The organism is Nocardia sp. IFM 10818 (assembly GCF_054655275.1).
On the sequence record NZ_BAAHJH010000001.1, the window covers coordinates 1,194,572 to 1,651,487 of the forward strand.

At 68.1% G+C, this 456,916-nt stretch carries 410 protein-coding genes, 2 tRNA genes, 3 rRNA genes, 1 pseudogene and 1 riboswitch (2 of these 417 cut by a window edge); of the genes and pseudogenes, 247 read left to right on the top strand and 169 right to left on the bottom strand.

Going from position 1 to position 456,916, the window contains the following annotated elements; all coding sequences use genetic code 11:
* From ACYQ5L_RS05220 to ACYQ5L_RS05280, 13 genes are all read left to right on the top strand, one after another.
* Window positions 1-604, top strand: the final stretch of a protein-coding gene (locus ACYQ5L_RS05220) for a hypothetical protein (protein ID WP_459955895.1). 689 nt of this gene lie to the left of the window's left edge; the window shows 604 of its 1,293 coding nt (coding positions 690-1,293); the start codon falls outside the window, past its left edge; its stop codon occupies window positions 602-604.
* Window positions 605-630: 26 nt separating this feature from the next.
* Window positions 631-954, top strand: coding sequence for a PE domain-containing protein (locus ACYQ5L_RS05225; protein ID WP_459955897.1), 324 nt, complete (start codon window positions 631-633; stop codon window positions 952-954).
* 16 nt (window positions 955-970) lie between these two features.
* Window positions 971-2,005: a PPE domain-containing protein gene (locus ACYQ5L_RS05230; RefSeq protein ID WP_459955899.1), complete on the top strand. Its 1,035-nt coding sequence runs from the start codon at window positions 971-973 to the stop codon at window positions 2,003-2,005.
* A complete protein-coding gene (locus ACYQ5L_RS05235) occupies window positions 2,002-2,790 on the top strand; it encodes an ESX secretion-associated protein EspG (protein WP_459955900.1) in 789 nt (262 codons plus the stop codon). Before ACYQ5L_RS05230 ends, ACYQ5L_RS05235 begins: the two co-directional genes overlap by 4 nt.
* A gap of 95 nt (window positions 2,791-2,885) precedes the next feature.
* Entirely contained in the window at window positions 2,886-3,194 is a 309-nt protein-coding gene (locus ACYQ5L_RS05240; protein ID WP_459955901.1) for a WXG100 family type VII secretion target, read from the top strand.
* A 45-nt stretch (window positions 3,195-3,239) separates the two neighbouring features.
* Window positions 3,240-3,524, top strand: coding sequence for a WXG100 family type VII secretion target (locus ACYQ5L_RS05245; RefSeq protein WP_459955902.1), 285 nt, complete (start codon window positions 3,240-3,242; stop codon window positions 3,522-3,524).
* 110 nt (window positions 3,525-3,634) lie between these two features.
* Entirely contained in the window at window positions 3,635-5,146 is a 1,512-nt protein-coding gene (eccB, locus tag ACYQ5L_RS05250) for a type VII secretion protein EccB (protein WP_459955904.1), read from the top strand.
* Window positions 5,147-5,291: 145 nt separating this feature from the next.
* Window positions 5,292-6,470 (top strand): DUF7373 family lipoprotein, encoded by a 1,179-nt coding sequence (locus ACYQ5L_RS05255; RefSeq protein WP_459955905.1) that lies wholly within the window; start codon window positions 5,292-5,294, stop codon window positions 6,468-6,470.
* 6 nt (window positions 6,471-6,476) lie between these two features.
* A complete protein-coding gene (locus ACYQ5L_RS05260; RefSeq protein ID WP_459955906.1) occupies window positions 6,477-7,784 on the top strand; it encodes a DUF7373 family lipoprotein in 1,308 nt (435 codons plus the stop codon).
* A 12-nt stretch (window positions 7,785-7,796) separates the two neighbouring features.
* Window positions 7,797-9,335 (top strand): serine/threonine-protein kinase, encoded by a 1,539-nt coding sequence (locus ACYQ5L_RS05265; RefSeq protein ID WP_459955907.1) that lies wholly within the window; start codon window positions 7,797-7,799, stop codon window positions 9,333-9,335.
* Between the two features lie 12 nt (window positions 9,336-9,347).
* Complete coding sequence (locus tag ACYQ5L_RS05270; RefSeq protein WP_459955908.1) at window positions 9,348-10,595, top strand: DUF7373 family lipoprotein; 1,248 nt, start codon at window positions 9,348-9,350, stop codon at window positions 10,593-10,595.
* An 11-nt stretch (window positions 10,596-10,606) separates the two neighbouring features.
* Window positions 10,607-11,860, top strand: coding sequence for a DUF7373 family lipoprotein (locus ACYQ5L_RS05275; RefSeq protein ID WP_459955910.1), 1,254 nt, complete (start codon window positions 10,607-10,609; stop codon window positions 11,858-11,860).
* Window positions 11,861-11,877: 17 nt separating this feature from the next.
* Complete coding sequence (locus tag ACYQ5L_RS05280; protein ID WP_459955912.1) at window positions 11,878-13,440, top strand: serine/threonine-protein kinase; 1,563 nt, start codon at window positions 11,878-11,880, stop codon at window positions 13,438-13,440.
* Between the two features lie 77 nt (window positions 13,441-13,517).
* Here ACYQ5L_RS05280 and eccE (ACYQ5L_RS05285) read toward each other — a convergent pair whose 3' ends face one another.
* Entirely contained in the window at window positions 13,518-15,698 is a 2,181-nt protein-coding gene (eccE, locus tag ACYQ5L_RS05285) for a type VII secretion protein EccE (protein WP_459955913.1), read from the bottom strand.
* 11 nt (window positions 15,699-15,709) lie between these two features.
* Complete coding sequence (gene eccA / locus ACYQ5L_RS05290) at window positions 15,710-17,545, bottom strand: type VII secretion AAA-ATPase EccA (protein WP_459955915.1); 1,836 nt, start codon at window positions 17,543-17,545, stop codon at window positions 15,710-15,712.
* A 206-nt stretch (window positions 17,546-17,751) separates the two neighbouring features.
* Between eccA and eccD (ACYQ5L_RS05295) the strand changes: the two genes are divergently transcribed.
* The 3 genes from eccD (ACYQ5L_RS05295) to eccCa (ACYQ5L_RS05305) are packed head-to-tail and all read left to right on the top strand — an operon-like array spanning window position 17,752 to window position 24,623.
* Window positions 17,752-19,173, top strand: a complete 1,422-nt coding sequence (gene eccD / locus ACYQ5L_RS05295) for a type VII secretion integral membrane protein EccD (RefSeq protein ID WP_459955917.1) — start codon at window positions 17,752-17,754, stop codon at window positions 19,171-19,173.
* Window positions 19,170-20,579, top strand: a complete 1,410-nt coding sequence (gene mycP, locus ACYQ5L_RS05300) for a type VII secretion-associated serine protease mycosin (RefSeq protein ID WP_459955918.1) — start codon at window positions 19,170-19,172, stop codon at window positions 20,577-20,579. The genes eccD (ACYQ5L_RS05295) and mycP (ACYQ5L_RS05300) overlap by 4 nt, the downstream gene beginning before the upstream one ends.
* Before the next feature lie 18 nt (window positions 20,580-20,597).
* Window positions 20,598-24,623: a type VII secretion protein EccCa gene (gene eccCa / locus ACYQ5L_RS05305; RefSeq protein WP_459955920.1), complete on the top strand. Its 4,026-nt coding sequence runs from the start codon at window positions 20,598-20,600 to the stop codon at window positions 24,621-24,623.
* A gap of 16 nt (window positions 24,624-24,639) precedes the next feature.
* Here eccCa (ACYQ5L_RS05305) and ACYQ5L_RS05310 read toward each other — a convergent pair whose 3' ends face one another.
* Window positions 24,640-25,227 carry a GNAT family N-acetyltransferase gene (locus ACYQ5L_RS05310; RefSeq protein WP_459955922.1) on the bottom strand — a complete coding sequence of 196 codons (588 nt, stop codon included), beginning with the start codon at window positions 25,225-25,227 and terminating at the stop codon, window positions 24,640-24,642.
* Entirely contained in the window at window positions 25,224-26,063 is an 840-nt protein-coding gene (locus ACYQ5L_RS05315; protein ID WP_379193072.1) for a GntR family transcriptional regulator, read from the bottom strand. The genes ACYQ5L_RS05310 and ACYQ5L_RS05315 overlap by 4 nt, the downstream gene beginning before the upstream one ends.
* Window positions 26,064-26,391: 328 nt before the next feature.
* Between ACYQ5L_RS05315 and ACYQ5L_RS05320 the strand changes: the two genes are divergently transcribed.
* The gene (locus ACYQ5L_RS05320; protein WP_379193073.1) at window positions 26,392-26,745 is read left to right on the top strand and encodes a DUF4254 domain-containing protein; all 354 of its coding nucleotides are present in this window, start codon (window positions 26,392-26,394) and stop codon (window positions 26,743-26,745) included.
* 69 nt (window positions 26,746-26,814) lie between these two features.
* Here ACYQ5L_RS05320 and ACYQ5L_RS05325 read toward each other — a convergent pair whose 3' ends face one another.
* From ACYQ5L_RS05325 to ACYQ5L_RS05345, 5 genes are all read right to left on the bottom strand, one after another.
* Window positions 26,815-28,179, bottom strand: coding sequence for a flavin monoamine oxidase family protein (locus ACYQ5L_RS05325; RefSeq protein WP_459955924.1), 1,365 nt, complete (start codon window positions 28,177-28,179; stop codon window positions 26,815-26,817).
* Window positions 28,180-28,289: 110 nt separating this feature from the next.
* The gene (locus ACYQ5L_RS05330) at window positions 28,290-29,846 is read right to left on the bottom strand and encodes an APC family permease (protein ID WP_459955926.1); all 1,557 of its coding nucleotides are present in this window, start codon (window positions 29,844-29,846) and stop codon (window positions 28,290-28,292) included.
* Between the two features lie 185 nt (window positions 29,847-30,031).
* A complete protein-coding gene (locus tag ACYQ5L_RS05335) occupies window positions 30,032-31,489 on the bottom strand; it encodes an NAD-dependent succinate-semialdehyde dehydrogenase (protein WP_459955928.1) in 1,458 nt (485 codons plus the stop codon).
* Between the two features lie 48 nt (window positions 31,490-31,537).
* Entirely contained in the window at window positions 31,538-32,878 is a 1,341-nt protein-coding gene (gabT, locus tag ACYQ5L_RS05340) for a 4-aminobutyrate--2-oxoglutarate transaminase (protein ID WP_459955930.1), read from the bottom strand.
* Window positions 32,879-32,957: 79 nt separating this feature from the next.
* The gene (locus tag ACYQ5L_RS05345) at window positions 32,958-34,385 is read right to left on the bottom strand and encodes a gamma-aminobutyraldehyde dehydrogenase (RefSeq protein WP_459955931.1); all 1,428 of its coding nucleotides are present in this window, start codon (window positions 34,383-34,385) and stop codon (window positions 32,958-32,960) included.
* 184 nt (window positions 34,386-34,569) lie between these two features.
* On the opposite strand from ACYQ5L_RS05345, the gene ACYQ5L_RS05350 reads away from it, so the two are divergent.
* A complete protein-coding gene (locus tag ACYQ5L_RS05350; protein WP_459955932.1) occupies window positions 34,570-36,096 on the top strand; it encodes a PucR family transcriptional regulator in 1,527 nt (508 codons plus the stop codon).
* 14 nt (window positions 36,097-36,110) lie between these two features.
* Here ACYQ5L_RS05350 and ACYQ5L_RS05355 read toward each other — a convergent pair whose 3' ends face one another.
* Together ACYQ5L_RS05355 and ACYQ5L_RS05360 are read right to left on the bottom strand one after the other, a co-directional pair.
* Window positions 36,111-39,203, bottom strand: a complete 3,093-nt coding sequence (locus tag ACYQ5L_RS05355) for an NAD-glutamate dehydrogenase domain-containing protein (RefSeq protein ID WP_459955933.1) — start codon at window positions 39,201-39,203, stop codon at window positions 36,111-36,113.
* A 134-nt stretch (window positions 39,204-39,337) separates the two neighbouring features.
* Window positions 39,338-41,086 carry a MinD/ParA family ATP-binding protein gene (locus ACYQ5L_RS05360; protein ID WP_459963326.1) on the bottom strand — a complete coding sequence of 583 codons (1,749 nt, stop codon included), beginning with the start codon at window positions 41,084-41,086 and terminating at the stop codon, window positions 39,338-39,340.
* Between the two features lie 2,247 nt (window positions 41,087-43,333).
* On the opposite strand from ACYQ5L_RS05360, the gene infA reads away from it, so the two are divergent.
* From infA to ACYQ5L_RS05405, 9 genes are all read left to right on the top strand, one after another.
* Complete coding sequence (infA, locus tag ACYQ5L_RS05365; RefSeq protein ID WP_040804562.1) at window positions 43,334-43,555, top strand: translation initiation factor IF-1; 222 nt, start codon at window positions 43,334-43,336, stop codon at window positions 43,553-43,555.
* A 99-nt stretch (window positions 43,556-43,654) separates the two neighbouring features.
* Window positions 43,655-43,768, top strand: coding sequence for a 50S ribosomal protein L36 (rpmJ, locus tag ACYQ5L_RS05370; protein ID WP_033085975.1), 114 nt, complete (start codon window positions 43,655-43,657; stop codon window positions 43,766-43,768).
* A gap of 210 nt (window positions 43,769-43,978) precedes the next feature.
* Entirely contained in the window at window positions 43,979-44,350 is a 372-nt protein-coding gene (gene rpsM, locus ACYQ5L_RS05375) for a 30S ribosomal protein S13 (RefSeq protein WP_379193081.1), read from the top strand.
* 9 nt (window positions 44,351-44,359) lie between these two features.
* On the top strand, window positions 44,360-44,773 hold the full coding sequence (gene rpsK / locus ACYQ5L_RS05380) for a 30S ribosomal protein S11 (RefSeq protein ID WP_067543866.1): 414 nt from the start codon (window positions 44,360-44,362) through the stop codon (window positions 44,771-44,773).
* Between the two features lie 22 nt (window positions 44,774-44,795).
* Window positions 44,796-45,401, top strand: a complete 606-nt coding sequence (rpsD, locus tag ACYQ5L_RS05385) for a 30S ribosomal protein S4 (protein WP_459955937.1) — start codon at window positions 44,796-44,798, stop codon at window positions 45,399-45,401.
* Between the two features lie 100 nt (window positions 45,402-45,501).
* The gene (locus ACYQ5L_RS05390) at window positions 45,502-46,560 is read left to right on the top strand and encodes a DNA-directed RNA polymerase subunit alpha (protein ID WP_029923719.1); all 1,059 of its coding nucleotides are present in this window, start codon (window positions 45,502-45,504) and stop codon (window positions 46,558-46,560) included.
* A gap of 51 nt (window positions 46,561-46,611) precedes the next feature.
* Window positions 46,612-47,118, top strand: a complete 507-nt coding sequence (gene rplQ, locus ACYQ5L_RS05395; protein ID WP_459955938.1) for a 50S ribosomal protein L17 — start codon at window positions 46,612-46,614, stop codon at window positions 47,116-47,118.
* Window positions 47,119-47,182: 64 nt separating this feature from the next.
* Window positions 47,183-48,097, top strand: coding sequence for a tRNA pseudouridine(38-40) synthase TruA (gene truA / locus ACYQ5L_RS05400; RefSeq protein WP_459955940.1), 915 nt, complete (start codon window positions 47,183-47,185; stop codon window positions 48,095-48,097).
* A gap of 26 nt (window positions 48,098-48,123) precedes the next feature.
* The gene (locus tag ACYQ5L_RS05405; protein WP_459955942.1) at window positions 48,124-48,426 is read left to right on the top strand and encodes a hypothetical protein; all 303 of its coding nucleotides are present in this window, start codon (window positions 48,124-48,126) and stop codon (window positions 48,424-48,426) included.
* 265 nt (window positions 48,427-48,691) lie between these two features.
* On the opposite strand, the gene ACYQ5L_RS05410 is transcribed toward ACYQ5L_RS05405, so the two are convergent.
* Window positions 48,692-49,147 (bottom strand): Hsp20/alpha crystallin family protein, encoded by a 456-nt coding sequence (locus ACYQ5L_RS05410; protein ID WP_459955943.1) that lies wholly within the window; start codon window positions 49,145-49,147, stop codon window positions 48,692-48,694.
* Window positions 49,148-49,608: 461 nt separating this feature from the next.
* Here ACYQ5L_RS05410 and ACYQ5L_RS05415 point away from each other — a divergent pair, with 461 nt between their 5' ends.
* From ACYQ5L_RS05415 to ACYQ5L_RS05435, 5 genes are all read left to right on the top strand, one after another.
* Complete coding sequence (locus ACYQ5L_RS05415) at window positions 49,609-50,607, top strand: helix-turn-helix domain-containing protein (protein WP_459955944.1); 999 nt, start codon at window positions 49,609-49,611, stop codon at window positions 50,605-50,607.
* Between the two features lie 359 nt (window positions 50,608-50,966).
* The gene (locus ACYQ5L_RS05420; RefSeq protein WP_459955946.1) at window positions 50,967-51,947 is read left to right on the top strand and encodes an AraC family transcriptional regulator; all 981 of its coding nucleotides are present in this window, start codon (window positions 50,967-50,969) and stop codon (window positions 51,945-51,947) included.
* Between the two features lie 128 nt (window positions 51,948-52,075).
* A complete protein-coding gene (locus tag ACYQ5L_RS05425) occupies window positions 52,076-52,930 on the top strand; it encodes a nitrilase-related carbon-nitrogen hydrolase (protein ID WP_459955947.1) in 855 nt (284 codons plus the stop codon).
* Between the two features lie 95 nt (window positions 52,931-53,025).
* Window positions 53,026-53,988 (top strand): AraC-like ligand-binding domain-containing protein, encoded by a 963-nt coding sequence (locus tag ACYQ5L_RS05430; RefSeq protein WP_459955949.1) that lies wholly within the window; start codon window positions 53,026-53,028, stop codon window positions 53,986-53,988.
* A 79-nt stretch (window positions 53,989-54,067) separates the two neighbouring features.
* Window positions 54,068-55,051 carry a nitrilase-related carbon-nitrogen hydrolase gene (locus tag ACYQ5L_RS05435; protein ID WP_459955951.1) on the top strand — a complete coding sequence of 328 codons (984 nt, stop codon included), beginning with the start codon at window positions 54,068-54,070 and terminating at the stop codon, window positions 55,049-55,051.
* 82 nt (window positions 55,052-55,133) lie between these two features.
* On the opposite strand, the gene ACYQ5L_RS05440 is transcribed toward ACYQ5L_RS05435, so the two are convergent.
* Window positions 55,134-55,466 carry a metal-sensitive transcriptional regulator gene (locus ACYQ5L_RS05440; protein WP_379201117.1) on the bottom strand — a complete coding sequence of 111 codons (333 nt, stop codon included), beginning with the start codon at window positions 55,464-55,466 and terminating at the stop codon, window positions 55,134-55,136.
* A 95-nt stretch (window positions 55,467-55,561) separates the two neighbouring features.
* On the opposite strand from ACYQ5L_RS05440, the gene ACYQ5L_RS05445 reads away from it, so the two are divergent.
* The 3 genes from ACYQ5L_RS05445 to ACYQ5L_RS05455 all read left to right on the top strand — a co-directional run bounded on the left by ACYQ5L_RS05445 (window position 55,562) and on the right by ACYQ5L_RS05455 (window position 58,295).
* Window positions 55,562-56,377 (top strand): S-methyl-5'-thioadenosine phosphorylase, encoded by an 816-nt coding sequence (locus ACYQ5L_RS05445; RefSeq protein WP_459955953.1) that lies wholly within the window; start codon window positions 55,562-55,564, stop codon window positions 56,375-56,377.
* Between the two features lie 64 nt (window positions 56,378-56,441).
* Entirely contained in the window at window positions 56,442-57,692 is a 1,251-nt protein-coding gene (locus ACYQ5L_RS05450) for an NAD-dependent epimerase/dehydratase family protein (protein WP_459963327.1), read from the top strand.
* Window positions 57,693-57,734: 42 nt separating this feature from the next.
* A complete protein-coding gene (locus tag ACYQ5L_RS05455) occupies window positions 57,735-58,295 on the top strand; it encodes an NADPH-dependent FMN reductase (protein WP_459955955.1) in 561 nt (186 codons plus the stop codon).
* Window positions 58,296-58,300: 5 nt separating this feature from the next.
* On the opposite strand, the gene eccE (ACYQ5L_RS05460) is transcribed toward ACYQ5L_RS05455, so the two are convergent.
* Window positions 58,301-59,944 (bottom strand): type VII secretion protein EccE, encoded by a 1,644-nt coding sequence (gene eccE / locus ACYQ5L_RS05460; protein WP_459955957.1) that lies wholly within the window; start codon window positions 59,942-59,944, stop codon window positions 58,301-58,303.
* Between the two features lie 111 nt (window positions 59,945-60,055).
* On the opposite strand from eccE (ACYQ5L_RS05460), the gene eccB (ACYQ5L_RS05465) reads away from it, so the two are divergent.
* Entirely contained in the window at window positions 60,056-61,537 is a 1,482-nt protein-coding gene (gene eccB / locus ACYQ5L_RS05465; RefSeq protein WP_459955959.1) for a type VII secretion protein EccB, read from the top strand.
* A gap of 362 nt (window positions 61,538-61,899) precedes the next feature.
* Here the strand turns inward: eccB (ACYQ5L_RS05465) and mycP (ACYQ5L_RS05470) are convergent, their stop codons facing one another.
* A complete protein-coding gene (gene mycP, locus ACYQ5L_RS05470; RefSeq protein WP_459955961.1) occupies window positions 61,900-63,312 on the bottom strand; it encodes a type VII secretion-associated serine protease mycosin in 1,413 nt (470 codons plus the stop codon).
* A gap of 11 nt (window positions 63,313-63,323) precedes the next feature.
* Window positions 63,324-64,787 carry a type VII secretion integral membrane protein EccD gene (gene eccD, locus ACYQ5L_RS05475; RefSeq protein ID WP_459955963.1) on the bottom strand — a complete coding sequence of 488 codons (1,464 nt, stop codon included), beginning with the start codon at window positions 64,785-64,787 and terminating at the stop codon, window positions 63,324-63,326.
* A 160-nt stretch (window positions 64,788-64,947) separates the two neighbouring features.
* Between eccD (ACYQ5L_RS05475) and eccCa (ACYQ5L_RS05480) the strand changes: the two genes are divergently transcribed.
* A complete protein-coding gene (gene eccCa, locus ACYQ5L_RS05480; RefSeq protein WP_459955965.1) occupies window positions 64,948-68,973 on the top strand; it encodes a type VII secretion protein EccCa in 4,026 nt (1,341 codons plus the stop codon).
* A gap of 103 nt (window positions 68,974-69,076) precedes the next feature.
* On the opposite strand, the gene ACYQ5L_RS05485 is transcribed toward eccCa (ACYQ5L_RS05480), so the two are convergent.
* The 9 genes from ACYQ5L_RS05485 to ACYQ5L_RS05525 form a co-directional block, all read right to left on the bottom strand.
* Complete coding sequence (locus ACYQ5L_RS05485) at window positions 69,077-69,628, bottom strand: DUF8020 domain-containing protein (protein ID WP_459955967.1); 552 nt, start codon at window positions 69,626-69,628, stop codon at window positions 69,077-69,079.
* A gap of 144 nt (window positions 69,629-69,772) precedes the next feature.
* Window positions 69,773-70,171, bottom strand: coding sequence for a PPOX class F420-dependent oxidoreductase (locus tag ACYQ5L_RS05490; protein ID WP_459955968.1), 399 nt, complete (start codon window positions 70,169-70,171; stop codon window positions 69,773-69,775).
* A 27-nt stretch (window positions 70,172-70,198) separates the two neighbouring features.
* The gene (locus ACYQ5L_RS05495) at window positions 70,199-70,675 is read right to left on the bottom strand and encodes a DUF1772 domain-containing protein (protein ID WP_459955970.1); all 477 of its coding nucleotides are present in this window, start codon (window positions 70,673-70,675) and stop codon (window positions 70,199-70,201) included.
* A 168-nt stretch (window positions 70,676-70,843) separates the two neighbouring features.
* Window positions 70,844-71,149, bottom strand: a complete 306-nt coding sequence (locus ACYQ5L_RS05500) for a WXG100 family type VII secretion target (RefSeq protein ID WP_379201141.1) — start codon at window positions 71,147-71,149, stop codon at window positions 70,844-70,846.
* A 45-nt stretch (window positions 71,150-71,194) separates the two neighbouring features.
* On the bottom strand, window positions 71,195-71,524 hold the full coding sequence (locus ACYQ5L_RS05505) for a WXG100 family type VII secretion target (protein ID WP_379201142.1): 330 nt from the start codon (window positions 71,522-71,524) through the stop codon (window positions 71,195-71,197).
* A 205-nt stretch (window positions 71,525-71,729) separates the two neighbouring features.
* On the bottom strand, window positions 71,730-72,944 hold the full coding sequence (locus tag ACYQ5L_RS05510; RefSeq protein WP_459955972.1) for a DUF7373 family lipoprotein: 1,215 nt from the start codon (window positions 72,942-72,944) through the stop codon (window positions 71,730-71,732).
* Window positions 72,945-72,957: 13 nt separating this feature from the next.
* The gene (locus ACYQ5L_RS05515; RefSeq protein WP_459955974.1) at window positions 72,958-74,184 is read right to left on the bottom strand and encodes a DUF7373 family lipoprotein; all 1,227 of its coding nucleotides are present in this window, start codon (window positions 74,182-74,184) and stop codon (window positions 72,958-72,960) included.
* Window positions 74,185-74,220: 36 nt separating this feature from the next.
* Entirely contained in the window at window positions 74,221-75,798 is a 1,578-nt protein-coding gene (locus ACYQ5L_RS05520) for a serine/threonine-protein kinase (RefSeq protein WP_459955975.1), read from the bottom strand.
* A gap of 88 nt (window positions 75,799-75,886) precedes the next feature.
* Entirely contained in the window at window positions 75,887-77,083 is a 1,197-nt protein-coding gene (locus ACYQ5L_RS05525; protein ID WP_459955977.1) for a DUF7373 family lipoprotein, read from the bottom strand.
* Window positions 77,084-77,278: 195 nt separating this feature from the next.
* Here ACYQ5L_RS05525 and ACYQ5L_RS05530 point away from each other — a divergent pair, with 195 nt between their 5' ends.
* Window positions 77,279-78,646 (top strand): FHA domain-containing protein, encoded by a 1,368-nt coding sequence (locus tag ACYQ5L_RS05530; RefSeq protein WP_459955978.1) that lies wholly within the window; start codon window positions 77,279-77,281, stop codon window positions 78,644-78,646.
* A 14-nt stretch (window positions 78,647-78,660) separates the two neighbouring features.
* Here the strand turns inward: ACYQ5L_RS05530 and ACYQ5L_RS05535 are convergent, their stop codons facing one another.
* On the bottom strand, window positions 78,661-80,118 hold the full coding sequence (locus ACYQ5L_RS05535) for a neutral zinc metallopeptidase (protein ID WP_459955981.1): 1,458 nt from the start codon (window positions 80,116-80,118) through the stop codon (window positions 78,661-78,663).
* 100 nt (window positions 80,119-80,218) lie between these two features.
* On the opposite strand from ACYQ5L_RS05535, the gene ACYQ5L_RS05540 reads away from it, so the two are divergent.
* Window positions 80,219-82,954 (top strand): ATP-binding cassette domain-containing protein, encoded by a 2,736-nt coding sequence (locus ACYQ5L_RS05540; RefSeq protein WP_459955982.1) that lies wholly within the window; start codon window positions 80,219-80,221, stop codon window positions 82,952-82,954.
* 49 nt (window positions 82,955-83,003) lie between these two features.
* Window positions 83,004-85,100, top strand: coding sequence for a hypothetical protein (locus tag ACYQ5L_RS05545; protein ID WP_459955983.1), 2,097 nt, complete (start codon window positions 83,004-83,006; stop codon window positions 85,098-85,100).
* Here the strand turns inward: ACYQ5L_RS05545 and ACYQ5L_RS05550 are convergent.
* Window positions 85,097-85,282 carry a hypothetical protein gene (locus tag ACYQ5L_RS05550; protein WP_459955984.1) on the bottom strand — a complete coding sequence of 62 codons (186 nt, stop codon included), beginning with the start codon at window positions 85,280-85,282 and terminating at the stop codon, window positions 85,097-85,099. The genes ACYQ5L_RS05545 and ACYQ5L_RS05550 overlap by 4 nt on opposite strands.
* A 385-nt stretch (window positions 85,283-85,667) precedes the next feature.
* Here ACYQ5L_RS05550 and rplM point away from each other — a divergent pair, with 385 nt between their 5' ends.
* The 3 genes from rplM (at window position 85,668) to glmM (ending at window position 88,182) form a co-directional block, all read left to right on the top strand.
* Window positions 85,668-86,111, top strand: a complete 444-nt coding sequence (gene rplM / locus ACYQ5L_RS05555) for a 50S ribosomal protein L13 (RefSeq protein ID WP_379201163.1) — start codon at window positions 85,668-85,670, stop codon at window positions 86,109-86,111.
* Entirely contained in the window at window positions 86,108-86,623 is a 516-nt protein-coding gene (rpsI, locus tag ACYQ5L_RS05560; RefSeq protein WP_379201165.1) for a 30S ribosomal protein S9, read from the top strand. The genes rplM and rpsI overlap by 4 nt, the downstream gene beginning before the upstream one ends.
* Window positions 86,624-86,814: 191 nt before the next feature.
* Window positions 86,815-88,182 carry a phosphoglucosamine mutase gene (glmM, locus tag ACYQ5L_RS05565; protein ID WP_459955985.1) on the top strand — a complete coding sequence of 456 codons (1,368 nt, stop codon included), beginning with the start codon at window positions 86,815-86,817 and terminating at the stop codon, window positions 88,180-88,182.
* 444 nt (window positions 88,183-88,626) lie between these two features.
* Here the strand turns inward: glmM and ACYQ5L_RS05570 are convergent, their stop codons facing one another.
* On the bottom strand, window positions 88,627-90,273 hold the full coding sequence (locus ACYQ5L_RS05570) for an ABC-F family ATP-binding cassette domain-containing protein (protein ID WP_459955987.1): 1,647 nt from the start codon (window positions 90,271-90,273) through the stop codon (window positions 88,627-88,629).
* A 116-nt stretch (window positions 90,274-90,389) separates the two neighbouring features.
* Here ACYQ5L_RS05570 and ACYQ5L_RS05575 point away from each other — a divergent pair, with 116 nt between their 5' ends.
* The 4 genes from ACYQ5L_RS05575 to ACYQ5L_RS05590 all read left to right on the top strand — a co-directional run bounded on the left by ACYQ5L_RS05575 (window position 90,390) and on the right by ACYQ5L_RS05590 (window position 93,324).
* A complete protein-coding gene (locus tag ACYQ5L_RS05575) occupies window positions 90,390-90,632 on the top strand; it encodes a PspC domain-containing protein (RefSeq protein WP_379201171.1) in 243 nt (80 codons plus the stop codon).
* 63 nt (window positions 90,633-90,695) lie between these two features.
* Complete coding sequence (locus ACYQ5L_RS05580) at window positions 90,696-91,004, top strand: DUF6802 family protein (RefSeq protein ID WP_379201173.1); 309 nt, start codon at window positions 90,696-90,698, stop codon at window positions 91,002-91,004.
* Window positions 91,005-91,036: 32 nt separating this feature from the next.
* Window positions 91,037-91,357 (top strand): hypothetical protein, encoded by a 321-nt coding sequence (locus ACYQ5L_RS05585; protein ID WP_459955988.1) that lies wholly within the window; start codon window positions 91,037-91,039, stop codon window positions 91,355-91,357.
* Entirely contained in the window at window positions 91,354-93,324 is a 1,971-nt protein-coding gene (locus ACYQ5L_RS05590; RefSeq protein ID WP_459955989.1) for a hypothetical protein, read from the top strand. The genes ACYQ5L_RS05585 and ACYQ5L_RS05590 overlap by 4 nt, the downstream gene beginning before the upstream one ends.
* Window positions 93,325-93,860: 536 nt before the next feature.
* On the opposite strand, the gene ACYQ5L_RS05595 is transcribed toward ACYQ5L_RS05590, so the two are convergent.
* On the bottom strand, window positions 93,861-94,727 hold the full coding sequence (locus ACYQ5L_RS05595) for a dienelactone hydrolase family protein (protein ID WP_459955990.1): 867 nt from the start codon (window positions 94,725-94,727) through the stop codon (window positions 93,861-93,863).
* 101 nt (window positions 94,728-94,828) lie between these two features.
* On the opposite strand from ACYQ5L_RS05595, the gene glmS reads away from it, so the two are divergent.
* Window positions 94,829-96,697, top strand: coding sequence for a glutamine--fructose-6-phosphate transaminase (isomerizing) (gene glmS / locus ACYQ5L_RS05600; RefSeq protein ID WP_459955992.1), 1,869 nt, complete (start codon window positions 94,829-94,831; stop codon window positions 96,695-96,697).
* An 81-nt stretch (window positions 96,698-96,778) separates the two neighbouring features.
* Here glmS and ACYQ5L_RS05605 read toward each other — a convergent pair whose 3' ends face one another.
* A complete protein-coding gene (locus tag ACYQ5L_RS05605) occupies window positions 96,779-97,195 on the bottom strand; it encodes a cupredoxin domain-containing protein (RefSeq protein WP_459955994.1) in 417 nt (138 codons plus the stop codon).
* Between the two features lie 449 nt (window positions 97,196-97,644).
* Here ACYQ5L_RS05605 and ACYQ5L_RS05610 point away from each other — a divergent pair, with 449 nt between their 5' ends.
* Complete coding sequence (locus ACYQ5L_RS05610; protein WP_459955997.1) at window positions 97,645-99,093, top strand: NAD(P)H-hydrate dehydratase; 1,449 nt, start codon at window positions 97,645-97,647, stop codon at window positions 99,091-99,093.
* A gap of 820 nt (window positions 99,094-99,913) precedes the next feature.
* Here ACYQ5L_RS05610 and ACYQ5L_RS05615 read toward each other — a convergent pair.
* The gene (locus ACYQ5L_RS05615) at window positions 99,914-100,789 is read right to left on the bottom strand and encodes a LysR family transcriptional regulator (RefSeq protein WP_459955998.1); all 876 of its coding nucleotides are present in this window, start codon (window positions 100,787-100,789) and stop codon (window positions 99,914-99,916) included.
* A gap of 70 nt (window positions 100,790-100,859) precedes the next feature.
* Here ACYQ5L_RS05615 and dapA point away from each other — a divergent pair, with 70 nt between their 5' ends.
* The 6 genes from dapA to tsaD all read left to right on the top strand — a co-directional run bounded on the left by dapA (window position 100,860) and on the right by tsaD (window position 105,779).
* Window positions 100,860-101,750 (top strand): 4-hydroxy-tetrahydrodipicolinate synthase, encoded by an 891-nt coding sequence (dapA, locus tag ACYQ5L_RS05620; RefSeq protein ID WP_459955999.1) that lies wholly within the window; start codon window positions 100,860-100,862, stop codon window positions 101,748-101,750.
* Between the two features lie 94 nt (window positions 101,751-101,844).
* A complete protein-coding gene (alr, locus tag ACYQ5L_RS05625; RefSeq protein WP_459956001.1) occupies window positions 101,845-102,981 on the top strand; it encodes an alanine racemase in 1,137 nt (378 codons plus the stop codon).
* Window positions 102,978-103,436 carry a tRNA (adenosine(37)-N6)-threonylcarbamoyltransferase complex ATPase subunit type 1 TsaE gene (tsaE, locus tag ACYQ5L_RS05630; RefSeq protein ID WP_459956003.1) on the top strand — a complete coding sequence of 153 codons (459 nt, stop codon included), beginning with the start codon at window positions 102,978-102,980 and terminating at the stop codon, window positions 103,434-103,436. Before alr ends, tsaE begins: the two co-directional genes overlap by 4 nt.
* 62 nt (window positions 103,437-103,498) lie before the next feature.
* Window positions 103,499-104,230, top strand: a complete 732-nt coding sequence (gene tsaB, locus ACYQ5L_RS05635) for a tRNA (adenosine(37)-N6)-threonylcarbamoyltransferase complex dimerization subunit type 1 TsaB (protein ID WP_459956005.1) — start codon at window positions 103,499-103,501, stop codon at window positions 104,228-104,230.
* Window positions 104,227-104,751 (top strand): ribosomal protein S18-alanine N-acetyltransferase, encoded by a 525-nt coding sequence (gene rimI, locus ACYQ5L_RS05640; protein ID WP_459956006.1) that lies wholly within the window; start codon window positions 104,227-104,229, stop codon window positions 104,749-104,751. The genes tsaB and rimI overlap by 4 nt, the downstream gene beginning before the upstream one ends.
* Window positions 104,748-105,779 (top strand): tRNA (adenosine(37)-N6)-threonylcarbamoyltransferase complex transferase subunit TsaD, encoded by a 1,032-nt coding sequence (gene tsaD / locus ACYQ5L_RS05645; RefSeq protein WP_459956007.1) that lies wholly within the window; start codon window positions 104,748-104,750, stop codon window positions 105,777-105,779. Before rimI ends, tsaD begins: the two co-directional genes overlap by 4 nt.
* Window positions 105,780-105,972: 193 nt before the next feature.
* Here the strand turns inward: tsaD and ACYQ5L_RS05650 are convergent, their stop codons facing one another.
* Complete coding sequence (locus tag ACYQ5L_RS05650; protein WP_459956009.1) at window positions 105,973-107,472, bottom strand: DUF7159 family protein; 1,500 nt, start codon at window positions 107,470-107,472, stop codon at window positions 105,973-105,975.
* A gap of 602 nt (window positions 107,473-108,074) precedes the next feature.
* Between ACYQ5L_RS05650 and groES the strand changes: the two genes are divergently transcribed.
* Together groES and groL are read left to right on the top strand one after the other, a co-directional pair.
* Window positions 108,075-108,377: a co-chaperone GroES gene (gene groES, locus ACYQ5L_RS05655; RefSeq protein ID WP_029923772.1), complete on the top strand. Its 303-nt coding sequence runs from the start codon at window positions 108,075-108,077 to the stop codon at window positions 108,375-108,377.
* Between the two features lie 229 nt (window positions 108,378-108,606).
* On the top strand, window positions 108,607-110,217 hold the full coding sequence (groL, locus tag ACYQ5L_RS05660) for a chaperonin GroEL (RefSeq protein WP_459956010.1): 1,611 nt from the start codon (window positions 108,607-108,609) through the stop codon (window positions 110,215-110,217).
* 254 nt (window positions 110,218-110,471) lie between these two features.
* Here groL and ACYQ5L_RS05665 read toward each other — a convergent pair whose 3' ends face one another.
* From ACYQ5L_RS05665 to ACYQ5L_RS05675, 3 genes are all read right to left on the bottom strand, one after another.
* Window positions 110,472-110,783, bottom strand: coding sequence for an RskA family anti-sigma factor (locus ACYQ5L_RS05665; RefSeq protein ID WP_459956012.1), 312 nt, complete (start codon window positions 110,781-110,783; stop codon window positions 110,472-110,474).
* A gap of 1 nt (window position 110,784) precedes the next feature.
* A complete protein-coding gene (locus tag ACYQ5L_RS05670; RefSeq protein ID WP_459956013.1) occupies window positions 110,785-111,369 on the bottom strand; it encodes a sigma-70 family RNA polymerase sigma factor in 585 nt (194 codons plus the stop codon).
* A 427-nt stretch (window positions 111,370-111,796) separates the two neighbouring features.
* The gene (locus ACYQ5L_RS05675) at window positions 111,797-112,090 is read right to left on the bottom strand and encodes a WhiB family transcriptional regulator (protein ID WP_067544211.1); all 294 of its coding nucleotides are present in this window, start codon (window positions 112,088-112,090) and stop codon (window positions 111,797-111,799) included.
* A gap of 610 nt (window positions 112,091-112,700) precedes the next feature.
* Between ACYQ5L_RS05675 and ACYQ5L_RS05680 the strand changes: the two genes are divergently transcribed.
* The 3 genes from ACYQ5L_RS05680 to ACYQ5L_RS05690 all read left to right on the top strand — a co-directional run bounded on the left by ACYQ5L_RS05680 (window position 112,701) and on the right by ACYQ5L_RS05690 (window position 115,473).
* Window positions 112,701-113,630, top strand: coding sequence for a hypothetical protein (locus tag ACYQ5L_RS05680; RefSeq protein ID WP_459956016.1), 930 nt, complete (start codon window positions 112,701-112,703; stop codon window positions 113,628-113,630).
* Between the two features lie 141 nt (window positions 113,631-113,771).
* Window positions 113,772-114,353, top strand: coding sequence for a sigma-70 family RNA polymerase sigma factor (locus ACYQ5L_RS05685; protein WP_067543959.1), 582 nt, complete (start codon window positions 113,772-113,774; stop codon window positions 114,351-114,353).
* On the top strand, window positions 114,346-115,473 hold the full coding sequence (locus ACYQ5L_RS05690; protein WP_459956018.1) for an anti-sigma-D factor RsdA: 1,128 nt from the start codon (window positions 114,346-114,348) through the stop codon (window positions 115,471-115,473). The genes ACYQ5L_RS05685 and ACYQ5L_RS05690 overlap by 8 nt, the downstream gene beginning before the upstream one ends.
* A gap of 222 nt (window positions 115,474-115,695) precedes the next feature.
* Here ACYQ5L_RS05690 and ACYQ5L_RS05695 read toward each other — a convergent pair whose 3' ends face one another.
* Window positions 115,696-116,109, bottom strand: coding sequence for a DUF5319 domain-containing protein (locus ACYQ5L_RS05695; RefSeq protein ID WP_029923780.1), 414 nt, complete (start codon window positions 116,107-116,109; stop codon window positions 115,696-115,698).
* A gap of 332 nt (window positions 116,110-116,441) precedes the next feature.
* Between ACYQ5L_RS05695 and guaB the strand changes: the two genes are divergently transcribed.
* Window positions 116,442-117,986, top strand: coding sequence for an IMP dehydrogenase (guaB, locus tag ACYQ5L_RS05700; RefSeq protein ID WP_379201212.1), 1,545 nt, complete (start codon window positions 116,442-116,444; stop codon window positions 117,984-117,986).
* A gap of 78 nt (window positions 117,987-118,064) precedes the next feature.
* Window positions 118,065-119,198, top strand: coding sequence for a GuaB3 family IMP dehydrogenase-related protein (locus tag ACYQ5L_RS05705; RefSeq protein WP_379201213.1), 1,134 nt, complete (start codon window positions 118,065-118,067; stop codon window positions 119,196-119,198).
* A gap of 150 nt (window positions 119,199-119,348) precedes the next feature.
* Here ACYQ5L_RS05705 and ACYQ5L_RS05710 read toward each other — a convergent pair whose 3' ends face one another.
* Window positions 119,349-120,221: an alpha/beta fold hydrolase gene (locus ACYQ5L_RS05710; RefSeq protein ID WP_459956021.1), complete on the bottom strand. Its 873-nt coding sequence runs from the start codon at window positions 120,219-120,221 to the stop codon at window positions 119,349-119,351.
* A gap of 138 nt (window positions 120,222-120,359) precedes the next feature.
* On the opposite strand from ACYQ5L_RS05710, the gene guaA reads away from it, so the two are divergent.
* Window positions 120,360-121,958 (top strand): glutamine-hydrolyzing GMP synthase, encoded by a 1,599-nt coding sequence (guaA, locus tag ACYQ5L_RS05715; protein WP_459956023.1) that lies wholly within the window; start codon window positions 120,360-120,362, stop codon window positions 121,956-121,958.
* 281 nt (window positions 121,959-122,239) lie between these two features.
* Here guaA and ACYQ5L_RS05720 read toward each other — a convergent pair whose 3' ends face one another.
* The 4 genes from ACYQ5L_RS05720 to ACYQ5L_RS05735 all read right to left on the bottom strand — a co-directional run bounded on the left by ACYQ5L_RS05720 (window position 122,240) and on the right by ACYQ5L_RS05735 (window position 129,291).
* Complete coding sequence (locus ACYQ5L_RS05720; protein ID WP_379201219.1) at window positions 122,240-122,437, bottom strand: hypothetical protein; 198 nt, start codon at window positions 122,435-122,437, stop codon at window positions 122,240-122,242.
* Window positions 122,430-124,253, bottom strand: coding sequence for a PspC domain-containing protein (locus ACYQ5L_RS05725; protein WP_459956025.1), 1,824 nt, complete (start codon window positions 124,251-124,253; stop codon window positions 122,430-122,432). The genes ACYQ5L_RS05720 and ACYQ5L_RS05725 overlap by 8 nt, the downstream gene beginning before the upstream one ends.
* A gap of 80 nt (window positions 124,254-124,333) precedes the next feature.
* Window positions 124,334-128,509 carry a WD40 repeat domain-containing protein gene (locus tag ACYQ5L_RS05730; protein ID WP_459956027.1) on the bottom strand — a complete coding sequence of 1,392 codons (4,176 nt, stop codon included), beginning with the start codon at window positions 128,507-128,509 and terminating at the stop codon, window positions 124,334-124,336.
* Between the two features lie 134 nt (window positions 128,510-128,643).
* Window positions 128,644-129,291 (bottom strand): MspA family porin, encoded by a 648-nt coding sequence (locus ACYQ5L_RS05735; protein ID WP_459956029.1) that lies wholly within the window; start codon window positions 129,289-129,291, stop codon window positions 128,644-128,646.
* 313 nt (window positions 129,292-129,604) lie between these two features.
* On the opposite strand from ACYQ5L_RS05735, the gene ACYQ5L_RS05740 reads away from it, so the two are divergent.
* A complete protein-coding gene (locus tag ACYQ5L_RS05740; RefSeq protein WP_459956031.1) occupies window positions 129,605-130,213 on the top strand; it encodes a TetR/AcrR family transcriptional regulator in 609 nt (202 codons plus the stop codon).
* Window positions 130,214-130,241: 28 nt separating this feature from the next.
* Here the strand turns inward: ACYQ5L_RS05740 and ACYQ5L_RS05745 are convergent, their stop codons facing one another.
* On the bottom strand, window positions 130,242-132,314 hold the full coding sequence (locus ACYQ5L_RS05745; RefSeq protein WP_459956033.1) for a CocE/NonD family hydrolase: 2,073 nt from the start codon (window positions 132,312-132,314) through the stop codon (window positions 130,242-130,244).
* Between the two features lie 180 nt (window positions 132,315-132,494).
* On the opposite strand from ACYQ5L_RS05745, the gene ACYQ5L_RS05750 reads away from it, so the two are divergent.
* A complete protein-coding gene (locus ACYQ5L_RS05750) occupies window positions 132,495-133,802 on the top strand; it encodes an ATP-binding protein (protein WP_459963328.1) in 1,308 nt (435 codons plus the stop codon).
* Window positions 133,803-133,903: 101 nt separating this feature from the next.
* The gene (locus ACYQ5L_RS05755) at window positions 133,904-134,545 is read left to right on the top strand and encodes a response regulator (protein WP_379201230.1); all 642 of its coding nucleotides are present in this window, start codon (window positions 133,904-133,906) and stop codon (window positions 134,543-134,545) included.
* 66 nt (window positions 134,546-134,611) lie between these two features.
* On the opposite strand, the gene ACYQ5L_RS05760 is transcribed toward ACYQ5L_RS05755, so the two are convergent.
* On the bottom strand, window positions 134,612-135,766 hold the full coding sequence (locus ACYQ5L_RS05760) for a serine/threonine-protein kinase (RefSeq protein ID WP_459956035.1): 1,155 nt from the start codon (window positions 135,764-135,766) through the stop codon (window positions 134,612-134,614).
* 158 nt (window positions 135,767-135,924) lie between these two features.
* On the opposite strand from ACYQ5L_RS05760, the gene ACYQ5L_RS05765 reads away from it, so the two are divergent.
* The 5 genes from ACYQ5L_RS05765 (at window position 135,925) to ACYQ5L_RS05785 (ending at window position 141,150) form a co-directional block, all read left to right on the top strand.
* The gene (locus tag ACYQ5L_RS05765; RefSeq protein ID WP_459956037.1) at window positions 135,925-136,662 is read left to right on the top strand and encodes a hypothetical protein; all 738 of its coding nucleotides are present in this window, start codon (window positions 135,925-135,927) and stop codon (window positions 136,660-136,662) included.
* Window positions 136,663-137,101: 439 nt separating this feature from the next.
* A complete protein-coding gene (locus tag ACYQ5L_RS05770) occupies window positions 137,102-138,727 on the top strand; it encodes a DNA polymerase Y family protein (protein ID WP_459956039.1) in 1,626 nt (541 codons plus the stop codon).
* 100 nt (window positions 138,728-138,827) lie between these two features.
* A complete protein-coding gene (locus ACYQ5L_RS05775; RefSeq protein ID WP_459956041.1) occupies window positions 138,828-139,592 on the top strand; it encodes an alpha/beta fold hydrolase in 765 nt (254 codons plus the stop codon).
* A gap of 23 nt (window positions 139,593-139,615) precedes the next feature.
* Entirely contained in the window at window positions 139,616-140,176 is a 561-nt protein-coding gene (locus ACYQ5L_RS05780; protein WP_459956043.1) for a YdeI/OmpD-associated family protein, read from the top strand.
* Window positions 140,173-141,150, top strand: coding sequence for a sucrase ferredoxin (locus tag ACYQ5L_RS05785; protein WP_459956044.1), 978 nt, complete (start codon window positions 140,173-140,175; stop codon window positions 141,148-141,150). The genes ACYQ5L_RS05780 and ACYQ5L_RS05785 overlap by 4 nt, the downstream gene beginning before the upstream one ends.
* Window positions 141,151-141,496: 346 nt before the next feature.
* On the opposite strand, the gene ACYQ5L_RS05790 is transcribed toward ACYQ5L_RS05785, so the two are convergent.
* Window positions 141,497-142,573: an SDR family NAD(P)-dependent oxidoreductase gene (locus tag ACYQ5L_RS05790; RefSeq protein ID WP_459956045.1), complete on the bottom strand. Its 1,077-nt coding sequence runs from the start codon at window positions 142,571-142,573 to the stop codon at window positions 141,497-141,499.
* 207 nt (window positions 142,574-142,780) lie between these two features.
* On the opposite strand from ACYQ5L_RS05790, the gene ACYQ5L_RS05795 reads away from it, so the two are divergent.
* Complete coding sequence (locus tag ACYQ5L_RS05795; RefSeq protein WP_459956046.1) at window positions 142,781-146,176, top strand: error-prone DNA polymerase; 3,396 nt, start codon at window positions 142,781-142,783, stop codon at window positions 146,174-146,176.
* A gap of 50 nt (window positions 146,177-146,226) precedes the next feature.
* On the opposite strand, the gene ACYQ5L_RS05800 is transcribed toward ACYQ5L_RS05795, so the two are convergent.
* The gene (locus ACYQ5L_RS05800; RefSeq protein ID WP_459956048.1) at window positions 146,227-147,330 is read right to left on the bottom strand and encodes an epoxide hydrolase family protein; all 1,104 of its coding nucleotides are present in this window, start codon (window positions 147,328-147,330) and stop codon (window positions 146,227-146,229) included.
* 106 nt (window positions 147,331-147,436) lie between these two features.
* Between ACYQ5L_RS05800 and ACYQ5L_RS05805 the strand changes: the two genes are divergently transcribed.
* Window positions 147,437-147,667, top strand: coding sequence for a DUF167 domain-containing protein (locus ACYQ5L_RS05805; protein WP_459956050.1), 231 nt, complete (start codon window positions 147,437-147,439; stop codon window positions 147,665-147,667).
* Between the two features lie 120 nt (window positions 147,668-147,787).
* Here ACYQ5L_RS05805 and ACYQ5L_RS05810 read toward each other — a convergent pair whose 3' ends face one another.
* Both ACYQ5L_RS05810 and ACYQ5L_RS05815 read right to left on the bottom strand, forming a co-directional pair.
* Window positions 147,788-148,438, bottom strand: coding sequence for a Uma2 family endonuclease (locus tag ACYQ5L_RS05810; protein ID WP_459956052.1), 651 nt, complete (start codon window positions 148,436-148,438; stop codon window positions 147,788-147,790).
* A 73-nt stretch (window positions 148,439-148,511) separates the two neighbouring features.
* On the bottom strand, window positions 148,512-148,988 hold the full coding sequence (locus ACYQ5L_RS05815; RefSeq protein WP_459956054.1) for a tRNA (cytidine(34)-2'-O)-methyltransferase: 477 nt from the start codon (window positions 148,986-148,988) through the stop codon (window positions 148,512-148,514).
* Between the two features lie 79 nt (window positions 148,989-149,067).
* Between ACYQ5L_RS05815 and ACYQ5L_RS05820 the strand changes: the two genes are divergently transcribed.
* The gene (locus ACYQ5L_RS05820) at window positions 149,068-149,385 is read left to right on the top strand and encodes a DUF3017 domain-containing protein (RefSeq protein ID WP_379201251.1); all 318 of its coding nucleotides are present in this window, start codon (window positions 149,068-149,070) and stop codon (window positions 149,383-149,385) included.
* A gap of 9 nt (window positions 149,386-149,394) precedes the next feature.
* On the opposite strand, the gene ACYQ5L_RS05825 is transcribed toward ACYQ5L_RS05820, so the two are convergent.
* The 4 genes from ACYQ5L_RS05825 to ACYQ5L_RS05840 all read right to left on the bottom strand — a co-directional run bounded on the left by ACYQ5L_RS05825 (window position 149,395) and on the right by ACYQ5L_RS05840 (window position 153,073).
* Complete coding sequence (locus tag ACYQ5L_RS05825; RefSeq protein WP_169814883.1) at window positions 149,395-149,556, bottom strand: hypothetical protein; 162 nt, start codon at window positions 149,554-149,556, stop codon at window positions 149,395-149,397.
* 124 nt (window positions 149,557-149,680) lie between these two features.
* On the bottom strand, window positions 149,681-150,838 hold the full coding sequence (gene metX / locus ACYQ5L_RS05830; RefSeq protein WP_459956055.1) for a homoserine O-acetyltransferase MetX: 1,158 nt from the start codon (window positions 150,836-150,838) through the stop codon (window positions 149,681-149,683).
* Entirely contained in the window at window positions 150,835-152,160 is a 1,326-nt protein-coding gene (locus ACYQ5L_RS05835) for a bifunctional o-acetylhomoserine/o-acetylserine sulfhydrylase (protein WP_459956057.1), read from the bottom strand. The genes metX and ACYQ5L_RS05835 overlap by 4 nt, the downstream gene beginning before the upstream one ends.
* Window positions 152,161-152,255: 95 nt before the next feature.
* Window positions 152,256-152,366: riboswitch (SAM riboswitch) on the bottom strand.
* Between the two features lie 11 nt (window positions 152,367-152,377).
* Window positions 152,378-153,073 carry a TetR/AcrR family transcriptional regulator gene (locus ACYQ5L_RS05840; protein WP_459956058.1) on the bottom strand — a complete coding sequence of 232 codons (696 nt, stop codon included), beginning with the start codon at window positions 153,071-153,073 and terminating at the stop codon, window positions 152,378-152,380.
* 133 nt (window positions 153,074-153,206) lie between these two features.
* On the opposite strand from ACYQ5L_RS05840, the gene ACYQ5L_RS05845 reads away from it, so the two are divergent.
* From ACYQ5L_RS05845 to ACYQ5L_RS05855, 3 genes are all read left to right on the top strand, one after another.
* Window positions 153,207-154,700, top strand: a complete 1,494-nt coding sequence (locus tag ACYQ5L_RS05845; RefSeq protein ID WP_459956059.1) for an MFS transporter — start codon at window positions 153,207-153,209, stop codon at window positions 154,698-154,700.
* Window positions 154,701-154,799: 99 nt separating this feature from the next.
* A complete protein-coding gene (locus ACYQ5L_RS05850; RefSeq protein WP_459956061.1) occupies window positions 154,800-155,474 on the top strand; it encodes a hypothetical protein in 675 nt (224 codons plus the stop codon).
* A gap of 125 nt (window positions 155,475-155,599) precedes the next feature.
* The gene (locus ACYQ5L_RS05855) at window positions 155,600-159,112 is read left to right on the top strand and encodes an ATP-binding protein (RefSeq protein WP_459956063.1); all 3,513 of its coding nucleotides are present in this window, start codon (window positions 155,600-155,602) and stop codon (window positions 159,110-159,112) included.
* Between the two features lie 53 nt (window positions 159,113-159,165).
* Here the strand turns inward: ACYQ5L_RS05855 and ACYQ5L_RS05860 are convergent, their stop codons facing one another.
* On the bottom strand, window positions 159,166-159,816 hold the full coding sequence (locus ACYQ5L_RS05860; protein WP_459956064.1) for a hemerythrin domain-containing protein: 651 nt from the start codon (window positions 159,814-159,816) through the stop codon (window positions 159,166-159,168).
* Between the two features lie 269 nt (window positions 159,817-160,085).
* Between ACYQ5L_RS05860 and ACYQ5L_RS05865 the strand changes: the two genes are divergently transcribed.
* From ACYQ5L_RS05865 to ACYQ5L_RS05880, 4 genes are all read left to right on the top strand, one after another.
* Complete coding sequence (locus ACYQ5L_RS05865) at window positions 160,086-161,303, top strand: NADP-dependent isocitrate dehydrogenase (RefSeq protein WP_459956066.1); 1,218 nt, start codon at window positions 160,086-160,088, stop codon at window positions 161,301-161,303.
* 685 nt (window positions 161,304-161,988) lie between these two features.
* Complete coding sequence (locus ACYQ5L_RS05870; RefSeq protein WP_459963329.1) at window positions 161,989-163,134, top strand: MFS transporter; 1,146 nt, start codon at window positions 161,989-161,991, stop codon at window positions 163,132-163,134.
* A 163-nt stretch (window positions 163,135-163,297) separates the two neighbouring features.
* Entirely contained in the window at window positions 163,298-163,684 is a 387-nt protein-coding gene (locus tag ACYQ5L_RS05875; RefSeq protein WP_459956067.1) for an MFS transporter, read from the top strand.
* On the top strand, window positions 163,627-164,040 hold the full coding sequence (locus ACYQ5L_RS05880) for an MFS transporter (protein WP_459956068.1): 414 nt from the start codon (window positions 163,627-163,629) through the stop codon (window positions 164,038-164,040). Before ACYQ5L_RS05875 ends, ACYQ5L_RS05880 begins: the two co-directional genes overlap by 58 nt.
* A gap of 9 nt (window positions 164,041-164,049) precedes the next feature.
* On the opposite strand, the gene ACYQ5L_RS05885 is transcribed toward ACYQ5L_RS05880, so the two are convergent.
* Window positions 164,050-164,286, bottom strand: a complete 237-nt coding sequence (locus tag ACYQ5L_RS05885) for a hypothetical protein (protein WP_459956069.1) — start codon at window positions 164,284-164,286, stop codon at window positions 164,050-164,052.
* Between the two features lie 118 nt (window positions 164,287-164,404).
* On the opposite strand from ACYQ5L_RS05885, the gene ACYQ5L_RS05890 reads away from it, so the two are divergent.
* Window positions 164,405-165,031: an adenylate kinase gene (locus ACYQ5L_RS05890; protein WP_459963330.1), complete on the top strand. Its 627-nt coding sequence runs from the start codon at window positions 164,405-164,407 to the stop codon at window positions 165,029-165,031.
* A gap of 28 nt (window positions 165,032-165,059) precedes the next feature.
* Here the strand turns inward: ACYQ5L_RS05890 and ACYQ5L_RS05895 are convergent, their stop codons facing one another.
* The 7 genes from ACYQ5L_RS05895 to ACYQ5L_RS05925 all read right to left on the bottom strand — a co-directional run bounded on the left by ACYQ5L_RS05895 (window position 165,060) and on the right by ACYQ5L_RS05925 (window position 171,551).
* Window positions 165,060-165,728 carry a 4a-hydroxytetrahydrobiopterin dehydratase gene (locus tag ACYQ5L_RS05895; RefSeq protein ID WP_459956071.1) on the bottom strand — a complete coding sequence of 223 codons (669 nt, stop codon included), beginning with the start codon at window positions 165,726-165,728 and terminating at the stop codon, window positions 165,060-165,062.
* A gap of 52 nt (window positions 165,729-165,780) precedes the next feature.
* On the bottom strand, window positions 165,781-166,662 hold the full coding sequence (locus tag ACYQ5L_RS05900) for an alpha/beta fold hydrolase (protein ID WP_459956073.1): 882 nt from the start codon (window positions 166,660-166,662) through the stop codon (window positions 165,781-165,783).
* Between the two features lie 95 nt (window positions 166,663-166,757).
* Window positions 166,758-168,020, bottom strand: a complete 1,263-nt coding sequence (locus tag ACYQ5L_RS05905; RefSeq protein ID WP_459956075.1) for an acyl-CoA dehydrogenase family protein — start codon at window positions 168,018-168,020, stop codon at window positions 166,758-166,760.
* 19 nt (window positions 168,021-168,039) lie between these two features.
* The gene (locus ACYQ5L_RS05910; protein WP_459956076.1) at window positions 168,040-168,918 is read right to left on the bottom strand and encodes an SDR family oxidoreductase; all 879 of its coding nucleotides are present in this window, start codon (window positions 168,916-168,918) and stop codon (window positions 168,040-168,042) included.
* Window positions 168,919-168,954: 36 nt separating this feature from the next.
* A complete protein-coding gene (locus ACYQ5L_RS05915) occupies window positions 168,955-169,815 on the bottom strand; it encodes a MaoC/PaaZ C-terminal domain-containing protein (RefSeq protein ID WP_459956077.1) in 861 nt (286 codons plus the stop codon).
* A 1-nt stretch (window position 169,816) separates the two neighbouring features.
* Window positions 169,817-170,254 (bottom strand): type II toxin-antitoxin system Rv0910 family toxin, encoded by a 438-nt coding sequence (locus ACYQ5L_RS05920; protein WP_459956079.1) that lies wholly within the window; start codon window positions 170,252-170,254, stop codon window positions 169,817-169,819.
* Window positions 170,255-170,345: 91 nt separating this feature from the next.
* The gene (locus ACYQ5L_RS05925; protein ID WP_459956080.1) at window positions 170,346-171,551 is read right to left on the bottom strand and encodes a lipid-transfer protein; all 1,206 of its coding nucleotides are present in this window, start codon (window positions 171,549-171,551) and stop codon (window positions 170,346-170,348) included.
* Between the two features lie 322 nt (window positions 171,552-171,873).
* Here ACYQ5L_RS05925 and ACYQ5L_RS05930 point away from each other — a divergent pair, with 322 nt between their 5' ends.
* On the top strand, window positions 171,874-173,532 hold the full coding sequence (locus ACYQ5L_RS05930; RefSeq protein ID WP_459963331.1) for a purine-cytosine permease family protein: 1,659 nt from the start codon (window positions 171,874-171,876) through the stop codon (window positions 173,530-173,532).
* A 61-nt stretch (window positions 173,533-173,593) separates the two neighbouring features.
* Here ACYQ5L_RS05930 and ACYQ5L_RS05935 read toward each other — a convergent pair whose 3' ends face one another.
* Both ACYQ5L_RS05935 and ACYQ5L_RS05940 read right to left on the bottom strand, forming a co-directional pair.
* Window positions 173,594-174,238, bottom strand: coding sequence for a TetR/AcrR family transcriptional regulator (locus ACYQ5L_RS05935; protein WP_379201265.1), 645 nt, complete (start codon window positions 174,236-174,238; stop codon window positions 173,594-173,596).
* Window positions 174,239-174,296: 58 nt separating this feature from the next.
* Window positions 174,297-175,115, bottom strand: a complete 819-nt coding sequence (locus ACYQ5L_RS05940; protein ID WP_459956082.1) for an SAM-dependent methyltransferase — start codon at window positions 175,113-175,115, stop codon at window positions 174,297-174,299.
* Window positions 175,116-175,259: 144 nt separating this feature from the next.
* Between ACYQ5L_RS05940 and ACYQ5L_RS05945 the strand changes: the two genes are divergently transcribed.
* Window positions 175,260-176,102, top strand: a complete 843-nt coding sequence (locus ACYQ5L_RS05945) for a PTS sugar transporter subunit IIAB (protein ID WP_459956084.1) — start codon at window positions 175,260-175,262, stop codon at window positions 176,100-176,102.
* A gap of 86 nt (window positions 176,103-176,188) precedes the next feature.
* Entirely contained in the window at window positions 176,189-177,736 is a 1,548-nt protein-coding gene (locus ACYQ5L_RS05950; protein ID WP_459956086.1) for a PTS ascorbate transporter subunit IIC, read from the top strand.
* Window positions 177,737-177,871: 135 nt separating this feature from the next.
* Here the strand turns inward: ACYQ5L_RS05950 and ACYQ5L_RS05955 are convergent, their stop codons facing one another.
* Complete coding sequence (locus ACYQ5L_RS05955; RefSeq protein ID WP_459956088.1) at window positions 177,872-178,726, bottom strand: alpha/beta fold hydrolase; 855 nt, start codon at window positions 178,724-178,726, stop codon at window positions 177,872-177,874.
* Between the two features lie 166 nt (window positions 178,727-178,892).
* Between ACYQ5L_RS05955 and ACYQ5L_RS05960 the strand changes: the two genes are divergently transcribed.
* Genes ACYQ5L_RS05960 through ACYQ5L_RS05970 form a run of 3 tightly spaced genes read left to right on the top strand, consistent with a single transcriptional unit; the run spans window position 178,893 to window position 180,753 of the window.
* Window positions 178,893-179,735, top strand: a complete 843-nt coding sequence (locus tag ACYQ5L_RS05960; protein ID WP_459956089.1) for an exodeoxyribonuclease III — start codon at window positions 178,893-178,895, stop codon at window positions 179,733-179,735.
* Window positions 179,732-180,235 (top strand): guanyl-specific ribonuclease, encoded by a 504-nt coding sequence (locus tag ACYQ5L_RS05965; RefSeq protein ID WP_459956091.1) that lies wholly within the window; start codon window positions 179,732-179,734, stop codon window positions 180,233-180,235. The genes ACYQ5L_RS05960 and ACYQ5L_RS05965 overlap by 4 nt, the downstream gene beginning before the upstream one ends.
* Window positions 180,235-180,753, top strand: a complete 519-nt coding sequence (locus tag ACYQ5L_RS05970; RefSeq protein ID WP_459956093.1) for a barstar family protein — start codon at window positions 180,235-180,237, stop codon at window positions 180,751-180,753. Before ACYQ5L_RS05965 ends, ACYQ5L_RS05970 begins: the two co-directional genes overlap by 1 nt.
* Here the strand turns inward: ACYQ5L_RS05970 and ACYQ5L_RS05975 are convergent.
* Window positions 180,750-181,391 carry a TetR/AcrR family transcriptional regulator gene (locus ACYQ5L_RS05975; RefSeq protein WP_459956094.1) on the bottom strand — a complete coding sequence of 214 codons (642 nt, stop codon included), beginning with the start codon at window positions 181,389-181,391 and terminating at the stop codon, window positions 180,750-180,752. The two genes, ACYQ5L_RS05970 and ACYQ5L_RS05975, sit on opposite strands and share 4 nt — an antisense overlap.
* Window positions 181,392-181,507: 116 nt before the next feature.
* Here ACYQ5L_RS05975 and ACYQ5L_RS05980 point away from each other — a divergent pair, with 116 nt between their 5' ends.
* Genes ACYQ5L_RS05980 through yhjD form a run of 3 tightly spaced genes read left to right on the top strand, consistent with a single transcriptional unit; the run spans window position 181,508 to window position 184,584 of the window.
* Window positions 181,508-182,452: an oxygenase MpaB family protein gene (locus ACYQ5L_RS05980; RefSeq protein ID WP_459956096.1), complete on the top strand. Its 945-nt coding sequence runs from the start codon at window positions 181,508-181,510 to the stop codon at window positions 182,450-182,452.
* A 21-nt stretch (window positions 182,453-182,473) separates the two neighbouring features.
* Window positions 182,474-183,499: a tryptophan--tRNA ligase gene (gene trpS, locus ACYQ5L_RS05985; RefSeq protein WP_459956098.1), complete on the top strand. Its 1,026-nt coding sequence runs from the start codon at window positions 182,474-182,476 to the stop codon at window positions 183,497-183,499.
* A gap of 56 nt (window positions 183,500-183,555) precedes the next feature.
* Complete coding sequence (gene yhjD, locus ACYQ5L_RS05990; protein WP_459956100.1) at window positions 183,556-184,584, top strand: inner membrane protein YhjD; 1,029 nt, start codon at window positions 183,556-183,558, stop codon at window positions 184,582-184,584.
* 27 nt (window positions 184,585-184,611) lie between these two features.
* On the opposite strand, the gene ACYQ5L_RS05995 is transcribed toward yhjD, so the two are convergent.
* The 3 genes from ACYQ5L_RS05995 to ACYQ5L_RS06005 all read right to left on the bottom strand — a co-directional run bounded on the left by ACYQ5L_RS05995 (window position 184,612) and on the right by ACYQ5L_RS06005 (window position 187,801).
* Entirely contained in the window at window positions 184,612-185,625 is a 1,014-nt protein-coding gene (locus ACYQ5L_RS05995) for a glycerophosphodiester phosphodiesterase family protein (RefSeq protein ID WP_459956101.1), read from the bottom strand.
* A gap of 90 nt (window positions 185,626-185,715) precedes the next feature.
* Complete coding sequence (locus tag ACYQ5L_RS06000; protein WP_459956102.1) at window positions 185,716-187,050, bottom strand: D-alanyl-D-alanine carboxypeptidase family protein; 1,335 nt, start codon at window positions 187,048-187,050, stop codon at window positions 185,716-185,718.
* A gap of 79 nt (window positions 187,051-187,129) precedes the next feature.
* Window positions 187,130-187,801, bottom strand: a complete 672-nt coding sequence (locus tag ACYQ5L_RS06005; protein ID WP_459956103.1) for a SnoaL-like polyketide cyclase — start codon at window positions 187,799-187,801, stop codon at window positions 187,130-187,132.
* A gap of 207 nt (window positions 187,802-188,008) precedes the next feature.
* On the opposite strand from ACYQ5L_RS06005, the gene ACYQ5L_RS06010 reads away from it, so the two are divergent.
* Together ACYQ5L_RS06010 and ACYQ5L_RS06015 are read left to right on the top strand one after the other, a co-directional pair.
* Window positions 188,009-189,523 carry an MFS transporter gene (locus tag ACYQ5L_RS06010; protein WP_459956104.1) on the top strand — a complete coding sequence of 505 codons (1,515 nt, stop codon included), beginning with the start codon at window positions 188,009-188,011 and terminating at the stop codon, window positions 189,521-189,523.
* Window positions 189,513-190,151 (top strand): acyl-CoA-like ligand-binding transcription factor, encoded by a 639-nt coding sequence (locus tag ACYQ5L_RS06015; protein ID WP_459956105.1) that lies wholly within the window; start codon window positions 189,513-189,515, stop codon window positions 190,149-190,151. The genes ACYQ5L_RS06010 and ACYQ5L_RS06015 overlap by 11 nt, the downstream gene beginning before the upstream one ends.
* A 10-nt stretch (window positions 190,152-190,161) precedes the next feature.
* Here ACYQ5L_RS06015 and ACYQ5L_RS06020 read toward each other — a convergent pair whose 3' ends face one another.
* The 9 genes from ACYQ5L_RS06020 to sdhC form a co-directional block, all read right to left on the bottom strand.
* Entirely contained in the window at window positions 190,162-191,049 is an 888-nt protein-coding gene (locus tag ACYQ5L_RS06020; protein WP_459956107.1) for a phenylalanine 4-monooxygenase, read from the bottom strand.
* 104 nt (window positions 191,050-191,153) lie between these two features.
* On the bottom strand, window positions 191,154-191,729 hold the full coding sequence (locus tag ACYQ5L_RS06025; RefSeq protein WP_459956109.1) for a DUF4396 domain-containing protein: 576 nt from the start codon (window positions 191,727-191,729) through the stop codon (window positions 191,154-191,156).
* Between the two features lie 32 nt (window positions 191,730-191,761).
* The gene (locus tag ACYQ5L_RS06030) at window positions 191,762-192,337 is read right to left on the bottom strand and encodes a PadR family transcriptional regulator (protein ID WP_459956110.1); all 576 of its coding nucleotides are present in this window, start codon (window positions 192,335-192,337) and stop codon (window positions 191,762-191,764) included.
* 17 nt (window positions 192,338-192,354) lie between these two features.
* On the bottom strand, window positions 192,355-192,741 hold the full coding sequence (locus ACYQ5L_RS06035) for a VOC family protein (RefSeq protein ID WP_459956111.1): 387 nt from the start codon (window positions 192,739-192,741) through the stop codon (window positions 192,355-192,357).
* 130 nt (window positions 192,742-192,871) lie between these two features.
* Window positions 192,872-194,515, bottom strand: coding sequence for an alpha/beta hydrolase (locus tag ACYQ5L_RS06040; protein ID WP_459956113.1), 1,644 nt, complete (start codon window positions 194,513-194,515; stop codon window positions 192,872-192,874).
* Between the two features lie 152 nt (window positions 194,516-194,667).
* Window positions 194,668-195,441 carry a succinate dehydrogenase iron-sulfur subunit gene (locus ACYQ5L_RS06045; RefSeq protein WP_379200035.1) on the bottom strand — a complete coding sequence of 258 codons (774 nt, stop codon included), beginning with the start codon at window positions 195,439-195,441 and terminating at the stop codon, window positions 194,668-194,670.
* Complete coding sequence (sdhA, locus tag ACYQ5L_RS06050; protein WP_459956115.1) at window positions 195,441-197,210, bottom strand: succinate dehydrogenase flavoprotein subunit; 1,770 nt, start codon at window positions 197,208-197,210, stop codon at window positions 195,441-195,443. The genes ACYQ5L_RS06045 and sdhA overlap by 1 nt, the downstream gene beginning before the upstream one ends.
* 14 nt (window positions 197,211-197,224) lie before the next feature.
* On the bottom strand, window positions 197,225-197,656 hold the full coding sequence (locus ACYQ5L_RS06055) for a succinate dehydrogenase hydrophobic membrane anchor subunit (RefSeq protein WP_459956117.1): 432 nt from the start codon (window positions 197,654-197,656) through the stop codon (window positions 197,225-197,227).
* Between the two features lie 4 nt (window positions 197,657-197,660).
* On the bottom strand, window positions 197,661-198,056 hold the full coding sequence (gene sdhC, locus ACYQ5L_RS06060; RefSeq protein ID WP_379200041.1) for a succinate dehydrogenase, cytochrome b556 subunit: 396 nt from the start codon (window positions 198,054-198,056) through the stop codon (window positions 197,661-197,663).
* Window positions 198,057-198,356: 300 nt separating this feature from the next.
* Here sdhC and ACYQ5L_RS06065 point away from each other — a divergent pair, with 300 nt between their 5' ends.
* The 4 genes from ACYQ5L_RS06065 (at window position 198,357) to ACYQ5L_RS06080 (ending at window position 202,362) form a co-directional block, all read left to right on the top strand.
* Window positions 198,357-198,758 carry a cytidine deaminase gene (locus tag ACYQ5L_RS06065; protein WP_459963332.1) on the top strand — a complete coding sequence of 134 codons (402 nt, stop codon included), beginning with the start codon at window positions 198,357-198,359 and terminating at the stop codon, window positions 198,756-198,758.
* Between the two features lie 53 nt (window positions 198,759-198,811).
* Complete coding sequence (locus ACYQ5L_RS06070) at window positions 198,812-200,134, top strand: thymidine phosphorylase (RefSeq protein WP_459963333.1); 1,323 nt, start codon at window positions 198,812-198,814, stop codon at window positions 200,132-200,134.
* 185 nt (window positions 200,135-200,319) lie between these two features.
* Window positions 200,320-201,411, top strand: a complete 1,092-nt coding sequence (locus ACYQ5L_RS06075; protein ID WP_379200043.1) for an adenosine deaminase — start codon at window positions 200,320-200,322, stop codon at window positions 201,409-201,411.
* Window positions 201,412-201,579: 168 nt separating this feature from the next.
* On the top strand, window positions 201,580-202,362 hold the full coding sequence (locus tag ACYQ5L_RS06080; RefSeq protein WP_459956119.1) for a CPBP family glutamic-type intramembrane protease: 783 nt from the start codon (window positions 201,580-201,582) through the stop codon (window positions 202,360-202,362).
* Window positions 202,363-202,420: 58 nt separating this feature from the next.
* Here the strand turns inward: ACYQ5L_RS06080 and ACYQ5L_RS06085 are convergent, their stop codons facing one another.
* From ACYQ5L_RS06085 to ACYQ5L_RS06105, 5 genes are all read right to left on the bottom strand, one after another.
* Window positions 202,421-203,671, bottom strand: a complete 1,251-nt coding sequence (locus ACYQ5L_RS06085; RefSeq protein ID WP_459956120.1) for a primosomal protein — start codon at window positions 203,669-203,671, stop codon at window positions 202,421-202,423.
* A gap of 26 nt (window positions 203,672-203,697) precedes the next feature.
* The gene (locus ACYQ5L_RS06090; RefSeq protein WP_459956122.1) at window positions 203,698-204,027 is read right to left on the bottom strand and encodes a YbaB/EbfC family nucleoid-associated protein; all 330 of its coding nucleotides are present in this window, start codon (window positions 204,025-204,027) and stop codon (window positions 203,698-203,700) included.
* A 28-nt stretch (window positions 204,028-204,055) separates the two neighbouring features.
* Window positions 204,056-204,397 carry a hypothetical protein gene (locus ACYQ5L_RS06095; protein ID WP_459956123.1) on the bottom strand — a complete coding sequence of 114 codons (342 nt, stop codon included), beginning with the start codon at window positions 204,395-204,397 and terminating at the stop codon, window positions 204,056-204,058.
* Window positions 204,394-205,542 carry a bifunctional WXG100 family type VII secretion target/C40 family peptidase gene (locus tag ACYQ5L_RS06100; RefSeq protein WP_459956124.1) on the bottom strand — a complete coding sequence of 383 codons (1,149 nt, stop codon included), beginning with the start codon at window positions 205,540-205,542 and terminating at the stop codon, window positions 204,394-204,396. The genes ACYQ5L_RS06095 and ACYQ5L_RS06100 overlap by 4 nt, the downstream gene beginning before the upstream one ends.
* 594 nt (window positions 205,543-206,136) lie before the next feature.
* Window positions 206,137-206,457, bottom strand: coding sequence for a type VII secretion target (locus ACYQ5L_RS06105; protein ID WP_459956125.1), 321 nt, complete (start codon window positions 206,455-206,457; stop codon window positions 206,137-206,139).
* 138 nt (window positions 206,458-206,595) lie between these two features.
* On the opposite strand from ACYQ5L_RS06105, the gene upp reads away from it, so the two are divergent.
* Complete coding sequence (gene upp, locus ACYQ5L_RS06110; protein WP_379200057.1) at window positions 206,596-207,219, top strand: uracil phosphoribosyltransferase; 624 nt, start codon at window positions 206,596-206,598, stop codon at window positions 207,217-207,219.
* A gap of 134 nt (window positions 207,220-207,353) precedes the next feature.
* Here upp and ACYQ5L_RS06115 read toward each other — a convergent pair whose 3' ends face one another.
* The 3 genes from ACYQ5L_RS06115 to ACYQ5L_RS06125 all read right to left on the bottom strand — a co-directional run bounded on the left by ACYQ5L_RS06115 (window position 207,354) and on the right by ACYQ5L_RS06125 (window position 209,765).
* Complete coding sequence (locus tag ACYQ5L_RS06115; RefSeq protein WP_459956127.1) at window positions 207,354-207,710, bottom strand: hypothetical protein; 357 nt, start codon at window positions 207,708-207,710, stop codon at window positions 207,354-207,356.
* A 104-nt stretch (window positions 207,711-207,814) separates the two neighbouring features.
* Window positions 207,815-208,036, bottom strand: coding sequence for a hypothetical protein (locus ACYQ5L_RS06120; protein WP_379200061.1), 222 nt, complete (start codon window positions 208,034-208,036; stop codon window positions 207,815-207,817).
* A 7-nt stretch (window positions 208,037-208,043) separates the two neighbouring features.
* The gene (locus tag ACYQ5L_RS06125) at window positions 208,044-209,765 is read right to left on the bottom strand and encodes a phospho-sugar mutase (RefSeq protein WP_459956129.1); all 1,722 of its coding nucleotides are present in this window, start codon (window positions 209,763-209,765) and stop codon (window positions 208,044-208,046) included.
* Between the two features lie 199 nt (window positions 209,766-209,964).
* Here ACYQ5L_RS06125 and ACYQ5L_RS06130 point away from each other — a divergent pair, with 199 nt between their 5' ends.
* A complete protein-coding gene (locus ACYQ5L_RS06130; RefSeq protein ID WP_459956131.1) occupies window positions 209,965-210,387 on the top strand; it encodes a hypothetical protein in 423 nt (140 codons plus the stop codon).
* A gap of 3 nt (window positions 210,388-210,390) precedes the next feature.
* On the opposite strand, the gene ACYQ5L_RS06135 is transcribed toward ACYQ5L_RS06130, so the two are convergent.
* On the bottom strand, window positions 210,391-211,170 hold the full coding sequence (locus ACYQ5L_RS06135) for a purine-nucleoside phosphorylase (RefSeq protein WP_459956132.1): 780 nt from the start codon (window positions 211,168-211,170) through the stop codon (window positions 210,391-210,393).
* A gap of 215 nt (window positions 211,171-211,385) precedes the next feature.
* On the bottom strand, window positions 211,386-212,765 hold the full coding sequence (locus tag ACYQ5L_RS06140; RefSeq protein ID WP_459956133.1) for an FAD-dependent monooxygenase: 1,380 nt from the start codon (window positions 212,763-212,765) through the stop codon (window positions 211,386-211,388).
* Between the two features lie 55 nt (window positions 212,766-212,820).
* On the opposite strand from ACYQ5L_RS06140, the gene ACYQ5L_RS06145 reads away from it, so the two are divergent.
* From ACYQ5L_RS06145 to ACYQ5L_RS06160, 4 genes are all read left to right on the top strand, one after another.
* A complete protein-coding gene (locus ACYQ5L_RS06145; RefSeq protein ID WP_459956135.1) occupies window positions 212,821-213,537 on the top strand; it encodes a TetR/AcrR family transcriptional regulator in 717 nt (238 codons plus the stop codon).
* Window positions 213,538-213,568: 31 nt separating this feature from the next.
* A complete protein-coding gene (locus ACYQ5L_RS06150; protein ID WP_459956138.1) occupies window positions 213,569-214,276 on the top strand; it encodes an enoyl-CoA hydratase-related protein in 708 nt (235 codons plus the stop codon).
* A gap of 129 nt (window positions 214,277-214,405) precedes the next feature.
* Window positions 214,406-215,626: a M20 family metallopeptidase gene (locus ACYQ5L_RS06155; RefSeq protein WP_459956140.1), complete on the top strand. Its 1,221-nt coding sequence runs from the start codon at window positions 214,406-214,408 to the stop codon at window positions 215,624-215,626.
* A gap of 143 nt (window positions 215,627-215,769) precedes the next feature.
* Window positions 215,770-216,933 carry a M20 family metallopeptidase gene (locus ACYQ5L_RS06160; protein ID WP_459963334.1) on the top strand — a complete coding sequence of 388 codons (1,164 nt, stop codon included), beginning with the start codon at window positions 215,770-215,772 and terminating at the stop codon, window positions 216,931-216,933.
* A 57-nt stretch (window positions 216,934-216,990) separates the two neighbouring features.
* Here the strand turns inward: ACYQ5L_RS06160 and ACYQ5L_RS06165 are convergent, their stop codons facing one another.
* On the bottom strand, window positions 216,991-217,470 hold the full coding sequence (locus ACYQ5L_RS06165) for a gamma-glutamylcyclotransferase family protein (RefSeq protein WP_379200074.1): 480 nt from the start codon (window positions 217,468-217,470) through the stop codon (window positions 216,991-216,993).
* A 326-nt stretch (window positions 217,471-217,796) separates the two neighbouring features.
* On the opposite strand from ACYQ5L_RS06165, the gene ACYQ5L_RS06170 reads away from it, so the two are divergent.
* The 4 genes from ACYQ5L_RS06170 to ACYQ5L_RS06185 all read left to right on the top strand — a co-directional run bounded on the left by ACYQ5L_RS06170 (window position 217,797) and on the right by ACYQ5L_RS06185 (window position 223,457).
* Window positions 217,797-219,200: an NAD(P)H-quinone dehydrogenase gene (locus ACYQ5L_RS06170; protein ID WP_067544105.1), complete on the top strand. Its 1,404-nt coding sequence runs from the start codon at window positions 217,797-217,799 to the stop codon at window positions 219,198-219,200.
* 195 nt (window positions 219,201-219,395) lie between these two features.
* A complete protein-coding gene (locus tag ACYQ5L_RS06175; RefSeq protein ID WP_459956143.1) occupies window positions 219,396-220,487 on the top strand; it encodes a hypothetical protein in 1,092 nt (363 codons plus the stop codon).
* Window positions 220,488-220,583: 96 nt separating this feature from the next.
* Window positions 220,584-222,116 carry a DUF8176 domain-containing protein gene (locus ACYQ5L_RS06180; protein WP_459956145.1) on the top strand — a complete coding sequence of 511 codons (1,533 nt, stop codon included), beginning with the start codon at window positions 220,584-220,586 and terminating at the stop codon, window positions 222,114-222,116.
* A 147-nt stretch (window positions 222,117-222,263) separates the two neighbouring features.
* Entirely contained in the window at window positions 222,264-223,457 is a 1,194-nt protein-coding gene (locus ACYQ5L_RS06185) for an aminotransferase-like domain-containing protein (RefSeq protein ID WP_459956147.1), read from the top strand.
* Between the two features lie 9 nt (window positions 223,458-223,466).
* Here the strand turns inward: ACYQ5L_RS06185 and glpK (ACYQ5L_RS06190) are convergent, their stop codons facing one another.
* Window positions 223,467-224,963: a glycerol kinase GlpK gene (gene glpK / locus ACYQ5L_RS06190; protein WP_459956149.1), complete on the bottom strand. Its 1,497-nt coding sequence runs from the start codon at window positions 224,961-224,963 to the stop codon at window positions 223,467-223,469.
* 176 nt (window positions 224,964-225,139) lie between these two features.
* On the opposite strand from glpK (ACYQ5L_RS06190), the gene glpD (ACYQ5L_RS06195) reads away from it, so the two are divergent.
* On the top strand, window positions 225,140-226,885 hold the full coding sequence (gene glpD / locus ACYQ5L_RS06195; RefSeq protein WP_459956151.1) for a glycerol-3-phosphate dehydrogenase: 1,746 nt from the start codon (window positions 225,140-225,142) through the stop codon (window positions 226,883-226,885).
* Between the two features lie 12 nt (window positions 226,886-226,897).
* Here glpD (ACYQ5L_RS06195) and ACYQ5L_RS06200 read toward each other — a convergent pair whose 3' ends face one another.
* From ACYQ5L_RS06200 to ACYQ5L_RS06210, 3 genes are all read right to left on the bottom strand, one after another.
* Window positions 226,898-227,401: a Uma2 family endonuclease gene (locus ACYQ5L_RS06200; protein ID WP_459956153.1), complete on the bottom strand. Its 504-nt coding sequence runs from the start codon at window positions 227,399-227,401 to the stop codon at window positions 226,898-226,900.
* A 176-nt stretch (window positions 227,402-227,577) separates the two neighbouring features.
* A complete protein-coding gene (locus tag ACYQ5L_RS06205) occupies window positions 227,578-228,354 on the bottom strand; it encodes a DNA-formamidopyrimidine glycosylase family protein (RefSeq protein WP_459956156.1) in 777 nt (258 codons plus the stop codon).
* Window positions 228,355-228,396: 42 nt separating this feature from the next.
* Window positions 228,397-233,610: an ATP-dependent helicase gene (locus ACYQ5L_RS06210; protein ID WP_459956157.1), complete on the bottom strand. Its 5,214-nt coding sequence runs from the start codon at window positions 233,608-233,610 to the stop codon at window positions 228,397-228,399.
* A 256-nt stretch (window positions 233,611-233,866) separates the two neighbouring features.
* On the opposite strand from ACYQ5L_RS06210, the gene ACYQ5L_RS06215 reads away from it, so the two are divergent.
* Complete coding sequence (locus ACYQ5L_RS06215) at window positions 233,867-234,412, top strand: histidine phosphatase family protein (protein WP_459956159.1); 546 nt, start codon at window positions 233,867-233,869, stop codon at window positions 234,410-234,412.
* 75 nt (window positions 234,413-234,487) lie between these two features.
* On the opposite strand, the gene ACYQ5L_RS06220 is transcribed toward ACYQ5L_RS06215, so the two are convergent.
* Window positions 234,488-235,093, bottom strand: a complete 606-nt coding sequence (locus ACYQ5L_RS06220) for a TetR/AcrR family transcriptional regulator (RefSeq protein WP_459956160.1) — start codon at window positions 235,091-235,093, stop codon at window positions 234,488-234,490.
* 68 nt (window positions 235,094-235,161) lie between these two features.
* On the opposite strand from ACYQ5L_RS06220, the gene ACYQ5L_RS06225 reads away from it, so the two are divergent.
* The 4 genes from ACYQ5L_RS06225 to ACYQ5L_RS06240 all read left to right on the top strand — a co-directional run bounded on the left by ACYQ5L_RS06225 (window position 235,162) and on the right by ACYQ5L_RS06240 (window position 238,411).
* Window positions 235,162-236,121, top strand: a complete 960-nt coding sequence (locus tag ACYQ5L_RS06225) for a patatin-like phospholipase family protein (protein WP_459956162.1) — start codon at window positions 235,162-235,164, stop codon at window positions 236,119-236,121.
* Window positions 236,118-236,969, top strand: a complete 852-nt coding sequence (locus ACYQ5L_RS06230; protein ID WP_459956164.1) for an SDR family oxidoreductase — start codon at window positions 236,118-236,120, stop codon at window positions 236,967-236,969. The genes ACYQ5L_RS06225 and ACYQ5L_RS06230 overlap by 4 nt, the downstream gene beginning before the upstream one ends.
* Before the next feature lie 268 nt (window positions 236,970-237,237).
* Window positions 237,238-237,642 (top strand): DUF5360 family protein, encoded by a 405-nt coding sequence (locus tag ACYQ5L_RS06235; RefSeq protein ID WP_459956166.1) that lies wholly within the window; start codon window positions 237,238-237,240, stop codon window positions 237,640-237,642.
* A gap of 130 nt (window positions 237,643-237,772) precedes the next feature.
* The gene (locus tag ACYQ5L_RS06240; RefSeq protein WP_459956168.1) at window positions 237,773-238,411 is read left to right on the top strand and encodes an NADPH-dependent F420 reductase; all 639 of its coding nucleotides are present in this window, start codon (window positions 237,773-237,775) and stop codon (window positions 238,409-238,411) included.
* A 229-nt stretch (window positions 238,412-238,640) separates the two neighbouring features.
* Here ACYQ5L_RS06240 and ACYQ5L_RS06245 read toward each other — a convergent pair whose 3' ends face one another.
* Both ACYQ5L_RS06245 and ACYQ5L_RS06250 read right to left on the bottom strand, forming a co-directional pair.
* On the bottom strand, window positions 238,641-238,823 hold the full coding sequence (locus ACYQ5L_RS06245; protein WP_459956170.1) for a hypothetical protein: 183 nt from the start codon (window positions 238,821-238,823) through the stop codon (window positions 238,641-238,643).
* Complete coding sequence (locus ACYQ5L_RS06250) at window positions 238,810-239,139, bottom strand: hypothetical protein (protein WP_459956172.1); 330 nt, start codon at window positions 239,137-239,139, stop codon at window positions 238,810-238,812. Before ACYQ5L_RS06250 ends, ACYQ5L_RS06245 begins: the two co-directional genes overlap by 14 nt.
* Window positions 239,140-239,344: 205 nt before the next feature.
* On the opposite strand from ACYQ5L_RS06250, the gene ACYQ5L_RS06255 reads away from it, so the two are divergent.
* Both ACYQ5L_RS06255 and ACYQ5L_RS06260 read left to right on the top strand, forming a co-directional pair.
* Window positions 239,345-240,250, top strand: a complete 906-nt coding sequence (locus ACYQ5L_RS06255) for a helix-turn-helix domain-containing protein (RefSeq protein ID WP_459956174.1) — start codon at window positions 239,345-239,347, stop codon at window positions 240,248-240,250.
* Window positions 240,240-240,449 (top strand): DUF397 domain-containing protein, encoded by a 210-nt coding sequence (locus ACYQ5L_RS06260; protein ID WP_459956176.1) that lies wholly within the window; start codon window positions 240,240-240,242, stop codon window positions 240,447-240,449. The genes ACYQ5L_RS06255 and ACYQ5L_RS06260 overlap by 11 nt, the downstream gene beginning before the upstream one ends.
* Window positions 240,450-240,520: 71 nt before the next feature.
* Here the strand turns inward: ACYQ5L_RS06260 and amaB are convergent, their stop codons facing one another.
* Window positions 240,521-242,050 carry an L-piperidine-6-carboxylate dehydrogenase gene (amaB, locus tag ACYQ5L_RS06265; RefSeq protein WP_459956178.1) on the bottom strand — a complete coding sequence of 510 codons (1,530 nt, stop codon included), beginning with the start codon at window positions 242,048-242,050 and terminating at the stop codon, window positions 240,521-240,523.
* A gap of 59 nt (window positions 242,051-242,109) precedes the next feature.
* On the opposite strand from amaB, the gene ACYQ5L_RS06270 reads away from it, so the two are divergent.
* The 6 genes from ACYQ5L_RS06270 to ACYQ5L_RS06295 all read left to right on the top strand — a co-directional run bounded on the left by ACYQ5L_RS06270 (window position 242,110) and on the right by ACYQ5L_RS06295 (window position 248,360).
* Window positions 242,110-242,562, top strand: a complete 453-nt coding sequence (locus ACYQ5L_RS06270) for an Lrp/AsnC family transcriptional regulator (RefSeq protein ID WP_354990430.1) — start codon at window positions 242,110-242,112, stop codon at window positions 242,560-242,562.
* Window positions 242,563-242,675: 113 nt separating this feature from the next.
* The gene (gene lat, locus ACYQ5L_RS06275) at window positions 242,676-243,968 is read left to right on the top strand and encodes an L-lysine 6-transaminase (RefSeq protein ID WP_459963335.1); all 1,293 of its coding nucleotides are present in this window, start codon (window positions 242,676-242,678) and stop codon (window positions 243,966-243,968) included.
* 156 nt (window positions 243,969-244,124) lie between these two features.
* Complete coding sequence (locus tag ACYQ5L_RS06280) at window positions 244,125-245,312, top strand: YncE family protein (RefSeq protein WP_459956180.1); 1,188 nt, start codon at window positions 244,125-244,127, stop codon at window positions 245,310-245,312.
* A 125-nt stretch (window positions 245,313-245,437) separates the two neighbouring features.
* Window positions 245,438-247,078 carry an acyl-CoA carboxylase subunit beta gene (locus ACYQ5L_RS06285; protein WP_459956181.1) on the top strand — a complete coding sequence of 547 codons (1,641 nt, stop codon included), beginning with the start codon at window positions 245,438-245,440 and terminating at the stop codon, window positions 247,076-247,078.
* 202 nt (window positions 247,079-247,280) lie between these two features.
* Window positions 247,281-247,601 (top strand): acyl-CoA carboxylase subunit epsilon, encoded by a 321-nt coding sequence (locus ACYQ5L_RS06290; RefSeq protein ID WP_459963336.1) that lies wholly within the window; start codon window positions 247,281-247,283, stop codon window positions 247,599-247,601.
* An 81-nt stretch (window positions 247,602-247,682) separates the two neighbouring features.
* Window positions 247,683-248,360, top strand: a complete 678-nt coding sequence (locus ACYQ5L_RS06295; protein WP_459956183.1) for a Maf family protein — start codon at window positions 247,683-247,685, stop codon at window positions 248,358-248,360.
* Here the strand turns inward: ACYQ5L_RS06295 and ACYQ5L_RS06300 are convergent.
* A complete protein-coding gene (locus ACYQ5L_RS06300) occupies window positions 248,265-249,056 on the bottom strand; it encodes a helix-turn-helix transcriptional regulator (RefSeq protein ID WP_459956185.1) in 792 nt (263 codons plus the stop codon). The genes ACYQ5L_RS06295 and ACYQ5L_RS06300 overlap by 96 nt on opposite strands.
* Before the next feature lie 166 nt (window positions 249,057-249,222).
* Between ACYQ5L_RS06300 and ACYQ5L_RS06305 the strand changes: the two genes are divergently transcribed.
* From ACYQ5L_RS06305 to ACYQ5L_RS06325, 5 genes are all read left to right on the top strand, one after another.
* The gene (locus ACYQ5L_RS06305) at window positions 249,223-250,119 is read left to right on the top strand and encodes a sulfurtransferase (protein ID WP_459956187.1); all 897 of its coding nucleotides are present in this window, start codon (window positions 249,223-249,225) and stop codon (window positions 250,117-250,119) included.
* A 179-nt stretch (window positions 250,120-250,298) separates the two neighbouring features.
* Window positions 250,299-252,092: an acetyl/propionyl/methylcrotonyl-CoA carboxylase subunit alpha gene (locus tag ACYQ5L_RS06310; protein WP_459956189.1), complete on the top strand. Its 1,794-nt coding sequence runs from the start codon at window positions 250,299-250,301 to the stop codon at window positions 252,090-252,092.
* Between the two features lie 510 nt (window positions 252,093-252,602).
* A complete protein-coding gene (locus ACYQ5L_RS06315; protein ID WP_459956191.1) occupies window positions 252,603-253,013 on the top strand; it encodes a DUF1707 SHOCT-like domain-containing protein in 411 nt (136 codons plus the stop codon).
* Entirely contained in the window at window positions 253,013-253,360 is a 348-nt protein-coding gene (locus ACYQ5L_RS06320; RefSeq protein ID WP_459956192.1) for a hypothetical protein, read from the top strand. The genes ACYQ5L_RS06315 and ACYQ5L_RS06320 overlap by 1 nt, the downstream gene beginning before the upstream one ends.
* Before the next feature lie 300 nt (window positions 253,361-253,660).
* Complete coding sequence (locus ACYQ5L_RS06325) at window positions 253,661-254,452, top strand: biotin--[acetyl-CoA-carboxylase] ligase (RefSeq protein ID WP_459956194.1); 792 nt, start codon at window positions 253,661-253,663, stop codon at window positions 254,450-254,452.
* A 45-nt stretch (window positions 254,453-254,497) separates the two neighbouring features.
* Here the strand turns inward: ACYQ5L_RS06325 and ACYQ5L_RS06330 are convergent, their stop codons facing one another.
* Window positions 254,498-256,003 (bottom strand): serine/threonine-protein kinase, encoded by a 1,506-nt coding sequence (locus ACYQ5L_RS06330; RefSeq protein WP_459956195.1) that lies wholly within the window; start codon window positions 256,001-256,003, stop codon window positions 254,498-254,500.
* A 60-nt stretch (window positions 256,004-256,063) separates the two neighbouring features.
* Window positions 256,064-257,017, bottom strand: coding sequence for an acyl-ACP desaturase (locus ACYQ5L_RS06335; RefSeq protein ID WP_459956197.1), 954 nt, complete (start codon window positions 257,015-257,017; stop codon window positions 256,064-256,066).
* Window positions 257,018-257,185: 168 nt separating this feature from the next.
* Here ACYQ5L_RS06335 and ACYQ5L_RS06340 point away from each other — a divergent pair, with 168 nt between their 5' ends.
* The 6 genes from ACYQ5L_RS06340 to ACYQ5L_RS06365 all read left to right on the top strand — a co-directional run bounded on the left by ACYQ5L_RS06340 (window position 257,186) and on the right by ACYQ5L_RS06365 (window position 262,695).
* Window positions 257,186-257,731 (top strand): PH domain-containing protein, encoded by a 546-nt coding sequence (locus tag ACYQ5L_RS06340; RefSeq protein ID WP_459956199.1) that lies wholly within the window; start codon window positions 257,186-257,188, stop codon window positions 257,729-257,731.
* 9 nt (window positions 257,732-257,740) lie between these two features.
* Window positions 257,741-258,418: a response regulator transcription factor gene (locus ACYQ5L_RS06345; RefSeq protein ID WP_459956201.1), complete on the top strand. Its 678-nt coding sequence runs from the start codon at window positions 257,741-257,743 to the stop codon at window positions 258,416-258,418.
* Window positions 258,419-258,512: 94 nt separating this feature from the next.
* On the top strand, window positions 258,513-259,826 hold the full coding sequence (locus ACYQ5L_RS06350) for a sensor histidine kinase (protein ID WP_459956203.1): 1,314 nt from the start codon (window positions 258,513-258,515) through the stop codon (window positions 259,824-259,826).
* A gap of 125 nt (window positions 259,827-259,951) precedes the next feature.
* Entirely contained in the window at window positions 259,952-260,356 is a 405-nt protein-coding gene (locus ACYQ5L_RS06355) for a hypothetical protein (RefSeq protein ID WP_459956204.1), read from the top strand.
* A gap of 105 nt (window positions 260,357-260,461) precedes the next feature.
* Entirely contained in the window at window positions 260,462-261,166 is a 705-nt protein-coding gene (locus ACYQ5L_RS06360) for a response regulator transcription factor (protein WP_459963337.1), read from the top strand.
* The gene (locus ACYQ5L_RS06365; RefSeq protein ID WP_459956206.1) at window positions 261,163-262,695 is read left to right on the top strand and encodes a HAMP domain-containing sensor histidine kinase; all 1,533 of its coding nucleotides are present in this window, start codon (window positions 261,163-261,165) and stop codon (window positions 262,693-262,695) included. The genes ACYQ5L_RS06360 and ACYQ5L_RS06365 overlap by 4 nt, the downstream gene beginning before the upstream one ends.
* A gap of 63 nt (window positions 262,696-262,758) precedes the next feature.
* Here ACYQ5L_RS06365 and ACYQ5L_RS06370 read toward each other — a convergent pair whose 3' ends face one another.
* On the bottom strand, window positions 262,759-263,301 hold the full coding sequence (locus ACYQ5L_RS06370; protein WP_459956208.1) for a GtrA family protein: 543 nt from the start codon (window positions 263,299-263,301) through the stop codon (window positions 262,759-262,761).
* Between the two features lie 112 nt (window positions 263,302-263,413).
* Here ACYQ5L_RS06370 and ACYQ5L_RS06375 point away from each other — a divergent pair, with 112 nt between their 5' ends.
* From ACYQ5L_RS06375 to ACYQ5L_RS06395, 5 genes are all read left to right on the top strand, one after another.
* Window positions 263,414-264,589, top strand: coding sequence for a 5-(carboxyamino)imidazole ribonucleotide synthase (locus ACYQ5L_RS06375; protein WP_459963338.1), 1,176 nt, complete (start codon window positions 263,414-263,416; stop codon window positions 264,587-264,589).
* Complete coding sequence (purE, locus tag ACYQ5L_RS06380; RefSeq protein ID WP_459956210.1) at window positions 264,582-265,118, top strand: 5-(carboxyamino)imidazole ribonucleotide mutase; 537 nt, start codon at window positions 264,582-264,584, stop codon at window positions 265,116-265,118. The genes ACYQ5L_RS06375 and purE overlap by 8 nt, the downstream gene beginning before the upstream one ends.
* A gap of 185 nt (window positions 265,119-265,303) precedes the next feature.
* A complete protein-coding gene (locus tag ACYQ5L_RS06385) occupies window positions 265,304-265,993 on the top strand; it encodes a TetR family transcriptional regulator (protein ID WP_459956211.1) in 690 nt (229 codons plus the stop codon).
* Window positions 265,994-266,167: 174 nt separating this feature from the next.
* The gene (locus ACYQ5L_RS06390; protein ID WP_459956212.1) at window positions 266,168-267,325 is read left to right on the top strand and encodes an acyl-CoA dehydrogenase; all 1,158 of its coding nucleotides are present in this window, start codon (window positions 266,168-266,170) and stop codon (window positions 267,323-267,325) included.
* A 153-nt stretch (window positions 267,326-267,478) separates the two neighbouring features.
* Window positions 267,479-267,823: a hypothetical protein gene (locus tag ACYQ5L_RS06395; protein WP_379200149.1), complete on the top strand. Its 345-nt coding sequence runs from the start codon at window positions 267,479-267,481 to the stop codon at window positions 267,821-267,823.
* On the opposite strand, the gene ACYQ5L_RS06400 is transcribed toward ACYQ5L_RS06395, so the two are convergent.
* From ACYQ5L_RS06400 to ACYQ5L_RS06410, 3 genes are all read right to left on the bottom strand, one after another.
* Complete coding sequence (locus ACYQ5L_RS06400) at window positions 267,820-268,110, bottom strand: GNAT family N-acetyltransferase (protein ID WP_459956214.1); 291 nt, start codon at window positions 268,108-268,110, stop codon at window positions 267,820-267,822. The genes ACYQ5L_RS06395 and ACYQ5L_RS06400 overlap by 4 nt on opposite strands.
* Before the next feature lie 46 nt (window positions 268,111-268,156).
* Window positions 268,157-269,476, bottom strand: coding sequence for an FAD-binding oxidoreductase (locus tag ACYQ5L_RS06405; protein WP_459963339.1), 1,320 nt, complete (start codon window positions 269,474-269,476; stop codon window positions 268,157-268,159).
* Between the two features lie 338 nt (window positions 269,477-269,814).
* Window positions 269,815-271,266, bottom strand: a complete 1,452-nt coding sequence (locus ACYQ5L_RS06410; protein WP_459956215.1) for an MFS transporter — start codon at window positions 271,264-271,266, stop codon at window positions 269,815-269,817.
* Window positions 271,267-271,424: 158 nt separating this feature from the next.
* On the opposite strand from ACYQ5L_RS06410, the gene ACYQ5L_RS06415 reads away from it, so the two are divergent.
* Together ACYQ5L_RS06415 and ACYQ5L_RS06420 are read left to right on the top strand one after the other, a co-directional pair.
* A complete protein-coding gene (locus tag ACYQ5L_RS06415) occupies window positions 271,425-272,006 on the top strand; it encodes a TetR/AcrR family transcriptional regulator (RefSeq protein ID WP_459956216.1) in 582 nt (193 codons plus the stop codon).
* A 9-nt stretch (window positions 272,007-272,015) separates the two neighbouring features.
* Window positions 272,016-272,336, top strand: coding sequence for a GroES family chaperonin (locus ACYQ5L_RS06420; RefSeq protein ID WP_379200157.1), 321 nt, complete (start codon window positions 272,016-272,018; stop codon window positions 272,334-272,336).
* Window positions 272,337-272,385: 49 nt separating this feature from the next.
* Here ACYQ5L_RS06420 and ACYQ5L_RS06425 read toward each other — a convergent pair whose 3' ends face one another.
* The 5 genes from ACYQ5L_RS06425 to ACYQ5L_RS06445 form a co-directional block, all read right to left on the bottom strand.
* Window positions 272,386-273,174, bottom strand: a complete 789-nt coding sequence (locus ACYQ5L_RS06425; RefSeq protein ID WP_459956217.1) for an SDR family oxidoreductase — start codon at window positions 273,172-273,174, stop codon at window positions 272,386-272,388.
* A gap of 71 nt (window positions 273,175-273,245) precedes the next feature.
* Window positions 273,246-273,821, bottom strand: coding sequence for a TetR/AcrR family transcriptional regulator (locus tag ACYQ5L_RS06430; protein WP_459956218.1), 576 nt, complete (start codon window positions 273,819-273,821; stop codon window positions 273,246-273,248).
* 60 nt (window positions 273,822-273,881) lie between these two features.
* Window positions 273,882-275,300: an NAD(P)(+) transhydrogenase (Re/Si-specific) subunit beta gene (locus ACYQ5L_RS06435; protein ID WP_459956219.1), complete on the bottom strand. Its 1,419-nt coding sequence runs from the start codon at window positions 275,298-275,300 to the stop codon at window positions 273,882-273,884.
* Between the two features lies 1 nt (window position 275,301).
* On the bottom strand, window positions 275,302-275,643 hold the full coding sequence (locus ACYQ5L_RS06440) for an NAD(P) transhydrogenase subunit alpha part 2 (protein ID WP_459956221.1): 342 nt from the start codon (window positions 275,641-275,643) through the stop codon (window positions 275,302-275,304).
* Window positions 275,643-276,761 carry a Re/Si-specific NAD(P)(+) transhydrogenase subunit alpha gene (locus ACYQ5L_RS06445; protein ID WP_459956223.1) on the bottom strand — a complete coding sequence of 373 codons (1,119 nt, stop codon included), beginning with the start codon at window positions 276,759-276,761 and terminating at the stop codon, window positions 275,643-275,645. Before ACYQ5L_RS06445 ends, ACYQ5L_RS06440 begins: the two co-directional genes overlap by 1 nt.
* 401 nt (window positions 276,762-277,162) lie before the next feature.
* Here ACYQ5L_RS06445 and ACYQ5L_RS06450 point away from each other — a divergent pair, with 401 nt between their 5' ends.
* Genes ACYQ5L_RS06450 through ACYQ5L_RS06460 form a run of 3 tightly spaced genes read left to right on the top strand, consistent with a single transcriptional unit; the run spans window position 277,163 to window position 279,072 of the window.
* Window positions 277,163-277,612 carry an HIT family protein gene (locus tag ACYQ5L_RS06450; RefSeq protein ID WP_459956225.1) on the top strand — a complete coding sequence of 150 codons (450 nt, stop codon included), beginning with the start codon at window positions 277,163-277,165 and terminating at the stop codon, window positions 277,610-277,612.
* Entirely contained in the window at window positions 277,609-278,427 is an 819-nt protein-coding gene (locus ACYQ5L_RS06455; protein WP_459956227.1) for a maleylpyruvate isomerase family mycothiol-dependent enzyme, read from the top strand. The genes ACYQ5L_RS06450 and ACYQ5L_RS06455 overlap by 4 nt, the downstream gene beginning before the upstream one ends.
* 6 nt (window positions 278,428-278,433) lie before the next feature.
* Window positions 278,434-279,072, top strand: coding sequence for a Type 1 glutamine amidotransferase-like domain-containing protein (locus ACYQ5L_RS06460; protein WP_459956229.1), 639 nt, complete (start codon window positions 278,434-278,436; stop codon window positions 279,070-279,072).
* Here the strand turns inward: ACYQ5L_RS06460 and ACYQ5L_RS06465 are convergent.
* The gene (locus ACYQ5L_RS06465; RefSeq protein WP_459956231.1) at window positions 279,069-280,502 is read right to left on the bottom strand and encodes an MFS transporter; all 1,434 of its coding nucleotides are present in this window, start codon (window positions 280,500-280,502) and stop codon (window positions 279,069-279,071) included. The two genes, ACYQ5L_RS06460 and ACYQ5L_RS06465, sit on opposite strands and share 4 nt — an antisense overlap.
* Window positions 280,503-280,633: 131 nt before the next feature.
* Here ACYQ5L_RS06465 and ACYQ5L_RS06470 point away from each other — a divergent pair, with 131 nt between their 5' ends.
* Entirely contained in the window at window positions 280,634-281,098 is a 465-nt protein-coding gene (locus ACYQ5L_RS06470; protein WP_459956233.1) for a MarR family winged helix-turn-helix transcriptional regulator, read from the top strand.
* A gap of 6 nt (window positions 281,099-281,104) precedes the next feature.
* Here the strand turns inward: ACYQ5L_RS06470 and ACYQ5L_RS06475 are convergent, their stop codons facing one another.
* Entirely contained in the window at window positions 281,105-282,409 is a 1,305-nt protein-coding gene (locus ACYQ5L_RS06475) for an MFS transporter (RefSeq protein WP_459956234.1), read from the bottom strand.
* A 141-nt stretch (window positions 282,410-282,550) separates the two neighbouring features.
* Window positions 282,551-283,408 carry a Rossmann-fold NAD(P)-binding domain-containing protein gene (locus ACYQ5L_RS06480; protein ID WP_459956236.1) on the bottom strand — a complete coding sequence of 286 codons (858 nt, stop codon included), beginning with the start codon at window positions 283,406-283,408 and terminating at the stop codon, window positions 282,551-282,553.
* 74 nt (window positions 283,409-283,482) lie between these two features.
* On the opposite strand from ACYQ5L_RS06480, the gene ACYQ5L_RS06485 reads away from it, so the two are divergent.
* A complete protein-coding gene (locus ACYQ5L_RS06485; RefSeq protein ID WP_459956238.1) occupies window positions 283,483-284,439 on the top strand; it encodes an AraC family transcriptional regulator in 957 nt (318 codons plus the stop codon).
* A gap of 26 nt (window positions 284,440-284,465) precedes the next feature.
* Entirely contained in the window at window positions 284,466-284,909 is a 444-nt protein-coding gene (locus ACYQ5L_RS06490) for an acyl-CoA thioesterase (protein ID WP_459956240.1), read from the top strand.
* Here the strand turns inward: ACYQ5L_RS06490 and ACYQ5L_RS06495 are convergent.
* The 3 genes from ACYQ5L_RS06495 to pdhA are packed head-to-tail and all read right to left on the bottom strand — an operon-like array spanning window position 284,906 to window position 288,450.
* Window positions 284,906-286,366 carry a dihydrolipoamide acetyltransferase family protein gene (locus ACYQ5L_RS06495; RefSeq protein ID WP_459956242.1) on the bottom strand — a complete coding sequence of 487 codons (1,461 nt, stop codon included), beginning with the start codon at window positions 286,364-286,366 and terminating at the stop codon, window positions 284,906-284,908. The genes ACYQ5L_RS06490 and ACYQ5L_RS06495 overlap by 4 nt on opposite strands.
* Window positions 286,367-286,390: 24 nt before the next feature.
* Window positions 286,391-287,374 (bottom strand): alpha-ketoacid dehydrogenase subunit beta, encoded by a 984-nt coding sequence (locus ACYQ5L_RS06500; protein ID WP_459956244.1) that lies wholly within the window; start codon window positions 287,372-287,374, stop codon window positions 286,391-286,393.
* The gene (pdhA, locus tag ACYQ5L_RS06505; protein WP_459956246.1) at window positions 287,371-288,450 is read right to left on the bottom strand and encodes a pyruvate dehydrogenase (acetyl-transferring) E1 component subunit alpha; all 1,080 of its coding nucleotides are present in this window, start codon (window positions 288,448-288,450) and stop codon (window positions 287,371-287,373) included. The genes ACYQ5L_RS06500 and pdhA overlap by 4 nt, the downstream gene beginning before the upstream one ends.
* Before the next feature lie 178 nt (window positions 288,451-288,628).
* Between pdhA and ACYQ5L_RS06510 the strand changes: the two genes are divergently transcribed.
* The 3 genes from ACYQ5L_RS06510 to ACYQ5L_RS06520 all read left to right on the top strand — a co-directional run bounded on the left by ACYQ5L_RS06510 (window position 288,629) and on the right by ACYQ5L_RS06520 (window position 291,623).
* Entirely contained in the window at window positions 288,629-289,177 is a 549-nt protein-coding gene (locus ACYQ5L_RS06510; RefSeq protein ID WP_459956247.1) for an Lrp/AsnC family transcriptional regulator, read from the top strand.
* Window positions 289,178-289,257: 80 nt separating this feature from the next.
* The gene (locus tag ACYQ5L_RS06515) at window positions 289,258-290,493 is read left to right on the top strand and encodes a benzoate/H(+) symporter BenE family transporter (RefSeq protein ID WP_459956249.1); all 1,236 of its coding nucleotides are present in this window, start codon (window positions 289,258-289,260) and stop codon (window positions 290,491-290,493) included.
* A 296-nt stretch (window positions 290,494-290,789) separates the two neighbouring features.
* Complete coding sequence (locus tag ACYQ5L_RS06520; RefSeq protein WP_459956251.1) at window positions 290,790-291,623, top strand: sulfurtransferase; 834 nt, start codon at window positions 290,790-290,792, stop codon at window positions 291,621-291,623.
* 18 nt (window positions 291,624-291,641) lie between these two features.
* Here the strand turns inward: ACYQ5L_RS06520 and ACYQ5L_RS06525 are convergent, their stop codons facing one another.
* Window positions 291,642-292,373 carry a class I SAM-dependent methyltransferase gene (locus ACYQ5L_RS06525; RefSeq protein ID WP_459956253.1) on the bottom strand — a complete coding sequence of 244 codons (732 nt, stop codon included), beginning with the start codon at window positions 292,371-292,373 and terminating at the stop codon, window positions 291,642-291,644.
* An 81-nt stretch (window positions 292,374-292,454) separates the two neighbouring features.
* Here ACYQ5L_RS06525 and ACYQ5L_RS06530 point away from each other — a divergent pair, with 81 nt between their 5' ends.
* Complete coding sequence (locus tag ACYQ5L_RS06530) at window positions 292,455-293,072, top strand: TetR/AcrR family transcriptional regulator (RefSeq protein ID WP_459956255.1); 618 nt, start codon at window positions 292,455-292,457, stop codon at window positions 293,070-293,072.
* Here ACYQ5L_RS06530 and ACYQ5L_RS06535 read toward each other — a convergent pair.
* Window positions 293,013-293,717 (bottom strand): HNH endonuclease family protein, encoded by a 705-nt coding sequence (locus ACYQ5L_RS06535; protein WP_459956256.1) that lies wholly within the window; start codon window positions 293,715-293,717, stop codon window positions 293,013-293,015. The genes ACYQ5L_RS06530 and ACYQ5L_RS06535 overlap by 60 nt on opposite strands.
* A 202-nt stretch (window positions 293,718-293,919) precedes the next feature.
* A complete protein-coding gene (locus tag ACYQ5L_RS06540; protein WP_379200199.1) occupies window positions 293,920-294,282 on the bottom strand; it encodes a hypothetical protein in 363 nt (120 codons plus the stop codon).
* A gap of 254 nt (window positions 294,283-294,536) precedes the next feature.
* On the opposite strand from ACYQ5L_RS06540, the gene ACYQ5L_RS06545 reads away from it, so the two are divergent.
* Together ACYQ5L_RS06545 and ACYQ5L_RS06550 are read left to right on the top strand one after the other, a co-directional pair.
* The gene (locus tag ACYQ5L_RS06545) at window positions 294,537-297,434 is read left to right on the top strand and encodes a DEAD/DEAH box helicase (protein WP_459956258.1); all 2,898 of its coding nucleotides are present in this window, start codon (window positions 294,537-294,539) and stop codon (window positions 297,432-297,434) included.
* Window positions 297,431-298,201, top strand: a complete 771-nt coding sequence (locus tag ACYQ5L_RS06550) for an SWIM zinc finger family protein (protein WP_459956260.1) — start codon at window positions 297,431-297,433, stop codon at window positions 298,199-298,201. Before ACYQ5L_RS06545 ends, ACYQ5L_RS06550 begins: the two co-directional genes overlap by 4 nt.
* 400 nt (window positions 298,202-298,601) lie before the next feature.
* Here ACYQ5L_RS06550 and ACYQ5L_RS06555 read toward each other — a convergent pair whose 3' ends face one another.
* The 4 genes from ACYQ5L_RS06555 to ACYQ5L_RS06570 are packed head-to-tail and all read right to left on the bottom strand — an operon-like array spanning window position 298,602 to window position 302,584.
* Window positions 298,602-300,131, bottom strand: a complete 1,530-nt coding sequence (locus tag ACYQ5L_RS06555; protein WP_459963340.1) for a flavin-containing monooxygenase — start codon at window positions 300,129-300,131, stop codon at window positions 298,602-298,604.
* An 8-nt stretch (window positions 300,132-300,139) separates the two neighbouring features.
* The gene (locus ACYQ5L_RS06560; RefSeq protein WP_459956262.1) at window positions 300,140-300,811 is read right to left on the bottom strand and encodes an NAD(P)/FAD-dependent oxidoreductase; all 672 of its coding nucleotides are present in this window, start codon (window positions 300,809-300,811) and stop codon (window positions 300,140-300,142) included.
* A complete protein-coding gene (locus ACYQ5L_RS06565) occupies window positions 300,808-301,731 on the bottom strand; it encodes a ferritin-like domain-containing protein (RefSeq protein ID WP_459956264.1) in 924 nt (307 codons plus the stop codon). Before ACYQ5L_RS06565 ends, ACYQ5L_RS06560 begins: the two co-directional genes overlap by 4 nt.
* Before the next feature lie 16 nt (window positions 301,732-301,747).
* Window positions 301,748-302,584 carry an SDR family NAD(P)-dependent oxidoreductase gene (locus ACYQ5L_RS06570; RefSeq protein WP_459956266.1) on the bottom strand — a complete coding sequence of 279 codons (837 nt, stop codon included), beginning with the start codon at window positions 302,582-302,584 and terminating at the stop codon, window positions 301,748-301,750.
* Between the two features lie 104 nt (window positions 302,585-302,688).
* Between ACYQ5L_RS06570 and ACYQ5L_RS06575 the strand changes: the two genes are divergently transcribed.
* Entirely contained in the window at window positions 302,689-303,366 is a 678-nt protein-coding gene (locus ACYQ5L_RS06575) for a TetR/AcrR family transcriptional regulator (RefSeq protein WP_459956267.1), read from the top strand.
* Here ACYQ5L_RS06575 and ACYQ5L_RS06580 read toward each other — a convergent pair.
* On the bottom strand, window positions 303,351-303,974 hold the full coding sequence (locus ACYQ5L_RS06580) for a TetR/AcrR family transcriptional regulator (protein WP_459956269.1): 624 nt from the start codon (window positions 303,972-303,974) through the stop codon (window positions 303,351-303,353). The two genes, ACYQ5L_RS06575 and ACYQ5L_RS06580, sit on opposite strands and share 16 nt — an antisense overlap.
* 110 nt (window positions 303,975-304,084) lie before the next feature.
* Here ACYQ5L_RS06580 and ACYQ5L_RS06585 point away from each other — a divergent pair, with 110 nt between their 5' ends.
* Both ACYQ5L_RS06585 and ACYQ5L_RS06590 read left to right on the top strand, forming a co-directional pair.
* Window positions 304,085-304,486, top strand: coding sequence for a Dabb family protein (locus ACYQ5L_RS06585; protein WP_459956271.1), 402 nt, complete (start codon window positions 304,085-304,087; stop codon window positions 304,484-304,486).
* A gap of 53 nt (window positions 304,487-304,539) precedes the next feature.
* Complete coding sequence (locus ACYQ5L_RS06590) at window positions 304,540-305,496, top strand: DUF2157 domain-containing protein (RefSeq protein WP_459956272.1); 957 nt, start codon at window positions 304,540-304,542, stop codon at window positions 305,494-305,496.
* Between the two features lie 23 nt (window positions 305,497-305,519).
* Here the strand turns inward: ACYQ5L_RS06590 and ACYQ5L_RS06595 are convergent, their stop codons facing one another.
* On the bottom strand, window positions 305,520-306,581 hold the full coding sequence (locus ACYQ5L_RS06595) for an amidohydrolase family protein (RefSeq protein ID WP_459956274.1): 1,062 nt from the start codon (window positions 306,579-306,581) through the stop codon (window positions 305,520-305,522).
* Between the two features lie 110 nt (window positions 306,582-306,691).
* A complete protein-coding gene (gene icmF / locus ACYQ5L_RS06600; RefSeq protein WP_459956276.1) occupies window positions 306,692-309,919 on the bottom strand; it encodes a fused isobutyryl-CoA mutase/GTPase IcmF in 3,228 nt (1,075 codons plus the stop codon).
* A gap of 181 nt (window positions 309,920-310,100) precedes the next feature.
* Here icmF and ACYQ5L_RS06605 point away from each other — a divergent pair, with 181 nt between their 5' ends.
* The 5 genes from ACYQ5L_RS06605 to ACYQ5L_RS06625 are packed head-to-tail and all read left to right on the top strand — an operon-like array spanning window position 310,101 to window position 315,593.
* A complete protein-coding gene (locus tag ACYQ5L_RS06605; RefSeq protein WP_459963341.1) occupies window positions 310,101-311,633 on the top strand; it encodes a CoA-acylating methylmalonate-semialdehyde dehydrogenase in 1,533 nt (510 codons plus the stop codon).
* A 3-nt stretch (window positions 311,634-311,636) separates the two neighbouring features.
* Window positions 311,637-312,776 (top strand): acyl-CoA dehydrogenase family protein, encoded by a 1,140-nt coding sequence (locus ACYQ5L_RS06610; protein WP_459956278.1) that lies wholly within the window; start codon window positions 311,637-311,639, stop codon window positions 312,774-312,776.
* Complete coding sequence (locus ACYQ5L_RS06615; RefSeq protein ID WP_459956279.1) at window positions 312,773-313,861, top strand: enoyl-CoA hydratase/isomerase family protein; 1,089 nt, start codon at window positions 312,773-312,775, stop codon at window positions 313,859-313,861. Before ACYQ5L_RS06610 ends, ACYQ5L_RS06615 begins: the two co-directional genes overlap by 4 nt.
* Window positions 313,858-314,769 (top strand): 3-hydroxyisobutyrate dehydrogenase, encoded by a 912-nt coding sequence (gene mmsB / locus ACYQ5L_RS06620; RefSeq protein ID WP_459956281.1) that lies wholly within the window; start codon window positions 313,858-313,860, stop codon window positions 314,767-314,769. The genes ACYQ5L_RS06615 and mmsB overlap by 4 nt, the downstream gene beginning before the upstream one ends.
* On the top strand, window positions 314,766-315,593 hold the full coding sequence (locus tag ACYQ5L_RS06625) for an enoyl-CoA hydratase (RefSeq protein ID WP_459956283.1): 828 nt from the start codon (window positions 314,766-314,768) through the stop codon (window positions 315,591-315,593). The genes mmsB and ACYQ5L_RS06625 overlap by 4 nt, the downstream gene beginning before the upstream one ends.
* Here the strand turns inward: ACYQ5L_RS06625 and ACYQ5L_RS06630 are convergent.
* The gene (locus tag ACYQ5L_RS06630) at window positions 315,580-316,059 is read right to left on the bottom strand and encodes an SDR family NAD(P)-dependent oxidoreductase (RefSeq protein ID WP_459956285.1); all 480 of its coding nucleotides are present in this window, start codon (window positions 316,057-316,059) and stop codon (window positions 315,580-315,582) included. The two genes, ACYQ5L_RS06625 and ACYQ5L_RS06630, sit on opposite strands and share 14 nt — an antisense overlap.
* Window positions 316,060-316,241: 182 nt before the next feature.
* On the opposite strand from ACYQ5L_RS06630, the gene ACYQ5L_RS06635 reads away from it, so the two are divergent.
* A complete protein-coding gene (locus ACYQ5L_RS06635; RefSeq protein WP_459956287.1) occupies window positions 316,242-316,625 on the top strand; it encodes a DoxX family protein in 384 nt (127 codons plus the stop codon).
* 242 nt (window positions 316,626-316,867) lie between these two features.
* Here ACYQ5L_RS06635 and ACYQ5L_RS06640 read toward each other — a convergent pair whose 3' ends face one another.
* Window positions 316,868-317,908: a hypothetical protein gene (locus tag ACYQ5L_RS06640; RefSeq protein WP_459956289.1), complete on the bottom strand. Its 1,041-nt coding sequence runs from the start codon at window positions 317,906-317,908 to the stop codon at window positions 316,868-316,870.
* 76 nt (window positions 317,909-317,984) lie between these two features.
* The gene (locus ACYQ5L_RS06645) at window positions 317,985-318,527 is read right to left on the bottom strand and encodes a MarR family winged helix-turn-helix transcriptional regulator (protein WP_459956291.1); all 543 of its coding nucleotides are present in this window, start codon (window positions 318,525-318,527) and stop codon (window positions 317,985-317,987) included.
* 107 nt (window positions 318,528-318,634) lie between these two features.
* Here ACYQ5L_RS06645 and ACYQ5L_RS06650 point away from each other — a divergent pair.
* Window positions 318,635-318,706 (top strand) — tRNA-Cys (locus ACYQ5L_RS06650).
* A gap of 49 nt (window positions 318,707-318,755) precedes the next feature.
* Here the strand turns inward: ACYQ5L_RS06650 and ACYQ5L_RS06655 are convergent.
* Both ACYQ5L_RS06655 and ACYQ5L_RS06660 read right to left on the bottom strand, forming a co-directional pair.
* Entirely contained in the window at window positions 318,756-319,067 is a 312-nt protein-coding gene (locus ACYQ5L_RS06655; RefSeq protein WP_459956293.1) for a hypothetical protein, read from the bottom strand.
* Entirely contained in the window at window positions 319,037-319,459 is a 423-nt protein-coding gene (locus ACYQ5L_RS06660) for an Rv0361 family membrane protein (RefSeq protein WP_459956295.1), read from the bottom strand. Before ACYQ5L_RS06660 ends, ACYQ5L_RS06655 begins: the two co-directional genes overlap by 31 nt.
* A 103-nt stretch (window positions 319,460-319,562) precedes the next feature.
* On the opposite strand from ACYQ5L_RS06660, the gene ACYQ5L_RS06665 reads away from it, so the two are divergent.
* Window positions 319,563-319,916 carry a hypothetical protein gene (locus tag ACYQ5L_RS06665; RefSeq protein WP_459956299.1) on the top strand — a complete coding sequence of 118 codons (354 nt, stop codon included), beginning with the start codon at window positions 319,563-319,565 and terminating at the stop codon, window positions 319,914-319,916.
* Between the two features lie 47 nt (window positions 319,917-319,963).
* Window positions 319,964-320,563, top strand: coding sequence for a TIGR03086 family metal-binding protein (locus ACYQ5L_RS06670; RefSeq protein ID WP_459956301.1), 600 nt, complete (start codon window positions 319,964-319,966; stop codon window positions 320,561-320,563).
* Between the two features lies 1 nt (window position 320,564).
* Here ACYQ5L_RS06670 and ACYQ5L_RS06675 read toward each other — a convergent pair whose 3' ends face one another.
* A complete protein-coding gene (locus ACYQ5L_RS06675) occupies window positions 320,565-321,839 on the bottom strand; it encodes an alpha/beta hydrolase family protein (protein WP_459956303.1) in 1,275 nt (424 codons plus the stop codon).
* A gap of 206 nt (window positions 321,840-322,045) precedes the next feature.
* On the opposite strand from ACYQ5L_RS06675, the gene ACYQ5L_RS06680 reads away from it, so the two are divergent.
* Both ACYQ5L_RS06680 and ACYQ5L_RS06685 read left to right on the top strand, forming a co-directional pair.
* A complete protein-coding gene (locus ACYQ5L_RS06680) occupies window positions 322,046-322,513 on the top strand; it encodes a carboxymuconolactone decarboxylase family protein (RefSeq protein ID WP_459956305.1) in 468 nt (155 codons plus the stop codon).
* 197 nt (window positions 322,514-322,710) lie between these two features.
* Window positions 322,711-324,042, top strand: coding sequence for a hypothetical protein (locus ACYQ5L_RS06685; RefSeq protein WP_459956307.1), 1,332 nt, complete (start codon window positions 322,711-322,713; stop codon window positions 324,040-324,042).
* A 125-nt stretch (window positions 324,043-324,167) separates the two neighbouring features.
* Here ACYQ5L_RS06685 and ACYQ5L_RS06690 read toward each other — a convergent pair.
* The 3 genes from ACYQ5L_RS06690 to ACYQ5L_RS06700 all read right to left on the bottom strand — a co-directional run bounded on the left by ACYQ5L_RS06690 (window position 324,168) and on the right by ACYQ5L_RS06700 (window position 325,985).
* Window positions 324,168-324,240 (bottom strand) — tRNA-Arg (locus ACYQ5L_RS06690).
* 120 nt (window positions 324,241-324,360) lie between these two features.
* Window positions 324,361-325,083 (bottom strand): DUF305 domain-containing protein, encoded by a 723-nt coding sequence (locus tag ACYQ5L_RS06695; RefSeq protein ID WP_459956309.1) that lies wholly within the window; start codon window positions 325,081-325,083, stop codon window positions 324,361-324,363.
* Complete coding sequence (locus ACYQ5L_RS06700; protein ID WP_459956311.1) at window positions 325,083-325,985, bottom strand: DUF3105 domain-containing protein; 903 nt, start codon at window positions 325,983-325,985, stop codon at window positions 325,083-325,085. Before ACYQ5L_RS06700 ends, ACYQ5L_RS06695 begins: the two co-directional genes overlap by 1 nt.
* Before the next feature lie 123 nt (window positions 325,986-326,108).
* Between ACYQ5L_RS06700 and argS the strand changes: the two genes are divergently transcribed.
* The 9 genes from argS (at window position 326,109) to prmC (ending at window position 338,115) form a co-directional block, all read left to right on the top strand.
* On the top strand, window positions 326,109-327,767 hold the full coding sequence (argS, locus tag ACYQ5L_RS06705; RefSeq protein ID WP_459956312.1) for an arginine--tRNA ligase: 1,659 nt from the start codon (window positions 326,109-326,111) through the stop codon (window positions 327,765-327,767).
* Window positions 327,768-329,189, top strand: coding sequence for a diaminopimelate decarboxylase (gene lysA, locus ACYQ5L_RS06710; protein ID WP_459956313.1), 1,422 nt, complete (start codon window positions 327,768-327,770; stop codon window positions 329,187-329,189).
* Entirely contained in the window at window positions 329,186-330,517 is a 1,332-nt protein-coding gene (locus tag ACYQ5L_RS06715; protein ID WP_459956316.1) for a homoserine dehydrogenase, read from the top strand. The genes lysA and ACYQ5L_RS06715 overlap by 4 nt, the downstream gene beginning before the upstream one ends.
* A complete protein-coding gene (gene thrC / locus ACYQ5L_RS06720; RefSeq protein ID WP_459956318.1) occupies window positions 330,514-331,599 on the top strand; it encodes a threonine synthase in 1,086 nt (361 codons plus the stop codon). Before ACYQ5L_RS06715 ends, thrC begins: the two co-directional genes overlap by 4 nt.
* Before the next feature lie 29 nt (window positions 331,600-331,628).
* Window positions 331,629-332,582, top strand: coding sequence for a homoserine kinase (gene thrB / locus ACYQ5L_RS06725; protein ID WP_459956320.1), 954 nt, complete (start codon window positions 331,629-331,631; stop codon window positions 332,580-332,582).
* Between the two features lie 473 nt (window positions 332,583-333,055).
* Window positions 333,056-334,963: a transcription termination factor Rho gene (gene rho / locus ACYQ5L_RS06730; protein ID WP_459963342.1), complete on the top strand. Its 1,908-nt coding sequence runs from the start codon at window positions 333,056-333,058 to the stop codon at window positions 334,961-334,963.
* A gap of 767 nt (window positions 334,964-335,730) precedes the next feature.
* Entirely contained in the window at window positions 335,731-335,952 is a 222-nt protein-coding gene (gene rpmE, locus ACYQ5L_RS06735) for a 50S ribosomal protein L31 (protein ID WP_379200269.1), read from the top strand.
* A gap of 99 nt (window positions 335,953-336,051) precedes the next feature.
* Entirely contained in the window at window positions 336,052-337,134 is a 1,083-nt protein-coding gene (prfA, locus tag ACYQ5L_RS06740) for a peptide chain release factor 1 (RefSeq protein ID WP_459956322.1), read from the top strand.
* A gap of 102 nt (window positions 337,135-337,236) precedes the next feature.
* The gene (gene prmC / locus ACYQ5L_RS06745) at window positions 337,237-338,115 is read left to right on the top strand and encodes a peptide chain release factor N(5)-glutamine methyltransferase (protein ID WP_459956324.1); all 879 of its coding nucleotides are present in this window, start codon (window positions 337,237-337,239) and stop codon (window positions 338,113-338,115) included.
* Here prmC and ACYQ5L_RS06750 read toward each other — a convergent pair.
* Both ACYQ5L_RS06750 and ACYQ5L_RS06755 read right to left on the bottom strand, forming a co-directional pair.
* Window positions 338,112-339,095 (bottom strand): annotated as a pseudogene (locus ACYQ5L_RS06750) (sigma-70 family RNA polymerase sigma factor); the annotation flags it as partial. The gene prmC and the pseudogene ACYQ5L_RS06750 sit on opposite strands and share 4 nt — an antisense overlap.
* A 39-nt stretch (window positions 339,096-339,134) precedes the next feature.
* The gene (locus ACYQ5L_RS06755; protein WP_459956326.1) at window positions 339,135-339,875 is read right to left on the bottom strand and encodes an SDR family oxidoreductase; all 741 of its coding nucleotides are present in this window, start codon (window positions 339,873-339,875) and stop codon (window positions 339,135-339,137) included.
* Between the two features lie 810 nt (window positions 339,876-340,685).
* Here ACYQ5L_RS06755 and ACYQ5L_RS06760 point away from each other — a divergent pair.
* From ACYQ5L_RS06760 to ACYQ5L_RS06770, 3 genes are read left to right on the top strand one after another with little or no spacing between them, the layout of a single operon-like run.
* The gene (locus tag ACYQ5L_RS06760) at window positions 340,686-341,351 is read left to right on the top strand and encodes an L-threonylcarbamoyladenylate synthase (protein ID WP_459956328.1); all 666 of its coding nucleotides are present in this window, start codon (window positions 340,686-340,688) and stop codon (window positions 341,349-341,351) included.
* 11 nt (window positions 341,352-341,362) lie between these two features.
* Window positions 341,363-342,556: a glycosyltransferase family 4 protein gene (locus tag ACYQ5L_RS06765; RefSeq protein ID WP_379200281.1), complete on the top strand. Its 1,194-nt coding sequence runs from the start codon at window positions 341,363-341,365 to the stop codon at window positions 342,554-342,556.
* A 2-nt stretch (window positions 342,557-342,558) separates the two neighbouring features.
* A complete protein-coding gene (locus ACYQ5L_RS06770) occupies window positions 342,559-342,996 on the top strand; it encodes a Cg1360 family ATP-synthase-associated protein (protein WP_379200283.1) in 438 nt (145 codons plus the stop codon).
* A gap of 171 nt (window positions 342,997-343,167) precedes the next feature.
* Here ACYQ5L_RS06770 and ACYQ5L_RS06775 read toward each other — a convergent pair whose 3' ends face one another.
* Complete coding sequence (locus tag ACYQ5L_RS06775) at window positions 343,168-343,353, bottom strand: hypothetical protein (protein ID WP_379200285.1); 186 nt, start codon at window positions 343,351-343,353, stop codon at window positions 343,168-343,170.
* Here ACYQ5L_RS06775 and atpB point away from each other — a divergent pair.
* From atpB to ACYQ5L_RS06870, 19 genes are all read left to right on the top strand, one after another.
* Window positions 343,307-344,131, top strand: coding sequence for a F0F1 ATP synthase subunit A (gene atpB / locus ACYQ5L_RS06780; RefSeq protein ID WP_459963343.1), 825 nt, complete (start codon window positions 343,307-343,309; stop codon window positions 344,129-344,131). The two genes, ACYQ5L_RS06775 and atpB, sit on opposite strands and share 47 nt — an antisense overlap.
* 75 nt (window positions 344,132-344,206) lie before the next feature.
* Window positions 344,207-344,449: an ATP synthase F0 subunit C gene (locus ACYQ5L_RS06785; RefSeq protein WP_459956331.1), complete on the top strand. Its 243-nt coding sequence runs from the start codon at window positions 344,207-344,209 to the stop codon at window positions 344,447-344,449.
* Between the two features lie 17 nt (window positions 344,450-344,466).
* On the top strand, window positions 344,467-345,024 hold the full coding sequence (locus ACYQ5L_RS06790) for a F0F1 ATP synthase subunit B (RefSeq protein ID WP_459956333.1): 558 nt from the start codon (window positions 344,467-344,469) through the stop codon (window positions 345,022-345,024).
* A 19-nt stretch (window positions 345,025-345,043) separates the two neighbouring features.
* Complete coding sequence (locus ACYQ5L_RS06795; RefSeq protein ID WP_459956335.1) at window positions 345,044-345,856, top strand: F0F1 ATP synthase subunit delta; 813 nt, start codon at window positions 345,044-345,046, stop codon at window positions 345,854-345,856.
* A 68-nt stretch (window positions 345,857-345,924) separates the two neighbouring features.
* Window positions 345,925-347,565: a F0F1 ATP synthase subunit alpha gene (atpA, locus tag ACYQ5L_RS06800; protein ID WP_459956337.1), complete on the top strand. Its 1,641-nt coding sequence runs from the start codon at window positions 345,925-345,927 to the stop codon at window positions 347,563-347,565.
* Between the two features lie 58 nt (window positions 347,566-347,623).
* A complete protein-coding gene (locus ACYQ5L_RS06805; protein ID WP_459956339.1) occupies window positions 347,624-348,595 on the top strand; it encodes a F0F1 ATP synthase subunit gamma in 972 nt (323 codons plus the stop codon).
* 18 nt (window positions 348,596-348,613) lie between these two features.
* Complete coding sequence (gene atpD, locus ACYQ5L_RS06810) at window positions 348,614-350,056, top strand: F0F1 ATP synthase subunit beta (RefSeq protein WP_459956341.1); 1,443 nt, start codon at window positions 348,614-348,616, stop codon at window positions 350,054-350,056.
* Window positions 350,057-350,062: 6 nt separating this feature from the next.
* Entirely contained in the window at window positions 350,063-350,440 is a 378-nt protein-coding gene (locus tag ACYQ5L_RS06815; protein WP_459956342.1) for a F0F1 ATP synthase subunit epsilon, read from the top strand.
* A gap of 164 nt (window positions 350,441-350,604) precedes the next feature.
* Window positions 350,605-351,249, top strand: a complete 645-nt coding sequence (locus ACYQ5L_RS06820; protein ID WP_459956344.1) for an MspA family porin — start codon at window positions 350,605-350,607, stop codon at window positions 351,247-351,249.
* A gap of 30 nt (window positions 351,250-351,279) precedes the next feature.
* Window positions 351,280-351,966, top strand: a complete 687-nt coding sequence (locus tag ACYQ5L_RS06825; RefSeq protein WP_459956345.1) for an MspA family porin — start codon at window positions 351,280-351,282, stop codon at window positions 351,964-351,966.
* Window positions 351,967-352,153: 187 nt separating this feature from the next.
* The gene (locus ACYQ5L_RS06830; RefSeq protein ID WP_379200328.1) at window positions 352,154-352,576 is read left to right on the top strand and encodes a DUF2550 domain-containing protein; all 423 of its coding nucleotides are present in this window, start codon (window positions 352,154-352,156) and stop codon (window positions 352,574-352,576) included.
* A gap of 29 nt (window positions 352,577-352,605) precedes the next feature.
* Entirely contained in the window at window positions 352,606-353,199 is a 594-nt protein-coding gene (locus ACYQ5L_RS06835; RefSeq protein ID WP_459956347.1) for a cob(I)yrinic acid a,c-diamide adenosyltransferase, read from the top strand.
* Between the two features lie 10 nt (window positions 353,200-353,209).
* Entirely contained in the window at window positions 353,210-354,472 is a 1,263-nt protein-coding gene (murA, locus tag ACYQ5L_RS06840; protein ID WP_379200306.1) for a UDP-N-acetylglucosamine 1-carboxyvinyltransferase, read from the top strand.
* A gap of 481 nt (window positions 354,473-354,953) precedes the next feature.
* Window positions 354,954-356,470: ribosomal RNA gene (locus tag ACYQ5L_RS06845) — 16S ribosomal RNA — on the top strand.
* Between the two features lie 319 nt (window positions 356,471-356,789).
* Window positions 356,790-359,898, top strand: a 23S ribosomal RNA gene (locus tag ACYQ5L_RS06850).
* 163 nt (window positions 359,899-360,061) lie between these two features.
* Window positions 360,062-360,178, top strand: a 5S ribosomal RNA gene (gene rrf, locus ACYQ5L_RS06855).
* The 16S, 23S and 5S rRNA genes sit together here, the layout of an rRNA operon.
* A gap of 99 nt (window positions 360,179-360,277) precedes the next feature.
* Window positions 360,278-360,973 carry a hypothetical protein gene (locus ACYQ5L_RS06860; protein WP_459956349.1) on the top strand — a complete coding sequence of 232 codons (696 nt, stop codon included), beginning with the start codon at window positions 360,278-360,280 and terminating at the stop codon, window positions 360,971-360,973.
* A 17-nt stretch (window positions 360,974-360,990) separates the two neighbouring features.
* Window positions 360,991-361,668, top strand: a complete 678-nt coding sequence (gene nucS / locus ACYQ5L_RS06865; RefSeq protein ID WP_379202012.1) for an endonuclease NucS — start codon at window positions 360,991-360,993, stop codon at window positions 361,666-361,668.
* Between the two features lie 12 nt (window positions 361,669-361,680).
* Window positions 361,681-361,989: an ATP/GTP-binding protein gene (locus tag ACYQ5L_RS06870; RefSeq protein WP_459956351.1), complete on the top strand. Its 309-nt coding sequence runs from the start codon at window positions 361,681-361,683 to the stop codon at window positions 361,987-361,989.
* A gap of 141 nt (window positions 361,990-362,130) precedes the next feature.
* Here the strand turns inward: ACYQ5L_RS06870 and ACYQ5L_RS06875 are convergent, their stop codons facing one another.
* Together ACYQ5L_RS06875 and mce are read right to left on the bottom strand one after the other, a co-directional pair.
* The gene (locus tag ACYQ5L_RS06875; protein ID WP_379202016.1) at window positions 362,131-363,108 is read right to left on the bottom strand and encodes a coiled-coil domain-containing protein; all 978 of its coding nucleotides are present in this window, start codon (window positions 363,106-363,108) and stop codon (window positions 362,131-362,133) included.
* Window positions 363,109-363,194: 86 nt separating this feature from the next.
* The gene (gene mce, locus ACYQ5L_RS06880) at window positions 363,195-363,665 is read right to left on the bottom strand and encodes a methylmalonyl-CoA epimerase (protein WP_459956353.1); all 471 of its coding nucleotides are present in this window, start codon (window positions 363,663-363,665) and stop codon (window positions 363,195-363,197) included.
* 115 nt (window positions 363,666-363,780) lie between these two features.
* Here mce and ACYQ5L_RS06885 point away from each other — a divergent pair, with 115 nt between their 5' ends.
* The 3 genes from ACYQ5L_RS06885 to ACYQ5L_RS06895 all read left to right on the top strand — a co-directional run bounded on the left by ACYQ5L_RS06885 (window position 363,781) and on the right by ACYQ5L_RS06895 (window position 366,728).
* Entirely contained in the window at window positions 363,781-364,959 is a 1,179-nt protein-coding gene (locus ACYQ5L_RS06885; protein ID WP_459956355.1) for an acetyl-CoA C-acetyltransferase, read from the top strand.
* Between the two features lie 508 nt (window positions 364,960-365,467).
* Window positions 365,468-365,818 carry a DUF3817 domain-containing protein gene (locus ACYQ5L_RS06890; protein WP_379202021.1) on the top strand — a complete coding sequence of 117 codons (351 nt, stop codon included), beginning with the start codon at window positions 365,468-365,470 and terminating at the stop codon, window positions 365,816-365,818.
* Between the two features lie 58 nt (window positions 365,819-365,876).
* Complete coding sequence (locus ACYQ5L_RS06895) at window positions 365,877-366,728, top strand: co-chaperone YbbN (RefSeq protein ID WP_459963344.1); 852 nt, start codon at window positions 365,877-365,879, stop codon at window positions 366,726-366,728.
* 85 nt (window positions 366,729-366,813) lie between these two features.
* On the opposite strand, the gene ACYQ5L_RS06900 is transcribed toward ACYQ5L_RS06895, so the two are convergent.
* The 4 genes from ACYQ5L_RS06900 to ACYQ5L_RS06915 form a co-directional block, all read right to left on the bottom strand.
* Window positions 366,814-367,032 (bottom strand): hypothetical protein, encoded by a 219-nt coding sequence (locus ACYQ5L_RS06900; protein WP_459956357.1) that lies wholly within the window; start codon window positions 367,030-367,032, stop codon window positions 366,814-366,816.
* 187 nt (window positions 367,033-367,219) lie between these two features.
* On the bottom strand, window positions 367,220-369,388 hold the full coding sequence (gene glgB, locus ACYQ5L_RS06905; RefSeq protein ID WP_459956358.1) for a 1,4-alpha-glucan branching protein GlgB: 2,169 nt from the start codon (window positions 369,386-369,388) through the stop codon (window positions 367,220-367,222).
* Window positions 369,385-371,388, bottom strand: a complete 2,004-nt coding sequence (locus ACYQ5L_RS06910; protein ID WP_459956360.1) for an alpha-1,4-glucan--maltose-1-phosphate maltosyltransferase — start codon at window positions 371,386-371,388, stop codon at window positions 369,385-369,387. Before ACYQ5L_RS06910 ends, glgB begins: the two co-directional genes overlap by 4 nt.
* Window positions 371,389-371,439: 51 nt before the next feature.
* A complete protein-coding gene (locus ACYQ5L_RS06915) occupies window positions 371,440-372,090 on the bottom strand; it encodes a PaaI family thioesterase (RefSeq protein ID WP_459956362.1) in 651 nt (216 codons plus the stop codon).
* A gap of 119 nt (window positions 372,091-372,209) precedes the next feature.
* Between ACYQ5L_RS06915 and glgP the strand changes: the two genes are divergently transcribed.
* Together glgP and ACYQ5L_RS06925 are read left to right on the top strand one after the other, a co-directional pair.
* Entirely contained in the window at window positions 372,210-374,804 is a 2,595-nt protein-coding gene (gene glgP, locus ACYQ5L_RS06920; RefSeq protein WP_459956364.1) for an alpha-glucan family phosphorylase, read from the top strand.
* Window positions 374,805-374,930: 126 nt separating this feature from the next.
* A complete protein-coding gene (locus ACYQ5L_RS06925) occupies window positions 374,931-375,089 on the top strand; it encodes a hypothetical protein (protein ID WP_379202033.1) in 159 nt (52 codons plus the stop codon).
* Window positions 375,090-375,139: 50 nt separating this feature from the next.
* On the opposite strand, the gene ACYQ5L_RS06930 is transcribed toward ACYQ5L_RS06925, so the two are convergent.
* Window positions 375,140-377,194, bottom strand: a complete 2,055-nt coding sequence (locus tag ACYQ5L_RS06930) for an AMP-binding protein (protein ID WP_459956366.1) — start codon at window positions 377,192-377,194, stop codon at window positions 375,140-375,142.
* 270 nt (window positions 377,195-377,464) lie between these two features.
* Here ACYQ5L_RS06930 and ACYQ5L_RS06935 point away from each other — a divergent pair, with 270 nt between their 5' ends.
* Together ACYQ5L_RS06935 and ACYQ5L_RS06940 are read left to right on the top strand one after the other, a co-directional pair.
* Entirely contained in the window at window positions 377,465-378,826 is a 1,362-nt protein-coding gene (locus ACYQ5L_RS06935) for an NCS2 family permease (RefSeq protein WP_459956368.1), read from the top strand.
* A gap of 160 nt (window positions 378,827-378,986) precedes the next feature.
* A complete protein-coding gene (locus ACYQ5L_RS06940; RefSeq protein ID WP_459956369.1) occupies window positions 378,987-379,553 on the top strand; it encodes a DoxX family protein in 567 nt (188 codons plus the stop codon).
* A gap of 140 nt (window positions 379,554-379,693) precedes the next feature.
* Here the strand turns inward: ACYQ5L_RS06940 and ACYQ5L_RS06945 are convergent, their stop codons facing one another.
* The 3 genes from ACYQ5L_RS06945 to ACYQ5L_RS06955 form a co-directional block, all read right to left on the bottom strand.
* A complete protein-coding gene (locus ACYQ5L_RS06945) occupies window positions 379,694-381,754 on the bottom strand; it encodes an ATP-dependent DNA helicase (RefSeq protein WP_459956371.1) in 2,061 nt (686 codons plus the stop codon).
* Between the two features lie 161 nt (window positions 381,755-381,915).
* Window positions 381,916-382,482 (bottom strand): nicotinamidase, encoded by a 567-nt coding sequence (locus ACYQ5L_RS06950; RefSeq protein ID WP_459956373.1) that lies wholly within the window; start codon window positions 382,480-382,482, stop codon window positions 381,916-381,918.
* Between the two features lie 290 nt (window positions 382,483-382,772).
* Window positions 382,773-384,086: a nicotinate phosphoribosyltransferase gene (locus ACYQ5L_RS06955; protein WP_459956375.1), complete on the bottom strand. Its 1,314-nt coding sequence runs from the start codon at window positions 384,084-384,086 to the stop codon at window positions 382,773-382,775.
* Between the two features lie 135 nt (window positions 384,087-384,221).
* Between ACYQ5L_RS06955 and clpS the strand changes: the two genes are divergently transcribed.
* The 10 genes from clpS (at window position 384,222) to rdgB (ending at window position 392,152) form a co-directional block, all read left to right on the top strand.
* Window positions 384,222-384,578, top strand: a complete 357-nt coding sequence (clpS, locus tag ACYQ5L_RS06960) for an ATP-dependent Clp protease adapter ClpS (RefSeq protein ID WP_379202046.1) — start codon at window positions 384,222-384,224, stop codon at window positions 384,576-384,578.
* 22 nt (window positions 384,579-384,600) lie between these two features.
* Window positions 384,601-385,170: an oxidative stress transcriptional regulator AosR gene (gene aosR / locus ACYQ5L_RS06965; RefSeq protein WP_459956377.1), complete on the top strand. Its 570-nt coding sequence runs from the start codon at window positions 384,601-384,603 to the stop codon at window positions 385,168-385,170.
* 509 nt (window positions 385,171-385,679) lie between these two features.
* On the top strand, window positions 385,680-386,747 hold the full coding sequence (locus tag ACYQ5L_RS06970) for a P1 family peptidase (protein ID WP_459956379.1): 1,068 nt from the start codon (window positions 385,680-385,682) through the stop codon (window positions 386,745-386,747).
* A gap of 157 nt (window positions 386,748-386,904) precedes the next feature.
* Window positions 386,905-387,354, top strand: coding sequence for a M67 family metallopeptidase (locus ACYQ5L_RS06975; RefSeq protein WP_459956381.1), 450 nt, complete (start codon window positions 386,905-386,907; stop codon window positions 387,352-387,354).
* Window positions 387,355-387,387: 33 nt separating this feature from the next.
* Window positions 387,388-387,666: a MoaD/ThiS family protein gene (locus ACYQ5L_RS06980; RefSeq protein ID WP_459956383.1), complete on the top strand. Its 279-nt coding sequence runs from the start codon at window positions 387,388-387,390 to the stop codon at window positions 387,664-387,666.
* Window positions 387,667-387,669: 3 nt separating this feature from the next.
* Window positions 387,670-388,632, top strand: coding sequence for a PLP-dependent cysteine synthase family protein (locus ACYQ5L_RS06985; protein ID WP_379202055.1), 963 nt, complete (start codon window positions 387,670-387,672; stop codon window positions 388,630-388,632).
* 265 nt (window positions 388,633-388,897) lie between these two features.
* On the top strand, window positions 388,898-389,605 hold the full coding sequence (locus ACYQ5L_RS06990) for a rhomboid family intramembrane serine protease (RefSeq protein WP_459956384.1): 708 nt from the start codon (window positions 388,898-388,900) through the stop codon (window positions 389,603-389,605).
* A gap of 69 nt (window positions 389,606-389,674) precedes the next feature.
* Window positions 389,675-390,439: a cyclic nucleotide-degrading phosphodiesterase gene (locus ACYQ5L_RS06995; RefSeq protein ID WP_459956386.1), complete on the top strand. Its 765-nt coding sequence runs from the start codon at window positions 389,675-389,677 to the stop codon at window positions 390,437-390,439.
* 328 nt (window positions 390,440-390,767) lie between these two features.
* On the top strand, window positions 390,768-391,544 hold the full coding sequence (gene rph / locus ACYQ5L_RS07000) for a ribonuclease PH (protein WP_459956388.1): 777 nt from the start codon (window positions 390,768-390,770) through the stop codon (window positions 391,542-391,544).
* Window positions 391,544-392,152, top strand: coding sequence for an RdgB/HAM1 family non-canonical purine NTP pyrophosphatase (rdgB, locus tag ACYQ5L_RS07005; RefSeq protein ID WP_459956390.1), 609 nt, complete (start codon window positions 391,544-391,546; stop codon window positions 392,150-392,152). The genes rph and rdgB overlap by 1 nt, the downstream gene beginning before the upstream one ends.
* 129 nt (window positions 392,153-392,281) lie before the next feature.
* Here rdgB and ACYQ5L_RS07010 read toward each other — a convergent pair whose 3' ends face one another.
* A complete protein-coding gene (locus tag ACYQ5L_RS07010) occupies window positions 392,282-392,836 on the bottom strand; it encodes a TetR/AcrR family transcriptional regulator (RefSeq protein ID WP_459956392.1) in 555 nt (184 codons plus the stop codon).
* Window positions 392,837-392,958: 122 nt separating this feature from the next.
* Between ACYQ5L_RS07010 and ACYQ5L_RS07015 the strand changes: the two genes are divergently transcribed.
* Window positions 392,959-394,059 carry an FAD-dependent monooxygenase gene (locus ACYQ5L_RS07015; RefSeq protein WP_459956393.1) on the top strand — a complete coding sequence of 367 codons (1,101 nt, stop codon included), beginning with the start codon at window positions 392,959-392,961 and terminating at the stop codon, window positions 394,057-394,059.
* 510 nt (window positions 394,060-394,569) lie between these two features.
* On the opposite strand, the gene ACYQ5L_RS07020 is transcribed toward ACYQ5L_RS07015, so the two are convergent.
* The 4 genes from ACYQ5L_RS07020 to ACYQ5L_RS07035 all read right to left on the bottom strand — a co-directional run bounded on the left by ACYQ5L_RS07020 (window position 394,570) and on the right by ACYQ5L_RS07035 (window position 397,821).
* Entirely contained in the window at window positions 394,570-394,911 is a 342-nt protein-coding gene (locus ACYQ5L_RS07020; RefSeq protein WP_459963345.1) for a DUF3817 domain-containing protein, read from the bottom strand.
* A gap of 56 nt (window positions 394,912-394,967) precedes the next feature.
* Window positions 394,968-395,447 (bottom strand): transcriptional regulator, encoded by a 480-nt coding sequence (locus ACYQ5L_RS07025; protein WP_459956395.1) that lies wholly within the window; start codon window positions 395,445-395,447, stop codon window positions 394,968-394,970.
* 70 nt (window positions 395,448-395,517) lie between these two features.
* Window positions 395,518-396,393 (bottom strand): oxidoreductase, encoded by an 876-nt coding sequence (locus tag ACYQ5L_RS07030; RefSeq protein ID WP_459956397.1) that lies wholly within the window; start codon window positions 396,391-396,393, stop codon window positions 395,518-395,520.
* Between the two features lie 486 nt (window positions 396,394-396,879).
* The gene (locus ACYQ5L_RS07035; protein WP_459956399.1) at window positions 396,880-397,821 is read right to left on the bottom strand and encodes a sigma-70 family RNA polymerase sigma factor; all 942 of its coding nucleotides are present in this window, start codon (window positions 397,819-397,821) and stop codon (window positions 396,880-396,882) included.
* 112 nt (window positions 397,822-397,933) lie between these two features.
* Here ACYQ5L_RS07035 and ACYQ5L_RS07040 point away from each other — a divergent pair, with 112 nt between their 5' ends.
* Together ACYQ5L_RS07040 and ACYQ5L_RS07045 are read left to right on the top strand one after the other, a co-directional pair.
* Window positions 397,934-398,587, top strand: a complete 654-nt coding sequence (locus tag ACYQ5L_RS07040; RefSeq protein WP_459956401.1) for a TetR/AcrR family transcriptional regulator — start codon at window positions 397,934-397,936, stop codon at window positions 398,585-398,587.
* A gap of 72 nt (window positions 398,588-398,659) precedes the next feature.
* On the top strand, window positions 398,660-400,699 hold the full coding sequence (locus ACYQ5L_RS07045; RefSeq protein ID WP_459956403.1) for an MDR family MFS transporter: 2,040 nt from the start codon (window positions 398,660-398,662) through the stop codon (window positions 400,697-400,699).
* Window positions 400,700-400,768: 69 nt separating this feature from the next.
* On the opposite strand, the gene ACYQ5L_RS07050 is transcribed toward ACYQ5L_RS07045, so the two are convergent.
* The 3 genes from ACYQ5L_RS07050 to ACYQ5L_RS07060 all read right to left on the bottom strand — a co-directional run bounded on the left by ACYQ5L_RS07050 (window position 400,769) and on the right by ACYQ5L_RS07060 (window position 403,711).
* Window positions 400,769-401,968 (bottom strand): FAD-dependent monooxygenase, encoded by a 1,200-nt coding sequence (locus tag ACYQ5L_RS07050; RefSeq protein WP_459956405.1) that lies wholly within the window; start codon window positions 401,966-401,968, stop codon window positions 400,769-400,771.
* A 205-nt stretch (window positions 401,969-402,173) separates the two neighbouring features.
* Entirely contained in the window at window positions 402,174-402,836 is a 663-nt protein-coding gene (locus ACYQ5L_RS07055; protein WP_459956407.1) for a PadR family transcriptional regulator, read from the bottom strand.
* Between the two features lie 59 nt (window positions 402,837-402,895).
* Complete coding sequence (locus ACYQ5L_RS07060) at window positions 402,896-403,711, bottom strand: helix-turn-helix domain-containing protein (RefSeq protein ID WP_459956409.1); 816 nt, start codon at window positions 403,709-403,711, stop codon at window positions 402,896-402,898.
* Window positions 403,712-403,833: 122 nt separating this feature from the next.
* On the opposite strand from ACYQ5L_RS07060, the gene ACYQ5L_RS07065 reads away from it, so the two are divergent.
* Both ACYQ5L_RS07065 and ACYQ5L_RS07070 read left to right on the top strand, forming a co-directional pair.
* A complete protein-coding gene (locus ACYQ5L_RS07065; protein WP_459956411.1) occupies window positions 403,834-404,277 on the top strand; it encodes a hypothetical protein in 444 nt (147 codons plus the stop codon).
* Between the two features lie 34 nt (window positions 404,278-404,311).
* Window positions 404,312-405,340, top strand: a complete 1,029-nt coding sequence (locus tag ACYQ5L_RS07070) for a zinc-dependent alcohol dehydrogenase family protein (RefSeq protein ID WP_459956413.1) — start codon at window positions 404,312-404,314, stop codon at window positions 405,338-405,340.
* Here the strand turns inward: ACYQ5L_RS07070 and ACYQ5L_RS07075 are convergent, their stop codons facing one another.
* Window positions 405,341-406,153 (bottom strand): LysR family transcriptional regulator, encoded by an 813-nt coding sequence (locus ACYQ5L_RS07075; RefSeq protein WP_459956415.1) that lies wholly within the window; start codon window positions 406,151-406,153, stop codon window positions 405,341-405,343. It abuts the gene before it with no gap.
* 117 nt (window positions 406,154-406,270) lie between these two features.
* Here ACYQ5L_RS07075 and ACYQ5L_RS07080 point away from each other — a divergent pair, with 117 nt between their 5' ends.
* The 3 genes from ACYQ5L_RS07080 to ACYQ5L_RS07090 all read left to right on the top strand — a co-directional run bounded on the left by ACYQ5L_RS07080 (window position 406,271) and on the right by ACYQ5L_RS07090 (window position 408,177).
* A complete protein-coding gene (locus ACYQ5L_RS07080; RefSeq protein WP_459956417.1) occupies window positions 406,271-406,789 on the top strand; it encodes a nuclear transport factor 2 family protein in 519 nt (172 codons plus the stop codon).
* Window positions 406,790-406,932: 143 nt separating this feature from the next.
* On the top strand, window positions 406,933-407,391 hold the full coding sequence (locus ACYQ5L_RS07085) for a hypothetical protein (protein WP_459956419.1): 459 nt from the start codon (window positions 406,933-406,935) through the stop codon (window positions 407,389-407,391).
* A 27-nt stretch (window positions 407,392-407,418) separates the two neighbouring features.
* On the top strand, window positions 407,419-408,177 hold the full coding sequence (locus tag ACYQ5L_RS07090) for a hypothetical protein (RefSeq protein WP_459956421.1): 759 nt from the start codon (window positions 407,419-407,421) through the stop codon (window positions 408,175-408,177).
* Window positions 408,178-408,186: 9 nt separating this feature from the next.
* Here ACYQ5L_RS07090 and ACYQ5L_RS07095 read toward each other — a convergent pair whose 3' ends face one another.
* Window positions 408,187-408,927 (bottom strand): VIT1/CCC1 transporter family protein, encoded by a 741-nt coding sequence (locus ACYQ5L_RS07095; RefSeq protein WP_459956423.1) that lies wholly within the window; start codon window positions 408,925-408,927, stop codon window positions 408,187-408,189.
* Window positions 408,928-409,026: 99 nt separating this feature from the next.
* On the opposite strand from ACYQ5L_RS07095, the gene ACYQ5L_RS07100 reads away from it, so the two are divergent.
* Entirely contained in the window at window positions 409,027-410,124 is a 1,098-nt protein-coding gene (locus ACYQ5L_RS07100; RefSeq protein ID WP_459956425.1) for a calcium:cation antiporter, read from the top strand.
* A 12-nt stretch (window positions 410,125-410,136) separates the two neighbouring features.
* Here the strand turns inward: ACYQ5L_RS07100 and ACYQ5L_RS07105 are convergent, their stop codons facing one another.
* The gene (locus tag ACYQ5L_RS07105; RefSeq protein WP_459956427.1) at window positions 410,137-410,352 is read right to left on the bottom strand and encodes a nuclear transport factor 2 family protein; all 216 of its coding nucleotides are present in this window, start codon (window positions 410,350-410,352) and stop codon (window positions 410,137-410,139) included.
* A gap of 436 nt (window positions 410,353-410,788) precedes the next feature.
* Here ACYQ5L_RS07105 and ACYQ5L_RS07110 point away from each other — a divergent pair, with 436 nt between their 5' ends.
* The 10 genes from ACYQ5L_RS07110 (at window position 410,789) to ACYQ5L_RS07155 (ending at window position 421,141) form a co-directional block, all read left to right on the top strand.
* Window positions 410,789-411,631 carry an MlaE family ABC transporter permease gene (locus ACYQ5L_RS07110; RefSeq protein ID WP_379202101.1) on the top strand — a complete coding sequence of 281 codons (843 nt, stop codon included), beginning with the start codon at window positions 410,789-410,791 and terminating at the stop codon, window positions 411,629-411,631.
* Window positions 411,631-412,494, top strand: coding sequence for an ABC transporter permease (locus ACYQ5L_RS07115; protein WP_379202103.1), 864 nt, complete (start codon window positions 411,631-411,633; stop codon window positions 412,492-412,494). The genes ACYQ5L_RS07110 and ACYQ5L_RS07115 overlap by 1 nt, the downstream gene beginning before the upstream one ends.
* Window positions 412,495-412,497: 3 nt before the next feature.
* Complete coding sequence (locus tag ACYQ5L_RS07120) at window positions 412,498-413,526, top strand: MlaD family protein (RefSeq protein ID WP_459956429.1); 1,029 nt, start codon at window positions 412,498-412,500, stop codon at window positions 413,524-413,526.
* The gene (locus ACYQ5L_RS07125; protein ID WP_459956431.1) at window positions 413,523-414,575 is read left to right on the top strand and encodes an MlaD family protein; all 1,053 of its coding nucleotides are present in this window, start codon (window positions 413,523-413,525) and stop codon (window positions 414,573-414,575) included. The genes ACYQ5L_RS07120 and ACYQ5L_RS07125 overlap by 4 nt, the downstream gene beginning before the upstream one ends.
* Window positions 414,572-415,582 carry an MlaD family protein gene (locus tag ACYQ5L_RS07130; RefSeq protein ID WP_459956433.1) on the top strand — a complete coding sequence of 337 codons (1,011 nt, stop codon included), beginning with the start codon at window positions 414,572-414,574 and terminating at the stop codon, window positions 415,580-415,582. The genes ACYQ5L_RS07125 and ACYQ5L_RS07130 overlap by 4 nt, the downstream gene beginning before the upstream one ends.
* Window positions 415,582-416,664, top strand: coding sequence for an MlaD family protein (locus ACYQ5L_RS07135; RefSeq protein ID WP_459956435.1), 1,083 nt, complete (start codon window positions 415,582-415,584; stop codon window positions 416,662-416,664). Before ACYQ5L_RS07130 ends, ACYQ5L_RS07135 begins: the two co-directional genes overlap by 1 nt.
* Window positions 416,661-417,797 carry an MlaD family protein gene (locus ACYQ5L_RS07140; protein ID WP_459956437.1) on the top strand — a complete coding sequence of 379 codons (1,137 nt, stop codon included), beginning with the start codon at window positions 416,661-416,663 and terminating at the stop codon, window positions 417,795-417,797. Before ACYQ5L_RS07135 ends, ACYQ5L_RS07140 begins: the two co-directional genes overlap by 4 nt.
* A complete protein-coding gene (locus ACYQ5L_RS07145) occupies window positions 417,794-418,750 on the top strand; it encodes an MlaD family protein (protein ID WP_459956439.1) in 957 nt (318 codons plus the stop codon). Before ACYQ5L_RS07140 ends, ACYQ5L_RS07145 begins: the two co-directional genes overlap by 4 nt.
* A 20-nt stretch (window positions 418,751-418,770) precedes the next feature.
* A complete protein-coding gene (locus ACYQ5L_RS07150) occupies window positions 418,771-419,430 on the top strand; it encodes a hypothetical protein (protein ID WP_459956441.1) in 660 nt (219 codons plus the stop codon).
* Window positions 419,431-419,632: 202 nt separating this feature from the next.
* A complete protein-coding gene (locus tag ACYQ5L_RS07155) occupies window positions 419,633-421,141 on the top strand; it encodes a methionine--tRNA ligase (protein WP_459956443.1) in 1,509 nt (502 codons plus the stop codon).
* A gap of 3 nt (window positions 421,142-421,144) precedes the next feature.
* Here ACYQ5L_RS07155 and ACYQ5L_RS07160 read toward each other — a convergent pair whose 3' ends face one another.
* The gene (locus ACYQ5L_RS07160; protein WP_459956445.1) at window positions 421,145-422,731 is read right to left on the bottom strand and encodes a GMC oxidoreductase; all 1,587 of its coding nucleotides are present in this window, start codon (window positions 422,729-422,731) and stop codon (window positions 421,145-421,147) included.
* Window positions 422,732-422,834: 103 nt separating this feature from the next.
* Window positions 422,835-423,380: a YdcF family protein gene (locus ACYQ5L_RS07165; protein WP_459956447.1), complete on the bottom strand. Its 546-nt coding sequence runs from the start codon at window positions 423,378-423,380 to the stop codon at window positions 422,835-422,837.
* 121 nt (window positions 423,381-423,501) lie between these two features.
* Between ACYQ5L_RS07165 and ACYQ5L_RS07170 the strand changes: the two genes are divergently transcribed.
* Window positions 423,502-424,902: a lipase family protein gene (locus ACYQ5L_RS07170; protein ID WP_459956449.1), complete on the top strand. Its 1,401-nt coding sequence runs from the start codon at window positions 423,502-423,504 to the stop codon at window positions 424,900-424,902.
* A gap of 43 nt (window positions 424,903-424,945) precedes the next feature.
* On the top strand, window positions 424,946-425,752 hold the full coding sequence (locus ACYQ5L_RS07175) for a nuclear transport factor 2 family protein (protein ID WP_459956451.1): 807 nt from the start codon (window positions 424,946-424,948) through the stop codon (window positions 425,750-425,752).
* Window positions 425,753-426,060: 308 nt separating this feature from the next.
* Here the strand turns inward: ACYQ5L_RS07175 and ACYQ5L_RS07180 are convergent, their stop codons facing one another.
* The gene (locus ACYQ5L_RS07180) at window positions 426,061-427,101 is read right to left on the bottom strand and encodes an AraC family transcriptional regulator (RefSeq protein WP_459956452.1); all 1,041 of its coding nucleotides are present in this window, start codon (window positions 427,099-427,101) and stop codon (window positions 426,061-426,063) included.
* Window positions 427,102-427,135: 34 nt separating this feature from the next.
* Between ACYQ5L_RS07180 and ACYQ5L_RS07185 the strand changes: the two genes are divergently transcribed.
* The 3 genes from ACYQ5L_RS07185 (at window position 427,136) to ACYQ5L_RS07195 (ending at window position 429,812) form a co-directional block, all read left to right on the top strand.
* Window positions 427,136-428,632: a flavin-containing monooxygenase gene (locus ACYQ5L_RS07185; RefSeq protein WP_459956454.1), complete on the top strand. Its 1,497-nt coding sequence runs from the start codon at window positions 427,136-427,138 to the stop codon at window positions 428,630-428,632.
* A 174-nt stretch (window positions 428,633-428,806) separates the two neighbouring features.
* Window positions 428,807-429,340, top strand: coding sequence for an Rv3235 family protein (locus ACYQ5L_RS07190; RefSeq protein WP_459956456.1), 534 nt, complete (start codon window positions 428,807-428,809; stop codon window positions 429,338-429,340).
* A gap of 133 nt (window positions 429,341-429,473) precedes the next feature.
* Window positions 429,474-429,812 carry a histone-like nucleoid-structuring protein Lsr2 gene (locus tag ACYQ5L_RS07195; protein WP_379202135.1) on the top strand — a complete coding sequence of 113 codons (339 nt, stop codon included), beginning with the start codon at window positions 429,474-429,476 and terminating at the stop codon, window positions 429,810-429,812.
* Between the two features lie 138 nt (window positions 429,813-429,950).
* Here ACYQ5L_RS07195 and ACYQ5L_RS07200 read toward each other — a convergent pair whose 3' ends face one another.
* Window positions 429,951-433,697 carry an ATP-binding protein gene (locus tag ACYQ5L_RS07200; protein ID WP_459956458.1) on the bottom strand — a complete coding sequence of 1,249 codons (3,747 nt, stop codon included), beginning with the start codon at window positions 433,695-433,697 and terminating at the stop codon, window positions 429,951-429,953.
* A 261-nt stretch (window positions 433,698-433,958) separates the two neighbouring features.
* On the opposite strand from ACYQ5L_RS07200, the gene ACYQ5L_RS07205 reads away from it, so the two are divergent.
* Window positions 433,959-434,177 carry a hypothetical protein gene (locus ACYQ5L_RS07205; RefSeq protein ID WP_459956460.1) on the top strand — a complete coding sequence of 73 codons (219 nt, stop codon included), beginning with the start codon at window positions 433,959-433,961 and terminating at the stop codon, window positions 434,175-434,177.
* Here the strand turns inward: ACYQ5L_RS07205 and ACYQ5L_RS07210 are convergent.
* Window positions 434,171-435,460, bottom strand: coding sequence for a M20 metallopeptidase family protein (locus ACYQ5L_RS07210; RefSeq protein WP_459956462.1), 1,290 nt, complete (start codon window positions 435,458-435,460; stop codon window positions 434,171-434,173). The two genes, ACYQ5L_RS07205 and ACYQ5L_RS07210, sit on opposite strands and share 7 nt — an antisense overlap.
* 170 nt (window positions 435,461-435,630) lie before the next feature.
* Between ACYQ5L_RS07210 and ACYQ5L_RS07215 the strand changes: the two genes are divergently transcribed.
* The gene (locus tag ACYQ5L_RS07215; protein WP_459956464.1) at window positions 435,631-438,186 is read left to right on the top strand and encodes an ATP-dependent Clp protease ATP-binding subunit; all 2,556 of its coding nucleotides are present in this window, start codon (window positions 435,631-435,633) and stop codon (window positions 438,184-438,186) included.
* A 141-nt stretch (window positions 438,187-438,327) separates the two neighbouring features.
* Window positions 438,328-438,831, top strand: a complete 504-nt coding sequence (locus ACYQ5L_RS07220; protein ID WP_459956466.1) for a PaaI family thioesterase — start codon at window positions 438,328-438,330, stop codon at window positions 438,829-438,831.
* A 9-nt stretch (window positions 438,832-438,840) separates the two neighbouring features.
* Here ACYQ5L_RS07220 and ACYQ5L_RS07225 read toward each other — a convergent pair whose 3' ends face one another.
* From ACYQ5L_RS07225 to ACYQ5L_RS07240, 4 genes are all read right to left on the bottom strand, one after another.
* Window positions 438,841-440,265 (bottom strand): WGR domain-containing protein, encoded by a 1,425-nt coding sequence (locus ACYQ5L_RS07225; RefSeq protein ID WP_459956468.1) that lies wholly within the window; start codon window positions 440,263-440,265, stop codon window positions 438,841-438,843.
* A gap of 86 nt (window positions 440,266-440,351) precedes the next feature.
* On the bottom strand, window positions 440,352-441,185 hold the full coding sequence (locus ACYQ5L_RS07230; protein WP_459956469.1) for a DUF72 domain-containing protein: 834 nt from the start codon (window positions 441,183-441,185) through the stop codon (window positions 440,352-440,354).
* A gap of 10 nt (window positions 441,186-441,195) precedes the next feature.
* The gene (gene glpK / locus ACYQ5L_RS07235) at window positions 441,196-442,710 is read right to left on the bottom strand and encodes a glycerol kinase GlpK (protein ID WP_459956471.1); all 1,515 of its coding nucleotides are present in this window, start codon (window positions 442,708-442,710) and stop codon (window positions 441,196-441,198) included.
* 28 nt (window positions 442,711-442,738) lie between these two features.
* Window positions 442,739-443,503: an IclR family transcriptional regulator gene (locus tag ACYQ5L_RS07240; RefSeq protein WP_459956472.1), complete on the bottom strand. Its 765-nt coding sequence runs from the start codon at window positions 443,501-443,503 to the stop codon at window positions 442,739-442,741.
* A gap of 150 nt (window positions 443,504-443,653) precedes the next feature.
* Between ACYQ5L_RS07240 and glpK (ACYQ5L_RS07245) the strand changes: the two genes are divergently transcribed.
* The 4 genes from glpK (ACYQ5L_RS07245) (at window position 443,654) to ACYQ5L_RS07260 (ending at window position 448,721) form a co-directional block, all read left to right on the top strand.
* Window positions 443,654-445,183, top strand: a complete 1,530-nt coding sequence (gene glpK / locus ACYQ5L_RS07245; protein WP_459956474.1) for a glycerol kinase GlpK — start codon at window positions 443,654-443,656, stop codon at window positions 445,181-445,183.
* An 11-nt stretch (window positions 445,184-445,194) separates the two neighbouring features.
* Entirely contained in the window at window positions 445,195-446,907 is a 1,713-nt protein-coding gene (glpD, locus tag ACYQ5L_RS07250; RefSeq protein WP_459956475.1) for a glycerol-3-phosphate dehydrogenase, read from the top strand.
* Between the two features lie 234 nt (window positions 446,908-447,141).
* Complete coding sequence (locus ACYQ5L_RS07255; RefSeq protein WP_459956476.1) at window positions 447,142-447,972, top strand: MIP/aquaporin family protein; 831 nt, start codon at window positions 447,142-447,144, stop codon at window positions 447,970-447,972.
* Window positions 447,973-448,097: 125 nt separating this feature from the next.
* Window positions 448,098-448,721 (top strand): class I SAM-dependent methyltransferase, encoded by a 624-nt coding sequence (locus tag ACYQ5L_RS07260; RefSeq protein WP_459956477.1) that lies wholly within the window; start codon window positions 448,098-448,100, stop codon window positions 448,719-448,721.
* 65 nt (window positions 448,722-448,786) lie between these two features.
* On the opposite strand, the gene ACYQ5L_RS07265 is transcribed toward ACYQ5L_RS07260, so the two are convergent.
* Entirely contained in the window at window positions 448,787-449,662 is an 876-nt protein-coding gene (locus ACYQ5L_RS07265) for an endonuclease domain-containing protein (protein ID WP_459956479.1), read from the bottom strand.
* Window positions 449,663-449,821: 159 nt separating this feature from the next.
* Window positions 449,822-450,820 (bottom strand): acyl-ACP desaturase, encoded by a 999-nt coding sequence (locus tag ACYQ5L_RS07270; protein WP_459956481.1) that lies wholly within the window; start codon window positions 450,818-450,820, stop codon window positions 449,822-449,824.
* A 292-nt stretch (window positions 450,821-451,112) separates the two neighbouring features.
* On the opposite strand from ACYQ5L_RS07270, the gene ACYQ5L_RS07275 reads away from it, so the two are divergent.
* A complete protein-coding gene (locus ACYQ5L_RS07275) occupies window positions 451,113-452,357 on the top strand; it encodes a KasA/KasB family beta-ketoacyl-ACP synthase (RefSeq protein ID WP_459956482.1) in 1,245 nt (414 codons plus the stop codon).
* Window positions 452,358-452,477: 120 nt separating this feature from the next.
* On the top strand, window positions 452,478-454,364 hold the full coding sequence (gene fadD32, locus ACYQ5L_RS07280) for a long-chain-fatty-acid--AMP ligase FadD32 (protein WP_459956484.1): 1,887 nt from the start codon (window positions 452,478-452,480) through the stop codon (window positions 454,362-454,364).
* 37 nt (window positions 454,365-454,401) lie between these two features.
* Here fadD32 and ACYQ5L_RS07285 read toward each other — a convergent pair whose 3' ends face one another.
* Entirely contained in the window at window positions 454,402-455,289 is an 888-nt protein-coding gene (locus tag ACYQ5L_RS07285) for an STAS domain-containing protein (protein WP_379202171.1), read from the bottom strand.
* Between the two features lie 175 nt (window positions 455,290-455,464).
* Between ACYQ5L_RS07285 and ACYQ5L_RS07290 the strand changes: the two genes are divergently transcribed.
* Window positions 455,465-456,367 carry a DUF5995 family protein gene (locus ACYQ5L_RS07290; RefSeq protein ID WP_459956486.1) on the top strand — a complete coding sequence of 301 codons (903 nt, stop codon included), beginning with the start codon at window positions 455,465-455,467 and terminating at the stop codon, window positions 456,365-456,367.
* Between the two features lie 15 nt (window positions 456,368-456,382).
* On the opposite strand, the gene ACYQ5L_RS07295 is transcribed toward ACYQ5L_RS07290, so the two are convergent.
* Window positions 456,383-456,916 carry the 3' end of a diguanylate cyclase domain-containing protein gene (locus ACYQ5L_RS07295; protein WP_459956488.1) on the bottom strand. The gene runs 846 nt beyond the window's last position, so 534 of the gene's 1,380 nt are visible here — the last part of the coding sequence; its start codon lies beyond the right edge, outside the window — the gene reads right to left on this strand; its stop codon occupies window positions 456,383-456,385.

The following is a 456,916-nucleotide window of genomic DNA, read 5'->3' on the forward strand; positions in this document are numbered from 1 at the left end:
GTTGACCAGCATTGCGCCGACGGTCGCGACGAAGGTGATCGAGAAGGGCGCCACGGTCGTCTCGGCCGGCTCCGAAGTGGCCAGCGAGGTCGTCACGCAGGGCCAGTCGGTGCTGAGCAGCGTGACCAGCAACCTCACCGAGAAGACCAAGACCACCGATGAGGAGAAGACCACCGAGCAGACCAACGACGGTACCGATGACGGCACCGGCGGCATCGGGGACGACGGCTCCGGGACCGGTGGCGGCGGCGTGGTCGGGGCCGGTATGCCCACCGGCACCAGCAGCCCGCTGAGTCAGCTGGCGAGCAGCCGCCTGCCGACCGAGTCGACCGGACTCGGAAACGGTTCGCCCACTGGGCGCTCCGTGTCCAATGTCAGCAACCAGGCCACTCGCGCCAGCTCGCCCATGATGTCGCCGATGGGCTCGGCGGCGGGCGCGGCGCGCGCGGGCGACGCCGGCGGCGATGCCGGAGCGGACCGGCCCAACCTGGTGACCGGCGCACACGGCGACGAAGTGGTCGGTCTCATCGAAGGTGTGTCTATTCCGGTTGTGGGCGCGGCCGAACCCGTCGATGATCTACCTGACAAAGCGCTCACGCTCTGATCACTGGGGGAAAGAGAGGGATTGCCATGAGCAACAACGAATTCGACGGTGTGCGGTTCGACGCGTCGACGGCGCTGGCGGCGGCTTCGCAGCTCGATGCGCTGGCCGATCGCATGGCCGGCGGCATGGAGGTCGAGCAGGTGAAGCTGAACATCGCACCGGCCGGCGCCGATGAGGTGTCCGTGAGCGCCGCGCAGACGCTGAATGCCGTTGCGGCACAGTTCACCACGGCCGGCGGCGAGGGCGTGAACGAGGTGCGCCAGCTGGCCGCCGCGCTGCGCGCCCAGGCCGCCAACTTCGGCCAGGTCGAAGAAGAGTCGATGGCCGGCTTCGGCGCGCCGACGGTCTGATCGGACACCCTTGCCGATGGTGCTGGAACCTACGCAACCTGGCTTCACCGGAACGGTCTGGGAAGCCAGGCCACCGGAACAGCTGGCCAAGGACCTGGTGACGGGGGCGGGCGCCGTGCCCGCAGCCGAGGCCGGACTCGCCTGGGCCCGGCTGAGCGCGGGTTTCGGCGCCGCGGCGGTGGAATACGAGCGGATTCTCGGAATGCTGGACAGCGCTTGGGAATCCAAGAACAGCGGGCCGTTCATCGAACGCCTGCGCTCGCTGCGGGACTGGATGGCGAATGCGGCCGCTTCCGCGGCGTCCAATGCCGTGCAGGCCGAAACGCATGCCGCGGCCTATGAGATCGCCCGCCTGGCAATGCCGGACGCCGAAGAGGCCGAGAAACTCCGCCAGTTCCGCGAACTCCTGGAGCAGGTCGGCACCGCACTCGGCGCGCCCATGCTGGCCAAGGTCGCGCTCGCCGAGAACGATGCCGATACGGTGAAAGCCGTTGCGGCACGGGTGATGCGCACCTACGAGGCGGCCACCGAATCGCTGGCGAAACCGTGGGAGCAGCAGCCACCGCCGAAGATCTCCGAGGGCTTGAAGACCACCACCGAGGCAACCGCGCCCACCGAGCAGTCGACGACGCCGGGATCGCCAGGCACGATTCCCGGATACTCGATACCGCCCATCAGCATTGCGCCGGTGAAGACGGAATTGCGGGTCAAGGACACCGAAGTCACCACCACCAAGGCCGAACAGGTTGTGATGCAACCGGTTACGGTGCAGCAGAGCAGCGGCGCCATGCCGATGTCCCCCGCGGCCATGTCGCCGGGCGCCCGGTCCGACGAGGAGCACACCACCCGCGAGGGCCTGTCCCGGGTGCCGGCCGGCGATGCCGAGCTCGGCCTGGGCGCCGGTATGCAGGTCGCCCCGGCCGTTTTGGGTGGAATGGACCCGAATGCCCAGCGGCCATCGGTGGATATCGCGTTCAATGCAGGTAGCACCGGAGCCGAAGCGCCCAAACCGGCCGAACCCGTCGCACGAGGAGAGGAGGCGACAGCATGACCACGCTGACCAACGACAGCGTCATAGCGCTCGCCACCCACCTCGGCGTGCAGACCCTGCCACTGGTGCTATCCGTCGGCCCGCAACAGGATTCGCACTACGAATGGCAGCAGGCCCAGGAACGCGCGCGAGCCGAGCTACACGACGCCCGCATCCTGGACGCCCACGGCGACGCCGATCCCGACACCGCCGCAGCGCTGTTCGCGCTGGCACAGCCGGATCGCGAACTGGCAGCCCGCATCTTCACCGGCGAGGGCACCGTGCGCGTCTGCATCGCCCGGCGCGGTGAGGAAAACGTGGTCGCCACCCGCCGCGGCGACAACCTGGACATCCGGACCATCTGGGCCGACGGCAAAGGCGATTCACTGGCCCGCCCCATTCTCGAAGCCCTGGGCCATTGCCCCCCTGCGGAAGTCGCGAGCTTCAGCGCCCTGTCCTCGGACCTGGCCGAACGCCTCGACTCCGCAACCACATCCGAGGACTACGCGAGCGCCGTCTACAGCCTCGGCGTCGCCGACAATGACGCTCCCACATACGGTCTCGCACTCGCGTCCACCCATGCCTACGCCGAGGTGGTGGCTTACACCTACACCGACGGCGTTACCGACCGATCGCCCGGAGCAGTCGCGGTGTACGACACCGCGCGGGGCCGCATTGTGGCCGCACCGGCGATCGCCCCGGACCAGCAACTCTGGTCCACCATGACACCGGGCACCGATCACCGGATCGCGCAGGCGATTTCGGCACTGATCGAATCGCTGCCTGGGGGGAGGTGGCTGTCCTGATCCGCCTGTGAGCGGGCCGGCTAACCACCCCAAACAAGGCGATGCGGTGCCGTATCGCCTGGTGATCCAACAATACGCAGAGGTAGAGGGAAGAAATGACCCAGAGCGTTCAGTCAGATCATGATGTAGCTACTAAGGCCCAGGGCGAGATGGCCGACGTGGTTTCCACGGTCAAGGCGATCATGAGCAAGATCACCAGCGCCGTGGATGCCGCTCGCCCCGGTTTCCAGGGTGAGGCTGCGACCGCGTTCCAGGGCGCGGCCCAGGCTTGGGATGATGAGGCCGCGCGCCTGAACAACATCCTGAACGAGTTCGAGACTCAGGTCGGCACCGGTATCGCCACCTTCAAGAACCTCGATTCCGAGAACGAGTCGGGCTTCAAGACCCTGACCAACCTCACCTAATCAGACCATCAAGTCTGATTCACGAACCTGACGAAGGACTGATCAATGCTTTACGACGCTAAAACCATGAATGAGCTGGCCTCCTCCTTGAAGGAGAACTTCGGCCAGCTGCAGATCGCGGGCCAGGACCTGGAAAGCGCCGCGAAGACGCTGGAGACGGCGTGGCAGGGCAACACCGCTCTCGACGCGTTCAAGGCCGTGCACGCCAAGTGGAACGGCGAGTTCGCGGACACGCTGCAGACCCTGGACAACGTTGCCGCCGAGGTCGAGAACGCTCTCGGCCGCGCCCTGGGCGCCGACGGCAAGATCGGCGACGGCTTCGTCTTCTGAGCAAAGTCGACCATCACAGCAGCGCACCCCGCTGTCATGGCGGGGTGCGCATCTGTCGTGTGACCACCCAGTAAGTTCTTGCGTGTAGTTCTCGCTCCGACGGAGGATCAGTGCCAGCCCAGTTGACCACGCGGGCCCAGGTCAATGGGTACCGCTTTCTCCTGCGACGTCTCGACCATGCGCTGGTTCGCCGCGATGTGCGCATGCTGCACGATCCGATGCGTGCGCAGTTCCGCTCGCTCATCGCCGGTGCGGTGCTGGCTATTTTGGTGGTGGCCGGCGCGGCCATCATGGCTTTCATTCGCCCACAAGGCTCCATCGGTGATGCGACCGTTGTGATGGGCAAGGAAAGCGGCGCACTGTATGTGGTCCTCACGGATGAGGACGACGAGACCAAGCAAACTCTGCATCCTGTGCTGAACCTGGCGTCTGCGCGGTTGATCGTGGGCAAGAACGAATCCCCGAAGTCGGTCAAGGATTCGAAACTCAATTCGCTCCCGCGGGGCCCGATTCTCGGAATTCCCGGAGCGCCTGCCGCTTTGCCGGGTACCAAACAAGGCGATCGGTCCCAGTGGACCCTCTGTGATACCACTGCGTTGTCGGTGACCGGCGGCGCGGCCTCTTCGGCCGGCGCGACGACAACCGCTATCGCGGGCAAGCCCGAGTTGAACGAGCGCATCAAGACGGCCGACGCCGGTAGCGCCCTCTATGTGCGAAATGGCGAAAAGTCTTACCTGATCTACGACGGCAAACGAGCCGAGGTGGACCCCCAGAACACTGTCATGACCCGGTCGCTCAACCTGACAGGGCAGCGCTCGCGGCACATCACTACCGGCCTGCTCGGCGCCGCGACCGAGGTTCCACCGCTCGTCGCACCGACGATTCCGCAAGCCGGCGAGCCCGGCCCGGGCAAGCTGAACAGCGTTCCGGTCGGCGGCGTCATTCGTGTGGCGCTGGGAAGCACCGACAAATCCGAGCTGTACGTCGTGCTTTCGGATGGTGTGCAACGTGTTTCGGCATTCGCCGCACAGGTCATCCGCAACGCGAATTCGCAGGGCATGAGCGAGATCAAGCCGGTCACGCCGGACCTGCTCGACGGCATTGCCGTGGTGAATACGCTGCCGGTCAACGATTTCCCGAGTGAAGCGCCGAAAGTCATTACCGCAGAGGACAGCCCGGTCGCTTGTATCTCCTGGGCGAAGGAGAACGCTGCCGGCAAGACGGAAGCCGACGCCACCGAGGGCCCGGCGGATCGCGCATCCGTCTCCTTGCTGGTCGGCACCCGCCTGCCGATCGCCGAATCCGCGACCCCGGTCTCACTGGCCAGCGCCGATAAAACGGGCGACCGGATCGACGCCGTGTACGTCCGGCCGACCTCAGGTGAATTCGTGAAGGTCACCGGTATCGAGCCGGGTAGCCTCCGGCGCGACAGCCTGTTCTATGTCGCCGACAACGGATTGCGATACGGCGTACCGGATATCGAGACTGCGCAGAAGCTCGGCCTGGGATCGTCGCCGCTGCTGGCTCCCTGGGCGATTATCGGGCAGTTGGTCCCGGGCCCGACCCTGTCCTCGAATGGGGCTTTGACCATGTGGGATGCACTGCCCACCGGCGAGTACTGAGAGGCGCCATAGGTTTCGGCTCGATGAGCAGCTCTGCGGGACCGGCGATTACACTCTGCTGACCAAGAGCAACGACGATCATCGGAACGTTGTCAGTATTCGGGTGGGGGAGCGGAAAGACGTGTTGTACGACCTAGGCAGGGCCGTGCGCGCAGTATTGGCGGCCGCAACGGCCGTCGCGGTGCTGGCTACCGTCTCCTGCGGATCTGAATCGGGCGCGGCGGACGTGGCGGCCGTAGATCTGACGAAGCTGGACACCGGCAGTTACCCGACCCAGCCCCAGCCGTGGGAACCGAAAGATCGCGATCGAGCAGCGCGGATCCTGGAAGCGCTCCGGCTCGGCAATATCATGCCGGTCGGGAATGAAGTCGACCCGTCGCTGAAGTTTCTCTCTGCTGCCAAGCCTTTCGTCGATCCGGGACTGTCCGATCACAGCGGAGTTTTCGGGTGGCTGAACGCGACAGACTTCACCCGGAACACGCCTGGATACATCTCCGGATTCGTCACGACGTCGAAATCCAGCCTGGATACTTTGATCGCGACCCGGCTCACCAACTCCGTGCTGATCTTCGACAGCGAGACGGCAGCCACTGCCGCCGCCGTGGCGCTGGGAGCCAGTGGTTTCGCCAAGAACGACGATGCGGTGCCGACCCGGTCGACCAGGTTCCCGGCAGCGGTCGTCCTGTGGCAGCCGAAGTATCAGGTGCTTGCTTCCTGGTATGCCACAGGCAAGTTCGTCATCATCGATCTGATCGTCAACCAAGAGAACGGCACTCTGGATCATTCCGATCTGGGCGCGTTGCTGGACCTGTCCGACAAGGCGATCGAGGTCACGAGTGCGCGCTTGAAGGACTTCGGCCCGACTGCCCGGGAAAAGCTCACCGAGCTTCCGCTCGACCCTGCAGGAATGCAGCGGCTCACGCTTCCGGATCCCGACGCGGACTGGATGGGAACTTTGGACAGCCACGGAGCGCTCCACATGGCCGACGGCCTCGACAACCGGTCCCCGGAGTTGTACGAGAAGGCCGGAGTTGACAACGTGAGCTTCGGTGCAGGGGAACTCGTGCGCGCACGAGATGCCGACGCCGCCGCGGACCTGATGCTCGCGAGTTCGAGAAACCGTGAACTGGTCCTGATCGAATCCCCGCCTGGACTTTCGATAGCGCGATGCCTGAAATATCGCGGGCCCAAGGCTTCGACCACTGTTCCCTACTACTGCTACGTCTCTTTCGGGCGCTACGCCGCGCGCGTGTGGTCCGACCAGTTGCAGGATGCGCAGCAGCGGATCGCCGCCCAGTACGCGATCCTGGTGAACGGCGGGTAGGCGGGTATGAGCACCTTTCGAATTCGGCCGATCACGACTCGGAAGACATTGGGCCTGCTCGCCGTGGGGGTGGTCGCGGCTGTCGGAGCAACCATTGCGGCTGTCGGTTTCAACGACGCGCCCGGTAACCCGGTGGCAGGCGAGATCGACATCCGGAAGCTGGATATCGGCAACTATCCGACCGATCCGCTCGATCTCCGGGCAATCTATAAACATGCTCCCACCTCGGGCCAGCAAGTGGCGATCGGGCGTTTGGCGGGGTCGGTCGCGAACGGGATCGATATCGACCCGAGCCTGAAATACGGCATGAGGATCCCGGTGCCGATCGGCGAAGCATCCGATGCGACGAATATCCTCACGCAGGAGGTGCAGCCGATCGTCGAACGCCTCGGTCTGATGATCGGATTCTCCGCCACCAGCAGCACCCATCCACTCTCGGAATCCCTCGTGGTTCATATCCCGCGCACGATCAATGCGTTCGACGGTGAGACGCCTGATCCCGCCTCCACCAATGTCAACGTCACCGTCCTGCAATTCCCCGATCAACAGCGGGCGCAGACCGCGGCCGACGAGATCGAGGCAGCGGACTTCGCGGTCGCACCCGAAAACGTCCGAGTGGCCCTCGACAAGTACCCGTCGGCCCGCGCCCACTGGCGTCCAGGTGTGCCGTCGCTCGGAACCACCGTGTCGCGTGGACAGTATGTGGTCAATGTCTACGTCGAGCAGCCGACACCGGACCTGGGGCAACTGAGTGCGGTCACCGAGAAGGTACTCGCGGTGCAGCTGCCGCTTGTGGATCATCTGACTCCGTTGACGCCGCGAGAGAGCTTGCTCCAGGAACCCGATCCCGATTCCATGCTGCAACGCACGCTGCACCCCGGAAACACGTGGGAGCCGGACTATCTCACTGAATTGAGCTATACGCCACGCGCCTATCTGCACATCGTTTCCGATCAGGGGTACTGGAAGAAGCTCATCGACGACAGTGGCGTCGATCGCATCGCGACCGCCTCGAAAGGCGGACAGCTGCTCCGCGCTCGTGACCCGCAGGCGGCCGTCATGCTGTGGTCCGCGTTGAGAACACCTGCGGACAAAGTCGCCGACAGCCCGGCCGGCCTGACAGATGTCTTCTGCATCGAGAACCCGAAGCCGAATGTCAGCGATTTCGGTCAGCGCTGGGATGCGAACGATCGCTATTACTGCACGATTCGCTACGACCGCTACGTCGCCCGCGTCGCCGGACCGCAGTTGAAAGATGTGCACCAGCGTGCCGCCGCACAATACGCGCTGCTGGCGAACAGCCAGTATCAGTAGGGATTACGAGTCATGGAACCAGGGCCCGGAAGCGTCGTCGGCGGTTATCGGATCGAGCGGGTGCTCGGTACCGGGGGAATGGGCACGGTGTACCTGGCGCAGCATCCGCAGTTGCCCAGGTACGACGCGCTCAAGGTGCTCAATGCGGCGGTGACCAGCGATGCCGAATTTCGGGCGCGGTTTCAGCGGGAGGCGAATCTCGCTGCCGCGCTGGATCATCCGAATATCGTCGCGGTGTACAACCGGGGTGCGGATCAGGGGCGGTTCTGGATCGCCATGCAATACATCGACGGTGTGGATGCCGCGGCGGCCATGGAGCGTGATCCGGCGGCGATGACGCCGTGGCGGGCCTTGCGGATCACCACGGAGGTGGGGCGCGGGCTGGATCATGCGCATCGGCGGGGGCTGCTGCACCGGGACATCAAGCCCGCGAATTTTCTGTTGTCGGGCCGCGATGGAGACGAAGAGCGGGTGCTGCTCACGGATTTCGGCGTGGCCAAGGCGACCGAGGACACCACCGAGCTCACTCAGGCCGGTAGTTTCGTCGCCACCATCGCGTATGCGTCGCCGGAGCAGTTGAGCGGGCAGCCGCTCGATCACCGCACTGACATCTACAGCTTGGCTTGCTCGTTCTATCGGATGCTCACCGGCCAGAATCCTTATCCCGGAGTGCAACCGGCGCTGGTGATGTCCGGGCATCTGCACGAGCCCCCGCCGCGGGCCACCGCCGTCGATCCGACGCTGCCGGCCGCGGTCGACGAGGTGCTCGCGGTCGCGATGGCGAAGAATCCCGCCCAGCGGTTCGACACCTGCCATGAATTCACCACGGCGTTGCATCAGGCCCTGCACTATGGGGTATCGGGCCTGACCCAGCAGACCACGCCCAACGGCCGTACCGCTACGGCACCCGAAAACCAGCCTTCGGGCCCGGTGGAATCCACTGGGGCATCCGCTATGTCGCGCACCCGATGGTTGATCGGGGCCGCCGCTGTCATCGCTATCGCGCTGGCCGCCGGTCTGGGCGTCTGGGCGCTGCGCGATGACACCGCCGCGGAGGCCACCTCGGTCACGGCGACCTCGACGGTATCGGCGCCCGCCTCGGTCGCGGACGCGCGTGAACAGAACCCGGCATTCGGTGGGAAAACTATTGCAGTAGTGGATGTTTCAGGTACTACCGGCCCAATGCTGGACGTGGCGATGCGCCTGGACGGCACCCCCCAATCGCAGTTCCTCACCGATCTCGGCTTCACCTACAACCCGGTCGCGATCCGGCGCGGCAATGAACCCGATCCGCGCCCGATCAATGTCGTCACCTTGGGGGAGACGTCGCTGACCAGGATCGAGGCGGGCTACCTGCTGGTCATGCGCAGCGATACCGGGGCGGGTAACGGGGGCATGGCGAATCTGCCGCTGGCCATTACCAACAACAGGGCGACGGTCATCATCGTCGATGATCCCGCCGCGGTTTCCGCGCTCCGGAACTGGTCCGATCGATCCGAAAAGACACTTCTGGAACGGCTTCTCCCAATCCTGAGCAAGAGCATCAAGTAGTAAGGAAAACGGGTGGGGAAAACTCGAAAGGGATTGTCGGCGGCGCTGATGGTGATCGCGCTGGGGGCGGCTTCGGCGTGCGGTACCGATTCGCCGGAGGCGGAGCCGGAACCGGTGATCGACCTGGCGGCCCTTGATGTCGGCAGTTATCGGGCCGAGCCCAAGGATTTCCAGCCGAAGGAACCGCTGTTCGTGGGGCGGGCCTTCGAGGCCGAGCGGATCGGCAGTTCGATGCCGTTGCCCTCGGAGATGGATTCGCGGTTGAAGGTCAATCTCGGGCATGTCGTGCACGGGTTCCTGGAGCCGGGCACCACGCACGACAGTCCCATGTACACCTATCTGCAGGAGGATGGATTCACCGAGGACGCCAAGGGTTTCGTGGCCGGATTCGCCACTACCGGGCAGTCCGAGGAGGAAGAGGCGATTTCGTTCTCGATGTCGACGTCGGCGCTGTTGTTCGAGACCGAGCAGCAGGCCACGGAGGCGGCGGGGGCGCTGGCGCGGCGCGGGTGGGAGATCACCGACTTCATCGATTACGAATTCGTCGACGTCACCACTGTGCCGGGTAAGGTGCGGCCCGCGCAGTCGGCCAGGCATCCGGGTGCGATCTCGTCCTGGGTTCCGGACGATCAGCGGCTCGCGTCGTGGTATGCCTCCGGCAAGTTCGTGATCGTCGCCGTGGCCGATAGCGCCGAGAACAAGAAGCTGGGGATATCGGATCAGGCATTGCTGCAAGATCTGACCGACAATGCGATCACGGTGGCCGCGGAGCGGCTGAAATCGTTCCAGCCCACACCGGTGGACAAGCTCGGCAGTATCGACTTCGATCCCGAAGGGCTGATGCGTATTTCGCTGCGCCGACTGGAGGGGGATTCGTTCATGAATCTGCCCGGGGTGTACGACGTGCCGGGATATCTCCACCTCACCGAGAATCCGCAGAAGGTGCGTGAACTCTTCGACAAGCACGGGGTCGATCGCGTGAGCAGCGACGCGGGCACGCTGTATCGGACCCGGGACGCCGAGGCGGCCCAGGCCTTCCTGGCCACGGAGTCGGTCGACAAGTACATGCGCAAGGTGGAGTCGCCGCCGGGATTGCCCATCGCACGGTGCAACAAGTACCGCGGGCCGGAACGCGCCGTGGTTCCGTACTACTGCTACGTGTCCTATGACCGATATGTGTCCGCGGTGTGGGGCAATCAGCTGTCGGATGCGCACCAGCGTATTTCGGCCCAGTACGCGATTCTCGCGCGTGGCGTGTAGGGGGCCGCGTCATGAAACTCCGCAGCGCCATTGTCCGGGGCATTGCACCCGCTGCCCTGCTTACCACTCTCGTAGCCGGTTGCGCGGCCGTGCCGGGTGAACCGGTGGCCGGTGAGATCGATATCCGCACACTGGATATCGGCTCGTATCCCACCGATCCGCTCGATTACCGCACCAAGTTCTCACCCGGGGCCGACGAAGGCGTTCAGCTGTCCATCATGCGATTGGCCGGAGCCGTTCCCAATGGCCTCGAAATCGACCCGAGCCTGAAGTACGGACGGCAGGTCAAGCCGCTGACGTACGAGTTCGATATCGGTTATGTGCTCTTCGACGGGGCAGCGGAGATCGTTGAGCGCCACAAGATGATGTTCGGATTCTCCGCCTCGGTGGCCTCGACCGCGGCCGCCGAGAGCAATGACAACTCCTTGCAACGCGATGTCAATCGCTACGACGACGCCAAGACGCCGAACAGCACCAGCGTGAATATCACGGTGCTGCAATTTCCGGATGCCGTGACCGCGAGCACCGTGGCGACCGAACTCGAGGCCGCCGATTTCGCCGCGGCCGCCGACCTGAACCAGGCGGTTGCCCTGGAGGAGTATCCGGAGGCCAAAGCGCATTGGCGACCGGGCATTCCGACGCTGGGCTCCACGCTGGCACGCGGAAACTACGTGATCAATGTATTCGTCAAGCGCCCCGATCCCGACCTCGCCGCACTGAAACAGCTGACCGGCAAGGCGCTGGCGGCGCAGTTGCCGCTGCTGGATCAGCTGTCGCCGCTGTCGCGGCGGGATATGCTGCATTTGAGCTACGACCCGCACGCGATGCTCCGCCGCACGCTGCATCCCGACGACTACATGATGCCCGACTACCTGCGGGAGGCTCATCTCACCCCGCGGGCATTCATCCACGCCATCAGCGATCAGGAATCCTGGAAACGTCTGATAGAGCTGGGCGGAATCGACGTGTTGTCGACGGTGGACGGTGGGGCATTGCTGATGCGCGCCCGCGACACCGCCGCGGCGCGGGTGTTGGTGGACGATTTCAAAGGCCGCGCCAAGACCGTCGTCGACGCGCCGGCGGATGTGCCCGGCGCCTACTGCCAGGAGTACCCGATCTCCGACGACGGCGACGCCGAGAACCGGTTCTTCTGCACCGTGCAGTACGACCGGTATGTCGCACGGACCTCCAGCGCCCAGCTGAAGGACGCCCAGCAGCGGGCTGCGGCACAATACGCGTTGCTGGCCAATAGTTCGTGGATGTAGGGCGGGGAGAGCGAATCGTGAGTATCGGGCCCGGGACCGTTGTCGGCGGATACCGGATCGAGCGCGTGCTGGGTGCGGGCGGTATGGGGACCGTGTACCTGGCCAAGCATCCGAGCCTGCCGCGCTGGGATGCGCTGAAGGTGCTCAGTGCGCAGTTGAGCACCGATCAGGAGTTCCGGGGGCGGTTCGAGCGCGAGGCGAATCTGGCTGCGGCGCTGGATCATCCGAATATCGTCGCGGTGCACAACCGGGGTGAGGATCACGGGCAGCTGTGGATCGCCATGCAGTATGTGGATGGGATCGACGCCTCCGAGGCGATGAAGCGGGATCCGCGGTCCATGACGCCGCATCGGGCCCTGCGGATTGTCACCGAGGTCGGGCGGGGGCTGGATCACGCGCACCGGCGCGGGCTGCTGCACCGAGATGTGAAGCCCGCCAATTTCATGTTGTCGGCGGTCGATGGGGATGACGAGCGGGTGCTGCTGGCCGATTTCGGGCTGGCCAAGGACACCGAGGACAGTACCGAGCTCACGCAGACGGGGACCTTCGTCGCGACGGTCGCTTATGCCGCGCCGGAGCAGCTGTCGGGGGATCCGGTGGATCGGCATACCGACATCTACAGCTTGGGCTGTTCGTTCTACAAGTTGCTGACGGGGCGGAATCCTTATCCCGCAACGCAACCCGCGCTGGTGATGACCGGGCATCTGTTCGAGCCGCCGCCGCGCATCACCGCCATTCGGCCGGATCTGCCGCAGGCCCTCGACGAGGTCATCGCGGTGGCCATGGCGAAGAATCCGGCGGAGCGGTTCGACACCTGCTACGAGTTCACCCGGGCGCTGGATATGGCGCTCAATCAGGGTGTGTCGATGTTGTCGATGCGGACGCAGCGGGCAATGCCCACCGCGGCGCCGATTCCGCAGCGACAGACGACTCCGGAGCAGCGGGCTCTGACGCCGACTCCGAAACCGCCTGCGGGAAAGGGGCGTTGGATTGCCGCAGGAGCCGTGACGGTGGCCGTCGCCCTGGCGGTGGGGATCGGGCTGTGGGCCGTGAACAGCGGGGGCGGCACGGAGGTCGCCGCGCCCACCACGACTACCACCGCCGCACCGGCGGCGACGCCGAAGACCTTGGCCGAGGCGCGCGAGCAGAATCCGCAGTTCGCCGGGAAAAGCATCGCCGCCGTGGATATCACGGGTGAGAGCGGCTATCTCGCCGAGCTGGCGATACATCTGCGTCCCAGCGCGCAGGCGACCTTCTTCGAGGCGCTCGGCTTCGTCTATCACGTCGCGTGCGTGCGCAAGGGCGACGAGCCGACGCCGCGGCCGGTCGACAAGAGCTACACCGCGGATCCGAGCCCGCTCACGCAGGTGGACTCCGGGTACCTGCTCGCGGTGCGCAGTGATGCGCAGGCGGGCAAGGGCGGCATGGTGAATCTGCCGTCGCAGGTGAGCAGCCGGAAGGCTACCGTGCTGGTGCTCGACGATCCCGCGGCCGTCATCGCCCTGCGGGAATGGTCGGACAGCTCCGAGCAGATCCTGCTCGAGAAGCTGCTGCCGATTCTGCGCAAGAGCGTGAAGTAGCCCCCGCGAAAACAGCTCCCGAAACAGCCACGGCCTCCCTCGTCCCGACGAGGGAGGCCGTGGCTGTTTCGGGAGTGTCAGGCTCGGGCCGCAGCGCCGAGGTAGTGCTGTTCGGCCGGTGTCGTGACCAGCATGGCGGTGGTCTTGGTCGCCGGAGTGTGCACGGTGACGGTGTGCGGCGCATTGGGGTGCTGCACGATCGTCACGTCCGCATCCGGTTGATAGTCCGGCGGCAGGGTTTCGTGCACGGTGACCACGGTGGCCGAGCCCGGGGGAGCGGTCGCGGGGACGCCGTCGAAGACGATGACCGTGGCGGCCGGGTGCGGGGCGCGCGCGTTCATGGTGCTGCCGCGAGAGCTGTGGGTGACCGAGGATGCCAGGGAAAGGGCGTGCGTCGCACCGACATTCGCGATCATGCCCTGCCAGGCGCCGGGGCGGGCGGTGTGCACCACCGCGCCCGCGCCGAGGGCGATGGCGCGCAGGATGACCTGCTGGGCCAGGTGCAGGTCGGAGATGATGTCGATGCGGCGGGAGCCATTGCCGATGAGCGGCACCGCGATTCCGCTGCCGGTGGCGTCCGCGCCGATGAGCTGACCGCAGCCGGCGGTGGGGACCGAGATGCCGGAGAGCGCCTCCAGCGGGCCGCGGTAGCCGCCGGGACGGATCTCCTGGGCGCCGAAGGACAGAGTGTCCGCCAGGGCCCAGAGTTGGCGGCGGGGCAGCTCTCTCAGGCCGAGGATGGGGGCCTCGTCCAGTTCGTGATTGGTGTCGTAGCGGACGCGGGCGTCCACCTCGATGTTCTCGGTGTCCGCGCCGGCGTACGGCGACATGCTCTTCGCGGGGCGCAGGCGCACGGTCACCGTGGTGGCGAGGCTGCGCACCGCCCAGATCTTGGCCAGGCCATCGGAATTGAACAGTTCCGGATCGATCTGGAAAGTCGTGAGATGGATGCCGTTGTGCTCGAGGGACTTCGCGGTCTCGGTGAAGTCGTCCACCGGGATGCCGCGGGTCAATTCGCGCATGGCGGCGGTCATCTCGGAGGTGGTGAGCACCGAGGCCGTGATGCCGCGGGCCGCGAGCCGGTTGGCCACGCGCCGGGTGGCGATAATGGCCGCGCGCAGGGCGCCTTCCGGTCCGCCGCCGCGATTGTTGACGGCCTTGGAGTTGGCCAGGGGGTTCAGCCGCAGCACCAGCCACACCGTGCGGTGCGCGATGGCCGGTAGCGGGCCGAGGATTTCGTCGTACAACCGGCCCAGCGGGGCGATGGTCGCCGCGTATCCGGACAGCACGGCCTCGGTGCTGGCGGTGCGGGTGCCGGTGCTGATCACATCGGCCGAATCCAGTTCGACATCGTATTGCCGCAGGCAGGAAGCGATTTCGGCGAGCGGGAGCACCTGATCGGTGTCCAGCGAGCCGCGCCGCAGCAGGGTCAGGGTGTCCGGCGGCGGATCGATGCGCAGCATCATGGTCAGCAGGGAGCCGTCCCAGCGCAGGCCGTAGCTGCCGCCCTCGGGCAGCGGGACGTCGACCATGGTCGGCTCGTCCAGGGTGCCGCGGCGGGCCTGCCGCCAGCGGTAGGCGACCCAGCGGCCGATGCGCAGGCCGATCGGAATACCGCCCACCGGGGCCAGGCCGATGAGCGCCGGGACGACGCCCGCGATGAGCGAACCCCACCAAGGCGCATCGAAGGCCACGGCGACCAGCGAGGCCGCCACGCCGATCAAGACCACCGGCACGACCAGGCGCAGCGGCATCATGCGGAACAGCCACATGTCATCCGAACGTAGTTCGGCGGGAGTCGGATTCGGCGCGGGTGGTGGCTGCGGCGCACCCTGCGGTGACGGCTGGGGAGCGCGCCGGGAACGAGGCTCCGGCGTCTCCTCGGGCGCCGGGTCGCGGTACTGCTCGGGCTCGGGCCCACGGTACTGCTCGGCGTCCGGCGGTTGCGGCGCACGATGCTGCCCACCGGGGGGATTCATCGAATCCGGCTGCGGGGCACGACGTTGCCCGTCCGGCGGGCCCTGCGGCGGTTGCGGTCCGCGATACTGACCGCCCTGCGGATCGGGCTGCGGCGCACGATGCTGTCCGGGCGGCGGCCCCTGCGGAGCGCCGTATTGCCCACCCGGAGGCGCGGATTCGGGCATCCGATGCTGTCCGCCGGGCGGCATGCGGTGCTGCCCGCCCTGCGGCGCGCGGTGCTGTCCGGGCATGGGCCGGGGCGGCACCGGTCGTCCGGGGCCGTTGCTGAAGTCGTTCATCGCGCTGCCTCTCAGCCGAGGGCCGAGGCCAAACCGAGCGAGGTGAGCACCGTGGTCAATGCCGCCTTCATATCCGGCTCCTCGATCCGCATGAGCATGGCCTCGTCGATGGCGCTCAGATCGATGGAATCGTCATTGGCGAGCCGGAATTCACGTTCTTCTTCGGCGGCTTCGATCAGGTTTCGGATGAAGCGGCCGTTACCGGCCAGGTCGACGCCGCGGCGCGGCTGCCCGCTCTGGTCGGTGCTCTCCATCTCGTACAGCTTCGCGCACGTCGCGACCAGGGCGTTGAACGCGCCTTCGGACAGGTCCGAATCGCGCTTGTTGGCGATGACCTGCCCGATCTGGCCGAGCTCCTCGGCGGAGTAGGACGGGAACTGCAACCGCTTCGAGAAGCGCGAGGACAGACCGTCATTGGCGGCCAGGAAGCGGTCGATCTCGCCGTCGTATCCGGCGATGATCACCACCAGCCGGTCGCGATCGTTCTCCATGCGCGCCAGCAGCGTGTCCACGGCCTCGCGGCCGAAGGCATCACCGCCGGAAAGTCCTTGCTGGATAAGGGTGTACGCCTCATCGATGAACAGCACGCCGTCCATGGCGGAGTCGATGAGCGCCTCGGTCTTGATGGCCGTCGAACCCAGGTGCTGGCCGACGAAATCGGAGCGTTTGGACTCCACCACCTTGTCGGTCTTGAGAATGCCCAGACCGCAATAGATTTTGGCGACCACGCGGGCAATGGTGGTCTTACCCGTTCCGGGCGGGCCGGTGAACGCCAGGTGCTGACCGCGCGCGGAGGACGAAAGCCCCTTCTCGGCACGGATCTTCGCCAGCTGCACACTCGACTGCAACCGCGCCACCTGCTGTTTCACCGCGGCCAGGCCGATCTGCTTGTCCAGCTCGGCGCGCGCCTCCTCCAGGATCTTCTTGGCGCGGTCCTCGTGCTCGGCCTGAAGCTTCTCCTCGATCGAGGGGGCCGAGGCCGGATCCCACTTGTCGGTGCGGGCCTCGATGACCTCGCGCGAGGTGACGGTGATCCGGTAGGTGCGATCCCGCATGGCGGCGGCATTGGCTTCGAAATCCGGTGTCTGCGAGTACACCTTCTCGAACAGCGACTGCGCCTCATCGGCCTTGCCCGTCTCGCGCAGGCACAGGCCGCGGCAGAACATGGCGGCGGTGCGGGCGGCCGGGATCGGCCCCGCCTCGGCGGCCTCCATGCGACGGATGGACTCGGTGAAGAGTCCCAATTGCGCACAGGCCGTGCCCACCATCACATGTGCGCCAGCGGCCAGATACGGATCCTCCCACTCCGCCGATCCGGCCAGGATGGTCATCACATCCGGCCAGCGCTGCGTGTTGTAGTGCAGGATGCCGCGCACATAAGCGCTGATGCGGCCGTCGATCTGGTAGTCCGGATCGGATTTTCGTTCGGCGCGATACGCATCGAGTTCGTCCAGTACGCGCTCGGCTTCGTCGAACTGCTTATCGGCAATGAGATGCGCGGCGTACGCGAGATGAATTTCGGTGAAACTGGCCAGCGGGTAATCGATGTACAGACCCGGCAGAAAACGTCCGGCAAGCACCCGCGGTTGCAGCCCCAGGCGGCGCTGTTCCCGGAACAGAGTGGTGCCGGCGGTCTTGTACAGGTTGTACAAGACATCCGTGGTTACCTCACCCGCAACCGCCCGGCCAAGCCAGGCGTCGCACATGGTGGGATCCCACTCGGTCGCGCGCTGAAAGGCCAGCTTCGCGTACTCGAGATCCCGGTTCGACTCCTGTCCGTCGATGCTCAGCCCCAACGACAGCACTCCTGCGTCGAATGCGCGTTGTGCCTGGCGAGTGTCGATCATCTTAGGCGAACCCCGAATTCTTCGAACCTGGTTAGGCTTTCGTTCACAATCCCCACCCACACGGTGCGATCGCACAGTCGTGGACTGTCGGATACATTATGGTTAACCGCCCTGGGTGGGCAACTGTTAAGAGGGCAGGAGCAGTTCAGCAAGTGACCGCACCTTCGAGCAGCGGCCTTGGCGCCGCTGAACCCGAACTGTGCCGCGTGTCCGTCATCGGGGGGAACACTCAGCTCGATGTCGGCCTGCCGGCAAACGTGCCGATCGCCGCATTCATCGGTGATCTGGTGAAACTCATCGAATCTCGCAACCCGGAAGCACAGGGCGGCGAGGACGGGGGCACACCGCTGCAGCCGCAGCACTGGACCCTCGCCAAACTCGGGCGGGACATGATCTCGCCCAGTCAGACGCTCAATGACGCCGAGATCTACGACGGCGAACTGCTGGTGCTGCGCGCGGTCGCCGCGAAGGAGGCCCCGGCCCTCTTCGACGATGTGATCGACGCGGTCTCGCGGCTCACCGCCGAGGAATTCCGCGGCTGGTCGGCGGCCTCGGCGCGCTGGACCGGACTGGTCACCGGCACCCTGGCCACGGTGTTCGCGCTGGTGCTCGGCGCGATCTCGCGCGGCGCGGGCGATGCGTTCGTGGCGCCGGCCATGCTGCTCGGTGGCGCCATCGCGGCGCTGGTGGCGTCCACCATCGCGGTGCGCAAGTACTCCGATGAGCTCACCGCGACGGTGCTCACACTGTGTATGCTGCTGCTCACCTTCGGCGGCGGCGCGCTCGCGGTGCCGGGGGAGCTCGGCGCTCCGCATCTGCTGCTCGGCTCCACGGCGACGCTGCTGGTCGCGGTGATCGGCTACCGCATGATCGGCGCGGGCGCGGCCATTGTCGCCGCGGCGGTCACCCTGTCCGTATTCCTGGCTTCCGCCGCGGCGGTTCGCATGATCTGGGATACCAGCGTGCCGAAGCTCGCGGCCGGCATCATGATCGCCGCGATCATCCTGCTGTCCATGGTGCCGCGGCTGGCCGCCATGCTGGCGCGGCTGCCCGTGCCGCCGGTGCCGACCGCGGGCGCGGCCATCGATCCGGCCGATCACGAACCGCGGCCCAATATCGAAGGCATCGGCGCCATCGGCGCGACCGTCCTGCCGTCCGCGGCCGGGCTCGGGCAGCGCGCCAAGGTGGCCAATCAGTTCCAGACCGGAATGGTGTTCGGCGCCACCCTCGGCGCGGCCTTCGGCGCGGTCGGCGCGGCCGATCCGCTGGGCGCCAGCCGCTGGCAGGGCATCGCTCTCGCCATTGTGATCGCCATCATCCTGTGTCTGCGCGGGCGCGCCTTCGCCGACCTCACCCAGGCGGCCACGCTCATCGCCGGCGGCAGCCTCACCTTCGTGACCCTGCTCGTGCTGCTGGCGCTGGACGATACGAATATGCTGCTGATCTCGGCCGCACTGCTGCTCGCCTTCGCGGTGGGCGCAATCGGTTTCGGGGTCATCGGCCCGCACATCGAGGTGACCCCGGTGACGCGGCGCATGAACGAGATCTTCGAATACGGCCTGATCGTATCGATCGTCCCGCTGGTGCTGTGGCTCATGGACGTCTACTCGATGGCGCGGAACATATGAGTCCGGTACTCCGAAGCTGGGCTCGGATCGGCTGCGCCGCGGTCGTTCTCGGCGCCGCGCTGCTGGGGCCGGGCGCACCGGCCTCGGCGCTGACGCCGCCGGAGATCGATATGGGGGCGCTGGGGGAGGCGCAGGCCCTCAGCGGCAAGGCCGCGCCGCTGGTCACCACCGAGCAGCACGCCATCTGCGCCGAACCGGCCTTGAGCGGCAGCGCGCCGAAGGACGAGCCGCTGCCGCAGCGGGTGCTGAATCTGCCCGCGGCCTGGCAGTTCAGCAAGGGCGCGGGACAGAAGGTCGCGGTCATCGACACCGGGGTGAACCGGCATTGGCGGCTGCCGCTGCTGGAGGCGGGCGGCGATTACGTCTCCGATTCCGACGGCACCGTCGACTGCGACGGGCACGGGACGCTGGTGGCGGGAATCATTGCCGCGCGGCCCAGTCCGGACGATGCGTTCGTCGGCGTCGCGCCCGAGGCGGAGATCCTCACCATCCGGCAGTTCAGCGAGGCGTACAAGGCCAAGGATCAGAGCGGCGGGGCGCCTCCGGGCAGCATCTCCGAATCCGGTTACGGCAGTACGCTGACCATGGCCGCGGCCGTGGTGCGCGCGGTGGACATGGGCGCGACGGTGATCAATATCTCCGAAGCCGGTTGTGTCAGCGCCGGATCCGAGACCGCCGACAAGGCCCTCGGCGCGGCGGTGAAGTACGCCTACGAGCGCAATGTGGTCGTGGTGGCCGCCGCCGGAAACGTCAGCACCGGCAGCGATTGCGCGACCCAGAACGAGGGCTCGGGCTGGGACGATGTGAAGACCGTCGCCACCCCGGCCTATTTCGATCCGTACGTGCTGTCGGTCGGATCCGTCGACGCCGACGGCAGCCCGTCCAGCATCACCCTCTACGGTCCGTGGGTGGGCGCGGCCGCCATCGGGCGCAACATCATCTCCCTCGACAGCAAGCCCGGCGGCGCCGGACTGGTGAATCAGGTGCTGGGCCAGCAGGGTTGGACCACCATCAACGGCACCAGCTTCGCCGCGCCCTATGTGGCCGGACTGGCCGCCCTGGTGCGCGCCAAGTATCCGGAGCTGAACGCGCAGCAGGTCATGGACCGCATCACCCGCACCGCGCACGGGCCCGGCAAGGGCCGCGACGACCGCATCGGCTACGGGCTCATCGATCCGCTGGCCGCGCTCACCGCGCAGCTGCCGGACGAACCCGTCAGCGTCGGCGCCGATACGCCCGTCGCCTTCCCGGAGCCGCCCGACCCGCGCGGGCCGGACCCGCTGCCGCGGCTCATCGCCACCATCGGGGCCATCGTCTGTCTGGCCGCGCTGGGAATCGGTCTCGCCCTGTCGATTCCGTTCCGCAAGCAGCGCCGCGACGACGAGCTGCCCGACCTCGACTCGTAACGACCGGAGAAGATCATCATGGCTACCGAAGGTTTCGTTCGCCGGCCCCGGATCGCGCCGCCGCGCGCGCCGGGCGGTGAGATGGCGCTGACCGCACCGCCGGAGATCCCGCGCGCGGTCGCCGGATCGCTGCTCAGCAAGCTCATGCCGGTGGTCATGATCGTCGCCATGATCGGCATGATCGCCATGATGGCGATGATGGGGCGGTCGATCCTGTCCAACCCCATGATGATGATGTTCCCGATGATGATGATCATGGGCATGGCCGGCATGTTCATGGGCCAGCGCAGCGGCAACAAGAACGCCGCCGAGCTGAACGAGGACCGCAAGGACTACTTCCGCTACCTCGATCAGACCCGCCGGGAAGTGCGGCGGACGGCCACCAAGCAGCTGGAGACGCTGGTGTGGAGCCATCCGGAACCGGCGGATCTGCCCTCCATCGTCGGCACCCGGCGGATGTGGGAGCGGCGGCCCAACGATCCCGACTTCGGGCATGTGCGGGTGGGCATCGGCACGCACCGGCTGGCCGCGAAACTCGCCAGGCCGGAGACGGGTCCGCTCGAGGATCTGGAGCCGGTGTCGACGGTGGCGCTGCGTCGCTTCGTGCGCACCCACTCCGTGGTGCACCACCTGCCGACCGCGGTGTCGCTGCGGGCCTTCCCGGCCATCAATGTCGAAGGGCCGGCCGAGGATTCCCGAATGCTGGTGCAGGCCATGCTGATGGAGCTGTGCGCCTTCCACGGGCCCGACCACGTGGCGGTGGCCATCGTGTGCGCGGATCCCGACGCCGCGGCATGGGGCTGGGCGAAATGGCTTCCGCACCTGCAGCATCCGTCGCAGCGCGACGGCATGGGCGCGGCGCGCATGATGTACGGATCGCTCGGTGAGCTGGAGACCGCGCTCGCCGACGATCTGCTCGAGCGCGGGCGGTTCATGCGCAATCCGCAACCGACACAGGGGCGTCTGCATCTGGTCGTGGTCGTCGACGACGGCTATGTGAGCGGATCCGAGCGGCTCATCAGCGAATCCGGCTTGGACGCCGTGACCGTCATCGACCTCAGCGGCACCGAGAACAGCCTGGCCGCGCGGCGCGGTCTGCAGCTGGTGGCCTCCGGCGGCGACGTGTTCGCCAAGAGTGCCTCGGGCACCGAGAAATTCGCCACCGCCGACCAGGTGACGCTCGCCGACGCCGAGGCCTTCGCGCGCAGCTTGGCGCGCTTCCGGATCGCCACCGCGGCCCAGATCGTGAGCCTCGGCGACAATACCTCCACCGCGGACCCGGGCCTGATGGCGCTGCTCAAGGTGCCCGATGCCGCGCAGATCGACCCCGCCAAGGTGTGGCGGCCGCGCTTCGGGCGCGAGCGGCTGCGGGTGCCGATCGGCATCACCCCCGACGGCACGCCCGTCGAGATCGACATCAAGGAATCCGCCGAGAACGGCATGGGCCCGCACGGCCTGTGCATCGGTGCGACCGGTTCGGGTAAGTCGGAATTCCTTCGCACGCTGATTCTTTCGATGGTCACCGTGCATTCGCCCGACCAGCTGAACCTGGTGCTGGTCGACTTCAAGGGCGGCGCGACCTTCCTCGGCATGGATCCGCTGCCGCACGTCGCGGCGGTCATCACCAACCTCGAAGAGGAACTCGAGCTCGTCGACCGTATGCGTGACGCGCTGGCCGGTGAGATGAACCGGCGGCAGGAATTGCTGCGCACGGCGGGCAATTTCGCCAATGTCACCGACTACGAGAAGGCGCGCGCCGCCGGCGTGCCGCTGGATCCGCTACCGGCGCTGTTCATCGTCATCGACGAGTTCTCCGAACTGCTCTCGCAGAAGCCGGATTTCGCCGATCTGTTCGTCATGATCGGCCGCCTGGGCCGCTCGCTGCACGTGCATCTGCTGCTGGCCTCGCAGCGATTGGAAGAGAACAAGATGCGCGGCCTGGACTCTCACCTGTCCTACCGCATCGGCCTGCGTACGTTCTCCGCCAATGAATCCCGCGCGGTGCTGGGTATCACCGACGCCTACCACCTGCCGGGCGTGCCCGGTTCCGGCTACCTCAAGAGCGACGCCTCGGATCCGTTGCGGTTCAACGCGTCCTACGTCTCCGGTCCCTATGTCGCGCCGCGCGCCACCCGCACGGCCGACGGGACGGCGGTGGCCGAGGCGCCGCCGCGACTGTTCACCGCGTCGCCGGTGGAGATGCTCGAACTGCCCGAGCCCCCGCAGACCGACGATCCGCTGGATCTGCTGCCTCCGCCGCCGCCCTCGGCCGACGAGGGGCTTCCCGACAGCCTGCTGCAGACCGTGGTGAAACGCCTGACCGGCCACGGCCGTCCGGCGCACGAGGTGTGGCTGCCGCCGCTGGAGGAGTCGCCCACCGTCGACATGCTGCTGCCGGATCCGGACTGGACCTCGTCGGTCAACCGGCACGGGCAGCTGTGGATGCCGATCGGCATCATCGACAAGCCCTACGAGCAGCGCCGCGATGTGCTCACCATCAATCTCGCGGGCGCACAGGGCAATGTGGCGGTCGTCGGCGGTCCGCAGGCCGGTAAGTCGACCACGCTGCGCACCATCATCATGGCCGCCGCGGCCACCCACACCCCGGAGCAGTTGCAGTTCTACTGCCTCGATTTCGGTGGCGGTTCCATGGCCGGTCTGTCCGGGCTCCCGCATGTCGGCTCGGTCGCCAACAAGCTGGACGTGGACCGGGTGCGGCGCACCATCGCCGAGCTGTCCACCCTGCTGCATCAGCGGGAGGAGCGCTTCGCGGCGCTCGGCATCGAATCCATGACCCAGTACCGGCAGCGCAAGCACGCCGCGCTGGCGCAGGGCTCGACCGACGACCCGGTGCTGCAGGACAAGTTCGGCGACGTCTTCCTCGTCATCGACGGCTGGGCCGTCATCCGCGAGGACTTCGACTCCCTCGAAGGCGCGGTCAACCAGCTTGCCGCGCAAGGTCTTTCCTACGGCATCCACGTCATGCTGGGCGCCAACCGCTGGGCGGAGATCCGCCCCGCCATCAAGGACCAGATCGGTACCCGCATCGAGCTGCGCCTCGGCGACCCCTCCGACTCGGAAATGGGCCGCCGCATCGCCGTCAACGTCCCGCTCAACCGTCCCGGCCGCGGTCTCACCGTCGACCAGCTGCACATGCTGATCGCCCTGCCGCGCCTGGACTCCGACACCGATCCGCAGACTCTGTCGGAGGGCGTGAACGCCGCCAAGACCCAGATGCAGGCCCTCTACGGCAGCCGCCGCGCCCCCGAGGTCCGCATGCTGCCCATGAACGCCCACCGCGACCAGATCCTGGAAGTGGCGCGCGCCCACGGCGTCCAGCAGGGCCCCACCCGCGTGGTCGTCGGCCTCGGCGAATCCGAACTGCAGCCCGTGGTCCTGGATTTCAGCACCGACCCGCACTTCATGTGCTTCGCGGACGTGGAATCCGGCAAAACCACCTTCCTCCGCAATGTCATCCGCGGCATCGCCGACAACTCCACCGCCGACCAGGCCCGCGTCATCCTCATCGACTACCGCCGCACCCTGCTCGGCGTCCTCGAAGGCGATCAGCTGGCCGGCTACTCCACGTCGTCCCAGACCTGCGGCGGCATGATCCTGGAGGTCGTGAACTACCTGTCGAAGCGCATCCCCGGCTCCGACATCACCCCCCAGCAACTCCGCGACCGCAGCTGGTGGTCCGGCCCCGAGATCTACGTCATCATCGACGATTACGACATGGTGGCGACCGGCGGCCTGCAGAACCCGCTGGCCCCCCTGGTCGAGTACCTGCCCCAAGCCCGGGACATCGGCCTCCACGTCATCGTCACCCGCCGCATGGGCGGCGTCTCCCGAGCCCTCTACGACGGCGTCCTCGGCGCCATGAAGAACCTCTCGGTGGACACCCTCATGATGTCCGGTCCCAAGGACGAAGGAAAGCTGATCGGCGACGAGCGCCCGCAGAAGCTCCCCCCGGGCCGGGGCATGCTCATCTCCCGCAACCACGGCAAGGAGATGATCCAGATCGCCGACCTCCCGGGTCTGTAGCGGATGGCCACGCCGGTCAGCCGGCGTGGAGTTCGGTGCGGTGGGGGAGGGCGGGTTGTGTCTGGTTTGTCCAGGTGGGAAGCCAACCGGCGGTGGGCCTTTCGAAAAGGGCTCTTGACGGGCCGGTGGCTTCGGGGCCCGCGATGCGGACGAGGGTGAAGCCGACGCGGCGGTAGTAGTCGTGCAGGGCGTGGTTGGTGGTCCAGGCGTCGAGGCGGACCCAGCCGCGGCTGTGGTCGCGGGCCTGGATGGTGGCGTGGTTGAGGAGGGCTTCGCCGATGCGGTTTCCGGCGTAGCGGAGGTCGACGATCATGTAGTGGACGATGAGGGAATCGGCTAGTTCGCCTGGGGACCACAGGCCTTCATCGGCGCGGTGATTGATCGTGATGGTGCCGGCGGGGTGGCCGTCGACCTCGGCCATCCAAGTTTCGCCATTGCGGACCGACAGGGCCACGGACCGGACGAAGGTCTCGATGGGGAGACCTCGTCCGGCCCTGGTCCATTGGTCGCTGCCGCGGGCCGCCAGCCAGTGGGTGCGTTGCAGGCGGAGCCTGGTGATGGTTCCGAGGTCTCCGATACGGGCCGGGCGGAGGTGCGGATTCATGGCGAGCCGGGTAGGAGGGAACTTCCGAAGGAGTGCGAATTGCCTGGGGGACAAGGGGCCCCGAGGGATTTGCGGATGATGTCGATGCCCGGATCGTCGCCCAGCTCGTAGGCCAGGCGGTTACGGGCGGCGGTGGAGCGGTGACGGGTCACCCGGGTGATGCGCTCGTGGTTGGCGCCGATGCGGAGATGGTCGAGCAGGATGGTGCCGGGACCCACCCCGAGCACGGCCGCCTCCTCCGCGGTGGCGGGACGGGACACCACCGTGTCGCGATGGGCCGTCTCGGCGAAGCCGCGGTCGGCGAGGCGGCGGGTGGTGCCCTCCGGGATGTCGTGCGGGACGTCGATCCCGGTGGCCTCGGCCAGATCTCGCGGATAGAAGCTGACCTCCCAGGACCAGGGCTCATTGTCCAGGTACTGCATGACGGTGCGGGACACCACCCAGGAATCCTTCTCCACCCCGAGCCAGTGCGCCACCTCCGGACTGGCCGGTTCCATTCGCGCACTGAACTGTTTGGACGGCTCCCGGCCGGCCTCGCGCGCTATCTCGACGAAGATATCGTGCGAGGCTTTCGGCCTGTCCGGCCGAATGTGGTTGGTGACAACCGATTCCAGCACTTCTTGACTGCGTACAATCGTGCCTCTGGAAGTAGCTGTGTAGACCAGGTTTTCGGCGACCAGGAGCTGTATCGCATTGCGAGCCGTGGTGATCGAGACATTCATCTGATCGGCCAGCTCGTTGTGGCTTGGTAGTCGATCGCCCGGTTTCCATTTGCCGGCGCGGATCTCCTCGCGGAGGAGGTCTGCGATCCGTTGATATCTCGGACCGTCACCCATGTCGCTCCTGGGTTGTTGCTTCAAGGCACCGAAGTCTACTCCGGTGCGCGAACCGCCGTGTAAGGCTTGACAGCCAGGTTTAGAAGTTTATTGTAATGAACGTCCTGAATGCGGTGTTGTACGTCGATGAACGCGAGGCAACGTGGCAGGTTCGGAGACATCAAATACGGTCGTTGTGGCATTGCCCGACGTGTCCCCTCAGTATGCGGACATTGAGGCGCAAACCCTCGCAACCGGGCTATTGCCGACCTCCGACCTACTCTTACGCGCATGCCGCGGTCACCGCGTCATCGGCGGGCCACTGCTGTGGTTCGCCCATGATCTGGCGGTGCTCCACGAGAAGCGCCTGGTAGGCCGGGGCGGCACGGGCCCGGAAACGGATCCCACCTCGATCATCGAAAACAAGCGCCGCCGAATCGAATTGGTCATGGCCATCGATGACTGGATCGTGCGCTCGGTGCCCCAGCATCGGCTCGGCGCCACGCTGCACACCGAAACCGTCGGGTCGGTCATCGACCGGCTGGCCGAGGCGTCCGTCCGCGCGCACCACGCGTTGATGACCCTCGACGCCAATGACGAAATGCTGCACGGCGCCTGGCATCATCTGGCCGAATTGTCCGACGCCTACGACGATCTCGTCCGCGACGTGCTCGCCGGACGGCGTCGGCTCCCCGCCTGGTAGATCGGTGCCGGCAGTCCTGCCGGAGCCCCAAGGGCGGGCCCCGGCGGGACGTCGGCCCGGATCAGCACGTCACACCAGAGACCGCTCGGCCACGATGGCGGCCGCGGCGCGACGGCCCATGCGCACCGCGCCGTCCACGTGCTGGAAGCCGTGCCCGGCCAGATCCGAGCAGGCGAAGTGCATGGGCCCGATGGGGTCGCGATGGTCGCGGCCGTAGCGGGTCAGGCCGCCGAGGTCGAAGCTGACGCCGTAGGCGCCGCGCGTCCATTCCTCTGCGCCCCAGTCGGATTCGTAGTAAACGTCCGGATTCCCGGCCTCGGGCCCGAGGTAGCGGACCAGGCAGTCCAGCGCCGCCTGCTTGCGCTGCGCGGCGTCCATGGCGAAGAACGCGTCGGCCTGCTCGTGCGCGATGAAACCGACCAGTGCGCCGTTCTCCGCGCCGTGGTTGGTGTTGTCGTAGACCTCGGACACCATATCGGTGTCGCTGAAACCGGTTCCGGACAAACCCTTTTCCCGCCAGAACGGCGTCGGGTACACCGCGTGCACCTTCACCACGAAGCCGAAGGACATGTGCTGGTACATCTGGTGCCGGCGGCGCGGCAGCGGCGGGTCGAAGCTGAGGCAGGAGTACAGGTTCGGCGGCACCGCCAGGATCACGCGATCGGCCCGGACCTCCAGCCCGCCATCGGCGAACACGACGACCCCGTTCTCCGACCACTCCACCCGCCGCACCGGCGAATTCAGGTGCAGATCCGCGCCGATGACCGCGGCCAGCCGCTGCGACACCTGCTGCATACCGCCCACGACCCGCTTGTCGAGCATGAACGTATCGGTGGCCAGTGCGGTGTAGGAACCCTGCGCGGCCGCCATCTGCAGCGCTTGCAGCGTGGAGAAGGTGTGCGCGGGCTTGGTCAGCATGGCCCCGGACACGAAGAACGCCACGGTCTCCCGCGCGTACTCGTCCTCGGACTGCCGCTCCAGCCACAGGCTGAACGGAATCGAATCCAGCTCCGCGGCAAGCGGATGCGCCCACGGCTGCTCGGCCCCGACCTCGGCGGCCAGTTCGTCGAGCAGCTTGATGAGCCGGTCGATCTCGGCGGCGGTGGCCGGGGGCGCCGGGAATACGTCCCCGGTGAACTGCTGGCGGGTCCCGTCGGCGGCCAGGAACACCGACTCGCCCTCGCGGTAGCGGCTGAAGGTCTCCAGCCCGAGCTCCTCGACCAGTTCGAGGGCAGCGGTGTGATGCGGCGAGAGCCACTGCCCGCCGATCTCGATCATCGCGCCGTCGATATCCCCGGTCCAGGTGCGCCCACCCACCCGATCGCGCGCCTCCAGCACGGTCACGGACAGGCCGGATTTGCGCAATTCCACGGCGGCGGTCAGACCGGAGGGCCCGGCTCCGACGACCACGACGTCACGAGTGATGACAGGCACGAGAGCTCCTTGCTGAACATCGAGGTTCGGATAACCCGAAGATTGCTGATTCCAGTATGTGCGCCGGTGGGGGTCCGCGCCCCCACCGGATCGGCGAAGTGGCCGAGGACTCATTCGACAGAACGGCGCGCCGGTGCGGGCAGCGGCTCCCCGGAGACCGCGCGCGGCAGGGTGCGGCCGCGGAAGTACTCCGGATCCTGCCAGCGGGCGAGGAGCATGAGCACCGCGCCCAGGGCGAGAATGCCGAAGCCCAGGTAGAACACCAGGCCGATGCCGAAGATCGAGGCGCCGCTGCCCACCTCGGGATCCAGGCTCTCCGAGACCGAGATGCCGAAGATGATCAGCAGCATGGCCCCGCCGAGCAGCGGGAACGCCAGCTTGAACACGACATTGCGGGCCGAGGCGAACCACCGCTTGCGGAAGTACCAGACGCAGGCGAAGGCGGTGATGCCGTAGTACCAGCAGATCATGATGCCCATGGCGGCAATGGTGTCCATCAGGACGTTCTCCGACAGCAGTGCCGTGATGGCGTAGAACGCGCCCGCCACCACCGCGGCCACCGCGGTCGCGAAGCGCGGCACCTGATAGGTCGGGTGCACGGCGGCGAACCGCTCGGGCAGCGCCCGGTAGGCGCTCATGGCCAGCATGGCGCGCGCGGCGGGCAGGAAGGTGGCCTGCAGGCTGGCGACGGCGGAGGCCAGCACGGCGGTGTAGAGCAGCAGTTCGCCGGCGCCGCCGAGCACGGGTTCGGCCAGCGCGCCGAACACATTGCCCGAGTTATCCGGATTGCCGAGTCCCAGACCGGTATCGCCGGTCCCGGCGTACCACATGAGCGCCACGGCCAGCAGCAGATAGGTGCCCAGCACGGTCAGGATGGACAGCAGCCCGGCCCGGCCCGGCGTGCGCTTGGGATCCTTGCACTCCTCGCCGAGGGTGAGCGCGGTGTCCCAGCCCCAGAACAGGAAGACCGAACCGACCAGGCCGATGGCGAAGGCGCCCAGGGTGATTCCGGTGAACGGATTGAACCAGTCGATATCGAAGCTCAGCCCGGACGGCGCGTCCCCGGACACGGCGCGGAACAGCGCCACGCCGGCGAACAGCAGCAGCACGGTCAGCTGGAAGCCGACCAGAATCTTCTGCGCGCGTTCGCTGGAAGTGATGCCGCGACTCGCGGCCCAGCCGGCGGCTGCCAGAAATGCCAGAGTTGTCGCGATATTAACGAGCTTATTGCCACCGAGTTCGGCAATGGTTGTCGAATTCGTAAGCCTGCCCATGATCAAATAGAGGAATTCCGCACCCACCGCGGAGATATTGGCGAGCACGATGATCACGGCGATCACCGAACCCCATCCGGCCATCCACCCGATATACGGTCCGAGCGCCCGCGCCGACCAGGTGAACGACGCGCCGCAATCCGGAGTTTCGGCATTGAATTCGCGGTAGGCGTACGCGGCCAGAAACATCGGGATGAATCCGGCGATCAGCAGTGCCGGCATCTTCAGGCCGACCGCCGCCACGATCAAACCCAGACTGGCGGTGGTGGTATAGGCCGGTGCAATGGACGCGATGCTGAGCACGGCGCCCGCGAAAGTACCGACCTTATCGGTCGCCAATCCTTTGCCGCTCTGAGCGGAAAGATCGTCCCCCGTATGTTTTTGCACGAGCATAGAAGCTCCTCGAGCAGGGGTCTGGCGCCGGTGGAAGCGTGCAGGAAGCTTCCACCGGCACCGCGCCGCGGTGGTGAAACCGACCCGGATGGTCGGGTGGGCACGGGTTCCGGCGCAGGGGCCGGCGTGCCGCGAATCGCGATCGGAGCCGCGATGGACGTCCGCGATGGGACGCGACTATGACGTCAGCGCGTGAACGCGACGTATTTGGTGTCGAGATACTCGGCGATCCCCTCGGATCCGCCCTCGCTGCCCAGACCCGACTGCTTGACCCCGCCGAACGGGGCCGCCGGATCGGAGATGACGCCGCGATTCACGCCGACCATGCCGGCTCGCAGGGCATCGCTCACCCGCAGGGCCCGATCCAGGTCCCGGGTGAAGAAGTAAGCGGCCAAACCGTATTCGGTGTCATTGGCCGCGGCCACCACCTCGGCCTCGGTATCGAAGCCGTAGACGGCGGCGACGGGGCCGAAGATCTCCTCGGAGTGGATGCGGGCGGTCCGCGGCACCTCGTCGAGAACGGTGGGCTGGAAGAAGAACCCGGGGCCGTCGATGGGCTTGCCGCCGGTGCGCACGACCGCGCCCGCGGCGACCGCATCATCAACCAGCGCAGCGATATTCGCGCGCTGCTTCGCGTTGATAATGGGACCCAGATCGACGTCCGGCCGGTAGCCGGGGCCCACCCGCAGGGCGGCGAGCTTCTCGGCGAGCCGGGCGGAGAACTCCGCGCGAATCGAATTGTGCACGTAGATGCGGTTGGCCGCGGTGCACGCCTCGCCGCCATTGCGCATCTTCGCCAGCATGACCCCGGCCAGCGCCTGCTCCAGATCGGCGTCCTCGAAGACGATGAAGGGGGCATTGCCGCCGAGTTCCATCGAGGTGCGAAGGACATTGTCGGCGGCCTGCTTCAGCATGATCTTGCCGACGCGGGTGGAGCCGGTGAAGGTCACCTTGCGCAGGCGCGGATCGGCCAGGAGCGGCGCGGTGACCGCGGCGGCATCGCTGGTCGGGACCACCGACAGCACACCGTCGGGCAGTCCGGCCTCCTTGAAGATGGCGGCCAGCGCCAGCATGGTCAGCGGAGTGTCCTCGGCGGGCTTCACGATGACCGTGCACCCGGCCGCGAGCGCCGGACCGATCTTGCGAGTTCCCATGGCCAGCGGGAAGTTCCACGGCGTAATGGCCAGGACCGGTCCGACCGGCTCGTGCTTGACCAGGATGCGCCCGGCGCCGGCGGGGGAGTCGGCGTAGCGGCCGCCGATGCGGACCGCCTCCTCGCTGAACCAGCGCAGGAACTCACCGCCGTAGGCCACCTCGCCGCGCGCCTCGGCCACGGCCTTGCCCATCTCCAGCGACATGAGCAGCGCCAGTTCCTCGGTGCGCTCGGTGAGAATCTCCCAGGCGCGGCGCAGGATGACCCCGCGCCGGCGCGGAGCCGTTGCGGCCCACTCGGATTGGACGCGGCAGGCGGAGTCGAGCGCGCGCAGGGCGTCGGGAGCGCTCGCGTCGGCGACCTCGGCGAGCTCATCGCCGGTCGCCGGATCGATGACGGCGAAGGTCTTTTCGCCGGTCGCGGGAACGGCCGCGTTGTCGATCCACACGCCGGTGGGGACCAGGTCGCGAATACCGTGGAACTCAGTCATGGGCGGCCTCCTCGGCGGGGCGGACAGCGGGCTGGTGACAGCGGCCGATCATGCGGCGAGGTCCGTGATCGCGGTGCACAGCACCGTCAGCGCCTCGTCCAGCAGGTCCTCGCCGATGACCAGGGGCGGCAGCAGGCGGATGACATTGCCGAAGGTGCCGCAGGTGAGGGTGATGACGCCTTGTTCGAGACAGCGGGCGGCGATCTTGGCGGTGAGGGCGGAATCCGGTTCGCTGGTACCGGGCTTCACGAACTCGAGGGCGAGCATGGCGCCCCGGCCGCGCACGTCACCGATGGCCGGAACCTGTTGGGCCAGTTCGGTGAAACGGGCCGTGGCGATCTCGCCGATGCGGCGGGCGCGGGCGGGCAGGTCGTGGTCGCGCATCACCTCGATGGCGGCCAGCGCCGCGGCGCAGGCGACCGGGTTGCCGCCGTAGGTGCCGCCCAGGCCGCCCGCGTGCACGGCGTCCATGAGTTCGGCCCGGCCGGTGATGGCCGACAGCGGCATGCCGCCGGCAATGCCCTTGGCCATGGTGATGATGTCGGGGACCACGCCCTCGTGATCACAGGCGAACCAGTCGCCGGTGCGGGAGAAGCCGGTCTGCACCTCATCGGCGATGAACACCACGCCATTGGCGCGCGCCCACTCCGCCAGCGCGGGCAGGAATCCCGGTGCGGGGACGATGAATCCGCCCTCGCCCTGGATCGGCTCGATAATGATCGCCGCCACCGAATCCGCGCCGATCTGCTTCTCGATGCGCAGGACGGCTTCGGCCGCAGCGGCTTTGCCGTCCAGGCCGCCGTCGCGGAACGGGTAGGACATCGGCATCCGGTAGACCTCGGGCGCGAACGGGCCGAAATGCGCCTTGTAGGGCATGGATTTCGCGGTCAGCGCCATGGTCAGGTTGGTGCGGCCGTGATACGCGTGATCGAAGGCGACCACCGCGGTCCGGCCGGTGGCCAGCCGCGCCACCTTGACCGCGTTCTCCACCGCCTCGGCGCCGGAATTGAAGAGCACACTGCGCTTCTCGTGATCGCCGGGGGTGAGCGCCGCCAGCTCCTCGCACACCCGCACATACGCCTCGTACGGGGTCACCATGAAACAGGTGTGCGTGAAGTGCTGCGCCTGATCGCTCACCGCCGCCGCGACTTTCGGATGCGAGGCGCCGACATTGGTGACCGCGATACCGGCCGCGAGATCGATGAGCGAATTGCCGTCCACATCCACGATGACGCCGCCATCGGCATCGGCGGCGTACACCGGGGCGGTGGAGCCGACACCCGCGGCGACGGCGGCCTTGCGCCGGGCGGTGAGCTCCTGCGAGCGCGGGCCCGGCAGGGCGGTGACGAGCGCCCGCTGCTGCGGGAGCCGGTAGCTGATCTCGGTCATCGAAGTCTTTCTGCGGAAGGGAATCGGTAAGCGTCACACCGTCATCCCGGCGCGCATCGCGCCGGGATCCACGCGACGGTCAGTCGTGGGCGCTCATGACGTGCTTGATGCGGGTGTAGTCCTCGACGCCGTAGGCGGACAGGTCCTTGCCGTAGCCGGAGCGCTTGAACCCGCCGTGCGGCATCTCGGCGACCAGCGGGATATGGGCGTTCACCCACACCGCGCCGAAGTCCAGGGCGGCCGAAACCCGCTGCACCACTCCGTGATCGCGGGTCCAGATGCTGGAGGCCAGGCCGTAGACGACATCATTGGCCAGCGTGATCGCCTCGGCCTCGTCGGCGAAGGTCTGCACGGTGATGACCGGTGCGAAGATCTCCTCCTGCACGATCGGATCGTCCTGGCGCACGCCGGTGATGACGGTCGGGGCGAAGTAGAATCCGGTCTCGCCGACCCGCTCACCGCCGGTGCGGACGGCGGCGTGCGCGGGCAGCGCGGCGATCTTGCCGGTGACGGTCTCGAAGTGCCGGATGTTGTTGAGCGGGCCGTAGGCGGCGTCCTCGTCATCGGGCTTGCCCGGGCGCACCGACTCGGCCTTCTTCACCAGGGCCGCGACCAGCTCGTCGTGCGCCGACTCGTGCACCAGCACGCGGGTGGCGGCGGTGCAGTCCTGACCGGCATTGAAGAACGCGGCATCGCCGATGCGGTCGGCGGCGGTCTCGATATCGGCGTCGCCGAACACGACCACCGGTGCGTTGCCGCCGAGTTCGAGATGAGCGCGTTTGACCTGCTTGGCCGCGGCGCTCGCCACCTCGATGCCCGCCCGCACCGAACCGGTGATCGACACCATGCTCAGGCCGGGATGCTCCACCAGCGTGGCCCCGGTCGAAGCGGTGCCGAGCACCACATTGAAGACGCCGTCGGGGAGGATGCCCTTCGACAGCTCGGCCAGCACCAGGGTGCTGCCCGGAGTGGTGTCGCTGGGCTTGAGCACGACGGTATTGCCGGTCGCCAGCGCCGGGCCGATCTTCCAGATGGCCATCATGAGCGGGTAGTTCCACGGCGTCACCTGGCCGATCACGCCGACCGGCTCGCGGCGGACATAGGAAGTGAAGCCGCTCATGTACTCACCGGCGGACTTGCCCTCGAGCATGCGCGCCGCGCCGGCGAAGAAGCGCAGATGATCCGCGCCGGTGGCGACCTCCTCGGAGGCGATGAGGTGCTTGGGCTGACCGGTGTCGCGAGCCTGGGCCTCGACGAGCGCGTCGGAGTTCGCCTCGATGGCGTCGGCGAGCTTCAGCAGCGCGGCCTGGCGCTGGCCCGGGGTGGCGGCCTTCCACTCGGGGAAGGCGCGGGTGGCGGCGGCGACCGCGGCATCGATATCGGCCTGACCGGAGATCGGGCTGGCGCCGGTCACGCTCTCGTCCACCGGGCTGATCAGCTCGAACGACTCCGCTCCGGTAGCGGCTACGAACTGGCCGTCTATGTAATTGCGAAGCATCTCGGTCATATCTGCCCGTTCTCCTGCGATGTGGTGCGGTTCTCGAACTCCGGTGGCCCACGCATTGCGTCAGTGCCGGCACTGCCTGGTTGCCAGACAGTGTGCTGCGCGACACACCCCCGAGTCACCTGCCGTAATGGAGTGCGGGCAGAATCGGGTTTCGACGATCTGTCCAGATAACCAACGGAGTGCTGTGAACGCGGGAATTCCGGTCCGCTGGGTCCTGTCCCAACCCGAACTGGGACTGGCGCTGAAGGGTGGGAGCGCGGGGCTCGGCCGCGACATCACCCTCGTCCTCACCTCGGAGCTCACCGAGCCGCAGCACTGGCTGTCGGGCGGGGAGCTGGTCCTGACCACCGGCATGGGTTTGCCGCTCAGTCGCGCGGACCGGGAACGCTATCTCGCGGACCTCGACGCGGTGGGCGTCGCGGCGGTCGGCTTCGGCATCGGGCTCTCGCACGAGCGCATTCCCGCCGACCTCGTCGACGCCGCCGACCGGCTCGGCCTGCCGCTGTTCGAGGTGCCGCTGCCGACGCCCTTCGGCGCCATCACCAAGAAGGTCATGGGGCGGTTGGCCGAACAGGAGTACGAGAAGGTGCTGCGGGCCTCCCGGGCGCAGCCTCGGATGACACGCGCTGCCATTCAAGGCGTTCGAGCGGTCATCAAGGAACTCTCCGCCGCGCTGTCCGCGACCGTGATCGTCCTCGGGGCGGACGGGGCCATCGCCGATGCCCACCCGCGCCGGGTTCCGGACGAGATCGCCGCCCGCCTCACCGAATTCGTCGGCACCCGCGGGGACGGCGCGAGCAGCGGCGTGATCCATACGGCATCAGGTGAATCCATTGCCGTGCAGGCGATTACGGCCGGTCAGACCGTGCACGGCCATCTGGCCGTAGTCACTGCCACCGCGCTCTCCGCCGTCGACCAGGTCCTTCTGGGTCACGCCAGCTCGCTGTTGGCCCTCGACTTCGAGAAGCCGGCGCGCCTGCGAATCGCGCAGAACCGCTTGAACACCCAAGCCCTGTCCATGCTCCTGGAGGAGCCCACCGAGCTGGACAGCGTCTGGCAGCACCTGACCCCGGCGGCCGACCGCTCCGGGCGAGTCCGCGCCCTGGTTCTCCGCGGCGCGACTCCCGAAACCCTCACTCGCGCAGTGGCCGCCGTGGACGATCAGCTGAGCGCCCAGGATCGCCAGCTCTTCGTCCACCTCACCGCTGACCGCGCCGCCATCCTGCTGTCCGGCTCGGATACCGACCAATCCGCCGAACGCCTGCTGGCTCACCTCCCGCCCGCGACCCGCGCCACCCTCCGCGCGGGCCTCAGCGCCCCGCATCCCTTGCGCCGCTTCCCCGCGGCCATCGACCATGCCGAACTGGCCGCCTCGGCCGCCCTCCCCGGCGCCACCCCGCTCGAGCCCGCCGCCCTGGCCGGTCACGCCCTGCTGACCTTCCCGGAGGCCAGGCGAGTCCTCTCCGCCGTGTCGGAGGCGATGCTGCAACCGCTCGTCGATTACGACGACCGCCACGGCACCGACCTCGTCGCCTCACTGCGCGCCTATCTCGAGGCCCACGGCCAATGGGAGGCCGCCGCAACGGCTCTCGGCGTGCACCGGCACACGCTGCGCAGCCGGATCACCAAAATCGAGTCGGTGCTGGGCTGCCAGCTCGACACCGCCCGGGTCCGGGCCGAACTGCTGCTGGCGGTCATCGCGCATCGTTGACGCGGCGGGTCGGCCTACTGTCCGGCCGCGCCGGCCAACTCCGCGTTCACCACGCACAAGCGGGCGATATCCGCCCGGTTCGCCCGCTGTAGCCGGCCGACCAGCTCCAGCAACCGGGTCGCGGCGGGCGTCGCGATCCAGGTCGATACCAGGTCGCGGGCCGAATCGCCCGGATCGGCCTCGGTCAGGACCGCCGCCGTCAGGGCGTGCCAGCGGGACCGCAGTTCCTCGCCGAGTACGGCCGCGGCCAGGGTTTCCCAGTGGTCGGAGGTGCGGGTTTCGGCGAAAGTCTTGGCCAGCCAATCCAATCCGATGACTTCGCCCAGCTCGCGGTAGGTCTGGGCGACCAGGGGAACCGGCAGGCCGGTCCTGGTGGCGGTGGCGCTGAGCGGCAGGGCCTGGGACAGCAAGCGCAGGTTCGCCGAATCCCGGCCCGGATGGCCGCCGGGGCGCGGCAGCGCCGCTATGAGGTTAGCGACCAGCGGTGCGTAGCAGTCGATTTCGGCGGACCAGGTTTCGGCGCGGTGGTGGGTCAGCAGCCAGGCGGTGGATTCCTCCACAGCGTGCTGGATATCGCCGAGCAGGCCCATCCGAACCTGAGGGGAGACACCGGGCAGGGCCAGGGCGTCGCGCCACCACCGTCCGATATCGAGCACCTCGTGAACGACCGTGCAGGCCAGCACAATATGGGGCGTGTCCGCGCCGAGACGCTCCTCGAGGCGGTGAATCATGCCGGGGCCCACCCGGTTGATGACCTGATTGGCGGCGGCCACGGCGACGATCTCCCGGGCCACGGGATGCTCGCGGAGCGTAGCAAGGCCCACTCGGTCACGGACCGATTCGGGGAAGTAGTCGGCCAGGGTGCCCGCCACCACCGGGTCGTCGATGGCGTCGGAGGCCAGGAGTTCGTCGCGGACCAGGTTCTTGGACATGGCCAGCAGGACGGCGATCTCGGGGCGCGCCAAACCCGTGCCGGCCCGGCGTCGAGCGGCGAGTTCGGCTGGGGTGGGGAGGAATTCGGCCGCGCGGTCCAGGCCGGTGGCTTGTTCGAGATTCTCGATCAGGCGGCCGTGGCGGTCGATGAGGAAGGGGGCGTGGGCCTCGGCCAAGCTGATGGCGAGGGCCTGCTTGTCGCAATCGGCGAGGACAGCGGCGACGACGGCATCGGCATTGGCCGCCAGCAGGCGATCCCGGTCCGCGGGAGCGAGGGCGCCCGCGGATACCGCGGCGGACAGGGCGATCTTGAGATTGACCTCGCGGTCGGAAATGGCCACGCCGGCGGCATTGTCGATGAAATCGGCGTTGATGCGGCCGCCGGCGACGGCGAACTCGATGCGGGCGCGTTGCGTGAGGCCCAAGTTGCCGCCCTCGCCGATTACCCGGCAGCGCAAGAGATCCGCGGTGATGCGAACGTCGTCGTTGGCCGGATCGGCGACTTCGGCGTCGAGTTCGGCGGCGGCGCGGACATAGGTGCCGATGCCGCCGTTGAAGAGCAGATCGACCTCGGCGCGCAGGATCGCTCGAATCAGTTCGGGGGCGGGCAGTTCCGCGGCCGTAATGCCCAGGCGTTTGCGGACCTGCTCCGAGAGCGGGACCGATTTGGCGGTGCGGGGCCAGACACCGCCGCCTGCGGAGATGAGGTCGCGGTCGTAGTCGGCCCAGCTGCTGCGCTCCAGCGCGGCCAGGCGACGGCGCTCGGCGTGGGAGCGCTGCGGGTCCGGATCCGGATCCAGGAAGATGTGGCGGTGGTCGAAGGCGGCCACCAGCAGGATGCGATCGGTTTCCAGCATGCCGTTGCCGAAGACATCGCCGGACATGTCACCGATACCGGTGACGGTGAACGGCTGGGTATCCGGATCGATGCCGAGCTCGGCGAGATGCTGGCGGATGGAACGCCAGGCGCCGCGGGCGGTAATGCCCAGAGCCTTGTGGTCGTAGCCGGTGGAACCGCCCGAGGCGAACGCGTCGCCGAGCCAGAAGCCTCGCGAGACGGCAATGCCATTGGCCAGATCGGAGAATCGGGCGGTGCCCTTGTCCGCGGCGACGACCAGGTAGGGGTCCGCGTCGTCGTAGACGACGGTGTGCTCGGGATGGGTGAGCGTGCCCTCGACGATATTGTCGGTGACATCGAGCAATCCGCCGATGAAGGCCGCGTACGCACTCTCCACGGCCGGTGCGCCGGTGGTGCGGCGGGCCACGAACGCGCCCTTGGCGCCGGTCGGGACGATCACCGAGTTCTTCACCGTCTGGGTCTTCATCAGGCCCAGCACTTCGGTGCGGAAATCGTCCACGCGCTCCGACCAGCGCAGGCCGCCGCGGGCAATGGCCCCGGCCCGCACATGGCTGCCCTCGACTTCCTTGGAGTGCACGAAGATCTCGCGATACGGCGTGATGGCAGCCGTGACCGACAGCCGGGAGGGCGCGAGCTTGAAGGCGACCACCGGACGGCCCGGCTGATACCAGTTGGTGCGCAGCACCGCCGAGCAGAAGGTGTGCAGGCCGCGCAGCAGCTGATCCTCCGGCAGCGTGGCCGCGGCCTCGAGCCGGCGCAGCACGGCCGCATCGGCCTCCGCGATCAGTCCGGCGCGGCCGGTGGTGTGCCGCGGATCGAATCGGGCGTGGAACAGCGCCACGAACGCGCGCACGAATTCCGGTTGGGCGGAGAGTATCTCGGTGATCGACGCCTCGCTGGACCGCAGCCCCGCCTGCCGCAGATACCGGCACGCGGCCCGCACCAGCACGGCATCGCGCCACTCCAGCCGCGCCGTGCCGATCAACCCGATGAACCCGTCGACCTCGAGTTGTCCGGACGCGGCCGCCAGGAACGCCGCCGAAACCAGCTCGGCCGCCTGTTCATCCCAGTGAAAAGCCGTGGGGCAGAAGGTGAACCGATGCACCTCGGCCGCGCCCTCGGGCGACACCTCGTGCGTGGAGACCCGCAGGCCGAGCGCCGAGAAGATCTCGATCAACTCCGTCAGCTGCGGGGCGGCTCCCCGCCACACCAGCCGCCCGCTCGGCAAGCCCTCGGCGACCCGGTCGAAATCGAGCCGTGGCACGACCTCGATCCGGTCCTCGTCCAGCGTGGCGGCGCCTGCTCCGCGGTGCATCTGCTCATCTCCCTGTGGGTGACCGATGTATCGCAGTCAATCTGCCGCAAAGAGACCCACACCACACCCGCCGAACCGGCGTGCGACCGGGACGCCCACACGCCGCACTGTCCATTGCCGCGGACCGGCCGGGGTCAGCCGCGGTAGCGGCGGTGATCGGTGGCGAAGTCGTCGGCGACGGTGGCGGCCAGCTCGACCAGGGAGCGCTTGGTCTGCTTGTGCAGGCGGGCCAGATCGATTTCGGCGCCCTCGGACAGGTGGGCGTCGTAGGGGATGATGTGCACGGCCCGGCAGCGGGACAGGAAGTAGTCCCGCAACTGGTTGATGCCCACATTCGCGGCGCCCGGCCGCGGCAGGTTGATGACCACCACCGCATTGCGGACCAGGTGGTCGTGCCCGTGCAGCGACAACCAGTCCAGGGTGGCGGCCGCACTGCGCGCGCCGTCGATGGCCGAGGACGAGATCAGCACCAGCGAATGCGCCAGATCCAGCACACCCGCCATGGCCGAATGCATCAGCCCCGTACCGCAGTCGGTGAGGATGATGTTGTAGAACCGCTGCAGAATCCGCGCGACGGCCCGGTACTCCTCCTCGCTGAACGCCTCCGATGCGGCCGGATCCCGTTCACTGGCAAGCACTTCCAGCCGGCTTCCACCCTGCGAGGTATGCCGCCGCACATCCGAATACCGCTGAATATTCGGGTCCAGCAACAGATCCCGCACCGTGGACCGCGTCTGCAACGGCACCCGCTGCGACAAGGTCCCGAAGTCCGGATTCGCATCCACGGCGATAACCCGATCCCCGCGAATGGACGCGAAAATCGACCCCAGCCCCATGGTGGTCGTAGTCTTCCCGACCCCACCCTTCAACGACAGCACCGCGATCCGGTAATCCCCCCGCACCGGCTGCCGAATCCGAGCCACCAGCTCCTGCAGCCGCCGCTCCTCAGCCGACAACCCGGGATTGATCGCCCCACCCGACACGTGGTGCACGGCCTTCCGCCACCCCGACCCGGGCGCCTTCTTCGCCCGCCGCCACTGCACATCATCCAGCGACGGCCCCGGCTGCCCCGGCCCCCCGGTCCCGTACTGCACCGGCGCAGACGTATTCCACCCCTGCTGTCCAGCGCCCTGCGGCCCGACGCCCTGCGGTCCCGAACCCCCTTGCTGCCAAGGCGCTCCCGCCTGCTGCCAAGAAGCCCCACCCTGCCCCTGCGCGGCAGCACCAGCCTGCCCCGGCGCGCCAAGGTTCCGGCCGTGCTCGGCAGCCCCCGGCTGCCCCGGCACGCCGTAGTGCCGGCCGTTCTCGTCGGCACCAGGCTGCCCCGGCCCGGCATGGTGGCGGCCGTGCTCAGCCGACTCCGGCTGTCCCAGCGCACCGTAGTGCAGGCCGTGCTCGCCCGCACCGGGCTGCCCCGGCGCACCATGGTGCCGGCCGTGCTCGATGGGCTCCGGCTGGCCGGGGACTCCGTAGTACTCACTCTGCCCGGCGGAATCCGGTTGTCCCGGAGTGCCGTACGGCTGCTCGCCGGAGTAACCGTCCGGTCGGCCAGGCGCTCCATCCGGTCGCCCATACGTTCCGGGCCGGACGGGGGCGCTCGAATTATCCGGCGCCGCCGCGTTCCCACCCGCGGGCCACGATTCGGTGCGCGAGCCGTGCGCCGAATCCGGTTCGGGCGCGCCAGGATAGTCGGGCGCGCGCCAGTTCTCCTGCCCCGGCGCGCTGTTCATCGAACCCGGACCGCCCGAGGTGGCGTTGCCCGCCTGCCCGGGCACGCCCGACTGTGAATCGGCCGGACCGAGCTGTTCATTCGCCGGTGCGAAAGGAGCACTCGGCGCTTGGCCGCGGACCGGATCGGCCGGCGGCCTGGAGGGCGGCGCCATCCAACGGTGGTCATTGCCGGGAGCCTGCGGCATGGGCGCGGTTCCGGGCAGGTGTGGTTCCTGGCCCGACGCCGCCGGTGCCTGCGGCGGCACCCGACGTGGCCCGTACGGCGGCGGATCCTGTTGCCCCGTACCGGAGGTCGGATAGGGCGTCCGCTGCGGCAGCGGCAGCGGGACATCCAGGGCTTGATGTCGGCCGGGACCGTCGGTCTGCCCGTCCGGTGCGGACATCTCGTCGAAGCCGCCGGCCGCCGAGCCCGGCGAATTCTGCCCGGCCGCCTCGCGGTTCGCGGAGGCGGAATCGGCGGGCCGGCTCGTGCCGGTCTGCGCGCCGGGATTGCTCACGCCGGACGGTGCATCGCCGCCCGACCCGCCACCCGGAGTACGACCCGGGACATTCGGTGGCGGTGGCAGCAGATCGTCGAGGTTCCGGCGGTCGGGATTGGCACCCACCGCTGATCCGCCTGCGGCCGAGCCTGTTCCGGCCATGTCGCCGGGCGCGGGCGGCAGCGGGCCGCGGGCGTTCGCCGCGTTGCCGGCCGGTGCGTTCGGCGGCGGAGGCAGCAGGTCATCCAGACGTCGGCGAGCGGCGGAATCCGAGTCCCCGGTGGATCCGGCTGCGGCCGAACCGGATTCACTCGCATCGCCGAGCGGTGTGGGCGGCAGCGGAATCCGTGTCGTCATCTCCGGCGCGCCGGTGACACCGGAGTTCGCCGTGGCGTCGGCGGACGGCGTGCCGACGGCCGGGCCCTCGGATTGCCCAGTGGCCGAACCGGTGCCGGGCAGCGGCTGCGAGTCCGGTGCCGACGGCAGCGGCGGGCGCGCCGAATCGTGCTCACCGGGAGAGTGCGACAGCGGAGGCCGGCCCACGCCCGGGGAACTTGGAGCGGGCGGAATGGGAGGCCGGGACGGATCCAGCGCATTCGGGTTCGCCGGGTGTGCCGAGTCGGCTGAGCCGTGCGCGGCCGGTGAAGCAGGCAGTGGCGGGCGGGCGGGGTCTTGTCCGTGCGGCGACTCCGGCAGGGGCGGGCGCGCGGGGTTCTGCGCGTGCGGCGGCTCCGGGAGCGGTGGCCGTGCTGGGCTCTGTGTGTGCGGCGACTCCGGCAGCGGTGGGCGCGCCGGGTTTTCCGCATGTGGCGATTCGGGCAGCGGCGGGCGCGCCGGGTTCGGTGCGTGCGGCGATTCGGGCAGCGGGGGGCGGGCCGAAGTCTGTGGCGGCTGACCGGGAGCCTGCGGGGCCGGGGGTTCCGGCAGGGGCGGGCGCGCTGAACTCCGGGGGTCCGGGGACGGCGGCAGCGGCGGTTGCGCTGCGCCCTCGGGGGTCGGCGGCAGGGGTGGCTGCGCGTTGAACTGGCCGCGGTTGGGTTGCGGCTGGTGCGGTTCCGGGATCGGCGGTGTGGTGAAGCGCGGGTCGGCGGACTGCTGGTGGGCGGAATGTGAATCCGCGGTGCGGCCTGCGGCATACGGGGGTGCGAGCGGGTCCGGGAGAGGTGGGCGCTCGGTCCGGGGCTCCGGCGGGGTGGTGAAGCGCGGGCCCGAGGTTGGGGGAGTTGCGAACTCCGGACCCTGGGCAGGCGGCATGGTGCTCGGGCCCTGGGCGGGCGGCGCGGAACTCGGGCCCTGGGCGGGCGGTGCGGAGTTCGGGCCCGGCGTGGGGCGGTTCGGGTGGGGCTGCCGCTGGGGGGCCGGGTCGGGTTGGGGGGTGCGACCGGTGGGGGCGGGAGCCGGGGGTTCGGGGGTGTCCTTGCGGGGTTTGCGGCGGCCGAAGAGGCGGCGGGAGGACTTTTCCTCGGGGATGAGGTCGTCGTGGGGGAGGTTCTCGACGGGTGGGGCGTTGTAGCCGGGGTCGGCGACCTCACCCTCGGACAGCCATGGTGGAAGCATGGGGAGGCCGTCGTTGGTGCGGCTCACAATAACCCCCGAGTGCTGGACCGATCTTGCAAGGACAAGCACGTAGTTTAGCGATCGAGCGCAAACCGGTGGGGGCGAGCGCCGAGAGTGGGCGTGGCCTGGCGCACGTCATCGCGGCCTTATTTGGCCGGATCAGGGGAAACGGGTAAGCTTGGTCGGCGGTGCACCTACTCGCTGGCTGTGGCATGTCCTCACTAGAGGAAAACACGCCGCAGTTCGTGTCAGAGGAGTATGGCACCGGGTCGACGCAAGTGCACGACGAATCGCGGCGGCCGAACCCAGCCGTAACAGAGCTCGAACCAACCAGGTTCGGCCTAAACCGGGATCGCGGAGGATATGGCGAAGAAGGAAGGGGCCATCGAGGTCGAGGGCCGAGTTATCGAGCCGTTGCCCAATGCGATGTTCCGGATCGAGCTGGAGAACGGCCACAAGGTTCTCGCTCACATCAGCGGCAAGATGCGGCAGCACTACATCCGCATCCTGCCTGAGGACCGAGTTGTCGTGGAGCTCTCGCCCTACGACCTGACCCGCGGTCGCATCGTCTACCGCTACAAGTGAGTTTCCGGGACCAGCGAGTCTCGGGTCTTCCCCGGTCGATCCGGCCGGGGAAAAACTGTGTTCACGGCCAGTGAACACCGCAACCAGATTGGATCTGACGTGAAGGTTCAGCCGTCCGTCAAGCCGATCTGCGAGAAGTGCAAGGTGATCCGCCGCCACGGCCGGGTCATGGTGATCTGCGAGAACCTGCGCCACAAGCAGCGTCAGGGCTGATCTCGGCCTTCGGGCCGAGCTCGGATCGCTCACCAGCCAAGCACCGAACGCGGTTCGGATTGGCAACAAGAGAAGAAACTCCCAGCGCCAGTCGCCGTCGCCGAGTCCCGTAGGGGACGGATGGCGGCCTACCCCCGGTACGGAGGCCGGGGCCCCACACGAGGGGACGGACAGGGAGCAGACCTCCGACAAAATTAAGGAATCGCCAACATGGCACGTCTGATGGGCGTCGACCTCCCGCGCGAAAAGCGCATGGAGATCGCGCTGACCTACATCTTCGGCATCGGCCGTACCCGCGCCAAGGAGATCCTCGAGCAGACCGGCGTCAGCCCGGACCTGCGTTCGAAGGACCTCAGCGACGATGACGTGACCAAGCTCCGCGACTACATCGAGTCGCAGGACTTCAAGGTCGAGGGTGACCTGCGCCGCGAGGTGCAGGCCGACATCCGTCGCAAGATCGAGATCGGCTGCTACCAGGGTCTGCGCCACCGTCGTGGCCTGCCCGTGCGTGGCCAGCGGACCAAGACCAACGCCCGCACGCGCAAGGGTCCGAAGAAGACCGTCGCCGGCAAGAAGAAGTAGGGATAGCGCATGCCTCCGAAGAGCCGGGCCTCGGGCCCGAAGAAGACTCAGAAGTCGCGTCGCCGGGACAAGAAGAACGTCCCCCACGGCCACGCGCACATCAAGAGCACGTTCAACAACACCATCGTGTCGATCACCGATCCGGCCGGCAATGTCATCTCCTGGGCGTCGTCGGGCCACGTCGGCTTCAAGGGTTCGCGCAAGTCGACCCCGTTCGCCGCGCAGCTTGCCGCCGAGAACGCCGCCCGCAAGGCGGCCGAGCACGGCGTCAAGAAGGTCGACGTGTTCGTCAAGGGCCCGGGTTCGGGCCGCGAGACCGCGATCCGTTCGCTCCAGGCCGCCGGCCTGGAGGTCGGCACGATCTCCGATGTCACCCCGCAGCCGCACAACGGCTGCCGTCCGCCCAAGCGGCGTCGCGTCTAAGCGGGAAGGAAGGTAGAGAAAAATGGCTCGTTACACCGGCCCCATCACCCGCAAGTCGCGTCGTCTGCGTGTCGACCTCGTTGGAGGCGACCAGGCGTTCGAGCGTCGTCCTTACCCGCCGGGCCAGCACGGCCGCGCGCGGATCAAGGAGTCCGAGTACCTGATGCAGCTGCAGGAGAAGCAGAAGGCTCGCTTCTCCTACGGCGTCATGGAGAAGCAGTTCCGCCGCTACTACGAAGAGGCCAACCGCCTCAAGGGTAAGACCGGCGACAACCTGCTCCGCCTGCTCGAGAGCCGTCTGGACAACGTCGTGTACCGCGCCGGTCTGGCTCGGACCCGTCGTCAGGCGCGTCAGCTCGTCAGCCACGGCCACTTCCTGGTCAACGGCGTGAAGGTCGACGTCCCCAGCTACCAGGTTTCTCAGTACGACATCATCGATGTCAAGGAGAAGTCGCTGCCGACGCTGCCCTTCCAGGTCGCTCGCGAGACCCTCGGTGACCGCCCGGTTCCGGGTTGGCTCCAGGTCGTTCCCGGCCGCCTTCGCATTCTGGTGCACCAGCTCCCCGAGCGTGCGCAGATCGATGTTCCGCTGCAGGAACAGCTGATCGTCGAGTTCTACTCGAAGTAAGGCGCTAACCGCGCCGCTGGTGGGAGGCCACGAAATGTGGTCTCCCACGATCCAAGTCGTGAGCGTCAAATAGTGGGCGCTCTGAAGGAGGAAACAGTCCATGCTGATTTCACAGCGACCGACGCTGACCGAAGAGGTTGTGTCCGAGAACCGGTCGCGGTTCACCATCGAACCGCTGGAGCCGGGCTTCGGTTACACCCTCGGCAACTCGCTGCGCCGCACCCTGCTCTCGAGCATCCCGGGCGCCGCGGTCACCAGCATCCGCATCGACGGCGTGCTGCACGAGTTCACCACGGTTCCGGGCGTGAAGGAAGATGTCACCGACATCATCCTGAACCTCAAGGGCCTCGTGGTGTCGTCCGAAGAGGACGAGCCGGTCACCATGTACGTGCGCAAGCAGGGCCCGGGCACCGTCACCGCCGGTGACATCGTCCCCCCGGCCGGCGTCACTGTTCATAACCCGGATATGCACATCGCCACCCTGAACGACAAGGGCAAGCTGGAGATCGAGCTCGTGGTCGAGCGCGGTCGCGGCTACGTCCCGGCCGTGCAGAACAAGGCGTCGGGTGCGGAAATCGGCCGGATCCCGGTGGATTCGATCTACTCGCCGGTTCTCAAGGTGACCTACAAGGTCGAGGCGACTCGTGTCGAGCAGCGCACCGACTTCGACCGGCTCATCCTGGATGTCGAGACCAAGAACTCGATCTCCGCGCGGGATGCGCTGGCGTCGGCGGGTAAGACCCTGGTCGAACTGTTCGGTCTCGCGCGCGAGCTGAACGTCGAGGCCGAGGGCATCGAGATCGGCCCCAGCCCGGCCGAGGCCGATCACATCGCCTCGTTCGGTCTGCCGATCGAGGACCTGGACCTCACCGTGCGGTCGTACAACTGCCTCAAGCGCGAGGGTGTGCACACCGTCGGCGAGCTGGTCGCCCGCACCGAGTCGGATCTGCTGGACATCCGGAACTTCGGCCAGAAGTCCATCGACGAGGTCAAGGTCAAGCTGCACTCGCTCGGCCTGTCCCTCAAGGATTCCCCGGCTTCCTTCGATCCGTCCTCCGTCGTCGGTTACGACGCGGCGAGCGGCACCTGGAGCGACAGCGGCTCGTTCAGCGACACCGACAGCGGCGAGCAGGACTACGCCGAGACCGAACAGCTTTAGTCGACCGGGGTGTAGCGCCCCGAATCGACTTTGACACAGGAGATTCCAACAATGCCCAAGCCCAAGAAGGGTGCCCGCTTCGGCGGGTCGGCGTCGCACCAGAAGGCGATCTTCGCCAACCTGGCGACGGCGCTCTTCGAGCACGGTCGTATCACGACCACCGAGGCCAAGGCCAAGGCGCTGCGCCCCTACGCCGAGAAGCTCGTCACCAAGGCGAAGGCCGGCTCGCTGGCCGACCGTCGCGAGGTCATGAAGGTGATCCGCAACAAGGACGTCGTGCACGCCCTGTTCGCGGAGATCGGCCCCTCGTTCGAGGGCCGTGAGGGTGGCTACACCCGCATCATCAAGACCATCCCGCGCAAGGGCGACAACGCCCCGATGGCGATCATCGAGCTGGTTCGCGAGAAGACCGTGACCAACGAGGCCGATCGCGCTCGCCGGGTCGCCGCTTCGCAGCAGGCCGCTCAGACCGAGGACAAGGCCGACGAGGCCGTCGCCGAGACCGTGGTCGAGGATGCGCCGGCCGAGGCTGCCGCCGAGGAGAAGAAGGACGCCTGAGTCGTCCTTCGGACCCGATAGGGGTTTCCGGGGCAGCCCCGGAAACCCCGACACGGGTGAGGCTATGAGTGAGCCCGCCGTCCCCTCCGGGTCGGCGGGCTTTCTCCATGTTAACCAGGAGATCGCTGTGAGCGTGGACGATCCGGCGAGCAAACCGGTTTCGATTCGAGTACGGCTGGACATCGGCTACGACGGCACCGATTTCATCGGGTGGGCCCGGCAGCCGGGGCTGCGCACCGTGCAGGGCGTGCTGGAGGAATCGCTGAGCAAGGTGCTGCGCGAACCGATTCAGCTGACCGTGGCGGGCCGCACCGACGCGGGCGTGCACGCCGAGGGACAGGTCGCGCATTTCGACACCACCGCCGAGGTGGACGGCCCGCGGCTGGTGCACCGGCTGGCGCGATTCCTGCCGAAGGACGTGCGGGTCAAGGACGTCCGGCTCGCGCCCGCGGAATTCGATGCGCGGTTCTCCGCCATCCGCCGCCACTACGCCTACCGTCTCACCACCGCCGTCTACGGCGCGGAACCGCTGCAGGCCCGCCATGTGGTGGCCTGCCGCTCCGGCGTGGATCTGGACGCCATGCGCGCCGCCTCCGAAAAGCTTTTGGGCCTGCACGATTTCGCGGCCTTCTGCCGCCGCCGCGAGGGCGCGACCACGGTGCGCGAATTGCAGCGCTTCGAGTGGGAGCGCGAGGGCGATCTGCTCACCGCCCACGTCAGCGCGGACGCCTTCTGCTGGTCCATGGTGCGCAGCCTGGTCGGCGGCGTGCTTGCCGTCGGCGAGGGCCGGCGCACCCCCGAGTGGATCGCGGGCCTGCTGAACGAGCGGGAGCGCTCCAGCGCGGTCACGGTGGCCCCCGCGCACGGCCTCAGCCTCATTGCCGTCGACTATCCGGCCGAGGCCGACCTGGCCGCGCGCAATGCCCAGACCCGCGAGATGCGCACCGTCCCCGCCGCCGAAGGCTGCTGCGGCAGTTGATCTTCCCGAGAACCGAGGACTGATCCGTGCACGCCATCCTCTACGCCCTCCCGGTGATCCTCTATCTGATCGTCGGCGCCGTCGTCATCTATGTGACCTTGCGCCGCACCGTCGATATGGATTCCGCCACCCGCCGCGCCGAAATCTGGCGCGCGTACACCGTTCTGCTGATTCCGGTACTGGTCGGCCCGATCCTCGCGGGCGGCATTACCGGCGGTAATTTCCTGCCCTTCCTCATCGCCGAATTCGTGCTCGCCGCCGCGGTTCTCATTGCCGCCGCGGTCACCGTGCGCAAGGCGACCGCCGAGGGCCGTGCGGTTGATGACTAGGGTGTGAAAAGACTGGTCGGCGCCACCCCGGAGGATTTCAGGCCCGGTGGCGGCGGGTCGCGGGGGCGTGAGGCCGGCTCGCGCCGGTCGCCGCACGGCGTACCGGGAGTGCACCTGGCACCGGCGGGGTGTTGCGGCAATCGCATTGTGCCGCCCGGTGATCGGACCGCGGTACGCCGTGAGCGCCCATCGTGAAATGCTGAATCGTCAGGCTTGGCTATCACCTCCTCGATATCGGCAGATCAGATGAGGTGTGGGGCCGGCGTCAGGTGGACCGGCCGGAGCTGCCCGCTTCGATGGTCTTGGGCCCGGAGCCCGTACCGGAGATCGCGATGCGCCGCGGCTTGGCGCGCTCGGCGATGGGGAGGGTGACCGAGAGGACGCCGTCGTTGTAGGTGGCGGTGATGTTCTCGGTGTCGATGCCCTCGCCGAGGGACAGCTGGCGCTGATAGCTGCCGGCGAAGCGTTCCGAGGCGATCCACTGGACGCCCTCTTCGCTGGGGACGCTGCGCTGCGCGCGCAGGGTCAGGGTGCCGTTATCGACGCTGACCTCGACCGATCCTGGGTCCACGCCGGGCAGATCGGCATTGAGGACGTAGTGGTCGCCGGTCTTGAACAGATCCATGGGCATGAAGCGCGGGGCGCGCGCGGTGCCCACGGCCTCGCCGAGCAGTTGGCGGGCAACGGTATCGATGTCATGGAACGGATCGAACCGCAGCACGGGAATTCACCTCCATATCTATGGTGGCGTCCGCCACGGCGGCGGGCGCCGGTAGCTGCACTGACGAAGTTAGCACTCTCGCTGCGAGAGTGCCAGTATCAATTTCGGGCAAGTTTCTCGCAACCATCGCGCCGCGCGGTCCACCGCGGACGCGGACGGCCGACGCCGGAAGAGTGGCGGCGTGGTCTGTGATGAGGATTCGCCGTGCAAGTTGCAGTTCGCTGATTCATTGCGTGGATTGTGATCCGGATGTCTGCGCGGCAGCGGATTCAGCGCGGCCGGATGCTGAGAATCCTTTGTCCGGAAGCGGTTCGGTGGTGGTGGGAGGCTGTTTCCGGGCCGATCGCGGATGGCTAGCCGAGTTTCGGACAGATGACCTATTTCGGGCACGAGTGCCGAAAGTTGGAAGATATGAAGGTATTTCGGCATTTTCGCGCTGGCGTGGGTGCGACAATCGGCCAATGAGCGGCGGCTCTGGGCCTGCGGTAGTGGAGGTTTGCACCACGCCCGAGGTTTCCGAGAAGGAGGCATTCGAGCAGTGGGAGGCGGCGGTCGCGCAGGCCTATGTGCCGATGGTGGTCACGCCGGTGCGCCGGGGCGAGTTCCGGGCGCGCATCGTGCAGTCCCGGTTCGATGACATCGATGTGTCCACGGTGTCGGCTACCGGCCAGCAAATCAGCCGTATTCCCGGGCTGATTCACGAGCCGGAGGAACCGGTGCTGTTCGCCAGCATCACCACGCACGGGCACGGCTGGCTGGAACAGGACGGCCGGGTGGGTGAGATGGCCGACGGCGGGCTCATGCTCTATGTGAGCTCGCGGCCCTTCACCGCGCACTTCGAGCAGAGCTGGGGCGTGGTGGCGGTGCAGGTTCCGCTGGCCGAGGTGGTCGGCGCCTCGGGCGTGTCCTCCGACCGGCTGCCCACCGCGGTGCGGTTCCCGCCGGACGGCGCGGCCGGTATCGTCGGCCGATTCTTCTGCGGGCTGGCGCAATTGCAGCACACGTCCCCGGACCAGGCGGCGGTGCTGGCCCGGCACGGCACCGGGCTATTGGCCTCGGTGGTGCAGCTGGCGGCCGGGGAGCTGCCGCGCGAGGCGCCCGGTCAGGCGCTCACCAAACAGCGCGCCCTGGCCTTCATCCAGCGCAACTACGCCGATCCGGCGCTCACGGTCGACCATGTGGCGCATGCCTGTTCGGTGTCGCGGCGCACGCTGTATCGCCTGTTCGAGCAGGGCGAGGACGGGATCGCGGCGCTGCTGCGGCGGTTGCGCGTGGAGCGCGCGCTCGCGCTGATCAGGACGGATCCGGCGCGCCCGCTGCTGTCCATCGCGCGCTCCTCGGGATTCGTCTCGGAGCGGCAGTTCTATCGCGCCTTCAAACGGGAAATGGGCATGACCCCCGGGGAATTCCGCGCGGGATCGGTGCCGAATCTGGCGGGCGGACCCGTCATGCCCGCCTGACGTGAATTGGCAGTGATCTGGCACGAGCTGACAGTCACAGCATCGCGGGCGATGGGAATACTTGTGAGGCATCGGTTGATGCCGGTGATTTCCCTGAACCAAGTCGTGGACCCCGTGCGTCGTGTGGCTTTTCGTCGCGATCGTGCCCCGAGGCGAACCGCGCCGCTCGCACGTCAGGCGCAGTCGTCGATGATGCCGGCGGGCCGGGTCGTGCGACGAGGAGGCGCCGCCCGGTCGTCGCTGAGCCGCAGACGGCCGGGCAGCGAACTCGATCCGCTGCCCCTGAACTGGTCCTATTTGCCGGTTTCGAACAGGTTCAAACCTGTTTGCTGGGGCGCGGAGGATGGGATGATGCAAGAGTGGGAAACGCGGCAACCGCCAGCGCCGAAGTGTGCTCGAGCTCCGACACTTCCGCGCGCGAGGCATTCGAACAGTGGGAGGCGATCATCGCCGATACTGTCGTGCCCGCCACCATCGAGCCACTGGTCACGGGGCATTGGCGCGGCGAGGTCACCGTCAGCCAGTTCGACCGCTCCATGATCACCCGGATGCGCGCCAGCGCCCAGCGCGTGGTGCGCAGCAAACGCCAGGTGGAACAGGCCAGCGCCGAATTCCTGCTGGTGAATATTGTTGTCGAGGGCGCGAACTGGACCGAGCAGAACGGCCAGCTGGCCGACAGCCCGGCCGGTTCCATCGTCTTCTTCGACAGCGCCCGCCCGCTGGAGAGCCGCACCACCGACGACGCCATCTCCACCATCGTGCGCGCGCCCATGAATCTGGTGCTCGAGCACGCCGGGCTCATTCGCGACGAACTACCGCTCGCCACCCCGTTGCCCACTACCGGCGCGCTCGGCGTGGTGGCCGGTTTCTTCCGCGGCCTGGCCGAGCTACCGCCGGAGGAAACCACCCGCGCCGCAACGGTGCTGGAGTCCGAGATCGCCGGCATGCTGTCCTCCGCGGTGCTGCTGGCCACCGGCAATACCTCCCCGGCCCCGTCCGACTCGCTGTTCAACCGCCAGCAGGTGCTGGCCTATCTGCGCAAGCGCTATACCGATCCGGAACTGACCGTCGACGAGGTGGCGCACGCCTGCCTGGTTTCGCGCCGCACGCTGTACCGGTTGTGCGAGGGCTTCGGCGGTCCGGCGGCGCTGGTGCGCCGGATGCGGGTCGAGCATGCCCGCCGGCTGTTGCGCGCCGATCCCACCCGCCCGCTGGCGGCCATTGCCGCGGCCTCGGGTTTCGCTACCGATCGGCACTTCTACCGGGCATTCCGCGAGGAAACCGGCTTCACTCCCGGTCAATTCCGCGCTCAACTGGCGCCAGGCACGCCCGGTCACTAGCTCGGCACGGTTTGTCACTGCACTCAGCCACCGTTCGGCGAAAGGTGATGGCCATGCCGGCTCGTCCGACCAGCGTGTTGTTCGCGGGCTAACCGGCGTGGACATCAATCCGTGCCGAAGGAGCCGAGGTGCCGACGAGGGTGCGAGTGGCGGCTGTCCAAGCCGAACCGCGATGGCTGGATCTGCGCGGCGGCGTCGCGCAGACAATCGAACTCATCGAGACCGCGGCGGCCGGCGGCGCCCGGCTCATCGCGTTCCCGGAGACCTTTCTGCCCGGCTATCCGTGGTGGCTGTGGCTGGATTCGGTCAGCTGGGGCCAGGGCTTCTTCGCGCGCTACCGGACCAATTCGATGACCGTGGGCCGCACCGAGTTCCGCCGCATCGCCGATGCCGCCCGCCGGCACCGCATTCACGTGCTGCTGGGCTTCAGCGAGCGCTGCGGCACCTCGCTGTACATGTCGCAGTGCCTCATCGACGAGCGCGGGGTGCTGCTCGGGGTGCGCCGCAAGCCGGAGCTGACGGCACTGGAGCACAAGATCTTCCAAGCCGGTGAGCGTTCCGATCAGTACGTGTTCCGTACCGAGATCGGCCGCATCGGCGTGCACGGCGGCTCCGAGCAGCTGCATCTGCCCGAGCGCCGCGAGCTCGAACGCACCGGGGCGCAGGTGCACATCGTGTCCTGGCCCGGATTCATCATTGCCCGTGACGTGGAATGGGGTGTGCGCGTGAACAATGCGGCTACGCTCTGGTACGCGGTGGTCGGGCAGCTGAATGTGATCGCCGCCTGTTCGATCATGGATGTGGCGGGCAGCGAGATCCGCCGCGGCCCGGACTCCGCCAAGCAACTGGTGCGCGGGCCGGGCGGGCACGCGCGGATCTACGCGCCCGGCGGAGACGAGCTGGCGAAACCGCTGGGCGGGCACGAGGAGGGCATCCTGTATGCCGATCTGGACCTGGACCTGAGCTTCGAATCGGCCGCATAGTGGTATTCCGCTATTGGTCGCGCGCGCCGGAATCTGACACACTGCCCGGTATTCGGTCGGGCGAAGGACCGTCGACGGTCATCGAGGGATGCGGAGTGGAGCAGTCGGAGGCGGTTAATCGGATCGAGATCGGGTCCGAGGTGGAGACACCGGCGGGGGAGGCCTTCGAACGCTGGGAAGCGCTGCTGAGCGAGGCGTATGTGCCGCTGGCGATTTCACCAAAACAGACCGATCGTTTTCATGGATCGCTGGAACATGCCCGCTACGGCAATCTGCACGTGAGCATTCTGGCGGGCACGCCACAGCTGATCGACCGGACCAAGCGGCTCATCGACCGCGATCACGAGGAGTTTCTCTTCGCGAGCATTCCGCTCAGCGGCGGCGGCCGGGTCCGGCAGGACGGCCGTATCGCCCAGGTGGATCCGGGCTCCATCGTTTTCTACGACGCCACTCGCCCGTTCCACTGGGAGGTCGAGCGGGACTGGGAGCATGTGGTCGTTCAGGTGCCCATGAGCAAGCTGCGCGAGCGCTACGGCGTGGTGGACTCCGATGTGCCGACGGCCACGGCCTTTTCGAGTGAGAGCGCGCCCGGAATCGTCGGCGAGTTCTTCCGCAAACTCGCGCGATTGCAGGGTGATGATCCGGGCGCGGCCGCACTGCTGGCCGCGCCCGCCGTCGATCTGCTGGCCGCGGCGGTGGTGGCGGCCTCCGGCGGCGTCCCGCGCGAGCAGTCCGCCGATGCCCTGAACCGGCAGCGGGTACTGGCCTACATGCGTGAGCATTGCGCCGATCCGGACCTGGGTGTGGACCGCATCGCCGAAGGGTGCAGAATGTCCCGGCGGACGCTGTATCGGGTATTCGGCGAGTTCTCCGACGGGCCGGGGACCATGTTGCGGCGCATGCGAATCGAACGTGCCTGTGAGTTGTTGCGCAATGCGCCGCAGCTGCCGCTGTCGGCGGTGGCGACGGCCTCGGGATTCCTCACCGAGCGCAGTTTCTACCGATCCTTCCGAATCGAAATGGGCACCACGCCGGGCGCATTCCGGGCGATGGCATGAATAGTCGGTAGAAAGGCACAATTCGCCATTGTTCGAGCGGAAACCGTTGACCAGCATCACGTTCCATGAGGAATACAGGATGAGTAATACGGTCCGAGTAGCCGCCGTTCAAGCCGAGCCGAAATGGTTGCGGCTGTCGGACGGTGTCGAACAAGTAGTCGAACTGATCGGCGCCGCCGCGGCGGCCGGCGCCCACCTGATCGCATTCCCGGAGACCTTCTTACCAGGTTATCCGTGGTGGCGGTGGGTGGAATCGAATCAATGGAATGTCGAGTATTCGACTCGCTGCCGCGAGAATTCGATGACACGCGACGGCGCCGAAATGCGCGCCGTCTCGGATGCGGCCGGTCGCAATGGCATCCAGGTGGTACTCGGATTCGGTGAGCGACAGGATCGCCGAATCTATATGGCACAGGCCGTCATCGATGAATTCGGTCAGGTGCAGTCGGTCCGGCGCAAAGCCGGGCTCAACAGCGTGGAACGCAAGGTGTTCGCCTCCGGTACGCCGAATCTGCCTACCGTGCATCACGGTTCGCTGGGCCGGCTGGGCGCGCTCGCCGGACAGGAGAATCAGCGACCGCTGCTGACCCGCGCGCTCCGCGCGGACGAGGAGCAGATCCATGTGGCCGCCTGGGCGGGAGCCCCGAGCGACCTCGCGCCGACCGGGCCCGATTCGGGCGCGACCGTCAGTCGCATGTACGCCTTGGAATCGCACGCCTTCGTGCTCGCGCCCTGTGCGGTGGTTGGGGAAGCCGCCGCACCGGACGGCACCGGCGGATTCCTGCGGCCGCCGCGGCGCACCGGGCGCGCCCGTATCTACAACTCGGACGGCACCGAGGTGGTGACGCCGCTCGCCGAGGGCGCGGAGGGAATTCTCTACGCGGACCTCGAAGTGGATGAACTCGGCGGCCACGGCCACGATATGGCCGGCGGGCGACGGCACCGGCAGGGCCGGGCGCCGGGACGGCGGACCGCCGCGCGCACCGGCACCACCCGGCGGCCGGGCGACTCGTGGGCCATGCCCATGGTCGTGGACTATCCGGCGGGTATGGCCGCCTGTTGACCCGGGCAGGGGCTCGGCGCTGAGCACGTGGTGCTCAGCGCCGAGTGCCGGTCCCCAGGGTGTGTCGCGCCGATCGCCGGTATCAGGAGCGCACCAGGCGCGCGATGGCGTCGGTGGCTTCCTTGATCTTGGCCTCGGCCTCCGGGCCGCCGGCCACGGCCGCGTCGACCACGCAGTGGCTGATGTGGTCCTCGAGCAGGCCCATGGCGACGGCCTGCAGGGCCTTGGTCATGGCCGAGACCTGGGTGAGGATGTCGATGCAGTACTTTTCCTCTTCGACCATCCGCTGCAGGCCGCGCGCCTGACCCTCGATGCGGCGCAGCCGCTTGAGGTAGTCGTCCTTCGCGGTGATGTAGCCGTGCGTCGCGTGGTCGTGGCAGGGCTGTTCCGCTGTGGTGGTCTGCTCTGTGGTCACCGACGGTTCCTCACTCCCGGTCATTAATACCCCCCTAGGGTACATGGTTCGGCCTGGTGCGGCCACTGATGCCCACATGCGCAAGAATCAGGCGCATGAGTGCGGATCCACGGGCCTCGCTGGCCATTATCGGTGGCAGCGGGTTCTATGACTTCTTCGGCGACGATGCGACCACCGTGGAGCTGGAGACTCCGTTCGGCGCGCCGTCGGCCCCCATCACCATCGGCCAGGTCGAGGGGCGGTCGGTCGCCTTCCTGCCGCGGCACGGCCGCAAGCACGAGTACTCGCCGCACACCGTGCCGTACCGGGCCAATATGTGGGCGCTGCGGTCGCTGGGCGTGCGCCGCATCTTCGGACCGTGCGCGGTGGGCAGCCTGCGCGCCGACTGGGGGCCGGGCACCGTGGCCGTGCCGGATCAGCTGGTGGATCGCACCTCCGGGCGGGATCAGACCTTCTTCGACGCGGGCGGCGTGCACGTCTCCTTCGCCGATCCGTACTGCGGTGAATTGCGCACCGCCGCAATCGCATCCGCCGGGACCGAGCTGCCGGTGAAGGACTACGGCACCATGGTCGTGGTGCAGGGGCCGCGCTTCTCCACCCGCGCCGAGAGCCGCTGGTTCGCCGGGCAGGGCTGGGAACTGGTCAATATGACCGGGCATCCCGAGGCCGTGCTCGCCCGGGAACTCGAAATGTGCTACTCCGCAATCGCTCTGGTCACCGACCTGGACGCCGGTCTGGAATCCGGTGAAGGCGTCAGCGCCGCCGACGTTTTCGCCGAGTTCGAGCGAAACCTGGTGCCGTTCAAGGCGCTGGTGCGCCGGGCGGTGGCCGCGGTCGACGGCGACGACACCTGCGACAAGTGCCGGGTGCACGCCGGAACCGGTGTGAACCTGCCGTTCGAGCTGCCGTAATTTCGCGGCATTCCGATTCGCCTACGCTGGAGGGATGAGCGGAGGCGAGTCGGGAGCCGAGCGGTTGCGGGTACTGCTGACCGGCGCCGCGGGATATATCGGCTCGCATGTGCATCGCGCCCTGCGCGCGGCCGGGCACGAGGTGCTCGCCGTGGACGCCATGCTCGATACCGTGCACGGCCCGAATGCCACTCCGCCCGAGGGGATTTCCCTGGCCGACATTCGCGATCCGGAGCAGCTGGAGCCGTTGCTGCACGGTGTCGACGTCGTCTGTCATCTCGCGGCGGCAGTCCCGCTGGCGAACTTTCCGGAAGGGTCGGTGCGCGCGGAACCGCCGCCGGGGCGCAGACCCGGCGGGCGTTCCGCGGTGGGTCCGGCCCTGCGCGGCGGGCCCGAGCTCGAGGGTGACGGGCAGCCCGGCAAGGGACCCGGTACGCATGCGGTGGGCCCCTGTGTCCGAGGGCCCGTCACCACCCGCTCGGAGTCCGGTCCGCAGCGGCCCGGCCCGGTCGGGATGCAGCGGGCCGCGGTGTACGCCACGCACAATGACGCCGGGACGGCCGTCCTGCTGGCCGCCATGGAGCGGGCGGGCGTGCGGCGGCTGGTGCTGGCCTCGTCGGTCGCCGTGTACGGGGAGGGGCGGTACCGCGCGGTGCGCGGCGGCCCGTTCTTCCCGGGCCTGCGGCGGCGCGCCGATCTGGATCGGGGGCTGTTCGATCATCGGGCGCCGCGCACCGGTGACGTGCTGACCTGGGAACCGCTCGGCGAGGACGCGCCGCTGCGGCCGCGGAGCGCTTATGCGGCAAGCAAAGTCGCGCAGGAGCACTATGCGCTGGCCTGGGCGGCGAGCACCGGATCGGCGGCCACGGTGCTGCGCTATCACCACGTCTACGGTGATCCGGTCGCGGAGGTTCCGCCGGTGCGGACCGCGGAATCCGGTGTGGTCGCACGCTTCCGGGCGGAACTGCTGGCCGGGCGGGCGCCGCAGATCTTCGAAGACGGCGGGCAGGTCCGGGATTTCGTGCACGTGCGCGATGTCGCCGCCGCGACCGTCGCGGCGGTCGAGCGCGGGCCGGCCGGTTTCGTGCCATTGAATATCGCCTCGGGGCGGCCGCTCACGCTGTGGGAGGTGGCGTCCATGATGGCCAAGGCGCTGAATGGTCCGGCGCCCATCGTGACCGGGCAATACCGGCTCACCGATATCCGCCATGTGGTGGCGAATCCGGAACGCGCCCGGCATGCGCTGGACTTCACCGCGCGCACCGCGCCCGCCCGGGGGCTGCCGGATTACGCGACCGGCGCGGCCCGCCATTAGCCGCTGTGCGATTTCCGCGGCGCCGGGATCTAGGCTCGCGCTATGGAGAATCCGCTGCGGCTGGAAGTCATTGTGGCCAGTACCCGGCCGGGACGGTTCGCGCCCGTGGTGGCGGACTGGTTCCTGAAGGCCGCGCGGGCCGATGAGCGATTCACGGTGGGCGTCATCGATTTGCTCGATACGCCGTTGCCGGTGGATCTGACCGAGGCGCCGGGGGTGCGGGAGTATCGCGAAAGGATCGCCGCCGCCGATGCTTTCGTCGCGGTGACCTCGGAGTACAACCACGGATATCCCGCCTCGCTGAAGACCGCCCTGGATACCGCGAAACGCGAATGGCGGGCCAAGCCCATCGGATTCGTGAGCTACGGCGGATTGTCCGGCGGGCTGCGGGCGGTCGAGCAATTGCGTCAGGTGGTCGCGGAGATTCACATGGTGTCCATTCGCGAGTCCGTCGGCTTCGCCGAGGCCAAGCGGAAATTCGATGACGCGGGGGAGACCCGCGACGGCGCGGCCGTCGACGCGTGTGAGCGGCTGTTGCGCCAACTCGCTTGGTGGGGGCGTGCCTTGCGGGACGCGCGCGCGGCGGACCCGTATCCGGGCTGAGCGGATTACGGCGTCGCGAAAGCCGCGGCGGTCCGGGGGCGGCCGATATAGGTGGTCTCGCGGGGAATGGAGACCAGGTTCAATTCCACCTCGGTGATTCCGGTGCGGACCAGGATGCGGTTGCCCATCGCATCGGGCTGGGTGATGGACAGATCCGGCCGGGCGGCGGGCCAGCCCAAGGGGTGCCCGGCCAGGTGGATGGTGGTGATACCGGCGTGCGGGGCGGGTGCGAGCACGCCGTCCACCACCGTCGCGGTGAATCCGGCATCGGCCTGATGGGTTTCGGCGGCGAGGGTCAGCCGCTCCGGATTGCCGATGGTGGTGATCAGATGCTCCCAGGTCTCGGGCCGGTCGGTCCGGATCAGGATGCGCTCGCCGATGGCCAGCGCGCGGAACACCAGCTGCTGCGCCAGATACAGCTCACCGGCCACGTACACGCTCGAAATACCCTGGCCGACAACGCGGATGGCGACGCCATTGCCCTCGTCGTCGGAGCCCAGCAGCTGACCGCAGCCCGCCGCGGGCAGCTGCACCGCGTCGATGTCCTCGATCTCGCGCTCGCGGGTGGGGACCGTGGCGTCCAGGCCGGGCACCGCCATCGGCAGGTGTGCGAGCAGTCCTTCCCGGTGTCGGCCGTTCATGGAGATCATGTGCCGCTGCACCGGTTCCTCCGGCAGCTCCCGCGCGGTGAGCCGCCAGGCCGCGCCGATGCGCACCGTGCCGGCGGTCGTGCCGGGCCGCAGCCGCACCGCCACCGTCGTGCCGCGCGAGGGCGGGACCCAGAGCCCGGCGAGTCGTTCGGAGTCGATCTCGCGCGGATCCACCGCGGCGCCGATGTTCACGCTGTTGCCGAGTTCGGCGTAGCGCCAGCGCTGGGTCAGCGCGGCCGGGTCCACGCCCGCGGTGACCTGCAGGGCGGCCTGGGTGATCTCCGGTGCGGTGAGGATGCGCGCCGAGCAGCCGCCGTCCTCGAGGGTGCGGACGATGCGCTGGGTGGCGATGGTGACCGCGCGGCACGCGCCCGCGAGTCCGCCGCCGCGCCGGGCCGCCGCGTCCGGGCAGCGCAGCGGGTCGAAGGCGATGGCCAGCCAGACGGTGCGATGCGCGGTGGCGGGCAGCGGGCCGAGCAGCGATTCGTAGATGGCGCCCGCGGGCGTGCCGGAGCGGCTGCGGAATCCGTGCGAGACGATATCGATGCCGTCGAGCAGAATGTCGTGCTGCTGCAGGCGTTCCGCGAGTTCGGTCAGCGGCAGCAGATGCGAGGCGCGCACGGTGGACCGGCCGAGCCGGGTCAGTCCGCCCTTGGGCGCCAGCACCTCCACGACCGCGACCACGCGGCTGCCGTCGCGGTACAGGCCGAGGGAGCGGCCGTCGCCCGCGCGGAAGTCGATGAGGTCGGCGGGCAGGTGGGCGCGGGTGGGCCGGAAGCGGGCGCGGGTGGCGATCCAGGAGGCAACTGAACGTTTGCCAAATGGGATCAAAAGGATCAATCCGGCCACTATCGCCATGCTGAGCGCAGGCCAGAAGGGCAGTCCGCAGACTAGGGCGACCAGTATGACGACCACTCCGGTCAGCTGAGCGACCAGGAGATTCGCCATCGTCACATGCGCCGCCGCAGGGCGGAATCGCGCCCTCCCCGATTCGGTCATCGTCGTCTCCAACATTCCGGATCGGCCTCGGGTCCGCGGCCGATGGCGAAGGAAGATCCCCGGGAACTGTACTGTGTTCCGCGAACGCAATCACTGGTCGGGGGAGTTTTCATGCCTTCAAAACCGACGACGCGTTGGCAGGTGAGCGGTTACCGCTTCCTGGTCCGCCGCATGGAACACGCCCTGGTGCGCAGGGACGTGCGGATGCTGCACGACCCCATGCGGTCGCAATCGCGCGCCTACGCGGTCGGCATCATCCTCGCGGTCGTCGCACTCGCCGGTTGCGGAGTGTTAGCCCTCCTGCGTCCGCAGGACAAGATCGGCTCCAACCAGATTCTCATCGGCAAGGACACCGGGGCCGTCTATGTGGTCATCGACAATGTGGTGCACCCGGCGCTGAACCTGGCCTCGGCGCGGCTGGCGGCCGGCGAGGCCGCCAAGCCCGCCACGGTCAAGGAATCCGAACTGGCCAAGAAGCCGCGCGGCCAGCTCATCGGCATCCCCGGCGCCCCCGCCTCGCTGAACTTCGACTCCGCGAGCACCGGCCACACCTGGACCGTGTGCGACGCCCTGGCCAATGACGGCAGCCAGAGCGTCACCACCTCCGTCCTGGCCGGCGATCCGGCCTTGGGCGACAAGGCATCCGCCATGGGCTCCGGCAGAGCGCTCCTGGTCCAGGGCCGCGACAACACCTACCTCGTCTACGACAACCACCGCGCCCGAATCGATTTGCACGACCGCGCCGTGGTCGACGCCCTCGACCTCCGCGGCCGCACCCCCCGTCCCATCAGCGAGGGCCTGCTCAACGCCATCCCCGAAGTGCTGCCCCTGGTGGCCCCGCCCATCCCCGATGCCGGTGCCGCCCCGAGGTATTCGCTCGGCGACCACCGCATCGGCGACATCGTCCAGGTCCGCACCGACGACGACAAGTACTACGTGGTCCTCGCCGACGGCCTGCAACCGGTCTCCCCCCTGACCGCCGACATCATCCGCAACGCCTACCGCTCAACGGCCGCCGACGACCGCATCACCCAAGCCGACCGCACCGCCGCCCCCGTCTCCTCCGCTCTGCGGATCTCCGAATATCCCGACAGCGCACCGGAAATCGTCGACGGCAAGGACCACCCCGTCGACTGCCTGTCCTGGAAACCGCTCACCGCCGCCGACAATTCCGACGGCAGCCGCCACGCCGGCCTCACCATCCTCACCGGCCACGCCATCCCCATCCCCGACCGCGCCAAACTCGTCCCCCTCGCCCAGGCCGACGCCAACGGCCCCAACCTCGACTCCTTCTACACCAAACCCGGCGCCGGCTACTACCTCCAGACCACCGGCATAGAACCCGACAGCCAACGCCGCGACACCCTCTTCTACATCTCCGACTTCGGCGTCCGCTACGGCATCAAAGACCTGGAATCCGCCAAAGCCCTTGGCATGGACCCGGAATCCGTCCGCCCCGAACCGGCTCCCTGGCCCATCATCGGCCTCCTGGCCCCCGGACCGACCTTGAGCCGCGAAGCCGCCATGGTCGCCCACGACGGCGTAGCCCCCGACCCGAACCCGGCGAAAGAGCCGGTGAAGCCACAGAACTGACCAAGCGCCACCAGCGAGCAAACCCCGGCCGCAGACCTGAAAACGCTCCTCGACCAGCTCGGCCCCGACGCGAAGGAAGTCATCATGACAACCGCGGAACAACGTCGCGCCGAAGGAGAAGCCCGGGACGCGCCGAGGCACTACTCGAGATACTGACGCAGAAGTTCGGGCCTACGCCAACCCGGATCGCCAGCACAGTTCGCAGTGCGGATGTAACGCAATCGAGAGTCTGGACTACCCGGGCGCTGACTGCGGACGGCATCGAAGAGGTCTTCGAGGAGTAGCTCATCGTCACCGCACCTTGATGTGAAACACCGATGTCGTTTCACATTCCTGCGTGTGGAGGTAGCCCATGCGTCGTTTCAGGCGTCGTCGTTGCGGATGCCGAAGTGCCGCCGGAGGGGGAAGGACGCGAGGAAGCCGAGAAGCAGTAGCAGGGCGACTACTCCGGTGCCGATGAGCGCGATATTCCGGGCGGTGTTGTCCGGGGGTGGTGGTGGGGTGGGGATGGCGAGTTGCTTGTCCACCATGGTGCTGGGGTGTTTGGGCGGCAGTTCGTTCGGGACTTGGGCAGTCAGGGCGGCGACGGGGTCGACTGCGCCATAACCGACATAGGGGTTCCAGCCTTCGCCGGGGGCGTGGGCGGTGGCTTCTATGCGTTCGATGACGTCGGCGGCGGGCAGGTCGGGGAAGCGCGAGCGGATGAGGGCGGCTACGCCGGAGACGTAGGGGGCGGCGAAGCTGGTGCCGCTGTAGCGGACTGTTTGGCCCTGGTTGGTGATTTTGGCGGTGGTCAATCCGGTGTTGCGGGGGTCCAGGGAGATGATGTCCTCGCCGGGGGCGGCTACGCCCACCCAAGGTCCGGGGACGGTGAATTTCGAGGGCTGGCCGAAGGAGTCGATGGAGCCGACGGAGAGGACGTAGTCGTCCCACCAGGCGGGGGCCACGTAGGAGCGGATGTTGTTCCAGAGATCTTCGGTGGGGCGCAGGGGGTTCAGGCCGGGATTGCCGGCCTTGCAGGTGTCGGTGTTGCCGGCGGAAGTGATGATGACTACGTCCTTCTCGACGGCGGCGTAGTGGACGGCGGCGCCGAGGGAACCCATTTCGCGGCTGTCGGGTTTGCTTGTGGGACAGGCGACGAGGGAGATGTTGATGATGCGGGCTCCGGCGTCGGCGGCGCGGCGGATGGCGGAGGCGAGGGCGGAGATCTTGCCGTAGCCGTCGGGCATGTCGTCGGGGCCCTTGTCGCGGCCGGCGCCCTCGGCTTGGTACATGGCGCTGGTTTGGCGGATGGTCATGATGCGGGCCTCGGGGGCGACACCGGCGAAGCCTTGGCCTGGTTCCTGGGTCGCGGCGATCAAGCCCGCGACGAGGGTGCCGTGGGCATCGCAGTCCTCGGTGCCGTCACCGCCGTTGGCGACGTAATCGCCGCCGGGGATGAGGCCGGGCAGGCGCGGGTGCGGCGATACGCCGGTGTCGATGACCGCGACCAATTGGCCTGCGCCCTTGGAGAATTGCCAGGCGTACTCGAGGTCCAGGGCCCGCTGGGTCGGCGGGATGGTCGAACCGCCGCCACCGGATTGGGTGCTGATGCACGGCGAGTTGGCCGGATGCTCGGTGGGGCCGGGCGGGGCGGCGGGGCCTCCGGCGGGCAGGAGTCCGGGATCGATCGCGGGGGGCCGGTCGGCATGGGCGACACCGGCGCCCGAGCCGAGAGAGGCGCTCAGCGCTAGCGCCGCGGCCGCGGCGAGTGTTCGGAAACCCTTGGAAGACATCAGCTGTCCGGTCAGAGGCTGCGCACGTACGAGTACAGATCGGTCACCCAGAACACCAGCGGCACCACGGCGGCCACGAAGGCGTATTCGAGGAGTTCGACCGCGCGGCGCATGGGCGGGGTCGCCTGCTGGCGCGGGACGATGATGCCGAGTACCAGCGCCGCCGCCAGCAGGAGCAGGGCCGCGCCGAAGATGACGAGGGGTTGATCGAGCCGGAAGGAACCGGCGCCCAACAGAATCAGCAGCACGGCGGCGCCACCCGCGATGAGGACGACGGCCTGTTCCGCGCCCGCGTAGGTGCGGCTGCGGAACATGAGGACGACCGCGCAGACCAGCGCGAGCGCCAGGCCCGGCCGGTAGACGCCCTCCGCATCCGGATTCCATACGCTCGCAACGGCTCCGGCGACGACCACCACGGTGGTGGCGGCCACCAGCCCGGCCAGGTACCGGCGGGCGCGTTCGGACTTCTTGCGCAGCACCTCGAGAGTCGGCAGCGCGCGATGGTCGTCGGGATCGTCCTCGGTGGGGTCGATCGGCGTACCGGGCGCGGGCACCGGCGGCAGCGGGAGCTTGGCCAGCAGCATGGAAAACCGTGGGGCGAGCGACAATCCGGCCAGGCCGAGCGCCGCCGCACCGGCGCCGATGGCCTTCACCGGAACATGGGTGAGCAGTCCGACCAAGGCGGCGGGCGCGGCGTACACCGCGAGGGTGGTCACGCCGATGAACAATCCCAGCCCGACCCCGCTCACCCGCCACGCCAGCATGGCGATGGCTCCGAGCAGCACCGCGCCGAGCAGGAAGTTCGCCCAGCCGTAGTGGTCGGGCACGAAGAGCAGGCCCGCGGCGAATGCGGCCGGCAGTGCGCATCCGCCCAAGACGAGAGCGCTGGCGGTATCGCCGTACATGCGGCCGAGCACCATGCTCGCCACCACCAGCAGCACGCTCACCAGCAGCGCCACCGTCCCGCTCACCCAGCCGGGCACGGCATCGGGCGCGGCCAGCAGCCCGAGGCAGCCCACCAGCATGGTGAGCACGGCCAGAATCGATCCGGTCAGGCGCGCGGTCCGGGGCGTCCACCCGCGGAAATGGTCGGCGTCGGCAATGGCGACGTTGTACATGATGTCGTCGAACAGCGGCGTCGGCGCGGTGTGCTCGGCGCTCTCCAGCATGAGCAGTTCCCCGTCGCGAACGTCTTGTTCGGCGAGGCTGAGCGAATTGGAGAACGGCGGCTGACCGACCCGGGCCAGCACCCATTCGTGCGGTTCGAACTGTTCGCCGTCATGGTCGAAGTCATTGGCCCGGCTGTGCTGGGCGACCATATCGACCACGCTCGGAATGACCAGCGCGACCGGTACGTCCACCGGTATGGCCATATCGACCTGGGTGTGCTTGGCCAGAATGGTGACCCGCGCGAGATCCGGCGCGCGGACCAGGCCTCGTGCATCGTCGCTATGATCCGTTCGCGCGTGCGTCACGCTGCCCCCAGCTCCGATCGATCCTCGTATTTTCCGTAGAGGCGCGCGTATCGCTGTCGCAACGCCGTGAAGTGCACAAATGCTGACCGCACTCTACGGCATCCGTTCCGCTATCCGTAGACTGAGGCCCGCAGTCCAGCCATCCGATGGGGGATCTAGCGTGAGTACCGTACGGTTCCAGCGTCGCCCGCGCCGGGAGATTCCACGCTCACCGGGCGGTGAGGTGACGCTTCAGCCGCCGCCGGAGATTCCTCGCAACATTCCAGCGAACCTCTTTACCAAGCTCATGCCGGTGGTGATGGTGGTCGGCATGCTGGGCATGGTCGCGCTGCTGTTCACCTCGGGCAGCGCCATCGCGTCCAACCCCATGAGCCTGATGTTCCCGATGATGATGGTCTTCTCCATGGTCGGCATGTACGCCGGTCAGGGCGGCAAGGGCACGAAGGCGGCCGAGGCCAATGAGGACCGCAAGGACTACCTGCGCTATCTGGACCAGGTCCGCCGCGACGTGGAGGACACCGCCGAACAGCAGCGCGCCGCCATCGAATGGAGCCATCCCGAGCCGGGCCTGATCTGGATGCTGGCCGGCACCACCCGCATGTGGGAGCGGCGGCCCGGCGACAAGGACTTCTGCCACGCCCGCATCGGCCTGGGCAGCCAGCGGCTGGCGACCCGGCTGGTGGCGCCGGAGACCGGGCCGGTGGAGGAGCTCGAGCCCATTGCCGCGGTCTCGCTGCGCCGCTTCGTGCGCACGCATTCGACCGTGCCGGATCTGCCCACCGCCATTGCGGTGAAGGGTTTCGCCAGTGTGCAGCTGTCCGGCGATCGGGTGCAGGCGCGGGAGATGACGCGCGCGATGCTGTTGCAGCTGGCCATGTTCCAGGCCCCGGATCAGGTGCTCGTCGCCGTGGTCTGCGGACCGGATACCGCCGCGGAATGGGAATGGGCGAAATGGCTGCCGCACACCCAGCATCCGGAATCCCAGGACGGGGTCGGCACCGAGCGCATGGTGTACGGATCCATGCGCGAGGCTCAGGCGGGGCTGGCGCCCTTGCTGCACAACCGGGTTCGGTACTCGCGCAATCAGCCGCCGAATCCGAATCTGGTGCAGATCGTGCTGGTGGTGGACGGCGGACTGCTCGAAGCCGAGGAAGATCCCTTGCGGGAGACCGGATTCGAGGGCGTCACCGTCGTCGATCTGTGCGGATACGCACCGCGGCTGGCGGCCTCGCGGGGCATTCAGATGCTGGTGGAGAACGGGGAATGCGCGGGCCGCGGGCCCACCGGAGCGATGGAGCGGTTCGCCGCCATCGACCGGATCAGCGCCAAGGAGGCCGAACAGGCGGCGCGGCGGCTCGCACCGTATCGGGCCGCCACCCAGCGGGCCGGCGAGTCCGCCGGTGATGAGGGCGAGATCATTTCGACCTGGGCGCAGCTGCTCGGGCTCGGCGATATCGGCGCGTTCAATCCGGAGAACGCCTGGCGGCCGCGCTATGGGCGGGAGCGATTGCGGGTGCCGTTCGGCATCGGCGCGGACGGGCTGCCGGTCATTCTCGATATCAAGGAGGCCGCCGAGGGCGGTATGGGCCCGCACGGCCTGTGTATCGGCGCGACGGGCTCGGGTAAATCGGAATTCCTGCGGACGCTGGTGCTTTCGCTCATCGCCACGCACTCGCCGGATCAGCTGAACTTCGTGCTGGTCGACTTCAAGGGCGGCGCGACCTTCCTCGGGCTGGAGGGTGTCGCGCATGTCGCGGCCATCATCACCAACCTGGAGGAAGAGGCCGATCTCGTCGAGCGCATGCGCGACGCCCTGGCCGGTGAGATGAATCGGCGGCAGGAAGTCCTGCGGGCCGCGGGCAATTTCGCGAATGTCTCCGAATACGAGAAGGCGCGGGCGGCGGGGGCGGACCTGGATCCGCTGCCCGCGCTGTTCGTGGTGCTCGACGAGTTCTCCGAATTGCTCTCGCAACATCCGGATTTCGCGGAGCTGTTCACCATGATCGGCCGGCTCGGCCGTTCACTGCATGTGCATCTGCTGCTCGCCTCACAGCGGCTCGAAGAAGGGCGGCTCAAGGGCCTGGAAAGCCATCTGTCCTATCGGATCGGCCTGAAAACCTTCTCCGCCAATGAATCCCGCCAGGTGCTCGGCGTGCCCGATGCGTACAACCTGCCGAACAATCCGGGCGGCGGCTATCTCAAATCCGATTCCGGCGAGATCGTGCGCTTCCAGGCCGCCTATGTCTCCGGGCCCTACGAAGGCGGTGGATCCCAGCCGGATGTCACCGATGCCGGTCACTCCGGCGATATCGATGTGACCGCCCGGCCGTTCACCGCGACCCACGTGGACTTCCGTGCCGCCGACCGTATTCCGCTGCCCATCCAGCGGGAGATCGAGCAGGCGCAGCCCGAGGGCGAGCAGATCTCCAACCTGCAGATGCTGGTCTCGCGGGTGCGCGGGCACGGGCGGCCCGCGCACGAGATCTGGCTGCCGCCGCTGGATGAACCGGCCACCCTCGATCAGCTCATTCCGCGGTCGATCCTCACCGGCGAATGGAATCCGGTGGCCACCCTGCGCGCGCCCATCGGCATCGTGGACCGCCCCTACGATCAGCGCCGTGATCCGATGATCGTGGACCTGTCCGGTTCCCGCGGTCATGTGGCCGTGGTCGGCGGCCCGCAATCCGGCAAGTCCACGGCGCTGCGCGACCTGGTCATGGCCATGTCGCTCACGCACACCGCCGAGCAGGTGCAGTTCTACTGCCTCGACTTCGGCGGCGGCACGCTGCTCGGGCTGGAGGGCCTGCCGCATGTCGGCTCGGTCGCCAGTCGCATGGACGAGGACCGGGTGCGGCGCACGGTCGCCGAGATGGTCACCCTGGTGCGGCAGCGCGAGGCCCGCTTCCGGCAGCTGGGCATCGAATCCATGGCGGAGTTCCGGCGGCTGCGCGCCATGGAGCCGAATGCCAGCGCGGCCGCGACCGGCGCGCACCGGGATCCCTTCGGCGACGCCTTCCTGGTGATCGACGGCTACGGCACCTTCCGCCAGGAATTCGAGGCCCTCGAGCAGACCGTCATGAACCTTGCCGTACAAGGTCTTTCGTACGGCGTGCACGTGGTGATCTCCCTCGCCCGCTGGCCCGAGGCCCGGCCCGCCCTCAAGGACCAGATCGGCACCCGCATCGAACTGCGCCTCGGCGATCCGATGGACTCCGACCTGGGCCGCAAGTTCGCCGCCCTGGTCCCGATGGGCCGTCCCGGGCGCGGTATGACGCCCGACCTGCTGCACATGCTCACGGCCCTGCCGCGCATCGACGCCGATCCGGATCCCGCCACCCTGGGTCCGGCTGTGGCACAGTCGGTCTCGGCCATCGCCGAAGCCACTCCCGGCCGGCCCGCCCCCAGCGTCCGGATGCTCCCGGAACGCCTTCCCCGCGAGGAACTGCTGCACCTCGCCGACGACTGGCCCGCCCGGATCGACCGATCGAAGCCGGTCCTGCGCTTCCCGCTCGGCATCAACGAAGCCGAGCTGGCCCCCGTCTACCTGGACTTCAATGCCAGCCCGCACCTCGTCGTCATCGGCGATTCGGAGTCCGGCAAGACCACGATGCTCCGTTCCCTGATCGACTCCATCTGCGAGTCCAATACCCCCGACCAGGCCCGCATCATCATGGGCGATTACCGCCGCACCCTGCTGGGCGCCGTCCCTCAGGGCTATCTCGCCGGTTACGGCTCCACCGCACCGCAATTCACCCAGAACATGGCCGATCTCGCGGCCTATGTCACCCAGCGTATGCCCGGCCCCGATGTCACGCCCCAGCAGCTGCGCGATCGTTCCTGGTGGCGCGGCCCCGAAATCTACGTGCTCGTCGACGATTACGATCTGGTCGCCACCGCCAGCGGCAACCCGTTGCACGCCTTGGTCGATCACCTGGCCCACGCCCGGGACCTCGGCTTCCACCTGATCATCGCCCGCCGCTCCGGCGGCGCCGGCCGCGCCCTCTACGAAGCCACCATGAACCGCCTGAAGGAACTCAACTCGGCGGCCCTCATCATGAGCTGCCACAAAGACGAGGGCATTCTTTTCGGCAACACCAAACCCGCACTCATGCCCCCGGGGCGGGGTACCTACGCCACCCGTTCCGGCGACCAGCTCATTCAACTCGGCTGGCTCCCGCCCGCCTGACATTCGAATTGGGCCGAGGCGAGCGTAAACGCTATAGAGCAGAATTCCCCGCGCAAGCCGCGACCGTGAGCACGGTCGCGGCTTGCCTCGGTTTCCGAAAACCTCAGATGAGAACCAAGCCGATACCGCCGCCGACGATACCGCCTATCACGCCACCGATAAAGATGCCCGGAATACACCCGATCAGCAGGAAAACCAGGCCGACCGCGCACCCCAGAGCCACGCCGATCGGAATGCCCACGATGCCACCGGCGATAGCGCCGATCAGGCCGACATCCTGCAACTGCTGCCCCTCAGGGGTCAGAACCTGATCCGTCGGATACACCGTCAAGGTGCTCCCATCCGGGCTGACCTCCGAGTTCAACCGCATGGCGTACCCCCCGGCCTGGTACACCATCGGCCACCGCTCGACGAGGCTGCCGTCCGCCGCACTGACGGTGACAACCTTCCCGTCGAATTCCTGATCGAACCGCCCATTCTCCAGACGCGTGACGACGGCCTTGCCATCTTCGGACACGACCGTCGAATAGTTGATGCCATGCTCACTTCCACTCCACCCAGGCTGGGCGACAGGCTCAGCATGAACGGTAATTGCCGCGATCCCCGTGGCGGCGATCGTCATCAGGGACGTCGCAACAAATTTCCGGATCCTCATTCGGTCACACCTTTCGATAGGAGATCGAACACGGGACCTTCTGAAGTGCAGCAAAACACCTAAACAATGGCACCACCGTTGCCCGCGTTCACCGGAAATGGGATAACGATTGTGAAACACAGACTTTTCGAGAGGGCTGCCCGACTACTCGGCGCTGCGGCTGGTGAAGTCGAAGGAGTCGCCGTCGATGCCCCAGGAGATGATGCGGTCGGGGTGGATTCGGATGAGGGTGCGTTCCTGGAATGGGAACGGCGGCTCCTCGTCATCGAGGGTTCGGGCTGTGCCGCGGACTTCGATGCCGCGGATTACGTAGGGGTCCAAGGAGACCTGTTGGTCGATGACGAATGAGACTCGGCTGCCCGCTTCGACATTGCGGTACTTGCGGCTGGTGCGCATGCGCATGCCGCCGATGTCGATCGTGCCGTCGGGGTTCACTCGGTAGCTGGTCGGGTTGTTCTGGACTATGCCGTCGGGTGAGACGGTGGCCAGGCGGCCGATGCCGGCCTCGGCGAGGAACCGCTGTTCGTTGCTGGTGAAGTGCATGTCGTTGTACTCCTTGTGAATTCGATGTCAGAACAGGATCAGGGCGGCGCACAGGCCGGCGAGGGTGATGAACTGCAGGGAGATCCGGTATTTCAGGATGCTGTCCCACTTGTCCTGCAGTGCACGGGCATTGGCCGGGATGATGCCGCTCTGGGCGGCGGCGGTCTGCTGGGAATTGATCGGCTTGGCGATGCGGACGTAGAAGGCGAGCCAGGTCAGCAGGGCCGCCACCGTGATGCCCGCGGCGACAGCGGCGCCGATCTGTCCGGTCGCCAGTGCGATCAGCAGTGTGAGCACCGCGCTGACCACTCCGATCATCCCGAAAATCGGCATGCGCCTGTCGCCGTAGTAGTGGCCCCAGCCGGCGCTCGCGGTCACGGTCGCGTCGTCGAGCTTGCGGTACACGGACCGCATGATCACGGCCGCGCAGATATCGGTGCCGTAGATGACGGCATTGGCGAGAACGGCGACGGCGGCAATGATCTGGCCGGTGAGAATGAGCATTTCGGCTCCCTTTTCAATCTAGCAGTGCTAGGAACTGGAGCAACGGTAACATTCGGATGCCGGCTTGTCTAGCGTTGCTAGATTTCGGATCGCTGCCAGGACCGGGTGTAAACGAAGCGCGCCCGGCACAGATGCCGGGCGCGCTGTCGGTGTGCGGTTGTAAGTGGTTCAGAACAGGCCGGCGAGGGCGGTGTCCTTGGCCTGGAGTTCGGCGTTGCCGGTGCGGACGAGGGTGGCGGCGCCGCCGAGGGTGGTGTTGAGCTGGCCGACGTGGGTGTTCCAGGTGCGCTGGAGGTCGGCGAAGGCCTCGTTGGCGTCGCCCTTCCAGTTGTTGGCGACGAAGTCTTCGACGCTCTTGTGGAAGGCCTCGAGGTCGTTGCGGATCTGTTCGGCGCGGTTGATGATGGCGGTCGCGTTGTCGGCGACGCTGGCGAACTGGGCCGAGATGATCTGGCCACCGGTGGATGCTGCCATGGGAAATTCCTTAGGTGAGGTAGCGAAAAGGAGCGAAAGGGAGGATTAGACCGGGGGGAGATCCAGGCTGGAAACCTGGGCCTTCACCTGGGCGGCGTAATCCTGATCGTGCTCTTCGTAGTTCGAACCCACCTTGATGAGGGTTTCGGCGGTCTGCATCAACTTGTCGTTGAGTTTGTCGGCCTGGAAGTAGTAGCGCTCCATGAAGGCGTTGAAGGCGTCGGCGGCGCCGCCCTTCCAATTGGAGCCGGTGGTGATGTTGTCCTCATCGATCTTGAGCTGACGGATCTTGCCCATCAGCATCTCGTGGGTCTGCTTGAACTCGGCGGCCTTGGCCTGGATGAGCTCATTACTGGCTTCGAATGCACCGGCCACGGTGCCTCCTTTCGATTCGCGGGCGGACAACCCCTTGTGCAGTGATTGGACGGGGGTCACGGCCCTGCGGTTCCACCCCTGTACAGCTATTCGCCAGCACACTAACGCAGGATTGGCGCCTCTGACCAGCCCTAACGTCGCGGGGGTGATGTCATCCACGCGAGAGGAAGCTCACAGGCCGCCCGCGAATCTCCGGAAAAAGCGATCACCACGTGCTGTTGGCGAGCAGCGCGTATTGTGCGGCCGCGCGCTGATGCGCATCGCCGATCTGATCGCCTTCGACGGTGGCCACGTAGTTGCGATAGGTGAGCACGCAACGGAACCGTTTGGTTGAATAATCGGTCTTGGCGGTCGTCTCACCGCATTCGGCGCCGGGCACGCCGGCCGGAGCGTCCGCCACCCCCGGATATGATTTGTCCAAAATGACCGAAGCTAGATTTCCGGCCGCGGCGGCATCCCGCGCGCGAAACAGCCTGGAGTAGTTCGCCATCGACTTGCTGAACGAATACCGATCCACACCACTGTCTTTCATGACCCGCGACCAGTAATCCTGCTCACCCGTCATATGCAGGAACCCGCGCAATTCGAAGACCGCGTGGCCTTCGAAATCGGGAATGCCGATCCCGTCCGCATTCAGGGTCTGCCGGAGCATCCCGTCGGGATCGTAGGGCATCCGCAGAATGTCCTCGCGGCTCAATGGTTTCAGCGCGTCGAGCAGCGGAGCCTGCGCATTGTAGATCTTCTCCACCAGGGCGGTCAGCTGCGCGCTGTCGGCCTCCTTCACCCCGGCGAAAATGCTGATCACATAGCTGCCACGCGCCATGGTCGATCCGATGGTGGGCACGCCCGGCCGCCAATGAGCCTGCGCGGCCGGATATTTCGGCACCGACAGCTTCTGGTTCTCCCCGGCCGCGAAGGCGAAGTCGGCCTCCTCGATCCCGGCCGCGGCGCGATTCGCGGCCGCCTCATCCGGGAACTGCATGACGGTCACCGTCGTGAAAGGCGTGCCGTCCGGCGCCTTCCCGGACTTGTCGACCGGCTGTTCGGCATGCCCCACCGACAACCCGAACAGCAGATTGTTGCGCTCCAGCACCGGCGCGGTGTCGTCGGCGAGCATCGCGGTCGCCCCCTCCGCATCGGCGAACGGTTCGAAACCGGTGCCGTACTTGAAATTCGGATCGATATCCGGGCCGTTCACCACCTGATTCGCCAGGCGCATGAGGGCCAGGCTGGTGCCCATCCGCAGATCCGGGTTGTAGGTGTAGTGCATTTCGAGCGGATCGGTGGCGTACTTGCCCACATCGAGTGTGCGCACATCGAGTTCGGCCGGCGCCGAATTGCCGCTGACGCTGGATCCGCAGCCGGTCACCACCAGCGCGGCCACCGCCAGTGCCGCGAAACGAGAACCTCGGGAAAACATCAGTGCTCCTCCGCTATCCGGCATTGACCAGCAGGGCGTACTGCGCGGAAATCCGCTGCTGCGCATCGAGCAGCTGATTCGCGGCCACCGACGCCGCATACCTGCCGTGCGAGACAAAGCAGTAGTAGGCGATGTCGTACTTGGACCCGAAGTACTCCCGGCACAACGCATTCGGCAGATTCGCCGGGGATTCGGCGGGCCGGAACTTGCGCGAGGTCGCACTGTGCGCCGCGACGATCTTGGCGGCCCCCGCCGCATCCTGGGCGCGGTAGACGAAGTTCCCCCGCCAGGACACCCGGTCCACACCGGTCTCCTGGAACAGCGCGGTATCGATATCCGGCGCGAGCGACACCTGCAATCCGCCCTGGCGGTCGTACACGCCGGGCACGCCACGCTGAGACTGATCATCGGCAATGGTCGGCAGGGCGCGCGCCAGCATGCCGTCCGGATCCGGGACCAGATCCATCAGCTTGTCCTGCGGTGTCGGCTGGAAATTCGCCAGCCGCGCGGAGATCGTTTCGAAACTGCGCTCGGCGCGTTCGGTCAACTTGCCCGGATCGCGCTCCTTCAGCGCCGACATGACCGAGTCGTACACATAGGAGAAGATGACGAATTTGCCGGTGGCATAAAAGGATCGGAGCTGTCCCGGCCCGGAGATATTGTCGGTGGCGAAGGAGACCGCGTTCGGATACTTCGCCAGCCGCACTTCCTCGCTGCCGGGCTCGGCCTCGAAGTTCATCCGCCCGAGCGCCGTCGCGGCATTGGCCGCCGAGTGCTCGTCGGCGAAGATCATCACCACATTGTCGAGCTCATAGGACAGACTCGGTTTCGGATCCGAGCGGCCCGTGGTGAGGAATCCGGTGACGAATCCCGGTGCGGCCGCGGTCATGGCCGCCGGATCGGCCGAGGCCCGTGACTTCATGACCGAGGAGCTCAGGTCGATGAACGCCCGAATCGCACCGCCCATGGCCGAGGGCGCGTACTTCACCTCGGGCATGATCTCCGATGGCAGCGGCAGCGCGTTCCCGAGCCGCCAGGCCTCCACCAGCTTGGCCTGCTCGATAGTGGCGGCCTTGTCGTAGACCTTCGGTTGCGTGGGCAGATTGCCGACATCGAGCGAGGCCAGATCGATGACCGGCTCCGCGGGCGCGCCCGGCTCCGAGTCCGATCCGCAGGCGCCGGTCACCGCGACCGATAGCGCCACCCCGGCGGCCAAGGCCGCCCTGCCGAAACTCCGCATGTATTCCCTCCCCAGTGAAAAACGATCAGCCGAACCCTACTTGACGCCCTTCTTCAGCACCGGCAGCAATTTGGCCAGCAGGGTCTGCTCGGAGGCGGCCGACCAGTTGCGCATGGCCGCGACCGCCGCCGCATCATCGAGCGGCAGCACCGTGGCGCGCTGGCCGGTCACCGAACTGGGCAGGCCGAGCAGGCCCCCGTTCCCGGCCTTCTCGTCACTGCGCACGGCGATGATGTAGGAGTTGTCCGGCACCTTCAGCGAGCTGTAGCTTTCGGCGGGCCGCGGTGAGGTCTCATCGCCCTTGGGCGCGTAGTCCAGGTTGTAGACGAAGCCGAGGGCCTCCATGAACTTGGCCTGCGCGGTACCGGACAGGTAGATGCCCACCTCGGGCGAGATGCCGCTGCCCGGCGTGACATCGACCAGGGTGATGGTCTTGCCCTGGAAGACGGGATTGTCGGCGCGCGCCTGTTCCAGCGTCGGCACCGCGGTGCTCGTCGTGGTCGGGGCCGCGGTGGTGCCGCTCGCCGCCGTGCCGCCGCCCTGGTCGCCACCGGAGAAGACCACGGCGCCGATGCCGACCGCGACGATGACGGCGAGGGCGGCCGCGATTTCGATGACCCAGCCCTTGCGGCGGCGCTTGGCGGGCGCGGCCACCGGAGCGGCGACCGAATGCCCGGTGTGACCGGTGTTCTCACCCGGCGGCCGGAGCAGGCCCGGCGGGGCCACCTGAATCGGATAGGTGAGGGAGGTGGTGGTCGCGCCCGGGTTGTAGCCGGGCACAAGCGCACTCGCGGCGGCATCGGTGAATTCGCGGGCGCTGCCGAAGCGTTCGGCCGGATTCTTCGCCAGCGCGCGGGCGAAGACATAGTCGATGGCCTCGGGCAGATGCGGATTGATCGCCGTCGCGCGCGGCGGCGGCTCGTGCAGATGCCCCATCATGACCAGCGCCGGTTGCGTTGCCGGATAAGGGTTCTGGCCGACCAGCAGTTTGTAGAACGAGCAGGCCAGGCTGTAGAGATCGGCGCGGTGATCCAGCGACTGCCCGGACAGCTGCTCGGGCGGCGCGTAGGCGATGGTGGCCACGAAGCTGCCGGTCTGGGTGAGCTCGACGGTGTCCTCGGTGGACTTGGCCACGCCGAAGTCCGCCAGCAGCGCCCGCTCGTCCTCGCCATCGGCGCTGGAGAGCAGGAAGTTGGCCGGTTTCACATCCCGGTGCAGCAGGCCCTTGCGGTGCGCGTAGTCCAGGCCCTTGCCGACCTCGGTAATGATGCGCAGCGCCCGCAGCGGGGTCATGGCCGCGGGATCGCGCTGCATTTCCGCGGAGGCGTCGGTGCCCTCCACCAGCTGCATGGCGATCCACAGCTGCCCGTGCTCCTCACCGCGATTGTGCACCGAGACGATATTCGGATGATCCAGTCCGGCAACGACATTGGCCTCGCGCTCGAAGCGGCGGCGGAACTCGGAATCGCGGGACAGCTCGGCGGAGAGCACCTTGAGCGCGTCCATGCGCGGCAGGCTCGGATGTTTGGCGAGGTAGACGGTGCCCATACCGCCGGAGCCGAGAACGCGGACGATCCGGTAGCCGCCGACGATGGTTCCCGGACTCATCGCCATTCTTCGAACTCCTGGATCTCGGTGGTGCGGGCTGCTGCTCGTCGGAGCTTACCGAAGGGCAGCAGCCCGCGTCGTCGACCGAGATCGGCTACAGGCTGTTGGCCAGCAGCGCGTACTGGGCGGCTATCTTCTGCCGCACATCCGGTTCGTCATCGCTGCTCACCACGCCGACATAGCGGTGGTAGACCACATAACAGCGGTTCTTGTACTCGGACTCGGCGTCGCCCTTGCTGTTCAGCTGCACGCACTTGGCGCCGGGGACATCCTTGGGCGCCTCGATATCGTCGTAGTGATCGCTCTCATCGGCCACCAGCCCGTTCAGCAGCAGCTGGGCCCCGGCCTCGTCGCGGGCGCGCAGCACCGCGGCGGCGCCGACCGTGGTGATGGCGTCCGCACCGCTGTCGGTCACGGCCTTCGCCACATCACGCTGGTTATTGGCATCGTGAACGATCTTGGTGCCGCCGTACACGGCGAACACGCGCGGATCCGGCGTGCCGCTGCCCCGCTCCTCGACCACCGTCCGAGCCAGCAGATTGTCCGGATCCACCTTCAGATTGTTGAACTTGGTCTGCGGGGTGGGGGAGAACTTGTCGAGCGCGGGCACCTGCGCGTCCAGCGTTTTGCGCACCCACTCCAGCAGATCCTTCTCATCGGCGCTCGGCCGCTCGATGAACAGCGAGATCACGAATTCCTTGTAGGCCATGAAGGTTCCGACATTCGCCACCCCGGGCCGCCAGTGCACCAGGGCGTCCGGGTACTGGCTCAGCGTGAGCTTCTTGTTGACATCCGGCGCGACCCCGAAGTCGGCGTCCTCCAGCTCCCGCGCGGCCGTCTTGGCGGTGCGCTCGTCCGCGAAGCGCATGACCATATTCGTCAGGGTGGTGACGCCCGCCCCCTCGCCGCCCGCCTTGTCGGCGCCGCTGGCGATGAACGCGGTCAGCATATTGTTGCGCTCCAGCACCGGCTTGGACACCGCCGCCAGCGCGGTGGTGGTGGCGTCCTCGATATCGACCACGGCGCGCCCGCTGCCGCCGTACATCAGGGAGGAATCGACGCGATAGCTGGGCACCACGGCATCGGCCATCCGGAAGCCTTCCAGCAGTGCGCCTTTACCCGCGGAGTCCTGGCCGTAGCTGAACTTGTCGACCGGATAGGTGCCGACCTCGAGCTTGCGGACGTCGATCTCCCCGGCGGTCGGCGTGCCCGGGACACTGCAGGCGGTGAGTAGCAGGGCGGTCAGGGAAAGGCAGGCGGCGAAGAGCGGTGTGCGTGCTGTGCGAACCATGTCAGGTCCTCGTTCCTCCCGTACGGTGCATTCAAAGTAGCGGACCCGGCGCACGGCCGGGGGCCGTCGCACAACGTCGCGCTCTCACCGGCACATCGTCCGCGGGCGGCCCGGACGCAACGCCGGACGGGCACGTAACCTGGTCACTGTGTTGAGAGTCCCGCGCCGCGCGAACACCGGGGGCCGGTTCCTTTGATGGATCGGCAGGTCGAGGTTGTCGCGGGCAGCCATATTCTCATCCGGACGGCGGGGGCTGTGATCCTGGTCGCACATCGGGAGAAGGGCAAACCTGCCGAGGACTCGCGCGCCGTGGTGGCCGCGCGGGCGCTGGCCGAACTGGTCGCCGAGGCCACCGAGCACGAACCCGACGGGCCCGGCCGGCTGGTGGCGCGGCAGGCGACGCGCTGGCTCATGAAGGACGCCGAGCGCATATCGCCCGGTGAGCCCATCGAATTCGGCATCCTCTCCGCCGCCGACACCGGCGGGATGGCCATCTTCCTGCACGGTTCGGCCACCGCCGTGCTGGCCGGGGCGAGCGTCGAGTACTACCGCGGCAGCGATGCCGCCTTCACCGTGGACCGGGTCGCCGAGCATCCGGAACGGGCGGCGGCGCTGTTCATCGACGAGGGACGGCGGCGCGCGCCGGAGCTGCCCGAGCGCGGCGTGGGCGCACTGGTCGAGGGCGTCGCACTGGCCGCCGGTGCGGTGGTGTGGTTCGAGGGCGATCCGCTGCCGGCGCGCCGCCCGGTGCGATCCGGCGCGGTGAGCGAACCGGGCGAGCAGCGGGTGCGCCGGGAACCGCCCGCGCCGACCGCGGCCTACGATCCGGAACCCGAGCCGATTCCGCTGGACCCCAATCTGGTTCCCACCCGCACCTCCACCAGCCTGCCCGCCGGGCTGGACCTCGAACCCGAATCCCCGGCCGCCACCGCGGGTTACGACCAGGGCGGCGCGCCGAGCTTCGACCCGCATCACGCGCCCACCGAGCAGGGCGGCACCAACCCGGCCATCGGCACCAATCCCGCGCCCAAGCCCGATCCGGACCTGCAGCGCCGCATGGAGGCCACCGCCAAGGCCACGGCGCTCACCGTGAAGGTGCTCGGATTCAAATGCGCGCGTGCGCATCCCAGTGATCCGCGGGCGGCGTTCTGCACCGTGTGCGGTATGCCGGTGGACCAGACCCAGCACGTCGCCGAGGTGATCCGGCCGCCGCTGGGCATGCTGGTGCTCGACGACGGCATGACCTACGTGGTGGCCGCCGATGCCGTGGTCGGCCGCGATCCGGAGCAGTCGGCGGCCGCGCAATCCGGCCTGGTGCCCTTGAAGATCGACGACAACTCCGGCGGCATGTCCCGCGCGCACGCCGAGATCCGCCTGGTGAATTGGGATGTGACCGTGGTGGATCGGGGATCCACCAACGGCACCCGGGTGCGGATGCCCGGTTACCGGGATTGGGTTCGGCTGCAACCGAATCAGCCGATGGTGCTGATCCCGGGCGCGGAGGTCATGCTCGGCAATCGGGTGCTGCGACTGGAACCGGTCGCGCCGCCGCCGTTCGGCTAGTTCCTCGGAACGGCTTACGAATAGCGCGATTCGCAGGTCTTCTGATCACCCAGTACGCCGGCGCGGAAGGCATCCACGCGGGCGAAACCACTGGGCACCGTATTGCCGTCGGTGTCGCTGGCCGCCAGCCCGTCGGTCAGCAGGCCCGAGACGGCCTCGTCCAGATCGCCCGGCGAGAGCCGCACCTGGCTCTCGGATCGATTGGGGTCGGCCAATTTTCCGGTGATCACCCCGGACAGGCAGGCCGCGCGCAATCCGGTCTTGGCGCCCTTGAGCGTCTGCCCCGCATCGTGCTGCACCGCCAGCGCGTACCGGGAGATGAAGACCACATACGCGGTGAAGTCACCGGTCACCTTGACCGGCAGCCCGTCCTGCTCATCGGTATTGGCCACGCCGCGATCCTGCAGTGCCGCCAGATCGGTGCCGATGGTGTTGGTGGCCGGACAGTAGGTCACCGGCACCGTGTCCTTCGCATTGCGGCAGTCCAGCATGGCCGTCGAATAGTCGTACTTCGGCTGCGGATCGACGGGCATGATCTCGCCCATGGATTCGGCGATGGCGCTCAGATTGTCCTGATCCACATTGGATTCGCCGAGGGTGGCATCGTTCTCGAAGCTCTGCGGCAGCTTGCCGCGGCGGGCCTCGATCTCGTCGATATCGATGGCCTTGCAGCCCTTGGCGCCGTCGGTGAAGCCGATCTGCACGGCGGTGACCCGCTCGAAGGCCGAGCCGTGCACGCTCTCGGGGTCCTCGGGATTGTCGTCGCGAATGGCCACGGTGGCGGCCAGCACCTCGTTCAGGCCGTCGGAGGTGTTGATGGTGAAGTGCTTCGACTTGCCTTCGGCCACATGGCGGATGAACGCGCCCGCGAAGCAGTCGGCCTGCTGTTCCTTCACCAGGGTGGGGGTCTTGCGAGTGACGATCTTGGCGATGGACTGGATGGCGTGCCCGTATTCATGGGCCAGCACCATGACCACCGACATCTTCCCGAAGGTCTCCTGCACCGCCGGCAGCAGAACCGACCGGTCCCACCCGATGGAGTGGTCGAGACTGCAGTAGGCGGCATTGACGAGCCGGTAGGTGCTCTCCTCGCAGAACTGCACATCCTGCGACCGCGGCGCCTTCGCGCTCCAGGACAGCAATTTGGTGACGCGCAGGAAGTCGCCGTCGAAGTCCTTGGAGTACTCACCCTGCCAATAGGTCTCGATATCCTCGATGGCATTCATGACCAGGGTGTCGATCTCGCCGCCGTCGGTGTTCTCCGCCCGCAGCGTGGAGTCGGGAACCCCGGAGCGCGGCCCGTTCGGACCGCTGGTGGTGGGCAATCCGGCCACCTTGAAGGGATCGTCGTAGATGGAAACCGCGCGGCCGTGAACATTTCGTGTACATCCGGCCAAGAGCGCGACCACCAGCACCAGGATGCCGAGCACGGCACCCGTTCGGAAAACAGTCGCCCCCTGGCGTCTCGCCACGTCCACTCCCTCCCAGGCCAACCGTACTCCCGGCCCGCGGACGAGCGCTCGGGCGATAAAGCACGAGGCCGTAGTCCGGGCCTTCGCATATTATGCGGCCATGTCTTCACCGGGGGCGCAGCAGATCACCGTGCGTCATGATGGAAACGAGCGGGTCTTCGACGCGAGTCAGCAGATCACCATGGGGCGCGCCCCCGAAGTGACGCTGTTCGTGGACAGCCCGCTCGTATCGCGAGTGCACGCCACCCTCACCTTCGAGGCCGGGTCGTGGATGCTGACCGACAACGGCAGCACCAATGGTGTTTTCGTGGACGCTCGGCGACTGAACGCTCCGATCGTCATCAACCGGCCCACCCAGGTGCGGCTCGGCGACGCCATCAGCGGGCCGCTGCTGCACCTGCTGCCGCAGGGGTCGCGGGTACCCGCCCCGCCGGTGGCGCCCCCGCAGCAGCCGCAGCAACGGCGCATGCCGCCCCCGCAGCAGCCGCCGCGCCAGCAGACCCCGCCGCCGGTGCAGCGGCCGCTCACGCCTCCGCAACCGCAGCCCCGCCAGCAGCCGCTGGTGCAGCCGCCCAGACATCAGGCGCCGCCGCAGGGCCGGCACCAGGCGCCGCCGCAGCCGAGACAGCAAGCGCCGCAACAACCGCCGATGCAGCGCCCGCAGACCCCGGCGCATCCGCAGCCCCAGCAGCAGCGGCCGCCCGCGCCCGCGCACTCGTATCAGCAGCAACAGGTGCCGCCGCAGCAGCCGCCCGTGCAGCAGCCCCCGGCGCAGCCCGCGATGCCCTTGCATCCCGATGCCCCGGATGTCATGAACATGACCGCCAAGGCGAACATCGCCGCGGCGCCGCCGGTCCGGGCCCGCGCCTCCACCGCGCCCATCGCCAAGGCCGACCGCCTGCCGCCCGGCGGCCTGAACATCGGTCGTACCAGCGACAATCAGATCGTCGTCAATGACCCGCTGGCCTCGCGCAAGCATGCCCGCCTGATCGGCGACCGGCAGGGCCTGACCATCGAGGATCTGGGTTCGGCCAACGGCACCTTCGTCAACGGCCGCCGGGAGCAGCGCACCGTGCTGCGCGAACGCGACATCGTCACCATCGGCAATGTCGACTTCGTCGTGCAGGAAGGCACGCTGGTGCACCGGCAGCGGCCGGTCGCCGAACAGGGCCTGCACGTGCACGGCATCGAATTCACCGTCGAGGGCAACAAGAAGCTGCTCATCGATGTGAACATGCAGGCCGGGCGCGGCTCGCTGACCGCGCTCATCGGGCCCTCGGGCGCGGGCAAGTCGACGCTGTCCAAACTCATCGCGGGGTCCACGCGGCCGTCGGCTGGCGTGGTCACCTTCGAGGGCCGCGATCTGCACGCCGAATACGATGCGCTGCGCTCCCGCATCGGCATGGTCCCGCAGGACGATGTGCTGCACAAGCAGCTCACCGTCCAACAGGCGCTCGGGTTCGCCGCCCAGCTGCGCCTGCCTCCCGATACCTCCAAGGCCGATCGGCAGCAGGTCATCGCCGGTGTGCTGGACGAGCTTTCGCTCACCCAGCACGCGGACACCCGGGTGGACCGGCTCTCCGGCGGTCAGCGCAAGCGCGCCTCGGTGGCCATGGAGCTGCTGACCGGTCCGTCGCTGCTGATTCTCGACGAGCCCACCTCGGGTCTGGACCCGGCGCTGGACCGTCAGGTCATGACCATGCTGCGCGAGCTGGCCGACGCCGGGCGCACCGTCATCGTAGTCACGCACTCGGTGGCCTGCCTCGATATGTGCGATCAGGTGCTGCTGCTGGCGCCCGGCGGCAAGACCGCGTTCTTCGGGCATCCCGGTACGGTGCGCGATTTCCTCGGCACGAGCGACTGGGCCGAGATCTTCGGGCGGGTGGCCGCGGACCCGGACGGCGCCTTCGCGAATTACCGCTCCCGCCAGGCCTCCGCGCCGCCGCCGCCCGCGGCCAAACCGGCGGCCAAGGCGCAGCCGCCGAAATCCAGTGCCCTCAAACAGTTCTCGACCCTGTCGCGGCGGCAGGTGCGGCTGATTCTGGCGGATCGCGGCTATCTCGCGTTCCTGCTGGTGCTGCCATTCGTACTGGGCGGCCTGTCACTAGTGGTGCCCGGCAGCAATGGTTTCCAGAAGGGTGCGCTGGTCCAAGCGCCCGACGGCAGCTTCGTGCTCAATGGCGGCAGCGAGGCGCAACAGCTGCTGGTGGTGCTGGTGCTGGGCGCCTGCTTCATGGGTTCCACGCTGAGCGTGCGCGACCTGGTGGGCGAGCGCCCCATCTACTTCCGCGAGCGCGCGGTCGGATTGCGTTCCGGCGCTTACCTGATGTCGAAGGTCGTGGTCTTCAGCATTGCGGCGCTGCTGCAGGCCGCGGTCATGCTGGGCATCGTGCTGGCGGTCAAGAACGGGCCCGGACCGGGCGCGGTCATCTCCGCGGGCAGCGCGGAGCTCTATATCGACGTCGCCATGACCGCGGTGACCTGTGTGGTGCTGGGTCTGCTGCTGTCGAGCATCGCCAGGTCCAATGAGCAGGTGATGCCGCTGCTGGTGGTCGCCATCATGGCGCAGCTGGTGATGGCGGGCGGCATGATCCAGGTGACCGGTCGGCCTGTGCTGGAACAGATTTCGTGGATCTTCCCGTCGCGCTGGGGTTATGCCTCGGGGGCTGCCACCATCAATATCCGCGAGATCTTCCCCGCCGCCCAGCCCGACGCACTGTGGAAGCACCAGGCGTCGATCTGGTACCTGGATATCGGCGTGCTCGCCGGGATCGCGCTCGTGCTGATCCTGCTCACCTGGTCCCGATTGCGCTTGAAGAAGAAGTCCACCGCATGAGTAGCAGGGTGCCGCGCGCGGATTTCGTCGAACGGGCAGACTGGTGGCTGTGACAGCTCGAGTTGGAGCCGTGCATCTCGGCTGGGACGTGGTGTCGGTGGCCGCCGGTGGCGGCGGCGCGCCCATACGCCCGGTTCAGGTCGAAGGCACCTACACACCGCCCGCGTACCTGCTGGCGGATTCGTCCGGCCGGTTGCACACCGCCGGCGTGGATCGGCGACCCGATGTGGGCATCGCCATCTCCGATGTGCGCGACATCCTCGGGCACCCGCAGATCGTGGTGGCCGGGGCGACCTGGCCGGCCGATCTGGTGTTCCGGGCGCGGCTGCACAATCCGCTCGCCGCGGTCGCCAAGCACCTGGGCGGGCATCCGGATGTGCTCGCGCTGCCGTTCCCGGACGAATGGCCCGACCCCCAGGTCGACGAATACGTGCGCCTGGTCGAGCAGCTCGGCGTGGTCGCCGAGCCGCTACCGGAATCCGTGGCGCTGTCCGGGTACATCCGCGCCCTCGGCCTGGTCCGGGGACCCGGGCGCGGGCCCGCCGTCGGCGCCACCGGCGTCTACTCCGATGGCCGCGAATGCCTCGTGGTGGCCGTGCACGGCGATGACGAGCAGCCCACCGAATCGGTGAGCGTGCCCATTACCGAGGCCGCGCTGCACGAGGCCCGCGCCGCCGACAATGTGGTCATCGAGGTGATGGCCGCCGCCCGCGCCATCGACGCCGACACCTCCACCATCTTGTTGTCGGGCAATGTGTGCTTCAACGACGCACTGCGCCTGGCCTTCCAGAACCATCTCGGCCATCGCTTCCAGGTGGCCGACCATCCCATGCATGCGCTCGTGCTGGGGGCGACCCATCTGCTGGTCGCCGACAGCGAAGCCGAGGGGTTCGCGGAACCCGCTGCCCGCCAACCGGATTCACCCGGTACCGGTGGGCAGCAGGCGGCGCGCGCTGCCGAGCAGGGCCCGGCCGGGCAACCCGCGCCAAGCGGTCCCCGCCATGCCGAACACGGCCCGGCCCGGCCCGCGCAGCCTGCCACGGGGGAATTCGCGCCGCCGCGCCACAGCCACAGCACTCCGGTGGGCGCGTCCGCCCTCCCTGCCCCGCAGGGGCAACCCGCGGCGACACCGCCAATGGGTCAGACCGCGCAGACACCGCCGATGGGTCAGGCCGGGCAGCAGCCGGTCGGCCAGGCCGGGCAGCAGCAGCCTGTCGGTCAGCCGGGGCAGCAACCGGTGATCGGCCCGACCGGGCAACAGCCGCCGGTTGGCCAAGCCGGGCAGCAGTCGCCGGGACAGTCCGGCGCGGAAGCGGGCGGAGCGGCGCGGCCGCTCGATCAAGGCCCCCGCAATGTCGCCCAGCCCCCGGCCGATCCGGCCGGGGTCGAGCAGACGCGGCGGATGACGCCGGAAGAAGTCGCGCAGGCTCCCGTGGCCTCCCGCGGTGGATTGCCGCCCGGGCTGGCCGGAGTCGGCGGTCGCTTCACCCGGCCGCCGGGCACTCCCGCCGACGATCAGATGACGGCCGTGATGGGCCGCGGACCGCAGTCCCAGCAGGGCGAGCAGCAGGGATCGCAGCAGTCCGGCGGCGCGTACGGCCAGCCGGGCGCGCAGGGTTCCTACGGCCAGGGGCAGCCCGGTTACCAGGGCGGCCAGCCCGGCGGTTACGGCCAGGGCGGTTACGGCGCACCCGGAACTTATCCCGGTCCTTCCGGAAACGCTCCTGGTCAGGGCGGTTCCATGTACGGTGGGTCGATGCCGTCCAGTGGGTCGCATCCATCGCATCCGGGATCGCCGGAAGATGTCGCTGGGCAGCCGGATTCGGAGTCCGGCGCCGAGGGGGAGCGCAAACCGCGCAAGGGCAAACTCTGGGGCAAGATGAAGGACAAGTTCGGCGCGCCCATCGTCATCGGCGCCACCGCGCTCACCGCCATCGGCCTGCAGACCGCCGACGCCCCGTCGGCCGGTGCGACCGCCGAACCGTGCGCCCTCGCGCCCTCCATCACCAATATCCCGCGGCAGGGCATCTCCGCCATCGACGAGCAACAGGGCGCAGAGTGCCTGCGCCTGGGCATCGGCACCCTGCGCTATACGATTCCCGGCCCGGCGCGCGGCATCGATCCGGGCCCGCCCGTGCAGATCTAGCTGAGCTGGTCGTCGTCCATCCCGCCGATGCCCTGCGGGGTGGCCTCGTCCGGTTCGAATCCGGCTCCGCCGAACCGGTCGTGCGCATGCGTGGTCGAGCTGTGCTCATCGGCGATATCGGTGCCCTCGCGCGGCGGCGGCTCCTTCGGACGATGACGGAAGATGCGATTGAGTAGTCCCATATGCGCAGCCTTCCCCGGAGGATGCCGGGAAAACCGGAGCCCGGGGAGGCCGGGGAAACCGCAGCCCAGGGAGGCCGGGGGAACCGGGGCCCTGGGGGCCGGGGGGAACCGGGGCCCTGGGAGGCCGGGAAAACCGGAGCCCGGGCCAAGGGGGTTCGGGGCTTGGCCCCCGACTCTTTTTGTTCGGGGTGTGGGGGCGAAGCCCCCACGAACCTTCCTCACCCGATTTCGGGTGGGTGCGTCCGCGCTGGTATCGTGGCTCGTTGGCGTGCGGTACCGCCGGGTCTCCCGGTGCGTTCCACGGGTCCCCGGGTCTCCACCGGCCGCCGGGACAAACTCGATCGCACGTTTGGCTGGCATCACATACGACAGACAGGGAAGCACTGTGCCTACGTACAGCCCCAAGGCTGGTGACGTGACCCGCAAGTGGTACGTCATCGACGCCACTGACGTAGTGCTCGGCCGTCTCGCCGTGCAGGCTGCGAACATCCTGCGTGGCAAGAACAAGCCGACCTACGCGCCGAACGTCGATGGTGGCGATTTCGTCATCATCATCAACGCCGACAAGGTTGCCGTCTCCGGCAACAAGCGCGACGACAAGGTCCTCTACACCCACTCCGGTCACCCGGGTGGTCTGAAGGGCCGTACCGTGGGCCAGATCCTGGACACCCGCCCCGACCGCCTGGTCGAGCGTGCCGTCAAGGGCATGATCCCGAAGAACAAGCTGGGCAACCGCATTGCCGGCAAGCTGAAGGTCTACGCGGGCCCGACGCATCCGCACGCCGCTCAGCAGCCCATCCCGTTCGAGATCAAGCAGGTGGCCCAGTGACCGCTCCTGAGGAATTCAACGACGACTACGTCGTCGAGGACACCGCCGTCGAGGTCGTCGAGGAAGGCGACGGTTACGAGGCCGAGGCCGAGTACACCGCTTCCTACGCCGCCCCGGTCGTCATCGACCGCCCGGTGCAGACCGTCGGCCGCCGCAAGGAGGCCGTGGTCCGCGTGCGCCTGGTGCCGGGTTCCGGCAACTTCGTGCTCAACGGCCGCACCATCGAGGATTACTTCCCGAACAAGGTGCACCAGCAGCTGGTCAAGTCGCCGCTGGTGACCGTCGAGCGCACCGAGACCTTCGACATCCACGCTCGCCTGGTCGGCGGCGGCCCGTCCGGTCAGGCCGGCGCGCTGCGTCTCGCCATCGCGCGTGCGCTGATCGAGGTCACCCCGGAGGACCGCCCCGCCCTCAAGCGCGCCGGCTTCCTGACCCGTGACCCGCGTGCCACCGAGCGCAAGAAGTACGGCCTCAAGAAGGCCCGCAAGGCGCCTCAGTACTCGAAGCGCTGATTTTGCGCCGTACGGCTCTACCGTGCCCGGTCCTTCCTGAGGTCGGGCACGGTACGGTCTACACGGCAACCTGTACGAGAGCAGGCTCAAGGCAACGGTTTTCGCAACCGATGCCCCTTCTTTCCTTCCGCGAGGAGGGGAGAGGGCCCAGGGCCTGCTCTCGTGCTGTATCTACCGACCAGGGGTGAGGTATGGGACGTTTGTTCGGCACCGACGGAGTCCGCGGGCTCGCCAATGACTCTCTGAGTCCTGAGCTGGCACTGCAGGTTTCGGCTGCGGCGGCGCAGGTTTTGAGCAGGGGGAAGAAGCGCGCGCTGGCCGTCGTCGGGCGTGATCCGCGCGCCAGCGGCGAGATGCTGGAGGCCGCGGTCACCGCCGGCCTGACATCCGCTGGGGTGGACGTACTTTCGGTGGGCGTGCTGCCCACGCCGGCGGTCGCCTACCTGACCGGCGTCTACGACGCCTGCCTGGGCGTGATGATCTCCGCCTCGCACAATCCCATGCCGGACAATGGCATCAAGATCTTCGCCGCCGGCGGGCACAAGCTCGACGACGAGCTCGAGGATCGCATCGAAGCCTTGATCGCCGAGGGCGCGTTCACGCGGCCCACCGGCGCGGGCGTGGGCCGGGTGCTGGGCGGACCGGGGCACGCGTTCGACACCGACAGCCGGTACAGCCTGGAAGGCACCCACGAACGCTATGTCGAGCACCTGGTGGAGGCCACCGGGCGCGACCTGAGCGGTCTCACCGTGGTGCTCGACTGCGCGCACGGCGCGGCCTCGGAAGTCGGCCCGGCCGCGCTGCGCGAGGCGGGCGCCACCGTCATCGCCATCAATGCCGATCCGGACGGCCTCAATATCAACGACGGCTGCGGATCCACCCACCTGGACCAGATCCAGCGCGCGGTGCGCGAGCACGGCGCCGACCTCGGCCTGGCCGTCGACGGCGACGCCGACCGCTGCCTGGCCGTCGACGCCACCGGCGCGATCGTGGACGGCGACGCCATCATGGCCGTTCTCGCCCTGGCCATGCGGGACTCCGGTGAGCTGGCCCAGCAGACCCTGGTCGCCACCGTCATGAGCAATCTCGGCCTGCACATCGCCATGCGCGCGGCCGGAATCGCGGTGCGCACCACCGCGGTCGGCGACCGCTACGTCCTCGAGGAGCTCCGCCGCGGCGGCTTCACCCTCGGCGGCGAACAGTCCGGCCACGTGGTGTTCCCGCAATTCGGCACCACCGGCGACGGCATCCTCTCCGGCCTGCGCCTCATGGCCCGCATGGCCCAAACCGGCTCCACCCTGGCCGAACTCGCCGCCGTCGTGCAAACCGTTCCCCAGGTCCTGGTGAACGTCCCCGTCTCCGACAAGGCCGCCGTAGCCGCCGCCCCCGAAGTCCTCGAAGCCGTCTCCGAAGCCGAACGCATCCTCGGCGACACCGGCCGGGTCCTCCTGCGCCCCAGCGGAACCGAACAACTCGTCCGCGTCATGGTCGAAGCCACCGACCCCGACCGCGCCCAGCGCCTCGCCGACGACCTCGCCAAACTCGTAGCAGCTGTCTGAACCAAAAGCCCGCAGGCCCGACCTCCGAAAGAGCCTGCACCTGGTCGCCGTTCTTTCACTGTCCAGGTTTCCGGGCCCGGTCGCCGTTCCTGTGTCGGTGTGGGTTCCGGGCTTGGCTGTCGTTTCTGTGTTGGTGTGGGTTCGGGCTTGTGTCGGTGTGGGTTCCGGGCTTGGCTGTCGTTTCTGTGTTGGTGTGGGTTCGGGCTTGTGTCGGTGTGGGTTCCGGGCTTGGCTGTCGTTTCTGTGTTGGTGTGGGTTCGGGCTTGTGTCGGTGTGGGTTCCGGGCCTGGCTGCCGTTCCTGCGCTGGTGAGGGTTCCGGGGCTGGGTCGCCGGTCCTTCGCTCACTATGGGGGCTCGGGGGCTTAGCCCCCGTCTTCTCTACCCACTAAGGGGGTCCGGGGGCTTAGCCCCCGCTCTTCTTTTCCACTCACCGAAGGTGAGGATCAGCGGGTTTCGGTGAGCTGACCGGCGTCCATGTTCCAGCGGCGGGTGGCGCGGACGTTGTCGAGCATGCGGCGGTCGTGGGTGACCAATAGGACTGTGCCGTCGAAGGATTCGACCGCTTGTTCCAGTTGTTCGATGGCGGGCAGGTCCAGGTGGTTGGTGGGCTCGTCGAGGACCAGGAGGTTCACGCCGCGCGCCTGGAGCAAGGCCAGGGCGGCGCGGGTGCGTTCACCGGGGGAGAGGGTGTCGTTGGGGCGCAGCACATGTGAGCCGCGCAGGCCGAACTTGGCGAGCAGGGTGCGGACCTCGGCCTCGGGCCAATCGTGGACTTCGGCGCTGAAAGTGTCGGCGAGCGTAGCGGTTCCGCGGAACAGGCCGCGCGCTTGATCCACCTCGCCGATCGCGACGCCCGAGCCGAGGGCGGCGGATCCGCTGTCCGGCTTGGTCTTTCCGAGCAGGAGTGACAGCAGGGTGGATTTGCCCGCGCCGTTCGCTCCGGTCAGCACGATGCGGTCGCCGTAGTCCACCTGCACGGTGACCGGGCCGAGGGTGAAATCTCCGCGCGCCACGGTGGCATTCGACAGCGTCGCCACCACCGTCCCGCTGCGCGGTGCGGCGGCGATGGACATGCGCAGTTCCCATTCCTTGCGCGGCTCCTCGACCGCGTCCAGGCGTTCGATGCGCTTGAGGGTCTGCTTGATCTTCGACGCCTGCTTCTCGGTGGATTCGGCGCGCGCCTTGCGGCCCATCTTGTCGGAGTCGGCGCCCTTGGCCTTGCGGCGGGTATTGCGGACGCCGTGCTCGAGCCAATTGCGCTGCATGACGGCGCGGGCCTCGAGACCGGCCTTGATGTCGGCGTATTCGTCGTAGGCCTCGCGGGCGTGGCGGCGGGCGATGGCGCGCTCTTCCAGGTACGACTCGTAGCCGCCGTCGTAGCTGCCGACCTGCTGCTGAGCCAGATCGAGTTCGACGATGCGATTCACGGTGCGGGCCAGGAACTCCCGGTCGTGGCTGATGACCATGAGGGGCTCGCGCACGCCGGTGACGAACTGTTCCAGGCGCGCCAGGCCATCGAGGTCCAGGTCATTGGTGGGCTCGTCGAGCAGCAGGATGTCGAAGCGGGACAACAGGACCGAGGCCAGGCCGGCGCGGGCCGCCTGGCCGCCCGAGAGCACCGTCATGAGGGTGTCCAGGCCGTGCGGCAGGCTGTCGCTGAGACCGAGTTCGGCGGCGGTCTCGTCGGCGCGCTGCTCCAGGTCAGCGCCGCCGAGGGCGAGCCAGCGTTCCAGGGCGGGCGAGTACTCGTCCGCGCCGCCGTCGGCCAGGCGTTCGGCGGCGGCATCCATGACGCGCTGCGCCTCGGCCACTCCGGTGCGCCGGCGCAGGAAATCCAGGACGGTCTCGCCGGCAATGCGCTCCGGCTCCTGCGCCAGGTAGCCGACGGTCGCATCGGGCGGGCTGAGGGTGATCTCGCCCTCCGGCGCGCGGCCGTCGGCCAGCATGCGCAGCAGGGTCGACTTGCCGGCGCCGTTCACGCCCACCAGGCCGATCACGTCGCCGGGAGCCAACACCAGATCGAGGTCGGAGAACAGGGTCCGCTCGCCGTGTCCGGCCGCGAGTCCGCGCGCATGCAGAGTGGTGCTCACCTGGGGGATTCTGCCCTGTTCAGGGTTGCACCCTGACTCCGGGCCCATCGAAGATCAGGGTGCGAATGGGTCATGGGACCGATGCCGGCGCGGCCGGGGGCGCGGAGAGTGGAGGTATGACGACACCGACCCCCACCCGCAAGCTCACCCGCTCGACCAGTGACAAGTGGATCGCGGGCGTGTGCGGCGGGCTGGCCGAGTACTTCGGCTGGAACGCCAATATCATTCGCCTGCTGTTCGTGCTGTCCTGCTTGCTGCCGGGCCCGCAGTTCATCATCTACCTGGTGCTGTGGCTGATCATTCCGAAGAAGCAGACCCCGACCTATCCCCAGGACGTGAGTTATCCACAATCGGTATGAAGGTGCTGCGGCGCTGATGCGCGAGTGACAGGATGATAGCCACGTCACTGCGGAGGAGCGCACATGGTCACATCCGGTGATCTGCCAGGCCTTGATCTGCCGAACCTCGACGCGCACACCGAACTCGGTGCGCTCGGCGCCGTGGAGCTACAGCACCCCACCCAGGACATCGATGGTGACGGCACCCTCGACACGGTGACCACCACCAGCGATAACGCCATGCAGGTGTGGACCGACCTGGACCACGATGGCTATGCCGATCACGTGACCGTCGTCGACAGCGGCGGCGACTACGCGGCCTGGGAATTCCACCACCACCCGGACGGGTCCACCGAATGGGTGCGCACCGACGCGGGACGGCTGGGCAGATAGCCGCACCGGGGGGATTCGACCAAGGGGGACACATGGGTGGATCGAACGCGCTCGGCGTCGACATCGACGCCCTGCGCGCGACGGCGGCGAGCCTGCGCACGGGTGCGGGCACGCTGGCGCAGCAATCACGCCGCACTGCCGAGCACACCTTCGGCCTCGGCCATGACCGAGCGGGCCGCAACTATTCGCGCCAGGGCATCGCCGTCCACGATGGCCTGGAGCGAATCGCCGCCGCCCTGCACAACTGGAGCACCGCCGCCGCGGCCACCGCCGACGTATTCGACCGCGCCGCAGCCGAATACACCCGCATCGACCGCGACCGCGCCGCCGCTCTGTCCGGAGCCCGCCCATGACCTTCGACCCGGCGGGCAAGTCGATCGACGAAATCCTCGACCACGGCGCACCCGGTCTTCAGTACTGGGAACACTTCCTGCCCCGGTACGCCAAGGCATTCACCCCACCCGAGCTCGTCACCCTTGCCGCCCTGCAAGCCGCCTACGACGAGCAACGCGGCATGAGCCTGGCCGAACTCGAAACCACCCGAACGGAATTGGCAAAGGCCCTCGACACCGCCGAATCCCACTGGACCACCCAACTGGACCTCGCCCACCGGCTCCCGTCCATCTGGACCGGCGGCACCGGCGCCGACGCCCTCACCATGGTCGACACCCAACTCCGCCGCGCCCGCGAAGACCTGGACGCCGCCCGCTCGGCCCTCACCGCCATGAGCGGCATGATCGACCCGCTCCGCAATGCCGCCTTCACCAAAGCCGAGCGCACTCTGGCCCTCCTCCCGCAAACACCGGACGGCACCACCGAACTCACCCTCGACGGCCGCACCCCCGAAGACGTCGACGCCCTCCTCGCCGACAACTCCGACCCCTGGCTGACCGAAACCTTCCGCCCCGATGTGGAAACCAAGCTCGACGCCTTCACAGCCACCTGCGCCACTACGAACCAGTGCTTCGAAACCCACTACGAAACACTGATCACCGCCCTGAACCAGGTCATCGACGTCCCCTACCCCCAACCGGTGGACCTCCTCATATCCCCGCCGCCCGCCGACCCCGCGCCGCAGCAAGCACCACAATCCGGCGGCCCCGCGCCCCAGCCCGCACCGGAAACCTCCTCCGCCCCAGCCTCGTTCGCGCCACTCACTCAGGCGTCGTCGCCCACCGCGCCACAGAGCATTCAGCCACAACAGGGTCCGAACGCCGCGGCTCCGGTATCGACCCCCGATGGATCGACCTTCCCGGCTGCCGTTCCCTCCCCCTCCGCCGCCGTGGCATCACCCCAGTCCGCCCAGCGCTCGAAATCGCCGCAATCCGAACCGGAATCGCCACCTGGGGACTCGAACCCCACGCAGTCATCCCAACCGATCGAGGATTTGTCCACCACTCTGACCGCAGGACTCTCCGGCCTGGTCGACCTCATCCGCTCCCTGATCACCGGCCTCGGCCTCGATAAACTCCCGAACCTCGCCGACCTCCTCAACCCCCAGGACCCGGCCGCCGGGCCCGATCCGGCCGCCGGGCCCGATCCGGCCGCCGGGCCCGATCCGGCCGCCGAACCTGATCTCCCCGCCGACACCGGCACCGAAGCGTGGCCGCCGGACGACAACGGGTCCGGGCCGGACACTCCGCCTTCCGATCAAGCGCCCGATCCGTCCGGACTCAATAGTCAGCCACCTGCCCAGGGTGCGGAGTCCGCCGAGCCGAGCGTGCCGGAAGGCTGCGAAGCACCCATTCCGGACCAACCCATGCCACCCGCCTCGGCGGAAAGCTGCCAGCCCGCCCCGCCATCCGAGGACTGCCGCCCGGGTGGCAGCCCGGCCGACGCCGCACCGCACCAAGACGCTCCCGCGCCAACGACCTGTCCTCCCTCCTCACGGGGAGACAGCGCCGCGCCGTCGCATGACGCCGCGGCCCGACCGGAATGCGGTACCACTCCACCCGGAAATCCCGTGCCGCCCGGCCAGGTTCCCGCCGCCGCGCCCAACGAGGACCAGTCCGAGGGTGACCCGCCCCCACCAGGCTGCGACCAGTCGTCATCAGGTGAAGGGCAACAACCACCCAGCGACCACCCACCGGGCAATGAAACGGCGCCACCGGCTGATAGCCCTGGCGCACCCGTGCATCCGCTGCCGCCGCTCGAGCCTGGTCCAAGCTCGCCCGGGCAAGGAACCCTTCCGCCGGAAGCGGTGTCGCCGCCGGCCGATAGCCCCGGCGCGCCGGTGAATCCGGTACCGCCTCTCGGCAGCGGCGAATCGAGTGCCGAGATCCCGGACGGCGGAGTGGAAATCCCGGAAGTCGTGGAGTGATGACGGTGCTTCTCGGGCAATCCCACACGAACCGACGACGCCCAGACCGCTCTCCTTGCGCCGAAGTCCCCTAGGACGTAGTCGAATCCCGCGAACCCGCAGAGCGGATACGGCGAGAGACCGCTGATACCGGTGGCGCACCAGTGCATCCGATGCCACCCGCGACGGCGGTTCGAGCGTCGAGACCCTGGGCGACGTCGGCTCCATCTCCATCCCCCGCGGCGAACATGTGAAACATCGCCGACCGGGAACTGGTGGCGGTGACACGCCGAAGAAGTCCGCCACCAGTTCCCGGTCGATGCTGTTTCAGATCGGCATCCGCGTGGCGGCTCGGCAATTCGCGATGGTGAAGCGCTATCTGCCGGATGAGGCCGATGCGGAGCCGCTGAAGAGGCCTTCGATGAAGACTTCGAGGTGCTCCCCCCCAGGTTGAGCTGCACGGTTCGGCGATATCCGAGCAGCCTGCGCTGCCGGCGGCGGAGCCGGATTCTGCGTCGAGAAGGTGGAGCCGGTGGTAGCGGTCTCGCGCGAAGCGGCTACTTGCGGAGGGCTTGGACCAGTTGGAGGAGGGGGAGTTTCTGCGGTTTTTCTTCCGGCTCTTCCTCCACCGCGTTCGGGTCGACGAGCTGGGTGTGGGGGATGAGGGCTTCGGGGTCGGCGAAGGGTTTGTATTTCTTGTCGCCGAGGACGGTGTAGTTGAGGTAGCCGGTGAGGATGGCGCGGGTGAGGCGTTCGGTTTTGGGTTCGTGTTTGCCGGCGCCGAGGGCGGCCAGGGCGCGGCGGCCCTCTACCAGGCCATTGTTGGTGGCTTTGTCGACCGAGCGGAGGAGGGCGTCGCCGCCCCACGCGGCGGCGAGGGGGACGGCGTTGGAGGTCACCGAGGTCAGGTCGGTGGCGCCGGCCAGGATGAGGGCGGGGGTTTCGATGGCGGGGGCGAGGGATTCGCCGGAGGGGGCGGTCGGGGCGGGGTAGAGGGCCGCGACGGCGGCCACCTCGCGCTGGGAGGCGGCGATGACGGCCGCGCCGGCGCCCATGCCGTGGCCGGCGAGGGCCAACTTGTCGGGGTGGACGCTGATGTCGCCGACGCCCAGGCGCACACCGGTGCAGATGTCCAGGGCGGTGAGCAGGTCGGTGGCGAGGTTCAAATGGGACGGGATGGGGCCGCGTTCGGTATCGGGGGCGGCGGCCACATAGCCCCAGGAGGCGAGGTGCTCCAGCAGTCGCCGGTAGTTCGCCGCACCTGCCAGCCAGCCGTGCCCGAAGGCGACGGCGGGTCGGTTGAGCCCCTTCTCGGGGGTGTACACCACGCCGGGCTGCCCGGCGATGCCGAGGTTGCCGCGCAGCACCTGGTGCGGGCCACGCGCGGTCAGGGTGCTCAGGAGCGTTTTCACAGACGGCGACACGACGTTGAACTTATAGGATGCGCGCGAGCTTGGGGTGTTTCGCCCGGTCCCGGTCACATCCGGATTCGCGTGTCGAGCCTGCCCCGTTAGGCTGGTGACCCATGTGCGGAATCGTGGGGTACGTGGGGTATCGGGATGCCCTCGGCGTAGTAGTGGACGCGTTGCGCCGCATGGAGTATCGAGGTTACGACTCCGCCGGAGTGGCCATTCTGGACGGCGCCGGCGGGCTGGCCGTCGAGCGCAAGGCGGGCCGCCTGGCGAATCTGGAAGCCGAACTGGCCGAATCGGGCACGACCCGTTTCGCCGGCGCGACGGGTATGGGCCACACCCGCTGGGCCACCCACGGCGCGCCCACCGACCGCAATGCCCACCCGCACCGCGACGGCACCGGCCGGGTCGCGGTGGTGCACAACGGCATCATCGAGAACTTCGCGCCGCTGCGCCGCGAACTCGAAGAGGCCGGAGTCGAACTCGGCAGTGACACCGACACCGAGGTCGCCGTGCACCTGGTCGCCCGCGCCTACGCCAAGGGCGACACCGCCGGTGATTTCGTCGCTTCGGCCCTGTCCGTGCTGCGCCGCCTGGAAGGCGCGTTCACCCTGGTCTTCGCGCACGCCGACCACCCCGGCACCATCATCGCCGCGCGCCGCAACACCCCGCTGGTGGTCGGCGTCGGCAAGGGCGAGATGTTCATCGCCTCCGATGTCACCGCCTTCATCGAACACACCCGCGAGGCCGTGGAACTCGGCCAGGACCAGGCCGTCGTCATTACCGCCGACGGCTACACCGTCACCGATTTCCACGGCGCGACCGACGGGGTCCGCACCCGCCCGTTCACCATCGACTGGGATCTCGCCGCCGCCGAGAAGGGCGGCCACGACTACTTCATGCTCAAGGAGATCGAGGAGCAGCCGGCCGGTGTCGCCGACACCCTGATCGGCCATTTCGCCGACGGCAAGATCATTCTCGACGAACAGCGCCTGGCCGATCAGGAACTGCGCGAATTCGACAAGGTCTTCGTGGTCGCCTGCGGCAGCTCGTATCACGCGGGCCTGCTCGCCAAATACGCCATCGAGCACTGGACCCGCCTGCCCGTCGAGGTCGAACTGGCCAGCGAATTCCGTTACCGTGACCCGGTTCTGGACCGCTCCACCCTGGTCGTCGCCATTTCCCAGTCCGGCGAGACCGCCGACACCCTCGAGGCCGTCCGGCACGCCAAGGAGCAGAAGGCGCGAGTCCTGGCAATCTGCAACACCAATGGCGCGCAGATCCCCCGCGAATCCGACGCCGTCGTCTACACCCGCACCGGCCCGGAGATCGGCGTCGCCTCCACCAAGGCGTTCCTGGCGCAGATCACCGCCAACTACCTGGTCGGCCTGGCCCTCGCGCAGGCCCGCGGCACCAAATACCCCGATGAGGTCGCCCGCGAATTCGCCGAGCTGGAGGCCATGCCCAAGCTCGTGGCCCGCGTGCTGGAGTCGGCTCCGCAGGTGCGCGAACTCGCCCGGCAGCTCGCGCACGTCCCCACCGTGCTGTTCCTCGGCCGCCACGTCGGCTACCCGGTGGCGCTCGAAGGCGCGCTGAAGCTCAAGGAATTGGCGTACATGCACGCCGAGGGCTTCGCCGCCGGCGAACTCAAGCACGGCCCCATCGCCCTGATCGAGGACGGCCTGCCGGTCATCGTGGTCATGCCCTCCCCGAAAGGCCGCGCCGTGCTGCACTCCAAACTGCTCAGCAATATCCGTGAGATCCAGGCCCGCGGCGCCCGCACCATCGTCATCGCCGAGGAGGGCGACGACACGGTGCGCCCGTTCGCCGACCACCTCATCGAAATCCCCGCGGCCCCAACCCTTTACCAGCCGCTGCTGTCGACCGTCCCGCTCCAGATCTTCGCCGCCGAAGTGGCGCAGGCCCGCGGCTACGACGTCGACAAGCCGCGCAACCTCGCGAAATCCGTGACCGTCGAATAACTTCCGGCTCCGCACGGAACAGGAAGGCCCCGCAGCACTGAGAAGCGCTGCGGGGCTTGTCATATCGGGAGGGACTCCGGTCTATTCGACCGTGATGGTGCCCTTCATATCCGGATGCAGTGGGCACAGATACCGGTAGGTCCCCGGCACGGTGAACGTGTAACTCCACTCGCCCTTGTGAATGATCGGGCTGTTGATCCCCATGGCCACATCCCCGATCCCCTGCACCGCATGTGGCGCCCTGTCCTCGAACTTCCAGGTGACGGTGTCCCCGGCCTTGACCGTGAGCGCGGCGGGCGAGAACGTCATGTCCGCCACATCCACCGTCATCGCGGCGGGCGTGCGCGGCCCCGTAGTGGTGGCCGCCGTCGAGCTCGCCGCGGTCGAGGTATCCGCGGTCTGCGACGAGTCGGACCCGCACCCGCCGAGCGCTAGCGCCCCCGCCACCACGGAAACGAGGAACAGGGCACGCGCGGACGAGTAGTGGCGGATAGGCATGCGGCCAGCGTAACCCTCACGATTAGCCCGCTATTCGCAGGCAGTCGCTCCCGCCGCAGCAACGGCGTGCCGCTCCCGCTCATCGCGATGGGTGTCGTTCGCACGCGCCGTGATGGGTGTTGCTCGCGCGCGCTGTGGTGAGTGTTGTTCGCGCGCGCTGTGGTGAGTGTTGTTCGCGCGCGCTGTGGTGAGTGTTGTTCTCGCGCGCTGTGGTGGGCGTTGTTCTCGCGCGCTGTGGTGGGCGTTGTTTGCGCGCGTCGTGATGGGGTGTTGGTTGCGCGCGTTGTGGTGGGGTGTTGGTTGCGCGCGTTGTGGCGGGGTGCCGCGATGCCGGTTGCCGCCTGCTTCGAGCGGTGACGCCGATCGCCGTCGGCCCCGGGGCGTACGCTGGCGTCGTCGCAGCCAGGCGGGGCTCGTCCCCGCGCAATCCTCGTCGCGGGAGGCGAACGATGATCACACCGGCGGTACGCGGGTACTACACGGCCGACGAGGTCCGCGCGGCCGAGGCCGAACTGTTCACCCGGGTTCCCGCCGGAATGCCCATGCGCCGAGCCGCTTTCGGCCTTGCCGATGTGGTGGCGCGGGAACTGCGCGAGCGCACCGGGGGAGTAGCGGGCCGCACGGTAACCCTGTTGGTCGGCTCCGGCGACAACGGCGGCGACGCCCTCTGGGCGGGATCGTTCCTACGCCGACGAGGCGTCGCGGTCCAGGCGGTTCTACTGTCACCCGAGCGCGCCCATACCGCCGGACTCGCCGCCCTGCGCCGCGCCGGCGGTCGCGTACGTGACGACCTCGGCAACCCGGATCTGGTCATCGACGGCATCGTCGGCATCTCCGGCCGCGGCCCGCTCCGCCCGCATGCGGCGGAACTCGTTGCCTCCGTCGATGTCCCCATCGTTGCCGCAGACTTGCCCAGCGGCGTGGACCCCGACACCGGCGCGGTCACCGGCCCCGCGGTCCGCGCAGATGTCACCGTCGCCTTCGGCGCCTACAAGCCCGTCCACGCCCTCGCCGCCCCGCAGTGCGGCCGAATCGAGCTGGTGCCAATCGGATTGCACCTACCGGAGCCGAATCTCGCTGCCCTGGAATCCGCTTCGATCGGCGCGTCCTGGCCCGTCCCAGGCGCGTCCGACGACAAGTACACCCAGGGCGTCACCGGCGTCTGCGCCGGCAGCTCCACCTATCCCGGCGCCGCCATCCTCTGCACCGGCGGCGCGGTAGCCGCCACCTCCGGCATGGTCCGCTACGCCGGCACCGGCTCCGAGCAGGTCCTGTCCCACTTCCCGGAAGTCATTGCCGCCCCGACCATCTCGGACACCGGCCGTGTCCAGTCCTGGGTCTTCGGCCCCGGCGCCGGCACCGATGCCGCCGCCCGCGACCGCCTGGCCGAAATTCTGTCCACCGATCTCCCCGTGGTCGTGGACGCCGACGGCCTCACCCTCCTGGCCGCCGATCCGGGCCTCCTCACCGCCCGCACCGCCCCCACGGTCCTCACCCCGCACGCCGGTGAGTTCACCCGTCTCACCGGCGACGAACCCGGCCCCGACCGCGTAGCCGCCGTCCGCAAACTCGCCGATTCCTGGCAGGTGACGGTACTCCTGAAGGGCCGCGCCACCCTGGTCGCCGCCCCCGGCCGCCCAGTCTTGGTCAACGAGGCAGCCGGTTCCTGGGCCGCCACAGCAGGTTCCGGCGACGTCCTCTCCGGCATCATCGCCGCCCTGATGGCAGCGGGCCGCGACCCGGCCTGGTCCGCGGCCGCCGCCGCCCGCGTACACGCCCTAGCCGCCAATATCGCGGCCCACGCCACCACAGTCGCGGGTTCACCGATTTCGGCCTCCCCGCTGCTGGCGCACATCCGCGAGGCCATCGGGGTGCTCCGCGAAGTCGCGGCCTCCTGAGGGGCCGCGCCACCGCGATCGCCACCCCCGGCCGCCCAGTCCCGCACAATGAGGCAGCCGGTTCCTGGGCCGCCACAGCAGGTTCCGGCGATGTCCTCTCCAGCGCGTCACCGCCGCCCTTCTGGCCGCCGCCCGCGACCGCCCTAGTCCGCGGCCGCCCGCGTACACGCCCTAGCCGCCAATATCGCGGCCCACGCCACCACAGTCGCGGGTTCACCGATTTCGGCCTCCCCTCTGCTGGCGCACATCCGCGAGGCCATCGGGGTGCTCCGCGAAGTCGCGGCCTCCTGAGGGGCCGCGTCACCCTGCCCGCCTGACTGACCGCCCGCTGGCTGGTCTGCTCGCTCGCTGGTGTTTGCCCGCTGGCTGGTCCACTCGCCAACTGGTGCGGTCATGAACTGGCGTGGTCACGAGCCCGTCGAGTCACCAGCCCGGCCCGCTTGCCAGCCGGTGCGGTTGCCAGCCGGTGCGATCGTCGGCCGGTGCGATCGTCGGCCGATGCGATCGTCGGCCGGTCCGGTTGTCGGCCGGTCCGGGGCACCAGCTGGTCGGGTCCCCAGCCCGTGTGCTTGTGGGTTGGTCCGCCGCAGGCGAACTGTCAATGAACGGCAGGGATGACAGTTGGTGCATCGACTGTGTGGGTTCGGGGCCGTCTCGATTTTGGACTGAGTGGAGCGTGCGTCGGAGCGGGGGAGCGAAGCGGAGGAGCTCCGGCGTGCGCGGAGGGAGGGAAAAATCGAGACCTCCAGGCCCCGAACCCCGCCGGAGCGAAGCGGAGGCAATTAAACACAGCCACGAGCGTCCCTGATCAGACCCGCCCTCAACAGCTCTCAGCCCGCCCGGCCTCCTGCAAAGCGGCCCGCGCCGCCGCGATGACAGGATGGTCACCAGTACCGCGCCGATAGGCGAGATGGGTCCGCCGATAAGTAGGCAGCGCAGTAAGAGCAACCCCCGCCGGTACCGCCTGCGCCCCCAACTCCGGCACCAGCGCCACCCCCTGCCCCGCAGCAACCAGCGCCAGCACAGTCCCGAAATCATCCGCATGGTGCCGGATCCGCGGCGTGAACCCCGCCGCAAGGCACGCCCGAACCGTCATGGTGTGACACAACGTCCCGGGCGTCCCGGCAATCCACGGCGAATCCCGGTGAGCAGTAAGCGAATCCGTCGCCCGCGCCGCAAGATGAACGGTTTCGGTCAGCAGCGGTTCGGTATCCAGCCCAGGCTCAGGATCGATAGGCACGTAGTCGTACTCCTGTACCAAGGCGATATCCAGCGTCCCGGCCCGCAACGCCGCAGGCGCCGCCGCCGGATCGAGCTCGGTGACAAGCAATTCCAAACGCGGATGATCCCGGCTCAATCTGACCAGCGCAGGCGACAGAATGGTCCGAATAGCGGTAGTGAACGCCCCGATCCGCAGCGCCCCGGTGAGTTCGGTTCGAGCCGTGGCGAGTTCGGCATTCGCCTGCTCCATGATCGCCAGCACCGATTCGGCATGCTCGACCAACCGCAGCGCGGCCGGGGTCAGCGTGACGCTGCGCCCCGTGCGCTCCAGCAGCGGCACCCCGGCCTCCCGCTCCAACGCCGTGAGCTGCTGCGACACCGCCGACGGCGTATAGGACACGGCCTCGGCGACCGCCGCGATCGTCCGATGGTGGGCGAGTTCACGCAGCAGGCGCAGGCGCCGCAAGTCGAGCATCAGTTCAGCTTAAGCTCGAAACCAGAAACGTGAAATAGACCTGATGCGATTCGCCATTCACGCTGAATGCATGACGCTCACAGGATTGTTCGTCCCCCTGGTCACCCCCTTCACCGCGACCGGTGAAGTGGCCGCGGGCGCTCTGGAAACCCTGGCCCACGAGGTGCTCGAGGCCGGTGCGCGCGGCATCGTCGCACTCGGCACCACGGCCGAACCGGCCACCCTCACCGGCGCCGAACGCCGCCTGGTCCTGGATATCTGCGGCGCGGTGTGCCGGGAACGGCAGGCGCCCTTGATCGTCGCCGCGGGTTCGAACGTGACCGCCGATTCGGTGCGCTCGCTCGCCGCCTTCGACGATCGCGTCACGGCCGCGCTGACCGTCGTGCCCTACTACAACCGCCCGTCCGAAGACGGTGTCGTCGAACACTTCCGGCGCCTGGCCGCCGTCAGCCCGGTGCCGCTGCTGGTCTATCACGTCCCCTACCGCACCGGCCGCCCGCTCAGCGCCGAAACCCTGTGCCGCCTGGCGGAATTGCCGAACATCGCCGGATTCAAATACGCCGCGGGCGGAATCGACGATTCCACCATCGCCTTCCTGAGCCGGGTCTCCGCCGATATCGCCGTCCTCGCGGGCGACGACCTGCACGCCGCGCCCCTGCTCGCGCTCGGCGCCACCGGAGCCATTCTGGCCTGCGCGAATGTCGCCCCGGCCGGCTACGCCGAACTCGTCGCCAGCTGGCGGACCGGCCCGCTCGACCGCGCCCGAATCATCGGCAACCGCCTCGCCCCGCTCGCCGCGGCTTTGTTCGCCGAGCCCAATCCCACTGTCCTGAAAGGAGTGCTCGCCGCCCAGGGTCGCATCCCCACCGCCGATGTGCGGCTGCCCCTGCTCCCCGCGCACGAGACCACGGTCACGGCCGCGCTGCGCGCCCTCGACGGCGTCTACGCCGAACAGCGCTGACAGCCGGTCCCGGCCGCCTACACTGCCGCTCAGTAATGGCCCCCGGACCGGGTGTGATCCGGGTCGCCGGGCCACGGATGGCAGGATCGATAGTGTGAACAGCCCGGAACCGCAGGTGGAGACCCTCGTCGATCTGGACGCCATTGCCCACAACGTCCGCATCCTGACCCGGCATGCCGGGGAGGCCGCGGTCATGGTGGTGGTGAAGGCGGACGGGTACAACCACGGGGCCGTCGAGGTCGCACAGGCGGCGCTGGCGGCGGGGGCGCGCGAGATCGGGGTGACCACGGTCGCCGAGGCGGTCGTCTTGCGCGAAGCGGGCATCACCGCGCCGATTCTGTGCTGGCTCAACACTTCCGATGTCGACTACACGAAGGCCATCGAGAACGATATCGAGATCGCGGTGTCGTCGGTGGCGCATCTGGAAGCCGTGGCCGCCGCGGCGCGCGCGGCCGGGCGCACCGCGATCGTGACGCTGAAGGTGGACACCGGGCTGAACCGCAATGGCGCCTCGCCGACGGAATACCCGCAGGTCCTGGAACTGCTGAAGCAGCTCGTCGCGGCGGGAACCGTGCGTTTCCGGGCGATCTTCTCCCATCTCGCGCTGGCCGACGAGCCGCAGCATCCGGCCAATGACATGCAGCGCGCCCGGTTCCTCGAATACATCGCCACCGCGAAGGAATACGGCCTGGAGCCGGAGCTGGTGCACCTGGCCAATTCGGCGGCCACGCTGACCCGCCCGGACCTGGCCTTCGACATGGTGCGTCCGGGCATCGCCGTCTACGGCCTGTCTCCGGTGCCGGAGATCTCCGACTTCGGGCTGCGCCCGGCCATGACCTTCCGGGCCCGCGTCGTGCTGGTGAAGCGGGTCGCGGCCGGTGAGGGCGTGTCCTACGGCCATGAATGGATCGCGGACCGCGACACCACGGTCGCCCTGGTTCCGGCCGGCTACGCCGACGGCGTGCTGCGCCCGCTGGGCGGCCGCATCGATGTCGCGCTGCGCGGCAAGCGGTATCCGACCGTGGGCCGGGTGTGCATGGATCAGCTGGTGGTGAATCTCGGCGCGAACGCGGACGACATTCGTGAGGGTGATCACGCGGTCCTGTTCGGCGGCAATGACGGCGACCCGCATCCGCAGGAGTGGGCGGATCTGCTCGGCACCATTCACTACGAGGTGGTGTGCTCCCCGCACGGCCGGACGGTGCGCACCCATATCGGCGGCGCCGCATGATCACCGACAGCCGCGGCCACCGGATGCTCCCCACCGTCGAGGACACCGAGCGGCTCGGACAGGAGCTGGCCGCCCAGTTGCAGGCCGGTGACCTCGTCATCCTCGACGGCCCGCTGGGTGCGGGCAAGACCGCGCTCACCCGGGGCATCGCCGCCGGTCTCGGCGTCCAAGGCCGGGTCAGCTCACCGACTTTCATCATCGCCCGCCAGCATCGCGCCGGCGCCGAACCGGGTTCCATCGGCCTGGTGCACGTGGACGCCTACCGCCTCGGCGGCGATCTCGACGAGCTGGACGCCCTGGACCTGGACACCGATCTCGACGACGCCGTGGTGGTCGTCGAATGGGGCCTCGGCGTCGTCGAGCATCTGGCCGACCGGCATCTGCGCGTCCTGCTGCGCCGCGAACCCGACTCGGATGTGCGCACCGCCGAATGGGAGTGGGTTTCGGCCAACTAGCAGGTCGGGAGTGGGACGCACGGACCGAGTGGCCGCTATCACCCGGTATTGTTGACGCAATCATGCTTGTACTGGCTGTCGACACCTCGACTCCGGCCGTGACGGCGGGACTGGTGGAACTGGAACCGGCGGACGCCGAGACAACCGCACCTCGAATCACCACGATCGCCGCGAAGGTGACCGTGGACGCCCGCGCGCACAACGAGGTGCTGACTCCGCAGATCCTGGCCTGCCTCGCCGAATCCGGCCGGTCCCGTGCCGATATCGCCGCGGTCGTGGCCGGTGTCGGGCCCGGCCCGTTCACCGGTCTGCGCGTCGGCATGGCCACCGCGGCTGCCTTCGGCGATGCGCTGGGCGTGCCGGTTTACGGCGTGTGCAGCCTCGACGCCATTGCCGCCGATACCGAGAGCTACCTGCGCGATCAGACCGAGCCGGTCGAGCTGCTGGTGGTCACCGACGCCCGCCGCCGCGAGGTGTACTGGGCCCGCTACCGCGCTGTATCCGATGCGGCGCTCGCCGGGCACGAGGCTCGCGCCGTGGGCCGCGTGCAGGGCCCCGAGGTCGGCAAGCCCGCCGATCTGGATCCGGGCGCCGCGACCGTCATCGCCGGTTCGGCCTCCCATGTCGACGACTTCGACCTGCCGGTGCTGCCGGTGGAGACCCCGTCCCCGGCCGGTCTGGTGCGTTGCGCCGCCGCCGATGTGCTGGCGGGCGTCACCCCCGAGCCGCTGGTTCCGCTCTATCTGCGCCGCCCGGATGCGGTGGAGCGCAGCTATGCGCAGGTGGGCCGATGACCATCCGCATCGAAGCGATGCGGCCGTCGGATGCCGTCCGTTGCGCCGAGCTGGAGCAGGTGCTGTTCCCGGAAGACGATCCGTGGCACGAGGTCTCGTTCCTGTCGGAGCTGGCCGGATCGCACAATCGCTACATCACCGCCCGCGATGACGACGACCGCATGGTCGGTTACGCCGGTATCGCGCTGCTGGGCAGCCTCGCGCATCCGGAAGCCGAAATCCACACCATCGGCGTGGATCCGGAGCTGCATCGCGCCGGCATCGGCACCCTGCTGCTGGAGGCGCTGCTGGCCGAGGCCGGTCGCCGCGGCGGGCCGGTCTTCCTCGAGGTGCGCACCGACAACACGCCCGCCATCGCCCTGTACGAGAAGCACGGCTTCCACATCATCGGCTTGCGCAAGAACTACTACCAGCCCAGCGGCGCCGACGCGTACACCATGCGCCGCCCCGAGTTGACCGGTTTCCCGCAGGACGCGGGGTTCGTGCAGGAAACCGGAACCGCGAACGAGGTCTTGTCATGATCGTCATGGGTATCGAAAGCTCCTGCGACGAAACCGGAGTCGGCATCGTCCGGCTGCTCCCGGACGGCAGCTGCGAACTGCTCGCCGACGAGGTGGCCTCCAGCGTCGACCAGCACGCCCGCTTCGGCGGCGTGGTCCCCGAGATCGCTTCGCGCGCGCACCTGGAAGCCATCGTCCCCGCCATGCGGCGCGCGCTGGCCGCGGCGGATATCGACAAGCCCGATGCGCTGGCCGTCACCATCGGCCCGGGCCTGGCCGGAGCCCTGCTGGTGGGCGTCGCGGCCGCGAAAGCCTATGCCGCGGCGTGGGATATCCCCTTCTACGCGCTCAACCACCTCGGCGGCCATGTCGCCGTGGACACCCTCGAGCACGGTCCGATGCCGGCCGCGGTGGCCCTGCTGGTCTCCGGCGGCCACACCCATCTGCTGCACGTCACCGATCTGGGCCGGCCCATCGTCGAACTCGGCAGCACCGTGGACGATGCCGCGGGTGAGGCCTTCGACAAGGTCGCCCGGCTGCTCGGCCTCGGCTATCCGGGCGGTCCGGTGCTGGATTCCATTGCCGCCGAAGGCGATCCGCACGCCATCGCCTTCCCGCGCGGCATGACCGGACCCCGGGATCCGCGCTACGACTTCTCCTTCTCGGGTCTGAAGACCGCGGTGGCGCGTTATGTCGAAGCGGCGCAACGCGACAACCGTGAACTCCCCATCCCCGATATCGCCGCCTCCTTCCAGGAAGCCGTGGCGGATGTGCTCACCATGAAGGCCATTCGCGCCGCCGAGGACGTCGGCGTGGACACGCTGGTCCTGGGCGGCGGCGCCACCGCCAACTCCCGCATCCGCTCGCTCGCCGAAGAGCGCTGCACCGCGGCCGGTTTGACGTTGCGCGTCCCCAAGCCCCGCCTGTGCACCGACAATGGCGTCATGATCGCCACCCTCGGCGCGCACGTGATCGCCGGTGGCGCACAGCCTTCCGAGCTCACCGTGGCCACCGATCCGGGCCTGGCCGTCTCGACCAGCCAGCTCTGAGCCGAAATCCGGGTGCGGGTCACAACTCTCGTGACTCTCAGGGGCTTCGCCCCCGAACCTCTCGAGAAGAGCGGGCCTTGGTTTCCCGAGAGTGGGTGCGAGCTCCGAACTCCGCAGAGGCGACCCCGCGCTTTCGTCATTCCGGAGCGGGCTGAAGCATGCCGGGGGCGACTTGTAGGCTTCTCCGTCGCGCTCAGTCGGTCGGGCGGACCAACGTCGTCAGCCCGGCGCCCGAGGAGCCGGAGTTCGTGCGCGGCAGCGTGGGGGCGTTCGGGGTCGAACTCGGCGCCTTGGTGTCCGGGTCGGCCGGATCCGCATTCGGTGCGAGGGTGCTCGGCGGCAGGGTGGTGCCGAGCAAGGGCCCGAGAAGCCTGGGTAGGTCCGCGGGGAACGGGATCTGGGGTAGGCCCGGATCCGGGCGCAGCGGCGGCTGATTGGCCGTCGTGGTGGGCGGGGTGCTGCCGCCGGACGAGTTGGGCTGGCCCGTGGTGGTGGGCGCCGGTGCGGTGGCGCCGCCGTTCTGGTTGGCGGGCGTGCTGGAACCGGGTGTGGGCCCGGTGCCCGGGACCGTGGTGGGGACGACCGGCTGCGAATTGCCCGTCGTGGTGGGGGAGTAGTTGGTGTCGCGCGGTTCGGGCACCAGTTCCTTGACGCCGTAGCCGACGATCAGGCCGACCACCACGATCGCGCCCGCGAGGGTGCCGGCCAGCTTGGTGAAGGTGCCGACGGGCGCGTCCGAGCCCAGGCTGATCACCGGGAAGGCGGCCGTGGAGGTCGCCGAATCCGCGACCAGGGCGGCGCCTTTCGCAATGGCGGCCTCGGGTTCGGGCACGGTGAAGACCGGCACGTCGAGCTGGTGCTCCAGATTCGCGATGACGGCCGGGCTGTTGGCGCCGCCGCCGATGACCGCGACCGCCTCGGGGAACTTGGGCGCCCGGGCGAACACGCCGCGCGCGAACACCGCCAGCTCGCGCAGCAGATCGGCGATCAGCTCCTCGAAATCCACCCGTGTCAGCTTCAGCGGCTGCCCGGCCACATGGTCGATGGTCACCGCCGGTGCGATGGACAGATGCTCCTTGGCCGCCCGGCTGCGATTGAGCAGCATGCCGCGATTGGGGCGGGTGCCGCGCCGGGCCAGGTGGCAGTCCAGCAGGTGCTGCAGGATGAGCTCGTCGACGGCATTGCCGCTGATGGCCGTGGTGCGCTCGGAGCGGAGCACGGTGTCGTCGGCGTGGTCGGCCACCGTGACGGTGGTGCCGGTGGCGCCCAGGTCGATGATGGCGACCGTCTGGTAGCGGTCCAGCAGGCCGGTGTCGCGCAGGAAGGCCAGGGCCGCCGTGGCTTCCGGAATGAGCCGCACATCGCGGCGCTGCCGGCCGATGGCGGAGCGGATGATCTGCGCCTGCTCACGGTCGCGGTAGGCGACCGCGATATCGCCGGGCGGGGCGGGGTCGGAATCGCCGTTGCCGTTCGCCGAGACGGCCGGGTGGGCCCCGACGGGGTGCACGATGTCGCGGGGGATCTGGGTGGTCATCAACTCGATGGAGGACGCCACGAGATCGCCGAGGTCGGAGTGGGCCGTATCCGCGGTGACGACGCGGTAGTCGAAGTTCTGGGCGCCATTGGGCGCGGTGGCGACCGTCGCCGAGCACACCACCTCGCTCCCGGCGGAGATGCCGAGGGATGTTCGCATGTTCACCTCCCTTCGAGCGGATGGCCCTGCTGTAACCGACCATCTCGAACGGACTGCGGGATCGCCGTGTGGTGGACGAACGGTCCCGAGCTACGGATCCGGCCGGGCCCTCGTCCGATGGGGCGTCGGGACCAGCCAACGATCACTTGCGGTATTGCTCTCGTCTCAGCGCTGTGCGGCAAGCCGCGCAGTGGGGTGAAGCACTCTGTAACTTTCGGCGGCTCGCGTGACCGGCTTGATGTCGTCCTGCCATGCGGCCGTCGTCAATGGTGTCACAATCCGTTATCCGAACGTTACAGATTTTCTTTTTTCTTTGGAAGCCCTCAGATTCCCCGGCCGTTCCCTCGGCGAGTCGCGCTGCCTGGACGTATGCCCGAAAACCGGGGTCGGCGTAGCAGACCCTCCCCTTGAGCGCTGGCACTCCCCTGTATAGAGTGCTAGTTGGCACTGATTGTTGTGCTCAGGTGCCAGCTATGACTACTGAGCAGGGGTCCCGGCACCCGCGACGACGGGGCTATGCGCAGGGTCAGCAACATGACCGAAACCGTGAGCCCGGGGAACAGCCCCGGGCGCGAAGATCCCCTGAAAGTGGAGGGCTCAACGTGGCGAGCGTGAACATCAAGCCGCTCGAGGACAAGATCCTCGTCCAGGCCAACGAGGCCGAGACGACGACCGCCTCCGGCCTGGTCATCCCCGACACGGCGAAGGAGAAGCCCCAGGAGGGCACCGTCATCGCCGTCGGCCCCGGCCGCTGGGACGATGAGGGCGAGAAGCGGATTCCGCTGGACGTCAAGGAAGGCGACGTCGTCATCTACAGCAAGTACGGCGGCACCGAGATCAAGTACAACGGCGAGGAGTACCTGATCCTGTCGGCTCGCGACCTGCTGGCCGTCGTCACCAAGTAAGGGAAATCTCAACTCTCCGGGGCCTCTCAGGGGGCTTCGCCCCCCGAACCCCCGATTACCGGGGCGTTGGGAGCGTGGCCCTGCGGGGCCCGGCGTGATGAACCCCGGATGCTTTCCGCCCCGGCGTCGCTACTGGTGACCCGGGGCGGACTGCGTTCTCTTCCAACTCATTCGGGGGTTCGGGGGTGAAACCCCCGAATCACTTCCCACCCACAGGAGTAGGCAACCAATGGCAAAGCAGATCGAGTTCGACGAGAAGGCTCGCCGGGCTATGGAACGCGGCGTCGACAAGCTGGCCGACGCCGTGAAGGTCACCCTGGGCCCGCGCGGCCGGCACGTGGTGCTGGCCAAGGCCTTCGGCGGCCCGACCGTCACCAACGACGGCGTGACCATCGCCCGCGATATCGATCTCGAGGACCCGTTCGAGAACCTGGGCGCACAGCTCGTCAAGAGCGTCGCCACCAAGACCAACGACGTCGCGGGCGACGGCACCACCACCGCCACCGTGCTGGCGCAGGCGCTCATCAAGGGCGGCCTGAAGAACATCGCCGCGGGCGCGAACCCGATGACCCTGGGCAAGGGCATGGACGCCGCCGCCAAGGCCGTCACCGACGCGCTGCTCGCCGCCGCCACCCCGGTCAACGGCGAGAAGGCCATCGCGCAGGTCGCCACCGTGTCCTCGCGCGACGAGGAGATCGGCGATCTGGTCGGCAAGGCGCTCACCACCGTCGGCAAGGACGGCGTGGTCACCATCGAGGAGTCCTCCTCGCTGCAGACCGAGCTGGCCATCACCGAGGGCGTGCAGTTCGACAAGGGCTACCTGTCGCCGTACTTCGTCACCGATCCGGAGACCCAGCAGGCCGTGCTGGAGGACGCCTGGATCCTGCTGAACCGCGAGAAGATCAGCTCGCTGCCGGATCTGCTGCCGCTGCTGGAGAAGATCGCCGAGTCCGGCAAGCCGGTCCTGATCATCGCCGAGGACATCGAGGGCGAGGCGCTGTCCACCCTGGTGGTCAACGCGATTCGCAAGACCCTCAAGGCCGTCGCCGTGAAGGCGCCGTTCTTCGGTGACCGCCGCAAGGCGTTCCTGGACGATCTGGCCATCGTCACCGGCGGCACCGTGGTGAACCCGGATCTGGGCATCACCCTGCGCGAGGCCGGCGTCGAGGTGCTGGGCAAGGCCCGCCGCGTGGTGGTCACCAAGGACGAGACCACCATCGTCGAGGGCGCCGGCACCCAGGACGCCGTGGACGCGCGGGTCGCCCAGCTGCGCAAGGAGATCGAGAACACCGACTCCGACTGGGACCGCGAGAAGCTGGAGGAGCGACTGGCCAAGCTGGCCGGCGGCGTCGCCGTCATCAAGGTCGGCGCGGCCACCGAGACCGAGCTCAAGGAGCGCAAGTACCGCGTCGAGGACGCGGTGAGCTCCGCCAAGGCCGCGGTCGCCGAGGGCATCGTCCCCGGCGGCGGCACCGCCCTGGTGCAGGCCGCCGCCAAGCTGGTCGAGCTGCGCGAGTCGCTCTCCGGCGACGAGGCGGTCGGCGTGGAGGTCGTGCGCCAGGCCCTGCTGGCCCCGCTGTACTGGATCGCCACCAATGCCGGTCACGACGGCGCCGTGGTGGTCGCCAAGGTCACCGAGGGCAAGGAGGGCTTCAATGCCGCCACCCTGACCTACGGCGACCTCGTCACCGAGGGTGTCATCGACCCGGTCAAGGTGACCCGCAGCGCGGTCGAGAACGCCATCTCCGTGGCCCGCATGGTGCTCACCACCGAGAGCGCCATCGTGGACAAGCCGGCCGAGGAGCCGGAGGCCGCGGGGCATCACGGGCACGCGCACTGACGCATTGCGGGTCTCGCGCACTGACGCATTGCGGTCTCACGCACTGACGCGTTCACGCCAATGGCGTTGATGCGCTGAGCGAATGACAAGGCCCCCGGACACATTTGGTGTCCGGGGGCCTTGCCGTTGTCGGGAGTGTTGCGGCGTGTCGTCAGCCGCCGTAGTGAAAGTCGTTGGGTACTCGGACGATTGCCGCAATTGGCGCGAAACCAACTGGGCGGGCGCCCGGAATCGTGGAGCTGCGAAAAGGCCCCTCAGTCGTGGCGGACCGGGTGGCTGGTGCGGCCGTTTCCGGGATGCAGGGCGGGACGGTGGATCGGGGTTGCCGGCGCCGAGTCGGTGGCAATGGCGGCGAGAAGGCGCTCGCGTAAGGCGGGCGGTGGCTCGGTGGCCACCACGCTCGCCGCCGCCGCGAGGGCTTCTCGGGTTTGCTGCACTTCCTGGGTGAAGTCCGCGCGCAGTACCGGATCGTCGGTATCCAGTAGTTCCCGCACTGCGCGCTGATCCTCGTCGCCGATCGATCCGAGCGCGACAGTGTGCGCGAGATCGATCTGGCTTTCGTTCATCTCACGTCACTCCCAAACTTTTCTTGAGTCGTGTCAGTCCATCCCGTATACGGGACTTAACGGTAGGTAACCCTACGCCCAGATATGCCGCTACCTCGGCATATGTCCGTCCGCCGAAATAGGCGAGGGAGATGGCCTCCCGCTGCGTCTCCGTGAGTGTCGCCAGGCCCGCCAGCACCGCCTGCTGTTCCAGCCGCCGTCCGACTTCTTCGGTGACCTCATCGAATTCGTTACCGAGGGTGCTGGTTCCGTAGGCGACTTCGCGCAGGGCGTGCGCCTGCTCGGCTCGCACGCGGTCGACCGCACGTCTATGGGCAAGCGTCATCAACCAGGTCACCGCCGATCCCTTGGCGGGATCGAAATTGGCGGCGGTGCGCCAGATCTGGAGGTAGACCTCCTGTGTGGTCTCCTCCGCGTAGCCGGGATCGTGTAGCACGCGTAGGACCAAGCCGAAGACCCGCGCGCTGGTGCGGTCGTACAGCTCGGCGAAGGCCTGCTGATCCGACTGCCCGCAGCGTTCGAGAAGTGCGGCGAGTTCGAGACTTTCGGCTGCGCGAGCCGTCACCGCAGAGTCAGGTGAACCCACCTGCCCGTCCCTCGAACTCTGGAACGAGTCGCCCTCTGCGGCCGGCGGCCGCGTTGTCACAACGCTCCGTTCTGTGTCATCGGCCACGAGGGTAGCCTGCCGCTATTACCTCCTTTCGGGTGGGGGTATCGGCAAAGCGATTGTCGCGCAGTGGATTTCCGATTTGTACGGACTCGGAGTTTTGCGCCCTTTTGGGGACACGCCGAGACACGCCGGGTCTTGCGAGCGTTGCTGTGCCGCACTCCGCAACCGTGAGAGTGCCGCAATCGACCCCCGCCGGAGCAGTGGCCGGTTGTTTGCTAGGCATTCGGCGCGCCGCGCCGCGCGGATGGGAAAAATCTTGCGCTCGCACCGCTGTGGTCTGCGCTGATGGTCCTCGTGCGCCTCGTCCGCACCGTTGGTGCGCACCCGTCACAGGCGCTCCGGATCAGGCGACCACGCGGCGGCGATTGCGGCGGGCGTGCATCTCGCGCTCGGTCTCCGACATACCGCCCCAAATTCCGTAGGGCTCACTCACCTTCAGGGCGTGCGAACGGCACTGCAGCAGTACCGGGCACTGCCGGCAGATCTCCTTGGCGCGCATCTCGCGCTGGGAGCGGGCGCGGCCGCGCTCGCCGTCCGGGTGGAAGAAGACCGACGAGTCCTGACCGCGGCAGGACCCGCGCATCTGCCAATCCCAGACATCGGCGTTCGGACCAGGGAGGTGGGTCGGCATGGGCATGGTGAACTCCTCATGGTGCGAGCTCGTCGGCATTGTCGAGCGGTGCTGGTGGCAAACAGTGGGCCGCATCGCCGGTGCGTGGCGATCGCACTTCGCCGGCTCCGCAATTTCGAGCGGCGCCGATGACGGCGATGTCGTACGTTAGGTCGGACAACGAAATCGAGTCAATAGCTTCGTTCGTACGGATTCAAATTCCAGCGCATTTGAGAATTTACATCCTCTCTATTTACAAGATGGCCCGCGTCTGGGGATACTGATCGGTTGCCCAGTCGACGGAGGAGGCTCTGATAGCCCATCCGACTTGTCAAAACGGCTGGTAGTCGCCGCTTTTCAGTCGCGAATGCGAGCAATCCAAGCTATGCACGAGTAGCGATACGAGTGATCTCGAGCAATGCGGTAGGGTCGGTGGCCACGGTCGAGATGGCCTACTCGAGGCGCTCAGGTTAATAGCGCGAAACGCCATACGAATTCCTAACGCACGTGCTAAGGGGTAGCGAGGACAGATTTACGGAGTGGAAACACAAATAAGACCGTGAATGCTGAAAGGTAGCTGTACTTCTGTGCTATGGCGGATGCCGCCGGCCCGCGCCGGGCTGGTTACAGTGCGGCGGTGCCTGTGCTCGAAGTGAACTCCGTGCTCGCCGATACCGCCTTCGGCCCCACCCCGGGCCGCGCTGCCATCGGGTTGCCGAGCGCCGCCGGCGCCACCGAATCCTGGCTGCGGGCCGTCGCCCTCGGCGGAGTCGGGCACTATGCCGCCGCGCGGGCCGAGCTCACCCGCACCCAGCGCCGCACCACCGATCCGATCCTGCGCTCGCTCGCGCACAGCACCGCCGGATCGCTGCTGCGGCAGCTGGGCTGGCACGCCCGCGCCGCCGTCGCGGACGGCCGCGCCGCCGCCCTCGTGGTGCCCGCCGCCGCGACCGCCTCCCGCCCGTTGACCGATCCCGTCGCCGAGGCCGCGCGCGTCGAAGCGATTTGCGATGCGTTGACCGGCCTCGCCGCCGATGCGCTCGGCACCGAGCGCCCGGAACTTGCCGCCCGGCTGCTCGGCCGTTGCGGCGCCCTCCTGGATTCCTCGGCAATCGGTGTCGAGGGCGCTTGGCGGCAGCGCATCCGGCTGCACTGGGTGGCTGCCGAGACGGCGCTGGCGGCCCCGGGCGCCGGTTTGATCTCCCCGCCCGGACCGGACGGCTCGATTCCGGGGCGCTCCGCGGCCGCGCACACTCCCGGCGATCCCGCGCTCGCGCATGCCGAGGCGGCGCTGGCGCTGGCCGAGGCGGGGCCTTCGATCCGCCATCGAGTTAAATCTCAGCTACTGGTCGCCGCCGCCTGCGCGGCCGCCGGAGACCTCGATCGCTCCCGCGCCCTGGCCGGAAAAACCGCCACGGAATGCCGGGATTTCGAGCTGCTTCCCCTGCGCTGGGCGTGTGCGATGTTGCGTTCCGGCGTGGACCCGGCCGGGGGACACGCCGCCGAGGCCGCCGCGTGCGCGGATTTGCTGGCGGCCCGGGGCGGGCGATTCCGTTCGGCGGCCTAGCTTCTCGCGTCCTCTCTGAGTCCCCCCGTAACAGCTGGCGTGGATGCGACAGCCGCTATTGTTGGGACCGTTCCGCCCCTCCGCGGAAGCACGCGCCCTCTCGCCGCCGTGCCACTCGTAACGCCAGGAACAGCTCTGACGATGAACAACACGGGTGAGGAGTTGGACCCAGCCGTCGTCGCTGCCGCAGCGCAGGGCGACCGGTCTGCTCTCTCCCAGGTACTGGAGAGCATCCGCCCCCTTGTGGTGCGGTATTGCCGTGCGCGCATCGGATCGGCCGAGCGGGGTCAGCTCTCCGCGGACGACGTCGCGCAGGAGGTATGTCTGGCCGTCATGACAGCCCTCCCCCGATACCAGGACCAGGGCCGACCGTTCATGGCGTTCGTGTACGGCATCGCTTCCCACAAAGTCGCCGACGCTCATCGCAACGCCGCCCGTAACAAAGCGGATGCGATGGCCGAAGTACCGGACGTCATATCCACCGACCAGGGGCCGGAACAGCGGGCTCTCGAAAGCGAAACCAGTCGCCAGATGAACAGTCTGCTGGCGACCTTGCCGGAGAAGCATCGAGAGATCCTCATCCTGCGCTTGGTCATGGGTTTGTCAGCCGAAGAAACCGCAGTCGCCGTGGGCAGTACGGCGGGTGCTATACGAGTCGCCCAGCACCGGGCACTCGCGAAACTCAAGTCTCAAGTGGCGAGGGCAGGTGAAATGTATGGCTAGGGATGGCGAGCGCGGTCGGGGCGACTGGAAGCGGCTTGGATCGCAGAACAGCGGTCCCTACGCCGAGGCGTCCGGTGACACCGGGCCGGTGGACATTGCGGCGGTGCGTCGTGATGACGCGCTGATCGATGCCATAGCCGGCGACGGCCCCGTGCAGACGGGGACCGCCGAGGAATACCAGCTCGCGGCTCTGCTCGCGGACTGGCGTGCGGAGATCTTGGCCGAGCCGATGCCGGCCGGCCCGGACCTGGACACCATCGTCGCAGCGGTCAATCAAGAAGTAGGAATGCGGCAGGCGCGGATCAGCGCCCGGAGCAGCGGGCGACTACGGCTGGTGCGCCCTCTGCTCGGCGCGGCGGCGACGCTGGCTCTCGCCATAGGTGGCTTGACCGCCTTCTCCTACGGCGCCGAACCCGGTGACGCGCTGTGGAACCTCAAGGAGGTCGTGTTCAGCGAGCAGGCCCAGGCCACGGTGGTGCAGCGGGCCGACGCCGATATGGCGCAGGCGCAGCAGCTCATCCAGCAGGGCAAGCCGGAACAGGCCGCGCAGGTGCTGGAAAACGCCTCGGCGAATGCCAGCCAGGTCAATGACGCCGGTAAGAAGGACGATCTGCTGGAGCGCTGGCAGCAACTGGTGACGCAGCTGCAGCAGGTCGCGCCGGAGGTGGCCGCCACGCTGGTGCCGAGCACCACGGACAAGCCGGTGACGACGCAGCCGCAGGTGACCACCAAGCCGGATGTCACCACCGGCCCGACGACGGATCCGAACACCGGCGGCGGCAGCGGCGACACGACCACGGTCGATCCGCGGATCCTGCAGTCGCAGGAGCCGACCGAGGATCCGGCCACCGGTCCGACGACGGGGCCGAGCGTTCCGACGCAGCCGACGACCGAACCGGGTGTGGAGCCGTCCACGGCGCCGACCAATGGCGGTGGGGTCACGACCACCACGGCGGCACTGCCGCAGCCGGGCAACCCCGGCGGCACAGTGCCCCCGGGTGGCGGTCAGATCACCGAGCCCACCTTCGATCCGACGGCGCCGGTGGTGCCGACGCAGAACACGGTGCCCACTGGCGGCGCGGTGGTGCCGACCCTGCCGATCCCCGGAGGTACGCGGTGAGCGCACACCCGGTGGTGAGCGAGCAGCTACACGCGTGAATCGATAGCCGGCCCCTGGTCGGCTTTTTCGATGGGCTGCCGGTTTCCTGGATGGGCTGTCGGCTTCTGAGCGGACAAAGGGCCTGCGTTCCTCAGGGACGCAGGCCCTGTTCGTATGAGCGCCGTCTGTGCCGGACGGCGCGCGGCCGCGAACCCGCGGGCCGGCTTCGGGTACCGCTGCGAATCAGACGTCGAATCCGTCGAATCCGTCGCCGTGCAGCGCCTCGTTCATCGACGCGTCGGCGTAGCCGCGGCAGTAGTCCCAAGTGACGTACGCCTCGGGGGTCGGATCGTAGGCGGGTTCGTGCGGGCGCACCGTGCCGTCCACCAATAGCTGGAGGAGGTTGGCGCGCAACATATCCCAATCGTGGTAGTGATCCTGCCGGCAGTCCTCGCAGCTGACCACGAGACCGCGGATACCGCGGTGGGCCAGCAGTGCCTCGTACACCGCGAGGTCGGCGAGATCCTCCTCGACCGCTAGGCGCTCATGAGGATCCAGCGGTTCCCCCGGCTCGATGGCATCGAGCGCGGCCGACGGGTCGGAGGGGTCTCCGGCGAATGGATCCGGCGGCAAGCCAGGTGGTAGATGGTCACGCACAGTCCCACGGTACGCAGAAAGAGGGGTTCTGCGCCAGCGCTGATAGGTATTTGCCCCTACTTCGCTGTGTCGATTTCGAGTTCGGGGCGGTCCGGCCGGTGACCGGGGACACTCGTGTCACGGAAGCCGTGTCGCGTACCACTCGTGATGGCGCGCACAGTAACTGTTCTCGGCCGTCGGGGGTCCCCGGGCGCGGGTGCCATCCGGAATTGGGGGACCGATACCATGGTTGACCAAAGGCCGGGTAGTAATCGCCGGCATTGCCATTTCATCCACGCGTCCGCCGGTGCAGGTCCGGGGGACGCTGCCTAGCTCCAGGAGGGGTCGATCCGATGAGCAGTCCCGTGACGGGCGAACGAAACCCGGGCCGCCCCCATACGGGTGGAGACGATCCGAACAAGATCGCCATGCTCGGCCTCACCTTCGACGATGTGCTGCTGTTGCCCGCCGCCTCGGATCTGATCCCGAGTTCGGTCGACACCTCCAGCCGTCTGACTCGCGAGATCTCGCTGCGCACGCCGCTGGTGAGCTCCGCCATGGATACCGTCACCGAGGCGCGCATGGCCATCGCCATGGCGCGCGCGGGCGGTATGGGTGTGCTGCACCGCAATCTGTCGGTCGCCGATCAGGCCGCGCAGGCCGAGACCGTCAAGCGTTCCGAGGCGGGCATGGTGACCGATCCGGTGACCTGTCTGCCCTCGGCCACCCTCGCCGAGGTCGACGCCATGTGCGCGCGCTACCGCATCTCCGGTCTGCCGGTGGTCGACGAGACCGGCACGTTGGTGGGCATCATCACCAACCGCGATATGCGCTTCGAGGTGGATCAGAACCGCAAGGTCGCCGAGGTCATGACCAAGGCGCCGCTGATCACCGCCCAGGAGGGCGTCACCGCCGAGGCCGCGCTGGGTCTGCTGCGCCGCCACAAGGTGGAGAAGCTGCCCATCGTGGACGGCAACGGCAAGCTGCGCGGGCTGATCACGGTCAAGGACTTCGTCAAGACCGAGCAGTACCCGAACGCCACCAAGGACCGCGACGGGCGACTGCTCGTGGGCGCGGCCGTCGGTGTCGGCGAGGACGCGTGGGTGCGCGCCATGACCCTCGCGGACGTGGGCGTCGACGTGCTGGTCGTGGACACCGCGCACGGGCATCAGGCCGGCGTGCTGCAGATGGTGTCCAAGGTCAAGGCCGAGGTCGGCGACCGGGTGCAGATCATCGGCGGCAATGTCGCCACCCGCGCCGGCGCGGCCGCGCTGGTCGAGGCCGGCGTGGACGCGGTGAAGGTGGGCGTGGGCCCCGGCTCCATCTGTACCACCCGCGTGGTGGCCGGTGTCGGCGCGCCGCAGATCACCGCCATTCTCGAGGCCAATGCCGCCTGCGCCCCGCACGGCGTGCCGGTCATCGCCGACGGCGGCGTGCAGTACTCCGGCGATATCGCCAAGGCCATCGCGGCCGGCGCCTCCACCGTCATGCTCGGCTCGCTGCTGGCGGGCACCGCCGAATCCCCGGGCGAGCTGATCCTGGTGGGCGGCAAGCAGTTCAAGTCCTACCGCGGTATGGGCTCGCTGGGCGCCATGCAGGGTCGCGGCGAGGCCAAGTCCTACTCCAAGGATCGCTACTTCCAGGACGACGTGCTCTCGGAGAAGAAGCTGGTGCCCGAGGGCATCGAAGGCCGGGTGCCGTTCCGCGGTCCGCTGGATCAGGTGATCCACCAGCTGGTGGGCGGTCTGCGCGCGGCCATGGGTTACACCGGGTCGCAGAACATTCCGCATCTGCAGGCGGCGCAGTTCGTGCAGATCACGGCGGCGGGTCTCAAGGAGTCGCACCCGCACGACATCACCATGACCGTCGAGGCTCCCAACTACACCACCCGTTCGTAGTCGCCTGCCGCCGGATCGCCGCCCGTGGGCGCGATCCGGCCTGCGCGGCAATCGAACCCAGAAAGGAACGGACAACCAATGCGGGACATGGTCGAGATCGGCATGGGCCGGACCGCCCGGCGCACTTACGAATTGGACGATATCGATATCGTCCCGTCGCGGCGGACTCGTTCGTCCAAGCAGGTGTCGCTCGGATGGCAGCTGGACGCCTACCGTTTCGAGATTCCGTTCCTGGCTCACCCCACCGACGCGCTGGTATCGCCGAAGTTCGCCATCGAACTGGGCAAGGCCGGCGGGCTCGGCGTCATCAATGGTGAGGGGCTGTGGGCGCGGCACGCCGATGTCGAGTCCAAGATCCAGCAGCTGACCGAGGTCGCGGAGAAGGAGGGCACCGAGGCCGCCGTCGCGCTGCTGCAGGAGCTGCACGCCGCGCCCATGAAGGCCGACCTGCTCGCCGCCGCGGTCGCCGAGGTGCGGGCCGCCGGTGTCACCACCGCGGTGCGGGTCAGCCCGCAGAACGCCCGCGCGCTCACCCCGAGCCTGGTGCAGGCCGGGATCGACCTGCTGGTCATCCACGGCACCATCATCTCCGCCGAGCACGTGGGCGACGGGGAGCCGTTGAACCTCAAGACCTTCATCGCCGAACTGGATGTGCCGGTGGTGGCGGGCGGCGTGTCCGACCACCGCACCGCGCTGCACCTGATGCGCACCGGCGCGGCCGGCGTCATCGTCGGCTACGGCTCGCTGCAGGGCGCTACCACCACCGGTGAGGTGCTCGGCATCGGCGTGCCCATGGCCACCGCCATCGCCGACGCCGCGGCCGCGCGCCGGGACTACCTGGACGAGACCGGCGGCCGCTACGTGCACGTCATCGCCGACGGCGACATCCTGACCTCGGGCCACATCGCCAAGGCCATCGCCTGCGGTGCGGACGCGGTCATGCTGGGCGTGCCGCTCACCCTCGCCGCCGAGGCGCCGGGTCAGGGCTGGTACTGGCCGTCGGCCGCCGCGCACCCGTCGGTGCCGCGCGGCGCGGTGCTGCCCTACGGCATCGACGAGGAGCGCGTGCCGCTGGAGCAGGTCCTCAACGGCCCGTCCAACGACCCGTTCGGCTCGCTGAACCTGGTTGGCGGCCTGCGCCGCTCGATGGCCAAGACCGGCTACTGCGACCTGAAGGAATTCCAGAAGGTCGGACTCAACATCCGCGCCTGAGCCGCCCTCAGACGGGTCCGGTGCTCCACCTGGGGGTGCCGGACCCGTTGCTTATGCAAAGGCGACAACTGATTTCGTACGGTCCGGGTGACTCCTGAGGTACCCCCAAAGTCGGTGTGGCACCCGACCGCCGGCACGCGTGCCCACCGGTCAACGACTCTCCAGCCGGGCGCTGAATGTCCGGGGAGGCGGGGGAGCGAGGCGGGGGAGCGAGGCGGAGGAGCCTCCCAGGGCGCGGGAAACGGCTGGCTCGCGCAGGAATTCGCGGATGGCGGCGTTCACGGCGACCGGGTGGGTCATATTGGCGGTCTGGCGGGCGCCCTCGATTTCCAGGTAGCGGGAGTCGGGGAGGCGGTCGGCGAGTTCACGGGCCAGGGCGCGCGGGACCGTGCTGTGGGTCGGGTGGATGACCAGTGCGGGGCAAGTGATTTCGGGTAGTCGGTCGAGCAGCGAATCGCGGCCCAGCAGGGCGCCCGCCGCCACCTCGGTGGTACTGGGATCGCGGGCCAGCCAGCGCTTCACCCAGACGCTGCGGTACCAGTCGTCCGCGCCGATCAGCCAGTGCGCCAGATGTTCGGCCAGGGGCCCGCGCTGCGCGTTCTCGTACCACTTGTCCAGGAAGCGGCGCGCATTGCCGAGTTCCCCCGGCGTCGGCTCCCGCGCCTCGGTGCTGATGAGCACCAGTGCCGCAATGCGTTCCGGGGCCAGCAGCGCGGTGCGCAGCGCGATATATCCGCCCTGCGAAATCCCGCCCGCCACGGCACGTTCCACACCGAGCTGATCCAGCACGGCCAGCGCGTCGCGCGCGCAGGTCCAGAAGGTGAAGGGCAGACCCTTGTCCCGAGTCTTGCCGTGCCCGCGCGCATCCCAGGGCACCAGCCGGAACTCCGGGGTCAGCGAAGCCAGCTGCGATGCGAACATTGTTCGGTCCATGAGGAATTCGTGCCCCAGCAAGACCACCGGACCGTTGCCTCCAGAGTCCTCGTAGTGGACTTCGGCATCGATCGCGTGGGCGAATGGCACGAAATAGAGGATAGCCAGCCGGGGTGACAAACCGAGCTGCTTTGCCACCCACCACACAGAGTGTGTCAGTCGACCCGCCGACCCGGGCCCTACGAGGCTTGTCCCACCTCCGTTGTGTTCCAGGTCGCTCACTAGACTGTGCGCGTGGCAGAAACCCAGCGACCAGTCCTTGTTGTCGACTTCGGTGCGCAATACGCGCAGCTGATCGCGCGCCGGGTGCGCGAGGCCAGCGTCTACTCCGAGGTGGTTCCGCACACGATCACCGTCGAGGAGATCGCCGAGAAGAAGCCGCAGGCGGTGATTCTGTCGGGTGGACCGTCCAGCGTGTACGCCGAGGGCGCGCCCCAGCTGGATCCGCGGCTGTTCGATCTCGAGGTGCCGGTCTTCGGTATCTGCTACGGCTTCCAGGCCATGGCCCAGGCGCTCGGCGGCACCGTCGCGCACACCGGGACCCGCGAATACGGCCGCACCGAACTCAGCGTGGACGGCGGCATCCTGCACGGCGGCCTGCCCACCCGGCAGCCGGTGTGGATGAGCCACGGCGACGCCGTCACCGACGCGCCCGCCGGCTTCGAGGTCACCGCGACCTCCGCCGGCGCGCCCGTCGCGGCCTTCGAGGATCGGGCGCGGCGGCTCGCGGGTGTGCAGTACCACCCCGAGGTGCTGCATTCGCCGCACGGCCAGCAGGTGCTGAGCCGCTTCCTGCACGAGATCGCCGGCATTCCCGGCGCGTGGACGGCGTCGAATATCGCCGAGGCGCTCATCGCGCAGGTGCGCGAGCAGGTCGGCGACGGGCACGCCATCTGTGGCCTGTCCGGCGGCGTGGACTCCGCGGTGGCGGCGGCACTGGTGCAGCGCGCCATCGGCGATCGGCTGACCTGTGTGTTCGTCGACCACGGGCTGCTGCGCGCGGGTGAGCGCGAACAGGTGCAGCGCGATTTCGTGGCCGCGACCGGCGCCAAGCTGGTGACCGTCGACGCGGTGGACAAGTTCCTCGGCGAGCTGAAGGGCGTCACCGACCCGGAGGAGAAGCGCAAGATCATCGGCCGCGAGTTCATCCGGTCGTTCGAGGACGCGGTCTCCGAGGTCGTGAAGGCGGAAGGCGAGGCGGCGTCCGATGGGCGCTCCGCGGGCTCCGCGCCGAAGGTCGAGTACCTGGTGCAGGGCACCCTCTACCCCGATGTGGTCGAGTCCGGCGGCGGCACCGGCACCGCGAACATCAAGAGCCACCACAATGTCGGCGGCCTGCCCGACGATCTGGAGTTCTCCCTCGTCGAGCCGCTGCGCCTGCTGTTCAAGGACGAGGTGCGCGCCGTCGGCCGCGAGCTCGGGCTGCCCGAGGAAATCGTTGCGCGCCAGCCGTTCCCGGGCCCGGGCCTGGCCATTCGCATTGTCGGCGAGGTGACCGCCGACCGGCTGGCCACGCTGCGCCAGGCCGATGCCATCGCGCGTGAGGAGCTCACCGCGGCCGGGCTCGACAAGCAGATCTGGCAGTGCCCGGTGGTGCTGCTGGCCGATGTCCGCAGCGTCGGCGTGCAGGGCGACGGCCGCACCTACGGGCATCCGATCGTGCTGCGCCCGGTGTCCTCCGAGGACGCCATGACCGCCGACTGGACCCGCCTGCCCTACGAGGTGCTCGAGCGCATTTCCACCCGCATCACCAATGAGGTGGCTGAGGTCAACCGCGTGGTGCTCGACGTGACGAGCAAGCCGCCGGGGACCATCGAATGGGAGTGAGCTGTTCCGCCTCCCCGCGACTTTAGCGGGCGGCCGGGTGCCGTTGTCCGTCGTGCACCCGTGCCAGCGGTCGGGTGCCGAACCGACTCTGGGGTACCCCCGGAGTTACCCGGACCGGACGAAATCAGTTGTCACTTCACGAAAGCGGGGCCGCGATCCGTATCGGATCGCGGCCCCGCTCGTTGTGCCGGACGACCATTCCCGGTGGTCTGCCGGCATGCCGGCTCGTCCTCTACCCGTATTGGTCACGGACTCTCACATGTGAAATGCCCGGACTGTTGCTATTCCTTGTGCTTGCGCGGGGAGAGGACCAGGACGATGCCGACCACGATGGCGGCGATCACCACGATCCAGCCGAGCGACAGTCCACTCGACACCGGCCAGGACGGTCCGATGAAGGCCCAGACGCTCACACCCAGGCCCAGCAGGCCGGCCAGGAGCAGGGAGAAGGACGGTCGGCGAGTCTTCTTGTCAGCCACGGTTCACCTCGGCGGTTCCCATCTGGACGTCCACGGTCAGGTTCAGCACGGGGCCGGTGGCGGGACCGGACATGCCGTTCACGCAGTTCGAATCACCCATGCCCACATTGCAGATGGTGTTCACCCGCAGATCCGCCGGCAGCAGCACGCGGGCATCGCCCATGCGCACCGAGAGCTCGACCGAGCGATCCGCGTCCAGTTTCAGGTTGCTCAGATCGAGGGTGCCGGTGCCCATGGACACGTGATACGCGGGCTGTAGTTCGCTCGCGGTACTCGCTACCCAGGCCCGGTCACCCATGGAGCCGCGATCGAATTCGATCGGACCGATGAGCGAGGACAGGATCACGAAACCGGCCAGCGGGGCCAGCACCACCATGAGCCCGTAGCCGCGGCGCAGGAAGGCGCCGATGATCAGGCCGAGGCCGATCACCGCCAGGGCGGCGGCGCCGATCCGGCCCGGGGTCATCCACTCCGCGCCCGAGGCCGCCACCGCACCGGCCGCCGCGGCGGCCAGCAGGGAGAAGCCGATGATCACCGGGGTGAAGCGCGAGCGCGGGCGGCGCGGGGGCGCCTGCACCGGATGCGGTGCGGCCGGGGCGGGTTCGGGCAGATCCCAGGCCATCGGGGCCACGCCCAGCGGATCCCAGCCGGGCGGGGTGGGACCGAACTCCGGGGAGATCGGAGCCGGGCCGTAGGCGGCGTACGGGCGTTCGCCGGTGGGCGGGATGCGATGCAGGGCAGGGGGTTCCTCGGCCAGCGGGGTGAGATCGCGGGGCTCGGCCAGGTCCTCGGCTTCGGTAGCACGCGACTCGGCATCCGGTGACGATGCGCCGGTGGACGGCGCGGCCGCGGTGGTCGCGCTCTTGACAAGCGAGGTCGTAGGGGTCGATTCGCTCTTGACGAGCGAGGACGGAGTGGACTTCGACTGTTCCGCCGAGCTGGGCGAGGTATCGCCGCTCGCAACGGGTTCCGCGTCGTCCACCGCTGCATCGGGTTGGTGCAGCACGACTGTCTCCTGGGTGTCAGGGTCGGTGTGCGCCGGCGGAACATCCTGCAAGGTAGGCGGTTCGGCCCGCAACACCGCGGTGTCCTGCCACCCCGCCGCAGCGCCGGCGTTGGTGGCCTCGTCGGTCGACCGCTCGGCGGCAGGCGCGACGCTCTGCTTCGCGAGCACTTCCGTCGGAGCCTCGGCGTTGTGCCGCGGGTCCGGTTCCGGCTCATAGTGATCCGGCAGCTTGGTGTAGGGCCCGTAGGTCTCGAACGGCGCGGTGGTGCCCGGATATCCGGTCCAGTACGGCGAATTGGCGATCGGGTAGCCCGTGACGATCGGGTCACCCGCGTACTCCAGATATCCGGCGGGCGGCTGCGGCTGCCGCTGGTGCAGCAGCCACCACCCGGCCAGCATGAGCACCATGCTGATCGCCCCCGACCCGCCGAGCCCCACCCCGACCGGTCCCATCGTGCTCACGGCGATCCCCAACGCCACCATGAGCACGATGGTCTTCGACGAGTGCTGCGAACTCTGCCCCTTGCCGAACAGGGACTCCGCCGCCGACGTCTGATCCCCCTCCTGACTCAACAGCAGCCACGCCAGCAGATAGAGCACGATCCCGGCCCCGCCGAACAGCGCCGACACCACGAACGCCACCCGCACCAGCACCGGATCCACGTTGTACCGCCGCCCGAACCCGGCGGCCACACCCGCGATCGGCCCCTGCTGCGGCAACCTCACCGGCCGCGTCCGCCACATGTCATGCACCTGATCCGCGAACTTGGCACGCCCGGTGCCCGTGGACCCGTCGCTCGTTCTCGTCATGGATTCCATCGTGGCCGCGGGCGCTCCCCGACCGCATCGGGGATCACCCTGAATCGGCACCTGAAGTTGGGGGTGAGGGATCAGTTGCAGGGCGGATCGAAGGGGAGCTGCGGGAGGTAGCGCCGCCACCGTTCCTCGGTCCACATAGTGCCGGTGATCGCGCAGATGCGGTCGACGGCATGCTGTTCATCCAAGTCCCACAGGCGAATTGCACCTGCCGAGCTACTGCTGCCGGCGGCCGAGCGGCCGCTGGGGTGGAAGGTCACGGTCCAGCTGTTCTCGGGTTCGAGCAACGGAGCGCCGATTCGTTCCGGCGCCGCCCGGTCCGAGAAGTCCCAGAGCTGTACCGTGCCGCCCAGGTCCGATGTCATCAGTGTCCGGGCGTCGGGAGTGAAGGCCAGCGACAGCACTCCCCGCGCGTGGAGCGAGATCGGATCACCGAGGGCGATCGCTCGCGTCGGATCGCTGATGTCCCAGCTCTGCACGGTCTCGTGGTTGATGAGCAGCATGGTGCGCTGGTCGGGGGAGAACACCACCCGTCCGGGCCGCTCGAAACCGGATAGGCGCAGCAGCTCGCCCTGTTTACGCGGGCTGGCGGGGTTGGTGAGGTCCCACTGACTGACCACGAGCGTGCACTCGGTTCCGGAGGCCCAGTCCCATTGCTGTGCGAACAGCGTCCGGCTATCAGAGCCGAAACTCAGATCGGTGTCGGGACTGGTGGGCGAGGAGAATTTCAGCCCGGTTTCGATCGGCGCCGGGCGGGTTCGGTCCGAGATGTCCCACAGCAGCAGCGTGTCGTCCTCCGCGATGGCGGCAAGCAGCTGCCAGTCCGGGCTGATCTGTGCTTCCCCCCACCTGTCGCGGGGTAGGGACCACTCGGCCAGCGGGCGGATGTGCGCTGGATCGGACAGGTTCAGTATCAGGGCGAGGCCGGTTCGATTCGCTGTTATCACCAGCAGTGCGCGTCCATCCGGAGAGAGCGTCGTCCGGTAGCTGCCCGGCGGCAGCCGGTACTCGCCGATTCGATCGGGGGTTTGCAGGTTACGGGTGTCCCACACCGTGATCCGGCCATCCGCCGATTGCGTCGCCATTCGATCGCCGGAGGCGTCGAAGACCGGTACGGCCATGGACCCGGCGTGCCCGGTGAGTGTCGATGGCGCCAGCGACCATGATCGAATCTCGCCACCACCACCGCCGGCCAACAGCGTCCGGCCGTCCGAGGTGAAAACCGCGGCGGTGGAAAAAGCCGCGCAGGGATAGGCAGTCTCACCGTCCCCGCACGCCGACGTGCTGACCGACAATTCGTTCGTCATGAGGGTTGGGGATTCGGGTTCCACGACGCTCCACAGGGAGACTCCCTCGCTGCCGGCCACGGCCAGCACTCGTCCGCTCGGATCGAATGCCAGCGAATTCGTATAAGGAAAGCCGGTGTCGAGTGGTGTTCCCAGCTTCCGCGGGCGTACGGGTGTGGCGATATCCCAGAGCTCGACGAGTCCCTTGCCGGTGTTGAACCTCTGCATATCGCCTGTGATGCCGACAGCCAATGTCTTGCTGTCGGGGCTGAACATCAGGGTGCTGATCGAAGCCCCGTTGCCGACGAGACGCGATATGGCCTTGGGTGAGGTGTTCTCCCCGATTTCGAAGAGCTCCACCCGGTGATTCGACAGGTTCCCGCCGGCGTTGTCGGCGTGAACGGCGGCCAGGAGGCGTCCATCAGGGCTGGCCGCGAAGCGCGGAGAGAGTGCCGATGTTGTTTCTGCCCAGTGGAACTGGTGCGGCGGGCCCGGTACCGGTTGCCCGGGATTGCTCAGGTTCCACAGCGTCAGGCGGGTCGGGGTCATCGTGGCGAGCGTGCGGCCGTCGCCGACGAACGCCACCTGTACCAGGCCCCAAGAGTCCTGTGCCGCCAGGACTCCCAGTTCGCGCGGAGCGGCCGGATCCCGTACATCCCAGATCCGGGTGTCCGTCTTGTACGCCCCGGTGGCCATCAAACTGCCGTCGGGGCTGAGCGCGACATACTTCACTCCGCTGATCGGCACGCCCAGTTGTTGCGGACGGTATGGGTCGGTGACATTCCACAGGCGAAGCTCGTTGGCACTGTCGATCGATGCGAGTACGCCGTCGGCCCGGTACGCCAGGTGCGAGATTTCAGCCGCATGACCAGGATTGGCACGCATCAACGGCATGTCCTGCGTTCGCAACAGCCGAGTGCCCACCTCCTCGTCGTGGGGGCGAAGCCGCTGGGCGACGAGATACAACTGGGCCGCCAGCGATGGATCCGTGTGCCGCAGCCGGTCGGCGGCGGCGAGGACGGCGGCGAAATTCTTGTCCTCGCGTTGCTGCTGGGCCAGCCGCGTCTGGGTGTAGGCGGCGAAGCCGAGAGAGACGACGACAACAGCCAGCAGTGCCAGTATCAGTTTGGTACGGGAGGAGCGGCGGCGAGTGCGGTCGCGGGCAGTTTTCGAGGCGGCGAGGAAGTCGCGGGCCAGGTCGCCGACCGGTGGCGGTTCGGCGTTTTCGAGGGCGTTCTGCAGGCGGGTGCCGCGGTAGAGGAGGGAGGAATCACGGTCCTGGGCAGCCCATTCTGCGGCGTCGGTTTCCAGGCGCTGGCGGACCAGGTAGCCGACGCGGTCCTCGTCGATCCAGGTGCGCAGGCGGGGCCAGGCGGTGAGGACGATTTCGTGGGTGAGGGTTACCGCGTCGGCGTCGAGGGTGACCAGCCGGGTGCGGGCGAGCAATTCCAGTGCGGCGGTGGCGTCTTCCGGATCGGCGGCGCGGCGCAGCAGCTCTGGGCGCTGGGCTGTCCGGCGGGTGTCCTTGGAATCCTGACCGGCCGTGACGAGTCCGAGCAGGATCTCTTTGGCGGCGGTCTGCTGGGTGGGAGACAGTTCGTTCCAGGCGTATTCGGCGGTTTCGGCGACCGAGCCGACGACGCCGCCCGCCTTGCGGTAGCCGGAGGTGGTGAGGCGGCGGCCTTCTCGGTGTTGCCAGGTGGCGGCCATGACGTGGGAGAGCAGGGGGAGGGCGCCCGGGTCGTAGGTGCGGCGGCCGTGATGGTCGCCGGCGCCGCACAATTCGGTGATCACCAGTTCCTCCAGGCCGGGCTCCAGCTCCAGGCCGACGGCGCGGGCGGGGCCGGAGATCGCTTGTGCCAGTTCGTCCATGCGCATCGGGCCGAGCAGGTAGCTGCGGTGTTCGAGGGCGTCTTGAAGGATCAGGTAGTTGAGGCAGTGGGCGTAGAAGTCGGCGCGCAAGGCGATGACCACGGCGATCGGGTCGTCGGTGCGGGTGGCGCAGCGGTCCAGGACGGTGAGGAAGTCCTCGCGGTCGCGTTCGCTGTCGCAGGTGGTGAAGAGTTCTTCGAACTGGTCGATGATCAGGAGCCGGCGCGGGCGATCGGGACGTGGGGACAGAGCGGCCAGTGCCGTGTCTGTAGGCGTTGGGGGCGCTGCGACCGCCCGCTCCGGCACAGCCCCGTCCCGCTGTGTCGGCGGGCCGGAGTTCTTCGAATCCGGCTCGGGGTTGATTGTGGGCCGCTGCGGTCGGTCGGCCGGTTGCGATGTGGAGGTCGGCGCGGGATGCGCCAGTTGTTTTGTGGTCGTGTCGAGTTGCGGGGTGAACGGGTCCGATGTGGACGCGCTCGCGTCGCGTAGAGCTTGCAGCGGGTGCTTGCCCGGGGTGAAGGCGATCACCTCCCACTCGGCGAAGGCGGGGGCGAGGCCCGCGGCCAGCAGCGAGGACTTGCCGGCTCCTGAAGCTCCGACCACGACGAGCACGCCGGTGGCTTCGCGGACCAGGGCGGTGAGTTCGGCGGTGGGGCGGGTGCGGCCGAAGAACAGGTCGCGGTTTTCCCGGCGGTAGGAGTTGAGGCCGAGGTAGGGGCAGGCCGCTTCGTCATCGTCTTCCGGGGTCCAGGTGGTGGCCGCATGCCAGAGGCGTTGCCATTCCCTGGGTTCGGCGAGTTCGCGGGTGAGCGGGTGGCCGGATTTGCGGGCCAGGTCCACCAGGGTGAGGACGACGGGGAGCAGGGATTCGAAGCGGGCCGGGACATTTCGGCCCGCCTTCCAGTCGCTGATGCGCTGGGCGGACGCGCCGCCCGGGCGGGTGCCCTGGGCGGCGCGCATGCGCGTTTCGGCGGCCGCGGCGACCCGGCGCAGGGTCGGGTTGCCCGCTGCTTCATAGAGTTCGGTGAAGCGATTGGTGAAAAGCGCGCGCGGTGAACGGGTTTGCTCCCCCGTGGTCAGGTCCCCCGTCACGCTCTGCCCCGTATGCGATCGATCCCCTCCGGCATGGGGACAACTTATCGGCCGCCCCTGTGGATTGCCGAAGCGGCGGCTGAGGATCGACCTCAGCCGCCGCTGGGCATCGAGACGTCCTCTGCGAGAGCCGATCACAGGACGATCGGGTCGCCGATGACCCAGTCGGCCGCGTCCGCCTCGGGGGAAGTGGCCTCGATGATCGTGTACGCCTGCACCGTCAGCGGGCCGCCGCAGCCCTCGACGGTGAGTCGGTAGTCGCGGCCGACGATGTAGCCGGTGCCGCCCGGAGGCAGTTCCTTCTCCGACAGCTTGATGTCGGTGATCTTGCCGGGGGCGATGGACAGGTCGAAGCCGATGCCCGCGCCGAAACTGGGGCTGATGTCGGCGCCGGCCAGCGGGGTCACGCCGGTCATGTCCACGCCGACACCGACATTCACGCCGGCGTCGATGCCGATATCGGCGTCGATGCTGAAGGTGACGTCCAGGTCGACGGCGCAGGCCACGAAGTAGCCGGTGCGGATCTTCCCGGTGCCGCCGGTGACGGCGCCGTAGGACGTGTTGTCCAGGTACACCTCCCGGCTGGTGGGCATCCCGTTGAGCGGTGCGACCGGGCGGGCCGCATTGGCGGTGTGGCCGACGGTGACGACCATGCCGTTGGGCGCGTCGAGCGTCTTCTCGTGCGGTGCCAGCGCCCAGGCATTGGCGGTCCCCGCCAACGGCGCCCCGGCAATGAGACCCGCCGCGGTGACGGCGGCGGCGAAAGCGGTCTTGATGATCATGGCTTGGTTCCTCCCCGAACCTGGGTGCGGGCCGCTGCGGTAGCGGCCGCGGTTGGGCTGTTGCCCCGGTGGACTCGATCCCCCCTTCGGACCGAGTCCTCCGGGTGAGGCGCGCCGGCCTCGATGAGAAAGGTAGGGACGGCGCCAGGGTCCGGCCGAGTGCGCAAGCGGACGGAGCGTGGTGAATCCGCTGATGGGGAGGGGTTTTGCCGGTTTTCCGGTCCGGTCACGCCGGTACCGGATCGCTGTCCGGACCGGACAAGCGGACTCGCCGCGACACCTTGGGCGGCTGTCCAGTCAGTACAGTTCCGGTGTGCCGACCCAGCGGGAACGACGTGAGGCGACCATTGCCAAACTGCTCGACGCGAGCATCGCGACCATCGACGAAATCGGGTATGCACGCGCCTCGGTGAAGATCATCTCGGCGCGCGCCGGACTGTCCTACGGCGCGCTGTTCCGGCACTTCCCTACCATGAGCGATTTCATGGCCGCCACCGCGCGCGAGGCCGTGCGCCGGCAGACCGAGACCGTCGCCGAGCGGTTCCGCGGAGTGGCGGGCGAGGCCGGGAGCACCGATCTGGATCGCGGTCTGCGGGCGCTGCGCGAGGCGGCCGGGACCCCGGCGCACAACGCCATCCTGGAACTCACCATGGCCGCGCGCACCGATCCGTTCCTGCGCGACGCGATGCAGCAGACCATGCTCGACACCGGCCCGATCATGATCGAGCTGGCGCGCGAAGTGGTCGGCCGGGAACTGGATCTCACCGACGACGACCTCGTCGCCTTCACCTTCCTGATCGCCGACATCTTCGACAGCGAGGTCTTCCAGCGCCCCCTGCGCGAACGGCATCCGGAGATCGGCACGCACCGGGTTCCGGTCTTGCGGCGGATGCTCGAGCAGTTCCGCCGCACCGGACCGTGATCCCCGGCCGCATTGCTCCGGACCGGCGCTAGTCCGGAATGGCAACGCTCAGTGGGATGTTCACCCAGCTGGGCGCGTCCGGATCCAGGCGCAGATGCTGCGGAGCGAGCTGACTGTCGACCAGGACCGGCGTCGGCGGCAGGCCCCGGGGGAAGTTGCTGGCGAAGACATCGACGCGCAGCCGGTGCCCGGGCTGCAGCATCGCGTCGATCGGTGTGAGCGCGAGATCCAGGGTGACCGGCACGCCCGGTTCGGTCGGCTGCCGCCGGTCGAGATCCAGGTAGAGCTCGGGTTTGGTGTAGTCGCCACTGGCCGAACGGGTGCTGCCGGCCTCGTCCACCGCGCGCAGCGAGGCCACCAGCTGGCCGGTGCTGATCTCACGGGACTGCCCGTCGGGCGCGACATCGTTCACCGTGACCACCCAGTACCCGTCGCGAGTGTCGTGAACGGTATTGAGGTGCACGGCGATCGGGCCGGAGATGGTGGTCGCCTCGGTCACCGGATTGCTGGTGAACGTGAGCCCGGCGTTCTCCCAGATACGGCTGTCCTCACCGCAGGCCACCACGATGGCGGGCACACCGGCCCAAATCCGCGCGGTGTCACGGGAACACAGGCTCAGCAGGTTCGGGGCGATGGTCAGATCGCGCACGCCCTCCTGCAACGGCCGTGCCGACAGCGTGCCGTCGTAGACCGAAGCGGCGGCGCCGGAATGCCGGTCGCTGAAGTACATCCGCTGGTGGGTCTGATCCGCGCGCGGGAACGATGGCATCGAAGTCCATTGCCCGCCCTGCTGTTTGACGGTGAGCGGGCTGTACTTGTCGATACCGTTGTCGATGCCCTTGAGCCACTTGTCGAACCAGGCGCGCTGCAGCACATCCAGCCGCGGCGGCATACCCGGGTGGCCGAAGCCCGCCACGCCCGCGCCGACGTGGTAGCCGTCGCCCATGATCAGTTTCTTCTGCTCCATCGGCAGCGGGATGTTGTTGTAGGTCTCGGTGGCCGTGCTGCCGAAGATGTCGAACCACGCCTCGATGATGAAGGTGGGCGCGGTGACGTTCTCGACCGCGGTCTTCAGACCGGTGCGGAACGGCGAATCCGGGTCGATGATCGCGCGGGTGCGCTCGCTGAGCTGATCGACCGTGGTGGCGCCGTAGGCATTGAGCACCACGTCCATCATGGTCATCGGATCGGCGAGCCGGTCCCGCAGCCACCGCAACTGTTGCGCGGTATCCCAGCGGCCCGCCAGCAGCGCCTCCACATCGGGCGTCATCTTGGACAGATTGACCGCCAGCAGCCAGAACGGCAGGAAGCCGAAGCCGACTCCGCCGCCGGGCGCGACGATATCGTCGATCAGATCACCACTGGGCACATTGGCGAAGACCGCCTTCAGCGCCGGATGGCCGCGTTCGGCCGCCTGCAGGGCGGTGATACCCGTGAACGAGGTGCCCATCGCTCCGACGGCGCCATTGCTCCAGGGCTGCGCGGCGATCCAGTCGATGACCTCCTCGGCGTCCTGGCGCTCACGCTCGCCGAAGACCTGCCACAGGCCCTCGGAGGTGCCGGTGCCGCGCAGGTCCAGCTGGACCAGGTGGTAGCCGCCCCGCACCAGATCGAGATTGTGCGCGGAGGCTTGCAGCACACCGGAATCCAGCTGGCGGGTGAGATCGGTCAGGCCGTCGAGGCCGGAGCCCGGGACATTGAACGAGGCGATCCACGGCAGCAGCACGGTGTCGACGCCGGGGATCTCGAGCAGCGCCGCGGCCACATTGAGGGCGATCTTGCTGTAGCCCTGGATCTGCAGGACCGTCGGCAGCTTCTCGTCGGTGCGCTTGCCGCCGTTGCCCGGATGGATGATGTCGGCCTTCAGCACGGTGCCGTCGCTCATGGTGATGGGCACGGCGAGATCCGGGAACATTTCCGAATACGGTTGCGGCCCATCGACGGTGGCCGTCCAGGCGGCGGCCGCGGCGCCGCCGTCGATGCCGGTGAACCCCTCGGGTGGTTCGCCGCCCCCGACCGGTGCGAGCTGTAGCGCGCAGACGGCGGCGGTGACCACCACCGCGCACCGCGCCCACCATCTGGTTCGTGCTGCTGATGTCATGACGATGTGTTCCCCGTTCCCTGCTCCGGCTGGCTACCGGCGGGTAGGACAGTAATGCGCGCCACAGTCGGCAATCAAGATAGTGATGGGTCACCATCTATTTTTGGCGGATTGTGTCAGGGTCCGAATCGGGGATGTACCTGATGTCACCTGTCGGGGATGCGTGCCAGTATCGAAGGCATGTATCCGCCTGCGCCCTTCATGGACCCTGCCCGCGGGGTGGCCGTGCAGCCACCGAAGCTGGTGCGGCGCTCCGGCGGGCGCGTGGTGGGCGGGGTGGCCGGCGGTGTCGCCGATCATTTCGGGATCGACGTGTTCAAGGTGCGGATGGCGTTCGTGCTGCTGTCCGCCTTGGCGGGAGCCGGCATCGTCGCCTACGGCATGCTGTGGATCTTCACGCCCAGCGGTGAGGACAAAGCGCCGGCGTCGGCGGCGGAGCGGCGGCAGGCCCTCGGGCTGGCCCTGCTCGGGTTGTCGCTGGCGGTGGCCACGGCCTGGTTGTTCAATGGCACGGCCGCGCACGTGGTGGGGCCGATCATCGTGGTGGCCATCGGTGCGGCGCTGGTGTGGCGCGAATTCGATGCGGAGGGACCGCGATCGGTCTTCGGGCACGCCTCGGTGGTCACCTGGGCGCGGATCGTCGGCGGGGCGACGCTGATCGTCGTCGGGCTGGGCGTGGTGGTGCTGGCGCGGATCAATCTGAGTTCGCTGGGGTCGGCGCTGCTGGCCGTCGCGGTGACCCTGATCGGCGCCGGGCTGCTCACCGTGCCGCTGTGGTTGCGCATGGTGCGGGCGCTGAACGATGAACGGGCGGCGCGGATCCGGAACGAGGAGCGTGAGGAGATCGCCTCGCATCTGCACGATTCGGTGCTGCAGACGCTGGCGTTGATTCAGCGGCAGGCCGAGGATCCGCAGGAAGTGGTGCGGCTGGCCCGCAGTCAGGAACGCGAGCTACGCAAGTGGCTGTTCGACGACACCGGGCCGGCGCAGTCGAGCCTGGCGGCGGCGCTGCGGACCATCGCGGGCGAGGTGGAGGATCAGCACGGGGTGAAGGTGACGCCGGTGACCGTGGGCGATGTGTCCATGGATATCGACGACAGCGGAACCGGGCTGCCGAAGGAGCATTTCACCGCCCTGCTGGGCGCCACGCGCGAGGCGCTGGTGAATGCGGCCAAACATGCCGAGGTGCCGTCGATCGACCTGTTCGCCGAGGCCGAACCGCATCAGGTGAGCGTCTTCGTGCGCGATCGCGGCAAGGGCTTCGATATCGACGCCGTCGACGGCGATCGGCAGGGCCTGGCCAGATCCATTCGCGGCCGCATCGAACGCCGCGGCGGGCACGTGGAGATCCAGTCCGCCCCGGGCCGCGGCACCGAGGTGCGAATCACCATGCCGCGCAAGGACGGCGCGGAGGACCGGATCGTGGTGCAGCACGAGGAACCGGTGTCGGAGGAGCCGGCGTCCGAGGAATCGGCGCTGCCGAGTTGAGCCGATCGCGAATACGCCGCCGTGAAGGCGAGTCCGGGGCATGACGTGTTGGATGTGGTACCGATGAGGGTGGATTCGGTCCGTCAATCGAGGAGTCGCAGGTGAGTGTCCGGGTGTTTCTGGTCGACGACCACGCCGTGTTCCGGTCCGGGGTGCGGGCCGAGTTGAGCCGGGAATCCGATATGGAGGTGGTCGGCGAGGCGGGCGGGGTGGCCGAGGCCATCGCCGGCATCAAGGCGACCGCGCCGGATGTGGTGCTGCTGGATGTGCACATGCCCGACGGCGGCGGCGTGGCGGTATTGCAGGGCATCGAATCCGGGCCGGTGTGCTTGGCGCTCAGCGTGTCCGACGCCGCCGAGGATGTGATCGCGGTGATTCGCGCCGGGGCGCGCGGCTATGTCACCAAGACCATCTCCGGGCCCGAGCTGGCCGACGGCATTCGCCGGGTGTCCGGCGGCGACGCCGTATTCAGTCCGCGCCTGGCCGGTTTCGTACTGGACTCCTTCACCGGCAAGTCCCCGGTTCCCGAGCCGCCGCTGGATCCGGAGCTGGACTCGCTCACCCCGCGTGAACTCGAGGTGCTGCGGCTGCTGGCTCGCGGCTACACCTACCGCGAGATCGCCGAATCCCTGTTCATCTCCGTGAAGACCGTGGAGACTCACGCCTCCAACGTGCTGCGCAAGACCCAGCAGTCCAATCGCAATGCGCTGACCCGCTGGGCCCACCGCCGCCGGATCGACTGAAACTCGCACTCCCTCTTGCCTCCGTGTGCCCGTTGCGTCAGCAACGGGCACACGGAGGCAAGAGTTCTACAGTGCCACCAGGATCACGATGATGATCAGCAGGCCGATGAGCAGCCCGATCGCCACCGCCAAAGGCCCGGCGTTCGGCCCCAGTCCGGACAGGTCGAAGCCCTTCGACTTCGGTTGCGGGGCAACGGGCGCCGCCGCGGTCTGACGCTGCGGGCGGGGCAGCGGGCTGGAGTTCGGGCTGCGCAGGCCGGCGGCGGAGTTGCGGGCCGCCCAGGCCGGAATGGTGCCGTCCTCGGTGCGCACCGGTGCGCCCAGAATGTAGGGCGCGGTGCCGGGACCGAATGCGGCGGTGAGGATTTCATTGCGCGCCTCGGTCATGGTGGGGCGGCGCTGCGGGGCCGGTTCCATCATGTGCAGCAGGGCGGCGGTGAGCACGCCGGTGCGCTCCGGCGGAATGATCTGCGCCATGGCGGCGCGTTCCACGATCACATTGCTGTCGTCGTCGAAACCGTAGGGCGGGCGGCCCTCGATGGCGGTGTACAGCGTTGCGCCGAGGGAGAATACGTCGCTGGCGGTGGTCGGCTGGGCGCCGCGCGCCACCTCCGGCGGCAGGTAGGCCGGGGTGCCGGTGATGACGTCGCCGATTTCGTCGGAGGGTTCGCCGGCGGCGCTGGAGATGCCGAAGTCGCTGAGCTTCACCATGCCGACCTCGTCGCCGCGATCGGCGACCAGGATATTGCCGGGCTTGATATCGCGGTGCACGATGCCGGCGGCATGCGCGGCGGCCAGGGCGTCCGCGACCTGCGCGCCGATCTGCGCGACCTCGATGGGCGAGAGCAGATCCACCAGCGACAGCGCCTTGGCGACGCTGCGCGAGGGCAGGTACTCCATGACCAGCCAGGGTTCTCCGGCCTCGAGCACCACGTCGTAGACGGCGATGGCGTGCTCGTGCGAGAGTTTGGCCGCGACCCGGCCCTCGTGCATGATCCGCCGCCGGACCTCATCGGCCTCTTGTTCGTCGAGGCCGGCGATGGAAAGCACCTGTTTGATGGCCACATCGCGCTTGAGCATGCGGTCGTGTGCCAGCCATACCGCGCCCATGCCGCCGCCACCGAGCTTCGATTGCAGACGATAGCGGCCGGCGACCAGGTAATCGGGGCCGACGATGGGGCGGGCGCGTTCGGTCACGGGTGCAGGGTAGCGGAAAACCATCCTGACTGGCCTGGTTCGCTGCCCGAGGTTTGCGCCACTGCCTCTTGACGCGCGCCGGGGCTCGAGTTCTACTATCCAGGAATCGAACGTATGTGCGATTATGTTAGGTAGCTGGATCGGTGCTCGGGTCCCCGTCGGTTGAGAGAGGTGGTCGATAGATGGGTTCGGCTGGGGAAGCGAAACAGCAGCGGATCGCAGAGCTGCGGCGGCGCATGGCCGCGATTCCGGCGCGTGGTGCGGAGCCGTCGGCGCAGGTGCCCGCGGCTGCGGAACTCCAGCGCGAGTCGCTGCCCGTACCGGCCGCACTCGAAAACCTGTTGCCCGACGGCGGTTTGGTCAAGGGCTCGGTGATCGCCTACACCGGTGCCAGTTCCCTACTGTCCGGTTTGCTGGCCACCGTCACCGCGTCCGGTGCCCACGCCGCCGTCGTCGGCCTCCCGCGCCTGGGCTTGCTGGCAGCTGCGGAAATGGGTGCGCGCCTCGACCGACTCGCCGTGGTCGCCAGCCCCGGCTCCGAGGCTCTCGAAGTTGCCTCAGTTTTGCTCGACGGCCTGGACCTGGTGGTCCTCGACCTGAACGGCGCGTCCGTCCCCCTCACCCGCACTCGGATCCTCACCGCCAAGGCCCGCAGCAAGAACTCCACCCTGCTGGTCACCGGCGGCTCCTGGTCCGGCCCGGCCCTGCGCATCGACACCCGCATCGCCGGCTACGGCGGCCTCGGCCGCGGCTGCGGCCGCCTCCGCACCGTCAGTCTCGACGTCGAAGTCCACAGCCGCTCCGCCCAACCCCGCACCGGCCACCTGGCCCTGTGCCCGGGCAACGGCCGAGTCGAATGGGTCGAGACGAAACAAGCCGCCGTTGAGCCGCGACCGGTCGCCCGCCATGCGGTCTCCTGATATCCGAGCGCTCGCCGCTGGTGCGACTCCGCCGCTCGCCGAACTGCCGACCGTCCAGCCGCGGGCCACCGAGTCGCGGGCGGGTATTCGTCGGGCGCGCCGCAATGGCATGCGCCCGCAGTGCGATTCGAGGCGGTTGTACCCGGAGCGATCGAGCCGCCCCGCTACCGGAGTAGTGCGGCTGTCCGCCGACTCGGGCGGACGACGTGCCGTGCACTGAGCGCTTGGCCGAAAGTCCTCCTTGTCATCCCTGCGCGCTTTCGGCCGGAATTCGCCGCGCTGTCGGAGATCCCGGCCGAAAGCATGCCGGGATGACGAACGGGACTCGTCAAGTGTGTACCGCGGGAAGGGATTGCGTTCTCGAATCGCGTTCGATCATCCATGCTGCGGTCGGTGGCCGGGGTGCCGGGTGCGGGAATGTCGTTGTGCCGAGGTCCGGGTGAAGCCGCGGCGGGTGCTGGCGGTGTGGTGCCTGGATTGGCCCGCGGCGGCGGCTGCCGCCGAGGCGGGGGCGCCGGTGACGCGGGCGGTGGCGGTGTTCGCCAACGGCAAGGTGGTCGCGTGTTCGGCGGTGGCGCGGGCGGAGGGGGTCCGGCGCGGGCTGCGGAAGCGGGAGGCGCAGGCGTGCTGTCCGGATCTGCTGGTGGCGCAGGAGGATTCGGATCGGGACGGGCGGTTGTTCGAACCGGTGGTGGCGGCCGTCGACGCGACGGTGCCGGGGGTGGAGGTGCTGCGGCCCGGACTGCTGGTGCTGGGGGCGCGCGGGGCGGCGCGGTTCTTCGGATCGGAGGAGGCGGCGGCCGAGCGGCTGGTCGATGCGGTGGCGGCGGTCGGGGTGGAATGCCAGATCGGGATTGCCGACGAGCTGTCCACGGCAGTGCTCGCCGCCCGGCGCGCCACCATTGTGGCAACGGGTAAGGGCGCGGAATTTCTTGCGCCGCTGACGGTTTCCGAGCTCGCGGTGGAGCCGACGCTAGCCGCACCGGAGCGCGCCGAGCTGGTGGATCTGTTGCGCCGCTTGGGATTGCGACGGATCGGGGACTTCGCGGCGCTGACCCCCGCCGAGGTGTCCTCTCGTTTCGGGAAGGACGCCATCACGGCACATCGTTGTGCCCGTGCGGAACCCGAGCGGCCGCCCGCCTCCCGGCCACCGGCCGCGGATCTCACGGTGGAGCAGCGCTGCGATCCGCCGCTCGAGCGCGTCGATACCGCCGCCTTCGCCGGGCGCATGCTCGCCGCCGAACTGCACGTCAAATTGTCCGCGGCGGCGGTGGCCTGCACCCGATTGGCCATTCACGCCGAAACCGAAGCGGGCGAACAGCTCTCCCGGATCTGGCGGTGCGCCGAACCGCTGACCCCGGACAGTACGGCGGACCGGATCCGCTGGCAGCTGGACGGCTGGCTCACCCGGCGTGCGTTGCGGCAGGGCGGGCCGACCGCGCCGATCACGCTGCTGCGGCTCGACCCGGTCGAAGTGGTGTCCTCCGGTGCGCTGCAACTGGGCCTGTGGGGCGGCGTCGGTGAGGACGAGGAGCGGGCCCGCCGCGCCCTGGCCCGGGTGCAGGGTCTGCTCGGCGGGGATGCGGTGCGGATGGGCGTACTCAGCGGCGGCCGCGGTCCCGCCGAGCGGATCACCCTGGTCCCGCTGGGTGACGAACCGGTGCCCGCGGCCGATCCGGCTCAGCCGTGGCCGGGGCGGCTCCCGGAACCGGCCCCCGCCGTGGTCCTGCGGAATCGCCCCGAGGTGCGGCTGGAGTCGGCGGACGGGTCCCCGGTGTGGGTCACCGACCGTGGCCTGTTCACCGCCGACCCGGCGCGGCTGCACTGGGGCCGCCGCTCCTGGCCGCTACTCGGGTGGGCCGGCCCATGGCCGCTGGACGACCATTGGTGGACTCACCGGTCCCGACGCGGCTTCGCCGCCCGCGCGCAAGTGCTGATCGACACCGCCGTCCGCGATCGCGTCCTGGTCGACGCCGATCGCCGGAACTCGACCGACAGAGACCGCCGGGCCCTGCTGCTGCTCGGCTACGACCACAGCTGGCATGTGGAGGGCTTGTACGAGTGACGCCTGGACCGGCTCATCCGCATCACGGCTCTCCCTGGTCACAGCGGTTATGGCGATGGGCACAACTTGCGGCGGCGCCCCGGCTCGATCCGTACCCTGGTTGATCGTGACGGTTGCCCGGGTCTCGTTCGACGACGTGCGGATCGCCTATCGGGATACCGGGGCGGCCGTCGGTCATGTGTCGAGTGATATCCCCGTCATGCTCGTGCACGGCATGGGCGGCGACGGGCACACCTGGGACCGGTTCGCGCATCGGTTGGTGCAGCGCGGGCGACGGGTGATCATTCCGGATCTGCGCGGGCACGGCCGCAGCGCGCATACCGATTCGTATCTTTTCTCCGAATTCGGCGCGGATGTGCTGAGCCTGTGCGACCGGCTCGGGCTGGATTCGGTCGATCTGGTCGGGCATTCGCTCGGCGGCTACGCGGTGTCGTGGGTGGCCATGCAGCGTCCGGAGCTGGTGCGCCGGTTGGTCATCGAGGAACAGCCGCTGCCGCTGCGCTCCGGTGACGAGCAGATGAAGCTGACCCGGCGGCTGCCGACGATTCCGGAGCTCTGGCATGCCACCACGAGTCTGGTCCGGCATCCCGGCGCGGTGCTGGCCTTCGACCGATCCATGACAGGTACGGCGCTGGAGCAGTTCCGCAAGCCCTATCCGGAGTGGTGGGAGGGGCTGTCCGAGATCACCGCGCCCACGCTGTTCCTGCGCGGCGGTCCGGGCGGCATGGTCGATCCCGACAAGCTGGCGCAGCTGTCGGCCGCCGTCCCCGACTGCACGGTCCGCGCCTTCACCTGCGGCCACAGCATCCACCGGGACCGGCATCGCGAATTCGAGGCCGCCGTCCTCCCGTTTCTCGGCCACTGAGCGCCGGAATCTAGAGTGAAGCCGTGTCCGGACTCGAGCGTCCCACGCTGTTCTTCGCCGATGAGCAGTCTTTTCGGGAGTGGTTGGCGGCCAATCACGCCGCGGTGGATGGCATCTGGGTGAAATTCGCCAAGAAGGGGTCGGGGCATGTGTCCCTCGACTACGACGGCGCGCTACGACAGGCCTTGTGTTTCGGCTGGATCGACGGGCAGTCGCGGCGGGTGGACGACGAGTTCTATCTGCAGGGGTTCACGCCGCGCCGGCAGCGCAGCCCGTGGTCGCAGCGCAATGTGGGGATCGCCGAGGAGTTGATCGCGCAGGGCCTCATGCATGCCGCCGGTCGAGCCGAGATCGATCGCGCCAAGGCGGACGGCCGCTGGGACAGCGCTTACGGCCGTGATCTGCCGCAGGATTTCCTCGATGCCCTGGCCGCCAATCCGGAGGCCGCCGCCTTCTTCGAAACCCTGCCCGCCCAATCGCGTGTCGTGGTCGGCTATCACCTGGGCAGCGCCGTGCGCCCGGAGACCAGGGCCCGCCGCCTGGATCAATTGATCCGCAAGCTGATCGACGGTCAGCCATTATGACCGCATCGCGCAGCGATTCCGTGGGGGGCGGCGGCCGGGCGACGGGTGGGCGTGATTTCGAAGGTCTACTGTGTTCGGCTGCCGCCCAGGAGATTCCGCTCGCCGGCAGCGCCACCCACGTCACCAGCTGGCTGTGTATCGAACAACCCGGCGCCTGGGGCCGCGATGTCATCGCCGATGAGGTCCTCGGCCCCGAGATCACCGCCGAACTGGCCGCCCGCACCACGGCGTCCCACGCCCGCCCCACTCTGATCCGCCGTCCTGGCCGACATGAATTCACCGGCGTCCGAACGATTCTCATCGCCAGCACCCGCCCCGGGGCCGCCTGGTGCGAGCGCTTCGAGATCACCGACCTGAAGCAACTCCTGGACCTGGACCCCAACCTCTTCGACGGCCCCGCCCCCGGAATCGGCGCCCCCGTAACGGATCCCCTCGTCCTGGTCTGCGCCCACGGCAAACGCGACCAGTGCTGCGCCCTCCTCGGCCGCCCCATCGCCGCCCACCTCGCCCACTTCCACCCCGGCCGGGTCTGGGAGTGCTCCCACACCGGCGGCCACCGCTTCGCCCCCGCCCTGGTCCTGCTCCCCACCGGTCTCACCTACGGCCGCCTGACCCCCGATTCGGCCTCCACCGTGGTCGAAACCGCCTCCCGCGGCGAGGTCGCTCTCACCGGCTTCCGCGGCCGCAGCTACTACACCCCGGTCGAACAGGTAGCCGAAATCGCCGTCCGCGAACGCATCTCCGGTGAGCCCGACACATCCGTCGACGCCCTCACCGTCGAGCCCGCCCCGGAGACCCCGCCGCCCGCCGACCCGTCCACCTTCGCAGGCGCGGCCCTGGTAACCCACCGCGACGGCCGCCGCTGGCTGGTCACCACCCGAACCCTCACCTACGCCCCCCGCCAAGCGAGCTGCGGCGTATCCCCCAAACCCGCCGCCGCCCTGGTGGCCGACACCATCAGCCCACTCGCCTGAACATCCGTCGCCCGCACGGAAGGGACCGGCCCCGCACCTGTAGGTGCGGGGCCGGATTGCCTGGGGGAGTGGGATGTCGGGTCGCCCCCGTGCCTGAGAGTGCGGGGCCGGATTGCCTGGGGGAGTGGGATGTCGGGTCGCCCCCGTGCCTGAGAGTGCGGGGCCGGATTGCCTGGGAGAGTGGGCCGCCCACCCCCCGCCCGAGGGTGCGGGGCCGGATCGTTGGGAGAGTGCGCCGCCCCCACCCTGCGCCCGAGGGTGCGGGGCCGGATCATTTGGGGGGCGGGGTTGCCGGTCCGGCCCCGCGGCGTACGGCGCAGAGAGCGCTGCGGTGTGCGGAGTCCTCCTACGCGTGCCGTGAGAGCCCTGCTGTGGGGCGGAGCCATACCCTCTCGGGGGTTTCAGGGGTGGAACCCCCGAGAGCTCCCGAGAGTTGGGCTATCTCACCAGTGTGTGCCGGGGACCAATCGGGCGGCGCGGCGGAGGGCGGTGCCGGTGACGGGATGGCGGGTGGGACTGAGCGGCGGCGGCGTTGGGGCACGACGATATCGACGTCGGTGGTGTCTGGTTCGGAGACTGTCTCTCCTTTGGCGGCGGGGGAGTCGGGGATGGCGCGGTAGTAGCGGTGCAGGACGCGCTCTTTGATGCCGGGGGCTACCAGGTTGCCGTATTCGGCGAGGGTGCCGAGTGGGACGTCGATGCGGCGGGGGCGTTCGCTGAGGGCGCGGACGATGAGGGCGGCTGCCCATTCGGGGGATTGGGTGGGGGTGCCCTGGTCGCCGCTGGGGGTGATCATGGGGGTGCGGACCAGGGGCATGTGGATGGTGGTGAAAGTGATGTTGTCGGCGAGCATTTCGGCGGCGGTGACTTCGGCGAACTTGTCGAGGGCGGCCTTGCTGGCGAGGTAGGCGGCGAAGCGGGGGGTGGCCACCTGGACGCCGGCGCTCGAAATGTTCACGATGTGGCCGGATTTGCGGGCGCGCATCTGGGGGAGGAGGGCCAGTGTCATGCGGACCGCGCCGAAGTAGTTGACGGCCATGGTGCGTTCGAAGTCGTGCATGCGGTCGGTGGAGCGGTGCACGGCGCGGCGGATGGAGCGGCCGGCATTGTTGACCAGCATGTCCACGTGGCCGTGCTCGGCGAGGATGAGGGTGACGGCCTGTTCGACGGAGTCGGCGTCGGTGACGTCGCACTGGTAGCCGTGCGCGTTTCCGCCCCGGGCCTTGATCTCGTCGACCACCGCGGCCAGTTCGTCGCCGCGGCGCGCCAGGAGGAAGACCACGGCGCCCTTCTCGGCGACGGCCATGGCGGCCGAGCGGCCGATGCCGGACGAGGCGCCGGTAATGACCACATGCTTGCCGGTCAGATCGCGGCGGGCGCGCCGACGGCTCAGGTAACCGTCGATAGCGGAGTTATCGGTCATCGCTGCTCCCTTGCAGACAATCGATTTGCCTAGAACTTACTTGAAAGTAAGTTCTGCTGCCAGGCCGGGTCGGTCACTGATCCCGGCAACCCTCCTTTGCGCGCGTTCCTCGGTAATCGCGACGCGCCGGGCGACCCTCTGTAGAGACCGGTCGGTATCGAATGTATGTTCGATGCCTGAAGATCGTCGCTGCTGGAGGAGGGTGCCGTGGGCTGGCACAACGGACCGCCGTCCTGGTCGGAGATGGAGCGCGTGCTCTCCGGCCGGGCGGATCCGGCCCGCACGCTGCCCGACGGCGACGGCGGGGACAGTCCGGCCTGGTCGCGGAAGCGGGGGAAGTACGAGGCGGGGGCGCTCGCCCGGCCGGAGGGGCCGGTGGTGCCGTATGCGGAACTGCACACGCACTCCGCGTACAGCTTCCTCGATGGGGCGAGCCAGCCCGAGGAACTGGTCGAGGAGGCGGTGCGGCTCGGATTGGAGGCGCTCGCCCTCACCGATCACGACGGGTTCTACGGGGTGGTGCGGTTCGCGGAGGCGGCCCGGGAGTGGGGGATGCCGACCGTTTTCGGGGCGGAGCTCTCGCTCGGCACCGCCGCCCGGCCCAAGGCGCACCTCGTTCCGCGCGGGCGGCGGCCGCGCGGGAAGGCGGTTCCGGATCGTGCGATGCCGGAGCCGGTGGGCGAATTCGGTTCGGAGGTGGCCGATTCCGCGCCGCGCACCGGTGCGCCCGATCCGGTGGGGCCGCATCTGCTGATCCTCGCGCGCGGGCAGGAAGGGTACCGGCGGTTGTCGCGGGAGATGGCCGCGGCGCATATGGCGGCGGGGGAGAAGGGGATTCTGCGCTACGACCTGGATCGGCTGACCGCGGCGGCGGGCGGGCACTGGCATGTGCTCACCGGATGCCGGAAAGGGCATGTGCGGCAAGCGCTCACGCAGGGCGACGCCGCGGCCGAGGCGGCCCTGCGGGAGCTGGTGGAGCGGTTCGGGCGCGAGCATGTGAGCGTGGAGCTCACCCATCACGGGGTGCCCGAGGACGATGAGCGGAACGCACGGCTGGTCGCCCTGGCCGATCGGGTCGGGCTACCGGTACTCGCCACTACCGGAGCGCATTTCGCCGCGCCGCCGCAGCGGCGGCGAGCCATGGCGCTGGCGGCCATCCGGGCCAGGTCCAGCCTGGACGAGATGGCGGGCTGGCTCGCGCCCACGGGCGGCGCGCATCTGCGGTCGGGGGCGGAGATGGCGCGGCTGTTCGCGCAATGCCCGGGTGCGGTGGCGAATGCCGTTGCGCTGGCGCGGGAATGCGCATTCGATCTGCGCTTGATCGCGCCGCAGCTGCCGCCGTTCGACGTGCCGGCGGGGCATGACGAGAATTCGTGGCTGCGGGAGCTCACCTTCGAGGGCGCGGCGCGGCGCTACGGTCCGCGAGCGGGGAACGCGCAGGCATACCAGCAGCTCGAGCACGAGCTGAAGGTGATCGAGCAGCTCGGGTTCCCGGGTTATTTCCTGGTGGTGCACGACATCGTCAGCTTCTGCCGGGACAACGACATCCTGTGTCAGGGCAGGGGCTCGGCCGCCAACTCCGCCGTCTGCTACGCCATCGGGATCACCAATGTGGATCCGGTGCGGAACAACCTGTTGTTCGAGCGGTTCCTGTCGCCGGAGCGGGACGGGCCGCCCGATATCGATGTGGATATCGAATCGGATCGGCGGGAGGAGGCGATTCAGCACGTCTACGCCAAGTACGGGCGGGAGTACGCGGCGCAGGTGGCCAATGTGATCACCTATCGCGGGCGCTCGGCGGTCCGGGATGCGGCCAAGGCCCTGGGGTTCTCGCCGGGACAGCAGGACGCCTGGAGCAAACAGGTGAGCCGCTGGACCGGGGTGTCGAAGGAGGAGCACACCGATATTCCGCGCGACGTGCTCGGCCTGGCGGGTGAATTGGAGGGCCTGCCACGGCATTTGGGCATTCACTCCGGCGGTATGGTGATCTGCGATCGGCCCATTGCCGACGTGTGCCCCACCGAGTGGGCGCGCATGGCGAACCGCAGCGTGCTGCAATGGGACAAGGATGATTGCGCCGCAGCGGGTTTGGTGAAGTTCGATCTGCTCGGCCTGGGCATGCTGTCGGCGCTGCACTACATGATCGATCTGGTGCGCGAGCACAAGGGCGAGATCGTCGAACTGCACAAGCTGGATCTCGCCGAGGCCGCCGTCTACGACATGCTGTGCCGCGCGGACTCGGTGGGCGTCTTCCAGGTGGAGTCGCGCGCGCAGATGGCGACGCTGCCGCGCCTGAAGCCGCGCAATTTCTACGATCTGGTGGTCGAGGTCGCGCTGATTCGCCCGGGTCCCATCCAGGGCGGATCCGTGCATCCCTATATCCGCCGCCGCAACGGGCAGGAGAAAGCCGTCCCCGATCATCCGGCGCTGGCGAACGCCCTGGCGCGCACCCTGGGCATTCCGCTGTTCCAGGAGCAGCTCATGCAAATGGCCATCGACGTCGCCGGATTCACCCCCGCCGAGGCCGACCAGTTGCGCCGGGCCATGGGCTCCAAACGCTCCACGGAGAAGATGGAACGCCTGCGCGCCCGCTTCTACCAGGGCATGCGGGATCTGCACGGCATAACCGGCGAGATCGCCGACCGCATCTACGAGAAGGTGTACGCCTTCGCGAATTTCGGCTTCCCGGAAAGCCATTCGCAGAGCTTCGCCTCGCTGGTGTTCTACTCCTCGTGGTTCAAACTGCACCATCCGGCGGCGTTCTGCGCGGGCCTGCTGCGCGCCCAGCCGATGGGCTTCTACTCTCCCCAGTCGCTGGTGGCCGATGCGCGGCGGCACGGGGTGGCGGTGCACGGCCCGGATATCAATCACAGCCTGGCCGAGGCGACCCTGGAGCAGCGGGGGATGGAGGTTCGGCTCGGCCTGGCCGCGGTCCGCTCCATCGGCGCCGAGCTGGCCGAGCAGATCGTCACCGCCCGCGCAGCCGGCCCCTACCGGTCGTTCCTGGACCTCACCGGCCGCGTGGAATTGACCGTCCCACAAGCGGAATCGCTGGCCACCGCGGGTGCGCTCGGCAGTCTCGGCATCACCCGCCGCCAGGCCCTGTGGGCGGCCGGTGCGGCGGCGGGTGAACGCCCCGATCGCATTCCGGGCACCGGCGCGGCCACCGACGCCCCCGCCCTGCCCGGCATGAGCGAACTGGAACTGGCCGCCGCCGACGTCTGGGCCACCGGCGTCTCGCCCACCAGCTACCCGACCGAATTCCTCCGCGACCGTCTCGACGCCCTCGGCGTGGTCCCCGCCGCGCATCTACTCGATATTCGCGATGGCACCAGGGTTCTGGTCGGCGGCGCGGTCACCCACCGGCAGCGCCCCGCCACCGCCGGCGGGGTCACCTTCCTCAATCTCGAGGACGAGACCGGCATGGTGAACGTGGTCTGCTCGATCGGCCTGTGGGCGCGCTACCGCCGCCTGGCCCAATCCGCGCCCGCCCTGCTGGTTCGCGGCCGCGTCCAGAACGCCGAGGGCGCGGTCACCATTGTCGCGGATCACCTGCAGCGCATGGATTTACGCATCGAGGGTCGTTCCCGCGACTTCCGTTGACGAACGAACGGCCGATCCACCGGGATCGGCCGTTCGAATTCGATTGCGGCTCAGCGCTCGCCGAAGAAGGCGCGGATATCGCCGACGAGCAGGTCGGGCTGTTCGAGGGCGATGTACGCGCCGGCCTTGTCGAATTCGGTCCAGCGCGCCACCGTGGTATCGCGCTCGGCGAAGCGGCGCACCGTGACATCGCCCGCGGCGACGACGAACGCGGTCGGCACGCTCACCCGCGGCTTGGGCGCCCAGGCCGTCGGGTCGTGCGCCACATCGTTGTAGCTCTGCGCGATGGAACCCGAAGTGCCGGTGAACCATTGGACGCTGACATCGGTGAGCATCCGGTCCTTCGAGATCACCTGCTCGGGCAGCTCGGCGCGCGGATCGCTCCACTCCTTGAACTTCTCCACCACCCAGGCCAGCAGGCCGATCGGCGAATCATTGAGGCCGTGCGCAATGGTCTGCGGCCGGGTGGACATCATGATGTTGAAGCCCATGCCCTCCCGCATGAACGTGTCGATGGTCGCCATCCGCTGCTGCTCGGCCTCGGTCAGGCCCTCCGCATTCTCATCCGGAAACGCGACGTAGGCATTGACGTGCAGGCCGATCATCCGATCCGGCGCCTGGCGGCCCAGTTCGATGGCCAGGTTCGCGCCGCCACCGCCGCCGTGCGCGCCGAACCGCTCATAGCCCAGCCGGGTCATCAGCTCGGCGAAGACCGCCGCGGTGCGCGGGACGGTCCAGCCGGTATCGGCCAGCGGGGTGGAGAAACCGAAACCGGGCATGAACGGGATCACCAGGTGGAAATCCCGGGACAGGGGTTCGATCACATCCAGCAGGCCCATGGCGCCGCCGGGATTGTCGTGCAGCAGCAACAGGGCTTTCGCGTCCTCCCGCTCGCTGCGGATGTGCTTGAAGTGAATGCGCTGCCCGTCGATCTCCGTGAGGAACTGCGGCCACCGGTTGAGCTCCGCTTCGGCCTTGCGCCAGTCGAATCCGTCCTTCCAGTACTCGGCCAGCTCGCGCAGGTAGTCCACCGGAACCCCGCGGCTCCAGCCGGCCCCGGGCAGCGCGGGCGTCCAGCGCGCCTTGGCCAGGCGATCGCGCAGATCGTCCAGATCGGTCTGGGGAATGTCGACTCGGAAGGGCTGGAAGGTCATTGCCATCTCCTTGGAACGGAATGCTTTGTTCCGTTCCAGATTAGCAGAATGATTCATTCCGTTTCAACCCTTGGGCGAGAATCGATGGAAACCGAAAGGAGTCAGGGTGTCGACGGTGGTCCGAGCGACGATCAAGCCGAACAGCAAGAAGGGTCCCCTCGTCGAGACTCTCGACGACGGCACCCTTCAGCTGTACGTTCGCGCGCCCGCCGTCGAAGGCAAGGCCAACAAGGCCGCCATCGAACTACTCGCCGCCCACTACGGCGTAGCCAAAACCGCCGTCCGCCTCACCGCCGGCGCCACCTCCCGCTTCAAACGCTTCGAGATCGACGACTGATCGGCCGACGGGGACGGGCGTCCGGTCGGGGGTGGGCTCATCACCCCGCAATATGGCCGAATGCCGTTCAGCGCATGGCGATTCCGAGGTCACAAGATCCGGTGGCGACGCATGACCGATTCAGAACGCGAGCTCGTCCCAGGGGATGTGGATCGGGAACGGGAAATCGAACTCGATGCCATTGATATCGGCGTGGGTCCATTCTCCCGCGAGGAGATAGTTGGCTGTCCGGAGCGGATGGACGCCTTCCGGCAGCTCGCCAGGTTTGGACTGGAGAGCATAGGCGCGCACGGCGGCAATGGCGCTGGCCTCGGAAGCCAGGGAAACTTCCCAGTACCAACGGATTCCGGCGCTAGCGTAGCGGCCCTTCTTCTCCTCGAGGTTCGCTGGAGTATTGGACGGTGACAGCACTTCGCCGACCAGTAGGACATCCGTGCCGCGTACATCCTGATACGGGGCGAGGCAGCGATGGATGAGGAAGTCGGGTGTCAGGAAGTTGGACTTTCCGCTACTGCCGAGAAAGATATTGCTCTCGAGGCTTACGCGCCAGCAGTCCTCTGGATCGGCCGATACGGCTTTGCGCGCGCAACGCTCGAAGGCGTTGAACAATCGCGCCGTGAAAATCTGATGCTCGCCGGGGCCGCGCCGCAGCCAGACCACACGTCCATCCCACAGTTCGATCTCTTCGGCGATCTCTTCGGGGAGTTGCTCGAGCTCTTCCCAAGTCATGTACTCGGGGAGGTCCGGCTGTTCGGCATGCGGAATGGACATGTCATCAGGGTATTTCGCCATGTCCGCTGCCTCCTTGGGTTCACGCAGAGTGGACGGCTACGTCCGTATTGTCCTACACCGCGCCAGGAAAACCCTGTTGCCGCCAGGCTTCGTACACCGCGACCGCGGCGGCATTGGACAGATTCATGGAGCGTCGCCCGGGGAGCATGGGGATGCGGAGCTGGGTGGTGATGCGGGGGTCGGCGAGGACGTCGTCGGGGAGGCCGGTGGGTTCGGGGCCGAAGAGGAGGACGTCGCCGGGGAGATAGGTGATGTCGGTGTTGCGGGTGGTGGCGCCGGCGGTGAAGGCGTAGACGCGTTCGGGGGCGATGGCTTCCCAGGCGGCGGAGAGGTTGTGGTGCACGGTGACCGAGGCCAGGTCGTGGTAGTCGAGGCCGGCGCGGCGGAGTTTGGGCTCGGATAGGTCGAAGCCGAGGGGTTCGATCAGGTGCAGGTGGCAGCCGGTGCCGGCGGCCAGGCGGATGGCGTTGCCGGTATTGGGCGGGATGCGCGGCTGGAAGAACACGAGATGGAACACGCCGATCAGCATTGCAGAAGATACGGACCGTGCTGTTCGTGACCCGGCCGTGGGTCGGGCCGTCGCGGCGGCGGGCGGTTAAGCTCGCAGCGTGAGTCCAGCCCATGCCGCCCCCGAGGATCGCAGCAGCCGCGCCGGTGCGTTCGTGCGGGAGAATCTGCCGATCATCCTGATCGCGCTGGTGATGATCGTGGCCGTGGTGCTGCTGGCCTGGGATCGCTGGCGGCGCGGGACCTATGTCTTCGGCGGCGCGACGCTGCTGGCGGCGGCCTTCCGGATGCTCCTGCCGACCGAGAAGGTGGGCGTGCTCGCGGTGCGCAGCAAGGGATTCGATGTGGCGTGGCTGACGGCGCTCGGCGCGACGATCATCGTGCTGGCGGCGACCATCAGCCCGCTGGGTATCACATAGGGGCGGGGATCAAACCTTGGTCATGCGTCGGCCGAGCTCACGGCGCAGGATCTCCTGCGACGGGAGCCGGTGTAAGACGCGGAGGATATCGGGGCGAAGCTCGAGCTGCTCCTCCTCGGAGAGCAGATCGACGAGATCACGTAGATCCATGTCATCGAAGGCTGCCGTCATGCTGGATAACATTAGCGCCACGGCGACCGGATTGGATCGCGATCAGATCACGGTTACCGATGTGTCACCCGCATGAAACCGGCAGCGCCTCAGTGTAATTCGCGCGAAACGGGCGCGACTCGAATTAGCGCTCGCGCGCCGCGCGTGCCAGCTCCATGGTCTCCACCATGAGCTTGCCGATCGCCTCGGTCTCGGTGAGGAAGCCGTCGTGCCCGTCGCGCGAGCGCACGATCTCCAGGCCGCGACAGCCGGGCAGCAGATCGGCCAGCTCCTGCTGTGTGCGCAGCGGGTAGAGGCGATCGGAGTCCACGCCGCCGACGACGCACGGCACCGGGGTGGCGGCCAGCGCCGCCGCCACGCCGCCGCGCCCGCGGCCCACATCGTGCCGGTTCATGGCCTCCGACAGCAGCACATAGGTCGCCGGATCGAAGCGCGCGATGAGCTTGTCGGCCTGATACTCCAGATAACTCTGCACCGCGTATCGCCCGCCGTCCCAGGGATTCTCGGTGCCCTGGGCATGATTCTCGAAGCGATGGTCGAGCTCGAACTCGGTGCGGTAGGTCAGGTGCGCGATGCGCCGCGCCAGCCCCATACCGGTCATGGGCGCCCGCCCGCTGCCGTGATAGTTGCCGCCCTGCCAGTCCGGATCGGAGGTGATGGCGGCGATCTGCGTGGTCTGCGTGCCGATCTGATCGGCGGTGGCGCGCGCGCCGACGGCCAGCACCAGCGCCGCACCCACCCGGTCCGGATACCCGACCATCCACTCCAGCACCCGCATGCCGCCCATCGACCCGCCGACGACGGCGGCCAGCCGGTCGATGCCCAGCAGATCGAACAGCGCCACCTCGGCGGTCACCTGATCGCGAATGGAGATCTCGGGAAACCTTGCGCCCCAGGGCTTTCCGTCCGCGGCCAAGGAGCTCGGCCCGGTGCTGCCCTTGCAGCCGCCGAGCACATTGGTGGCGATGACACACCATTCGCCGGTATCGATTGCCGCACCCGGCCCGACGATGCCGTCCCACCAGCCGGGCTGGGCGTGATGCACGTCGGCCGGGCCGACCACATGCGAATCACCGGTCAGCGCATGCTCGACCAGAATCACGTTGTCGGCATTCGCGGAAAGTTCGCCCCACCGTTGCACGGCCAGCGTCACGTCCGGAATGACGGCCCCGTTCTCCAGCCGCACCGCCCCGATGGCAATACTGCCGAGCGTCCCGTCGGACGGCGGGAGCAGAGCTTCCGCCGTCTCCCGCACCGTGCTCGATTCGATGTTCACGATCACCGTGCCGCCGCCGTCAGTCCGGCCCGCAGATCCGCCAGGATGTCCTCGATCCCCTCGATGCCTACCGCGAGACGCACCAGACCAGGCGTGACGCCCGAAGCGAGCTGCTCTTCGGGAGTCAGCTGGGAGTGGGTCGTCGACGCCGGATGGATCACGAGCGAGCGCACATCCCCGATGTTAGCGACATGGCTGTGCAGGACCAGCGCCTCCACGAACTTCTTGCCCGCGTCCACGCCGCCGGCCAGCTCGAAGGACACGATGGCGCCGACGCCCTTGGGTGCCAGTTGTTTGCCGCGCTCATACCAGGGCGAGCTCGGCAGGCCCGCGTAGAACACCGACTCCACGCCCGGCGCGGTGGCCAGGAATTCGGCGACCGCCTGGGCATTGGCCACGTGCCGCTCCACCCGCAGGCTCAGCGTCTCGATGCCCTGGCTGATCAGGAAGGCATTGAACGGCGATACGGCCGCGCCCAGATCGCGCAGCAGCTGCACGCGCGCCTTGAGCGCGAACGCCGGCGCGCCGAGATCGGCGAAGACCACGCCGTTGTAGGACGGATCGGGGCTGGTGAAACCCGGGAACCGGGACTGCCCCTCGGCATCGCGCACGGTCCAGTCGAAGGTCCCGCCGTCCACGATCACACCGGCCACCGCCGAACCGTGCCCGCCCAGGTACTTGGTGGCCGAATGCACCACGATGTCCGCGCCGTGCCGCAGCGGCTGGATCAGATACGGCGTGGCCACCGTGTTGTCCACGATCAGCGGTACGCCCGCCGCGTGCGCAACCCCGGCGATGCCCGGGATATCCAGGATCGAGCTGCTCGGGTTCGCGACGGTCTCGCCGTAGAACGCCTTGGTATTGGGCCGCACGGCCGCCCGCCACTGCTCCAGGTCGTCGGGATCCTCCACGAAGCTGACCTCGATGCCCAGCTTGGGCAGCGAGTAGTGGAAGAGGTTGTAGGTCCCGCCGTACAGGTGCGGGCTGGACACGATGTGGTCGCCCGCCGCGGCGAGATTCAGGATGGCGAAGGTCTCCGCCGCCTGCCCGGAGGCCAGCAGCAACGCCGCCACACCGCCTTCCAGGGCGGAGATGCGCTGCTCCACCACGTCCTGGGTGGGATTCATGATGCGGGTGTAGATATTGCCCGGCTCGGCGAGCCCGAACAGCGCGGCGGCGTGATCGGTATCGCGGAAGGCGTAGGACGTCGTCTGATAGATCGGCAGGGCGCGGGCCCCGGTGGCGGCGTCGGGCGCCTGCCCGGCATGGATCTGCTTGGTGTCGAAAGACCAGTCGGCCGGGTCGATGGGCGCGGTCGAGTCACTCATGTCCTGCTCCAAGAAAAAGGTCGCCGAAAGGCGGAAGTCTGACGTTATCGAGAAACGAATAGGCTTCGACAACAACACATTTCGGGTGGCCTCCTACGTTGCGCTTGCACTCGTCCCTCGAGTGCCAGGTCCTCACCCGGAGCACCCCACCGCAGCTGGAGGGTTGCCGATCAGCGAGCCGGGGCTTGTCGCTGATGCTCTTGACCTGAGCGAGATTCTAACTGCCGGATCCGGAACTTCCCGCAGTGGGGCCGGACACACTCGGAACCGCGCACACCCGGATGTACTCCGCATAGGCGGTGTTCACGTGATTCACGCAGTGCGCGGCGATGGCTTCCAGATCGTTCCCGTCGAGCAGTTGCCGCAGGCTGTCCTCCTTGCCGGCGTGGCAGATGACCTGCCAGATCGACAGCAGCAGCTGCACCGAGAGCGCATCGGGCGCGGCCCCGAGCCGCTCCGCCAGCACCCGCGCGAGGGCGGCCTGTTCGAAGGAGACGGATTCGAAACTGCGGGCCCGCACGGTGGGGTTGTCCAGGATCAGCCGCTGCATCTGCTTGAACTGCTCGAAGGAGATCGGTTCGCCCTCGGTGAGGATGCGGTCGATCACCGCGAGGAAGCTGGCGCGCAGCGCTTCGAGTTCATTGCCGGTGCGCGGCTGGGCGGCCAGCGCCTCGGCCTGCGCGCCCTCGAAGTCCTCGATGAGGCCGACCACGATGGCCTCTTTCGAGTCGAAGTACCGGTTCACGGTGCGCGGCGAGACATCGGCCGCGTCGGCGATCTGCTCGACGGTGGTGGCGTCGAAGCCCTGCTTGTCGCACAGCCTCAGGGCGACCTCGATGATCCGAGACCGCGTCTGCTGCTTCTTGCGCTCCCGGAGTCCGGTCCGGGTGGTCGACGTCGACAAACCGAGCATCGGTCCAGTCTAGCGATACTTCGCGCGATTGTGACCTCATCTGACAACTGTCGCAACGCGACAGATTTCTCTTGACGACATTTGTCGCCCGATGACACGATGACTGCACTGCCCGGCAACCGAGGAGATGACCATGACCAGCGGGATCGCGGCGCTGGACGCCGACCGGAAACCAATCGAGACAACGACTTCCACCCGCTGGTGGGCGCTGGGCGTACTCGCCCTGGCGCAGCTGATGGTGGTGCTGGACGTCACCATCGTCACGATCGCGCTGCCCTTCGCGCAGCAGGATCTGCACATCAGCGACGGCGACCGGCAGTGGGTGATGACGGCCTACACGCTCATCTTCGGCGGCCTGCTGCTGCTCGGCGGGCGGCTGGCCGACTATCTGGGCCGGCGCCGGATCCTGCTCATCGGCCTGATCGGCTTTGCCGCGGCCTCGGCGCTGGCCGGGCTCGCGCAAACGGGCTGGCAGCTGTTCGCCGGGCGCGGTCTGCAGGGCGCGTTCGCGGCGCTGCTGGCGCCGGCCGCGCTGTCGCTGGTGTCGGTGACCTTTCCCGAGGCCAAGGAGCGCGCCCGCGCCTTCGGCGTCTTCGCGGCGGTCTCGGCGGGCGGGGTGGCCATCGGGCTCATTGTGGGCGGCGCGCTCACCGAATACGCGGACTGGCGCTGGACGCTGCTGATCAATACGCCCTTCGCGCTGCTGGCGGTGCTGGGCGGACTGGCCTTCGTGGTCAAGGACGTGCCCGAACCGCGCACCGGCGGCTACGACCTGCCCGGCGCCGTCACGGTCACGCTCGGATTGGTCTCGATCGTCTACGGATTCAGCCGGGCGGCCGACGACGGCTGGCTGGCGGGCACCACCCTCGCGCTGCTCGGCGCCGGGCTCGCCCTGCTGGCCGCCTTCGTGGCCATCGAGCGTCGTTCCGTGAATCCGCTACTGCCGCTGCGTATTCCGGGTGAGATCAATCGTGGCGGGTCGTTCCTGGTGGCCTTGCTGGTCCCCATCGCCATGTTCGCCATGTTCCTCAACCTGAGCTTCTACCTGCAGATCACGCTGGGCTACTCGGCGCTGAAGGCGGGCGTGGCCTTCCTGCCCTTCCCGATCGGCATCGTCATCGCCGCCGGCCTCACCAGCGCCGTCCTGCCCCGTCGCGGGCCGCGGCCGGTGCTGATCGCCGGCGCGCTGCTCGGCGTGCTGGGTCTGCTGTACCTGTCGCGACTGGATTACGGCGACGGCTACGCCACCAGCGTCCTGCCCGCCATGATCCTCATCGCCCTCGGCATGGGCCCGATCTTCGTGGCCATGCAGACCACGGCCCTGCATCAGGTCGACGAGGCCGACTCGGGCGTGGCCAGCGCCCTGCTGAACGCCGCCCAGCAGGTCGGCGGCGCCATCGGCACGGCCCTGCTCACCACGATCGCGGTCCAGGTGGCCGAGAGCTACGCGGAGAACAACGCCACCGTCGACAATCTCGCCGCCCGCGCCGCTATCCACAGTTATGACATCTCGTTCCTGATCGGCGCCGGTTTCTTCATCGCCACCATCCCGATCATCTGGCTGATGATCCGCGACAAGCCCGAGAATCTGCTCGAAGGCCCCGAGTACGTGCACGTGGGCGTCTGATATCCGCCTTCTACGGCAGTGCGCACCCGCCATCGGAGTCGGTGGCGGGCGCAAGTCGACGGCAAGTCGTTGTGAGTGGGAGCGGGTTTCAGTGGATGCATGACGACTCTGATGACAGCCGAACCCACCACCCGCGACCCGGATACCCGATGGCCCGCATACGCCCTGATCGCGGGCGGGGTGCTGTGGTCGATCGGCAATGGCCTGCATCCCCTGGAACATTCGGAAGCGGCCGAGCGGGCGGCCACCTGGGTGGCGGCGCACCTCACCTTTACCGCGGGTTCGGTACTGCTGGCGGTGGGTCTGCCGGTGGTGACGGCGTTGTGGCGCGGCGACCGCCGCTGGGCGACCGCGGGGCAGCCGGTCGTCGCACGTGGTTGGGCGGCACGCGTTTCCGCCCTCTCCGGCGCGTTGATGTTCCTCGGCTTCGCGGTGACCGTGCCGATCGGCTCCTACCACGAGGTCTTCGTCGCCACCGAGCTCGCACACCACGATCAGGCCCGCATCGAAGCGGCCGCGCTACCCGTGACCGGCCCGCTCGCCGCCGCCCTGCTCCTCGGCTGGCTGCTGCTGGCCATCTGCGCCCTCGCTGAGCCGAGGCCCGGCCTCGGTCGTGTTTCCGGAGCGCTGCTGCTGCTCGCGGTGTTCGCCATGGCGGCCGCGGAGGGCTTGCCCGGCCCCGAGGGCCTCTGGATCATCCCGGGCACCATCGTGGTCGGAATCGCGCTGGCGTCAGCCGGATTCCGCAGTCTGCGCCGGCCTGCCACCCGCTGACCGGGGCCGGTCTCGCACCTGAGGACCGCGGCCGGGCTCGCGGGACCGAACCGGGAACGGTCGCCGCACCGTGGTCGTAGGTGGCGATCGTTAGCAATGGGCAGCCGCGAGACGATGATCTCTCCGTGGTGTATGTGGGAGTGCTCGGCGCGTTGCGGGTCGAAGTCGACGGGCGGGCGGCCGCATTGCGCGGGCCGATGCAGGGCGCGGTGCTGGCGCGGCTGGTTTCGGCGGGCGGCGAGGTGGTCTCCGCGGACCGGCTGGTTGAGGACCTGTGGCAGGGCGAGCCGCCGCCGAAGGCCGCGGCGGCCCTGCAAGCGCACATCTCGTATCTGCGCCGCGCCCTGGAACCCGCCCGCCCACCGCGCGCCCCCGCTCGCGTGCTGATCTCGCAGTCCCCCGGCTACGCACTGTGCCTGCCGGCCACCGCCGTGGACGTCTGGCATTTCGAGGAACTTGTCGCCGCGGCCGCCGCCCATCCGGACCCGCGCGCCCGCCGCCGCCTGCTCGGCGATGCCCTCACCCTCTGGCGCGGCCCGGCCTACGCCCCGTACGCCACCGCTGGCTGGGCCGCGCCCGAACTCGCTCGCCTCACCGATATGCGCTGGACCGCAATGGAACAGCGCGCGAGCGCAGCCCTGGAACTCGGACGCCCCGACGAAGCGGCGACCGGCCTGCACCGCCTGGTCGAGGAACACCCCGAACGGGAGGAGGCCGTGCGCCTGCTGGCCCTGGCCCACTACCGCGCGGGCCGCCAACTGGAAGCCCTGGCCACTTTGCGCCGGACCCGAACGATTCTCACCGGCGAATTCGGCGTCGACCCGAGCCCGCCACTGCGCGAACTGGAATCGGCCATCCTCGCCCACGCCCCGAACCTGCTCCCACCGGTACTCACCGTGCACGCGGCCGCGCCCCATGGCCCCGCCACACCGCAGCAGTCCGATCGGCACGAGCCGGGGCAATCTCCGACCGCAGGATCGGCCGCGCCGCACGAGTTCGTGGTCGGGTACCTCGAACAGCGTGCCGTGGTGGCGGCCGCGGCGCGGGAAGCCACGGCCGGCCGGGTGCGGCTGGTGTGGGTCGAGGGTGAGGCCGGAGCCGGAAAATCCACGGTGGCGCGGGCGATCACCGAGGAACTTCGGGTGGCGGGGTGGACGGTGGCGATGGGGCATTGCCCTGAAGTGGACGGGGCTCCGGTGGCATGGGCCTGGGTGCAGTTACTGGGCGAACTGGGCGGCGGCGCGGGCGGGCAGGCGGGACCGTTCGAGATCGCGCGGGCCGTGACCACGCGGTGCGGCGAGGTCGGGTGGCCGGTAGCGATGATTCTCGAGGACACGCATCGTGCAGACGGGGCAACCCTGCAGATCCTGCGCCAGGTGGTGGCCTGGCTGGCGGAGAGCCCGGTGCTGATCCTGGTGACCTTGCGCGGATCCGAAGCGGGAGAGGAGATTCGGGCCACGGCGGCGGCACTGGCAGCGGTCACGGCAGCGCGCCCGGTGCTCAGCGGGTTGGACGGGGAAGCGGTGCGGTCGGTGGCGGCGGCGGCCGGGATGCGCGGAATCGACGACACCACACTGGCATTGCTGCGCGCTCGCACCGGCGGTAACCCGCTGTTCGTGCGCGAACTGGCCAAACTGGCTGCCGCGGAAGGCAATCTGCACGCTCTCCCGATCGCTGTACGTGATGTGCTCGGCCGTCGCATAGACCGCCTCCCCGCGGGCGCGACCCGAATGCTCCGCCTGGTCGCCGTCTGGGGCGACGACATCGACTTCGACCTCCTGCTCGACCTTTCCGGCGAACCTGAGGACACCTTGATCGACTGGATCGACACCGCCGTCGTCGCCGGCCTGCTTCGTCTCGGCCGCACCGGCCGAATCAGCTTCGGCCACGCCCTGATCCGCGACACCGTCTACGGCAGCATCCCCGCCCTCCGCCGCGCCCGCATGCACTGGTCCGCCCTGGAAACCCTGGAACGTACCCGCGCCCCAGACCTCGACGCCCTCGCCCACCATGCCCTCGCGGGCCTGGGAGTCCGCATCGGTGCGACGGCGGAACCAGCCGCCAGCGCCGCCCTCGATATCACCGACACTGCCCTGAGTGGCGGCACGGCAACGGGTTCGGCTACCGATCCAGCAAGGGCTACGGCTGCTGGCGTGCGCGTGGTGACCGCCCCCGCCGAGGGCGTGAGTGCGGACTGGGGTTTCGGTGGGAGCTCGGGGATGACAGTGCGGGGACTGGGTCACGTGGTCGCGGCTGCGCGGCATTGCGAAATACGGGGTGCGCGCGCTGATGCGGCGCCCTTGTGGCGGGCCGCGCTGGAGTTGTACGACCGCGTGGGGGAGGACGGGGTGGATCGGCGGGGGGAATCGCTTCGGGCGCGGTGCGGGCTGGTGACCGCCTTGGCGTACAGCGGGAATCACGAGGCTGCGCGGGTGATGTGGCGGCGGGCGCTGGATTGGGCCGAGACCCTGGAGATTTCGGTGGACACGGCGGTGGGCGTGACGGTGGAGGGGGATACCGGGTCGCGGGTGATCGGCGCGTCGGTACCGGCGGCTGCGGAGGCCGTGGTGACCGTGTTGACGTGCTGGCGGGCGCCGGTGATCTGGTCGACGCGCACTCGCAGGGAGCCGGATCAGCGGATGGCGGATGCGTTGGCCGACGCCTTGCGGGGGCCGGTGCGCGCGTCGGATCGGGTGCGGCTCTTGGTTGCAATGGTTTTCGAGACCGAGGGCTGGGACGATGCCCGGGCGCGGGATGCGGCAGGGGAGGCGCTGGGACTGGCGCGGACGCTCGATGACGACGAATTGCTCTGTGCGGCTTTGAATGCGCGGGCGTTCATGGCGCTCGGTCCGGATCTGTGGGATGAGCGGGCCCCGCTGGCGGAGGAGCTGCTGCGGGTGTCGGAGGCGGCGGGGCTGGTGGAGTATCGGGCGGTGGCGCACTATCTGCGGTTCCTGATCGCGGCGGGGGACGGCGATCTGGTGGGGGCGCGGCAGCAGGTGGAGCTGGCGCTGGAGTGCGCGATCGGCGGGCAGTTGAATCAGCTGCTGGGTGTGCTCCATCTGTTCTCCGCCGTGCTGGCGGTGCTGCGCGCCGATTACGCCGCCGCCGAGGCGATCTACGCGGAGTTCAGCGCCGCCATGGTGGCCTCGGGCAGTGCGAACGGGGCGGAGATGCTGCTGGTTTCCGGTATGGTGCTGGGCTGGGCACGGGGCGATCTCTCGGGCGCGGTCGAGGAGCTGGCGCAATTGCACGCCGTCGCACCGCATCTCATCTCCGGCGTGTACGCCTGCGCGCTGCTGGATGCCGGGCGGGCCGACCGCGCCCGGGAAGTCTTCGCGGAGGGGCACCAGGTCAACCGGGACTACTATTGGTCGGCCCTGTCGGTCTTCCAGGCCCGGGCCGCGGTCGCCCTGGGTGATGTGGCGGCGGCTCGCGTGCTGTACGCCGACCTGCTGCCCAGATCAGGAACCATGGCCGGATCGGACTGCGGATCCGTGGTTTTCGGCCCGATGGACGCGATGCTCGCCGAACTCGCCGAGGCCTTCGGTGACACCGTCGCCGCGGCCGGGCACCGCGCCCGCGCGGACCGCGTCACCGCGCACATCGAGGCTCAGCTCGCCCAACTCGGCAGCTGAGCGAGATCGGCCACCGCGCGTCCGCCGGATCCGGCCTGGTCATCGTGGCCGGGTCAGCCACCGGCGATCACCCGCTCGCGTTTGCGGAAGCCGCGGCCGAACAGGCTCAGCATGAGCCTCAGTGACAGCCCGCCATCGGCGGTGGCCCGCTGCCATTCGTCGGGAGTGCAGTGGCTGAACATGCGGGGGAGCTCGAAACTCATCTTCGCGCCCTTGCGGGCGGCGGCTTCGACTCTGCTCCACTGCTCGGCGCTCAGGTACGTGGTGATGACCGGGAAGACCGTGTTCTCCTCATCGGCGATGTGTTCGCTGAGCACGGTGTGCAGACGGGCGAGCTGCCCGCCGAGGCGGGCGGCGGATCCGCTGCGGGCGGTCGCGAAGGCGCGGGCGGAACTGCGGATATCGTCGAGCAGGGGGTCGAGCTGGGCGTGGTCGTCCTCGAGTTCGCGGACGTCCACGGCGTCGCCGGCGGTGGCGCGCAGCAATGGCCACAGCACCTCGTCCTCGATGGTGTGATGGTGGTGGATGGAGTCGCAGAGCAACAGCAGATAGTCGGTGACGGCCCGGGCGCGAACGGGCTGGCATTCCGCGTTTCCGACGGCGATATCGCGGGTAAGTCCTGCGAAACGTGCGGTGTCGGCGATCATGGCTCTATGGGCGAGTCGCACACCCAGCAGGTCGGGCACAGTGGTCTTGGTTGGCATGGTTTCGAGCGTGCGCCGAGTCACTTGCACCTTACTTGCGAGTAACTGAGGGCGGCTTCCCGCACAGTGGGGGCTGCCCGCGCGGTGAGGTTCATAGCAGCAGTACGCTTGTCTTGCTTGACGCCACAGCGTACGTGGACCTGGCACCACAGGCCCCGTGCCGCGCGCCATGCGTATACGTTGTCTGTTGAACAGCTGGGGTCCGCTACAAGCGGTGCTCACCGGCCGTGCAATGGGAGCACCACCTTCCTAGGAGGACACGAAGATCCATGTCCAAGATCAAGGTTGAAGGCACCGTCGTCGAGCTCGACGGCGACGAGATGACCCGGATTATCTGGCAGTTCATCAAGGACAAGCTGATCAATCCGTATCTCGATGTGAACCTCGAGTACTACGACCTCGGCATCGAGTCCCGCGACAAGACCGACGATCAGGTCACGATCGACGCGGCGAACGCCATCAAGAAGCACGGCGTGGGCGTCAAGTGCGCGACGATCACCCCCGATGAGGCCCGCGTCGAGGAGTTCGGCCTCAAGAAGATGTGGCGGTCGCCCAACGGCACCATCCGCAACATCCTCGGCGGCACGATCTTCCGCGCGCCGATCATCATCTCCAATGTCCCGCGTCTGGTGCCGGGCTGGACCAAGCCGATCATCATCGGCCGGCACGCCTTCGGCGACCAGTACCGCGCCACCGATTTCAAGGTGCACCAGGCGGGCACCGTCACCCTCACCTTCACCCCCGAGGACGGCTCCGAGCCGATCCAGCACGAGGTGGTGCGCATGCCGGAGGACGGCGGCGTGGTGATGGGCATGTACAACTTCCAGGAGTCCATCCGGGACTTCGCGCGGGCCTCGCTGAACTACGGCCTGCAGCAGAACTACCCGGTGTACATGTCGACGAAGAACACCATCCTCAAGGCCTACGACGGCATGTTCAAGGACACCTTCCAGGAGGTGTACGAGACCGAGTTCAAGGAGGAGTTCGACGCGGCCGGTCTCACCTACGAGCACCGCCTCATCGACGATATGGTCGCCTCCGCGCTCAAGTGGGAGGGCGGCTACGTCTGGGCCTGTAAGAACTACGACGGCGACGTGCAGTCCGATACGGTGGCGCAGGGCTTCGGCTCGCTGGGTCTGATGACCTCCGTGCTGCTGACCCCGGACGGGCGCACCTGTGAGGCCGAGGCCGCGCACGGCACCGTGACCCGGCACTACCGTCAGCACCAGCAGGGCAAGCCCACCTCCACCAACCCGATCGCCTCGATCTTCGCGTGGACCCGTGGTCTGGCGCATCGCGGCAAGCTGGACAACACCCCCGAGGTCATCGGCTTCGCCCAGACCCTCGAGGACGTCGTCATCAAGACCGTCGAGGACGGCCAGATGACCAAGGATCTCGCGCTGCTGGTCGGCGGCGACCAGGGCTACCTGACCACCGAGGAATTCCTGGGTGTGCTGGACGCCAACCTAGCGCGCGAACTGCGGTAATACCCCACTCTCGGGACTCGGGGGCAAGCCCCTGAAACCCCGGGAGAGAGGGCCGTCTCGGGATCAGGACTGGTCCCTGAAAACCGGAGAAGGGATCTTCTCTGGACCAGGGTGAGCGACTGTGCTCCGCGAGACGGGGCCGCTCGGGAGACGGGGAGACCTGAATCCAGGAGATGGCCGCGGGGGCTTGCCCTCGAAGCCCGGCAGCGGGAGATTCCGGTTGCCGGGGGACGCGGACAGCGTCCGAGGATTTGCGCTGAGTGCACGCGAACAGCGCCGCAGCGGCGAACGATGGCGGCCGGGACCGATCGTCCCGGCCGGGACCATCTCGCCGCACACATTCCGGGCACCTGCCCTCACCGAACGGTGAGTGGGCGGGTGCCCGAACTGTTTCCGGGGGCGAATGCCGGGCGGAATCCACTGGTCGTGAGTGAGATCACGGCGGGGGTGATGGCGGGGCTGCGGGGCGGATTCGGTTGGGGCGCAGGCTTTCCGGGCGAGCGGGGCGGGTAGGGGCGCGGGCTGCCCGTGAGTGGGATCACCGCCGCGCGGGGTATCGCGCGGGTTCGCCCGGATGTTGCGATTGATCGTGGTCGAATCCGGGTCCGAAGCCGCCGTTGTATCGCCGCCCGCCGAGGGCGTGTCGAGCGCTGCGCCGGGGCGGGACGGCTGGCATGTGCCGGCCATGCTGGCGCTGGCGCTCGGGGGATTCGGCATCGGGACGACCGAATTCGTCACCATGGGTTTGCTGCCGGATATCGCGGCGGCCATGAAAGTTTCCGAACCTACCGCGGGGCATGCTGTTTCGGCGTACGCGCTGGGCGTCGTGGTGGGTGCGCCCGTGATTGCGGCGCTGTGCGCGCGGGTGCCGCGCAAGCGGCTGCTGATGGCCTTGATGGTGGCGTTCAGCCTGGGTAATGCGGCCACGGTGATCGCGCCGAGCTTCGCGACGCTGACGCTCGCACGGTTCGTGTCCGGTTTGCCGCACGGGGCCTACTTCGGTGTGGCATCGCTGGCGGCGGCCTCGCTGGCGCCGGTGGGCCAGCGGGCCAAGGCGGTTGCCGCGGTTATGCTGGGCCTGAGCGCCGCCAATGTTGTCGGCGTTCCCGCGGCCACCTGGCTGGGCCAGCATCTGGGCTGGCGCGACGCCTTCGTGGTGGTCACCGTCATCGGCCTCGCGACCGTCGCGGCCATTGCCCGCTTCGTGCCGGAACTGCACGGCATTCGCCTCACCGATCCCCGCACCGAACTCGGCGCGCTGCGGCGCTCCCAGGTACTGCTCACCCTGCTGGTGGGCGCGGTCGGCTTCGGCGGCATGTTCGCCGTCTACACCTACATCACCACCACGCTCACCGATGTGGCCGGCATGCGCCTGGGCCTGGTCCCGATCGTGCTCATGCTCTTCGGCCTGGGCATGGTGGCGGGCAATATCATCGGCGGCGTCCTCGCCGACCGCGGCGTGAACCGCGCCATCTTCGCCGCCATGATCGCCATGATCGTGATTCTCGCGGGATTCATTGCCGCGGCGCACAATCCGTATACCGCAGCGGTCGGCGCCTTCCTGATCGGCGCGTCGGGTGCGGCGCTGGCGCCGGGCCTGCAGACCCGCCTCATGGATGTCGCGCACGATGCGCAGACCCTCGCCGCGGCGCTCAATCATGCCGCGCTGAATATCGCCAATGCGGCCGGCGCCTGGCTCGGCGGCGTGGTGATCGCCGCCGGTCTCGGCTACACCGCCCCCGCGGCCGTGGGCGCGGGTCTCGCGGTCATCGGCACCGCGCTGTTCGCCGTCACCGTGCTGATAGCGCGCCGCCCGGCCGTCAAACCCTGAGTCGCGTCCACGCGCTCGAGCTGCAGCTGCCCTCGAGACCCGCGGGTTGCCGCCGTGTTCATGACGCTCGAGCCGCGCCCGCGTTCACGACCGTTCCGTCTGGGGAGCACTGTCCGGGCCGACCAGGTGCCGGAGCAGCTCACGCAGGGGGTACGCGCTGGGCATGATCGTCGGCGGGCCGGTGGTCACCGTGGCCACGGCCCGGTTGCCGCGCCGGGCGTTGTTGCTCGGCCTGGTCGCGGTGGCGGTGCTCGCCAATCTGGGATCGGCTCTGGCGCCCGGCTATTCGGTGCTGCTGGCCACTCGATTCGCGGCCGGTCTGGTGGTCGCGACCTTCTTCGCGGTCGCGGTCACCACTGCCATCGCTCTCACCGCGCTGGGCAATGTCGGCGTGGTCATGGTGTTCACCTACATCACGCCGCTGCTCACCGAGGTGGCCGGATTCGCCGCCGGGCGGTACCCGTCCTGCTGCTGGTCTACGGCGTCGGCGCGGTGGCTGGGAATCAGCTGGGCGGGTGGGCGGCCGATCGCGCCCTGCTGCCCTCGGTGACCGGGCTGCTGGTGTTCCTGTCCGCCGCCCTGGCGGTCTTCGGCGTGGCCGGTGAAAACCGCTGGCTCGCGGCGGGCTCGGTCCTCGCGCTCGGCGTGCTCGCCTTCGCGATCATTCCGGGCATGCAGGCCCGCGTCCTCGCCGCGGCCACGGCCGCGCCCACCCTGGCCATCGCGATCAATGCGTCCGGCTTCCAGCTCGCCGCCGCCCTCGCCGGTCGTTCGGGCGGCTGGATCATCGGTGCCGGACCGGGCCTGCGCGCGCTGTCGCTGATCGGCGCGGCTGTCACCCTCCTCGCCGCCGGTCTGGCCGGGCTCATGCCGTACCGGGAGAGCCGGACGCCGGTGGCCGCGTGACCCGCAGCGCTAGATGCAGAACTTGGCGCCGCTCGACAGCGATTGCAGCAGGCAGGCCAATTGCGCGGGGGAGTCCGAGCCCGGCCCCACGCCGACGACCGGCGCCGGGTGCACACCGACGGGCTCGGCCGGTGTGCTCGGCGCGGTCTCCAGCGGCACACCGGTCGGCGCGGCACTCGCCGATCCCGCCCCCGCGGCAAGGCTGATAGCAACGGCGGCAAGGACTTTCAGCGTCGAACGGCTCATTCTGCAACTCCTGTTCGTGAATCGGATCAGGCTGCACGGTAGCCAGGACGCGTACCGCGGGGCACGCCCCCAAAGTCGTTGGCCACAGCATTGGTGGATATAGCCTGGACGGGTGATCATGCGACTCGTCTTGGTGGGTCCGCCCGGCGCGGGCAAGGGAACGCAGGCGAAATTCATCTGCGACCGGCAGGGAATCCCGCAGATCTCGACCGGTGCGATGCTGCGCGCCGCGAAGGCCGCGGGCGAGCTCGCGCCGGAACACATCGAGGTGATGGCCGAGGGCGGCCTGCTCCCCGATGCGGTCGTGCTCGATCTGGTGCAGGCGCGGCTGAATGCCCCCGACTGCCGGGAGGGATTCCTGCTCGACGGCTTCCCCCGCACCGAACCGCAGGCGTGCGGGCTGGACGCCGTTCTCGAAAAGCGTGGCACGGCACTGGATGTCGTGCTCGCCCTGGAAGTGCCCGAGGAGCTGCTCATCGAACGCGCGGTGCTGCGCCGCACGGACCGGCGCACCGGGCAGATCTATCACCTGAAGTACGACCCGCCGCCGGCGGACGCGGATCTCGAGCATCGCACCGACGATCACGAGGATGTGGTGCGCAAACGCATTGCCGCGTATCGGGATATGACGGCCGATCTGCTGCCGTTCTACGAGCGGCAGGGCAAGCTGCGGCGAGTGGACGGCGCGGGAACGGTCGACGAAGTCCGGGAGCAGGTCTTCGCCGCGCTGGGAATCGCGGACTGAATCGCGATTCCCGCGCCGCATTCCTCGTCTACGAGGCGTCCCGGGGATCGCGTTCCTGCCAGGTGCACAGGCAGACTCGATTGTCCTCCGGATCGGCCAGCACCCAGAAGCGGGGTGCGGCCTCGTCGCTGACCAGATGGCCGCCGGCGGCGAGGGCGGCGTCCATGCGCGCGCGGACCTGATCGGGTTCGATCCAGATATCCGGATGCCAGCGCTGGCGCGGTTCCTCGGCGCCCGAGGGCTGGAACCAGATGGTCGGCAGCGCCTCGGCCGGATCGCGAATCTCGTCGGCGAGGTCCGCGCCGGACGGTACGTGCATGCCGAGGACCGCCGCCCAGAAGGGCAGCACGGAGTCCTGTGCGGGCGTATCGAGACCGAGTTCCAGCCGGGAGACCTGCGCCGATTCCGTCGTGGCCCCGGCCTCGGCCGCGATCCCGGAGATGGTGCGCGCCAATCGAATATCGCGTTCGGTGACCCCGCGCTCGTCATGGCTGGTCAGCCGCACGTCGATGTGTCCGTAACGGAGATCGACATCGGGATGGTGATCCGCCTCCTCGGCGGCCGCGCCGATGGCATTGACGATCGACAATCCGGCCGCGAAGTTCTTGGTCCGAATACGAGTCTGCAACCCGTCGACCAGGTAGGCCCAGCCGTCCAGCCCCGCATCCGCGATCTGTTGTCCGCTCAGCTTCGTCATACAGCCATACTCGCAGCCCGGCCTCCCGTATCGGCCGGATTTCTCGCAGTCGTCAACTCACATCGCGTTGGGCGGACAGCCGGGTGTCGATGAAATCCGTGAGCAGCGAGGCGATTTCGACAGGATCGTCGAGCTGCGGGCAGTGACCTGCGTGGGGGAGGACCACCAGTTCGCTGCTAGGGAGGCGGCGGTGCAGGTCGCGACCGGCCTGCACGGGGATGATCCGGTCCTTCGCGCCGTGCACGATGCGCACCGGGCAGGTGATCGGGTCGGGCGGGTAGCCGTCCACGGTTTCGCGGGCGAAGCGGACCGCATGATCGGCGAGCCAGGCGACGGCGGCGAGCCGGCCGTACTTCTCGACCCAGCCCGCCACCAGGACGCGGTCGGCTTTGCGCGGGTCGCCCCACAGGAAGCGGGTGGCGACGGAGATGCCGAGCCGGACAAGTGGTGTGGGTAGCCAGGCGCGGTACAGCAGGGCTCCGGCGAGCGGGGCTACGCGCGAACGGGACAGCCTGGCCAGCCAATCGTCGGACAGGATCGGCTCGTCCAGGCAGACGACGCCCCGCACCAGCGCCGGATTGCGTTGCGCGGCACGCAGCGACACCGCGACGCCCAGCGAATTGCCCACCAGCACAGCCGGTCCGATGGTGGCGAGCACCGCGTCCGCGAAGGCGTCGAGCTGCGGCAGCAGCGGACCGGGCGTGAACGGTTCGGCCGCACCGAATCCGGCCATGTCCACCGCCACAGCGGACCGGTTCGCTGTAGCCAGCGCGCCCAGCACACCCCGCCAGGTATCGGCGGAATTGGCGAAACCGTGCAGCAGCACGATCGGAATCCCGTTGCCGGGCACCGACAGTGCGCGGGTGCGCAGGCGGCCGTAGGTCTGGAATCGCTCGCTGATCCCACCGGTCACGGCGGGCCGCGGTGACGTCATTGTCACTCCTGGTCTTTCGAGGTCGCTCCCGGTCGTACCGGCACGGGCGGACGGTCCGGATGGGCGGGCACGCCCATCCGGACCCTGCTCGGCCACTACTGGGCGAGCAGTCCCTTCGCCACGTGGGTCACCTGGATCTCATTGCTGCCGGCGTAGATCATCAGCGACTTGGCGTCGCGGGCCAGCTGTTCGACGTGGTACTCGGACATGTAGCCATTGCCGCCGAACAGTTGCACGGCCTCCATGGCCACCTCGGTCGCGGTCTCGGAGCAGTACAGCTTCATGGCCGAGGCCTCGGCGAGCGTCGGCGACTTCCCGGCGCGACCGCGTTCGAGAATGTTGAAGACCATGTTCTGCACATTGATCCGGGCGATCTCCATCCTGGCCAGCTTCAACTGCACCAGCTGGAAGCGCCCGATCTCCTGACCCCACAGCTTGCGGTTCCTGGCGTAATCCAGGCACAGCCGGTGACATTCGTTGATGATGCCCAGCGCCATGAACGCCACCCCGATGCGTTCGGCGGTGAAACTCGAACGGGCGCTTTCGCGTCCGTCGCCGCCCTTGTGCTCCTCGGTCTCGCCGAGCAGCCGGTCCCGGGACAGCCGCACATTGTCGAAGAACAGTTCGCCGGTGGGCGAGGCGTGCAGGCCCATCTTCTTGAACGGCTTGCCCTGGGTGAAGCCCTCCATGCCCTTGTCGAGCACGAAGGTGAGCACCTTGCGATCACGCTTGTCCGCGCCGTCGCCCTCGTCGAGCTTGGCGTAGACGATGACGGTGTCGGCGTAGGGGCCGTTGGTGATGAAGGTCTTCTGCCCATTGAGGATGTAGTCCTCGCCGTCGCGGCGCACATAGGTCTTCATGCCGCCGAAAGCGTCGGAGCCGGAATCGGGTTCGGTGATCGCCCAGGCCGCGACCTTCTTCATGGTCACCAGGTCCGGCAGCCAGCGCTCCTTCTGGGCGAGGGTGCCGCGCGAGAGGATGGTGGTGGCCCCGAGACCGATGCTCACGCCCATGGCGGTCACCAGGCCCATGCACACCCCGGACAGTTCGCTGATGAGCACCGCCATCAGCGATTCCTGACCGGCGAACGGACTGCCCTCCCCGGACCCGTTCTTCTTCTCCGGCAAGGGTTCCCCCGCTGCCAGCGCCTCCTCCCGCTTGCGCTGCTTGGCCAGCAGCTTGGCGACCGCCTCCGCGCCCATGGCCTCTATCCCGAAGTCCTGGAACAGCTTCCGGATGATCGGGTAGGGCAGCATCTCGCCGCTGTCCAGGGCTTCCAGATGCGGCCGGATCTCCTTGGCGATGAAATCGCGCACGGCGCCGCGGATGATCTCATCGGTTTCGGACCATTCGAACATCGTTGTTCTCCACTCGGACTCAGGGCAGCCGGTCGCCGATATCGTCGATCAGCCACGGGCCGTCGGTCTCGATGGTCTTCACGTCGTGCCAGCCCGCGAGTTCGGAGATGGCGCCGCCCTGCACCGCGAACACCTTGCCGGTGATCGGGCACTTCTCGGTGGCGAGATAGGCGACCAGCGGGGAGATATTGGCGGGGCTGAAGGCGTCGAAGCCGCCTTCCTCCACGGCCTCGGCCTCCGCTGCCATCATCGCGCCCATACCGGGCGTGGCCAGGGTGAGGCGCGTGCGCGCGATGGGCGCGATGGCGTTCACGCGCACGCCGTAGCGGGCCAGTTCATCGGCCGCGACCAGGGTGAGCGCGGCGATGCCCGCCTTGGCGGCGCCGTAGTTGGCCTGTCCGGCATTGGGCACCGTGGTGCCCGAGGCCGAGGCGGTATTGATGACCGCGGCATTGGGCTGATTGCCCGCCTTGGACTGGTCCTTCCAATACCCGGCCGCATGGCGCAGCACGGCGGCATGCCCCTTGAGGTGCACGGCGATGACCGCGTCCCACTGCGCCTCGTCCATGCCGGCGAGGAAGGCGTCGCGCAGGATGCCGGCATTGTTGACCACCACATCCAGCCGCCCGAACTCCGCGACCGCCTGATCGATCAGGTTCTTCGCGCCCTGCCAGTCGGCGATATTGTCGGTGTTCGCGATCGCCCGCCCCCCTGCGGCGACGATCTCGTTCACCACCTCCTGCGCGGGCCCGGCATCCGAGCCCTCACCGGAGTTGCTGCCGCCGAGATCGTTCACCACGACCGCGGCGCCCTCCTTGGCGAACAGCAGCGCGTGTTCGCGGCCGATGCCGCGGCCCGCGCCGGTGATGACGGCTACCCGTCCGTCCAATGCACCCATATGTCTTGCTCCCTTGCGAAAGTCGGAGAACGCGGATCAGTCCGCGACGACGGCGAGGCCGTCGGTGAGCACCAGGTCGCCGCCGCGCCCGGTTTCGAAGGCGTAGGTGGTGACGCCGTTCTTGCTGTCCTGCTTCCAGATCCGGGTCTCCAGGTCGTCGCCGGGGAAGACCAGCTTGGAGAAGCGGACGGCGAATCGCTGCAGCCGCTGCACATCCGAGCCCGCGACCTCGCTCAGCACACCCCACGAGGACATGGCCATGGTGCACAGGCCGTGCGCGATGATGCCGGGCAGCCCGGCATCCTTGGCCACCTGATCGTCGAGGTGGATGGGCACCGGATCGCCGGAGGCGGGGGAGTACCGGTACGTCTGATCGGCGTCCACGTGCGCGTGCGCCGTCGCCAGTGGCTGCCCGGCCGCCGCGCTGTCGAACCGGTGCGGCGGCGCGCCGTCGCCGACCTGCTTGCCGGCGTCGATATTGCGGAAGAACGCGGTCAGGTACTGCTCGTTGACCAGTTCACCGTCCTCGGAACGGCATTCGATGAGGATGGTGATGGTGGACCCGGTGTCCTTGCTGTCGTAGCCGATGGCCTTGGCGCGCGACACCAGCCTGTCGCCGGGGCGGATGGGGCGATGGAAGTGGAAGTCCTGCTCGCCGTGCACCACCCGGCCGAAGATGTCCATGGGGGCGACCTCGATGACCGGCATCATCATGGCCTCGAAGACCGGGACGATGGCGAAGACCGGCGGCGCCACCTCACCGTCGAGGTGCGCTGCGATGGGATCGTTGGTGGCGGCCGCGTATTCGGCGATCCGCTCCCGGGTGACCTCGAAGCGCTCCTCATCGGACCAGACATTCAGGCCCGCGTCGTCGAAAGCGACGGTGGTGGAGGCCATCTCAGGCCGCCGTGGCCAGCGAGTCGAGCGCGGCGAGGGTCTTGTCGAGCTGGGTCAGACCGTCCTTCTCCACGGCCTTGCCCAGCGCGCCCTTGATGAGCGCGCCCTCGAAGTCGCCGGACACCGAGAACGTGCTGCCGCTGTCGGTGGGCTGGATGTCGAAGGAGAACTGCACCTTCACACCCGCCATGCCGGTGCCGCTGAGCACCAGTCGATTCGGGGTGTCGACGCTCTCCACCACCCATTCGATCTTATTGGCCATGCCCAGCATGACGATCTTGGCGACCAGCTTGGAACCCGCGGCCAGCACGGCCGGCGGCTCCTCCATCCACCGCTCGTGAATGGAGAACCACTTGTCCCAGGTCTGCGGATCGGAGACGACGGCCCAGAGAGCGTCGGGAGTGGCGTTCAGGTCCTTGCTGGCTTCGATGTGCCCCATTGCTAACCTCTTCGGTTCCCGTGCTCCCGCTGTCGCCGGGAGCACGGACGGTGTGGAATTCGGTGTGGTTGTGCTGAAAGGTGTGTGGTGATCAGCGGTCCGCGCGCTGGTAGGCCGTGACGACGGCCGCGCCGCCGAGTCCGATGTTGTGCTGGAGGGCGGCGGTGACATTGCCGACCTGACGCTTGTCGGCGGTGCCGCGCAGTTGCCAGGTGAGCTCGCTGCACTGCGCCAATCCCGTGGCGCCGAGCGGGTGTCCCTTGGAGATGAGGCCGCCGGAGGGGTTGACGACCCACTTGCCGCCGTAGGTGGTGGCGCCGTCGTCGATGAGCTTCCCGGCCTCGCCCTCCTTGCAGAGTCCGAGGGCCTCGTAGAGCAGCAGCTCATTGGCGGAGAAGCAGTCGTGCAGCTCGATGACCTGGAAGTCCTCCGGCCCGAGTCCGGCTTGCGCATAGACCTTTTCGGCGGCCTGAACGTTCATGTCGTAGCCGATGAGGTTCTTGGCGGTGCCGTCGAAGGTGGACCCGAAGTCGGTGGTCATGGCCTGGCCGACGATCTCCACCGCCTGGCCCGCCAGATCGTGGCGCGTCACGAACTCCTCGCTGGCCAGCACGACCGCGCCGGAGCCGTCGGAGGTCGGCGAGCACTGCAGCTTGGTGAGCGGGTCGTAGATCATGCGCGAGCCCAGGATGTCGTCGAGCGAATACTCGTCCTGGAACTGCGAATACGGGTTGTTCACCGAGTGCTTGTGGTTCTTGTAGCCGATCTTGGCGAAGTGCTCGGCGGTGGTGCCGTACTTCTTCATGTGCTCGCGGCCGGCCGCGCCGAACATCCACGGCGCCACGGGGAAGAGCACTTCGGAGATCTCGGCGAGGGCCATGATGTGCTTGGCCATCGGCTGTTCGCGGTCGTCCCAGGTGGAGCCGAGCGAGCCCGGCTGCATCTTCTCGAAGCCCAGGGCCAGGGTGCAGTCCGCGAGCCCGCCCCGAATCGCCTGTGCCGCAAGGTAGAGCGCGGTCGAGCCGGTGGAGCAGTTGTTGTTGACGTTCACCACGGGGATGCCGGTCATGCCCAGCTCGTAGACCGCGCGCTGCCCGGATGTGGACTCGCCGTAGACGTATCCGACATACGCCTGCTCGATTTCGCGGTAGTCGATCCCGGCGTCGGCGAGGGCCTTGGTGCCCGATTCGCGCGCCATATCCGGGTAGTCCCAGTCGCTGCCGTCCTCGTTCTTGCGCCGCCCCGGCTTCTCGAACTTCGTCATGCCGACGCCGACGACGTAGACCTTGTTCGTCATCGAACTCCTCACAGGTGGGTGGCCGATCCGTCGGATCGAGCTGGCCACAAACATACAGATGTGTATGTAACGCAGCAAGAGCTGAACGCGAACAAGCCCTCGATGTCGTCAAAAGCCAATGTCATGGCGGGTAAACGGATACATACAGATGGACGTGTATGTATCGGTAAGGCGCAGCGCTTGCCGCGGTGTAGCCGATTCTTGTGAGCTGCGTCACCGGTGAGGCGGGCTTAACAATCACGTAATCGACAGGCAATTGCTCGTCTACATCCCTGTACGAACTTCAAATGGTTGTCAGTAACGCTGTGAGGGTGACAGGGAGATTCACGTGGTCGATGTCGATACCCGTGCGAGTGCCAAAGACGGATTGGCGGCGGCCAAGGAGACGCTGGAGGACTACACGCTGCGGTTCGCACCCCGCAGTTACCGAAAGTGGAGCCCGGCGGTGGTCGGCATCTCGGCACTCGGCGGCATCGCCTATCTGGCGGACTTCGCCATCGGCGCGAATATCGGCATTGCGCACGGAACCGGAAACGCGCTGCTGGGCATTGGTATTTTCGCGATTGTGGTGATGCTGACCGGCTTTCCGCTGGCGTATTACGCCGCGCGCTACAACATCGATCTCGATCTGATCACGCGCGGCAGCGGATTCGGTTACAAGGGCTCGATCATCACGAATATCGTGTTCGCGTCCTTCACCTTCATCTTCTTCGCGCTCGAAGGCTCGATCATGGCGCAGGGCCTGGAGTTGGGGCTCGGAATTCCGCTCTGGCTGGGCTATCTGGCCTCGACGCTCATCATCTTCCCGCTGGTCATCTACGGCATGAACACCCTGGCCAAACTGCAGGTCTGGACGACGCCGCTGTGGTTGCTGCTGATGGTGCTGCCGTTCGCGTTCCTGGTGGTGCGGCATCCGGAATCGGTGGACGCGTTCTGGGCCTACGGCGGTGAGAACGGTTCCGGCGTCAGCATTTCCGGCACCCTGCTGGCGGCCGGCGTCTGCCTGTCGCTCATCGCGCAGATCGCCGAGCAGATCGACTACCTGCGCTTCATGCCGCCCAAGACGCCGGAGAACGCGCGCCGCTGGTGGGGCTGGATGCTGCTGGCGGGCCCGGGCTGGGTGCTCTTCGGCGCCGTCAAGCAGGTCGTCGGCCTGTTCCTGGCGGTCTACCTGATCGCGAATCTGGATGCGGCGCAGGGCATCGCGAATCAGCCGGTGCACCAGTTCCTGGAGATCTACAAGGACATGGTTCCCGGCTGGCTGGCCATGACGCTGGCGGTGGTGCTGGTCGTCATCAGCCAGATCAAGATCAATGTCACCAATGCCTACTCCGGCTCGCTGGCCTGGACCAACTCCTACACCCGGGTCACCAAGACCTACCCGGGCCGGCTGATCTTCCTGGCCGTGAATCTGGTGATCGCGCTGGTGCTGATGGAAGCCAATATGTTCGACTTCCTCAACAACATCCTGGGCTTCTACGCCAACTGCGGCATCGCCTGGATCGTCACCGTCGCAACGGATATCGCGATCAACAAGTACGTCCTGAAGATCTCGCCCAAGGTCCCCGAGTTCCGCCGCGGCATGCTCTACGACTACAACCCCGTGGGCCTGGTCGGCTTCGGGCTCTCGGCGGCGCTGTCGATCATGACCTTCTTCGGTCTGTTCGGCGAGCTGCTGAAGCCCTATTCGCCGCTGGTCGCGGTGGTGGTCGCCTTCGTCGCCACCCCGCTGACGGCCATTGCCACCAAGGGCAGGTACTACCTGCGCCGCAGCGACGACGGCATCGAACTGCCGCTGTTCGACGAGCACGGCAACCCCTCCGGCGAGACGCTGCCCTGCGTGGTCACCGGCATGGAGTTCGAGCGGCCGGACATGATCGCCTCGGCGGTGCCGGGTCCCGAGGGCGAGATCCAGTACATCAGCTCGCTCGCGCTCTCCACCGACAAGGCGGGCATCCACCTGCTGCCGCGCCAGCACTGAGTCGTTGCAGGCCGTGCCGGGCGAGATCCCCTCGCCCGGCACGGCTTTCGTCGTCTCGGTATCAGTCCGCGAGCCGCAGACCCGGCAGCGACTCCCGCGCCGCGGCCCGCAGATGCGCGCAGGCGCGCTGCCAACGCCGGTGCGCGCGTTCGCGATCCGAGTCGATGAAGCTGGCCACCAGAATCCCGCGCAGCGCGTCCATGGCGGTGTAGACGAAATCCCGTGCGTCCCTGCGATGCACCTCGTCCGGCACGTACCGGCTCAAGGCCATCAGCACCGCATTGTTCACGAACGGCTCGACCTTGTGCGCCTCCAGCGCCAGCACCGGATCCGTGCGCCCCGCCACCCACAGCTCCATGGCCGCGATGAACAGCGGACCCTGATGCAGCTCCCACAGCGAGTCCAGCACGGTCGTCACCGGATCGGCCCCCACCTTGATCCGGGACAGCTCCTGCATGGCCGCCTCGGTGCGCCGCTGGGCCAGATGGCTGATGGCCGCGACCACCAGATCCTCCTTGGCCCCGAAGTGGTGCACCTGCGCCCCGCGCGTCACGCCCGCCCGCTCGGCCACCCGCGGCGTGGTGGTCCCCGCGTACCCGTACTCCACCAGGCATTCGATGGTCGCGTCCAGCAATCGGGCCCGCGTCTCACTGCTGCGCTGCTCCTGGGTGCGACGCGGCGGTTTCGAGACGGCGGACCTGGTCATGCCGCGGATTCTACACAGTTACATACACGGCTGTATGTTCGCGATCCGGTCGCCGCGGTCACGGTTTGCGGGCGAGGGCGCAGGCGATGAGCTGCTCCCACACGGTGAGGTGGTGTTCGGCGGCGCCGATGCGGCGGATGCTGTCGTCCTGCGGGTCGGGTCGCCACAGCGGGCAGGGAACCAGTCCGGGGGGCAGGAGTTCGAGGTTGTCGAAGAGTTCGAGGATCTCCTCGTCGGTGCGCCAGCGGCCGCGGCCGAAGGTGGATTGGAGTTTGGATTCCGCGGCGCGGGTCTGCTCATTGGCGCCGGAGCGGAAGTGCGAGATGTAGACCGGGCTGCCGGACGGGATCTGTTCGGACCAGTAGCGGACCAGTTCACCGGGTTTCTCGTCGTCGTTGAGATGGTGCAGCACGGCGCTGAAGATGACGGCCACCGGTTCGGTGAAGTCGATGAGGCGCTCGGTCTCCGGATTGGATTTGATGGCCTCCCCGTCGCGCAGTTCGGATTGGATGACGGTGGTGTTGCGGTCGGTCTGCAGGATGGCGCGGCTGTGCGCCAGCACGATCGGATCGCTGTCGACGTAGATCACATGGGCGTCGGCGCGATGGCGCTGGGCGACCTGGTGCACGTTCTGGGCGGTCGGCAAACCGCTGCCGATATCGATGAACTGCCGCACGCCGCTCTCGGCGATCTCGCGGACGGCGCGAATGAGGGCATTGCGATTGGCGAAGGCGATATCGACCGAACCGGGTAGATCATTGATGAAGTAGTCGCCGACCTCACGGTCGGCCGCGTAGTTGTCCTTGCCACCCAGCAGATAGTCGTAGACGCGCGCGATGCTCGGTTTCGACTGGTCCACGGGTTCGTGGTCGGTCATATCGATCACCCCTGTCCGAGGATTTCGCCTCGCCAGTAATCGTAAGCAACCGAACGGCTTCCGGCGGGACCTTCGATAGCGTCCGGCCATGGCCGGGCGGTGTGCCGAGTGGTTGCCCTCGTTCGTCTCTGCAAGGATCACGGCATGACTTCCCTGGTGGATCTCCTCCCTTCGGAAGCAATCGATCTGCACGGCAGTGCACCGGACTGGCGGGCGGGCATCGCCGCTGCCGGTGAGTTGCTGGTCGCCACCGGCGTGGCAACCGGTGAGTACACCGCCGAGATGATTCGCAACGTTGAGGAGAACGGTCCGTATATCGTCATCACCCCGGGTTTCGCCTTCGCGCACGCCCGGCCGTCGCCCGCGGTGAATCGGACCGGCATGTCCTGGGTACGACTGAGCGAACCGGTCGAATTCGGCAGCCCGAACGATCCGGTCGATCTCATCGTCGCGCTGGCGGCCACCGATGCCGGGGTGCACACCGATGCCATGGCGGCGCTGGCCAAGGTGCTGCTGGAGCCCGGAGCGGATCGGGTGCTGCGCGCGGTGGGCACGCCCGGGCAGTTGCGCGCACTGCTGGCCGGACCGCCACCCGAACCGGCGGCGCCGGCCCCGGGTGCGGCGGCGGCTTCCGGCGCTCCTGCGGCACGGGGTGAAACGGCCGCCGCCGCACCGCATTCCGCCGCACGGCCGAAGTCCGGTCCGATGAAGATCCTCACCGTCTGCGGTAACGGGGTCGGCACCAGCCTGTTCCTGAAGAGCACCCTGGAGCAGGTGCTGGATCGCTGGCACTGGACCCCGTACATCACCGTCGAGGCCACCGACACCATCTCCGCCAAAGGCAAGGCCGGTGAGGCGGTCGCCGTGCTCACCTCCGGCGAGATTGCGAAAACCCTTGGCGACGTGCGGATTCCGGTGCGCGTCATCGAGAACTTCACCAGCGCATCGGAAGTCGACCACGCCCTGCGCGAGCTATTCGATGTCTAGGAAGGCGTCGGCATGATCGGTCAGGACCGGAGGCGGCAGCGGAGCGTAACCGCGCAGGGCCCCGATCATGCCGGAAAGGACACAGCATGAATGTCGTATTGGCCATTGCCCAGTTCATCGTCAATGAAATCCTCAGTCAGCCCGCCTATCTGATCGGCATCATCACCGCCGTCGGTCTCATCGCTCTGCGCAAACCCGCCGGGCAGGTGATCGGCAGCGCCATCAAGGCGACGCTGGGCTTCCTGCTCATCGGCGCGGGCGCGGGCCTGGTGGTGGCCTCGCTGGAACCGCTGGGCGTCATGATCCAGGGCGCGCTCGGCGCACACGGCGTGGTGCCCACCAATGAGGCGATCGTGGCCATCGCGCAGAAGGAGTACGGCGCGCAGGTGACCTGGCTGATGATCCTGGGCTTCGCCATCAGCCTGGTGCTGGCCCGGTTCACGCCGCTGCGATACGTCTTCCTGACCGGTCACCACATGCTGTTCATGGCCACGCTGCTGACCATGGTGCTGGCGGTGGCCGGCTTCTCCACGCCGGTCGTGGTGATCAGCGGCGGCATTCTGCTGGGCATCGTCATGGTGTCGCTGCCGGCGCTGGCGCAATCCTGGACGCGGCGCGTCACCGGCGGGGACGAGGTCGCGATCGGGCATTTCGGCACCGCGGGCTATATCGCGGCGGGCGCGACCGGGCAGCTGGTGGGCAAGCGCAGTCGCAGCACCGAGGAGATGAATCTGCCGGAGGGCCTGCGCTTCCTGCGCGATTCCATGGTGGCGACCGCGCTGTCCATGGTCATCCTGTACCTGGTGCTCGGCACCGCGTACCTGGTGCGCGAAGGCGAGCACACCGCGTTCGGGGCCTTCGAGGACGGCGCGACCAATGTCGGCAACTACCTGATGAAATCGGTGCAGCAGGGCCTGTACTTCGGCATCGCCGTGGCCGTCATCCTCTTCGGTGTGCGCACCATCCTGGCCGAGCTGGTGCCCGCCTTCCAGGGGATTGCCGAGAAGGTCGTGCCCGGCGCGGTTCCGGCCCTGGACGCGCCGATCGTCTTCCCCTACGCGCAGAACGCGGTGCTCCTCGGCTTCCTGTCCAGCTTCACCGGCGGCCTGATCAGCCTGGGATTGCTGAGCTGGATCTTCAACCCGCTCTTCGGGCTTGCGCTGGTATTGCCCGGCCTGGTGCCGCACTTCTTCACCGGCGGCGCGGCCGGCGTCTACGGCAATGCGACCGGCGGCCGGCGCGGCGCGGTGGCGGGCGCATTCGTCAACGGCGTGCTGATCACCTTCCTGCCCGCCATCCTGCTGAAGGTGCTGGGCCCCTTCGGCGAGGAGAACACCACCTTCGGCGACGCCGACTTCGGCTGGTTCGGCACGGCCATCGGCGGCGCGGCCGAACTCGGCGGCGCGGGCGCGATCGCCGTCTGCGTGGGCATCGGCGTGCTGATCCTGCTGGCCGCAATCCTGGTGCAGGTCAAGGTCGTAGCGGCAGGCTGGGATCCGGGCGCGGCCCGCGACGCCGCCCTCGGCCTCACCCGCGCCGACGAAAACGCCGCGCCCATCACCCAGGCCGGTCTACGGACCTACGCGAAGATCCCTGTCCCACAGGGCGCTCCATCCCCGCCGCCGCCGGAGTAATCCGCACCCCCGTGTCATCCCGGTGCCGGTGTCATCCCGGCCACCCCTACGTCATCCCGGCGTGGGTTTGGTCGGGATCCACACCAGAGCGGTGGATTCCGGCCAAGAACGCGCCGGAATGACGAGGCTGGGGCCTCAGACGGCGCGTAGCCGGGTGCGGCTGGCGTAGACGTGTTCGGCGATGAGGGTGGCGATGCGGTCCGGCGCTTCCAGCATCGGCACGTGCCCGACGTCGTGGATCATGATGCGGTCGGCCGAATCGGGCAGTTCTTGCAGGAAGCGCTTGGCGTACACGCGGTTCGGGATGATGCGGTCGTGCTCGCACATGAGCAGGCGCACCGGCACCCGCAGGGTCGACAGATCGTCCAGGGCGGGGGCGCGCAGCCCGCCCGCCAGCATGGGCAGCATGGCTTTGCAGTGCAGGGCCGAGGTGATGGCGGCCTCGATGCCGCGGCGGGGTGCGGCGGCGGTGTTCTTGCTGAGGATGAGCGCGGCCGCCAGCCGGACCGGGGCGCTGTAGGAGATGGCGCGCGGCAGCCGCCGGCCGATCTCCACGAACGGCACCAGCGACAGGAATTTCAGCCCGACCCGGAATTGCAGGGTGGACGGGTTCTTCCAGCCGCCCGCCGGGGCGATGGCGGTGAGGGTGCGGGCCCGCCCGCGGCGCGCCAGCTCGAAACCGACCCAGGCGCCCAGCGAATTCCCGGCGATATGGCAGGTGCGCCAGCCCATTTCATCGAGCTGATCCTCGATCCTGTCGGCCAGCAGGCTGACGTCCAGATACCAGCCTTCGAAATCGGGTCCGCCCCAATGCCCGGTGAAGGCGGGCGCGAACACTTCGCAATGCCCGGCCATGCGCTGCGCCACCTGCTCCCAGCAGTGCGGCGACATCATGAACCCGTGCAACAGCAGCAGCGGATCACCGGAGCCGGTGTGCAGCGCGCTGATGGGCGCGAGGCCGACGGTGGGCTTGGTGGTGCCGGACGTCATCGTCGTGACCCCTTCCTGGACCTCGATGTCCGCGGGGAAGTGTGGATAAGCCGAATTCTACGGCCGCGGTATGACATGCATCACGTCTGGCGAACAGGTGTGGCCAAGCCGTGTCTGGGCGCGGCCTCGCGCCGGATCCCCGGGTGCATGAGGCATGATTTGGGCCATGATCTCCCAGCCAGCGCGCTCCAGCACCTACTCCGGGACCATCTCCACAGTCAATGTGAACGGGGTGCGGGCGGCCGCGGGCAAGGACAACGGCCTGCTGGCATGGCTGGCGAGCACCGAAGCGGACATCATCTGCCTGCAGGAAACCCGTGCTACCGATGAGCAAACGCGAAAGTCCTTGGCCCCGGCCCTGGACGCGGGCTGGTTCCTCAGCCACGCCGAACCGGGCGTGAAGGGCCGCGCCGGCGTCGCCATCCTGTCCCGGCGCGAACCCGACGCCGTGCGCATCGGCATCGGCGCGGACCGCGACGGAACCTGGTGCCCCGTCGAGGAATTCGCCGCCACCGGCCGCTACGTCGAGGCCGATTTCGACGATCTCACCATTGCCAGCGTCTACGTGCACACCGGCGAGGCCGACACCCCCATGCAGGACGAGAAGTACCGCTTCCTCGATGCCGTCGGCGCCCGCATGACCGCCATGACCCGCGATTTCGTCATCATGGGCGACTGGAACGTGGCGCACACCGAACTGGACATCAAGAACTGGAAGGGCAACGTCAAGAACGCCGGCTTCCTGCCCCGGGAACGCGCCTGGGTCTCCTCGATGCTGGCCGCCGGATACGCCGACGTGGTGCGCGATCTGCACCCGGGCGTGCCGGGCCCGTACAGCTGGCACTCCTACCGCGGCCGCGCCTTCGACAACGACGCCGGCTGGCGCATCGACTATCAGCTGGCCCGCGGCGAGATCGCGGGTCGCGCCAAGCAGGCCGTGGTGGAGAAGGCCGCCACCTATGCCGAGCGCTGGTCCGACCACGCGCCCGTCACGGTGCAGTACAAGTGACGATCTCGCCGCGCGTGCGCGCCTGGCTCATGATCGGGGTGCTGGCGGCGCTGCTGGTGGTCGGCTTCCTGACCACGCGGGGCGGCGATCAGGCCGGCGACGCCAAGAACACACGGGCCGCGGCGACTTCGACGGCGCCGGGCAAGACCACCGCGCCCGGCGGCAAGTCGACGGCGCCGCCCGCCGGGCAGCCCACCGCCGTGCCGTCCCGCGCCCCGGGCGTGCCGGATCGGGCCTATCAGACCCTCGTCGAAATCGATGCCGGGCGCTGGCCCGAATCCGCCAATGCGCCCGGTACGCAGGGCGGTGAGACCTACTTCAACCGCAATCGCGCACTGCCCACCACGGATGCGGCGGGCAAGCGCATCACCTATCAGGAATGGGACGTCAATCCCAAGCGCCGCGGCCAGGATCGGGGTGCGGAGCGCATAGTCACCGGCAGTGACGGCTCCGCCTACTACACCTCCGATCACTACGACACCTTCACGAGGATGCGCTGATGACCGAGCCCATGCCGCTCTCGCAGTTCCTCTCCGCGCCCAAGCCCGCCGCCGTCACCGCCCGTCCCGCATCCCGCCCCGCGGATGCGCCGGTGCTCGGCGTTCTCCCGGTCGGCGCGGCCGAGTTCTCCGGAGTGCGCGGCCAACTCCCCGCCGGGTACCTCTCCCGGGAACTGCGCGGCCGCAAGATGCGCAGCGACGCGGAGCTTTTCGACGAGTTCGCCGCCGCGCTCCAGTTCCCCTACTACTTCGGGGCGAACAAGGACGCCTTCGACGAATGCCTGCGCGATCTCGACGAATTCGTCGGCCCCGCGCCGGGATACGTGATCGTGGTGCGCAATGCGGCGCTGCTGCTGGATGATCAGCCCGGCGAGCGCGCGTGGTTCGCCGAGGCCATGGACGATGCCGCGACCTATTGGGCCGGGCGGGGCGTGGCCTTCCGGGTCGTGTTCCAGGACGCCGCGCCGCCCGGAATCACCGCGGTCCCATTGACTTTCGACGGGGATATCCGGGCCTAGGGCTGCCGGTAGTGCTCGGCCAGATCCTCGCCGAGCAGCACGAACACGTCGGTGGTGTGCTCGATGAGCTCGTCGCGGCTCATGGGCAGTTCGCCCTGTAGCCAGGCGGTGAGCGTCTGCACCAAGCCGCCGACCAGATAGGTGGCGCGGAAGGTGATGGCCGGATCCGGGGTCTCCTCGGTCAGACCGTAGAAGTCGACGCCCTCGGCGGCAACCAGATTCGCGAACGCCTGAATGGTGTGCACGGTGCGGGTGTGCAGTTCGGGGCTCGCGGAGCTGACCAGCAGGGCCACCCGCGCCTTGCGCGGATCGTCGGTGAGGACGCCGATGCCCGCGGTAATGGCGGCGTGCGCCTTGCCGCGCGTGGTGGCGGGCGCGGTGTGCAGGGCGGCCAGCAGGGCGGCGGCGAGTTCCTCGGCGAGCGAGTCGAACAGCGCGGAGATGACGGCGTCGCGGCCGTCGAAGTTCTCGTAGTAGTAGCGCTCGTTCAGTCCGGCCCCGGCGCACAGGGCCGAGACGGTGAGCTTGTCGATGCCCTGGCTGCCGAGAATGTCGAGCGCGGCATCGAGGAGGGCGGCGCGGCGCTGGGCGCGGCGTTCCTCCGCGGAGACGCCGCCATAGGTCCGTTGGCCGGTCACGACTCGATTCTGGCACGGTCGCAATTCTGGTAGAGTCTCTTGCCAGATGTGTCGATGTGCGGGACCCTGATGTCGGATGCGGTGCTCCGCGTCACACCCTGCGTGAGGAGGCAACGATGCCTGCACAGTCGGCCGCGCCCGGATACTTCTCCGACGATTCGATGATCCGGCGCGTCATGCGCAAACGGGCGGTGGGACTCACCTACGGCCAGCGCGCGCTGGTGATCGGAGCCGTGCACCCGCTGCTCTATGTCGGCACCGCCGAGAACACCAACCACCGGACCACGCCCTACACCCGGCTCGCGCTCACCGGCCGGCTGTTCGAGGCGGTCTCGCTGGGCACCAAGGCCGAAGCCGATCGCGCCATCGCCTTCACCCGCAAGCGGCACGCCCCGGTCGAGGGCGCCCTGCCCGAGCACGCGGGCGAGCACCATCCGGCGGGCACCCGCTACTCCGCCCGCGATCCGCGGCTCATGTTCATGACCATGGCCTTCACCTTCGACTCCGCCGAGGTCATGCACGACCTGCTGGTCCGCAAGCTCACCCCCGGCGAGCGCGAGGGCCTCTACCAGGACTACGTGCGCTGGGCCGAGCTGTTCGGCATGCCCCGCGCGGCCGCCCCGGGCACCTACGCGGCATTCCGCCGCGACTACGACGCCTACCTCGCCTCCGACGAGCTCTTTCTCACCGACGAAGCCAAACTGGTCGGCTCCTATCTCATGGGCCAGCGCGTCGCCCACCCCCTGCCCGCGCCGCTCCAGCAGGCCTTCGGCGGTTTCGCCCTGCTCGTCCAGGGCAGCCTCCCGGCCCGCATCCGCACCATGTACGACCTGCGCTGGGGCATTCGCGAGGAGGTCGCCTACCGCGGCCTGGCCCAGGCCATCCGCACCGCGCACATCGCTCCGCCGCTGGTCCCGTCCCCGCTGCGCAGCACCCTCGCCGGCCCCAGCCACCCCGTGTACCGCCTGCTCACCCGCCGCGAACAGCAGTTGGTCAGCGCCGGGCGGGCCAGTATGCCCGGGGTGGATCCGCGCAACTGGGTGGCGCGCAATTCGGCTTGATGGCCATGGGAAGATCGGAGCATGTCCAGTCCTGCATCCACCGGTGAGCGCAAGCAGCGGGTCCTGTCCGGGATCCAGCCGACCGGCTCGTCCTTCCACCTCGGCAACTACCTTGGCGCGGTGCAGTATTGGGTCGGGATGCAGGACGACTACGACGCCTTCTACTTCATCCCTAACATGCACGCCATCACGGTGCCGCAGGATCCGAAGCAGCTGCTCTACAGCACCAAGCTCGCGGCGGCGCAGCTGCTCGCCATCGGCGTCGACCCCAAGCGGTCGACCCTGTTCGTGCAGTCCCAGGTCCCCGAGCACGCCGAGCTGACCTGGGTGCTGCAGTGCATCACCGGTTTCGGCGAGGCCAGCCGGATGACCCAGTTCAAGGACAAGTCGGTCAAGCAGGGCTCGGACAACGCGACCGTCGGCCTGTTCACCTACCCGGTGCTCATGGCCGCCGACATCCTGCTCTACCGCGCCCAGCTGGTGCCGGTCGGCGAGGATCAGCGCCAGCACCTGGAGCTGACCCGAAACCTGGCGCAGCGCTTCAACACTCGGTTCAAGAAGACCTTCGTGGTGCCCGAGGCGCACATTGTCGGCGGCACCGCCAAGATCTACGACCTGCAGGATCCGACCGCCAAGATGAGCAAGTCGGCCTCCAGCGACGCCGGTCTGCTCAATCTGCTCGACGATCCCAAGGTGTCGGCCAAGAAGATCCGCTCCGCGGTCACCGATACCGAACGCGAGATCCGCTACGACCCGGAGACCAAGCCGGGCGTGAGCAATCTGCTGGTCATCCTGAGCTCGCTCACCGAGACCCCGATCGTCACCCTGGAGCAGAACTATCAGGGCAAGGGCTACGGCGATCTCAAGTCCGACACCGCCGACGCGCTGGTCGAATTTGTCACCCCGCTGCAGGCGAAGGTGACAGAGTATATGTCCGACCAGGGCGAACTCGACCGCATCCTCGCAGCCGGCGCGGAGCGGGCGCGTGAGGTCGCCGGTAGGACTCTCGCGCAGGTGTACGAGCGGGTGGGCTTCCTGACCCGTTGATTCGGTCCGCCGTGCGCCGGGCATATGAATGCTGACAGGCAGTGCGGAGGTGGGCGGTGTTCGGCAAGGTCGTCGATTCGGTCAAGGCCCGGATCGAGCGCGAGGTACAGAAGCGGCACTGGCTCGACCATGTGGTGCGGGCCGCGGGCCGCTATCAGCGGCAGCGCGGTGACTACTACGCCGCGGGCATCACGTACTTCACGGTGCTGTCGCTGTTCCCGCTGCTGATGATCGGCTTCGCGGTGGCGGGCTTCGTGCTCTCGCGCAATCCCGATCTGCTCACCGAGATGCAGGCCAAGATCGTCGAGAACATTCCGGGCTCGGCGGGGGAGCAGATCAACGATCTGATCGATCAGGCGGTGCGCTCGCGCACCAGCGTCGGCGTGATCGGCCTGGCGGCCGGGGCCTATGCCGGGCTGGGCTGGATCGCCAACCTGCGGGCCGCGCTCACCGAGCAGTGGGATCAGAAGGCGCCGGAACGCAATTGGGCGTTGAACAAGCTCTCGGATCTGGGGGCGCTGTTCGGGCTGTTCCTGGCCATCGCGGTGTCGATCGGGCTGTCGGTGGTGGCGTCCAGCGGGTTGATCGACCATGTCATGGACTGGCTCGGCATCGGGGAATCGACGCCGATCACGGTGCTGCTGGTGGTGGTGTCGCTGCTGCTGGCGATTCTGGCCAACTGGGCCGTGCTGACCTACATCATCGCCCGCATGCCGCGGCACCCGGTGACGCTGCGCAGCGCGGCCAAGGCGGCGTTGTTCGCGGCCGTGGCCTTCGAGGTGTTCAAGCAGCTGGCCTCGATCGTGCTGAAGGCGGTGGTCACCAGTCCCGCCGGGGTGGCGTTCGGCCCGATCATCGGCTTGATGGTGTTCAGCTACATCACCGCGCGCATCATCCTGTTCGCCACGGCCTGGGCGGCCACGGCGTCGGAAAACGAAGTGGCGGCCGATATTCCGGTCCCCGCCCCGGCCGTGATCGAGCCCCGGGTGCAGGGACCGGGGCTCTCGGCCGGAACGGGGGCGGCGCTGTTCGGCGCGGGAGCCGTTGCCGGGGGGCTGATTTCGGCGTTTCGGCGGCGCCGCTAGGTCATCGCCGCGCCCGGCGTCACCGGCTCAGCGTCCCGGATACGTGGGCGGCAGCGGCATTCCGCGGTCGGCCATGACCTCGCGCAACCGGTCCGGGTAGTCGGTGATGATGCCGTCCACGCCCTTGTCCAGCAGCATGGTCATGGCGTCCGTGTCATTGACGGTCCACGGCACGATCAGCATGTCGTTGGCGTGCGCCTCGTCCACCATCCACTTGGTGACCACCGGGACGTTCATGGTGCCGGTCGGCGGCAGCGCGTACACCGGCGAAAGCGCCGTCGCGCCGAAGGATTTCGCGGCCTTCACCAGGCTGCCGCCGTGCTCGAGCAGGTTCACTCCGCCCAGCCACGGGGAGAACGGATAGACCTTGGTCGGCTCGGTCAGCGCGTACAGCGGCAGGCTCGGCTCGACCCGGCGCATGACCTCGAGCGCGCCCCAGTCGAAGCTCTGAACGAGGGATCGATCGCCCATGTTCGCCTTGCGGATCTCCTGCACCACCCGTTGGGCGAACACCTCCCGGGTGGCGGTCTCCTTGCCCTCGGGATCGGTCTTGAGCTCGATATTGAATTTGACGGTGTGCGCCGCACGGGATCTGGCGAGTGTGAAGACCTCCTCCAGCGTCGGCATCCGCGCGCCGGGCGCGGTGCGCTGGCCCGGATAGCTCGCCTGCGCCTTGGACCCGCAGTCGAGGGTGCGCACCTGCGCGAAAGTCAGGTCCTTGACCCGCTTTCCGGCATACGGGTATTTGGGGTCGCCCGGGGTGACCGGCTGGGTGTCCACGCAGGTGCCGCTGCTGATGGTGGCATCGTGCCCGATGACGTCCCGGCCGTCGGCGGTGATCTGCACATCCAGTTCGAGGGTGCTCACCCCGAGGTCGAGGGCATTGGCGAAGGCCGGCAGCGTGTTCTCGACCACCAGCCCGCGCCCGCCGCGATGCGCTTGCAGATCGAATGCGGGCGCGGGCGCGGCCGCGGCGTCCGGTAGGGCGAGCACGGCCGACGCGGCGAGCGCGGCGGCCAGGGCGATCAGAGACTTCTTCACCGGTGGGGAAACTCCTGTAGTCGGGAAACCGGTGACAAGATCACCATGCTGGACGGTCGCCCACAACCGATTCCGGGTAAATACTCCGCATCAACGCGGCCGGGTCAGGCGATGGGCTCCGGCCAGTAAAACCAGCACCATGATCACGGCGCCGACGATCAGCGTCACCTGCAGGTCATTGCGGTTCGATCCGGAGGGTCCGGGGGCGTCCGCACCGGCCAGCGGCGGAGTGGCCAGTGCCGCAGTGGAATCCGCGGCCTTGGTATCGGTCTCGCCATCGGGCAGCGTGCCCACGCTCGCGCTCGCGGGCAGCGCGAAACCGTAATCGAGCAGTTTCGCCGCCTGCTCCCACGGCCGCAGCGGCTGCACCTCGGCCTTCAGCAGGGTGACCACCAGGCGACGGCCATTGCGTTCGGCGGCGGCCACGAAGGTCTGCCGGGAATCATCGGTGAAACCGGTCTTGCCGCCGAGCGCGCCCTCGTAGTTGTAGAGCAGGTGATTGTCGTTGCCGATGGGGTAGCCGGGGCGGTCCTCGTCTCCCGGAATCTTCGGATCGGCCGGATAGCCCGGGAAGTCGACCTGTTCGGTGTGAATCAGCTCGGCGAACAACGGAATACTCATGGCATCGCGGAACAGCACCGACAGGTCGTAGGCCGAGGTGCTCATGCCCGGGCCGTCCAGACCCGAGGGCGTGGCGGCGCGAGTGTCCAAGGCCTGCAACTGTTTCGCGCGCGCGTTCATCTTGGCGACCGCGGCGTCGTCACCGCCGAGTTGGGCGGCGATGGCATGCGCGGCATCATTTCCCGACGCCATGATGAGCGCCTGGAACAGCTGCCGATTGGTGTAGCGCCCGCCCGGCCCGATGCCGACGCGGGTGCCGTCCACATTCGCGTCCTCCTGGGTGCCGGTCACCACCTTGTTCAGGTCGAGGGTGCGCAGGGCGACCGCGGCCAGCAGCACCTTGATGGTGGAGGCGGGGCGGTAGCGGCCGTGAGGATCCTTGGCGGCCAGCACTTTTCCGGTATCGAGATCCGAGACCATCCAGGCGGTGGCCGAAATCCCCTCCGGCGCCGGCGCGGCGCCCGAGGGCAGCACGAGACCGCAACCGCCGAGCTGCTTCCCGCCGACGGGCGAGGCCGGGATCGGCAGCGCGGCCGGGGCGGATTCGCCCGGCGCGGGCACCTCGGAGGTGTCGACGGGCGGCGGGGGAGTGGTCTTGTTCGGGCAGTTGTCGGTATTCGGCGTCGTGAACGGCGTTGTGCTGGTGGGCGGTTGCGCCGTCGCGCCGGGTAACGGCGCGTACCCGACACCGGTGAATGCGGTGAGCCCCGCCGCGAGCAGGGCGGCGGTGAGGACGGCGCGGGGCCGGCGACGGAGGCGCGGGGCCGGACTGGGGTCGTGGCGCGAAAGCCTGCGGATGCTCATCGAGTCAGAGCTTAAGCGGTGGCCCCCGACCGCGAGCCGCAGGTCAGGGGCGTCGGGCGGAAAAGACCCCGAGCTGGAACTATTCCGTGCTCCTGGCGACCGGACAGCCGTGCGCCAGCGGGCCGAGCAGCTTGTTGTTGTCGTAGAAATGCTCGAGCTCGAGGATGCGCAGCTCCTCGCTCACCTTGGCGATGGTGATGCCGGTCATCTCGATGGTCTCGCCGGTGGGCTGATGGCCCCGGTATTCGCCGGTGTACTTGCCCCAGTGCCGCCACTTGAAGGTGACGGTCGGCGGCCCGGCCAGCACCTCCAGGACCTCCCAGAAGAAGCCGCCCGGGAAGGCCGTGTGGAAGATGTCGTGCGAGGACTCGAAGGTTTCGCCGGCGACGTCGTAGTACGGGTTCTCGCCGATCAGGATGTTGTAGGAGCCGATGCGGGCGAACTCCTCGGCATCCTGCCAGGGTCCGCCGTTGACGCGGCCGCGGTAGTGCTCGGCCACCAGGGAGACCCACTTCGCAGGGTCCTTCTTGTGCGAGACCTCCATCTCGAAGACCTTCACGAGCTCTTCGACAATGTGCTCGAGCGAATCGGGGGCGTGCGCGGTGGTGCGCTCGGCCGGCATGACGGTCTTGCTCAGGTGGTATTCGGGGGTCTCCGCGCGCCAGTCTTCCGGTGCGGCAGCGGCGATTACGGCATCGCGGCCTTGCAGATGCAAGGGAGTTCGAGCGGGTTCTGTTGCTTGGTCGGTCATTTAGAGCCTCAGTTGTCCAGACCTGTTGGGAGATCCGTGAATTCGAACGGATCCGGATGAAGCTAGCAGTTGCCGGGCGTGCTGTCTCGGCATCTGTATCGCCCTGGCGAGTACGACCGGGAACCGATGACGCGTCATTGTTTGACAGTTCGTATCAAATGAGAGACTCTCTCATTATCGATAAACAATCAACTGATTGGAACTGTCATGAAAGCTCCCGGCGTACGCCGCTGGCTGGCCCTGGGCGCCCTGGCGGTGGCCATGCTGACCATCGGGCTCGACGTGACCGTGCTGACCGTCGCGCTGCCCACCCTCGCCGGCGATCTGAACGCCGGCACCGGCGCGCTGCAGTGGTTCAGCAGCGCCTACACCCTGGCCCTCGCCGCGGTGATGCTGCCCGCGGGCGCGCTCGGCGACCGCTACGGGCGCAAGAAGGTCCTGCTGGCGGCGCTGCTGGTCTTCGGGGTGGCCGCGGTGGCCTGCGCCTTCGCCGCCACCTCCGGACAGCTCATCGCCGCCCGCGCCGCGCTCGGCATCGGGGCGGCGGCCATGATGCCGCTGTCCATGGCGGTGCTGCCGGGCCTGTTCCCCGATCCTGCGGAACGGCAACGCGCCCTGACCGTGTGGATCACCTCGACCGCCATCGGCCTGCCGCTCGGCCCGATCGTGGGCGGCTGGCTGCTGCAGAACTTCTGGTGGGGCTCGGTCTTCCTGCTCAATGTGCCACTGGTCATCGTCGGTGCGATCGCGGTGGCGCTGCTGGTGCCGGAATCGCGCAGCGAGAACGTCTTCCGCATCGATCTGCCCGGTGTGGTGTTGTCGGCCGCCGGAATGCTCGGCTTCACCTACGGCTTCATCCGGCTCGGCGAGGAGGGCTGGGGCAATGGCCCGGCCTGGCTCGCCGTCGCGGCGGGAGTGGCGCTGCTGGCCGGATTCGCACTGTGGCAGCGCCGGGCCGCGCATCCGCTGGTCGATACCGGACTGTTCGCCGCGCCCGGATTCCGTTGGGGCACTCTGTATATGGTCGTCATCAACTTCGCCATGTTCGGCCTGTTCTTCACCATGCCGCAGTACTTCCAGGCGGTGCTCGGCACGGATGCGCTCGGCAGCGGTGTGCGTCTGCTGCCGCTGATCGGCGGACTGCTCATCGGCACCCGGGTGGTGGACAAGCTGCTGCCCAAGACCGGTGCGCGGGTGGCGATCACCACCGGATTCGCCCTGCTCACAGTGGGACTCGCGCTCGGTGCGCTGATCACCGCCGACAGCGGCTACGGTCTGGCGGCGACCTCGCTCACCGTGCTGGGCATGGGCATGGGATTCGTCATGCCGACCGCCATGGGTCTGGCCATGAGCGATCTCAGCGCCGAGCGGGCCGGGTCCGGATCGGGACTGCTGCAGGCGGTGCGGCAGGCGGCGGGCACCATCGGCGTGGCCGTGCTCGGCACGGTGCTGTCCACGCAGTACCGGTCCGAACTCGGTGAACTGAACCGCGATCCCATTGCCGACGGCGTCAATGCCGGGGTCGCGGTGGCGAAGCAGAGTGGCGATGCGGGTGTGCTCGCGCATGTGCAGACCGCGTTCACCGGCGGCATGAGCGCCATGCTGTGGGCCTGTGCGGCTGTCACGCTGCTGGTGACGGCGCTCGCGCCGCTGCTCACCCGGCCGGTGCGGGACCTGAAGCCGATGCAACCCGATGCGGCAGAATCTGTGCATGCCGGTTGAGTCGTCGAAACCCGCCCCAGCGGCCCCGCCCGCCCGTCCGAAACAGGCGGCCGGCAAGCCGACGCTGCGGGAGCGGAAGAAGGAACGCACCCGGCACACCATTCGCACCGAGGCGTTCCGGCTGTTCCGGGAACAGGGCTACGCCGCCACCACGGTGGAGCAGATCGCCGAGGCCGCCGAGGTCTCGCCGAGCACCTTCTTCCGCTACTTCCCGTCGAAGGAACAGGTGGTCCTGGTCGACGACGTGGACCCGATCATGGTCGAGAAATTCGCCCAGCAGGACCCGGACCTGTCCGTACTGGAGGCCTTCGAGCGGGCCGTGCACGACACGTTCCGAACGCTCGATGCGGAGCAGATCGGATTCGAGCAGGAGCGCGCGGCCCTCGTGCGCTCGGTCCCCGAGCTGCGGGGCGCGCTGGCGCTGGAAATGGATCGCAATGTCGAGCTCATCGCGGACATGACCGCGCGGCGCACCGGCCGGGATCCGGACGATTTCGAGGTGCGGGCCCTGGCCGGCGCGCTGGTCGGGGGCGCGCAGGCGGTCCTGATGGACCTGACCCGCAATCCCTTCGACGCGGAGCAGGTCAGCCGGATCATCAGGTTCCTCGCGGCCGGGATGCCGCTCTAGAGCGGCGCTTTCAGACCTCGGTGCCGATCAGCTCGCGCACCACCTCGTCGTCCATGGTGGCGAAGAAGCCGCCGACCACCTCCTCGATCTCCTCGATCGATTCGGCGCAGTAGAGAATCGGCTGGTAGTGGGTGATGTCGTAGACGGCGGTGCCCATCTCCAGAATATTCAGCGGCCGCAGCTCGGCCTGGCGGAACTCCTCGATCTCGCCGAACGAGGACAGCAATCCCGCACCGTAGCAACGGACTTCGCCGTTCTCGCGCAGTACGCCGAACTCCATGGAGAACCAGAAGACATCGGCCAGGAACTTCAGGGCCCGGTCGGTGGTGCAGCGGGCCACCGCCGCGCCCACGGTCTCATAGATGGCGGCGAATCGCGGGCTCGCCAATTGATTGGCGTGGCCCAGGATTTCGTGAATCGCGTCCGGTTCCGGGGTGTACAACGGGAACGAATGATGCCGGATGTACTGGGTGGAGTGGAAGATCCGGTCCGCGAAGGAACCGAAGAACTCCCGCAACGGGACCAGCCCGGCGGCGGGCACGTACTGGAATCCGGTGAGCGGCACCAGTTTCGAGGTGACCTCGTCGAGTTGCGGGATGTGGTCGCCCGGCAGGCCGAGGCGTCCGGCCGCCTCGATCACCTCCGTGCAGGCGTAGCGCTCGCGCTTGCGAGCCAATTCGGCGGAGACGATCCGCCACACTTCTTCTTCCTCGCCGGTGTAGTCGATCCGGGGCACCGCGTGGCCGGGCCGGTAGTTCAGTGCGAGAGCGGCAATCGCATTGCGGCGGGCACGATATGCGGGATCGTGCACGCCGGGATGCTCGTCGCTCAAATGCACCGTCACATCACCGTCGGCGCCCGTGGTCACCGGCGAGTACAGCTGAGCCTCGGTGAACATACCTCGATGCAATCACCGCGTGACCCGCGCGACAACAAAAGCCCGCTCAGCTTGTCAGATTGCCAAGTTGAGCGGGCTGGGCAGGGCTGGTGGCAGCGGATAGCTCAGTGTCCGGTGTGCAGGGAGTGCACCACCGCATGACCCTTGCCGCGGCCGATCATCCACTTGTTGACCGGCGTGGTGACCACGAAGGCGACGAGGAGCGCGAAAACCAGCGAGCCCCAGAACAAGAAGTCGCCGACACCCGCGTGCATGGCGCCGGGGACCAGCCACAGCACGGCATTGTCGACGATCTCCATGACCGTGATGGAGACGGTGTCCGCGGCCAGCGCCACCGAGACCGCCGCGCCGAAGGCCAGGCCGGCGGCGAAGGCGCTGCGCAGGGTGAAGGCGTAGCCGAACAGGAAGGCCAGCGCGATGGCCAGCACCATGGTCGGGATGTTCGCCCAGCCCAGGGCGGTGCCGATCACCATGCCGAGGATCTCGCCGATGGCGCAGCCGGTGAGGCAGTGCAGGGTCGCGCTGGCGGCCATCTTCCAGGTGGCGGGGGCGGGGCCGGTATGAGCCGAATGATCGTCGCCGGTCGCGTGATTCGCATGCGCCTCGTGATTCGCAGGTGCACCGTGGCCGTGATGATCGTGGGAGGCGTGGTCGCCGTGTGCCAGGTGTTCGTTCTGCATATCGCCAGTCAATACCTTAGGGGGGTAAGGTGTCAACCCCGGGGCGACTCCTCACCGGCCATGGTGAACGCACCGCCCTCGAGCCGATCGATGAGCCGCTTCGTCCACGCTGTACGGCTGTCGGCGGTGTTCAGCCACAGTCCGATCACCTCGCCCACCGGGCCCCAGGTGTCGAGATCGGTGTCCGGCGGCAGGTATTCGGTAATGCTCGCCCGCCACTGCGCCAGCTCCGCGGCTCGCTCGCGCAGCAGTGCGAGGGCCGCGTCACGGGGCAGATCCTCGATGAACCCGACCGCCGCCGCCAGCAGATCCAGCCGCGGATCCCGGCTGGCCAGCGCACTGCGCAGGAGGGCGAGATAGGCCTGCTCGCCCTCCTGCGTCAGCTCGTACTCCATCCGCGGCGGACCGCCCGCCTCGCTGGGCGCGGTGTCGTGCACCCGCAGCAGGCCGTCCTTGGCCAGCGCCTTGAGGGCGTGATACACCGAACCCGAAGTGGCGCGCGCCCATTCGTGCGCGCCCCAGGCTTCGAGATCGGTGCGCACCTGATAACCGTGCACCCGGCCCCGTCGCCGGACAGCTCCCAGCACCAGCAGGCGTACCGCGGACATCGCACTCCTTCGGTCGATCAGGCGGGTGTGCTCACCCACCACAGTGTCCCGAACGGATCCATGAATCCGCCCGCCCGGCTCCCATCCTCCTGCGTTTCGACCGCCCGGGCCGGGGTCGCCCCCGCCGCGACCGCCCGTTCGAACGCGCGCTCGGCATCCGGGACCGTGGCCCACAACTGCACGTGCACGGGTTCGGAGGGTGACTTCAGGCACCGGCCGCCGGTCGGTCCGGAGTCCGCGAAATACAGTGTGCCGTCACCGATCCGGGCCTCGGCGTGGATGAGCCGCCGCGGATCCGAGTCGAGCGGGACGGCGACCGGGATCTCGGCGTCGAAGGCGGATTCCAGGAACTTTCGATAGACCTGAGCGTCGTCGACCATGACATAGGGCGTGATAGCGGGCATTTCCTATCTCCTAACTAGCCAAATTTGGCTACCAACCAACGGTAACACCGGCGCGCGCGGTGATGCCACCGAAAAACGAGAAGGCCGCCCCTGGGTCGGGGGCGGCCTTCTCGGTCGGGCTGGGGCCGGTTCAGCCGGCGGTGCAGCGCAGGCCCTCGGCGGGCGGGGTGAGAGTGATCAGGTAGTCGATCGCCGGGGTGTCGACACAGGACACGCCGGAACCGAATACGCCGTGCTGCGTGCCCTCGAAGGTGATCAGGGTGGCGCCGAGCTCGCGGGCGAGATTGATGCCGTTCTGGTGCGGGGTCGCCGGATCGCCGGTGGTCGAGATGACGACGAGCTTCGGGAGCCCGGAGACGTTCAGGCTGTGCGGTTCATAGGTGGGCGGGACCGGCCAGAAGGCGCAGACGTCGAGGGGAACCGCGCCGGTGGTGGCGCGGCCGTGATCGAAGGCCGGGGCGGCGGCATTGCCGCGCTGGAACAGCTCATTGGCCTCGGCGCGGTCGGTCACGCGCTTGTCGTCCTGGCACAGCACGGCCTGCTGGTGATCGCGCTCCAGGCCGATGCCGGCCTCCATGAAATCGGCGATCTCCAAGAGCGTGTCGCCGCGGCCCTGCCGGAGTTCGGTCAGCCCCTTGGTGATTCCCGGCCAGCCTTCGGGAGTGTAGAGCGAATTCAGCACGCCGCTGCCCGCGTCCCGATAGCCGAGCCCGCGGCCGTTCGCGGTGGTGGCGGGCCGATCGATCAACGGCTGCAGCAGTTCTCGCAGGGCCGCGCTGGTCTTGGCCGGATCCGGATCGGCGCCCAGCGGGCAGTCCGGTTGGGCGGTGCAGGAGGCGGCGTAGATCTCGAAGGCCTGCTGGAAGCTCAGGCTGCTGTTCACCGGATCGAGAACATTGGTCGCCGGATCGACGGCCCCGTCGAGCACCATGGCCCGCACCCGATCCGGGAACATCTCGGCGTACACCGACCCGAGCCGCGTGCCGTAGGACCCGCCGAAATAGGTCAGCTTCTCATCGCCGAGCACCGCGCGAACAATATCCAGATCCCGCGCCACATCCCGAGTTCCGACATTGGCGAGCAACTCCACCCCGCTGCGCACCACACAATTCGCGACCAGATCCTTGTTCTCCTGCTCGGTCTGCGCGATCCCCGCCGCCGAATAATCGGTATCCAGATCGACCCGCTCGGCCTGGAATTCCTCCGCCGTCCGGCACACCACCTTCGGCGTAGAAGCCCCCAACCCCCGCGGATCCATCCCGATCAGATCGAACCGCTCCGCCAACTCCGACTCCGCGAACGCCAACGGCAAATTCAACCCCGGCACCCCCGGCCCACCCGGATTGGTCACCAGCGACCCGATCCGCTCCCCCCGAGCAGCCAACCGCGACAACGCGATCCGCGCCTCCGCCCCCTCCGGCTTCCCATAATCCAGCGGCACACTGATCCGCCCACACTCCAGCCCAGCCTCATCGAGCTTGTCCCCGTGCTCCGAAAACTCCCGGCACGAACCCCATTCCACCCGCTGCTGCTGAAACTTCCCCAAATCAGCGCCGGCCGCCAGTTCCGCATCGGACCCGGACCCGCACGCCGCCGCCAACAGCATCACCGCAGCAATACCGAGCGCCCGCATCCGCCCGGCCACTCGAACACCAAGTCCGTTGTTCTGGAACACACGCCCCCCAATGGATCGACACCTGCAACTATTCTGCCGCACCGCGAAACGGCGAAGGCCGCCCGCATCGAACGATGCGGGCGGCCTTCGTATTTGCATTTCGGCCGGTGGCCGGAGTCCCGGAGTCCCGGAGTTCCGGTGGCCGGAGTCCCGGCTGGCCGGTGGCCGGAGCCCCGGCTGGCCCGTGGCCGGAGGCCCGTCCCCCCGGGGTTTCAGGGGTTTACCCCTGAGAGTCCCGAGAGTTGGTCAACTCAGCGCGCGAACAGCAGGGCGCGCTTGACTTCCTGGATGGCCTTGGTGACCTCGATGCCGCGGGGGCAGGCGTCGGTGCAGTTGAAGGTGGTGCGGCAGCGCCACACGCCCTCGACGTCGTTGAGGATGTCCAGGCGTTCGCGGGCGGCTTCGTCACGGCTGTCGAAGATGAAGCGGTGGGCGTTCACGATCGCGGCCGGGCCGAAGTAGCTGCCGTCGCTCCAGTACACGGGGCAGGAGGTGGTGCAGCAGGCGCACAGGATGCACTTGGTGGTGTCGTCGAAGCGGGCGCGGTCGTGCTGGGACTGGATGCGCTCGCGGGTCGGCTCGTTGCCCGTGGTGATGAGGTAGGGCTTGACGGCCTTGAAGGCGTCGAAGAACGGCTCCATGTTCACCACCAGGTCCTTCTCCACGGGCAGGCCGCGGATGGGCTCGACGGTGACGGTGATGTCCTTGCCGTTCTTGGGCAGCATGTCCTTCATGAGGAGCTTGCAGGCCAGCCGGTTGACGCCGTTGATGCGCATGGCATCGGAACCGCAGACGCCGTGGGCGCAGGAACGCCGGAAGGTGAGCGTGCCGTCCAGGTAGGACTTGATGTAGATGAGCACGTTCAGGAACCGGTCGGTCGGCAGCACCGGAACCTTGAACTCGTCCCAGTGATTGCCCTGACCGTCCTCCGGATTGAACCGGGCGATCTTGACGGTGATGATCGTCGAGCCGTCCGGCACCGGCGCCGGCGCCTGGGCAGCACCCTTCTCGAGTGTGGCAGTCATCAGTACTTACGCTCCATCGGCTCGTAACGGGTCTGCACGACCGGCTTGTAGTCCAAGCGGATCTCGGAGATGAGCTCCGGGCTCTGCTTGTACGCCATGGTGTGGCGCATGAAGTTGACGTCGTCGCGGTCCGGGTAGTCCTCGCGGGCGTGGCCGCCGCGCGATTCCTTGCGGTTCAGCGCACCCGCCACGGTCACCTCGGCCAGCTCCAGCAGGAAGCCCAGCTCGACGGCCTCGAGCAGATCGCTGTTGTAGCGACGGCCCTTGTCCTGCACGGTGATCCGGGTGTAGCGCTCTTTGAGCGCGTGGATGATGGTCAGCATCTCCTTGAGGCTGTCCTCGGTCCGGTACACACCGGCCTTGTCATCCATCGCGTTCTGCAGCTCGGTGCGGATGTCGGCGACGCGCTCGTTGCCGTGATCGGACAGGATCAGCGCCAGCCAGTCCTGCACCATCTGCGCCGGGTTCTCCGGCATCTCCACGAACTCCGCGCGCTGCGCGTACTCGGCGGCGGCGATACCCGCGCGGCGACCGAACACATTGATGTCCAGCAGCGAGTTGGTGCCCAGCCGGTTCGCGCCGTGCACGGACACGCACGCGCACTCGCCCGCGGCGTACAGGCCGGGAACGATATCGGTGTTGTTGCGCAGCACCTCGCCGCGAATGCGGGTCGGGATGCCGCCCATCACGTAGTGGCAGGTCGGCATGACCGGCACCGGCTCCTTCACCGGGTCCACACCCAGGTAGGTGCGGGAGAACTCGGTGATGTCGGGCAGCTTCTCCTCGAGCACGTCCTCGCCGAGGTGGGTCACGTCGATGAGCACGTAGTCCTTGTTCGGACCCGCGCCGCGGCCCTCGCGGACCTCCTGGACCATGGAGCGCGCCACGATGTCACGCGGCGCCAGGTCCTTGATGGTCGGCGCGTAGCGCTCCATGAAGCGCTCACCGGAGGCATTGCGCAGAATGCCGCCCTCGCCGCGCACGGCCTCCGAGATCAGGATGCCCAGGCCCGCCAGACCTGTCGGATGGAACTGGTGGAACTCCATGTCCTCGAGGGGAAGGCCCTTGCGGAACACGATCGCCATGCCGTCACCGGTCAGCGTGTGCGCGTTCGAGGTGGTCTTGTACATACGGCCCGAACCACCGGTGGCGAAGATGATCGACTTCGCGTGGAACACGTGCAGATCGCCGGTCGCCAGCTCGTAGGCCACCACGCCGGTCGCGACCGGGCCGCGCTCGGTGTCGGTGAGAATCAGGTCCAGCACGTAGAACTCGTTGAAGAACTCCACGTCGTGCTTGACGCAGTTCTGGTACAGCGTCTGCAGGATCATGTGGCCGGTGCGGTCGGCCGCGTAGCAGGCGCGACGGACCGGAGCCTTGCCGTGGTCGCGGGTGTGACCGCCGAAGCGCCGCTGGTCGATCTTGCCTTCCGGGGTCCGGTTGAACGGCAGACCCATCTTCTCCAGGTCGAGCACGGCGTCGATGGCCTCCTTGGCCATGATCTCCGCGGCGTCCTGATCGACGATGTAGTCACCACCCTTGACGGTGTCGAAGGTGTGCCACTCCCAGTTGTCCTCTTCCACGTTCGCCAGCGCGGCGCACATGCCGCCCTGCGCCGCGCCGGTGTGGCTGCGGGTCGGGTAGAGCTTGGTCAGCACCGCCGTGCGGACCCGGGGACCGGCCTCGATCGCGGCGCGCATACCCGCACCACCGGCACCGACGATGACGACGTCGTAGCGGTGCTCCTGAATCGGTCGAGATTCGCTCATCGAGTTGGCCGTTCCTAACTGATGTTGGGGTCGAAGGTGAAGATGACGTAGGTGCCGGTCACGCAGACCAGGATCATCGAGATCACCAGCAGGGTCTTCAGCCAGAACCGGGTGGAGTCCTTGCGGGCGTAGTCGTCGATGACCGTGCGCAGACCGTTGCCGCCGTGCAGCTGGGCCAGCCACAACATGGTGAGGTCCCAGATCTGCCAGAACGGGGAGGCCCAGCGGCCCGCCACGAACGCGAAGTTCAGGCGCTGCACGCCGCCGTCGATCATCAGCATGATGAACATGTGGCCGATGACCAGGAACACCAGCAGGATTCCGGAGAAGCGCATGAAAAGCCACGCGTACTTCTCGAAGTTGTTGCCGGAGCTGCGGCGGGGCGCGCGCGGGGCGTCGAGGCTGGCGGGGCGGTCGTAGGACGTGCCCAGGATGGGTGCGGTCATGGTGTCAGTGCTCCGTCAGCAGGTAGAAGAACTGGCGGCCGACGCCGGCGCCGGCGATGAGGATCCAGAGCGCGAGCACGATCCACAGCATCTGGCGCTGGTAGCGCGGGCCCTTCTCCCAGAAGTCGACCAGGATGACCCGGATGCCGTTGAACGCGTGGAACAGCACGCAGACGACGAGAGCCATCTCCATCAAGGCGACCAGCGGCGTCTTGTAGGTATCGATGGTCCGGTCGTAGGTGTCCGGGCTGACACGCACCAACGCGGTATCCAGAACGTGGACGAACAGGAAGAAGAAGATCGTCACGCCGGTGATGCGGTGCAGGGCCCAGGACCACATGCCCGGGTCGCCACGGTAAAGAGTCCGCTTCGGCTTGGCCGGAGCTTCTAGCGTGGTCATAGAGTGCGGTGCCTCCAACGTCGTCGATGGACCCGGTCAGATCCGGCGCGGAGCCTAAGGACTGTCGATAACACCAGCTCACAGCCGGAATCACAGTCCGGTGGCAGTGCTGCAGGCCCGTTGTCGGGAACCTGAACCGATCTGTCGTGAACTCTAATCCTCGGGTGTTGGGGGAACTAATTCGGCGTGCCGCTCGTTGGCCCGTTTTGTTGTGAGTTAGGTTTGCCTTTCCTGATTTTCGAAGGGGTGCGGAAGCGCTTTCGTGTGGGTACGGTCACGCTCATGACGGGATGGTCCGATATGCCGGAAATTGCCTGGGAAACCTTGCGCGACAAGGCTTTTGAAGCCATGAAAAGCGCGTACGCGCCCTACTCCCGATTCCCCGTCGGGGCCGCGGCTCTCACCTCGGACGGGCGAATTGTGAGCGGCTGCAATGTGGAAAATATCTCATACGGTTTGGGCCTGTGTGCCGAATGCGTACTGGTGGGTAACTTGATTTCCGCGGGCGGGGGGCGGTTGCGGGCGGTATCGGTGTGCGACTCACGCGGCGAAACCCTGATGCCCTGCGGACGCTGCCGGCAGATCCTGTTCGAGCACGGCGGCAATGACGTCCTGATCGATCATCGCCGCGGCCCGGTCCCGCTGAGTACGCTGCTGCCGGATGCCTTCGGGCCCGACGATCTCGCCGCCGGGCAGCAATAGCCCGCGGTAGCCCGCGAATTCCGCGCACTCGTGCCAGGGTTGAGGGCGTGAGTGTGCACTCGGCTGTAGACGTGATCCGGGCCAAACGCGACGGGGGAGAGCTGACCGACGCGCAGATCGATTGGGTGGTGGACGCGTTCACGCGCGGGCAGGTGGCCGACGAGCAGATGTCCGCGCTGGCCATGGCCATCGTGTGGCGCGGTATGACGCGCCGCGAGACCGCGCGCTGGACCGCCGCCATGATCGACTCCGGGACCCGGCTGGACTTCTCGGACCTGCCGCGGCCCACCGTCGACAAACATTCCACGGGCGGCGTCGGCGACAAGATCACCCTGCCGCTGTCGCCGCTGGTCGCGGCCTGCGGCGCGTCGGTGCCGCAGCTGTCCGGGCGCGGGCTGGGCCACACCGGCGGCACGCTCGACAAGCTGGAGTCGATTCCGGGCTGGCAGGCCGACATTCCGGTGGAGCGAATGCGGGAGATCCTCGCCGACCCCGCCATCGGCGCGGTGATCTGCGCGGCCGGGGCCGATCTCGCGCCCGCCGACAAGCGGCTCTACGCGCTGCGCGATGTGACCGGGACGGTGGAATCCATCCCCCTGATCGCCAGCTCCATCATGAGCAAGAAGATCGCCGAGGGGACCGGTGCGCTGGTGCTGGACGTGAAGGTCGGGCGCGGCGCATTCCTGAAAGAGCTGGAACAGGCGCGTGAATTGGCCACCGCCATGGTCGAACTCGGCACCGATGCCGGGGTGCGCACGGTGGCGCTGCTCACGGCCATGGACACCCCGCTGGGCAATACCGCGGGCAATGCGCTCGAAGTCGCCGAATCCCTCGAGGTGCTGGCCGGGGGCGGTCCGGCCGATGTCGTCGAGCTGACCGTGACGCTGGCGCGGGAAATGCTGGCCCAGGCCGGAATCGACGGCATCGATCCCGCGGACGTCCTGGCGGACGGTCGCGCGATGGACCATTGGCGCGCGATGATCACCGCGCAGGGCGGTGATCCCGAGGCGCCGCTGCCGGTCGCCCGCCACACCGAAACCCTCAAAGCGCCCGCGACCGGAACGCTCATCCGCCTCGACGCCCTCGATATCGGGCTGGCCGCTTGGCGGCTCGGCGCCGGCCGCGCGCGCCAGGGTGATCCGGTGCAAGCCGGTGCGGGCATCCGAATCCACGCCAAGCCAGGCGATTCCGTCAAGGCGGGGGAGCCGCTGCTGACGCTGCACACCGATACCCCCGAGGCCTTCCCGGCCGCCTTCGAGGCACTGCGGAACGCATTCGACATCGTGGACTCCGCGGCCGTGGAGCCCGGGTCGGGCCGATACCCCTCGCCGGTGTTTGCTCGCACGCCCCTGTTCCTCGATCGCATTACGGCGTAGTGACCATCGCCGCGAATAGCCGGTGACGCCCGCACGACTGTCAGCTACGTGCGGGCAAAGAAACGACCAAATGAAGATGGACACAGGCCCACTCGTCGCCCGACCACCACCCCCCATGGGGTCGCTACGCGACGCAGCAACTCTTTTGTGGTGCCGCAGAAGGTGAATGCGGCTACCGTTTCTACATGACTGGACCGACGCCCCTCACACTCGCTTCGATCCGCCAGGCTCCGAAGGCGGTCCTGCACGATCACCTCGACGGCGGGCTGCGCCCCGCCACCGTCCTGGAGCTGGCCCGCGACTGCGGATACGACCAGCTACCGGCCGACAATGCCGAAGCCCTGGGCGCCTGGTTCCGCGATGCGGCCGACAGCGGCTCGCTCGAGCTGTACCTGGAAACCTTCGCGCACACCGTCGCCGTCATGCAGACGCCCGAAGGCCTGCGCCGGGTCGCCCGCGAATGCGCCGAGGACCTGGCCGCCGACGGCGTCGTCTACGCCGAGGTGCGGTTCGCGCCCGAACAGCACCTGGAGGCCGGGCTCACCCTCGACGAGGTCGTGGAGCACACCCTGGCCGGCTTCCGCGAGGGCGAGGCGCTGGCCGCCGCCGCGGGCACGCCCATCCGGATGGTCTGCCTGCTCACCGCCATGCGGCACGCGGCCCGCTCGCTCGAAATCGCCGAACTCACCGTCCGCTGGCGCGATCGCGGCGTCGGCGGCTTCGATATCGCGGGCGCGGAGGCGGGCTACCCTCCCACCCGCCACCTGGACGCCTTCGAATACATGCGGGCGAACAGTGCGCACTTCACCATCCACGCGGGGGAGGCCTTCGGGCTGCCCTCCATTCACGAGGCTCTCGCCTTCTGCGGCTGCGACCGCCTCGGGCACGGCGTCCGCATTACCGACGACATCACCGACGCGCCCGGCGGCCCGCGCCTCGGCTTGGTCGCGAACTACGTGCGCGACAAGCGAATTCCGCTCGAGCTGTGTCCGTCCTCTAATGTCCAGACCGGTGCGGTGCCCTCGCTCGACAAGCATCCCTTCGATCTGCTGGCCCGCCTGCGCTTCCGCGTGACCGTCAATACCGACAACCGGCTCATGAGCGACACGTCCATGAGCAAGGAGATGTTCAAGCTCTCCGAGACCTTCGGCTACGGCTGGAGCGATCTGGAGCGCTTCACCATCAATGCCATGAAGTCCGCCTTCATCCCCTTCCCGGACCGGCTCCGCCTCATCGACGAGGTCATCAAACCCGGCTACGCAGTCCTCATCGGCTGACCTCCGCAGCGCAGGTGATGGTGCAGGCGACACGCCGGGAAGCGCCTGCGCCATTACCTGCTCGGCTGGCAGTGCCACGCTTTTCCGATGACAGAAGGGAGCTCGTCGGCCGCCCTTGGCGGGGCCGCTGAACTATGGCCGTTTCCGCGCGTTTCGCCCACGGGGACGGTGACGCTGAAGGTTCGTGCCTGGCTGACCGTTGCGGTCCTGGTCGCCTATCTCGTCGCTTTCGGGCTGCCGATCGTCGGCGCTGTGCGGTCGCTGACCGATCCGGATTCGACAGCGGTGCTGACCGAGAGCGATCTGATGCGGTTCACAGCGTTCAATGTCCTGGCGATAGTCGTTGCCGCGGGCGTCTACATCGCTTTCCGGCGGGCGGGAGTTCCGCTCGGCGGCGTCGCCACGGCGGGTCGCCGCGGGCTGCGGGTCGCCGCGTTCGTGGCAGGCATCTGGACTGTGTCGCAGATGCTTTCGCTGCCGATCACCTTGATCATCGATGCGCTCGTCGACAGCCCGGACTACCCGGACACTTCCACGACCGCCAGCACGGCGTTGCAGGGGATCGCATGGGCGAGTTGGGCTTTCGCCGCAGGATTCGGCGAGGAGATCATCGCCAACGCCGCCGTGGTGCGGACCTGTGAGCTCTATCGGGCTCCGGCCTGGGTGGTGTATTCGGTCGCGGTCGTCGCGCGGCTGGCCTACCACGTCTACTACGGCTGGGCGGTGCTGGAGAAGACGATCTGGGCGCTGGGGGCTGCCTGGGCTTACCGCAACAGCCGAATCATCTGGCCGCTCATCGCAATTCACACGTTCCACGATCTGGCTGTGCGGCAATCGCACCTCTGGGGAATGCCGTGGCTGCGATTGCTCGAGGTCGCGATCAATCTGGGACTGCTGGTCTTCGTGATCGCGACCGTGGTCAGCGCACGTCGCGAGCGGACGGCCGCCTGACACGAATCGGGCCGCACCCCGTGCGGATGCGGCCCGATTCGTTTCGAGAAGGGGGTGATCACTCCTTGCGGAGGCGGGCTTCGAAGGCGATCTCCAGGGCCCGCCACTGCTCGGCCTCAGCGTTGAACGGGGGATTCGGGGCCATGCGGGTGGGGTCCGGGTTCAGCAGATAGGAGACGTACCAGCCCAGGGGAGTGGATACCGCGAGGGCGGTTTCCACCGAATCGTCATCGGCGTAATCGGCTGCGTCGGTGAACAATTCGACGGCGAGGTCGAGCTGATCGGTGTCCACGGACTCGGGTCCGGCGGCGAGGTCGTCGGCAAGGCCGGGCAGGACGTAGACGTTCTCCTCGTCGACCTCCACCTCGAGGGAGCCGTCGACGGCGGCGGTCTGGACCTCGCCGTAGGTGCTGACGTGGGCGAGATCGTGATCGTGATCGTCGGCCAGGTAGCGGGCCAGGGCGCGCTCGGACGGGAAGACGGTGATGACGCCGTCGGAGCCGAGGAAGATCGGATCGTCGTCGACGTAGCAGCGCAGGGTGAAGAAGGTGCCCTCGGAGGTGATGATCTGCACCGGGTCGATGCCGACCTCGTGCCAGAAGGAGAGGTCCTCGTCCTCCTCGTCGTCCTCCTCGTCGAGGTCGACGGTCTCGAACTCGCTCTCCTCATCGCTGTCGGCCGCATCCTCGGCGTCGACGATGTTCTCCTCGGCCGCAAGCAGTTCCGCCTCGGCGACCGCCACCGCGTCGGCGTCCACGTCCGGAATGCTCACCACGGTGTCGATGGCGTCCAGCACGGCGTCCCAGTCCTTGCTGATGGCCGCGCCGATCTGGTCCCACAGCTCTTCGCCCTCTTTGCCGTAGAAGGTGCTCACGCCGCCGGCGAGCGCGCCCACCACCGGATGCGAGCCGAAGAACTTGGTGACGGTGTCGAGCTCGCAGACGTCGCCGATATTGCGGACGATGTCGAGGGTCTCCTCGAGCTCGGAGACGATCTCCGGATCCGGATCGTCGGCCGCCAGCTCCGGCACGCCCACCAGATCGAAGACGTACTGCTCCTCCGGCTCCAGTTCGGCCGCGGACAGCCCGGCGATTATCTTCCAGGCCGGATGGTCGACGAGATCGTTATCGGAGTTGGTGCGAATGAACGCCGCCAGCTCCGCCACCGACTCGAAGCCGTAGAGGTCTTCCTCGTGACCGAGGAATGCCTGCCACTCATCGTCACCGTCTCGCCAGCGCGGTGCCCACAGGGTGACGAGATCGCCTTTGGTCAGGCCGAGCGCGATCGGGACGATGTCTCCAGAAGCCATGACCGGAAGCCTATCTAGTGGCCGCCTCAGGCACTATCCGGGCCGCCCCCAACATTTCCCGCCACCATGGACTCGTTCAATCGGGCAACGATTTCGGAGCGCTGCGCGGTCGCGGTCGCGGCCGCTTCCCCGCAGGCCCAGAGGATCAATTGCGAGACCTCCGCGGGCGGCCGGGAGGTCACCGATTCGGCCAGCCACAGGCCGGTCAGCGCGCCGTCGCCGTCGACCTCGGCGGTCACCGAACCGTCCTCGCTGGTGAACCGGCCACGCACCTCCCGCAGTCCTGCCAGCGCCGATTCCAGGGCTTCCAGCTTGTCGCCGACGCCCTTGACCAGCGCGTCCATCTCCGCGCTCATATCGCGTCCTTCCGGTTCCGGTCGCCGCTCACGCACGTCCCGTCCAGCTCGCCGGGCCGGTGTCGGCATCGTCGAGGCGATCCAATTCGTCGACTGCGGCCTGGCGGGTGGGCAGCCCGAGCCCGTCCAGCACCTCCTCCGGCACCCCGGCCTCGGCCAGCAATTCGCGTCGCCGGGACTTGGCGGCAATGGCCGACCGGTTGGTCAGTCGCAGGATCTCGTCCGCGAGAGCCTGTGCGCCGTACCGGTATTCGCCGCGCTCGAACCGGATCTCCACCGGCATGCCCTGATCGGTGGCGCGCACCGTGACCGTGCCCGCGCGATTGCTGCTCGCGGCCACCGTGACATTCGGGACCCGCGGCGCACTCATGCCGTAGGCCTGTAGAACCCGAGAAACCGCATCCCAACGTTCTCCGTTCGTATCGGTCCGACCTGTACGGGATCCCCCGCCTCGACCAACTGCCCGTTCCCGATGACCATGGCCACATGCCCGTCCCACACCACGAGATCACCGGGCATCAAGTCCCCTGGATCCACCCGCTGATGCCCATAACCCTGCTCCTGCGCCAGCCGCGGCAGCGAAACCCCGGCTTCCGCATACGCCCACTGCGTCAACCCGCTGCAATCCAACCCGACACCCGGGGTGTTGCCACCCCACACATACGGCGTGCCCACCGCGCTGAGCGCATTCCGCACCGCCTCGGCAGCCTGCCGATTGGGCGCCTCCACGGTACTGCCATCCGGAAGGGTCACCATCACCCCGGTCGGCGACGACCACGTCCCGCCCCCGCCCCCGCCGGTCTGCGACACCGAGTCACCGACCGACGACGGCACCGTGAGCACCTCGCTCACCAGCGAGGTGCCGGTCTCCAAGGCCCGCCCACCCGTCGACAGGGCCGTCGAACCGAACTGCGACATACCGCCGGACGCCCCCGACGCCCCGGACGCCGCCGGAACGACGGCCGCACCGGTTCCGGTATCCGGCACCCCGGCGGGAACCGGTACCGGCGGCGGCGCGACCAGCTCACCTATGGCAGCCGTATCCGCCGCCAACTCCGCCCGTACCCGCTCCACCACCCGCAAAGCCCGCCCGATGTGGTCGAGCGCCACACCGACGATCACCGCGAGCCCAGCAGGACCGAACCCACCCGGTCCAATCGATTGCACCGTGCACAAGAACGACCGCAGAACCTCCGCCACCTCCCGCTGCCCAGCGGCAACCTCCCCGGCAGCCCGATCCACGATCTCCGCCATGACATTCCCCCGATCCGACACCGTCGCCGCCGCCGTCTGCACCTGCATAGCCTTGCCCAGCGCCGCATCCCCGGCCGGTCCCCGCCACGCGTCATACATCCGATCGATCCCGGCGCGCCCCGCCCCATGCACCCCATCCACAACCGCGGAAGCCTGCCGCAACGCCTCGCCCGCCGAGTCACCCGCCACCCCCGCCCCGAAACTCGCAAGCAACTCCGCGATCGGCCTCGCCAGCCCAGCGACATCCAGTCCGGCGCTCATATCCACGCTCCCACTTCCGCACCACCCGTCTCCGCCCCGGCAACGGCTGCCACCGCACCCGGTCCGAGCGCACGGCTGATCGAGACGCTGCGCGACGGCGATATGGACGGGCAGCTGCCGCGGACCACCATCGGGATCGGGCTGCCGTTCATTTATCCGCCCTTCGCCGCCCTGGTGCCGGCGCTGTGGGTGACGGCCTGTCATCCGGCGCTGCGGGCGGAGCAGACCGGCCGATCGGCATCGCCGTGCGCGGTACGACGTGGAAAGCGACCCGCAGCGCTACTTCAGGGCTCCGGCCGCCTCCATCTGCCTGGGCAGGTGGCGGGTCGTCAGAGGTGAGGCGCATCCGTGTGAGAGAGCTTCGGTCACAGCGTTTACCGCACAGCGCGGCGAACTCGCTTGCGTGCAGCACGTTGTCGGGTGTGGTGCTGCTGCTGCGGTCGATGCGGGGGTCGCATCTGCGCGCGCGTTTCGGCGCGATGCGGTGTGGGGTGCGACCCGGAGGGGTGGCCGGGCGTGCCCGGTAGCGCCCATGTGGACCGGTTCGCGGGTCGATCAGTGCAGCCGGTCGCGCGGCGGGCCGATCGGTGGCGCTCATGCTGTCTCCACGTCTGTTGTACGCAGGGCGGTGGCGTAGGTCTTATCGGTGGTGGCGTAGGTGACGGCGGCGCCGGTGCTGACGGTGCCGAGGGAGGTGAGGACGGCCGATAAGGCGGTGAGGGTGGTGAGGTGGGTGGTGTGGGCCGCGGTGTAGGCGGAGATGAGGTCGGCGCCTATGAGGCCGAGGGTGGGAGTGAGTAGGGCGGGGGTGGCGGTGGCGGCGAGGGTGGTGGCGGTGGTGAGGTCGGCGGCCATGGCGGCGGCGGTGGTCGCGTAGGCGGTGAGGTCGGCGGGATGGATGGTGAGGTGGTGCATGGAGGCCCCCGGTGAGCTGGTCGCTGGCGGATTACGTCCAACGTGGGATTGGACGTGTGACGGGGGCGGAGCGGTTCCCGGGGGTGGAAAGTCGACCGGCCCGGACCTCAATTTGCCTGGCTGACCTATCGTTTTCCTATGCGCACTGACATCGTGGACCATCCGCTCGCTGCCGCTTTGCTGACCACCATGAGAGATGCGCGCACCACAAACCCGACATTCCGGGCAGCGCTGCGCGACCTCACCGGCCTGCTGGTCTACGAGGCCATGCGGGACGCGCCGGTCGCCACCTTCCCGATCGCCACCCCGGTTGCCGCGGCGGAGGGCACCCGGCTGGCGGCGCCGCCGCTGCTGGTTCCGGTGCTGCGCGCCGGGCTCGGCATGGTGGAGACCGCCGAGAATCTCATCCCGGACGCGCGCATCGGCTTCGTCGGCCTGGCCCGCGACGAGGAGACGCACGAGCCGACCCCGTACATGGAGTCACTGCCGGAGGATCTCGCCGACACCCCGGTCATCGTGCTCGATCCCATGCTCGCCACCGGCGGCTCCATGGTCTACACCCTGGACCTGCTGGCCACCCGGCATGCCCGCGACATCACCGTCATCTGCGTCGTCGCCGCGCCGGAAGGCATTGCCGCGCTGGAGAAGTCCGGTCATCCCGTGCGCCTGGTGACCGCCTCGATCGACCGCGGCCTCAACTCCGACGCGTTCATCGTCCCCGGCCTGGGAGACGCCGGGGATCGCCAATTCGGTCCGCGCTGAGGCGATTCGACCGCCCCTGAGCGGATTCGGACCGTGCGGGGTGGATTCGGATCGTGCGGGGGGATTCGGATCGTGCGGGGTGGATTCGTACCGTGCGGGGCGGATTTGGGGCCCGCCGCGCGGGTTCCGGATCGCTAGGAGGATCCGAACGAGCCGGTGCTCGGTCCGCTCGGCTGCCGCTCCCCGCCCTCGATGGTCCACGTGCCGCACCCGCTGGTCGAGAACACCGCGTCGGTGGCGGGGATGCGCACGGTCACCACGCCATTGCCGCCGCGGCCCTGCTCGATGATGTCCCCGCCGGCGGTGAAGCGCGCCCACTCGCAGCCGGGGGCGGCGGTGTGGGTGGTGTAGTAGCCCGCCGAGATCTCCGTGTTCACCTGGTACGGGCCGTCGTGTTCCATGACGGAGGCGGCGGCCGCGGCCGGGCCGGCGGTGCTCAGCAGAGCTGCGGCGCCTAGGCCGAATCCGGTGAGCCACAGGGATTTACGCATATGCGGGTGTTCCTTTCGCGGAGCTGGCCAGCCCTGGACACGCTAGCTCCGGCCGGGCCGGGCGGCAAGGCCCGGGATATCCGGCCGATGTTCCCGCGCGAGGGCTACTTGCGTGGCGCGAAAAGCTCCAGGTGCGAGCAGGAGCGGCAGCGATGGGCATGAACGGCGAAGCGGGGCTTGCCGATTCGCTTCGCGCCGCCGAACGGCTCCAGCTCCAGCGGGCCGGGAATCCAGCGGGTGTAGCCGGGTGCGGAATCGCCCGCGTCGTCGAGGAACCCCTGTTCGAGGTCGAAGCCTCCGCAGTGCGTGCAGTGCTGTTCGCTCACGGCCACCTCACAGCTTCTCGCAGAACTCCCTGATATTTGAGAGGGTAAGGGCGGCGGAGGCTTTCGCGTGGGCTAATCCGGTACGCGAAACGACCGGTTCGAATGCCTCCAGATAGCACTTGAGCTTCGGTTCGGTGCCGGACGGGCGCACCACCATCCGCATCGACGCACCTTCGAAGACCAGCGCGTCGGTCCGCATCCGCCCGCGCACCTGCGCCAGGTCGGTGCACGTCACCGGGATTCCGGCGATCTCGGCCGGCGGCGTCTCCCGCAATCGCGCCACCACGGCGGCGGCCTCGTCCGCATCGGCCAGCCGCAGCGACACCTGATCGCCCGCATGCACCCCGAACTCGACCGCGTAGTCGTCGAGCAGGTCGAACAGCGTGCGCCCGGCCGCCTTCGCCTGCGCGACCAGATCGGCCGCCAGCACCGCGGCCGAAATGCCGTCCTTGTCCCGCACCGCGGCCGGATCGACGCAATGCCCGATGGCTTCCTCGTACGCGTAGACCAGCCCGTCCCCCGCCCGCGCCAGCCACTTGAACCCGGTGAGCGTCTCCGCATACCGCGCTCCGCGCGCCGGAGCCAGCTTGCTCAACAGCCGCGACGACACAATGGTGGTCGCCACCAGCGACCCCGGCGCCGCCGTCCGCAAAACGAAATCCCCCAGCAGCACCCCGGTTTCATCCCCCCGCAGCATGCGCCACCCGTCCGGCCCCGCCACTCCCACCGCACACCGATCCGCATCCGGATCCAGCGCGATCGCGATATCCGCCTCCACCCGCTCGGCCAGCTTCACCAGCAGATCGGCCGCCCCCGGCTCCTCCGGATTCGGAAACGCCACCGTCGGAAAATCCGGATCCGGCGCGAACTGCTCCTCCACCACATGCACATCGGTGAATCCGGCATCCCGCAGCGCACTCAGCGCCAGCTGTCCACCCACCCCGTGCATGGGCGTCAGCGCAATCCGAATCGCCGCGCGCGGTCCTGGCCCCCCGATCACACTGGGCAGCGCCGAAACCCGCGCCAGATACCGCCGCACCAACTCCTCGCCGAGCGCGTTGGTGGAACGCGCCGCCACCGTGGCGGAATCGTCCGCCTGCGACTCCACCGCTCCGGTGTCGGCGGCCACGGCGAACGTGCCGGGCGGGCTGCCGGGCTCGATCACCGTCCCCCTGTCCGCCGCAGGCGAGCCGTCGGGCTCGCCGCCGCCCTGACCCGCACCACCACCGGACGAGTCGTCAGCAACGCCGAGCGCGGCAAAGACGCTCGCGGCGGGCACGGCGGCCGCCGGATCGGCGCGCGGAATCGGCTCGCGCACCGCGTCGATGCACCGTTCGATCTCGGCGTCAGCAGGCGGGACCAGTTGTGATCCGCCATCCAGATACAGCTTGTACCCGTTGTCGGTCGCCGGATTGTGCGAGGCCGTGATCTGCACCCCGGCGACCGCACCCAGCTCCCGAACGGCATACGCCACCACCGGGGTGGGCAGCGGCCGCGGTAACGGGAGCACCGAAAACCCTGCCGCCGCAAACACTTCCGCCGTCGCCGCGGCGAATTCCGCCGACCCGTGCCGCGCATCCCGCCCGACGATCACCAGCCCGCCGCCCAGGCAGCGCCCGCGCAGCCATTCCGCCACCCCGGCGCTGGCTCGCGCGACCGTCTCCACATTCATGCCGTCCGGCCCGTCCTGCAACGGACCCCGCAACCCGGCCGTACCGAACCGCAGCATGTGTGCCTCCTCGTCTAGTTCCGGCGTGCCGCACACGATCATGCCGCCCCTCCGCCGAACGCGGAGCGGGCCACGCCACCCGGCGCGATTACGCCACTGCCCCGCGATACCCAGGTGCGGGCCGCGACGAACCTTGGGTGACAGCTCGAGTCGGCTTCCGTAGCGTGGATTCGTGGGGGGTAAAAGAATGTGGCGTGCCATGCGCCGGTGGGTCGTGCTGCCGATATGCCTGCTTTCGCTCGCGATAGGGGCGTTCTTCGGCATCGCCTGTCTCGTCAACGGCGGTGGGTACCTGTGGGGAGCGGGGCGAGCCGAAGTCCTCACCGTTGAGCGGGCCTATTGGCAGACCTCGGACGACGACGCGATCCGCTACGTCGAAGGTTTCTACTTCGACGAGTCAGCTGATCGGCGCTCGATTTCCCTGGCGAGCGACAGTATCCAGCCCGGCGCGGCCATCGACGTCCGATTGAGGCTGCTGCCGTGGGGCGGGCCCAAGGCGATTCATTCCACCGGCAGGGCCGTGGAACTCCTCATCGACGGCGCATTGTCTTCGGGCACAGCGCTGGCGGGGGGATTCTGGCTGCTGCGGCGGTGGGGGCCGGAGAGATCGATACCCGCGTAGGGCCTACAGGCGCTCGAGGACTCCGCGCAGCAGTTTGCCCAATCGCGCTGCGGCGGCGTGGCCTTCGGCCAGCACTTCGGCGTGCGAGAGGTGGGCTCCGGTGACTCCGGCGGCGAGGTTGGTGACCAGGGAGATGCCGAGTACCTTGGCTCCGCCCTCGCGGCAGGCGATGGCTTCCAGCACCGTGGACATGCCGACGAGATCCGCGCCGAGGGTGCGCAGCATGCGGATCTCGGCCGGGGTCTCGTATTGCGGGCCGGTGAGACCGGCGTAGACGCCCTCGGTCAGCGTCGGGTCGATTTCCTTTGCGAGAGCGCGCAGTTCGGGGTCCCAGGCGTCCACCAGATCCACGAAATTCGCGCCGGCGATCGGCGTGCGGCCGGTGAAGTTGATGTGATCGCTGATCAGGACCGGTTCGCCGACGGTCAGGCCGTGGCGGATACCGCCCGCGGCATTGGTGAGCAGGATGATCTCCGCGCCCGCGGCGATGGCGGTGCGGACATTGTGCACGACCTGGGCGGGTTCATGGCCTTCGTAGAGGTGCTGACGACCCATGAGCAGCAGCACGTGCTCATCGTCGACCGGCACCGAGTGAATCGTGCCCTGATGCCCCTGGGCGGTGGGCGATCCGAACCCCGGGACCTCGCCCATGGGAATGGACGTGGCCGGATCGCCGACCTCCGCGGCCGCCTCCTGCCACCCCGACCCGAGGATCACCGCGACCCGGTGACTCGGCACTCCAGTTCGTTCGGCGATCGCCTTCGCGGCCAGCTCGGCTTGCATGTCGCCCACCCTAGTCCCCGGCGATCTCGCGCGCAGTTGCGCAACTGTGACGTGCACCAATTGCCGGAATTTCACCCGGGAATCGAGTTGGACGCGCGATCACCGGGAACTGGTGGCGGCAAACCGCGAGAGCGTCCCGCCACCAGTTCCCGGTCGGTGAGAACCGCGGGAATCGGGCTCCGGGGGACGGCGCCTGCTGGGTTGCGTACGGCGGATCAGCGAGTTGGGTGGGCGAATGCCGTGGAGGACGGGGGCGGGGTCCAGTCGTAGAGGGAATCGGCGAAACGGGTGTTCAGGGCGGTGGGGGTGAGGCGGGCGGTGAGGTTGCGGAGGCGGGCGGATGCGGGGTGATTGCCTTGCAGGGCGCGGCCCATGCGGCCGGAGGCCTGGGCGATGCGCTGGGTGCGGGGGCGGCGGGTGCTGTCGTAGGCGCGCAGGCCCGCGGTGACACCGTGTTCGGTGACCATGGCGGCCAGCACGACCGCGTCTTCGAGGGCCAGGCACGCGCCCTGCCCGACATCGGGGGTGACGGCGTGGGCGGCGTCGCCGAGCAGGGCGATCGGGCCGCGCGTGAAACTCGGCAGGGCGCGGTCGAGGTAGTGCACCGGGCGGACCAGCACCGCATCGGCCGGCGTCGCGGCCAGCAGCTGGGGGATGGGCCGCGGCCACGCCGCGCATCGTTCGGCGAGTGCGGCCACTTCCGGTGCAGGCTGGTCGGTTTCGGACGCGGTATCGAAGGCGTACCAGTAGATCCGCCCATCGTGCAGGGGCATGACACCGATCCGCAGGCCCGCACCCCAGGTCTCCGCCAAGACGGGTCGCACACCCAGGTCCGCCGCCACGGTGGCGGGCACAATGCCGCGCCACGCGGCGTACCCGGCGTAGCGCGCCCCCGGATGGCCGGGGAACAGCGCCGCGCGCACGCGGCTGTGCACACCGTCCGCGGCGACGACCAGATCGGCCGTCAGCGCCTGCGTGCCGTCGGGCCCGGCGATGGTCACCACGGCCCGCTCCGGGGATGGGGTGCGGCCGAATCCGGGTGCCCGCCCTGCCGGAAGGTCGCCGTCGGCCAGGTTCCGCCCGCCGCGAGTACCCACGCCCGCATCGGCATGCGCGCCCGCATCGGCATGTGTGCCAGTGCCTGGATGCGTGCCAGTGGCAATACCCGTGCCCGTGTCCGTGGCAGCGGCAGGCGAGTTGTCCAGTGCGACGCCGAGGACGCGGTGGCCTCGATGCAGCGGGATGTCGTCGAGGGATTCGAGCAGGAGGTGGTGCAGGTCGCCGCGGTGGACGGCGTAGAGGGCGTCGCCGTATTTGGTTGTGAGGGTGGTGGAGTCGAGGCGCATGGCTGGTTTTCCGGAGGGGAGTAGGGCTTCGAGGCCGTCCAGCCGCCGGGCGATACCGGACAGGGCGTCATCCAGTTCGAGGTGGCGGAGTGCGTGCATCGCATTGGGGGCGATGCTCAGCCCGGAGCCGAGTCCGCCGAAGTCGGTGGATCTTTCGTGGATCTGCACCTGCCAGCCGTTGCGCCGCAGCGCTTTCGCGGTGGCGAGCCCGCCGATGCCCGCGCCGATGACGATTGCCGTTCCGGTCATATCGGTCCTTTCCGAGGTTGTGTTAGAGACTCTAACTCGAGTTAGACTGTCTAACGTGACGACCGATATCAACCGGCGGGACCGGCTCCGGCTGACCACCATGGCGGAGATCCGTTCCACCGCACGGCGATTGCTGATCGAGCAGGGCGCCCAAGCGGTGACGGTGAATGCCGTCGCCCGCGCCATGGGTATGAGCGGGCCCGCGCTGTACCGCTATTACCCGAGCCACGAGATCCTGGTGCAGGCCGTGACCGCCGACTGCTACGAGGAGCTCACCCACGCCATCACCGGCGCCCGCACCGCGCACGCCGAGGCGTCGGAATCCGTTCGGCTGCTGGCCATGTGCCGCGCCATGCGGGAATGGGCCATCGCGCACCCGGCCGAATTCGGCTGGATGTTCGCCACCCCGTCGAGCACCCTCGCGGCCGAATCGCTCAGTCACGAACCGGCTCTGGATTTCGAGGCGGTCTTCCGCGACGAGATCGTCACGTTGTGGGCGGCGAAACCCTTTGCGGTCCCGGACCCGAAGGATCTCGATCCGTCCCTGCGGCGGCAGCTCACCGACTATTCGAACGGCATCGGCGGGCAACTCCCGCCCGAGGCCGCCTACGTCTTCCTCAAATGCTGGATCCGCCTCTACGGCCTGCTGTGCATGGAAGTGCTCCGGCAGGTCGAATTCGTCTTCGACGACCTCACCCCGCTATTCGAGGACCTGCTGCGCGAGATCTGTACGGCCTTCGGCCTGGAGTACGAGCAGGCTACCCGCGAGTAGCTAGTGGGTGCGGCCCTATTACCCTGCACACATGCCGTATTTGAAGCGTGATGGGGACGTGTTCGTCCTGAACCTCGGGACCGAGGGCCAGAACATCGACAGCGAGAATCGCTTCCACCCGGACTGGATCACCGAAGTCCATGCGCTGCTCGACGAGGCCGAGGCGTCCGAGGGCCCGGCCGCGCTGGTGGTCACCGCCAACGGCAAGTTCTTCTCCAATGGCCTCGACACCGACTGGCTGTTCGGCAATTTCGACAAGAACTGCTGGTATCTGGACCGGGTGCACTCGCTGTACTCGCGCCTGCTGGCCTTCCCGATGCCGACCGTGGCCGCGGTGAACGGGCACGCCTTCGGCGCCGGCGCCATGCTGGCCACCTCCTGCGATTTCCGCCTCATGCGCGCGGACCGCGGTTTCTGGTGCCTGCCCGAGGTGCACCTGGGCATGCCGTTCACGGTCGCCATGAACGCGCTGCTGACCGAACGCCTCACCAATCAGGTGTGCGTGGAGGCCATGACCACCGGCCGTCGCTACGCCGCCGATGACGCCATCGCCAAGGGCATTGTGGACGGCAAGGCGGATGCCGAGGCGTTGCTCGCCGCGGCCGTCGCCCAGGCCGATGTGCTCAAGGGCAACCGCAAGCCCAACCTCCAGCAAATCAAGAAGGCGCTGCACCAGAAGGCGCTCGCCGGGCTGGCCGTGGAGACCACCCCGGAGAACCTGGGCTTCAACCCGGCCTGAGCCGGAACCGGCGGGGCTTCGGGGGAACACCCCCGGAGCCCCTATTTATTCGGTGCGGCCGCGCCATGCCGTGAGATTTCCGGCTCGCCCGCTGCGACACCGGGGTCGTGGAGTGTAAGACTGGTGGCCATGCCACCATCGCGCAGCGGCGATGACCGGTCCGTGTTCACCGCCGCCGATTCCGCCATCGCCGCCGCCCGCGATCGGCTGATCGCGCTCTCGCATTCGATTCACGCCGAACCCGAACTCGCCTTCGAGGAATTCCGCAGCGTCGAGAAGACCATGGAGCCGCTGCGCGAGCACGGCTTCCGCATCGAGAAGGGCGTCGCCGGGCTGCCGACCGCCTTCACCGCCGAATACGGCCACGGTGATCTCGTCGTCGGCCTCTGCGCCGAATACGACGCGCTGCCCGAGATCGGCCACGCCTGCGGGCACAACATCATCGCCGCGTCCGCGGTGGGTGCGGCGCTGGGGCTGGCCGCGGTGGCCGATGCCTGCGGGATCACGGTGAAGGTGCTGGGCACGCCCGCCGAGGAGAGCGGCGGCGGCAAGGTGCTCATGCTGGAGCGCGGCGTCTTCGACGATTGCGCCATGGCCATGATGGTGCATCCGGGCCCGGAGGATATCGCCGGCGCGCATTCTCTGGCCCTGGCTGATTTGTCCGTTGTTTTTCACGGCCGCGAATCCCATGCCAGCGCCGCGCCGGAATACGGGCGAAATGCTCTTGATGCACTCACCGTCGCACAAGTTGCTTTAGGTTTGCTACGCCAACATCTACTTCCCGGACAGCAACTGCACGGTATAGTCGGGTCGGGCGGCGTGGCCCCCAATATCGTGCCCGGACACGCGGAACTGCTGTATTACCTACGAGCAGTGAACTCCGCGGACCTCGAAGATCTGATGCGACGCGCATCGGCCTGTTTCGAGGCAGGTGCCCTGGCGACCGGATGCACACATGAAATCCGGAAGCTCGCGCCGACATATACCGAGCTCACTCCCGACAGCGCACTACTGTGTGCCTATCGCGAGCAGATCGTCGAACTCGGACGCGAGCCCATTGCCCCGGAACTCGAGGCGCAACGGCCGCTGGGCAGCACGGATATGGGCAATGTCACCAATGTCATCCCAGGCATCCACCCGGTGATCGGGATCGATGCCGGAGGCGCGGTGACCCACCAGCCCGCGTTCGCGGCCGCGGCCGTGAACGCCTCCGCCGACCAGGCTGTCATCGACGGTGCTACGGCTTTGGCCCGCACCGCGATACAACTTTCAGGCGATCAATTACACAGGGACAGGTTGTCGGAACGAGTCAGTCAACGGCAGTTTCAGCGACAGGAGGACATTCGGTGAGCACAACCGGCCGGTCCGCGGCGCGAGCTTCGGGACCAGTGGCGGCCCCGTGCGTCTCGCAGGGGACGGCGAGCGGCGTGAACGGCAGCTCGGTGGGGGTCGACATGGGCTTTGAAATGGGCACGGTGGGTGTTGACATGGATATGGTGAGCGGTCGAGACGTGGTGGACGCGTGGCTGGACGAGCACGCCGACGACCTGGTTTCGTGGCGGCGGCACATCCACGCCAACCCCGAGCTGTCCCGCACCGAGTTCGGTACCACCGAGTTCGTGGAATCCTGGCTGGTCAAGGCCGGTCTGGAACCGCGCAAGCTGCCCAGCGGCACGGGGCTCATCTGCGATATCGGCCCCGCCGACGGCCCGCGCATCGGGCTGCGCGCGGATATGGACGCGCTGCCGCTGCAGGAGTACACCGGCCTGCCCTTCGCCTCCACCGTGCCGGGTGTGTCGCACGCCTGCGGGCACGATGCGCACACCACCATCCTGCTGGGCACCGCGCTGGCGCTCGCCGAAGTCCCGAACCTGCCGGTCGGTGTGCGACTGGTCTTCCAGCACGCCGAGGAGGTCATGCCCGGCGGCGCCATCGACATGGTCGCTGCGGGCGCCATGGAAGACGTCTCGCGCATGTTCGCGCTGCACTGCGATCCGCGGCTGGAGGTCGGCCGGGTCGGCATCAGAGTCGGCGCCATCACCTCCGCCGCCGACACCGTCGAACTCGTGCTGGACTCCCCGGGCGGGCACACCTCGCGCCCGCATCTGACCAGCGATCTGGTGTACGCCATCGGCACCGTCATCACCGGCCTGCCGGGCCTGCTGAGCCGCCGCATCGATCCGCGCACCAGCACCGTCATGGTGTGGGGCGCGGTGTCGGCGGGCAAGGCGCCCAATGCGATTCCGCAGACCGGCATGCTCACCGGCACCGTGCGCACCGGTGATCACGCCACCTGGTCGCTGCTCGAGCCCATGGTCCGCGAGATCGTCGAGGGCCTGCTCGCGCCGACCGGCGTGCGCTATCAGCTCAACTACAAGCGCGGCGTGCCGCCGGTGGTGAACGACGAACTGGCCGTGCGCATGTTCGAGGACGCCATTCGCGAAATCGGCCCGGACGCCCTCGCCGACACCCAGCAATCCGGTGGCGGCGAAGACTTCTCCTGGTACCTGGAGGAAGTCCCCGGCGCCATGGCGCGGCTCGGCGTCTGGTCGGGCAAGGGTGAGCAGCTCGACCTGCACCAGCCGACCTTCGATATCGACGAGCGCGCCCTCGCCGTGGGCGTGCAGGTCATGACCAGCCTGGTCCTGAACGCTTAGCGAGCAGCGAAAAGGCGGGCCGCACCGACTCGGTGCGGCCCGCCTTTCGTTCGCGTCTCAGAGGCCGAAGGTGCCCGGGCCCACGTTCTTGCTGTTGCGGGTGCGTAGGGCGTGGACGTAGTCGCTTGGCGCGCCCGCCTTTTCGGCGGCGTCGGCGATCACTCCGAGGTAGCGGGCCGACGGGAGTCCGCCCTCGTAGGCGTCCAGCACGTACAGCCAGGCCAGCACCGGCTCGGTGGCCGGGCCCTGGTTCGGCGTCACGCGCAGCCGAATCTTCTTGTGAATGCCGAAGTCCGAACCTTCCCAGCGGTCCAGGCTGACCTCGTCATCGTCGGGCACGTCGTACAGGACGACGAACACGCGTGAGCCAGGCTCCTCGACCACCGTGGCGAGCGGTCCCTCCCAGCCGATGTCGTCTCCGGCGAAGGTCAGGCGCCACCCTTCCAGCCAGCCGGTTCCGTACACGGGGGAGTGCGGACAGCGCTTGAGCATCTGCTCGGGATCCATGTTGGACCCGTAGGCGGCGTAAATCGGCACTGTAAGAGCCTATCGAACAATCCCTGACAACCGTCCCTGAACCCGATCTCCGGGCGGTTCGCAGCGCCTGGTTGGACCGGATCGTCGGATTCGATGTGGTCTCCGACGCATTCACATCAGGTTCGCGGCCCGTCTCGATTCTGGACTGAGTGGAGCGTGGGGGAGCGAAGCGGAGGGAGGGAAGATTCGAGACTTCGGGGGCCGCGAACAGCCCGGAGCGAAGCGGAGGGCAAATCAAACACCGCTCGTAGCTGTGCGGACGCCGACGGATAACGTAGTAGAGCGGCACCGGAGATCCCGCGTGCCGAGGCAGAAGCGGAGGGACAATGACCCGCATTGCGATCATCGGTGGCGGGCCCGCCGGATACGAGGCCGCGCTGGTGGCGGCACAGCACGGCGCACCGGTCACGCTGATCGACAGTGACGGCATCGGCGGCGCGTGCGTGCTGTGGGATTGCGTGCCGTCGAAGACATTCATCGCCTCCACGGGCGTGCGCACGGATCTGCGGCGAGCCCGGGACCTGGGCATCACGGTGCATCCGTCGCAGGCGCAGGTGCGGCTGGCCGAGGTGAACTCGCGCGTGAAGGCGCTCGCGCAGGCGCAGTCCTCGGATATCAAGGTGAAGCTGCAGCAGGCCGGCGTCGAGGTGCTGGCCGGGTACGGCGAGCTCATCGACCAGGCGCCCGGCCTGGCCACGCACCTGGTGAAGGCGACCCTGGCCGACGGCCAGCAGCGGCTCATCGAGGCCGAGGTGGTGCTCATCGCCACCGGCGCCAGCCCGCGCGTGCTGCCCGGCGCCGAGCCGGACGGCGACCGCATCCTGAACTGGCGTCAGCTCTACGACCTCAAGGAACTGCCCGAGACCCTGGTGGTGGTCGGTTCCGGTGTGACCGGCGCCGAATTCGTCTCCGCTTATACCGAGATGGGCGTGAAGGTGAAGCTCGTCTCCAGCCGCGACCGGGTGCTGCCGGGCGAGGACGCCGACGCCGCGCTGGTGCTCGAGGAAGCCCTCGCCGAGCGCGGCGTGGAACTGGTCAAGCACGCGCGCGCCGATGCGGTGGAGCGCACCGCCGACGGCATCGTGGTGAAGCTGTCCGACGGCCGCAATGTGACCGGCACGCACGCCCTCATGACGGTCGGCTCGATTCCGAACACCGACAAGCTGGGCCTGGAGCGGCTCGGCATCGAACTGGACAAAGGCGGCTACCTGCGCGTGGACCGCGTCTCGCGCACCACCGCGCCCGGCGTGTACGCCGCGGGCGACTGCACCGGCCTGCTGCCGCTGGCCTCGGTGGCCGCCATGCAGGGCCGCATCGCCATGTATCACGCGCTCGGCCAGGGCGTGCAGCCGATTCGCCTGAAAACCGTTGCCTCGGCCGTGTTCACGCGCCCGGAGATCGCCACCGTCGGCGTCAGCCAGACCGCCATCGACAATGGCGAGGTCCCGGCCCGCACGGTCATGCTGCCGCTGAACACCAATCCGCGGGCCAAGATGTCGGGCCTGCGCCGCGGCTTCGTGAAGATCTTCTGCCGCCCCGCCACCGGTGTGGTGGTCGGCGGAGTCGTGGTGGCGCCCATCGCTTCCGAGCTGATCCTGCCGATCGCCCTTGCGGTGCAGAACAATCTGACCGTGAACGATCTGGCGCAGACCTTCTCGGTGTATCCGTCGCTCACCGGATCGGTCACCGAGGCGGCCCGTCAGCTCATGCGGCACGACGATCTCGACTGATAGCCATACCGTTTGACGTGATGTGATCCGGCTCGTCTTGCTGGTTCGCGAACCGTGTGGTTCACTTCGGCGCGGAAGCGATCGGTCGGGCGATCGCGAGTGACGTAGCGGGGGAGTCGATTCCGGTCCCTCGAGACCCCTCGCTCGCCTACAGTTCGATCGTGCCTGATGAGGGACGAAGGAATTGAGCGAAAAGTGAAGCACCGCAAGCCGAGTCGGATCAAGGCGAGTACCTCCCTGCCGCTGGCCACCGCGGTCGTCGCGGTGAGCCTGCTGGCGACCCCCGCGAACGCCGCTCCCGCGGATCCGGGCGCCGTGCCGGCTGCTCCCGAACAGCAGCCCGGCGCCACCGACGACAATCCCGCGCCGGAGCAGGCCGGTTCCACCGGCAACGGCAAGCCGGAGCAGGTCAAGCCGCAGCCGAGCCAGCCCGGCGTCACCACCCCGGGCTCGCCCAAGCCGGACACCACCCAGCCCGCCGGCGAGGATCCCGCCGTGCCGGAGGAGGAGCAGGTGCAGCCGGCCGGTGTCGGACCGGACGCCAAGCCTTCGCAGCCGGGTGTGAGCGTGCCGCGCGTCGCGCCGCTGCCGGTGCCGGGCCAGACCGTACCGGGGCAGACCACCCCGGGCGAGGCGGTGCCCGCGGTGGAGACCGAGAACAAGCCGCAGCAGCCGGGCACCACCCAGCCGAGCGTGCCGAAGCCGGAAGCCACCACCCCCGGCGCCACGGTCGACGATCAGACCAAGCCGGAAGAGCCGGACACGGTCATCAACACGCTCACCGACGACCAGACCGTCGAGACCCAGCCGCGCTGGCAGGCCCCGGCCATCGAGACCGCCCCCGCCGCGCCCGTGGTCGAGATGACCGGCCCGCACACCGAGATCGGCGCCAGCCTCGACGGCGGCACCCTGCTGCCCGGCGTCGCGGCCAACACCCACCACTTCAGCAACCTGGACGGGTACGTCGGCACCATCGGCTACACCACCCCGGGCGGCATCGGCGAGGCCGGTATGGCGCTGGACTTCACCACGGTCAACCAGATCAAGGTGACCGCCTACACCCGCGTCGGCGAGGGCGATGACCGGCAGCTGGAGTTCGTGCTGGACACCGCCGTGGTGAACGCCGTCAAGGCGGACACCGAGAACTTCATCCGCCTGCTCCCGGGCGGCGCCACCATCCTGGAGGCGGCCGCGCAGATTGGTAGGCTTCCGGCGGGCGAACACCCCGCGCAGACGGTCGACCTCGGCGGTGTGACCACGCAGGTGGGCGGTTCGGTCCAGTACTGACGAGCACGGCCCGAATTCGGTGCCGGCAGGAGTTGAGTCGTCGCGTGGGGCGGTCGGGAGCGACCGCCCCACGAGTGTGTGGCGAAAGGACGGGTGATGGCTTCCGGAAAGGACGATCCCGCGCGACCGGAACCGGAACCCACGTCCGAGGCGGGGGAGGGGCAACCGGCCGGCGGACAACCGGAATCGGAATTCGGTCCGCCGGTGCCGGCCGGTCCCGCGGCCGGTGAATTCGGCCCGCCGCTCACGCCGCCGGCCGCGGCTCCGGATTCGGAATTCGGGCCGTCGCTCAATGACTTCGGGCCCTCGATCAACGACTTCGGGCCCACCCCCGAGACCGGCTCCGGCTGGTCGCCCGCACCGCCCGCGAGCCCCGACCTTGCCTGGCGGCCCGCGGACGCCGGCCCGTCGAGCGGGCAGTACCGGGCGCCGGAGTCGTGGACCCCGCCGACGACCGGGCAATTCCCGGTGCAGCACGGAGCACCCGCCGACCCGAATGCCGGTGTGGCCGGAATGCCTTCGGCCGTCACGCCTTCCACGTCCGCCCAGGCGAACGGATCCGGATATGCCCCCGGGCCGGGCGTTTTCGGCGATCCGGAGGAGACGACCCGCATTACCGGGGGCGCCACCGCGGGTGGGTCCGAATATGCCGCGGGACCCGGCGTTTTCGGTGATGCGGACGAGACGACCCGCTACGCGCCGTCCGGCGGCGCGTCCGGGTACGCCCCGGGCGCAGGCGTTTTCGGGGATCCCGATCAGACGACCCGCTACTCCGGAACCGGTAGCGCGGCTGTGCCGCCCGCTGCGCCGACGAGCGCCGCGCCGCCGACTCCGGCCCGGAAGACGCCCGCCGACCCGTCAGCGTCGCAATCAGCCGCGAATAACGCACCGTCCAGCACGGCGGCCGCGTCCGAGGGCGCGCGCAACGGCGCACCGGCCTCCTGGTGGCGGACCACCGAGGCGGGATTCCCGCCCACCCCGCCGCCGGAACCCGTGACGACGCAAGGGGAATCGCTGTCGTGGGCCGATGATCCGATCGCCAAGCGGCTGGCCCCGAAATCCGCTCCGCCCGAACGCGAGCCGTCGGCCACACCGCCGTGGGGCCGCATTGCCCTCGGCGGGGCGGCAGTGGTCGTGGTGCTCGCCATCCTCGGTGCGGTGATCGTGGCCGTCACCCGCGGCGGCGGTGACGACGAGTCGGCGCAGGCGGTGGCGACCACCACCGGCAAGTCCGTGACCACCACCGCGCCCACCGCCGCGGCCCTGAGCTGCCCGACCAAGCGGGAGGGCAATCTGACCATCGGCAATGGCGAGGGCGGCACGGCGTCCGGCGCCGACGCCATTCTGGGGTTCCAGCACGCCTTCTACGCCGACCGCAATGGTGAGAAGGCGCGGTCCTTCGTCGCGCCCGATGCCGCGAATGTCTCTCCGGCCGAGGTCATTCAGCAGGCCATCAATGACGTGATCCCGGTGGGCACCACCTACTGCCTGCGCATTGTCGAGGTCGCCCCGGCGATCTACGACGCCGACCTCACCGAGCACCGCCCCGACGGCACCACCACCGTGTACCGCCAGCACATCACCACCGTGAACCGCGACGGCAAGAACCTGATCTTCGCCATCGACTAGACGCCGCCGCGTCGCGGCCGGTCGGGGTTCGGGCCGGTGCCGCCGTATCCACGCTGTCTCAGGATGTGAGAAAGGAATTTCATATTCTGGTCGGGTTGTGACAGGCTGGGTTTTCGCATACCCCGGCGTTCCCACGGAGGTGTTTTGATGTCCGCACTCACTCCGCCGCTGTCCTCACGGCTCGACGGATTGCAGAGCTCCGCCATCCGCGACCTGCTCAAGCTGACCGCGCGCGCGGACATCATCAGCCTCGCCGGTGGCCTGCCCGACGCCGAGCTCATGCCCCGCGATCGCATCGCGCAGGCCGCCGAGGCCGCGCTCGCCGACCGCTCCCGGCTGCAGTACACCGAGTCGCCCGGCTGGGGTCCGCTGCGCGAGGTCGTCGCCAAGCGCGAATCCGGGCGCATGGGCCGCACCGTTCCCGTCGACGAGGTCTTCATCACCCACGGCTCCCAGCAGGCCCTGTCCCTGCTCGCCGAGGTCCTGCTCGATCCGGGCGCCCTGGTCGTCTGTGAGGATCCGGCGTATGTCGGCGCCCTCCAGGTCTTCCGTGCCGCCGGCGCCCGAATCATCGCCGTCCCACTGGATTCCGAGGGCATGCGCACCGACGCCCTGCGCGAACTCCTGGCCGGCGGCGAGCGCCCCGCCGTCGTCCACACCGTGAGCAACTTCCACAACCCCGGCGGCGTCACCATGAGCCCCCCGCGCCGCCAGGAATTGGCCGCGCTGGCAGAGGAATTCGGCTTCTGGGTCATCGAGGACGACCCCTACGGCGAACTCTGGTTCGACCGCCCGTCCCCGTTCCCGGTCGCGACGTACTCGCCCAACGTGATCCGCCTGTCCAGCGCCTCCAAAACCCTCGCGCCCACCCTCCGCGTCGGCTGGATGATCGCCCCCACCCGGGTCTGCCGCGCCGTCGAGCTGCTCAAGCAGGGCGCCGACCTCTGCGGCTCGGCCCTCACCCAGCAGATCGCCGCCGACCTGCTGTCCGACTCCACCTGGCTAGCGAGCCACATCGATTCGGTCCGCACCGCCTACGGCGCCCGCGCCCGCGCCCTGGTCGCCGCCGTCCGCGACCGCTTCGGCGACCGCGTCACCAGCACCGACGCCGCCGGCGGCATGTTCGTCTGGGTCGACTTCACCGACGGCACCGACACCAGAGCCCTACTCCCGCAAGCCCTGGACTCCGGCGTCGCCTACGTCCCCGGCTCCGCCTTCGCCGTCTCCACCGACTACACCCACTCCCTGCGCCTGTGCTTCACCACCTCCGACGAAGCCACCCTGGCCGAAGCTGTCGACCGCCTGGCCAAGGCCCACGCCGCCGCCCCGGCGCACGCCTGACCTGCTCGGCTAAACCCAGTTGTAGGTGCGTTCGACGGCCTTGTTCCACTCGTGCATGAGGGTGTCGCGGTCGGCGGGGGACATGGTGGGGGTCCAGCGTTTGTCCTCGGCCCAGTTGGCGCGGATGTCGTCGGGGGAGGCCCAGTAGCCGACGGCCAGGCCCGCCGCGTAGGCCGCGCCGAGGGCGGTGGTTTCGGTGACCACCGGGCGGACCACGGGGGCGTCGAGGATGTCGGACTGGAACTGCATGAGCAGTTCGTTGACGACCATGCCGCCGTCGACCTTCAAGGTCACCTTCTCGACGTCCAGTTGCTGGGCTGCGGAGTCTGCGCGCATGGCGTCGATGACCTCGCGGGTCTGGAATGCGGTGGCTTCCAGGACGGCTCGGGCTATGTGGCCACGGTTGACGAAGCGGGTGAGGCCCGCGAAGACACCGCGGGCGTCGGGGCGCCAGCGGGGGGCGAACAGGCCGGAGAAGGCGGGGACGATGTAGCAGCCGCCGTTGTCGGGGACGGTATCGGCGAGGGGTTCGATGTCGTCGGCGGAGGAGATCATGCCGAGGTTGTCGCGCAGCCATTGGACCAGGGAGCCGGTGACGGCGATGGAACCCTCGAGGGCGTAGACGGCGGGCTGGTCGCCCAGGCGGTAGCAGACGGTGGTGAGCAGGCCGTGCTCGCTGAAGACCGGGGTGGTGCCGGTGTTCATGAGCATGAAATTGCCGGTGCCGTAAGTGTTCTTGGTGTCACCGGGTGACAGGCAGGCCTGGCCGAAGGTGGCCGCTTGCTGGTCGCCGAGAATGCCGGCGACGGGCACGCCGGCCAGGGCGGTGCTGATGATCTCGCCGTAGACCTCCGACGAGCTGCGGATGGTGGGGAGCATGGCCATGGGCACGCCGAAATCGGCGCAGATCTGCGGATCCCATTGCAGGGAGCGCAGATCCATGAGCATGGTGCGGGAGGCATTGGTGACGTCGGTGAGGTGCTGGCCGGTGAGATTCCACAGGATCCAGCTGTCGATGGTGCCGAAGCACAGTTCACCGGCCAGGGCGCGTTCCCGCGCGCCGGGGACGCGGTCCAGGATCCAGCGCAGTTTGGGACCGGCGAAGTAGGTGGACAGCGGCAGGCCGGTGCGGTCGGCGTAGCGGGTGACGCCCTCGGAGCCGCCGAGCTCGACGGTGAGATCGGCGGTGCGGGTGTCCTGCCAGACGATGGCATTGTGAATCGGCTTGCCGGTGGCGCGTTCCCACACCACCGTGGTCTCACGCTGATTGGTGACACCGGCCGCGGCGATGTCGCCGGCGCCGATGCCGAGCTTGTCCAATACCTCCGCGATCACGGATTCGGTATTGCGCCAGATGGTTTCGGCATCGTGCTCCACCCAGCCGGGCTGCGGGAAGATCTGCTCGTGCTCGCGTTGCGCGACTCCGACTATCAACCCCTGCTGATCGAAGATGATGCACCGACTCGACGTCGTGCCCTGATCGATGGCGGCCACATAGCGACGCATTCCCAGCACGCTACTCGACAGCGGCCCGTGCACGACGCCATGACACCACCCGCGTCGCATCGCACGGCGAGCGATTACTCTCGGATACGGTTACTTGCGAGTACGAGAGCTTCGACCAGAGCGTCATCATTACGAACGCCGCGTCGTCTCCGCGGCGAAGGCTGGAGGAGTCGGGCATGACGAAGCAGCAACCGCGATCGCAGTTTCTCGGCCCCGAGCAGCGCGAAGCTGCCTGGGAGAGGCTCGGCGGCGAGCACTATGACGTGGTGGTGATCGGCGGCGGCGTGGTCGGCGCCGGCATTGCGCTCGACGCGGCCACCCGCGGCCTGGAAGTCGCCCTGGTGGAGGCCCGCGACCTGGCCTCGGGCACCTCCAGCCGTTCGTCGAAGATGTTCCACGGCGGCCTGCGCTACCTGGAGATGATGGAATTCGGGCTGGTCCGCGAGGCGCTCAAGGAGCGTGAACTGGCGCTGTCCACCCTGGCGCCGCATCTGGTCAAGCCGCTGCGCTTCCTGTACCCGCTCAGCCACTACGGCTGGGAACGGCCCTACGTGGCCACCGGCCTGCTCATGTACGACACCATGGGCGGCGCGAAATCCGTTCCCGGACAGCATCATCTGACCAGGTCCGCGGCGCTGCGGCTGGCGCCGGGGCTCAAGCGCGACGCGCTCACCGGCGGCCTCACCTACTACGACACCGTGGTCGACGACGCCCGCCACACCATGACCGTGGCCCGCACCGCCGCCCACTACGGCGCGGTCATCCGCACCTCCACCCAGGTGATCGGCTTCCTCCGCGAGGCCGACCGGGTGGTCGGCGTGAAGGTGCACGACAGCGAGGACGGCCGCACCACCGAGGTCCGGGCCAGCGTGGTCATCAATGCCACCGGCGTCTGGACCGACGAACTACAAGCCCTGGCCAAGCAACGCGGGCGATTCCATGTGCGAGCGTCCAAGGGTGTGCACATTGTGGTGCCGCGCGACCGCATCGCCAGCGATACCTCGATCATTCTGCGCACCGAGAAGAGCGTGCTGTTCGTCATCTCCTGGGGCACCGACCACTGGATCATCGGCACCACCGACACCGACTGGAATCTGGACCTCGCCCATCCGGCGGCGACCAAATCCGATATCGACTACATCCTCGACCACGTCAACAAGGTGCTGGTCACCCCGCTCACGCACGCCGACATCACCGGCGTCTACGCGGGCCTGCGGCCGCTGCTGGCCGGGGAGAGCGATCAGACCTCGAAGCTCTCGCGCGAGCACGCCGTGGCCCGCATCGCGCCCGGCCTGGTCGCCATCGCCGGCGGCAAGTACACCACCTACCGGGTGATGGCCTACGACGCCGTCGACGAAGCGGCACAGGACATTCCGCGCCGCGTCTCGCCGACCATCACCGAGAAGGTGCCGCTGCTCGGCGCGGACGGCTACTACGCGCTCATGAACCAGACCCCGCACCTGGCCGAGAAATACGGCATCCACCCGTACCGCATCCAGCACCTGCTCAACCGGTACGGCTCGCTCATCGACGAGGTCCTCGGCCTCGCCGACGGCAAACCCGAACTGCTGGAACCGATTACGGCCTCACCCGGCTACCTGCGCGTGGAGGTCGTGTACGCGGCCGCCGCCGAAGCCGCCCTGCACCTCGACGACATCCTCGCCCGCCGCACCCGCATCTCCATCGAATACGCCCACCGCGGCGTGGATTGCGCCGAGGAGGTCGCCAAACTCGTTGCCCCGGTCCTCAACTGGAGCAAGTCCGATATCGCCCGCGAAGTCGACACCTACAAGGCCCGCGTCAAGGCCGAAATCGAATCCCAGACCCAGCCCGACGACGCCTCCGCCGAAGCGCTGCGCCTGGAAGCCCCCGAAGCCCGCGCCAAGGTCCTGGTCCGCGAGGACCTGCCCATCGACAAATAATCAGCGCACAGGTCAGGCATCCCCACCTGGATCCGGTCGCGCGCTGGTCAGCGACGGCAGGTCGAGGACGACACGACTGTCGCTCAGGGTCAGGGCCGCCCGTCCAGCGTGCTCGCCGGCGCTCTCGTAGTGCTCATCGACGAGCTGGAAAGCTGTGAGGCTGACCGGCTCATCCAAATCGATGAGCCAATAGTGTTCGATACCGACCTCGGCGTACTCGGCGAACTTTGTCACGCGGTCGGTGCGCTTGGTGCCGTCGGAGAGAATTTCGACGACGAGCGACACGTCCGCCGGCTTCCAGAGCGGCAGATTCGCTTCGATACCCGAGGCCGATCCCACCAACACGTCGGGCACCCGGACGGTCGGCGGGGTTCCCGGCTCGATGACGAGCTCGACTTCGGTGAGTACGCCTTGCGATGCCGGGAGTTGTGGGTTCGAGCTGTGCGGCCAGCCGCCACACCGCGCGCTGGTGCTTGGAAACCGGTCTCGGAGACACGACCAGGACCCCCTCGACAAGCTCGTACCAGCGGCTGTTGTCCTCCGGGAGTGCGATCCAGTCGTTCAGGGTCAAGAGACGGTCGGGCCAGGACACGACATTCACCGCTGCCTCCCTTCGCGCGTACGAACCTTTGGTCAGTCTGGCATACGACGCGCCGTATTCGCTGGTCCAAGACCTGTTCCACAGAGTCGGGTCAGTGGGAGGCCGGTGGCGGCTGGCAGCGTGGGCAGAAGTAGATGCCGCGGTCCGCGCGGGCCGGATAGGTTTCCGGATCGCCGATCAGGTGGACGACCATGATGGCGCCGCAGCGTTGGCACGGCCGGCGGTGCCGTCCGTAAGCCAGTGCCCGCCAGGGTGGTTTGTGTGCGGCCTGGGTGAGGACGCGGTGTGCCTGGTCGACCAGGCCGGGTAGGTCGGGGATGTCGCCGACGGGGGTTGCGGGGTGGATTCGGCGGAGGTAGCAGATCTCGCTGCGGTAGATATTGCCGATGCCCGCCAGGTTGCGCTGATCGAGCAGGGCCAGGGCGATGGGCAGATCGGGTTTCTCGCTCAGTCTCCGGACCGCTTCGTCGGCATCCCAATTGAGGCCGAGTAGATCCGGGCCGAGGTGGTCGGTTGCCTTGTGCTCGTCCGCGCGACGTAGCACCTCCACGGTGCCCAGCGAGAAACCTACGGCCTCGGCATCAGCGGTGGCGAGCACCAGCCGCGCGGTGAATCCCGGCTTGGTCCACCGCTGTCCGGGCGAGTAGACCCGCCACTCGCCCTCCATTTTCAGGTGGGTGTGAATACTGAGTTCAGGGGTGCGGACGAAAAGGTGCTTGCCGTAACTGCCGACGCTCTCCACCGGTTCGCCGCGCAGGTCCAGGGTCGCGTACTTCGGCACCCGGAAGTCACTGCGTGCCAATTCCTTCCCGGCCAGCGCGGTACGCAGCCGGGCCGCAGTGAGGAATACCGTGTCACCCTCGGGCACGGCATCCTCCGGGCGAGCCGGAGCGTGAGGGCGCGGGGCGACTCACGGGCGGCCTCGTAGCCGGAAGCCCTTGGGCGTGGCGGCGAAGCCCGCCTCGGTGAGGAAGGCGGCGAAAGTATTGCCGTGCACCGATTCCCCGTTCACCCGATCGATCACCAGCGAATCCACCCGTCGCTCGTGCACCAGTCCGGCCAGCGCCGTCGCCGCCGCCGTCCGCACCCCCGGATCCTCGGTGAACGTCAGCAGCGTCTTCCCGCCCCGCTCCAGATACAACGCCAGCTCACCCTCCACCAGCACCACCAGCGCCCCCGCCTTGCGCCCCGGCCGGTGCCCGGCCCCCTCGGCGGCAGCCTTCGGCCACGGTAGCGCCGCCCCATAGGGATTCGCCGGATCGCAAGCCGCCAGGGCCAGCGTCGTGCTGTCACCCCGCACACCTGTCCCGTGCCCGTCCCCGTCCCCGTCCGCACGCGACCGATCGATATCGAAGGACCGCAGCCGATCCACCACATCGGTCGTCGAGAACTGCGCCCCGCCCAGCGAATCCACAAAATACCCGCGCCGGCATCGCCCCCGATCCTCGAACTCGGTGAGCACCCGATACATCAGCGCGAACCCACCCGGAACCCCCTCACTCTGCACCGACCCGCGCGTCAGCACCCCGTATCGCTCGAGTAGCACATCGGCCGTCGCATGCGCCCGAATCGTATTGTCCGCCACCCGATCAGGCAGCAAAGACCACCGCCCGGCGGCCGACGGCGGACTCGTCCGCACCGGAGCTCCGCCCCCGGGCAGATACATCCGCCCGCGCGGAGCCCGCCGCGGCGTGCGATGGGCCGTCGTGGTTCGCGTCGTACCCGAAAGCAGCGCCCGCACCGGCGCGAAGGTATCCCCGGCAACGTATCCGGCCCACACCAGCTCCCACAGCGCCGCGACCACAGCCGACTCGTCCTCGACGCCGGCGGCCTCGGCCAGCTGCCGGAAGAAGTACGCCCCACCGGAGCTCGGCACCACCTGATACAGCGGCCCGCTCGCCCCGGCGTTCGGCTGCGACGTCCGCGCCCGCCCGCGCGAGCCCGGCGCCGCCGCAGTCTCGGTCTCGGACGTGCCGGTCCTCTCAGCGAACGTGGGGGCTCGCATCTCGTCGGCGGTGCCGAGGAGACGCAACGGATCGGGGCCGCCATCGGTGCCACCGGTTCCACTCGACCTCGGCGCGCTCACATTGCCCGGTTTCGGACCGATGTCGCTGTGTGGCTCGCTACCGACGCCCGCGCCCGGGTCGGGTGGCGAAGCCGATGTCGTACCGGTGCGCCCGGATAGGCCCGTGGCGGTGTCCTGCTCGGCCGCGCCGGGTGCGTGGTCCGTTGTCGCACCGGGGCGAGAGCCGGCCGGGCCGCCTATGACGGTCGCGCCCATGGCCATGAGCAGGCTGATCTGGGTTTCGGTGAGGTCGATGTCGGCGGGTGGGGGGAGGGTGAGGGGGGCTTGTTCGGCGGGGTGCAGGGCGATCCAGCCGTCTTTGGCGGTGAGGGAGCCGTGGCCGGACCAGAGGACCTCGCCGGTGGCCATGAGTTCGTCGAGCATGGCGGGGGAGTAGTCGCGCACTCGGGAGGGGAGGATGAGGGATTCCCAGGCGGAGGCCGGGATCGGTACGCCCGCGAGCTGTTCCACGACGGCGGCGACGCCGTCCACGCCGCGCAGTTCGCCGGTGCCGATGTGCTGCCATGCGGGGAGGAAGCGGCCCAGCGCGCTGGTGGCGACCGGTTCGACCTCCTTGCGGGCGGCGGCCAGGGAGCGGCGGCGGAGGCGGCGCAGGACCTCGTTGTCGCACCATTCGGCGCCGGCCGCGCCGGGGGTGAATTCGCCTTCCACCACCCGCTTTTCGAGGGCGAGGCGGTGCAGGGCGGTGGCGGCCACCGCGGATCCGAGGCCGAAGCGGGCGGCCGCGGCGTCGAGGGTGAACGGGCCGTGGGTGCGGGCGTAGCGGGCGATGAGGTCGCCGAGCGGGTCGGCGACCGGTTCGATGAAGGCGGCGGGGACGCCGATGGGCAGCGGCACGCCCAGAGCGTCGCGCAGCCGGGAGGCATCCTCGATCGCCACCCACCACTGCGAGCCCGCGAACGAGACCTCCAGGGCGCGATGGGATTTCACCAGTTCGGCGAACCACTCGCGCGGATCCTCCACACAGCGCTGGGCGGCCTCGCCGGCGGTGATCGGTCCGAGCAGCCGCAGCAGGTCGGCCAGGCCCTCCAAGTCACGCGCTTGTCGTTCCGGGGTCAGCCGCTGCAATTCCCGCTCGGTCTGCTCGAGCACCGCCGCGTCGAGCAGCTCCCGCAACTCCACCCGCCCGAGCAGCTCCGCCAGCAGGCTGGAGTCCAAGGACAGTGCGGCGGCGCGGCGTTCGGCGAGCGGGCTGTCGCCCTCGTACATGAACTGCCCGATGTAGTCGAACAGCAGTGAGTTGGCGAACGGCGAGGGCGTGGCCGTCTCGACTTCCACCAGCCGCAACTGCCGCCGCGCCACTCGCCCCAAAAGGTCGCGCAGTGAAGGGAGGTCGTAGACGTCCTGCAAGCACTCGCGCACCGTCTCCAGCAGGATCGGGAACTCCGGGAACTTGCGCGCCACATCCAGCAGCTGCGCCGACCGCTGCCGCTGCTGCCACAGCGGCGCCCGCTTCCCGGGATCCCGCCGCGGCAACAGCAGGGCCCGCGCCGCGCACTCCCGGAACCGGGACGCGAAAAGCGCCGACCCGCCGACCTGTTCGGTCACCAGATCATCGATCTCATCCGGCTCGAACACGAACAACTCCGCCCCGGGCGGATCATCCGTGGTGTCCGGCAGCCGCACCACGATCCCGTCATCCGACGGCGTCGGCGCGGCGTCCACCCCGAACCGCTCCCGCAGCCTGGCGGCCACCGCCAAAGCCCACGGCGCATGCACCGGCAGCCCGTACGGCGAGTGCAACACCAGCCGCCAGTCCCCGAGCTCATCCCGGAACCGCTCCACCACCAGCGTTCTATCCGTGGGCAGCTGACCCGTCGCCACTCGCTGTTCTTCCAGCAGCGACACCAGATTCGCCGTCGCATTGGCGTCCAGCCCGGCCGCGGCGGCGACGCGACCCAGCTCGTCCAGCTCCGGCTCGGCACCGGCATCCGTCCGGCCTGAGGACTTCTTACCGCCCTTCCCGCGACCCGTGCGCTTCCCCTGCGCGCTCGTCGTCGTACGGCCCTCCGGTGGCGCGCCGGCACCCGCCTCCGTGGAAGGCGCTGCGGCACTGCCCGTCCCAGGCGTCTGCTCGGAGCCACGCAGAAATTCACTCAGCGCCGTCGCCAGATCCACCGGCGCGCTGCCATTCCCGCTTCCGGCTACCGCCGTCCGTACGCTCGGACTCTGCTCCACCGCCTTTCCCGCGATGCGCACGAATTCGCCCAGGGCCGCGCCCAATTCGGCGGGGCGGCCGAGGCCGTCACCGTGCCAGAAGGGCAGGCGGCCCGGCAGTCCGAAGGCGGGAGTGACCAGGACGCGGTCGAAGGTGATCTCCTCGATGCGCCAGCTGGTCGCGCCCAGGGCGAAGACATCGCCCACCCGGGACTCGTAGACCATCTCCTCGTCGAGTTCGCCTACGCGGGAAGCTTTCTCGCCGACCATGAAGACGGGGAACAGGCCGCGGTCGGGGATCGCGCCGCCGGAGGTCACCGCCAGTCGTTGCGCGCCCGGCCGCCCGGTCAGGGTTCCGGCATCGCGATCCCAGACGATACGCGGGCGGAGTTCGGCGAATTCGTCGGAGGGATAGCGCCCGGAGAGCAGGTCCAGGACGGAGTCATAGGCCGAACGGGGCAGGGCCGCATAGCTTCCGGTGCGGCGGACGGCGTCGAACCAGGCCTCGGCGTCAATGGGTTCCAGGGCGCAGGCGGCGACGGTCTGCTGCGCCAGGATGTCGAGGGGATGGGCCGGAACCTTCAGTTCCTCGATCTGCCCGGCGGTCATGCGCTGGGAGGCGACCGCGCAGTGGATGACGTCGGTGCGGTGCTTGGGGAAGATGACGCCGCGGGAGATCTCGCCGACCTGATGCCCGGCGCGGCCGACGCGCTGCAGGCCGCTGGCCACCGACGGCGGTGCCTCCACCTGGACGACCAATTCGACCGCGCCCATATCGATTCCGAGTTCGAGACTGCTGGTGGCCACCACGCAGCGCAGTCGGCCGCTCTTGAGATCGTCCTCGATAATGGCGCGCTGCTCCTTGCTCACCGACCCGTGGTGGGCGCGGGCCAGCAGCGGTGCGGCGCCATGGACCACCTCGGTGGACGCGCCGAGCTGGGCGGGCGGGGCGTGCTCGGTCTCCACCGCCGCGCCGGTCCGGGACGCGTACGCCTCGTTCAAGCGCGCGGTCAACCGTTCGGCCAGCCGCCGCGAATTCGCGAACACGATGGAGGACCGGTGCTCGAGCACCAGATCCACAATGGCCTCGTCCACATGCGGCCAGATGGAGCCGGGCTGATCGGAATCCTCGTTGCCCGCATCGGGTTCGGTCATATCCGCCACCGGCACCCGCACCGACAGGTCGAAGGTCTTGGGCGCGGGCGGCGACACGATGGTGATCGGCGCGTTCCCGACCAGGAACCGCCCCACCTGCTCCGGCGGCCGCACCGTCGCCGACAGGCCGATGCGCTGGGCGGGCCGCCCGCCCGCCGCCTCCGTCATGGCGTCCAGCCGGGCCAGGGAAAGCGCCAGGTGCGCACCGCGTTTGGACCCGGCGATGGCATGCACCTCGTCCACGATGACCGTGTGCACCTCGCTCAGCGCTTCCCGCGCCGCCGAGGTGAGCATGAGGAACAGCGATTCCGGCGTGGTGATCAGAATGTCCGGCGGCGTGCGCTGCAACAGCCGCCGGTCGGCCGCGCTGGTATCGCCCGACCGCACACCCACGCTGATCTCCGGCGCGGGCAGCCCCAGCCGCTTGGCCGTCTGCGTCACCCCGACCAGCGGCGCCCGCAGATTCCGCTCCACATCCACCGCGAGCGCCTTCAGCGGCGAGATGTAGAGCACCGAGGTCTTGCGCCGCTTCGCCACCGACTCCCGGGTGGCCAGCCGATCGATGGCCCACAGGAAGGCCGACAGCGTCTTGCCCGAGCCGGTCGGCGCGATGACCAGCGTGTGCTCCCCGGCCGCAATGGCCTCCCAGGCTCCCAGCTGCGCGGCCGTCGGCGCCGGGAACGCGCCGTCGAACCACTGCCGGGTAGCGGGGGAGAACCGATCCATGGCCCCAGTCTGCACCCGGCCACCGACAGCCGCGGCCACCCGCCGCCGCCCGGACCGGATATCGCCCGGTGCGCGAGGTTATCCCGCAGTCGGCGTACAAGATCATGACGGCGAACTTGCGCCACCGGTCCGCGAGCAGCGCGCCGGTGCGAGGCGAGCGGCCTGCGCGCTGGCTCAGCTGCGCCAGGGTCACGAGCCCGAGCGAAGGTCGGGCAATCGAGTTACGCCCGTAGCGCCCGCGCGTAGTCTTCCAACCGTGCAGAAGGTGCTAAGACTCGATCTCGTTAGTCACGGGATGACAGAGGCAATGCGCAAAGCACGATTCCCCGTCGACGAACCGCTCACCGAGGCCGGTCGCCGGGCGGTGTCGGCCACCGGCCGCCTACAGGCGTCCCGCGTGCTGACCGCCCCGGAACGCCGGACCGTCGAAACCGCCGCCCTCATGGGCCTCATGGGCGAGGAGGACGATCGACTACGCGATCTGGACGCCGGCGCCTGGCGCGGCGGCGAACTCATGTCGGTGCCGAAGGAGGATCTCTACCTCTGGCTCACCGACCCCACCTACCGCGGCCACGGCGGCGAATCCGTGGTCGATGTCATCGAGCGCACCGGTGAGTGGATGGCCGATATCGCCGTCGAGGGCGAACCCACCATTGCCATCACCCACCCCGCCGTTGTCCGCGCCGCCCTCCTGATCACCCTGGACGCGCCCGCGAAATCCTTCTGGCGCATCGATGTCCCGCCGGTGTGCGTCACCCGGTTGCACTATCGCGGGGAATGGACACTGCATTTCCGGCCGTGAGGTACCCGGAGGTCCGGACGGCCAAACACGGAAGTCGCATTTGTCCCGTGAGTCGTATTCGCCGCGCGGATCGCCTCAGGGCCGCGCGGGCGCGCCGAGCCGGATCAGCGCCCGCACCGCATCGGTGATGAGCGCCGCCGACAGGCTCGGATCGACCGCGCGCTGAATGCCGAGCCCCAGGCCGAGGCTCAGCACCGAGGTGGCCGCGTCCTGCGCCGGCATGGGCAGCGTCACCCCGATCGACTCGGCGAGGGTCTCCAGCTGCGCCGCGACCATGCCGCGCATGAGCGACAGATTCGACACCAGCGCCGCCTGCAGGGCCGGATCGTCGCGGGCCACGATGGCGAACTCGAACTCCAGCATGGTCCAGCCGACATCGCCGAGCGTGCGCTCGGCCCATCGCTGCAGTCGTTCCAGCCGCTCCTCCAGGCTGTCGTCGGTGTTCACCAGATCGGTGACCTCACCGAACTTCGTCTCGTGGATCAGCGTCAGCACTTCCAGGCACAGCGCCGACTTGGTCCGGAAGTTGGAGTACACCGCGCCCTTGGAGTATCCGGCCACCTCGGCGACGCGTTCCAGGCTGGTCTTGGCGTACCCGTCGGCCAGGAACAGCTCGCGCGCGGTCGCCAGCAGATCCGTGCGGGTGCGGGCCTGGCTCTCGGACCGGGTCAGTCGTGGCATACCGCAATTCTATGTACCGTCAGTTTTGGGATACCGACGGTATCTGAAAGCTGATATTGTTCGAAACCATGAGTAACAGCAACGGGTCACAGCGACGTGGCCTGGCCATCGGCTGCGGGGGGACGGTGGGCGCGGCGTGGATCGTCGCGGCCCTGGCCGCCGCGCGGGACGTACTGGACTGGGATCCGCGCGAGGCGCAGGTCATGATCGGCACGTCCGCGGGCGCGGAAATGCTGACCATGCTCGGCAGCGGCATCGGCGTGGACGAGCTGGTGGCGATGCAGCGGGGTATCTCCACCAATCCCATCCTCACCGCCCATATGCGCTGCGAGCCCGGGCGATTCCCGCCGCTGCCGCGGCCGAGCCCGGGCGCGCCGGGCCGCGCGGTGCGCGAACTGCTGGCCCGGCCCGGCAATGGCCACGCCCTGCTGACCGCGGGCAGCGGCCTGCTGCCGAAGGGCCGCGGCGATGCGGGCTGGCTGCAGCGCCTGGCCGATCGGCTCAATCCGGGCCGGTCCTGGGTCGAGCATCCGGCCACCTGGCTGGTGGCCATGGACGACGCCACCGGGGAGCGCGTCGCCTTCGGCTCGCCCTCCGCGCCGGACGCGAGTCTCGGCGCCGCACTGCGTGCCTCGTGGGCCGTGCCCGGCTGGTTCCCGGCCGTCCCGATCGCGGGCCGGAACTTCATCGACGGCGGCGCGGCCTCCACCGCCTCGGTCGACCTGTTGATTCCGGCGCGGCTGGACGAGGTCCTGGTGCTGGCCCCCATGGCCTCCACCGGCCGCCTGCCCGCCGCCGGTCCGGGTCACTTCCTGGAGCGGCAACTGCGTAATCGCATGAGCGAGAAGCTCGATGCCGAGATCGCGCTGCTGCGGGCCGCGGGCACCAAGGTGCTCCGCATCGACGCCACCGCCGAGGATCTCGCGGTCATGGGCCCCAATTTCATGGACGGCCGCCGCCGCCTCGCCACCTTCGAACACAGCCTGCGCAGCACCCGCCGGGCAATGGAGCAAGGAGCTTTCGCATGAGCCTTCTCGGAAAGAGCTATCCGGCAATCGATCTCACCGGCGCGCGGGTGTTCATCACCGGCGCGGGCCGAGGCATCGGCCAGTGCACGGCGGAGCTGTTCGCGCGCAAGGGGGCCGAGGTGGCCATCGCCGACGTGGACACCGAGGCCGCCCAGCTGACCGCCGCGTCCCTGGGCGCCAAGGCTTTCGAACTCGATGTGCGCGACCGCGAGCAGTGGGACCGGGCCGTCGCCGATTTCGGCCGCATCGACATCCTGGTCAACAATGCCGGCGTCATGCCCGCCGGCGCCTTCCTCGACGAACCGGATGCCGTGGGGCACACCACCATCGACGTCAATGTCTGGGGCCTCATCCACGGTATGCGCGCCGTCGCCCCCGGCATGATCGACCGCGGCAAGGGCCACATCGTCAATGTGGCCTCCCTGGCGGGCAAGATCCCCATCCCCGGCCTGGCCGTCTACAACGCCAGCAAGTTCGCCGCCGTGGGCCTGTCCGCCGCAACCCGTCTGGAGTTCGAACCGCACGGCATCAGCGTCAGCTGCGTCATGCCCTCCGCCGTCCGCACCCGCCTGTCCTCCGGCCTCACCCTGGGCGCGGGCCTGCCCACCGTCGACCCGGAAGACGTGGCCGCCGCCGTGGTCGCCACCTGCCGCACCCGCAAAGCCGAAGTGGCCGTGCCGAATTACCTCGCACCCCTGGATGTGGCCTTGGCCGCCGCCCCCGAGCCGGCGGTCCGCCTGGTCCGCCGCCTCTTCAACGGCGACCGCGCCCTGCACCCCGCCGACGAGAGCACCCGCGCCAAGTATGAGCAGCAGATCCGCGCCATCACCGACGAGAACCGCGCCTGACCCTACGGAGCAGCGTGGCGGCCCCATCCGAAAATCGGTTGGGGCCGCTATCTTTCATCGATACAGTGCTTCTTGCGAGGGCCCGGTGCGACAGGCGGCGGTTACTTCATATCCTTTCGAACGAGAGTTCATGCGGGTTCGAATCCCGCCGCCGGCGCATTGCCGGCGTGGCGAAATGGCAGACGCAAAAGGCAGCCGCAAGGCATAGCCGCAGCCGACCTTCGATCTCGGGCCTCGCACACCACCCGATCGCCGGTATTGTCCGGATATGACCGAGAACCGGTTGGCCTGCATCAAACAGACCATGCTCGTCACCGACCTGGGCTTCCTCGCGTATTGGCTGGCAACGGCCTGCGGCGCGCTGAGCGTCGGCTCCGATCCCTTTCTGCAACAGTGGAACTGGTCGTTCCTGGGCCTGGACCTGGTGGCCATCGGCCTCGGCCTGGTCAGCCTGATGGTGGTTCGCCGCCGCCCGGCCCTCGGCGAGGGCCTCATGCTCGTCTCGCTGACGGCGACCGCGGCCGCCGGTCTCATGGCCCTGAACTTCTACCTCGTCCGCTGCGAATTCGATCCGAGCTGGTGGCTACCCAACGCCTGGCTGGTGCTCTTTCCGACCATCGCCCTCGCCATAATGCTCAACCCCACCGCCCCCGGTCGATCAGAACGCGCCTGAACCGATCAATCAAGCCACTGCTGGTCGGATGATCACCGGGAACTGGTGGCGGCACCTTCTCGGTCGATGCCGCCACCAGTTCCCGGTGATCAATCGTCCAACGCTGGCGGTTTCCTCCTATCGTTGCGTCATGCGAATCGGAATTCTGGGCACCGGCTCCGTCGGCCGGACCCTCGCGGCGCGCCTGATGGAACTGGGGCACGACGTGGTCATCGGCACCCGTGATGTCGCCGCCGCCGAGGCCAAGTCGGAGGAGCCGTTCCCGGCGCCGCTGCGCACGGCTGCGGAGGCCGCCGCGCACGCCGAACTGGTCATCAATGCCACCGGCGGCCAGGTCAGCGTCGCCGCCCTGCGGGGTGCGGGCGCGGAGAATCTGACGGGCAAGGTGCTCATCGATGTCTCGAACCCGCTCGACTTCTCCCAGAGCTTCCCGCCTCGGCTCGCGGTCTGCAACGACGATTCGATCGGCGAGCAGATCCAGCGCGCGTTCCCGGACGCGTTGGTGGTGAAGACCCTCAACACCGTTACCGCCGATGTCATGGCGCATCCGGCCAAGGTCAGCGACGGTGATCACACCGTCTTCGTCAGCGGTAACGATCCCGACGCGAAACGCACTGTCACGCAGTTGCTTCGCGAGTTCGGCTGGCGGGACATCGTCGATGTCGGCGATATCACCACCGCGCGCGGCGTCGAGATGATGCTGCCCCTGTGGGTGCGGTTGATGGGCGCGATCGGCACCCAGCAGTTCAATTACAAACTCGTCCGCTGACCATTGGCGATCGGCGGGTCCTCCTAGGCGCGGTGCCGTCCGTGTAGGCGATGCAGGTTGTGGACGGGAACGCGGTGGAACGGGTAGGCGTCAGTGACGGGGATACGCTCGTCAGGGACGGGCGGCATGATGGAAAGACCGCCGGAGATGCCCCAGCGGGTGGCGGCGACGATCACGATGCAGGAGAGCGCAACAACTACGAAGTAAGCCAGTGCGGACACGGGAGCCTTCAGAAGTTCGGTGCGACAGTGATATCGGTTGTCTCGGTGGCGAGCTGGATCAGCTCGGGGATCGTGAACGGTGGGCCGACCTGCCCGTCCGGCCAGACGGGCGCCCAAGACCCGTCGCGGTACTGAATCCAACCGGCGGGCCGCTCCTCGCCGATCAGCGCCGATGCGTCATCGATGTCCATTGGAATCGGTTCGTGTGTAGGTGTTTTCGGGGCTCACGGTGATCACGTCGACGACGTGCAGGAGATCGCCGGGTACGGTGCCGCCCTCGAAATGCGCTGTGCTCGGGACGAAGACGGCGTCGGCCATGATGCGAGTGATCGTGACCTTCAGCCCCGCGAGTAGCGGCTTGCCCGTCCGCCCGTCGATGACGATCATTTTCGCGAAGTCGAAGCCGCGCAGTGCTGCCGCGCTACGCACCTCCGCTTCGTCCCACGCTTGCCGCACGCCGCTGATGTCGGATCGAACGTATCCGATCGCGGTTGGCCGAAACTTCATCGTGTGCCTCCGTTCTGTTCGGCGCTCCGGTGATCGAGTCGGGTGGTGGTGGCCATGGGGAAACGATGCGTCAGGTGCCGGTACTGGCACGGTGCGCGTGTCGGATCTGCGGAATTGGCGCGAACCCGCAGCTCGCTTCTCACCCGATGCCTACTCTCAGTCTCGGAATGAGAGGAATGATTGAACCTGGTGAGAGGACAGGCGGATGGTGGACTACGAACCCGAGGACACCGATACCACCCTGCCGCGTCGGCAGCTCGGCCGATTGTTGCGGGAGGCACGCTCGGCCACCGGCATGAATCTGGACAAAGCTGCCGCCCTGGTGCAGTGGAGTCGGGCGACATTGAGCCGCCTCGAACGGGGAGAAACCGAAAAGGTAAGAGTCACGGATATTCTGGCGATCTGCGAAGCATATGGCCTGGATGAGGTGACGACTGCGTTCGCGAAGGGGCTCGCCACGCAGGCACCCGCCAAATCGTGGTGGCAGGCTTACGGCGATCTGATCCCGGCGTGGGCCAACATGTTTGTCGGATTAGAGTCCAGCGCCACGTCTTTGACCACATTTCAGCCGTTGATCATTCATGGGCTCCTCCAGACTGCCGACTACGCGCGCGCACTGGACCGGCTCAACTTCCCGGATGACACCGAGTACGAACTCGAGCGGCTCATCCAGATCCGTGTACAGCGGCAGCACATCCTCACCCGTTCGCGTCAACCGACCCGGATGTCGATCGTCTTGCACGAGAACGTTCTGAGGACCATCGTGGGCACCAGTCGAGTGATGGCGGCTCAATGCCGGCACATTGCCGATATCTCCGCGCGCGACAACCTCGATATCCGCGTGCTGCCATTCCGCGCAGGTCTCCCCCTCGGGGCGGCGGTGCCGCCGTTCACGATCATGGATTTCGCGAGTGAGGCCCGCGGCAAACAGGTCGTAGAACCGACGCAGGTCTACTGCGAGGGCTACGCGGGTAGCGTTTATCTCGAGAAGCGAACGGACGTGGTGACATTTCGTCATGCGTTCCGCACGCTCCAACAGGCGAGCCTGGATGCTCGTTCGAGTCGTGACATGATCAGAGAGATGGCGAGGAGACACGAGAGTGAACGTTGACCTGCACCGAGCCAAGTGGTTCAAGTCCAGTCACAGCTCGCAGGGTGGCGAATGCGTCGAGGTCGCCTTCCTCGAGAGCGGCAAGGTGGGCATTCGCGACTCCAAGAACCCGACCGGCCCGGCGCTGGTCTTCACTCCGGGTGAGTGGAGTGCCTTCACCGCAGGTGTCAGTGATGGAGAGTTCGTTCGGCCCAGCTGATTTCGTTCGGACGAGCAATTCGCGAGCGCCCCACTCGAGGTGGGGCGCTCGTCGCGTGTCGGGCGCGAGGTTCACTCGAACTTGATGCCCTGTGCCAGGGGGAGTTCGGTGGAGTAGTTGATGGTGTTGGTGGCGCGGCGCATATAGGACTTCCAGGAGTCGGAGCCGGATTCGCGGCCGCCGCCGGTTTGCTTCTCGCCGCCGAAGGCGCCGCCGATCTCGGCGCCGGAGGTGCCGATATTGACATTGGCTATGCCGCAGTCGGAGCCGTCGGCGGCCAGGAAGCGCTCGGCTTCACGCTGGCTCTGGGTGAAGATGGCGGAGGAAAGGCCCTGGGGGACAGCGTTGTGCAGATCGATGGCGGTGTCGAGGTCGTGGTAGGTGAGGACGTAGAGAATGGGGGCGAAGGTCTCCTCGCGGACCACGGCGGTCTGGGCGGGCATGCGGACCAGGGCGGGGCGGACGTAGTAGGCGTCGGGGCCGAAATCGTCGACTCGGTCTCCGCCGCAGATCAATTCGCCGCCGTCGGCCTGGGCGCGCCGCAGGGCGTCCTGCATGGCCTCGTAGGAGCGGCCGTTGATCAGCGGGCCGACCAGCACGCCGTCCTCGAGCGGATTGCCCACGCGCAGCTGGCGATACGCCGTCGCGATGCGATCCAGCAGCGGGCCGACCACGTCCGCGTGCACGATGAGCCGCCGCAGGGTGGTGCAGCGCTGCCCGGCCGTGCCCGCCGCCGCGAACACGATGCCGCGCGCGGCCAGATCCAGATCGGCCGACGGGGTCACCACCGCGGCATTGTTGCCGCCCAGCTCCAGCAGGCAGCGCCCGAAGCGCGCGGCCACCCGCGGGGCCACGATCCCGCCCATGCGCACCGAACCGGTCGCGCTGACCAGCGCCACCCGCGGATCGTCCACCAGCGCGGAACCGATCTCGGCGCCGCCCTGAATCAGTTGGTGCACATGCGGATCCGCGCCCACGTCCACGGCCGCCCGCTGCAGCAGCGAGTGACAGGCCAGCGCCGTCAGCGGCGTCGCGTCCGAGGGTTTCCACACCACGGTGTCCCCGCACACCAGCGCGAGGGCGGTATTCCACGCCCACACCGCGACCGGGAAGTTGAACGCCGAGATCACCCCGACCACGCCGAGCGGATGCCAGGTCTCCATCAGCCGGTGCCCGGGCCGCTCCGAGGGCATGGTCTTGCCGTACAGCTGCCGCGACAGGCCGATGGCGAACTCGCAGATGTCGATCATCTCCTGCACTTCGCCACGCGCCTCGGCGCCGATCTTGCCGGCCTCCAGGGTGACCAGCTCGCCGAGATCGTCCTTGTGCTCGGTGAGCAGTTCCGCCAGCCGCCGCACCACCGCGGCGCGCTGCGGCGCGGGCACGGTGCGCCACGCCCGGAATGCGGCGTCCGCGCGCCCGACGGCCGCGTCCACATCGGCGGCCGTACTCGGTTTCAGGCCGGCCAGCTCGCTGCCGGTAATGGGGGAGCGCGCCGAGAGCGCGCCCGGTTCGGGAAGTTTCGTACCGAGGGCGCGCAGCAGCGCCTCGGTGCGGTCCCGCAGCTCACGGGTGGTGTTCGGGCTGAGAGTATTGGTCATCTACGGCTCCAGGGATGGGTTCCGGCCACGAGTTCGGTTCGCTGGGTTAGCCTTCGCTGATGGCGGATACACCGGCGAAACCCGTACTCGACGACATCGATCGACTGCTGATTCGTGAACTGATCGCCGACGGTCGCGCCACCCTCTCCAATCTGGCAGAAAAGGCGAACCTTTCGGTGTCGGCGGTGCAGTCGCGGGTCCGGCGGCTGGAGGCGCGCGGTGTGATCCGCGGGTACACGGCCAATGTGGATCCCGAAGCGCTGGGGCAGCTGCTGTCGGCATTCGTCGCGATCACTCCTCTCGACCCGTCGCAACCCGATGACGCACCCGCACTGCTGCAGCACATTCCGGGCATCGAGGCCTGCCATTCGGTGGCCGGGGACGAGAGCTACATGCTGCTGGTGCGAGTGGCCTCGCCCCGTCATCTGGAGCAGTTGCTGCAGGAGATCCGCGCGACCGCCAACGTCAGGACTCGATCCACGATCATTCTGCAGACATTCTATGACAAGTAGGACCGTTTCGTAATTTGTTCGGAACTTCCGGACAAGACCGTAAATATTCATTTACGCTGGATGGCGTGACGCTCGAACTCGATCGGCTCGGGGCGGTTGCCGAAACGCCACTCATCACCCCCGCCCGGGTGCACGAGATCCTGTCCGCCAACATCCTCGCGGACGGCTTCGAACTAGTGCTCGACCTGCGGAAATCTCGCGGGCGCAGGCTGGTGGACGCCCGCGACGGCACCGCGTATCTGGACATGTTCGGGTTCTTCGCCTCCTCCACCCTGGGGATGAACCACCCGGCCTTGGTCGGCGACCGTCACTTTCTGGCGAATCTGACCGCGGCCGCCCTGAACAAGCCCAGCAACTCCGATGTCTACACCGTCGAAATGGCGCGCTTCGTGGACACTTTCGCGCGCGTCCTGGGAGACCCCCGGCTACCGCACCTGTTCTTCATCGACGGCGGCGGTCTCGCGGTGGAGAACGCCCTCAAGGCGGCGTTCGACTGGAAGTCCCGGCACAACGAGATGCACGGCCGCCCAGCCGAACTCGGCACCAAGGTGCTGCATCTGACGGGCGCTTTCCACGGCCGCACCGGCTACACGCTGTCGCTCACCAATACCGATCCCGTCAAGACCGCGCGCTTCCCGAAGTTCGACTGGCCGCGCCTGGACACCCCGTATGTGGGCCCGGACCATCCGGATATCGAGGCCGCCGAAGCGCACGCCCTCGATCAAGCGCGCCGCGCCTTCGCCGAAAACCCGCACGACATAGCGTGTTTCATTGCCGAGCCCATCCAGGGCGAGGGCGGGGACCGGCATCTGCGGCCGGAATTCCTGCGGGCCGTCCAGGAGCTGTGTCACGAGAACGACGCCCTGTTCATCCTCGACGAGGTGCAGACCGGCGTCGGCATGACCGGCACCATGTGGGCCTATCAGCAGCTGGGCCTGGAACCGGACGTGGTGGCCTTCGGCAAGAAGACCCAGGTGTGCGGCATCATGGCCGGCGGCCGCATCGACGAGGTGCCCGACAATGTCTTCCACGTCAGCTCCCGGCTCAACTCCACCTGGGGCGGCAACCTGACCGATATGGTCCGGGCGCGGCGCGTATTCGAGGTGATCGAGCACGAGCGGCTCGCCGACCGCGCCGCCCGGCTGGGCCCGCATCTGCTGGGGCGGCTCACCGAACTCGCGAAAACCCATCCCGCGGTGAGTGATCCGCGCGGCCGCGGGCTCATGTGCGCCATCACGCTGGAGTCGGCGCAACTGCGTGATTCGGTGGTCACCCGGCTGCGTGAGGAAGAGCACGTGCTCATCCTCGGCACCGGCGAGCGCGGTATCCGCTTCCGCCCGCCGCTGACCGTCAGCACCGCCGAATTGGACGAGGCCGTCGACGCGCTCGAGCGCGTCCTGAGCTGAGCCCCCGGAGGGTCCGGCCGGTCGGTCCGGCCGGACTCGCCGAAATTGTCCGAGCCGCCGGACACCCCGGTGCGGTTGCCGCGAAACCGCCTGCCAGCTCCTAGAATTCGGCGCTATGTCAGCTCGCCGCTCTGACGGAACGGCACGGTATCGCGCGTGATCGCGCGGCGTGCTCGTCCGGTTCTGCTCGCATTGCTCGTTGTCCTGGCCGGCTGCTCGGGAAGCACCGCCGGAACCGTGGACAAGACGGCCGCGCCGTCCAGCACCACCGCCGCACCCGCCACGACCCCGCAGGAACACTCGAATCTGCCCGGCATGCCGCCGCCGCTGTCACCCGATGACGTCTATGCGGCGACCCGGGAGCTGAGCCCGGCGGTGGCCGATCATTTGCCGCGCGTGTACGTGCCCAACAGCGAGGCCGACACCATCACGGTGATCGATCCCGCCACCTTCGAGGTGGTCGGCACCTACTCCTCGGGCGGACGGGAACCGCAGCACGTGGTGCCCGCCTACGACATGCAGATGCTCTACGCCAATAACGACCTGCCGATCGGCGGCGGCAGCCTGCTGCCCATCGACCCGCGCACCGGGCAAGCGGGACAGCCGATTCCGGTGCGCGATCCGTACAACCTCTATTTCACCCTCGACGGGCGCCACGCCATCGTGGTCGCGGAAGCCGATCGTTCGCTGGACTTCTACGATCCGCACACCTGGGAGAAGAGCCACGCCATCGCCGTCCCGGACTGCGGCGGCGTGAACCATATGGACTTCACCGCCGACGGCCGTACGGCCCTGGTGAGCTGCGAATTCAGCGGGCGCATGGCCGTCGTCGACATGGTCGGCTTCCGTTTGGTGCGCATGATCGATCTCCCGCAGGGCCGCCACGTCAAACCGCAGGACGTGAAGCTCTCGCCGGACGGCCGCACCTTCTTCGCCGCTGACATGGTCGCCGACGGCATGCACGTCTTCGACGCGAAGACCTTCGACAACACCGGATTCGTGCCGACCGGCCACGGCGCGCACGGCCTGTATGTGACGCGCGACTCCAAGGCCATGCTCATTACCAACCGGCACGAGGGCAGCATCTCCGTCTGGGATTTCGCCACCGGTGGGCTCGTGCACAAGTGGCATCTTCCCGGCGGCGGGAGTCCCGATATGGGGAATCTCTCGGCCGACGGCCGCGTCTTCTGGGTGGCCGGCCGCCACCACAGCGAGGTGTACGCCATCGATATCGTGGACTGGAAGCTGTTGGCCCGCATCCCGGTTGGCAAGGGCGCGCACGGGCTCACCGTCTGGCCCCAGCCGGGCCGCTATTCCACCGGACATACGGGGGTCATGCGCTGACCGATTTTTCCCCCAAATCCGACCTTCTACCTGGGAGTTTCTACTGGCGGGTAGTCAATAACCATACTGACGAGTAGCCCCGCCGGGATTACAAGGAGGGGTTGGTACTGGTTACACTCCCGGTCATGACGAGTGTCCAGCAGCAGCCTTCGCCGGGGTCGGCGGGCGCCCCTGATATCCACACCACCGCCGGCAAGCTGGCTGACCTGCGCAATCGGCTGGAAGAGGCCCAGCACCCGATGGGTGAGGCCGCCGTCGACAAGGTGCACGCCAAGGGCAAGATGACCGCGCGCGAGCGCATTCTCGCCCTGCTGGACGAGGGCTCGTTCGTCGAACTCGACGCCCTCGCGCGGCACCGCAGCGTGAACTTCGGACTGGCCGACAACCGCCCGCTCGGCGACGGCGTGGTGACCGGCTACGGCACCGTCGACGGCCGCGATGTCTGCATCTTCTCCCAGGACGTCACCGTCTTCGGCGGTTCGCTGGGCGAGGTGTACGGCGAGAAGATCGTCAAGGTCATGGATCTGGCGCTCAAGACCGGCCGCCCGCTCATCGGCATCAATGAGGGCGCGGGCGCGCGCATCCAGGAAGGCGTTGTCTCCCTGGGCCTTTACGGCGAGATCTTCCACCGCAATATCCAGGCCTCCGGCGTGATCCCGCAGATCTCGCTGATCATGGGCCCGGCCGCCGGCGGCCATGTGTACTCCCCGGCGCTGACCGACTTCGTCGTCATGGTCGATCAGACCTCGCAGATGTTCGTCACCGGTCCGGACGTCATCAAGACCGTCACCGGTGAAGAGGTCACCATGGAGGAGCTGGGCGGCGCCCACACCCACATGGTCAAGTCCGGTGTCGCGCACTACGTCGCCTCCGGCGAGCAGGACGCCCTGGACTACGTCAAGGATCTGCTGTCCTACCTGCCGAGCAACAACCGCGCCGAGGCCCCGCGCTTCCCGGCGACCGATCCGATCACCGGCGCCATCGAGGAATCCCTCACCGAGGAGGACCTCGAGCTGGACACGATCATCCCGGACTCGCCGAACCAGCCGTACGACATGCACGAGGTCATTCGCTGCCTGGTCGACGACGACGAGTTCCTGGAGGTGCAGGCCGAGCGCGCGATGAACATCATCGTCGGCTTCGCCCGCATCGACGGCCGCAGCGTCGGCATCGTGGCCAACCAGCCCACCCAGTTCGCGGGCTGCCTGGACATCGACGCCTCGGAGAAGGCTGCGCGCTTCGTGCGCACCTGCGACGCCTTCAATATCCCGATCATCACCCTGGTGGACGTGCCGGGCTTCCTGCCGGGCACCGGCCAGGAGTACAACGGCATCATCCGCCGCGGCGCCAAGCTGCTCTACGCCTACGGCGAGGCTACTGTGGGCAAGATCACAATCATTACCCGCAAGGCCTACGGCGGCGCCTACGACGTCATGGGCTCCAAGCACATGGGCGCGGATGTGAACCTGGCGTGGCCCACCGCACAGATCGCGGTGATGGGCGCGTCCGGCGCGGTCGGCTTCGTCTACCGTAAGCAGCTGCAGCAGGCCGCGGCCGAGGGCGCCGATGTCGACGCGCTGCGCCTGGAACTGCAGAACGAGTACGAGGACACCCTGGTCAACCCGTACGTGGCCGCCGAGCGCGGCTATGTGGACGCGGTGATCCCGCCCTCGCACACCCGCGGTCAGATCGTGTCGGCGCTGCGCCTGCTCGAGCGCAAGATGGTCTCGCTGCCCCCGAAGAAGCACGGCAACATTCCGCTCTGATGAAGCGATAGGCGCGGTATGGGGCGCACACTGTGCAAAGAACACATACCGCGCACAACCGCCCCATCCGAGCAAAGATGGTAAAGAGGCCCTCGCGGGCGAGGGTCGTAACGAATACCGTTTGCGGACCGGAAGACCCTTTTCCGCGAACTCAGCTGCCCCCGGGCGGCGATTGGACAGGAGGACTGGCGCTGTGACGACCATGGCTGACGAAGAGGTACTGCGCGCCGCCGAACTGGATCTAGCGGTCGACGAGTTGGCGGAAGCGGTCGACCCGGCCGTCGTCGAAACCGAGCCGTCTCCCACGACCGCGGGTCCGCTCGTTCAGGTGCTGAAGGGCAACCCGACCGATGAGGAGCTCGCCGCCCTCGTCGCCGTGTTCACCGCCGCCGCGGCCAGTGCCGCGGCAGCGCCGTCGAACACTGGCCCGGCCGATATGTGGGGCCGCCCCACGCTGTCGCACCGCGGCTCCTCGCCGTTCTCGCCGTACGCCTTCCCGGCCCTGTCGCATCTGCGCGACTGACCCGGCATGAGTGGTCAGGCCCGGAGGCGGCAGCTTGCGTAACCATGTAGGGCCCCGCTCATGCCGAATTGGGCAGAGCCTGTGACGACCTTCGTACTGGCATCACAGTCGCCGGCCCGGCTCGGTGTGCTCCGCAATGCGGGCATCGAGCCGGTGGTCCGGGTGTCGGATGTGGACGAGGACGCGGTGGCCGCCGCGCTGCCCGCCGGCACCGCACCCGAGATCGTGGTGATCGAACTGGCCAAGGCCAAGGCGCGCGAGATCGCCGCCGCCATCGCGGCCGAGGGCAATGCGCACGCCGCCGAATTCACCGATTCCGTTGTGGTGGGCTGTGACTCGATGCTGCTGGTGGACGGCGTGCTGCAGGGCAAGCCGCTGACCCCCGACGTGGCGCGGGCGCGCTGGGCCGAGATGGCCGGGCGCAGTGCGGATCTGCTCACCGGGCATTGCGTGCTGCGGCTGCGCGACGGCGAGATCGTCGGCGAGGCCGCCGAATGCAGTTCCACCACCGTGCATTTCGCCAAGCCCGAGCCGGAGGAACTCGACGCCTACATCGCCTCGGAGGAGCCGCTGTGGGTGGCGGGCTCGTTCACCCTGGACGGGCTGGGCGGCTGGTTCGTGGACCGGATCGAGGGCGACCCGTCGAGCGTGATCGGTATCGGGCTACCGCTGGTTCGTCGACTGCTTGCCGAGGTAGGGGTCGGCATTGCGCAGTTGTGGCTCACCAGTGCGCAATTGCGGGGCGACGCGGCTCGTTGAGGGCGCCAGCCGGGGCTCCCCGGCGGTGTCGTCCACATCCGGAACCGATTCGGGCGTGCGGGCCTGGAGCCATTCCAGGCGCGCCACGCACAGTTCCGGCTCCACGAACGGGTGCAGCCGCACCGAGACCTGATCGCGGCCGCCATTGCGGTCCAGCACTTCTCGCATGAGGCCCAGGTGCACGCCGCACACGACCTCGGAATGCGTGCGCGCCAATTCGCGCAGCGGGCAGGCGGTGAGCCGGATCATGACCTGTTCGTCGGTCTCGGTGTCGTGCTCGCGCTCCGGCGCGAAACCGAGTTCGGAGGCCAGGGTGACGGTCAGATCCTTTGCGTCGTCCAGGGATTCGACGGGCTGGTCCACCGATTCCATTTTCGCGCCCCAGGCGCGCCCGGCGGCGACGGCGGCATCGGAGCGGCGGCGCGGATCACTGCCGAGCTGATCGGCCAATACCTGTGCCAATTCCTGATAGCCCACCGATCGCTGCACCGCGGTATATCCGATTCGCGGGCGACCGCGACCGCGCGGCGGCTGCTGGAATTGGCGAACCAGGGATTCGCGGGTGAGGACATCCAAATGGAAACGAACCGTAGTCACATGTTGGCCGGTGACGCGCGCCAGTTCCTGCGCGTCGAGAGGCTCGCTGGCGCCACGTAGGATCGCGAGCAGTCGTCGTCGCGGCCAAGAATCGGACATAGCTCACCCCTCCTCCCGGGAGACTTTATCGGATGAAGCTGCGCTTAATTCGCCCAATCACCCGATTCGTGATCTGAAACGAGTTTCGTATCCATCACATGCCTACGATCGGTGTCGAGATTCGAACCGCCAATACTTAACCCAACCACGCGCTAAGGACCACACCGTGCCCGTCGCCCCGGATCCGCATCCCTCGTTCGGCTCCTACGCACATCCTCACCGACTAGTAACCACAGAATGGCTGTCGGCAAACATCGGCGCGCCGGAGCTCAAGATCATCGAGTCCAACGAGGACATATTGCTATACGACATCGGGCATGTCCCGGGGGCCATCAAGCTCGACTGGCGGAACGAGCTCATCGACCCCCTCACCCGCGACGTGATCGACGGACAGCGCTTCGCGGCACTCATGCGCGCCAAGGGTATCGGGCGGGACGACACCGTCGTCGTCTACGGCGATCGCGCCAATGGCACGGCGGCGGCGACGCTGTGGATCTTCGACCTGTTCGGGCATCGCGACGTGCGCCTGCTCGACGGCGGCCGGGACGCCTGGATCTCCGAGGCCCGCGACACCACCTTCGAATTCCCGGCCACCGGATACGGTGACTATCCGGCCGTCGAGCGCGACGACAAGTCCGCGCGCGCCTTCCGTCAGGACGTCGTGGCCAACCTCGACGTGCCGCTGGTAGACGCTCGCGTCTTCGAGGAGTACACCGGCGAGCTCGTGGACCTGGACCGGCCCGACGAGCAGGCGCTGCGCGCCGGCCACATTCCGACCGCGGTCAACATCCCCTGGACCTCCGCGGTGGGCCCGGACTCCCGCTTCCGCCCGCGCGCCGAGCTCGACGTCATCTACGGCAGCGCCCTGGGCGCCGGCGCGCCCATCGTCTACTCGCGGATGGGCCGGCTGTCCTCGCACACCTGGTTCACCCTCACCTATCTGCTCGGGGTGGATCGGGTCCGCAACTACGACGGCGGCTGGACGGAGTGGGCCAACTCGGTCGGCATGCCGATGGTGACCGGAGCCGAACCGGGCGCCGCCCCCTCGGTCGCACACCGATAGCGGATTCCCGCCCGCCGCCCGATAACTTGACTGAAGCGTTCGAGGCGATAAGTTCGATGAATCCCTCGGCGGTTAACCGAGTTGTCCCTACTGCTCGGTAGCCCTATCCCGGTTCGGCGCTTGTTGGCAGACTGCCTACACTCGCCCACGACGAAAGTTTTCAGAGCACAGGAGGCTCAGTGCCCAACCATGCCAACGCGCAGATCACAAAGGTCCTCGTAGCCAATCGAGGCGAGATCGCCGTGCGCGTGATCCGGGCCGCCAAGGACGCCGGAATCGCCAGCGTCGCCGTGTACGCGGAACCGGACGCCGATGCGCCGTTCGTGCAGCTCGCCGATGAAGCCTTCGCTCTCGGCGGCCAGACCTCCGCCGAGTCGTACCTGGTGTTCGACAAGATCCTCGACGCCGCCGCCAAGGCCGGCGCGGACGCCATCCACCCGGGTTACGGCTTCCTCTCCGAGAACGCCGACTTCGCGCAGGCCGTGATCGACGCGGGCCTGATCTGGATCGGCCCGTCCCCGCAGTCCATTCGCGATCTGGGTGACAAGGTCACCGCCCGCCACATCGCCGAGCGCGCGCAGGCGCCCATGGCGGCCGGCACCAAGGATCCGGTCAAGAACGCCGACGAGGTCGTGGCGTTCGCCAAGGAGTACGGCGTGCCGGTGGCCATCAAGGCCGCCTTCGGCGGCGGCGGCCGCGGCATGAAGGTCGCGCACACCATCGAGGAGATTCCGGAGCTGTTCGACTCCGCCGTGCGCGAGGCCACCGCGGCCTTCGGTCGCGGCGAATGCTTCGTGGAGCAGTACCTGGACAAGGCCCGCCACGTCGAGGCGCAGGTCATCGCCGACAAGCACGGCAATGTGGTGGTCGCGGGCACCCGCGACTGCTCGCTGCAGCGCCGCTTCCAGAAGCTGGTCGAGGAGGCGCCCGCCCCGTTCCTGTCGGACGAGGTGCGCTCCAAGATCCACGAGTCCGCCAAGCGGATCTGCAAGGAGGCCGGCTATTACGGCGCCGGCACGGTCGAGTACCTGGTGCAGGGCGAGACGGTGTCGTTCCTCGAGGTCAACACCCGCCTGCAGGTCGAGCACCCGGTCACCGAGGAGACCGCCGGCATCGACCTGGTGCGCCAGCAGTTCCGCATCGCCGAGGGCCACGAGCTGACCATCAAGGAGGATCCGACGCCGCGCGGTCACTCCTTCGAGTTCCGTATCAACGGTGAGGACGCCGGCCGCGGCTTCCTGCCCGCCCCCGGTCCGGTCGTCGTCTACAAGGAGCCCGCGGGCCCCGGTGTGCGCGTCGACTCCGGCGTGGTCGAGGGCTCGGTCATCGGCGGCCAGTTCGACTCCATGCTGGCCAAGCTCATCGTCACCGGCGAGAACCGCGAGCAGGCGCTGCAGCGCGCCGCCCGCGCCCTGGCCGAATACCAGATCGAGGGCCTGGCCACGGTCATCCCGTTCCACCGCCACATTGTCGAGAACCCCGCGTTCGTCGGCGACGGCACCAAGTTCGACGTCTACACCAAGTGGATCGAGAACGAGTGGGACAACCCCATCCAGCCCTACACCGGTGGCGTGGCCATTGAGGACGATGAGGAAGCGCCCCGCCAGAAGGTGGTCGTCGAGGTCGGCGGCCGCCGCCTCGAGGTCTCGCTGCCGGGCCAGTTCTCCGTCGGCGCCGGCGCTGCCGGCAATGGCGCGGGCGTCATCCGCAAGAAGCCCAAGCCGCGCAAGCGTGGCGGCGGCGCGGGCGGCGCGGCCTCCGGTGACGCCGTGACCGCGCCCATGCAGGGCACCGTCGTCAAGGTGGCTGTCGAGGAAGGTCAGACCGTCGAAGCCGGCGACCTCGTCGTCGTCCTCGAAGCCATGAAGATGGAGAACCCGGTCACCGCCCACAAGGCCGGCGTCATCACCGGCCTCTCGGTCGAGGCCGGCGCCGCCATCACCCAGGGCACCGTGCTCGCCGAGATCAAATAACAACTCTCGTAACTCTCAGGGGCTCCCCCTGAAACCCCACGAGGTTTGATTCGGGCCGCTCACCAACGGTGAGCGGCCCGAACGTCATTGGGCGTCTGGGCGCTTGCCGACCCCCGGGTTTCGACAGCCCGCCACCCGCCGCCGGGGTCAGACAGTCCGTCATCGGCCGCTGGGTTTCGACAGCCCGCCACCGGCGGCTGGGGTGCGATGGTTCGCTGCTGGCGGCTGGGGTGCGATGGTTCGCTGCTGGCGGCTGGGGTGGGATGGTTCGCTGCTGGCGGCTGGGGTGGGATGGTTCGCTGCTGGCGGCTGGGGTGGGATGGTTCGCTGTTGGCGGCTGGGGTGCGATGGTTCGCTGTTGGCGGCTGGGGTGCGATGGCTTGCCGCCCGCGGCTGGGTTCGGCGTTCGCCCTGAGACGTTTGGGGGTGTGGGGGCTTGCCCCCACGGTCGTGGTTGGGGTTCGGGGGCGAAGCCCCCGAGAGGTTCCGAGAGGTGGGTATGGTCGGTGTATGGCTGAGAGTCCCGAGATTCGCATTGGCACCGCGGAGCGGGAGGAAGCCATGCAGCGGCTGTCGGAGCATTTCGCGGCGGGGCGGTTGAGTGTGGCCGAGTTCGATGAGCGGAGTGCGATCGTGTCGGCGGCGCGGACGCGGGGGGATTTGGCGTCGGTGTTCGCGGATTTGCCGGTGCCGGTGGTGGGGCAGGCCGGCGGGGAGCGGCAGGCGAAGGCGCGGGGGCAGTGGCGGGAGCAGCGGGTTATGCCGCTGATCGTGATTCTGGCGATTGTGCTGTTCTTCGTCACGAAGGTGTGGCTGGTGTTTCTGATCATTCCGGTGGCGGCGGTGCTGTTGTTCGGGAATGTGTGGGCTTGGTGGGCGGATGACGACCACGACAAGAAGAACAAGAAGCGGGCGGAGTGATGGAACCCATCGAAATCAATGCGGGCAGTTGGTATCTGCGGGCATTGCGGGCCGATGAGCGGATCGACGACCGGCCCGCGCTGGCCGACGGCGGGATCACCGATCCGGAGTATGTGGCGCGCCGGACCGCGGAGTGGGCGGACGAGACGCATTTCTCGTGGGCGGTATGCGTGCCGACCACCGCGGAAATGGTGGCGGAGATCGGAGTGACACCCGGTGCGGACGGCACCGCGGCGGTCACGGGCTGGGCCCGTTCGGGATACGACGCGGCGCTGGCGGACGGCCTGGTCACGGTGCGCCGATTCACCGCCGGAGCGCTCGGCCTGGAACCGCAGGACGCCTCCTAGCCGGAAAATCATTGGTGCCCGCCCCCGCACCCGGGGGACCCTGGAGCCGCATCCGAAGACCGGCAACAGGGGAGACGGTTATGTGGGGCTGGAGTAAACACGAAGGCGATCGGGCGGCCGTGGCCGCCTTCGGCGGCGGGCGACGCACCGAGCCCGCGCCGAAGTTCACCGATCCCGATGTCCGCACCGAATTCGCCGAGAGCGAGACGGAGGAGCGGCACTCGGACGAGCTGGCGTCCATGGACCGCAATGCGTCCGTGGACGCCGTTCCGGCCGCGTCCGGTGCGGTAGCCTGCGGGCATGGACAGGCCAGCCTTGGATATCGAACGGTTGCGGCGCGAGTCGGCGGCGGAGAGGTTCTTCTCCGGCGTGGACGTGGTGGAGTCCACGGGGTCGACGAACGCGGATCTCGTTGCGCGTGCGGCCGATTCGGATCTGGACCGGCTGGTGCTGATCGCCGAGGCCCAGGAGCACGGGCGCGGGCGGCACGAACGGCACTGGGTGAGCCCGCCGCGCGCGCAGATCGCCATGTCCCTGCTGGTGCGGGTGCGCGGCATCGATCCGGCGGTGCTGGGCTGGCTGCCCCTGCTGACCGGGGTGGCGGTCGTCGACGCGGTGCGCGCGGTCACCGGGGTGAAGGCCGTGCTCAAGTGGCCCAATGACGTTCTCGTCGACGGCCGCAAGCTGGCGGGCATCCTGGCCGAGATCGCCGCGGTCGGTCCCGATCCGGCCGTGGTGGTCGGCGTCGGCCTGAACGTGAGCCTCACCGAGGCGGAACTCCCTGTCCCGCATGCCACCTCGCTCTCGCTGTCCGGGGCCGCCGATATCGATCGCACCGAGCTCGCGGCCGCCATCATGCGCGAGTTCGGCCGCCGCTTCACCGCGTGGGAGGCGGTGCGCTGGGACATCGTGGACCTGGCCGCGGCCTATCGGGAGCGCTGCTCCACCATCGGCACCCAGGTGCGCGCCGAGCTGCCCGGCGGGGAGATCCTCACCGGCATCGCCACGGGCGTGGACGAGAACGGACGGCTCCTCGTCGGCGACCGCGCCGTCTCCGCGGGCGACGTCACCCACCTGCGCGCCGAATACTGACCGACGGCGGTCGCGCGGCGGGCGGGCGTGCGGCGCGTGATCGGATCACCCGTTCGGATCAGGGGTCCGGCTTTCTTCGGGCCGGTGACCTTGCCCATTGCCGTTGCCGTTGCCGTGCCCGTTGCCGTTGCCGTGCCCGTTGCCTTGCCCATTGCTGTTGCCGCTGTTGCCGGGACCTTGATTGTTTCCGGGTATTCCGGGGAAGCTGGGCGGAGGGAACGGGAACGTAATCGTCGGAGCACTCGTCGTCTCGGGGGGCACTGTCGTTGGGCCGGGCGTCGCCTCGGCTGGATTCGTCTCCGCGGCGGTGGACGGAACCGACTGTGGGACAACCGGTTCCGTTGCATCGGACCCGGTTCGCTCCGTCGGCGCGGTCTCCGTCCGATACGCCGAACTCGGTTGGTTTCCAAGCGTTTCCGTCGGGACCACGCCCGCTCGCTCGCTCGGTTGCACCGATGCGGGAAGTTCGCTCTGCGTGGGCACGATGGCCGGATTCGGATCCTGTTGTGCCGGGGGATCACCGCCGGCCAGCCATACCGTCGCGCCCGCGGCGGTGGCGAGCGCTGCGAGTACGAGGGCTGCCGCCCGATGCGAGATTCGCTGCGACCGTTCCGGAGTCGTCTTCGCTCGCCCAGAGGTGTCCTGCGCGGTCGCAGGCCGGTCCCATGCGGGCACGATGGCGGCCGTGAGCGGTGTGGTCCCGGTCGTGGCGGGCAGGGGAGCGGTGGGCGCGGTGGCGGCGTCGGCCAGTGCACGGCAGGCCGCGGCCGCGAATTCGCCCGGGGTGGAATGGCGTTGCTCCGGATTCTTGCTCAGCGCGCGGAGAATGACCTGGTCCAGCTCGGCGGGCAGCGCCGGATCGGCCAGGCTCGCGCGCGGGGGTTCGGCGGTGAGGTGCGCGTGCATGTGCTGGGCGGCATTGTCGCAGTGGAACGGCCTTCGCCCGATGAGGCATTCGTAGAGCACGCAGCCCAGCGAGTAGATGTCCGAGCGGGCGGTGGCGCTGCCGATGAAGCGCTCCGGGGCCATATAGGCGGGCGTGCCGATCACCAGGCCGGAGCCGGTGAGCGTGCTCTGGCCGATCTGCTGGGCGGTGCCGAAGTCGATGAGATAGGCGAAGCCGCCGGGCGTGACGACGATATTGGAGGGCTTCACATCGCGGTGCACGAGCCCGGAGTCGTGGGCCGCGTCGAGCGCGGCGGCCGCCTGGGCCACGATCTCGACGGCCTCGTCCGGCGGCAGCGGCCCCGTCGTGCGCAGCCGGGTGGCCAGATCGGTGCCCTCGATGAAGGCCATGTCGATGAACAGCCGGCCGTCGTGCTCCCCGAAGGTGTGGATGGGCACGACGTGCGGTTCCCGCAGCCGGGCCGCGGCCCGGGCCTCGCGCTGGAAGCGCTGTCGGTAGACGCGGTCCGCGGTCAGCTCACGGGCCAGTATCTTCAGCGCGACCGTGCGTTCGGTGTCGGTGTGGTGCGCCCGCCAGACCTGCCCGGTGCCACCGTTGCCCAGTAGGGTTTCGAGTCGGTAGGGGCCGAAAGAGCTGTGCCCCATGAGAAGTCCTCCTGTGTCGGATGCCTCTCATGGGGTACTACCCCTTTTTGCCGGAATTGCTCAGGCCGGTTGCAACTGACCGCGCGCGGCCTCGCGGGCCAGCAGCCGGTCGCGCTGCTCCTCGAACTTGACCACGTCCGCCTCGAGCTTCTCCACGAAGGTGCCGAGCTCCTCCCGGGCCTGCTCGCCGCGGGAGCCGAAGTCGTTGCGCCCGAAGATGTTCCAGTGCTTGAGCACCGGATTGACGACCTCTTCCAGATGCTGGCGCAGGTCGTAGATGCCGTGCTTGGCCATCATCACGCCATTGCGGCGGAAGTTGGGCATGCCCGCGCCGGGCATGACGAAATTGGTCAGCACCTTCACGATCGCCTCCAGCGCCTGATCCGGCACCAGGTCCAGGCCGGCGCCGCACATGGTGCGGTAGAAGATCATGTGCAGGTTCTCGTCGGCGGCGATGCGCTGCAGCATGCGGTCGGCGATGGGATCGTTGCAGACCTTGCCGGTATTGCGATGCGAGACGCGGGTCGCGAGCTCCTGGAAGGTCACGTAGGCGACGTTCTCCAGGAATCCGCCCCAGTCGTCGGGGGACTGCGCGCCCTGGGTCATGTGGATCATACGGGCCTCTTCGAGGGCGACCGGGTCCACGCCGCGGGTGACCACCAGGTAGTCGCGGATGACGATGCCGTGCCGGTTCTCCTCGGCGGTCCAGCGGCCTACCCAGGTTCCCCAGGCGCCGTCCTGGGAGAAGTTCTCGGCGATCTCCCGGTGGTAGGAGGGCAGGTTGTCCTCGGTGAGCAGATTGGTGACCATGGCGATCTTGGCGACCTCGGACAGCGACGACTGCGAGGGATCCCAATCCTCACCGCCCATGGCGGCGAAATTGCGGCCCAGATCCCACGGCACGTAATCGTGCGGGTTCCAGTCCTTGGCCATGGACAGGTGGCGGTTCAGGTTCTGCTCGGCCACCGGTTCGAGCTCTTTGAGTATCTGGAACTGCGTCAACTCTCGGGTCACACACGCCTCCTGTGTCATGCGCCGGTCGGGATCCGGACGGGTCGTGCAGGGGACAGCTCGCGAAAGGCAGATCGTGGTCGCCGATGCTACGCGGCGGACGCAATATTGTGCTTCACACCGCTGCTCGGCGTCAGGCATTCTGACATCTCCGCGCGGTAGGTTGTCCGCATGGGTTATCCGGAGGAGGCATTGGCGCCGGAGGAGCAGCTGGTGCTGCATCGTCATCCGCATTGGAAGATGTTGTTCTGGCCCGCTGTGACTTTCATCCTGATTACCGCGTTGGCCGGATTCGCCGCGGGCGTGGTTTCGCGCCGCACCGAGGATCCGCCGCGTTCCTGGCTGCTGCTCGCGATTCTGCTGATCTGGCTGGCGATCGTGTTGTGGCGCAGCGTCTCCGCGCTCATTCGGTGGAAGTCGACGCATTTCATCGTGACCGATCGGCGGGTGCTGATCCGGCAGGGTGTGCTGACCCACACCGGAATCGATATTCCGATGAATCGCATCTCGAATGTGCAATTCCGGCACGGCCTGTTCGACCGGATGCTCGGCACCGGCACCCTGATCATCGGATCGGCCTCGGACGAGCCGCTGGAGTACGACGACATCCCGCAGGTGCAGAAGGTGCACGCCATGCTCTACCACCAGGTCTTCGATGTGGTGCAGAACAATGGAAACGGTGGCGGCTACTACGGATCCGAGGCGGGCTACCCGTAGGCTTGTCCCGTGACCGCCGTACTGCTGGCCGAAGACGACGAGGCGATTGCCGCGCCGCTATCGCGAGCGCTGGGGCGTGAGGGCTATTCGGTGACCGTGGAGAGCTACGGCCCGGCGGTCCTGGAGCGGGCCCTGGAGGGCGGTCACGACCTGCTCATCCTGGATCTCGGCCTGCCCGGCATGGACGGCCTCGAGGTCTGCCGCCAGGTGCGGGCGCGGGGGGCGGACCTGGCGGTGCTCATGCTCACCGCGCGCACCGACGAGGTGGATTTCGTGGTCGGCCTGGACGCCGGCGCCGACGACTACGTGGGCAAGCCGTTCCGGCTGGCGGAACTGCTGGCCCGGGTGCGAGCCCTGCTGCGACGCAGCGGAATCGGGGACGAGGCCGTGGAGGTGGGCGGTATCCGGCTGGAGCCGGCCGCGCGCCGGGTGCTGGTGAACGGGCTCGAGGTGAACCTCGCCAACAAGGAGTACGAGCTGCTCAAGGTGCTCATCGACCGGGCCGGGCAGGTGGTGTCGCGGGAGACGATACTGCGCGAGGTCTGGGGCGACGCCGACCTGCGCGGCTCCAAGACCCTCGATATGCACATGTCCTGGCTGCGCCGCAAGATCGGCGACGAGGGGCCGGTGGCCGAGCGCCGGATCGTGACCGTGCGCGGCGTAGGCTTCCGCTTCAACACCGACTAGCCCGCCCGAGCCCGTGCTGTTCCGTGCGCCGGTGCTGGTCGGTCCCGGCACGCTCCAACCTTCCCAAGGCCCAGCGAAGCGAGGCATCTCGACGATGAGACGCAGGATTCTGCTGTCCATGGTGGCTGCGCTGACCCTCACCACCCTGGTGCTCGGTGTGCCGCTGGCCTTCACGGCCTGGCAGTGGGTGGAGGACATCAGCCGCGGCGAACTGCGCAGCCGGCTCGACCGCATCGCGGTCGAGGTGGTCGCCCAGGAGCACGACGACGGGCTGGTGCACGGCGAACTGGATCTGCGCTCGGTGCGGCCGCTCATCCCGACGGGCGGGCGGCTGACCATCGTGTATCCGACGCCGCAGGACAATGCCTCGCGCATCGACATCGGCGCGGATATGGTGAACGATCCCATCTCCGAATCCCTGGCCATGGGCACCTCCGGTTCGCTGCGGCTGGAAACCCCTGCGGCGCCGATGCATTCGATGCAGCGCCAGGCCCTGGGCGCGGTGCTGGGCCTGGTGCTCATCTCGCTGGGCGCGGGCATCGCGGTGGCGGTGGTGACCGCGCGCCGGGTGGCCGATCCGCTGCGCGATGTGGCGGCGCGCGCGGCCCGCCTGGCCAAGGGCGACTTCCGCGCCGATCCGCGCCGGCACGGCATTACCGAACTGGATCGCGTCTCCGATGTGCTGGATTCGGCGACGGTGGAGATCGCGGGCCGGCTGCAGCGCGAGCACGCCCTGGTGGCGGATGTCTCGCACCAGCTGCGCAGCCGGTTGACGGCGGTGCGGCTGCGCCTGGACGAGCTGTCCACCCACGACGATCCGGATGTGGTGCACGAGGCGGAAGAGGCCATGGCGCAGGTGGATCGGCTCACCGACGCCATCGACGAGCTGGTGCGCGCCTCCCGCGACGAGGGCGCCGCCGACCGCGATCCGGTGCCGGTGGTGGCGGAGCTGCGCGGTGTGGTGGCCGAATGGCGGCATCCCTTCGCGGAGGCGGGCCGCAAGCTGGTGCTGCTGGGCGATCCCACGCTGACCGCGCCGGTGACCGGCTCCCGGCTGCGGGAGGCGCTGGCGGTGCTGGTGGACAATGCCCTCATGCACGGCGGCGGCACCTGCACGGTCTCGGTGCGCACGGTCACCGGCGGCCGCGACGATCGCGATCCGCTGGTCTGCGTGGAAGTGGCCGACGAGGGCGACGGCGTGCGCGACGAGCTCGCCCCGCACATCTTCGACCGCGGCTTCTCCGCCGCGGGATCCACCGGTGTGGGCCTGGCCCTGGCCCGCGCCCTCATCGAAGCCGACGGCGGCCGCCTGGAGCTGCAGCGCCGCCGTCCCGCCCTGTTCGCGGTCTTCCTCGGCTCGTCCACGGCGGACAAGCCCGCGAATACCGCTATGACAGAGCCGCGTTGACGCCCCGCGCTCTTTCTATCGATTCCCTAACCGTTCACTAGCCGGGGCCGATAATTCGCTCCATACCTTCGGATTCGTCCAGAGCGGACCGGCGACAGATCGCCGAGGAGTTCGAAGGAGCACAGATGCAGAAGTCCACCATTCGCCGGGGCGCCCTCGCCGGAGGCATTGCGGGCGTGGCCGTGATCGGCGCGCTGCTGGCGCCGGGAATCGCGAATGCCGAGACGCCGGAGGATGTTTCGGGCCCGGTCATCGTGAGCCCCGGGCAGCCGGGCGTGCCGGCGCTGCCCGGCGGTCCGGACGGCGAGCACGTCCTGGTGACCAAGAACCCGGACGGCACGGTCACCGTGCAGCGCGGCGATCTGTCGCAGCTGCCGCCCGGCGCGGTCCCGGCCCTGCCCATCGGGCCCGGCGCGCACGTCGAGCCGGGTCCCGGCGTCATCATCCAGCAGCACCCGGGCCATCCGGGCGATCACGCGGTGACGGTCGTCCCGCGCGCCACCCTGCCGTCCACCGGCAGCGCGGGCTGATCCGGTCGGTGCGCTCGAACCGGCTCGCCGGGCCGAACCCCTTGCGGCCCGGCGAGCACTCCCGATTGACCGGATTTTCACAGGTCGGCGGGTTTGCGCGTCAGTATCGTCGGTGCCGTGATTAGTCCCCGGATTCTGGTTGTGGACGATGACGCCCGGGTGCTGGAGTCGCTGGCGCGCGGGCTGCGGCTGTCCGGTTTCGAGGTCGAGACCGCGACCGACGGCGCCGCCGCGCTGCAGCGCATCACCGCGAGCGCACCGCAGGCCATGGTGCTGGATCTCAATATGCCGCTGCTCGACGGCGTCCAGGTGGTGACGGCCCTGCGCTCGTTCGGCAATGACATCCCGATCTGCGTGCTCAGCGCCCGCTCGGAGGTCACCGACCGCATCGGCGCGCTGGAGGCGGGCGCCGACGACTACCTCACCAAGCCGTTCGATTTCGGCGAGCTCATCGCCCGCCTGCGCGCCATGCTGCGCCGCGCCCCCGCCCCGGCGCACGAGTCCGATGACCGCACGGTCATCGGACCGCTCGTCGTGCATCCCAGCGCCCGCCGCGCCTATATCGACGGCACCCTGCTCGACCTCACCAAACGCGAATTCGACCTGCTGCTGGCCCTGGCCGCCGCCCCCGGCCAGGTCTTCACCCGCGCCCAGCTGCTGGACCGAGTGTGGGGCTACGACTTCGAAACCCAGACGAAAGTGGTCGACGTGTTCGTCTCCTACCTCCGCCGCAAACTCGAATCCAACGGCACACCCCGCCTGGTCCACACCGTGCGCGGCGTCGGCTTCGTCCTGCGGACCGACGCATGAGCAGGTTCCGCCTCGCCCGCACGAGGCGTGCGGGCGAGGGGGCCGGAGACGCCACCCGCCGCCGCGCCGGAAGCCGCTTCCGTCTCGCTCCTGCACGCAGTGCGGGCACGGTGGCCGGAGGCGCCCTCGTGGGGCCGGCCGGGAGGCCCGCCCCGTTCCGCTCAGTGCGTCGCGCGGCGGGAGACACGCTGGGCCGTCGCCCGAGACGCCCGCTGTCGCTGCGCACGCGGGTGGCGCTGGCCAGCGCCGCGACGGCGGCGGTCGTGGTGGGGGCGATGAGCGCCCTGTTGTTCCTGGTGGCGCCGACGGATGCCCGGACGCAGGCGGGAACGCTGGTGAGCTCGCTCGCGGTCACGCACGCGGACGGGACGGTGACGACCGAGGGGCCCGGAGCGGTCGCCGGACCGACTCCTCCGATCCTGGACCATGACGGCATCGACCACGACGGCGTTCACGAAGGCCGGGTCTTCATCACCGGTGCGGTGCCCGCCGAACTCGCGCCGGACCTGCCGGATTTCCAGCGCACGGTGCCGGTGGACGGGAAGCCGGTGATGATCGCCGTATCGCGTGAGGTCGTGGCGGATTCGGTGACCAAGCAGCGCATCCGGATCGTCGCCATCGGGGTCGGCGCGACCGCCCTGGCCGCGCTGCTGGGCTGGTATTTCGCCTCGGGCGCGGTGGCGCCGCTGCGCCGGCTCACCGCGGCCACGGCCGGTCTGGGGGATCGGCTGGAACTGGAGCCGCCGCGGTCGGCGGCCAGTGAGACCACCGAATTGGCCGAGGCCATGAACACCATGCTCGGGCGGATCGCCGAGGAGCGCCGGCATACCAGCGAAGCCCTGGTCACGGCACGGGATTTCGCGGCCACCGCCGCGCACGAACTGCGCACCCCGCTGACCGCCATGCGCACCGACCTGCAGGTGCTGCGCTCGCTGCCGATGTCCGACGCCGACCGCGCCGGGATTCTCGACGATGTGCTGGCCAGCCAGCAGACCGTCGAATCGACCCTGTATGCCCTGGAGCGCTTGGCCGTCGGCGATCTCACCACCGAATCCGACTGGGAGGACGTGGATCTGGGTCAGCTCGTGGATCAGGTCGTGGAGGACGCGCGGCGCGCCCATCCGGCGGTGACCATCGGCACCGATACCGCCGAGCCTGTCCGCCTGCGCGGCCTCGTGGCCGGATTGCGTTCCGTCATCGACAATGCCGTCACCAATGCGGTCCGCCACGGTGATGCTTCGCGCATCGAGATCGCCGTGCGCGCTGACTCGGCCGGCGCTTCGCCCGGCACCGTTGTGCTCACTATCGACGATGACGGCGCCGGGATCCCGGAAGCGGACCGCGCCAAGGTTTTCGAGCGCTTCTATCGCGCGAGCCGGACCCCTGGCAGCGGCCTCGGCCTGGCCCTGGTGGCGCAGCAGGCGCGCCTGCACGGGGGCGCGGCGAGCATCGAGCAGAGCCCGCTCGGCGGTGTTCGCCTCAGCGTGACGCTCGCGCCTCGTCCCGCGGTGCCGACCGATCCCGAATGACCGCCCGCCCCGAAACGGCTGCGGCCCGGAACCGTCAGGTTCCGGGCCGCAGTGGTGTCTTCGTCAGCTGTGTCCGAGTTGCTCCTCGTTGATGAGGTCCTCGAGCTCCTCCTGGAGTTCCGCCATTTCGTCGGGAAACACCCATTTGCGAAGTGCCCAGAATCGGAACGCCATTTGCAGCAGATTGCCGATGATGAAGCCGCTGACGAAGTCGGCGATGTTCTCGACGGTGAAACTCACATCCGGCTGGCGCAGATCGAACACGTAGCTCGAAATCCACAGCGGGACGCTGGCCAGTAGCACGCCGATACCGCTGACGACGAAGAAGAGCAGGGCCTCGTGATGCTTCTCACGGCCGCCGCGCTTATCGAAAGTCCACTCCCGATTCAGGATGTAGGACGCGATGACGGCGATGACGCCGGACAGGATGCGCGCGACCGTGGGTTTCGGCTCGAGTATGGTCAGCTTCAGGATGTAGAAGATGCCGATGTCGATGACGAACGTCGTCGCGCCGACAATCGCGAACTTGATCAGTTCGGAATGGCGGTCCGCGAGGTCCCGCAGCGGTTTGGGCAGGACGTTTATCACGTCGTCGACAAATGACACGGAGCGAGTCTACGTCTCTCGCGGAACCGGTGAGCAACCCGCACGGTAGGGGGTGGTAGGTGTCATGACAACATTGACCAACGTGAGCGCCCGTTCCTTCGACTCCTCCGCGATGCCCACCGTCACCATGATCGGCGGCGGTCAGCTCGCGCGCATGACCCATCAGGCGGCCATTGCGCTGGGCCAGCGGCTGCGCGTGCTCGCCGAACGACCCGACGATCCGGCGGCCCAGGTGACCCCGGACGTGGTCTTCGGCAGCCACCACGATCTGGCGGCGCTGCGCAAGGCCGCCGTCGGCTCGCACGCGCTGACCTTCGATCACGAGGGCGTGCCCACCGAGCATCTCGAGGCGCTCATCGCCGAAGGCGTGAACGTGCAGCCGCCGCCGCGGGCGCTGATCTTCGCCCAGGACAAGCTGGCCATGCGCGGCAAGCTGGCGGAGCTGGGCGTGCCGATTCCGGCTTTCACCGAGGTGAACTCGGTCACCGACGCCGTGGCCTTCGGCGATGCGCACGGCTGGCCCTTCGTGCTGAAGGCGGTGCGCGGCGGTTACGACGGCCGCGGCGTGTGGATGCCCGCCGACGCCGCCGAGACCGAGAAGATCGTCACCGACCAACTCGCGCACGGTGTTTCGCTGCTGGCCGAGGCCAAGGTCGAGCTGAAGCGGGAACTCTCCGCCATGGTCGCCCGCTCGCCGTTCGGGCAGGCCGCCGCTTGGCCGGTCGTGGAGACCGTGCAGCGCGACGGCCAGTGCGCCGTCGTCATCGCCCCGGCCCCCGACCTGCCGGAGGCCAAGGCCACCGAGGCGTCGGCGCTGGCGCTGCGCCTGGCGTCGGAGTTGGGCGTGACCGGCGTCATGGCCGTGGAACTCTTCGAAACCCGGTCCGGCGTGCTGCTGGTCAACGAACTCGCCATGCGCCCGCACAACTCGGGTCACTGGGGCATGGACGGCGCCTGCACCGGTCAGTTCGAGCAGCATCTGCGCGCGGTTCTGGACTACCCGCTGGGCAGCACCCGCCCGCTGGCCCCGGTGGTCGTCATGGCCAATATCCTCGGCGCCCCCGAGGCTCCCGAGATGTCCATGGACGAGCGCCTGCACCATCTGGCCGCCCGCCTGCCGGAGGCCAAGGTGCACCTCTACGGCAAGGGCGAGCGCCCCGATCGCAAGATCGGCCACATCAATATCCTCGGCGACGATCTCGTCGAGACCCGCGAAAAAGCCGAGCGCGCGGCCCACTGGATGTCGCACGCGATCTGGACCGACGGATGGGATCCACATCATGACTGACACCGCTGCACCGGATGGTCGCTCCGCAGGCCCCGCTCCGGCGGTCGGCCTGATCATGGGCAGCGACTCCGACTGGCCCACAATGGTGGCCGCGGCGGAAGCCTTGGCGGAGTTCGGTGTTCGCTTCGAGGTCGGCGTGGTCTCCGCGCACCGCACCCCGCAGCGCATGCTCGATTACGCGAAGGAGGCCGCCGGCCGCGGCCTCCAGGTCATCATCGCGGGCGCGGGCGGCGCGGCGCACCTGCCCGGCATGGTCGCCTCCGCGACCCCGCTGCCGGTCATCGGCGTCCCGGTGCCGCTCAAGCATCTCGACGGCATGGATTCGCTGCTGTCGATCGTCCAGATGCCCGCGGGCGTCCCGGTCGCCACCGTCTCCATCGGCGGCGCTCGCAACGCGGGTCTGCTGGCGGTCCGCATCCTGGCGGCGTCGAACCCCGAATTGCGTTCGCGCATGGAGCAATTCCAGGCCGATCTGGAGAAGATGGTTCTGGAGAAGGACGACGCCCTCCGCAGCAAACTCCTCGGCTGAGAGCTGTCCCGCCTCTCCGCGACTTCAGCGCACGGCAGAGTGCCCCGAGATTCCGGCACGCGTGCCGGCGGTCCTGCACCGCCTGGGTTCTGGGCGTACCCGGTGAGTTACCCGGATCTTGCGAAACCAGTCGTCCAGTTCCAGTCTTGGAGGGTGTAGTGGCAGCTGCCGTTTACGGTAGGAATGTGGCCCCTGACGATGACGCGACCGCGCGCCGCCTGACCGTGGTGGATCAGGCGCTGCGGCTGTTCGCCGAGAAGGGGTACGAGGCCACGACCGTCGACGAGATCGCGGACGCGGCCGGGATCTCGCGGCGCACCTTCTTCCGGCAGTTCCGGTCCAAGGAGGATGTGGTCTTCGCCGATCACGAATCGCAGCTGGCGCAGGCGCGGGCCTTCCTGGACGCGGCGCAGGGCGATCCGTGGGAGGCCGTGTGCGCGGCGGTGGTCGAGGTCTTCGAGCGGTTCACCCAGTGGCGGGAGCTGGCCGCGCGCCGGTACCGGGTGGTGCGGCAGGAGCCCGCGCTGCGGGAACGCGAGATCGTGACGGTGTTCCGCTACGAGCGGCTGTTCACCGACTATCTGCGCAGCCGATTGCGGGGCGAGTCGGATCTGGCGCTGGTGCAGTTCACCGCGGCGGTGACCGCGACGCACAACTATCTGCTGCGGCGCATGGTGCGCGGCGAGTCGGACGCGAGTCCGGCGGATCTGCGTGTCGCGCTGGACCGCATCCCCCGCGGGGGTGCCGGGGGTTTGCGCGGGGCGCGCGACGGCGCCGCGGCGCGGGCCGAGGAGATGGTGGTGGCGGTCTTCCCGCGCGATCTGCCGCCCCGGCAGGTCGCCGATCTGCTGGCCCGGCGGCTGGATACGCTGTGAGCGGCCCGCAGTGGCAGAGATGACACTGCGTGCCACGGCTTCCCTGGGCAGTATGCGCATGTGGCCGCGATTTCGCGGCGTATACTCGGCCACGATTGGCACTGAGTGCCGAGATGCTGGTGACGGCGCTGGCCAAGCAGCGGCGATCCCGACCGACGAACCAGGAGTGAACCCATGGCGGGCAATCCGAATTTCAACCTGTTCCAGCTCGAGGACTTTCACCACGAGCTGCGCGAGGCCATTCGCGGCCTGTCCGAGAAGGAGATCGCCCCGTACGCGAAGGACGTGGACGGCAACTCCCGCTTCCCGGAGGAGGCGCTGACCGCCCTCAACGCCGCCGGCTTCAATGCCGTGCACGTGCCCGAGGCCTACGGCGGCCAGGGCGCGGATTCCGTCGCCACCTGCATCGTCATCGAGGAAGTCGCCCGCGTGTGCGGTTCCTCCTCGCTGATCCCGGCCGTCAACAAGCTCGGCACCATGGGCCTGATCCTGAACGGCTCCGAGGAGCTCAAGAACAAGGTCCTGCCCGACATCGTCGACGGCAAGATGGCCTCCTACGCGCTGTCCGAGCGTGAGGCGGGCTCCGACGCCGGCTCCATGCGCACCCGCGCCAAGGCCGACGGCGACGACTGGATCATCAACGGCTCCAAGTGCTGGATCACCAATGGCGGCAAGTCCGACTGGTACACCGTCATGGCCGTGACCGACGCCGAGAAGGGCGCCAACGGCATCTCCGCGTTCATGGTGCACAAGGACGACGAGGGCTTTGTGGTCGGCCCGCTGGAGCACAAGCTGGGCATCAAGGGTTCCCCGACCGCCGAGCTGTACTTCGAGAACTGCCGCGTTCCGGGCGACCGCATGATCGGCGCGCCGGGCACCGGTTTCAAGACCGCCCTGCAGACCCTGGACCACACCCGCCCGACCATCGGCGCGCAGGCCGTGGGCCTGGCCCAGGGCGCGCTGGACGCCGCCATCGCCTACACCAAGGACCGCAAGCAGTTCGGCAAGGCGATCGCCGACTTCCAGAACACCCAGTTCATGCTGGCCGATATGGCCATGAAGATCGAGGCCGCCCGCCTCATGGTCTACACCTCCGCCGCCCGCGCCGAGCGCGGTGAGAAGAACCTGGGCTTCATCTCCGCCGCCGCCAAGTGCTTCGCCTCCGATGTGGCCATGGAGGTCACCACCAATGCCGTGCAGCTCTTCGGCGGCGCCGGCTACACCACCGATTTCCCGGTGGAGCGAATGATGCGCGATGCCAAGATCACCCAGATCTACGAGGGCACCAACCAGATTCAGCGCGTGGTCATGTCGCGTCAGCTGCTGCGCTGAAATCGCTTCAATAGCTAGTGGATTGCTCCGGGGACCGGCCCGCCGTCGCTGCGACGGACGGTCGGTTCGCCGGAGCTTTTCTTTACCTTTTCCTCAGGTAAAGCAGTGGTTTCGGGACTGTTTTGCCGCCGCGGGCGGGGGCACTATTGATCCATGGCCGGAGTCGAAATCAACGACACCTTCGTCCGGCGCACGCTGGCCAATGGACGGGTGGAAGAGGTCGCGTGGACCGAACTCGCGGAGGTGCGGATCATTACGACGGCGGACGGCCCGTTCGCCGAGGATGTGTTCTTCGTGCTGATCGGTGCGACCGGTAAGGGTTGCGTGGTGCCGCATTCGGCGGCCGACACCGCGTTTCTGGCTCGCTTGCAGGCACTACCGGGTTTCGACAACGACAAGGTGATCGAGGCCATGTGCAGCGTCACCGACAAGCAGTTCCTGGTGTGGCGGCGACGGGAACAGCCCCGCTACGGCGATACGCACCGCCGCGCCAATTAAGCCACCAGGTCGGCGTATTCGGGGTGCTCGGCAATGTACTTCTCGACATACCAGCAGGTGGGGATGATCGAGAAGCCTTCGGCACGTGCGTCGTTCAGCGCGAACTCCACGACCTGCGCCGCCACGCCGCGGCCGCGGAACTCGGGAAAGGTGAGGGTGTGCTGGATGTCGCGGATCTTCGTCTCGCCCCGGGTGCGCTCCGCGTAGTCGGCGTAGCCCGCGAGAGTGCCGTCGAGGTAGATCTCGTAGCGGGTGGCGTCGGCATTGTGTTCCAGCCTGGTGGTCATGATCGGGGTGAACTCCCTTGCGAAGTGGATTGTTCCGGGGGATCGGCTAGATGACCGCGCCGGGATTGAGAATCCCGTGCGGATCCAGGGCGTCTTTGATACGGCGGGTGAGTGCCATCACATCGGGCCCGAGCTGATCGGGCAGCCAGGCCTTCTTGAGCCGGCCGACGCCGTGCTCACCGGTAATGGTGCCGCCCAGGCTGATCGCGAGGTCCATGATCTCGCCGAAGGCCCGGTGCGCGCGCTCGGCCTCGGCCGGGTCGTTCGGATCGTGCACGATCAGCGGATGGGTATTGCCGTCACCCGCGTGCGCGATGACCGAGATGAGCACCTCGCGGGCACGGGCGATCTCGGCAATGCCATTGACCAGATCGCCGAGCCGGGGGAGCGGTACGCCGACATCCTCCAGCAGCAGCGGCCCTTTGCGTTCCACCGCCGGGATGGCGAATCGCCGTGCGGCGCAGAACGCCTCGCCCTCATCCTCGTCGTCGGTGCGGAAAGCCTCGGTGGCCCCGGCTTTTTCACAGGCGGCCAGCATGATGTCGGCCTCCTGCCCGGCGTGTTCGCCGGGGGCGTCGGAACGCGCCACCAGCAGTCCGGCGGCCTTGCGGTCCAAGCCCATTCGCAATTCGTCCTCGACCGCGTTGATGGCGACCGAGTCCATGAATTCCAGCATGGACGGCCGCAGCGCCCCGGTAATGGCCAGAATCGCCTCGGTCGCGGCCGTCAGCGTCGGGAAGGTGGCGACCACGGTCGACTGCGGCGGCTGTGCGGGCAGCAGCCGCAGCGTGAGCTCGGTAATGATCCCCAGCGTGCCTTCGCTGCCCACGAACAGCTTGGTCAGCGACAGCCCCGCGGAATCCTTCAAGCGCGGCCCGCCGAGCCGCACCACCGTGCCATCGGCGAGCACCACCTCCATGCCGAGCACGTAATCGGTGGTGACCCCGTATTTCACGCAGCACAGCCCGCCCGCATTGGTGGCGGCATTGCCGCCGATGGAACAGATCTCGAACGACGAGGGATCCGGCGGGTACCACAGCCCCTGCTCCGCGACAGCCCGCTTGACCTCGGCATTCAACAGCCCGGGCTGCACCACGGCCGTCCGCGTCACCGGATCGACGCTGATCTCCCGCATCTTCTCGGTGCTCAGCACCAGCGCCCCGGACTGCGCGGTGGCCCCACCGGACAGGCCGGTGCCCGCTCCGCGCGGCACGATCGGCACCCGGTGCTCGTTCGCCCACCGCACCACCGCCGCCACCTGCGCGGTGGTGAGCGGCCGGACCAGAGCCAGTGCGGTTCCGGCGTCCGGATCCAGTGCCCGGTCCTGTCGGTAGGCGAGAAGGATTTCCGGATCGGTCACCACCATGCCCGCGGGGAGCAGGTCGCGCAGGGTGTCGAGATCGACGGCGGAGCTGTTCGGGTGCACACTCAGAAACTACGTCGTCCCGCCACGTTTGTCCGTAACCGTTCGCCGGGTCAGTGTGCGGAGCCCGAGGTCAGCGCCAGCCGGAGGAGGCCGAGGAGGTAGGAGACGATATCGGGCTTTCCCTGGGGCAATGTGGGGTCCATGGTGAAACGTCCTTTCTCGCAACAAGATCGGATTCGATGCTGCCACGGTCGCGCGGTCCGGCGAATCCCTGGCTTCCGGTGCCACGACAAAGAGGGGCGCGAATTCCCGGGGGGTGCCGCGCCCGCTCCCGGTGCTCAGTCGGCGCTGGTTCGCGTCAGCATGACGGCCGCGGCCAGCACCACCGCGATGACGGCCAGGGCGCTCAGGCCGGCGACTTCCATGGCGTGCACGAAATCGCCGGTGCTGTGCGCGGTGCCGAGGGCGCTGAAGAAGATGGTGCCCAGCACGGTCGCGCCGATGGCATTGCCGAACTGCTGTGCGGAGGTGAGCACGCCCGCGGCCATGCCGGCCTGATGGCCGGGGATGCCGGAGGAGAGCACCGCGCCGATGGTCGACGGGATGGCCATGCCATTGCCCGCGCCGACCAGCATCATGCCGGGGATCAGCACCGCCGCGCTGACCGCCGGGCCGTACCAGGCCAGCACGCCGCTGGTGACCAGCATGCCGAGCAGGCTGATGCTCGCGCCCAGCAGGATGACCCGAGTGCCGATCCGCTCGGCGATGCGGCGGGCGAAGAAGGAACTGAGCGCGAAGCACAGGCCCAGCGGGGCGAAGGTGAGCCCGGCGGCCAGCGGGTCCATGCCGAGCCCGTTCTGCAGCAGCAGGGTCAGGCACAGCATGAAGCCGGCGAAGAAGGTCAGGTAGCCGCCGGAGATCACCATGCCCGCCAGGAACTTCCGGTCGCCGATGAGGGTGGTGTCCAGGACGGGCTGGCCGCCGGTGCGCAGCAGCCGGTTCTCGTAGCGCAGGGTCGCCAGCAGCACGGGCAGTGCGGCGGCCATGGCCGCCCAGGTCCACAGCGGCCAGCCTTCCGGGCGGCCGAGCGTCACCGGGATCAGCACCAGCGCGAGCGCCGACGAGATGCCCAGGGCGCCGATCAGATCCAGGCGTGGGCGGTGGGTCTGCTCGTACCGGGGCAGCCAGCGGGCGGCGAGCACCGCGGCGACGAGGCCGATGGGCACATTGATGAGGAACAGGGTTCGCCAGCCCAGGCCGAACAGGTCGAGGTCGAGCAGCACGCCGCCGAGCACCTGGCCGGCCACCGAGCCGAGACCGACGGTGGCGCCGAATCCCGCCATGGCCCTGGGGCGTTCGTGCGCCGGGAACATGGTGTTGATGAGGGCGAGCAGCTGCGGGATCATGGCCGCCGCGGTAATCCCTTGCAGCACCCGGAATCCCACCAGTGACCAGGAGTTCCAGGCGAGCCCGCAGAGCAGCGAGGCGAGCACGAAGGCGAGCATGCCGAAGACGAACATGCGCCGATGGCCGAACAGATCGCCGAGCCGGCCGCCGGTGACCAGCCCGCTGGCGTAGGCGAATCCGTAACCGCCGACCACCAGTTCCAGGGCGGCCTCGGAGGCGCGCAGGTCGTGCTGCAGGGACGAGGCGGCCACATTGACCACGAAGTAGTCGAACATGGCCATGAACATGGCGCTGAGGATGACCGGCAGCGCCCGCCAGCGAGCGGCGAACTCGCCCGGCGCCGCGGAGAGCGCTGTGGCGGGCGGAGTGTGAAGAGTTGTCACGTCGTTCTCCCGAACGGGTAAGCGGGGAAATGGGGGACGCGCGACGCGACGTTGCGTCGTGTGATGCGAGTTCTCGCGAAGTCAACCAACCGGTTAGTTGGAACTATTCCACGCCGTCCGAGCCTGTGTCAACTGGTTGGTTGGTTACCATGGCAGACATGGCTCCCAGGGATCCCGAGGCGACGAAGGCGCGCATCTTCGCGGCCGCCATGGCCGAATTCGCCGCTTACGGCATCGCCGGGGCCCGGGTCGACCGCATCGCCCGCAATGCCAATGCCAACAAGCAGCTCATCTACGCCTACTTCGGCGACAAGCAGCAGCTCTTCCATCAGGTCCTGGAGAAGGCCGTCCTCGACGTCGCCGAATCGGTGACCACCGATATCGAGGACCTCGACACCTGGATCGACGAGCACGTCGACTACCACCGCGAGCACCCGGAACTGCTCCGCCTGCTCATGTGGGAGGCCCTGGAACTCGGCCCCGGCAGCGGCACCGCGGGCGAGGTGCGCGCCGAGCGCTACAACCAGAAGCGCGTCAAGGTCGGCGCCGCGCAGGGCAAGGGCCTCATGCGCAAGGACATGCCCCCCGGTTATGTCCTGCTGCTTCTCATGGGCATGATCAACTACCCGGCCATGCTGCCCCAGGTGGTCCCGTTCATCCTGGACGGTCCCGACGATGTGGACGCCATTCGCGCCTGGACCAAGGATGCCATCCGCCGCGTCGTCGGCGCGCCGCAGTAAACTGCCGCGGTGTCCGATCCAAAGCTCGAAATCCAAATGCTGCACGACCGCGTCATGGTGCGTATCAACCAGGAGGCGGGCGAGCGGCGCAGCAGCGGCGGCATCCTCATCCCGGCCACCGCCCAAGTGGCCAAACGCCTCTCGTGGGGTGAGGTCTGCGGCGTCGGCTCCCACGTCCGCGCCGTCCACGTGGGCGACCAGGTCCTCTTCAGCGCCGAGGACCAGTACGAGGTCGAGATCCAGGCCCAGGCCTACTACGTCCTGCGCGAACGTGATCTGCACGCCGTCGCCAACGAGCGCCCCGAGCACGGCACCGGCCTGTACCTGTGAACCACGACGGCCCGGATCCCTGCATCGGGACCCGGGCCGTTCGCCATCGTCAGAGCGTCTTGACGGTGCCGCCGTCGATGACGAAGTCCGCGCCGACGATATTCGCCGCCCGCTCCGAGCTCAGGAAGGCGACCAGATCGGCCACCTCCTCCGGCTCGGATATCCGGCGCGAGGCGATGTCGAACTGTTCCGGCAGGACGGCGAGGAAATCCTCCTGCGCAACGCCATTGGCCGCCGCGAACTTCGCGCCGATGCTGTCCGGGCCGCGCCAGATCGACGTGCCGACCACGCCCGGCGAGACGGTGTTCACCCGTACGCCCTGCGGGCCGAACTCCTCGCTGAGCCGCTTGCCCAGCGCGGTGAGGGCCGCCTTGGCCTCGCTGTACCCGGCGGGTCCGACGGCCGGGACGCGGGCGTTGATCGAGGAGACGTTCACGATCGCGCCGCGTCGTTCGAGCAGGCTCGGCAGTGCGGCGCGAGTGGTGGTGACGACGCCGAAGAGGTTGAGCGCGAACACGTCTCGCCACTGGTCATCGGTGATGTCGAGGAAACCGCCGAGCGTGAGCTTGTTCCCGTCGCCGCCGCCGACATTGTTGACCAGGATGTCGAGTCCGCCGAGCTCGGCGAGCGCCGCGTCGACCGCGTCGACGGCTCCCGCGGTGGTGCTCAGATCGGCGGATACGGTTCCGGCCGCGGCCTTTTCGAGTTCGGGCGTAATGGTGCGGGCGACGCCGAACACGTGCACGCCCTCGGCGGCCAATGCTTCGGTGACGGCCAGTCCGATGCCCCGGCTGGCGCCGGTGACGAGTGCGGTCTTGCCGTTCAGTCCGAGATCCATGATGCGTACCTTTCTTGAACTACAGGTCAAAAACTAGGGCGGAAGAAAAGGCCGCCTGTCGCGGCCTTGGATCAGAGTGTGGTCAGCGCGGTGTCGATGATCCGGTACAGCGTCGTGTGATCGGAGCTCTTGGCCGAAACCCGAAGCCCCATAATGGTGTTCAGCAGGAACTCGGCCGTGGCCCGCGGATCGGCGTCGGCCCGCACATCCCGGTCGCGCTTGCCCTGCTCGATGCGCGCGATGAACACCTCGATCATGTGCTGCTGCGCGAGCGAGACGGCGCGAGTGGCCTCCGCGTCATGCCCGCCCAGCTCCATGGCGGTATTGACCATCATGCAGCCGCGCCGAACCGATTGCGCCAGATCGGAATCCACCGTGAACCGCATCCAGGCCCGCAGCCGTTCCCGGGTGGTCCCCGGCTGGTTCAAGATCTCGGTGCAGAATTCCACACCCTGCCGGTCGTAGCGCTCGAGCGCCCGGTCGAACAACTCCCGCTTACTGCCGAAGGTGTTGTACAGACTTCCTTTTCCCACGCCGGTGGCCTCGGCCAACTGCGCCGGCGAGGTATTGCCGTACCCATGGGTCCAGAACGCCTCCATCGCGCGGTCCACCACCGTGTCCGCCTCGAAGGTGCGCGGCCTGCCCATGACATGAAAATACCCCGTTCTTGACCTCAAGGTCAAGAACGGGGTATCTCCGTGAATTCGCTACAGCGCCTTCAGTTCCTCGGTGACCGCGCCGACGGACTTCTTGGCGTCGCCGAAGAGCATCGAGGTGGTGTCCGCGTAGAACAGCGGGTTGTCGATGCCGGCGAACCCGGAGTTCATCGAGCGCTTGAGCACGATGACCGACTTGGCCTGGTCCACGTTCAGCACGGGCATGCCGTAGATCGGGGACGAGGAGTCCTCGCGCGCCGCCGGGTTGGTGACGTCGTTGGCGCCGATGACGAGGGCGACGTCGGTGCGGCCGAATTCGCCGTTGATGTCGTCCATTTCCTTCATCGCGTCGTAGGAGACCTCGGCCTCCGCGAGCAGCACGTTCATATGGCCGGGCATGCGGCCCGCGACCGGGTGGATGGCGTACTTGACCTCGACGCCCTTGGCTTCGAGCAGGGCCGCCATCTCCTTGACCGCGTGCTGGGCCTGGGCGACGGCCATGCCGTAGCCGGGGACCACGATGACCTGGTTGGCGTAGGCCATCTGGATCGCCGCATCCGCCGCGGAGGTGGCCTTGGCCTGCTTCTGCTCGCCGCCCGATGCGCCGGGAGCCGTTCCGCCACCGCCGAATCCGCCCGCCACGATGGCGGGGATGGAGCGGTTCATGGCCTTGGCCATGAGATTGGTGAGGATGGTGCCGGACGCGCCGACGATCATGCCCGCCACGATCATGGCGGTGTTGTTGAGCGCCAGACCCGCTGCGGCGGCCGACAATCCGGTCAGTGCGTTGAGCAGGGAGATGACCACGGGCATGTCCGCGCCGCCGATGGGCAGCACCACCATGAGGCCGAGAATGCCCGCGGCGACCAGCAGGCCGATCATCCACAGCTGCGACACCCCGCCGTCGGCGGCGCCCAGGCCGATGACCACGGCCGCCGCGACCGCGGCGATGAGCAGCAGGATGTTCAGCGGCTGCTGCAGCTTGCCGATGCCGATCGGCTTGCCGGGCAGGATCTCCTGCAGCTTGCCGAAGGCGATGACCGAGCCCCAGAACGAGATCGAGCCGATGATGGCCGCGAACAGCGAGCCGACAATGATGTGCACGGTCGGCTCTTCCCCGTGCTTGAACGCGGAGAAGCCGGTGGTGTCGAGGAATTCGGCCCACGCGATCAGCGCCACGGTGCCACCGCCGACGCCGTTGAAGGCGGCGACCAGCTGCGGCATGGCCGTCATCTTGGTGAACTTGGCCGGCGGCACGCCCAGGGCGATACCGATGACCAGGCCGGCGATGATGATGATCCAGTTGGTGGTGTCGCGAATGGAGATGAAGGTCGCGATGACCGCGAGCCCCATGCCGAACGCGGCGATCCAGTTGCCGCGCACCGCGGTCTTCGGGCCGGTCAGGCCCATCAGGCCGTAGATGAACAGCGAGAAGGCGACGATGTAGAGGATATTGACCAGGTTGTCCATGTCAGCGGTCCGCCTTCACTGCGTCTTCGCGCTTCGCTTCGGCCGCCGGCGCGGCCTTCTTGCCCTTGAACATGCCGAGCATGCGGTCGGTGACCACGAAACCGCCGACCACGTTCAGGGTTCCGAAGACCAGGGCCACGAACAGAATGATCTGAATGCCGATGGAGGGGTCCTCCATCTTGCCCAGCGTCACCAGCGCGCCGAGCACGACAATGCCGTGAATGGCATTGGTGCCGGACATGAGCGGGGTGTGCAGGGTATTGGGCACCTTGGAGATGACGGCGAAGCCGACGAATCCGGACAGCACCAGAATGGCGATATTCGCCAGCAGTTCGGTGTACATCAGGCATCCACCTCACGGGTAACGCAGGAGTCCGCGAGCACCTGGTCCTCGAAATCGGGCGCCAGCGCACCGTCTTTCAGCATGAGTTCCAGCAGCGCGGCAATGTTCTTGGAGTACAGCTCGGAGGCGTGCTCGGGCATGGTCGCCGGTAGGTTCAGCGGCGAGGCAATGGTGACGTCATGGCGCACAACGGTTTTGCCGGGCTCGGTGAGCTCGCAGTTGCCGCCGGTCTCACCGGCCATATCGATGATCACGCTGCCGGGCTTCATGCCCTCCACCGCGGCGGCGGTCACCAGGCGCGGCGCCGGGCGGCCCGGCACCAGCGCGGTGGTGATGACCACGTCGAAGCCCTTGATGGCGTCTTCGAGGGCCTGCTGCTGCTGAGCGCGCTCCTCGTCGGTGAGCTCGCGGGCGTATCCGCCCTCACCGGCGGCGTCGATGCCGAGATCGAGCCACTGCGCGCCGACCGACCGTACCTGATCGGCGACCTCCGGGCGCACGTCGTATCCGGTGGTGCGCCCACCGAGGCGCTTGGCCGTGGCGAGGGCCTGCAGGCCTGCGACGCCCACGCCGAGCACCAGCACGGTCGCCGGCTTCACGGTGCCCGCCGCGGTGGTGAGCATGGGGAAGAATCGAGTGGATTCCGAGGCGGCCAGCAGCACGGCCTTGTAGCCGGCGACATTGGCCTGCGAGGACAGCGCATCCATGACCTGCGCGCGGGAGATGCGCGGAATCGCTTCCACCGCAAAGGCCTGCACGCCCGCCGCCTTCAGCGCGCCGATCTTGTTGTCGGCATTGCGCGGGGCGAGGAACCCGATCAGCGTCTGCCCTTCGGACAGCTTCGCGATCTCGGAGTCATTGGGCGGCGCGACCTTCACGACCACGTCCGCGCTCCACGGATCGCCGATGGTGGCACCGGCCTCGGTGTAGAGCTCATCGGGAATGAGTGCGCCCAGACCGGCACCGGACTCGACGATCACCTCCACGCCCTGCTTGCGCAGGGACGGAATGATCTTCGGCACCAATGCGACACGTCGTTCGTCCGGGTTCGTCTCACGAACCACGCCGACGCGCGCACCGCGGGGCGCAGCGGTCTGTGCGCTCTGCGTTGTGTCCACTTGTCTAACTTCCTTCTCGGTCCAACGGTGGGCCGAACTTACTGCTGAGTAAGTTCGTGAGAATTCTCGCAACTGTACCCGGTCCGCGGTGAGCGTAGCGGAGATGACCATCACACTGCGTGGTGCGAAGGGCTCCGCGGGGCTCCGGACTGTGCATTGTGCTCAATCGAATCGCCTGTGGCGGTATTCCTGGAGAAGCGGTGTGCCCGGACCATTCCTCCTGGCTGGAACCCGCCTTTCTATTGTGAAACGGACTCGCCAATCGTGCGCGGCGCGATGACCTGCGACAAGTACGTACATAGGGGGCCGGTTACTTACGTAGGGGTGTGCGAGCAGGTGAGCCGCCCGCGGGGGGCCGCCGGGGGTGTCGCGCATCACTCTTACGCCGTAATGTCTGCGGGGTGAGTGGCTGCATCTTCTGCCGGATCGTGGCGGGCACCGCGCCCGCGACGAAGGTATACGAGGACGACACCCTGCTGGCGTTTCTCGATATCCGGCCCATCACCCGGGGGCACACGCTGGTGATTCCCAAATGGCACGCGACCGATCTGGACGAGCTGACCCCGGCGCTGGGCGCGCAGCTGTTCACCCTCGGTCACCGGCTGGCGAAGGCCCTGCGCCGCAGCGATCTCGGATCGCACGCGGCGAATCTGGTCATGAACGACGGCAAGGCCGCTTTCCAGACCGTGGGCCATGTGCACCTGCACGTGGTGCCGCGCCGCGATGGTGACATGTTCACCTTCGCAAAGGGATTCGTGCTGCGCCGCCCGCACGACCGGGAGGCCACGGCCGCCGCCATCCGAGCCGGATTGGACCGGCTCGCCGCCGAGGAGAAGGAAACCAGCGCATGACCGACACGGTGCCGGACCGCGCCGATATCGCCGCCGCCCTATCCGGCCAGTGGGACGCGCTCACCCGGCTAGTGGACGGGCTGGACGAGCCGGGCTGGCGGACGCCCTCGGCGCTGCCCGGGTGGACGGTCTTCGATGTGATCGCGCACGTCATCGGGGTCGAGTCCATGCTGCTGGGCGAGCCGACCCCGGAGATCGAGGTGGCCGGCGCGCACATTCGCAACGACATCGGCGCGCTCAATGAGAAATGGATCGAATCGCTGCGCCCGCTCACGGGTGCGCAGCTGCTGGCACGGTTCGGCGATGTCACCGGCCGCAGGTCGAAGGCGCTCGCGGAGACGAGCCCGGAGATGTGGGCCCAGCCGGTCCCGACGCCGGTGGGCATGGCTCCCTACGGCCGGTTCATGCGAATTCGCCTGTTCGACTGCTGGATGCACGAGCACGATATCGCCGACGGGCTGGGCGTCGCGGTCGACGAGGGCGGTGTGCGCGGCGAAACCGCGTATGAGGAACTGCTGCCCGGTCTCGGCAAGGCCGTGGTCAAGGGCGCGGCCGCACCGGAGGGTTCGCGGATCACCGTCGAACTCACCGGCCCGATCACGCGGCAGCTGCACCTCGAGGTGGCGGCCGGTCGAGCGGCCCTGGTCGAATCCCTGTCCGGCCCGGCCACCGTCGTCGTCGCCATGGACTCGCGCCTGTTCGCCCGCCTGCGCGGCGGCCGCACGACCGCCGACGCGCACACCGGCGAATTCACCCTTACCGGCGATAGCGACCTCGGCGACCGCCTGGTCCGCGCCCTGGCCTTCACCCTCTGAGCCGCGGTGCGACTGTTCCTGTCCAGCTACCGTTTCGGTGCGCACCAGGCCCGCCTGCTCGCCATGGTGGGCGAGCCGGGCCGGGTCGCGGTCATCGCCAATGCCTGCGACGCCTGGCCCTCGGCCTGGCAGAGCGCGGTGGCCAGTGATCTGTTCCCCTTGCGCCGCCTGGGTTTCCAGCCGGAGGTCGTCGATCTGCGGGAATATGTGGGCCGGAGCGCGGAGCTGGAGCGCACGCTGGCGCAATTCCCCATGGTGTGGGTGCGCGGCGGCAATACCTTCGTGCTGCGCGCCCAATTCGCCCGCAGCGGCGCCGATGTCGTGCTGAAACGCCTGCTGGCCGCGGATGCGCTGGTCTACGCGGGCTACAGCGCCGGCGCCTGCGTCATGACCCCCGATCTGCACGGGCTGGAATCCATGGACGATCCGGAGGAGGTCCGGACCGCCTGCGGCATCGAACCGCTCTGGGACGGACTGGGTTTGGTGGATCGGCCGATCGTCCCGCACCTGGATTCGCCCACCGATCCGGAGGGACTGTCCCGGAAACTGGTGCGCGACTACGCCGCCGCCGGAATCCGGCACTGGGCGCTCACCGACGACCATGCGGTGGTGGTCGACGGCGAGCGCCTCGACGTGCTGACCTAGTGGCCCTTGTGCCGCAGGCCGTGCCCGAGGGCGACGGCGGCGGCCCCGAACGCGCCGACGGACAGGATGGCGAAGCTGGCCACATAGGAATCCAGCGTCGGCACCTTGGTATCGGCGATGACGTGCGCCGACAGGATCGAGGCGGTGATCGCGCCCGCGATACTGCCGCCCGCGGTGCGCACCAGCGAGTTGATGCCGGAGGCGATCCCGCTCTCGCTCATGGGCACGTGCTGCACCGCCAGCGTGCCCAGCGCCGCGTAGCCGATGCCGAAGCCGGTGCCCTGCAGCACATTCGCGATGATCATGTCGTAGCCGTGCGCATGGGAGAACGTCAGCCAGGCCATGGACAGCCCGGCGAAGGCCGAGCCGATGGCGAGGGTGTACGCCGGTCCGATCTTCGCCGCGATCCGCCCGGTGCGGAACGAGAAGAACGTCATCAGCGCCGCGCTCGGAATGCCGTACAGACCGACCGCGAGCACCGAACCCGACAGGCCGTAGCCGACCTTGTCCGCCGGTGTCTGAATGAAATTCGAGATGAGCGTGAAGGATCCGAACATGGCGAAGCCGAGCAGCGCCGAGGCGATATTCGCCGACAGCGACTGCGGCCCGACCAGCAGTTGCAGCCGCACCAGCGGCTGCTCCACCTTCAGCTCGACGACCACCCAGATGGCGGTGAGCACGGCCGCGATGCCGAAAAGTCCCAGCACCGAACCGGATCCCCAGCCCCAGCGCGGGCCCTGGCTGATGCCGAGCAGCAGGCTCACCAGCAGTCCGGCCAGCAGCGCCGCGCCGAGGAAGTCGGGCTTGCCGCCGTGCCGCACGCCATTGTTCTTGGCGCTCACTTGAATCAGCACCGCGGCCACGACACCGAGCCCGGCGGTCAGCCAGAACACCGGGTGCGGATCCTGGGTGTGGTCGGCGATGACGCCGGTGACCAGCAGGCCGACAGTGCCGCCGACGCCCATGGTGCCGGAGACGATGCCGATGGCCCCGACCAGGCGCTCACGCGGGAAGGCATCGCGAATGATGCCGATGGCCAGCGGGATCATGGCCGCCGAGGTGCCCTGCAGGGCGCGCCCGGCGATATAGACGCCGAGCGAGTCCGCGAAGGCGCAGACCACCGAGCCGGCGATGAGCAGCCCCATGGCCACCATGACCATCGGCTTCTTGCCGTACATGTCGCCGAAGCGCGACAGCAGGGGAGTGGCGACCGCGCCGGTGAGCAGCGCGGCGGTGAACAGCCAGGTGACGCCGGAGACGTCGGTGTGCAGCTGGGTGATCATGCGCGGCAGCAGCGGAATGACGACGGTCTGCTGGAGCGAGACGACCAGACCGGCCGCGCACAGCGCGAGCAGGGTCAGGCCGAGATGAACCTGGGGGCGTTCGTCGGTGCCGGCGCCGACGCCCGGACCGACTGCGGTCGAAGTCATAGAATTCCTCGGGTTACTTACCGAAATTAAGTAAATGGATTTCGTAAGATAACCACATGCCGCCCCCGGAAGCCATCGGCCCCAACATTGACGCAGGTCACATAGTGGAGCTCGAACGTGCGCTCGCTAGGGTGTCCTACCTGCTCACGCGGGTGCGGCGGCACGACCGGGCCATGACCAAATGCGGCATCAAGATCGATCGTGCCAGCGTGCCGCTGCTCCGACTGCTCGCCGACGCGCCCGAGCCCATGCGGCTCGGCGAGCTGGCCGTTCGCCTCGATGTCGAGGCGCCGCACGTGAGCCGCCAGATCCAGCGCCTCGAGAAATCCGGCTTCGTCGAGCGCGTGCCCGATCCGGACGATCGCCGGGCCCAGCGCGTCAGCCCGACCGCCGACGGCCGCCGGGCCGTCGACTCCATCCGCGATGTCATGCGCGAGTGGATGCGAGAAGCCCTGTCCGAGTGGAGCTCCGAGGACCTGAAGGCCCTCGCGGTGCTCAATCACCGCATGGTCGACGCCTTCCTCGACCATGCCGAGCAGGCCGGCGATCTCGGCCCGCGCTCGCCGCTGGCCTTCGTCCGCGACCGGCCGTCCTGATCCGGGCTATTCCTGCGCCCGCGCCGGGTCGGGGGCCGCGACCGCGCGAGCGCCCCAGGCGCACAAGAGCATTGTGATGAGCGGCAGCGTCATGGCCATGGTCAGCGGCATGAGCTTGGTCAGCCAGCCGATAATGGCCGGACCGGCGAGCAGGCCCACATAGCCGAGCCCGAACACCCGCGACATATCGGTCGCGGAGGCGGACGACCCCAGATTCCCGGCGGCCGTGAAGACCTGCGGCACTCCGCCTGACAGGCCGATTCCGCACAACGCCCATCCGGCCAGAGTCAAGGGCAGCCACGGGGATACGACGATCAGGGTGAAACCGAAGGCGGCCAGCAGGGTGCCCCAGCGCACGACGGCCACGCGCCCGAACCGGCCGCTGACTCGATCGGCGCCGAGGCGGCCGAGGGTCATGGTGGTGGAGAAGGCGGCGAAGGCCAGCGCGGCGGTGGCGGTGTCCACGTTCAGGCGATCTTGCAGTTGCAGCGCGCTCCAGTCGGCGGCCACGCCCTCCGCCATCAACAACGCGAACGCGATGGCGCCCAGTACGAGCACTTTTCGCGACACCGTGAGAACCGAGCGGCGGCCCGCAGGCGTCGTGCCGCGCGCGGCGGGTGGGTCCGCGACCGAATGCTCGCTGGGGACGGCGTCGCCGTAGGGGAGCGGTTTCCATTCCGGGTCGGGATGTGCGCCCGCCATTTCCGCGGCGGGCTGCGGTTCGCGGCCGTCGTGGGCGACATGCGCCAGCAAGCGCGGCGCGCAGGCGGCGACCACGGCCAAGCCGCCCGCGGTGGATACGGCGAAGGTGGTGTGAATATTCCAGTCGGCGCGCTGGGCGGCGGCTCCCGCCATCGCGCCCAGCAGGCCGCCCAGGGAGAACCAGGCGTGGAAGGCCGACATGATGGGACGGGGGTAGGCGCGTTCCACGACGACGGCTTGGGCGTTCATCGAGACGTCGAGTGCGCCGTTGCAGAAACCATAGGCCAGCAAGGCGATTGCGAGGGCGGCGGTGGACGTGGCGTAGCCGAGGCCGAGCAGCGTGACCGACAATCCGGCGGCGGCCGCGGTGGTGAGGGCGCGGCTGCCGAACCGGTCCGCCAGGGGTCCCGCCGCCTGCATGCCCGCAATGGCGGCGGCGGCCATGAGCAGCAGGAGCATGCCCAGGGTGCTGTGCGATACCCCGGTCCGCTGGGTCACGGCCGGGATGTGCACGATCCAGATCGCCGACAGCAAACCATTGAGGCCGAAGATCAGAAACAGGGCCACCCGGGCGATTCGGATCGGAGGAGCAGGCGTTGTAGCGGCCATCGGTACGACGCTACCGGCCCGGAACCGGTATCTCCTCGTTTCCCACTCCCGCGAGCGGCTTCGCCGACGCTCCGGGTGGGGATCCGAATCTTTTAGTTTCCAACCTGTTTCGTATCGATTGTATGCCCCGCCACCGACAAGTTATGCGTGCGCCGGCGCCGCCCAGACACCGGAAAGCGCCACGTCGCGGACATAATCGGTGAAGTCCCGGGGCTCGCGTCCCAGGGCCCGGCGCACCCCGTCGGTGGGTTGCGAGTTGCGCCCGTCGAACAGCGTTCCGAACAGATAGTCCAGCAGGCTGACTTCATCGGCGGGCCGCCCGGAGGCGGTCAGCAGCGCCACGAAATCCATCCGCCCGGGCGAGCGGAAGGCTATCGCCCGCCGGGTCGCCCGCGAGATCTCCGCGATCGCCTCGGCGAGGGTGAGGGCGCGCGGACCGGTCAGCTCGTAGACCTGTCCGGCATGCCCGTCCCCGATCAGCGCGGCCACCGCCACCTCGGCCGCATCACGGGCGTCCACGAAGGGTTCCGGCACATCTCCGCACGGCAGCAGCATCGCCCCATGGCGGATGTCTTCGGCCCACTGGCCGGTGCCGAAGTTCTGCGCGAACCACGAACACCGCACGACGGTGGCGGCCAGACCCGAATCCCGCACGATCCCCTCGCATTCCAGCGCCTCGGGCTCACCGCGCCCGGACAGCAACACCACCCGCCGCACACCCGCGGCCGCGGCCGCGGTGGTGAAGCGCTTGATATCGGCGGGTGCGCCCGGCACCGCGAGATCCGGCTGGTAGGACAGGTAGACGGCGTCGATGCCGCTGAGCGCCGGCGCCCAGGTGCTCCGGTCGGTCCAGTCGAAGGGGATGTCCGCGCGGCGCGATCCGAGCCGTACCCGCACGCCGCGGGCGGTCAGCCCGGCGGCGACGAGGCTGCCGGTCTTACCGGTGCCGCCGAGTACGAGAACCGGATTCTCGCTGTTCACGGTGCCTTTGGTGGTCATATCCCCAGTACACCGAGATTCGGTGCGCGCGAACATGGTTGAGAAGCGCGGCCACATTTGCCATCGTCTTGGGTATGGATGCGTTGGCCAGCCTGCTCGAAGGACCACGCGCACGGTCGGCGTTCGTCATGCGGAGTTGTTTCGATCCGCCCTGGTCGCTGCGTATCCGCGACGAGGCCCCGCTGACCCTGGTGGCCGTGGTGCGCGGCGGCGGCTGGATCATCCCGGACGCCAAGGGCGGCAAGCAGCTACCCCCGCGGCAACTACGCACCGGCGATATCGCGCTGTTCCGCGGGCCGGACCACTACACCGTCGCCGACGATCCGGGCACCGAGCCGCAGGTGATCATCCACCCCGGCCAGATCACCATGACGCCCGCGGGCGAGGTGCTCTGCGAGACCCTCAGCCTGGGCATTCGCAGCTGGGGCACCAGCGCCGACGCGGCGACGGTGCTGGTCACCGGCACCTACGAGCAGGAATCGGCGGCCAGCCGCCGGCTGCTGCGCGCCCTGCCGCCCATTGCCGTGCTCAGCCGCGGCGATATCGACGACCGGGTGCTGGACCTGCTCGTCGACGAGGCGGCCAAGGACCTGCCCGCCCAGGGCGCCATGCTGGACCGCCTGCTCGACCTGCTGCTCATCGCGACGCTGCGAGCCTGGTTCTCCCGCGCCGACGCCCCGGCCTGGTACCACGCCTACGGCGATCCGCTGGTCGGCAAGGCCCTGCGCCTCATGCAGCACAATCCGGCCCACGCCTGGACCGTCGCCTCGCTGGCGTCCGAGGTCGGCGTGTCGCGCGCGGCCCTGGCCCGCCGGTTCACCGAACTGGTCGGCGAGCCCCCGATGGCCTTTCTCACCGATTGGCGGCTGGCGCTGGCCGCCGACCTGCTGCACGAATCCGACGCCACCCTGGAGGCCATTGCCCGCCGGGTCGGCTACGGCAGCGCCTTCGCCCTGAGTACGGCGTTCAAGCGCCACTACGGCATCAGCCCGCGCGATCACCGCAACGCCACCGACCAGCGCTCGGCCTGAGATCACCGCCCGCTATCGTCGGCAGGGTGACGCAGGATGAGTACTACCCCGTGCTGTGGCCGGTGCCGACGCGCTGGGCGGACAACGACCACTACGGGCACGTCAACAATGTGACCTATTACAGCTACTTCGACACGGCTGTGAACGCGTGGCTGATCCACGCCACCGGGGTGGACATCCGCGAGCTGCCCGCCATCGGCGTGGTGGCGCAGACCTCCTGCAAGTTCCTGGGCTCGCTCAGCTTCCCGGACCAGCTGCGGGTGGGCATTCGCATCGCGCGCCTGGGCAATTCGAGCATCAACTACGAGCTGGCCATCTTCCGCGAGGCCGGCGACGCCCTGGAGCTGGCCGCCACCGGCACCTTCACCCACGTCTACGTGGACAATGAGACCCGTAAGCCCATCCCGATTCCGGAGATCATTCGCACCGCCGCGGCGCCTTTGGTGGTCACCGCCGGCGCGGAGAGCTAGACCCGGCCCAACAGGGTCAGCGGATCCTCCAGCAGCGCGGCCACACTCGCCAGGAAGCGGGAGCCCTGCTCGCCGTCGATCATGCGGTGATCGAAGCTCAGGCCCAGGGTGGTCACCCAGCGCACGGCGAGTTCGTCGCGGTGCACCCACGGGCGCTTGCGGATCGAGCCCAGGCACAGAATGGCCGCCTCGCCCGGATTCACCAGGGGCACACCGGTATCCACGCCGAATACGCCCACATTGGTAATGGTGAAGGTGCCGCCGGTGAGGTCGGCCGGAGTGGCGGCGCCGCCGCGCGCCAGCTCGGCCACCCGCCCGATCTCCTGGCACAGGTCGCGCAGGCTCAGGCCCTGCGCCTCCTTCAGATTCGGCACCAGCAGCCCGCGCTCGGTCGCCACGGCGATGCCGAGATTCACGTAGTGCTTGGTGACGATCTCCTGATTGGATTCGTCCCAGTACGAATTGATCTCGGGGAACTCGCTCAGCGCCACCAGCGTCGCCTTGGCGACCAGGGCCAGCGGGGTGAGCGTCAGCCCGGCGAAGGTGGGTGTGGCGCGCAGATGATCCAGCAGCTCCATCGAGCCGGTGAAATCGGTGGTGACGAATGTGCTGGCCTGCGGAATGTGCTGGGCGCTGGCCACCATGGCCGCGGCCGTGCGCTTGCGGATTCCGCTGATGGGCGTGCGGGTTTCGCGTTCGGAGGCCGCCGGGCGCACACCGGCCGGGGCGCGCATGGGCGATACCGGCGGTGCGGTGTGGATCGGAATGTGGTCGGCGGCCGGCGGTTCCCGGCGCGCCCCGTGCAGATCGTCCACGGTGACCGCGCCGTCCGGCCCGGTTCCGGTGATGCTCGCCAGATCGACGCCGATCTCGCGCGCCAGCTTGCGCGCGCCCGGGGTGGCGGCGGGGCGGGCGAGCCGCATGCGGTCGTCGTCGAAGCCGGAACCGGCGCTGCGGGTGGCGGATTCGGGTGGCGGGGCGATGTCCGCAGTGCCGTTGGACAGCGCGGATTCCGGCTCCGGCGCGGCCGCCCGCGCGGCCGCCGCGCGGGCGCGCCGGGAGACCGGTTCGCTGTCGGGTCCGTAGCCCACGAGCACCGACTGCCGTTCGGCCGCCGTCTTGGCGGACCCGGCCACGCCACTCGCGGCAGTCGCGGACTCCGCCGGGGCGGCAGCGGACTCCGCCGGGGCGGCAGCGGTCTCGGCCGCCACGCCCACCCGGATCAGCGGCGTGCCCACCAGCACGGTGTCCCCGGGCTCGGCCAGCAGTTCCAGCACGGTCCCCTCGAATGGGCACGGCAGCGACACCTGCGCTTTGGCGGTCTCCACATCGGCAATGGTCTGGTTCAGCTCGACGGTATCGCCGACTCGCACCGCCCACGACACCAATTCGGCGTCGGCCAATCCCTCCCCGAGGTCCGGCAATCGGAATTCCATGACCTGCTGCTGATCTTCCACCGAGCTTCCTCCGTGCCTGGACCGTTATGCGGCGAGCGTGTGGTCGACCGCGGCGAGAATGCGGTCGGGGTCGGGCAGGTGATGCCGTTCGAGTTTAGCCGGGGGATAGGGGATGTCGAAGCCGCCGACGCGCAGGACGGGGGCCTCCAATTGATAGAAGCAGCGTTCGGTGACGCGGGCCGCGATTTCCGCGCCGAGCCCGCCGAATACCGGCGCCTCGTGCACGACGATCAATCGGCCGGTCTTGCGCACGGAGGTTTCGATGGTGTCGAAATCAATGGGCGAGAGACTGCGCAGATCGATCACTTCCAGCGAATGCCCTTCGTGGGCGGCGATATCGGCGGCGGTGAGCGCGGTGGCGACGGTGCCGCCGTAGGCGACGACCGTGGCGTCCTCCCCGCTGGTGCAGACCCGCGCCTGGTCCAGGGCGAGGCCGCCGCCGTGATCGAGCAGATCGAAGTCCACGTCGGCCTTGTCCCAATAGCGGCGCTTGGGTTCGAAGAAGATCACCGGATCGTCGAGTGCGATGGACTGCCGGATCATCAGATACGCGTCGGCCGGATTGCTCGGCGAGACCACCCGCAATCCCGCGGTGTGCGCGAAATACGCTTCGGGCGATTCGGAATGGTGTTCCACCGATCCGATGCCGCCGCCGCACGGAATGCGAATGGTGATCGGCGCGACCACCTTGCCCTGGGTGCGATAGTGGATTTTCGCCACCTGGCACACGATCTGATCGAATGCCGGATACACGAACCCGTCGAACTGGATTTCACAGACCGGGCGCAAACCGCGCAGGGCCATTCCGAAAGCCGTTCCCACGATTCCGGATTCGGCCAGCGGCGTATCGATGACCCGGTTGTTGCCGAAATCCTTCTGCAGCGTGTCGGTGACCCGGAAGACGCCGCCGAGCCGGCCGATGTCCTCGCCCATCAGGACGACCTTGGGATCATCCTCGAGCGCTCGGCGCAACCCGAAGTTGATGGCGCCCGCGAATGTCGTCTTCATGACCGCGCTCCCTCCAGGTAGTCGGCGTACTCGCGGCGTTCCTGCTCGACGAGCCGGTGCGGGGTGGAGTAGACGTGCTCGAACAACTCCATGGGCTCGGGATCGGGCATGGCGAGGGTCGCCCCGCGCAGTCGTTTGGCGACATCATCGGAGACCGCGGTCACCTCTTGCTCGAAAGCGCTGTCCCACAGTCCTTCCCGCTCCAATAGCCGGCGCAGGCGGTCGATGGGATCGCGGCGCTGCCACAGCTCGAGTTCGGCGGCGGTGCGGTAGCGGGTCGGATCGTCGGCGGTGGTGTGCGGGCCCATGCGATAGGTGATGGCCTCGATGAACGACGGCCCGCCGCCGGACCGGGCGCGGATCACCGCCTGCCGGGTGACCGCCAGCACGGCCAGGACGTCGTTGCCGTCGACCTGTACACCGGGAATCCCGTAGCCGAGGGCGCGATTGGCGAGCGGGGTCGGGCTCTGGGTGCGGACCGGGGCGCTGATGGCCCAGTGATTGTTCTGGCAGAAGAACACCACCGGCGCGCCCCAGGTCGCGGCGAAGCCCAGCGCCTCGGCGATATCGCCCTGGCTGGTGGCGCCGTCGCCGAAGTAGGCGATGGTGGCGATCTCGGAGCCTTCGAGATGGGCCGCGTAGGCGTAGCCGGTGGCGTGCAAGCCCTGCGCGCCGACCACGATGGCGGGATTGGTCATCTTGACCGCGTCGGCGTCCCAGCAGGAGTGGGCCACCCCGCGCCAGAGTCTGGTGAGCTGTTCCGGCGGTACGCCCCGGACATAGGCGACACCGGCTTCGCGGTAACTGCAGAAGACATAATCGTCGGGGCGCAGGGCGTGCACGGAACCGATCTGCGCGGCCTCCTGGCCCAGCAGCGGCGGCCACAGGCCGAGCTGCCCCTGGCGTTGCAGGGCGGTTGCCTCGGTGTCGATGCGCCGGGCGACGGTCATATCGGTGAAGAGCGTGCGCAGGTCGTCGCCGTCGATATCGGCGACCAGGGGGACGTGCGCGCGATCGAATACGCGGCGGCCGTCTGGCTGTATCAATTGCACCGGGTAGGTGTTCTTCTCGGGCATGGGTTCGCCTCCTCGAGCACCGGATACACGGTTATCGCCGGGGGATTGTGTCCCGTGAGCGATGCATTGTGTCCTGTACCACACAGCATCCTCCGCTGGGCGCGATGCGCAAGCATCGACACGGCAACTGTGCAGAATGCGCGTTTCGAGGCCCCGGAGCAGTGTCATACTGATCCCCATGAGCAGCAGGGAACCGATCACCGGCTCGGTGGACGCCACGGATGCCCGATTGTTGCTGGAGCTCGTCGCCAACCCCCGCGCCACCGGCGTCGAACTGGCCGCCCGGCTGGGGCTGTCCCGAAACACCGTGCAGGCCAGGCTGGCTCGCTGGGAGGCCAACGGGGTGCTGGCCAGCTTCGAACGGCGCGTGGATCCGCGCGCCCTCGGTTATCCCCTGGCGGCCTTCGTGGCCGTGGTCGTGGATCAGCATCAACTCGACGCCGTGGTGGCGGAACTGGCGGAGATCCCGGAGGTCACCGAGGTCTGCGGTATGACCGGGCCGACCGATCTCACCGTGCGGGTGGTGGCCCAGGATGCCGACGATCTGTACCGGATCACCGGGCGGATCCTGAAGATCCCGGGGGTGGAGCGCACCAATATGGCGCTGGTCATGCGTTCGCTGGTCGCTCCCCGCACCGCGCCGCTGCTCGACCGGCTCGCCGGGGCCGCGCCCGCGAACGAGTCCTTCCGCATGGTGCCGCCCGATATCGATCGGGCCGAGCGCTGAGCGAGCCGGGCGCGAAATTCAGTCCAGTTTCGATGGATTGGCCGCTGACCTGACGGCCACTGGACCGCGACGATTGCCCGATGAGCACAACCACCACCGGCGATCCGGCTATTGACAGTCCGCCCAGGGCCGGGATCGGCCAGCCCATCGGAGCCGGAATCGTCACGGCGCTGGTCGGTTTCACGAGCTCGTTCGCGGTGGTCCTGGCCGGTTTGACCGCCATGGGGGCGACTTCGGCGCAGGCGGCCTCGGGCCTGCTCGCGGTCTGTGTGACCCAGGCCGTCGGCATGCTGGTGCTCAGCCGCCGCTATCGGATGCCCATCACACTGGCCTGGTCCACGCCCGGCGCGGCGCTGCTGGCGAGCACGGGCCTGGTCGCCGGCGGCTGGCCCGCGGCGGTGGGCGCGTTCGCGGTGGCGGGTGCTCTCATTGTGCTGACCGGGTTCTGGCAGCGGCTCGGCGCGCTCATCGCGGCCATTCCGGCGGAGATCGCGCAGGCCATGCTGGCCGGCGTGCTGCTGCCCATGTGCCTGGCGCCCCTCGCGGCGCTGACCGTCAGCCCGGCGGTGGTGGTCCCGGTCATTCTCACCTGGCTGGTGCTGCAGAAGTTCGCCGCGCGCTGGGCGGTGCTGGCCGCCTTCGCGGTGGCCGCGGTGGGCGCGGGCATCGATATCGCCGTCACACATCGCAGCGTCGACGTGACGGCCATGGTGCCGCGCATCGAATTGACCGTCCCGCACTGGAGCTGGCAGGCGCTGATCGGCGTGGCGGTGCCGCTCTACATCGTCACCATGGCCGCCCAGAACATTCCGGGCACCGCGGTCATGAGCACCTTCGACTACAAGGTGCCGTGGCGCGCCGCCATGACGGTCACCGGTCTCGGCACCATGCTGGGCGCTCCGGCCGGCGGGCACGCCATCAATCTGGCCGCCATCAGCGCCGCCCTCTCGGCCGCCCCGTCCGCGCATCCGGACCCCAAGCGTCGCTGGATCGCCGCCAGCACAGCGGGTTTCGCCTACCTGCTGCTGGCCCTGGCCTCCGGCGCGCTGGTCACCCTGGTCGCCGCCGCCCCGGAGGGCGTGCTGGAAACCGTTGCGGGCCTGGCCCTCATCGCCACCCTCGCCGCCGCCCTGACCGCGGCGCTCGCCCCGGCCGAGCATCGCTCCGCCGCCGCCCTCACCTTCCTGGTCGCCGCCTCCGGCGTCACCCTCCTCGGGATCGGCGCGGCGTTCTGGGCCTTGGTCGCGGGCCTGCTCGTCCGCTGGCTGCTGCGCCCGGCCTCCGTCACCGCAGTGCCCGCCACCGGCAAGCGATAGAGCCCTCCCCTCGTCATTCCGGCGCGCTCGTGGCCGGAATTCGCCCGGCGGGCAGCGGTCCGGCCCGACACCGCGCCGGGACGACAACCGGCAGGCCGCCCGATGGTGGCGGTTGCCGGGTGACGAGCGCGGAAGGCAGGGTGGGGCGCGGGCGGTATGCCGGGATGGCGGCAGCGTCTCTTCCCGCGCGCGAGAGCTCTTCGGCGGGTGGACGTGTGTCGGTGTGCGTGGCGCGGTGCGCTGCGTAGGGTTGGGGCGTCGGTTTCGGGTGGTGGAATCTTCGAAGAGGAGTTGGCTTGAGCGCGGTGCTTATCTCGGCGGAGGACCTGCGGGAGCGGCTGGCGAATGGGGGCTCGCCGGTGCGGCTGCTGGATGTGCGATGGGCGCTGGGGGACCCGGACGGTCCGCAGCACTACCTGGACGGGCATATTCCGGGCGCGGTGTTCGTGGATATGGAGACCGAGCTGGCCGCGCCGGCCTCGCCCGCCAAGGGCAGGCATCCGATGCCGGAGGTGGCGCACCTGCAGAAGTGCGCGCGCAGCTGGGGAATCCGCGGCGGGGATGCCGTGGTGGTCTACGACGCCACCGGCGGGATGGCGGCGGCGCGGGCCTGGTGGTTGCTCAAATGGGCCGGGGTGCAGGATGTTTCGATTCTCGATGGCGGACTGCCGGCGTGGGAGCGCGCCGGGGGCAAGGTGATCGCGGGCGAGGAACCCGATCCCGAGCCCGGCGATGTGGTGCTGAGCCCGGGCAATATGCCGGTCATCGACGCCGACGCGGCCGCCGGATGGCAGGGCCCGCTGCTGGACGCGCGGGCGGGGGAGCGCTACCGCGGTGAGGTCGAGCCGGTCGATCCGCGCGCCGGGCACATTCCGGGTGCGGTGAGCGCGCCGACCGCCGAGAACCTCACCGCGGACGGATATTTCAAGACCGCCGACGAATTGCGTTCCCGCTTCGAGGGATTCGGCACGGGGCCGGTGGCGGTGTACTGCGGGTCCGGCGTGACCGCCGCCCACCAGGTGGCCGCGCTGGCGGCGGCGGGCATCGAGGCGTCGCTGTATCCGGGATCGTGGTCGCAGTGGTCCAACGATCCGAAGCGCCCGGTCGCCACGGGCCCCGATCCGGCCTGATCGGAGCCCGCCGCCGGATCACTCCGGTTTGACCGCGGTGAGCAGGCCCGTCGAGTAGCGGCCGGTGCGGAATTCCAGGCCGGTGAAGCCGATTTCGGTCAATGGCGTCCGGTAGCGGTTGACGTCGACCGAATCCAGCGAGTCCATTCCGGTTTCATGCCCGTGGTGGCCGCGCGCACCGTGCGTGTGGCCGCCGTGCGTATGGCCGCCGTGCCGGCGCAGGGCGAACAGCTTCCCCAGGACACGCAGGGCGGCACCGTGCAGACCGCTGCTGGGATCGGCGTCGACCAGCAGCAACCGTCCGCCCGGGCGCAGGACCCGGAACATGGCCGCCAGCGCATTGGCGCGCTCACTCTCGGGAATGTGGTGCATGACGAATGTCGAGGTGACGACGTCGGCGGTGGCGTCGGGCAGGGTGAGCGACTGCGCCGCACCGAGTTCGAAGCGGCAGTTGGCGGGCGCGCCCTTGCGGGCGTGGTCGACCATCGGCCGGGAGGGGTCGATGCCGAGCACGGAGCCCTGCGGCCCGACGCGCCGCGCCAGTTCGCGCGCCAACCGGCCCGGACCGCTGCCGATATCGACAACGCGGTCACCCGGGCGCGCTCCGCTGGCGTCGGCGAGTTGCCGGAGCACTGCGCCGGTGCGGCCGAGGAAGATGAGATCGGTCAACAGGGTGTAGCGACGCGGCCAGGTGATGAGGTCGCCGATTACGGCGGATTCGTTTCCGGACACTTGTGGTTTGGAGGTCATGTCTTCAATCATCGAAGGATGAGAAAAGCCAGGCCAGAGCCAGAGTCCGGGGTTGTGTCCTTTACCGAACACTGGCCCGGAATGTGTGCCGGAAATCCCGGTGACGGCACCGGTGGCGCGGTCGACCGCCGGGTCCGGCGCACCCGCAGGGCCCTGCACATCGCCCTGATGGAGCTCATGAAGGAGCGCTCCTACGCCCGGATCACGGTGCAGGACATCATCGATCGTGCCGATGTGGGGCGGTCCACGTTCTATGCGCACTACCGTGACAAGGACGACCTGCTGCTGGTCAGCTGTACCGAGCATGTGCGCGAGGTGATTTCGACCGAGCTGGCGGCCTATGACGGCGACGTGCCGCTGCTGGCTCCGGTCGCCATTCTGTTCCGGCTCGTCGGCGATCATCCCGACATCTACCGGCCGCTGATCAGCCAGCGCGCCAATGCCGTTGTGCTGCGGTCGGTCCGGCAGATGTACGCGGATCTGCTCACCGAACACCTCGGTGCGCGCCTGGAACTGGACCCCGCCGAATTGCAGGGGACCATCACCTTCCTGTCGTGGGGCCTGTTCGGTCTCCAGGAGTCGGTGATGGATACGCGCGACCCGCTCACCGCCCCGGAGGCGTATCGCCTGTTCGAGCGGCTATGGGCAGGTTCGGGCAATGCCCTGGAGCGTGGCCTGGTCGGCCACGGTGATGGGTAGGCCGTACTGGGTGGCGGCGCGCAGGTACTTCCCCGCGTAGAAGCAGTGATTGGCCTTCGCGGGCGGCAGCCAGTCACTGGGCGTGCTGTCGCTCTTGTCCTCGTTGGTCTTCCCGTCCACCGCCAGCAGGTTGTAGTCGAGATCGTTGGCGAAGCGCACCCGCCGCTCCAGCGGCCAGCCGGAGGCGCCCATATCCCAGGCGGCGGCCAGCGGGTAGACGTGATCGATCTGCACGTTCCGCGCCTCGGCCTTCGCGAATTCGATGCGTTTTCCCGTATAGGGGTCTTGCAGAATCCCGGCGACCACCACGCAATTATTGGTGCCCGTCCGGAATTCCACCTCCGTGAGCTGGCGGGCCAGCACATTGTTGCGGGTATCGCAGCCGTCGTGCCCGCCCGGCCCGTCGTGATCATCGCTCCAGGACTGGCCGAACACGCACCCCTGCCCCGCCTTGCAACCACGTTCGTACCCGGCCGGATTCGGCCGCGTCGGCATGACCTGCACAGCCGCCAGCAGCTGTTCGATCTCCACCCGCGTCGGACTGCCGGGCGCGGGCGCGACCTGCCCGCCGACCATCTCGCAGCCGGGAAGAACGAGCGCGGCCAGCACCGCGCTCAGCAGTGCGAGCACGCGCTCCATGGACATGCCACATATCTACTCGTCCGCGCCCATCGTGCGCGTCGATTACGAAACTTCGCACCCCGCAGAACTTCTCGCGCCGACCGCGAATCGCGGCCGGCGGAAGTCCTGCATGGGATTCGAAGGCGGAGCTTGTGAAGACTCCTGGGAGCTCGGGGAAGGGGGTTCGGGGGCGAAGCCCCTGAGAGCTCCCGAGAGTTGGGTTCGGCTACAACCAGGCGTGCGCCAAGAGGTCGTCCGCCGCGGTTTCGGAGAGCTGGGGCGGGAACCTGGTGGCCGCGATGGAATCCACCCGGCAGCCGTCGTGGCCGATCAGCCAGGATCCGCCGCGCTCCTCGCATTCGGCGATCTTGGCGAAAGTGGCGAGCAGGAAAGCGATGGCATCGCGTGGATCGGCGGTGCGCGCCAGCCGCTGTGATTCCCCCGGCCGGGACAGGTCCAGCCACACCCCGGATTGGCCGTCCAGGCGCATCCCCACAATTTTTGTCGTATCGACGAATGTGAACTTTCGTCGTTCCCACGGCGTCGTCGGCGTGAAGCTCTGCTCGAGCACTTGGAGCAGAATCGTCATCTTCACGGCCTCCCTCGGTATCGAAAGTGCCACGGCTCCGGATTGAGTCGCGGTTGATTATCGGGTGCACCCCGCATGACGGCTGCGCTGAGCACAGCTGATATCGCCGTATGCGATGACCTGCGGTTATTCCAGTATGTTCCGATATCGGCCAGAAATAAAGACCTGGTAGGGGTGGTGATTTGCCGGACTTCCGCCGGTGGGTGGCCACGGGTCCCGGCGGCGCTGTCGGTGCGGGCTGATTGGATGGTCGAATGCTGCACGGATTGTGGTCGCCCGGGTCGGGATTGGTGCTGTGGCACGACCCGGACGGTGACGCCATGGCAGCCATCGACGCCGTGACGCTGCCCGATCCGCTGGGGGCGATCGTGCGGGCCGCGAAGTTCCGGCACCGGGCGCAGGTCCTGGTCCCCGGGCCGAACGGGCCGGAGAAAACGCAGGTCAAGGCGCATGCGCTGGCGCCGGAGCGGGCGGCGGAGGTGCTGTTGCAAGAGCTGCCGGCCGGTGCGGTGGCCGGGGATCTGCGGTATCTGGCGCATGTGGCGCGCGGTGTGGACCGCTGGGTCCGAGCCGGGCGGATCGTGCCGGAAATGCGCCGCGACGACGGGGAATGGTGGGTGCGCTGGCGCCTGGTGGGCGGCCGGCGGCAGCGCGCCTGGCTGGCCGAACTGGCCGTGGCCATGCCCCCGGCCCTGCAGATCGCGGGCAGTCCGGCCGAGGTGCTGGAGCATCTGACCGGCGAGCTCGCCGATCCGATCGCGCGCCTGCGCATCATGCCCCGGCTGCCGGCCGCCGCCGCGGACGGTTCGGCGGCGGTGGTGGCCGTGGGCGGCGGGCTCGGTCTCGCGGAATCGCCGGCGCATCCGCTGCTCAGCGCCCTGCTCGGGGCCGCGCCGCTGGCGAGCGGCTCGCATCGGGCGGCGGCGGTGCTCGAGGATTGGCGCACCAGCATCACCGTGGACGAGCCGGAACTGCTGTTGCGGCTGCTCGAGCCCGATACCGAGGACGAGGGCGGGCTGTGGCGGCTGGAGGTGTGCCTGCGCAGTGAGGGCGAGGCGCCGCAACCGGTGCTGCTCCCCGGTGATCCGCAGATGGTGCGCACGGCGGGGGAGAAGCTGGCGGCCGCCAAGCACGCCTATCCGCGCCTGCGGGACCTGCCCAGCGATGACCGCAGCCTGGATCTGTTCCTGCCGACCGAGGTGGTCATGGATCTGGTCGCGCACGGGGCGGCCGTGCTCCGGGACGCGGGCGTGAAACTGCTGCTGCCGCGTGCCTGGCGAATAGCCGCACCCAGTTTGCGCCTGCAGGTGCAGAGTCCGCCCGCGAGCGAAAGCGCCGTCGGGCTCACGGGTTTGGTGTCCTTCCGCTGGGAGCTCGCGCTCGGGGATACGGTGCTGTCACCGGCGGAGATGGCGCGGCTGGTGCGGTCGAAATCGGATCTCGTGCAATTGCGCGGGGAGTGGGTGCAGGCCGACCATCGGATGCTGGCCGCGGCGGCCGACTATGTGGCGGGCCGCACCGATGCCACCGAGACCACCATCGGCGGGCTGTTCGCCGAGCTGTCCGCGCACCCGGTGATCGGCGTCCCGCTCGAGGACGTCTCCGCGACCGGTTGGGCCGCACAGCTTTTCGATGCCGAACGTGCGGTGGAGCCGGTCGCGGAGCCGGTCGGATTGAAGGCGCAGCTGCGCCCGTACCAGCTGCGCGGCCTGGCCTGGCTGGCCACCATGAGCCGCCTGGGCTGCGGCGCGATCCTCGCCGACGACATGGGTCTGGGCAAGACCGTGCAGGTACTGGCGCTGCTCGTGCACGAGCGTGAAAAGGCCGCTGCGGCAACGGCATCCGAGGATGCGTCGGCGGTCGAACCGACCTTGCTGGTCTGCCCCATGTCCGTGGTGGGCAACTGGCAGCGCGAGGCGGAGCGGTTCGCGCCGGACCTGCGGGTGCTGGTGCATCACGGGGCGGGTCGGCGTTCTGGTGCGGAATTCGATGCGGCGGTGGCGGATTCGGATCTGGTGATCACCACCTACGCCCTGCTGGCGCGGGATGTGGAGGAGCTGAAGCGGCAGTCCTGGCAGCGGGTGGCGCTGGACGAGGCGCAGCACATCAAGAATGCCGGGACCCGGCAGTCGCGGGCGGCGCGGCTGGTGCCGGCGCGGCATCGGCTGGCGCTCACCGGAACCCCCGTGGAGAACCGGCTGGAGGAGCTGCGCTCGATCCTGGATTTCGCCAATCCGAAACTGCTGGGCCGCCCCGCGGATTTCCACGCCCGCTTCGCGGTGCCGATCGAGCGGGAGCGCGACGAGAACGCCATCACCCGGCTGCGCGCCATTACGTCGCCGTTCGTACTGCGGCGGGTGAAGACCGACCCGAAGGTGATCTCGGACCTGCCGGACAAGATCGAGATGACGGTGCGGGCCAATCTGACCGTGGAGCAGGCGGCGCTGTATCAAGCGGTGCTGGACGATATGTCCGCCAAGCTCAAGTCCGCCAAGGGGATGGAACGCAAGGGCGCGGTGCTGGCGGCGCTCACCCGCCTCAAGCAGGTGTGCAACCACCCCGCCCACTACCTGAGCGACGGGTCCGCACTGCTGCGCCGGGGCCATCATCGCTCCGGAAAGCTGGCGCTGGTGGAGGACATTCTGGAGTCGGTCATCGCCGATGGGGAGCGTGCGCTGCTGTTCACCCAGTTCGCCGAATTCGGTGATCTGGTGGCCCCTTTCCTGTCCGAGCGGTTCGGCACCGAGGTGCCATTCCTGCACGGCGGCGTGAGCAAACAGCGCCGGGACGCCATGGTCGAGAACTTCCAGTCCGCAGACGGCCCGCCATTGATGCTGCTGTCGCTCAAGGCGGGTGGCACCGGACTGAATCTCACGGCCGCCAATCACGTTGTGCACCTGGACCGCTGGTGGAATCCGGCGGTGGAGAACCAGGCCACCGACCGCGCGTTCCGCATCGGTCAGCGCCGCGATGTGCAGGTCCGCAAACTGGTGTGCGTGGACACCATCGAGGAACGCGTCGACGACATGCTGAAGGGCAAGCGGCAACTCGCTGATCTGACCGTCGGCGCGGGCGAGAAGTGGATCACCGAACTCGGGGATGACGACCTGCGTGCATTGCTCGCACTCGGCGCCGAGGCGGTCGGCGAATGAACGCCCACATCGACTATTCGGAATTCGGCCCCCGCCGGCCCGTCAAGGGCGGCGTCGCCGCCCGCAGCCGCCGCGGCGCCGCCTTCGCCAAAACCTGGTGGGGCCGTTCGTTCCTCGAAGCCATCGAAGACGTCGCCGACGCCGGCCGCTTGACCCGCGGACGCTCGTACGCCCGCACCGGCCAGGTCATCAGCTACCGCCTGGAACCGGGCGCGGTCAGCGCGGAAGTCCAAGGCAGCCAGCCCCGCCCCTTCATCTCGGTGCTGACCATGCGACAGCTTCGCGACGAACGCCTGGCCGAACTGGTGGCCCTGGTCCGCGCCACCCCCGGCATGCTCGGCGAAATCGCCTCCGGCACCCTGCCCCACGGACTGGCGCCACTGTTGCTGCCCACCACGGCGTCGGAATTGGATTTCTCCTGTACCTGCCCGGATTCCGGCTGGCCGTGCAAACACGTGGCCGCGATCTGCTACGTCATCGCCGAACGCCTCGACGAACACCCGGGCGACCTGCTGACCCTGCGCGGCATCAAACTCGACGCCCTCATCGGCAGCGTCGAGCGCGAGACGGCGGCCGTCGACAATGCTGACCTGTACGGGGACGAACTCGCCCTCCCGAAGCCGCCGAAACCGGAATACCGCCCAGCTCCGGAAGATCTCGATGCTGTGCTGCTTCGGCAAGCCCTGCGGATGACCGCCGAGGACGAGCAAACCGCCGAATCCGGCCTAAGACAACTCCGCGCCCTCTATCGCGCCCTCGACGACTGATAGACCAGCCTGTCTGGTCCCCAGCCCGTCGGGTCACCAGCCGGTCTGGTCCCCAGTCCGTCCGGTCGCAAGCTGGTCCGGTCGCAAGCTGGTGCGATTTCCAGCTGGTGCGATTTCCAGCTGGTGCGGACACGAGCCCGTCTGGTCCCCAGCCGGTGTGCTTGTGTGTTGGTCCGCCGCAGGCGAACTGTCAATGAACGGTAGGGATGACAGTTGGTGCATCAACTGTGTGGGTTCGGGGCCGTCTCGATTTTGGACTGAGTGGAGCGTGCGTCGGAGCGGGGGAGCGAAGCGGAGGAGCTCCGGCGTGCGCGGAGGGAGGGAAAAATCGAGACCTCCAGGCCCCGAACCCCGCCGGAGCGAAGCGGAGGCAATTAAACACAGCCACGAGCGTCCCTGATCAGACCAGCCCAGCCCGCTTTGCCAACCCCCCCGCCACATCCCGCCGCTCGCCGGTCTTCTCGAACCGGTAATCCCCCAGATCGAAATGCCCCGCCCGCCAAAACGCCTCAACAGTACTCATAGGCCGCAACGGCACATCCCCGTTCTTGTCGAAGTAGTAACTGTTCGCCAGCGCACAGCTGTCCTGCCAGAAAACCTGTGTCCCACGCCGATTCAGCATTTCCTGGAAATACCGGTCATTGGCTTCACGAGTGACCTCGACACGAGTAGCGCGATCACGCCGAGCCCGCCGAAGCAACCGCAGAATATGACGAGTCTGCAGTTCGATAAGCGTGAAGTAGGACGCCCCGTTATACCCATAAGGTCCGATAACACTGAAGAAGTTGGGAAATCCCGGGACGCTCACGCCTTCATAGGCTTGCAGACGGTGGCTGTCCCACCACTCCTCGAGCCGGAGCCCGTCACTGCCGTGCAGGTCGAAGGTCGGCATATTCCCGGATTCCATCACCTTGAAGCCGGTGGCCATGATCAGCACGTCGACTTCGTGGTGGGCCCGGTGAGTACGCACCCCCGTCCCCGTGATCTCTGTAATCGGATCGGTCTCCAGCACAACGTTCTCCCGATTGAACGTCTTCAAATAGTCATTGGAGAACGACGGCCGTTTACAGCCGAGCGCATACCGCGGCGTGAGCTTGTCCCGAACCACCGGATCGTGCACCTGCTGCTTCAAATGCGCGAGCCCGGACCGCTCACCCAGTTTCACCACCCCCGGCAGCACCTTGTAGTAATGCGCCGACAGCGGAAAGGTGAGCTCCACGAACGCCTGGCTGAGCGCCCGGGTGAGCAACTGACCGCCGGGCAACCGCATGAGCCCTCGAACCGCCGACGGCAAAGGCGCATCCGGCCGCGGCAGGCACCAGATCGGAGTGCGCTGGAACACCACGAGCTCGGCCACCGCGGGCGCGATCTCCGGAATCACCTGAACCGCCGACGCCCCCGTGCCGATGATCCCCACCCGCTTCCCGCGCAGGTCCAGCCCGTGATCCCACCGCGAGGTGTGCATGGTGACACCGGAATACCGTTCCACTCCCGGAATGTCGGGCATCTTGGGTCGCGTCAGCACCCCGGTCGCCGCGATCACGAACCGCGCGGTGAGTTCCTCCCCGCCGCCGGTTCGCAACCGCCACAAATGCAACTCGTCGTCGAAATCCGCGCGAACAATGCTGGTGCCGAACCGAATCCGCGGCCGCAACCCGTACTTCCGCACACAGTGCTCGGCATAAGCCTTCAGTTCCCGCCCCGGCGCGTACACTCGCGACCAAGTACGCCGCTGCTCGAACGAGTACTGATAGCTGAACGACGGAATATCCACCGCGATACCGGGATAGGTATTCCAATGCCATGTCCCGCCCACCCCGTCGGCATCGTCCACCATGAGGAAATCGTCGAACTCCGCCTTACGCAATGCGATCGCGATCCCGATACCCGAGAACCCGGCCCCGATGACAATGATCTCGTGGTCGACCACGGTGCTGTTCACGGTATGTCCTCCGCGTGAATGATCAGGTCCACCCGATGCTCGATCCCGTCCACGGTGCGCACACCGAGCGGGGCGAGCCGGGCGACCGGCCAGGTGACGAGCTTGCAACTGGGCCGCCGCAGGGCCCGGTAGTAGTGGTTGTGCAGTCGCACCCCGGCCGTCATATCGGGGGTCAGCTGTCTCCGTTGCCACGGATCCGGTACTTGCACACGGAGATTCGCAGTGGCGACACGGCGCAGCACCGCGGCCCCGACCCGGTGCAAACCGAGGCGTGCGAGTCGGCCAATCCTGTCATCCCGGCGTGCTTTCGGCCGGGATCCATACCCCGGATGGCTCGGCGGCTGTTGGTGGATTCCGGCCGAGAGCGCGCCGGAATGACGAGAGAGGCCGGCCGGCAGCGAGCCGAGGAGATCGTCGGGCAGGAGCAGCACCAGTTCGCGTGCACCGGGCAGTTCGGGCCAAGGCAATACCCACACCGGATCGTGCTGGAACACGGTCACTTTGCGGGCCAGGTCGACGACGGGCGGCAGGACCCGTGCGACGGCCGCACCGCTGCCGATCACCGCCACGCTGCGCCCGGTGAGCGGAACCTCGTCGCGCCAGCGGGTGCAATGGATCTGCGGCCCGGTGAAGGATTCGACGCTGCGGCGGCGGGCGGGGGAGGTCATTTCTCCACCGGTTCGTAGGTCAGTCCCCGCGACCAGGTCGGCGGCTTGCCGAGCACCGTCACCGGGAAGCGGTCGATCGCCTTGTTGAGGGTGTCATTGACGGCCTGGATCGGCTGCCAGCGATTGATGGTGGCAATGCCGTGGGTGCGCACCACATGGTAGAGCGGCAAGCGTTTGATGTTCGGCTCGCGTTCGCCCGCTTTCTCGTAGCGGCGCACCGCATTCCACAGCTTCTCCTCGTCGAGGCCCATTGCCATGATGTTGGCGGCCATACGAGACAGCAGCGGGGTGTAGAGCAGCGCGCCCAGCAGGAAGGTCGGCCGCAGCGCGAAACCGGCCGTCTCGATGGCGATTCGCCGCATCGGCCCGGCCCCGAGCTGTTCCAGGACCTGGAATCCGACCGCGAGATGCCGCGACTCGTCGCTGTTGATGTGCCGGAATACCTCGTGGCACACCGGATCCTGGACCTCGTCCAGCAGGAATTTCACCAGCGCGCCGTCGAGCGCGCACTCCAGCGACGGGATGACCGTGCCCAGCACCGGCAGTGACAGTCCGTCGCCGTACCGGTCCACCCACTCGATGACGAGCCGGATATTCTTGTTGGGCAAGGGCATCGCGTCACCGTCGAGCATGCCCCAGCGCCGCATGAGCGCGAGTTCGGCATTGGCGTGCTTCTGCTCCTCGGCGTGGAAGTACCGGTAGATCTCCTTGAGCGGCCCTTCGGGCGCGCGCAGCGTGAGCGCCGCGAAACCCCGCGCGCCCACGTGCTCGATCCACACCAGATCGGCCATGAACGTCGCGAGCCGCGGCCGCTGTTCATCGGTGATGAGCTCGGCTCCCGGTGCGTCCCAGTCGATATCGGCCAGGGCCCACTGCCGGTCCTTGATGACCGTGAGCATGTCGGAATATGCGAACGCCATTGTTCTGACTCCTCGGCTACCGGGCCAGCCGTTCCAGTAATCCGGCGGCGCGGGTATAGGGTGCGGGCAGTAGCCGTTTGGACTGCCAGATGAGCTTGGCCTCGATCTGCGGCACCACGTAGAGCCGGCCGCGGTCCACGGCGTCGAGGGTGTCGCGGATGATCGGCGCGGGCGGGCGCTCGGTCCAGCGCAGCAGCCGCTCGCCCCAGCGCGCCATGGCGTCGTCGGGCAGCGAAACGCCTTCCAGGATATTGGTTTTCACCCCGGTGGGGCACAGCACGGTGACGCTCACGCCGGTGCCCGCGAGTTCGGCCGCGAGGGTCTCCGACAGCGCCAGCACCCCGGCCTTGCTCACGTTGTAGGCGGCCATGCGCGGTCCGGCGGCGAAGGCGGCCGCGGAGGCGACATTCACGATGGCGCCGTGCCCGGCGGTGCGCATCCGGGGCGCGAAGACGTGGCAGCCGTGGATGACGCCCCACAGGTTCACATCCAGGACTTCATGCCATTCGCGCAGCGGCGCATCGCCGATCACGGTGCCGCCGCGTCCGATCCCGGCATTGTTGATCACGATGTCCGCGGGTTTCCCGAACCACTGTTCGGCGGTGTCGGCGAGGTCGGCGACCGCATCGCTCCGGCTCACATCGCAGAGCGTGTCGAAGGCCTTTCCGCCCGCGTCACCGATTATTTCGACGGTCTCGCGCGCTCGATCGCCATCGATGTCGGAGCAGATCACCCGTCCGCCGCGCTGGGCGAGCTCGATCGCGAAGGCGCGGCCGATGCCGCTGCCGGCGCCGGTCACCACCGCGTCCGCCTGCCGAGTCCGGCGTGCTCCGCCGAATGGGTTGAGTCGCATGAGAACTCCCGGAGAGAGGCCATCCGGGCAGTCAATTGGTGGCATCTGCCCCCATTGGCCGCGCCTGCCACCAATTAGGCGCTCGGTGCGCTATTTTGTCAACCATGGACGTGCGCGCACCGGCAGGCCCGGGGAGGCGGAGCGGAACCTGGGGCGGTCGGACCCAGGAGGAGCGCCGCGCCGAACGCCGCCGCCGCATAGTCGCCGCGGCCCTGGACATCTGGCTCGAAAACGGCTGGGCCGCGGTGACCATGCGCGGCATCTGCCATCGCGTCGGCCTCAATGACCGCTACTTCTACGAGCACTTCGCCGACCGCGACGAACTCCTGGCCGCGGTCTGGGACGAGGTGTGCTTCGAAGTCTTCGGCGAACTCTCCGCCGTGGTCGCCGAAAACCTGGATCTCCCTCCACTCGACATCCTGCACCTGGCCATAGCCCGCGCCGTCGGCCTGCAATCCGACGGTCCCGCCCGCATCCTCTTCGGCAACCACGCCGGCAGCCGCATCCTCGAGGAACGCCGCAAATCCACCCTCACCGAGGCCACCGACCTCCTGATCGCTACCGGCCGCCCGTACCTCCGCCCCGGTGTCGACGAATCCGACCTCCGCATGGGCGTCCTCATGGGCATAGGCGGCTTCACCGAACTCCTGACCGCATGGCGCACCGGAACCATCGCCGCCGACACCGACCACATCATCGACCACGTCACCCGCACCGCCGACCTCCTCGGCGCCCGCTACCTGGCTCTGCCCGACCGCCCCGCGGATCAGTCCGGAGCGTAGGCGCGCAGGAAGGTATCGGTCGCCGCGTCGGCGATGGCGCGCAGTTCGGCGGCCGGAATCCTACGGGCGCCCAGGCGTGATCGGGTTTCCAGCGGGCCGGTGAGCAGCGCCAGATACTGTTCCGCGGCTGTTTCCGGATCGCACGGCCGTAGCCGCCCGGCCAGCGCCAGCCGCGCCAGCCTATCGGCGAGCGCCTCGCGCAGCCGAATCGCGGTGCGCTGCTGTACTTCCGCGGCCAGGTCGGCGAACTCATCGGCCTGGGCGTAGGCGAGCCGGTGCAGGGACCTGCCGCGTTCACTCGAGCATGTCTGGAGCAGGCGATAAGCCGAATCGGTGAACGCCGGTCGCGGATCGCCGCCGGTATCCCGCAGCGGATCCACGGCGGCAAGGGTTTCCGAGCCCACCGCATCCGCCGCCGCCAGCAGCGCCTCCCGGAACAGCGTGCCCTTGTCGGTGAGGTGGTTGTACACCGTCGGTTTGGCCACGCCCGCGGCGTCGGCGATCTCCTGCACGCAGGTCTGGGCGTACCCGCGCCGCGCGAAGACCGCGAATGCGGCTTCCAGAATCTGCTGCCGCTTGTCGATGCGACCTCGTGCCGGTGCTGCCACCCTCGCAGCGTAGCCCGGTCGCTGTCGGTGGTGGACTTCTGGGTCCGGTCTTGTGGACTATCCGGTTAGTTCATTAGATTGAACCAGTAAGTTCAATTGCTGAAGGATTCATGATCGTTCACGTGCTGCGTTTCCGATTCCGCGACGAGACCACCGAGGAGCAGCGCGCCGAGGTGCTGGCCACCATGCGCCGCACCGCCGCCGTCGAATCGGTGCGCTTCTCGACTGTCGGGCAGAACCTGGGAGACCCGTCCGAGGGTTTCACCCACGCCTATTGCGTCGGCATCGAGGACCTCGACGCGCTGGAGCGCTATATGCACGATCCGGCGCACCTGGCGGGTGACCCGGTTATCGCCCCGCACTTCGCGAAGCTCGCCATCGGACCGGATTTGTCCGACGATCCGGATCCGGCGCTCGGCGCCAAGATCATGGAGATGCATCGGCGCAAGTCCGAGATGTACCCGGAATGGGCGGAACTGATGGCCACCATCCCCGAGGTGCGCATCGCCTGAAGGCAGCCGGGCGAGTCTTCGTTGCGAAATCCGCTGCGCAGCGATAATCGGATATGACAGTTGATCATTCGGTGGGGGCCGTGCTGGGGCGGTTGGTCGACCAGGGGGTGCTGACCGGCGCGCAGCGGGATGCGGTGCTGGCGGCTCTGGAACAGGAGCGGGCAGCGCGGGCGTCGGGTGGGCGGGTGATTGCCGAGATCGCCGCGTATGCCGGGGCCGGGTTGGTATTGGGCGGGCTGCTGATGCTGGTGGACTCGTCGTGGGAGGATCTCGGCAGGCTCAGTCGGGTGTTGGTGCTGGCGGTGATCGCGCTGGGGACGACCGGCGCCGGTATCTGGCTGGCGGGTGGGCCGAAGGGGTTGTTCCGGCGGGGTGGGGGCGCGCATTCGGTGCCGACGCGGTTGGCCGCGGTGTTGTTCGTGGTGGCGACCATCGCCTTCACCTCGCTGGTGGGGTTCGCCCTCGACGGTCGTGGTGACGACGAGGCGTGGGTGGCGGCCGCGGTGGTGGGCGCGCTGTGCGCCATTGCGGGTTATGCGGCGTTGCCCTCGCTGATCGGGCTGCTCGCCGTCGCGTTCTTCGGCGGGGCCGCGGTCGGCGGGGTCATCATGGATTGGGCCGATCTCGACGAGATCTGGGGGGCCGTCGGATTCGTGGCGCTCAGCGGAATCTGGTTCGCGGTCACGCGATCCGGTCGTGCGGCGCCCGCGTGGGCGGGCTACGGGGTAGCCATCCTGACCGGCATTGTCGGCGGGATCCTCGCCGAGGACACGCACGTGGGCTGGGCGGTCGCTCTCACCCTGCTCGTGGCCGTGACCTGTTTCGCTCTCTACAGTGCGGAGCGCAATCCGGTGCTGGTGATCGGCGGTGGCATCTGCGTCACTATCGCTGTGCTGCAGGCGATTTGGGAATTGTTCGACCAGGCCGTCGGACTGGCCGCCGTGGTCCTGCTCGTCGGAGCCGTCGTCCTCGGCTTCGCCGGGTTCCGGCTCACGCGCGATCGCACGTGAGCGGCCCCGGGACCTGCGCGGATTCAGAAATCGTCGATGCGATAGAGCCGCTGGGCATTGGCGCGGAAGATTTGCTCGACGGCCTTGTCGTCGGCGCCGTGGGCGGCGAGGGCGGTGGCAATGGCCTCGGCCGCATTGCCGATGCTCGTAATCGCCCTGTCCACCGGGAAGTTCGAGCCCCACAGCAGGCGGTCGGCGCCGAAGACGTCATAGGCGTGATGCAGCATGGGGGAGATGCGCTCGACCAGTTCCGGGACCGGGGTGGGGGCGCCGCGCGGCGGGACCGGATGGCCGAGGATGGGCATCATGAGGCCGCTGATCTTGGCCACCACATTCGGGTGCGCGGCCAGGGCGGTGAGATCGTCGCGCCAGCGGATGAACAGCTCGCGCCGTTCGCCCGGATTGCGGCCGGTGCGCTTGCCGACCGGCCCGAAAATCCCCGCGGGCGTGCCGAGATGGTCGAGGACGATGCCGGCGTCCGGATAGCGCTGCGCCAGCGCGGTGACCTCGGGCAGCTGCTGGGAGTACACCCACGCCTCGAAGGACAGGCGGCGTTCGGCGAGTGCGGCGAAACCGTCCAGGAATGCGGGGGCGGTGAGGGCCCCAGGCTGTTTGCAGTGCGAACGGATACCGGAGTCGGGATGGTGTTCCACCCGGGTGCGGATGCCACGGAACAGCGGTGAGGCGGACCGGTGCGCATCGAGCAGTTCGGCGAAGCCGGGCGCGGCCGGATCCGCCGCGCCGACAATGGCTCCCAGCGCGGGCGTGTCCACCCCGAATGGCAGGCTCGCCACCCACCGGGTCTCATCGGCCCGGCCGAGTGGCTTCTTGGCGACCCATTCGACCTCGATGTGCACGATGGCCTCGACGGGCACGTCACCGGCATCGGTGCGGTAGTCGGCGGGCAGATACGGGTGCACGAACGGCGTGGGATCGCCGACGAATTCGCGGTCCCGCTTGGGCGCCAGCCGCTTGGCCACATCGACGGGAACGGGCAGGTACTTGAAGAGCCTGGCGATCCCGCTGAATTCCCGCGGCGTGGTCAGCGGGTCCCACTGATGGATGTGCGCATCGACGACTGTCATGCCCGTGAGGTCCATGCTGTCCCTTTCATCCGGGTCGGCCTGTTCCGGATTGTTCCACGCGGGGACCCTGGGAGAGCCGGATTCGGACCGGCCAATGCGCCGACGACGGGTCACACGTTACGGCGATACTGCCCGCCGACGGTGAAGAACGTGTCGGTGATCTGCTGCAGGGTGCAGACCCGCGCGGCGTCCATGAGGACTTCGAAGACATTGTCGTCCCCACCGGCGGCCGCGGCCAGCCTGGCCAGCGCGGCAGGGGCCTCGTCGCGATGCCGTTCGGTGAATTCGCGCACCCGCTGGAGCTGCGATTGCTTCTCCTCCTCGGTGCCGCGCGCCAATTCCAGCACCCGATGCTCCTCGCCGCCCGTGCCGCGGAAGGTGTTGACGCCGACAATGGGCAGGCTGCCATCGTGCTTGCGCCGCTCGTACAGCATGGATTCGTCCTGGATGCGGCCGCGCTGATACCCGGTCTCCATGGCCCCCAGCACGCCGCCGCGCTCGCTGATCCGCTCGAATTCGCGCAGCACCGCCTCTTCCACCAGATCGGTGAGCTCATCGATGATGAAGCTGCCCTGCAGGGGATTCTCGTTCATCGCCAGCCCCCACTCCCGGTTGATGATGAGCTGAATCGCCAACGCCCGCCGCACCGATTCCGCGGTGGGGGTGGTCACGGCCTCGTCGTAGGCATTGGTGTGCAGGCTGTTGCAGTTGTCGTAGACGGCGATCAGCGCCTGCAGCGTGGTGCGAATGTCGTTGAAGTTCATCTCCTGTGCGTGCAGTGAGCGGCCGGAGGTCTGAATGTGGTACTTGAGCTTCTGCGAACGCTCGTTGGCCCCGTACTTGTCGCGCATGGCGATCGCCCAGATGCGCCGGGCGACACGGCCGATGACCGAATACTCGGCATCCATGCCATTGGAGAAGAAGAACGACAGATTCGGCGCGAAGTCGTCGATGTGCATGCCGCGCGCGAGATACGCCTCGACATAGGTGAATCCGTTGGCCAGCGTGAAGGCCAGCTGGCTGATCGGATTCGCCCCGGCCTCGGCGATGTGATAGCCGGAGATGGACACCGAGTAGAAGTTGCGGACGCTGTTGCGCACGAACCATTCCTGGATGTCGGACATCATGCGCAGGCTGAATTCGGTGGAGAAGATGCAGGTGTTCTGGCCCTGATCCTCCTTGAGAATGTCGGCCTGCACGGTGCCGCGCACGGTGGCCAGCGTCTCGGCGCGCAGCCGCGCCGCCTCCTCGGCGGTGGGCTCGCGGCCCTCGGCGGCCGAGAACTGTTCCAGCGCCTGGTCGATGGCGGTATTGAGGTAGAACGCCAGAATCGTCGGCGCGGGACCGTTGATGGTCATGGACACCGAGGTGGACGGCGCGTCCAGGTCGAAGCCGTCGTAGAGCGCCTTCATATCCTCGACGGTGGCGATGGACACCCCGGAGGTGCCGACCTTGCCGTAGATATCGGGTCGCTCGGCCGGATCGTGCCCGTACAGCGTCACCGAGTCGAATGCGGTCGAAAGCCGTTTGGCCTCGGCATGTTCGGACAGGATCTTGAACCGCCGATTGGTGCGGAAGGCATCGCCCTCACCGGCGAACATACGCGCCGGATCCTCGTTGTCCCGCTTGAACGCGAACACGCCCGCGGTGAACGGGAAGCGGCCCGGCAGGTTCTCCGAGCGCAGGAATCGCAGCAGCTCACCGTGATCGGTGTAGCGAGGGAGCGCCACCCGCGGAATCGAGCTGCCGGACAAGGTTTCCCGGCGCAATGTCGTGCGCAACTCCCGATCGCGCACCCGCACCACCTGCTCCTCGCCCCGATAGGACTCCGCCACCGCGGGCCACGCTGCCAGCAGTGCCGCATCTTCCGGCGACAGCTCGGTGCGCGCCTGCTCCAGCAACTCGGCTACCTCGCCGCCCGCCCGGGATGACGAGTGGGCCTCCAAGTCGGCGACTACCCGCTCCAGTCGCTGCACGCGCTGTGCGGCCGCCACTTGCTCGGCGGTCTCGGAGTGATAGTCCCGCACCGTTTCCGCGATCTCCGCCAGATAGCGCACCCGCGCCGGCGGGATGATCTGCGCGAACCGTGTCGAGGCCCGGGTGGTCACCCGCGGCAGCACGCCCTCTTCCAGCCGCAGCCCGTGCTCGCCGAGCAATCCGCTCAGATGCTGATAGAGCGCCGTCACCCCGTCGTCGTTGAAAGTGGCGGCGCTGGTGCCGAATACCGGCATGTCCTCCGGCGCGGCATGGAACTCCTCGCGATTGCGGATGAGCTGGCGCGATACGTCCCGCAGCGCGTCCTCGGCCCCGCGCCGCTCGAACTTGTTGATGGCCACCACATCCGCGTAATCCAGCATGTCGATCTTCTCGAGCTGGGAGGCCGCGCCGAATTCCGGCGTCATCACGTACAGCGCCACGTCCACATGCTCGGCGACCGCCGCATCGCCCTGCCCGATACCCGGCGTCTCCAGGATCACCAGGTCGTATCCCGCTGCCTTGCAGGCGATCACCATGGCATCGATATTGTGCGGCAGCTCCCGCTCACCCCGGGTGGCCAGGGACCGGAAGAACACCCGATCGCCGTCGAGGGCGTTCATGCGAATGCGGTCGCCCAGCAGCGCCCCGCCCCCGCGCCGCCGGGTGGGATCCACCGCCAGCACCGCCACTCGCAGCTTGTCCTGCTGATCGGTGCGCAGCCGGCGCACGAGTTCATCCGTGAGCGAGGACTTTCCGGACCCGCCCGTACCGGTGATGCCGAGCACCGGGACCTGCCGCGCCCCGGCGGCCGCCGCCAGCGCGGCCAGATCCTGCTCCGGCAGCACCCCTTGCTGCAGACAGGTCAGCGTGCGCGCCAGGGCCGCTCGGTCTCCGCTCAGCACGGCCTCGACCGCCGCGGGCGACACCGACAGATCCACATCGCACTCGGCCACCAGCCGGTTGATCATCCCCGGCAACCCCAGCCGCTGCCCGTCCTCGGGCGAGAAGATGGTCACCCCGGACTCGGCCAGTCGCGCGATCTCCTCGGCGACGATCACCCCGCCGCCCCCGCCGAAGATCTTCACGTGTCCCGCCCCGGCCTCCCGCAGCGCCGCCGCCAGGTACTCGAAGTACTCGATGTGCCCGCCCTGATACGAGCTGACCGCCACCCCCTGCACGTCCTCGGTGACCGCGGCGTCCACGACCTCCCGCACGGCCCGGTTATGCCCGAGATGTATGACTTCGGCGCCCTGCCCCTGCAGGATGCGCCGCATGATGTTGATGGCCGCGTCATGGCCGTCGAACAGCGCCGCGGCGGTCACGAACCGCACCGGATGAGTGGGTACATGCAGATCGGCCACGGGATCCTCCAAGCGGACGGCCGGTTCCGTTGACGTTCAGATAGTAGGACGTCATATCAATCGTAGGGTGAGATCTGCCACAGTGCCACCGTCTAGAATTACTTGGATGTCCAACTATATGGTGACCGAGTACCGGCCGCGCGGCGCGCGCGAGCCGACGGCACTCCCAGACAGGACTGGCATGGTTCGCGAACTCACCCACTTCATCGGCGGGCAGCACGTACCCGGGACGTCCGGCAACTTCGGCGACGTCTACAACCCCAGCACCGGTCAGGTGCAGGCCCGGGTGCCGCTGGCGTCCAAGGCCGAGGCCGAGGCCGTCATCGCCAATGCCGCCGAAGCACAGCTGGAGTGGGCGGCCACCAACCCGCAGAAGCGGGCGCGCGTGCTCATGAAGTTCCTGACCCTGGTGCAGGACGAGATGGACTCGCTCGCGGCGCTGCTGTCCTCCGAGCACGGCAAGACCATTGCCGACGCCAAGGGCGATATCCAGCGCGGGCTCGAGGTCATCGAATTCGCGTGCGGCATTCCGCACCTGCTCAAGGGCGAGTACACCGAGAGCGCCGGCACCGGCATCGACGTGTACTCCATGCGGCAGCCGCTCGGCGTGGTCGCGGGCATCACCCCGTTCAACTTCCCGGCCATGATCCCGCTGTGGAAGGCCGGGCCGGCGCTGGCCTGCGGCAATGCCTTCGTGCTCAAGCCGTCCGAGCGCGATCCCTCGGTGCCGCTGCGGCTGGCCGAGCTGTTCCTCGAGGCCGGACTGCCCGCGGGCGTGTTCAACGTGGTCAACGGTGACAAGGAGGCCGTGGACACGCTGCTGCACGACGAGCGCATCAAGGCCGTCGGCTTCGTCGGCTCCACGCCCATCGCGCAGTACATCTACGAGACCGCGTCGGCGAACGGCAAGCGGGCGCAGTGCTTCGGCGGCGCCAAGAACCACGCCATCGTGATGCCCGACGCCGATCTCGATGATGTGGCCGATCAGCTCATCGGCGCCGGCTACGGCTCGGCCGGTGAGCGCTGCATGGCCATCTCGGTGGCGGTGCCGGTCGGCGAGGAGACCGCGGATCGCCTGCGCGCCAAACTGATCGAGCGCATCGAGAAGCTGAATGTCGGCGTCTCCGACGATCCGGGCGCGGACTTCGGCCCGCTGGTCGGCCGCGACGGCGTGGACCGGGTGAACAACTACGTCCAGATCGGTGTCGATGAGGGCGCCGAACTGGTCATCGACGGGCGCGGCCTGGTCGTGGCGGGCGGCGAGGACGGATTCTTCGCGGGCGCTTCGCTTTTCGATCGGGTCACCCCGGAGATGCGGATCTACAAGGAAGAGATCTTCGGTCCGGTGCTGTCGCTGGTGCGCGCCAAGGACTACGAGGAGGCGCTGCGCCTGCCGAACGAGCACGAATACGGCAATGGCGTCGCCATCTTCACCCGCGACGGCGATACCGCCCGCGACTTCGCCGCGCGCGTGCAGGTCGGCATGGTCGGCATCAATGTGCCGATCCCGGTGCCGATCGCGTACCACACCTTCGGCGGCTGGAAGCGTTCCGGCTTCGGCGATCTCAACCAGCACGGCCCGGACTCCATCCGCTTCTACACCAAGACCAAGACGGTGACGCAGCGCTGGCCAGCGGGAATGAAGGCTCAGCTTTCGGGCGGCTCCGCGAGCTCCGCCGCCGGCAATGCCTTCGTCATCCCGACCATGGACTGATCGATGTTCGTACTCGACGAGGACGAGAAGGCGATCACCGAGACCGCCCGCTCCTTCGCGGACGAACTGCTCGCACCCAATGCGCTGGAATGGGATGAGCAGAAGCACTTTCCGGTGGATGTGCTGCGCAAGGCCGGTGAGCTCGGCCTGGGCGGCATCTACATTCGCGAGGACGTCGGCGGCTCGGAGCTGCGGCGGCTGGATGCCGTGCGCATCTTCGAGCAGCTCTCCACCGGCTGCCCGGCCGTCGCCGCGTATATCTCCATCCACAATATGGCGGCGTGGATGATCGACACCTACGGCGATGCGGCGCAACGCAATCGGTGGTTGCCGGGTCTGACCTCCATGGATCTGCTCGCCAGCTACGCGCTCACCGAACCGGGCGTCGGCTCGGACGCGGCGGCCTTGAGCACCAAGGCCGTTCGCGACGGCGACGACTACTTGCTCACCGGCGTCAAGCAATTCATCTCCGGTGCGGGCAGCACCGATGTGTACGTGATCATGGCCCGCACCGGTGACGATGGTGCGCGCGGGATCTCGGCGTTCATCGTGCCCGCGGACACGCCGGGTCTCTCGTTCGGCGCGAACGAGAAGAAGATGGGCTGGAATGCCCAGCCCACCCGGCAGGTCATTCTCGAGGACGCCCGGATCCCGGCCGCGAACATGCTCGGCGCGGAGGGCAACGGATTCCGGATCGCCATGAACGGGCTCAACGGCGGGCGGCTCAATATCGCCGCCTGCTCGCTCGGCGGGGCACAGGCCGCGCTGGAGCGGACCGTGGCCTATATGGGGCAGCGCAAGGCCTTCGGATCGCGGTTGCTCGACAACACCGCGCTGCAATTCGAACTCGCCGATATGCGCACCTCGCTGGAGGCCGCCCGCACCCTGCTCTGGCGGGCCGCGGCGGCGCTGGACGCGGACGCGGCCGACAAGGTCGAGCTGTGCGCCATGGCCAAGCGGTTCGCCACCGATGCCGGTTTCGAGGTGGCCAACAAGGCCCTGCAATTGCACGGTGGCTACGGTTACCTGCACGAATACGGGATCGAGAAGATCGTCCGCGACCTGCGGGTGCATCAGATCTTGGAAGGCACGAACGAGATCATGCGGGTGGTTGTCGCCCGCTCGGTGGTAGGAGCAGCATGAGTGAGCCCGAGGTTCTGATCGACAAGCGCGACGGGCTCGGCCTGATCACGCTGAACCGGCCCAAGGCCATCAATGCGCTGAATCATCCGATGGCGCTGGTCATCCTGGACGCGCTGCGGGCGTGGGCGGACGACGACGAGGTGCGCACCGTGGTGCTCACCGGTGCGGGGGAGCGCGGGCTGTGCGCGGGCGGGGATATCGTCGCCATCCACACCGACGCGAAGAACGCGGTGGCCAACGGGGATTCGGCGTATGCCGCCGCGGACTCGCCGAGCGGGCGGTTCTGGCGCGACGAATACATTCTCAATGCGCTCATCGGCCGCTACCCCAAGCCCTATGTCGCGGTCATGGACGGCATTGTGATGGGCGGCGGCGTCGGGCTGTCCGGGCACGCCTCGCATCGCATCGTGACCGAGCGCTCCAAGGTCGGCATGCCGGAGACGGGCATCGGCTTCATCCCGGATGTGGGCGGCACCTATCTGCTGGCGCACGCGCCCGGCGAGATCGGCACCCATATCGCGCTGACCACCGCGCGCATGAGCGCCGGTGACGCCATTGCGGCCGGATTCGCCGACCACTTCGTGCCCTCCGAGCATCTGCCGGCGCTGCTGGAGGCGCTGCACTCCACCGACGCCGACACTGCCATCGCCAAATTCGCACAGCCCGCGCCGGTTTCGGAGTTCGCGGCCCAGCGGGACTGGATCGACTACTGCTACGCCGCGGACACGGTCGAGGAGATCGTGCACCGGCTGCGGTCCGACGGGCGGGCAGACTCGGCCAAGGCCGCCGCCGATGTGCTGTCGAAATCGCCGGTGGCGCTGAAGGTCACGCTGCGCTCGCTGCGCGGGGCCCGCGCCGCCGCGAGCCTGGAGGAGGTGCTGAACCAGGAATACCGGGTCTCGGCCGCCTCGCTCGATACCCATGACCTGGTGGAAGGCATTCGCGCCCAGGTCATCGACAAGGACCGCAACCCGCAGTGGCAGCCCGCCACCCTGGCGGATGTCACCGCCGCCGACGTCGACGCCTACTTCGGCGAGCTCGGCGATCGCGAATTGGGTTTGGCCGCACCTAAGGACGAGCTGTGAGCACTCAGAATGTCAGCAAGAAGGTCGGATTCCTCGGTCTCGGCCACATGGGCGGTCCGATGGCCGCCAATTTGGTGAAGGCCGGATACGACGTCCTCGCCTTCGATCCCGTTCCGGCGGCCCAGGATCAGGCGCGCCAGGACGGCGCGACCGTCGTCGAGACCGCCGCCGAAGCCGTCGCGGCTTCCGACATCGTCATCACCATGCTGCCCAACGGCCGCATCGTGCTCGACGTCTACGGCGAGATCCTGCCCGCCGCCACGCCGGGCACCCTGTTCGTCGACTGCTCCACCATCGATGTCGCCGACGCCCAGGCCGCTGCGGAACTCGCTGCGGCAGCGGGACATCGGGCCCTCGACGCGCCCGTCTCCGGCGGTGTCGCCGGTGCCGCGGCGGGCACCCTCACCTTCATGGTGGGCGGCGCGGACGCCGATTTCGCCGATGCGCTTCCGCTGCTGGAGATCATGGGCGGCAAGGTCGTGCACTGCGGCGGGGCGGGCGTGGGGCAGGCCGCCAAGATCTGCAACAACATGCTGCTGGGAATCTCCATGATCGGCCTGTCGGAGGCCATCGTGCTGGGTGAGAAGCTGGGGCTGACCCACGACAAGTTCTTCGATGTGGTCTCCACCGCGTCGGGGCAGTCCTGGGCGCTCACCTCGTACTGCCCGGTCCCGGGTCCGGTGCCGACCAGCCCGGCCAACAACGATTACAAGCCCGGGTTCGCCACCGCGCTCATGACCAAGGACCTCGGCCTCGCGGCCAATGCCTTGCAGGCCAATGGGGTCGACGGTCAGATCGGGCAGCTTGCCGCGGCCATTTACAGCCGGTTCAACCAGGACGAAGCGGGCAAGGACTTCTCGGCTATCGTCACCGATATCCGCAAGCGATCGGGAGAGGAACAAGGATGACTGCATCGCGGAGCGATTCCGTGGGGGGTGGCGGCCGGGCGACGGGCGGGCCAGACTTCGAGACCATTCTGCTGGAGCGCAAGGGGCGCGTCGCCCTCGTCACGCTCAATCGGCCGAAGGCCCTGAACGCCCTGAACTCGCAGGTCCTGGCCGATATCTCGGCCGCCCTCGACGAGCTCGAGGCCGACAACGAGATCAGCGCGGTCGTGCTGACCGGCTCCGAGCGCGCCTTCGCGGCCGGCGCCGATATCAAGGAGATGCAGTCCAAGTCCTATATGGACATGTTCCTCACCGACCACTTCGCCGGGTGGGACCGACTGGTCGCCTTCCGCAAGCCCATCATCGCCGCGGTGGCGGGCTACGCCCTGGGCGGTGGCTGCGAACTGGCCATGATGTGCGACATCCTCATTGCCGCCGACACCGCCAAGTTCGGCCAGCCCGAGATCAAGCTCGGCGTCATCCCCGGCATGGGCGGCTCGCAGCGCCTCACCCGCGCCGTCGGCAAGGCCAAGGCCATGGATCTGATCCTCACCGGCCGCACTATGGACGCCGAGGAAGCCGAACGCGCCGGCCTGGTTTCCCGTATCGTCCCCGCGGACCAGCTGGTCGCGACCGCCCTCGAGGTGGCCGAGACCATCGCCTCCATGTCGCTGCCGTCGGTCATGATCGCCAAGGAAGCCGTCGACCGCTCCTTCGAGACCACCCTCACCGAGGGCCTGCGCTTCGAACGCCGCGTCTTCCACTCGCTGTTCGCCACCGACGATCAGAAGGAAGGCATGACCGCCTTCGTCGAGAAGCGCCCGGCGAACTTCACCGACAAGTAGTTCCGCACCGCCCGCCCGACGTCCCGCCGACCGCAGTAGTCGGCGGGACGTCCGCACCGGTCACCGCGATCACCCCGAACACGTTGGTCTCGAAGACTTCTCGCACCATGGCCAGAGCCACTGTGCTGGGCACCTGATCGAAGGCCTCCTCCGGCGACACCCGGCCCGACCCGGTGATACCGGCATTGTTGATCAGCACATCGAGCCGCCCGAATCGCTGCCCGATCCATTCCGCGGCCTGCTGGACGGTGCTCGCCCGGGTGACGTCCAACTCGACCGCCTGCGCATCCCCCCCGGCTGCCCGTACCGCCGCCGCGGCCTCCGCGCCCCGCCCGGTATCCCGCGCCCCGATCAGCACCGTCATCCCGAGTGCGGCCAACTGCTCCGCGGCTCCCCGCCCGATCCCCTTGTTGGCCCCCGTGACCAGCGCGATCTTCCGATTCGCGAACTGCGCTGCGACATCCATGATTTCGTCCTCACTCGTGCTGTGCCCGAACGACCACAAGATGCCGCCGCCCGCATCCCCGTGACAGCGCATCCGTGTGAGCCGCGCCACCGAGCCCGAGAAGTGACCTGCCTCATATACCGTCACGCCGATCGCCCGGCCGGTGTCACAAGGTCGAACCCTTGCACCGAAGGAGACAGGCCATGAACCTCGCACTGTGGATCGCCGCCGGACTGCTGGCCGTAGTAGCCCTGGGCGGCGGCATCACCAAAACCTTTCTGCCCAAGGCGAAGCTGGCCGCCCAGCACGGTGGCGAATGGACCGAACGCTTCACCCCCGCCGTCATCAAATCGCTCGGCATCCTGGAACTGCTGGCCGCCCTCGGCCTGATCCTCCCCGCCGTCCTCGACATCGTCCCGACCCTGGTCCCGATCACCGCCACCTGCTGGATCCTGCTCATGATCGGCGCGATGATCACCCACGGCCGCCTCGGCCAACCGAAACTCGTCGCCGTCAACGCCGTCTACCTGGCCCTCGCAGCCTTCGTAGCCTGGGGCCGCTTCTTCATCGAACCCTTCGCCGGCTGACGACAGGCCGGGGCAACGGTCAGTGCTGATTCGGTGGGGCCGGGTCGTCCGGGGGGTCGGGCCGGTCGGCAGGCTCGACGTCGATTTCGATCGAGCCCATGCGGAGGGCACGCGGGATCACGACAAAGGCTGCGACTGCGCCGCCGAGTACCAGGACCAAGATCAGAATATCTGGAATGATCGGACCTCCCGACGCGCGGACCAGGGACAGCAGCCATGGTAGCGGCGGTGGGGAGGTGGGGTCAGCCGGGTTTCGGCGGGCCCACAACCTCGACGGTGTGGGGCTTTTCGGCTTGGTCGCCGCCGCGGTCGAGGGTCAGGGCGCCGGCGATGGTGCCGCCCAGGGTGGCGGTGACGGCTATGGCGGCGACGAGTTTGCGGCGGGAGACCGGCTCGAGTTGGGTGTGGATGGTGGGGGGCGGGGTGAAGCGGACGCTGCGGACTCGGCGGGCGGAGGGGCGTTCGGCGGCGAGGAGGACGGAGCCGCGGGTGGAGACGAAGTCGGGTTCCGGGTCGTAGATGAGGGGGAGATCCAGTTGCTGGTCCAGTTCGTCCCGGATGGATTTATTGCGGGTGCAGCCGCCGAGCAGGGCCATGGCGTCGGGGTGGACGCCGGTTTCGGCGACCATCTGGCGGACGAAGGAGGCGGAGTGGTGGATGCCGGCCGAGACCAGGTCGGCGAAGTCGCTGCGGGTGATGACGGCGCGGCGGCCGGAGATGGGGTCGCAGACGGTGAGGACTCTGTCGGTGGCCAGGGCCTCCTTGTGGCGGCGGCTGGTGGCCAGGTCCACGGTGACGCCATTGCGGACCAGCAGCCAGCGCAGCAGGGCGTCGTGGCCGTCGCCGCTGAGGACGGTGCTGCGCTTGGTGGCCAGAATGGCGTCGGTCCGGCAGTCGATCTGGGTCAGGGTCAGACCGGAGGAGCCCAGGTCGTAGAGCAGAATCGAGCCCTCCGCCGGTAGGCGGCCGGTGAAGCGGAGATATCTGAGCTGGGCGACCGGCTCGTCGATGAGGGTGAGGCGATTGCGGCCGGCGGTCACGCGAATGGCATCGGCCTGGGAGGAACATCTGCAGGTCACAGCGATACCGGTAATGAACTCGTCGCGCCGGGCCGCGGATTGCCGCATTAATCGGATGGCCTCGAAGACCGCTTCGTCGATACCGCCGCCCACCCGGCGCGGCACCGTGCAGCGGTCGATGGGCGGCAGATGCGGCTGGTCGGAATGGGTGAGCATGGCGCGCGCACCCGCCGCGCCAGCTGACACCCCGAGGACCAGCACCATGGCCTCAATGGTGAACCTTTTGCGAGCCGAAGCCAAGACTATGACGCAGGAAATTGGCTGCTCGGATGCTGGACGGTTACTGCCCGGCCCATCTGGTGGGCGCGCCGCCACTGTCGAAGTCACCGGCCGTTTGCCGGAATTCCGCCAGCAATTCCAGCAACAATTGCAAACGTTGCGGCGGCAGCCCGGCGTTGGCGAAAACCTGCCGGTTCAGCTGAGTGGTGGCCTTGGCTACCAAATCCCTTCCGGCATCGGTTATTTCGATCAAGGTGGCGCGCCGGTCACTGGGATGGGGGACCCGCTTCACAAGATTCGCAGCCTCGAGCCGGTCGACGGTATTTGTGACGCTGGTCGGATGCACCTGCAACCGGGCGCTGGCCACCGCCATCGGCAGGGCTCCGGTTTTGCTGAAACTCAGCAACATGAGTAGCTCGTAGCGGGAGAAGGTCAGCCCCGAGGGCTTCAGCGCCTCGTCCACCCGCGCCATCACGATCTGCTGCGCCCGCACCAGCGAGGTCACCGCGGCCATTCCGTCGGCCACCTCGCCCCACCCGTGCTCGGTCCACTGACGATGCGCCTCCTCGATCGGATCGAGTGGCAGGGGACGTGGCCGGGACATGCACCGATCATCGCATGCGGCGCGCGACCGTTCCGGCAGCCACATAGAAATCACGGTGATTCGAACCCTCGCGACGCCGGCCGCCGCACGGCACTATTACTGACGATGCGAGTGTGTCCGAGTGGTTCAGGAAACGGTCTGCAAAGCCGTTCACGCGGGTTCAATTCCCGCCGCTCGCTCTGAGATGAATTGTGGCCCCTGTGGATTCCATGGGGGCCACATTCTTGTTCAGGCCGGTTGCAGGCCACTGAGATCGCGCCGGACCACGTGATTGCGGTCGGCGGTGGTGCCCAGCGTGTATTCGGGGAACAGGCCGAAATACTCGCTGCGCGTTCGGGTGCTCCACAGGCGGGCTGCGGCGGTGCGGGTCTTGTAGAAGTTCGCCGTATAGCCGCCCTCGTAGAGCCGCAGCAGGGTGTACCCGCCCGGATATTCCTTGGTGGCGGCCACTTCCAGGAATTCGACGGCAATGGGGAGATCCGGACGGGTGCGGCGGTTCCGGTGGCGGACTACTTCCCGTCCGCCGAGCAGACCTTCCATGCGCCCTCTTCCTTGCGGAGATGTTCGGTGGCGGTGGTGTTCTTGTCCTCGGCGCCGGGCAGCGCCAGTCCGCCGGTCATGGTCGCGGTGGCGCGATCGCCGGTGATCACGATGTCCTCCACGGCGACAATGCGAATGGAGAGCTTGCCCATCTCCGCCGCGCTCTTCTGAGTATCGGGCAGCGCGTCCCATTCCGCGCGGTCCGTGGCGCACGCCTTGGTCACCGCGACACCCGGTCCCTGTTCCGAGAGCAGCCCGTAGAACTCGCGCACGGCCGCCTCGATGCGCTGATCGTCGCCGGGCGCTTCCTTGCCCGCTGTCGCAGTTCCACACCCTGTCAGGGGCACTGCCAGCAGGATCAGACTTGCCGCCAGTCGAGTGCGAAAGGTCATCGAGTTCCTTGTCTTCGGGCCGCCACCGACGTCCGCAGACTACGGCACGCGGATATATTGGCGCGGGGGTGGATTCGCCCCGGCTCGACCCGAAGGAGACCCGGTGCGTCGCACACTGTTCGTATCGTCCGTTGCCGCCGCCGCGCTGGCATGCGCCCCACTCGCCGCCGCGCAGCCGCCGGCCGGGGATCCCGGCGTGCGGGTGCAAACGGTCTGGGGGCCAGAGCAGTTCGCCATCGCGGGCGTGACGGCCGAGGTGACGCCGTGCGCCGGAGGTCCGGCCGCGAGCGTCGTCACCGGGGCCGACGGATTCGCCACGGCGGCCGTCGGACCCGGCTGCTACCGCGTCCAGGTCGGCACGCCGACCGGCTGCGGCCTCGACGGCGATGCGATCCAGCAGGTCACCGCCCTGCCCGGAATCACCCCGATCGCGACCTTCCGTTTCCGCTGCGCCTAGTCGCGTATTCACAAGACCGGGCTCCGCGCCGGGGATAGCCTGGCGATATGGCGGACAAGGGAACTCCCGACCCGGCGATCGACCTGATGGAACGGGCGATCTCGCAGATGACCGATGTCATCGCGGCGATCCGCCCCGAGCAGGCGGAGCTGCCGACCCCGTGTGCGGACTGGCCGGTACGCCGGCTGGTCGAGCATCTGCTGGGCCAGATCCTGCCCAATTTCGTGATCTCCGCGCAGGGCGGCGCGCCGGATTGGCAGTCCTCCGGCGAGGAGTTCGGCGATGTCGGCTGGGGCGATCAGTTCAATACCCGCTCCGCCCCGCTGATCGAGGCCTGGCGCCTCGCCGATCTCGACAGCCGGGTGCCCACGCCCGGTGGCGGGGAGGGGCCGCTGCGCGCTCGCGCCGATCAGCAGATCACCGAATTCGCCATGCATGCATGGGATCTCGCGCGAGCCACGGATCAGCGGCAGGAACTGGACCCGGAGCCGGCGGAGTACGGCCTGGCCTGGTCGAAGAAGATGCTGCGGCCGGAATTCCGGGGCGAGGGAAAGGCTTTCGGACTCGAGGTACCGGTGCCCGGCGATGCGCCCGCCTACGATCGGCTGGCCGCCTGGTTCGGGCGCGATCCGCAGTGGAAGCCCTGACTCACCGGCCGAATCGGGTATTCACCCAGGCCATTGCGTCGGCGTAGGACGCTTCCAGAACAGCGCGGTGATCCACGCCCGGATAGTTGCGGTACTGCACCGGGCGACCGGACAGCCGCTGTTGCGCCACCATGGCATCGGTCGCCAGGGCCGGTACGACGGCATCGGCGCGACCCTGCATCACCAGCACGGGTGAAGTGAAAGCCAATGCGCTGGGATCGTTTTCGTGCAGTACCCGCGCCAGCGGCCCGATATCGCCATTGCGGGCGAAGATCTCATCGGCGGCCACCCCGCCCCATTCCTCGGGCCGCCGCAGCTTTCCGATGCATCCGGTATCGGCGAGCTCGACCATGGAATCGGTTCGCGCCGTGAGAAATCGGGCCGGATCGATCTCCGCGACGGTCTGGGCGCCGCGAATGATCAACGGCAGGAAGGCCATCGAACTCCCCGCGACGGGACCGAGCGCGGACGACACGCCGACCGTCGCCGCCGCCTGCACCGCCTGCAAACCCAGCCCCTGATGCGACGCCGGGGCGAGCGCCACCGCACCCAGCAGCTGGAGCTCCGGCGCCCACTGCTGCGCCTGCGCCGCGGTGAACAGCGCCGCCTGCCCGCCCTGTGAATGCCCGACGGCCACCCAGCGCGTGCCGATCTCCGGCTCGATTTCCCGTGCGGCCCGGGCCATATCGGTCACCGCCCGCTGTTCGGCCGTGCCGATGAGATAGCCGTGCGGCCCGGGCGTCCCCAAGCCCTGATAGTCCGTCTGCGCCACCGCGTACCCGGACGCGATCCACCGCTCCTGCACGCGCCGCACCTGCGCGGTGTAGTCGTGCGCCGGGAAAGCCGCCGAGGTGTCGCGCGACGGCGCGCAGATATCGGCCACCCCGGTGGTCCCGTGCGCCCACGAGATGAGCGGCCATCCGCCCGGCGGCGGCGTGCCCTCCGGCACCGCGATGGTTCCGGATACTGCGACCGTCCGCCCCTGCATATCCACGGATCGGTACAGCGCCAGATAGTTTCGCGCCCCCGCCAGCGCGGGCTCGTCGGTCAGCGGCCGGAACTGGATCACCGAACCGTGTTCCCCGGCCATCTGATCCACCGGCGCCGAGTAGAAGGAGAGCGGATCCGCGCCGGCCGGTGCGGCATTCGCGGGCGCGCCCGCGATCCCGGCGCCGGCGACCGCCGCGGCCACCGTGGCGGCGAGCCGCCGAGACCGTCGCGCTGGAGACTCCGCGCGCATCGGGACCGCTGCTCGCACCGCCTCGATGTCCGACATGCCCAGAACATACCGGTCCATTGTCATGGCCGGCGGCAACGCAATACCGGCGGCCCGGATTGGTGCCACCACTGTCCGGTGCCCATCCCCGGTAGGGCCACATCGCGCGGAAACGTGCCCGACCTGGAGATGTCACACCCTGGCGGGCTGCGTCGTCACCTTCACGAACCCAACGAAATACACAGCCACAGAGAAAGAGCAGTGCCATGACCCGTTTCGCCCTGTACGAGAACGAAGTCGCTTCGAAGTTCGTCAAGCGCTTCGTCACCGCCACCCGCGTCATCGACGACTCCACCCTGTCGAAGACCACCCAGGAACTGATCAAGATCCGCGCCTCCCAGATCAACAGCTGCGGCATGTGCCTGGACATGCACACCAAGGACGCCGTGCACGCCGGGGAGACCCCGGTGCGCCTGGCCATGATCGCGGCCTGGCAGGAATCCACCGTCTTCACCGACGCCGAGCGCGCCGCCCTCGCCCTCACCGACGAGGCCACCCGCATGGCCGACAAGAACGGCGCCATCAGCGAGGACACCTGGGCGCAGGTCCGCAAGCACTACGACGACAACCAGATCGGCGCCATGATCTCCCTGATCGCCACCATCAACGCCTGGAACCGCCTCAACGTCATCTCCGGCATGACCGGCGGGGACTACCAGCCCGGACAGTGGTGACAACCTGAACGCACCGCGAATGCCGTGTCACGCCCTCGCGTGACACGGCATTCCGCTATCTCCGGCCTTGCCGAAGGTTGACTGTGAGCGACATCACGTCACCGGCTACGTGACTGTACGGCCGGTACGTTGGAAGGCGTTTGCTATTTGTTCTGAAGCGCGCCGGGCGTCGCATCACCGAGCTGGAAGGGTGACCAGTGGACGCAAAGTTCGCGCCGCCGCTTCCGGTGCATGCTGCCTGGTCATCGGGATTCGGGCGGTACGCGGGGGCGATCGAGTCGGCGGCGGGATTCCTGGGAGCGGTGGTCGCCGGGCTTTTGCTCATGGCGCCGCTCGACTTCGAATGGACCACCGCCGGGCCGCCGGTTCAGCTGGATCTGCTGATTCTGAATATGCCGCGGGCCGCCGCGGCCGGTGCGGTGCTCGCCATGGTGACCGCGGCGCTGGCCGTCGTGCTGGGCAGGCGGGCCGCGTGGATCGCCGCCTTCGGCAGTGCGGCCGTCCTGCTCGGCGATCACCTATGGGATCGCGATGTGGTGACCACCGGGACCTTGTCCACGGTCAATTACGTCGACTCGATCTGCAGCGGCATTCTGCTCGGTGCGCTCGCGGTGGCGGTGTCGGCGCGCCCGGCCGCGTACACGGCCTTCCTCTTCGGCATGCTGTCGAGCATCCTGATCGGTGATCTCACCGCGCTTCCGCCGGACGAGGGCGTGTCCTCGCTCATCGAATGGCCCTCCAGCGGAACGCCGCCGCTGGGGCTGCTGGTGCTGGCGGTGGCGGCGCTGGCCGCCGGGATCGCCCTGCAACGGCAGGAGCCCGCGCCCGACGACGCCGGCGCCGATCTGCCCATCGGCCCGATCGTGGCCGCCCTCATGCTGGTGATCTCGACCGCGGTCGCCACCCAATGGTTCGTCCGGCATGCCGACAATGTCGTGAATCTCGCTGCGGCGGTGACCGTCACGCTCGTCGGCGCGCTCATCGCGGTGCTGCTGCTCCCGGGCCGCGACGGCGTACTGGTCCTGCTGTCGGTCGCCATAGCGAATGCCGGCAGCGCGATCATCGCCGTCCCGCGCCCGGACTGGACCGCACCGCTCCCACTCGCGGGCGTGGCCGCCGGCCTCTACTTCGGCCGCCGCCGGCCCTCGATTCCCGTCGCCCTGACCGGTGCCGCCGCGCTCTCCCTTTTCGCCGCGTGCACCGCGAATCAGGCACCAGTCGGCACGGCCGTGCCGGTCATCGGCATCACCGGTCTGTCGCTGCTGCTCGGCTACGGCTTCGGCGCCGCGCTCCCGAAGAACGCCACCGGTACGGTCCTGGCTCTCGCGGTGCTCGTGGTCCCGTGCGTGGTGGTCGCCCTGCGCGGCAACAGCTTCGGCCGAGTCGCGTATTCCCCGCGCTGGTACCGGGATCCGGCCGCCGCCATCTCCGCCGCCCCCGGCTGGACCGCCCTGCTGATCACCGCCGCCTGCGCCGCCGGAATCCTCCTCCTGCACCGCATCCGATCCCCCCGCCCCGCTGACAACTAACGCCCCGAAGGTCTTTCGCGATCCGGGCCTCGTACTGTGCCCTCTGGGTGCAGGTTTGGCTACAGTGCCCGACCACGAGAAAGGCCCTGACCGGCTGGTGCGCTGGTCAGGGCCTTGCTTTTCGGTGCCCTCGGCAGGATTCGAACCTGCGGCCTTCTGCTCCGGAGGCAGACGCTCTATCCCCTGAGCTACGAGGGCGGGGGTGGACCCCCTCGGACTTCTCGACTTTCCGAGTGGGCTGGGAAAGCGTATCGCATTGGGTGCGTTGCGCCAAAAATTGGGGTGGACCGGGTGTTTTGGGGCACCCGGTGCACCGGGTCAGTTCTGCGGGAGGGGCGTGCTGCCGCGTTCGGCGAGCATGCGGGTCATGAGCTGGGACTCACCGGACTGGGTTTGGGCCATGCTGGCGGCCAGGGTGCGGATGGCGTCGGTGTCGGCGCGCTGGGCGGCGTATTCGATCATCGGCATGCCGCCCTGGTGGTGGCGCAGCATGAGCTGCAGGAACAGGACGTCCTGGGCGGCGCCGGTGGCCTGGCGCAGGGCGGTGAGTTCCTGGTCGGTGGCCATGCCTGGCATGGTGGCGACGGGGCCGGAGTGTTCCGAGGCGCCGCCGTGATGGGAGGACGAATCGGTCATCCAGCCCATGTAGCCATTGGCGCCGAGCATGGGCTCGTTCCACAGTTGCAGCCAGCCCTGCATGCGGCCGGCCTGATTCTGCTGGGTGGTGAGGATGTCGTAGGCCAGACGCTGCACGGCCGGATCGCTGGTGCCCGCCAGCGCGATGGCCGACATTTCGACGGCCTGGGTGTGATGCACCGACATGTCTTGGGCGAAGCCGATATCCACCGGGCCCGGCGCGGCCGTGCCCTCCTCGAGCGGATTGCCGACCAGCACGCCGGCGAGGAAGGCGAGCAGGACGACGCCGATCACGCCGAGCACCAGCAGCGCGGGCCGCTGACTGCGGCGCGGCTGCTGATCCGGCTCGGCGGTGGGCTCGGGCTCGCTGCTGAAGTCCTGCACGTCGGAGACCAAGGGTGGCATCACTGTCCCGGAGCCGGCTGCTGGGCCGGCTGCTCGGCGCCTTCGCTCGGCACCGGGATCTGCGGGACGCCGCCGGGGATCTCGGTCAGGCCGCCGAGACCGCCCAGGCCGGGAATGGTGCCCGGCGAGAGGCCGCCGCCCAGCTCGGACTGATCCTGCGAGGCGCCCTTGCCGTTCATGGGCACCGCGTCCGGACCCGGCGCGCTCGGATCGAACGCCGGCGGGTTGGCGGTGTCGAAGGTCGGATTCGCGCAGCTGGCACCGACTTCCGGATAGGTGTTGCTGTTCAGCCGCAGATCCTTGATGAACTGATCCACCCGCGAATCGGTGGCCGAGTCCAGCTTCAGCTGATGGCCCCACGCCTGCAGCGAGATCGGCTTGTCCAGGCCCGGGTACGGCGACATCAGCGTGTAGGGCTGACCGTCGACCTTCTTCTTCAGGGTGTCGATGCTCGCGGCATCCACCTTGTCCGGGTTGTAGGTGATCCACACCGCACCGTGCTCCAGCGAATGCACCGCGTTCTCGCTGCGAATCGCCTTGTCGTACACGATGCCCGTGCACGCCGCCCACGAGGAGTCGTGCGGACCGCCGAAGGCCGGGGCCTGGTCGTAGGCCACCCGCTGCGTGGACGCCACGTGCAGACCTGCCTCGTAGTCCTTCTTCACGATGCCGTCGATATACGCCGACGGATTCTTGAGCTCCTGCTTCTCGTGGTACTTCGGCACGAGATACCAGGCGATGCCGCCGATGAGCCCGACGATGACCACGACCGCGCCGATGGTCAGCCAGGGAATATTGCGTTTCGTGGGCAGCTTGCCACCACTACCCTTGCGAGTGGAGGGGGCGGACTTGCCCGCGGCCTTGATGGCCTTGGCCGACTTGGCACTGGTCCTGCTCGGCATAGCTTGTTGTGCTCTCTTCGACGTATCGGACAATCGATCGGTGCGGCGCACAGTTTGCTGGGCGCCTGCCCGGTAGGTGCCCGCGCGCGGCGTTCACCTGCTCAGACCATAGGATAGTGACTCGTGACTCCAGCTGACCTTGCAGATCTCCTTCGCGCGACCGCGGCGAAGGTACTTGTCGAACGCGGATCCGACCCTGCGGTCCTGCCCGACGAGGTCAAGGTGGAGCGTCCCCGCAACCCCGAGCATGGCGACTATGCCACGAATTTGGCGATGCAGGTAGGGAAGAAGGCGGGAATGAACCCGCGCGATTTCGCGAACCTGCTGGCCGAGGCGCTGTCGGCGACCGAGGACATCGAGGTCGCCGAGGTCGCCGGTCCCGGCTTCCTGAACATCCGGCTGGCCAAGGCCGCCCAGGGCGCCATCATCGAGAAGATCCTCGCCGCGGGTGCGGACTACGGCACCGGCGCGGCCCTGAACGGCACGAAGATCAATCTGGAATTCGTGTCCGCCAACCCCACTGGACCCATTCACCTGGGCGGCACCCGCTGGGCCGCGGTCGGTGACGCGCTCGGCCGGATCCTGAGCGCGCAGGGCGCGGACGTCACCCGCGAGTACTACTTCAACGACCACGGCGCGCAGATCGACCGTTTCGCGAACTCGCTGGTCGCCGCCGCCACCGGACAGCCGACCCCCGAGGACGGCTACGCGGGCGCGTACATCAACGAGATCGCCGACACCATCGTGCGGGCGCACCCGGATGCGGTGAGCCTGCCCGCGGACGAACGGCACGAGCTGTTCCGGCGCGAGGGCGTCGAGCTGATGTTCGCGCAGATCAAGCAGACCCTGCACGAGTTCGGCGTCGACTTCGACGTGTACTTCAACGAGAGCTCGCTGTTCGAATCCGGCTCGGTCGACAAGGCCGTCGAGGAGCTCAAGGCGACCGGCAACCTCTACGAGAAGGACGGCGCCTGGTGGATCGCCAGCACCGAGTACGGCGATGACAAGGACCGGGTCGTCATCAAGAGCGACGGCAAGTCCGCCTACGTCGCCGGTGACATCGCCTACTTCGAGAACAAGCGGGCGCGCGGATTCGACCTGTGCATCTACATGCTCGGCGCGGATCACCACGGCTACATCGGCCGCCTGAAGGCCGCGGCCGCCGCGACCGGCGACAACCCGGACACCGTCGAGGTGCTCATCGGCCAGATGGTGAACCTGGTGAAAGACGGTGCGGCGGTGCGGATGTCCAAGCGCGCGGGTACCGTGGTCACCCTCGACGACCTGGTCGAGGCCATTGGCGTGGACGCCTCGCGGTACTCGCTGGTGCGCAGCTCGGTCAACACCAGCATCGATATCGATCTGGGCCTGTGGACCAAGCAGGACACCGAGAATCCGCTCTACTACGTGCAGTACGCGCACGCGCGCACCACTGCCATTCTCAAGAACGCCGAGTCTTTCGGATTCGATTCGGTCACACCGGATTTCAGCCTCTCCAGCTCCGATCGGGAAGGCGAGCTGATCCGTACCCTGGGCGAATACCCGCGCGTGGTGGCCACCGCCGCCGAAATGCGGGAGCCGCACCGGATCGTCCGCTACCTCGAGGAACTGGCCGGCGTCTATCACCCCTTCCAGTCCGATAAGGACATGCGGGTGCTCCCGCTGGGCGACGAGCCCGTCAGCGCCCTCAATGCCGCTCGCCTCGAGCTGGTCAAAGCCACCCGTCAGGTTCTCGCCAACGGCCTCGGCCTGCTAGGCGTTTCTGCTCCGGAGCGTATGTAAATGAGTGCCCACCCCGCCGGACCCCGCCACGCGGACATCCCGCACGCCCCGAATCTGCCGGAGCGCCCGAGCGATCCGAAGCAGATGATCGAGCTGCCCGCCAATGTGTGGCCGCGCAATGCCTCCCGCGACGCCGACGGCGTGGTGCGCCTGGCCGGTGTGCCGGTGCACGAGCTGGCCGCCGAATTCGGCACCCCGCTGTTCGTGGTGGACGAGGACGACTTCCGTTCCCGCTGCCGCGATATGGTCACCGCCTTCGGTGCGGGCGCGCGAGTCCACTACGCCTCCAAGGCCTTCCTGTGCGGCGAGATCGCCCGCTGGATCCGCGACGAGGGCCTGCACCTGGACGTCTGCTCCGGCGGCGAGCTGGCGGTGGCGCTCAACGCCGGTTTCCCGGCCGAGCGAATCGCCCTGCACGGCAACAACAAATCGGTGCCCGAGCTGGAGACCGCGGTCGCGGCCGGCGTCGGCGACATCGTGCTCGACTCGCTCATCGAGATCGAGCGCCTGGAGGCCGTCGCCAAGCGAGCCGGCAAGATCCAGGACGTCCTGGTCCGCGTCACCGTCGGTGTGGAAGCCCATACCCACGAATACATTTCGACCGCGCACGAGGATCAGAAGTTCGGCTTCTCGATTGCCAGCGGCGATGCCATGCAGGCCATCGCCCGCGTCTTCGAATCCGACAACCTGCGCCTGGTCGGCCTGCACTCGCACATCGGCTCGCAGATCTTCGAGATCGACGGCTTCGAGATCTCCACCCGCCGCATGCTGAGCCTGCTGCGCGAGGCCGCCGACAAGTTCGGCATGGAGCGCGCAGCCCAGATCAATGTGCTGGATCTCGGTGGCGGCCTGGGTATTTCGTACCTGCCGCACGACGATCCGCCGGCCCTCGGCGATTTCGCCGCCAATCTGCGCCGCATTGTGGCCGAGGAGGCCGAGCGCGCGGGCCTGCCCATGCCGACCATTGCCGTCGAGCCCGGCCGCGCCATCGCCGGACCGGGCACCGTAACGCTCTACGAGGTCGGCACTATCAAGGACGTGGTGCTCGACGGCGGCAACCGCCGCCGGTACGTGAGCATCGACGGCGGGATGAGCGACAACATTCGTCCCGCCCTCTACCAGGCGGAGTACGACTGCCGCCTGGTGTCCCGGACCAGCGACGCCAATCCGGTCGTGGCTCGGGTCGTCGGAAAGCATTGCGAGAGTGGGGATATCGTCATCCGCGATACCTGGCTCCCGGCCGATGTCGGCCCGGGCGACCTGGTGGCGGTGGCCGCGACCGGCGCGTACTGCTACTCGATGTCGAGCCGCTACAACATGCTCACCCGGCCCGCCGTGGTCGCGGTACGAGACGGCAAGGCGCGCTTGATTCTTCGCCGCGAAACGGTGGAGGACCTACTCAGCTTGGAGGTGAATGCATGACCGAGGTAGTCAAGAACGGTGTGTGGGGATCGGATCATCCGATCGGTATCGCCGTCCTCGGCATGGGCACGGTCGGCACCGAGGTGGTCCGCATCATTCGCGAGCACGCCGAGGACCTGTGCAATCGCGTCGGCGCGCCCGTCGTGCTGCGCGGCGTCGCCGTCCGCGACCTGAACAAGGACCGCGGCCTGCCGGCCGAACTGCTCACCACCGATGCCGAAGCCCTCATCGCCCGCGACGACGTCGATATCGTCGTGGAGGTCATGGGCGGCATCGACCCGGCCCGCGCCCTGATCAAGTCCGCGCTCTCCGCGGGCAAGTCCGTGGTCAGCGCGAACAAGGCGCTGCTGGCCGATCACACCGGCGAACTGGCCGCCGCGGCCGAATCCAACCGCGCCGACCTGTACTTCGAGGCCGCCGTGGCCGGTGCCATCCCGGTGCTGCGCCCGCTCATCCAGTCGCTGTCCGGCGACCGGGTCAACCGCGTGGTCGGCATTGTCAACGGCACCACCAACTTCATCCTCTCCGCCATGGCCGAGACCGGCGCCGACTACGGCGACGTGCTGGCCGAGGCCACCCGCCTGGGCTACGCCGAGGCCGATCCGACCGCCGATGTCGAGGGCTTCGACGCCGCCGCCAAGGCCGCCATCCTGGCCTCGGTCGCCTTCCACACCCGCGTCACCTCCGGCGATGTCTATCGCGAGGGTATCTCCAAGATCACCGCCGAGGATCTGGAGACCGCCGCCGCCGTGGGCTGCACCGTGAAGCTGCTGGCCATGGCCGAGCGCGTTACCGACGAGGGCGGCAAGGAGTCCATCTCGGTGCGCGTCTACCCGGCGCTCATCCCGCGCAAGCACCCCCTCGCGGCGGTGTCCGGCGCGTTCAATGCCGTGGTCGTGGAGGCCGAGAACGCCGGCCGCCTGATGTTCTACGGCCAGGGCGCCGGCGGCGCGCCGACCGCGTCGGCCATCATGGGCGATCTGGTCATGGCGGCGCGCAACAAGTTCTACGGTGGTCGCGCCCCGGGCGAATCGGTTTATGCTGAGCTGCCGATCGCGTCGATCGGCGACACCCCGACCCGCTACCACGTGAACATGCAGGTCGCCGACCGCACCGGTGTGCTGGAAGCGGTGGCCGGCGAATTCGCCAAGCACGGTGTCAGCATCTCGACGGTCCGCCAGGAAGGCGCCGACGAAGGCGCGCGCCTGGTCGTGGTGACCCACCACGCGCAGGAATCGGCCCTGGCCGATACCGTGGCCGCGTTGGCCGAGCTGGACTCCGTCACGTCCGTGACCAGTGTTCTGAGATTGGAAGGCACCGAGGAATGAGCACCACTGCACGGGTGGCCGTGCATACCCCGTGGCCCGGTCTGATCACCGCGTACCGGGATCGCCTCCCGGTCCCGGCCGACTGGGAACCGGTCACGCTGTTCGAGGGCGGCACCCCGCTGGTGCCCGCGCACCACCTGTCCGAGCTCACCGGCTGCGAGGTCTACCTCAAGGTCGAGGGCGCGAACCCCACCGGTTCGTTCAAGGACCGCGGCATGACCATGGCCATGACCGACGCCAAGTATTCCGGCAAGAAGGCCGTGCTCTGCGCCTCCACCGGCAATACCTCGGCCTCGGCCGCCGCCTACGCCACCCGCGCCGGGCTGCGCTGCGCGGTGCTCATTCCGCAGGGCAAGATCGCCATGGGCAAGCTGGCCCAGGCGGTCATGCTGGGCGCGGAGATCATCCAGGTCGAGGGCAACTTCGACGACTGTCTCGAGCTGGCCCGCAAGGTCACCGCCGACTTCCCCGAGGTCGGCCTGGTGAACTCGGTCAACCCGGCCCGCATCGAGGGCCAGAAGACCGCGGCCTTCGAAATCGTGGACGCGCTCGGCAAGGCCCCGGACGTGCACTGCCTGCCCGTCGGCAATGCGGGGAACATCACCGCGTACTGGAAGGGCTACAGCGAGTACCACGCCGACGGCATCACCACCTCGCGTCCGCGCATGCTGGGCGTGCAGGCCGCCGGCGCCGCGCCGCTGGTCAACGGCGCCCCGGTCAAGGATCCCGAGACCATTGCCACCGCCATCCGGATCGGCGCGCCCGCGTCCTGGAACGGTGCGATGAACGCCAAGGAAGAGTCGGGCGGCGCCTTCCGGGCGGCCACCGACGAGGAGATCCTCGCGGCGTATCGCCTGGTCGCGTCGAAGGAAGGCGTATTCGTGGAGCCCGCGTCGGCGGCTTCGGTCGCCGGTCTGCTGGCCGCGCACTCCGAGGGCTGGCTGGATCGCGGCCTGACCGTGGTGTGCACCGTGACCGGCAACGGTCTGAAGGACCCGGACACCGCGCTGCTGGGCATGCCCGAGGTCAAGCCCATTGCCGTCGACCCGGTGGCCGTGGCCCGCGAACTCGAGCTGGCCTGACCTTGAATTCGCGCGACAGTCAGCAGCTGATGACCCGGACCCTGCCCGCCGGTCTCACCGTCACGGTGCGGGTCCCGGCCTCCAGCGCCAATCTGGGTCCGGGATTCGATTCCCTCGGAATCGCTTTGGGGCTGTACGACGAGATCGTGGTGTCCACCACGGACTCCGGGCTCACCATCAAGGTGGAGGGCGAGGGCGCCGACGATGTGCCCTGGGGCCCTTCGCATCTGGTGGTGCGCGCCATCGAGCGCGGCCTGCAGGCCGCGGGCGTCTGGGCGGACGGCCTGGACGTGGTGTGCCGCAACGTCATTCCGCATTCGCGGGGACTGGGATCGTCGGCCTCGGCGGTGGTCGGCGGTCTGGCCGCCGGCCGCGGCCTGGCCGGGAAATTCGATCCGGAACTGGCCTACGGCGATGAGGTGATGGTGCAGCTGGCCTCGGAGTTCGAGGGGCATCCCGACAATGCCTCGGCCAGCATTCTGGGCGGAATCGTGGTGTCCTGGACGGAAACCGACCGCCCCGCCGATGCGAACGGCGCGTCGGATCACCATCTGCGCGCCTATCACGCGGTGCGCCTGGACCCGCATGCGTCGCTGCGCCCCGTGGTGCTCGTCCCCGAGGAGCGTTCCTCCACCGCGCACACCCGCGGCCTGCTCCCGGAGATGGTTCCGCACACCGACGCGGCCTTCAATGCCAGCCGCTCGGCGCTGGCGGTAGTCGCCTTGACGCAGCGCCCTGACCTGCTGCTCCCCGCCACCGCGGACCGGCTACACCAGGGCTACCGCGCCTCGGCGCTGCCGCTCACCACGAAATGGATCGAGCGCCTGCGCGCCGCCGGCATCGCCGCCACCGTGTCGGGCGCCGGTCCTACCGTGCTGGCCCTCGGGACCAGCGAATTTCCCGAAGAACTGCGTGAACTCGCCGTCGCGGACGGACTTCGCGTCATAGAACCCGGCATTGCCGACGGCGTATTGGTGGATTGACAGCGCGCCTGCCTTGCCGATGTACAGGTCGAGAGCTATCCTGAGCGAGTCCGTACATCGTGCGCGTCAGACGCCGGTGCTTCATCAGGGCAAATCGCTCCAGAGGCTCCTTGCTCAGGCTCGAGGCTTGAGGCTCGAAACTTGGGGGTAGCCAGTCAACTGGAATGATCTCTCCCACCCTGTCGTTCGATGAGCACTAGCACTTGGTGGTGAAGCCCACTCGGTGGCCAAGCCGCCGACCGGCGAGACAGGCGATACGGCATCCGAATCGGGCAGGAGACCCGATTGCAGGAGGAACCCTCGAACAGGCACACGGCAGTCGAGGGAAGGAAAGGATTTCCGTGACAGATACGGACCTGCTCGCGACACCTGGGGTGGAAAGTAATTCGCCTTCCCCAAGCCGCGAAAGTGACTCCGGACAGATTTCGAAGATGAGCGAACAAACTGACGTCGCACGATCGGGGCTGACTGGAATGTTGTTGCCGCAGTTGCGTGCGCTTGCGGGAGAGCTCGGTATCCGAGGCACTTCCGGGATGCGTAAGGGTGATCTCATCGCCGCCATCAAGGAGAACCAGTCCGGCGGCGCCAAGGCGACCGCGGCGGGCGCCAAGCCCGCGCGGAACCAGAACGAGGCCAAGGGCGGTAAGGCCGCCAAGGCCGAGGCCGCGCCGGCCGGTGGGGAGTCCGCGTCGGCCAAGGCCGACGTGCCGGCCGAGAAGCCGGCCAAGAGCGAGGCCCCCGCGAAGACCGAGGCCGTGGCGAAGACCGCGCAGCCGACCTTCGAAAACCGCGAAAACACCGCCGAGACGCGCGAATCCAAGCGCGAGGACGCCGGCGACAATGCGCGCGCCGAGGGCGGCGAGGACAGCCGCGAGGGTGGCCAGCGTGGCCGCGGACGGCAGCGCCGGGGCCGCGAGCAGCGGGCCGCCGCCGCGACTGCCAACGCCGAGAACGCGGCCGAGTCCGCCGGTGAGAAGGCGGAGCAGGAGGGCGGCGAACGCCGTCGCGACCGCAACGACCGCCAGCAGGGCGAGCGCAATCAGCAGGGCGGCCGCCAGCAGGGCGGCAACCAGCAGAACCAGAACGGCACCGCGCGTCGCGACGACCGCAATGACGACGACGAGGAAGGCGGCCGCGGCCGCCGGGGCCGTCGCTTCCGCGAGCGTCGCCGCGGCCGGGACCGCGACGGCGGCGCTGCCGGTGGCGAGGCCCGCGAGCTGGAGATCCGCGAGGACGACGTCCTGCAGCCGGTGGCCGGCATTCTCGACGTGCTCGACAACTACGCGTTCGTGCGCACCTCCGGCTACCTGGCCGGCCCGAACGACGTGTACGTGTCGATGAACCTGGTGCGCAAGAACGGCCTGCGCCGCGGTGACGCCATCACCGGCGCGGTCCGCGCGCCGCGCGAGGGCGATCAGTCCAACCAGCGCCAGAAGTTCGATCCGCTGGTGCGGCTGGACACGGTCAACGGCTCGGATGTCGAAAGTGCCAAGCGCCGACCGGAATTCAGCAAGCTCACCCCGCTGTACCCGAACCAGCGCCTGCGGCTGGAGACCCAGCCCAACAAGCTGACCACGCGCATCATCGACCTGATCATGCCGATCGGCAAGGGTCAGCGCGCCCTGATCGTGTCCCCGCCCAAGGCGGGCAAGACCACGATCATGCAGGACATCGCCAATGCGATCGCGACCAACAACCCCGAGTGCTACCTCATGGTCGTGCTGGTCGACGAGCGTCCGGAAGAAGTGACCGATATGCAGCGCTCCGTGCGCGGCGAGGTCATCGCCTCCACGTTCGACCGGCCGCCGAGCGATCACACCTCGGTCGCCGAGCTCGCCATCGAGCGGGCCAAGCGCCTGGTGGAGATGGGCCAGGACGTCGTCGTGCTGCTCGACTCGATCACCCGACTGGGTCGCGCGTACAACAACTCGTCCCCGGCCTCGGGCCGAATCCTTTCCGGTGGTGTGGATTCCACCGCGCTGTACCCGCCCAAGCGGTTCCTCGGCGCGGCCCGCAATATCGAGAACGGCGGCTCGCTCACCATCATCGCGACCGCGATGGTGGAGACCGGCTCCACCGGTGACACGGTCATCTTCGAGGAGTTCAAGGGCACGGGCAATGCCGAGCTCAAGCTCGATCGCAAGATCGCCGAGCGCCGCGTGTTCCCGGCGGTGGACGTCAACCCGTCCGGCACCCGCCGCGACGATCTACTGATGTCGCCGGACGAGGCGGCGGTGCTGCACAAGCTGCGGCGCGTGCTGTCCGGTCTGGACTCACATCAGGCGATCGACCTGCTCGTGGATCGGCTCAAGAAGACCAAGAGCAATGTCGAGTTCCTGATGACGGTCTCCAAGACCGCACCGGGTGCGCTCGACGAATGAGTTCGAGGCTCATATAGATCGAAGACTTCGGCCCCGCTTCGGCGGGGCCGAAGTCGTATTGCCACCGGTTTCGGGCTGTAGAAGAACAGTCCGATCAGCGCCGCGCCGTAGACCATGGATCCCAGGATGGTCGCGGTCACGACGCCCGGCCCAACCCCGGGCGCCGTGACCGCTGTGTAGGTGAGTGTGCCGTCCCCGGGCGGTGGGACAGGGTTCGGGACAAGGGGTCCCACCGCATTACCGGACTCCCCGGGAGCGAGGCACCAGCCCAGTGCCACCGTCAGGCTCAGCATTGCCAGGACCACCCCCGCGACGATCTCCGCACGCCGCCTACTCGCCCCTCCGGCTTCGGCGTGCGCGTCGGGGACTCGCGTCCCGATCGTCGCATCCTTCCTGGTCACAGCTGTCCTTCCGGTAGATATCCGGGCTCTCACCTGGTCGCTACTCTATGAACACTGCTGTTCGCATTCCTGAGTAGCGGGCTACTCGACTTCCAGCCTGGCTCGAGCCCGGGAAATATGCGTGCCCGTAGTTTCTTGGGGGAGGGGTTAGGGACAAACCCGACTAATCCCATGTTTCCGGGCGGCGGGTATCCCGCGCATCCACCGTGAGAACTACCCCCGGTCAGGGTCGGGGCTCAGGGTGAGGCCCGGGGAATAAGGGGTGCCGGGCAGCGTTTATACTGGTCCGTCGGCAACCATGCCTAAAGTCGGTTCCGGTTCACGTCATCGTTCGATTGGCGACCCGGGGCCTGTGAAAGGACACCCATGAAGGCAGGAATTCACCCCACGTACGTGGACACCACGGTCGTGTGCGGCTGCGGCAACACCTTCCAGACCAAGAGCACCAAGGAGTCCGGCCAGATCACGGTCGAGGTCTGCTCCCAGTGCCACCCGTTCTACACGGGCAAGCAGAAGATTCTGGACACCGGTGGCCGCGTGGCTCGCTTCGAGGCCCGCTACGGCAAGCGCACCAAGGCTGCCAAGTAGCTACCCCGCCGACGCCCGTCCTGCGTTTCCGCAGGCCGGGCGTCTGTGCGTTTCCAGGGAAGTTATCTTGATCCAAGCCTGAACAAAGGAGCACTCGCGATGGCCGACAACACTGCGGCCCCGTCCGCGATCGACGACATCCTCGCCGAATACGCCGGTCTGGAAACCCAGCTGGCCGATCCGGCGCTGCACAACGACCCGGGCGCGGCCCGGCGCGTGGGCAAGCGGTTCGCCGAACTCGGACCCGTGATGTCCACCTACAACAAGCTCAAGTCCGCGCGCGAGGATCTGGCCGCCGCCAAGGAGCTCGCGGCCGACGACGCCTCGTTCGCGGCCGAGGTGCCCGGACTGGAGGCGCAGGTCGAAGAGCTCGACAAGGCGCTCACCGATCTGCTCGCCCCGCGCGACCCGCACGACGGCGACGATGTCGTGCTCGAGGTGAAATCCGGTGAGGGCGGCGAGGAATCGGCGCTGTTCGCCGCCGACCTGGCCCGCATGTACATCCGCTATGCCGAACGCCACGGCTGGAAGGTCGAGGTGCTCGGCATCACCTACTCCGACCTGGACGGCTACAAGGACGCCACCTTCTCCATCCGCAGCAAGGAACCCAGCCGCGACGGCGTGTGGTCCAAGCTCAAGTGGGAGGGCGGCGTGCACCGCGTGCAGCGCGTGCCGGTCACCGAATCCCAGGGCCGCATCCACACCTCGGCCGCGGGCGTGCTCGTCTACCCGGAGCCCGACGATGTCGAGGAGGTGCAGATCGACGAGAAGGATCTGCGCATCGACGTCTACCGCTCCTCCGGAAAGGGCGGTCAGGGCGTCAACACCACCGACTCCGCGGTCCGCATCACCCACCTGCCCACCGGCATCGTGGTGACCTGCCAGAACGAGCGCTCCCAGCTGCAGAACAAGGCCCGCGCCATGCAGGTGCTCGCCGCCCGCCTGCAAGCCGCCGCCGAGGAGGCCGCCGAACAGGAGGCCGCCGCCGGCCGCGCCTCGCAGATCCGCACCGTGGACCGCTCCGAGCGCATTCGCACCTACAACTTCCCGGAGAACCGCATCGCCGATCACCGCATCGGCTTCAAGGCGCACAATCTGGACTCGGTGCTCGCCGGCAATCTCGACGATCTGTTCACCGCACTCGGGGAGGCCGACCGCGCCGCCCGCCTCGCCGCGGAGTGAGCCCGGGTAGCTCGTACCCCGCGAGCCGCCAGGGCATTCGTGGCAAGCTTCGATGAAGATGAGTATTCGGTCGGCACGGACCCGCAGAGAGGTCGGACAACCATGAGCCGCGCACCGTTGCGCCCGGCGATTCGCGAGGCCATCGAGTTACTGCGGGCCGCGGGCGTGCACAGTCCGGGAGCCGACGCGGAACACCTTGCGGCACATGTGCTCGGCATCGACCGCATGCGGTTGGCGCTGGTGCCGCTGGTGACGCCGGACCAGCTGGAGGAATACCGCAAGCTCGTCGCCAGGCGGGCGGAACGCGTTCCGCTGCAACACCTTACGGGCACGGCGGCCATGGGCGAGATCGACTTGGCCGTCGGCCCCGGGGTTTTCATCCCGCGTCCGGAAACGGAGCTGATCTTCGCCTGGGCCCTGGCCCAGTTCGAGGCGATCGGCCACGAACACCAGCCGATCGTGGTCGATCTCTGCACCGGCTCGGGCGCGCTGGCCTTGGCCATCGCCCACGCCCGGCCCGACGCCCAGGTGCACGCGGTCGAACTGGATCCGGAGGCGCTGTCCTGGGCCAAACGCAACGCGCTGCAACTCGCCGAAGAGGGCGATACTCCGATCGATCTGCACGCCGGTGATGTCACCGACCCGGCCATCCTCGAGCATCTCAACGGCCGAGTCGACGTGGTGGTCTCCAATCCGCCCTACATTCCCGAGGGCGCGCAGCTGGATCCCGAAGTGACCGAACACGATCCGCATCGCGCCTTGTTCGGCGGGCCGGACGGCCTCGACGTCATCCGCCCCATGGTGGGCACCATCGCCCGGCTCCTGCGCGCGGGCGGTGCGACCGCGGTCGAGCACGACGACACCAACGGCTCCGGCGTCGCGGCGCTGTTCGCCGCGCACGGCGGATTCGCCGAAGTGGTCGAACATCCGGATCTGGCGGGCAAACCGCGGTTCGTCGCCGCGCGGCGTACCGCGGATTAGCGGTCGCGCGGAGCCGCTTTCGCTCCGGCGTTCCGCGGGTCGAAGACCGGCACCAAGGCGGGATCATTGAACGAGATGATCCGCGCGATCTTGCGTCCGATCAGGTCGAACACCTGAATGCCGTAGGGCTCGAAGCCGTTGTCGCCGACGCGCCGATAAATGATCACGGCGGGTTGCGAATTGGCGGCGGTGGGGGTCATCCGCCATTCGTAGGCGCGCATGACCCGGGCCGAGAAGAACCCGATCACCGCATCACGGCCGGTGAACCAGGTTGGGATGGGCGGCATTTCGAGTTCGACATCGGCCCGCAGCAAGACCGTGAGAGCGTGGGCGTCCGCTCGGGTGAAGGCATCGACGTAGTTGTCGATGAGCAGTCGCTGGGCCTGCTCGTCGGGTTCGGACAGATCCTCGGCCACCGGCCCGGCATCGGCCAGCCGCGTGCGGGCCCGGCGCAGGGCGCTGTCCACGGCGGCCGCCGTCATGCCCAGCATGTCGGCGACCTCGGCCGTCCGGAACGACAGGACGTCACGCAGGGTCAGAACGGCGCGCTGACGGGCGGGCAGGAATTGGAGCGCGGCGATGAAAGCCAGTCGCACTCCGGACTTCCCGGCAACGATGGCGGCCGGGTCGGTCGAGGTGAACAAATGGTCCGGGGCGGGCTGCAGCCAGGGGATCGCCGGATCACGGTCGGCCAGCGCGATGCGGTGATCGTCCTGCGGCCCGCCCAGACCCGAGGGAAGCGGGCGGCGGGCGCGGGTTTCCAAAGCGGTCAGGCAGACATTGGTGGCGATCTTGTAGAGCCAGGTTCGGACCGAGGAGCGGCCCTCGAACCGATCGAACGCACCCCAGGCCCGGACATAGGTCTCCTGGACCAGGTCCTCGGCATCGTGGATGGAGCCCAGGATGCGGTAGCAGTGGGCGAGCAGTTCCGGCCGGAAAGGCTCTGTCCGGGTGGTGAATTCGGCGGTCGAGGGCATGACTGGCTGCTCCTTGGGATGCGATCGAGAATAGGGGAGTGGTCAGCCGATCGGCTGGAGTCCGGCCCCGGTGAGCCGTGACTCCACCGCCGTACCGGGATCGGTGACCAACTCCAGCACGGCCTTGGCCACCTGCTCCGGGGTGAGGAAAGGCTGCAGCCCCTGCTCGAAGGTTTCCGGGGTGACGCCCTGGTAGGCGGCATAGGCGGCAATGGCGGCCGATCCCATCCCGGTGGCCGGCGTCAGCCACGGGAGCAGCGTGAGAAATCGGATCCCCAACCCCGCCCGCTCCGATTCCCCGGCCGCATACCCGCGCAGGAATCGAATCGCCGCCTTGGCACTGGCATACCCGCCACTGAGCGGCGACCCGCCGATCGCCGCCCCGCTCGATATCGACAACACCACGCTCCCGGACGCCAGCGGGGCCCGCAACGCCGCTTTGCTCCACTCGAACACATGCCGAGTATCGGCATTCCAATTGCGACTGAACGACTCCCAGTCCTGCTCCTGCACCGGCGCCATCCGCGGCGTCGCTCCGGCATTGAGCACCAGCAGATCGGGCTGATACGTCCGCAGGACCTCGGCGGCCACGCCCCCATCGGCCGCATCCGCGACAACGGGGGTGAACCGCTCGCCGAGCTCCTCCCGCACCGCCAGCAATTCCGCCTCCCCCCGCGCGATACCGACCACATCGGTATCCGCCGCCAGGAGCCCCTCGGCAACGGCCCGCCCGAACCCGCGGCTAGCGCCTGTAACGACAGCGGTCTCGAATGAATAAGACATCGAACTCTCCCAAGGGTGTGTGCGATCCGTACGAAATACAGACCACCCCCACCCCCGAAATCCGTCGCACCTCAAACGAACTTTCCAGGCTTCTGCCCACTCGCCCGAGAACCTGCCGTATTTCGCTGTCCGCCTCGAGCGCCAAGTGTGCGCCGTTCACCCCGAGCACTGTGCCAAGTGTGGGCCGTTCGCCTCGAGTGCTGTGCCAAGTGTGGGCCGTTGGCCGCGTGTGCTGTGCCAAGTGTGGGCCGTTGGCCGCGTGTGCTGTGCCAAGTGTGGGCCGTTGGCCGCGTGTGCTGTGCCAAGTGTGGGCCGTTGGCCGCGTGTGCTGTGGCGGGTGTGGTCCGTTGGCCGCGTGTGCTGTGGCGGGTGTGGTCCGTTGGCCGCGTGTGCTGTGGCGGGTGTGGTCCGTTGGCCGCGTGTGCTGTGGCGGGTGTGGTCCGTTGGCCGCGTGTGCTGTGGCGGGTGTGGTCCGTTGGCCGCGTGTGCTGTGGCGGGTGTGGTCCGTTGGCCGCGTGTGCTGTGGCGGGTGTGGTCCGTTGGCCGCGTGTCTGTGCCGGATGTGGTCCGTTCGACCCGAGAACTCTGCCGGGTGTCGGCTGTTGGCTCCGAGAGCATTGCCGGGGGTCGAGTGCTCGCGTCGGAGGGGCCGGGGGTTCAAGGGCTTGTTCCGGAGAAACTTGCCGGGGTTTCAGGGGCTTGCCTTCGAGAGTCTTGGGGGTTCGGGGGCTTGCCCCCGCTGTGGTTTCGGGGTTTCAGGGGCTTGCCCCTGAGAGCCACGGAGAGTTCGTTCATGCCAAGATGTTGCGCGTGAGTACCGTCTACGACTGTGCCGATCCCGATTCGCGTGCCGCCGGTCTGACCGCGGCGCGGAGCGCTCTGAAGTCGGGACGGCTTGCTGTCATTCCGACCGACACGCTCTACGGCCTCGCCGCCGATGCGTTCGACAGCCAGGCTGTGAGTGCGCTGCTGGCAGCCAAGCGCCGGGGGCGGGATATGCCGGTGCCGGTGCTGGTGGGATCGTGGAACACCATCGACGGGCTGGTGTTCTCGGTGCGCCCGCAGGCGCGGGAGCTGATCCGGGCGTTCTGGCCGGGCGGGCTGAGTCTCGTTGTGCAGCAGGCGCCCTCGCTGGCGTGGGATCTCGGGGACGCGCGCGGCACGGTGATGCTGCGGATGCCGCTGCATCCGGTGGCGCTGGAGCTGCTGCGCGAGGTCGGTCCGCTCGCGGTGTCGAGCGCGAACGTGTCGGGGCAGCCGCCCGCCACCACGGTGGACGAAGCCAAGGCGCAGCTGGGCGAGCTGGTCGGGGTGTACCTCGACGGCGGGCCCGCCGAGCACGCGGTCGCGTCGACCATTGTGGATCTGACGGCCGACACCCCGCGGATTCTGCGGGAGGGTGCGATTCCGGTGGAGAAGATCGCGGAGGTCCTCGGCATGTCGCCGGAGGAGCTGCGAGCAGCGGGCGCGCGGTGACGGCCGCGTAGATGTTGCTGAGTCAGGGCGTATTCAGCCAGGGCGCGGTGGTCCCGCTACGGGAGCTGGTGCTCACGCTGCTGGTCGCCGCCGTCGTCACCTTCCTGTGCACGGGCGGCGTCCGGGTGGGGGCCATTGCCTTCGGGGCGGTGGCGGTGCCGCGCGAGCGGGACGTGCACGTGAAGCCGGTGCCGCGCATGGGCGGTATGGGCATCTATCTGGGCGTGATCGCGGCCGTGCTGTTCGCGCATCAATTGCCGGCACTGCGCCGCGGTTTCGAGTATCCGAAGGATATTCCGGCGGTGCTGGCGGCGGGCACGCTCATCGTGCTGGTCGGCATCATCGACGACCGGTGGGGGCTGGACGCGCTGACGAAATTCGTCGGTCAGGTGACCGCGGCGGGCGTGATGGCGGTGATGGGTCTGAGCTGGGTCGCCATCTACAACCCGTTCACGAACGAGACGGTGGTGCTGGATCCGCTGCAGGGCGGCCTGGTGACCGTCGGCATTACCGTCACGCTCATCAATGCCATGAATTTCGTCGACGGCCTGGACGGTTTGGCCGCCGGATTGGGGTTCATCGCCTCGGTCGCGGTGTTCGTGTTCACCGTGGGCCTGCTCTACGAAGTGGGCGGTTCCACCGATACCTATCCGCCCGCGCTGCTGGCCGCCGCACTCGCCGGCGGCTGTCTGGGATTTCTCCCGCACAATTTTCAGCCCGCTCGAATTTTCATGGGTGATACCGGTTCCATGCTCATTGGATTGATGCTGGCCGCGGTGTCCACGGGCGCCTCCGGAAGAATTCCGCTGCAGGGTTACGGTCCGCGCGACATCGTGGGTCTGCTCTCGCCGCTGTTGCTGGTGGGCGCGGTGATGTTCATTCCGGTTCTCGATCTTGTTCTCGCCATCGTCCGCCGGGTCCGCGCCGGTGTGAGTTTCTCCACTCCGGACAAAATGCATCTGCATCACCGGTTGTTGCAGATCGGGCATTCGCATCGCCGCGTGGTCCTGCTCATCTACTTGTGGGTGAGCGTGCTGGCATTCGGGGCGGTCGGTACGTCGCTCATGGATCGCCGCCTGGTCGTCCTGCTGTTCGCCGCCGGCCTGGTATTCGCGCTCATCGTCACCGCGGTGCCGTCCTGGCGGGAACTGCACGACCGTGCCGGGCGCAAACCGCCGCGCGGCCCGAGTGTCGAAGCCGGGTAGAGTTGCCTGCCGTGAGCACGCCTTCTGATCCCGGTCCCGACGCCCCGCTGCGCGCGGCCCTGCGCTACGGCATCGCCGGTTTGGCTGTGCTGGTTGTGGTTTCGGCGATCGCGTCGACGATCTTCGCCGGCCTGCCCGGTCTGTGGGGCGCCCTGCTGGGCGCGGCCATCGGCGGCGGCTTCATTCTGACCACGGCCGCCTCGGTGCTCTTCAGCGCCAAGCTCGAGTCCGGTTTGCAGGGCATTGTCCTGCTCGGTAGCTGGGTCGGAAAGCTGCTGGTCGCGGTGGTCGTCATCGCCGCCCTGCAGCGGGTCGACTTCTACAGCCGCCCGGCCCTGTTCTTCACGGTGGTCGGGGCCCTGCTCATCGTGCTCGGCGCCGAGACGTACGGCCTTCTGCGCCAAAAGGTTCCGACCGTTCAGGTGGACCGCGACCTGTAGTCGCACTCGGCATATCCGGCCAAGTTCACCTGCTGTTTCCATCACCCCCTACACAGTGTCGTAGATGGCTTGGTAAACTCTTTACTTGTAAGCAACCGAAACAACAGGGGGGGTCACCTGAGACCCGCCTGAGAGCAGGTTATGCTTACAGCCGTACCGGACCCGAGTGGGTCACGGTTCTGCACCGTCGACGATGTCGCCGACGCGCGTACAGACGCCCGGGCCACGCCCGAACAGCTGCTGACGAACTTCGAGCCGACCTGAGTCGACCCACCAGATCGTCAATGTCCGATCGAACCGCAGGAGAAAAATATCTTCTGCGGCCCGAACACGGGAGAGAACGCTGAGCGTCACCATTTTGGCGGGCGAGTTCCACGCGCCGTCGCTTAACGACTTCTTCCCTCCAGCTGTGCTGTTCGAGGGGACGCCGTTCGAGCTCGACCGTCTGATGCTCATTCGCATCCTGATGTCGGCCGTGCTGCTGGCTGTCATGCTCCTTGCATTCCGGAGTCCGAAACTGGTCCCCCGGGGTCTGCAGAATGTCGCCGAAACCGGTCTGGTGTTCGTCAAGGAACAGATCAGTGATGAGGTGCTCGGCAAGGAAACGGGTAAGAAGTTCTTCCCGCTGATTGCCACCGTCTTCTTCTCGGTGTTGTTCCTCAACATCTCCGGCATCATTCCGGGCCTGAACATCTCCTCGAACGCGCGAATCGGCTTCCCGCTGGTTCTCGCGCTGGTGGCCTACGTGACCTTCAACTACGTGGGTATCAAGAAGTACGGCTTCCTGAAATACATGCGCTCGTCCATCGTGGTGCCGAATGTGCCCCCCGCTCTGCACGTGCTGCTCATCCCGATCGAGTTCATCTCGACCTTCCTGCTGCGCCCGTTCACGCTCACCGTTCGTCTCATGGCGAACATGCTGGCCGGCCACATCATGCTGGTGCTGTTCTTCAGTGCCACCCAGTTCTTCCTGTTCGATGCCGCCGCCTGGATGAAGGTGTTCTCCCCGTTCTCGCTGCTCGCGGGCCTGGGCTTCACCCTCTTCGAAATGCTGGTGGTCTTCCTGCAGGCCTACGTGTTCGCGCTGCTGACCGCCGTCTACATCGGTCTGGCGCAGCACGCCGACTCTCACTGACCGACCGGTACCAACACCACAAACCTGCTTCACACGCCGTCGGCGGGTGGGCGACAGAAAGGGAATGGAAATCACATGAGCCTCTCGTACCTGGCCCAGGAAGCCGTTGAGACCACCTCGAAGGGCTACGGCGCCATCGGTTACGGCCTGGCCGCCATCGGCCCGGGCATCGGCGTCGGCATCGTCGTCGGTAAGGCCATCGAGGGCATCGCCCGTCAGCCCGAGCTGCAGGGCCAGATCCGCACCACCATGTTCCTGGGTATCGCGTTCACCGAGGCCCTCGCGCTGATCGGCCTCGTTGCCGGCTTCATCTTCTGATTTCGGATACTGAAACCATGAGCAGCATCTATTTGCTCGCGGCTGAGGGGGCCGAAGAACAAAACCCCCTCATCCCGGAGCCGTACGACATTTTCTGGTCGGCGGTCTGCCTCCTGGTGATCGGCATCGCGTTCTACAAGTACGTGATCCCGCGCCTCACCAAGGTGCTCGAGGAGCGCTCGGAGAAGATCGAAGGCGGCATCGCCAAGGCCGAGGCCGTGCAGGCCGAGGCGCAGGCGACCCTGCAGCAGTACCAGGAGCAGCTCGCCGAGGCTCGTCTCGAGGCTGCCCGTATCCGCGAGGAGGCCCGCAACCAGGGCCAGGCGATCCTCGCTCAGATGCGCTCCGATGCGCAGGCCGAGGCCGACCGCATCGTGGCTTCCGGTCACGCGCAGCTGGAGGCTCAGCGCCAGCAGATCGTGACCGAGCTGCGGTCCGAGCTCGGCCGCACCGCGGTCGACCTGGCCGAGAAGATCATCGGCCAGTCGGTGGCCGACGAGGCCAAGCAGGCGGCGTCGATCGACAAGTTCCTCGCGGAACTCGATTCGAACGACCGCATCGGGGTCGGAAGGTAACGACGCGAAAGTGGGAAGCATGTACGCAGCGAGCCGTGAGGCGAGTTCCCGTGCGCGGGAAGCTCTTCGGGCCGCTCTGACCGGTAGCGACACCGTCGCGGAAACGACCGGCTCCGAACTGTTCGCCGTTGTCGCCGTGCTCGACGACCAGCGTTCGCTGCGTGTGGCGCTCGCGGATAAGTCGGTGTCGAGTTCGGCCCGCGCCGAGCTCGCCGAACGCGTCTTCGGGGGCAAGATCAGCGCGGCCACGCAGGCCGTGCTGACCACCGCGGTGGCCCAGGACTGGTCTCGCGCCCGCAATCTGGTCGACACCCTGGAACTGCTCGGCCGCGAGGCGCTGCTGCGCGCCGCGGACGACCGCGGCCGCCTCGGCGCCGTCGAGGACGAGCTGTTCCGGCTGGGGCGCATTGTCGAGGACAACCCGGAGCTGGAGCAGGCGCTCTCCGATCACGGCAAGCCCGTGGCGGCGCGCCGTGAGCTGCTGACGCGGCTGCTCACCGGCAAGGTCGAGGACATCACCCTCCAGCTCGCCGAGCAGGCGGTGGCGCGTGCGCACACCAACAGCATCGGCGAGGCCATCGACAAGCTGTCCGACCTGGCGGCGTCGCTCCGGGAGCAGATCGTGGCGCACGTGCGCGCCGCGGTGGCCCTGACGCCGCAGCAGCGGGAGCACCTGGCGGCTTCGCTGCAGCGCATCTACGACAAGCCGATCACGGTGCACGTGCAGGAGGACCCGAGCCTGCTGGCCGGCGTCGTCGTGCGCGTGGGCGACGACCTGATCGACGGCAGCGCCACCGGCCGGCTGCAGCGCCTGCGCCAGACCCTGGCCTGAGCGACACCACGGCCGCCGGCGGCCACCAACACACCGACATTCGAGACCACAGCGAGAGCAGGAAGAACATGGCGGAGCTGACGATCTCCCCCGATGAGATCCGTAGCGCGATCGAGAGCTACACCCAGAGCTACACCCCGGAAACCTCCATCGAGGAAGTGGGCGTCGTCACCGACACCGGCGACGGTATCGCCCACATCAGCGGCCTCCCCGGCGCGATGGCCAACGAGCTGCTGGAGTTCCCCGGCGGCGTCCTCGGCGTCGCGCTGAACCTGGAGGACACCGAGATCGGTGCCGTCGTCCTGGGTGAGTTCGACACCATCGAGGAGGGCCAGCAGGTCCGCCGTACCGGCGACGTGCTCTCGGTCCCGGTGGGCGACAACTTCCTCGGCCGCGTGGTGGACCCGCTGGGCGCCCCGATCGACGGCCTCGGCGAGATCGAGTCCGACGAGCGTCGCGTGCTCGAGCTGCAGGCCGCCACCGTGCTGCAGCGTCAGCCGGTCGGTGAGCCCATGGCCACCGGCATCACCGCCATCGACGCCCTGACCGCCATCGGCCGCGGCCAGCGTCAGCTGGTCATCGGCGACCGCAAGACCGGCAAGACCGCGGTCTGCGTCGACGCCATCATCAACCAGAAGGCCAACTGGGCCACCGGCGATCCGTCGAAGCAGGTGCGCTGCATCTACGTCGCGATCGGCCAGAAGGGCTCCACCATCGCGGGCGTCAAGGCCGCCCTCGAGGCGCACGGCGCCATGGAGTACACCACCATCGTCGCGGCCCCGGCCTCCGACTCCGCCGGCTTCAAGTGGCTGGCCCCCTACACCGGTTCGGCCATCGGCCAGCACTGGATGTACCAGGGCAAGCACGTCCTGATCGTGTTCGACGACCTGTCCAAGCAGGCCGAGGCCTACCGCGCCATCTCGCTGCTGCTGCGCCGCCCGCCGGGCCGCGAGGCGTACCCGGGTGACGTCTTCTACCTGCACTCGCGTCTGCTGGAGCGTTGCGCCAAGCTGTCCGACGAGATGGGCGCCGGTTCCATGACCGCGCTGCCGATCATCGAGACCAAGGCCAACGACGTGTCGGCGTTCATTCCGACCAACGTCATCTCCATCACCGACGGCCAGGTGTTCCTGGAGTCGGACCTCTTCAACAAGGGTGTCCGCCCGGCTATCAACGTCGGTATCTCCGTCTCCCGTGTCGGTGGCGCCGCCCAGACCAAGGCCATGAAGAAGGTCTCCGGTTCGCTGCGTCTGGAGCTGGCCTCCTACCGCGAGCTCGAGGCGTTCTCCGCCTTCGCCTCCGATCTGGATGCCGCCTCGCTGGCGCAGCTGGAGCGCGGCGCGCGCTGGGTCGAGCTGCTCAAGCAGGACCAGTACTCGCCGGTTTCCGTTGAGGATCAGGTTGTTTCGCTGTACCTGGTCGACGCCGGCTACTACGACTCGGTGCCGGTCGGCGACGTGCGTCGCTTCAATGCCGAGCTGCTGGAGAACCTGCACGCCACCACCCAGTCCGCGTTCGACGCCCTGGAGGGCGGCGCGAAGGCGCTCGAGGGTGAGGCCGCCGAGGCGCTCAAGGCCGCGACCGACAAGTTCAAGCAGGGCTTCCTGGCTTCCGACGGCAGCCGCGTCGTGAACGAGGCCGAGGCCGGTCCGCTCGACCACGAAGAGGTCGAGTCGCTGTCGGTCACCCGCAAGCACGTCGAGAAGTAAGACGGGCGAAGCGAATGCGACTGACTGACTCGAGGAATGAAGGGAGTGTGAACCGCTAATGGCAAGCGTGCGCGAACTGCGCTCCCGAATTCGTTCCGTGAGCTCGATCAAGAAGATCACCAAAGCGCAAGAGCTGATCGCGACCTCGCGAATCAGCAAGGCGCAGGCCCGGGTCGCGGCGGCCAAGCCGTACGCGGAAGAGATCACCAAGGTGCTCGTCGAACTGGCGAACGCCAGCGGCAATCTCACCCATCCGCTGCTCACCGAGCGGGCGAACCCGCGGCGGGCGGCGATCCTGGTCATCACCTCCGATCGCGGTATGTGCGGCGGCTACAACTCGAACGTGCTCAAGCGCGCCGAGGAACTGGTCACCACGCTGCGTTCCGAGGGCAAAGAGCCGGTGCTGTACGTGATGGGCTCGAAGGGCCTGACCTACTACACCTTCCGCAAGCGTGAGCTGAACGGATCGTGGGTCGGTTTCTCCCAGTCACCCCACTACGCGGACGCGTCCGCTGCGTGCAACCACCTGGTCGAGGCGTTCATGGCGGGCGCCGACGGCGAGGTTCCCACCCCCGACGGGGCGGGCACCATGGCCGGTGTCGATGAACTGCACATCGTCTACACGCGTTTCGTGTCGATGCTGTCGCAGGTGCCGGAGGTCCGCCGGCTGGCCCCCATCCAGGTCAGCTACGTGGACGAGAACTACGACATGGGACCGGACAGCTTCTCCGACTCGGAGACCGCTGACATCCACGCCCAGTACGAGTTCGAGCCGGATGCGGACAAGTTGCTCGGCGCGTTGCTGCCGAAGTACATCAACACCCGCATCTACTCGTCGCTGCTGGACGCGGCGGCATCGGAGTCGGCTGCGCGCCGCACCGCTATGAAGGCGGCCACCGATAACGCTACGGAGCTGGTGAATTCACTGACCCGTACCGCGAACTCGTTGCGCCAGGCCGGAATCACGCAGGAAATCACGGAAATCGTCGGCGGCGCCAACGCGCTGGCGTCGAGCTCGGACCGCGACTAAGCCGTAGGAAGAGAAGCAATGACCGCAGCTGTCACTAACGAAACCCGGGTTGGCGCCGGCACAGGCCGCGTCTCCCGCGTCATCGGACCCGTCGTGGACGTCGAGTTCCCGCGCGGTTCGATCCCTGAGCTTTACAACGCGCTGAACGTGGACATCGCGCTCCCGTCCGTCGCGAAGACCCTGACCCTCGAGGTTGCGCAGCACCTGGGCGACAACATCGTTCGCACCATCTCCATGCAGCCGACCGACGGTCTGGTGCGTGGCGTCGAGGTGCGCGACACCGGCAAGCCGATCTCGGTGCCCGTCGGTGACGTCGTCAAGGGCCACGTGTTCAACGCCCTGGGCGACTGCCTGGACACCCCGGGCCTGGGCCGCGACGGCGAGCAGTGGGGCATCCACCGCCAGCCGCCCGCCTTCGACCAGCTCGAGGGCAAGACCGAGATCCTGGAGACGGGCGTCAAGGTCATCGACCTGCTCACCCCGTACGTGAAGGGTGGCAAGATCGGTCTGTTCGGTGGCGCCGGCGTCGGCAAGACCGTTCTGATCCAGGAGATGATCACCCGTATCGCGCGTGAGTTCTCCGGTACGTCCGTGTTCGCGGGCGTCGGTGAGCGCACCCGTGAGGGCACCGACCTGCACCTGGAAATGGAAGAGATGGGCGTCCTCCAGGACACCGCCCTCGTCTTCGGCCAGATGGACGAGCCGCCGGGGACCCGTATGCGCGTCGCCCTCTCGGCCCTCACCATGGCCGAGTACTTCCGCGATGTGCAGAACCAGGACGTGCTGCTGTTCATCGACAACATCTTCCGCTTCACCCAGGCGGGCTCCGAGGTGTCGACCCTGCTGGGCCGCATGCCTTCCGCCGTGGGTTACCAGCCGACGCTGGCGGACGAGATGGGTCAGCTGCAGGAGCGCATCACCTCGACCCGTGGTCGCTCGATCACCTCGATGCAGGCGATCTACGTGCCCGCCGACGACTACACCGACCCGGCGCCGGCCACCACCTTCGCCCACCTCGATGCGACGACCGAGCTCTCCCGCCCGATCTCGCAGAAGGGCATCTACCCGGCCGTCGACCCGCTGACCTCGACCTCGCGAATCCTCGAGGCCTCGATCGTCGGCGAGCGGCACTTCCGGGTCGCCAACGAGGTCAAGCGGATCCTGCAGAAGTACAAGGAGCTGCAGGACATCATCGCCATCCTCGGTATGGACGAGCTCTCCGAAGAGGACAAGGTCCTCGTCGGCCGCGCCCGTCGCCTGGAGAAGTTCCTCGGCCAGAACTTCATCGTGGCCGAGAAGTTCACCGGTCAGCCGGGTTCGGTTGTGCCGCTGGAGCAGACCATCGACGACTTCGATCGCGTCTGCAAGGGCGAGTTCGATCACCTGCCCGAGCAGGCGTTCAACTCCTGCGGTGGCCTGGACGACGTCGAGGCGGCCGCGAAGAAGATCGCCGGGAAGTAGTCCACCATGGCGGATATGTCAGTTGATCTGGTCGCCGTCGAGCGGCTGCTGTGGTCGGGCCGGGCGAAATTCGTCTCCGCCCAGACCACGGAGGGTGAGATCGGCATCCTGGCCGGCCACGAACCGCTGCTCGGTCAGCTGGTCGAGGCCGGCACGGTGACCATCGTGTCCGACAGCGACGAGCGCATCGTGGCGGCCGTGCACGGCGGGTTCTTCTCGGTCACCGGCACTTCGGTGCGGGTGCTGGCCGAATCCGCTGATTTCGCAGGCGATATCGACGAGGCGGCCGCCCGCGCCGTGCTCGCCGACGAGAATGCGAGCCCGGCCGCGCTGACCAAGGCTCAGGGCCAGGTGCGCGCGCTCGAGAAGGCCGCCGAAGCCTGATCGAGTAGTTCGAGCAATTGAGCGGCGGCTCCAGGAAATTCCTGGGGCCGTCGCTCTCTTTGCATTTCGGGGGAGTGTGGTTAGATTCGATTGCCGGTCCACGGATGTGATCTGGACCATTCAGCGAAATCTCGGCTATTGCAGCGCTTCCAAGCGAGGGGTAGATGAGCGAGTTTCGAATCGGAAAGCGGACGGTCATCGCGCTGGCCGTCGCAGTGGGCATCGGATTCTTCTCACCGGGGGCGGCGTCGGCGGACGCCTGGGTGCCGCTGCCCGACGGGTACATCGAGCGGCCGGGGGTGAAAATCAGGAGTGTCGGTGAGCGCGCGATCATTTCGCCGTCACTGGCCGCCAACGGCGCGGGCCGCACCTCGTGGCTGACCGGGAATGTCAGCGCCGAGGTGGAAACCCCGGACGGCACGGTGGGCCCGAACAATGGCGCACAGAATTTCCCGGGCACCAATGGTTCCTCCACGCACGGCGCATCGGGACTGACGGTCGGCTATATCGTCGGCTGCCAGGTATCGGTCGGGTCATTGAATGCCAGCAATGGGCTGGCGATCACCACGAGCCCATCCCTGAGCGTGGGGTTCAGCTTCCCCCTCAGCGCCGGGCAGGTGTCCTTCATCGCCATCGACAATATCGATATGCCCAAGAGCGGCACGTATCACATTCAGTACCAGGACGTTCCAATGGAGATCCAGGGCTGCGGGGGATACGCGCAGGCCCGGCAATTCGCGGTGGTCGAGATCATCGGCAATGACTACAAGAAGGTCACCCTGTACGGACAGCCGTTCAGCATCGGCTGACGCGCTACTCGAGATGCGAAGGGAGCGAACATGTTCCGTGTGACGAAGCAGACTCGGATGGCGAGGTCGCTGGGCGTGGCGCTGGCCGCGGCCGCGGTGCTGAGCCTGACTTCCGCGGGCGCCGCGAGCGCGGACACCTTCATTCCGCTACCCGGCGGGCACATCACCCGCACGCTGGTGGACGGAACCGTGGTGACGGTGCGGATCGAGGAGGAGTCGGCGAAGATCAACCCCTCCATGGGGTCGACGCCCGTGCACCGCAATGTCTGGGTGAGCGGCCGGGCGGTCGTGGATGTGTCGGGGCCGAGCGCGGACTCCAGCACCATCAAGATCTCGCCCGGGTATGTCGTCGGCTGCCAGGTGGAGATCGGCGCCTTCACCGATTCGGGCACGGGCACGCAGACCGGGGACTGGGATCCGAGCACGCTGCCGGTGCTGGGGCAGTCCTTCGGCACCGGCATCACGCTGTCCCCGGGCCAGGCGCTCGGCCGTCTGATGCTCGATATCGAACAGCCCGACGACTACGGCAACGAGCACCACTATCGGCGCAACAAGGTGCCCGGCCCGCATGCGAGCGTGGAGTGGTTCGACGAGACCTTCGAGGTGCACGGCTGCGGCGGCTATGCGCAGGCCCGGTCGTTCGTGATCGCCTCGGTGGGCACCGAGACCCAGATCGGTGACGTGGCCCTTTGGGGTCAACCGTTCAGTATGGGTTGAGAGCCCGCAGTCTTTCTGCGAGCCGTGTGCATCACATTCGGTGGATGGCCGGACTCCGCGTTTCAACGGTCGCTAGTATCGACCACTAAGCGCGGGGTACCGCCCCTCCCGTTCGGGGGTTCGGGGGGTCGAAGCCCCCTGAGAGTCCCGAGAGTTGGGAAAGAACGGAGCGGCATTGCAGACCGGGATGGTGCTTCTGATCATTCTGGTGCTGCTGCTTGTCGCCTTGGCTCTGGCCTCCACCTATCGCCTGATCATGCTGCGCCGCGGCGGCACCGCCGCACTGCTGCGCACGCTGCCGGCGCGCGGGCACGGCGGGGGCTGGCGGCACGGCCTCATTCGCTACGACGAGGATTCGCTCGTCTTCTACAAGCTCTCCAGCTTGAAGCTCGGTCCGGATTCGACCATGCGCCGCCTGGGTATAGAGGTGAGCAATCGCCGTTCCCCGCAGGACGACGAGTACGACATCATGACCGACGAACTCATCATCACGCTCACCGACGGCAATGGCAGCTATGAGCTGGCACTCGACCGCGGTGCGCTGGCGGCCTTCCTGTCCTGGGTGGAGTCGCGGCCTTCCGAGCGAATTCGCCGCCGACCCAGCCACTGACGAACCACTCCTGGGGTTACGGTGATCGCGTGAGTGTGCACTTGACGCGGATCTACACCCGGACCGGCGATGACGGAACCACCGGGCTGAGCGACTTCTCGCGGGTGGCCAAGACCGACCCGCGGCTCATCGCGTACGCGGACTGTGACGAAACCAATGCCGCACTCGGGGTGGCCATTGCGCTGGGGCAGCCCGACGAGCGAATGCTCGGCGTGCTGCGCGCGGTGCAGAACGACCTCTTCGACGCCGGCGCGGACCTCTCGACCCCGGTCGTGGCGGATCCGAAATACCCGCCGCTGCGCGTCACCCAGCCCTATATCGACCGGCTCGAGAAGTGGTGCGACGAGTTCAATGAGCCTCTGGCGCCGTTGAATTCGTTCATCCTGCCCGGCGGCACACCGCTGGCGGCCCTGCTGCACACCGCCCGCACCGTGGCGCGGCGCGCCGAGCGCTCGGCCTGGGCCGCGGTCGACGCGCATCCGGACGACACCAGCGTGCTGCCGGCGAAATACCTGAACCGGCTGTCCGACCTGCTGTTCATCCTGAGCCGGGTGGCCAACCCGGACGGCGACATCCTCTGGCGGCCGGGCGGAGAGGCCACGAGCACGGGAGAGGCCCATTAGGCTGACCATCGTGAGTGAACGGTTTCTGGTGACCGGGGGCAGCAGGCTCGTCGGTGAGGTCGCGGTGGGCGGCGCGAAGAACAGCGTCCTCAAGCTGATGGCCGCCGCGCTGCTGGCCGAGGGCACGACGACGATCACGAACTGCCCGGACATCCTCGATGTGCCGCTGATGGCAGACGTGCTGCGCGGCCTCGGCTGCGATGTCGGCATCGACGGCGGCACGGTCACCATCGTGACGCCGACGGAACCGAAGTATCACGCCGACTTCCCGGCGGTCACCCAGTTCCGCGCCTCGGTGTGCGTGCTCGGACCCCTCATGGCGCGGTGCAAGCGCGCGGTGGTCGCGCTACCGGGTGGCGACGCCATCGGTTCGCGGCCGCTCGATATGCATCAGCAGGGTCTGCGGCTGCTCGGCGCGACCAGCGAAATCGAGCACGGCTGCCTGGTGGCCCGGGCCGAGGAGCTGCAGGGCGCGCGCATCCGGCTGGACTTCCCGTCGGTGGGCGCCACCGAGAACATCCTCATGGCCGCGGTGCTCGCCGACGGCGAGACCATCATCGACAATGCCGCGCGCGAGCCGGAGATCGTGGATCTCTGCAACATGCTGGTGCAGATGGGCGCGAAGGTCTCCGGCGCCGGTACCTCGGTGCTCACCATCGAGGGCGTCGACAAGCTCTCGCCCACCACCCACCGCGTGATCGGCGATCGCATCGTCGCCGCCACCTGGGGTATCGCCGCCGCCATGACGCAGGGTGACGTGCGGGTGACGGGCATCAATCCCAAGCATCTGTCGCTGGTGCTGGACAAGCTGCGCTCCGCGGGGGCGCGAATCTCGTTCGAACCGGATGGTTTCCGGGTGGTGCAGTCGGACCGCCCGCGTGCGGTCAACTTCTCCACCCTGCCGTTCCCGGGATTCCCGACCGACCTGCAGCCGATGGCCATCGGCCTGGCCGCCATCGCCGACGGCACCTCGATGATCACCGAGAACATCTTCGAGGCGCGCTTCCGCTTCGTCGAGGAGATGATCCGGCTGGGCGCGGACGCCCGCACCGATGGGCATCACGCTGTGGTGCGCGGTATTCCGCGCCTGTCCAGTGCGCCGGTCTGGTCCTCCGACATTCGCGCCGGCGCGGGCCTGGTGCTCGCGGGCCTGGTGGCCGACGGGGTGACCGAAGTGCACGACGTCTTCCACATCGACCGGGGTTACCCGGATTTCGTGGAGAACCTGCGGTCGCTCGGCGCCGAGATCGAGCGGGTCGGGACCGCCGATTAACGGCAGGTGTCGGGGAGGGTTCGCGAAAAACCGCTCTGAACAGGCGATTTGACATGCGAACAACCAACACGTAACTTATTCCAGGTCAGAGCGACACGGACACCGACCCGGGGCCGAGACGCCGAGCCGAAAGGCGAAGCGGGGCACAGGGAAACGAGGTTGTACGAGGAGCGCCTGATGATCACACTAGCTCCCCTCGAACAGCCGATTTGGTTCTGCTGCGACCGGCGAGCTAAGCTTGAGAAGTTGCCCAGCCGATCTAACGGGACAAAATCCCGGTGGATGGCTTGTGCGTGTGTTCTTTGAGAACTCAATAGTGTGTCGATGAATGTCAGTGCCAAATATTTAATTTGGTTCCGGCTCTTGCCCCCCGTGTGAGGGTCGGACATTTAGTCAGCTAATTTCCGGCTGGCGTTATCTTGCTGGGTTTTCGGACTCACGTGATTTTTCTGATTGGTCCTTCGGGATCGATTGAGAGTCTTCAACGGAGAGTTTGATCCTGGCTCAGGACGAACGCTGGCGGCGTGCTTAACACATGCAAGTCGAGCGGTAAGGCCCTTCGGGGTACACGAGCGGCGAACGGGTGAGTAACACGTGGGTGATCTGCCTCGTACTCTGGGATAAGCCTGGGAAACTGGGTCTAATACCGGATATGACCACGCACTGCATGGTGTGTGGTGGAAAGATTTATCGGTGCGAGATGGGCCCGCGGCCTATCAGCTTGTTGGTGGGGTAACGGCCTACCAAGGCGACGACGGGTAGCCGGCCTGAGAGGGCGACCGGCCACACTGGGACTGAGACACGGCCCAGACTCCTACGGGAGGCAGCAGTGGGGAATATTGCACAATGGGCGAAAGCCTGATGCAGCGACGCCGCGTGAGGGATGACGGCCTTCGGGTTGTAAACCTCTTTCGACAGGGACGAAGCGCAAGTGACGGTACCTGTAGAAGAAGCACCGGCCAACTACGTGCCAGCAGCCGCGGTAATACGTAGGGTGCGAGCGTTGTCCGGAATTACTGGGCGTAAAGAGCTTGTAGGCGGTTCGTCGCGTCGATCGTGAAAACTTGCAGCTCAACTGCGAGCTTGCGGTCGATACGGGCGGACTAGAGTACTGCAGGGGAGACTGGAATTCCTGGTGTAGCGGTGAAATGCGCAGATATCAGGAGGAACACCGGTGGCGAAGGCGGGTCTCTGGGCAGTAACTGACGCTGAGAAGCGAAAGCGTGGGTAGCGAACAGGATTAGATACCCTGGTAGTCCACGCCGTAAACGGTGGGCGCTAGGTGTGGGTTTCCTTCCACGGGATCCGTGCCGTAGCTAACGCATTAAGCGCCCCGCCTGGGGAGTACGGCCGCAAGGCTAAAACTCAAAGGAATTGACGGGGGCCCGCACAAGCGGCGGAGCATGTGGATTAATTCGATGCAACGCGAAGAACCTTACCTGGGTTTGACATACACCGGAAAGCCGTAGAGATACGGCCCCCCTTGTGGTCGGTGTACAGGTGGTGCATGGCTGTCGTCAGCTCGTGTCGTGAGATGTTGGGTTAAGTCCCGCAACGAGCGCAACCCTTATCTTATGTTGCCAGCGCGTCATGGCGGGGACTCGTGAGAGACTGCCGGGGTCAACTCGGAGGAAGGTGGGGACGACGTCAAGTCATCATGCCCCTTATGTCCAGGGCTTCACACATGCTACAATGGCCGGTACAGAGGGCTGCGATACCGTGAGGTGGAGCGAATCCCTTAAAGCCGGTCTCAGTTCGGATCGGGGTCTGCAACTCGACCCCGTGAAGTTGGAGTCGCTAGTAATCGCAGATCAGCAACGCTGCGGTGAATACGTTCCCGGGCCTTGTACACACCGCCCGTCACGTCATGAAAGTCGGTAACACCCGAAGCCGGTGGCCTAACCCTCTGGGAGGGAGCCGTCGAAGGTGGGATCGGCGATTGGGACGAAGTCGTAACAAGGTAGCCGTACCGGAAGGTGCGGCTGGATCACCTCCTTTCTAAGGAGCATCTGCACTGCTCGCGCTGAACAGTCAGCTGCGAGAGTGCCAGAGCCGCTTATGTTCCCGAATGTGGAACTGCGGAGCTCATGGGTGGAACGCTGACAACCTCCTCGCATCCGAGACGGTCACACGGCCGGCTCGCGAGGATATATCGACACACTGTTGGGTCCTGAAAGAACAGACGTTCTTTCCAGGCAAAAAACGACGAGACTCAATCCGCGAGTCATACCGCCGAGTTTTCTCGGGCTGGTGCCGCAGTAGTGAGAGGGTCTTGTGTGTTGTTTGAGAACTGCACAGTGGACGCGAGCATCTTTGTTAGTAAGTGTGTAAGAGCGTACGGTGGATGCCTTGGCACCAGGAGCCGATGAAGGACGTAGGAGGCTGCGATAAGCCTCGGGGAGCTGTCAACCGAGCTGAGATCCGAGGATGTCCGAATGGGGAAACCCAGCACGAGTGATGTCGTGTTACCCGCGCCTGAATATATAGGGCGTGTGGAGGGAACGTGGGGAAGTGAAACATCTCAGTACCCACAGGAAGAGAAAACAACAGTGATTCCGTGAGTAGTGGCGAGCGAAAGCGGAAGAGGCTAAACCAGGAGCGTGTGATAGCCGGCAGGCGTTGCGTTCTTGGGGTTGTGGGACCTACTTTCTCATTGCTGCCGCAGTGAGCGAAAGTCAGAAAAGATCGCGTTAGTCGAATTGGTCTGGGACGGCCAACCGTAGACGGTGAGAGTCCGGTAGACGAAAACGTGTTCTCTTTCGTAGTAGGCACCCGAGTAGCAGCGGGCCCGTGAAATCTGCTGTGAATCTGTCGGGACCACCCGATAAGCCTGAATACTACCTGGTGACCGATAGCGGACTAGTACCGTGAGGGAAAGGTGAAAAGTACCCCGGGAGGGGAGTGAAATAGTACCTGAAACCGTGCGCTTACAATCCGTCAGAGCCCTCCTTCGGGTGGGGTGATGGCGTGCCTTTTGAAGAATGAGCCTGCGAGTCATCGGTGTGTGGCGAGGTTAACCCGTGTGGGGGAGCCGTAGCGAAAGCGAGTCCGAATAGGGCGAGTGAGTCGCACACTATGGACCCGAAGCGGAGTGATCTACCCATGGCCAGGGTGAAGCGACGGTAAGACGTCGTGGAGGCCCGAACCCACTTAGGTTGAAAACTGAGGGGATGAGCTGTGGGTAGGGGTGAAAGGCCAATCAAACTCCGTGATAGCTGGTTCTCCCCGAAATGCATTTAGGTGCAGCGTCACGTGTTTCACGCCGGAGGTAGAGCTACTGGATGGCCTAGGGGGCCCACAAGCTTACCGAAGTCAGCCAAACTCCGAATGCCGGTGTGTGAGAGCGTGGCAGTGAGACTGCGGGGGATAAGCTTCGTAGTCGAGAGGGAAACAGCCCAGATCGCCGGCTAAGGCCCCTAAGCGTGTACTAAGTGGAAAAGGATGTGGGGTCGCGAAGACAACCAGGAGGTTGGCTTAGAAGCAGCCACCCTTGAAAGAGTGCGTAATAGCTCACTGGTCAAGTGATCCTGCGCCGACAATGTAGCGGGGCTCAAGTACACCGCCGAAGCCGCGGCATTCGCACATTATCTTGCCTTCGGGCCAGGAGTGCGGATGGGTAGGGGAGCGTCGTATGGCCAGGGAAGCGGCGGAGTGATCCAGCCGTGGAGGCCATGCGAGTGAGAATGCAGGCATGAGTAGCGAAAGACGAGTGAGAAACTCGTCCGCCGAATGACCAAGGGTTCCTGGGCCAGGTTAATCCGCCCAGGGTGAGTCGGGACCTAAGACGAGGCCGACAGGCGTAGCCGATGGACAACGGGTTGATATTCCCGTACCCGTGTACCCGCGCCAAATATCGAATCATCTGTGCTAATCGTCCAAATGTGGCGAGACCTCCTTCGGGAGGCTCAAAGCGGCTGCACGAGACCCTGGGTGTAGTAGGTAAGCGATGGGGTGACGCAGGAAGGTAGCTGGGCCAGGTGATGGAATACCTGGTGTAAGCGTGTAGGGCGTCGTGTAGGCAAATCCGCACGACACATGGCCTGAGACGTGATGCGTAGCCGATTGAGGCGAATTCAGTGATCCTATGCTGCCGAGAAAAGCCTCTAGTGAGTTGGTACACGGCCCGTACCCCAAACCGACACAGGTGGTCAGGTAGAGAATACTAAGGCGATCGAGATAACTGTGGTTAAGGAACTCGGCAAAATGCCCCCGTAACTTCGGGAGAAGGGGGACCCGATCTGGTGATAGGACTTGCTCCTGGAGCTGGGTTGGGTCGCAGAGACCAGAGAGAAGCGACTGTTTACTAAAAACACAGGTCCGTGCGAAGTCGTAAGACGATGTATACGGACTGACGCCTGCCCGGTGCCGGAAGGTTAAGAGGACCGGTTAGCGCTTCGGCGCGAAGCTGAGAATTTAAGCCCCGGTAAACGGCGGTGGTAACTATAACCATCCTAAGGTAGCGAAATTCCTTGTCGGGTAAGTTCCGACCTGCACGAATGGCGTAACGACTTCTCTGCTGTCTCAACCACAGACTCGGCGAAATTGCATTACGAGTAAAGATGCTCGTTACGCGCGGCAGGACGAAAAGACCCCGGGACCTTCACTATAGCTTGGTATTGGTGTTCGGTACGGTTTGTGTAGGATAGGTGGGAGACTGTGAAAGCCACACGCCAGTGTGGTGGGAGTCGTCGTTGAAATACCACTCTGATCGTATTGGACCTCTAACCTCGGACCCTGATCGGGTTCAGGGACAGTGCCTGGTGGGTAGTTTAACTGGGGCGGTTGCCTCCCAAAATGTAACGGAGGCGCCCAAAGGTTCCCTCAGCCTGGTTGGCAATCAGGTGTCGAGTGCAAGTGCACAAGGGAGCTTGACTGTGAGACCGACAGGTCGAGCAGGGACGAAAGTCGGGACTAGTGATCCGGCACCGGCAAGTGGAAGCGGTGTCGCTCAACGGATAAAAGGTACCCCGGGGATAACAGGCTGATCTTCCCCAAGAGTCCATATCGACGGGATGGTTTGGCACCTCGATGTCGGCTCGTCGCATCCTGGGGCTGGAGTAGGTCCCAAGGGTTGGGCTGTTCGCCCATTAAAGCGGCACGCGAGCTGGGTTTAGAACGTCGTGAGACAGTTCGGTCTCTATCCGCCGCGCGCGTCAGAAACTTGAGGAAGGCTGTCCCTAGTACGAGAGGACCGGGACGGACGAACCTCTGGTGTGCCAGTTGTCCCGCCAGGGGCACGGCTGGTTGGCCACGTTCGGAAGGGATAACCGCTGAAAGCATCTAAGCGGGAAGCCTGTTCCAAGATGAGGTTTCTCACCCCCTCGAGGGGGTAAGGCCCCCAACAGACCATTGGGTTGATAGGCCGGAACTGGAAGTCTGGTAACAGATGCAGGTGACCGGTACTAATAGGCCGAGGACTTACCAACAAAGAAGCTACGCGTCCACTGTGCGGTATCTGAAACAACACACAACTTCGTTGTGTGGGATGGATACCCGGGGGCTTCGCCCCCGGACCCCCTTAAGGGGTGTTCGAGGGGAAGCCCCTCGAAATATCCTCTTGGCACACGAAGTGTGACAGTTTCATAGAGTTACGGCGGCTATAGCGGTGGGGAAACGCCCGGTCCCATTCCGAACCCGGAAGCTAAGGCCACCTGCGCCGATGGTACTGCACTCGACAGGGTGTGGGAGAGTAGGACACCGCCGGAACATCATTCGCAAAGGCCCCCAGCATCAGCTGGGGGCCTTTCGCGTATCTGCGTATTCATACGCTGTTGCGCGGCAGCAGATTCGGCGAAGCTCACTTCCATGAAGAAGTACTGGGGGTTGTTCTGGGCGTTCGCCGCGTTGATCATCGTGGTTGCCGCCCTTGCGATGTGGGCCGAGGTCGACACCGAGACGGTGATCGGCGCGGGTCTCGGGTTCATCGCGTTCTTCTGGCTCGTCGTCGTCATCACGGTGCCGTGGAATGTGTACTTCGCCGCCCGGCAGGCCGGCCATCGCGCCGAAGCCGCACGGCGACGGCAGATTTCGGTCCATCCAGAGCACACCACCGAGATCACGGCCCTGAGCAAGCGAACCTTGATCATCGCTATCGCCGCACACGTGCTGTCGGCGATCGTCGCGGCGGTCGTGGCGGTGCTGTCGGGATACACGGTCGGGTACTACGTGGCCGGGTTCTTCCTCGGCAGCATGGTGTTGCGGCCTGCGGCGGCGTATTTCGCGTATCTGCGCGCCCGGATCGCGACCGTCTCGCACGAGGTCGCCTATCCGCCCGAGGATGTGCGCGAACTTCGGCGACGGCTCGATGAGCTCGAGGACGAGCACAAGAAGGACCGGGAGGAGCTACGAAACCTGCGCGAGGTGGTCGCTCGGCACGATCAGCGCATCGTCGCCATGAAGGCGCATTTCGAGTCCACCGTCGACCGCGTCACCGATCGGCAGGAAATCATTGCCGGTCTACGCGCTTTCGCCCGCCTCCTGCGCGAAGCGCCCGAGTCCTGAGCCTCTAGACTCGACCGGTGCGCCTCGTGATTGCTCGTTGCCAAGTGGACTACGTCGGCCGACTCACCGCTCATCTGCCGATGGCGCGTCGCCTTCTCATGATGAAGGCCGACGGCTCGGTGCTGGTGCATTCCGACGGCGGCTCCTACAAGCCGCTCAACTGGATGAGCCCGCCGTGCTGGCTGGAGGAGCGCGACTCCGAGACGGCGGCCGCCAAGCTCTGGGTCGTCACCAATAAGGCCGGCGAGGAACTGCGGATCACCCTCGAGGAGATCGAGCACGATTCCTCGCACGACCTAGGCGTGGACCCGGGCCTGCAGAAGGACGGCGTGGAGGCGCACCTGCAGGAGTTGCTGGCCGAGCACATCGAAACCCTCGGCGCGGGTTACACACTCATTCGCCGCGAATACATGACCGCCATCGGCCCGGTGGACATTCTCTGCCGGGACGCCGACGGCGCGACGGTCGCGGTGGAGATCAAGCGTCGCGGTGAGATCGACGGCGTCGAACAGCTGACCCGCTACCTGGAGCTGCTCAACCGCGACCCCCTACTGGCCCCGGTCACCGGCGTGTTCGCCGCCCAGCAGATCAAGCCGCAGGCGAAGACCCTCGCCACCGACCGCGGTATCCGCTGCCTCACTCTCGACTACAACGCCCTCCGCGGCACCGAGAGCGACGAATTCCGTCTCTTCTAGGCCCCGGATCCCATGCCCCGCCGGAAGCCGCACTCGCACCGATCCCAGGCCCGGTCACACCGTGATCCGCGCCCACTGGGCGACGTTTTCGGCCGCACCGAATCCGGGCCCGGCACCGACGAGACCTATATAGTCCGCACCGTCCCCGGTACCCGCGCCACCAAGACCTACCGCTGCCCGGGCTGCGATCACGAAATTCCGCCCGGCGTAGCGCATATCGTCGCCTGGCCCGCCTACGGCGGCGAGGACGACCGCAGGCACTGGCACACCGGCTGCTGGAAGGGCCGCCATACCCGCGGCATTACCCGCCGCTGGTCCTGAACGCTGCCTGACTGGTCCGGATTGTCCTGTGCCGTGGGCGATTCGGACCACGGACACGATTCGGGCCCAGGACATAAGGAAGGCCGCTCCCGGGTGGGGAGCGGCCTTCGAGGTGGAGTGGGTTGTCGCCCGGTCGGTTTGCTAGCTGGAGATGTCGGCGTTCTCGCGCTCGTCCTCGACGATGTCCTCGTCCCGAGCATCCGAGATAGCCTTCCGACCGCCGGTCTTGCCGCCGAGCGAGCGCTGTTCCGGAGCGCCGTCGAGCAGTTCGCTCTCGCGGTTGACCGCCGCCAGCATGGCGGGGACGGAATCGAGCTGGCCGCGGATGCCGAGCAGCTGGGCCAGGACGCGGCCGCGCAGCACGCGCATTTCCTCGGCCAGCTCCTTGGCGTGCGCGATCTTGCGATCGGCGGTCTGAGTGGCGGAGGTGATGAGGCGGTTGGCCTCGTCGGTGGCGTCCTTGATGCGCTGGGCGGCCTCGGCACGGCTGGTGGCCTCCAGCTCCTCCATGGCGCGGGTCAGCTTGGTGCGCCGCTCGGCCATGGTGACCTCGAAGTCCTGCTGGGCGGCCTTGCGCTTGGCCTCGGACTCCTTGGTGAGGCGGTCGGCCTCGGCATTGGCGGCGTCGATGATCTTGGCCGACTCGGAGCGGGCATTGGAGAGGGTCTGCTCGAATTCGATCTCGAGCGCTTCCCGCTTCTCCTTGGTCTCGGAGAGGAGCGACTCGTACTTGCCGCGCATCTCGGTGGCCTGCTGCTCCGCGATGGAGATCATCTCGGCGGCCTCGGCCTGGGCCTGCGCGCGCACCTCGGAGGCCTCGTCGGAGGCCAGGCGCAGCATGCGGGAGATGCGGTCGGACATGCCCTCGGCCGTGGTCGGCGGCACCGAGAGGCGGTCGACCTCCTTGCGGAGCTCATCGATCTCGTCGCGCGCGTCCTCGAGCTGGGCGGCCAAATTGCGGGCCTGCGCAGCGGCGGCATCGCGATCGGTCGCGGTGACCCTTAGCTCGGCATCAAAACGGTCGAAGTAGTTACGCACCTCATCACGGTCATACCCCTTCCGCACGACGGTAAAGGGCAGAGCAACGAAGCGATTACGATCGGGCTCAGTGGACGACATGCCCCACAAACTACAGCCTGGCGACCACTGATGGTGACCCGACCGCGAATGTTGTTACAGCCTCTTTAGGGTGTCCGATTCCGGTACTAGTGAGTAGATTTCGCGGCTGGCTCCACCAGTTCGACCAGCACACCGCCAGCATCCTTGGGATGGATGAAATTGATGCGGGAACCCGCGGTTCCGGGCCGCGGGGCGTCGTACAGCAAACGCAAGCCCCGTTCACGCAGAAACGTGGCGACGGCCTCGACATCGGTGACCCGATAGGCCAGCTGCTGCAGGCCAGGGCCGTTTCGATCAATGAACTTGGCGATCGTGGAGTCCGCGTTCAGCGGTGCGAGCAACTGCAGGGCAACTGAGCCCTCGGGAGCGGCCGCAAACGACAGCATGGCCTCGTGAACGCCCTGTGCTTCGTTGATCTCGCGATGTGTCTCCACCATCCCGAGATTGTCTCGGTACCAGGCGATGGCGGAATCGAGATCGGGAACGGCGATGCCGACGTGATCGACGGCCGTGACGTATTCCGCGGGGATGAATTCGGTGTTCTCGGTGGTGCTCACCCTTCGAACGGTAGCGCGTACCCACATAGCAGGCCTTTCGGCGCTCCCGTTACCTTTGAGTAGGGCTCCGATGGTTGGCGGAGCCAGACATACACGACGTAAGCGAGGGCTCATCGTGACCACCACCGTCATCGTCTCCGGCGCGCGCACCCCGATGGGCCGACTGCTCGGATCGCTGAAGGGTTTCAGCGGGTCGGACCTGGGCGGCATCGCCATCAAGGCGGCCCTGGAGAAGGGCGGCGTGCGGCCGGACCAGGTCGACTACGTGATCATGGGCCAGGTGCTCACCGCGGGCGCGGGTCAGATGCCGGCCCGGCAGGCCGCCGTGGCCGCGGGCATTGCCATGGACGTCCCGGCGCTCACCGTCAACAAGGTGTGTTTGTCCGGTATCAATGCAATTGCCCTGGCGGATCAGCTGATTCGCGCCGGTGAGTACGAGATCGTCGTCGCCGGCGGCCAGGAATCCATGACCAATGCTCCGCATCTGCTGGAGAAGTCCCGCGAGGGCTTCAAGTACGGCGATGTGAAGATGCTCGACCACATGGCCTACGACGGGCTGCACGACGTGTTCACCGATCAGGCCATGGGCCTGCTCACCGAGCAGAAGAACGACGTCGAGCCGGTCTCCCGCGAGGATCAGGACGCCTTCGCCGCCGCCTCGCACCAGAAGGCCGCGGCCGCGTGGAAGAACGGCATCTTCGACGACGAGGTCGTGCCGGTGGCCATCCCGCAGCGCAAGGGCGATCCGGTCATGTTCGCCAGCGACGAGGGCATCCGCGGCGACACCACCGTCGAATCGCTGAGCAAGCTGCGCCCGTCCTTCCGCAAGGACGGCACCATCACCGCCGGCTCGGCCTCGCAGATCTCCGACGGCGCGGCCGCGGTGGTCGTCATGTCCAAGGCCAAGGCCGAAGAGTTGGGCCTGTCCTGGATCGCCGAGATCGGCGCCGCGGGCGTCGTCGCCGGCCCGGACTCCACCCTGCAGGACCAGCCCGCCAACGCCATCCTGAAAGCCTGTGCCCGCGAAGGCATCTCGCCCGCCGACCTGGACGTCGTCGAGATCAACGAGGCCTTCGCCGCCGTCGGCGTCGCCTCTACCCGCAAGCTCGGCATCGACCCCGCCAAGGTCAACGTCAACGGCGGCGCCATCGCCGTCGGCCACCCCCTCGGCATGTCCGGCGCCCGCATCGTCCTGCACCTCGCCCTCGAGCTGAAGCGCCGCGGCGGCGGCGTGGGCGCGGCCGCCCTCTGCGGTGGCGGCGGCCAGGGCGACGCCCTCATCATCCGCGTCTAGGACGCGAAAGAAGGAATGAGGGGGTAAACCCCCTCAAACCCCCCCAGTGAGAAGAAACCCCTCCCCGCATCCGGGGAGGGTAGGGCCTCCAGGGAGAGGCTGCCCCGCCTCGCATGGAGGGGCTGCCCGCCTCGCACGGAGGGCTGTCCGCCTCGCACGGAGGGCTGTCCGCCTCGCACGGAGGGCTGTCCGCCTCGCACGGAGGGGCTGCCCGCCTCGCACGGAGGGTTGCCCGCCCCGCATGGAGGGGCTGTCCGCCCCGCATGGAGGGGCTGTCCGCCCCGCATGGAGGGGCTGCCCCGCCTCGCATGGAGGGGCTGCCCGCCCCGCACGGAGGGCTGTCCGCCCCGCATGGAGGGGCTGGGGCGCGGGATCTGCTCTGCGGCGGTTCCTTCCTCGCTTTCGGGGTCCGCGGGGGTTTACCCCCGCGATTCCCCTTCTTCCCGCCGAAGGCGGGTGTGACGACCTCCACTACGACCGGTCGTAGTGCATACGGCACAATGGGCCCGTGGAAATCTTCGATCTGAGCACGGTCGCGAAGCGGGTTCGATTCTTCGGCATTCTCGAGGCCATCACCTGGGTGTTCCTGCTGACCGGTTCGGTGCTGAAGCGCCTGCCGGAGCCGATTACGTGGCCGGTGATGGTGTTCGGGATGGCGCACGGGATCGTGTTCATCATCTTCGCCATCAGCTGCCTGCTGGCTTCGCGGGAGTTCGAGTGGCCGGCCAAGACCACGCTGCTGGCGCTGGCGTCGACCATCATCCCGTTCGCCAGCTACTTCTTCGAGCGGTGGGCTATCAATACCGGCCAGCTCGGTGAACTGAGCCGTACCCCGGGGGCTTCCGCCGCCCGTTCGTGACAGACTGGATGTCGTGACTCGACCTGCACGACGACCCTCTGCCGCCGTCGCCGCCGCCATGTCCGGCGCGGTGGACCTGTCCGCCCTCAAGCAGCAGCCGGCCGCCGGAGACGCGGCCGGCGGCTATGCCGTCACCGAGGCCGATTTCGAGACCAAGGTGCTGCGCCGCTCCACCCAGGTGCCGGTGGTCGTGGCGCTCTACTCCCAGCGCAGCCCGGGCAGCGTCGAATTGGTGAAGCTGCTCGAGCGCCTGGTCGGCGAATCCGGTGGCGACTGGGATCTCGCCGTCATCGAGGCCGAGCAGAACATGCGCATCGCGCAGGCCTTCGGCGTGCAGGGCATTCCGACCGTGATCGCGGTGGCCGCGGGCCAGCCGCTCGCTGATTTCCAGGGCAATCAGCCCGAAGCCCAGGTCACCCAGTGGCTGGCGGCCGTGGTGGATGCCGTGCGCGGCAAGCTGCCCGGCGTGGGCGAGGGCGGCGAGGAGCCGCAGGCGCCGGAGGACCCGCGTTTCGTCGCGGCCGAAGAGGCTTTGGAGCGTGGCGATTTCGCGACCGCCGAGGCCGCCTACAAGGCCATCCTGAATGCCGAACCGGCCAATGCCGATGCCAAGGCCGCGCTGCGCCAGGTCCAATTCATCGCTCGCGTACAGGATCTCGATCCGGCGGCCGTCGGCAAGGCCGATGCCGATCCGTCCGATATCGACGCCGCGCTCGCCGCCGCCGATCTCGAAATGTTCAACCAGCAGCCCGAAGCCGCCTTCGATCGCTTGATCGCCCAGGTCAAGCGCACCGCCGGTGACGACCGCACCCGCGTCCGCACCCACCTGCTGGAATTGTTCGAACTCTTCGACCCGGCCGAGCCGATCGTGGTCGCGGCCCGCCGCAAACTGGCCACCGCCCTGTACTGACCGAAAACAGCGCAACCGCGCCGCTGGTTCCGCGGCGCGGTTGCCTTTTGTGTTTATCCGACAGCCCTGCGGCTGTGCGGCCGTATTACTCGGCCGGGGTGGTCTTGCCGCCGCTGCCCGAGGTCAGGGCCTTGATCACATCGGTGAGCGCCTTCGACGACCCGGTACCGGTCGGATCCGGCTCACCCGGCGCGACGACCGGCGCCAGCGTGCTGTGGTTGTCGGCCGACGCCACACCGGCGCCGAAGCCCAGGACGCCGGCGGCGGCCAGACCGATGATCGCGAACTTGCCCAGCTTCTTCATGGAGATCAGATTCCTATCAGTGGGGATTTCAATCGGGGGTTTGCGGCACCGCGGAATCAAATCCACTACACGGCAATCCGTTCCGGAAAGACCGAAATCTTCGGGGCAATAAACCTATGGGGCCGTTGGCTTTTCGCGAAATGTCGGTAACGGACTCGGCGCACTTCCGATACGAATCCGTGTGAGGTCATTCCCGGGCCAGCGGGCCTTCCCGGAGCCAGACGGCGCTGTGGGGGGCCAGGGTGAGGGTGGTGGAGGCGGGGCGGCCGTGCCAGGGTTCGGGCTGGGTGGTGACCAGGCCGAGGTTGCCGAGGCCGGTGCCGCCGTAGGCGAGGGCGTCGGTGTTGAGGATTTCGGTCCAGGCGGTGCGGGCGGGGGCGGGCAGGCCGATGCGGTAGGCGTCGAGTTGGCGGCCGGAGAAGTTGTAGACGCAGGCCAGGACGGAGCCGTCGGTGCCGTAGCGGAGAAAGGACAGGACATTGTTGTCGCGGTCGTCGGCGTCGATCCAGGAGTAGCCGCCGGGGGAGGTGTCCTGGCTCCACAGGGCCGGGTTGGCGGTGTAGACGGCATTGAGGTCGCGGACGAGGGTGTGGATGCCGCGGTGCAGGGGGTTGTCCAGTTCGTGCCAGTCCAGGCCGCGGTCGTGGTCCCATTCGCGGAACTGGCCGAATTCCTGGCCCATGAACAGCAATTGCTTGCCGGGATGGGCCCACATGTAGGCGAGCAGGGCGCGCACGCCGGCGGCCTTGGTGTAGTCGTCGCCGGGCATGCGGGTCCACAGCGTGCCCTTGCCGTGCACCACCTCGTCGTGGCTGATGGGCAGGACGTAGTTCTCGCTCCAGGCGTAGGTGAGGGAGAAGGTCATCTCGTTGTGATGCCAGGCGCGGTGCACCGGATCGTGGCCGAGATAGCCGAGGGTGTCGTGCATCCAGCCCATATTCCATTTCATGGTGAAGCCGAGGCCGCCGACTTCGGTGGGGCGGGTGACGCCGGGCCAGGTGGTGGATTCCTCGGCGATGGTGACCACGCCGGGGTGGTGTTTGTGCACGGTCGCGTTCATCTCCTGCAGGAACGCGACGGCTTCCAGATTCTCGCGGCCGCCATGGATATTCGGCTCCCAGTCGGGACGCGAGTAGTCCAGGTAGAGCATGGAGGCGACGGCGTCGACGCGCAGGCCGTCGATATGGAATTCCTCGATCCAATACAGGGCGTTGGCGACCAGGAAGTTGCGGACCTCGTGGCGGCCGAAGTCGAAAACGTAGGTGCCCCAGTCGAGTTGCTCACCGCGGCGGGGGTCGGCGTGTTCGTAGAGGGCGGTGCCGTCGAAGCGGGCCAGGGCCCAGTCGTCGCGCGGGAAATGCGCGGGCACCCAGTCGAGGATGACGCCGATGCCCGCGCGGTGCAGATGGTCGACGAAGGCGCGGAAGTCGTCGGGCGAGCCGAAACGGGATGTGGGGGCGTAATAGGAGGTGACCTGATAACCCCAGGATCCGCCGAAGGGATGCTCGGCCACCGGCAGCAGTTCGACGTGGGTGAAGCCCTGGGCGGCAACGTATTCGGCCAGTTGCTCGGCGAGTTCGAGATAGCGCAGGCCCGGCCGCCACGAGCCGAGGTGCACCTCGTAGACGCTCATGGGCGCGCGCGTCGGATCCAGTCGTCCGCGGGCGCTCACCCACTGCTCGTCCCGCCATTCGTGCCGGGTCTCGGTGACGACAGATGCTGTGGCGGGGGGCTGCTCGGTCGCGAAGGCCATCGGGTCGGCGTGGTCGACGGTGCGGCCGTCGGCCCCGTGGATCCGGTACTTGTACTTGTCCCCGGGCCCGATGCCGGGCAGGAACAGCTCCCACACGCCGGAGTCGCCGAGCCGGCGCATGGGCGCGGTATTGCCGCTCCAGCCGTCGAAATCGCCGATGACGGCCACGCCGCGCGCATTCGGCGCCCACACCGCGAACGAGGTGCCCGCGACCTCGCCGTCGAGGGTGGTGTAGCGGCGCGGATGCGCGCCCAGGACCTCCCACAGCCGCTCGTGCCGTCCCTCGGCGAGCAGGTGCAGATCCATCTCGCCCAGCGAGGGCAGGAACCGGTAGCCGTCGGCGTCGATCACGGTGCGCCCGTGCGGATACGAGGTGACGATCCGGTAGTCCCACACCTCCGGGAACGGCACCACGCCTTCGAAAACCCCGTGCTCGACATGCTCCAGGGCGTGGTCCTGCCCGCCGATGCGCGCCAGCACGGACTCCGCGTGCGGCCGCAGCACCCGGAGGACGGTCCCGCGCGGATGCGGATGCGCGCCCAGCACCGTGTGCGGATCGGAATGAGTGCCCGCCGCCAGCAGCAGCAGGTCGCGCCGGTTCATCGGAACGAACGCCGATAGGCGAGTTCGGTGCGAGCGGGAGCGGCGACCGGCGGCAAGGCGAGAATGTGCGCCACCGCCCGCGCCGGATCCAATCGCACGTAATTGCTTTGGCCCCAGTGGTATTCCTCGCCACTGACCTCGTCGTACACCACCGGTCGATCGTGCCATTCCCGCCCGATGGCCGGCAGCTCCAGTGCCACCATGCCCTGTTCGGCGCCGAACGGGTTGAGATTCACCACGACCAGCACCGCGTCACCGGTGGTGGGATCGACCTTCGAATAGGCCAGCAGCGAATCGTTGTCGGTGTGATGGAAGTGAATGCACCGCAGCTGCTGCAGCGCCGGATGCGCGCGCCGGATCTCGTTGAGCCGGGTCAGCCACGGCTCCAAGGATTCTCCGCGCGCGGCCGCCTCCGCGAAGCGCCGCGGCCGCAGCTGATACTTCTCGGAATCGAGGTATTCCTCGCTGCCCGGCTGCACCGCTTGATGCTCGTACAGTTCGAAACCCGAGTACACGCCCCAGGTCGGTCCCAGGGTGGCCGCCAGCACCGCGCGGATGGCGAACATGCCCGGACCGCCGTGTTGCAGGGTCTCGTGCAGGATGTCGGGGGTGTTCACGAACAGGTTGGGCCGCGCCTCATCGGCCTTGGCCGCCAATTCCCTGCCGAATTCCTCGAATTCGTGCTTGTGCACCCGCCAGGTGAAATAGGTGTAGGACTGGCTGAACCCGCGCCGCGCCAGCCCGTACAGCCGCGCCGGCCGGGTGAACGCCTCGGACAGGAAGATGATCTCCGGGTGTTCGCGGTGCACCTGCGCGATCAGCCACTCCCAGAAATCCGCCGGTTTGGTGTGCGGGTTGTCGACCCGGAATATGGTGACGCCCAGCCCGATCCAATGCCGCACCACCCGCAGCACCTCGGCGTACAGCCCGTCGGGTTCGTTGTCGAAGTTGAGCGGATAGATGTCCTGATACTTCTTGGGCGGATTCTCCGCGTAGGCGATGGTCCCGTCCGGCAGCGTGGTGAACCACTCCGGATGCGCCGCCACCCACGGATGATCCGGTGCGCACTGCAAGGCCAGGTCGAGCGCGACCTCCATACCCAATCCCCGTGCGGCCTCGACGAATTCGGCGAAGTCCGCCTCGGTGCCGAGCGCCGGGTGAATGGCGTCGTGCCCGCCCTCGTCGGATCCGATGGCCCACGGCGAGCCGACGTCCCCCGGTGCGGCGGTCAGAGAGTTGTTGGGCCCCTTGCGATTCACCTTGCCGATCGGATGCACCGGCGGCAGATACACCACGTCGAATCCCATGGCGGCGATCCGCGGCAGCTCCTTGACGGCGGTCGCGAAGGTGCCGTGCACCGGTTTGCCCTCGGCGTCCCATCCGCCGGTGGACCGCGGAAAGAATTCGTACCAGGCCCCGAACAGCGCCCGCTGCCGTTCCACCAGCACCGTGTGCTGCGGCCCGGCGGTCACCAGCTCGCGCAGCGGAGTGGCGCGCAGGATCTCGGCGACCTCACTGCTGAACGCGGGCGCGACCCGGGCCGGCAGCTGGGCGTCGGCCCGCAGCGCGTCGGCCGCCGCCCGCAGGGTCTCCCACTGCTTCTTCGGCACCGCATTGGCGGCCTTCTCCAGCAGCCGGGCCCCGAGCTCCAGATCATTGGCCAGGTCGGCCGCGCTCTGCCCGACCGCGAGCTTCGCCTCCACCGCGGCCCGCCAGGTCGCGAGGGGGTCGCTCCACCCCTCGATGCGATAGGTCCAGAGCCCGGGTTTGGCGGGCGTGAACGTGGCATTGAAGACATCGGGTTCGTAGTCCGGCGTCATCCGGATCCGCTGCGTCCGCGACGAACCGGGCGCCCGCACGGCCAGGGTGGCCGCCACCGCGTCGTGCCCCTCGCGCCAGACCACGGCCCGCACCGGGAAGACCTCGCCGACCACGGCTTTCGCGGGCCGACCGCCAGGAATCGCGGGGGCAGTGTCATCGATGGCGATGCGGCCGGTCACGATTCGAACTTACCGGTTGTGGCGCGCTGCCATGGGCAAGAGGGCGGTGAGCTACTGCTGGCCCGGTTTCAGCATGAGGAACAGCCCGTGCGCTTCGGCGCAGAGCCGATCGCCGTCGTGCAGGGTGGCGCGGACGAACACCTTGCGGCCCTCCACGCGCTCCACCCAGCCGTGCACCCGGAGCTCGGTCTCGAGCGGCGTGATGGAGCGGTAGTCCACGTGCAGGAAGGCCGTGCGGGTGACGGCGCGGGTGTGCACGGCCGCGGTCATGCCGAGCAGGTCGTCGAAGCCGAGCGCGATGTGGCCGCCGTGGGCCGCGCTGTTGCCGCCGAGGTGGAAGGTGCGGAAGGTGATACGCGCGTGCACCCCGTCGCGGCTCGCGGAGTCGACCAGGAACGGGGGCAGCGTGATATTGCCCCGCGAGGGCAGGTCGGTGCGATGCCAGGTGGGCGCGGACCATTCGTCGACCACGGCCTCGTCGAGCTTGTCGTTGAGCTCCTTGAGGGTGGCGATGGCCTCCAGCGCCAGCTCGTCGTCGGGGCTGACGAGACGGACCTTGTCCATGAGCGTGCGCATCTGCTCGATGAGCTCGCCGTAGTGGGGTCCGCCCTTGGTGGTGTCGCGCGCCAACTGCTCGATCGGCCGGAAACCGCCCTCGTGATGCTCTTGGGTCGGTAACGCCTCGACCTGCTGCTCGCTCATAAGAACACGTTATAGGTTGCCCGCCGGAAGCTCGCACCGGGGCGCGCACGAGCCCAAAGGTTCGAGACTTTCAGGGACTCGGACCCGCCCGGAGCGAAGCGCAGGGCAAAATAGGCACAGTGAAGGCATTGCGTCGTTTCACCGTCCGCGCCCATCTGCCCGAGCGGTTGTCCGCGCTGACCGAATTGGCGACCAATCTGCGCTGGTCTTGGCATGGGCCGACGCAGGATGTTTTCGCCGAGCTGGATCCGCAGCTGTGGGTCGAGGTGGGGCGCGATCCGGTGCGGATGCTGGGGGAGGTGCCCGCCGAGCGGCTCGACGAGCTGGCTCGGGACGAGGCGTACACGCGGCGGGTGGATACCGCGGCGGCGGATCTGCGGGACTACCTGACCCGGCCGCGCTGGTTCGGCAAGCAGGATCAGGGGCCCGAGGGAATCGCGTACTTCTCCATGGAGTTCGGCGTGACCGAGGTGCTGCCGAACTATTCGGGCGGGCTCGGCATTCTCGCGGGCGATCATCTGAAGGCCGCCTCCGATCTGGGGCTGCCGCTCATCGGCGTCGGGCTGTTGTACCGGTCCGGGTACTTCCGGCAGTCGCTGACCGCCGACGGCTGGCAGCGTGAGCATTACCCGGCGCTCGATCCGCAGGGATTGCCGCTGCGGCTGCTCACCGGCGGGGGCGGCGGGGTAGGAGAGGACACAGCCGGTGCGCCCGTGCTGATTCACGTGGCCATGCCCGAGGGGCGGGTGCTGCGGGCGCGGGTGTGGATCGCACAGGTGGGCCGGATTCCCTTGCTGCTCTTGGACTCCGATATCGCCGAGAACGATCCGGAGCTGCGCGCGGTCACCGACCGGCTCTACGGCGGTGACCAGGACCATCGGATCAAACAGGAGATCCTGGCCGGTATCGGCGGCGTGCGGGCCGTGCGGGCCTACACCCGCGCGAACGGGCTGCCGGATCCGGACGTGTTCCATATGAACGAGGGTCACGCCGGTTTCCTGGGCATCGAGCGCATTCGCGAATTCATGAACACCGGAATGGATTTCGACGCGGCGCTGACGGCGGTGCGGGCCGGGACGGTGTTCACCACGCACACCCCGGTCCCCGCCGGCATCGACCGGTTCGCGGGCGCGCTGGTGCGCCGCTACTTCGGCGGCGCGCACGGCGAGCGGGAATCCCTGCTGCTGCCGGGTGTTTCGGTGGATCGCATCCTGGCGCTGGGCCGGGAGGCCGATCCGTCGGTGTTCAACATGGCGCACCTGGGCCTGCGACTCGCGCAGCGCGCCAACGGCGTTTCGCAATTGCACGGCGAGGTCAGCCGCGGCATGTTCGCCCCGCTGTGGCCGGGCTTCGACGCCTCCGAGGTGCCGATCGGCTCGGTGACCAATGGCGTGCACGCGCCCACCTGGGCCGCGCGCGAATGGATCGACAAGGCCCGCGAACTCATCGGCGACGAGCTGGTGGAGGAGGCGCGCGGCTGGGAACGGCTCTGCGATGTGGATCTGCGCGAGTTGTGGTCGACCCGGAATGCCTTGCGCGGCATCCTCGTCGACGAGGTGCGCCGCCGGGTGCGCGCCTCCTGGCTGGAGCGCGGCGCCGCGCCGGCCGAACTCGGCTGGATCGACGAGGTTTTCGATCCGCGGGTGCTGACCGTCGGCTTCGCCCGCCGCGTGCCCACCTACAAGCGGCTCACCCTCATGTTGCGCGATCCGGAGCGGCTGCGCGCCCTGCTGCTGGATCCGGAGCATCCGGTGCAGCTGGTGGTGGCGGGCAAATCCCATCCCGCCGACGACGGCGGCAAGGCGCTCATCCAGCAGGTGGTGCGCTTCGCCGACGATCCGGCGGTGCGGCATCGCATCGTCTTCCTGCCCGACTACGACATGTCCATGGCCCGGTACCTGTACTGGGGCTGCGATGTGTGGCTCAACAATCCGCTGCGTCCCCTGGAGGCCTGCGGCACCTCGGGCATGAAGTCCGCGCTCAATGGCGGGCTCAATCTCTCCATCCGCGACGGCTGGTGGGACGAGATGTACGACGGCGAGAACGGCTGGGCCATCCCCACCGCCGACGGCGTCCGCGACGACCACCGCCGCGACGATCTCGAGGCCTCGGCCCTCTACGAACTCCTGGAACGCTCGGTGCTGCCGCGCTTCTACGACCGCGATCACGACGATCTGCCCGTGCGCTGGATGGAGATGGTCCGCCACACCTTGCAGACGCTCGGCCCGAAGGTGCTGGCCTCCCGCATGGTTCGCGATTACGCCGTGGATTACTACGCCCCGGCGGCCGCGGCCTATGCGGCGGTCGCCCAGGACGATTTCAAGGGCGCGCGCACCCTGTCGGAGTACCGCCGCCGCGTCGAATCAGCCTGGCCCGCGGTCAAAGTCGTGCAGGTCGACAGCTCGGGCCTGCCCGACACCCCGGTCATCGGCGCGAATCTGGCCCTGCACGCCCGCATCAACCTCGGCGGCCTCACCCCGTCCGATGTCAGCGTGCAAGCCGTGCTGGGGCGGGTGTCGCCCGCCGACGATCTCTCCGATGTGCACACCTTCCCCATGACCCATGCCGGAACGGACTCGGGGACCGACCTTTTCACCGTGGAGACCCCGGTACCGCTCTCGGGCGCGGTCGGCTATACCATCCGCATTCTCCCGCACCATCCGCTGCTGGCCTCCGATGCCGAACTGGGTTTGATCGCCACGCCCAGTCCCTGAGCGAAACTCGGCAACACGCCCGCATGACACTCCGATCAAAGGTGTAGCCCCTGGTCGGAAGCTCGTACGATGCCTGCCGTGCCAATCCAGAATGCGGGCCCCGTGTGCCCGGAATGCGGAGCGGAAATGGTCAGTCGCGGACTGGTTCTCACCGAGGTGGGCGCGACCGGCCGGGCCAGCGCGACCGTCTGGGGCTGCGGCGACCACCACACCTGGTGGCAGCTGTCCGGGCGGCCGGACCTGCCGCTGGAGAGCTGCCCGTTCCCACGGCAGTTCGGCGGCTGAGGCAGTTCGGCGGGTGCGGCAGTTCGGCGGGTGCGGCAGTTCGGTGCGGCTCAGCCCGGCTGCGCCAGCAGGCGTTTGAGGATCTTCCCGGTGGCATTGCGGGGCAGCGCCTCCAGGAAGGTCACGTCGCGGGGCACCGAGAAGCGGCTGACCCGGTGCCGGATGTAGTTCCGCACCATGTCGGAGTCCAGGCCGGAGCCGGGGCGCTTCACCACGAAAGCCGCCAGCCGCTGGCCGAATTCGTGATCGGGCACGCCGATCACGGCCACCTCGCTCACCTGCGGGAGATGTGAGAGGGCCTCCTCCACCGCCCGCGGGAAGACGTTCTCGCCGCCGGAGATGATCATCTCGTCGTCCCGGCCGGCCACGAACAGTTTGCCGGTCGCGTCCAGATAGCCGATATCGCCGGTATCGAGCATGCCGTCGGCCTCGTCCGGCGGCGTCGCGTCGGTATAGCCGTCGAAGAGCATGTGATTGCCGACGAAGATCCGGCCGACCGTGCCCACCGGCACCGGCCGCCGATCCGCGCCCAGCACACCGATTTTCGTGCCCAGCGGCGGCCGGCCCGCGGTGGTGGGCGAGACCTTCAGATCCGCCGGGTCGGCAATGCTGGCCCAGGACACCTCGGTGGATCCGTACACGTTGTAGAGCAGATCGCCGAAGCCCGCCAGGAAGCGCTGCACGGTCGCCCCGGCCAGCGGCGCGCCGCAGCTGGCCACGATCCTCAGGCTGGACAGGTCGTAGCGGGCCCGCACGTGCTCGGGCAGATCGAGAATGCGATTCACCATGACCGGCACCACGATCAGCGCCGTCACCCGATGCTCGGCAATGCGCCGCAGGCAGTCCTCGGCGTCGAAGCGGTCCGAGAGCACCACCGTGGCCCGGATGGCCGTCGAGATCTGTAAGGCCGCCAGCCCCCAGGTGTGGAACAGCGGGGACGGGATGAGCATGGTCTCGTTGACGCCGAACGGAATTCGCGACAGCAGCGCCGCCACCGTCCCGAAGCCCTTGGGATGCGGCCGGCGCGCGCCCTTGGGCGTCCCGCTGGTCCCGGAGGTGAGCACGACCAGGCGTCCCGGCCGCGGCGGTTTGCGCGGCGCGGCCTGCCGCATGGCGATGAGATCCTCGATGGTGGTGCGGCCCGGCACCGGCGGCACGTCGTCGGTGGTGAAGCGCGGCAGGTCCGGCGGCAGATACCGCACCAGGCCCTCGAATTCGGCATCCACGAAGACCGCCGCGAGCGCGTGCCGATGCGCGATCTCCTCGATCTGGCGGGCGGGCAGCCCGGTATTGAGCAGGATGGAGTCGGCGCCGGTCTTGCCCGCCGCGACCATGCACTCCACCATCCCGGTGTGATTGCGGCACAGCAGCCCGAGCCCGGTTCCGGTCCGGAAGCCGAGGGTGGCGAGCGCCCCGGCGAGGGCGTCGGTGCGCGCGTGCAACTGGTCGAAGCTGCTGGCGTACCGATCGTCGATGACGGCATTGCGCAGCGGGGAGTGCGCGGCGGCGGCCGCATAGCCGCCGGCCAGGCTGAACCCCCATTTGGCCAGGCTGTTCAGCTGTTTCAGTCCGACATCGGGGCGGTAGGTGCGCACCACGCCGGAGGCGAACATCCGCTTGGCGACACCGGCCTGCAGTTTCAGCCGCGAGTCCTCGCCATTGACGATGATCGAGGTGGGCGCGCCCAGGATCTGGTCGGCGGCCCGCCGCAACCCCGCCTGGGTCCAGGCGGTGACCGCCGCGTTCGGCAGGTGCGCGAGCATCGGATGCACCCGCCCGGCCTTGAAATAGGTGACCATGACCCGGGTCCGGTCACCGTCCCCGCGCAGCCGCACGGTCGCGAAGCTGCCCGTCGCCGGGCAGTGCAGCTCGAAGCTGTCGTGTGCGCGGGCGATGCGCAGCTGAATCTGCAAGGTTCGGATTTCGGACTTCGCCGTGCCGATACGCAGATTCAGCACCGGATGGTCCACGGCGGCATCGAGTTGTTCGCATGCGCCGATTCCGGGAAATAGCCGGGGATAGGTCTGTGGCTCGACGAGCACATCCCAGAAAGCTTTGCGGGCGATCGCGAACTCTGCGACCACGTCGATGACATCGGTAACCACGGGCGTGCAATTCTCGTCGGCCGGTTCGAACTTTCGTTACGGCGGATAACGCATTTGTAACGTCCCAGACAGTGCCGGTCAAGGTTTTGTTATTACCGGTGAGTAGTTCGGTTAATTGCCAATGAATAGCGCTGGTGCGGCTATAAATCCAAGGTTCAGGCAGGTGCGATTGCTCACGATTCGCCGGGCCGAGTGAAGATCCGGTGAACGAGACAGGATACGGTGCCCCCGGCACCTTTCTATCCTCCCGCCGACTGGAGACACCCACTCATGAGCAGCGACGTCCTCACGCGCACCAAGGGGCGCGTCGACGCGTACTTCGGCATCAGCGAACACGGCTCGACCGTGAAACGCGAGCTCATGGCCGGAACCATCACGTTCCTGGCCATGTCCTACGTCCTCGCCGTCAACCCCGCCATCCTGGGCGACCAGGGTCCCCTGGGCGACAAGGGCATGCCCATGCAGGCGGTGTTCACCGCGACCGCCGTGGCGGCCGTCGTCGGCACGCTCGTCATGGGCATCTGGGCCAAGTACCCGGTGGCGCTGGCCCCGGGCATGGGCCTCAATGCCTTCTTCGCCTTCACCGTCGTCATGACCATGGGCATCCCGTGGGAAGAGGCGCTCTCGGGCACCCTGCTCTCGGGCATCATCTTCTTCATCCTCGCCATCACCAAGATCCGCGAGAAGATCATCGACGCCATTCCGCTGCAGATGAAGCTGGCCGTCGGCGCCGGCATCGGCATGTTCGTGGCCTTCCTCGGCCTCAAGAGCGCGGGCATCGTGACCGCCAGCGAGGCCACCTTCGTGCATCTGGGCGACTTCCACAAGGGCACCACGCTGCTGGCGCTGTTCGGCCTGGTCGTGACCGTCATATTCCTGGTCAAGGGCTGGCACGGCGCGGTGCTCTACGGCATCCTCGCCACCACCGTGCTCGGCATCGTCTGCGGCCTGGTGGAGCTGCCCAAGTCGGTGGCCGCGCTGCCGCACGGGTTGGATCAGACCTTCGGGCAGGCCATCATCCACCTGCCGGACGCCTTCACCGGGCAGATGGCCATCGTGGTGCTCACCATGCTGTTCGTCGACTTCTTCGACGCCTCCGGCACGTTGATCGGCGTCGCACACCAGGCCGGGCTGCTGACCAAGGAGGGCAAGCTGGAGCGCGCCGGGCAGGCCCTGGCGGCCGACTCGGTCGGCACCGCGGCGGGCGCCATCATCGGCACCTCCACCACCACCGCGTACGTCGAGTCCACGGCCGGTGTCTCGGCGGGCGGGCGGACCGGTCTGACCGCGGTGGCCACGGCCTTCTGGTTCGGACTGGCCGCGTTCTTCTTCCCGCTGGTCGCGGTGGTCGCGGGCGTGCCCGCGGTGACCGCGCCGGCGCTCATCGTGGTCGGCGTGCTGATGGCCCGGGCGCTCGGTGATATCGACTGGGGCCGTTTGGAATACGCGGTGCCGGCCTTCATCACCGTGATCATGATGCCGCTGACCTACTCGATCGCCAACGGCATCGCCATGGGCCTGCTGTTCTACCCCGTGGTCATGGTGGCCAAGCGCCGCTGGCGCGAGGTGCATCCGGTGATGTGGGTGCTGGCCGCGGTCTTCCTGTCGTACTTCTGGTTCCTCGCGGAGTAATTTCCATTCGGAAGTGAGCCAGGCCACAGCATTTCCCGGAAGCCGGCGGGAATCCTCCGGCTTCCGGTGTGGTTGGGTGGAGTCGGTGACGCAATCGGACTACGGTCCGGATAGCCGCGTCGCCGAGCCGCAGAACTGACCGATGAGGAATGAGTAAGCCATGACCACACCCACTTCCGAAAAGGCCGGCGCCACCGCGACTTCCGCCGCCGCGCGAAACACCGTCGACGCCACCGCTTCCGATATCGGCCTGTTGGTCCTGCGCGTCGGTTTCGGCGGTCTGCTGACCGTGCACGGCGCCCAGAAGCTGTTCGGCTGGTTCGGCGGCTACGGCCTGAGCGCCACCCAGGCCGGCTTCGAGCAGATGGGCTACAACCCGGGCAAGCTCTTCGGCACTCTCGCGGGCCTGACCGAGCTGGGCGGCGGGCTGCTCCTGCTGCTGGGCCTGTTCACGCCGCTGGCCGCGGCCATTGCCCTGGGCACCATGCTGAACGCCGTCAATGCCACCTGGTCGAACGGACTGTCGGGTTCGGCCGAGGGGCCGGGCTACGAGACGGCGCTGCTGTTCGCGATCGCGACCGCCGCGCTGGCCTTCACCGGTCCGGGTCGGTTCTCCCTGGATTCCGGCCGCCCGTGGGCCCGTCACGGTGTCGTCTGGGGCGGCGCGGCGGTCGTCATCGCCGTCCTGGCCGCCGTCGGCACGCTCATCCTGAAGTGGGCGCTCTGAAGAAGTTTCGGGTCCCCGCGCCGCGTGCAGGGCTTGGCGCGGGGACTATGACACATCCGATGTGGGAATTGGGGGGTCATCGGAGCATCGCAAGCCAATTTACTTCCGATCGGAAGTGAGAACCACCCGTGTGAGGACTTTCACACGGGTGTTTTGTTTTGCGAAAGACTCTGCGTGAGGCGCTCCAAAGCCTTTGCCACGACTTGGGGATCGGACGTTTCCCAATAGGGCGGCAAGGAGGCCCGCAGATATCCGCCGTAGCGCGCCGTGGCGAGCCGGGAATCGAGAATAGCGATTACGCCGCGATCATCGGTACTGCGCAACAACCGGCCGGTGCCCTGCGCCAGCAGCAGCGCCGCGTGATTCGCGGCCACCGACAGAAATCCATTGCCGCCCCGCGATTCCACCGCGCGCTGCCGGGCCACCAGCAGCGGATCATCCGGGCGCGGGAACGGAATGCGGTCCAGGATCACCAGACTCAGCGACGGGCCCGGAACGTCCACGCCCTGCCACAGCGAAAGCGTGCCGAACAGTGAGGTTTCCGGATCGTCGGCGAATTTGCGCACCAGTGCGCCGGTGGCGTCCTCACCCTGGCACAGGATCGGGGTGCCGACGCGCTCGCGCAGCATCTCGGTGGCCGCCTTGGCCGCGCGCATGGAGGAGAACAGGCCGAGGGTGCGGCCGCCGGCGGCGGTGATCAGGCGCTCGATCTCGTCCAGATAGGCCGGTGGCAGGCCGTCGCGGCCGGGGGCGGGCAGATGCTTTGCCACATACAGGATTCCGGACTTGGCGTGGTCGAAGGGGGAACCCACGTCGACCGAATTCCACCGCACCGGTTTGTCGTCCGCCGGCGCCTCCACGCCGCTGGCCAGCGCCGGATCCACCTTGCTGCCCGACTGCGGCGGCAGCCCCCAGGTGACGGCCAGATTGTCGAACGACCCGCCGACCTGCAGGGTCGCGGAGGTCAAAACGACTGTGGCGGTGCCGAACAGGCGGCTGCGCAGCAAGCCGCCCACCGACAGCGGAGCCATGTGCAGGGTGCGCCGCGCCACCCCGCGCACATCGTCGGAGGCCAGCCAGATGACATCGCGATGCGCGGCCGGATCGGACTCCTCGAAGGTGGTGAGCACGCGCACCGCGGCGTCGTGCACCTCCTCCACCGCTGCGAGGGCCTGATTGCGCGCGGCCGCGCCCTCGGGATCGCTGGGCTGCGGAGAGCCTTGCGGCGCCAGGGCGGTGCGGGCGTTCCAGGCGGCATCGCGAATGAGCGCCAGCACCGGCGCGGCCCCCTCGGGCATGCGATCCCAGCGACCCGGCTGCAAATCGTCCAGTAACGCGTGCCAGGCCTCGGCGGCGCCTTCCAGTCGGTCGACCTCCTGCTCGTCGATGAGCTTGGTGCAGCGCTTGGCGGCCGCGCTGATGGCGGTGGTGGACAGCTCCGCGGTGGCCACGCCGGTCACCCGGTCCACGAGTTCGTGCGCCTCGTCGACCACCACCACATCGTGTTCGGGCAGCACCTGGATCCCGCTGATGGCGTCGATGGCCAGCAGCGCGTGATTGGTCACCACCACATCCGCCTGCCCGGATTCGGCCCGCGCCTTCTCCGCGAAGCAGTCCTGCCCGAACGGGCAGCGCGATTTGCCCAGGCACTCCCGCGAACTCACGCTCACCTGCCGCCAGGCGCGATCGGTGACGCCGGGCACGACCTCGTCGCGATCCCCGGTCTCGGTCTCGGAGACCCACTCGTTGAGCCGCTGCACCTCCCGGCCCAGCCGGGAGATGGCGAACGCGTCGAACAGCTCCGCCTCGGCGGGCTCGTCCGGAATCGCGCTATTGATCTTGTTCAGGCACAGATAGTTGTTGCGCCCCTTGAGAATCGCGAACTGCGGCACCCGCCCCAAGGGCTCCGCCAGCGCCTCGGCGAGCCGGGGTAGATCGCGGTCGACGAGCTGTCGCTGCAGGGCGATGGTCGCCGTCGAGACCACGACCGTCCGCCCGGTCCGCACCGCGTGCCGCAGGCTCGGCACCAGGTAGGCCAGCGACTTGCCGGTGCCCGTTCCGGCCTGGACGGCCAGGTGCTCCCCGGTGTCGATGGCGTGCGCCACCGCGGCGGCCATGGTCTGCTGGCCCTTGCGCTCCTTACCCCCGAGCGCCTGCACCGCAGTGGCCAACAGTTTCGGTACAGGTGGGAGTTCAGGCACGGGCGCAACACTACCGAGGATCGCCGACAACCCGCCGCAAACCCCGCTCGCCGAGTGCAGTGCACCGGTGTCCTGGCCGCCGATGGCCGCGCTGGGCGGATGGCCGGGACAACCGGCCGCGAACGCATCGGCGCGGTGGTTCGGGGCGGCCTTCCGTTCTTTCAGCGCTCCAGCGTGCCCGCGAGGTCCACTCCGGCGGCCCGCATTTTGTCCAGGGCGGTTTTCACGGTGGCGGGGGAGACGGCGGCCGTGAGGCCGAGCAGGACGCGGGTGTCGAAGCCCTCGGAGCGGGCGTCGAGGGCGGTGGCGCGCACGCAGTGATCGGTGGCGATGCCGCAGACGTCGACCGCCTCGATGCTGTGGGCGCGCAGCCAGTCGCCGAGCAGGATGCCCTTGGGGTTCGCGCCCTCGAAGCCCGAATAGGCGGCCGTATAGGCGCCTTTGGAGAAGATTTCTTGGATGGGGGCGGTGTCGAGATTGGGATGGAATTCGGCGCCGGGGGTGTCCACCCGGCAGTGCGGGGGCCAGCTGTCGACGTAGTCGGGGTGGTCGGAGAAGTGCGCGCCCGGGTCGATGTGGAAATCGCGGGTGGCCACCACGGCGGCGTAGTCGGAGACGCCGAGGTAGTCGGTGATGCGCTCGGCCACCGCGGCGCCGCCTTCGACGGCCAGGGATCCGCCTTCGCAGAAATCGTTCTGCACGTCGACGACGATCAAGGCTCGGTTCATGGGGAAGACCTCCCGGTGCCCGGCGGATATGAACTGTGGCGATGGTGCTCGCGTATTGCATTGTGCCGCCCGGTCGCCTACCGGTCCACGCGGCACGGGTGGGAGGCAATCCATGGTCCGGAAATATTGGTTCTTGATCTGCGCCGCGGCGGTGCTGGCCGGCAGCTACGTCCCCGGTGTGCTGGACAGCGGGCGGCAGGGCGTCGTCGACTGGACGGAGTACGTGCTGCTGTACGCGTTCCCCGGCGCGGTGCTCGGCTCCATGATCGTCCTGATGTGGAATCGGCGGACTAGGTCAGGAAAGTCGTCGGAATCGCCGGCTCGCCATCCGAGAGCTTCAGACCCTCCCACGGAATACTGATCAGTCCGCGCCGCACCAGCTCCCGGCTCTCCGCCAGGCTCGGCTGCCCGGCGACCACCTCGCCCGCGCGCACCAGCGGCGTCTGCAGCTCGCGGATCTCGTAGCCATTGGGTTCGGGGCGCGCGCCGGCGGCCGGGTAGACGATCTCCTCGACAATGGTCCCGGTGCGGCGGGCCAGCCGGACCGCCTGCTTGGTGCCGCCGCGAGATTCCTTGTGCGAGCTGCGTTTCGCGACCGGGATGCCGTCCACCTCGACCAGTTTGTAGACCATGCCCGCGGTCGGCGCGCCGGAACCGGTGACCAGGGAGGTGCCGACGCCGTAGACGTCCACCGGCTCGGCGCGCAGGGCGGCGATGGCGTACTCGTCCAGATCGCCCGATACGACGATCTTGGTGCGGGTGGCGCCGAGCGAGTCCAACTGCTCGCGGACCTGGCGGGCCAGCACACCGAGATCGCCGGAATCGATACGCACGCCGCCCAATTCGGTTCCGGCGACCTCGATGGCCGTGGCCACGCCGCGGGTGATGTCGAAGGTGTCGACCAGCAGGGTGGTGCCCACGCCGAGCGCCGCCACCTGACTGCGGAACGCCTCGGCCTCGTGCTGGCCGTCGGCGCCGCTGTGCAGCAGCGTGAAGGCGTGCGCGCTGGTGCCCGCGCTCGGCACGCCGAAACTGCGGGCGGCCTCCAGATTGGAGGTGGCGTCGAAGCCGGCCAGATAGGCGGCGCGGGCGCTGGCCGGGGCGGCGAGCTCGTGGGTGCGGCGGGAACCCATTTCGATCATGTGGCGGCCACCGGAGGCGCTCACCATGCGGGCGGCGGCCGAGGCGATGGCGCTGTCGTGGTTGTAGATCGACAGGATCAGCGTCTCCAGTACGACGCATTCGGCGAAGCTGCCCCGCACGGTGACGATGGGCGAGCCCGGAAAGTAGAGCTCGCCCTCGCGGTAGCCGTCGATATCGCCGGAGAACCGGTAATCGCGCAGCCACTCCAGGGTGCGGGCGTCCAGGAACTTGGCGGCGATCGCGAGTTCCGCCTCGCCGAACCGGAATTCGGTGAGGGCGGCCAGCAGCCGCCCGGTACCGGCGACCACGCCGTAGCGCCGGCCGTGCGGCAATCGCCGGGCGAATACCTCGAAGGTGCAGCGCCGGTGCGCGGACTCGTCGGCGAGTGCCGCGGCGAGCATGGTCAGCTCGTACTGGTCGGTCAGCAGGGCGGTGCTGGTAACCCCGTCAGCGATCTTCACGAATCCCACAATAGGCACAGCCGCCCGGGAGACCGCGTCCTCGCCGCGCAGCCCTCGGTGCGAGGCGGCACGGCCGGCAATCGGCGTGTCGCGTGGACTGTTGTTTCTCTGCGGTGTGGTCGTACCCTGGACGTTATGGGTCTGTGCAAAGAAGACGCTGTCCGGGTCGCCGCCGGTCCGGTCGGTGCGAACGTGACATTGTCGGCGGCACAGGCGACGCCTGAGGCGATCGAGTACACCGAGATTCTGGAAGCCGAGGATCGGCCGTGGGTAACGGTCGTGTGGGACGATCCGGTCAACCTCATGCATTACGTGACCTACATCTTCCAGAAGCTCTTCGGTTACAGCAAAGGCAAGGCAACCGAGTTGATGCTGAAAGTGCACAACGAGGGCAAGGCCGTGGTGTCGTCCGGCTCGCGCGACAAGATGGAACACGACGTACAACGCCTGCACTCGGCCGGTCTGTGGGCGACCATGCAGCGTGACGAGTGATCCGGGCGACTACGGTTACCCCGTGCGGAAGTGGAGCAGGAAGAACTCCCTGAGCGGGTTGAAACTGCGTTCGGAAATGGACGCCCACGAGGCCGATGTGCTCCGGTCCCTGGTGGGCGCGGTCACCGGTCTCTTGACCGATCGGGCGCGCTCGGCCCCCGAAGACGATCTCGCGGCCCTCACCGGGCTACAGATCGGCAACACGGTTCCCCCCGACGACCCACGATTGGCCCGGCTGCTGCCGGACTTCCATCGCCCCGAACCCGGTTCCCCCGACGCCGACCGCGCCGACCTCAACAGCGCGCTGCGCAGCCTGCACGAGCCGGACATCATCGAATCCAAGGTCGCCGCCGGTCTCGTAATTCTGGAAACCCTTCCGCCGCAGGGCGGAAAGATCGTCCTCACCCCCGAACAGGCCGACTGCTGGCTCACCGCCCTCAACGACGTCCGCCTGGCCCTCGGCACCGCCCTCGACATCAACCCCGACACGCCCGACCAACTCGACGACGACGACCCCCGAGCCCCCAGCCTCGAGGTCTACCACTGGCTCACCTGGATCCAGGACTCCCTCCTGCAAGCCCTCGCGCCATAACAACTCTCGTAACTCTCAGGGGCAAGCCCCTGAAACCCCAGCAGGATTTGGCGGAAGCTACGCCCCGCACCTCAGCAGCGGCGGGCGGGAGGTTCGCCCCGCACCTCAGCAGCGGCGGGCGGGAGGTTCGCCCCGCACCTCAGCAGCGGCGGGCGGGAGGTTCGCCCCGCACCTCAGCAGCGGCGGGCGGGAGGTTCGCCCCGCACCTCAGCAGCGGCGAGCGGAGGTTCGCCCCGCACCTCGAGAGCGGCTACCAGGAGTTTCGCCCCGAACCGACCAGGGACAGTAGGCGGAAGCTCGCCACGAGCCACGGGAGCGGCTCGCGTGAGTTCGCCCGAATACTCGAAGTGCTTGTGCGGGCGCCGTCCCGGACAACATCCGGGCAGCATGCGAGCCGCGCCTCGGGGTGGCTGAGAGCTTCGCCGGGACCCCGGAGCGGCTCACGGGAGGTTCGGGGCGAATACGGCAGGGTGGCCTGCGGAGACCAGTCCGGAACATCCGAGGAGGTAATGGCTGTGAACAGTGTTGCGGGACCGCGTAATTCGATCACCGATGTGGCGGGTGTGCTGGTGGGGCACCATCATTCGCTCGATTCGGATGCCACGCTCGGGGCGGGGGCCGCTACCGGTTGCACGGTCGTGCGGGTTCCCGGCGGGGCGACGGCGGCCGTGGACGTGCGGGGTGGCGGGCCCGGAACTCGTGAGACAGACCTGCTGGATCCGGGCAATACCGTGCGGCAGGTCAATGCTGTGCTGCTGACCGGGGGGAGCGCGTACGGGTTGGCCGCGGCGGACGGGGTCATGCGCTGGTTGGAGGAGCACAAGGAAGGGATTCCGATGGATCCGGCGGATCCGTCCCGGGTGGTTCCCATCGTGCCGGGGGCGGTGATCTTCGATCTTCCGGTGGGGGCGTGGGACATTCGGCCGGATGCCGACTTCGGGTTCCTTGCCGCGGAGGATGCGAGTGAGGAATTCGCTCGGGGTTCTGTCGGCGCGGGGACGGGTGCGCGGGCCGGATCCATCAAGGGCGGCATCGGTAGCGCGAGTGTTCGCTTCACCGACGGCCCGGCCGCGGGGATGACGGTCGGCGCGCTCATTGTCGCCAATCCGGTCGGCTCGGTGTTCGATCCGCGCACCGGACTGCCGTGGGGTGCGGGGACCGATGGCGCGGAGCACTTCGACCTGCGGCCGGCCAGCGCGGCACAGTTGACCGCGGCCAATGCCCTGCCGGTGAAGGGCACCGTTCTCAACACCACGATCGGCGTGGTCGCCACCGATGCGGCGCTCGATCCGGCGGCTTGCCGTCGGCTGGCGACCACGGCGCACGATGGGCTGGCGCGGGCCATCCGGCCTGCCCATTCACCGCTCGACGGCGACACCCTGTTCGCCCTGTCGACCGGTGCGGCCGAGTCCGCGCCGGGCTTTCCGCTGCCCTCGGCCTTCCCGGCCGATCTGCTGGTTCTCGATCAGTTGTGCACCGCCGCGGCGGTCTGCGTGGAGCGCGCGATCGTCGATGCCATCCTGACCGCCACCAGCGTTGCCGGGATTCCGTCCTACGCGGAGCTTTTCGGCGGGTAGTCCGGCCCGGCGTCCGCACCGGCCGCCGGGCTGTGTCGCGGGCGGCGGGGGTGTGCGCGGCACGCTGGGAATAGCCGCATATTCTGACCCGTTGACGACAGGGATCCGACTGTTACGGCAGTCGGCGCGTCGGGCGGTGAACGGAAGGAATCGAACAGTGCTGGTGATCCGGGCCGATCTCGTGGAGGCAATGGTCGCGCACGCGCGCGCCGATCACCCCGACGAGGCGTGTGGCGTGATCGCCGGGCCGGAGGGCTCGGATCGGCCGGAGCGGTTCATTCCCATGATCAATGCGGCGCGGTCGCCCACGTTCTACGAGTTCGACTCCGGTGAGCAGCTGCGGCTGTGGCGGGAGATGGACGATCGCGACGAGGAGCCGGTGGTCATCTACCACTCGCATACCGCGACCGAGGCGTACCCGAGCCGCACCGATATCTCGTTCGCATCCGAACCGAACGCGCACTACGTGCTGATCTCCACCCGCGATCCCGAGGACCACGAGCTGCGCAGCTACCGGATCCTCGACGGTGTGGTCACCGAGGAGCCGGTGGAGATCGTCGCCGCGTACCCCGGCGCTGTGCCCAACCCCGAATCCGCCGACGCCTGAACACTTTTCGCCGGAACAAGCAAGGAGTCCCCCATGCCGGTCACCGTGTCCATCCCGACCATCATGCGCCCGATCACCAAGGGTGAGAAGCGCGTGCAGGCCGAAGGCGCCACCCTCGCCGCCCTCATCGAGGATCTGGAGGCCAGCTACCCGGGCCTGAAGGAGCGGCTGCTCAAGGACGGCAAGCTCAACCGCTACGTCAATATCTATGTCGACGACGAGGACGTGCGCTTCGCGGGCGGGCTCGAGGCCGAGGTGCCCGCCGACGGCACCGTGACCATCCTCCCGGCCGTCGCCGGCGGCTCCCGCTAAACCGTGGCGCGCTACGAGTCGCTGATCGCGACACTCGGCGATACCCCGCTGGTCGGGCTGCGCACCCTGTCCCCGAAATGGGACGGGGACGATCATGTGCGGTTGTGGGCCAAGCTCGAGGACCGCAATCCGACCGGGTCGATCAAGGATCGGCCCGCGCTGCGGATGATCGAGCAGGCCGAACGCGACGGACTGCTCACCCCGGGCTGCACCATCCTGGAGCCGACCAGCGGCAATACCGGCATCTCCCTGGCCATGGCCGCCAAGCTCAAGGGCTATCGGCTCATCTGCGTGATGCCGGAGAACACCTCGGTCGAGCGGCGGCAGCTGCTGACCATGTTCGGCGCCGAGATCATCGACTCGCCGGCCGCGGGCGGCTCCAATCAGGCTGTCGCGCTGGCCAAGCAGATCGCCGCCGAGCACCCGGACTGGGTGATGCTCTACCAGTACGGCAATCCGGCCAATGCGCTCGCGCACTACGAGACCACCGGCCCGGAGATCCTGGCCGACCTGCCCGAGATCACGCATTTCGTGGCGGGCCTGGGCACCACCGGCACGCTCATGGGCACCGGCCGGTTCCTGCGCGAGAAGGTGCCGTCGATCGATATCGTCGCCGCCGAACCGCGCTACGGCGAACTCGTCTACGGCCTGCGCAATATCGACGAGGGCTTCATCCCCGAGCTCTACGACGAGTCCGTGCTGACCTCCCGCTTCTCCGTCGGCCCCTACGACGCCGTGCGCCGCACCCGCGAATTGGTGCTCGAGGAAGGCATTTTCGCGGGCATCTCCACCGGCGCCATCCTGCACGCCGCCCTCGGCGTCGCCAAGAAGGCGGTCAAGGCGGGCACCCGCGCCGACATCGCCTTCGTAGTCGCCGACGGCGGCTGGAAATACCTCTCCACCGGCGCCTACGACGGCACCCTCGAGGAAGCCGAAGAAAAACTGGACGGCCAACTCTGGGCCTGATCCCGCCATCTCGATCTGGTCGAACGTTCACCGGGAACTGGTGGCGGCATCGTGCGAGTAGCGCCCGCCACCAGTTCCCGGTCGGCGCGTTTTCAGTTCGGCTCGGCCGGCGGCCGGGGCGCTGGATCGCCGGTACTCTCGGTGGGAGCGGCGCGTTCGGGGCTCGTGGCGGGAGCCCCGAGGGCGAAGCTGTGAGCCCCTGGGGGTTCGGGGGCGAAGCCCCAGAGAGCCCCGAGAGTTGGGCCGAGCTTAGGAGGTGCCGATCATGGGCGGCGGAAGCGGCATGGGGGCGTCGTTCGATCCGGATCGGATCGCGCGGCTGCGCGGGCAATTGGCGAATCCCGGAGCGACGACGCGCGGTACCGGGGCGGTGAAGCTGCTGTGGCAGCGGGCCATTGTGATGATTCTCGGGTTTACCGCCCTGCTCTACGGGGTAGAGGCCGTGGACAGCGCCACCGGGCACGAACTCGACCACACCCTCGGTGTGGAGCCGCGCGAGACCCACGGGCTGGACGGCATCCTGTTCGCCCCTGTGCTGCACGCCAATTGGGATCACCTGATGGGCAACACCGTGCCCGTGCTGGTCCTGGGCCTGCTCACGCTGCTGACCGGGATCGGGCGCGGCCTGACGGCCACCGCCATCGTCTGGGTGGTGGGCGGAATGGGCACCTGGCTCACCGGCGCCACCAACTCCGTGCACGTGGGCGCCTCGGTGCTGGTGTTCGGCTGGCTCACCTATCTGATCTCGCGCGGCTGGTTCGCCCGCAATGCGGCGCAGATCGCGATCGGCGTGGTCGTGGGGTTGCTGTACGGCTCGATCCTGTGGGGAGTACTGCCCGGACAAGAGGGAATCTCTTGGCAGGGACATCTTTTCGGGGCGGTGGGTGGTCTGATTGCCGGATGGGTACTCTCTGGGGATGAACGTCGTCATCGCCGCGGGGCCAACGCCGGCCGCTTCGCGTCGTCGGGGTGACGCTGGACCCGGTCGGCGAATTGGGGGATCCCTCCTTTGAGTGAGACAGCAGCGTGGCAGCATGGGGGAATGCGCCTCACCGTCATCGGGTGCTCGGGCAGCGTGTCCGGCCCGGATTCCCCGGCGTCGGGATACCTGCTCACCGGCCCGGATATGACTCCCACCGTCATCGATTTCGGCCCCGGAGTGCTGGGCGCGCTGCAGCGCTACCTCGATCCGGGCGAGGTGGACGTCTTCCTGACCCACCTGCACGCCGATCACTGCCTCGACCTGCCGGGTCTGCTCGTCTGGCGGCGTTATCACCCCAACCCGCCCACCGGTAAGGCCATCGTGCACGGCCCCTCCGACACCTCGCTGCGCATCGGCAATGCCTCCGCGGAGATCGGCGGCGAGACCGACGACTGGTCCGATGTCATCGATATGCGGCAGTGGGTGGCCGGCGAACAGATCGCCTTCGGCCCCGGCCACACCGTCGAGGCCCGCCGCATGTTCCATCCCCCGGAGTCCTACGGCCTGCGCATCACCACCGCCACCGGCCGCACCCTGGTCTACACCGGCGACACCGCCCTCTGCGACGAGGTCTTCGAACTGGCCCAGGGCGCAGACGTTCTGCTCTCCGAAGCCTCCTGGACCCACGACCCGGCCAACCGCCCGCCGGGCATCCACCTCTCCGGCCACGAAGCGGGCCTGGTCGCCGCCCGCGCCGGCGTAGGCGAACTCCTCCTCACCCACATCCCGCCCTGGACCTCCCGCGAAGACGTCATCGCCGAAGCCAAGGCCGTCTACTCCGGCCCGGTCCACGCCGTCTCCCCGGGCGAAGTCTTCGAGATCTGAGCAACCCCACACGCCAAACGCCGCACCCGCCCGACTGACCGGGGCGCGGACACCGGCCCGACTGACCGGGGCGCGGACACCGGCCCGACTGACCGGGGCGCGGACACTAGCCGGACTGACCGGGGCGCGGACACCGGCCCGACTGACCGGGGCGCGAACACCGGCCCGGCTGACCAGGCCGCGGACACTAGCCGGACTGAACAGAGTGCGGGCATCGGCCGGACTGATCGGAGTGCAGGGCACCGGCCCTCTCCTCCCTCACCTCCCGTGTGCGCGGCCCGCCAGGGCCGCGCACACCGTCCGTCTTGTCGCCGTTAGGCTGAGGCTCGTGTCTAAACGAGCCGATGGCAGGGCGGATGACGAACTCCGCGAGGTACGGATCACCCGGGGATTCACCACGCATCCGGCGGGTTCGGTGCTGGTGGAGTTCGGTTCGACGCGGGTGATGTGCACCGCCAGCGTCACCGAGGGCGTGCCGCCGTGGCGGCGCGAATCCGGATTGGGCTGGCTGACAGCGGAGTACGCCATGCTGCCCGCCGCCACCCACACCCGTTCCGGGCGAGAGTCGGTGAAGGGCAAGGTCGGTGGCCGCACCCAGGAGATCTCGCGCCTGATCGGCCGCTCGCTGCGCGCCTGCATCGATCTGTCCACCATCGGCGAGAACACCATCGCCATCGACTGCGATGTGCTGCAGGCCGACGGCGGCACCCGCACCGCCGCCATCACCGGCGCGTACGTGGCGCTCTCGGATGCGGTCACCTATCTGGCGGCCGCCGGTCAGCTCACCGACCCGCAGCCGATCTCCTGCGCCATCGCGGCCGTGAGCGTCGGCGTGGTGGACGGCCGGGTGCGCCTGGACCTGCCGTACGAGGAGGATTCGCGCGCCGAGGTCGATATGAACGTGGTCGCCACCGACACCGGCACCCTGGTCGAGATCCAGGGCACCGGCGAGGGCGCCACCTTCCCGCGTTCCACCCTGGACAAACTGCTCGACTCCGCGCTCGCGGGCTGTGAGCGGCTGTTCGTGGTGCAGAAGGAAGCCCTCGCCCTGCCGTATCCGGGCACCCTCCCGGAGCCGGCCGAGACCGCGAAGAAGAAGTCCTGATGGCCCGCAAAGTCCTGGTCGCCAGCCGGAATGCCAAGAAGCTCAACGAACTTCGCCGAATCCTCGACGAGGCGGGCATCGCCGGCATCGAAATCGTCGGCCTGAACGACGTCGCACCCTACGATGAGGCCCCCGAAACCGGGGCCACCTTCGAGGAGAACGCCGTCGCCAAGGCCCGCGACGGCTACGCCGCCACCGGATTGCCCTGCATCGCAGACGATTCCGGTATCGCGGTCGACGCCCTCAACGGCATGCCCGGCGTCCTGTCGGCTCGCTGGTCGGGCGCCCACGGCAACGACGAGGCCAACAACGCCCTGCTGCTGGCCCAGCTCGGCGACGTCCCCGACGACCGCCGCGGCGCCCGCTTCGTCTCCGCCTGCGCCCTGGTCGCCGACGGCACCGAGGTGATCGTCCGCGGTGAATGGCCCGGCGCCATCGCCCGGAAACCGGTGGGCGACGGCGGTTTCGGCTACGACCCCCTCTTCGTCCCCGAAGGCGGCACCGCCTCCGCCGCCCAGCTCACCCCCGCCGAGAAGGACGCCGCCTCCCACCGCGGCCGCGCCCTCCGTCAACTCCTCCCAGCACTGAAAGCCCTAGCGGCAGACTGAATTCCGCTGCGAGTACAGACCAAAGCGTGCCCCCTTTCCTGGCGGTAAGGGGGCACGTTGGGTGAGTGGGGTGAAATGCACGCCCCCGGTTGAGGGGTGCGTACATGTGTCGGTGCCGTGGGGGGAGGGTCAGTGGTCGCCGAGGATGGCGCGGGTGAGGCGGTCTACCCCGGGGTGGGGGTCGAAATGTGGTGCGGGGCTGGTTAGTTCGTGCCAGATGACGCCGTCGAAGTAGTCGGCCAAGGGTTTGGCGGCGTCGGTGGTGGGGGCGATTTCGCGGAGCATGGCGGCGAACCAGTCGAGGATGCGCTGGTGGCCGCGGTGCATGGCGGCTTGGAGGGCGGGGGTGGTTTGGGCTTCCAGGATGAGGGCGTAGCGGGCCAGGGTTCGGGTGCGGTCGGTGGTGACGGTGTGGGTGATGAGCTGGGTCAGGCCGTCGACCAATTGCGGGATGGTGGTGGGGGCGGGCATGCGGCTCACGGCGTTCCAGTCGGCGTAGTCGCGTTCTTCGAGGCGTTCGGCAATGCCGGTGAGCAGGGATTCGCGGGTGCGGAAGTAGTTGGAGCACGATCCCGGGGGCATGTCGGCGATGGTGTCGACCGCGCGGTGGGTGAGGGCGCGCAGGCCGCGCGATCCGAGGAGTTCGATCGCACCGTCGAGGAGTTGCTCGCGCTTCGTGGACACGAGCGAATACTACAGCAGTAGTGAATTGCACTACATCAGTAGTGTGCTCACTACATCCGTAGTAGCGTTTTCGGTATTCGACCGGCACATCGGAGCCGGCTCAGATCCACGGGGAGTGCGAGATGTCCAAGGCGCTGATCGTCGGCGGCGGTATCGGAGGATTGGCCACGGCCGTGGCGTTCACCCGGCGAGGCTGGGAGGTGGAGGTCCTGGAAAGGGCCGAGCGGATCACCGAGGTGGGGGCCGGATTGTCCTTGTGGTCCAACGCGCTTCGGGCGCTGGACGCGCTGGGGCTGGGGGAGCGGGTGCGGGCGCGCGCCATCGAGGACGGTTCGGCGGGCATCCGGGACAGCAAGGGGCGCTGGCTTTCTCGCACCGATACCGAGACTCTGCGGGCGCGCTACGGCAGCCCGATCGTCGTGCATCGCGCCGATCTGCTGGAGATCCTGCGCGATGCCGTACCGGAATCCGCACTGCGCACCGGCGTTTCGGTCAGCGTGGCGCGCGCCGACGGGACCGTCGCGCACTCCGCGGGCGTCTCGACCGGCGACGTGATCGTCGGTGCGGACGGAATCCGCAGCGTGGTGCGCCGCGCGGTCTGCGGTGAGGTCACGCCCCGCTACAGCGGGTACACCGCCTGGCGGTTGGTGGTCACCCCGGCCGAGCCGATGGGCGACCTGGGCGAAACCTGGGGCAGCGGCGAACGTTTCGGCTACGCCGCCCTCGCCGACGGCCGCGTCTACTGCTTCGCCGCCGTCACCGCGCCCGCCGATCGCCCGAGCGGCGGTCTGGCCGAACTCCGCGACCGTTTCGGCGACTGGCACCAGCCGATCCCGCGCCTGCTCGCCGCCGCCGACGAACCCGCCGTCCTGCACAACGACATCTACCACCTCCCGCCGCTGCCGACCTACGTCGCGGGCCGCATCGCCCTGGTCGGCGACGCCGCCCACGCCATGACCCCCAATCTGGGCCAGGGCGCCTGCCAGGCCCTCGAAGACGCGGTGGTCCTCGCCGAGGTCGCCACCCGCGACCCGGACCTGACCCGCTACGACGCCGAGCGCCGCCCGCGCACCCAGATGATCGCAACCCGCTCGGAGCGAATCGGAAACGTCGCCCAACTGTCCTGGGCCCCAGCAGTCGCCCTCCGCAACGCGGTAATGCGCCTGCTACCCCCGTCCATCCAGATCAAAGCCCTTGCCCCAGTACTCGACTGGAGAGCCTGACCCCTCCCGGCACAGGCAACGCCGTCGCCGATCGCCCGGGACTGCCCAAGCCCGTGCACGGCCCCTGCGCCCATCCACAACACATTCCGCCCCGCCGATCCCGCGGACCTTCCGCCCGAGCCGCACCGCGCCCTGTCGATGCCGCGGCCGTCCCGGCTCTGAGCGCACCTCGCCTTGTCGATCCCGCGGCCGTCCCGGCTCTGAGTGCATCGTGCCTTGTCGATCCCGCGGCCGTTCCGGCTCTGAGTGCATCGTGCTTTGTTGATTCCGTGGGCGTCCCGCTTCTGAGTGCATCGTGCTTTGTTGATTCCGTGGGCGTCCCGCTTCTGAGTGCATCGTGCTTTGTTGATTCCGTGGGCGTCCCGCTTCTGAGTGCATCGCGCTTTGTTGATTCCGTGGGCGTCCCGGCTCTGAGCGCACCCGTGCCCCCGCCGATCTTGCGGGCCTTCCACCTCCCGAACGCACCGCGCCCCCGCCGATACTGCGGCGGGGCGCGTTCTGCTCTTGGTTCTACAGCCCGAAGGCAGTCTTGACTTCCTGCGTCCGCCGGTGCTCGAAGACGAAGGACAGGAAGGGGATGGTGCCGGCGAGGCAGGTGAGGGCCGTGGTCACCGGCTTCCAGCGGGCCTTGATGCCGAGGTCGATGGTGAAGACCAGGTAGAGCATGTAGAAGAGGCCGTGGATCTGGCCGATGTAGAACAGCCAGCCGGGTGCGGTGCTGCTGTCCTCGAGCAGCCCGTACTTGTAGATCATTTCGCCGGTGAGGACGAGCAACCACAGACCGGTGATCCAGGCGAGAATGCGGTAGCGCAGCAGGGCGCCGCGAATCTTCTCGGTCGGCGCGGCGCCGATCGGGCGGCCGGGCGCGAGGGTGTCGACGGCGGGGGATTCGGCGTTGTCGCGGGTGCTCACCCTGCGTTCCTCTCGTGGTTGTGCAGGCCCGCGTCGCGGATCCGCTGATCCATATCGTGGGCGTGCAGATCGGCCAGGTAGCGGTTGTATTCGGCGAGTTCGGGATCCTCGTCCCGGACGGCGGTGGGGCGCTCGGGCAGGATTCCGGCCGGAATCTCGCGCGGCGCGGCGGTTTTCGCGCGCTTCAGGCGCGCGAACCGGTGGCCCGCGGACTGCGGCTCGCCAGCTGGCTGGGATTCTCCGGCGGGCCTGGGCGTCGCCGGCTCGGCGGCGTCGCGCTCCAAGCGCACGAACCGGAGATAGGCCCACACCACGAAGCCGGCGAACAGCGGCCACTGCAGGGCGTAACCCAGATTCTGGGCCGTCCCGTTACCGGATTCGAAGCGCGTCCACTGCCAATATCCCAGGGCCAGGCAGGCTGCCGAGGCCACGACCACGAAGACGATCAGGGCCGGGCGGCGGTGAGGAGCGGACACGCCCTCAACGGTACCTGCCTACTACGGAGTCCGTAGTAGGCAGGTGTACACCGGGTGACCTGGATCGCGGTCAGAATTTGTAGCTGACGCCGGTGAGCCGCTCGGACTCCTCCCACAGCCGCCGCCACAGTTCCCGGTTCTGCGACAACTTGGTCGACGGCGACGGCTCCACCGGGCCCTGGCTGCCCATGAAACGGGTCGGTCCCCAGTAGATGGTCGGGTCGGCATTCGGATCGGTGGCCGCGAACAGCGAGGAGTAGGCGGCGTGGAAGGGTGACTGGCCGACCAGCCGGATGAAGGGCTTGGAGATCTTGTCCAGCGGAGTCTCGGTGCGCGCGAACAGATCGGTGGCCGAGACGCCCGGATGCACGCCGTAGGAGCGCTTGGCCGATCCGGCCTCGCTCAGCCGCCGCTGCAGTTCCCGCGCGAACATGAGGTTCGACAGCTTGGACTGCGCGTAGGCGAGATTGCGCTGGTAGCGGCGGTTCTCGTAGTTGAGGTCGTCGATCCACAGCTTGGGCGTCTGCCGGTGCGCGATGGAGGCGAGGGTGACCACGCGGTCGCGGATCCGGTCCAGCAGCAGACCGGTGAGCGCGAAATGCCCGAGATGGTTGACGCCCCACTGGGTTTCGAAGCCGTCCTTGGTGCGCGAGAACGGGACGTTCATGAGGCCGGCGTTATTGATGAGCACGTCGAACTCGCCCTGGTTCTCGGCGAACCCCCGCACCGAGGCGAGGCTGGCCAGGTCCAGGGCCGCCACCCGCACGTCGCCGTCGATCCGATCGGCCACTTCCTGCGCCTTGGCGGTATTGCGGCAGGCCATGACGATCGTGGCGCCCTTGCCCGCGAGCACCTTGGTGGTCTGCTCGCCGATTCCGCCGTTGGCTCCGGTGATCACGAAGGTGCGTCCGGACTGATCCGAGATTTCGCTTGGCTTCCATGCCATGGCTGTTGACCTCACAGGTTCGGCGTTCGTTGTGCTCCGACAGCACGCGTCCCTCGACCTTACTCCAGAGTAAGTTTCGGCGGAAGATGTCTGAGTCAGCTACAACAAGCACCCCCGCCGCGACTGTACGTCGCGGCGGGGGTGGATTGGAGGAGGTGAGGGGCGTTGCTGCCTGAGGGGCCCGCCCACGCAGGGGGCTCCCGGCCGCGCAGGGGGCTCCCGCCCACGCGGGGGGCTCCCGGCCGCGCAGGGGGCTCCCGCCCACGCGGGGGGCTCCCGGCCGCGCGGGGGGCTCCCGCCCACGCGGGGGGCTCCTGGTCGTGCGGGGGGCTCCCGCCCACGCGGGGGCTCCTGGTCGTGCGGGGGGCTCCCGGTCGCGCGGGGGAAGGGGCCCGCCCGCGCGAGGGTGGTCGCTCGACGGTGGGGCTCCGCCCGTCCGAGGTTGGGGGTTCGGGGGCGAAGCCCCTGAGAGTCCCGAGAGTTGGTTCAGCCCAGCAGGCCCTCCAGGGCTTGGGCGCGGGTGGGTTGGCGGAGTTTCTGCATGGCCTTGGCTTCGAGTTGGCGGATGCGTTCGCGGGAGACGCCGAAGAGGCGGCCGACTTCCTCGAGGGTGCGGGGGTCGGCGCCGTCCAAGCCGTAGCGGAGGGTGATGACCTGGCCTTCGCGTTCGGGGAGGCCGGACAGGACCTTCAGTAGCTGGCCGTGGACGGCGGCGTCGGTGACCGTGACGGCCGGTTCGGGCGCGCGGTCGGCGAGGAGTTCGCCGAGTTCGGTGGTGTCCTCGTCGCCGACCGGGGTGTGCAGCGAGATCGGTTCGCGGCCGTGGCTCAGGACCTGGCGGACCTGCTCGACGGGCAGGTCGAGTTCGGCGGCCAGCTCCTCCATGGTGGCGTCACGGCCGAGTTGCTGGGACAGTGTGCGCTTGGTGCGGATGGCGCGGTTGAGCACCTCGACCACATGTCCCGGGATCCGGATGGTGCGGCTCTGGTCGGCCAGGGCGCGGCCGATGGACTGCTTGATCCACCAGGTGGCGTAGGTGGAGAACTTCAGCCCGCGGCGGTGCTCGAACTTCTCGACCGCGCGGACCAGGCCGAAGGTGCCCTCCTGGGTGAGATCCAGCAGCGTCATGCCGGTCGGGATCGGGTAGTGCTTGGCGATCGACACCACCAGCCGCAGATTGGCGCGCACCATATGGTCCTTGGCCTGCCGCCCATCCTGGATGGCGCGGTGCAGTTCGCGGCGCTCGGCGGCGCTGAGTTCGATTGCGGCGGCGGCCTTCTCGTCCAGCCGCTGCTGCGCGAGGACGCCGGCCTCGATGCGCTCGGCGAGTTCGTACTCCTGTTCGCCGGTGAGGAGCGCCGTGCGGCCGATCTGCCGCAGGTAGTCCTTCACCGAATCTTCGCTGACCGTATTGACGGTAACGCTCATGCGGGGAGTTCCTCCTTCGATCTCGCCGTTTCCGGCGACGAAGACAAACTTAGATCAGACCTAAAAATATGTCAACCATGAATTTATGATGATTTTAGGTATGCTGTTCGGCATGAACGCACAGACCGCCGCGCCGGCGCTGGGTCTCCGGGAGCGGAAGAAGCAGCAGACCAGGCAGCACATCTCCGATACCGCGACCCGGATGTTCCTCGAGCGCGGGTTCGACGGGGTGACGATCGCCGAGATCGCGGCGGCCGCCGATGTCGCCAAGATGACGGTCACCAACTACTTCCCGCGCAAGGAAGACCTGGTGCTGGACCTGGGCGAGCAGATGATCGGCCGGATGACCCGGGCGGTCGAGGCGCGCGAGCCGGGCGAGTCGGCCCTGGCCGCCCTGCGCCGCGACTATCTCGCCGACGTGGCCGCCCAGCGGCAGATCATCGGATTCTCCGGGCTCGAGTTCGCCCGCCTCATCGCCGGCAGTCCCGCCTTGGTCGCGCGCGTGCGCGAGTTCTACGACGAGAGCGAGCGGTTGCTGGCCGCGCACCTGGCCGCCGAGACCGCGGCCGCCGAGTCGGATTTCACGCCCCGCATCGCCGCCGTCATGCTCGGTGGCGTGCAGCGCGCCCTGTTCGAGGAGACGCAGCGGCGGACCCTCGCCGGCGAGTCCAATGACGATATCGCCGCCGTGCTGACCGGGTATGTCACCGACGCGTTCGACCTGCTCGAGCCCTCGCTCGGCGACTACGCGGTGCGCGCGGGCTGAGCCCCGCCCCCGCCCCGCTGGTTTGCCGTGTCGTTGCCAGCTGCCGAGTAGGCGGCCCAACATACTGGGCCGATGACCGGTGCCAGTGCAGCAGTCGCTCCGTCGGCGTCCCCGCAGTTGAGCCGGACCGGAACCAATCTCGTCTTCGCCACCGTGGTCGTCGGCATGCTCATGTCGGCGCTGGATCAGACCATCGTCTCCACGGCGCTGCCGACCATCGTCGCCGACCTGGGCGGGGCCGGGCATATGGCCTGGGTGGTGACGGCCTACCTGGTCACCTCGGCGATCGCGACCGCACTGGCCGGCAAGTTCGGCGACCTGTTCGGCTACAAGCTGGTCTTCATCCTCAGCGGCGTGATCTTCATCATCGGCTCCATGATCGCCGGAATGTCGCAGGGCATGACGCTGCTGATCGTGGCGCGCGCCATTCAGGGCGTGGGGGGCGGCGGGCTGATGGTCACCGCAATGGCCTTGATCGCCAATGTGATTCCGCTGCGCGAGCGCGGCAAGTATCAGGGCGCGCTCGGCGCGGTCTTCGGCGTCACCACCGTGCTGGGCCCGACGCTGGGCGGTCTGTTCACCGATCACCTGAGCTGGCGCTGGTGCTTCTACGTGAACGTCCCCGTCGCGGCGCTCATGATCGTGATGGCGTTGCGCTTCATTCCGTCCACGCGCGCGGAGACCAAGCCCATCGTCGACTATCTGGGCATCGCGGTCGTCGCGGCCGCGGTCACCACCCTGATCCTGGGCCTGGAGTGGGGCGGTCAGGAGTACGCGTGGGACTCACCGATGATCATCGGGCTGTTCGCCGCCTCGGCGGTGCTGTTCGCGCTGTTCGTGCTGGTGGAACTGCGGGCGAAGGAACCGATGCTGCCCATGCAGCTGTTCCGCGGCAATGTCTTCACCGTCTGCTCGATCCTCAGCTTCATCGTCGGCTTCGCCATGCTCGGCGCGATGACCTTCCTGCCGGCCTTCCTGCAATATGTGATGGGCGTGTCGGCGACGGCCTCGGGTCTGCGCACCCTGCCCCTGGTGATCGGCCTGTTCACCACCTCGATTCTGTCGGGCACGGTGGTCGGCCGGACCGGGCACTACAAGATCTTCCCGATTGTCGGCACGGCGGTCATGGCGGTCGGCCTGTACCTGATGTCGACCATGGACCAGCACACCGGTTTCTGGCTCCAGTCGCTGTACATGCTGATCCTCGGCCTGGGCATCGGCCTGACCATGCAGGTGCTGACCATCGTGGTGCAGAACACGGTGCCCTACAACGATCTCGGCACCGCCACCTCGGGCGTGACCTTCTTCCGCACCATCGGCAGTGCTTTCGGCACAACGATTTTCGGCACCCTCTACACCAACCAGCTGACGCCGAATATGACCCGGGCGCTGGCGGAGGCCAGGGTGGTGCCGCCGGAGGTCGCGCAGAATCCGGAGCGGCTGGCCGAGCTGCCGGATGCCGAAAAGGCGCCCATCCTCACGGCTTACGCCGATTCCATCGACTACGTGTTCCGCTGGGTGGTGCCGGTGGCCCTGCTCGGCTTCCTGATCGCCTGGCTGCTGAAGCAGGTGCCGCTGCGCGATACCGCGCGCGCCGGAGCCGGCGATCTCGGTGAGGGTTTCGCCATGCCGGACTCGAATGATCGTGCCGTGCACCTGGAACGGGCCGTGGCGCACGAGTTGCGCAAGCTGCGTGACAATGCGGTGCCCGAATCGGGAATCCTCGCCGCGGCGGGCAGTGCGCTGGATCGCGACGAGGCCTGGGCCCTCGTTCAGGTGCGCACCTATGCGAAATTGCTGGACACCGTGACGATCTCGGAGATCGCCCGCACCCATTGGGTGCCCCCGGAACTGGTCGGGCCGGTCTTCGCGAAGGCGGAGCGAGACGGCCTGGTACGCACCGACGGCGATGCGGTGACGCTCACCGAGCGCGGCGTAGAGGAGGTGGACCGGGTGCGCGCCGCCTGGCGGCACTGGCTCGACAAGCGGCTCGGTGATTGGGATCTCACCGATCCGGCCGACCGCGCGCTGCTCGATCGGGCGGTGGACAATATCGCCCTCAAACTCCTCGACGAGGCCGACCGCCCGGCGGCGCTCGCCGGGCGCGACTGACGGCCGCGCCCGCTCCGCTCGACGGAACGGGCACGGCCGCACGGGTTTCGGCTCAGACCGTGATTTCGATCAGACCGCGGTCGCGACCGGCCGGACCGGGGCGTCCCAGTCGATGCGGAAGCGCTGTTCGGGGCCGAAGGTCTTCTCCGGATCCATCATCTTGAACATCACCGGCATGACCACCGACATCATCTTGCGTGCGACCGGACCGGCGGCCTTGGTCTGGTTGATCCGTGCCACCCGCGCCGCGACGCCCTCCACCCGCGGCCGCCGCAGCGCCTCGTAGGTGGCGAAAGCCGTTGCCGGGTCCGGGATGTCACGCAGGCAGCGGGCCAGCTCGATGGCGCTCTCGATGGCCAGCGACGCGCCCTGCCCCGAGGTGTTGCTCGGCGCGTGAATGGCATCGCCGGTGAGCGCCATCCGCCCGCGATACCAGTGCGGCACCGAGGGCATCACCTGCAGGGCGCCCACCACCTGCAATTGCTCCGGCGTGGTGTTGCGCGCCAGTTCCGCGCCGGGTGTGTCGTCGGCGTAGGTATCGCGCAGGACGCGCAGCCACTCCGTGCTGGGCACGGTGCGCGCCTCGGTCAGCGAAAGGTATTGCTCGTGCGGCAGATTCGCGCCCCAGCCGATCCGCCCGTCGGGCATGGCCCAGTACAGGTAGTAGGCCCGCTTGCCGAAGGCGAAGACCATCTGCCCGGGCGGCAGCTCGAACGAGCATTCGGTGAAGGCGCCGAAACCGAGCATGCGCAGGTATTTCGGTCCCGGCGCGTGCGGGTCGACGAGCCCGCGCACGGTGGAGCGAATGCCGTCCGCCCCGATGAGCACATCCGCGGTGGCGCTGCTGCCGTCGGCGAAATGGGCGGTCACGCCGTCGGCGTGCTCGTCCACGCCGACCAGGCGTTTGGAGTACTCGAAGGGGACGCCGCTCGCCACGGCGTGGTCGTGCAGTACTTCGTGCAGGTCCGGCCGATCGACCAGTTGCAGCGGCTCGACGCCGGGCAGCGACGGCGCCTGGATCATGCGATTGCCGACGTACATGGCCTGCCGCGAGAACGGCGTGGCAATGGCGCGCACTCGATCGGCGACGCCGATGATCTCCAGTGCCGCCAGGCCATTGGGCGCCAGCCCGAGCGTGGAGCCGATACCGTAGGCGGCTCCCGGATAGGCCTCGTAGACGCGGGCGTCTATGCCCGCTGTGCGGAGTGCGGTGGCGGCCACGGGGCCGGAAATGCCGCCGCCTATGACGATTGCGGTCCGAATGGACATGGGTTCTCTCCTGCGGAGTTGTTCGATAACCCCGAACCCGTGCGCGCGTGGTGAACCCAGTTATTCTGTAGTTGCCAAACTCGTCGCCAAGTTCGCCTGTACGGACGCGGTTCGAGAAGGTGTAATCCCGGGCCTCGGCGGCGGTGTTGCAGCACCCTCGCCGGGGCTCGGCTGTGTAGCGAGCCGGACTCGGCTCCTGAAGTGATCAATCGGGCTGATGGTGCGAGCCGGGCACCCCTCCCTCCATCAGTGCGCGCACATCGTCGGGCAGGCTGCCCTCGCGATGCCAGGTCCGCCAGGTGTCCAGGGCCGGGAAACTGCCGTCGGCCAGGGCATCGCGCAGCGAACGCGCCCAGGCCGCCTCGGCCTCCAGCATGGCCAGCTCGTAATCGTCCTCGATCCAGAACAGGCGCGGCAATGTGCCTTCCAGAGCTGCCATTTCGGTGCGTGCGCCGGCAATCGCCGTCTCCAGCTTGCCGATTCGCTGCCCGAGGAGTTCGACCACGTCCTCGGGCGGGAGCACCGACAGCACCGAGAGCCCGGCCATGAACGGCCGCTGTTCCGGCGCGGGATCGGCGATGAGTTCCCGTGTCCAGTCGTCGAGTTCGGTGCGGCCGGCCGGGGTGATGCGATAGATGGTGCGCTCGGGCCGCGCGCCATCGCGTTCGCTGCCGGAGACCTCGAGGAAACCGTGCTTGGCGAGGTTGTCCACGACCGTGTAGAGCGAGCCCCACTTGATGCCCATATCGCGGTCCTTGCCCCATTCCCGCAAACGGGCAGCGATCCCGTAGCGGTGCGTGGGCTCCACGACGAGCACCGACAGCACGGCCAGGGCCATGAGGTTGTTGACCTTGCGCTTGCGGGCCATCTCGCACCTCCTTACTCGTCTACGAATATACGTCTACGAGTATTCGGGCACAAGTGATATCAAGCGGGAGAGAAGCGGGCCCGCAGATAATCGGCGGTCGGCTGGTCGGCGGGCAGAAATGCCTCCAGGTGCATTTCGGCCAGGGTGATATCGGTGGCGGTCGCGAAGCTGGTCAGCGTCGTGATCAGGCGCAGCTCGGCGGGCCCGGAACCATCCGGGGCGATCGGGAGCAGCCGCAGCGGCACGGCGAATCCCACATGGTTCGGTCCCGGATCGATCGGAGGCAGATAGGAGTCGAGCTCAGCGGTGAGGGCATCCAGCTGTTGATCCGGGCTGCGGACCGCGAGGGTGCGCAGGCTGTCGGTGATGTGGCGGCCCCATTCGGGCAGGTTCAGCACCCGCCGGGCCAGGCCGTCCGGATGCAGGGCCAGGCGCAGCAGGTTCAGCGGCGGCTCCAGCAGCGCGGGCGCGCAGCCCTCGGTGAGCAGTGCGAAGGCCGGGTTCGCGGCCACCAATTCCCCGTACCGCCGGGTGACCACCGCGGGATACGGCAGATGCCCGTGCAGGATGGTCCGCAGCGCCTCCCGCACCGCCCCGAGTTCCGGTGCGTCCACACCGGATTCGGGAAAGGCCGGGGCATATCCCGCCGCGAGCAGCAGATTGTTGCGCTCCCGCAGCGACAAGCCCAGCGATTCCGCCAGCCGCACCACCATGGTCCGTCCCGGGTGTGAGCGGCCCTGCTCCAGGAAGCTGAGATAGCGCTGACTGGTCTCGGCGCGAATGGCCAGATCCAGCTGGCTGATCCGCCGCAGCGTCCGCCACTGCCGCAATTGCTGCGCGAACGGGCTCGCCGTCGATACCGCCATGGCCGTCATACCTCCACTGTCCGCACGTACGGGCGGCTCCGCGATTCCCTCCAGGGAATGACGGCGCCGCCCGCTCGATCATTCCCTGCGGGGAATCGCTTCGTGCGGCGCAGCCGAACAGACTCGCTGCCATGAGCATTCGACTCGACGACGCCGCCCTGACCGCCCTCACCGAGCAGTACGTGGCCCTCTGGAACGAGGCCGACCCGCAGGCCCGCCGCAAGCGCGTCGCGGAGGTGTTCGCCGACGGCGGCACCCAGATCCTGACCGATCCGCCCGAGCAGATCCGCGAATCCGCTGCCGGACTGTCCTTTCCGATCCCCTACCTGCAGGTGCGCGGTCACGCCGAACTCTTCGGCCGAGCCACCCGCGCCTACGAGATGTTCATCGCCCCGGGCGAATACGTCTTCCGCGCCCGTGGCCGCGCGACGCGGCTCGCGGAGGGACTGGTGGGAATCGGCTGGCTGATGATCGCGACCGCCGACGGCTCCGAAGGCGGCGCCGGTTACGACGTGCTCGCCCTCGACGCGGACGGCCGTATCCGCAGCAGCCACCAGTACATCGGTCCCGCCTGATCCGCGCCGCTCGGCGATACAACGGGAGAGAACCATGAACACCCTTGCCTACCACCTGGAACCACAGCGTGGTCTCGACGGGTTGACCGCCCGCGCGCGGGAGATTCCGGCGCCCGGACCGCATCAGGTGCTGGTGCGCGTACGCGCGGCGGGACTGAATCGCCGCGACATCATGCTGATGGACGGCACCTACCCGCTCCCGGCCCGGCCGGGTGTGGTGCCGCTCTCGGACGGCGTCGGCGAGGTCGTCGCGGTGGGGGATGCGGTGATGCGCGCCGCGGTCGGCGATCGGGTCAGCGGCACCTACTTCGTCGGCTGGAACGACGGACCGCAGACCCAGGCGCTGATCTCGCAGCAATACGGCGCGACGCACGACGGCTGGCTGGCCGAATACGTGCTGCTCGAAGAGGATTCGGTGGTTCAGGTGCCCGCACACCTCACCGATGCGGAGGCCGCCACCCTCACCTGTGCCGGTGTCGTGGCCTGGTCCGCGCTCACCGCACCCGCTCCGGTGCGACCGGGCGAGACGGTGCTGACCGTCGGCACCGGCACCGTGGCGCTGTTCGCGATCCAGTACGCCGCCATGCTCGGCGCGCGCGTCATCTCCGTCACCTCCACCCCGGACAAGGCCGAACGGCTGCGCAAGCTCGGCAGTGACGAAGTCGTCGACCGCAGCGTGTGGCCCGATTGGGAGAATCCGGTGGTCGAGCTCACCGGCGGCGCCGGCGTCCAGCATGTGATCGATGCCGTCGGACCGCCCACCCTGCCGAAATCCCTCGCGGCATCGACCTACAACGCGCGGGTTTCGCTGATCGGCGCGTTCGCGGCGGAGCCGGGGCAGCCGCTCGCGGACCCGTTCGGCGGCAAGTACTTGTCCCTTCGCCGCCCGGCCGTGGGCAGCCGCGCCGAATTCGAGGCCATGAACCGCGCCATTGCCGAACACGGCCTGCGCCCGGTGCTCGATCGGGAGTTCCCGTTCGAGCAGGCGGTCGACGCGTACCGCTACTTCGACGAGGGCGACCCGTTCGGGAAGGTGGTCGTCACATTCCCGCAGGATCGATGACTACTCGGCCGCACGTGTAGCGGCATGGGCGAATTCGCGGATGCGGGCGGATTCGGCGGCGGACAGCCACAGCAGCGCCCAGTGGACGGGCGGGCCGCCGCGGAAGGGGATGTAGGCGACATCGGGGCGGGCGTAGTACCGCTGTGCGTGCGCGGGCATCGGAGCGACGCCGCGGCCCGCGCCGACGAGGGTGAGCAATTCGTTGTAGGTCGCGGCCTCGGGGCCGGGGCGCAGGGTGACGATTCCCGCCAGATCGCCATCGGCGACCGAACGGCGTTGTGCCAGGCGGTGGTTCGCGGGCACGGCGAGCATGCGGGCTTCCTCGACCAGCACCGCGCCGGTGCTGATATCCGGGTCGGTCACCGGCACCGTATCGAAGGCCATGTCGATCTCGCCGTCGCGCAACCGGGAAATCACTTGTGCGGGTGGGACTTCCCGGATGCGCACGGTGCAGTCCGGCAGTTCGGCGTTGAAGTACGCGGTGGCGCGGGTGAGCAGCTGGCTGGTGGCCACATCGGTGAAGCCGACGGTCAACGTGCCGCCGCGCCCGCGGCCGGTGTCGATGGTGTGCCGGACGGCCGCGCCGATGCGATCCCAGGCCGGGCGGATATCGGCGTACAGCGCACAGGCCGCGGCGGTGGCGCTCACCCGCCGGCTGCTGCGGTCGAACAGGGGAACCCCGAGGCGGCGCTCGAGCTTGGTGACGGTCTGGCTGACCCGGGCGGTGGACAGGTGCAGCTGCTCGGCGGTGCGGCCGAAGTGCAGTTCCTCGACGAGGGTGAGGAAGACCTCGATCTCGTGCCGTTCCAGCATCCGCCGCCCCTGCCTCGATTGTTAAGTCGAACTTGATGATCGTTGCACACTCTCGCATTGTTCGGCCCTTTGGCAGGGGTCAGAGTGGACCGGTCCGCTCAACGATCAGGAGTCCTCATGTCCGCCACCCTCGACATTGCGTCCGTCACCGGAACCCGGGCGCTGGCCGCCACCGACGCCCCCGACGTCGTACGGGAACTGCGCGACCGCGCCGAGATCGCCGATGCGCTCTACCGCTTCGCCCTCGGGCAGGATCTGCGCGACCGGGAGCTGTTCGCATCCTCGTTCACCGCCGACGCCGAGCTCGACTTCCAGCCCACGGCCGGCAAATGGGGCGGGGTCGCGCCGCTCATGGCTGGTCGCGACGTCATTGTCGACACCATCCTCGGCGGGTTCGCGGGCCGCGTGGACACCAGCCATCAGGTCACCAACCCGCGCATCGCGATCGACGGCGATACTGCGCGGCTCACCGCGCTGGTCGAGGCGCAGCATCTGCTCAGCGCCGACCACGGCGTCTTCGCGCTGCTGAAGAATCGGTACGACGTGCAGCTGCGTCGCGAGGGTGCGCGCTGGCTCATGCACCGCATTCGGATCGAGAACATCTGGTTCACGGGAGAGCCGACGGCGATCTTCTAGCTACCGGATCGAATAGATATCCAGCTGGAACATTTCCCTTATCTGCATCCCGTTCAGGTTTCCAGCAAACCTGTGTACGGTGCCTTGAAGAATGAGCTTTTCGGATCGGCAGACCTACTGGTTCGAATCGAAGGAGTTCGTCGGTGGCACTCGGTGCGGTGCAGGACAAACCCGCCGCGGCACGGGGCGACGGCACCCCCGGGGTCTCGGCGCCGGGGGAGATGTCGCCGAAGGTGCTGGTGCTGCTGCTCGGTCTGTCGTTCTGCCTGGTGTTCGGACTGATCGGCGGCAGTCTCCGGGAAGGCTTCGGGGCCTCGACCGAAGGCGCCGTCGAGACCACCACCTCGGCGCCGGGATCCAGCACCACCAATCCGGTCGGCTCCCCGCTCCCGCCACCCCCGCCGCCGCCCGCCGCACCGGTGCAGGCGCCCCCGCCCGCACCTCAGCCGGAGGTGTACGAGGCGGAGGTCGTCGCCCCGGCTCCCGCGCCGGAACCGCCGCCGCCCCCGCCCGCCCCGGCCGCACCCTCGGTCCCCGACATTCTCGCGCCGATCCTGCCGTTCCTGTTCCCGCCCCCGCCGCCTCCGCCACCCGCTCCGTAGGCGCGCGGAATCCGAAGGAGGACAGTCATGCTCGGTACTCCGGACGCGGTCAGACCGCCGGATGACGATGACATCAACCCGCGCAGTCTGGCGGTGGTGGTGTTCATCGCGGGGATGATGACGGCCGCCGTGGGGGCGGGGTTCCTGCTCACCGCCTCGAACGAGGCGCCGATGCGGGAGTCCTCGATCGATCCGGTCTCCGGGGCGCGCGTGGTGCGCGAGTCGCCGATGGACCGGGCGCCCGAACAACCCGCGAGTGCCGAGGCGTCAGTGGCGGATTCGCCCGAACCGGCGGTCGCGCCGCCACCCGCTCCGGCCCCGATCCCGCCCGCCCCGCCACACCCGGTGGAGCCGCCGGTGGTGCTGCCCGGCGTGGACCCCATCGCCCTGCCCCTGCCGCCGCCCCCGCCACCCGCGCCGCCGCCCCCGCCCTTGGTGCTGCCGCCCCTCCCGATCGTCTCCCCGATCGTCGCCGCCGGCGGAACCGGCTGCCGGGTAGCGGCTTTCGTGCTGCCGATCGACCAGCCGAGCGCGGGCTGGGTGTGCCTGAACCCGATCCCGGCCGGTGCGCCACCCGCCATCGGCGCGGAATGCTGGTCGAACGGCCTTGCCGGACACTGGGACCCGTTCCCGCCCGCCGACTGGATCTGCGTCCCCGGCGCACCCGCATTCCTGCCCCCGCCGCCACCCGTCGAGCCTCCCGCGCCGGAAGAGGCCGCGCCGCCGGTGGAATCGGTCGCCGTGGAACAACTTCCGTCGGCCGCGGACGCCCCGCTGCCCGAGTGACGTGCGCGCCTAGATTCCGGAAACGTCTGCCAGCTGGCCGATTCCGTAGGTGACGGCCATGGCCAGGGCGCCGCCTATGACGACTCGGAGTACGGCGCGGCGGGGATTGCTGCCGCCCAGGCGGGCGCTGACCGAGCCGGTGATGGCGAGGGCTATCAGAACGGCTATGAAGGTCACCGGGATTCGCCAGCTGACCGGGGGGAGCAGGATGGCGATCAAGGGGAGCAGGGCGCCCAGGGTGAAGGAGATGGCGGAGGAGATCGCCGCTTGCCAGGGGTTGGTGAGTTCGGTGGGGTCCAGGCCCAATTCGGCCTCGGCGTGGGCGCGGAAGGCGTCGTGGGCGGTGAGTTCCTCGGCGACCTTGCGCGCGGTGCCGGGGGACAGGCCCTTGCCCTCGTAGATCTGGGCGAGTTCGGCCAGTTCGTATTCCGGCTCCTCGGCCAGTTCGCGCTTCTCCTTGCGCAGCAGGGCCTTCTCGCTGTCGCGCTGGGTGCTGACCGAGACGTATTCGCCGGCGGCCATGGAGATGGCGCCGGCGGTGAGGCCGGCGATGCCCGCGGTGAGGATGGTGGAGGTATTGCTGGTGGCGGCGGCGACGCCGACCACCAGGCCGGCGGTGGAGACGATGCCGTCATTGGCGCCGAGGACGCCGGCTCGCAGCCAGTTCAAGCGGGAGGCCAGGCCCTCGGTATGGGGTTCGTGCGGATGGGGTTGGCCGTTGTCGGCGGCGTTGACGGTCGATTCGTCCACCTTCGCAGCGTAGGTCACCGGGGCAGCTGTCATGTGGAGCGCTCGCTCGGCGAGGCATGACTCTCGTTTTGCGGCAATTGCGAACATATTGCTGGAACGATGAAGATCATGGTCCGTTTCTGCACTCGCTACTGGTCCGTGCTCGTCCCGCCCCTGGCCGCCGTGGTGCTGGCCATTACCTGGGGACGAGAACTCGGGCCGATCGCGGGCGTGCTGGTGAGCGCGGCCCTGGTCGGAGCGGTGCTGGCGGCGGTGCATCACGCGGAGGTGGTGGCGCATCGGGTGGGGGAGCCGTTCGGGTCGCTCATCCTGGCGGTGGCGGTGACCATTATCGAGGTCGGGCTGATCGTGACGCTCATGCTCTCCAGCGGGGAGAAGGCGGCCTCGCTGGCGCGGGACACGGTATTCGCGGCGGTCATGATCACCTGCAATGGCATCTTCGGCCTATCCCTGCTGGTGGGCGCGCTACGGCGGCGGGTCGCGGTCTTCAATTCCGAGGGCACGGGCGGAGCGCTGGCCACCGTGGCCACCCTCGCCACGCTGAGCCTGGTGCTGCCGACCTTCACCACCAGCGAGCCCGGACCGGTGTTCTCCCCGTCGCAGCTGGCCTTCGCGGCGGTGGCCTCGCTGGTGCTCTACGGCGTCTTCGTCATGGTGCAGACGGTGCGGCATCCGGATGACTTCCTGCCGGTGGAGGAGAGCGGCGTCGCGGTCGACGGCGAGCACGGCGAGCCGCCGACCAGGCGGCGGGCGCTGGCCAGCGTCGGCCTGTTGCTGCTGGCGCTGGTCGGCGTGGTCGGGCTGGCCAAGACGGTGTCGCCATCCATCGAATCCGGTATCGCCGCAGCGGGTTTGCCGCCGTCGGCGGTGGGCGTGGTGATCGCGCTGCTGGTGCTGCTGCCGGAGACCATTGCCGCGGTGCGGGCGGCGCGGCGGGATCAGGTGCAGATCAGTCTGAATCTGGCGCTGGGCTCGGCCATGGCGAGCATCGGCCTGACCATTCCGGCCATCGCGCTGGTGTCGATCTGGATCGAGGGCCCGCTCATGCTCGGCCTGGGCGCGACCCAGATGGTGCTGCTGGCGCTGACCGTGGTGGTGGGCGCGCTCACCGTGGTGCCGGGCCGCGCGACCCTGTTGCAGGGCTGCGTGCACCTGGTGTTGTTCTCCGGCTTCGTTTTTCTGGCGGTCAGTCCGTAGCGCGCGGCCGAGTCAGGCGTTCCAGCGGTAGACCTGTCCGTCGCGCTTCTCGTACGACGTGGCGGGCTGCGCGCCGCCGCGTCCGGCGAGCAGCGCCATGACCTTGGTGCGTCCGCGAGTGGTGTGCCCGTCTTCGGTCCAATGCACGTATGGGTGAACCAGTTTCGCGAACGCCGTCCAGTCACCGGCCTCGATCGCGCCCATGACTTCCGACACGGTGTCATCCACGGTTGTCAGTGAACACGCCGCGCGCCGCCGCGGGGAAGGGTTCGGCGGAATCCCCCCTGGCGGACATCCCGGCTGACCCGCGCGATTCTGGATTGCTGCCAGTTCACTATGGGGGTCGGTCAGGTATAGCTCACCCGCCGCGAACGCTCATGCGGAGAGTTCGCCAAAGGAGTGTCAGACGTCATATTGATAGCCGATCTGCTCTGATAACACGTTCCAGAAACCGTGTCTACGGGCGAATATGTCAGGCTCACCTGCATTGCGCGGATGTGTACCCGTCAGTAGCTTGGAGTCTCCGATCACACCTCGAGCCGATTTGTTGTAACTGGCAGTAACCATTAGCTTTGATGGCAGGCAGTGTTGCCGATCACGGAGAAGATGATTTGAAGCTCGTCCCCCGACGTCGATTCCGACGCCTTGATGAAGTAGTGCCGCGATGACCCGGAGCCTTCCGAAGAACGCACCCACTGCTGTTCGCATCGTGCGCGACAACTTCTCCGACACGGTGGTCTCCTCGCTGCGCACCTTCGGCCGCGCGGCGGGCATCGCCCGGGACTCGGTGGCGGGCACGGTCGGCGATATCGCGCGCGGGCAGTTCCAATGGAAGGAAGCCATCCTGCAGGCGTGGCGACTGGTCACGGTCACCGCCATTCCCGCCATCCTGATGGCCATCCCCTTCGGCGTCATCGTCTCGGTGCAGGTCGGCAACCTCATTCACACCCTCGGCGCGGATTCGCTGCTCGGCGCGACCGGCGGGCTCGGCGTCATCAAGCAGGGCGCGCCCCTGGCGACCGGCTTCCTGCTCGGCGGCGCGGGCGCGGCGGCCCTGGCGGCAGATCTCGGCGCGCGCACCATCCGCGAGGAGATCGACGCGCTGAACACCATGGGCATCAGCCCGATCCACCGGCTGGTGATCCCGCGCATGGTGGCCATGCTGGTGGTGGCGCCGCTGCTCAATGTGCTCATCATCTTCGTCGGCGTGCTGGCCGGCTACGCGGTCGCCATCGGCGGTCAGGGCGTCACGCCGGGCAGCTACTGGTCCACCTTCGGATCCTTCACCACCACCGCCGATGTGTGGGTGTCGCTGCTCAAGGCCGTCATCTTCGGCTTCATCGTGGTGATCATCGCCTGCCAGCGCGGCCTGGAGGCCAAGGGCGGCCCGCGCGGGGTGGCCGATGCGGTGAACGCCGCGGTGGTGCTGTCGGTGGTGTCCATCGTGATCGTGAACCTCATCGCCACCCAGATCACCGCCATGTTCCTGCCCACGAGGCTGGCCTGATGTCGGCGACGTACGTCCCCAAGGGGCTGGGCTGGGCCGCGCGCTTCTACCGCAAGCGCGGGCTGATTCTGCGCCGGGTGGAGAACCTGGGCTTCGTGCTGTCGTTCGTCTGGCAGGTGCTGTCCTCGATTCCGCTGACGCTGAAGCGGTATCGGGACGAGACCATGCGGGCCATCACCAATATGACCTGGGGCCGCGGCTCCATCATCGTGGGCGGCGGGACCGTGCCGATGATGATCGTGCTGGGGCTGGTCATGGGCGCGTCGGTGGCGGTGGAATCCTTCGCCACGCTGGACATGCTGGGCATGGGGCCGGTGACGGGTCTGGTGTCGGCCTACGCGACCACGCGGGAGCTGGCGCCGATCGCCGCGGCCATCGGATTCGCCGCGCAGGCGGGCTGCCGCATGACCGCCGAGATCGGCTCCATGCGCATCTCCGAGGAGATCGACGCCATCGAATCGCTGGGCCTGCGCTCGGTGCCGTTCGTGGTGACCACGCGGGTGCTGGCCGGTGCGGTGGCCATCATCCCGACCTTCCTGATCGCGCTGATCCTGTCGTATCTGGCCTGCCGCGGCCTGATCACGCTGGTGCACGGATCCTCGGCGGGCGTGTACGACCACTACTTCTTCCAGTTCGTCTCCGGCTTCGACGTGATCGCCGCGGTGGGCAAGGTGGCGATCTTCGCGACGGTGGTCATCCTCATCCATTGCTACTACGGCTTTTTCGCCACCGGCGGCCCGGAGGGCGTCGGCATCGCGTCGGGTAAGGCGGTGCGCGCCAGTTCGGTCGCCATCATCGCCCTCGACATGGTGCTGTCCATCGGGCTGTGGGGCTTCAACTCGGCCATCACGTTTACGGGGTAGGGGATGCCGAACTACGGAATGCCCGGTGTCGCCGTGGATCGCAAGCGGTCCATGGCGGTGGGCGCGGTCGCCGTCGCGCTGGTGGTCGCGGTGCTCGCGGCCTGGTCGCTGTACCGGTCGCAGCGAGACGAGGCCGGACTGCCGATTTCGCTGCGCACCGAGCAGATCGGCGACGGCGTGCTGGTCGGCACCGATGTGCGGATGAACGGCGTGCTCATCGGCAAGGTCACCGAGATCGAGCCGGATCAGCGCGGCACCCAGCGCATCGGGTTGCGGCTGGACGAATCCCGGCTGTTCGGGGTGGACGATTCGGTGCTGGTCGATTACGCGCCCGCGAACCTGTTCGGCATCAGCGAGATCGAGCTGCGGCGCGGGCCCGGCGGTGCGCCGCTGCGGGCGGGCGCGGTGCTGGATATGACCGGGGCCAAGGCCGCCGCCGTGTACGACGCCACCATGGGCTCGATTCTGCGCAGCATGTCGCAGGTGGGCGGGTCGGTGCTGACCCCGCAGATGGCCTCGGTCATCGCGCAGGCGGCGGCCGATACCGAGGCGCTGACGCCGCTGGCGCAGGCCATCATCACCGCGGCGCGCACGGTCACCGAGAACCAGAAGATGCCGATGTCGGAGCTGTTCGGCGAGTTGGGTCCGGCCTTCGATGGCGGCGGCCGGTTCGCGGGCGCGACCGTGCAGGTGGTGGACATGATCCGCAGCCTGCAGCGCTTGCAGCAGGATCGGGACGGCTTCGATGAGCGGTTGTCGCTGGTCACCGGGCAGCTGCTGCCGGTGCTGGCGGGCACGCTGGGCACCGCCGGCAACGAGCTGTCCGGCTTCACCGACATGCTCGCGCCGCTGCTGGCCCTGCTGGCGCAGATGGTGCCGCGGCCGCAGCAGTCCGCGGCCGAATTGACCGCGCTGCTGCACAATCTGCGCTCGGCCATGCCGGACAACGGGCAGGGGCCGGTGCTGAATCTCGAAGTGGATCTGCGGGGCGTGCCCGCTGTCGCGGTGCCGCTGCTGGGAGGTGTGAGTTGAACGCAGCATCGCGCAGCGATTCCATGGGGGGTGGCGGTCGGGCGACGGGTGGGCGTGTCAAAGCGGCGGCTTGGCGGCTGGGGTTGTTCGGCGCGGTGATCGTGGTGGTGCTCATGCTGGTGCTCACCGCGATCCAGCGGCCGGTATCCGGGGATACCGAGAGCCACGACGCGCTGTTCACCGATGCCAACGGGCTCAAGGTCGGCGATGACGTGCGCATGTACGGCGTGCAGGTCGGCAAGGTGAAGGGCATCGAGCTGGACGGGGTGAACGCGCGAGTTCGCCTGTCGGTCAAGACCGATGCGCCCATCTACGACAATTCCACGCTGGCCATCCGGTACCAGAACCTCACCGGGCAGCGGTACATCGACTTGCAGCAGCAGCCGACGCCCGGAAACCGGATCGCGGCGGACGCGCGCATCGGGATCGACCGCACGGTGCCGTCATTCGATGTGACCAGCCTGTTCAACGGCCTGAAGCCGGTGCTGGCCACCGTTTCTCCGGAGGCCATCAACCAATTCAGCGCCAGCATGGTCGCTTTGATCGAGGGCGACGGCAGCGGTGTGGGACCGGCCATGGACGCCATCGGCAAGCTGGCCTCCTATGCGGAGAACCGGCAGCAGGTGATCGGCACGCTCATCAGGAACATGTCGGACCTGGACGACCGGCTCAGCGGGCGGGTGCACTACCTGGTGCCGCTGCTGAAGCAGCTCACCGATATCTTCGAAGCGCTGCAGGCGAATATCGGCGGGCTGGCGCAGTTCGCCATGACCGCGCCGTCGGTGCTGGGGCCGGTGGACAGCCTGCTGCGCACCCTCGGCATCACCAGCGGCAGCGATGTGGACGCGTTGATCCGCAAGATCTTCCCCGATGCCCAGGAGGCCCTCGAGGTCTTCGGCAGGCTGCCCGCGGTGCTGGCCGCCGCCGATGCCTCGCTGCCGGCCAATGCCAGCGGCTGGAAGCCGGTGTGCAGCAAGGGGAATGCGGAGGTGCCGCCGGTGATCGGCGTGCTGGTGCAGGGACAGCGGGTGGCGATATGCAACGGATGAGATTGCCCCGCTTCCTGGTTCGCGACGACCGGGTCATCGACGACGCCACCCGCAAGAAGCGGGAACTGCGGCGCGGCATTGTCGGCGCGGTGCTGGTGGGCGTGGTGCTGCTCGCGGCCGGGGTGCTGTTCGTGGTGCCGTTCGGCAAGCAGACCTACACCGCGGAACTGTCCGAGGCGCAGTCGGTGAAGGCCGGGGACGATGTGCGCATCGCCGGGATCTCCGTCGGCGAGGTGAAATCCCTCGAGCTGAAGCCGGACCGGGTGGTCATGCGCTTCACCGTGAATTCCAATGTGTTCCTGGGGGATCAGACCTCCCTGGACATCCGCATGCTCACCATTGTCGGCGGTCACTACGTGTCGGTGTTCCCGGCCGGTGAGAAGCCGCTGGGGGACGACGCCATTCCGATGGACCGGGTGCGGCTGCCCTACAGCCTCACCCAGACCTTCCAGGATGCCGCCGCACCGCTGGCCGCCATCGACGGAACCACCTTGAACCGCAATCTGTCCGCGCTCGGCAGTTCCCTCGAAGCCGCCCCGGAGAGCCTGCGCACCACCCTGCAGACGGTCGCCACCTATGTGGACGCGCTGGATCGCCAGCACACCCAGGTGTCCAATGCCATCTCGGTGGCCGACGAGTACGTGACCATGTACGACGGCGCGAAGACCGATCTGGGCCGGCTCATGGACAATGCCAACCTGCTGGTCACCGTGCTCGACGACAAGCACACCGAAATGGCCGAGGCCATCCGGCTGCTCAGCGATGTGGTCGGCCGGCTCGGGGGCGCACAGCCCACCTGGGACACGCTGAAGCCCGTGATCGACGGGGCCATCACGCAATTGGAGCAGCTCGGCGCCAAGTTCCAGCCGACCCTCGATGCGGCGCACGGCCTGCAGCAGAAGCTGTCCGCGCTGGTGATTCCCGAGGGCGGCGTGACCATCGACCAGTCCCAGCAGACGGTGACCGTGCCGCAGGTGTGCGTGCCGGTGCCCGGAAAGGACTGCTGATGCTCAAGCGCATGCTCGGCTCGCAGTGGTTCATGTCGGTCGCGGGCGCGGTGCTGGTGGCCGTGCTGGCGGTGGTCGGCTACGTCATCTACTTCGACCCCATGAAGAAGACCGAGTCCTATACCGCGCTCATGCCGGACGCGGTGGGCCTGTACGTGGGCAACAAGGTGACCATGCGGGGGATCCCGGTGGGCACCGTGGATTCCATCGAATCCGAGGGCGCCAAGGTCAAGGTCGGCTTCTCGGTGGATGCCCAATATCCGGTGTACGCCGACGCGGCGGCGACCACGGTCTCCGATTCGATTGTGGCGGACCGGAATCTGGCGATCCTGTTCAGCGGCAAGAATCTGGAGCGCTGGGATCCGGCGCGGCCGATCACCAAAACCCTGACGCCCAAGAGCATTACCGAGACGCTGACCGCGCTCGCGGACCTGTCCTCGGAATTGCAGGCGGCCCAGGCTCCCGATGCGATCGCGCGCGGCCTGGCCGGATTGGATGCGGCCACGGCCGGTGCGGGCCCGCAGATCAATGCGATCGTCAAGAAGCTGGGTTCCGCGCTGTCGCAGCCGGATGCCGATATCGCCCATCTGGCGGGGATCTTCGATGCCTTCGCCTCGGTGGGTGAGAAGGTGGAACAGCACTGGGGCGATCTGCGCTCCATGCTGCTGCGCCTGGCGCCCGCGCTGGAGAATGCCAGCACCGAATTGCTCGGTCCCGGTGCGGAATTGATCGACCGGCTGGGTCAGGCCCTGCCGATGCTCAACGATCTGGTGACCATTGCCGGTGACCCGATCATGCGGGCGCTCGATGACACGCTGCCACTGGTGCGATTGCTGCGCGCCAATGTCGGCTCGCTGTCGGAGATCATGCTCAAGCTGCCGGTGCTGACCAATGCCGCGAAGTCCGTCATGGGCGACGGCGTGGGCTACGCGTCCCCGCGCGCCGCGCTGCCCGCGCCGCAGGCCGAACAGGTGTGCGCGGCCGTGAACGCGCTGACGCCGGGATCCTGCACCGATGCCGCCGACGGCATGGTGAACGTCCCGCTGGTGCCCCTGGTGCTCGGAATGGCAGGTGCGCGATGAGAATTGGACGCTGGGAGTTCACGATCGAGGCGGGGACCGTGGCCGCGCGACCGGCCGTCGCGCCCGCTCGACGGGTGCGCCGCGCGATGGCTCGGCGTGCCGGTGCGGCGGTGCTGGCGGCCGGGCTGCTGGCCGGGACCGGTGCGTGCTCGTTCGATCCGTCGTCGGTGCCGGTGCCCGGCACCACGGTGTCGGGACCGACCTACCGCATTCACATCGAGTTCGGCAATGTGCTGAATCTGCCTGCGCGCGCGAAGGTCATCGCCAATGGCGCGCAGGTCGGCTCGGTGGCCGGGGTGCGCGTGGTGGAGGCGTCCAAGTCCGGTGGGCGCGGTGGGTATGTGGTCGTCGACGCCGATATCTCGGACAAGGTGCAGTTGCCCGCGACGACCATTGCCGAGCTGCGGCAGAACACCGTGCTCGGCGATATCCATCTGGCGCTGACCACCCCGCCCGACGGTTTCGGCGCGCTGCTGTCCGACGGCGGGACCATCGCTCAGGAGCGCACGCGCCCGGCGGTGCAGCTCGAGGACACCATGGCCGCGCTGGCCGCCTTCACCCAGGGCGGCGCCGTGAATCAGTTGCAGGACATCATCAATCGGTTCAATGCGGTGCTGCCGCAGGATCCGGACGAGACCAAGCGGATCGCGCAGAACGCGGCGGCCAATGCCGTGGATCTGGCCGCCAATCTCGACGATGTGGATTCGCTGCTGAACGGCCTGGCGGTCAATGCGCAGGTGCTGCACGACCGCGCCGACTTCCTGGACCATCAGCTGAGCCAGGAATCGGTGGACGCCATGGCCGGCATCGCTCACTCGATCGCGGGCGTCACCCAGATCTTCGCCGTCCTGGGCCAGCTCGGCGGTTCGCTGACCTGGCTGGCCCCCATCGCCACCTCCGGGGACGCGGCGGCGAAAGCCTTCGTGCCGCTGGCCTTCTCGGGTAGTCCGCTGGACCTGTCGCAGTCGTCGAATCTGATGCTGCTGGTTTCGCTGTTGCGGGACAAGCTGATCCCGTTCGTGGAACAGGGCCCGAAGGTCAATGTCACCGGCGTCAAGGTGGATTCGGTCTCTCGTGACGATCAGGTCGGCAGCATTCTTTCCACCCTGCGCATGATCGGAGCCGTGCGATGAAGTGGGGTTCCCTTGCCTCCTTGGGCGGTATCGCAGCCGTCACCGTGGTGGGCGCGAGCTATCTGACCTTCGGCGTGGTGCGCGCGGATCCCTTCGCCGAGTACACCAATGCCTCCATGGTGCTGGCCAACTCCGGCGGTCTGAGCGTGGGTTCGCCGATCCTGTTGACCGGTATGAAGATCGGCAAGATCACCTCGGTGGACAGCACCGCCCGCGGCGTCGAGGTCGGCTTCCGCGTGGACGCCGACCGCAAGGTGCCCACCGACAGCGTCATCAGCATCGAGCAGCTCTCCGCCCTCGGCGAGCCCTACGTGGAGTTCCGCCCCAAAACCGGCAATGGCCCGTACCTCACCGACGGCCAGCGGCTCGATACCTCGGCGGTGAAGTCGCCGCTGTCCATCCCCGAGGTGTCCCGCCTGGTCAATCAGGTCATGAACCAGCTCGACCCGAAGGTGGCCGCCTCCCTGGCGAGCACCCTGGGCGCGGCCTTCGACGACACCGAATCCGCCATGCCCCCGCTCACCCGCGCCGGCGACCTGCTGGCCGCCGCCATCATGAGCCGCGAACCCAAAATCGCACAGCTACTGAACAGCTTCCAGGCGACCGCCATGAATATGGACGGCATCCCCGAAGCCACCGCCGCGGCCGCCCCCGCATTCGTCCAGTTCGCGCAGTCTCTCAATGACCTGGTCGCAGCAGTCGGTAGACTCGTCGACGCGGCCCCCGGACCCGAGGCATATGTCGACGGCAACGGACTGGCCACATTCCTGGCGAGGCTGACCGACTGGTTGCAGCAGGCCGGACCCGAACTGAAGACCCTGGCCCCCCAACTGCAGCCGCTCGTCGACGCGGCCCGCACCTCGGCCCCCCAGATCGATATCAGCTCCCTGATCTCGCAAGCACTGGCCAGCACCGGCGACGGTGCCGTCCGTGTGCAGGTCAACGTCAAGTAAGTCCCAGAAGGAGAACGCAGATGTCCAACGACGCCGATCCGAAGTCCGCGGTCGACGCGGAGGCCGCCGCCGTCTCCGCCCCCGAGCCCGCTGCCGCGGCCCCCAAGGTCGAGTTCGCCAAGGCCGCGCCCGCCGCTGCGACCCAGGAGCCGACCCCGAAGACGGTTCAGCTCAAGCTCTCCACCCTGGCCTTCGCGGCCGCCGCCGTCCTCCTGGTCGGCGCGTTGGTCGCGACCACAACCCTGTGGCTGTCCGCCCGCGGCGAACTCTCCGACCGCGACGCCAAGGCCGCCGACGAGCAGCACGCCGAACAGGTGGCCACCGACTACTCCGTCGGCGCCTCCAATATCAACTTCTCCGACCTGAACTCCTGGACCGCCCGCCTGAAGGCCAACACCACCCCCACCCTGGCCAACAAGTTCGACGCCACGGCCCCGAAGCTCCAGGAAATCCTGGTCCCGCTGAAGTGGACCTCCTCCGCGACCCCGGTGACCGCCAAGGTCGTGGGTCACGACAATGGCGTCTACCAGGTCAACGTTTTCCTGAACGTCACCTCCACCAACGCCCAGAACCCCGAAGGCGTCCAGACCACTGTCACCTACAACGTGACCGTGGACCCCGCCAACGGCTGGAAGGTCGCCGATGTGGGCGGCATGAACCTGGCTCTTCCCAAGCAGTGACAGTAGGGCCGACCGCTGGAAAATCAGCGGCTCCGAATCGGCTCTCCGGATAGCATTCTCAGCATGACCGCATTCGTCCGTGCCGCGATGACGCCCCGCTCTCGGGGCCATTGACGCTGCGCGAACGGATGTTTCGAGGCCCTGTTCACACGGGGCCTCGATTCATATCGGCGATCGGAGCCCCCGACTTCCGGAGATTCCGATGACCACGCATACCTACATCACCACCACCATCCCCTACGTCAACGCGCGCCCACACCTCGGTTTCGTGCTCGAACTCGTGCAGGCCGATGCGCTCGCCCGCCACCATCGCGCCCGCGGCGCGCAGGTGCGATTCCAGACCGGCACCGACGACAATTCGCTGAAGAACGTGCTGGCCGCGGAGCGGGCCGGTCTCGGCGTAGGGGAGTTCGTCGCCGCGAATGCCGCCGCCTTCACCGCCTTATCCGGGCCGTTGTCCCTATCGGTCGACGATGTACTCCACACCGGCAGCGATGCCCGTCACCGGCCGGGCGTGCAGGAGCTGTGGCGGGCCTGCGCCGCCGCGGGCGATCTCTACCGGAAGCACTACGACGGCCTGTATTGCGTCGGCTGCGAACAGTTCTACACACCGGCGGAACTCGTCGGCGGGCGATGCCGCGAGCATGACACCGAGCCGCAACGGATTTCGGAGATCAACTGGTTCTTCCGGCTGTCCCGCTATGCCGGCGAGCTGCGCGAGCTGATCACCTCGGACGTCATTCGGATCGAGCCCGCCGAACGCCGCAACGAGGTATTGGCCTTCATTGCCGATGGGCTGGCGGACTTCTCGGTGTCCCGTTCCATCGGCAGGGCTCGCGGCTGGGGCATTCCGGTTCCCGGCGACCCGGATCAGGTGATCTATGTCTGGTGGGATGCGCTGGGCAATTACCTGACCGCGCTGAAGTACGGCAGCGAGGGCGAGGACGTGCGGCGCTGGTGGACCGACGCCGATCAGCGAATTCACCTGGTCGGCAAGGGCGTCATCCGCTTCCATGCCGTGTACTGGCCGGCGATCCTGCTGTCGGCCTGCCAGTCCCTGCCCACGCACATCCACGTGCACGACTACCTCACCGTCGACGGCCGCAAGATCAGCAAGTCCGCGGGGAACGCCATCGACCCGGCCGAACTCGTCGACCGGTACGGCGCCGATGCGGTCCGCTGGTGGCTGCTGCGCGAGCCTCCTCGCGTTGGCGAGGTCGACTTCACCGTCGAACGCCTCGTACACCGCGCCGATACCGAACTAGCCAATGGCATAGGCAATCTGGTCAATCGCACGCTGGGTTTGGTGCATCGCTATCGGAACGGCCGTCCACCCGAGCCGGGCGTACCCGATCCGCGAGCGGACGATCTGCGACGTGCCATCGACGAGGTCGGCGCAGGCGTCGATACCGCGCTCGCCGACTTCGACTTTCGCCGCGCGACGGGCGCGGTCTGGGCCATCGCGGTGGCGGCCAACCGCTACATCCAACTGGTTCGGCCATGGGAACTCGCCGCCCCGGAATGCCAGGGCGGTGAACGCGCCGCACTGGATACTGTTCTCGCCACCCTGGTACGGGCCTGTCACGCCCTCGCCGGGGCGCTGACGCCGTTCCTGCCGGATCTCGCGGCCCGCATCACCGAGCAATGCACCCCGCGCGCGGGTGTACTGCCGTCGCCGCGGCCGATCCAGCCCAGGCTCGATGGCCGGTAATCCTCAGCGGCGCAGATGATCTGCCAGCCGGATGGCCAGCGCGACAATGGTGAGAGTGGGGTTGGCGTGGCCATTGGTGGGGAAGACCGAACTGCCCGCTATGTAGAGGTTGTCGATGTCGTGGACGCGGCAGTCGGAGTCGACCACACCGGTGCGGGGGTCGGCGGACATGCGGGTGGAGCCGGTGGGGTGGGCCCAGTCGGTGAGGTGGGCGGGGAGGAGGCTGGCCTCGCGGACCCATTCGTGGAGTTCGGGCGGGGTGAAGCCGAGGCGGGCGAATTCACCGGCCACGAGGGCGGCGGCGCGGCGGACGGTGGCGTCCTCGAGGGGACTGAGTTTCCAGTCGACGCGGGCCAGCGGGATGCCCAGGCGGTCCACCTTGTCGCTCAGGGTGATTCGGCTGTCGGGGTGGGGGGCTTGTTCGACCATGCAGCGGAGTTCGACGTGCTCGAGCTTGCGGGGCAGGCCGGTGCGGTCGATGAGGCGGCGTTTGGCGCCGGCCAGGAGCAGGCCGGGATTGGCGACCACGGTGCGGGCGTCGTGCGCGGTGAGGTGGCCGCGCAGGAGGTTCTTGACCGCTTCCCAGGGGTCGTCGTGGGCGGGGACTTCTTGAATCCACAAGGCGCAGTTGAGAAGTCCCTCGGCCGCTTGTAGTTCGGGGGAGAGGGCCACGCCGTGCAGGAAGGTGTGTTTTCCGGTGCGGGATTTGACTACGTATTTGCCGAACCGGTCGCGCGCTTCGGCGGAGGTCAGCGGGTCGAGGGTGCCCACGACGCCGCAGCGGTGGTCGAGCAGGTAGCGGCCGACCACATCATGGGCATTTCCGACGCCGGCGGGCACGATTCGATTCGAGGCCAGCAATAGGCGTGCGTTTTCTATTCCGCCGGTGGCCAATACAATTCGCGTCGATCGGGCGATGCGGGAGGCCCCTTCCGCATCGACGAGCCGCAATGATTCCACATGTGTTCCCTGTGGATTCGTATCGATATGGGTCACGGTGGCGTTGACAATAATCCGGACATTATCCGCGGGTATTCCGGCGACATGCGCGCCGAAGCGTTTGCTGTCGAATGGGTCCGCCGGATCCTTGCTGATCTGCCAGAAGTACGGCCGCAGCCAGCGCCGGTCCAGATCCTGGACCGGTGGCGTCCGACTGGCCAGTTCCCAGAACCGGTCGCCGGTGTACCCCCCGCCGTATCCGAGCCCCAAATGCGTTGCGGCCCTGTTCAGATACGGCTCCACCGTGGCATACCCGATGGGCCAGCCCGAGCACGGCACCCAGTCCCGCACGGCGTAGTCCAGCTCGTCCAGCGGTGCGCACCGCCCGCTCCAGGTCTGCGAGCTGCCGCCCAGAATTCTGTTGCGCGCGTTGCTGTACGGCATCGCGCGGGGTGCGCCGACATTGTCGATATCGTTGAGTTCCTCGGTGTGCGGCGCGAGTTCGAGCCCCCCGCTCTCGAGCACCAGCACGCGTAGTCGGCTACCCGCCAGTTCGGTGGCGATGGTCAGCCCCGCCGGACCGGAGCCGATTATGCACACGTCGGCCACGAGATCGGTGTCCCGTACGGCACTCAGGTCGTCGATACGCACCGGAAATCCTTCCGCACCCGCATCCACCCCCGAGACAGACGCGCTACCCTTGCCCGCGCTCATCCTAACCCTCAATTGCGTTTATGGTGCCCAACTTTCGGCTTCAGCATCCGGGTTGCAGAAACGCCCGCAGGTAACCGGCGGACTGCCTTACATACATCCACGCCCAGAACGCGAGACCCGAATCGCTGGGGCTCGCGACCATCGTCAATTCCCCGTCGAAGCACCGCCCCACGATGTATCGTGCGCGGGATACATGCGGCGTATTCGTCACCACGATGAGGTGGCGCCAGCCCCGGGCTTTCGCCCGCCGCCCGATTTCGCGCGCCTCGCCCTGGGTGGTCCACGGATCCGGCACGAAACACGAGACCGCGAAGTCGAAATCCCCCGCGCAATAGCGGTCCATGACGTGATCGTCCGCGCCGGTGGAGCGCGAGATCACCAATTCCGGCGCCAGTCCGCGCCGTGCCAGATCCAGTCCGAGATCGAACCGCTCGTAGGCCGTGCCGCCCAGCACCACGATGGCATCGGCCGGGCGCAGCGGATCGACCTGCGGATGCACGAAGACCGGCAGGCCCGCGAACCCGAGGCCGGCGATCAGCAGCGTCAGGGTCGCGACGACGGCGACGATGCGTGGATACCGGGACACATGGTCGAAGCTACCGGCGAGGCAAATCCGGCTATTGCGATCCAGGTCACTGTCGTGCAATAGTCTGCGCACCGTGTGAGACGAAGTGGTCTCACATTGATGTGGAGGGTACGGGGACTTGATGAGGCGGAATACGGCGCGCCGGCAGGCCGTGCTGCGGTCCGGAATCGCAGCGGCCGCAATGGCGATGATGGCGACGGCGGTCCTGCTGCCGTCCACGGCGAGCGCGGACGAGCCGGTTCCGGTGCAGCCCGCGGCCCCGATCCCGGTGCCCCAGGAACTGGACCCGGCCTTCTACAACCCGTCCCCGGAGCTGGTGGCGAGCAAGGCCCCGGGCGAGATCATCGCCGCCCGGCAGGTGAACGTCGCCAACTTCGGCCTGATTCCGCTCAATGTGGACGCCTGGCAGCTGTCCTACCGCTCGAACAACAGCCGCGACGAGGCCATCCCCGCTGTGGCCACCGTGCTCAAGCCGCGCGGTTCGGCGCCGGACAAACTGGTCTCGATGCAGATCGCGGAGGACTCGCTGGCCGGATACTGCGCCCCCTCCTATGCGGTGCAGCAGTGGTCGATCGCGCCGTTCGCGGGCCAGATCGTGGTGCCCGCCGAATTCATCATTTCCCAGGGCGCGCTCCAACAGGGCTGGGGCGTGGTGATTCCGGATCACCAGGGCCTCGGCAATGCCTATGCCGCCGGTCCGCTGGGCGCCCGCATCACCCTCGACGGCATTCGCGCCGCCACCGCCTTCGAGCCCATGCGCCTGGCCGAGCACACCCGGATCGGCATGTACGGCTATTCGGGCGGCGCGATCGTCACCGGTCACGCGGCGGAGCTGAAGCAGTCCTACGCCCCGGAACTGAATATCGTCGCCGCGGCCGAAGGCGGTGTGCCCGCCGATCTGGGCGTCGTCCTGAATGTCGCCAACGGTCAGGCCACTTCCGGTCTGGTGCTCGCCGCGGTCAATGGCCTCACCCGCGAGTACCCGGATTTCGCGCGCTTCGTGAACGAGAACATGGACCTGCTCGGCAAGGGCCTGTCCTTCGTGCAGAGCGGTCTGTGCGTGCAGTACGTCTCCTCGCTGCTGCCGTTCCTGAATCTGAAGGGCATGCTGCGCGTCCCCGGCGATCCCATGCACCATCCGGCCGTGGTCGACGTGATCGACAGGACCCGCATGGGCAAGGCCGTCCCGGATATGCCCCTCTACATCTGGAATGCCAATCCGGACGAGATCATCCCGGTCGGACAGGTCAACACCCTGGTCGACACCTACTGCCGAAACCCCTCGGCGAGCGTGCAATACACGCGCGAGCATTTCGGCGAGCACGTCGCCACCGAGATCTCCGGCGCCGGTCCGGCCATGCTCTGGATGCGCGATCGCCTCGAAGGCATTCCGGCGCAACAGGGCTGCTCGATCACCGATGCGGGCTGGCTGGCCCTGGATCCGAACGGCACCGCCCTGCTGGCGTCCACCTTCGGCGAGACCTTCGCGTCCTTCTTCGGTAAGCCCATCGGCGTGAAATAGCCGGTAACATCGCGCGCGCTCGCTTCACCACCTGGAGGTCACCGTGCCCGCGCATCCCACCGCCGCCGAACTGCTGGCGACCGTCGAAGCCTCCCCGCGCGCGGTGGGCGTGCACGACAAGGCCGCCTGGGTCGGTCTGTTCGCCGAGCACGGCAGCGTCGAGGATCCGGTCGGCTCGCGGCCGCATATCGGGCGAGCCGCCATCGACAGGTTCTACGACACCTTCATCGCGCCCAATGGCATCGCGTTCGAGGTGGACCGGGACGTGGTGTGCGGCATGACGGTGTTCCGGGATCTGACCATCGCCACCACCATGTCCACCGGGGTCACCCTGCGGGTGCCCATGCATCTGCGCTACGACCTGGCCGAGGTGGACGGCGCGCTGAGAATCGATGCGCTGCGGGCGCATTGGGAGCTGCCCGGCATGATCGGGCAGCTGCTGGGCTCCGGTGCGCAGGGGCTGCTGGCCGGGGCCAGGCTGGGGCCGCAGCTGCTCGGAAATCAAGGCGTCGGCGGCGCGGTGGGATTCCTGCGGGGCATGCGCGGGGTCGGCGCCGCGGGCAAGGCGGCGGCGGGGCGGCTGCTGGACGCGGTGGGGCGCGGCGAGGTCTCGACGGCGCGCGCCGATCTGGCCCCGGTCCCGCAATTGCGCTGGGCGACCGGTGATCCGATGTCGCTGGAGGACTTCACCACCCGCGCCAAGGGGCTGCGCTGGCACAAGCCCATCGCGGCGGGCCGCCACGTCACCGCGAGCGTGGAGACCGGCAAGGGCCGCGGCATCGCCCAGCTGGATTTCGCCGATCACGGCACGCGCATCGAGGCCGTGCGAATCTTCGTGCCGACGAGCTGACCGGGCGCGGCGCTAACCGCGCACCGGACTAATCTCGCACCCCGGCGATCCGCGCCAGCGGATCGGTGCCGCTGAAGGTGCTACCCCCGGCCGCGCCGACGACCTTGCCGTGCAGGGTGATCAGCCATTGCCCGCACACACATCGCATGTACTGCACGGAGCGGTGCGAGGACACGGCCGTCGGGGAGGGCCAACTGCAGGAGGGGCATTCGGCTATCACCACGCCCATCCTGCTCCCATGATCGAATACACGCCCGGACCGACACGCGGGCAACCCGCAAACTCCTTGTGGGGACTGCCGTATCGGATCAGCCGCCGTTACGGACGGCGGAGGGCGTTGTGCCCCACCAGCGCTGACAGCAGCGAGTGAAAACGGACTGTTCCGCGAGCCCGAGCAGCGAGGCCACCTGGCTCATGGGCATATCGGTGGTGGTCAGATAGCGATGCGCCTCCCCGCGGCGCACCTCGTCGAGCAGGGCGGCGAAGGAGGTGCCCTCGGCCGCCAGCCGGCGTTGCAGGGTGCGCGGGTGGATGGTGAGAAGACGTGCCACGGCGCCGATTTCGGGCGCGGTGGTGCCTAGCAGCTTCTGCAGGGTCCCCCGCACCCGCGGCGCGAGGGCCTGGGCCGCGCCGCCGGACTGCTGCGCCAGGAAGGCCATGGCGAGCCGGTGCAGGTTCTCGTCGGCGCCGGACAGCGGGCGGGTGGCCAGCGTGCTCGGCACCCGCAGCAGCGCGGCCGGGCGTTCGATTCGCACTGGCGCGCCGAAGAATTCCTCGTACACCCGGATGGGCGCGACGGGCCGGTACGGCAGTTCGACCGAGCGCAGCCCGTACCGGTCCTCGGCGAGCAGCTGAATGGTGTGGTGCACGAACGCCAATCCGAGATCGGTGCCCTGCACCGGTGTCGGCTCCCCGGGCGCGGTGACGCCGTATCGCAGGGCGATCACGCCGCGATCGCCGTACGGATCCGGCACCATGGTCAGGCTCAGCGCGCGGGCGTGCACGAACAGGTAGCGGGAGGTGCACTCCAGGACGTGCGCCAGGGTCGGCGAGTTGCGGATGGCGAGCGCGAGCGATCCGAGCATGGCCAGATCCTGGCGCAGGGAGGTGCGCAGGCCCAGATCCGGGCAGTGCAGCCGGTGCGCGGCGAGTTCGAGCACCGCGGCCACCGCGTGATCGGAAACGAGCAGATCGTCGGCGTCGAGGGCGGCGACGGGCAGACCGCAGGCGGCGGCGAACTCCTCGGCATTGCCGCCCAGTTCGGCCACCGTGGCGCGGAAGCCGCGCAGGCCCGCGGACCTGATCACCGACATGTCGTCCAGGATCAAATACTTGTCGCGCAGAGTCAAGAATGGCGCCCATGACCGGCCGAGACTGGAGATCATGAGCTCCGCGACTCCCGTCAGCACCGAACACCTCGATGTCGTGATCGTCGGAGCCGGGCTCTCCGGCATCGGCGCGGCCTACCGCCTGCACACCGAACATCCGGGCCGCAGCTACGCGATTCTCGAGGCGCGCGACGCGCTCGGCGGCACCTGGGATCTGTTCCGGTATCCCGGTATTCGCTCGGACTCGGACATGTTCACCCTCGGTTATCCGTTCAAGCCGTGGCGCGATGCCAAGTCCATTGCCGACGGGCCGTCGATCCTGCGGTACATCACCGAGACGGCGACCGAGAACGGCATCGACCGGCATATTCGCTACGGGACCAAAGTGATTGCGGCGGAATGGGACAGCGCCGCGGCCCGGTGGACGCTCACGCTCGCGGTGCGCACCCCGGACGGCGTCGAGGAGCGCGCGCTGACCTGTGGCTTCCTCTATTCGTGCGCGGGCTACTACGACTACGACCGCGGCTACGAACCGGAGTTCCCGGGCATCGGCGAGTTCACCGGCGCCGTCGTGCACCCGCAATTCTGGCCGGAGGACCTGGATTACGCCGGCAAGCAGGTCGTGATCATCGGCAGCGGCGCGACCGCGGTGACGCTGGTGCCCGCCATGGCCGAACAGGCCGAGCGGGTGACCATGCTGCAGCGCAGCCCCACCTGGATCTCCGCCGTCCCCGGCCGCGACAAGCTCGCCGACCGGATTCGCGAGCTGCTGCCGCCGGAACTGGCGCACACGGTGATCCGCACCAAGAACATCCTGTTCAATGTGGGCTTCTACCAGTACTGCCGGCGTCGCCCGGCGGCCGCGCGCAAGATGCTCACCGGGCTCACCACCCGCATCCTGAAGGATCCGGCGCTGGTGGCCGAGCATTTCACCCCGGATTACGATCCGTGGGATCAGCGGCTGTGCGCGGCGCCGGACGCGGATTTCTTCAAGGCCATGCGCAAGGGCAAGGCCGAGGTGGTCACCGATCACATCGAAACCTTTGTGCCGGAGGGTATCCGGTTGCAGTCCGGCAAGGTGCTGGCGGCGGACGTGGTCGTCACCGCCACCGGACTGCAATTGCTGGCCTTCGGCGGCATCGAGCTGACCGTCGACGGCACGCCCGTGCGGCTGAACGAGGAATTCGTCTGGCAGGGCACCATGATCACCGGCGTCCCCAATTTCGCGGTGTGCATCGGCTACACCAATGCGTCCTGGACGCTGCGCGCCGATCTCAGCTCGCGGCTGGTCTGCCGGGTGCTCGGGTACATGGACCGCAATGGCTACGCCGCGGTGGCGCCGCAGCCCGATCGCGCCCTGGACGAGCGGCCGCTGCTGGATCTGGCCTCGGGATACATTCAGCGCTCGATCGCGGCGTTCCCCCGTCAGGGCGATCGGCGACCGTGGCGGGTGCGGCAGAACTACGTGCTCGACGCGGCCACGACCATGCGCACCAATCTGAGCCGGACGCTGCGGCCGGTGCGCGCGGCCAAGCCGCTGCAGCGGGTCTGACGCGCATCGGCCGCAGCCCTTCGTCCCGAACGCGACACGCTGGAGCCGGGTGCGCGAAGTTCGCGCGGTGGTTTACCCGCGCGCCTCCGCGTGCCAGGCTGACGCCGGCACGTTGCCGAGGAGCGGTCGCCCGGGGCTGTTGTGGGTCGGCCGCCCGCGTCGAGGGGAGCCCGGATGGCATTCGAGGGTGGATTCTTGCGGCCCGCACCGGAGTCGGAACCACCGCTGCGCCCGTGTCCCGGCGGCCGGGCGCAGCAGGCGCCGCCCACGCCGTCGTGTCGCAATAGCGTCACCTCGAATGCGGTTTCCCGGCGGCCGGGAACGATTGGTCCGCAACGGATAATCCGGGCTTCGCACCCTGCGAAATCCGGCTATTCCATCGAAGTCGACGCTGCGGCAAGGCAATTCGCAACAGCGGTGGTGCGGGTGGCGCTGGAGGTGCTCGACGGGCGCCGTTCCGTCGCGCAGCTGCGCCCGCTGGCGGTATCCGCGGTGGTCGAGGCGGTGCGCACCGTGGTGAACGGGCGTCTGGTGCCCGGGCTCGAGCTCGGGGTCGCGGTCCTCACCAGGGTGGATGTGATCATGTCGGGGCCCGCGGCCGCCGAAGTGTGCGCCGGATACGACCGTGGCGCGCGGCATTTCGCGCTGGCCGCGCACATTGTGCGAGGACCTTCCGGGTGGCGGTTGACCGCATTCCGCGTGCGCTGAAGACCGCTCGGTCTCTGCGGTAATAGCAGAATTGTCTGATCTCGTGGAATTCCAAACGCGCCTGGTTTGAAACCTGCATCCCACGGCATTAGCATTTCGGCGAAAAGCGGCAACCTACGTGGAAGGGCAGTCCATGGCAAAGAAAGTCACCGTAACTCTGGTTGACGACTACGACGGTCAATCGAAGGCCGACGAGACCGTCTATTTCTCGATCGACGGGATGGACTACGAGATCGACCTGTCGATCAAGAACGCCGGCAAGCTGCGGGAGTCTCTCGAGCCCTGGACGGAGAAGGCCCGCAAGGTGGGTCGCTCCAAGCGCAAGGTGGCCGGCGGCCGCACCCGCCCGGCCGTGGACCGCGAGGAGAGCACCGCCATCCGGGAATGGGCGCGGGCGCAGGGCCACCAGGTTTCCTCGCGCGGCCGCATCCCGGCCGAGATCGTCGACGCGTACCAGCGGGCGAAGAAATAGCGCGGCAAAACGCGGAGCAGGTGAATTTCGGCCGGAGCCGGTGATCATGGGTCACCGGCTTCTGTCATATGCCCGCAATGCCGGTCCGAAACCCCCGGACTGAAACCCCCGATTCCGGAATTTCCGCTGGTTGCCGACCTAGGCGGCCCGCAGCAGTGACTTTCCGGTATCGGGAAGTTCCTTCCGAATGCGATCAATCAGCCGTTGTGCCCGCGCGCGATGCGCGTCCGCCGCGGCGGTATCGCCGAGCGCTTCGGCCAGCTCCGCCAATACGGTGTCCATCGGGCCGAATGCGGCCACCCCGGTCTCGATGCCGATGAGCGTCCCGGTATGCGGTGAAAGGTATTCATACAGTTCCCGAATCGTCGCGTCCGCCCCGAATGCCACCGCCACCCGCGCCAGCATGGCCGACATCCACACCGGATACGGGCAACTCGCCACCGGATCCGCCGCCTCGAATACCTTCCGCGCCCGTTCGGTTTCGCCCGCGTGCAACAGCGCGAGCGCATAGGCCGGACCGAACGCATCCGGCAATGCCGCGTAGTTATCGGCCAATCGCCCCACCAGTCCGGACAAATCCCCCCGCGCCCATCCGATCGCGAGCGCGCAGAACACCTTCGCCTCATCCTGATTGGCCGTCCCCGACCTCGTCATGCGCTCCCCGAACCGCGCATACAGCTGCTCCGCCAGATCGACGTCCCCCCGCAGCAACTCCATCGTCGCCGCGAAACAGCTCACCAGATCCAGCAATGGCTGCAACTGCCCCTCATCGGCGGATTCCACCGCATGCGCCGCCCGCCGCCCCGCCTCCCGCAGATCCGCACGCGCCACCGCCGCCCGATAACCCAGATAATGCGCCAGCGCCTGATACTCGGCCAGCCCGCCCGCCGTCGCCGCCCGCTCCAGTTCGGCGGCGAGCCGCTCGAACTCCGCCCCGAAGTCGAACTCCAGGTAGGTCAGCGCATTGACGGCCGCGCACACCAACTCCGGTTCCCCGACCTCCCGCGCCACCGCCAGCGCCCGCCGCGCCAACGCCCGTCCCGCCCCCTCGTACTCCTCGAACCCGGCCTCGAATGTCGCCGCGACCAGCAACCGCACCAGCATCTCCGGCCCCTGCCCCGCCTCCGGTTCAGCATCTCCCCCCGCGACCCCACCGCCTGCACCGCCGGTCGAACGGCTCGCGCTTGTATTCGAACCGCCCTCGGCGGCGAGCGAACCGTCCTCGGCCGCAGGTGAACCACGGTCTGGTGCGATTCCACCGCCCACGCCGGCGGTCCCGGTGGCTGCCCCCGGGCTGTGCGACCAGGGGGACCGAGTTCGCGCGGCAGCATCTCCAGGCGGCGGGAACCCCGGTGGCTGAAGCGAGATCCACGAGGTGGGCAGAACAGCATTCGGCGGAAGGGCGGCGGTGGCGGGTATGGGCGCGGCGGGACCGGAGGCTCCCGGCTCGAGCCATGGCGCAGGAACCCCGTAGCGGGCCAGGGCGCGGGAGAGGGCGTGACGCAGGCGGTGGTCGGGGACGGTCCACTCCCGGATCGCGAAGATGACCGGGGCGCGCCAGCAGGTGAGGGCGCGGGCGATGAGGTCGGGGGAATCGAACCGGGTGGCCAGGGTGAGGGCGCGGGCGCGTTCGATGCGGGCCTCGTGGTGCCGGTTGTCGTAGGCGAGTGCGGTGACCAGGGCGCAGCGGGCGTCCAACAGCGCGATGCGGTCGGGGCGGCCGGCGTGTTCGGCGGCGTGGCCGGCCAACTCGTGGAGTTCGACGGCGGCGCGGCACAGGCGCACGGTTTCGGTGCGCTTGCGGTGGTTCGCGTGGACGGCGGCGGCCGCGCGTACGTATTCGATGGCCCGCTCGGCGGTCTCGGGGCTGGCGCCGAGAATGGCGTGGTGGGCCAGGATATTCGGATCGCGCGCCACGGCGGGATGGGAGTCGGCCAGCGATTCCAGGAGTTCCAGTGCGGCCCAGTGCATCCGACCGCGGCGCAGCGCGGGGATGCCGAGGTGGACGGCATCGCGGATCAGGGAGTGCGTGAAGGCGATGCGCCCGGTGTGGTCGGTGCCGACCAGACCGGCGGCCTCGGCGGCGTCGACCAGATCGATGAGGGCGTCTTCCGCAATCCCGGTGGCCAGGCCCAGAATGGCCAGGTCGAGGCTCTCGCCCCAGATCGCGATGTGCCGTAGCACATCGGCGACCCCGGCGGGCAGCCGCGCGCTGCGCTCCTCGATGAGCTCGCGGACGGATTCCGGAACCTGATCCGAATCGCCCTGGGCGGCCATGAGTTTCGCCAGCTCGCGGACGAACAGCGGATGGCCGCCGGTACGTTCGTGGAGCTTGGCGAGCAACTCGTCGCCGAGCACGCGCAGCCCGGCGGCCCGGGCGACCCGCCCGGTGCCGGTCGGATCCAGCCCGGTGAGATCGAACCAGGCGGCGGTATGTCGAGCCAGTGCGGCCGCGGTGGCGTGCACCCCCGGTCCGGCCTGCGAGCGGCGCAGCGTGACCAGGATGAGTACCGGGTCCTCGCGCAGCCAGGTGGTGAGCTGGCGCAGCACCTGCAGCGTGGCGGTGTCGGCGCGGTGCACGTTCTCGAGCAGGATCGCCACGGGTTCGCTCGCGGCCGCGCGTTTACATCGCTGTGCGAGGGTCCGGGACATGGTGAAAGCATCGTCGGCGCCGAGCGCTTCGGCGGCGGAGGTGAGCACGTCGAGGTCGGCCAGTATCTCCGACCACGCCCAGGCCGCCGGTGCGCCGTCGATTTCGGGGCAGTTCCCGGTCGCCACCGTCCAGCCGGTCGCCGCCAAGGCGGCGAGCGCGGTTTCGGCGAGCGTGGTCTTGCCGATGCCGGTCTCGCCGGCCACCCACGCCAGCCGCAGCCGCCGGCGGCGGGCGCTCTCGGCGATGGTGAGCAGTTCCGATAATTCGGCGGTATAGCCGGTGGCGCACGGTGATTCGGCAGTCGGGTCGAAACCGCCGCCCGGCAGCGCCACGCCCCGGTGCTCGTCCACGATGCCGGGCAGCATGGCGGTCAGCGACCAGGTCGGCGCGGGACGGTCCCGCGCCAGCAGCCGTGATTCCACCGGCAGCGGGGGCAGCCCGCCCGGCGGCGTCAGGTCGGTGGAGTGCGTGAGTATCGCGGTCTCCAGGTGCCGCACCGCGGGCGCGGGATCGATCCCGAATTCGGCGCCCAGGAATTCCCGGGAGCGCCGAATCGTGTTGAGCGCCTCCAGTTGCTGCCCGAGCTGGTATTGCGCCACCGCGAGCAGCCGCACCAATTCCTCGCGTCCCGGATATTCGTCGAACAGTCCGCGCAGCGCGATGACCACCTCGCCGGCGCGGCCCAATTCGAGTTCGGCCTGGGCATTGAGTTCCACGGCGGTCAAGTGCAGATCGGTGAGCCTATCGGCTTCCGCGACAGCCCATTCCGCGTCCGCGAAGGCTTCCAGAGCGGGCCCGTGCCAGTGCGCGAGAACGGCGTCCAGCATGGTGTTGCGCACTGCCGCCTCGGGCGGGGTCTCGGATTTGCTGATCAGTTCCCGATAGTTGCGCAGCTGTTCCTCGAATTGCCAGGCATCGATGGAACTCTCGGGTATCTTCAGCGCGTAACCGGACGATTCGGACACTATGTACCGCGAGGGCGCGCGCCGTGCCCGATCCGGTTCGAACAGCCGGCGCAGGGTGTGGATGTGCACCTGCAGGACCGAGGCGGCCTTGGGCGGCGGTTGCCCGCACCACAGGTCCTCGACCAGGCGTTCGGTGCTGACTGCCTGGCCGTGGGCGACGATGAGGCGACCGAGCACGGCCCGCTGCATGGGTGTTCCGAGCGGAATTTCGCGGCCGTCCAGCGACATGTGCAAGGGGCCGAGCACTCGGACTTCGGGTCCTCGCATGGCTGCCCTCCTCGAACCGAAAGCAAACTGGACGTTCGCCGCAAGAAGAGCACTATCCCGCATAAACTCCGAGATGCCAAAAGGTTGCTAAAGAGTTGTCGAATAGTTACGGCCGAGGGCCGGACTTAGTTTTTTCTTATGATAAGCGGATATGTTCGCAATGCTAACAGTGTTACGCCGCAGCACAACTCGATCGGAAGTGAGCCGGAAGAGCGGAGTCGGATACTTCTGGATGGAAGCAAGATTGAGAAGGGTGGTGGCGTGATGCACCAATTTCCCGCTGGATTCGGTGCGGCCGGAGCCGAGCCGGAGGACGTCGGCTTCTATGTCGATCGCGACGGCGACATCTGGGAGAAGCGCCAGGACGGCTGGCGCCTGGTCCTGCAGCGCGGTGTGCCGGTCGACCCCAAGTCGCTGTGGGACTGGATCGAGGGCCACGTCCGCGACTACGCGCCGTTCGCCCCCGTCGGCGCCTATTGACGAGCCGGGGGATCCAGTGCGCCGCTGAGATGGTCGTAGGCCACCTGCACGTGCAGCCGCACACCGGTCACCAAGGTGTCGTCATCGGCGTAGAAGTGCGGATTGTGGTTCATGGCGATACCGCGCCCGCCGGGAATCGGAGACGGCGTTCCGCTCGCGTCGATCCGCACATCCTGCACGCCGAGCATGACGTAGAGACCGCCGTACTTGTTGACCATCTCCGAGATGTCGTCGTAGCCGAGCGTCGGCGGGGCGGGAATCACCTTGTCCGGTCCGGCCACCCGCCGGAAGGTCGGCAGACCGGCGTCGATCCACGACTGCTGATTGTGCACCGCGGGCACGTCCTGCATGAATTCCACGGTGGCCGAACAGTTGTAGGCCTGCGCGCTGTGCGCGGCCAGGGTTTCCAGGCGCTTCTGCACCTCGGGCATATCCGCCTCGACCGCCGCGCGGATGGTGCCCCACAGCGTCACCGTCTGGCCGATGATGTTGAACCGCCCCACATCCTCGACGTGCCCGATGGTCACCGTCACCGGGTCGTAGGCCGACACCTGGCGGTAGAGCTGGCCGATGCCGGTGAGCACGGCGCCGGCCGCGGGCATGGGATCGATGCCCATCCACGGGGTGGACCCGTGCACCTGCTGACCGGTGATGGTGATCTTCACCAGGCAGGATGCGCTGAACTGCACCCCGGCGCGATATCCGATCCAGCCCTTGGGAAGTGGGACCACGTGGAAGCCGAACACCATGGTCGGCGCCGGATCGTCGAGCGCGCCCTCGGCGAGCATCTCTGCGGCCCCGCCCTTTTCGCCGACCGGAGGCCCCTCCTCGGCGGGCTGGAAGACGAAAACCACGGTGCCGGGCAGCTGTTCGCGCGCCGCGGCGAGGACGCTCGCCGCGCCCATGAGCATCGAGGTGTGACAGTCGTGGCCGCAGGCGTGCGAGACGGGGAACGGACCGCCGGGATAGTCCTGATCGATGACGTGCGAAGCGAAGTCGACACCGCACAGATCGGGCACCGGGAGGGCGTCGATATCGGCGCGCAGCGCGATGACCCGGTCCCCGGGCTGCCCGCCGCGCAGCACCCCGACCACGCCGTGCCCGGCGATGCCGGTGCGCACCTCGTCGAGTTTCAGGGACCGCAGATGGTCCGCGATCAGGGCCGCGGTGTTCACCTCGCGATTGGACAGTTCCGGATGCTGGTGCAGATGATGCCGCCACTGCACGACCTGATCTGCCACCGCCTGGGCGTGCGCGTCGAGCTCGTCGTGGATCGTGGTCATCGGGTTGCTCCTGACGGACCAGAGAGTCGAAACAAACTCATCACGGCGGGTTGCCGTCGGGCCTGAGGCTACTACTGTGGGCAGGGAGTTCGCCATTCGTTTGCTGTCGCGTCGATGCCTTATTGATCACGACTGGGATTCGGCGCGCCGCCTGACGCCGCGAGGTGCTTATGACTCAGGGTTGGCCCAGTTCCAGGGGTTCGTTCGACTCCTTCGACGATATCTTCCAGCGATTCTTCGGATCCGGTATGGCGGCGCAGCCGCCGGTGCAGCGCATCGATCTGAGTCGTTTGCTGAGTGAGAGCGCGAAGCAGATCGTGGACAGCGCCCGGCAGGCCGCCCATGACTGGGGGAGCGCCGAGATCACCCCCGAGCATCTGCTCTACGCGGCCGCCGAGGTGGAACCGGCCGCGAGCATCATCGCCGAAATCGGCCGGGATCCCGAGGAACTGCGCGAGCAGATGCGGGCCGCGGCGGGCAGCGGGATCGGCGCGCACGGGGGCGGGCACGCGCTGGCGCTGAGCCCGGCGGCGAAGGTCGCGCTGCGCAATGCCCAGCGCAGCGCCGCCGAGGCGGGCAGCAGTTACATCGGGCCCGAGCACATCCTGCTCGGCATCGCCGGCAATCCGGAGACCGCGGCCGCGCAGGCGCTGTCGGGGGCGAAACTACCGGCCGCGCCCGGCCACAAGGAGCCCAGCGATACGCCCACGCTCGACGAATACGGGCGCGATCTCACCGCGGAGGCGCGGGCGGGCAAGGTCGATCCGGTGGTGGGGCGGGCGCAGGAGATCGAGCAGACCGTCGAGATCCTGTCGCGGCGGCGCAAGAACAATCCGGTGCTCATCGGCGATCCGGGCGTCGGCAAGACGGCCATCGTGGAGGGCCTGGCGCAGCGCATCGTCAATGGGGACGTGCCCGCGACGCTGGCCGATCGGCGGGTCATCGCGCTGGACGTGAGTTCGATGGTGGCGGGCAGCAAGTATCGCGGCGAATTCGAGGAGCGGCTGACCAAGGTGCTCGACGAGGTGCGCGCGCATTCGGACGAACTGGTGGTGTTCATCGACGAGCTGCACACCATCGTCGGCGCGGGCGGTGGCGGCGAGGGTTCCATGGACGCGGGCAATATGCTCAAACCCGCACTGGCGCGCGGTGAACTGCACGCCATCGGCGCCACCACCATCGACGAGTACCGCAAGTACATCGAGAAGGACGCCGCCCTGGAACGGCGCTTCCAGCCGGTCATGGTGTCCGAGCCGTCGGTGGCCGACACCATCGAGATCCTGCGCGGGCTGGTCGACGTGTACGAGGAGCACCATCAGGTGCGCTACGACGACGAGGCGCTCATCGCGGCGGCCGAACTGTCGGATCGTTACCTCACCGACCGGTTCATGCCGGACAAGGCCATCGATCTGGTGGACCAGGCCGGTGCGCGTGTGCGGCTGCGCACCCGCACACCGGATCCGAAGGAGCGCGAGCAGGAGGAGAAGCTGGCGCGGCTGCGGCGGGAGAAGGACGCCGCGGTCGCCTCCGAGGACTACGAGAAGGCGAACAAGCTCAAGGCCGAGATCGCCAAGGCGGAGCAGAAATCCGCGGCCGACGACGCACCGGTGGAGGTGCAGGAGGTGACGGTCACCGATATCGCCGAGGTGGTGTCGCGGCAGACCGGCATTCCCGTCGCGGATCTCACCGTGGAGGAGCGGCAGAAGCTGCTGAAACTCGAAGAGGTGCTGCACAAGCGCGTCATCGGGCAGGAGGAGGCCATTGTGGCGGTCGCCGAGGCGGTGCGCCGCGCCCGCGCCGGGCTCAAGGATCCGGATCGGCCCATCGGCTCGTTCCTGTTCCTGGGACCGACCGGCGTCGGCAAGACCGAGCTGGCGAAGGCCTTGGCGCAGGCGGTATTCGGTGACGAGGACCGGCTCATCCGCTTCGATATGAGCGAATTCCAGGAGAAGCACACGGTGTCGCGGCTGGTGGGCGCGCCGCCCGGATACGTCGGCTACGACGATGCCGCGCAGCTCACCGACAAGGTGCGCCGCCAGCCGTATTCGGTGATCCTGTTCGACGAGGTCGAGAAGGCGCACCCGGATGTGTTCAATGTGCTGCTGCAACTGCTCGACGACGGCCGGGTCACCGATTCCAAGGGCCGCACCGTGGATTTCAAGAACACCATCGTCATCCTCACCAGCAATATCGGCTCCGATCTCATCCTGTCCGCGAAAGACGGTGACCTGGACTCGATTACGCCGCAGCTGGAGGAGCGGCTGCGCAAGCACTTCCGGCCGGAGTTCCTCAACCGGCTCGACGAGCAGATCGTCTTCCACCGGCTGGACAGGTCGCAGCTGCGCGAGATCGTGGATCTGGTGCTCGACGGCACGCGACGGCGGCTGCGCGCCCAGGACATCGAGCTCGATGTGTCGGAGCAGGCCATGGATTGGCTGGCGGACAACGGGTATCAGCCCGAATTCGGCGCCCGGCCGCTGCGCCGCACGGTGCAGAAGCAGCTGGACAACAATCTCTCCAAGAAGATCCTCGACGGCGCGCTGGCGCCCGGCGACACCGTGCGTATCGACGCGGACGACTCCGGACTGCTCGTCGAGGCGGTGCATCGCGACCGGGACAAGACGAGCGAGGGCTCGATCATGACCGCGAAGAACACCAATGGCCACGCCAAGAACGGCAAGAGCAGCGGCAAAGCCAAGAGTGGTAAGGCCGCGAGCAAGAACTGAACTCCTGGCGGAAGGCCGTCCTCGTCATTCCGGCGCCGTTCTCGGCCGGAATCCACCAGCCGGTGTGGATCCCGGCCGCAAGCATGGCGGGATGACGAGGCGTGACTCGCTTTGTCGATGAATCTGGGTTAACTTTTTTGCATGGAGGAAGATCGCGCCGCGGCAGCGCTGCCGCTCGGCGAGCGGTTCGCCGACGGCCCGTTCCCGCCGCATCACCACGGGTGCTTCGGATGCGGCCCGTCGAATCCGGCCTCGCCGCTCATTCGCTTCGTGCGGCGGGGTGACCTCGTGCGTGGCACATTCATGCTGGATCACCGGCATCAGGGCGCACCGGGGGTGGCGCACGGCGGGATCGTCGCCGCCGCCCTGGACGAGGCCTGCGGCTCCATCCTGTTCCCGCTGCAGCAGCCGGCGGTCACGGTGAAGCTGGATGTGGACTTCCGGGCCCCGGCCCGGCTGCACCGGGAATTCGTCGTAACTTCCATGCTGAGCGCCCGGGAGGGCCGCAAGCTGTTCATCGATGCGGTGCTCACCGATGGCGACATCGTGATCGCGACCGGCCGGGCGATTTTCGTCGAGGTCGATCACGATCACTTCGTGCAGCTGGGCGCCGATCCCGGAGAGCTCTCCAGTCTCGGCGCCTGATCGCCGCCGTCAGCCCAGACGGCGGATATCGCCGCGGACACGGTAGAAGCCGCCGCGGGCCGATTCGGCGACCGCGTCCACCACATAGCGCGCCCCCGCCTCGCGAATCTCACGGGGGAACTGCACATTCCAGTCGCTCTGGTAACCGGCGGAGACGACGTGCACGCGCAGATTGGCGCCCTCCTGCACGCATTCCACCACGATGCCGTCACCGGCCTCCGCCACCAATTCCACGGTGGCGCTGGGGGTTACCGCGGAGATCTCCGGCGCCTTCACCGAAACCGTCTGCGGCAGCACGCCCTGCTCCGCGTCGCGGATGGCCGTCTCGCTGACGTCCAGGCAGGCCAGGGTGCCATTGGTGGTGACCAGGTACAGCTTCTCGTCGTGGTACTGCATGGAGTACGCCGACCCGCACCGGGTGGCCAGCTTCCACAGCCGCTGCCCCGCGGAATCGAAGCAGTACACCGAGGAGTAATTGTCGCCGGCGAAGACGTAGCGCCCGTCCGGTGAAGTGGCGCAGGAGAATACGGCCGCATCGCATTGGTAGGTGCGCTCGGACTGCCCGTTCTTGGCGACCATCCGCACTTGATTGCGGCTGGTGCCCGCGTACACCGCATCGGCCTCCTGCCAGCCGAACAGCACCGAGCCGTTCGTGCCCACCTGCCAGCGCTGGTCGCCGCTGGCCAGGTCGTATGTGGTGACGCCGTCGGAATGCCCGTGGTACACGCCTTCCCGGTCGATGCGCACCATCCACCCGGAATCCCCGGTGCTGCGCCGCGACCACAGCGATTCCTCCTCGTGGTCGATGACCGTCAGTCCGCCCTGCCGGTCGGAGACGCCGAGAATGCCGTCGTGAATATCCAGCCAGTAGATGTCGACATTGGCCGCGATGTCATAGGCCGCGCGCGGCACTTTCCCCGACAGGTCGTACACCCGTCCGTCATCGCATCCGGCGTAAATCCAGAAGTCGTCCGCCACAATGCACTTCACCGCATCCGGCAGCTTGAACCGCCCGGTCACCTCACCGCCCGGCGTCAGCGTGAACACATCCCCGCTCTCATTGCCCACCCAGCACCGCCGCTCGTCCACGAAGATCCCGAACGCCGCCGCCCCCGAATCGAACGTCCACAGCACCGGAGCCGATTTCGCCGTCGACCGCTGACTGACAATGGCCCGCCGCGTCACCGGCCGCTTCCCCCGCGCCCCCATGACCGCGGGCGCATACCCCTTCCGGATCTTCTCGTTGATCTTCTTGGTCGCAGCCGCCTGCGCCTTCTCCGCCGTGGCGAACGAACTCACCGTCCGCTGCCCCGCATCCCCGATCCGCCCATACCGAATCGCGACTTCCGTCCCCGCCACCACAACTTCATAGAACTTGTGTGCCGACCCGCTGTCCTCGGACAGCTCCAGATAAGTGGTCGCCCCGCTGGTCATGCTCTGCTCCGTGCCTCACGTCAACTGATGTGACGCGAAAACTAGCAACCCACACCGACATTCGCTCGGCAGGTGGCCGAACCGGGTCAGAACAGGGTCATGGGGTCGGTGGGGAGCGGGTCGGGCAGGGGCTCCAGCTCGGGGAGGTGGGTGCGGACGTCGTCGTGGAATTGGCGGGCGAGGGTGCGGGCCTGGGAGTTGTCGGGGGTGTGGATGAAGACGGTGGGGGAACGGCCTTCCCGGAGCCAGGCGACGACCGTGCGGACCCAGGGCTGCCAGCCGGCGATGGTGGCCTTGGGGTCGTCGCGGCCGTGGTAGCGGACCATGGGGAATTCGGTGAGGGCCCGGGTGCGGCGGGGGACGCGCGGCTTCTTGGACCAGGCCTCGTTCTCGGCGGCGCTGATGGGCGGGGTGGCGAACAGGACCGTGGTGTCGAAGGTGACCCATTCGGCCGCGGCGGCGTTGAGGATCGATTCCAGTTGCCCGATGGCGCGGTCGTTCTGGAAGAAGGCGGGGTGGCGGACCTCCACGGCGGCGCGGTAGTGGACGGGGAGGCCGTCGAGCAGCCGGGCCAGGGCGGCGAGGTCGGTGAAGGAGGCGGGGAGCTGGATCCAGAGCGCGTGCAGGCGGCGGCCCAGCGGTTCGACGGCGTCCAGGAACGCGGTCATCTCGGCGTCGATGCCGGTGAGGCGGCGATCATGGGTGACGGTGCGCGGGAGCTTGACCACGAATCGGAAGTCGGGATCGGTTTGCCGGGCCCAGGATTCGACGGTGCGGCGTTGCGGGGTGGCGTAGAAGGTGGTGTTGCCCTCGACGGCATTGCACCAGGAGGAGTAGGTGCGCAGGCGTTCCGCCGGGGGTAAAGGTCTCTCCTGCCAGTCCGGGTGTTGCCACATCGCGCATCCCACGTACAACCGCATAGCTGCCACGTTAGGTCAAGGACTTCTTCGGTCGCAGCCAACCGAAGGTAAGCTCCACCGCTCGCCGCCAGTTGTCGTACTCCTCCGCGCGCAGCCGCGGATCCATGCGCGGCAGCCACTGGGCCGCCACCCGCCAGTTGTGGCGCAGCCCTTCGAGATCGGGCCAATAGCCGACGGCCAGGCCCGCCGCGTAGGCCGCGCCGAGGGAGACGGTCTCGGCGACGATCGGTCGCATGACCGGTATGTCGAGTACGTCGGCCACGATCTGCATGAGCAGGTTGTCGGAGGTCATCCCGCCCGCCACCCGCAGCGCCGCGGCGTGCAGACCGGAATCGGCGTTCATGGCCTCCACCACGTCGCGGGTCTGCCAGGCGGTGGCCTCCAGCACGGCCCGGGCGATGTGCCCCTTGGTGACATAGGAGGTCAGGCCGATGATGAGCCCGCGCGCGTCACTGCGCCAATGCGGCGCGTAGAGCCCGGAGAAGGCCGGCACCAGATAGCACCCGCCATTGTCTTCGACTGTGCCCGCGAGGGTTTCGATCTCGGGCGCACTGGCGATCAGGCCGATATTGTCGCGCAGCCACTGCACCAGCGAACCGGTGACGGCGATCGGCCCTTCCAGGGCGTACACCGGCTCCGGACCGACCTGATATCCGATGGTCGTGAGCAGGCCGTGCTGTGACCGCACCAGCTCCCGCCCGGTGTTCATCAGCAGGAATCCACCTGTGCCGTAGGTGCATTCGGTCTCGCCGGGCGCGAAACAGGTCTGCCCGAACAGGGCCGCGTGCTGATCGCCCAGCGCAGCCGCGATGCGCACGCCCGGAATCACCCGCCGCGCGGTCCCGAACTCGCCGGTCGAGGGTTCGATGCGAGGCAGCATGGCCTTCGGAATATCGAAGAACCGCAGCAGTTCGTCGTCCCAGTCCAGGGTTTCGAGGTTCATCAGCAGCGTGCGCCCGGCATTGGTGACATCGGTGACGTGCACCCCGTGGTCCGCGCCGCCGGTGAGATTCCAGATCAGCCAGGTCTCCATGGTCCCGAACAGCACCTCGCCGCGTTCGGCGCGATCACGCAGTCCCGCCACGGAATCCAGCAGCCAGCGCAACCGCGGCGCGGCGAAGTAGGTGGCCGGCGGCAGACCGCACAGTTCCCGGATCCGTTCCGCCCCGGGCGTTTCGCGCAGCCGATTCACCAATTCCTCGGTGCGTACGTCCTGCCAGACGATGGCCCGTCCGATGGGCGTCCCGGTGCGCCGGTCCCACACCACCGTGGTCTCGCGCTGATTGGCGATCCCCACCGCCGCCACCTGCTCGGCCGTGATCCCCGAATCGCGCAGCGCCGCGGGCACAACGCGTTCGACATTGCGCCAGATCTCCAGCGCGTCCTGCTCCACCCAGCCGGGTCGCGGATAGTGCTGCCGATGCTCGCGCTGCGCCACCCCGGCCAGCCGGGCGCGCTGATCGAACAGAATGCACCGCGTGGAGGTGGTGCCCTGATCGATGGCGAGCACATATCGCTGCGTCATTCCCGGCCGCTCCCGTCCCGCACGACATTCACTGTGCGCCACCAAGATCTCGTGAAACCGCCTGCGCCGCATCGCGAACCTGGCCCACGAACCCGGGTCGGAACCGCAGCTGCCCGTCGCAGAGCTGATCGATCGGCCCGCTGATGCCGATGGCGCCCACCACCAGTCCGCCGCGCCCGCGGATCGGCGCGGCGATGCTCGCCTCCGCCGACCGGTATTCGCCGACATCTCCGGCCCACCCGGTGCGCCGCACCTCGGTCAGCGCCCGGCCCAGCACGGCCCGGTCCACGATGGTGCGATGGGTGAAGGCGGGCAGTTCGCCCTCCCGCACCGTCGCCGACAGCTGCGCGTCGTAGGCCAGCAGCACCTTCCCCAGCGCGGTCGCGTGCGGCGGCAGCGTGGTCCCCACTTCCAGGGCCTGTTCGGTGTTGTCGGGCCGGAACACGTGGTGCACCACCGACACTCCGCCGCCCACCGGCGCGGCGATCCGCACCGACTCCCCGCTGCGCGCGGCGAGTGCGTCCGCCCGATTGATGGCACGCGACCGCAACTCATTGGCATCCAGATATCCCCCGCCGAGCTCATGGATGGCCGCGCCCAGCTGGTACTTCCCGCTGACCGGATCCTGCTCGACGAACCCCACCCCCTGCAGTGTCCGCAGAATGCCGTGCGCCGTCGGCTTGGCCAGTCCCAGGGCGGCCGCGATCTCACCGACGCCGAGCCGCCCGGAACCGCGCGCGAGCAGCTGCAACATGGCGGCGGCGCGCTCGATCGACTGAATCGAACCCGGCATGTCCGTAACCTATCAGCAAACCGTTCGGCATTGTCGAACGCATGCCCTGGAGTGGAACGCGAACACTTCGTAGCGTGGACGTCGGGCCCGGCCGCGACCGCGCTCACCAGGGCAAACGGACTCAATGACGAGGTTCCGGAAAGGATCGCGATGACGCAGTACGTCGGGGCCATTGATCAGGGCACGACCTCCACGCGCTTCATGGTTTTCGACCACGGCGGCAATGTGGTTGCCCGCCATCAGCTCGAACATGAGCAGATCATGCCGCAGGCCGGCTGGGTGGAACACAATCCGGACGAGATCTGGGAACGCACCCGCACTGTGATCAAGAGCGCCCTCGCCGGCGCCCGCCTCACCGCCGCCGATCTGGCCGCGGTCGGCGTCACCAATCAGCGCGAGACCACCATCGTGTGGAACCGCCGCACCGGACGCCCCTATTACAACGCCATCGTCTGGCAGGACACCCGCACCGACCGCATCATCGCGGAGGTGGAGAAGGCCGGGCACGGCGATCTCATTCGCGAGAAGGCCGGTCTGCCGCCCGCTCCGTACTTCTCCGGCGGCAAGGTGAAGTGGATCCTCGACAATGTCCCGGGCGTGCGCGAGGACGCCGAGCAGGGCGACGCGCTCTTCGGAACCCCGGACACCTGGATCATCTGGAACCTCACCGGCGGCACCCGCGGCGGCGTGCACATCACCGATCCGACCAATGCCTCGCGCACCATGCTCATGGACCTCGAAACCCTGGACTGGGACGAGGAGTTGCTGGCGGTCTTCGGAATTCCGCGCGCCATGCTGCCCGCCATCGCGCCGTCCTCGAATCCCGAGGGCTTCGGCATGACCAATCCCGACGGCCCGTTCAAGGGCGCGGTCCCGATCGCCGGCGTGCTCGGCGATCAGCAGGCCGCCACCGTCGGCCAGGTGTGCTTCCGCCCGGGTGAGGCCAAGAACACCTACGGCACAGGGAATTTCCTGATGCTGAATACCGGTACAGAGATTGTGCACTCCAAGCACGGCCTGCTGACCACCGTCGCCTACCAGTTCGGCGACGACAAGCCGGTGTACGCCCTGGAAGGCTCGATCGCCGTCACCGGTTCGGCCGTGCAGTGGCTGCGCGATCAGCTCGGAATCATCTCCGGCGCATCGCAGATCGAGAATCTGGCCCGGCAGGTGCAGGACACCGGCGGCGTGTACTTCGTGCCCGCCTTCTCCGGCCTGTTCGCCCCGTACTGGCGGCCCGATGCCCGCGGTGCGATCGTGGGCCTGTCCCGGTACTCCAACAATGCCCACTTGGCCAGGGCCACACTGGAATCCATCTGCTACCAGACCCGCGACGTGGTCGAGGCCATGCAGCGTGATTCCGGGGTGAAGCTGGAAACCCTGCGCGTGGACGGCGGTGTCACCGCCAATGAGCTGGCCATGCAGATCCAGGCCGACTTCCTCGGCGTCCCGGTCTCGCGCCCGGTGGTCGCGGAGACCACCGCGCTCGGCGCGGCCTACGCCGCGGGCCTGGCCGTCGGATTCTGGAACAACACAGACGAACTCGTCGCCAACTGGCACGAGGACAAGCGCTGGCAGCCCACCTGGGACGAGGCGAAGCGCGAACGCAAGTACGCCCGCTGGCTGAAAGCCGTTTCGCGCACCCTCGACTGGGTCGATATCGATGAAGACGACGAGTAGCGCTGCCCCCGATGACTCAAAACCCCGATAACAAGGAGCATTTCGTGTCCGCACAACTGGATCCCGCCTACCGCGCCCGGGCCATCGATGCGCTCGGCGACACCGAAATCGACGTTCTCGTCATCGGCGGTGGAGTGACCGGCGCGGGCGCCGCGCTGGACGCCGCCGCCCGCGGCCTGTCCGTCACCATGGTCGAGGCGCGCGACTTCGCCGCCGGCACCTCGAGCCGGTCCTCCAAGCTCATCCACGGCGGCCTGCGCTACCTGGAGATGCTCGACTTCATCCTGGTCCGTGAGGCTTTGAAGGAACGCGGCCTGCTGCTGAGCAAGCTGGCCCCGCACCTGGTGCACCCGGTGTCCTTCCTCATCCCGCTGCAGCACCGGGTGTGGGAGCGCGCCTACATCGGCGCCGGCGTGGCGCTGTACGACACCCTCGGCGGCGCGCGGGCGGTGCCCATGCACCGGCACATGTCCCGCACCAAGGCCCTGGAATTGGCTCCGGCCCTCAAGGACGACGCCATGACCGGCGCCATCCGCTACTACGACGCCCAGGTCGACGACGCCCGGCACACCATGATGCTGGCCCGCACCGCCGCCCAGCACGGCGCGACCGTGCTCACCCGCACCAAGGTCACCGGGCTCATCCGCGAGGGCGAGCGGGTCGTCGGCGCCAAGGTCGAGGATCTGGAAACCGGTCTGGAGCACACCATCCGGGCGCGCACCGTGATCAGCGCGACCGGCGTGTGGACCGACGACATGATCAAGATGACCGGTGTGGAGTTCCCGTTCCACGTGCGCATGTCCAAGGGCGTGCACATCATGGTTCCGCGCGAGCGCCTGGACATGGGCACCGGCCTGATCATGCGCACCGAGAAGTCCGTGCTGTTCGTGATCCCGTGGGCCGAGCACTGGATCATCGGCACCACCGACACCGACTGGACCCTGGACAAGAACCACCCGACCGCCAGCGCCGCGGATGTCCAGTACATCCTCGACCACGTCAATGCCGTCCTGCGCGAGCCGCTCACCCGCGCCGACATCGTCGGCACCTACGCGGGTCTGCGCCCGCTCATGACCGGCGCCTCCAAGGAGACCTCCAAGCTCTCCCGCGAGCACGCGGTCGCCGAGCCGGCCCCGGGCCTGTTCGTCATCGCGGGCGGCAAGTACACCACCTACCGCGTCATGGCCGCCGATGTGGTGGACGCCGCCGCCGCGACCCTCGGCAGCGACGCCCCGCGCTCGACCACCGAGAGCCTGCCCATCCTGGGCGCGGTCGGCTACCAGGACATGCTGGCCGATCTGCCCGGCGTGGCCGCCCGCGCCGATCTCCCGGTCGAGGTGGTCGAGCATCTGCTGGGCCGCTACGGCTCGCTGTCGGAGAACATCTTCGACCTCATCGCCGCGGTTCCCGCACTGCGCGAACCGATCCGGGGCGCCGAGGACTACATCGCCGCCGAGGCCGTCTACGCCGTCACCCACGAAGGCGCGCTGCACCTCGACGACATCCTCACCCGCCGCACCCGCATCTCCATCGAGGTGCCCGATCGCGGCCTGGAGGCGGCGGGCGAGATCGCTCGCCTCATCGCCCCGCACCTGGGCTGGGACGACGAGCGCACCAATGCGGAGATCAACCGCTACTACGACCGCGTGCACGCCGAACTCGCCGCCAACGAGGCCCGCGACGACGAGTCCGCCAATGCCGCGCGACTGGTCGCCGCGCGCTGATCCGATCCGCGCACACAATTTCACAGGCGAACGGCGCCGCACCGGAGCATTCCGGCGCGGCGCTGTCCGGCGTTTCCGGGAATCGAATAGTGCTGCACCGCCGGGCTTTTCGATAATGATTGCGGACTTGTGCCCGAAGCGCATTACCCCCTAGCGTGTTTCTACAGATTTGCTGGACAGAAGACCGTAAAGTCTTGTCCGGACTGGCAGCGACGCCGAACGGGAGGCGCATCGATGGATTTCAGCTCTATATTCGTCAGCGAGGCACTGGGTACCGGTGTCCTCATCCTGCTCGGCGCAGGCGTAGTAGCCAACGTATTGCTTACGAAGTCGAAAGGCTTCGACGGCGGCTGGCTGCTCATTACTTTCGGCTGGGGTCTCGGCGTTTTCGCGGGCGTGTATGTCGCCTACAAGACGGGCGGCCATCTCAATCCCGCGGTCACCATCGGCATGTTGTTCAGTGGCGCATCGGAGTACGCGCCGGGAATTCCGGTGAACTTCGTCAATACCGTCGCCTATATTTCCGCCCAGTTGGTGGGCGCCTTCCTCGGCGCGTGCGTCGCGTACCTGGCCTACAAGAAGCACTTCGACGAGGAACCCGACGAGGGCAAGAAGCTGGGCATCTTCTCCACCGGCCCGGCGATTCGCTCCTACTCCTGGAACTTCGTCACCGAGGTCATCGCCACCTTCGCCCTGGTCTTCGTGATCCTGGCCTTCGGCCACACCCCCAGCGGCCTCGGCCCGCTGGCCGCGGCCCTGCTGGTCGTGGGCATCGGCGCATCCCTGGGCGGCCCGACCGGCTACGCCATCAACCCGGCCCGCGACCTCGGCCCGCGCATCGCCTACGCGCTGCTGCCGACCACCCGCTCGGCCAATGTGCTGCCCAAGCGCCTGCCCGCCGACGTCAACTCCGGCGGCAGCGCCCGCTCGGTCGTCGACGAGAGCCCCGGCGACCCGGTGTCCTCGACCCACAAGAACGCCGACTGGTCCTACTCCTGGGTCCCCGTTCTCGGCCCCCTCGTCGGCGGAGCGCTGGCCGGCCTGGTCGCCCAGCTCTACCTCTAGCCAATCTGAAACAACGCCGACCGGGAACTGGTGGCGGGGGCTACTCGCGAAATGCCGCCACCAGTTCCCGGTGATCGTCTGTCCAGCTCCTGACTAGGCTGCGAGAGGACTGACGGGAGGGTTGCGTGGGTTGGAGACGGGGCCCCGAGGTGCCGGATGGGGAGCGGTGGAATGGGAATATCCACTATCACCGGCTGCTGATGGATGCGGTGCCGGCACGGGGGGACGTGCTCGATGTCGGGTGCGGTGAAGGGATGCTCGCGCGGCGACTGCATGCACGCGGGGCGCGGGTGACGGGGATCGATCTCGACGAACCGGGTATCGAGCAGGCCCGGAAGCAGTCGCCGGGTGGGGAGATCGAGTACGTGTGCGGGGATTTCCTGAGCTACCCGTTCCAGCCGGAGTCGTTCGACGGCATCGTCTCGGTGGCGACGCTGCACCATATGGCCGCGGCCGCCGGACTGAAGAGAATGCGGGAATTGCTCCGTCCGGGCGGGACTTTGGCGGTCGTCGGTCTCGCCCGTGATGTGCTGCCGAGGGACCTGCCCTGGGTTCTCGCGGGCACGGCGGCGTTCACGTGGCACCGCCTGACCAAGACGAAGTGGGAACACCCCTCACCGATCGTCTGGCCGCCACCGGTGACCTACCGGGAGATGTCGGCCATCGCCCGAGACCTCCTGCCCGGCGCGCGATTCCGTCGCCACGTGATGTGGAGGTATTCCCTCACCTGGACCAAGCCCTCGGTGTGAAACGACGCCGACCGGGAACTGGTGGCGGAGGCTACTCGCGAAATGCCGCCACCAGTTCCCGGTGATCAATGGTCCAGGTCGGCTCCCCTGGTGAGGAGGGCGCAGCGGACTCGGTCCAGGACTTCATCGGGACGGCGGTAGAGGAGGGCGGCGCTGACTCGGATCACCTTCCAGCTCAGGGATTCCAGGGCGAGTGAGCGGTCGATGTCCTTGGTCCGCTGCGTCGGATCGGTCCAGTGTTGAGCGCCGTCGTATTCGACGGCGACTTTCCACCTCTCCCAGCCCATGTCGAGCCGGGCGACGAAGAGGCCGTGCTCGTCGCGAACGACCAATTGGGTGGTGGGCGGCGGCAATCCGTCATCGATCAGCAGCGGGCGGGTGTGGGATTCCGGCGGTGATTCGGCGCCGCCGTCGATCAGCGGGATGATCGCGGCGAGTTGCCGGGCTCCGCGTGTTCCCGGATGTTCGCGCGCGGTCGCGGCGATCTCCTCGGCTGTCAGACCCGTTGCGCCGCACAGCGCATCGAGGATCGGTATCGCCCGATCGCGTGGCAGCCGGCGGCCGATGTCGAAACCGGTCCGGGCGGGGGTCGTCACCCGGAATCCGTCCACGTCGCAGCATTCGTGCCGGCCGACGTCGGCACAGAAGACTCTGACCCCGTGTGGCGGCCGGGTGTGCCCTGCCCGCGCCAACTCCGCCGGCGCGTCTGCGTCCAGCCATCGCACGCCGTGCATCGCCGCGGCGGAAAGCCCCACCAGGACGCAGTCCCCCTTCGCCCAATGCGCCGCCGCCCGCGCCCACCCCGCCGCGTCGAGCACGGCGCCTTTTCGCTTGTAGACGTCCGGGAAGACCCGCTCGAAGTCGTGCCGCAGTTCCCAGCGCGTCACCGCCCCCGCCGCCACCGCCCAGGATCCGGGGAATGGCTCATTCGATGTCTGCACACATGAACCCGTACTCGCCCCGCCCGACACAACGCACGCGACGAGTGGAAGTTATCCACAGGCCCGCACGGTGAAACAACGCCGACCGGGAACTGGTGGCGGAGGTTTCTCGGGGGATGCCGCCATCAGTTCCCGGTGATCGGTTGTCCAGCAGGGGGTTCAGCTGATGAGGGCTGAATCCTTTTCCCGGCGCTGGGCTTCGCGGGCGAGGGAGCGGTCGCGTTGTTCTTCGAAGCGGACGGCGTCCTTGCGGAGTTTTTCCAGGTGCTGGCCGAGGACGTTGCGGTAGTAGTCGCCGCGGGGGGTGAAGTCGGTGCGGTCGAAGATGTTCCACTTCTTCAGGACGGGGAGGACGACCTCTTCGAGGTGCTGGCGGAGGTCGTAGATGCCGTGTTTGGCCATGAGGACGCCATTGCGGCGGAAGTTGGGCATGCCGGCGCCGGGCATCTGGAATTCCTGGACGATGTTGGCGATGGCTTCGACGGCTTGGTCGGGGGACAGGTCCAGGGCGGCGCCGACCATATTGCGGTAGAAGATCATGTGCAGGTTTTCGTCGGCGGCAATGCGTTGCAGCATCCTGTCCGCTATGGGGTCATTGCACACTTTGCCGGTATTGCGATGAGAAACGCGCGTGGCCAATTCCTGGAATGTCACATAGATGACGGAATACATGAATCCGGCAGCGGCGTAGATGTTGCTGTGGCCGATGCGGTCGCGGACCAGATGCATGGCGTTGTAGCCATTGGTCATGTGAATCATGCGGGCCTGTTCCAGGGCCACCGGATCCACGCCGCGGGTCACCACGAGGTAATCGCGCAGCACGATGCCGTGCCGGTTCTCCTCGGCCGTCCAGCGGCCCACCCAGGTGCCCCAGGCGCCGTCCTGGGAGAAGTTCTCGGCGATTTCCCGATGGTAGCTGGGCAGGTTGTCCTCGGTCAGTAGATTGGTGATCATGGCCGCCTTGGCGACCTCGCTGAGCTTGGACTGCTGCGGGTCCCAGTCCTCGCCTTCCATAGCTGCGAAGTTGCGACCCTCATCCCACGGCACGTAGTCGTGGGGATGCCAGTCCTTGGCCATGGATAGATGCCTATTCACATTCTGTTCGGCAACAGGCTCCAACTCGATGAGCAACTCGAGCTGCGTCAGATTCCTGGCCACGTTCGTGTGCCTCCCTCGAAATGGCTCGGCGCTGCGGAATGATGGTGAAAGATCCGGCGATTGCCGCCGTGGGCGAAAGGGACCACTCGGAACGGTTTCTGGGTCCCGCGTGTCGCACAAGGAGACTGGTCGGCTTAGCCTCGGATAATCTAGCCCAGTTCGCCGGAGATTGGCTTCAACACCCGCCGCAGTGTTCGCGGCCGGGAGCGTTCGCGAGTTGCAAAACAGTCCTTGACAGCCACGCGGATCGAAATCAGGTTCGCCGCAGCATTGCTACGGAGAGTGAACGATCATGCAGACGCCCAACCGCCGCAAGTTCCCCGATGTCGTCGTCACATCCCTGGCGACCACCACCTCCATCTCGGGAGACGTCGACTCGACCTGGAAGGGCCTACTCAACGGCGAGAGCGGTATCGACGTCCTCGAGGACAGCTGGGTCGAGGATTTCGAACTGCCGGTGCGCATCGGCGGCCACCTCAAGGTCTCGCCGCGCGACCAGGTCAGCCCGGCGGAATTACGCCGGCTGTCCTACATCGAGCAGATGGCCCTGGTGCTGGGGCGCGAGGTCTGGAAGAACGCCGGCAATCCGGAGGTCGACCGCGACCGCCTCGGCGTCGCCATCGGCACCGGCCTGGGCGGTGCGGAGTGCCTGATCGTCGCGCGCGACAAGCTCGAGACCGGCGGCTACCGCAAGGTCTCGCCGCTGACCGTGCAGACCGTCATGCCCAATGGCGCGGCCGCCGTGGTCGGCACCGAACTGCGCGCGGGCGCCGGTGTGCGAACGCCGGTTTCGGCCTGTTCGTCCGGTTCGGAGGCAATCGCCAATGCCTGGCAGATGATCGTCATGGGCGATGCCGACATGGTCGTGACCGGCGGCGTGGAGGGCGGCATCCACGTGCTGCCGATCGCCGGATTCTCCATGATGCGCGCCATGAGCACCCGCAACGACGATCCGAAGGCGGCCTCGCGCCCCTTCGACCGCGACCGCGACGGCTTCGTCTTCGGTGAGGCCGGCGCGCTCATGGTGATCGAGACCGAGGAGCACGCCAAGGCCCGCGGCGCGACCATCCACGCCCGCCTCATGGGCGCGGGGATCACCTCCGACGGTTTCCATCTCGTCGCCCCCGATCCGGAGGGCACGGGCGCGGCGCGCGCCATGACCCGCGCCATGGAGAACGCCGGAATCTCCAAATCCGATGTCACGCATATCAATGCGCACGCCACCGCCACGCCCATCGGGGATACCGCGGAGGCCAATGCCATTCAGCAAGCGGTCGGCAATCACGCTGCGGTCTATGCGCCCAAGTCGGCGCTGGGGCACTCCATCGGCGCCGTGGGCGCGCTCGAATCGGTGCTCACCGTGCTGGCGGTGCGCGACGGAATCATCCCGCCCACGCTGAATTTGGACAATCAGGACCCCGAAATCGACCTCGACGTGGTGAAGGGGCAGGCGCGGCCGGGCACCTACGACTACGCCCTGAACAACTCCTTCGGCTTCGGCGGGCACAATGTCGCGCTCGCCTTCGGTCGGTACTGAGTATCCGGGACCGTGACACCTGCTAGTCTTCCTCAGCCCCAGCTAATTCCCGGGCTCCTGTGTCGATCTTTGTTCGGTGTCACTGCACAGTCATGGCTGTGAGTTGAAAAAGGATAGGGAATGATCGGCGAGACCTCTTTCGATGACTTTCTGGACGAGCACGGCAACATCAAGCTCCCCGACAACAAGACGATGATCGACCTGGTCGACCATCACACCGCGGAGTGCGGCGACGAACTCGCCTACCGCTATGTCGACTATTCGCGCGAACGCGACGGTGAGTACTTCGAACTCACCTGGAATCAGTTCGGCGTCCGGCTGCGCGCGGTGGCCGCCCGGTTGCAGCAGGTCACGCAGCCCGGCGACCGGGTCGCCATCCTCTGTCCGCAGGGCCTGGAGTACATCGTCGCCATGTACGGGGCGGTGTACGCAGGCAATATCGCGGTGCCGCTGTTCGAACCGGATGAGCACGGCCATTCCGACCGGCTGCACGCGGTGCTCGACGACTGCCAGCCCGCCGCCATCCTCACGGTCGGCTCGGCCGCCGCCGGGGTGCGGGAACTGTTCCGCGAACTGCCCGCCCCGCAGCGCCCGCGCATCATCGCCGTGGAGATGATCCCGGACAGCGTCGGCGAGACCTGGGTGCGTCCGGAGATCAATATCGACAGCGTGGCGTACCTGCAGTACACCTCGGGCTCCACCCGGACCCCGGCGGGCGTGGAGATCACCCACCGGGCCGTGGGCACCAATCTGTTCCAGATGATCAGCGCCATCGGCATCAACGAGAAGGCGCGCGGCGTCACCTGGCTGCCCATGTTCCACGATATGGGCCTGCTCACCGTCATCCTGCCCTCGCTCGGCGGCAAGTTCATCACCATCATGTCGCCCAGTGCCTTCGTGCGCCGGCCCTACCGCTGGATCAAGGAGCTGGCGGCGCAGGAGGACGGGGCCGAGATCTATGCGGCCGCACCGAATTTCGCCTTCGAGCACGCGGCGGTGCGGGGCAAGCCCAAGCCCGGCGAGGAACTCGATCTGTCCCGCGTGATCGGTCTGATCAACGGCAGCGAGCCGGTCTCGGTGACCTCGATGCAGAAGTTCAACGAGGCCTTCGAGCCCTACGGCCTGCCCAAGACCGCCATCAAGCCGTGCTACGGCATGGCGGAGGCGACGCTGTTCGTCTCGGCCACCCGGCGCGACGACGAGGCGCGGGTGGTCTACGTCGACCGCGGCGAGCTCAATGCCGGGCGCATGACCGAGGTGAACCCGGACGCGGAAAACGCTGTGGCACAGGTGTCCTGCGGTTACGTCGCGCTGTCGCAGTGGGCCGTCATCGTGGATCCGGAGACCGGCGCGGAACGGCCCGACGGCGAGGTCGGCGAGATCTGGCTGCACGGGCAGAACATGGGCATCGGCTATTGGGGCCGCCCGGAGGAATCCGAGGCGACCTTCCGCAACAAGCTCACCTCGCGCCAGCCGCACGGCAGTCACGCCGAAGGCGCCGAGGCGGACGCGAACTGGATGCGCACCGGCGATTTCGGCGCCTACTACGACGGCGAGCTCTACATCACCGGCCGCGTCAAGGATCTGGTGATCGTGGACGGCCGCAATCACTATCCGCAGGATCTGGAGTACAGCGCCCAGGAGTCCAGCACCGCGCTGCGGCCCGGATTCGTTGCGGCCTTCTCGGTTTCGGCCGACGAGATGCCCGCCGAGGTCGGCGACCGCGGCGGCGCCGACGCCGGGACCGGCACCGAGCAGCTGGTGATCGTGGCCGAACGCGGAACGGGCGCGGCGAAACTCGACCCGGAGCCGATCGCGGAGACGGTGCGCGCCGCCATTGCCAAGCGGCACGGCGTGACGGTCCGGGATCTGCTGCTGGTGCCGGCGGGCTCGATTCCGCGCACCTCCAGCGGCAAGATCGCGCGCCGGGCCTGCAAGGCGGCCTATGTGGAGGGCACCCTGCGCGGGGGACACCGCCAGCAGGCCTTCCCGGACGTGGCCGAGTAGGCCCGCAAGCCCGGAAAGCCGTGCCGCCGACGCGATCTCACAGCGTGTCGGCGGTGCGGCTGACCTCGTAACCGAGCAGTCGTTCGGCCTCCTCGATACCGCCCTGCAGATCGCCGACCGCGTTCATCTTCGACAGGTCCAGCCCGATCGCCACCAGGGTGAGCGCGATCTCCGAGGACAACCCGGTGATGATGACGCTGGCGCCCATCAGCCCGGAGGCGTCCACGGTCTGGACCAGGTGGTTGGCCACCGTGGAGTCGATGGTCGGCACACCGGTGATATCGATGACCACCACCTTGGCCCGATTGCCGCGAATGGCGCCCAGCAGCTGTTCGGTCAGCTGCCGGGCCCGCTGCGAGTCCAGCACGCCGATAATGGGCAGGATGAGCAGCTGCTCGCGCACCTGGAGCACCGGGGTGGAGAGTTCGCGAATGGCCTCCTGCTGCTGGCGGATGATGCGCTCGCGTTCCTCCACGAAGGAGACGCCGACGGTATTGGCAATGCGGTTGGCCGCCGGCTCATAGGCGTCCAGGACGCGATTGAGCAATTCGAAATCGGACTGGTACTTCTCGAACAGCGAGCGCGCCAGCACATCTCGCAGCAGCAGCACGATGCCGAGCACCTCGTCGGTCTCGACGCCGCGCGGAATGATGCGCTCGGACAGGTCGCGGGCGTAGTTCTGCAGGGCCTCGACGCTGCCGGTCTCGAGGGCGTCGACGTAGTTGTCGTAGACCGAGGTGGCCTCGGAGAAGATCTCGTCCGGCGTCATGGCGGTGAGCAGCTGGGCGTGGGTAATGCGGCGCGCCCATTCCTCCCGTAGCAGGGTGCGGTTCTGGCGCAGATGTTCGACCAGTTCGGACAGCAGGGGTTCGCCCGGTCTGTCCACCAGCAGGGTGTTGTCGATATGTCTCGCACGCGATGTCATGGTTCTCCAAGACGCTACCGCCGGATGTTTGCTGTTGCGCTGACGCGAATGTGCCATGAGCGAGCCGAGCCTATTCGCGCCGTTGCGGAGTTATGAACGCTTTCCTGTCAAGATCCCCTGACGGGGTGGGTCGGCAACCACGTGATTATCCGACCGGTCCGTACACTTCTTGCCCGTGCAGACAACCGCCCGGTCCGGGCTCCTCATCGCGATCGGCGCTGCGGTACTGGCGGTTTCCGCGGCCGCGCCGGGAGCCGCGGCCCCGGCGGGCGTGCCACCCGCGCCGGCCGCCTGTGGGACGCCACTGTCCACCGGCGAGATTGCCACCATAGCCCGTTTATCCGAGACTTCCGATCTGCCGGCGGACGCGCTGGCGCGGCTCGCGGTCGCGGTGCAGCGTAACCAGCGGATCACCCGCATTCTGGCCGAGCATCGCGACCGGCGCGGGCTGTTCGGCATCGGGCTCGACGGGGTCGAGGAGGTGGCGGTCATGCCGCTGCAACGCGATCCGCTCGCCTTCGCCGACCGGCGATTCGCGCACGCCATCAGCTTCGAGCTGCTGCGCCGCTACCTGGACAATCTGCACGCCGAATTCACCGGTGGCGTGGTCGAACCGCACTGGGCGCGGTATTTCGCGCTGGCGGCGAACTGCGAGCTGTCGGGCGCGCGGGCGGCCATGTCGGGCTACAACGCGCACCTCACGGTGGATCTGGCGTACTCCCTCGCCGCCATCGGCGCGACGCCGGAGAACGCGCCGGACTACTTCGAGATCGTCGCCGCCATCGCGGGTGCGGGTGAGGTGATCATCGAGCGCACCAAACGGGTCTACGACGCCGATCTGGGCCCGCTGTGGCGCTTCTACTTCCTCGGTGAGGGCCTGGACCTGCTGGTGGGCGAGGGCGTCGCCACCAGGCAGCTGCTGATCGCCGCCGACCTCGGCGCGAATGTGGTCATCTTCGGCAACGGCCTCGCCCTGCAGGATCCGGCGCTGCACGACGCCACCGCGCTGGAGATCGCCGCGCTGTCCGATTCCGCCGAAGTCGCATTCGAGGTGCTGGCGCAGTTGCGCGCGCTGTGAGGCGAGTTCGCGCCACTATTCCGTGGTCTTGGCGGGCACCGCGCCGCCGTCGGCATGCCGGGTGTCCCGGCCGATTGTGTGCCGTGATGCCGAGAGCGGGCGCACGGGTCCGCGATTGGCCGCCTTGGCCCAGTACATGCTGTAGTCCGCGGCCTGCAGCAGGTCGTCGGCGGTGGTGTGGGCCGCGAACTCCGCCGCGGTGCCGACGCTAGCGGTGACGGTGAGCCGGTGCCCGTGCACCTCGAACGGGCGGGCGAAGGTACGGCGCACACGGTGCGCGAGCTGATCGACCTCGCCGCCGGAATCCGGGACCAGGATGACGAATTCGTCGCCGCCCATGCGGGCCACCAGCTGGTCCGGGCCGGTGCAGGCGGTGAGCCGGTCGGCGGCCTGGACCAGCAGTTCGTCGCCGATGGCGTGACCGAAGGTGTCGTTGACGGCCTTGAATCGGTCGAGATCCACATAGCAGAGCCCGATGCGGGCATCCGGCTCGGCGAAGGCGGCGGTCAGGGCGTCGAAGAACCGGGATCGATTGGCCAGCCCGGTGAG

Bases quoted from the DNA above. Each gene is read 5' to 3' on its own strand.
- thrB (WP_459956320.1), top strand. From the start codon at position 331,629: ATGACCCGGACCCTGCCCGCCGGTCTCACCGTCACGGTGCGGGTCCCG.
- rpsD (WP_459955937.1), top strand. From the start codon at position 44,796: ATGGCTCGTTACACCGGCCCCATCACCCGCAAGTCGCGTCGTCTGCGT.
- rdgB (WP_459956390.1), top strand. From the start codon at position 391,544: ATGGCCCGCAAAGTCCTGGTCGCCAGCCGGAATGCCAAGAAGCTCAAC.
- ACYQ5L_RS07155 (WP_459956443.1), top strand. From the start codon at position 419,633: ATGACCACGCATACCTACATCACCACCACCATCCCCTACGTCAACGCG.
- ACYQ5L_RS06255 (WP_459956174.1), top strand. From the start codon at position 239,345: ATGGTGGACTACGAACCCGAGGACACCGATACCACCCTGCCGCGTCGG.
- ACYQ5L_RS06430 (WP_459956218.1), bottom strand. From the start codon at position 273,821: ATGGGCAGGCCGCGCACCTTCGAGGCGGACACGGTGGTGGACCGCGCG.
- ACYQ5L_RS05455 (WP_459955955.1), top strand. From the start codon at position 57,735: ATGGAGAATCCGCTGCGGCTGGAAGTCATTGTGGCCAGTACCCGGCCG.
- ACYQ5L_RS07215 (WP_459956464.1), top strand. From the start codon at position 435,631: ATGACTCAGGGTTGGCCCAGTTCCAGGGGTTCGTTCGACTCCTTCGAC.
- ACYQ5L_RS06090 (WP_459956122.1), bottom strand. From the start codon at position 204,027: ATGAGCGCGGAGATGGACGCGCTGGTCAAGGGCGTCGGCGACAAGCTG.
- ACYQ5L_RS06935 (WP_459956368.1), top strand. From the start codon at position 377,465: ATGAGCAGCGACGTCCTCACGCGCACCAAGGGGCGCGTCGACGCGTAC.
- ACYQ5L_RS05390 (WP_029923719.1), top strand. From the start codon at position 45,502: ATGCTGATTTCACAGCGACCGACGCTGACCGAAGAGGTTGTGTCCGAG.
- ACYQ5L_RS05335 (WP_459955928.1), bottom strand. From the start codon at position 31,489: ATGACTGAGTTCCACGGTATTCGCGACCTGGTCCCCACCGGCGTGTGG.
- ACYQ5L_RS06130 (WP_459956131.1), top strand. From the start codon at position 209,965: ATGCGCCGGTGGGTCGTGCTGCCGATATGCCTGCTTTCGCTCGCGATA.
- ACYQ5L_RS06230 (WP_459956164.1), top strand. From the start codon at position 236,118: ATGAGCCTTCTCGGAAAGAGCTATCCGGCAATCGATCTCACCGGCGCG.
- ACYQ5L_RS06290 (WP_459963336.1), top strand. From the start codon at position 247,281: ATGGCTGACGAAGAGGTACTGCGCGCCGCCGAACTGGATCTAGCGGTC.
- pdhA (WP_459956246.1), bottom strand. From the start codon at position 288,450: ATGCCCGAGAAGAACACCTACCCGGTGCAATTGATACAGCCAGACGGC.
- ACYQ5L_RS06775 (WP_379200285.1), bottom strand. From the start codon at position 343,353: ATGGTGACGCTCAGCGTTCTCTCCCGTGTTCGGGCCGCAGAAGATATT.
- ACYQ5L_RS05790 (WP_459956045.1), bottom strand. From the start codon at position 142,573: ATGACCGATAACTCCGCTATCGACGGTTACCTGAGCCGTCGGCGCGCC.
- glpK (WP_459956149.1), bottom strand. From the start codon at position 224,963: ATGCGTCGCTATGTGGCCGCCATCGATCAGGGCACGACGTCGAGTCGG.
- ACYQ5L_RS07135 (WP_459956435.1), top strand. From the start codon at position 415,582: ATGCTCAAGCGCATGCTCGGCTCGCAGTGGTTCATGTCGGTCGCGGGC.
- ACYQ5L_RS05540 (WP_459955982.1), top strand. From the start codon at position 80,219: ATGTCTTCACCGGGGGCGCAGCAGATCACCGTGCGTCATGATGGAAAC.
- ACYQ5L_RS06805 (WP_459956339.1), top strand. From the start codon at position 347,624: ATGGCAAGCGTGCGCGAACTGCGCTCCCGAATTCGTTCCGTGAGCTCG.
- ACYQ5L_RS07015 (WP_459956393.1), top strand. From the start codon at position 392,959: ATGTCCAAGGCGCTGATCGTCGGCGGCGGTATCGGAGGATTGGCCACG.
- ACYQ5L_RS05900 (WP_459956073.1), bottom strand. From the start codon at position 166,662: ATGACGTCACCGCGGCCCGCCGTGACCGGTGGGATCAGCGAGCGATTC.
- ACYQ5L_RS07240 (WP_459956472.1), bottom strand. From the start codon at position 443,503: ATGCCGGGTTCGATTCAGTCGATCGAGCGCGCCGCCGCCATGTTGCAG.
- ACYQ5L_RS05575 (WP_379201171.1), top strand. From the start codon at position 90,390: ATGACGACACCGACCCCCACCCGCAAGCTCACCCGCTCGACCAGTGAC.
- prmC (WP_459956324.1), top strand. From the start codon at position 337,237: ATGAGCCGCGCACCGTTGCGCCCGGCGATTCGCGAGGCCATCGAGTTA.
- ACYQ5L_RS06040 (WP_459956113.1), bottom strand. From the start codon at position 194,515: ATGCAAATACGAAGGCCGCCCGCATCGTTCGATGCGGGCGGCCTTCGC.
- ACYQ5L_RS06900 (WP_459956357.1), bottom strand. From the start codon at position 367,032: ATGAAGAAGCTGGGCAAGTTCGCGATCATCGGTCTGGCCGCCGCCGGC.
- lysA (WP_459956313.1), top strand. From the start codon at position 327,768: ATGAGTGCCCACCCCGCCGGACCCCGCCACGCGGACATCCCGCACGCC.
- ACYQ5L_RS05815 (WP_459956054.1), bottom strand. From the start codon at position 148,988: ATGCTGATCGGCGTGTTCCATCTCGTGTTCTTCCAGCCGCGCATCCCG.
- ACYQ5L_RS05870 (WP_459963329.1), top strand. From the start codon at position 161,989: ATGCTGGCGCTGGCGCTCGGGGGATTCGGCATCGGGACGACCGAATTC.
- ACYQ5L_RS06250 (WP_459956172.1), bottom strand. From the start codon at position 239,139: ATGAAGTTTCGGCCAACCGCGATCGGATACGTTCGATCCGACATCAGC.
- ACYQ5L_RS07200 (WP_459956458.1), bottom strand. From the start codon at position 433,697: ATGCGAGGACCCGAAGTCCGAGTGCTCGGCCCCTTGCACATGTCGCTG.
- ACYQ5L_RS05585 (WP_459955988.1), top strand. From the start codon at position 91,037: ATGGGTGGATCGAACGCGCTCGGCGTCGACATCGACGCCCTGCGCGCG.
- ACYQ5L_RS06700 (WP_459956311.1), bottom strand. From the start codon at position 325,985: ATGCCGAGCAGGACCAGTGCCAAGTCGGCCAAGGCCATCAAGGCCGCG.
- ACYQ5L_RS05735 (WP_459956029.1), bottom strand. From the start codon at position 129,291: ATGATCATCAAGACCGCTTTCGCCGCCGCCGTCACCGCGGCGGGTCTC.
- ACYQ5L_RS05910 (WP_459956076.1), bottom strand. From the start codon at position 168,918: ATGGGTGCATTGGACGGACGGGTAGCCGTCATCACCGGCGCGGGCCGC.
- fadD32 (WP_459956484.1), top strand. From the start codon at position 452,478: ATGATCGGCGAGACCTCTTTCGATGACTTTCTGGACGAGCACGGCAAC.
- ACYQ5L_RS06400 (WP_459956214.1), bottom strand. From the start codon at position 268,110: ATGACCACCAGGCTGGAACACAATGCCGACGCCACCCGCTACGAGATC.
- ACYQ5L_RS06220 (WP_459956160.1), bottom strand. From the start codon at position 235,093: ATGCCACGACTGACCCGGTCCGAGAGCCAGGCCCGCACCCGCACGGAT.
- ACYQ5L_RS06285 (WP_459956181.1), top strand. From the start codon at position 245,438: ATGACGAGTGTCCAGCAGCAGCCTTCGCCGGGGTCGGCGGGCGCCCCT.
- ACYQ5L_RS07230 (WP_459956469.1), bottom strand. From the start codon at position 441,185: ATGCGGTTGTACGTGGGATGCGCGATGTGGCAACACCCGGACTGGCAG.
- ACYQ5L_RS06485 (WP_459956238.1), top strand. From the start codon at position 283,483: ATGGATGCGTTGGCCAGCCTGCTCGAAGGACCACGCGCACGGTCGGCG.
- ACYQ5L_RS05980 (WP_459956096.1), top strand. From the start codon at position 181,508: ATGCCTGCACAGTCGGCCGCGCCCGGATACTTCTCCGACGATTCGATG.
- ACYQ5L_RS06465 (WP_459956231.1), bottom strand. From the start codon at position 280,502: ATGACTTCGACCGCAGTCGGTCCGGGCGTCGGCGCCGGCACCGACGAA.
- ACYQ5L_RS06755 (WP_459956326.1), bottom strand. From the start codon at position 339,875: ATGTCTTATTCATTCGAGACCGCTGTCGTTACAGGCGCTAGCCGCGGG.
- ACYQ5L_RS05705 (WP_379201213.1), top strand. From the start codon at position 118,065: ATGCGGGACATGGTCGAGATCGGCATGGGCCGGACCGCCCGGCGCACT.
- dapA (WP_459955999.1), top strand. From the start codon at position 100,860: ATGACGCTCACAGGATTGTTCGTCCCCCTGGTCACCCCCTTCACCGCG.
- ACYQ5L_RS05345 (WP_459955931.1), bottom strand. From the start codon at position 34,385: ATGACCGAGATGCTTCGCAATTACATAGACGGCCAGTTCGTAGCCGCT.
- ACYQ5L_RS05230 (WP_459955899.1), top strand. From the start codon at position 971: ATGGTGCTGGAACCTACGCAACCTGGCTTCACCGGAACGGTCTGGGAA.
- rplQ (WP_459955938.1), top strand. From the start codon at position 46,612: ATGCCCAAGCCCAAGAAGGGTGCCCGCTTCGGCGGGTCGGCGTCGCAC.
- ACYQ5L_RS05845 (WP_459956059.1), top strand. From the start codon at position 153,207: ATGACCAGCGGGATCGCGGCGCTGGACGCCGACCGGAAACCAATCGAG.
- ACYQ5L_RS06660 (WP_459956295.1), bottom strand. From the start codon at position 319,459: ATGACCTTTCGCACTCGACTGGCGGCAAGTCTGATCCTGCTGGCAGTG.
- ACYQ5L_RS05415 (WP_459955944.1), top strand. From the start codon at position 49,609: ATGAGCGGCGGCTCTGGGCCTGCGGTAGTGGAGGTTTGCACCACGCCC.
- ACYQ5L_RS06330 (WP_459956195.1), bottom strand. From the start codon at position 256,003: ATGGGGCACAGCTCTTTCGGCCCCTACCGACTCGAAACCCTACTGGGC.
- ACYQ5L_RS06565 (WP_459956264.1), bottom strand. From the start codon at position 301,731: ATGGCGTTCGCATATTCCGACATGCTCACGGTCATCAAGGACCGGCAG.
- ACYQ5L_RS06570 (WP_459956266.1), bottom strand. From the start codon at position 302,584: ATGCGACTCAACCCATTCGGCGGAGCACGCCGGACTCGGCAGGCGGAC.
- ACYQ5L_RS05895 (WP_459956071.1), bottom strand. From the start codon at position 165,728: ATGACGAAGCTGAGCGGACAACAGATCGCGGATGCGGGGCTGGACGGC.
- atpD (WP_459956341.1), top strand. From the start codon at position 348,614: ATGACCGCAGCTGTCACTAACGAAACCCGGGTTGGCGCCGGCACAGGC.
- ACYQ5L_RS06005 (WP_459956103.1), bottom strand. From the start codon at position 187,801: ATGACCGACCAAGCAACAGAACCCGCTCGAACTCCCTTGCATCTGCAA.
- ACYQ5L_RS05945 (WP_459956084.1), top strand. From the start codon at position 175,260: ATGACTTCCCTGGTGGATCTCCTCCCTTCGGAAGCAATCGATCTGCAC.
- ACYQ5L_RS06585 (WP_459956271.1), top strand. From the start codon at position 304,085: ATGATCGTTCACGTGCTGCGTTTCCGATTCCGCGACGAGACCACCGAG.
- ACYQ5L_RS07065 (WP_459956411.1), top strand. From the start codon at position 403,834: ATGAGCATTCGACTCGACGACGCCGCCCTGACCGCCCTCACCGAGCAG.
- ACYQ5L_RS05580 (WP_379201173.1), top strand. From the start codon at position 90,696: ATGGTCACATCCGGTGATCTGCCAGGCCTTGATCTGCCGAACCTCGAC.
- glgB (WP_459956358.1), bottom strand. From the start codon at position 369,388: ATGAACCGGCGCGACCTGCTGCTGCTGGCGGCGGGCACTCATTCCGAT.
- rimI (WP_459956006.1), top strand. From the start codon at position 104,227: ATGACCATCCGCATCGAAGCGATGCGGCCGTCGGATGCCGTCCGTTGC.
- ACYQ5L_RS06995 (WP_459956386.1), top strand. From the start codon at position 389,675: ATGCGCCTCACCGTCATCGGGTGCTCGGGCAGCGTGTCCGGCCCGGAT.
- ACYQ5L_RS05685 (WP_067543959.1), top strand. From the start codon at position 113,772: ATGAACAACACGGGTGAGGAGTTGGACCCAGCCGTCGTCGCTGCCGCA.
- ACYQ5L_RS06325 (WP_459956194.1), top strand. From the start codon at position 253,661: ATGGACAGGCCAGCCTTGGATATCGAACGGTTGCGGCGCGAGTCGGCG.
- ACYQ5L_RS06970 (WP_459956379.1), top strand. From the start codon at position 385,680: ATGGCTGTGAACAGTGTTGCGGGACCGCGTAATTCGATCACCGATGTG.
- sdhA (WP_459956115.1), bottom strand. From the start codon at position 197,210: ATGAGCGAATCTCGACCGATTCAGGAGCACCGCTACGACGTCGTCATC.
- rpsK (WP_067543866.1), top strand. From the start codon at position 44,360: ATGCCTCCGAAGAGCCGGGCCTCGGGCCCGAAGAAGACTCAGAAGTCG.
- ACYQ5L_RS06795 (WP_459956335.1), top strand. From the start codon at position 345,044: ATGTACGCAGCGAGCCGTGAGGCGAGTTCCCGTGCGCGGGAAGCTCTT.
- ACYQ5L_RS06210 (WP_459956157.1), bottom strand. From the start codon at position 233,610: ATGGATCGGTTCTCCCCCGCTACCCGGCAGTGGTTCGACGGCGCGTTC.
- ACYQ5L_RS06170 (WP_067544105.1), top strand. From the start codon at position 217,797: ATGACCCGCATTGCGATCATCGGTGGCGGGCCCGCCGGATACGAGGCC.
- ACYQ5L_RS05885 (WP_459956069.1), bottom strand. From the start codon at position 164,286: ATGAGCCGTTCGACGCTGAAAGTCCTTGCCGCCGTTGCTATCAGCCTT.
- ACYQ5L_RS06405 (WP_459963339.1), bottom strand. From the start codon at position 269,476: ATGGTGGTGACCGATCCGGAAATCCTTCTCGCCTACCGACAGGACCGG.
- gabT (WP_459955930.1), bottom strand. From the start codon at position 32,878: ATGACCGAGATCAGCTACCGGCTCCCGCAGCAGCGGGCGCTCGTCACC.
- ACYQ5L_RS06440 (WP_459956221.1), bottom strand. From the start codon at position 275,643: ATGTACACCGAACTGCTGGCGAATATCGCCATTCTGGTGCTGTCCGGA.
- ACYQ5L_RS05355 (WP_459955933.1), bottom strand. From the start codon at position 39,203: ATGCACCGCGGAGCAGGCGCCGCCACGCTGGACGAGGACCGGATCGAG.
- ACYQ5L_RS06820 (WP_459956344.1), top strand. From the start codon at position 350,605: ATGAGCGAGTTTCGAATCGGAAAGCGGACGGTCATCGCGCTGGCCGTC.
- ACYQ5L_RS05240 (WP_459955901.1), top strand. From the start codon at position 2,886: ATGACCCAGAGCGTTCAGTCAGATCATGATGTAGCTACTAAGGCCCAG.
- ACYQ5L_RS06140 (WP_459956133.1), bottom strand. From the start codon at position 212,765: ATGACCGGAACGGCAATCGTCATCGGCGCGGGCATCGGCGGGCTCGCC.
- ACYQ5L_RS05510 (WP_459955972.1), bottom strand. From the start codon at position 72,944: ATGTTTTCCCGAGGTTCTCGTTTCGCGGCACTGGCGGTGGCCGCGCTG.
- ACYQ5L_RS06350 (WP_459956203.1), top strand. From the start codon at position 258,513: ATGAGACGCAGGATTCTGCTGTCCATGGTGGCTGCGCTGACCCTCACC.
- ACYQ5L_RS05500 (WP_379201141.1), bottom strand. From the start codon at position 71,149: ATGGCAGCATCCACCGGTGGCCAGATCATCTCGGCCCAGTTCGCCAGC.
- ACYQ5L_RS05750 (WP_459963328.1), top strand. From the start codon at position 132,495: ATGTATCCGCCTGCGCCCTTCATGGACCCTGCCCGCGGGGTGGCCGTG.
- ACYQ5L_RS07090 (WP_459956421.1), top strand. From the start codon at position 407,419: ATGCTCGGTACTCCGGACGCGGTCAGACCGCCGGATGACGATGACATC.
- ACYQ5L_RS05650 (WP_459956009.1), bottom strand. From the start codon at position 107,472: ATGCGAACATCCCTCGGCATCTCCGCCGGGAGCGAGGTGGTGTGCTCG.
- ACYQ5L_RS06030 (WP_459956110.1), bottom strand. From the start codon at position 192,337: ATGTCCGCGGTACGCCTGCTGGTGCTGGGAGCTGTCCGGCGACGGGGC.
- ACYQ5L_RS06980 (WP_459956383.1), top strand. From the start codon at position 387,388: ATGCCGGTCACCGTGTCCATCCCGACCATCATGCGCCCGATCACCAAG.
- ACYQ5L_RS06715 (WP_459956316.1), top strand. From the start codon at position 329,186: ATGACCGAGGTAGTCAAGAACGGTGTGTGGGGATCGGATCATCCGATC.
- ACYQ5L_RS05800 (WP_459956048.1), bottom strand. From the start codon at position 147,330: ATGACCTTCCAGCCCTTCCGAGTCGACATTCCCCAGACCGATCTGGAC.
- ACYQ5L_RS06300 (WP_459956185.1), bottom strand. From the start codon at position 249,056: ATGTCCGATTCTTGGCCGCGACGACGACTGCTCGCGATCCTACGTGGC.
- ACYQ5L_RS05905 (WP_459956075.1), bottom strand. From the start codon at position 168,020: ATGTTCGAATGGTCCGAAACCGATGAGATCATCCGCGGCGCCGTGCGC.
- ACYQ5L_RS05485 (WP_459955967.1), bottom strand. From the start codon at position 69,628: ATGAGGATCCGGAAATTTGTTGCGACGTCCCTGATGACGATCGCCGCC.
- ACYQ5L_RS05765 (WP_459956037.1), top strand. From the start codon at position 135,925: ATGGGTTCGGCTGGGGAAGCGAAACAGCAGCGGATCGCAGAGCTGCGG.
- ACYQ5L_RS06095 (WP_459956123.1), bottom strand. From the start codon at position 204,397: ATGAGTGCGCCGCGGGTCCCGAATGTCACGGTGGCCGCGAGCAGCAAT.
- ACYQ5L_RS06560 (WP_459956262.1), bottom strand. From the start codon at position 300,811: ATGACCTCCCCCGCCCGCCGCCGCAGCGTCGAATCCTTCACCGGGCCG.
- ACYQ5L_RS05690 (WP_459956018.1), top strand. From the start codon at position 114,346: ATGGCTAGGGATGGCGAGCGCGGTCGGGGCGACTGGAAGCGGCTTGGA.
- ACYQ5L_RS07285 (WP_379202171.1), bottom strand. From the start codon at position 455,289: ATGACATCGCGTGCGAGACATATCGACAACACCCTGCTGGTGGACAGA.
- ACYQ5L_RS07220 (WP_459956466.1), top strand. From the start codon at position 438,328: ATGGAGGAAGATCGCGCCGCGGCAGCGCTGCCGCTCGGCGAGCGGTTC.
- ACYQ5L_RS06895 (WP_459963344.1), top strand. From the start codon at position 365,877: ATGTCCGGCGCGGTGGACCTGTCCGCCCTCAAGCAGCAGCCGGCCGCC.
- ACYQ5L_RS07030 (WP_459956397.1), bottom strand. From the start codon at position 396,393: ATGGCATGGAAGCCAAGCGAAATCTCGGATCAGTCCGGACGCACCTTC.
- ACYQ5L_RS05515 (WP_459955974.1), bottom strand. From the start codon at position 74,184: ATGCGGAGTTTCGGCAGGGCGGCCTTGGCCGCCGGGGTGGCGCTATCG.
- ACYQ5L_RS06135 (WP_459956132.1), bottom strand. From the start codon at position 211,170: ATGCAAGCCGAGCTGGCCGCGAAGGCGATCGCCGAACGAACTGGAGTG.
- purE (WP_459956210.1), top strand. From the start codon at position 264,582: ATGACTGACACCGCTGCACCGGATGGTCGCTCCGCAGGCCCCGCTCCG.
- ACYQ5L_RS06100 (WP_459956124.1), bottom strand. From the start codon at position 205,542: ATGAGCGCCGGACTGGATGTCGCTGGGCTGGCGAGGCCGATCGCGGAG.
- ACYQ5L_RS07080 (WP_459956417.1), top strand. From the start codon at position 406,271: ATGTCCGCCACCCTCGACATTGCGTCCGTCACCGGAACCCGGGCGCTG.
- ACYQ5L_RS05970 (WP_459956093.1), top strand. From the start codon at position 180,235: ATGACCGAGCCCATGCCGCTCTCGCAGTTCCTCTCCGCGCCCAAGCCC.
- ACYQ5L_RS07075 (WP_459956415.1), bottom strand. From the start codon at position 406,153: ATGCTGGAACGGCACGAGATCGAGGTCTTCCTCACCCTCGTCGAGGAA.
- rpsM (WP_379193081.1), top strand. From the start codon at position 43,979: ATGGCACGTCTGATGGGCGTCGACCTCCCGCGCGAAAAGCGCATGGAG.
- ACYQ5L_RS06425 (WP_459956217.1), bottom strand. From the start codon at position 273,174: ATGGATCTCGGACTGAACGGCAAGACCGCACTCGTCACCGGCGCCAGC.
- ACYQ5L_RS06245 (WP_459956170.1), bottom strand. From the start codon at position 238,823: ATGGACATCGATGACGCATCGGCGCTGATCGGCGAGGAGCGGCCCGCC.
- ACYQ5L_RS06950 (WP_459956373.1), bottom strand. From the start codon at position 382,482: ATGAACCGAGCCTTGATCGTCGTCGACGTGCAGAACGATTTCTGCGAA.
- trpS (WP_459956098.1), top strand. From the start codon at position 182,474: ATGTCCAGTCCTGCATCCACCGGTGAGCGCAAGCAGCGGGTCCTGTCC.
- ACYQ5L_RS07110 (WP_379202101.1), top strand. From the start codon at position 410,789: ATGACCCGGAGCCTTCCGAAGAACGCACCCACTGCTGTTCGCATCGTG.
- ACYQ5L_RS06535 (WP_459956256.1), bottom strand. From the start codon at position 293,717: ATGTCCATGGAGCGCGTGCTCGCACTGCTGAGCGCGGTGCTGGCCGCG.
- ACYQ5L_RS06575 (WP_459956267.1), top strand. From the start codon at position 302,689: ATGGACGTGCGCGCACCGGCAGGCCCGGGGAGGCGGAGCGGAACCTGG.
- ACYQ5L_RS05360 (WP_459963326.1), bottom strand. From the start codon at position 41,086: ATGGCGCCGCCCTCCAGGCCGCCGGCCGATCCGGTCCGCGGCCAAGCG.
- ACYQ5L_RS05260 (WP_459955906.1), top strand. From the start codon at position 6,477: ATGAGCACCTTTCGAATTCGGCCGATCACGACTCGGAAGACATTGGGC.
- ACYQ5L_RS06475 (WP_459956234.1), bottom strand. From the start codon at position 282,409: ATGGCCGCTACAACGCCTGCTCCTCCGATCCGAATCGCCCGGGTGGCC.
- ACYQ5L_RS06595 (WP_459956274.1), bottom strand. From the start codon at position 306,581: ATGACAGTCGTCGATGCGCACATCCATCAGTGGGACCCGCTGACCACG.
- ACYQ5L_RS06025 (WP_459956109.1), bottom strand. From the start codon at position 191,729: ATGCAGAACGAACACCTGGCACACGGCGACCACGCCTCCCACGATCAT.
- ACYQ5L_RS05865 (WP_459956066.1), top strand. From the start codon at position 160,086: ATGTCCAAGATCAAGGTTGAAGGCACCGTCGTCGAGCTCGACGGCGAC.
- ACYQ5L_RS06315 (WP_459956191.1), top strand. From the start codon at position 252,603: ATGGCTGAGAGTCCCGAGATTCGCATTGGCACCGCGGAGCGGGAGGAA.
- ACYQ5L_RS06860 (WP_459956349.1), top strand. From the start codon at position 360,278: ATGAAGAAGTACTGGGGGTTGTTCTGGGCGTTCGCCGCGTTGATCATC.
- ACYQ5L_RS06785 (WP_459956331.1), top strand. From the start codon at position 344,207: ATGAGCCTCTCGTACCTGGCCCAGGAAGCCGTTGAGACCACCTCGAAG.
- ACYQ5L_RS06545 (WP_459956258.1), top strand. From the start codon at position 294,537: ATGCTGCACGGATTGTGGTCGCCCGGGTCGGGATTGGTGCTGTGGCAC.
- ACYQ5L_RS05520 (WP_459955975.1), bottom strand. From the start codon at position 75,798: ATGGCGATGAGTCCGGGAACCATCGTCGGCGGCTACCGGATCGTCCGC.
- ACYQ5L_RS06415 (WP_459956216.1), top strand. From the start codon at position 271,425: ATGGCTCCCAGGGATCCCGAGGCGACGAAGGCGCGCATCTTCGCGGCC.
- ACYQ5L_RS05860 (WP_459956064.1), bottom strand. From the start codon at position 159,816: ATGCCAACCAAGACCACTGTGCCCGACCTGCTGGGTGTGCGACTCGCC.
- glpD (WP_459956151.1), top strand. From the start codon at position 225,140: ATGACGAAGCAGCAACCGCGATCGCAGTTTCTCGGCCCCGAGCAGCGC.
- ACYQ5L_RS06605 (WP_459963341.1), top strand. From the start codon at position 310,101: ATGGTTCGCGAACTCACCCACTTCATCGGCGGGCAGCACGTACCCGGG.
- ACYQ5L_RS06125 (WP_459956129.1), bottom strand. From the start codon at position 209,765: ATGCTGCGGTTCGGTACGGCCGGGTTGCGGGGTCCGTTGCAGGACGGG.
- ACYQ5L_RS06155 (WP_459956140.1), top strand. From the start codon at position 214,406: ATGCCACCATCGCGCAGCGGCGATGACCGGTCCGTGTTCACCGCCGCC.
- ACYQ5L_RS05825 (WP_169814883.1), bottom strand. From the start codon at position 149,556: ATGACGGCAGCCTTCGATGACATGGATCTACGTGATCTCGTCGATCTG.
- tsaB (WP_459956005.1), top strand. From the start codon at position 103,499: ATGCTTGTACTGGCTGTCGACACCTCGACTCCGGCCGTGACGGCGGGA.
- rpmE (WP_379200269.1), top strand. From the start codon at position 335,731: ATGAAGGCAGGAATTCACCCCACGTACGTGGACACCACGGTCGTGTGC.
- ACYQ5L_RS05840 (WP_459956058.1), bottom strand. From the start codon at position 153,073: ATGCTCGGTTTGTCGACGTCGACCACCCGGACCGGACTCCGGGAGCGC.
- prfA (WP_459956322.1), top strand. From the start codon at position 336,052: ATGGCCGACAACACTGCGGCCCCGTCCGCGATCGACGACATCCTCGCC.
- ACYQ5L_RS07275 (WP_459956482.1), top strand. From the start codon at position 451,113: ATGCAGACGCCCAACCGCCGCAAGTTCCCCGATGTCGTCGTCACATCC.
- ACYQ5L_RS06160 (WP_459963334.1), top strand. From the start codon at position 215,770: ATGGTGAGCGGTCGAGACGTGGTGGACGCGTGGCTGGACGAGCACGCC.
- infA (WP_040804562.1), top strand. From the start codon at position 43,334: ATGGCGAAGAAGGAAGGGGCCATCGAGGTCGAGGGCCGAGTTATCGAG.
- ACYQ5L_RS06550 (WP_459956260.1), top strand. From the start codon at position 297,431: ATGAACGCCCACATCGACTATTCGGAATTCGGCCCCCGCCGGCCCGTC.
- ACYQ5L_RS07225 (WP_459956468.1), bottom strand. From the start codon at position 440,265: ATGACCAGCGGGGCGACCACTTATCTGGAGCTGTCCGAGGACAGCGGG.
- ACYQ5L_RS06435 (WP_459956219.1), bottom strand. From the start codon at position 275,300: ATGGACAACCTGGTCAATATCCTCTACATCGTCGCCTTCTCGCTGTTC.
- ACYQ5L_RS06150 (WP_459956138.1), top strand. From the start codon at position 213,569: ATGCCGTATTTGAAGCGTGATGGGGACGTGTTCGTCCTGAACCTCGGG.
- ACYQ5L_RS05615 (WP_459955998.1), bottom strand. From the start codon at position 100,789: ATGCTCGACTTGCGGCGCCTGCGCCTGCTGCGTGAACTCGCCCACCAT.
- ACYQ5L_RS05315 (WP_379193072.1), bottom strand. From the start codon at position 26,063: ATGGGTGACGGTCCGAGATATCAACGGATCGCAGACCTCCTCCGCGAG.
- truA (WP_459955940.1), top strand. From the start codon at position 47,183: ATGAGTGAGCCCGCCGTCCCCTCCGGGTCGGCGGGCTTTCTCCATGTT.
- ACYQ5L_RS06655 (WP_459956293.1), bottom strand. From the start codon at position 319,067: ATGGAAGGTCTGCTCGGCGGACGGGAAGTAGTCCGCCACCGGAACCGC.
- ACYQ5L_RS06115 (WP_459956127.1), bottom strand. From the start codon at position 207,710: ATGCGTAAATCCCTGTGGCTCACCGGATTCGGCCTAGGCGCCGCAGCT.
- eccB (WP_459955959.1), top strand. From the start codon at position 60,056: ATGCCTTCAAAACCGACGACGCGTTGGCAGGTGAGCGGTTACCGCTTC.
- ACYQ5L_RS06455 (WP_459956227.1), top strand. From the start codon at position 277,609: ATGACCGACACGGTGCCGGACCGCGCCGATATCGCCGCCGCCCTATCC.
- ACYQ5L_RS07170 (WP_459956449.1), top strand. From the start codon at position 423,502: ATGAGGCGGAATACGGCGCGCCGGCAGGCCGTGCTGCGGTCCGGAATC.
- ACYQ5L_RS05915 (WP_459956077.1), bottom strand. From the start codon at position 169,815: ATGGCCTCCACCACCGTCGCTTTCGACGACGCGGGCCTGAATGTCTGG.
- ACYQ5L_RS06045 (WP_379200035.1), bottom strand. From the start codon at position 195,441: ATGACTGCCACACTCGAGAAGGGTGCTGCCCAGGCGCCGGCGCCGGTG.
- ACYQ5L_RS07120 (WP_459956429.1), top strand. From the start codon at position 412,498: ATGCCGAACTACGGAATGCCCGGTGTCGCCGTGGATCGCAAGCGGTCC.
- ACYQ5L_RS05920 (WP_459956079.1), bottom strand. From the start codon at position 170,254: ATGGGGCACATCGAAGCCAGCAAGGACCTGAACGCCACTCCCGACGCT.
- ACYQ5L_RS07150 (WP_459956441.1), top strand. From the start codon at position 418,771: ATGTCCAACGACGCCGATCCGAAGTCCGCGGTCGACGCGGAGGCCGCC.
- ACYQ5L_RS05525 (WP_459955977.1), bottom strand. From the start codon at position 77,083: ATGGTTCGCACAGCACGCACACCGCTCTTCGCCGCCTGCCTTTCCCTG.
- ACYQ5L_RS05850 (WP_459956061.1), top strand. From the start codon at position 154,800: ATGACGACTCTGATGACAGCCGAACCCACCACCCGCGACCCGGATACC.
- glmS (WP_459955992.1), top strand. From the start codon at position 94,829: ATGTGCGGAATCGTGGGGTACGTGGGGTATCGGGATGCCCTCGGCGTA.
- ACYQ5L_RS06680 (WP_459956305.1), top strand. From the start codon at position 322,046: ATGACCCGTTTCGCCCTGTACGAGAACGAAGTCGCTTCGAAGTTCGTC.
- ACYQ5L_RS06640 (WP_459956289.1), bottom strand. From the start codon at position 317,908: ATGGTGCTGGTCCTCGGGGTGTCAGCTGGCGCGGCGGGTGCGCGCGCC.
- ACYQ5L_RS05875 (WP_459956067.1), top strand. From the start codon at position 163,298: ATGATCGTCGGCGGGCCGGTGGTCACCGTGGCCACGGCCCGGTTGCCG.
- ACYQ5L_RS06875 (WP_379202016.1), bottom strand. From the start codon at position 363,108: ATGTCGTCCACTGAGCCCGATCGTAATCGCTTCGTTGCTCTGCCCTTT.
- ACYQ5L_RS05725 (WP_459956025.1), bottom strand. From the start codon at position 124,253: ATGACGAGAACGAGCGACGGGTCCACGGGCACCGGGCGTGCCAAGTTC.
- sdhC (WP_379200041.1), bottom strand. From the start codon at position 198,056: ATGACCACGCTAGAAGCTCCGGCCAAGCCGAAGCGGACTCTTTACCGT.
- ACYQ5L_RS06825 (WP_459956345.1), top strand. From the start codon at position 351,280: ATGTTCCGTGTGACGAAGCAGACTCGGATGGCGAGGTCGCTGGGCGTG.
- ACYQ5L_RS06540 (WP_379200199.1), bottom strand. From the start codon at position 294,282: ATGACGATTCTGCTCCAAGTGCTCGAGCAGAGCTTCACGCCGACGACG.
- ACYQ5L_RS05935 (WP_379201265.1), bottom strand. From the start codon at position 174,238: ATGACCAGGTCCGCCGTCTCGAAACCGCCGCGTCGCACCCAGGAGCAG.
- ACYQ5L_RS05610 (WP_459955997.1), top strand. From the start codon at position 97,645: ATGATCACACCGGCGGTACGCGGGTACTACACGGCCGACGAGGTCCGC.
- eccCa (WP_459955920.1), top strand. From the start codon at position 20,598: ATGGCTACCGAAGGTTTCGTTCGCCGGCCCCGGATCGCGCCGCCGCGC.
- clpS (WP_379202046.1), top strand. From the start codon at position 384,222: ATGGGTCTGTGCAAAGAAGACGCTGTCCGGGTCGCCGCCGGTCCGGTC.
- ACYQ5L_RS05925 (WP_459956080.1), bottom strand. From the start codon at position 171,551: ATGACGAACAAGGTCTACGTCGTCGGCGTCGGCATGACGAAGTTCGAG.
- ACYQ5L_RS06185 (WP_459956147.1), top strand. From the start codon at position 222,264: ATGTCCGCACTCACTCCGCCGCTGTCCTCACGGCTCGACGGATTGCAG.
- ACYQ5L_RS05955 (WP_459956088.1), bottom strand. From the start codon at position 178,726: ATGACGTCCGGCACCACCAAGCCCACCGTCGGCCTCGCGCCCATCAGC.
- glmM (WP_459955985.1), top strand. From the start codon at position 86,815: ATGGGACGTTTGTTCGGCACCGACGGAGTCCGCGGGCTCGCCAATGAC.
- ACYQ5L_RS07050 (WP_459956405.1), bottom strand. From the start codon at position 401,968: ATGTCCATTCGGACCGCAATCGTCATAGGCGGCGGCATTTCCGGCCCC.
- ACYQ5L_RS07130 (WP_459956433.1), top strand. From the start codon at position 414,572: ATGAGATTGCCCCGCTTCCTGGTTCGCGACGACCGGGTCATCGACGAC.
- ACYQ5L_RS07070 (WP_459956413.1), top strand. From the start codon at position 404,312: ATGAACACCCTTGCCTACCACCTGGAACCACAGCGTGGTCTCGACGGG.
- ACYQ5L_RS06480 (WP_459956236.1), bottom strand. From the start codon at position 283,408: ATGACCACCAAAGGCACCGTGAACAGCGAGAATCCGGTTCTCGTACTC.
- ACYQ5L_RS05275 (WP_459955910.1), top strand. From the start codon at position 10,607: ATGAAACTCCGCAGCGCCATTGTCCGGGGCATTGCACCCGCTGCCCTG.
- groL (WP_459956010.1), top strand. From the start codon at position 108,607: ATGGCAAAGCAGATCGAGTTCGACGAGAAGGCTCGCCGGGCTATGGAA.
- ACYQ5L_RS05605 (WP_459955994.1), bottom strand. From the start codon at position 97,195: ATGCCTATCCGCCACTACTCGTCCGCGCGTGCCCTGTTCCTCGTTTCC.
- ACYQ5L_RS06375 (WP_459963338.1), top strand. From the start codon at position 263,414: ATGCCCACCGTCACCATGATCGGCGGCGGTCAGCTCGCGCGCATGACC.
- ACYQ5L_RS06625 (WP_459956283.1), top strand. From the start codon at position 314,766: ATGACTGCATCGCGGAGCGATTCCGTGGGGGGTGGCGGCCGGGCGACG.
- amaB (WP_459956178.1), bottom strand. From the start codon at position 242,050: ATGACCAATACTCTCAGCCCGAACACCACCCGTGAGCTGCGGGACCGC.
- ACYQ5L_RS06615 (WP_459956279.1), top strand. From the start codon at position 312,773: ATGAGTGAGCCCGAGGTTCTGATCGACAAGCGCGACGGGCTCGGCCTG.
- ACYQ5L_RS06670 (WP_459956301.1), top strand. From the start codon at position 319,964: ATGGCGGACAAGGGAACTCCCGACCCGGCGATCGACCTGATGGAACGG.
- ACYQ5L_RS05950 (WP_459956086.1), top strand. From the start codon at position 176,189: ATGAATGTCGTATTGGCCATTGCCCAGTTCATCGTCAATGAAATCCTC.
- ACYQ5L_RS06925 (WP_379202033.1), top strand. From the start codon at position 374,931: ATGGTCAGTCGCGGACTGGTTCTCACCGAGGTGGGCGCGACCGGCCGG.
- ACYQ5L_RS05675 (WP_067544211.1), bottom strand. From the start codon at position 112,090: ATGCCCATGCCGACCCACCTCCCTGGTCCGAACGCCGATGTCTGGGAT.
- rho (WP_459963342.1), top strand. From the start codon at position 333,056: ATGTTGTTGCCGCAGTTGCGTGCGCTTGCGGGAGAGCTCGGTATCCGA.
- ACYQ5L_RS05785 (WP_459956044.1), top strand. From the start codon at position 140,173: ATGACCGCATCGCGCAGCGATTCCGTGGGGGGCGGCGGCCGGGCGACG.
- ACYQ5L_RS06105 (WP_459956125.1), bottom strand. From the start codon at position 206,457: ATGCACCACCTCACCATCCATCCCGCCGACCTCACCGCCTACGCGACC.
- ACYQ5L_RS07035 (WP_459956399.1), bottom strand. From the start codon at position 397,821: ATGAGCGTTACCGTCAATACGGTCAGCGAAGATTCGGTGAAGGACTAC.
- tsaD (WP_459956007.1), top strand. From the start codon at position 104,748: ATGATCGTCATGGGTATCGAAAGCTCCTGCGACGAAACCGGAGTCGGC.
- ACYQ5L_RS05550 (WP_459955984.1), bottom strand. From the start codon at position 85,282: ATGGGACTACTCAATCGCATCTTCCGTCATCGTCCGAAGGAGCCGCCG.
- ACYQ5L_RS06180 (WP_459956145.1), top strand. From the start codon at position 220,584: ATGGCTTCCGGAAAGGACGATCCCGCGCGACCGGAACCGGAACCCACG.
- ACYQ5L_RS05810 (WP_459956052.1), bottom strand. From the start codon at position 148,438: ATGTCCATTCCGCATGCCGAACAGCCGGACCTCCCCGAGTACATGACT.
- upp (WP_379200057.1), top strand. From the start codon at position 206,596: ATGCGCACTGACATCGTGGACCATCCGCTCGCTGCCGCTTTGCTGACC.
- ACYQ5L_RS05760 (WP_459956035.1), bottom strand. From the start codon at position 135,766: ATGGTTTTCCGCTACCCTGCACCCGTGACCGAACGCGCCCGCCCCATC.
- ACYQ5L_RS05235 (WP_459955900.1), top strand. From the start codon at position 2,002: ATGACCACGCTGACCAACGACAGCGTCATAGCGCTCGCCACCCACCTC.
- ACYQ5L_RS06340 (WP_459956199.1), top strand. From the start codon at position 257,186: ATGGGTTATCCGGAGGAGGCATTGGCGCCGGAGGAGCAGCTGGTGCTG.
- ACYQ5L_RS06015 (WP_459956105.1), top strand. From the start codon at position 189,513: ATGCCGGTTGAGTCGTCGAAACCCGCCCCAGCGGCCCCGCCCGCCCGT.
- ACYQ5L_RS05940 (WP_459956082.1), bottom strand. From the start codon at position 175,115: ATGACCGACCACGAACCCGTGGACCAGTCGAAACCGAGCATCGCGCGC.
- ACYQ5L_RS05960 (WP_459956089.1), top strand. From the start codon at position 178,893: ATGATCTCCCAGCCAGCGCGCTCCAGCACCTACTCCGGGACCATCTCC.
- ACYQ5L_RS06085 (WP_459956120.1), bottom strand. From the start codon at position 203,671: ATGGCTTCTGGAGACATCGTCCCGATCGCGCTCGGCCTGACCAAAGGC.
- ACYQ5L_RS07190 (WP_459956456.1), top strand. From the start codon at position 428,807: ATGGCATTCGAGGGTGGATTCTTGCGGCCCGCACCGGAGTCGGAACCA.
- ACYQ5L_RS07040 (WP_459956401.1), top strand. From the start codon at position 397,934: ATGAACGCACAGACCGCCGCGCCGGCGCTGGGTCTCCGGGAGCGGAAG.
- ACYQ5L_RS06320 (WP_459956192.1), top strand. From the start codon at position 253,013: ATGGAACCCATCGAAATCAATGCGGGCAGTTGGTATCTGCGGGCATTG.
- ACYQ5L_RS06610 (WP_459956278.1), top strand. From the start codon at position 311,637: ATGTTCGTACTCGACGAGGACGAGAAGGCGATCACCGAGACCGCCCGC.
- ACYQ5L_RS06815 (WP_459956342.1), top strand. From the start codon at position 350,063: ATGGCGGATATGTCAGTTGATCTGGTCGCCGTCGAGCGGCTGCTGTGG.
- guaB (WP_379201212.1), top strand. From the start codon at position 116,442: ATGAGCAGTCCCGTGACGGGCGAACGAAACCCGGGCCGCCCCCATACG.
- ACYQ5L_RS06010 (WP_459956104.1), top strand. From the start codon at position 188,009: ATGAAAGCTCCCGGCGTACGCCGCTGGCTGGCCCTGGGCGCCCTGGCG.
- ACYQ5L_RS05435 (WP_459955951.1), top strand. From the start codon at position 54,068: ATGAGTAATACGGTCCGAGTAGCCGCCGTTCAAGCCGAGCCGAAATGG.
- ACYQ5L_RS06870 (WP_459956351.1), top strand. From the start codon at position 361,681: ATGCCCCGCCGGAAGCCGCACTCGCACCGATCCCAGGCCCGGTCACAC.
- ACYQ5L_RS07115 (WP_379202103.1), top strand. From the start codon at position 411,631: ATGTCGGCGACGTACGTCCCCAAGGGGCTGGGCTGGGCCGCGCGCTTC.
- ACYQ5L_RS06390 (WP_459956212.1), top strand. From the start codon at position 266,168: ATGGCGGGCAATCCGAATTTCAACCTGTTCCAGCTCGAGGACTTTCAC.
- ACYQ5L_RS07255 (WP_459956476.1), top strand. From the start codon at position 447,142: ATGGATTTCAGCTCTATATTCGTCAGCGAGGCACTGGGTACCGGTGTC.
- ACYQ5L_RS07100 (WP_459956425.1), top strand. From the start codon at position 409,027: ATGAAGATCATGGTCCGTTTCTGCACTCGCTACTGGTCCGTGCTCGTC.
- ACYQ5L_RS05665 (WP_459956012.1), bottom strand. From the start codon at position 110,783: ATGAACGAAAGCCAGATCGATCTCGCGCACACTGTCGCGCTCGGATCG.
- glpD (WP_459956475.1), top strand. From the start codon at position 445,195: ATGACTCAAAACCCCGATAACAAGGAGCATTTCGTGTCCGCACAACTG.
- ACYQ5L_RS05495 (WP_459955970.1), bottom strand. From the start codon at position 70,675: ATGCTCATTCTCACCGGCCAGATCATTGCCGCCGTCGCCGTTCTCGCC.
- ACYQ5L_RS06365 (WP_459956206.1), top strand. From the start codon at position 261,163: ATGAGCAGGTTCCGCCTCGCCCGCACGAGGCGTGCGGGCGAGGGGGCC.
- ACYQ5L_RS07060 (WP_459956409.1), bottom strand. From the start codon at position 403,711: ATGACGGCCATGGCGGTATCGACGGCGAGCCCGTTCGCGCAGCAATTG.
- mycP (WP_459955961.1), bottom strand. From the start codon at position 63,312: ATGTCTTCCAAGGGTTTCCGAACACTCGCCGCGGCCGCGGCGCTAGCG.
- ACYQ5L_RS05310 (WP_459955922.1), bottom strand. From the start codon at position 25,227: ATGAATCCGCACCTCCGCCCGGCCCGTATCGGAGACCTCGGAACCATC.
- ACYQ5L_RS05245 (WP_459955902.1), top strand. From the start codon at position 3,240: ATGCTTTACGACGCTAAAACCATGAATGAGCTGGCCTCCTCCTTGAAG.
- ACYQ5L_RS07145 (WP_459956439.1), top strand. From the start codon at position 417,794: ATGAAGTGGGGTTCCCTTGCCTCCTTGGGCGGTATCGCAGCCGTCACC.
- ACYQ5L_RS05225 (WP_459955897.1), top strand. From the start codon at position 631: ATGAGCAACAACGAATTCGACGGTGTGCGGTTCGACGCGTCGACGGCG.
- ACYQ5L_RS06765 (WP_379200281.1), top strand. From the start codon at position 341,363: ATGTTGCTGAGTCAGGGCGTATTCAGCCAGGGCGCGGTGGTCCCGCTA.
- ACYQ5L_RS06590 (WP_459956272.1), top strand. From the start codon at position 304,540: ATGACAGTTGATCATTCGGTGGGGGCCGTGCTGGGGCGGTTGGTCGAC.
- ACYQ5L_RS06225 (WP_459956162.1), top strand. From the start codon at position 235,162: ATGAGTAACAGCAACGGGTCACAGCGACGTGGCCTGGCCATCGGCTGC.
- ACYQ5L_RS06530 (WP_459956255.1), top strand. From the start codon at position 292,455: ATGTGTGCCGGAAATCCCGGTGACGGCACCGGTGGCGCGGTCGACCGC.
- ACYQ5L_RS06000 (WP_459956102.1), bottom strand. From the start codon at position 187,050: ATGAGCATCCGCAGGCTTTCGCGCCACGACCCCAGTCCGGCCCCGCGC.
- ACYQ5L_RS06790 (WP_459956333.1), top strand. From the start codon at position 344,467: ATGAGCAGCATCTATTTGCTCGCGGCTGAGGGGGCCGAAGAACAAAAC.
- eccE (WP_459955913.1), bottom strand. From the start codon at position 15,698: ATGAACGACTTCAGCAACGGCCCCGGACGACCGGTGCCGCCCCGGCCC.
- atpA (WP_459956337.1), top strand. From the start codon at position 345,925: ATGGCGGAGCTGACGATCTCCCCCGATGAGATCCGTAGCGCGATCGAG.
- ACYQ5L_RS07195 (WP_379202135.1), top strand. From the start codon at position 429,474: ATGGCAAAGAAAGTCACCGTAACTCTGGTTGACGACTACGACGGTCAA.
- ACYQ5L_RS06270 (WP_354990430.1), top strand. From the start codon at position 242,110: ATGGCGGATACACCGGCGAAACCCGTACTCGACGACATCGATCGACTG.
- ACYQ5L_RS06990 (WP_459956384.1), top strand. From the start codon at position 388,898: ATGGGCGGCGGAAGCGGCATGGGGGCGTCGTTCGATCCGGATCGGATC.
- ACYQ5L_RS05835 (WP_459956057.1), bottom strand. From the start codon at position 152,160: ATGAGTGACTCGACCGCGCCCATCGACCCGGCCGACTGGTCTTTCGAC.
- ACYQ5L_RS06240 (WP_459956168.1), top strand. From the start codon at position 237,773: ATGCGAATCGGAATTCTGGGCACCGGCTCCGTCGGCCGGACCCTCGCG.
- ACYQ5L_RS06035 (WP_459956111.1), bottom strand. From the start codon at position 192,741: ATGCCCGCTATCACGCCCTATGTCATGGTCGACGACGCTCAGGTCTAT.
- ACYQ5L_RS06510 (WP_459956247.1), top strand. From the start codon at position 288,629: ATGAGCAGCAGGGAACCGATCACCGGCTCGGTGGACGCCACGGATGCC.
- ACYQ5L_RS06500 (WP_459956244.1), bottom strand. From the start codon at position 287,374: ATGAAGACGACATTCGCGGGCGCCATCAACTTCGGGTTGCGCCGAGCG.
- ACYQ5L_RS06055 (WP_459956117.1), bottom strand. From the start codon at position 197,656: ATGACCGCACCCATCCTGGGCACGTCCTACGACCGCCCCGCCAGCCTC.
- thrC (WP_459956318.1), top strand. From the start codon at position 330,514: ATGAGCACCACTGCACGGGTGGCCGTGCATACCCCGTGGCCCGGTCTG.
- eccE (WP_459955957.1), bottom strand. From the start codon at position 59,944: ATGACCGAATCGGGGAGGGCGCGATTCCGCCCTGCGGCGGCGCATGTG.
- ACYQ5L_RS07140 (WP_459956437.1), top strand. From the start codon at position 416,661: ATGAGAATTGGACGCTGGGAGTTCACGATCGAGGCGGGGACCGTGGCC.
- mycP (WP_459955918.1), top strand. From the start codon at position 19,170: ATGAGTCCGGTACTCCGAAGCTGGGCTCGGATCGGCTGCGCCGCGGTC.
- ACYQ5L_RS06075 (WP_379200043.1), top strand. From the start codon at position 200,320: ATGACTGGACCGACGCCCCTCACACTCGCTTCGATCCGCCAGGCTCCG.
- ACYQ5L_RS06235 (WP_459956166.1), top strand. From the start codon at position 237,238: ATGACCGAGAACCGGTTGGCCTGCATCAAACAGACCATGCTCGTCACC.
- glpK (WP_459956471.1), bottom strand. From the start codon at position 442,710: ATGACGCAGCGATATGTGCTCGCCATCGATCAGGGCACCACCTCCACG.
- ACYQ5L_RS05590 (WP_459955989.1), top strand. From the start codon at position 91,354: ATGACCTTCGACCCGGCGGGCAAGTCGATCGACGAAATCCTCGACCAC.
- ACYQ5L_RS05445 (WP_459955953.1), top strand. From the start codon at position 55,562: ATGAGTGCGGATCCACGGGCCTCGCTGGCCATTATCGGTGGCAGCGGG.
- ACYQ5L_RS05330 (WP_459955926.1), bottom strand. From the start codon at position 29,846: ATGCTCGTGCAAAAACATACGGGGGACGATCTTTCCGCTCAGAGCGGC.
- ACYQ5L_RS06020 (WP_459956107.1), bottom strand. From the start codon at position 191,049: ATGTTCACCGAGGCTCAGCTGTACTCGCCGGTGACCACGGGCGCCGAC.
- ACYQ5L_RS05745 (WP_459956033.1), bottom strand. From the start codon at position 132,314: ATGACATCAGCAGCACGAACCAGATGGTGGGCGCGGTGCGCGGTGGTG.
- ACYQ5L_RS06515 (WP_459956249.1), top strand. From the start codon at position 289,258: ATGAGCACAACCACCACCGGCGATCCGGCTATTGACAGTCCGCCCAGG.
- ACYQ5L_RS05490 (WP_459955968.1), bottom strand. From the start codon at position 70,171: ATGCACTTCACCAGCAACGAACAGCGGTTCCTCGCCGAGGCCGGCATC.
- ACYQ5L_RS06830 (WP_379200328.1), top strand. From the start codon at position 352,154: ATGGTGCTTCTGATCATTCTGGTGCTGCTGCTTGTCGCCTTGGCTCTG.
- ACYQ5L_RS07185 (WP_459956454.1), top strand. From the start codon at position 427,136: ATGAGCTCCGCGACTCCCGTCAGCACCGAACACCTCGATGTCGTGATC.
- ACYQ5L_RS06645 (WP_459956291.1), bottom strand. From the start codon at position 318,527: ATGTCCCGGCCACGTCCCCTGCCACTCGATCCGATCGAGGAGGCGCAT.
- ACYQ5L_RS07210 (WP_459956462.1), bottom strand. From the start codon at position 435,460: ATGACCACGATCCACGACGAGCTCGACGCGCACGCCCAGGCGGTGGCA.
- glpK (WP_459956474.1), top strand. From the start codon at position 443,654: ATGACGCAGTACGTCGGGGCCATTGATCAGGGCACGACCTCCACGCGC.
- ACYQ5L_RS06525 (WP_459956253.1), bottom strand. From the start codon at position 292,373: ATGACCTCCAAACCACAAGTGTCCGGAAACGAATCCGCCGTAATCGGC.
- tsaE (WP_459956003.1), top strand. From the start codon at position 102,978: ATGATCACCGACAGCCGCGGCCACCGGATGCTCCCCACCGTCGAGGAC.
- ACYQ5L_RS06635 (WP_459956287.1), top strand. From the start codon at position 316,242: ATGAACCTCGCACTGTGGATCGCCGCCGGACTGCTGGCCGTAGTAGCC.
- ACYQ5L_RS07045 (WP_459956403.1), top strand. From the start codon at position 398,660: ATGACCGGTGCCAGTGCAGCAGTCGCTCCGTCGGCGTCCCCGCAGTTG.
- ACYQ5L_RS06675 (WP_459956303.1), bottom strand. From the start codon at position 321,839: ATGTCGGACATCGAGGCGGTGCGAGCAGCGGTCCCGATGCGCGCGGAG.
- ACYQ5L_RS06695 (WP_459956309.1), bottom strand. From the start codon at position 325,083: ATGCCACCCTTGGTCTCCGACGTGCAGGACTTCAGCAGCGAGCCCGAG.
- ACYQ5L_RS06355 (WP_459956204.1), top strand. From the start codon at position 259,952: ATGCAGAAGTCCACCATTCGCCGGGGCGCCCTCGCCGGAGGCATTGCG.
- ACYQ5L_RS06915 (WP_459956362.1), bottom strand. From the start codon at position 372,090: ATGAGCGAGCAGCAGGTCGAGGCGTTACCGACCCAAGAGCATCACGAG.
- ACYQ5L_RS05890 (WP_459963330.1), top strand. From the start codon at position 164,405: ATGCGACTCGTCTTGGTGGGTCCGCCCGGCGCGGGCAAGGGAACGCAG.
- ACYQ5L_RS06065 (WP_459963332.1), top strand. From the start codon at position 198,357: ATGCCGGAAATTGCCTGGGAAACCTTGCGCGACAAGGCTTTTGAAGCC.
- ACYQ5L_RS06630 (WP_459956285.1), bottom strand. From the start codon at position 316,059: ATGGATGTCGCAGCGCAGTTCGCGAATCGGAAGATCGCGCTGGTCACG.
- eccA (WP_459955915.1), bottom strand. From the start codon at position 17,545: ATGATCGACACTCGCCAGGCACAACGCGCATTCGACGCAGGAGTGCTG.
- ACYQ5L_RS07055 (WP_459956407.1), bottom strand. From the start codon at position 402,836: ATGGCCCGCAAGCGCAAGGTCAACAACCTCATGGCCCTGGCCGTGCTG.
- ACYQ5L_RS05265 (WP_459955907.1), top strand. From the start codon at position 7,797: ATGGAACCAGGGCCCGGAAGCGTCGTCGGCGGTTATCGGATCGAGCGG.
- ACYQ5L_RS06940 (WP_459956369.1), top strand. From the start codon at position 378,987: ATGACCACACCCACTTCCGAAAAGGCCGGCGCCACCGCGACTTCCGCC.
- ACYQ5L_RS06395 (WP_379200149.1), top strand. From the start codon at position 267,479: ATGGCCGGAGTCGAAATCAACGACACCTTCGTCCGGCGCACGCTGGCC.
- ACYQ5L_RS05530 (WP_459955978.1), top strand. From the start codon at position 77,279: ATGGATCGGCAGGTCGAGGTTGTCGCGGGCAGCCATATTCTCATCCGG.